Origin of the sequence: Cognatilysobacter bugurensis, from assembly GCF_014652095.1 — a bacterium.
Lineage (GTDB): Bacteria > Pseudomonadota > Gammaproteobacteria > Xanthomonadales > Xanthomonadaceae > Cognatilysobacter > Cognatilysobacter bugurensis.
The window spans coordinates 1-326746 of record NZ_BMYD01000004.1 but is presented as its reverse complement, the minus strand read 5'-3'; the positions used below and the strand labels follow the sequence as shown (position 1 = coordinate 326746).

The following is a 326746-nucleotide window of genomic DNA, read 5'->3' as shown; positions in this document are numbered from 1 at the left end:
CGCAGGCCCGACGACAGGCGCTGGATGGTGGTGGCGAGGCTGGAGCTGTTCGTCTGCAGGTTGCGCTGCGAGTTCAGCGACATCACGTTGGTATTGATAACGGACATCAATCATTTCCTTGCGGCGAAATGCGCTCGCCTGTGTGCATGCGGCGCTTGCCGGCGTTCGTGGACGCCGGGCTGCGGGTTTTGCGTCGGCGTCTTGTTTGCATGCCTTGTAACGGCCGCGACCGCGCAGCCTTGAGGGCGTTGTGGGTACGCTGCGCCTGCGCCGCCTGCAACGAAAAACCCGGGGATGCTTGGGCATCCCGGGACCTTGTCGGATGTGTCGCGTTGGAGCACACCAGAAGCCCCCCAAGGACGTGGCCGGCTCGTTGCTCGTGGATCCCCCGAGCAGGGGGTGAGCAGAGACTGCCTGAGGCATGGAAGCGCGAGGGTGCAGCATCGAGCGAAAAGCGCTTTGCCCTGCTGTCAACCTGTGAAAAGGCATCGGAAGCCGGGAAGCTTCTGGCACAACCGTCGCGCTGCCTGCGGGAGCCACCACCTTGGATGGGTGCGCAAGTCGCCGCGTCCGTCAACGCCAATAAAGCTAAGCCAGGCTACTGGCGGACCTTGCGTTCGGAGCTGATCGCGAGCCAGAGTGTTTTCTCTAGCCCCGTTTATCTTCAGGAGCACTGCGGCGACATTCCTCTGCTGCTGCTTCGTGCCGATCGCGCATACAACGACGTTCCCGACGACGTGTGCGCAGCACTTGCGGAAGCGCCCCACCAGACGCACCGGCGTATCGTTTCGGCATCTGCGCGCGGCAAGCAGCTCGCTGTGCCAGGAGCAGCGCATGACATCCAGCTCGAGCGTCTCCAGGCCGTGGTCTCAGCCGTGCAGGATGTGCTCAATACGGTGGCAGCCTCGCCGGAGACGAAGCCAAGGCGGCGATAGATTCACCCTGTAGATCGTGGCGTGGTCGGCCTCTGGCCGATAGGCGACGAGGACCGGCACGAATCAGGGCAGAGCACAAGTCTGCTTCCGACCCAAATCGGACATTCGTGGCTCAACACCGGCATCGACCTCGGCGATAACCGTTGCCCCGCTTCAAACGCGCACGCATCCGGCCGGCAGCCACTGGCGGTTCGAACTTCCAAGAAGGTGTGGTGCGGGCTTTCCTGACGCCCAAGCGCCATGGCAGAGCCGTTGCCGTACCATGGAGCTTCGCCTTAGGCAGCGTGACCGTGCCCCTCGACGTCGTCGCTAAAGAACGTGGATACAGCGCCCTGACGAGCGCACTCGACATGGGCTACTGCCTACTGCAGATCGAGTACGACGATGTTGGTAGACCCGTCGACTATCGGTTTATTGATACGAACCCGCTTTTCGAACTGCATACCGGTCTGCACGACGCCATCGGGCGTTCCGCCCTCGAGTTGGTTCCGGATCTCGAGGGTTTTTGGATTGAACGCTATGCGCAGGTAGCGGAATCCGGCAAGTCAAGTCGCTTCGTGCAGCGTTCGCGTGCGATGAACCGGGATTTTGAGGTGCATGCGTTCCCGGTCGGTCCCGAGCAGGATCGGATGGTTGGCCTGTTATTCAAGGACCTTAAGGAGTCAAGGACGCGCAGCGTCGCGAAGCGAATCGCATGTTTCTCCCGGAAGTAGCAGCCGTGTTCGAGAGCAACATCTCCCTGGACGAGATCATGACGTCCGTCGGGGCCAAGCTGGGCGATCACCTGGCGATGAACAGCTGCCTGTTCTGCGAGGTCGACGAGGATGCCGACACAATCACCACGTCATATGGCTGGACGCGCGCGGGCGAGCCGAACCTGGTGCGGACATTCAAGACTTCGGAGTAACTCAATGAGCGCTTCCTGGCCGACAACCGCGCGCATCTGAACGTGGTCGTCAACGACACGGCGACCGACCCGAGAACCGACGCGGCCGCTTACGCGGCGCTCAACATCGGGGCCTTCGTCACCGTGCCCTACTTCACCGAGGGCACGTGGACCCATTTCTTTGCAGTCACCAGCGCGCACTCGCGCACCTGGGAGAGCACCGAGGTCGAGCTCCTCGAGGCATTTGCCCGCTTGGTGTTCTCGAAGCTTGAGCGTGCTCAGGCGCACAGTGCGGTTCGCGAAAGCGCGGCCCGCTTCCGCGCGATGGCGGACGCGGTGCCGCACATCGTTTGGGTCACCGATGCTCAAGGCCAGATCGAATTCTTCAACCGGCAATGGACGCTCTACACAGGGATGTCCGATACGCCGGGGACGATCGGCGACTTCGCCGCAGCGGTGGTCCACCCGGATGACGGGGCCGCCTTGATGGACCGGCTCCAAGCGGCGATGGCATCCGGCGATACGTTCGAGGCTGAACACCGCATCCGGGGGCGCTCCGGCCAGTACCGGTGGTTCCTAGCCCGAGCCGAAGCCGAACTGGACCCGTCGAACGGGTTACCCCGCCGCTGGTATGGCGCAACTATGGACATCCATGATCGACGAATGGTCGAGCAGGCGCTGGCCGAGTCCGACCGGCGCAAGGACGAGTTCATTGCGATGCTCGCGCACGAGCTGCGCAATCCGCTGGCGCCGATCGCCACTGCGGCACAGATTCTCAAGCGCTCGCAGCACGATCCGTCGAGGGTTACCAGCTCCGCCGAGGTCATCGAGCGCCAGGTCAGTCACCTGACGAGCCTGGTCGATGACCTGATGGATGTATCGCGCGTCACGCGCGGCCAAGTCACGATCGAGCGCGGCGCGGTTAACCTGCACGAGGTCGCGTCAGCGGCGATCGAGCAGGTGCAGCCATTGCTGCGCGAACGATGCCACGAACTGCGAACCGCACTGGCGGCCGGTGATCTTGTCGTCGAAGGCGCCTTCAACCGCCTGGTCCAGGTCGTGGCGAACCTGTTGGCGAACGCGGCCAAGTACACGCCGCAAGGCGGGCGCATTACGGTGCAGGTTGGCACCGAAGGTGGGCAGGCCGTCATCCGGGTGACGGACAACGGCGTCGGCATCAGCCCGGAACTGCTCCCGGGCATCTTCGAGCTTTTCACCCAGGCCGAGCGGACCGCCGACCGCAGCCAAGGCGGACTGGGCATCGGCTTGGCACTGGTGCGCAGCCTCGTCAGCCTGCATGGCGGCACGGTCGAGGCCGAGAGCGGCGGCACCGGCTGCGGGAGCACATTCACCGTGCGGTTGCCGCTTGCAGCCACGGACGCGAACCGGCAATCGGCAGCCGTGGCCGAAGCGTGCGGCTCGCGGTCGCTCCGCATTCTGTTGGTGGACGACAACCGGGACGCCGCCGCTACGCTCGCCGACTTGCTATGCCTGCTCGGTCACGATGTCACAACCGCGTTCGACGCCACGTCTGCGCTGGAAACGGAGGCGTCCGGCAAGTGGGACGCTTACATCCTGGACATCGGCCTGCCGGACATGACGGGCTTCGAACTTGCCGAGCGGCTCAAGAACGTATCTGCGAATCGGGATGCAACTTTCATCGCGCTCACGGGCTACGGGCAGCCACACGACCGTGTGGCTTCCGAGGCCGCCGGGTTCGATCACCATATGGTCAAGCCGCCGGATGTTACGAAGCTGCTATCGGTTCTCGAAGGGCATACCGCTTAAGCAGCAGGCGCCATGTCGGCTTCTGGCCGGAAGTGGACTTTCGGGATGCAGCTGCCTGGCCGTGAGCACGTTGTCCAACGTTCGCCTCTCATCCCACGTGCACGCGGTTGCGGCCGGCTGACTTGGCCCTGTAAAGCGCACGGTCTGCGCGTGCCAGCGTGCTCGCGACATCTTCGTCTCGAATATAGGCGGTGACGCCGATCGAGACCGTGAGATCGACAATCGTGCCGTCGAAGCGGACCGGGGTTCTTTCCAACGTAGCGCGCATCCATTCGGCCGCAGCCTGAGCCGACTGGGCATCGACCTCACGCAAGAGGACGACAAACTCCTCGCCGCCCCAACGGGCGACCGAGTCGCAGCCCCGAACCATGCCGGCGCACACGCCGCTCACGGTGCGCAGCGCTTCGTCACCCGCTGCATGCCCAAACCGATCGTTGATGCGCTTGAAATGGTCCACGTCCAGGATGGCGATGCACCATGGAACATCCATTTCTTCTGCCCGCTGATGTTCTGCCTCGAGAAGCTCAACCATCGCGCGGCGGTTGAGGAGTCCGGTCAGCTCATCACGGGTGGCCAGCGCATGGATGCGCTGAAGGGCGTCGGCCAATGCAGACTTCTGGATGTGGACGCGTCGGCGGATGGTGGCGATTCGCTCGTTGGCTGCGACGAAGCCACAAACGAACACGACGAACGCGACGAAATACCCCACCTGCGCCCGTGGGTCGAAGATTGAAGGTTGGCCTACGGCGCCTGAATACATCGCAATGCCGAACACAGTGACGGTGTAGGCGGCCACCCAGCCCGCTCGACGGCGTGGAAGTCCGAAGGTGCCGAACATGAGCACCAGCGCCACGAGCAGCAGCGACGCCCCATGTCCCGTGCCGGCGATGCGGTAGGCGACGGCGCCCGAGGCGATCGCATACAGCAGTTGCGGCATGGCCAGGTACGGGTCGGCCAAATGCCGGGTCCAGCCGCTCCGGCTCGCGAGGAACATTGCGGCCAGGCCACCAATGGAAGCGATCGTCCACGGCCACAGGCCGACACCGTCGACGACGCCGAGCCAGCACCAGATGTGCAAGACGAGGACCGCGAGGGTCATCATGATCAACGCGAGTCCCGCGTTCACCAGCCGAAGCCGTCGCTCGGGCTCGCGCGTCAGGAGCCAGTCTAGAAAGTTGGACGATGCCATCGGCGCACTCGACTCTGGGTTTGACCTGCAAAGCGCTTGGTCTCGCGCTGAGGCCGCGCTGACCCCCGGGTTCTCGACGCTTCGATCAGGGCTGCCCGTGACGCGACAGCGCCGGGTCCGGCGACGCTCGTCAGGCTCTCGGAGACGTCATCGGCTTGAGCGATGCATTCTTGAGCCTGAGCCTGCTCCTGCCGGTAGCCAGACCGCCTTCACTCGCCAAGCAAAGGTCGGCGGACAAAAATACGGACGGAGGGAAGTCGGCGTGGCTGCCTGGCGGCGCTACGGCTGTTTCGATCCTCCAGCGAAGCTGACCGACCGCCCGGATGCTCCCGGTGTTCGCTAGCGGCTGGAAGCGCACTTACCGAACCTTAGACGTTGCGGGGCAAGGCAGATGTCAGCTTCCGACCCGAAGCGGACTTCGCCGCGAATCGTGGAAGCGGCAAGCGGGGACATTGCCGTTGACCCGGTTCGTGCATCCCCCTCCGCAGACCCAATCACAAGCTTTCCGGAGACCGCGCCCAGCAGGCGGGCCAGCGTCTGCGCAGCAGTAATCCAGAACGATGGTCTCGTTCGTCGCGCAAACTCGGGCGGCGCCCGTACGGGGCGAGCGATCGGGCCCGGAAGCAAACACCCGCGTCCGGTCCAGCATCCATCGACACCGGGCTGGCGTGGATCACCGCTTAACCTCCTTGGACCGACAGTGGTCGCAAGCAGTTGACCCGCCTCGGAGGAACCAAAATGAAAGTAATGCGCGTGCGTGCTCCCGGCGGACTGGAGCGGCTGCTCCGCGCCGAACAAGCCGACCCTGGCGCCCCGGGGCCTGGCGAGATCCGCGTGGCGTTGCATGGCAGCTCGCTCAACTACCACGACCTTGCCGTCGTCAACGGCTGGATGCCGACGGCGGACGGCCGCATCCCGCTCGCGGACGGCGCGGGCCTAGTCGAGAGCGTGGGCCCGGACGTGACCGAATTCGCCGCCGGCGATGCGGTGGTGTCTTGCTTCTTTCCCGACTGGCAGACCGGCGAGCCCGTGATTGGCGACTTCAGTCGCACCCCGGGCGACGGGATCGACGGCTTTGCGCGGGAGCACGTCGTCCTTCCCGCGACGGCCTTCACGCATGCGCCGCGCGGCTACGACGCCGTGGAGGCGGCAACGATCACGACCGCCGGACTGACCGCCTGGCGGGCGCTCGTGGTCGACGGACAACTCAAGGCCGGTGACACCGTGCTCTTGCTCGGCACCGGCGGCGTGTCGATCTGGGCGCTGCAGATCGCCAAGCTGATGGGCGCGACGATCGCCATCACTTCGTCCTCCGGCGAGAAGCTCGAGCGCGCAAAAGACCTCGGTGCAGACTTCCTGGTGAACTACCGCGAAGAGCGCGAGTGGGGTCGTGCCGTGCTCGACTGGACGGGCGGACGCGGCGTTGACCACGTAGTCGAAGTAGGCGGGCCTGGAACACTGGGGCAGTCGATCACGGCGGTGCGCCTGGGCGGACACATCTCAATGATCGGCGTGCTTACCGGCGGTGCCGGCGAGGTGCCGACCGCAGCGTTGATGGCGAAGCAAGCGCGCCTGAAGGGCATCATCGTGGGCAGCCGCAGTCACCAGCAGGATTTTATCCGGGCGCTGGACAGCGCCGGGATCAAGCCCGTGGTCGATCGCCGTTTTCCGCTCGAGCAATTGGCCGACGCGTTCGCGTATGAAATGAGCGCCGCGCATTTCGGCAAGATCGGCGTCGAATGGTAAATCGGCACGTGAGCCGCGCAGCGCCGATGCTGCCGTGATCGCATGTGGTGCCGCAGATCGATCCATGGGACCGGGCACGACGCCACCTTCCGTTAAGTCCGCTTCTGGCCTATTCCGTTGAAAAACTCTGGCGGACCTTAGAACACCCTCGACAGATGCGCTTTCTGAAGTGATTTCACCCATAAACCTCTCAGACCCGAGCTCTCGTGGCTCACTTTTCGGCGCGCATGCGCGCGCATCGAGTTTTTCAACGGAATAGGCCGGAAGCGGACGAGCCGAGACGCGCAGGTTGCAGGGCAGGGCAGATGTCCGCTCGCGACCCGAAGCGGACATCATGCAAAGAGCAAAAAGAAACTGCGCCGCGCCACGCCGCGGCCGAGATCAAATAGTCGCCAACATGCACCACTTCTAGTCCCACGCTCTTGCCGGGGCCCTAAGCTTCTCGGTCAAGCAGCGAGCCCCTCGCGCTCGCCGCCTACTGTAGACGCAGCGTCTGAGTGGTCGACGAGAGAGGCGAATACGTGGTGGCCGGTGGCTGGGCTGTGCCGCGTCGTCCACCGCCGCGCCCGCCGGGGGGTAGCTGATGCCGACGTCGACGCCGATTCCTGTGCGCTCGATGCCGCCTGCCGCCTGCCGCCTGCCGCCGGAAAGCCGGCCGCGCTCATGGGCGCGGCCGGCGTCGTCGGCCAGGACGCTAGAACACCGACAAGCCGGTCATGCGTGTGAACCGGTGCAGCGCGTAGCGTCCCAGCTGCGAGTTGCCCTTCTCGTCGAGTCCCGGCGACCACACGCAGATCCCCATCACGTTGGGCACCACGGCGGCGATACCGCCAGCCACGCCGCTCTTCGCTGGCAACCCGACGTAGAACGCGAAATCGCCGGCGGCGTCGTAGGTGCCCGCGGTCATCATCAGCGAATTGATACGGGTGGCGCTCTCCTCGCTGATCACGCGCGTGCCAGAGATGCCGCACCAGCCGCGTTGGGCCAGGTACTGCACGCTGCGCGCGACGTCGACGCAGTCCATCAGCAGCGAACACTGCGAATAGTAGAAATCGAGGACCGCGTCGACGTCGTTGTGCAGGTTGCCGTAGCTGCGGATGAAGTTCGCGACCGCCACGTTACGGAAGCCGCTCTCGCGCTCGGAGCGCGCGATTGCTTCGCTCGTGCGCACCTCCGGATTGCCGGAGCGCGCGCGCATGAACTCCAGCAACGTACGCTCGGCCTCGTCGACGTGCGACAGGATCACGTCTGCCGTGACTAACGCGCCGGCGTTCATGAACGGATTGCGCGGAATACCCTTTTCGAGCTCCAGTTGGATGAGCGAGTTGAAAGGGTCGCCGGACGGCTCGCGGTCCACGCGCTTCCACAGGTCATCGCCCACCGCCTCCATCGCCATGGTCAGCGTGAACACCTTGGAGATGCTCTGGATCGAGAAACGTTCACGGGCATCCCCAGCCTCGAACACGGCGCCTTCGCGCGTCACCAGCGCCATGCCGAAACGGTCCAGCGGCACCTCGGCGAGCGCGGGGATGTAGTCCGCGACCTTGCCTTCGCCGAAGCGCTCGCGCACTTCGTCATTGATGGTGGCGAGGACGCCGGACAGGTCGTGGCGGTCCAAATCGTGCGGATTCTGCGGTGGTCCGGGCATGCGTGTTCCTGGCGACCAATGGCACGGGAGAGGGTGCACGCGTCGGCGCGATGTTGGGGTGGAGCCGAATGAAAGGCGACGGGGATGCCTGTTTCCGCAGGCACGTACAGGGGTCGACGATGCCCCAGGATGCCGCCATCTTCGCGCCGCTCATCACGATCGCGGTCGTGGCTGCCGGATCTGCCGCGCATGCGTAGGCGCCCGTGCCGATCCCGCTCGAGGGCGCTCGCACGGTGTTACAGGCGTAAATAAATTCCAGGCGGTACCGCTGAGCGAGCGATAGCCGCTTCTGGCGGTTAGTCGACGTTCGCTTCCGGCCCGAAGCGGACGCGCGGAAATGGCGCTGCTTCCCCCATCTTGGAAGGTTGCCTCGATAACCGACTAAGGGCAGTCGCCCAATACAGACTGATACGCAGCCACGTCAGCGTGCGCTTTCCAGCTGCGCATCTGGCTTCGAAACCGTTGTGACAGCCTTTGCGCTCGGCACGGCGCCATGAACGAGACGTCCGCCTTGCCATACGGCCGTGATGCGCCGCGAATCGGCAAGCGTGCGGGTGGGGTCGCCCTCCACGAGCACCATGTCCGCAAAACGGCCCGGTGCGATTTCGCCAACCTCGTCTGTCCCGAGAATTCTCGCGGCCCCGCCCGTTGCCGCATGCAGGGCCGCGACCGGTGTCAGGCCGAGTCCGGTCAGCAATCGCAACTCATGGTGCAGGGCATCACCGGGCACGAGCATCGGAAGCGCGGGCGCATCGGTGCCGGCGCCGAGCCGGCCACCGCGGGCAACGAAACGGCGCAGGAATTCGCGATGCAGATGCAGCATCTGACGATAGCGGTCGCGCTCTTTATCGCTTCCCTTATGCATGCCGCGCCACCAGGCAGTGACCTGCGGGTCGAGCTTGGCGGCAAGCGGAAACTCGGAGGCGGTGGGGTACGCATCCATCGCCATCGTGTGGTAGCCGATCATCGTCGGCACGACAGCCACGTCGGCCGCGATCAGCGGCGCAACGATGCGCTCGAGCAACTCGCCGTCCACATTCTTCGATGCGGGATCACCGCCGAGGCGCCGGTACGCCAGTGCAACGCCACTGGCGTGTTCGATACTTGAAGTGCCTGCTGCAGCGGCCTGCAGCGCGTCCACCTGCGCCTTGTCCAGGCCGCGCGTGATAGGAACGCCAAGGTCCGCCATCACCGGCTTCCGATGGTGTTGAGCGCGCGCTGCGGCAGCGGAGTAAACATCGGGCGCGAGCTGTTCGTACAGCTTGATGTGGTCGGCGCCAGCGGCGACCAGCAGGTCCACGGCCTTCGTCGCCTCGGCAGGGGTCGAAGCCACCATCAGGTTCTGTTCGCGGATCGGGAAGCGGCCCGGCTCCCCGACCTGCTCGGCCATGCCGACGATGATCGACTTCGGGCCATCCAGCATCGGGCCGCTCGCGAATACGCGTGGTGCACCCGGGGTGGCGCGTACGGCGTCGAGCGTGGCGAAGCTGTTGTTCGCATCACGCACCGATGTGACGCCGCCCTCGCGGAAGAGCGGTGCATACGGAGCGCGCAGGTGCACATGCAGATCGATGAGGCCTGGCATTAACGTGCGGTCACCGATGTCGACGCGGCGCGCGTTGCGCGGCACACGGCAGCGTCCGGGTGCGTCCACGCAGGTGATGCGATCCCCACGCACCACCACTTCGGCCTGACGCGCCGGCGCGGAGGTTCCGTCGTAGATACGGCCCTTGAATACCCAGTCTGCGGCCGGCGTGGCCGAGACGGCACCCCGTGCCATGAACAACGCGATTGCACCGACGGCGAGCGCAAGGAGATTGGTCGAGCGAGCAGCCATGAAGCCTTCCGTGGGTGGCACAAGGGATAGACGTGTATGCAGCGCGTCCGGGCGAGCAGGCTAATCCATTGCATGCGCCTTGGGCATTGCCCATCGCTAGATCTTTCCAACAGATCAATCGTGCGCATTTATCCCAAGCACGACCGCCGGCAGTTCCTGCTCCGCAAGGCTGCTACAGAAATCCGCCTCTGGCCGGAAGCCGACGCGCCCGGGCGGAAGCAATGAAGGGCAGGGCACAGGTCCGCTTCCGACTCAAAGGGGACTGCGCGACAGTTAGGGACATGGCTGTTCGGCACGCAATCGGCCGCATTGCATCACTGCCGCAAAGCGGCCCAGCAAGCTGAGCTCCGCTTGCCGTCGCCAGGCAGATGCGCACAAAGGCAGTCGAGACGATGGATGCGCCCCTAACTGTTACAAAACGTTACATGAGAGCAATGCTCCCGATATGCAGCCCACCCAGGCTAACGTCCAGCAGCGCGATGGACGCGCTGTCGGACAAAGGAGCTCATATGTCGAACAACCTTCGCCTTTCCCGTATCCGCCGTGCGTACCGCGTGTCACTGCTGGTTGCAGGGCTTGCCGTCGCGGTGGCGAGCGGTGCAGTGCTCGCTTCTTCGAACCCTGGCGTAACGTCTTCGCACACAACGAAGCCACAGAGCCAGTACGCCGCGCTGACCGACGATCACCTCAAAGAGCTGATCCACCATGTGATGGCTCGCGTCGACGCGAGCCAGAAGGCGCAGATCATCGAAATCGTCCATCGCGCTAAGCCGGAGTTTGAACGCTTCGAGGCGCGCGCACGCGAGGCACGTGCGCCACGCAAGCAAGTCCTTCTTGCCGACGTGATCGATCGTCCTGCGCTCGAGCGCATACGTGCAGCCGAGATGGATGTGGCGCAAGAGCGCTCGCGACGTGTCGATCAGCTGCTCGTGGAGCTTGCGTCGGTGATGACGCCCCAACAGCGGGCGCGGTTCCTCGCCGAGCTGCAGGCGCCTGCGCAGTGATGCGGCTTGTGAGCCGTCGCCTATAGTGGGGCGGCTCATGGAAGGAAGCTTTGACCCAATGTCATACCAAGCACATCGCATTCTGCTGGTAGACGATGACCGCCGGCTCGCCGGCATGCTTGCAACGTACCTGCACCAGCATGGCGTGCAGGTCGACGCGGCGGAGACGTGCGAGGCGGCGTTGCAGCGCCTGAAATCGGGGGCGCCCTACGTTGTGATCGTGCTTGACCTGATGCTGCCTGATGGCGACGGGCTCGACCTCTGCCGACGCATCCGCACTCTGGGGCAGCCGTTGTCGGCGATTCCCATCGTAATGCTCACCGCGAAGGGCGACCCCTTGGACCGGGTGATTGGGCTTGAACTCGGCGCTGACGATTACATGCCCAAGCCGTTCGAGCCCCGTGAGCTGCTGGCCCGTCTGCGTGCGGTGCTGCGTCGTCCGCCGCTTGTCTCGGAACGGCCGGCCTTGATCCTTGGTGATGTCCGGCTGGACCGCGATGCGCGGCGCGTGGCCATCCGCGGCGCGGAGGTGGACCTGACTTCGCGCCAGTTCGAACTTCTGATGACACTCGCCGAGGCCGCCGGCCGTGTGCTGTCACGGGAACATCTGATGGACGTGATCTGCGGCGAGGCGCTTGACGCAAGCGATCGGTCGATCGACGTGCAGATCGGCCGCCTGCGCGCTGCGCTCGGCGATGATCCGCGGAAACCGCGCTACATCGCCACGGTGCGCGGGGTCGGTTATTGCTTCCGGCGACCTGGAGCGATCGAGTCTATTGATGGATAGACGAACGATGACGCCGGTCCGCACGCCACGCCGCCTGTATCTGCGGATCTACCTCGTCGTGCTTGCGATTCTAGGCACGCTGATCGCGGTCGGCATGATCTGGTGGCATCTGCACACGGACCCGCGCACGTTCGGACGCGCGCTCGCCGACTTCCGTAGTGGTCTCGACCATCAGTTGAGCGCCGACCTGAGCGAGCGCACGCGGCAGGCGAGGCTGGACGCATGGGCGTCGCGCACTGGTGCGAACCTCGCACTTTTCGGTCCGGATGGGCGTCTGCAAGCGATATCCGGCCCTGGCGTGACACAAGGTGTTGTGGAACATGCGCCACGCATCCCTGAGGAGGGCGCCTACTTGCTTGGCTTGGCCGGGGGTCGCGTGCTGGTGATGCGCCCACGCCCCGACGCCAGGCTGGTGCCTGGTCCCGGCGGAACCGCCGCATTCTTTGCCGTCGTCGCACTCTTGGCCGGCATTGGATGTTATCCGCTAGTGCGCGGGCTCACGCGCCGCCTTGAGCGGTTACAGCGCGATGTCGACGCCTGGGGCGGGACCGACCAGCTGCCCCGGGTCGCAGTGGACGGCAGGGACGAGATCGCGGCACTGGCGCGCAGCTTCAACGACGCAGCGCAGCGCATTGAGACACTCATGCGTGCGCAGAAGTCACTTTTGGCGAATGCTTCGCACGAGCTGCGCTCACCGCTCGCGCGGATCCGCATAGCCATTGAGCTGCTGCCGACAGACACTTCGCCGTCACTACGCGCAGAGATCGCACGTAACATCCGCGAGCTCGACGCGCTTGTCGATGAAGTACTGCTTTCGAGCCGACTGGATGCGGTCGGAGGTGCGGCATTGCATTGCGAGCGCGTTGATCTTGCGTCGCTGGTGCGCGCGATAGCGGACGGTGCGGCAGTGACGGTCAGAAGCCACGCCAACGATATCCACGGCGATCCACGTCTGCTCATGCGTTTGCTGCGCAACCTCGTGGAAAACGCACACCGTCACGGACGCGGCAGCGCGGTGGAAGTCATCTTGCAGGCCGAGGGCGCCGGACTGCGAATCGAGGTTTGCGACCGCGGACCCGGGCTTGCACCGGACCAGTGTGCGCGCGTCTTCGAGCCGTTCTACCGCGCGCCGGGCACCAGCGAGACCGACGGCGGAGTCGGCCTAGGCCTCAGCCTCGTGCAGCAGATTGCGAACCTACACGGTGGCCGAGTTGCATGCCATCCTCGCTTAGGTGGCGGCAGTTGCTTCGCGGTCTGGTTACCGGGCCTTCCGGCGGCCGATCGCTAGCATTCACTGCCACTGGTCTCATCATGGCGATTCGCCCCCTGAACGGGTTCGTGTTTTGCTTTGCGTCCGTTGAGCCGTGCAGACATGCTCTTGGTGACCCTGATTGTAGATGTCCACTCCTCGCCTAAAGCGGCCATGGTCCGATCGAGCGGTGCCAGGCGCGACAGGCGCCAGTGATCAGGTTGCTCGGTGTGCTCAGTGCGGCACTTCGTTGCCACGACGCTGCTCAGACCAACGTTCCAGCGACCGCGCCACGAAGCACTGGTATAGCCCAGTCCCGGTCACTGCGGCTGGCGCGGCGGAGCCTCATTGCTGGCTCGCGGCGGAGAGCCCGGTTGGATCATCTCCCGCAGCTTCGCCCGCGCCTGGTCGAATCGCGCCTGCATGCGCGGCATCTCGACCTCCCCGTAGCTGGCACGCGCACGGCGCTCGGCGAAATCGATGCCGCGGATCAGGTCTTTCGCTGCGGCGGCACGGGCGTGGGCTTCGGTGCTGCCCACGCGGCTGATCCAGATCGGGGAGGAGTGGGCGAAGGGCCTGGCGTGCATCGTCGGCCAGGCGTCCGCGACGGGCGCCGATGCGTATGCACGCGCCGCGATCCAGCCGCCCTGCGGGAGTGTGGTCTCGCCCGTGTAGGTGCGGCTCTTGCCGGCCTCCACGCCACTCAGGCGCTGGACGACTGCGCCATTGACCAGGATCTCAAGCACATCCACGGCGACGGTCGAGGTCAACTCGACGCGCCATGACTGGCGGCCGGCCGGCGTGACGCCGCCGGGTTGTGCACCGTTGCTCAGGTCGAAGAGCAAGGCCGGCCCGGTGGTGACGAAACTGCGGCCGGCCGCGGCCGCCTCGCGCACCGCATCGGCCGTCGGACTGGCAGCATCGAGCCGAACGTATGTCCGGCCCGTGCCGACGGCCGGCGTGCGGTGGAAGTCGACCCACATGTCCGTGCCGGACATCGCCGCCACGGGCTGGCCCACATTGAGCAGGCGATACCAGAGATGGGAATTGCCCAGGGGGCTGGTCCAGGCGCAGACCATTTCCAGGCCGATGCGGTCGGCCAGCACCGCATCCGACAGCAGCTCCGTCGGGATCGGCGCATCCTCGAGATGGGTGAACGGATCGACGTCCGTCGCGATCGGGTGGACATAGGTGACGAACGCATCGTTGGACCGTGCGAACGCGATCACGTCGCCGTTGCTGAGGTCCGGATTGCCCAGCGTCGGGTTATCCGGGCCGAAGAACCACGGCGCGAACGGCCGTTCGGTGCCCAGCAGGCTGACATGGCCGTGGAAGTGCGAACGGACCTCCTGGCCCTGATCCACCACGCGTCCGGCCTCGGTGGTTTCAACCCCGATCAGCGGCGCGTCGATACGGCGCTCCCAGCGATCCCAGGACATTGGCGACACCTGCTTCAGGTCTTCGCCTGCCAGCAGGCGCAGCGCGTCTTGATGAGTCGCGCGATGGTGCCCATCCCCGTTGAGGTGGATGTGGTGGTCAGCCGAGACGTAGCCCGCCGAGCTGGCATCCCACAACGGCGCCAGGGTCGCGGCTACGGTCGCGACCTTGCCTGCACGTACTTGGACCTTGTGAGTCACGACCGGCACCATCGGACCGCGCGCGACCGTGACCTGGTACTCGCCAACGGGCACGTTCAATGCCGCTTGGCCCGGTACGTAGAAGTAGTGCCGGCCGGACTGCGAATCGAAATAGGTAGCGTCGCGGTCAAACGCGACCGGATGCCCGGCGCCCGATTTCGCCGAGCCTGCGATCGCGACCCGCGCGGTGACCGGTTGGCCGGCTGCATCGGTCAACGATAGAGACAGGGTGCCGGTCGACGCCTGGTAGTCCCACCGCTTGATCTCCACTGGCGACGCCGCGCCGCCGTACGTGCGCATGCGCTTGATGCGGAACTGGCGCGCCTCGTCCAGATCCACGAAGTACACGTGCTCGCCATCGGCGCTGAAGGCCGGGGTGAGTGCAAACGATTTCCCGTCGGTCAACCGATGCTTGACCGTGGGGTGGTCGATATCGACCGTCCACAGGTGGTAGTCGTTGTCGATCGGCGCGCTGTAGACGATCAGCCGCTGCTTCGGGTGGGTATCGGCAGTGAGGTGATAGGTCTGGGTTTCAGCGTGGATGACCCGATCGGTCCCGGTGACGAACTCGCGCATGCGCAGCACGCGGCTTTCGCGGTTGCCGTGCAGGTAGATGAGCCCGCCGGGCATCCGACGGGCGTTGCGCTCGACCTGTGGCAAATCAGTCAGCTGCTCGTCCACGCCGGACGACAGGTGGCGCCGCCAGAGGCTCAGTACGCCGTCGCGGCCGGAGCTGTAATAGAGGTAGTCACCGTCGGCCGAGAACTCCGGGTCCAGCTCGATGGACGGCGTATTGATGACCTGCTCGCGCCCGGTCGCGGTGGACAGGATGACGACCGAGGTGTCCTTGCCGTCATCGCGCACCATCGCCAGGCGATCGCCATTCGGTGACCAGCGCGGGCGCGAGTCCACGCCGCTGCTATCGGTGAGGCGAGTGGCCACCCCGGATTCCAGGTTCAAACGCCAGATCCAGCCCTTCGCCGCGAAGGCCAGGGTCTTGCCGTCAGGTGCCGGAGCGGGATCAGTGGGCCCGTTGGCCAGGATCGGCAGCTCGTGCTGCTCGAAATAGACGTGGTGACCGAAATCCGACAGCTTCGCGTAGCGATTGGTCCACTGTGCGCAAGCAGGGGTGGGTGACAGCACGCCCGCCACGCCTATTGCGACGGCACAGCAGGTTAACAATCGCAAAGTCATGCAATTTCCCCAGGCTGACAGGACACGGATCAGGGCGCCGTGCCAGTAGCCAGCGTACACGCAGCCTGTTGAGCAGGCTGCTCACGTTGGCGCGCTCGCGCCATCCCGCCACGTGCGGACACATGTCACAGCCAATGCCCGCTGGTGCCCGATAGCGGGCGTGGTCGCTTGCACAGGAACGATCAGTGCCAGCCGGCATATGCGATCAATCCGATCGGTACGCGCAGCGGTGCTACGGACCAACGACCTGAGTTGAGCCGTGCCTGGGCAATGTCGAAATCGAACTCGACCCGAAAACCCCGAGCCATAGCGCCGCTACCGCTGGGTAGGCCGCAGCAGTTCGCTTGAAAGCGGCTTGCCTACGGTGAAGAGCTCTGTACTCACCCGCTCCCCGGTCCCATTCAATGGGACCTGCTCGAGGGTCAGGCCGCCCGGCGCCGGGTCCGCCGCCATCGTCTGCGACATCAGGACTGGCAGCTCGTCCATGCCCCAGGCCCGCCCAGCCGTCCACATGCAGACCTCGACCGTGGCCGACTTCATTACGCGGCAGGCCTGGCCAGCCGCTTTACGCACCCCGGCTTCGGTCCAGCCCGTCTGGGCCGCAATCCGCAGGCTCTCAGACGCCCGGTCGTCCTCGATCGCGATCACATCCAGATCCTCCGGGGCCGTGGGTCCTTCCTGCCACATGCCGTCACTGGTGCCGCCCGAGATGCGCCGATCCATGTAGGCCTCGTCGACGTTTTCGACGAATCGAAACAGGCACAGGTGCTCGAGGACACTGTCCTGGGGCACCCATTCCCAGCGCGTGGTTCGTGCCAGCCGATGGTCTGCGTCGAGCATCAGCTCAAGCTTCTGCGTTCCCAGCTTCGACATCTGCGCGGATGTAAGCGGGCGAACAGGCCAGCCTGCTTCGCGACAGCGCGCTTCCGTCTGCCGATAGCTCTCCTGCATCGGGTTCTGCCCGGCTACCCGCTGTTCGATGGTCCGCACCAGATGCAGGGGAGGCAGATCCAGTCGCGCGGCGGCGGGCTCACCGTGCTCCGCGATGGGCGGTTCTTCGGCGACTGCACATGCCGAGAGGGCAACGGCGACAAGCAGCGCGGCGATCGGGCAGCGGGTCAATGCGAGTCCGTCCGGGACGTTCATTGGCAATCCTTTGCAAGCGGCAGCGTGGGCGCCTCCATTGTGGTCTAGCTGCTTGCGCGGGTCCTACTGCGTCGGCGTACCACGTCGGCCTGACCAACGCGCTGGCGCTGACTTGGTGATGTCGGCTTCCCACCTAAAGGGGGCGTCAACTGACGGACCGGCACCTTCACGGACAGCGCCTCGGGGCCCGGCCTGCGATGCCCCGATCCTTTCGTGCACGGCCGAGATCGAGGACTCTGCGCATACCGGTCCGGCTTGCCCCAAGTACCCACCGACCTCCATCACTCCGCTGCCCGTGTCCGCTTCCGCCGCGAAGCGGGCACTGCGGCCCGTCGACGTCGTGTGGCTCGACTTCGCGTATGCGCCGCTATAGAGCATTTGGGTCTGGACTTGCCTCGTCACGACCCGTTGATGGGCGAATGCTCCCGCCCGGCTCCGCCCCACCGACAGCCCTCGCGGCTGACAGCCCGCGATGATCAAACGTCATCCCGCTTAGTGCCGGCGCAGCCTGGTGTCTGACGGCCGCATCCCGCCGCGCCAAGCGGATCGGGCAGTCCGCGGTGTCTGGACGGGACTCGCTTGCATCGAAGGCGCACCTGCCGATGACCCGGACCAGTCAGCAGGCGGCACGGGGGCACCAGAGCACTGCGCTTCGAACGGCCCGAAGATCGCCGGGTTGAGAAGACGCACGGCGTCGATGCAGTCCAGGAACGGATACTGCCGCCCGCTCACCGCATCCGTCACACGGGTCGGCGACAGGCGCATCGCGTCCATCCGTTCGGCAGGCCCCGCCACCGGCGCGGCCTGCTTCAGTGCGACCGCACAGGCGGCCATCATGGGGGCCGCGAACGACGTGCCAGGCCAAGTCAGCGTGCCGCCTCCGTTTGCGGCGGAGGTGACATACGCTCCCGCGGCGTAGAGATCAGTGGTGGTGCTGCGGTTGCTGAAGCACGCCGGTTGGCGCGGCGCGGTCGAGGTCTCGGAGCAGTTGAACACCGAGCGGGGACCGCCGGTGAAATCCCAGGTCGCCCCGGCGCTGAATACGTCGCGGATGCAGGCGGGCATCGCCATCGCCCCGGCATTCGATTGATTGCCAGCCGACGCGGTCACCACCGCGCCTCGGTTGATGAGCGCGCCGACGGCCTGTGCCATCGCCTGGGTCGTGGCGCTTGCGGCATCGCAGTCGCCCGGATACAGCGTGCTGATCGTGCCGAGACTCATGTTCACCGCGTCCACGTCCGGGTGATGCACGGCGAGCCAGTCGAGCGCGGCGATCACGTCGGAAATGCAGCAGAAGGCATTTTTCGAATCCATCACCTTCACGGCCACGAGCGACGCACGGGGCAGTGCGCCGCGTGGCGCTACGACGCCCTCGCCGACGATGATGCCGGCGACATGAGTGCCGTGGCTGTGGTCGTCCTGGGCCGAACCCGCGCCCGTCTGTGTCGCTGCCCCGTTTGGGCAGCAGCCGCCGCCGGAGAGCTTCGTGCAGAAACACTGTTCGCCGACGACGCGGGCCTGCAGATCGGGATGGTCGAGGTCGACCCCGGTGTCGACCACGGCAACCTTCATGCCGGCCCCGTCCAGACCCAGAGGCAACAAAGGAGAGACCGCGTTGAGGTCGGATGACTCGTCCGGCGCCACCGCGTGACCGCCGCCCGCCAGGTCGACGTCGATCGCGGCGACGTCAGGATTGCGCCGAAGCCGCGCAAGGGCGCGGCTGTCGATGTCGACTGCGAAGGCGCCCACCAACGCGAACTTGCGACGCATCCGATAGGTGCCCGGCTGGAGGCCTCGCTCCGTTCGTGTGACGGCAGTCTGGATCGCATTGGACCGGAGCAACGCGTTGCGGCTCGCGAGAAGAGGCTGGCCGGCGGCCGACAGACTGACCAGCACACGCGCCGTGCCACGTGTCTGCATCGTTCTTTCGACCTCGCTCGAGACCCGTGCCGCATGGGCATCGAGCGCCCCGAGCAGCAGGATCATCAACAACAGAATCATGCGCCCCATGCAGCTCCCCTCATCGCATTCCAAAGCGGATGCTAGTCGATAGACCTGCCGCGAGCGCGCCCGCTGGTCGGACGTTTCGTTGGTCGCGATGCAGCGCGCACGCCTTGTTCGACGCTCGGGCATCGTTGCTTCTGCGGGTCGACCGTCGCGGATGCGCTGACGCCTGCTTTGAAGTTCCAGTTCCGGCTGATCGGTCGCAAGCGTATTGACACGTTGGCGTCCGCGTCCGGCCAGTAGCGGACCTGATCAATGACCACGCAGAGCTCATCTGAAGTCGGTATTCATGGGCAACGTGATCAGTACGCGCGCACCGGCAACCGCGCGGCTGCGCGCGGAGAGCGATGCAGTCGAAGCTGTTCGGTCACAAGGACGCATGAAAAGGTCGACTTCTCTGAAGTCGATCCATCCAAAAAAGAAACACTCGACCGTAGGGATTTTCAACGCGCAGTCGCACGACGCGGCGGTAGATTCGACGCGGGCACCTTCCGCCTGTCCCATCGGAGCACCCCATGGCCGTGGATAAGAAACCCATGTTTGCGCTGTTATTCGCGGTTTCACTCGGCGCCGCCGCAGCGGGGGATGCTTCGGCGCAGTCGAGCAAGTTCTCGTACGTGTCCAAGCCGGGCGACCCAGTGGGTCAGGGCACGAGCCGCGTCATCAAGAACGACGCCTACGGCTCGCGCGTCACGCACCATGGTGGTGAGGGCGCGGCCGTGGTGGCGTACTCAGGGGACCTTGACTACACGCTGTGGGTGCGCGCGCGAGACGGCAGGAAACTTGTGCCCGGCCTGTACACCGGCGCCGTGGGCTATTGGGAAAACACGGGAAAACCCGGCATTTCGTTCTCCATGGAAGGCAACGAATGCGCGAGCAGCGTCGGTGCCTTCGAAGTGCTGGAGGCCAAGCTCGGACCGGTCAATTACGTCGAGCGGCTGCACCTGAGGTTCAAGCACGCGTGCAAGGGCGCATCGGCCGGAAGCTACGGCGAGGTGGTGATCAGCAACCCGCCGCCCCCGCCGGTGATCACCTCGAAGTTCGTGTGGGACAAGCGCGCCGTGCTCAGCATCGGTGGCTGGATCACGGTCACCGGCACCTATACGTGTTCGAAAGACAGCAGTATCGGCATCCACACCCGCGCAAAGCAGACAACTGCGTCAGGAAAGAAGATTTTTGGTCGAATGGAAGAGCGCGAGGACTACGAGCTGGACTGCGACGGCACGCCGAACCGAATCGAAAGGGTCATCTACCCGGAGAACTGCCGATCGTTCGTGACCGGACCGGCCCGCCTCATCTACGACGCCAATATGTACGACCCCGACTTTGGCGACCGCCATGTGGTCAGGAAGGCGGTCAACGTGACGGTCGTGCGCGGCTACTAGCGGCCTGCGCATCGACACGGACGCAGCGGTGGCACGCCCGGCGTGCAACCGTCGGCGCCGTATCGGTGCCGCCGCGACTGCCGTTAGGGCAGGAGGCGCCCATGAAGACGTTTTCGTGCTCGGTCACGGCGCTGGTGCGGGCCAGCGCGCGCGCCGCGCTCGTGGCCCATAGCCGAGCCTGTTGACCGTCCCCGCTGACGAACGCTGTGGGGTCTCCTATCTAGGAGACTCCCATGCCGTCTCGACAAGCGTCGCGGAGTGCGGAGCGGGTGGGTCAAAGGTGCCGCTCAGAATCAGAGGCACATGGTCCATCCGGGGCTGCCGACAACTAGACGAGAGCGCCCGTGATTGGGGTGTTCAACCTAGCGATTGATTCAAAGCTACGGGGCTGCCACCTCGTCAGCCTGCGGCGCAGGGACACGTCCCATGGCATAGCGATCGCCAAGCGCGCAATCGTGCGGCAGAGGAAAGACCGGCAGGCCCGTCCAATTCGAGCTGACTGAGCTGACGAGAGTTTCAATCGCCGAGTGGCGCCAGGCTCAGCTCAAATCTGGCTGCTACCTGTGTCCACGGCGGTCTCGCGGTGCGGGCCATCTGTCGACCCACTCGTACGCGCCTATCGCCTCAGGGTGGGTGACCAGTATCGGGCTGGACCGCCACGCGCATGAGACGCACAGCATGCGTCGGACCAAGGCCTTGCTGATCTACCGACGCACCACGAACGTGCGCGCCGTCCAGATCGTGCCGGGCATACCAAGCTCGAGAGCACCCTGCGGTATCTCGGATCGAGGTCGAGGGCGCGCCTGAGATCGCAGAGCAGACCACAGCCTAGCCGCCGTTGCGCGACCAAAGCAGATATCAGGTGTCTATTAGCGTGCCGGACCGAGGGCCGATTCCACGATGCCCCGTCGTGCAGTCGCGCTATCGCATGCCTTCTCACGCTGCGAAGCAGCCGGCAATGGCAATGCGCGTTATCCAAAGCGGCCGGTTCGACGGAACCGGCCAGCATCCAGAGCGTGATTCGGGCGATGGAGATGCCTGTGCTGCAGTGCGTCATTAAGTGTGTTCATGACGCAATCGACTGCCCAGAGGGCGCCAGTAGCGGCTGAGGCGCCCGGGCTGTATACAGCGTCAAGCCAGCACTGCTGCCGACCGGCCGCGCACCAACTCCATAAGGGACACCCGATTCGATGCCGACAACTCCCAACAGCGGCCTGCTCGGCCGCATGATGGCCCGCAAGAGCGTGGCGCAGGTCCAGCAGGAGACCGAGAGCAGCCAGCTCAAACGCACGCTCGGACCGTGGAACCTCGTGTTCCTCGGTATCGGCTGCATCATCGGCGCCGGCATTTTCGTGCGCACGGGCAACGCCGCCGCGCTGCACGCCGGGCCCGCGGTGCTGCTCTCATTCCTCGTTGCGGGCATCGTCTGCGCCCTGGCCGGCCTGTGCTATGCGGAACTGTCATCGACGCTGCCGGTGTCCGGGTCGGCGTACACCTACAGCTACACCACCGTCGGTGAGTTTGCCGCGTGGATCATGGGTGCGCTGCTGCTGCTCGAGTACGGCCTCGCCGCATCGGTGGTCGCTGTCGGCTGGTCGGGTTACGTCGTCAGCCTGCTCGGCGACTACGGCCTTGTGATACCGCCGGAGCTCACCGGCCCGGCCGGCCATGTGCTGATGCGCGACGGCGCCCCGGTGCTCGACGCGGCGGGCAATGCGGTCACCACGCTGTTCAACCTGCCCGCGCTGCTCATCTGCCTCGCACTCGCCGGCTTGCTGGTGGTCGGCGTATCGGAGAGCGCGAAGGTCAACAACATCATCGTCGCGATCAAGATGGCGGTGATCCTCGCCTTCATCGCGGTGGTCGGCTGGTACTGCATCGAGAATTTCGGTGAGCTGAAATCCAACTGGGACCCGTTCATTCCCGAACCGACCGGCGAGAAGGGTGAGTTCGGCTGGGGCGGCGTGTTCCGCGCAGCATCAATCGTGTTCTTCGCCTACATCGGCTTCGAAGCGGTCTCGACGGCCGGGCAGGAAGCGAAGAACCCGAAGAAGGACATGCCCATCGGCATCATCGGTTCGCTCGCGGTCTGCACGATCCTGTACATCCTGGTCTCGCTCGTGCTGACGCTGGTCGTTAACTACAAGACGCTCGACGTACCGGACCCGGTCGCGGTTGCGGTCGACGCGCTCGGCCCGCAGTGGAGCTGGTTTGCCAAGCTCATCAAGGTTGGCGCGATCATCGGCTTGACCTCGGTCGTGCTGGTGCTCATGTACGGGCAGACGCGCATCTTCTACACGATGGCGCGCGACGGCCTGCTGCCGCGCGTGTTCTCGACCATCCATCCGAAGTTCAAGACCCCGTGGGTGAATACGGTGCTGGTGGGCGTGCTCACCGCGTTCGCGGCCGCGTTCTTCGACATCAATACGCTCGGCGACATGACCTCGGTCGGCACGCTCGCCGCGTTCGGCATCGTCTGCCTTGCGGTGATCTGGCTGCGTCGCTCGCACCCCAACATCCCGCGCGGCTTCCGCGTGCCGCTCTACCCGGTGCTGCCGGCACTGGGCATCGTCGCGTGCTTCGCCCTGATCTTCACTGTTGAGACCCGCGTGCTGGTGTTCTTCGCGTGGTACGCGCTCGGCGCCGTCGTCCTCTACTTCGTGTACGGCATGCGCAATTCGCGCCTGAACAAGGGCCTGGGCCAGCTGGACGGACCGGCGCTGCCGGAGTTCAAGGAAGACGCGCCGAGCGTCTGACGGCTCACTGAGCTGCACTGAAAACGGCGCGGGAGACCGCGCCGTTTTCGTGTGCCGCACACCCGGTCTCGCCCGCACCGCGCCGACCGTGGCGGAGGCCCGGCGTCCCGACCGCCGCCTTACGCCACCGGCGCATCCGGCAGCGCCTGCGTGCTCTCGGCGCTCTCACCGCGCGAAACGAGCGTGGCGATCGCGAGGTCGCCGGTGACGTTGAGCGTGGTGCGGCACATGTCGAGGAAGTGGTTCACGCCGAGGATCAGCGCGATGCCCTCCGCAGGCACGCCGACCATCACGCAGATCATCGCCACTACCGGCAACGAGCCCGACGGAACACCAGCCGTGCCGATCCCGCCGAGGATGCAGACCAGCATGACCACTGCCTGCTGGCCGAGCGACAGGTCCACGCCGAAGAACTGGGCAAGGAAGATGACCGTCACGCCTTCGAATAGGGCGGTTCCGTTCTGGTTTGCGGTCGCGCCGACGGTTAGCACGAAGCGCGAGATCTTCGGCGGCAGGTGCAGGCGCTCATCGGCCACGCGCAGCGCGGTCGGCAGCGTGGCATTGCTCGAAGCCGTCGAGAACGCAAGCAGCATCGCCTCCTGCACGGCCTTGAAGAAGGCAAGCGGCGAATAGCCGGCGATCAGCCGCAGTGCAAGGCCGTAGCTGACGACGAGGTGGATTGCGAGCGCGAGCACGACGACCGCGACGTATCCGGCGAGCTTGCCGAGCAATTCCCAACCGAATGTCGCGGCAAGTTCGAGCATGAACACGAACACGGCGTACGGTGCGAGGCGGATGACCAGCCCGATCAGCGTCATCGAGACGTCGAACAGGCCCTGGATCGCCGCGCGCAGCGCCTCGGTTCCGCGCCCGGGCGTGAGCACCATGCCGAGGCCCAGCATCAGCGCGAAGAACATCACCGCGAGCACGGTGCCGTCGGCCGCAGCGCGCACCACGTTGCTCGGCACGATCGACATCAGCATGCCCAGGCCGGCCGGTGCGTCCGCACTGGAGGCGACGATGCCGCGCGCGCGCTCGGCGTTCTCACTGAGCAGCTGCTGCGCGAGCGCTGGATCGACGCCGGCACCCGGGCGCATGGTGTTCACAAGCAGCAGGCCGATCAGCACGGCGATCGCCGACATCAGCACGGTGTAGCCGAGCGTGCGCCAGCCGATGCGGCCGAACGACTGTACGTCGCCCATGTCGCTCACGCCGATCACGAGCGCCGAGAACAGCAGCGGTATCACGAGCATGAAGATGAGATTGAGGAACAGCTAGCCGATGCTGCTGCTGAGCAGCTCGACCCATGGCGTGCACGTCCATGATGCAGCGCCACCCGCGGCGCATCGAGGCGCATCGAGGCCGGCCGGCGCGAACTCGCCGTAACCAAGTGCATACAGCACGAGGCCGAGTGCGAGGCCGCTGAAGAAGCCGATCGCGATCTTCCAGTGCAGTGGCATGCGGCGCTGCGGCGCGGGCGTTGAAGGGGCGCTGCGCTCAGCGTCGGACATGGTGTGCTCTCCGGGATGCCCCAAGCGTAGCAAACGGATTGCGCGGCGTTTCCGCGCTGAATCGAAGCGCGTGGCTGCCCCGCGGCCGCAGCCGCAGCAGGAACGTCAGGCCGTGGCGGCCAACGAGATTGCGTTGAGGCTCAGGGCGCAGGTGTCTATAGCCGGCCTGCTTCGGCCGACTGCGGGCGCGGCCTGCTTTGCGTCCGGGCCGGTCGACTCACCCTTTGCCCTGAGTAGGGGAGCCGCGCGGGGGAGGCAGGAGGCGTGTGGGGCGCTGTATGGCTTCGCCTCGACCGTCTGCGTGCACCGTCGGCATGCCAAGCTTGGGCTCCGCCCGCGTCCCCGTGTGATGAGTTTGACCGGCTTCCTTCCCAGCTTTGCCCGTGCCCGGGAGCATCCCTCGGCCCTGTTGCTCGCTGCTCAACTTGTGAGCCTTTTGCTCTATCCGCTGGTCGACGGCACGAACACGGGACGAGTGCTGCTGGGGGCCGTCTCATTGACGGTCGTGCCGCTGGCGGTCTGGGTGGTTCGCCGCAGCGCGGCCACCAACTGGATCGCGTGGACGCTGGCGTTACCGGCCATTGGCCTGTCGGCTGCCGGAATCCTGCTACAGCGACCTGATCTGATCGCTTGGGCCTCCCTGTTGGAATCCGCCCTGTACTTCTACGCCGCCGCGAGCCTGATCGCGTACATGCTGCATGACCACAACGTCACGACGGATGAGTTGTTCGCAGCAGGGGCGACGTTCACCCTGCTGGCCTGGGGCTTTGCGTACGCCTACTACGTGTGCCAGTTCTGGTACCCGGGCAGCTTCACCGGCGTGACAGCGCCGGAACGGTCGCGAGTGTGGATCGAGCTGCTGTTCCTCAGCTTCTCCACGCTGTCCGGAGTCGGCAACGGTGACATCGTGCCGCTGCTGCCGCAGGCGCGCGTTCTCGTGATGCTGGAGCAAGTCGCAGGAGTGGGCTACATCGCAGTGGCGGTGTCGCGGCTGATCGGCATGTCGGTATCCCGCCAGCGCGACCGGGAATGATGGGCAGCGCTCTCTGCGCTAGCGAGCACGACTGGTAGGTCCGCATCCGACCCATCGCGGGCATGGGGATCTCGGAGAGCTTCACCGGGTCGGCCAGCGGGGGGGGGCTGGCTTTCGCCCACGTGCGTTGCCGGATGCCCGAGGGCTCACGTCCGCGATCCGTCATCGCCTGGGTTCGCAGTGTCAGCCTGCACCGTGCCGGAACAGCGCCCGCGCCACTGCAGCCAGAAGCCCGCAGCGTGCGCCGGGCTCAGTCGGCAATCGATCGGACGATCTCAACCTGCCACGGCGGTATAGCTCTCGTAGTGGGAGATCGAATTGATGATGCCGTGCAGGATGATGCAGGCCCACAGGTTTCGGCCGCCGAGCAGCCACATCAGTCCCATCAGCACACCGATCGAGCCGGTGACCAGTACACCGCCGAGGCCTTGGTGGAAATGGAGTGATCCGAACAGCGCGGCCTGCAGCACGACGGCGGCCAGCATTGCCGGCGTGCGGGGCGAGCCGATCAGCTTGGCGATGCGGTCGAGAATGAAGCCGCGCAGCAGCAGCTCCTCGCCGAATGCCGCCGTGCCCCATGTGACAGGCCCGGCCCAGAAGAGGTACTCCAGCAGGTCGCCGCGAAGTGCAGCATCGGTGTGTCGCGGTGGATCCAAGCCGAGCGCCGCGAGCAGTGGATTGGCAATCATCACGATCGCGACGAACCCCACGAAACCGGCGGTAACCACCAGCGGCACCGACCACCAGCGAGGAGGCCGACGCAGGCCCACGTCGGCCCAACGCTCGCCGCTGCGACGCAGCAGCCAGGTGCACAGCAGCACGAGCGCGGCCATACGGGCCAGCACGAACAGCTTAGCGGCCACGCTGCCACCGACCGCCTGATCGACGGTCATCATCGACAGCGCGGCTCCGAATGCCGCGACGACGAGAACCAGTTCGGCCAGTGCGCGCAGTCGCGAGTCGGCCGGTCGCGCGGTCAGGAGGGCTTGCATGCGGATCTATCCAGCTGACGCCCGGAAGGCGGGCGAATCGATTGTTCCAGCTGGGGCCGTCGATCCGAACGCTCGTTTGTCACGGTGTCGAACGGCAGGGGGCCGGCACGCCGACGGCCGCGTCCCGCGTCCCGCGTCGCGATCAGCCCGCGCGCCGGATGGAGGCCATTTCGCCCGACCGCGCGACAATCTCTGCACCAGCAATGTCGTCCGCTCGTGGTCAGCGCCAGAACGTCATGGCGCCGTACTTCCAGCGCCACGGAGCACCGGTTTCACCGAGTACAGACTCGACGAGACGGGGGAATGCGGCCTCTGCCCGCACATCGTTGGAGAGGATGACGACGCAGCGGCGACCGCGTTGCAGGCAGACCCAAACGTTGCCAGTGATCTCGTTGTGCCCACCCCGGATGAACCCGGGGCCTTGCGGCCCGTCGAATACTTCCACGCCCAAGCCAGAGGCCAAGTTTTCGCAACGCTTTGCAGCGGGCAGCTCGGATTGCAGCGTGGGGAACTGTCGATCGGTGGCGATCGGCAGCGGCGCGCGGAAGAGCGCGGCGTGCGCCTGGGGCGTCAGTCCCTCGCCGCGGATGTAGCCAGCCGCGAAGCGGGCCATGTCCTGGATCGTCGTGTCCATGGAGCCCGCTGCACGCACCTTGCTGCGCGGGTCATGCGGCTCGGGGGCGCCGTCGATGCTCCAGCCGTCGGCGAGGTTGTCGGCGAAATCCGGGCGCCACGTCATGCCGGTGTTCGTCATCCCGAAGCGGTCAAAGACGCGACGCTGCATTTCCTTACCCACGTCCAGGCCTAGACCGCGCTCGAGGACGAACTGCAGCAGGATGTAGCCTTCGCCCGAATACGCGTAGCGGCTGCCGGGCTCGAAGTGGATGCGCAGCTTCCCGTCAGGCTCGAGCCAGGCGAAGTTCGCAAAGCCGGCGCTGTGGTTCAGCAGCATCCGCGGCGTCAGCGAGCGCCAGCGCGGGTCGTCGGCGAGATTGCTCCACGGTCCGTATCGGGGGTCGTCCGGATAGTCTGGGAGGGGGCGGTCGAGATACTCGGAAATCGGCCGATCGAGCTCGATCAGCTCTTCGTCGACGAGCTGCATCACCATGTAGGCAAACGCCGCTTTGGTCAGCGACGCCCCGTACATGACGGTGTCGGTCAGCAGCGGATCCCCTGCAGCGTTGCGACGGCCTCGGCTGGCCACATGAGTGACGTGCCCATCCTCCACGACGGCCATGGCAATCGCGTTGGCACCGGTCGCGGCCATGGCGCGCTGGAGCTCGATATCGATCTGCGACTCGACCACAGCGGGGGAGCTTGTCTCGCCGCACAGGGCGGGCGCTGTGGACACGAGCAGGCATGCCGCGAGCAGCGTTGCGGTGATCCGTTCGACGTGCGATGAAGTCACGCAGCGCCGGCGGGCCGTGGATCGGATGATGGGTGAGGTCGAAGCAGGGCGGTGCATGGGGCAATCTCCTCGTGTCGTTCTCCTTGTTGACGCGCCACCACAGAGCTTCTTACGACCCGGTGCCTGCGTAAGAAAGCGCGCCCCGGTTCGTCAGAGGGATATGCGAGCGCTAAAAAGGGACCTCATCGCCATGTCCGATCGATTCAGCCCGTGACCCCGTTGCCCGACGCATCCGACGTGGCCGAACTCGCCCGCGTGCACGGTCCGCTGGTGTTTCGCACTGCGTATCGGCTGCTCGGCGATCAGGCGCAGGCCGAAGACGTTCAGCAGGAGGTATTCCTGCGCCTGCTCGAGTCCAGGCATGACGGCATCGCGTCCTGGCCCGCCTATTTGACGTCCGCAGCGACACGCCTTGCCATCGACGTATTGCGCCGGCGCCAGCGCTGGTGGCGGCTGCTGCCCACGTGGAGGGCGCAGACGCCGGTGTCGGCGCCGTCCGCGGAAGAGGCCAGCATCGAAGCGCAGCGCGCGGCCCAGCTGAGGGCCGCGTTGGGCGCGCTGAGCCGACGCGAGGCGCAGTGCTTCGCGCTCCGGTACCTGGAGGGTTTCGATTTGGCCGAGGTCGCTGCAGCGTTGCGGATGACGGAGAACAACGTAAGCGTGGTTCTGCATCGTGCGCGGCGACGGCTCGAGGCCCAGTTGAGTCAGTTTGCGGAGGAGGCCAGGCCATGAGATCCGGATTTCGCCATGAGTTGTCCCGTCGGCTCGTCGCGTGGGTCGACGCGTCCGACGCAGCGCCGCCGCTGGGCGCGACCGAAGCGGCCCAGCAGCGCTTGCTGGCCCGCGTGCACAGCGCACGGTCGCGGCCCGGCCCGGTGCGGGCCCACTGGCTGGCAGCCGCGAGCGCCGCGGTGCTTGCGATCGTCGTTCTCGCGCTTCCGCTCTGGACGGAGCAAGGCACGGCCTTTGCCGACGTCCAAGCCCATCTTCGCGATTTTCGGACATTGTCGATGCAGGTGGAGCAGCGGCACGGCGACCGCGTCATCCAGCGGTCGCGCACCGTCGTGGATGCGCGCGGCGTGCTGCGAACCGATGTGGGAGCCGAGCTCAGCGTGGTCGTTGATCCGGTCCGCGGCCGGGTGCTGACGCTGCAGCACGGGCCTAAGCACGCGATGACGATGCCACTGGAGCAGGCCGCTGGCGGACCCGACGCGGCGCTCAAGTGGCTCGCGCAGATTCGCAACTTCAAAGGCCAAGCACAGCGCCTGGACAGCACCCGAACCATCGACGGTCGCGTTGCCCATGGCTGGGCGCTCGATATATCCGGCAACCGGATGGTGCTGTGGGCCGATCGCGATGGGCTTCCGCTCGCGATGGAAAATGGCGGCCCCGGCGGGCTCGAGATTCGCTATCGGTTTCGGTTCAATGTCCCGCTTGCGCGCGGATATCTGTCCAGCGATGTCCCGGGGGGCTACCGGCTGGTCGACGAGGATCGCTTGTGAGGCGCCCAATGCGAGCGGCGCGACTGCTGCGGCCGTCGCCGCGCGCTGCAGAAACGTCTGCCGGTCCGGAGCGCGGGCCGTGGCGATCACCGCAGTCGGACAACGCTCGTGGCGCCAGCGACGCCGAGCTCGAACGCAGCCTCGCCCCGCGTCGGCTTGCGCATCAACTCCTTGAAGTCGCGAAGAACTGGCCGCTGGGCCCGATCGATCGGGCATAAGCAGGTCATTTCTTCCGCCAGCTCGCCGCTGGCCAGCCTGCCGGTGTTGATCAGCCGAGGCCCGCTTCTGGCTAGAAGCAGACGCCATCAACGGCGCGAAGCTGATCGGCCTTGATCAGTCCGTGCGACCTTCCTGGTCACGCGCGCGCTTGGGCTTGCAGCCGCCTGAACATGGGCGCGCGCGCTGATGGCTCGGTTCCAGCCTCACCTGGCAAGACTTGGCGAACGGAAGCCGGTCGGCGACACTCGGTCCTCGCCAAAGCGCAGGAGCGCGCCATGGAAGCAGGCGGTTCGATGGATCGATATCTCTCCGAAGCGGGCTGGCGCCGTGAGCACCAGCTGCGCAATGAGGTCTCCCGCGTGTGCATTGCACTGGGCCTTGCCCGCGGCGCGCTTGCAAGCGGTGATCAGTCGACACTTGAGGAAATGCTGGCCGAGGCCGAGGACGCAGCGGAAGGCTGCAGGGAGGCGTTGGGCTCGCAATCGGCGCCGTTGCGCCGGCCGGGTGTCGGCCACGCCTAGGCTGGCCGGTTAGTGGCAGGCGACGCGAGGCGCTGGCTCAGTCCACGTGCGCCATCGACACCAGGTCGAGCAGCTGCAGCAGCTTTTCCGGCTCCAACGGCTTGACCAGGTGATGGTCGAATCCGGCGCTCTGCGCGCGCTCACGATCGGACTGGTGTCCGTAGCCGGTCAGCGCGATCAGGACCGGGCGCTTGCCCGACGGGATCGACCGGATGCGTCGTGCGAGCTCATACCCGTCGATATGCGGCATGCCGATATCGAGGATGAATGCATCCGGCAGTTCGCGCTGTGCGCGCACGAGTGCACTGCGCGGATCGGTCTCGACATCCACGTGGTGGCCGCTCGCATGCAGCAGGATGCCAAGCGTCTGGGCGGAATCCTCGCTGTCGTCCACCACCATAAGGTGCAGCGGGTGCGCCGGGGCACCGAACCCACGGGAAGGCGCCGTCGCGAATTGCTCGCCGGCCGGCCGCGCGCGCGGCAGTCGCACCTCGAACCGACTTCCCTTGCCCGGGCCTTCGCTGTGCGCCGACACCGCGCCACCGTGCATCGCGACCAGCGAGCGCACGAGCGCCAGGCCGATGCCGAGCCCCCCTTCCGCGCGATCCGGTGTGCGTTCGGCCTGCACGAAGAGATCGAACACGCGCGCGCGCAGCGCTGCGTCCATGCCGACCCCGTTATCGCTGACCGCGATTACCACGTGGTGCTCGTCGCCGGACAACTCGACGCGCACCTCGCCGCCCTCCGGCGTGTACTTGGCGGCGTTGACGAGCAGGTTTGCGAGCACCTGGGTCAGCCGCTTGCGATCACCCGCAACCTGCAGCGCGTCGGACGCATCCGAAACGAACAGCCGGTGCCGCCTGGATTCGATGAGCGAACGGGCCTGTTCGACCGCGTCGTTCACGATCTGCGTGAGCGGAATGATCTCGCGCTTGAGCACGACCGCGCCGCGGGTGACGCGCGCGACGTCGAGCAGGTCCTCGATCAGCGCGGCCATGTGATCGGTCTGCCGCGCGATGATCTGCGTCGCCTGCTGCGCGCGCGGATCCTGTTGGCTCAGCATCCCCAGGATCTGCGTCGCATTGCGGATCGGTGCAAGCGGATTGCGCAACTCGTGCGCGAGCATGGCCAGGAACTCGTCCTTCTGTTTCGAGTTCGCGCGCAGCTCTTCTTCGGCATGGTGGCGCTCGGTGTTGTCGCGCAGGATCGCGACCGCACCGACGATGTGCTGCTCTTCGTCCTGCAGCGGACCGAAGTTGCCGTCGACGTGGCGAATCACGCCCGCATGCTCGAGCTCCAACCCGGTGGTGCGGAAGGAGCCCCCCAGGCACGCGTCCAGTGCGCTTTTCGCCGCCTCGGGCTGGCGGAACAGCGCCACGAATGGCCGGCGTTGCGCCTGCTCGAGCGTCAGCCCGAACAGCTGCTCCGCGCCGCGGTTCCATGAAATGACGTTGCCGCGTCGATCCACCGAGACGATCGCGTCGTGCGCGTGGCGCAGCACGCTGGCGAGGTAACGGTCCGACGCAACCAGTCGTCGGTATTCGGCCGAGTCAGGCACCCGCGGCTCGGGCAACTGCAGCTTCATGCGAGTGAGCGTGGACTGCAGCTTGCGCTGCTGCCGCGAACGCGCAAGTTCGTCGTCGATGCGCGCTTCTAGATCGGCCGCGTTGGCGTTGACCGCGGTCCAGCGGCCACCCGCCGGCGCGGCATAGGCCGCCTGTTTCCGGAACGCGACCTCCTGGGCCGCATCCAGCAGGAACACAAAGCGCAAGCCCGGCAGATGGCGGGCGAGCCAACGCGCCGGCGGAAGCGGTTGCACGACATCGGGCGCGATGCAGACCACGCAGCTGTCTGCGGCGCGCAGGTCCTCCGCCAATGCCTCGGCGGACTGGAACACGCGCACGTCAAAGCCGTGCGCCAGCAGCCGACGCTCGAGCGCGTCGGCGTCCGCCGCGTCATGTGATTCCCGGAGCAGGTGCAGAACGCCGCGCATGGAGCTCAGAACAGCGCAAGACCAAGCGCGTTACGCCCGGTCCAGGTGGTCAGCAGGTCGGTGGTGGGCGACATCACGTGCGCCGCGCGCGCGTCACGCAGGCAGCGCGCCAGCGTGCTGTTCTCGCGGTAGGCCATGCCGCCGCCGAGCGTCATCGCCTCGTTGGTGACCGCCACGGCCGTCTCGCCCGCGTCGGCCTTGCACGCAAGGATCGCGGTCAACGCCGTGGCTGCACCCATGTCACCGAGTTGCGCGGCATGGCGAAGCAGCAGGCGGCTTTTTTCCAGCTTCATCCACAGCTGGCCCACCCGATGCTGCAGCACGTCGACGTCCGCGAGCGTCTGGCCCGAATGCGCATGCCGACGCTCGCGCATGTGCTGCATCACCTGCTCCAGCGCCGTCGCGGCCACGCCGAGGTAGGTGCCGGCCATTGCGGTGAGGAAATACGGCGCGACCACCTCGAACACATACCAGACCTGGTCGCCTTCTTCGCCGAGCAGATGCGCGGCGGGCACGTGCGCGCCGTCCAACAGCATCGACCGCGATGAGTTGCCGCGCATGCCCAGGCCCTGCCATGGCTGGCCCCACTGGACCGCCGGTGTGTCGTTGTCAACGACCAAACAGCTGAACTCGCCGCCGATCGCATCCTCTGCGGCGCAGGTCGACACCACGTACGAATCCGCGTGCCCGCCGTTGGTGACAAACTGTTTTTGCCCTTGCAGCACGAACGCGTCGCCGTCGCGGTCCATCCGCGTCTGCGGTAGAAAGAAATGCGCGCCGGTCCCCGACTCGGAGAGCGCGAGCGTGGTGAGATGCTCGCCACGCGCGATGGGCCGCAGGTAGCGTTCCTGATGCAGCGGCGTGGCCTTGGCCGCGATCACCGCAGCGCCGACGCAATGCATGCCGTAGCACATCGCCGTGGATGCGCACGCACGGCCCAGGGTTTCCGTCACGACGGCCAGACCGAGCAGGCCGTGGCCGAGCCCGCCGAGGTGCGCCGGCACCGTCAACCCGCCCAAGCCTTCCGCCGCAAGTGCGCGCAGCCCGTGCTCGGGCCACAGCGCCTCACGGTCCACGCGCTCCGCGTCAGGACCAATGGTTGAGGTTGCGACCCGATCGGCCCGCTCGACAACGCGGGCCAGCGGCCCGGGCAAGTACTCATCCATCACCCGATTGTACGGCCGCCCGGTGAACCCGGGCTCAGACGCCGGCCGATCCATGCAACATGCTGGCCGTGCCGCAGTAGTTGCTGCATCGTGCGCTCCACGCCGGAGCGCGCAGTAGGGCACGAGATATCGTGTCCGCGCCTGCCACTCGAGGACCGGCCCCACTGGAAGCGGCCAGTGCACCGGCGCTGATCAGCCGCTGCCCGCTATCGATTCAACCCGGACATTACGTGCGGAGACGTCAGGCATCTTCCGGTTGACCGCTCGGCCGACCAACCTCAGCATCCGGCTGCGCGGCACTCGATGCCTCCATCGGCATCGGATTTGCACGCAGTACTTCGGAGGCTCGAGTGAAAAGACTTGCTGTACTTGCAGGATTCAGCGTGCTTGCCGCGCTCGGGGTCGCCGCGGCGGCTCCGCCGGAGCGCTCACCGGAAGAGCTCGCCAGCCTGGTGGCCGGGCTGGACCGGGCGGTCTTCGACTCGTTCAACGCCTGCAGCGACCCGGCGGAACTGAGCAGGCACGCCGCGTACTTCGCCGAGGACGTCGAGTTCTATCACGACAACGGCGGAGTCACGTGGAACCGGGACGACATGTTGGCGCGCACCCGTGACAACGCCTGCGGAAAATACCGGCGCGAGCTTGTCGAGGGGTCACTCGAGGTCTATCCCATCCGGGATTTCGGAGCGATCGCGCAAGGCACCCACCGCTTCTGCGAAGCCGACGGCGACACCTGCGACGGCCTCGCGGATTTTGTGATGGTGTGGCGGCAGCACGAGGGACGCTGGCAGCTCACCCGAGTGCTCAGCTATGGCCACCGGGCTGCCAAGGGTGAGCCCTGACAACGCCCTTGAGGCGACTGCGCATGGCGACGCGAGCCAGCCCTGCTGTCAGGCGCAACCGCGAGGATTCGCGATGACCGAAGAGACCGCAAAAGCTCGCTTCCAGGCGCGTCTGCAACGTCCCGCCGATGCGGGGCCGGATGCGGGATGGGCATTTCTCGTGCTGCCGAAGGAAGTGAGCCAGCAGCTGCCAAGGCGTGGAAGAACCACCGTCGACGGCACACTGAACGGAATGCTCTTCCGCGAGACGCTTGAGCCCGACGGTCAATTGAGCCACTGGCTGCGGGTCAGCGCCGAGCTTCGGCACGCTGCAGGCATCGAGTTCGGCGACACCGTCGCGGTGGAGGTTGCATCGGTGCAGCACGAGCCGGAACCCGCCGTGCCCGAAGACTTCGAGACCGCGCTGGAGGCGAATCCGCAAGCGCGTCGGGTCTGGGAGTGCACGACAACGCTCGCGCGGGTGGACTGGATCCACTGGATCACGTCGGCCAAGAAATCCGCTACCCGCTCGAAACGCATTGCAGACGCCTGTGACAAGCTCGCCTCGGGCAGCCGCCGCGTTTGCTGTTTCGATCCCTCGGGCTTCTACAGCAAGGCGCTTACCTCGCCGCGCGCTGCAGATTGACGTGGCCGGGCCGTCGGTTGGGGATCGGCACGACAGTTCGCCAGATCTGAACTTGCCTCGCCGCGCGGTTGAACTCAGGTGTGGAGCACCATGAAATCGCGCTTCGCTATCTGCTGCTTCGCGAACTCGGTGGTCTGCCGCGAGGCGACCCGCGCGTGTCTCGGTATGCCGCTGCCTCGATTGCCGACGGCGCAGCGGGAGCGTGTTCGCGGCCGAGGCCCGCTTCCGAGTGGATGACCATCGCTGGAGCGATCAAGGCGCTCGTGCGCCCGAGCGCGCAAGGCGGCCCAGCCCGGTTAGCTCTCTGCCCGAGCTGCGGCTCTGCGGTCCTCTACCATTGGGATCCCGAGCCGGCGCTGGTCGCGATCGGTGTCGGCGCTTTCCCTGATCTGGAGTATCCGCAGCCCTCAACGCACCTCGTCCAGGATCGACCGCGCCGGCGGGTCCGGATCGTGGGTGGCGTCGAGCAGCGTAATCAGGCGACTCGCAGTCCCCTAAAATGGTGTGTGTCGATTCGACCGAAACGACATCGCGGCACGGCTCAACTCAGGCATCAGGACTCATGGAAGAATCCTCCGTCGCGCAGTACATCTGCGAGAGCTTTGAAGGCATCGTTCCCGTTTGTGCCTGGGGCGAGACCTCGTTCTTCTACAACCCGGGCCTGGTCCTCCCGCGTGGCGTGTACTTCGCCACCTTGAAGGTGAAGGACGGCGACAACGACCAAGCATCCGACTTGGCTCGCCCCGGCGTCTTCCGCCTCAATATGGGCATCGGCAAGCCCACGTACCGCTCGCTGTTCGGCTTACCTCCGGCGCGGCCCGCCGCGGGCGGTGTCGTGAACACGGGTCACGATTTCAGCGTTCTCGACACCCTCACCCCGCACCCGGTTTACGGCTGGATGGCGTGGGTCAGTGTGCTCAACCCGAGCGCCCAGACCTTTGAAACGATTAAGCCACTGCTGAGGGAGGCACATGAGCTGGCGGCCGTTAAGTTCGACAAGCGAGTCGCAGCAGCATGAGTGCCGATGAATCGCCAAACCGACGTCGCTCTGCGGAGCGGCTTAACTGAGTTGTCGATGCACAATGGAGAACACCGTGCGAACCGAGAAGGGAAGTTGTCACTGTGGGGCTGTCGAGTTCGAAGTCGACCTCGAGAACGGCTACGAGAATGTCCGGCGCTGCAACTGCTCGATCTGCAGCCGCAAGGGGGCCATCATGGCTGCTGTTCCCCTCGATCGCCTGCGGGTCACCCGCGGCGCCGACAAGCTCTCCCTGTATCAGTGGAACACCAAGGCCGCAAGGCACTACTTCTGCAGCATCTGCGGCATCTACACGCACCACCAGCGTCGCAGTGTGCCGACGGAGTTCGGGTTCAACCTCGCGTGCATCGAGGGCATTGATCTGGCGGCCATCGGGCCGATCGGTGCAAGCAACGGCGCCGCCCAGACCCTTGTCTCGGCTGGGCCGTGATGACGCCTCCGCACAGGCCGGCCTTTGCGGCCAGGATTAACCCAGGTGTCCCGGCGCGTGTTCAGCCAACGCGTTCCATGGAGGGAAAAGCATGAGCCCAACCGCACTGGCACTGACCGGGTACGTGACTTGGATGCTGATCCTGATCGCGGGGATCGAAGTGCTACGCACGCGGGCAGTCCTGAAGTTCGGGCGACAGCCGAACACGTTCGCCCCTGACGGCAGCGACGTATCTCCGTTTGCCAACCGGCTGTGTCGGGCGCACGCGAATTGCTACGAGAGCTTCCCGATCATTGGCGGCCTGCTGCTCTTCGCACTGGCGACCGACCGGGTCTCGGTCACAGACTCGCTCGCCCTGTGGGTGCTCGCCGCTCGAATCGCCCAGTCCTTGGTTCATCTCGCGTCGGGGAGCGCCACGGCTGCGCAGATTCGATTCGCGTTTTTCCTGGTCCAGCTGGTCGTGGCGGTGATCTGGCTCGCCAGGCTGTTTGCGCTTCGCGTGGCGGGCTAGAAATTCGTCCAGCCGGCGCTGCTTCGCAGTTGTCCTAGCGCAAATCTGGGCTGCCGGATCGCGCCGAGTCGCACCTCAATTCGGGCGATAATTCACGTATATCGCCGCACCATGGAAGGAAGCAATGAATTACGTCGATCTTGTCGCCGTGCTGGCCGTTGTGCAGCTGGTGTTTTTTGCCATCCTGGTGGGTCGTGCGCGAGGCCTGTATGGAGTCGACGCACCGGCAGTCTCGGGTCATGAAATGTTCGAGCGCGCCTATCGCGTGCAGATGAACACCGTCGAGCTCATGGTGGCGTTTCTGCCCTCTTTATTCGTCGCGGCCAAGTATTGGCCGCAGCCGTATGTGGCGGGCATCGGCGCCGTATACCTGATTGGCCGGCTCATCTACTGGCGGAGCTATTCGGCGGCGCCTGCCAGTCGTGGCATCGGCTTTGCGCTGTCGATGCTGCCGATTTTCGCACTGGCGATTGGCGCGCTCGTCGGCATCGTCCGTGGTAGCGCAGCCTGACGATTCGTTCGGGCTGACGCTGCTTGTCGGTGGAGTCAACGCATGCCATGGCCCCGCGTTTGCGACGTCCGATTCCGGCCGGAAGCGGACATGGGCAGGTCAGGGAGACAATCAGCGGCGGTTGCGACTCGTGATCGAGCTGATCGCTCTCCACAAATTGGCCGGCCGCTTACAGTCGGCGTCTCACGTAGTTGAAGAGCGTCCGCACTAGCTCCGCCATGAGCACCGCCTCTGCCTCTCCCGGAGCTGCCTGATTCGCATCGACGATCGGGGCGTCGTGTCGCACCGTGTTGAGGGCTGTCACGGCTCCAGCTAATGACGCCAATGCATGGCCGACCTGCGGGCTTTGCCGGGTCTGTGCAGCAAAAATCGGGTGGTCGCTGGTCAGTAGCCAGTAGAGCTCGGTGACGGTTGCATCGCCGGCAACGGTCAGATTCGCACGAGCGCAGACGTCGAGCAGGTAGCCACGAAGTGCATCGTGAATTCGGTGGATGCAGCCCACCGGCTCACCTGCGTCCAGCCATTGGAGCGCGTCCACCAATGCCTGCTCTGTGGCCTTACTCGCCGGTCCCGACTCAACGAGAGGCGTCACAAGCGCTTGGCCCAGCCCCAGCTCCTGAGCGGCGCCAGGTGCATTCGAATCCAGCCAGACCTTTATCTCCGGGCGGTCGGCCAGGTCGCGAAGATCCGCGGGTCTTTCGGCGTCAAGATGCCTCACGAACTGCGCGACACAGTAGCCGTAGTCATCGTCGCCGAACCGCAGTGATTGCTGCAGCCGTAGGTCAGGGTCAGCCAGCTGTGGCATCTCAAGCTCCACGCCCAACCTCGCCCAGGCCGAAGCATCGAAGGTGTGCTCCATTGCCTCCGTCAGGGCGAGGAGGGTTCGGCTCGAGAGAGAATTGGTGAGCGAGCGGGGCGGGGCGTTCATCCCGCCAAGGTAAGGCCTCTCACGCCACACGGCCAAGCTTCACGTGCGATGGCTGCACTCGCTACTCTGGCGCTCTCGTTAAGCTTGAGCAGACTGCCGCGGGTAATCAGCCAGCGTCTGCTTCCGACCCGTAACGGACATCGCATTCGGCAGCGACCGGCTATGGTGTTTGGCTCGCTGGGCCGCGGCACGTGCCTCTTCCCATGCCTGGAAAAGCCGGTTTCGTCGCACCCTTCCGGGCCGCGTCGGATTGCGGAGCGAACTGCGCGTACGCGCCGCTATGCTGCGCGCCAGCGACTCGGGCGCCTGGCCCGATCGCGAACCTCCGGTTCGTGCCGCATATCGCGGCTGCCTCGAACGACCGAAACAAGTGCTGTGATCGCGCGATGCCCGGCGGTGTTTCGCTGCATGTGACTGGTGGTCCGACTTCGCCAACCTCAAGGTGTTCTATGAAATTCATCGCAGCGTGCTGCCTGGCGGTCCTGTCCATGGGGTGCTCGATCAGTGGCTCGACCCACGTACATCGCACTTTTGGTGAAGGCCAGGCCGACGTATACAGCAAGGCTCGGGTGCGGGACGGAACGGCCCGCTTCCGCTGCATCGACAGCGGAACGGGTCAATGCCACTACACCGTGTACTCGGCCGCGTGTGGCGCGTCGGACGGCACGGAGCCATCCGCCTGTCCGCGAGGGCCGCTGGCGCGCTTCACGCTTGCAGAGGGCGAGACGCGCGACTTGGCTGCCGCGGAAAGATTCAGGATTTGCGTGCGGACCGATGCAGTCCTGCCTGACCCCGACTGCCGCGTGCTGGAGCTCAGCGCGGCCCAGTAGCCGGCAGCGCCCCTCGCCGGAAGAGCGCGTTGCTGCGCGGGAGAAACGTCAATCGGGTTAGGTGCGGAGCCGAGAGCCAGCCGGATAAGCGCCGCCGCGTTACATCCGCTCCCAGTCGAACGCGAAAGTGCGCAGTACACATGTGGGAAGGGCGTCCTCTGCCTCGCCGTTTCGGCCTTGACGCGCGTCATGGCATGCCGACGACACGTGGCTCGCGGGAGGTCAACAGCCGCTTGCCTGCGATACTTGCGCACGCGGCAATGTGCCGGTGGGGGAGAGAGGGAATTCATGAAGTCGTCTATGTGTGCGTTCGCTGTTTTCATGCTGCTGTCCGTTTGCGCCGCGCCGGCCATCGCGCAAGGCCCGCCGCCGCACCTGCCGGCGGGCGTGCTGGCGGATGCACCTGAGCCCGCCCGTGTGAACTACCTCAAGCAGCATGTCGTGGTCGAGGGTCCGGTGACGGGTGGGCTGACCTTCTCGTTCGATGACGATTTCTATTCAGGCCGATTGTTCCTGCTAGGCGAAAGTCACGGCTCGGCGGCGCCGCAGGTGCTCGATATCGAACTGCTCACGCACCTCAACGCACGGCTCGGCCTGACTGATTACCTGGGCGAGGTCGACCCGGTGCAGGCGCATCGGCTAAATCGCTACCTGGACACCGGCGACGAAACGCTGCTTGACCGCGTATTCGACCGCTGGAACGCGGACAGCCAGTGGGCGAACACCGCCTACGAGGACAAGCTCCGCGCGATCCGACGACTCAATGCAGGCCTGCCGGCCGGCCAACGCATCCGGATCCATGGCATAGACGCGATCCAGGACTGGCCACTCGTGGCAGAGGAACTTCAGGCACGCGGCGCGCCGCTCGACGCGGCAGCGTTCGCCTCCGCGCGCGGTACGTCCCGCGCCCGGCTCGCGGCCGATGCGCTCGCCCGGGCTCCCGATGCGGCGGCAGACGCTTACCTGCTGCAGGCACTTGAGCGCCAGGCTGTGGAGAGCGACCGAGAGACGATCATCTTCAACAACTACGCAGCGCTGGTGCGATCGGATGTGCTCGGGGACCGTCCGGCCTACGGCCTCTGGGGTGCGACGCACGTGATGCAGGGCCCGCTGCGGGGACGGCTGCCATTTGGCGGCCGGGTGCGTGCGTCGGACCTGCCGTCTGCGGACGGCGTCCGCAGCCTCGTCGTCTACGGGCTCGACAGTGCGTTCCAGTTCCCAGTGCCTCTCCCGACCGGCGTCGCGCGCGTGCGCTTCACCGATGGCAACGTAGATGGCCCGGTGGTGAAGCTCGCCGGCTCCGCATCACTGCGCGAAGCTTCGGCGCCACATCGGCTGACCGTCTTCCGTATCGATGCAGACCGTTCGCCGTACCGCGAAGGCCAGCAGCTCATCGCGCTGCGCTCGTCGATGGACCCCGGGCTCCTGCCGTCGGCGGACGTGCCTACCAGCGGGTACGCGCAATACGTGGGCGTGTACCGTGGCTCCGACTGGGCGGCGCCGCGCGAAGGCGCCGGCCCGACGCTGTCACCATGACCGCGTTCGCATACCGGCGGAAGGCCGCGCGCATCATGCCGGCCTGCCGGAAAGGCCGCATGTTCGGGGCTGCTGTTGCTGCGGCCGCATTGCTGGCAGGCTGCGAGCGTACGGAACCACTGAAGCCCCTGCCCACCGTCGAGGCTGATGGCACGCTTTCGATCCCGCCCGACTATCGTCCCCGCGCGACGAGCGATGCCTCGCGCGTTGACTGCGAAGGGTACTTTGCGATGAACCCGCCCGAGGTTCGCGCCGAGGCACGTAGGCTCTGCGCGTCTAGCAGCACGCCGGCCGAACGCGAGCGCAATCCTTATTGCCGAATTGACCAAATCACCGTCGCGTGCTCGTCCCGCGCCATGCCCCCGGCTGGGTAGCCTCGACGGGAACCGGACGAACGTCGACAGCAGCCCCTCCGACGCATACTCCAAGCCTCAAGATCGGATCTGGTAAATCCCAACTGTGGGCGCGGTTGCCCGCTGAAGCGTCTCGCCGTAAAGAAACAATGTCTATCGACTGGAAAAACGAGACCTCGACCGTCATGCGCGCGATTAAATCTGCTTTGCTGCTGTGCCTGCTCGCCGCCCCTGCGTTTGCGCAGAGCGTCCAGTTCAAGGGCGGCGCCGCGTCGATCGGCGACTCGGTCAAGAAACTGCACAAGGTCGCGGGCAAGCCTGATCAGGTCAGGCCTTTCCCGGGCGCGCCAGCCACATCGCTTCACGAGTACTCGCTCGGCGAGCGTCAAGTCAACGTAAGCGTGCGTGGCGGGAAAATCACAGGCATTGCCGACAATCACATCGTGAGCAAGCCCGGGCCAGCAGTACTGACGGGCGTGGATGTCAACGGCACTCGGATCGTGACGGGCGACCCCTTGGCAAAGCTCGTGGCATCAGCAGGCAAGCCACACAAGATCCGGACATTCGCTGACGCTCCCCATATGTCCGTGTACGAGTACACGTTTCCAGGCCGAGAGGTGACGGTCACAGTGACGAACGGCAAGGTCAGCGGAACATCGGAACTGAAGATCCGGAAGAGGTGATCTCGAGGGACGCAGGCGGCGAGCCGCTTTTGGTTCGCCCAAACCCAAATACCGTTGCCCGACGTCGGCTTCCGGCCACAAGCGGGCCCACGAGCGTCAGGAATCCCAGCCGCACGATTAGTCCTTCTGCTTCCCCCTCGCGGTCCGCAAAGACGTCACTCTGGATCGGCCGCCGTCTCAGCAGGGCGATCGCATGCAGCGTCGACACCGACCCGGTGGTTCAACTCCGCGCAAAGGCGCCGGGCTTCAGCTTCGTCGCCGCCAGCGCGCATCAGCTGCGCGAGTCCCCTTGTGGATTCCGGGTGCAGGGGTGAATGCCCGAGAACCCGGCGGTACCACGATTCAGCCATCGACGGGTCGCCCCGGCTCGCATGGCGATCGGCGATGAGGACTCCCAGCGGCGCGTACCACGGGCGTATCTGCACCGGGTTGTTCGCATAGCTACGCTGCATCGCGGCATAGGCGCGCTCGAAATAAGGCAGTGCTTCGCGCTCGCGCCCCGTGATCTCAAGAACATCGCCGATGTTGATCAGCGTTCCCCACGCATTCGGATCGAGCTCGACGGCCCGTTCGTACGCGATCAGCGCGTCCTGGAAACGGCTCTGAGCGCTGGCGACGAAACCAACGGCCTTGTGCGCCGCAGACGAGTCCGGCGCCACGGCAACGGCCCGCTCTGCCATCAAGCGTGCACGCTCCAGTTGCCGCGAAGCGGGTTGGCGGTCGAGATGGCCGTGCGCGAGGGCATCGCCCAGTCGCGTGAAATGCATCGGTGGCTGGCCTGAGAGGTCCGGCCAGCGAATCGCCCGTTGCACCAGTGCATTCGCGAGCCCCGCAAGAGCGTGTGCGTCGTCAGGCTGCAGAGCGAGCACGCGTTCGTAGAGCTCGATCGCCGACTCGTTGTCCCCGCGCGTGAACTGGAAATAGAAATCGTCCGCCTGGACGGTCAAGGCGCTCGGCTGGCGCGCCTCCGGCTCCGGCATGGCGCGACGGCTGGCAAACCACCACGCACCGGCCGCTAGCAGCAGTGCCGCCGTAGCGCACAAGGCGATCCACGCCGCTCGCGGCGGAACGCTACGGCTGGACGACGCGGCGGCCGGCTCGACGTTGGCGGACATGTCCGGAGACGGCACGGGCGTCACGTCCGCAATCAACCGGTAGCCACGCTTGGACAGGGTCTCGATATAGCGCGGCGCCTTGGCTTCGTCGCCCAGCGCCTGCCGCAGTTTGAACACTGCTCGGGCCAGGCTGTCGTCTCCGACCACCTGCCCCGGCCAGAGCGCTTCCATGATTCGCTCGCGGCTCACTGCCTCCCCGGGCGACGCAGCCAGCAGGAACAGTAGATCCGCGACCTTCGGTTCGAGCCGCTGCCGCCCGTCCGGGCCCATGATTTCGCCTGTCGCGCGGGTGACGCGCCAGTTACCGAGCTGAATCTCATCAGGGTAAGTAATTGATTTCAAAGTGATCAGAAATCCGGATGTGTACGGCAGAAAAGCAGGAGGAAATCGTCATGGCTTGGCGAGGATTGCTGGATTGAGATGGCGCGACAACCACCCGACGCCTCCCGCGAGGCTCGTCAGCCTGAGAGAACTACATGCCTCTGCCTTCGAAATTCTTCTTTGCGCTTGCCCTGGTCACCGCGGCCTTGCTCCCTGCCGCGTGTGCAGCGCCCGCAACCAAGGGGGCTGCCACTGAGCGGGCGTCGGCAGCCCAGACCGACCTGGACCGCCTCTACCACGGGCTGCAAGCCTCGCATTACGACCTGTACGCCCGACGCCCGAAGGCAGAGTACGACGCCCTTTACCTCCGGATGCGCCGCCAGCTGGGAGCGTCCGCAATCGAACCGGGCGAACTGCGGCGAGTGTTCCAGCGTTTTGTGGCCTACGGGAATGTGGCCCATGCCGCCATAGAGCCGCCGATCGCGGAGTGGGAGGAATACCGGGCTGATGGCGGCAACGCGTTTCCGCTCGTGCTGCGCGTGGTCGGCGACCGCGTCTTCGTCCAGGACGATTACAGCGGCATCGAAACCATCGCACCGGGGGACGAGGTGCACTCGATCGACGGCCTGCCCGCGCTCGATTGGCTCGGCCGCGTGCGCACGCTCGTATCGGCGGATAACGATTACCTGGCCCATACGCAGCTGGAGACGAGGCTTCCGATGCTCGTCTGGTGGCACGGCGACCGCGCCGTGCAGTACCTCGTCGAGACGAACACGCCTGAGGGGCTGCACCGCAGGGTGACCGTGCCGGCGCGCAGTCGCGCAGAGTTCGCGACCGCTTCCGCTGCGGCACCCGCGCGCTTCGAACTGGACTGGAACGAGCGCGTGGCGCGCGTGACCGAGGAGGGCATCGGCTACCTGCGCCCGGGGCCGTTCTACGACAACCGGGCGGACTCGACGAACCCATGGGACCCGTCCGCGTTCCGCTCCTTCATCGACGGGGCGTTCGCAAGCTTCATCGACGCCGGGGCTAGTGCGGTACTGATCGACCTGCGCAACAACCCGGGTGGCGATAACTCGTTCTCCGACCCGATGATCGCGTGGTTCGCCGACAAGCCGTTCCGCTTCAGCCCCGAGTTCGATATCCGCGTCAGCGAAGCCGCGACGGCCGCCAACGTGAAGCGCGTCGAAGCCGCAGGCTCGGATCCTGAGGCCGTCTCAGTGAAGCTGGCTGCCGCGTATGCCGGCAAGCGTGCGGGCAGCCGGGTGAGCTTCCCGATTCCGCTCGTGCAGCCGCGCGGCGACGCCCGTTTTACCGGTTCGGTTTACCTGCTTATCAACCGGCATTCCTACTCCAATGCCGTGCTCGTGGCGGCCATTGCGCAGGACTACGGGTTCGCGACCGTGCTTGGCGAGGAGACGGCGGATCTCGCAAGCACCTACGGTGCAGCCGAGAAGTTCACGCTACCGCGGTCCGGTATCGAAGTGACGTTCCCGAAAGCCCGCATCCTTCGGCCCAACGGGGACCCCGTCGCCCGGGGCGTCGTACCAGATATCGCCATCGAGACACCTGTGGTGCCTGCGAAGACTGATGTTGTGCTCGACGCAGCACTGCGGGCGATTGTCAAACGCGGGCCGGGTTGACGTCATCGCCGATAGGCGACGATGTGCCGAGATCTCTTTGACTCGTCCATGACTACAACCTCCGGGAAGTAATCCTCGAAAGTCCGCTTCAGATCCGAAGCGGACCTCACGAGGCCCGCCGCCTTGTCAAGCAGCACCCGCGGGGCGTGGCCCTGCAGGAGCCACTTCCCGACAGCCCGATGTCAATGCTTGCGATGCGGCAAACTGCGCCGATGTCCACTCGTCGATTCCTGCTCGTCGCGGCCGCGTTCTGGCTGCTCTTCGGCTTAGTGGCGGGTATCCAGGTGTGGATCAGCATGCTCACGCACGGGCACGATCCCGTCTTGGTGCTCGGGTACCACGTGATGGTTTGGTGGGTCTGGCTCGCGCCGACGGCGCTGATTATCTCGCTCGCGCGTCGCATGCCGGTGGCGCCGCCGCGGCTGCTTCCGATCCTCGGCCATGGGCTGGCCGCCACTGCAATTGGACTGCTGCATTCGCTGTACTCGCTGGGCCTGATGCTGTGGCTTCGGCCCTATGACCGCATGACGGCGCCGCTGTCCGATATCCAGCTCAGCAACGTGCTGGCGCCGATCCTGCTGGAATGGGTGCTTTATCTTCTGGTGCTCGGCGCTGTGCTGGCCGTGGACTACGGCCGCCGCTCCCGCGAGCACGCGGTCGAAGCCGCGGAGCTGCGCCGCTCTCTCACCGATGCGCGGCTGCATGCGCTGGAACTGCAGATCCAGCCACATTTCCTCTTCAACACGCTCAATGCGATCTCGGGGCTGGTGCGGGTCAGTCGCAAGGACGAGGCGATCCGCATGATTGCCGGCCTCGCGGATCTGCTGCGCTACTCGTTGGATCATGCCGGCCGTCAGCGCGTGGCACTCGGCGAAGAGGTTGAAATGCTGACTCGCTACCTGGAAATCCAACAGACCCGGTTCCCGGACCGCATGTCGTTCTCGGTGACGGTCGATGCGGCGCTGCGGCAGGCGGCGGTGCCGATCCTGATCCTGCAACCGCTCGCGGAGAACGCCGTACGGCACGGTGTCGATCGCAGCGGCTCGATGAATCACGTCGAGGTTCGGGCGCGTCAGGTCGATGACCGCCTGGAGCTGGAGGTGCGCAACCGGGGCACCATCGCCTCTCCGGTGGTCGAGGGCATCGGCTTGCGGAATACACGAGAGCGCCTGCGCGCCCTGTACGGCAACGACGCGCGGTTCGAACTCACGCAGTCGGGCGAGCATGTGCTGGCGCTGTTGGACCTGCCCTTGGATCAGCGGGCGTGAGTCCGCTCGGCGCGACGCCGATACGCGTGCTGGTGGTCGACGATGAGCCATTGGCGCGCGAAAACATGCGCGTTCTTCTGGCCGCCGACCCTCAGGTCGAAACGGTCGGCGAATGTTCCGGCCCCGAGGCGGTGGCCATGATCGCCCGCTTCCGGCCCGACATCATGTTCCTCGATGTGCAGATGCCGGATCTTGACGGGTTCGCACTGCTGGACCTCGTCGGCCCAGATGCGGTCCCGGCTGTGGTGTTCGTGACGGCATACGATCGCTATGCGGTGCAGGCGTTCGAAGTGCGCGCGCTGGACTACATGCTCAAGCCCTTCACCGACCATCGGTTCGAAGCTGCGCTGGCGCGCGCGAAGGCGCAGGTTCTCACTCACCGCCAGTCCGCTCTGGCGGAAGCCCGCACCGGCGCGGCGCCGCCGGCGCGGGATCCTCTCCGCGCCCGCTTCCTGGTTCCGGGGCGGGACAAGAGTGTCGTGGTCGAAGCGGTCGAGATCGACTGGATCCGTGCCGCCGATTACTACGTGATCCTGCATTGCGGCGGTGTCAGCCATCTGCTGCGCGAGCGCATGGACGAGATGGAGCGGCAGTTGGATCCAGAGCAGTTCGTGCGCGTGCACCGGGGGGCGATCGTGAACCTGGCGCGGGTGCGGGAAATCCACCCGCTGTTCCGCGGCGGCTGCGAAATCAAGTTGGCCGACGGCACGATGCTGAAGCTGAGCCGCGATCGGCGCGCCGATTTCGAGGCACGCTTCGGGATACTCGGCGGACGTCGCTGATGCGCTCAGCGGCGGGCAAGGTTCGCCCCTCAGGCTGCCGATAGCCGCCCGCTCGCCGCCTCCCGCGACCGGTTCGCTGCCACCGGCCGCCGCTTCGCTGCCAATGAGTTGGCAGGTATCCCGTGACCGCCGAGGCTGAGCCGCGCTTGCCTTCGCCGATGTCGTTCCCAGGGCCGACTGCGCCCGGTGACGCCTACGCGCGGAGGCCGCGAAATCGCTGTGAGCCTGCTCGGCCTCCATCGTGGTGGCCCGGCCGCGCGTTACCGCGTGACGCATGTCGTTTGTCGATGTGCGGATGCCCCCACAAATCCGCCATGCCGGGGCCACTAAGCCATGGCCCACGCTCTCCGGAGGCTGCCTTGAAGCACTTGCTCGTCCGACAGTCACTGTTCCTCCCGCTCGCTGCGCTGCTGGTGCCTGCCTTGCTCGCGCTCGGCGTGCCGAATTACTCATCGATGACCCAGCATGTGAGCGAATTGCAGCTCCTGGACCATCCCATCGCGGGCCTGATGCGAGTTGCTCCAATCCTTTGTGGGATGTCGATACTCCTGTTCGGCATCGGCGCCTATCTCAGTGCACCGTCCCGGTTCGCGTTTACTGCCTTCGCTTCTGCAGCCGTGGCAGCGAATTTCATTTCCGCCGGTGTGTTCGTCAGTGGCGACCCGCTGCACGGTCTGCACGGCGTCGGATTCTTCATTCCGTTAGTGCCTGCCTGTTTCGCCGCCGAATCCGGTCTCGGCCGCAGCGTCCGGCAGATTTCCCTGGCTGTTGCGGTCGTGAGCATGGCCTATCTATGGTTGAACCTGTCCGATGTGGACCCCTTGCGCGGTCTCACCCAGCGGCTCGCCATCGTGCTCATCCTCGGGTGGTACTCCTTCGCCAGCTATCACCTGCTGCGGTCGATGGGCTCTCCCGACGGCACCGGGGCGAACGCGATTCGCGCTGAGCCCGTCGCGATCGGCAGCCAATAAGCCGCCTGTCCCGAGCCGTTGAAGCTCGCCGTCGCTCGCATCTCCATCTTTCACAACCCGCGCCACCCGCTGGTATTCCGGGGTGTCGCGTCTTCTGAGGCGCGCCACATGACTCGCTACCTGTTGCTCACGCTGCTCGCCATGACATCAACCGCTGGTGCAGTCGTCATCCGGGACGACGTCCCGGATTTACAGTATCGGATGGCCGAATCCGAGTTCCCGGCGCTGGCCGACCTGCCCGGTGAGGGCCACGGCGTCCTGATCGAGCCGCAGTGGGTTCTGACTGCTGCGCATGCAGTGACCTGGCAGAACGCGGTCGACGCGGTGGTGGTCGGCGGAACACCCCGCGCCGTGCGTCGCGTCGTTCTCTACCCGGGCTACAAGAAGCTGCCCCAGAGCCTGATCGACGCGATGATGAAGTCCGACGATCCCACGGCGGTCACGCGATTCCTGGCGTCGTCCGACGACATCGCACTCATCCAGCTGGCCCAGCCGGTTCACGATGTCGCACCCGTGCGGATTTACAGCGGCTCGGAACCGGGCCAGCTGATGCGCGTCATGGGACGCGGCGCGACAGGGAACGGCGCCGAAGGTCACTGCCCGCACGGCCCGAACCGGACCGACCTGCGCCATGGCTACAACCGCATCGACACCGCCGAAGGCCGATGGATCGGCTACAGGTTCGATCGGTCGCCGGACGCGCACCCGCTCGAGGCGGCGGCCGGCAATGGAGACAGCGGCGGGCCGATTCTGATCGCCGTCGGCAACGAGTGGCAGGTCGCAGGTATTACGTCGTGGAAGCTCGTCGAGGGCAGTGTGGCCAACTTCCGCCCGGGCCGTTATGGGCAGACCAACTACGGTGTGCGGCTGGCGCACTACCGAGAGTGGATCGCGGACACGATTGCGGCGGGCGGAGCCGCCGAAGCGGCGCGTTGATCAGCGAGGCACTGCAGCCGATCACGCGGCGCGGCCTGGGACCGCGTGTTCGCTCCTGCCTGGAGCGGACGCGCACTGTCCAATTGCTGGAGGCTCCCCCCTACAAAGTGATGTGCGATTCAGGCCGCTGCGGACGCCGGGACCGCCAGCAGCCCGTTCCCAGACTGCGCTTTCCATCGCCGCATCAGCAGGACCGCGGTGGCGTCCACGAGCACCGCGAAGATGCTCGCCTCCGGGCCGAAGTCTCGACCCGCAAACCATTGCGGTCTGCCGGTCAGCTCGGGCAGCAACCATCCCGCGTGCTCGGCGCCGCTCACGTCGAAGCCGAGTACAGAACCCTGGGCCCAGTGCCAGCCGAAGTGGATGCCGATCGGCAGGGCAAGTCGCCCGGTGCGCGGATACGCGAGGCCGAGCAGGACAGCACCCAGTGCGGTGTCGACGGTGGCGACCACGCAGGCCGTGCCGTCGAGGCCGGGGTTGCCCCCCCCGTGCGCGACAGCAAACAGCCCGGCGCTGACCGCGATCGCCGCGAGGGCCCCGACGCCGTCGATGAGGCGTTGGAAGACGAAGCCGCGAAACAGCAACTCCTCCCAAAGCACCACCCAGGCCCCCGATAGGAGCGACGTCAAGCTCCAGTCCGCATTGAGGCGGACGTGCGCGCCCCCGGTGGCCACGATGAGCCCAGCGACCAGGAGCATCAGGGCGGCTCCGAGCCCAACCCCTATGGCCGCTTCCCTCATCCACCCCGCGGTGGAATGGAGGCCGACGTCCACGATGGCTTCGCGTCTCGCCCGCAGGCAGCCCCCAGTCACCGCCGGGAGAAACAGAAAAGGAAGCGGCGACAACGCGAGGCCGTCGACGGCCTGTTGCTTGAGCGTTCTGGAGACGAGGCAGTAGGCAGGCTTGCGAGGAAGACTGCGAGGAACACCAGGATCCACCAGCCATTTCGAATCGACCCGTTCGGACTTCTGAAGACGTGCTTCATGGGGTCCGTTCCTTCGGCTGACGGACCGAAGAAGGCAGTGGCTGCGAGCGGCGTTCATAGTTCGTCCCGCCATGCGACATACGGCATACGACTCGCACGGCCCCGGCGTTGAACCCTGCGCCGGCTAAGACCGCTCGATTCACACACGTCCGCTCTCGACCTAAAGCGACATACTCCTCAGCAATCCCCAAGTTGGTGTAGCCATGGTCGCGACAACGCTGGTGCGTCGACTGGAAGTCGATCCTGCTTCCCATCCCAGGGGGCAGCCGCACATCAGCTCGGCCAGCGGCCTGGCCATCATTGGCGGCTGGTTCTACTTCGTCGCCGATGACGAGAACCACCTGATCGCAGTGCCTGCAGATGACGTCGAAGCCGGGGTCTTGCAGATGCTGCCGCTCGGGGACGAACGGCTGCCGGACGACGACGCGGAACGCAAGCGCCGGAAGAAGGATCTGGAACTGGTGTTCGACGTGCCCGCGGGTGCAAGCGCACCGCGGATGCTCGTCGCGTGGGGTTCGGGATCGCGCCCTTCGCGCGATGTCGGCTACGTGATGGCACTCGCGGCGGACGGGAGCCTCGAAGGCAGCCCGGGGCGTGTGTGTCTGGCGCCATTGCACGACCTGCTGCGCCGCCACACGGCCGAGTTGAACATCGAGGCCGGGCTGGTGGTCGGCAGTGAGCTGCATCTGTTCAGTCGAGCTAGCGCGAAAGCGCCGTCGAACGGATGGTTTCGCATCGGCCTGGACGCAGTCATCGAGTTCCTGCTGGGCGACGACGGCTCCTCGCAGGTACCCGCCGTCCGTTTCGCGGAGCTGGACCTGGGGCGGATGGGGGGCGTACCTCTCGGCATCAGCGATGCGACCGCGCGCGAGGACGGAGGATGGCTGCTGAGCGCCTCGGCGGAACACACGTCGGACGCGTATGACGACGGCAAGGTCGAGGGCAGCGTTTTGCTGGCGTGTGCGCAGGGCGGACACATCACATGGCGCGCGCAGTTGGATGGCCACCACAAGGTGGAAGGCATTGCGTTCGACGGGCAAGGCGCGCTGTGGATGACCACCGACGATGACGCACCCGACGTGCCGTCGCAGCTGCGCCGCCTGTCATGGCCGCCATCAGGATTCGCCGGGTAGAAGCCGCCGTGGCGGTCGCCCTGAAGGGCGCGCTCTAGCGTGCCTTGCCAGCACTGGCCTGTCCCGATGTGGGAGTTGAATCCATTTGAAGGGATGCATCCAAGCGACGTATTCCTTCAAAAAGAGGGCGCTTGATTAAACGTTACTCCCGGCCTGTTGTCGCTTTAGCCAGCGCCATCTTTTCTCGCCTGCCTGGCCTCGATGGCCGGCGCGGTCCCGGCGACATTGCCCGACACGGCGGCGGGCAGGCTCGCGGAGGAGCTGATCCACCACGTGAATGCCGATAAGCCCGAACAGATGCGCCGGCGGGCGCCGACCATTCTGTCTGCGGACGTCGCCCTGTCGGACTAGGCGGGCTTCGTCCAGAAGCTCGTGGTGGAGACGCGCGATAGCGGCGGCGTGGACGTGCTGGACGTGCGTCTCCGTCAGCCCGCGCATTCGTGGAGAGCGCGAGACGATCCGAGCGGAAACGGCGCGCTGGTTCCGAACGTTCCAGGTCGATGCTCGCACACCGCTGTCCAGGTCAACGGTGTCGACGCGATAAGCCCCTTGGCGACGTGTCCGCTTCTCGCCCGAAGCGGAGGTGGGCCAAGGCCCTGAAGTCCAGTCAGAGACCGTAGTCTCGACCGGGCCGTCAGCTACGTACTCGGGCCTCGGCCTTGCTTGAAGACAGATTTCCTGCCGACTGAGCTGCTCTTCTTCGCAGTCGGCTGGCCCAGCCCAGGTATGAGGAAGTCCGTAGCGCTCTGGCCCCGCTTCGTCCTGTCGGCAAGCCATCTCGGCATTCGACCGCGACCAGACCAGGTATTCCGCTTGTTGTCCGGATCGCGGTACTTCACCGCGACCTTCGGTCGTTTCCGTCGCCTTTGGGAAGGCTTGACGATCGGGGAACTAGGATGAAAACCAATGAGTTCTTCGATCGCGTAGCCCTGAGAGACAGCAAACGCGGCCAGCTCTCTACGAACGACTGCGGGAGGTCGGCGGTCGCGCAGCCGCTTTTTCCGTTGCTCGGCCGCGGCGAGTAGTGAATCCAGCTCGCGAAGGCTGAGCGTCTCAATATCGATCTTCATGGCGCTGAGCGTTGGGCCGCGCCCGGAGCCTGTCAAGGGCCCTGGAAGAGCCCATCAGACGATCGCTGCGAGGGAGGGCGACCTCCACCACTGAACCTCTCTGCCGGTTGGGCGCGCGAGCCGACACGACTGGCTCAGAGGCGGCTGCCCCCCGACCCCTCGCGGGCATTGCCAACTCAACGGAAAAGCACATTTTTCTCGGCGCCTTTGGCTGATCAGACTGGCTGCCTACAGTCCCTCCAGCTTGGTTAGCCTCCTGCTGGACAGCCGCACCGGCTGCTTCAAGTCTTCGCATGCACGCCTGACCTGATGCCCGCTAGACAGGAGATGTCTGCCGGCTTCGGCGGGTGATGGTCGATACCCGACGTCCTGGAAACTGCTGGGTCGCGCGCCTATCCATGCTCAGTCAACGCGATGAGAAACACACTCGCGGCGCGGAACCTTGCGGAGCTGCGCTGGCAGTTCGTAACCGCTCATGTCCGGAGGGCGGATGTCCCGAATGAAGACATCCGATGCATCACCTCCGACAAGTTTCGACAAGGCCGCCCGTGCATCTGCGGGCGCTTCGACAGCGTTTCCACTGAGCCGCAGCAGGTTGGCCAAGGTGGTCAGCGCAGCGACGTCGTCGTTAACGATCGGCAGCGGTAACCCGGCATCTGAATGGTCTGCTTGGCGAATTGGCCTGGCAACGGCCTCCACGTTGTCCGTGAGGGGGCGTAACCCGGAACCGGCGTCCCGGATTCAGCTCTGGGCTTTCGCTTAGGACCCGCCCCAACGCACGTGCACCGGATTGGGCACAAGCGACACGCCGATGCCAAGGCCACCTTGAGTCCGATCTCGAGTCCGCCCGGCCTGTGCGACCAGGTCGGACACGTGTGGGATCGTGTCGGGCGCCGACCTGGCGCCGCCATCACCGATGCTGAGCGCGGCTGGCCACCGGCGCTGCTCAGATCGGCCTCGATGCTTTCTTGCTGCGTGGACTTCGCCGCGCTGCTCAGCAGATTCGTGATGACCCGCACCCGCCAGGGACGTCGCCGCTCACTGGAACGGGCTCGTTTCCGTCCGGGTCCCGAGTTCATGGCGGCGGGGCTGGATCGATACACGTGACTGCCAAGAACTTCACCTGCAGAAAGCGCTGCGCGTGGCTCCAAAGTCCGACGGCAGGCGCAATGGTTCCGGACCTACGGCCCAAACCGCGTGCCTCGATGTTGCTCAGGCGGCGACGGTCGCGAATCCTCGCAGCATCCGACCACAACACCTCCCATGGCCCTGTTCACGCCTCCCCCCGCTGCTGGGCTGGCTTTCGCGCTTCCGCTGCCTGAAGGCCTGACGTGCAGCGCCGTGGTCGGTCTTGCAGAGGAACTCGACCGCCATTCGTCAGCCACCGCGGCGGCGCTGTGTGGGTTCGAGCGCAGTCTGTCCTTCATCGCCTACGAAATGCTGGACCGTTACGACGCCGACCTCGAGGAGCACCTGGCCGCGTGGTATATCCAGCCGCTGACAGGCAATGATTCGCACCTCTCCGAGGCACACTGCAGCCATGTACTTGCGCTGGTGTCAGCTCTGGACGAGCGTGTGCGCACCGCGCCGTCATGGGCTGATCCGGCCGATTGTCTTAGGGCGGCCGCAGGTCGATTGTCCGAACTCTGTGCGCGCCTCTACGCGGCGGCAGCAAAGGCTCATGCGGCGGCGCTTGCGCTGCTGGCCCGCGAATCGTCGAGGGTGCACTAGGTCGGAAGGGCGGTGAGCGGACCCGCGGTATACGCTGATCGTGATACGCCTCGGTTTCAGCCGCCACAGACGAGTCCTTGGTGCTAATCGGACCCAGTCTGCTTCTTGCCCGAAGCCGGCATCCGCAGCAGAGCGACGATCCCAATATGCCCGGCGCGGCTCAACCGGGCCGTAGCGGGAGCGGTAGATCCGGAAGGCCTTCATGCCTCGTCTGACGCTCCCGCTGGCACGCGATCGTCGAGAGGGCCGATCGGGAACACTGGCGAACAGGCCAATCACGGCCCGCGATGGGGCTGTCTGCCATCCACGCAGATCCTTCAAGTTGAGTGACCTGACCACCTGCAACTCGGGACCGAGGAAACGGCGGGCCCTGCTCGACCTGCTCATCTAGCAGACCTGAGTCATTGGTGGCGCCCTCTTGGCCTCGAACGGCCGAGTGAGAGCGTGGAACCGCGGCGCGGTGTCCATCACCGGCTTTGACGAGGTCGACATCATCGGCGAGTCGATCTAGATGCTCTTTATCGTTGAAGACCGGGAGCGTCGAACGGACGAACATGGGCTGCGAATGGCCGCAGAGACCTGGCATGCGAAGACGAGCGCTGGCACGTCCATAAGGACAGCGCACAGGTCTGGACCGGCGCGGTATCGAAGCCCTTGAGCCGCTGCGCGGCATCGAAAAGGAGCTCGATCCGGCGCGTTTCGTACGGATGCAGCGCAGCTACATTGCCAACCTGTGCTGCATCGTCCAGATCGAACCTTCTAACAACGGCGACGCCCGCGTGTTGATTCGCGGGTGCATCAAACATGAAACACGTCACTGCACGTGATCTGCACCTCTGAGCGCGCGCTCTAAGCTAGTTTTTCGGCGGTGCACCCGCGGCGCGCATCGCATGGCCGGCCTCCACTTGCGATGGAGGTCATGACGCTGGTCGTTGCCCGGGTACGCCCTCACTGCACGTCGCCGTGAGGTCCCCCACGACTGAGGACACCGACATGAGAACGACGTTGGCTGCAGTATTGCTGAGCTTCGCATCCTTGACCGCACATGCTGCCGAGCCTGTCTCCGTGTCGAGCACTTATGTCGAACTCGATCCGATGAGTTTCGATATCAGCGGGACCAACGCGTGGCAGGCGGTGACGTTCACGAACAATACGGCGTCGCGGATCCCCATCTACGGCCTCGCGTGGAACGGGCCGTTCGACTTCAACTACCGTTGTGGCGCGGACGGCAACAGCCTGGATCCGTACGGCAAATGCACGCTGTGGGTATACATGAAGGAGAACGCGGGCACGCCCGCTGGATATCACGCGGGCGAGGTCGCTTTCCGGGTTGCGACCGGCAACATCGAGGTCGACTTGGCCGGCTTCGTCTATTCGCTGTTTCCGAAAACAGGCACCAAGAATCTGGTGGACTCGTTGACCACATTGGGGCTGCCCGCCGCGTCTGTAGACCGTCTGCGACCGCCCGCGGTGACGGCGAAGAAGTACATCTGGGACGCCTATGCCAGCAACGACAAGAACGCATGCGCCTACGTTCGTACCTTCATCGATCGTGCTGAGCAGGAGGCCGCTGCTAACCGCATCACTGACTGGGAGGCGCTTGTGCTGATCAAGCAGGCTCAAGAAGTCCTGACCCAGGTGCGCTGCTGCAACCGATGAGATCGACGCCGATCGCGCGGATCACGGGCTTTTTGGGAAATACCGGTGCGCTTATGCGACCAAGCAGTGGGGCGACCACGCTCCACTGCTTGGGTTCGCTGCGTTTTCACACTCCGCTCGAGGCATCCCCAAGTGGGGTGCGCCGCTGCTGTTGGCGATAAGCCGCTTGTCGGTACTCACCCACGCCGATGCCGGTCGCCGTGGAGAACATTCGCTGGAAGTGGGACGGCGAGTACGCGGCCAACGCGGCCAGTTGCTTGATGTCGATTGGCTCGTCCAGGTGGGCGTCGATGTGGGCGAGCGCACGCTGCAGGCGCGCGTGCGGGGAGGTCGGCGGCGCATTCGGATCCATTCGCACAAGGTACGCACGCGCCGGCTCCGACGCCTGATCAAACGTGCTCACATCGATGCCTCGCTTCTGCTCGCTGCTGCAGCGGCGCGCGCGCGTGCGGCGGGTGGTCCACAAGCCGCAGTTCTCCGGCGCAGGGCAGCAGCGTCGGCCTCGCGCTTGTGCATCGCGCTCGCGGTGGTCCTCATCAGACCCGGCGCCGGTGCACGCGAACCTCAGTCGTGCCGCCGGGTCAGGGGAACACGTCGGTCGCTCAACCCAGCGGGCGGCGTGCCAGGTCGATCGCCATCGCGGCGGTGCAGAGCGCGCCGCCGACAATACCCATCGCCAGTGCAATGTCTGCCGACGCAGGATCGGTGGCGAGGGCATTGGTCGGTATCAGCCAGGGAAAGTACGGACCGAGCTCCGAGCCCGTCGCCGCAACCGCCACAAACGTGCCCCCGATGCCGAGCGCCAGCGGCGGGACGAAACTTCTCCACCGCAACGCGGCCCAGAGCTGGATCGACACCAGCAACCAGGCACTCGCATAGATGCGTGACAGCACGCCCAGCAGTTCGCTCCACGCGATCGGGCCCGTGAGGGCCCGCCCCGGCGTGACGGCGTCGCTGACATAGCCCAGCAGCGGTGCGAGCAGCGCGAGCAGCGCCGTCATTCCGGCGCACAGCAGCATCACGGCGCACGCCTTCGCGAAAAAGATGTGCCTGCGCGGAATCGGAAGCGCGAGCAGATGGCTCCACAGGCGCGGGCCGTGCTCCATCTGCGCGGCCAGGACAGTCAGCGCGGTGACTGTCATCGGCAGCATGAAGTACGCCCAGGTTGCTGCGTTGCCGAGCAGGTACATGCGCCACGGCGTGTCGCCGCCGCCGTGCCGATTGAAGATTAGCGCCATGAGGACCGCGACCGTCGCCGGCGCGATGATGCACAGCACAAGCGCCAGCGAGCCGCGCAGCTTGGCGAATTCGGCGCGCACGCAGCGCAGCAGGGGGCGGTCAGGCGGGGACGCGAGCATCGCCGTGGTCTCCGGTGGCATCGTGAAAGAGGGATTCGAGCCGCAACGTGCCCGAGCTCAGCCCGTGCACGGGGATGCCGTGTCGCACAAGCAACGCGTTGACGTCGGCCGCGCTCGTCGCGTGTTCGCAACCGGGCAGCACAAGCCGAGCTCCGTCGACGCGCGCCGTGATCCCGGCCTCGCGGAGAAGCGCAGCGGCTTGCTGCGGTTGCGTCGTCTCGATCTCGATCTCGATCGCCGTTCGGTGTTGTTGTCTCAGCTCTTCGACCGGCGCTTGAAGGATGAGTCGGCCTTCGTGCATGAGCCCGACGTGGGTAGCGATCTGGTCGATCTCGCCCAGCGCGTGGCTCGACACGAACACGGTCACGCCCTCGCGCGCGGGCATCTCGCGCAGCAGCCGCCGCATGTCACGCACGCCGCGCGGGTCGAGGCCATTGGTGGGCTCATCGAGGACGAGCAGCCGGGGGCGCGCGAGCAGGGCGCGGGCGACCCCAAGGCGCTGGCGCATCCCCAGCGAGTAATCGCCGACGCGTCGGTCGGCATCCCCGGTGAGATCAACGATGTCGAGCGCGCGATCAACCGCCGATCGCGGCAGGCCGAGCAGGTCGGCAGTGAGCCGAAGATTGCGCCGTCCGCTGAGGTGGCCGTACTGGCCCGGCGTTTCCACCATCGAGCCGATCAGGCAGGCGGCGCGCCGGCGCTCGACGAGCGCGTCGAGGCCATGGATCTCGATGTGGCCGGCGCTCGGGCGCAGCAGGCCCAGCAGCATGCGAATGGTCGTGGTCTTGCCCGCGCCGTTGCGACCGAGGAAACCGTAGACGGCGCCTGCCGGCACGTCGAGGTCGACGTCCTGCACCGCGTGCACGCGATCGAAACTGCGGGTGAGCTTGCGGGTGTGGACCGCCGGTTCCATGTTCGGCCTCGTTGCGCTGTAGTATTTAAGTTATTCCTAAATAAATTTAACCGCAACTTAAATTATGGACGCTGGATCCCGTTCTTCGCCTCAGCAGCACAGCCGCTGGTTGACCCGCGTGGCCGACTTCATGCTCGCCGGCACCGTGGCCGCGCTCGTGCTGCCTACGCTGTTCGTGCTGACTCAGGTTCCACCTGCGCAGGTCCTGCGGGGCGAGCTCATCGTGCATTGGCTCGCGCCGGTGCCTTACCTGGTCGCGGTATTCGCGATCCGGCAGGCATTTGCTGCCTACGCGCGCGGCGGTGTGCTCGGCGAGGTCATGGTCCGCGCCTGTCGAAACGCGGGCGGGGCGCTGGCGATCGGGGCCGGCATCAGCGCGTTCGGGGTGCCGCTGCTCGTGCGCTGGTTCGCGACCCCCGCCCACCCGATGTCGCGCACGGTGATGGTGTTCGACGTGGCCTACGTCGCCATCGGGGTCGTCGGGCTTGCGCTGGTGCTGCTGGGCGGCCTGATCCGGCGCGTGATCGACGTGCAGGAGCGTGTGCACGCGCTCGGACACGAGCTCGAGGAATTCGTCTGATGCCGGTGGTCGTCCGGCTCGACGAGGTGCTCGCCGCGAAGCGGGTAACGGCAAAGGAACTGGGTCGCCGAATCGGCCTCAGCGAGACCCAGCTGTCGCTGTTGCGCACCGGCAAAGTGCGCGGGATGCGCTTTTCGACGCTCGCCGCACTGTGCGCCGTCCTGGAATGCACGCCGGGCGATCTGTTGTCCTATGAGCTCGATCCGGCCGACGCCGACCGCGCCCACGGCGGCCCTGGGGACTAGACCCCCCGTAGCGCAGGGCTGCCGCGCCGTGCGATTGCGGGCCCCCCGGTTCCCGCGCATCGATCCCCACGCTTGCGCTGGCCGGCGTGCTGCCGTCGCGCACGCTCGCCGTCTCCCGCGTCTGCCTTCCTCTAGGCCCCACCGCCTAAAATGACCGCCGCGAACCCGCGCCACCGGATCCACCCATGCTGCGACTGACCGACCTCAAGCTGCCGCTCGACCACCCCGAGGCGGCGCTGCGCGAGGCGATCCTGGCGCGGCTGGGCATCGCCGCCGACGAGCTGGCCGGCTTCACCGTCGCCAAGCGCAGTTACGACGCGCGTCGGCGCGGCGCGATCGTGCTGATCTATTCCGTCGACGTCGACACCCCGCGCGAAGCGGACATCCTCGCGCGCCTGCAGCTCGATCCCGAGTCGACCGAGTTCGCGCGCGACGGCGACACCGGCCGCGGCACGCTGACAAAGGTCGGGCCCACGCCCGACACCTCGTACAAGTTCGTCGCCCGCGCACCGGCCCATCTGCCACTGCGCCCGCTGGTGATTGGCATGGGCCCGTGCGGGCTGTTCGCCGGTCTCGTGCTCGCGCAGATGGGCTTTCGTCCGATCATCCTCGAGCGCGGCAAAGCCGTGCGCGAACGCACAAAGGACACTTGGGGCCTGTGGCGCAAGAAAGTGCTCAATCCCGAGTCGAACGTGCAGTTCGGCGAGGGCGGTGCGGGCACGTTCTCCGACGGCAAGCTCTGGAGCCAGATCAGCGATCCGAAGCATTACGGGCGCAAGGTCATCGACGAGTTCGTCAAGGCCGGTGCGCCCGAGGAGATCAGCTATGTGAGCAAGCCGCACATCGGCACGTTCCGGCTGGTGTCGATGGTCGAAGAAATGCGCGCGACGATCGAGTCGCTCGGCGGCGAGATCCGCTTCAGCCATCGTGTCGATGATCTGCTCATCGACACCGACAGTGTCGGCGCGCGGCAGGTGCGCGGTGTCGTCCTCGACAGCGGTGAGCAGCTGCGCGCCGATCACGTCGTGCTCGCGCTCGGCCACAGCGCGCGCGACACGTTTGCGATGCTGCACGAGCGCGGCGTGTTCCTCGAAGCGAAACCTTTTTCGATCGGCTTCCGCATCGAGCACCCGCAATCGCTGATCGATGCCGCCCGCTTCGGCCCGCAGGCCGGGCACCCGCTGCTCGGCGCGGCCGATTACAAGCTCGTGCACCACTGCCGCAACGGCCGCTCGGTCTACAGCTTCTGCATGTGCCCCGGCGGCACCGTAGTCGCCGCGGCAAGCGAGCCCGGCCGCGTGGTCACCAACGGCATGAGCCAGTACTCGCGCAACGAGCGCAACGCAAATGCGGCGATCGTGTGCGGCATCACGCCGGAGGACTACGCGCCGTACGGTGAGGGCCCGCTCGCCGGCATCGCGCTTCAGCGGCATTGGGAGGCGCGCGCCTTCGAACTGGGCGGCGGCGAGTACGAAGCGCCGGGCCAGCTCGTCGGCGATTTCATCAAAGGCCGCGCATCGAACGAGTTCGGTGCGGTGCTGCCTTCGTACAAACCCGGCGTGCGCCTGGGCGATCTCGCGCCCTCGTTGCCGGACTATGCGATCGCAGCGATCCGCGAAGCGTTGCCCGCATTCGAAAAGCAGATCCGCGGGTTCTCGATGCACGATGCGGTGCTGACCGGCGTGGAAACGCGCACGTCGTCGCCGGTGCGCGTCACGCGCGGCGACGACGGCCACAGCCTCAACACGCGCGGCCTGTTCCCGGCGGGCGAGGGCGCGGGGTATGCCGGAGGCATCCTGTCGGCTGGGGTGGACGGCATTCGCACGGCGGAAGCTGTTGCCCTGGATATCGTGTCTCGCATGTGACGCATCCTGATTTGTCGAGCAACGCGTAGCACGCAGTTTCTGCACTCGAGCAAGCTGGAACCCGTGCAACCCGCACGCAACGTCCGCTCCGATTGCACGCGTTATTCGTGCTTTGTCGATTTCTTGCGCGCTGCATTGGTGACGCAGTGCAGGCAGGCATCAGCCGCGGCCCACGCATGACATGCAAGAGTCGAAGCGGCGCCAAAGTCCTCATCGACGCCGGACCGTCGACGGCCGCCTTGCCGGCAGCGCCGAGGAACTTCGCCGCGTCCGGTAGGTCAACTAAAGACCCTCCGCGTAAGAAAGGAATCACGTGCACACCAAGGACAAGGCAACACGCCGATCCGCGCAACTTCGCGAAGTCCTGTCGCTGCTCGGCCTGGTGGGCCTGATGTTCGTCGCGCGCTCCTCGTTCGCGAACCACTACGTGGTGCCGACGGGTTCGATGGAAGGCACGCTCGTGCCCGGCGACCGGGTGGTTGTCGACATGTCGGCGTACGGGCTCCGAGTGCCCTACACGGAGATTGTCCTGGTCGAGCGCGATACGCCGACGCCCGGGGACGTCGTGCTGCTGCCGTCGCCTGCCGATGGCACGCGCCTGATCAAGCGCGTCGTTGGCGCGGCCGGCGACCACGTCGCGATTCGCGACGGACACCTCATCCTCAATGGCAAGCCGGCTGCGCTGGACGCCGCGGGTCGTGTCGAGCGGATCGGCCGCCAGCAGGTGCCGGTCAAGTTGGTGTCGGGAGGCGGACCGGACGTTGAACTCGTCGTGCCACCTGGCCACGTCTATGTCGTGGGCGACCATCGCGGGAGCAGTTTCGACAGTCGGATGTTCGGCCTGGTGCCGCAGACATCGGTGTATGCCCGCGCGCAAGGGGTGTTCTGGCGGTCCGGAGAAGGCCCGGTCTGGAAGGACCTGCATTGAGCTGATGGCGACGCCGCTCGACGGTCCGTCTCGTGCGCCCCGTTGCAGACGAAGAAAGCCGGCGGACCCCGATGAGTCGAGCCTGCTTCTGGAGAACAGCGCAGGCCGCTGCCTGGGCGGTCCCGCGCAAATTGTCGGACGCATACGCCGGCCCGTTCCGGCGCGCGCCCGAGTGCGGGAACGCGCCCATTGGGGGGGGCGTTCTCGATCAAGGGATTGCTTGATGCTCCCGCGCCCGCCACTCGAGCCGACGTTGCCGCGTTGAAGCATCTGCTCAACGCTGGGCGAGCGTCGTCCGACTGCGCGACAGCGTCGCGACCGCGCGACGCGTTACGCGCCGATCGCGTTTGAAGAGGGTGCAGCGCTAGTCGAGTTTATCCAGCAGCGTATCGAACGAACGGATGTCCGCTGGCTTCGTCAGGTGGTGATCGAAGCCGGCCTGTTCCGACTTCGCGCGACCGGCCGGCATTCGCCGGCCGGTCGCTGCGACAAGCACCGGGTGCTTGAGTTCGGGTGCCCGCGCCCTTAATGGACTGTCGGGCGCGACGGGCCCGCTTCGCTTGCCTCCAGGAAGAACCGGACCATTTCTGCCGACGCGTCCGGCCCCTTCGGGTCGGTGTACGCGCCGTCGGGATGGCCGCCGCTCCAGGCATGCCCGGAGCCGTGCACGGTCCAGCGTTCGATGCGGGCGCGTCCGGCTGCGTCGGTGAAGATCTCTCGGTTGTAGCTGTGTCCATCGAGGACGCGCCCCTGTTCGGACACGCCGTCGAGCTTGCCACCGGCCGACTGCCGGACCAGCGCGTCGGCGTTCACCGGGTTCACCACGTGATCGTGGTCGCCCTGGAACACGATCATCGGCACCGGCAGTGCGGGCACCGGCTGTTCCGGGCCGGACTTGTGGAAGCCGCGGCCCGTCAGCGTGGCGAGTGCGGACGGCGCGCTGTGTGCGCTCAGGTACGGCGTGCCCGAATGGACTCCGATCGCTCGGAACAGGGTGGGGCAGGTGTGGCCCAGGATTGCCGCCATGCTCGCGCCAGCGGACAGGCCCGCCACGAAGATCCGGTCGGGGTCGACCCGATGCGTGGACATGATCTCCCGCGTGATGCCGGCCAGGATCGACGGCTCGCCTTCATTCGCGGTCTGATGATCCGGGCGGTACCAGTTCCAGCATTTCGCGCGGTTTTCGCCCACCGTCTGCCGCGGATAGGCGACCAGGAAGCCGAGACGGTCCGCAAGCACGTTCATGCGAGTGCCGAGCGCGAAGTTCTCCGGCGTGTGCGCGCAGCCGTGCAGCATGACGATCAATGGCATCGCGCGACCGGCCTCGGCGTACCCGACGGGGCGATAGAGCCGGTACTCGCGCTCACCGCGTGCGTTTCGATACGTGGCGTGCAGGAATTCGCCCAGTCCGCCCGCAGTGTCTTCGCGATCGCCGGCGGCGTACGACGCCTCGTCGAGCTCGACATCGGCAGCTGCGCCGCAGTGCAGGCTGAGCTGGCCCTCGTCGTCGTCGATCATGTGCGACGACGCACGCGCGGTGTCGTCGCCCAGCGGTGCGCCTTGACTTGCGTTGGGTGACGTCACGCGTGACGGGGCAGCGCTGTCGTCCAGCGCGATATTCGGCTTGGCAGGGGATGTCATGGGCGCTCCGGGTCATTTTCGTTGCAGTGCAGCATACGGATCGCCGATTAATTGCCGTGACAGTTCGCGTGAGATGCGGGTTAAGTCATCTCGAGCGCGCAATAGCGCGTGTGTTTGGGTTTGCGCCGCATGAGTCGCAGGGCCGCCTCCAGGGGCGTTACTTGGGCGAGCTTGCTGCGTGCGTGATACGCAAGTCGTGTGGATGCAAGTTCATGGCTGCTGCAGCAGCCTCGCCTTCTCGCGGACCGTCCTGCGGCTGCTGGGAGTCGCGCATCGGATTGTGCGGTGGCGGTGCGCCATCAAGGGCTGCCTGTTGGATCGATCCGCGGCGCGACGCAATCCCTCTTGCCGCGCCACGATTCGCCCCCGCGTAAACGCGTTGCAGCGGCATGCAAGCCGATAAGAAAGGAATGCTCAAGGCCCTGCAATTCGCTGATCGGCGCACGCGTGGTGACCGCACAAGACGGAACCAACGACGGCTGCACGCATTGCGTCACCGCGGCATCGACAGGCTGCTTGAGGCACGCAACGTACAATCGCCGGTTCCGCCCCTTGCGGGTGCGCCGCGTCGTGCACCGGCACCGTTCACGGAGAACCCCATGTCCCAGCGATACCCGCCCGTTACGATCATCGGCGCCCCCACCGACATTGGCGCCGGCCACCGCGGCGCGCGCCTTGGACCGGATGCGCTGCGCATTGCCGGCCTGCACGAGGCGCTCGTCGGCCGCAGTGTCGACGTGATCGATCGCGGCAACCTCGTTGGCCCGCAAAATCCGTGGCTCGACGCCGTTGACGGCTATCGGCATCTGGCCGAGGTGGCCGAGTGGAACCGCATCGTCATGGAGGCCGTGTACGCGGAGCTGAGCATCGGCCGCATGCCGGTGATGCTCGGCGGCGACCACTGCCTGGGCCTCGGCTCGATCACCGGCGTCGCGCGCCACTGCCGCGAGACGGGCAAGAAGCTGCGCGTGCTGTGGCTCGATGCGCATGCGGACTTCAATACCAGCCAGGTCACGCCGTCGGGCAACATCCACGGCATGCCCGTGGCGTGCCTGTGCGGGCTGGGCCCTCAGCCGCTCACGCACCTCGGCGGCGATGCGCCGGCGATCACGCCCGACGTCGTGAAGCAGATCGGCATTCGATCGGTGGATCCGGGTGAAAAGCAGCTCATCAAGGAGTACGGGCTCGACGTCTACGACATGCGCTACATCGACGAGGTCGGCATGCGGCGCGTCATGGAAGAGGCGCTCGAGGGGCTGGACGAGAACACGCACCTGCACGTGAGCTTCGACGTCGACTTCCTCGACCCGCTGATCGCGCCCGGCGTGGGCACGACGGTGCCCGGCGGGCCGAACTACCGTGAAGCGTCGCTGGTGATGGAGATGATCGCCGACACCGGGCGCATGGCCTCGCTCGACATCGTCGAACTCAACCCCGTGCTCGACACGAAGAACGCAACGGGCCTGCTCGCCGTCGACCTGGTTGAAAGCCTGTTCGGCAAGTCGACGCTGATGCGTGACTGAGCGAACGAGCGAATGAGCACTTCAGCGACTGCCGCGCTGGCGCCGGATCAGGGTGCGGCAGTGCGTGTGCGGCGTGGAAGCGGCCCCGGACGCGGCTGAACACGCGCAAATGCACTTGTGCGGGTCGTGGTCAGGTTGCACATCGGCTTCACGGTTGCTCGCGTCTCATGACAGTGCAGGCGCAGTGCAAGCGTGTCCTGGCGAATCTGTCCCGGGGCCCAGCCCCAACCCCGTGCGAATCGAAGGAGATTGCAATGAAGCGAGTGATCGGAATGATGTTCGTGGCCCTGTTGTCGATGGGCACCCTCACTGCGTGCAACACGATGGCCGGCCTCGGTGAGGACGTCCAGCAGGCAGGCGACGCGCTGCAGGACGAGGCGATCGCCTGCAAGGAAGGTGAGCGCCTTGTCGGCGAGGAGTGCATCGCCGACCAGATCGACTGAGCGCCTGCAGAACCCGATGCGGTCGCGATCGATGCGGCCGTGTACAAGGCAGCGCTCCAGCGAGAGCTGGAATGAAGAGGGGCCGGCACATCGCCGGCCCCTCTTGCGTTGCTGCGGTGGTTACCAGCGCCGCGGCGGATCGGGTACGAAGCCGCCGGGGAACGCCTGCGGCCCGTAGCGACGGCGGTCGTAGTGGCGGTCGTATCGATGCTCGTCGTAATGCTGCGGCACGATGCCGCGTGCAAGAAGCGCCCGCTCGTCTTCGTAGCGAAGCTGCGTGACCTGCACCGGATGCCGGCTCGCACGCACGAAGCCGGTGCGGCGCACCGGTGCGTACTCGCGGTAGCCGTGGCCGGTGCCAATCGACTGCGCCCGCGAGCCGGCCATTTCCGGCGCGTCGGCGGGCGCCGGCGCCTGTGCCGGCTGGCCCTCGGCCTGCGCTTCGGGCGCCTGCGCTTCAGACGCCTGCGACTGCGCGATCGGCCGCTCCCGGTAGCCGCCGACACGCGGTGGCGCGTAGTAGCGACGCGCTTCCTCGAACACCGCCACGCCGATCACGCCCACATCGTACGGACGCCCCGTGCGCGCGGCATAGCTGTCGCGCGGGTCGCTGAAATAGAACTGCGCGACGTCGCGCATCGACTTGCGCCAGCCGGCGACTTCGGTGCTCTGCCACGGTTCGAGCACGTAACCGCCCTGGTCGACCGCCGCGCTGTCGCCGGACATGGCGTTGACGCCGTCGACGCTGAGCACGACGAGCACGCGCTCGGGGCTGTGGTTGGTCAGGCGGACGGCATAACGGTGGCCCGGCGTACCCGGCACCCAGCGCTGGCCGCGGTGCAGGTACTGCGGCAGCACGTAGCCTCGGTCACGGTCGACGAGGTCGACCTCGACGGGGCCGCTGTCGTAGTGGCCGCGCGCGAATGCGGCGGCGGAGGTCAGCAGCAAAGCGGCGGCAGTAATTGCGGCGAACGCGGTGCGGCGCGGTGTCATCGGGAAAGCTCCGTGGTGGGCGTCTTCATCAACGCACGACAAGCCTGAACAGGGCTGCGATCCAGCCCGAATCCGCGCGCTACACTCGCGGCCCGTTTGTCCGCCGTACAGCCATGCCCCGCACCCGCGTCCTTACCGGCATCACCACCTCCGGCACCCCGCACCTGGGCAACTACGCCGGTGCGATCCGCCCCGCGATCACATCGAGCCGCGATGCGTCGACCGAGAGTTTCTATTTCCTCGCCGACCTGCATGCGCTGATCAAGGTCACCGACCCGGCGCGCGTGCAGCGCTCGACGCTCGAGATCGCCGCGACGTGGCTGGCCTGCGGGCTCGAGCCCGACAAGGTCTGGTTCTACCGGCAGAGCGACATCCCCGAGATTCCCGAGCTCACCTGGATGCTCACCTGCGTGGCCGGCAAGGGCATCCTCAACCGCGCGCATGCGTACAAGGCCGCGGTCGATCGCAACACTGCCGAGGGCGAGGATGCGGATGCCGGCGTCACCGCAGGCCTCTTCATGTACCCCGTGCTCATGGCCGCCGACATTCTTGCGTTCAACGCGCAGAAAGTGCCGGTCGGGCGCGATCAGGTGCAGCACATCGAGATGGCGCGCGATTTCGGTCAGCGCTTCAACCACCTCTACGGCGAGCACTTCACGCTGCCTGAGGCGGTGATCGAAGCACAGGTGGCCACGCTGCCGGGCCTCGACGGCCGCAAGATGAGCAAGAGCTACGACAACACGATCCCGCTGTTCGCGCCGACCGCGCAGCTGCGCAAGCTCATCATGTCGATCGTAACTGACTCGACCGAGCCGGGCGCGCGCAAGAACGCCGACGCATCGAACGTGTTCTCGCTGTACCAGGCGTTCGCGAGTGCCGACGAAACCGCTGCGATGCGCCGCGCGTTCGACGACGGCATCGCATGGGGCGATGCGAAGCAGGCGCTGTTCGAACGCGTCGAGACTGAAGTCGCGCCGATGCGCGAGCGGTACGACGCGCTCATTGCGAAGCCGGCGGAGATCGAAGCGATCCTGCGCGACGGCGCGCAGCGCGTGCGCAGCACCTACGTGACCCCGTTCGTGACCCAGTTGCGCGAAGCCGTGGGCCTGCGCGATCTGTCGAAGGTCGTCGTGTCGACCGGTGCGGACGAAAAACCGCGCACGACATTGCCGGTGTTCAAGCAATACCGCGAGGCCGACGGGCGCTTCTATTTCAAGCTCGTCGATGGCGAGCGCCTGTTGCTGCAGAGCGCGGGCTTCGATGCGCCGAAGGACGCGGGGCAGCGCGTGGCCGCGCTCAAACGCGAAGGCCGCCTGGGCGACGACGCGCAGGTCGGGCTTGGCGAAAGCGTGACGCGCGAGGAGGTCGACGCCGCGCTCGCCGCGCTGCGCGACGCCGAATCCGCATGAGTCCGCTCGTCGAGCTCAACCTCACGCTGATCCTGTTCCTGCCGTGGTTCCTGATCCTGACCGCGCTGTACTGGTGGGTGCCGCGTCAGCCGCGCCCGCGTGCACGCATCGTGTTCGACCTGCTCGCGATCGCGGTGGCCGCTGTCGCGTTCATCGCGAGCGTGCATTGGGCCAATGCCGAGGCCGACCCGACCTACGGGCGCATGTGGCGCCAGGTGCTCGCGACCGCCGTCGGCTACGGCGTGTTCCTCGGCACGTTGGTGGCGGCGTTTTTCATTCGGCGGCGCTGGTTGCTGCGCAGCGGTCCTGGACGATGAGGGGCTAAACGCAGCGGGGCGTGCAGTGCTAATGCACTGCAGCGCGCCTCTTGTCGCGCCGGGCCGCTGGCCCCAGTCGCTCGCGCGCTGAGCTCCGCGTCGAGCACCCGCACTGCGCAGCTAACGCACACCAGTCGCTGCAGCGCCGGCCGATTCGAGGTCTTAGCCGCTGCAATGATCGACCAGCCCGGCGGCGATCTGCCAACATTGCGCGCGTCGCGGGCGGCGTCCTCACGCATCGGCGCGATGCAAAAGCGCTGACCGGTCGGCGCTTCCATGACCCACTACCGCCGCGACCGCGTGACGCGCGTGGCGCGCAGCGCCTCGAGTCGCGTCGCGTCGATGTCGTCCGACTCGATGTCCACATGCACCCGCGACTCGTGTTCGACCTTGTGGCCATCGAGGTGCAGCCCGCCGGGCGTGTCGCCAAACTCCGCATAACGGCCAGTGGCGCCCGAGTCGGCGTCGACGATCGGCACGCCGAGCGTCTCGCTCTAGAATCGCGCCGCCGCGCCGAGGTCGTCGGCGCGGCAATCGATGATGGAATCGGCCAGGCGGCTGCGGCGCGTGATCATCGGGCGGCGAGCAGAGACTTGATTGTTGCTCGGGTCAATGCGATGCGATGCGTCCCGAGCACCAGCCACCAGCCCTGGGCACGGGCACGGGCACGGGCACGGGCGCCGGCACTCTCGACCAGTCGCTCAGCTGCGAAAGCCCACGTCGGCGCCGTCGTGTGGGCCGGATCCGCAAACAAAAACGCCGCGACGTGCGCGGCGTTTTTGTGACTTCGTGGCGCGCTGTCGCTTACTGCGGCAGGCCCATGTCGTCGAGCAGCGCCTTGAGGAAGCGCGCGGCCTCGCCGCCCGTGCAGGCGCGGTGGTCGAACGTGAGCGAGATCGGCATGCGGCGGTGCACTTCGATGCCGCCCATGACCGCGACCACGTCGTGCGAGAGCTTGCCCGCGCCGACGATCGCCACGCACGGCGGCACCACGACCGGGGTCGCGTAGCGGCCTGCGAACATGCCGAAGTTCGACAGCGAGATCGTGTAGCCCGACAGCTCGCTCGGCGGGATCGTGCGCGATTCGACCTGCGTGCGCAGGCGCTGGATGCCGGCGCGGATGCCGGCACCGTCGAGCATGTCGGCGTTGCGCAGCGCGGGCACGAACAGCCCATCGTCGGTGTCGACCGCGATGCCGATGTCCACGTGCGGATGCATCGTGCGCGAGAGGTTGTCGCCGTCGAACCACGCGTTGAGCGCTGGCACGGCCTTGCAGGCCGCGACGATCGCGCGCACGAGGCGGGCGGTGATGTCCTGCTTGCCGATCCAGGCGTGCAGGTCGGCGTCGTCGACGAGCGTGGTCGGCACGACCTTGCTGTGCGCATCGGCCATCACGCGCGCCATGTTGCGGCGCACGCCCTTGAGCTGCTCGGGCTGGCCGGTGGCGGCCGCGCCCGGCGGCTGCGTGCGCATCGGCTTGCCGCCCTGGGACATCGTCGTGCGCTGCGCTTGCTGGGCCTGCTGCGACTGCTGCGGTGCGGCCGCCTGCGGCATCGGCTGCGAAGCCGCGCCGCGCGACGCACCGCCGGCTTGCGCCTTCGCAGTGCCGTTCGCGGCCGCCTGCTTGACGTCGTTCATCGTGACCACGCCGTCGGCGCCGCTCGGCTGCACGCGGCTCAGGTCGACGCCCATCTTGCGCGCCAGGGCACGCACGGCCGGCATCGCCTTGACGCCGCCAATGCTCGTGGCCTGCTCGCTGCGGATCGCGTCGGAGGACTGCATCGCACCGACCACGGTGCCCGCATCACTGCGCTCGCCGCCGGCCTCGCCCTTCGGTGCGGGCGCGCCGTCATGCTCGAGCGCGCCGCCGTCCTGCGAGGCGACCACGCGGTCGTCGGGCATCGGGTCCTGCGAGCCGACGCCGCGGTCGTCATCGTCCGCATGGCCGCCGCCATGGTGGTGACCGGTGTCCTGGCCTTCGGCGCGCTGCGGCATCGACGGGTCGATCTCGAACTCGGCGAGCATCTTGCCGGTGATGATCACATCGCCCGCGGCGCCGGACAGGCGCAGCACCTTGCCCGAAACGGGGGAGGGCACGTCGACGACGGCCTTCGCGGTTTCCATCGACACGAGGTTGTCGTCGAGGCGGATCGTGTCGCCTTCCTTGACGTGCCACTCGACGATCGTGGCGTCGGGCAGGCCTTCGCCGAGGTCGGGCAGCAGGAACGTCTTCTTCTGGCTCATTCGTGGATCTCGTTCAGTTCTTCGATCGGGTCGAGTTCGATGCCATGCGCGACGCGCACGTCAGCTCGCGGCCATCGCGCGCTTGGCGGCGGCGACGACGCGGTCGACGCTCGGCAGGTACTTCATCTCGAGGCGGAACAGCGGGATGTGCGTGTCGTAGCCGGTCACGCGCTCGACCGGCGCAACGAGGTCGTACATCGACTCCTCGGCGAGGCGTGCGGCGATTTCCGCGCCGAAGCCCGCGGTCTTCGGGGCCTCGTGCACGATGACGCAGCGACCGGTGCGGCTGACCGATTCGGCGATCGTCGCGAAATCGAGCGGGCGCAGCGTTGCCACGTCGATGACCTCGGCGCTGATGCCTTCCTTCTCGAGCTTCTCGGCGGCTTCCAGCGTTTCCTTGACCTGCGCGCCCCACGTCACGAGCGTGACATCGGTGCCATCGCGCAGCGTGTAGCACACGTCCAGCGGCAGTGCCTCGCCGTCGTCGGCAACCACTTCCTTGTACTGGCGGTAGATGCGCTTGGGCTCGAAGAAGATCACCGGATCCGGCTCGCGGATCGCGGCGAGCAGCATGCCGTACGCGCGCTGCGGCGAGGAGGGCATGACCACGCGCAGGCCCGGGACGTTCGTGAAAATCGCCTCGTTCGCCTCGCTGTGGTGCTCGGGCGCGCGGATGCCACCGCCCCACGGCACGCGCAGCACCATCGGGCAGGTCAGACGGCCGCGCGTGCGGTAGCGCATGCGCGCCGCATGGCTGACGATGAAGTCGACCATCGGGTACATGAAGCCGTCGAACTGCGCTTCGGCGACGGGCTTCATGCCCTGCGAGGCGAGGCCGACGGTGAGGCCGGCGATCGTCGTCTCGTCGAGCGGCGTGTCGAGCACGCGCTCGGGGCCGAACTGCGCCGACAGGCCCGCGGTGGCGCGGAACACGCCGCCGTTGACGCCCACGTCCTCGCCGAGCACGAGCACGCTCGGGTCGTTGCGCATCTCGTACGCGAGCGCCTGGGTGATCGCTTCGATCAGGGTGATGGCGGCCGGAGCCTTGGCGTCTTGCATCGTGGTGGCCTTCGAATCAGCAGCGGCGTTCATCAGCGGCCCTCCCGTGCGAGCGCCTGTGCGCGCTGGTGCTGCAGGTCGGCCGGCATGTCGGCGTAGAGGTAGTCGAACATCGCCTCGACCGGCTGCACCGGCGTCTCGAGGTAGGCGTTGATCTCGACGTCGACCTTCGCCGCGCATTCGTCGGCCCAGGCCTTTTCCATGTCCTCGTTCCACACGCCCTGCGCGGTGAGGTAGGTGCGCAGGCGCGGGATCGGGTCGCGCGTCCAGGCGTCCTTGACCTCGGCCTCGTCGCGGTAGCGACGCGCGTCGTCGGCGGTGGTGTGATCGTGCAGGCGGTAGGTCATGAACTCGATGACGCTGCCGCCCTCGCCGTTGCGTGCACGCTCGCTCGCGCGGCGCATCGCTTCGAGCACGGCGATCAGGTCGTTGCCGTCCACCTGGAGGCAGTGCAGGCCACCGGCCAGTCCCTTCTGGGCGAGCGTCTCGGCGCCGGTCTGCGCCTTACGGGGAACGGAGATCGCCCAGCCGTTGTTGATCACGCACAGCACCAGCGGCAGCGTGTACGCGCCGGCGGAGTTGAGTGCGGCGTAGAAATCGGTCTTCGACGAGCCGCCGTCGCCGCAGCAGGCCACGGCCATGCCCGGCTGCTTGCGCAGCTTCATCGACAGCGCCGCGCCGGCCGCCATCAAGCACTGGGTCGAGATCGGCACGCACCAGGGGTAGTCCTGCTTCATGCCGGAGAAGTCATTGCCGCGTTCGTCGCCGCCCCAGTACATGAGCACTTCGCGCGGCTGCACGCCGCGCATGAACTGCGCGCCGTACTCGCGGTAGCTCGGGGCGAACACGTCGTCCGGGCCCATCGAGGCGCCGATGCCGACGTGCGTGGCTTCATGGCCCAAGCTTGCCGCGTACGTGCCGAGCTTGCCGGTGCGCTGCAGCGCAATGGCCTTGCCGTCGAACACGCGCACGAACAGCATCTGCTTGAACAGCGGCAGCAGCGCCGCCGGGTCACGGAACGCCTCGGGCAGCTCCGCGACGGCCGTGCCGTCGGGCGCGAGGTATTGCAGGTATTCGATCTCGAAACTCGCGGCGAGCGCCATCGCGATTGTTTCCTCGGATGTCGGAAAAGGGGCCGATCATAACCACGAGCGCGTTAAAGCCTGTTGCGCATTGCGGCACGTCGGGCATCAAAAAAGGCGCGGCCGGAGCCGCGCCTTTTTTTCGTTGCGTGCCTCGTTGCGTGTCCCGTTTCGTCGCATCGCACCTTGCATTTCGTGCGCATTGGCGCTGCAAGCGATTGATCGATCAAGCGGGTGACGGACGCGGCGGGCCGCGTCCGCCATGCGCGTTACTTCGGCGAACCGTTCACCCGCACCGCGTGCACCGCCGTGTCGTTCGACGCCTGGGAGTCCGTGCCCGACGAGGCAATGCGCGCCCGTACGACGATCTCGTCGCGACCGTTGCGCGGCGGCGCCACGATCGAGAAGTCGATCGACGACGCGGCGCCAACCTCCAGCTGCGTGCGCGTGCACGTCACGCGGAAGCCGGCGGCTTCGTCGACGATCGGGCACGACCAGCCCGCCGCATCGACGAAGTGCAGGTTGCGCGCGGGCACGTCGCCGGTGAGCGTGAGCACCGGCGCGATGCCCGCATCCGGCCCCGCATTGCCGACCGCGACGCGGTACACGCCGCGCGTGCCGGCGCGCAGGTGCTTGGCCGGGCCGGCGAGTGCGACCCGCAGGTCGGCGAGCGCGGTGATGCCCAGCGACGCGCGTGCGCCGTTGTTGTCCGGCTGGGGGTCAATCGACTCCGCCTCGGCCGCCGCGGTGAGCGACAGCGTGCGGCCCACGAGCGGGGCGGTCGCGGTGGCCTGCAGGCGGAAGCCCGCCTCGCCGTCAAACGCGAGCGCGTCGGCGACGCAGGTCACCGCGGTGCGGCCATTGCCGACCTGTGGCGCATCGCAGTTCCAGCCCGACGGCGTGGTGACCTGCAGGCCGTCGACCTCGGCGTCGAGCTCGAAGCCCACGCCCGGACGATCGGCCTGCTCCGGGCCTTCGTTGCGCAGCACGACGTCGAACGCGAACGTCTGGCCGATGCGCGCATCGCCGGCAGAGACCGCGGTGAGCACGAGGTCGGCGCGGCGGCGCGGGTAGAACGTCGCGACGACGGGGTCGTGGTCGGCCAGGCGCGAGGGTGAAGTCGCGTCGTTGCGGTTGATCTCCGGGAAGTCGGCGTTGATGCGCGCGTGATCGAGCGTGATCTCCCGCGTGGCGACGATGAGCGCCTCGTTGACGAGCACGTGATCGAGCGTCTGCGCGTTGCCGCCGAACACGAACGAATACCGCTCGTGCGCGGGCTCGAGGCCGCCGAGGTTCACGAGGTCCGGGTTCACGAGATCGACGCCGTCGCCGAGCACCGCGGTCTGCTCATCGAGGCTCGGTGCGCCAGTGATCACGCCCATCGCATCGACGAGGCCGTCGTTGAACTCGAAGGCGTTGAAATCGCCGAGCACAACCAGGCGCGCGTCGGGGTCGCGCGTTTGCCGGCCGTTGAGGTAGGCCGCAAGGAACTCGGCCTGGCGCTGGCGCTTGCTGCGCACGCGGTCGCCGCCGGGGCCGCTTTCGTCGGCGCCGTTAAGCGAGCGCTGGTGCACGAGCACCACGGTCACGGGGAACACGCGGCCGTCCGCGTACTGCACGTTGGCCTCGAGCACGAGCGGCGGACGGTCGTTGAGCTGCTGCGCCTCCCCTTCGGGTGTGGTCCACAGCGTGTCCTTGCCGATTTGCTCGACCGAGCGCACGGCGACGCGCGGCGCACCGGCCGCGACGTTGGCAGATTTGACGAGGAAGCCCAGGTCGATGCCGCCGAAGTCGTTGCCGTCGAGCAGGTGCGCGGTGTAGCGCGGGTCGGGCTCGCCGGCGGCGACCGCATCGGCGTTCACGCGGTCGGCGAGGCGCTGCAGCACCTCGAGGTTCTCGACTTCGATCAGGCCCAGGATGTCGGGCGTGCGCAGTGAGTCGCGGATGCCGAGCGAGGCTTTCTGGAGGCGGCGCTCGAATGCGGCGGCCGTGAGCACGGGCTCGCCCAGGTCAGGGTCGTTGTTCTCGTCGAAGAAGCGCTCGACGTTGTAGGCCGCCACGGTGAACCCGTCGGCGTGCGACGCCTCCACGCCGTGCGGCGCGGGTGCCGGGCCCGCCGCGGGTGCGGTGTCGGGCAGCAGCGTGTAGCGGCGGAAGCCGTAGTCGAGCACGCCCGTGAGCTCCGCGAGCTCGGTGCCCGCGGCGACGTCGAGCACCGGCGCACCGAGGGCGTCGCTGTCGACCGAGAGCAGCTCGGGGTTGAAGTCCCAGCGCGGGATCGGCGGGATCGAGCCGGCGGGCGGCGCGTCGGGCGCCTGGATGCCGGGCTCGCGGAACGGGCGCGGCACGCCGGCCACGACGCCGTGGAAGACACCGTTGCTGCGGCCGATCGCGTCGCGCTCGAACGTGTTGCCGCCCGTCGGCGCGGTGACGGTCATGCGGGCAACGCGCACGCGCATGGCCTCCGCGCGTTCGAGCTGGTCGACGGCGCCGGTGGGACTCGGGAACGTGGCGTCGAGCTCGATCGGCGCAGGCAGCGACGCCGTGCCGTGCGTGAAGACGCTCACCTCGCCCGCGAGCTGCGTGAGCGGCGCCTGGCCCGGGTCCTGGCGCGGCACGAACTCGGTGACCGTGCCGCGCACGGTCACGACGGCGCCGGCCTGCACGTCGGCCGGCGCGTTGCGCATGAACACGAACAGACCCTCGCTCGTGGCATCGCTTGCGTCGGCGTCGGCCGGCAGGCTCTGCACGAAGAAGCCGTTGAACTTGCGGCCTGTCACCACGCCGCGTGCGGCGACGACCTGGCCGGCCAGCGGCGAGGCCGCGCCGTCGCCCTGGATCGCGGAGATCGGGGTGATCGCGAAATCGTCATTGACGATCGTGCCGGTCGCGACCGCATCGCCCGCGGCAGCGCGCTGGATGTTCGAAATCACGAGTTCGAACGTCTCGTCCTGCTCCTCGCGCGCGTCGCCGAGAACCGCCACGACGATGCGCGCCTGCGTCTCGCCGGCCGGGATCGTCACCGAACCCGACGCAGCGAGGTAGTCGTCGCCACCGGTTGCGCTGCCGTCGCGCGTGGCCCAGTCGAAGCGCACGCCGGATGCACCGGCCGGCTGCGTGAGTTCGACCGTAAACACGAGCTCGCGGGTGCCGTCGGCGCCTTCCTCGATCGAGGCGTTGGCGACGTTGAGCGTGCGTGCGCCGCCCGGGCAGACCTTGGACGCGCTGGCGCTGTTGCGCGGCGTCGGGCCATCGGCCGCGAAGTCCGCCGCGTTGTCGCCGCTGTCCTCGCAGCCACCGTCCAGGCGCAGCGCGGCGCTGATGCTGCCGAGCGCAGCGGCAGAGCCCGTGCCTTCAAAGCAGTTCGCGCTGCCGTAGCCGACCAGGTCGGCCGATCCGGCGCGGATCGCACTGCAGTCGCCGCTCAACGCGGTCTGGCTCTTCACCAGCGCGACCTTGCCGGATGCGCCCGCCATCGCGATCGCGCCGTTGGCATCAGGTGTCGGCAGGCTCTGCGTGCCGCCGCTGCCCGCCGCCTGTTGCACGAGGTAGTAGCCGCCGGCGGCGATCGAACCGGACAGGTTCGTGCGCTGCCAGGACGAGCCGCCGGCCGAGGCGTACTGCACCGACCAGCCCTCGAGGCTCACCGCTTCGGTGCCGTTGTTGTGCAGCTCGATGAAGTCGTTGCGCAGCGTCGCGCCCGAATTGCCGCCGCCGCCGTAGACCTGGCTGATCACCACGTCCGCCTGCGCCGGCGCCGCCAGCGCGAGCCCCACCGCCAGCGCCAATACCGAAACGCGTCCCGTTTGCCCGTTCATTGCCTGCTCCCCTCGAGTGTGCCGGCCCGGCATCCGGGCGCGCGACGGGGGATATTTGAACCCATCCATTGCCGGAATGTGACGGCCGTCGCGTGCGGCGGATGCGCTACCCTTCCGTCCCGGTTACCGGCACCCCGAAATGAGCGTCGATTCGAACCAGCGCGAGCTCGAAGCGGAGATCCACACCGACTTCGCCGAAAAGCTCAGTTACGCCGATTACCTTCAGCTCGATCGCCTGCTCAGCTCGCAGCGCCCGCTCAAGCAGCCGGCCCAGCACGACGAGTTGCTGTTCATCGTCCAGCACCAGGTCGCCGAGTTGTGGATGAAGCTGCTCCTCCACGAACTTCGCGCCGCAATCGAGAAATTGCGCGCCGACGACCTTGCGGGCACGCAGAAGGTGTTCTCCCGCTGCAAGGCGGTGCTGCGCCAGCTCATCGAGCAGTGGACCGTGCTCGAGACGCTCACGCCGTCAGAGTACGTGCAGTTCCGCGACATCCTCGGCCCGTCGTCGGGGTTCCAGTCGCTGCAGTACCGCACGATCGAGTTCCTGCTCGGCAACAAGAACGCCGACATGCTCAAGGTGTTCGCGCACGATGCCGACGCGCACGCGCAGCTGCGTGAGGCGCTCGAGTCGCCGAGCCTGTACGACGAGGCGCTGCGCTACCTCGCCCGGCACGGCCACGCGGTGCCCGATGCGCACGTCGAGCGCGACTGGACGCAGCCGCACGTGTCGGACAAGGCGCTGCTGCCGGTGTTCGAGCGCATCTACGACGACACGAAGGCGCACTGGGCCGCGTACCACCTGTGCGAGGACCTGGTCGATATCGAGTCCGCGTTCCAGCTCTGGCGGTTCCGTCACCTGCGCACGGTGATGCGCGTCATCGGCTTCAAGCGCGGCACCGGCGGGTCGACCGGCGTCGGCTTCCTGCGCCAGGCGCTGGACCAGACATTCTTCCCGGAGCTGTTCGAGGTGCGCACGACGGTCGGCGCAGGCGGCGCCTACGGATTGCCCGTGGAAAGCGGCACATCCGGCGTGTGAAGGCGACTGTTAGGATGGCGTGATTGCATCCGGGAGCCGTCGCGTGAGCCAGCCGAATCCGTCCCCATCGCCGGCACCGCGCGGCGCGATCAACCGGTTCCTGGACGGCGTCGAGCGTGTCGGCAATCGACTGCCGGACCCGGCGGTGCTGTTCCTGATGTTGATGCTCGTGGTGTGGGCGGTGTCCGCGCTGCTGTCGACTATGACGTTCGGCGAGATCGACCCGCGCAGCGGAGAGCCGATCGCGATCAAGAACCTGCTCGCGGGCACCAGCTTCACCGGCTTCCTCGCGACGATGGTCAACACGTTCGTGACGTTCGCGCCGCTCGGCGTGGTGCTCGTCGCGATGCTCGGCCTCGGCGTCGCCGAGCACACCGGCTTCATCAATGCCGGCCTACGCGCGATCCTCGCGGTGACGTCGCGCATGCTGCTGACCCCGGTCCTGATCGGCGTGGGCATCCTCAGCCACGTCGCGGTCGACGCGGGCTACGTGCTCGTGATCCCGCTCGGCGCGGTGATCTTCTATGCCGCGGGCCGCCATCCGCTTGCAGGCATCGCGGCGGCGTTCGCGGGCGTGTCGGGCGGGTTCTCGGCCACGATGTTCCTGCCATCCAGCCTCGATCCGCTGCTCGCCGCGATCACCCAGGAAGCCGGGCGCATCATCGAGCCGACGCTCGTGATCAGCCCGCTGAACAATTACTTCTTCACCACCGCGTCGGCGGTGCTGGTGATTCTCGTCGGCTGGTTCCTGACGGACCGGGTCATCGAGCCCCGTCTGAAGGGCACGGCGGTCGACGCCGACACGTCCCAACTGCCGGCGATGGAGCCGCTCGCACCCGCCGAGCGACGTGCGCTGTGGGTCGCGGTGGCGGTCATGATCGCGGGCGCGGTGCTGCTGGTGCTCACCGCGCTGCCGGCCGATTCGGCCTGGCGCGCACCAGCCGATGCGCCGGCTGATGCGGCCGGCCAGCTGGTGGTCGCGCAGGCGCCCCTGATGCAGTCGATCGTGGCGCTGATCTTCCTGTTCTTCCTGCTCCCCGGCGTCGTGTACGGCTATCTCGCCGGCACGGTGAAGACCCACCGCGACGTCATCGCCGGCATGGCGAAGGCCATGAGCGGGATGGGCTACTACATCGTGATGGCGTTCTTCGCGGCGCAGTTCATCTATGCATTCGCGCAGAGCAACCTCGGCGCGCTGCTCGCGATCAAGGGCGCGAACTGGCTGCAGGCGATGGGCTTTCCGACCGCGCTCACGCTGGTCGGCATCGTGCTGCTGACCGGCCTGGTCAACCTCGTGGTCGGCTCGGCGTCGGCGAAGTGGGCCCTGATCGGGGCGATCATGGTGCCGATGCTGATGCAGCTGGGCATCTCGCCCGACCTGACGCAAGCGGCGTACCGGGTCGGCGATTCGAGCACGAACATCATCACCCCGCTGATGCCGTACTTCCCGCTGATCGTGGTGTTCTGCCAGAAGTACGTGAAATCCGCCGGCATCGGCACGCTGCTGGCGCTTATGCTGCCGTTCTCCATCGCGCTGCTGGTGCTGTGGACCGCGTTCCTGTTGCTGTTCTGGGCCCTGGGCATCCCGCTGGGGATCGGCGCGAGCTACACATACCCGACCGGTCTTTGACCGGCCCCGGATAGCGAAACGGCCTGCCATGCAGGCCGTTTTCGTTTGGGTTTGGACGGTGCAGACGCTGCGTTGCACCATCGCACGGCGGTTTGACTCGGCCGTATCGCAACGGTTACACCTTGCGGCCGGGCGCGGCGGCTCCGCTGCCGCATGTCCACTTGTTCTCTCCACGGCCGCTGGCATCACCAGGAATTACCACGCATGAAGTCGACTCAAGGTTTAAGCGGCGAAGAAGGCAGGACCATCCTCGGCCATCCACGCGGCCTGTTCGTGCTGTTCTTCGCCGAGATGTGGGAGCGCTTCTCCTACTACGGCATGCGTGCGCTGCTGATCTTCTATCTCGTGCAGCACTGGCTGTTCTCCGACAGCGAAGCGTCGGTGATCTACGGCGCGTACACCGCGCTGGTCTACATCACGCCGGTGATCGGCGGCTACCTCGCCGACCGTTATCTCGGGCAGCGCAAGGCGGTGCTGTTCGGCGCCGTGCTGCTGACGTTTGGTCACTTCCTCATGGCGTTCGAGGGCGACGGTGGGCAGGAAGGCGCGGCCATCAACATCTTCTGGCTTGCGCTGAGCTTCATCATCGTCGGCTCGGGCTTTTTGAAGGCCAACATCTCGGTGATCGTGGGCCAGCTGTACTCGCGCACCGACGTGCGGCGCGATCCGGCGTACACGATCTTCTACATGGGCATCAACCTCGGCGCGGCGCTCGGTGCGATCGTCGCCGGTTGGCTGGGCCAGACCTACGGCTGGGCCTACGGCTTCGGTGCGGCGGGCATCGGCATGCTGCTGGGCCTTCTGGTGTTCATGTGGGGCAAGCCGCTGCTGCTGGGCCGCGGCGAGTCCAAGAACCCCGAGCGCCTGAACTCGAAGGTCATGGGCATCCGCTTCGAGTGGCTGCTCTACATCCTCAGCATCCTCGGCGTCGGCCTGGTCTGGATCATGATCCAGTACCAGTCGCTGGTCGGCTTCCTGCTGATGGGCGCGGGCGCGATCCTCGTCGCGTACGTGCTGTTCACCGCGGTGTTCAAGCTGCCGAAGGAAGACCGCGACCGCATCATCGCCGCGCTCTACCTCATCGTCGGCTCGATCCTGTTCTGGGCGCTGTTCGAGCAGGCCGGTTCGTCGCTGAACCTCTACACCGACCGCGACGTCGAGCGCACGATCTTCGGCATCACGGTGCCGGCTTCGGTGTTCCAGTCGATCAATGCGATCTACATCGTGCTGCTCGCGCCGCTGTTCGCGTCGCTGTGGCTGTGGCTGGGACGTCGGGGCATGGAGCCGTCCGCTCCGGCGAAGTTCGCGCTTGGCGTGATCCAGGTCGGCCTTGGCTTCCTGGTGCTGGTGGCGGGTGACCGCGCGACCGGTGGGCTGACCCCGGTTGTGTTCATTTTCCTGATCTACCTGCTGCACACGACCGGCGAGCTGTGCCTGTCGCCGGTGGGTCTGTCGGCAATGAACCGTCTGGCGCCGGCGCACATGGCCAGCCTGATCATGGGCACCTGGTTCTTCGCCTCGGCGACGGGCAACTTCGCTGCCGGCCTGATCGCGTCGGCGACCGGCGCCGAGGGCGTCGAGAACGCGGGCTCCGAGCGCGTGATCGAGGTCTACTCGACGGTGGGCTGGACCGCAGTGGCAGTCGGCATCGGCATGCTCGTGGTGGCCCCGCTGATCAAGCGCTTGATGCACCTGAACACGCTGCGCGACGACACCGACCTCGCCGGCCGCGACCAGCTGGCCGAGAAGGGCGCGCCGGGCATGCATCTGGAAGTGGAAGAAAAGCCCAAGCGCCGCTGATCGCGCACGGCTGGAAAACGGACGGCGGCCACAAGGCCGCCGTCCTTTTTTGTGTCAACGCATCAGGTCACTGCGGAGCGTCCAACTCCGCCTCGGCCTGCAGCTCGAGCGCATCGAGGCGGTCGAGCAGGCGGAACAGCGCGTCGCGCTCGTCGGCAGCCATGCCCGCGAGCAGCCGCTGCTCGAATGCCAGCGCGTGCGGCGCGACCTCGGCGAGGATCGCGCGGCCCGCCTCCGACAGCCGCAGCACCGAGCGCCGGCGGTCGGCGTCGCTGACGTCGCGCTCGAGCCGGCCGCCCTCGAGCAGGCGTGCGACCGCGCGGCTGACCGCGACCTTGTCCATCGCCGTGCGCTGCGCGACCTCGCCGGCGGAGAGCTCCGGGTACCGGCCGAGCACTGCGATCACCCGCCACTCGGTAATGCCGAGGTCGAAGCGCTCCGAATACACGCGCGCGATCGCGCCGCTCACCCGGTTGCTGAGCACGGACAGGCGGTAGGGCAGGAAGTGCTCGAGATCGAGTTCGGCGGTCATGCGGCGCCGCGCCTTGCAAATGGTTTCATCTGAAACTATAAGGTTCGGGCAGGCCGTGCAAGCGCGGCGACCGTCCTCCCGATGCACGCCGAAGCGCGCGGCATCGCCCTTGATTCGAGCCAGGAGTTTTCCGATGAACGCCCAACCCAACCTCGGCATGCAGGTCACCACGTTCGAAAATCCGCTCGGCATCGACGGCTTCGAATTCGTCGAGTTCGCAGCGCCGGAAGGCCAGGGCGCGGTGCTCCACGAGTACTTCCGCAAGATGGGCTTCACCGCGGTGCTCAAGCACAAGTCGCGGCCGATCACCGTCTACCGCCAGGGCGGCGTGAATTTTCTCGTCAACGAGGACCCCGACAGCTTTGCCGCGGATTTCGCAAAGGCCCACGGGCCCAGCGCCTGCGGCTTCGCGATCCGCTTCCGCAAGCCCTCCGACGAGGTCTGCCAGGTCGTGCTCGGCAACGGCGGCGAAGCGATCGACAACAAGCCCGAGACCAAGGCGGTCGATGCGCCGGTCGTGAAGGGCATCGGTGACTGCATGCTGTATCTCGTCGATCGCTACGGCGACGCGGGCACGATGTACGACGCCGACTTCGAGCCGATCGAAGGCGCCGACCAGCACCCGAAGGGCTTCGGTCTGACGTTCATCGACCACCTCACGCACAACCTCTACTTCGGCAACATGCAGAAGTGGAGCGACTACTACGAGCGTCTGTTCAACTTCCGCGAGATCCGCTACTTCGACATCAAGGGCGCGAAGACGGGTCTGGTCTCGAAGGCGATGACCGCGCCGGACGGCATCGTGCGCATTCCGCTCAACGAGTCGTCCGACCCGAAGAGCCAGATCAACGAGTACCTCGACGCGTACAAGGGCGAGGGCATCCAGCACATCGCGTGCTTTACCGATGACATCTACGAGACGATCGAGGCGATGCGCGGGCAGGGCATGGAGTTCCTCGACACGCCGGACACGTATTTCGACGTGATCGACCAGCGCATCCCGAATCATCAGGAAGACGTCGAGCGCCTGCGCCGCAACAAGATCCTCATCGACGCGGACCCGGAAACGAAGAGCCGCAAGCTGCTGCAGATCTTCACCCAGAACGCGATCGGGCCGATCTTCTTCGAGATCATCCAGCGCAAGGGCAATGAAGGTTTTGGCGAAGGCAACTTCCAGGCGCTGTTCGAGTCGATCGAGCGCGACCAGATGAAGCGCGGCGTGCTGTAAGCGGCACGCGTCCAAACGACCGGAGATCCAGCGATGACGAGCCATGCCAGCGGTGCGGCCGACGCCGCCACCGAGCGCGCGATCGAGAACGCGGAGAACGTGATCCCGCTGGCCGAGGCGCGCAGCGGGCGCGTGCCGACGCGCGGCTACATGAGCGGCTTTGGCAACGAGTTCGCGACCGAGGCGATCCCGGGCACGCTGCCGGTGGGCCGCAACTCGCCGCAGCGCGTCGCGTACGGGCTTTATGCCGAGCAGATCTCCGGCACCGCGTTCACCGCACCGCGCGGTGAGAACCGCCGCAGCTGGCTGTACCGCATCCGGCCCGCGGCCATGCACGGGACGTTCGCGCTGTACGAAGGCCCGGCCACCGCCACGTTCCACAACGATTTCCATGCCGGCCCGGTCACGCCGGACCAGCTGCGCTGGAGCCCGTTGCCACTGCCCGGCGCCGAGGCGCCGCGAGATTTCGTCGATGGCTTGTTCACCGTCGCCGGCAACGGCGGACCGGCCGCGCAGACGGGCCTCGGCGTGCACCTGTACGCCGCGAACCGCGACATGGACGGGCGCTACTTCTACGACGCCGACGGCGAGCTGCTGATCGTGCCGCAGCAGGGCCGGCTGCACATCGAGACCGAGCTCGGCGTGCTCGACGTCGAGCCGCAGGAGATCGCGGTGATTCCGCGTGGCGTGCGGTTTGCGGTCACGCTGCCGGACGGCGCCGCGCGCGGGTACGTGTGCGAGAACTTCGGCGCGATGCTGCGCCTGCCGGACCTCGGTCCCATTGGCAGCAATGGCCTCGCGAACCCGCGCGACTTCCTCACGCCGCACGCGGCGTTCGAGGATCGCGAGGGCGAGCTCGAACTGATCGCGAAGTTCCAGGGCCACCTGTGGCGCGCGGACATCGCGCACTCCCCGCTTGACGTCGTCGGCTGGCACGGCAACTACGCGCCGTACAAGTACGACCTGCGGCACTTCAACGCGATCGGCTCGATCAGCTTCGATCATCCCGACCCGTCGATCTTCCTCGTGCTGCATTCCGCCAGCGACACGCCGGGCACGAGCAACATCGATTTCGTGATTTTCCCGCCGCGCACCCTCGCGATGCAGGACACGTTCCGGCCGCCGTGGTTCCATCGCAACATCGCCAGCGAGTTCATGGGGCTCGTGCACGGCGCGTACGACGCAAAAGCGGAGGGATTCGCGCCCGGCGGCTGCTCGCTGCACAACTCGATGACGGGTCACGGGCCGGATGCGGCCACGTTCGAGAAGGCATCGCACGCGGATCTATCCAAGCCCGACGTCATCCGCGACACGATGGCTTTCATGTTCGAGTCGCGCTCGGTGATCCGCCCCACACGCCAAGCGCTCGACGCCGAGCACCGCCAGCGCGATTACCAGGCATGCTGGTCCGGGCTGCGCAAGCACTTCTCGCCGCCGCCCTGACCGGCGGCGCATTCGCGTTGCTTTCACCGCGCGAAGCTAGGCTGCGGGCGTCCGCCCCGGACTCGTCTGTCCCTCTCCGGAGAACGCCGATGCCCGTTCGCCCGCTGTCGGTTCTGCTGTCGATTCCGCTGCTGTGCGCGCTCGTGGCGTGCGACCGCGAGCCCGCCAACGATGCGCCCGCCGAAGTGCCGGCTGCCACGGCGGCCGCACCCGCGCCGGCGTCGACCGCCGATACGGTGTCCGCGGCGGACGGCGCGAACGCATCGCTGCCGATCGCATCCGACGCGATCGCCTACTTCGGCTTCAAGACCGCGCCGTTCGGCTCCGACGAGAAGATGCTGCGCGCGGCATGGGACGGTGAGCTCACCACGAAGGGCCCGCCGCAGGTCGACGGTTGCTATTACCTGTACCCCACGAACGCATCGATGGCGCCGGGGCGTTACCGCATCGGCTTCATGATGGACGGCAGCGCGTTCCGCCGCATCGATGTCGACGATGCATCGCTCGTCGCCCCCGGCGGCGGTCGCATCGGCATGAGCACGCACGAGATCGCGAAGCTCTACGCACAGCGGCTCGAAGTGCAGCCGCACAAGTACGTCGACGGCGCCAACTACCTGCGCGTGCCTGATGCGGGCGGCAGCGGCCAGGTGCTGCTGTTCGAAACCGACGTCGAGGGGCGCGTGACGAAGTGGCGCATCGGCCAGCCGCCGCAGGTCGATTACGTCGAAGGCTGCGCCTGATATGCGCGGTCGCGGCACGGCGGAGCGCGGTTGATGCTTGAGGCCATGGGTCTGTTCGCGATCGGCCTGGTGCTGCTCGCACTTGGCGGCGATTCGATCGTCAAAGGCGCGTCCGGGCTCGCACAGCGCGCGGGCCTCACGCCGTTCACCGCGGGCCTCGTGCTGGTGGCATTTGCGACGTCGCTGCCGGAGCTGGCCGTGAACCTGCATGCGGCGGCCACCGGCCAGCCCTGGCTCGCGCTCGGCAACGCGGTCGGCAGCAACGTCGTCAATGTCGGGCTCACGCTCGGCCTGGCCGCGCTCGCCGCGCCGCTGGTGATTGACTGGCGTTCGCTCAACCCGCTGTGGATCGTGCTCGTGCTCGCGACCGTCGCGCTAGGCCTGCTCGGGCTCGACGGCGAGATCTCCCGGCTCGACGGCATCGGCCTGCTCATTGCGTTCGTCGCGGTGCTGGCGTTCGCGCTGAGTCGCGCGGATCGCGAATCGCCCGAGGTGCGTGCCGAACTCGAGGCCTACGCGGCCACCAGTGCGGACCTGCGCCTGAACCTGATTCGCGTCGCGATTGCCGTGGCGCTGCTGTACTTCGGTTCGAGGTTCGTCGTGCGCGCCGCGCCGACGATCGGCGAGGCGCTCGGCCTGACGTCGCTGCTCGTGGGCCTGCTGCCGGTCGCGATCGGCACGGCGCTGCCCGAGATCGCGGCGGCCGTCGCGGCCGCGCGGCGCGGGCAGGGCGACCTTGTCGCCGGCCACGTGATCGGCTCGAGCCTGTTCAACGTGCTCGTCGTCGTCGGGCTGGTCGCGATTGTCGATCCGCTGCCGATGCCGCGCTCGTTCGTGCTGATCGAGCTGCCCGCCGCGCTCGCGTTCGCGCTGATGCTCTACCCGATCCTCCGCGGCGATCTGCGCGTCAGCCGGCGCGAGGGCGGGGTGCTCGTCTTCGCGTTCGTGCTGTGGGTCGGGTACGAGCTCGCGCTCGTGTGGCGTTGACGCGCGCTCAGTCTGCGTCGGGCCCGCGGCCGGCCGCGGGTGAAGCCTGAGCGTCGCTCTCGGCGGCCTTCGACATCGTCGCCGACGCGGCCGGCGGCTGCGGCGGACGCTGCTCGGGCGATAGCCGCAGCGCAGCACGGGCCATCACGTGGGCGCTGATCGGCGCGGTCAGAAACAGGAACAGCGTGATCAGGATCTCGCGTAGGCCCAGGCCGTCGCCGCGCAGCCCGTGAAACGCGATCGACGCGATCAGGATGCAGCCGACGCCGAGCGTGCTCGCCTTCGTCGGGCCGTGCAGGCGCTTGAAGAACTCCGACAGCTTGAACAGCCCGAACGAACCGACGAGCACGAAGAACGTGCCGATCGCGATCAGCAGGCTGAGCAGGATTTCCGCGAGCGCGCTCATGTCCGGTCTCCGCTCATTCGACGATGTCCCGGCGCAGCACGTACTTGCTGAGCACCGCCGTACCGACGAAGCCGAGCATCGCGATCACGAGCGCAGCCTCGAAATAGATCGACGAGCGCAGGTGCATGCCGAACAGGATCAACGCCGCGATCGCGTTGATGTACAGCGTGTCGAGCGCGAGGATGCGGTCGGCGACCGTGGGGCCGCGCAGCAGCCGCCACAGGCTCAGCAGCATCGCGAAGCCAATGACGTGCAAGGCGATCAGCACCGCGCTCTCGATCACGGGAAGATCTCCTTGAGCGGCGCTTCGTAGCGGGCCTTGATCGTCGCGAGCAACTGCTCGGCGTCGTCGAGGTTGAAGCAATGGATCAGCAGGTGGCGCCGGTCTTCGCTGAGCTCGGCCGAGACCGTGCCCGGCGTCAGCGTGATGATGCTCGCGAGCGTGGTGATGCCATGGATGTTGGTGAGATCCAGCGGCAGCCAGACGAACGTCGGCGTCAGCGCGCTCTCGGGGCCGAGGATGCGGCGCGCAACTTCAATATTCGACAGCACGATGTCCCACAGCACGCGCGCGAGCAGCACGAACACCGCGCGCGTACGCCGCACGTGCGCGCGCTCGGGCTGCAGCGCGCCGGCCACGAGCGGCAATGCGATCGCCAGCGCGATGCCGAGCACGAGCTGCCCCGCGCTGAACTCGGCGACGAGCAGGAGCCACAGCACCAGCACGGCGATGCTCAGCGGCGGAGAAGGCAGGAAGCGGCTCATGGCGACGGCGCCCGAAGCTGCGGCGTCGCGCTGCGCGCTGCGTCGATATACGCCTCGGGCGCAAGCAACTGCTGCGCGGCGGCCTCGGTGTAGCCGACCACGGCCCCGCCGCCGAGCACGAGCGCGATGCCGCAGCCGAGCAGGGCAAGCGTGGCGATCACCTGGACGCGGCTCGGCGCCGCGGGCACCGGCGCGGCGGCTGGCCACGGTTCGGCCCGCCAGAACACCTGGCTGCCGGTGCGGGCGAGGGCGATGAGGCTCATCAGGCTGGTGCCGAGCACGATCGACCACACCCAGCCGCGCGCGCCGGGCGGCACGGCGTCGAGGATCATGAGCTTGCCGAAAAAGCCCGACAGCGGCGGAAGTCCGGCGATCGACACCGCGGCGACCGCAAACAGCGTGCCGAGCAGGGCAGGGCGATGCAGCGGGCCCGCGGCGTCGAGCAGGTCGCGCCGGGCGCCGCGCTGGCCGCGGATCAGGTCGACGACGAGGAACAACGCAGCCGCGACGAACGTGCTGTGCAGCAGGTAGTACAGCCCCGCGCCAACGGCATCGGGCGTGCCGAGCGAGAACGCGATGAACAGCGTAGCCGCCGATGCAACCACGAGGTAGGCCACCTGCATGCGCAGCGTCGTCGCGGCAAGCGCGCCGAGCGTCGCAAGCACGAGCGTGGCCAGGCCCAGCGGCAGCAGCCAGTCCCACGCCCAGCCGGCGAGCGGGCCCGCCGTGCTGCCGAACACGAGCGTGTACACGCGGAGCACCGCGTAGACGCCGACCTTGGTCATGATCGCGAACAAGGCTGCGACCGGCGCCGGCGCCCACGAGTACGCGCCCGGCAGCCACAGGTACAGCGGCAGCAGCGCCGCCTTGCCGCAGAACACGACGAGCAGCACGCCCGAGGCTGCGCGGATCAGCGCGAGATCGGCTGGATCGGCCGTGGACACGCGCAGCGCCATCTCGGCCATGTTGAGCGTGCCGAGCAGGCCATACAGCAGGCCGAGCGCCACGAGGAACAGCGTCGACGCGGCGATGTTGAACACCACGTAGTGGAAGCCCGCGCGCATGCGCTGGCCGCGGCCGCCGCTGAGCAGAAGCCCGTACGAGGCGATGAGCATCACCTCGAAGAACACGAACAGGTTGAACAGGTCGCCGGTGAGGAACGCGCCGTTGAGACCGGCGAGCTGGAACTGCAGCAGCGCATGGAAGTGCGTGGCGCGCGCGTCCCATCCACTCGCGGCGTGCAGAGCGCATGCGGTGGCGAGCACCGCGGTGGCGAGAACGAGCATCGCCCCGAGCCGGTCAGCGACGAGCGCGATGCCGAGCCGCGCCGGCCAGTCGCCCACGAGGTAGACGTCGATCACGCCCGAGCCGGCGCGGTCGACGAGCGCGACGGCCACGACGAGCAGCGATGCGAGCCCGAGCGCGCCGACCGCGCGCATCGTCGCAATGCTGCGGCGCTCGACGAGCAGCGCGAGTGCGCCGAACACCAGCGGAACGAGGATTGCGAGGACCGGCAGGTGCATGCTCACGGCATGCCCTCGCCTTCGTCCCCGGCGTCGACGTGGTCGCTGCCGTTGTCCGATCGCGACCGCATCGCGACGACGATCGTCACCGCGGTCATCGCGAACGCGATCACGATCGCCGTGAGCACCAGCGCCTGCGGCAGCGGATCGGTGTGCTGCGCCAGCGTCGGTGCGACGCCCTCGCGCAGCACCGGCGCACGCCCCACGGCCACGCGGCCGCACGCGAAGATCAGCAGGTTCGTCGCGTACGACAGCAGCGTGAGCCCGAGGATCGTGTCGAAGCTGCGCGAGCGCAGCAGCAGGTACACGCCGGCGGCCGTCAGCAGGCCGATCACGCTCGCAAGCGCCAGTTCCATCACTGCACCCCCGGTCGCGCGGCCGGGGCCGCGGGCGGCGCGTGCTTCACCGTACCCATCATCGACAGGATCAGCATCGAGCCTCCGAAGACGACGAGGTAGACGCCGAGGTCGAACGCCGCCGCGCTGGTCAGCGGCACTTCGCCGATCAGCGGCAGGTGCGGCTCGACGTGGCCGCTGGTGAGGAACGGGTAGCCGAGCAGCATCGGCGCCACGCCGGTCACCAGCGCGATCAGCAGCCCGATGCCGATGCAGCGCACGTAGTCGAAGCCGAGCCGCGACTCGACGTACTGCGAGCCGAGCAGCACGTACTGCAGCAGAAGCGGGATCGCGAGCACGAGGCCGGCAATGAAGCCGCCACCCGGCTCGTTGTGACCGCGCAGGAACAGGTACACCGACACCGCGAGCGCCAGCGGGAACAGCAGATGGCTCAGCGTGGCCGGCATCGGCAGCGCGGCAGGCGAGTCCGGTGGCAGCGCATCGGGCATGAGCCGCGCGCGGCGCAGCAGCGCGTGAACGAGCAGGCCTGCGATGCCGAACACCGTGATCTCGCCCAGGGTGTCGAAGCCGCGGAAGTCCACGAGGATCACGTTGACGACGTTGCGGCCGTAGCCTTCGGGCAGCGAACGCGCGAGCAATTCACTCGCCACCGTGTCGCCGCCGGGGCGCGTCATCAAGGCATACGCGAGGGCGGCGACGCCGGCGCCTGCCGCGATCGCGACGACGCCGTCGCGGATGCGGCGCGCGCGCGTCTGGCTGCGCTCGGACACCTGCGGCAGGTAGTTGAGCGCGAGCAGCATCAGCACGATCGTCACCGTCTCGACGAGCAGCTGTGTCAGAGCGAGGTCGGGCGCGGACAGGAACACGAACACGAGGCTTACGCCGAGGCCCACGGCCCCGACCACGATCAGCGCAAGCAGGCGTTCGCGGTGCAGCGCGACCGTCGCGATCGCGCCGCCCACGAGCAGCGCCCACACCGCCCAACCGACCGGCGGCAGCGGCTGCCCGGGCCGCATGAGCGCGTCGCCGATCGCGGGCAGCACCGGCACGATTGCCGTGCCGAGCAGCGCGATGACAACCCACCACAGCGAGCGCTGCAGCCCTCCGTCGGTGAGCCGGAACGTGATTTCGCGTGCGACACCGAGCAGGATCAGTCCCTGGCGGCGGAACACCTGGCGACCGAACGCGCGCCGCACGACCGCGTGCAGGTCGAACAGCCGGCGCAGCCCGAAATACAGAAGCGCGCCGCCGATCACGCCGGCCAGGCTCATGAGCAGCGGCAGGTTCACCCCGTGCCAGAGCGCCAGGCTGTAGTACGGCGTCGCATCGCCCAGCACCGAGCGCACGGCGGCCGCGAGCACCGGCGCGATCGTCCACGCGGGCACCACGCCGACCGCAAGGCAGACCACGACAAGCACCTCGACCGGGATCTTCATGAAGCGCGGCGGCTCGTGGATCTCGCGGTCCACCTTCGGCTCGGTGCGCACGAGGAAGGTGTCGTGCACGAAGCGCAAGCTGTAGGCGACACCGAACACGCCGGCGAGCAGCGCTGCCACCGTCACCGCGATGCGCACCAGCCCCGAGCCGCCGACCTCGAGCGCCTGCGCGAAGAACATCTCCTTCGACAGGAAGCCGTTGAGCAGCGGGATGCCGGCCATCGCAAGCGCGGCGATGATCGCGAGCGCGCTCGTCCACGGCAGGTACTTGCGCAGGTTGCCGAGCCGGCGCATGTCGCGCGTGCCGGTCTCGTGGTCGATGATGCCCGCGGCCATGAACAGCGAGGCCTTGAACGTGGCGTGGTTGAGGATGTGGAACAGCCCCGCGACCACGGCGAGCGGCGTCGACAGCCCGAACAGGAGCGTGATCAGGCCGAGGTGCGAGATCGTCGAATACGCAAGCAGGCCCTTGAGGTCGTGCTGGAAGATCGCGTACCACGCGCCGACGAGCATCGTGATCGCGCCGACCCCGCTCACCACGTAGAAGAACAGCTCCGTGCCCGACAGCGCCGGGTGCAGGCGCACGAGCAGGAACACACCGGCCTTCACCATCGTCGCCGAGTGCAGGTAGGCCGACACCGGCGTCGGCGCCGCCATCGCGTGCGGCAGCCAGAAATGGAACGGGAACTGGGCGCTCTTGGTGAACACCGCGAGCAGCACGAGGATCAGGATCGCCGGGTACGTGGGCGCCGCGCGGATCGCGTCGCCGGCCGCGAGCACCGCGTCGAGTTCGTAACTGCCCACGACCTGGCCGATCAGCAGCACGCCGCCGAGCAGCGCGAGCCCGCCGGCGCCGGTGATCGTCAGCGCCATGCGTGCGCCTTCGCGCGCCTCGCGATCGTGCGACCAGTAGCCGATCAGCAGGAACGAGCTGATCGAGGTCAGCTCCCAGAACACCGCAAGCAGCAACAGGTTGCTGGCCACCACGAGGCCGAGCATCGCGCCCATGAACAGCAGCAGGTAACCGAAGAACTTAGGCACGTCCTCGCGTTCGCCGAGGTAGTAGTGCGCGTACATCACGACGAGCCCGCCGATCGCGAGCACCATGAGCGCGAACATCCACGCCAGCCCGTCCAGCCTCAGCGAGAACCCGAGCCCGATCTGCGGAATCCAGGCGTGCGACGAGGCCACGCCGCCGGCGTTAAGCACCTGCGGTGTCAGCGCGACGAGCACGAGCAGGCCCGCCAGCGGTGCAAGCCCGGCCAGCCACGCCGTCGCCGAACGCGGCACGCGCCGCACCGTCAGCACGATGCAGGCGAGCACGAACGGCAGGGCGAGCAGCAGTTCCAGCATGTCGTTCCAGGCTGCGGACACGCCGCAGTGCGCAGCGTGCATCGACAGCGCACAGCGTGCGCGGAACGGCGGATTCTAACCGATGGGTTCGCTTGGCCCTGCCACGGCGTACGGTCCGTCAGCCGGTCACGACGCGCTCGCGCGCCCTATTCAGTAGGCCGAACGTCGCTGAAAACAACGGGGTGCGTGCATTGATTGATGGCCCCTCATGGACGTCGACCAGATGCCCGGCAGTGCATCGACTGACTCGGGGGAGCTAGGCGGCGTCGATCGATTCGGCCTTAGGAGTCGTCTTCGACAACCGCCGCAGCGCGATCATGAACACGCCGCCGAGCACCATCGCGCCACCGATGAGCAGCCGAGTGCCGGGGCGGTCACCCCAGAACGCAATGCCGAGGCCGACCGCGAGCAGCGGCGTGAGCAGAAGCCAGGGCGTGACCTGCGCCACCGGGTGGCGTTGCACGAGCACGTAATAGAGACCGTGCCCGAGCAGCGACGCTGCGAACGCCGCGTACGCCGCGCCGGCCCAGCCAATCCAGCTCACCTGCGGCAGCGCCGCAATCGCGCCGGGCTCGATGAGCATGCTCGTCGCAAGCAGCGGCCCGATGCTGATCACGCCCATCCAGCCCTGTTGGCTGAACACGTCGAGATCGCGCAGGCCTTTCATGAGCACGGTGCCGAGCGCGAGGAAAAAGGCCGACACGAGCATCAGCACGAGCGAGGCCGGCGCATCGAGCACGAGCGGATCGAAGCCGAGCACGAGCACGCCGACGAAGCTCACGGCAATCGCGAGGCCCGTTCGCCAGCCGAAGCGCTCGTCGAGCGCGAACCAGCCGAGCACCGCGGTCATCGGCACATAGCTCTGCATGACGATCGCCGGCGAGGAGAGGTCGCCCGCGAGCCGGAGCGCGGAGAAGCTCAAACCAAAGTGCAGCACGCCGACGCTGAGGCCCACCGCAATGAGTCGCGGCCACTGGCCCGGCGTGGGCCGCTTGAGCCACGGCAGCAGCAGGAGCGTGAGGATCACAAAGCGCAACGCCGTGAAGAGGAAGGGTGGGATCTCGCGCAATGCGAGCGCGGACATCAGGAAATTACCGGCCCATGCGATCACGATGACCGCGACGAGCGCGAGGTCGCGCAGCGGCACCTCAGTACGCCCAGCCGAGCCGGCGGTAGAGCTTGGCAAGCACCCAGGCCGGCCCGATCAGCAGGTAGGTCAAATCCGTCAGGAAGCTCGGGCGGCGCCCTTCGAGCTTGTGGCCGATGAACTGCCCGATCCAGGCAATCACGAACACCCCGACCGCGAGGCCGAGCAGCGGCCCGCGGCCGAGCGCATCGAACAGCCCGCGCGTGAGCAGGCCGGCGACCGCGAACGCGACGAGCATGCCGAGGCCAAGCGCGCGCGAGGAGCGGTAATAGAACAGCGTGGCCACGAGCATCGCCGCGCCGGCCCAGAACCCGTCGCGGAACCACGTGCCCGGCGCGGGGATGCACCACAGCAACGCAATCACGCTCCACACGATCAACGGCACGCACCACAGGTGGATGCGCTGGTTGGTCGCGTTGCGGTGATCGTCCGAGTAATGCGCGAACCAGCGGTCGAGCGGGCGTGCGGGGGACGCGTCCATGGGATCTTCCTGCCGAAGCTGCGACGCAGCGTGCGCCCCGGCCTCGTGCGGTTCAAGGACGCAAGCTGGCGCATTGCCTCGCACAGCGTGTGATCAGGTCCGATCCGAAGCAAGCGATCGAGCGGCCGCAGCGGGTTCGGATGGCGGCGTTGGCGCGCGGCACGTGGGCGGGCGATGCGAGCCGCCACGCAGACCTGCATGGCGGCCGAGTCCTGCCTTGCGAAGCCGTGGATCAGTCGATCGAAATGCCCGCGAGTTTCTGCAGCGCCTCGGCGTATTTCGCACGCGTGCGCTCGACGACCTCGGCCGGCAGCGACGGGCCCGGCGGCGTCTTGCCCCAGTCCAGCGTCTCGAGGTAATCACGCACGAACTGCTTGTCGTAGCTCGGCGGGCTCGTGCCAACCTCGTATTCGTCGGCCGGCCAGTAACGCGACGAGTCCGGCGTGAGCATCTCGTCCATCACGTACAGGCGGCCGTCGGCGTCAGTGCCGAATTCGAACTTCGTGTCGGCGAGCAGGATGCCGCGCTGCGCCGCGTAATCGGCGGCAAAACGGTACAGCTGCAGCGTCGCGTGGCGCACGGCTTCGGCGAGGTCGGCGCCGATCATGTGCACGACGGTGTCGAAATCGATGTTCTCGTCGTGATCGCCCACCGCGGCCTTCGTCGACGGCGTGAAGATCGGCTCGGCGAGCTTCTCGGCCTGGCGAAGGCCGTTTGGCAACGCGATGCCGCTGATGCGGCCGGTGCGCTGGTAATCCTTCCAGCCGCTGCCGATCACATAGCCGCGCGCGATGCACTCCACCGGCACCGGCTTGAGGCGCTTGGTCACGACTGCGCGCTTGGCGTACAGCGCCGCGTCGACGCCCTCGGGCAGGACCGACGCGACGTCGATGCCGGTCAGGTGGTTCGGCACGATGTGGTCGGTGCGGTTAAACCAGAAGTTGCTGATCTGGCACAGCATCTCGCCCTTGCCCGGGATCGGGTCGGGCAGCACGACGTCGAATGCGCTGAGGCGATCGGTCGCGACCATGAGCAGGTACTGGCCGGACGGCGTGCCCGGAGGCAGGCACTCGGCGGGCAGGTCGAACACGTCGCGCACCTTGCCGCGGTGGCGCAGCGGCAAGCCGGGCAGGTCGGAGACCGAAAGCGAACGTTGCGGCGAAATGGACAACGCAGGAGCCCCATGCATGACGGATCGGCCCTGCCATCGCCGCGCGCACGGGCGCGACAGGGGCGGTGAGTGTACGCCGGTCGCGGTCGCCGCGCTGCGGGCGTCACGTCGGAGCCCTAGACTGGCCGCTCGACGCGGGAGCGAGGCATGCGCTGGACGGGAAAACTGCTGGGCTTTCTCGCAGGCGCGGTGCTGCTGCGCGCGAACCCGCTGCTCGGCGCGGTGATCGGCCTGCTGATCGGCCATGCGCTCGACGCCGGCTGGTTTGCGACGCGGCGCGATGATCCGTACGCCGTGCTCGGGGTGCGGCAGGACGCCAGCGACGCGGAAGTCGAGCAGGCCTATCGGCGGCTCATGGCGCGGCACCATCCGGATCGGCAGATCGGGGTCGGTGAAGTGCAAAAACGGAAGTCTGAGCGCCGGGCGCGTGACATCAACCGCGCGTACGACCGCGTGCGCGCGTTGCGCGGGCGCCGCTGACGCGCTGCTCGGGCCAGCGAGGCCGCGAGTGATCAACGGCACGCCGGGCCGACGCGCCACCGCGGACGGAGCGATCCACGGTGCACGTCGACCCCGCGTGGAGCGAGACGTGCGGCGCAGGTGCGCCGCACGCGAAGCGGTGGATCAGAAGCGGTAGGCCGCCGTCACGCGGACGCTGTCGAGGTCGAAATCATCGTCGCTGCGACGGAAATCGGTGCCGTTGGCGTTCGCGAGGATGAACGGGTTCGTCGCCGGGGCCGGGCCGCCGGCGCGCACGCGGAACTCATCATCTTCGAGGCGCGTGGACACGTACTCGACGCCGACCGCCCACGCGTCGTTGATGCGGCGCTCGACACCGATGCCGAACTGCGCGCCCGATGCGTCGCTGTCACCGTTGTCGGTGAACGTGTTGACGCGGTTGCTGCTGAAGAACGCGTTCTCGACCTTGGCCCGGGCGTAGCCGCCGGTCACGTAGGCCAGGTTCTCGCTGCCTGCGCCGAACGCGATGCCGACGCGCGCACGCAGTGCGGCGAGCGAGTCGATCTTGCGCACCGCGGTGTAACTCGCCGGCGTGGTGCTGAACGCCGTCAGCGCATCGCGCGCATCGTTCATGCCCAGCTCGCCGACCACGCCGAACACCCAGGTGCCGACCTGCCAGTCATAACCCGCGCGTGCGCCCCAGTCGGCGCCGCCATTGTTGCCCTCACAGCCGTCGCCCGGCGTCGGGCCGCGCGCCACGCCGTCGCAGGCGCCCGGCGAGAACGCATCGGCGCCGGCCACGGTGCGCACCGTGTCGCCGAACGCTCCGTCGAGGTTGGTGTCGAACAGGAAGCGGTCGCCGTTGTCATCGGGGTCCATCACGACGCCGGCGTGGCCGCCGACGTAACCGCCGGTCCACTCGCCCGACTGGGCGAAAGCCGGGGCCGCGATGAGCGCGGCAGCGAGGACGAGAAGGCGAGGCAGAGGAGCGTTCATAGGCAAATTCCTGAAAATGGGGGAGATCTCGTAATGCGGCCCCGCTGCGCCTCGACCGTAGGCGAGGCGGCGTTCGGCGCCGCTGATGGAAGGTACGGGCCGCATGTGCACGCGGATGCAAAGGCGCGCCGAGCACCGGCGCCCTTGCCCCTCCGGCCGGGCAGGCGACAATGGCGCCCCTTTCGCCGAGCACCGCCATGCAGCCGACCGTCATCGCCCCTTCGATCCTCTCGGCAAACTTTGCCAAGCTCGGCGAGGAGGTGGACGCCGTGCTCGCCGCCGGCGCCGACTGGGTGCATTTCGACGTCATGGACAACCATTACGTACCGAATCTCACGATCGGCCCGATGGTCTGCGAGGCGTTGCGCAAGCACGGGGTGACGGCGCCGATCGACGTGCACCTCATGGTCGAGCCCGTGGATCGCATCGTCCCGGATTTTGCAAAAGCCGGCGCTTCCATGATCACGTTCCACCCCGAGGCGAGCCGGCACGTGCATCGCACCGTGCAGCTCATCAAATCGCACGGGTGCCAGGCCGGGCTCGTGCTCAACCCGGGCACGCCGATCGAGGTGCTCGACTGGGTGCTCGATGAGCTCGACATGGTGCTGCTGATGAGCGTGAACCCGGGCTTCGGCGGCCAGGCGTTCATCCCCTCGTCGCTCGACAAGCTGCGCGCGGTACGCACGATGATCGACCGCAGCGGCCGGCCAATCCGGCTCGAGATCGACGGCGGCGTCAAGGCCGACAACATCGCCGAGATCGCCGCGGCCGGTGCCGACACGTTCGTCGCCGGCTCGGCGATCTTCAACGCCCCGGGCGTGGCCGAGCATGGATATTCGGACGTGATTGCGCGGATGAAACAGGCGGTCGAATCCGTGCGCTGAGCGACGCCGGGCACGCATCCGGGAAAAAAGGCCGATGCCCGTGAAGGCATCGGCCCGGAAAATTGGAGGCGATCCTGCCTCCGTCCGTCGTCCCTGCGATGGCCTTCCATGCTCCGGGCGGACGGTGACCGTCCCGTGTCGCAGGCATGGCGCGTTCGTGACACGAGCGTCGATCCCCCGGCTTGTGGGTCCGGCTTCACGATCGGCGCCCCGGCGCGTTGTTAGCGTGCGCGCATGTCCCCCGCAACCGCGTCGTGCGCCCGCTGGCGCCTGATCCTCAACGGCAAATCAGTGGCCGACGAAGACGTGCGCGAAGCCGTTGCCCACGTGCGAGCGCGCGGCATCGACCTCGGCGTGCGCGTGACCTGGGAAGGCGGTGACGCGGCGCGGTACGTCGCCGAGGCAATCGCCGACCGCGTCGATACCGTGATTGCCGGCGGCGGCGATGGCACGCTCAGCGAGGTGGCTTCGGCGCTCGCGGCCACCGGCACGCCCGCTCACGATCTGCCGAGCCTCGGCCTGCTCCCGCTGGGCACCGCGAACGACTTTGCCGTGGCCACGCGCGTGCCCGTGCTGGCGACCGACGCGTTCGATCTGATCGACGCTCATCCGCCGCGGCCGATCGACCTGCTGCGAATCGAGGCCGACGGCCGCGAGTGCTGGTGCGCGAACCTCGCCAGCGGCGGCTTCGGCACCCGGATCACGCTCGAGACCGACGAGGGGCTCAAGAGAGTGCTCGGTGGCCTCGCCTACCTCATCACCGGCATCTCCCGGCTCGGCAGCATCGATCCGATCGCCGCGCGCGTGCGCGGCCCCGCGTTCGAGTGGTCTGGCGATTTCATCGCGCTCGGCATCGGCAACGGCCGCCAGGCAGGCGGCGGCCAGGCGCTGTGCCCGGACGCGCAGATCGACGACGGCGCGCTAGATCTCACGATCGTGCCGCCGCTGACGGGCGAGCTCGGCGCGACCGTCGGCGCGCTGATCACCGAAGGCAAGGAGGCCGCGCTCGACCGCGTCGCGGTGGAGGCGAGGCTGCCCTGGATCGAGATCGCGGCCGACCCGCCTTTCACGCTGAATCTCGACGGCGAGCCGGTCGAGGCGCGGCATTTCCGCATCGACTGCGTGCCCGGTCGCGTGCGCATGCACCTGCCGCCTGATTCCCCGCTGCTCAGCGCCGTCGCACCGGGCCTCATCGAGCACGTCGCCACCGTGCGCATTCCGGCCGATCGCGCATCGTCATAAGCGCTGTGGGCCGGCGCTGCGGCCGCGCTGGCATACTGGCGGGCCGTCTTCATCTCCGGCCCCGGTGCCTGGCCCCATGCCCCTCGACGCCGACCAGTTCCGCCGGCTCGCCGACGCCGGTCACACGCGTATCCCCGTGGTGCGTGAGGTGCTCAGCGACCTCGACACACCGCTGTCGGTGTACCTCAAGCTTGCCGACGGCCCGCACACCTACCTGTTCGAATCGGTCGAAGGCGGTGAGCGCTTCGGTCGGTACTCGATCATCGGCCTGCCGGCGCGTCGTGTGTACGCATTCGCCGGCCATACGCTGTACGTGACCGAATGCGGCGAGCTCGTCGAAGCGCGCGAGGTCGACGACCCGTTCGCCGAAGTCGAAGCGCTGCGCGCGATGCACTCGGTGCCGAAGGTCGAAGGCCTGCCGGGCTTCACCGGCGGGCTCGTGGGCTGGTTCGGCTTCGAGTGCATCCAGTACATCGAGCCACGCCTGGCCGGCGCGATGCCCGACGGCAGCGTGAAACCCGACGAACTCGGCACGCCCGACATCCTGCTGATGCTCAGCGAGGAAGTCGCGGTGTTCGACAACCTCAAGGGCCGGCTGTACCTGATCGTGCACGCCGACCCGAGCGAACCGCAGGCGCTTGCGCGTGCGAACCGCCGCCTCGACGAGCTCACGCACCGCCTGCGGCAGGGCGGGCCGGGCTACCCCGAGACGCTCGATCCGGCCGGCCTCCAAGAAGGCGATTTCGTGTCGGGCTTCACGCGCGAGGGCTTCATCGCCGCGGTCGAAAAATCCAAGGACTACATCCGCGCCGGCGACATCTTCCAGGTCGTGCTGAGCCAGCGCCTGAGCGTGCCGTTCAAGGCGCGCCCGGTGGACGTGTACCGTGCATTGCGTGCATTGAACCCGTCGCCGTACATGTACTTCCTCGACGTCGGCGACATGCAGGTCGTCGGCTCATCGCCCGAGATCCTCGTGCGCCAGCAGGGCGACACGATCACCGTGCGTCCGATCGCCGGCACGCGTCCGCGCGGCGCCACGCCTGAAGAGGACGCCGCGCTTGAAGCCGAGCTGCTCGCGGATCCGAAGGAGCGCGCCGAGCACCTCATGCTGATCGACCTCGGCCGTAACGACGTGGGCCGCGTCAGCAAGCCCGGCACGGTGCAGGTCGGCGAGCAGTTCGTGATCGAGCGCTACAGCCACGTCATGCACATCGTCAGCGAAGTCACCGGCACGCTGCGCGACGGCCTCAGCTACGCCGACGTGCTGCGCGCGACGTTCCCGGCCGGCACCGTCAGCGGCGCGCCGAAGATCCGCGCGCTTGAAGTTATCCGTGAGCTCGAACCGGTCAAGCGCAACGTCTACGCGGGCTCGATCGGCTACATCGGCTGGCACGGCGACGCCGACACTGCGATCGCGATCCGCACCGCGGTGATCCAGGACGGCCGCCTCTACGTGCAGGCCGGCGCCGGCATCGTCTACGACTCCGACCCGCAGTCGGAATGGGACGAGACGATGAACAAGGGCCGTGCGCTGTTCCGCGCGGTCGCGCAGGCGGCGAAGGGGCTCTGACCATGCTGTTGATGATCGACAACTACGACAGCTTCACCTGGAACCTCGTGCAGTACCTGCAGGCGCTCGGGGCTGAGGTGAAGGTCATCCGAAACGACGAGCTCTCGCTCGCGCAGATCGAGGCGCTCGCGCCCGAGCGCATCGTGATTTCGCCGGGCCCGTGCACGCCGAACGAGGCGGGCGTGTCGGTCGACGTGATCCGCGAACTCGGCCCGCGCATTCCGCTGTTCGGCGTGTGCCTCGGCCACCAGGGCATCGGCCAGGCCTACGGCGGGGACGTCGTGCGCGCGAAGACGATCATGCACGGCAAGACCTCGCCGATCCGCCACGAAGGCGCCGGCGTGTTTACGGGCCTGCCCGACGCGTTCCAGGCCACGCGTTACCACTCGCTCGTGGTCAAGCGCGAGACGCTGCCCGACTGCCTCGAGATCACTGCCTGGACCGACCACGAGGACGGCTCGTTCGAGGAAATCATGGGCCTCCGCCACAAGACGCACCCCGTCGAAGGCGTGCAGTTCCACCCCGAGTCGATCCTCACCGAGCACGGCCACGCGATGCTCAAGAACTTCCTGGAGCGTTGAGGTCGATGCGCGGTTGCACGAGCCGAGCGGGCGGGTGGGGCAGTCGGCGATGGCGTCGGTGACGACGTCGCGTTCCTGTCGCTGAGCCACCCCTTTTTCGAGACGCCCCGATGCCGATTACCCCGCAAGAAGCGCTGCAGCGCACGATCGAACACCGCGAGATCTTCCACGACGAGATGGTCGAGCTCATGCGCATGATCATGCGCGGCGAGGTCTCGCCGGCTATGACGGCGGCGATCCTCACCGGCCTGCGCGTGAAGAAGGAAACGATCGGCGAGATCGCTGGCGCCGCGAGCGTGCTGCGCGAGTTCGCGCAGCCGGTGCGCATCGACGATCGACGGCACCTGGTCGACATCGTCGGCACCGGCGGCGATGGCGCGCACACGTTCAACATTTCGACCGCGTCGATGTTCGTGGTTGCCGCGGCCGGCGCGAAGGTCGCCAAGCACGGCAACCGCAGCGTGTCGTCGAAGTCCGGCAGCGCGGACGTGCTCGAGGCGCTCGGTGCGAAGATCGAGCTCACACCGGACCAGGTGGCGCAATGCATCGAGCGCTGCGGCATCGGCTTCATGTTCGCGCCCGTGCACCACCCGGCGATGAAGGTCGTCGCGCCCGTGCGACGCGAAATGGGCGTGCGCACGTTGTTCAACATTCTCGGCCCGCTGACGAATCCCGCAGGCGCACCGAACATCCTCATGGGCGTGTTCCACCCCGACCTCGTCGGCATCCAGGTGCGCGTGCTGCAGCTCCTCGGTGCGCAGCGCGCGCTCGTGGTGTGGGGCCGCGACGGCATGGACGAGCTCTCGCTCGGTGCGGGCTCGCTCGTCGGCGAGTTGCGCGACGGTGTCGTGCGCGAGTACGAGGTGCATCCCGAAGACTTCGGCATCGCGATGGCCGCGAGCCGCAACCTGCGCGTCGAGGACGCGTCCGAATCGAAGGCGCTGCTGCTCGAGGCGCTTTCGGGCGCGGACGGGCTCGCGCGCGAGATCGTCGTGCTCAACGCAGGTGCGGCGCTGTACGCGGCCGACGTCGTCGCTTCGATTGCCGAAGGCACGGTGCGTGCCCGCGAGGCGATCGCCTCCGGCGCAGCGCGCGCGAAGCTCGATGAGTTCGTCGCCATGACGCGCGAGCTCGGGCGCGCATGAGCTCCCACGGGGCGAACCCGCTCACTGGCAGCGACGGTGCATTCGCCCGCACGCCGCGGCCGCCGTATTACGCGGTGATCTTCACCTCGCGGCGCACGCCCGGCGAACGCGGTTACAACACCGCGGCCGCGCGCATGGCCGAACTCGCAGCGCAGCAGCCCGGCTACCTCGGCGTGGAGTCGGCGCGCGACGCCGACGGCCTTGGCATCACGGTTTCGTACTGGGACAGCGAAGACGCGATCGCGGGCTGGCGTCGTGAGATCGAGCACACGGCGGCGCGTGAGCGCGGCCGCAACGAGTGGTACGAGCATTACGAGCTGCGCGTGGCGAAAGTCGAACGCGCCTACGGAAAGAAGCCCACTGCATGAGCGACATCCTCAACACCATCCTCGCGCGCAAGGCCGAGGAGATCGAGCAGCGCAGCCGCGTGCGCTCGGTCGCCGACCTGCGCGCGCGCGCCGCGAACCAGCCGCCTGCGCGCGGCTTCGTCAAGGCGATCCGCCGCAAGCTCGACGCGGGCGAGTCGGCGGTCATCGCCGAGGTCAAGAAGGCGAGCCCGTCGAAAGGGCTCATCCGCAAGGATTTTCGTCCGGCCGACATCGCGCGCAGCTACGAGGCGGGCCGCGCTGCCTGTCTGTCGGTGCTCACCGACGTCGATTTCTTCCAGGGCAGCAACCTTTATCTCGGCGAAGCGCGCAACGCCTGCACGCTACCGGCGCTGCGCAAGGATTTCACGATCGATCCGTACCAGGTATACGAAGCTCGCGTCATCGGCGCCGATGCGATCCTGTTGATCGTCGCCGCACTCGAGGACGGACCGATGATCGAGATGGCGAACCTCGCGCACGAGCTCGGCATGGACGTGCTCGTCGAGGTGCACGACATCGACGAGCTCGAGCGCGCGCTGCAGACCGACTGCGAGCTGATCGGCGTGAACAACCGCAACCTGCGCACGTTCGAGGTCTCGCTCGACACCACGATCGCGCTGCGCGACGCGGTGCCGCCGGACCGCACGCTCGTGACCGAAAGCGGCATCGCGAGCGCCGCCGATGTCGCGCGTATGCGCGGCGCCGGCATCGACACGTTCCTCGTGGGCGAGAGCTTCATGCGCGAGGCCGACCCGGGCGCCGCCCTTAAGCGGCTGTTCGCGCGATGAGCACGGCGGGCCCGCGCTACCCGGCGGTGCAGGCGGGTGCGCCGCTGATCGTGTTCGACTTCGATCACACGCTCTACGACGGCGATTCCGGCGGCGACCTCGTGTCCTGGCTCGTGCGCCGCACGTGGTGGCGCACGTTGCTCGCGCTGCTGATCGCGCCCGTCGCCGGGCCGATGATCGCGTTCCTCCCGACCCGTCGGCGCGGCGTGGGCGCATTCATCTGGGCCGGCACGGTGGGCCTGCACCGGCGCCGCGATCTCGACGAGCTCATCGACCGCTATGTCGTGTTGCACGATGCGCAGCTGCGCGAGCGGCTGCTGCCGGTCGCGCTGGCGGTGCTGCACCGCCATCGCGAAGGGGGAGACCGCGTCGTCGTCGCGACCGGCGCGCCGCCCGAGCTTGCGCGCGCGATCCTCGCGTTCGTGGCGCACGAGGACGTGCCGGTGGTCGGCACGGCGGTCGGGCCGCGGCTGTTCGGCGTCATGGCCACGCGGCACTGCCACCACGAAATGAAGATGACGATGCTGCGCGAAGCCGGGTTCACCGGCGAAATCGCGGCGGCGTACTCGGATTCCAGTGCCGACATGCCCTTGCTGCGCGCCGCGCGTCGCCCCGTCGTGGTCAACCCCAAGCACGCAAAGGTCGATGACTTCCGCCGCGAACTGCCGGCCGGCACGCCGATCCTCAACTGGGGCTGTGCGGATCGCGGCGGCGATCCGGTCTGAGGCCGCGGCGCAGCGCAGTGCGCCGATCGCCGCGCTGCGGGCGCCTGGGCCGGCGAGTCCGATACGAATGGCGTGCTGGCTGGGCGGGTGCCACACCGGGCCTAGCGGCCGATGCGGCGTGAGGCGGCCGCCCGTTGTCGCTGCGTCAGTCGCCGAGCAGCTTCACGAACCGCAGCGAGCCTTCGCTGTAGCCGCAGCCGCGGTAGAACGCGGCTGCGCCGTGGCGCTGCGAGCCGCTCGTGACCTCGATGCGCGAGATGCCGGCCTGCCGCGACAGCACCTCGACCTCGCGCAACAGGCGCTTGCCGATTCCTTCGCGTTGGCAGTCATCGCCGACGATCAGCGCCGTGATCCGCGCCAGCTCGGCGCCGTGCGCGACCGAATACGTGTTGTTGAGCGAGATCAGCCCGCAGGCGTGCCCGTCCCGCTCCGCCAGCAGCAGCATCTGCCGGGGGTCGCCGAGCACGGTGACGATGCGGTCGGCCGCCTCGTCGCGCGTGCACGGGTAGCCCAGCTGCTCGAGCAGCCGGGCGACGTCGGGTGCGTCGCCCATTTTGGCCGGGCGGACGGCAATTCCGTCGGCGGACTCGTTCGGCGCCATGGCTCAGCGCGTCCCGAACAGCACCACGGTCTTGCCGCGTGCGTGCAGCTTGCCGTCGGCCTGCAGCTTCTTGAGCACGCGGCCGGCCATTTCACGCGAGCAGCCGACCAGGCGCGAAAGCTCCTGGCGGGACACGCGCAGCTGGGTGCCCTGCGGGTGGCTCATCGCCTCCGGCTCCTTCGCCAGATCGTGCAGCGTGCGCACGATGCGGTCGGTCACGTCGAGGAACGCGAGCCGGCCGGCCTTGCGGCTGGTATCGAGCAGGCGTCGCGAAATCTGCGCCGAAATCGCGTAAAGCAGCTTCGGCGCATCGGCGGCGAGGCGCGTGAGCAGCAGGTCGTAGAAACGCTCGTGGCCGATCTCGGCCAGTTCGCACGCACTGCGCGTGCGCAGAATGACCTCGCGGTGCTCGCTGTCGATGAACAGACCGAGCTCGCCGACGAATTCGCCTGCACCGAAGTACCCGAGCACGAGCTCACGACCGTCTTCTTCCTCGGTGATGATGCTGACGGACCCGGAGATCACGTAATACAGCGTGCTCGCCGGGTCGCCCGGACGGAACACGTCCGTACGCGACGGGTAGCGCCGGCGATGGCAATGCGCGAGGAAGCGCTCGATCGTGGCCGCGTCGGGCATCAGCGGGCTGGCGGAGCGTCGCGCAGGGGTGAGATGGGCGACCGACTCAACTGGCATGGCAATGGCCCTTGGGGGAGTGTGATCGAGCTTAAGCGTCAAGCGTGAGGCAGAGCAAATATGGCAGCGAGTGCGTCGTCGTCGCGTCATGCGCTGAATGCACGGAATCGGTGCATTTGAGCCTGCGTTTCACCGGGGGCGCAATTGGCCTCATAATCCCGCGTCCCATCGCGTTTCCAGGATCGCCGCCCGTGGTCAAGCCACTGCCACGCCTGAGGTTGCAGGGTTTCAACAACCTCACCAAGGCCTTGTCGTTCAACATCTACGACGTGAGCTTCGCGGCCTCCGAAGAGGAGCGCCAGCGCTACATCGAATACATCGACGAGGAATACAACGCCGATCGACTGACCCAGATCCTCACGGATGTGGCGGACATCATCGGCGCGAACATCCTCAACATTGCGCGCCAGGACTACGACCCGCAAGGCGCGTCGGTGACGATCCTCATCTCCGAGGAGCCCGTGATCGACAAGCGCGACGCCGGCCGGGAGCTGATCTCCGACGCCGTCGTGGCGCACATGGACAAGTCCCACATCACGGTGCACACGTACCCGGAGACGCACCCGGACAGCGGCATCGCGACGTTCCGCGCGGATATCGACGTGGCGACCTGCGGCGTCATCTCGCCGCTGAAGGCGCTCAATTACCTGATCGAGAGCCTCGAGTCCGACATCGTGGTGATGGACTACCGCGTGCGCGGTTTCACCCGCGACGTGAAGGGCAAGAAGCACTACATCGACCACAAGATCAATTCGATCCAGGACTACCTGGCGAAAAACATCAAGACGCGCTACGAGGCGATCGATGTGAACGTCTATCAGGAAAATATCTTCCACACGAAGATGCACCTGAAGGAGTTCGACCTCGACAATTACCTCTTCGAGGAGAAGGCGCGCAACCTGTCGTTCAAGGACCGCATGAAGGTCGAGGCGCGGCTCCGGCGCGAGATCGAAGAGCTCTACCACGGCCGTAACCTGGTCGACTGAGGCCTTCGCCGCGCGCTACCGGCGGCGGGTCGCAGCAGCAAAAAAGCCCGCTCAACGCGGGCTTTTTTCATTCGCGCTGGGGTGACTGGCGTGGCAGCACCGGCATCAAATCCGGTACGCCACCATCTTCATGACGCGCGACATCAGCGCCATGAGGGCCGGCACCGGCGGGGGAAGCACGCGCGCACCCGCATGCTCGGCCGCGTCGGCGTGGCGCGCTTCATCGGCCTTCATGACCTCGAGGATTGCGCGGCTGCGCGCGTCGGCAGCCGGCAGCGACGTCAGGTGCTCGTCGATGTGCGCTTCGACCTGGCGCTCGGTCTCGACCACGAAGCCGAGGTTCCAGCCGTCGCCGCGCAGGCCGGCGAGTCCGCCGATCGCATAGCTGCTGGCATACCACAGCGGATTAAGCAGGCTCGGTCGGCTGTCGAGTTCGTCCAGCCGCTCCGCGCACCAGGCCAAGTGGTCCGTCTCTTCCTGCGCAGCGGCAAGCAGATGTGCACGCGTGTGCGCGTCCTGCGCGACCGCGGCTTGGCCGCAGTACAGCGCCTGCGCACAGACTTCGCCCACGTGGTTGATGCGCATGAGGCCGGCCGCGTGGCGGCGGTCCGGCTCGTCGAGCACGACGTCGCCGTGCGGCTGCGCGGGATTCGGCCGCGCTGCCGCGGGTCGGGCGAAGACGGTTTCCAGCGCGCGCTGCACATCGGCGAGCGCGCGGTCGGCAGGACTGAGGTCGCGGGGCTTCATGCCGGCAGTCTAGTCACGCCTAGTGAGGACGTCGTCGGTCAGTTGACGAGCGCGTCGGCGAGCAGCTCGAGCGGGTGCTGGACTGGAATGCCGGTCGCCCGCGCCAGGTGCAGTCGGCAGCCGATGTTCGCGCTGAGCAGTCGGGTTGCGCCGCTCGCCTGCAACGCGTCGATGAGCGGGGCGCGGAACGCCGCCGCTCGTGCGGGCTCCGTCAGCATATGCGTGCCCGCCGCGCCGCAGCAGCCGTGGCCCGCGTCGAGTTCGACAACTTCCAGCCCCGGCACGCGCGCGAGCAGGCGGCGGGTGGCGGCGAGCGCGCCGGGCGTCGCATGCAGCGTGCAAGGCCGGTGCAGCGCGATGCGCTCGACGAGCGGCTTGAATACAAGTTGGTCTGCGAGCCCATCGAGATGCACGAGTGCATCCACGGTGCGCGCGCCGCCGGTCGCGGACTCGACCGCGCTGTGGCACCCACTCGCCAGCGTGAGGACTCGCGCAGCCCCGGACAATGCCGCCGCGTTGCGCGCTGAGAGTCGTTCGGCCGTGGCGGTGTCGCCTGCGTGCGCGTGAAGGGCTCCGCAGCACGTCTGCGTGGCGGGGATCGAAAGCGGCGTGCCCGCTGCGCGGCACAAGCGGGTGAGAGACGTGCGGACCGCGGGCTCATAAGCGCGCGCCACACAGCCGACGAACAGCGCGACGTCTTCGTCTGCCACGCGCGGAAGTGATGCGTCCGGGCGCGGTGGGCACGGCAGGGGGCGCAGCGTCGCAGGGAGCACCGGGTGGACGCGGCGGTACAGGCCGAGCAGGCGCGACAGCAGGCGAGGATGCGCTGTGAGTGTCTCGATCGCACGTTGACGTATCGGTGGCGTGCGGCGAACCCGTTGCCGTGCACGCGCCTCGACGAGCAGCGCGCCGTACTGCACGCCCGCCGGGCACGCGGCCTCGCAGCGGCGGCAGCCGAGGCAGGCATCCAGGTGCGCGTCGCCGGTGGCGGTGGGCTCGAGCGCGCCATCGGCCCACGCGCGCACGATCGCAATGCGGCCTCGCGGAGACTCGGCCTCAATGCGCTCGTACCGGTGCGTCGGACACACCGGCAGGCACAGGCCGCACTGCACGCAGCGGTCGGTCAGCGCGACCAACGGGTCGACGGGAGCGGGTGCGGACATCGCGTCGATGCTAGCACCGCGTTCACGGCGCTTGCACGAGCTGCAGGACGTGGCTATGATTCCGCCTCTTTCGTTCCGCACATCGCGAGGCGACGTTTCGATGCAGCCCTTGGGCCGCGACGAAACCGGCCCGACCAGGTGCCCCTATCAGACACGTCATGAAGACTTTTTCCGCTAAGAACGAGACCGTCCAGCGTGACTGGTACGTGGTCGACGCCGAAGGCAAGACCCTCGGCCGCCTGTGCTCCGAACTCGCGCGTCGCCTGCGCGGCAAGCACAAGCCCGTGTTCACCCCGCACGTGGACACCGGCGATTACCTGATCGTCATCAACGCCGAGAAGATTGCCGTCACCGGCAATAAGCTCCAGGACAAGATGTACCACCGGTTCACCGGTTACATCGGCAACCTGAAGTCCGAGACGCTGGCCCAGGCGCTTGAGCGCCACCCGGAGCGCGTCATCGAGATCGGTGTGAAGGGCATGCTGCCGAAGAACCCGCTCGGCCGCGCAATGTACCGCAAGCTCAAGGTTTACAAGGGCTCGGAGCATCCGCACGCCGCCCAGCAGCCGCAGCCGCTCGAATTCTAAGGTTACCGATATGGCACTCCAGCAGAACTACGGCACTGGCCGCCGCAAGTCTTCGACCGCTCGCGTTTTCCTGCGCAAGGGTTCGGGCAACATCACCATCAACCAGCGTCCGATCGATGAGTTCTTCGGTCGCGAGACGGCGCGCATGATCGTGCGCCAGCCGCTCGAGCTCACGCAGTCGACCGACAAGTTCGACGTCGTCGTGACGGTCGCCGGCGGCGGCATCACCGGCCAGGCCGGCGCGATCCGCCTCGGCATTTCGCGTGCACTCGTTGAGTACGACGAGACGCTGAAGAACGAGCTGCGCAAGGCGGGCTTCATGACCCGCGACGCCCGCGAAGTCGAGCGTAAGAAGGTCGGTCTGCACAAGGCGCGTCGCGCCACGCAGTTCTCGAAGCGTTAACGGTTTTCGCGCCACCCTGTGGCGCGCTAAACTTAGTTCCATAGCCCCGTCGCCAAGCGGTAAGGCACCTGACTCTGACTCAGGCATTCGGTGGTTCGAATCCATCCGGGGCTGCCACACCGACGGAACCTTCGGGTTCTGGAAAAAACCCGCCGAAAAGCGGGTTTTTTTATGCGCCAAGTAAGCGTGCCGCGCTCCACATCGCCCATGCCGGCCATGTGGATTCGTGCGCAGCGCGCCCGAGGGCGGGCGACGACCGCGCCTTGCACCGAGACAGTTACAATCGAAACCAATTCGCCGCAGGGCGTTTCGATTGCGAGGTCCCATGAAGCTCGGTTCACTGAAAGAAGGCGGCCGCGACGGCACGCTCATCGTCGTTTCGCGCGACCTGACGCGCGCAGTGCGCGCCACCGGCATCGTCGATACATTGCAGCGCGCGCTCGAGGATTGGTCCGGCGCGGCCCCGCGTCTGAATGCCTTGTCCGATGCGCTCAACGAAGGTCGTGCCGAAGGGGCATTCGACCTCGACGTCGCGGCGCTCGCCGCCCCGCTGCCGCGGGCCTACGAGTTTGTCGACGGCAGTGCCTATCTCCCGCACGTCGAGCGCGTGCGCCGCGCGCGCGGCGCGGAAGTGCCCGAAAGCTTCTACAGCGACCCGCTGATGTACCAGGCGGTGAGCGCCGGCTTCTATGGCCCGCGCGACCCGGTCCGCGTGCCGAGCGAAGAGCACGGCATCGACCTGGAGGCTGAGGTGGTGATCGTGACGGACGACGTGCCGATGGCCGCATCGCCCGAACAGGCCGCTGCGCACATCCAGCTCATCGGCCTCATCAACGACGTGAGCCTGCGCAACCTGATTCCGAACGAGCTGGCGAAGGGGTTCGGCTTCCTGCAGTCCAAGCCGCGCTCCGCGCTGAGCCCGGTGTTCGTGACGCCCGACGAGCTCGGCGATGCGTGGCGCGACAACAAGCTGCACCTGCCGCTGCTGACGCACGTCAACGGCGAATGGTTCGGCGCGCCCGAGGCGGGCGTCGACATGCAGTTCGACTTTGCCCAACTCGTCGCTCACGCCGCGAAGACGCGGCCCCTGTCGGCGGGCACGATCGTCGGCTCGGGCACCGTGGCCAATGAGGACACCTCGCTGGGCGCGTCGTGCTTTGCGGAAAAGCGCACGGTGGAAACGCTCGAGCACGGCGCGCCCCGCACGCCGTTCATGTCGTACGGCGACACCGTGCGCATCGAGATGTTCGACGGCGACGGCCGCAGCATCTTCGGCGCGATCGAGCAGCGCATCGAGCCCGCAGCGGGCTGACGGCGAAACGCCCGGCGCGGTGTAGCGGCCCTGCCGCCACCGCGCTACCGTGGCCATCGCAATCGGGAAGCATCGGCGTGAACGAGCAACTTCGGCTGTATTCGTACTGGCGTTCGAGCGCGGCTTACCGCGTGCGCATCGGCCTCAATCTCAAGGGCCTGCGCTACGAGACGGTGCCGGTGCACCTGGTGCGCGACGGCGGTGAGCAGCACGCGCCCGAGTACCGCGAGAAGAATCCGCAGGAGCTCGTGCCGATCCTCCAGCACGGCAACCGCACGATGCGCCAGTCGATGGCGATCCTCGAATACCTCGACGAAACGTGGCCGGATACGCCGCTGCTCCCGGCCACCGCACGCGAGCGCGCCCGGGCCCGCTCGCTCGCGCAGGCAATCGCCTGCGACGTGCATCCGCTGAACAACCTGCGCGTGCTGCAGTTTCTCGAGCACAGCTGGGGCGTGCCGCAGGCCGAGCGCGACGAGTGGGTGCGGCATTGGATCGTCGAAGGCTTCCAGGCGGTCGAGGCGATGCTCGCGGGGCACGTGTCGACCGGCGAATTCTGCGAAGGCGATCTCCCGACGATCGCCGACTGCTGCCTGGTCCCTCAGATCTACAACGCGCGGCGCTTCAGTGTGGACATGACGCAGTTTCCGACGATCGCGCGCATCGAGGCCGCGTGCCTGGCGCTGCCGGCGTTCGACGCGGCCCGGCCCGAGCGTCAGCCCGACTGCCCGCAGGCCGCGGCGGGCTGATGCGAGCGCGGCCGTGAGGTGGCGCTGCAGCCGGAATCAGAACACGTCGGCGTAGGGGTCGTGCTCGCCGCTCGTGCCTTCGGACAGGCGGAACTTGAGGGCCAGGCCTTCGCGCGAATCGGCGGCGCGGAGCGCTTCTTCCTGCGAGATCCGGCCTTCCTTATGCAGCCGGTACAGGCACTGGTCGAACGTTTCCATGCCGTCCTCGAGCGAGGCCTCCATCGCCTGCTTGATCTCGTGGATCTGGCCGCGACGCATGAGGTCGCGCACGTGCGGCGTGTTGATCAGCACCTCGCTCGCTGGCAGGCGGCGGCCATCGGCACCAACGACCAAGCGCAGCGACACGACCGCGCGCAGGTTCAGCGCAAGGTTCATCAGCACGTTCTTGTGCGCCGATTCCTGGAAGAAATTGAGGATGCGCTCGAGCGTCTGGTCGGCGTTGTTGGAGTGCAGCGTCGCCAGGCACAGGTGGCCGGTTTCGGCGAATGCGATCGCCGCCTCCATCGTCGTCGCGTCGAGGATTTCGCCGATCAGGATGACGTCAGGCGCTTCACGCATCGCGTTCTTGAGCGCGTTCTGGAACGCGTGGGTGTCGAGGCCCACTTCGCGCTGATTGACGATCGACTGCTTGTGCTTGTGCAGGAACTCGATCGGGTCTTCGATCGTGAGAATGTGGCCCGCGGTGTGCGTGTTGCGGTGATCGATCATCGACGCGAGCGTCGTCGACTTGCCCGAACCGGTACTGCCGACAATGAGCACGAGCCCGCGCGGGGACATGATGATGTCCTTGAGGACCTGCGGCAGTTGCAGTTCCTCGATCGTCGGGATCACGTTCTTGATTGCACGGATCACCATGCCGACTTCGCCGCGCTGCTTGAACACGTTGACGCGGAAGCGCCCGGAGTCGGGCAGCGAATACGCCATGTTGAGCTCGAGCTCGCGCTCGAACTCGGGCACCTGGCCCTCGTCCATGAGCGAATACGCGATCTTCTTCACCATGCCCGGGGGCAGGCCGGTGTTGCCGAGCGGCTGCAGCTTGCCCTCGACCTTGATGTACACGGGCGCGCCGGTGGTGAGGAACATGTCCGACGCGTTCTTGTCCAGCATCAGCTTGAGGAAATAGCCGATGTCCATTCATTTCACCTCGTGGAACGCGGGCGTTGCGCGCAACGCGACGGCATGACGACAATGGCCGCGTATCCCCCTGACACGCCGGCCTTCCGATGAGCCAAAGCTTCGCACACTTCTCGCGGCGCGCTGCGACCGTTGTTCTCGTTTCGGGACTCGCGGCCTGCGCCTCGATGCCGCCGCCGACCGGTGAACTCGCCGCCGCGCAGCAGGCGGTTGTTCGCGCCGACGGCGCCGATGCGGACCAATACGCCGCGCAGGAAATCGCGCTCGCCCGCAGTGAACTCGCCCAGGCGCAGGCGGCCATGTCGGACGGGCGCGAGGCCGAAGCGCGTTCGCTCGCGCTTGCGGCGGCCGCGGATGCCGACTTGGCCTACGCACGCAGCCGGGAGGCGCTCGCGACCGCCGAGCTGCAGCAGCGGCGGGCCGAGGTCGAGCAGTTGCGTGGCCGCTTGCAAACCGGAGACCGCCCATGAAGCCGCTTGTTCTGGCCATTCTGCTTGCGCTGCCGCTGGCCGCATCCGCGCAGGACGCCGAGGTCGCCGGGCTTGCGCAGCGCATCGCCGCGCTGGAAGCCGACCCGCAGGCCGCATCGCTCGCCGCGTACGAACGCCTTCAGGCGCGACAGGCGATCGACGCGCTCGCCCAGGCCCGCAGCCGCGATCGCAGTCAGGCCCGCTACGTCGCCGACCGCCGCGTGCAGATCGCTGAGATCGCTGCTCGCACTGCGTCGATGCAGCGCGAGATCGACCGGCTCGATCGCGAGCGTGCGGATCTGCTCGTCGAGGCCAGCCGTCAGGACGCGGCGCGCGCACGCGCGGAGGCCGAGCGCCTCCGCGTGCAGGCCCAGATCCAGGCTGAAGAGGCCGAACGCCTGCGCCAGCAGGCGGCGGCCGAGGCGGTTGCAAAGCAGGAGGTGACCGCGCTGCTCGAAGGCGTCACCGACACCCAGACCGCCAAGCTGCAGGCCGCGCGCGATAAGCAGGCCGCCCTTGCGCGCGAAGAGGCTGAACTCGTCGCGGGGACGAAGTTGCCGCCGTCGCGCAGCGAGGGCGATCAAGAGGTGTTTACGCTCGCGGGCGACGCGTTTGCCTCCGGGCAGGCGACGCTTACGAAGCCTGCCGCGGCACACGTGCGTGCGGTGGCCGCGTACCTCGAGGCCATGCCCGCCTCGTCGGTGCGCATCGAGGGTCACACCGACAGCCAGGGCGCGGCCGATGCGAACCGCCGGCTGTCGCAACGCCGCGCGGACGCTGTTCGCGACGTGCTCGTCGCGGCCGGCGTGCCGGCCCGTCAGATCGAGGCGGTCGGGCAGGGGGCCGCAGCGCCGGTGGCCGACAACGCCACCGCGGCCGGGCGCGGTCGCAATCGCCGGGTGGAGATTTCTGTTTCATTCAAGTGACTGATTCAAAAGGGTTTTAGTTCGATCTGAGCCGTTGGTCAGGCGGCGCGCGGATTAACGTTCTCGTGCTTGCCGGGCTTGGAGCGGAAGAGTAGGGTCGAAGTCCCAGGCACTACGCCGCCTGGTCGAGAGCCCGTCCCGATGATGCGCACGCCCTGTTCCAACGGGCCCAGCCCGCAGGAAGACGCCGCCGATGACCGCGGCGCAGGAGCGCGGGCCGCGACGGGCTCCCGGACCCTGGAACCTCAATGCGCCCCGGCCTCCACGCCGGGGCGTTTTTGCTTCCAGGGCCTCCGTGGCCCGGCGACCGCCGGGCGATCCACATCCCGAAGGAGGCATGCATGTTCGAAGAACGGCCGCAGCAGGAACTCGACTCGGTTCTCAAGAGCAACCCGGATTTCCGGCGTCTGTATGACCAGCACCGCGACCTCGACCGGAAGGTCGTGAACGCGGAGCTCGGCGTCAGTCCGATCGACGACCTCACACTGACGCAGATGAAACGGGCGAAGCTCGCAATGAAGGACCGGTTGGCCCGCATGTACGACGCCGGGTTGCAATGACCGTTCCGCAGTAATCCGGTGGCGTGCGGCTGCCGTCCGCACGCCACCCCCCGGGTCTGCACGGAGGGTCGGGTAAGATCGCGCGGTCCGCTGCGCCGCGCGCAGCGCCAAACGTGCACCGCATGCCGATCCATTCCTCCGTGCTCGATCTCATCGGGCGCACTCCGATCGTGGAAGCGAGCCGGCTCGACGCCGGCCCCTGCCGCCTGTTCTTCAAACTCGAATCGCAGAACCCCGGCGGCTCCATCAAGGACCGCATCGGTCTGGCGATGATCGAGGCCGCCGAGCGCCGCGGCGACATTAAGCCCGGCGATACGCTCGTCGAAGGCACCGCCGGCAACACCGGCATCGGCCTCGCGCTCGTCGCGCAGCAGAAGGGCTACGAGCTCATCCTCGTCGTGCCCGACAAGATGAGCCGCGAAAAGATCTTCAACCTCAAGGCGATGGGCGCGAACGTCGTGCTCACACGCTCCGACGTTGCAAAGGGCCACCCGGACTATTACCAGGACATGGCCGAGCGCATCGCGCGCGAGACGCCGGGCGCGTACTTCATCAACCAATTCGGCAACGCGGACAACCCGGCCGCGCATGAGTTCGGCACCGGGCCGGAGATCCTCGAGCAGATGGCCGACGTCGGCGGCGTCGACGCGGTCGTGTTCGGTTGTGGCAGCTCCGGCACGATGACGGGCCTATCGCGCTGCTTCGCCGAGAAATCCCCGAACACCGAGCTCGTGCTCGCCGATCCCGTCGGTTCGATCCTCGAGGAATACATCAACCGCGGCACGCTGTCCGACAAGTCCGCGAGCTGGATGGTCGAGGGCATCGGCGAGGACTTCCTGCCGCCGATCTCGGACTTCACGCGCGTCAAAAAGGCGTATGCGATCGCGGACAAGGAGAGCTTCCTGACCGCGCGCGAGCTGCTCGAGAAAGAAGGCATCCTCGGCGGCTCGTCGACCGGCACGCTGCTCGCCGCCGCGCTGCGCTACTGCCGCGAGCAGACGACGCCGAAGAACGTGCTCGTGTTCGTCTGCGACACCGGCAACAAGTACCTGTCGAAGATGTACAACGACTACTGGATGCTCGACAACGGCTTCCTTGAGCGCCAGCCCTCGAACGACCTGCGCGACCTGATCCTGCGGCCGTACTCCAAGCGCGACACGGTCGTAGTGGGTCCGAACGACCTGCTGATGACCGCGTACCAGCGCATGAAGCTCTACGACGTCAGTCAACTGCCGGTCGTCGATGGCGACCAACTCGTCGGCATCGTCGATGAGTCCGACGTTCTGCTGCACGTCTACGGCGACGAAGCGCGTTTTCGCGATCCGGTCTCGACCGCGATGGTCAGCAAGCTCGACAAGGTCGACGTTGGCGCACCGATCGAAGCGCTGCTGCCGGTGTTCGACCGCGGCCACGTCGCCATCGTGACCGCGGGCGACAGCTTCCTCGGCCTGATCACGCGCATCGACCTGCTCAACTACCTGCGCCGGCGCGTGCAGTGACGCCAGTTGCCTAGCTGAACCGCCGCCACCTGCGGTTCAGCTGCGCCCACCCTGCACTGCGGCGGCCGCGTGCAGGGCCGGTGATAGAATCCGCGGCCGCGTTTGCGGCAAGGACGACACCATGACGACCCACGACGACGCAGGCGCCCCGCGCCGGCACGGCCTCGGCACGCTCGCGATCCACGCCGGGCAGTCGCCCGACCCGAGCACCGGCGCAGTGATGACGCCGATCTACGCGACGAGCACGTACGTGCAATCGAGCCCGGGTGAACACCAGGGCTTCGAATACTCGCGCAGCCACAACCCGACGCGCTTCGCGTACGAGCGCTGCGTCGCCGAGCTCGAGGGCGGCACGCGCGGCTTCGCGTTTGCCTCTGGCTTGGCCGCGACCTCGACGATCCTCGAACTGCTCGACGCCGGCAGCCACGTGATCGCGATGGACGACGTCTACGGCGGCACCTACCGCCTGTTCGAGCGCGTGCGCCGTCGCACCGCCGGGCTGGACTTCAGCTGGGTCGACCTCACGGATCCGGCCGCGTTCGAAGCTGCGATCCGACCGGAAACGCGCATGGTCTGGATCGAGACGCCGACCAACCCGCTGCTTAAGCTCGTCGACATCGCGCAGATCGCCGCGATCGCGCGCAAGCGCGGGCTCATCGTCGTCGTCGATAACACATTCTGTTCGCCGATCCTGCAGCGCCCGCTCGAACACGGCGCGCACCTCGTCATGCATTCGGCCACGAAGTACCTCAACGGCCACTCGGACATCGTCGGCGGCATGGCCGTTGTCGGTGATGACGCCGAGCTCGCCGGGAAAATGGCGTTCCTGCAGAACGCTGTCGGCGGCGTGCAGGGTCCCTTCGACAGCTTCCTCGCCTTGCGCGGCCTCAAGACGCTGCACCTGCGCATGAAAGCGCACTGCGAGAACGCGCACGCGCTGGCCGAGTGGCTCGAAGTGCACCCCGCAATCGAACGCGTGGTCTACCCGGGCCTGAAGTCCCACCCCCAGCACGAACTCGCGAAGCGCCAGATGGACGGCTTCGGCGGCATGGTCACCATCTTCGTCAAAGGCGGCCTCGACGCCGCCAAGCGCTTCTGCGAGCGCACCGAGCTGTTCGCACTCGCCGAGTCGCTCGGCGGCGTGGAAAGCCTCGTGAACCACCCTGCGATCATGACGCATGCGTCCGTGCCGCCGGAGCGGCGGGCGCAGTTGGGGTTGTTCGATAATCTGGTGCGGTTGAGCGTGGGGGTGGAAGGGTTGGACGATTTGCGCGAAGACCTTAATTCCGCCCTGCAGAGCAGTTGAGTCGCGCGCCCTCGGTTGCGAGACGCTCAATACGAACGAATGTAGGCGGCAATGACTCCTCCTTCTGCGCTCCAAGTTAGCTTGCGCGCCTTGTACCGCGCGCTTCCCGAAGCGGTGCGAGCACCCCTGCTGAGCTTGTTTTGGCGCACGCGACTCCGGCACGTGCGGTTTCCCGCACTGCCCGCTTGCCACCCAGCGCAAGAGTCGACACCGTCTGCCGGCTCCGACACTCGGTGGTTCTCAACCGAGATTGGCGTCCGGATACACGGGTATCTGTCCGGAGAATTTGGACTTGGCGAGAGCGCACGGCTTTACGCGACCGCGCTGAAGGCGGCGGGCGTGCCTGTTCAAGTCAACGACTTGGACTTGCGACTACCGCATACCAACCGACCTCACGGGATCCAGTCGGATAACTTCGACGGCGTCCAATACGTAATCGATCTCGTCGTCGTGAATCCGGACTACCTGAGGCAGGCGCTGCCCTTGCTGCCTCCGCGGTGTCAACCTGGGCATGTGAGAGTGGGGTGCTGGTTTTGGGAGCTCGAGTGCATACCACGCTCCTGGCACTGGGCGCTTGGCGAGTTCGACGCACTCCTGGCTGCTTCCGACTTCGTCGAGTCGGCACTTCGCTTGTGCGCTGATATTCCAGTGATGAAAGTCCCTCTGCCTGTCTGGCGCCGGGAGCCGAGCGCGGCGGGTAGGCGCGACTTCGGGCTACCGGACGACGCCTTTGTTTTCCTGACTACATTTGACTTTCATTCGTTCACCGCGCGAAAGAACCCGCTTGCTGCCATCGCTGCCTTCAAATTGGCTTTTCCTGCGCTGACCGAGCGTGTCGTACTCGTTGTGAAATCTAGCAACGGAGAGCGCTACCCCCATCTGCTCGCGAAGCTCGTGTCAGTTTCACGCGGCGACCCCAGGATAATAATCCGTGATGGCGTTCTCGAGAGACCGCATTTGCGAGCCTTGCAAATGGCGGCGGACGTATTTGTTTCGTTGCATCGTGCCGAGGGGTTCGGGCTTGGCCTTGCGGAATGCATGGCTTTAGGCAAACCGGTCATAGCGACGGGCTGGTCAGGGAACCTGGAATTCATGTCTGAAAACAACAGCTGTCTTGTAAACTGGCGCGAGATCGAGGTGAGGCCTGGGGAGTATGTCGACACGGCCGAGTCCCACAGGTGGGCGGAGCCCGACGTTGGCCATGCAGCAAGCTACATGCGAACCCTGGCTGCCGATCCCGCTCTTGGGACGGCAATCGGGCGGCGCGGGCAAATCGATATCGAGAGAAGTTTGGCGCCGAAGGTGATCGGGCAGGCGCTACTCCACGAGTTCCAAGCGTTGCAAAGTGCGCATTCCGGGGGGGGGCGGGTATGATCGCCGCCGTCGCGCGCGCTGCGTGGAAGTACCGCGGATATATTCGCTCAGCCGTCGCTGCGGAGTTCAAGGGGCGCTTCATTCGCAGCCGAATAGGTGCGACATGGATTGTCATTCAGCCAATCATGCAGGTTGTCTTGTTCGCTACGGTGCTGTCGAGCGTGATGGTTGCACGAATCGATGGGGTCGACAGTCGGTACGGATATATCGTTTATTTGCTTGCAGGTATCGCATGCTGGAACCTCTTTTCGGAAGTGGTGCAGCGGTGCCTGACCGTGTTCGTGGACCAAGCCCATCTTCTGCGAAAGATGCATTTTCCTCGAATTACATTGCCGCTGGTGGTGGTCGGCTCCGCCATGGTGTCTAACATCGCCCTAGTAATCGTTGTGGTGCTCGCTTTGCCCGTGCTCGGAATTTTTCCGACGATCCAGTGGCTCTGGCTGCCCGTTCTGATGGTGGCTACTGCGGCCATGGCGACGGGATTAGGTTTGCTACTCGGTACTCTTAATGTTTTCTCCCGCGATATAGGTCAGGTCTCCGGGGTGGTGCTGCAGTTCTGGTTTTGGATGACGCCAATTGTCTACCCATTAGATATCGTGCCGGATGGCGTGCGGATGACGTTGGCGTATAATCCACTGGTTCCGCTTGTGCAGGCTTATCAACGGGTATTGCTACACGGCGCTGCGCCTTCGAGCGAGGTTTGGATGCCGGTTGTGGTAGCCCTAATCCTGCTTCCGTTCGCAATGTTGGTATTTCGTCGCGCGTCGGCGGAACTGGTGGACGCGCTGTGACAGGAGATGTTCTAACGGTCGACGACGTAGGAAAAGCGTACTACGCGTTCGACAGCGAGCTGCAGCGTTTCGCCCGATGGCTGGGCGTTCCCGTAGCGCCTACCTCCGAACGATGGGCGCTGCGCCACGTCGGTCTGCGATTGCATGCTGGGGAGGCAGTGGGAATCGTCGGCCAAAACGGCGCGGGCAAGAGCACGCTTCTAAAGCTCATCACTGGAACGGCTCACCCCAACGAGGGGACCATCAATGTTTCAGGGCGCGTATCAGCGCTGCTTGAGTTGGGGCTCGGCTTCAACCCGGAGTTGACCGGCCGTGAGAACGTTCGCCATGTGGGGACGCTGATGGGACTGTCAGGGGCTGATGTTGCCCGCCTGCTTCCTGAGATCGAGGCGTTCGCTGAGGTCGGACGATACTTCGATGAGCCGGTTCGGACGTACTCGAGTGGGATGCAAATGCGTGTCGCATTCAGCGTCGCTACTGCGGTCAGGCCCGACGTACTTATCGTCGACGAGGCGCTGGCGGTCGGCGATGCCTACTTCATCCATAAGAGCTACCAACGGATCCGAGAGTTTCGTGATGCCGGTACGGCGCTTCTGATCGTGTCGCATGACCCGGTGGCCATCCAGTCATTGTGCGATCGAGCAATTCTGCTCGAGAACGGTCGAGTGATGATGGAGGGGCTTCCGAGCGAGGTATTGGATTTTTACAACGCGCGCATCGCGGAAAAGGAAAACGCCACGGTTCGGTCGGAGCGCCGAGAAGGCCATACGGTCACGGAATCAGGCACCGGCGAGGCAAGTTTCACCGCGATTGAACTCCTCGACGAGACGGGTCTGTCTGTCGAGCACGTGGTCGTCGGGCAGTTTGTCAGCTTGCGCGCGCGCGTCCGCATTCGGGCTGCGATTCCGCGGCTGGTGTTCGGCTACATGCTCAGGGATCGGCTCGGCCAGCCCATCTATGGCACGAACACCGATTACACCGGCCATGTAATCACGGGCCTTATATCCGGTGACGACGTGGTGTTTGAAGCGGCGTTCGAAGCAAACCTCGGGCCCGGCAGCTACTCAGTCTCTGTCGCGTTGTCGAGCACGGAAACCCATCTCGTCAATAATTACGAGTGGAAGGATTTGGCGCTCGTCTTCACCGTGGCCAACCCCGCTCGTCCGGTATTTGTCGGGTGCGCCTACATCCCAGCGCAGATTTCCGTGTCACGCGTCTCGGGCGCTTCGTCAACGCAGCCGCACGGCTTGTCGCAGCAGGACGACGCGGGATGAAACTTAACGCAGAGACACTCATGACACTGGTGCGTAAGCGACTCGCTCACGACGCCGGCCCAGGCGATCGTTTGCCGACGAGCGCGTCTCCAGTCGCCGGCGAGGCTCTGGCATGGGCAGGGGGGATGGCCCCGATTCCTGCCAAGCCCGCTTACGAACTCGGAGAACTGCTCGCCTACCGCGATCGTGCGTTTGTTGCGAACGCGTATCGCGCCATCCTGCGTCGCGAGCCGGACCCCGAAGGGCTGGTATGCCATCTCTCTCGGCTGCGCCAGGGCGCCGCTAGCAAGGTCGAGGTCCTGGCAGCCTTGCGCTGGTCACCGGAAGGTGTTTCTTGCGGGGTGCACATCAACGGCTTGCTTCTGCCCACGTTATTGCAGCGATGGAAGCGCAAGCGATTTGTGGGGCCGCTCCTCGCTTGGGGCCATGCCTTTGTCCGGCTTCCGACCATTATGAGCCGGCTTTATCTGCTGGAAGCAACTGCGGCACATGATGTGACGTTGCTGGCGGAGCACGTCGATCGCCAGCTCGATATCCACGCAAACCAGGCTCACAAGCTGCTTGACGTCGCGGTTGAAGCCAACAGGGTGTTGAGTGGCTCGCTGCAGGGGCTTGAGGTACGGCTCACCGAGTTAGGGGAGCAAGAACGGGGCCGCGTGGGAGCGGAGCACGCTCGTGAAACGCGCCTCTTGGCGCTTCACGCGGCGCTGGAGACACGCTTTGAGGAGGCGAAAGCCTGCCTGTCTGAGCGACTCGACGGCATGGAATTCAGGGTTGCAGCATGCGCGGAGTCCATCGAACGAGTGGCGGTTGAGCAGCGCTCGGCCCTCGCCGATTTTGAGCAGCGCACACTCGTTCGGGACGATACACCCGGTCAGCTCGATGCGCTGTACGTGGCCTTCGAGGAGCACTTCCGCGGCAGTCCGGCCCTGATCCGGGAGCGCGTGAAGCCCTACCTCGAGGACGTTCGCGAAGCTGGCGTGGGTACGCATGCAACGCCCGTCGTCGACCTCGGCAGCGGCAACGGCGAATGGCTCGGCGTCCTCCGCGAGAGTGAATTCGTTGCGCGCGGCATCGACAACAACGCCGTCTTCGCCGCCTTGTGCCGCGGGCGTGGCCTTGAAGTGGAGCATGCGGACGCCTTTGAAGCGCTCCACGCCCTTCCTGACGGCTCGGTGGGGGCCGTCACGGCCATGCACCTGGTTGAACACCTGCCCTTCGAAATCCTAGTTCGCCTGCTGGATGAAGCGATGCGCGTTCTCTGTCGCGGAGGGCTTCTCATCCTAGAAACGCCGAATCCGGAGAACTTGCTGGTGGCGGCGCACTACTTTTACACGGACCCCACCCACCGCAACCCAATTCCGCCGGAGACGCTGCAGTGGCTAGTGCAGGCCCGCGGCTTTCAACGTGTCCATATCCGACGACTGACCGAGGCCCGAGACATGCCAGTGCCGCCAGCGGTACCCGATGACGCTCCGGGCAGTGAAACGATCAACTCGGTTGTCGCACGACTGGCGGTCGCGCCGGACTACGCCATTATCGCAAGGAAACTTTGATGAATCGGCGGCTGCTCGTTACAGGTGCCGGCGGCTTCGTCGGTCGCCATGTACAAGAGGCTTGCCGGGTCGGCGGGGCCTTCGAGGGTTGGGAGTTCGTTCCCAGTCCCAAGGGAATGGACCTGCGCGATCGCAAGGCGGTTTCAAATTGGATCGCCGACGCGAGAGGCGATGCCGTGCTGCACCTTGCCGCCCAGAGCTTTGTCCCCCGCTCGTTCGTCGATCCCGCCGAGACGTTTGATATCAACCTGCATGGCACGCTGCATCTACTTCTAGCGCTGAAGGCGTCGGCGTTTGCGGGCCGCATGATGTTCGCCAGCACCGGCGACCTGTATGGCCGCGTCCCCGAGGACGCGCTGCCAGTCACCGTGCAGCGTTGGCCGGAGCCGCGCAACCCCTACGCTGTCAGCAAATTTGCGGCGGAGCAGTTGTGCCTGCAATGGATGCGAACGGAGGGGCTGGACGTCGTCATCGCCCGGCCGTTCAACCATATTGGCCCGGGGCAGGACGCACGTTTCGTGCTGCCGGCACTGGCGACTCAGGTCGTTGCAATCGCTGATGGTCGACAGCCCCCCGCGATCGACGTCGGCGACATCGATGTAACGCGCGATTTCACCGACGTACGGGACATCGTCGCCGCGTACCGCGCAATGCTCGACCACGGGCGGACGGGATCGACCTACCTTGTCGGCTCTGGACGTGAAACCCGTGTCCGCGACTTACTCGAGCGGATGTGCGCACTCGAGCGGATCTCACCGGAAATCCGGCAGGACCCGGCGCGCTTGCGGCCTGCTGAGCAACGACGCATGGCCGCTGACGCGGCGCGGCTCGCTGTGGACACGGGGTGGGAGCCCCGGATTCCGCTCGATACCACCCTTCACGACATTCTCAAGGACGCAAGACAGCAACGATGAGCACGACAAGCGCACTAATCACCGGTATCACGGGGCAAGATGGTGCCTACCTGGCGCAATTGCTGCTCGGCAAAGGTTATGAAGTACACGGCGTGCTCGCACGTCGTAGCACCGACACGCTCTGGCGTTTGCGTGAGTTGGGAATCCACGATCATGTCAACTTCATAGACGGCGACCTGACCGATCTCTCCTCGCTGATTCGCGCGATGGAAACCTCGCGGGCGGGCGAGGTCTACAATCTCGGCGCCCAGAGTTTCGTCGGGACGTCGTGGCAGCAGCCGATCCTGACGGCGCAGGTCGACGGCGTCGGTGCGCTGAACGTGCTCGAGGCAGTTCGCATCGTCAACGCGAAGGCGCGCTTTTATCAGGCTTCGACGAGCGAGATGTTCGGCCTTATTCAGGCCGAGAAGCAGGACGAGACAACGCCGTTCTATCCGCGCAGCCCATACGGCGTGGCGAAGCTGATGGCGCACTGGGCAACGGTGAATTACCGCGAGAGTTTCGGCATGCACGCGTCCAGCGGCATTCTGTTCAACCATGAGTCGCCGCTGCGCGGCATCGAGTTCGTGACGCGCAAGGTTACCGACGCGGTTGCCCGGATCAAGCTGGGCATGCAGGAGGAGCTCAGGCTTGGCAATATCGACGCGAAGCGGGACTGGGGCTTCGCCGGCGATTACGTCGAAGCAATGTGGCTTATGACGCAACAGGATTCGGCTGACGACTATGTCGTCGCTACGGGTGAGACCACTACAGTGCGGGACATGTGCCGCATCGCCTTCGGCCATGTCGGTCTCGATATGGAGCGCTACCTCGTCGTTGACCCGAGGTTCATGAGGCCGGCCGAGGTAGACGTGCTTCTCGGCAACCCGGCAAAGGCGAAGGCGAAGCTCGGCTGGGCACCGAAGACCTCGCTCGAGCAACTAATTCAAATGATGGTGGACGCGGACCTGCGTCGCCTTACGCGCTGAATCACCGATGCGGATCGCGATCGACCTGCAGGCTTGTCAGACCGAATCCCGCTTACGCGGGATCGGCCGATATGCGCGCGGCTTCGTGCGTGCGGTCGTGGCCCGTCCCGGTGATGCGGAGTTTTTACTGGGGCTGGATGCCACCTATCCGGATGCGGCGGTGGACCTGCGTGAGGAGTTCTCGAGCCTAGTTCCGCCCGCCGCGTTTCGCCCGTACTTCTACCCTGGTCCCGAGATGCCCGTCGGCGCTCCGGGGGACGGCTTGCGGCCTGCGGCCGAGACTCTGATCCGGCGCGCGTACGCGGAAATCGGCGCTGATGTCGTGCACGTCAGCAGCCTGTTTGAAGGTTTCATCGAGCATGCGGGTGGGTTGGGGCGGCTTGCACATTTGCCGGGCACGGTGTCGTCGCTGCTCATGCACGACCTCATTCCCCTCGTGATGCCGCAGTGGTACTTGCAGGACGAGGTGTTCCGTACTTGGTACCTGGCACGAATCTCACAGGCGACACGCTTCGATCTGCTGCTGTGCAATTCTAATGCGACCCGCCGCGACGTAATTGATCGTTTGCATATCCCGTCATCTCGCGTGGTCACTGTGCACGCGGGTGTCGACGAAGCGCTGCTGTCGCTTACCGGGGACTCGGCCCTGCCGGAGCCGCTGAGGCAGCGTTTTGGGATCGTCGGCCGCTACGTGCTGTACACGGGCAATGGCGATCCGCGCAAAAACCTGCGCGGCGCGGTCGAGGCATTCGCCGCGTTGCCGGAGGCGCTGCGTGAGCAGACCCAGCTCGTGCTCAACCAGGTCGGTGATCCGTCGGTCATACGCGACCTCGTGCGTGCCGCCGGACTAGCGCCCGACCGCGTGGTCGTGACCGGGCATGTGCAGGATCAGGAACTCGTGGCGCTGCTGCGCGGCTGCGAGGTGTTCTTTTTCCCGTCCCTCTATGAGGGCTTCGGCCTGCCGGTGCTGGAGGCGATGGCGTGTGGGGTGCCTGCCATATGTGGCGACAACTCAAGTCTTCCCGAGGTTGTAGGCCGCGTAGACGCGCTGTTCGATGCGAGTTCGGTCGAGTCGGCGGCCGCGAAGCTGGCCCAGACGCTGTCCGACACCGGGTTTCGTTCGAGTCTGGCCCGGCATGGAGTTGAGCGGGCACGTGAGTTCACTTGGGACCGGTCGGCGCGATTGGCAACGGAGGCATGGGCCAACGCCGCCGAACGGCGGCGCGAGAGGATTTCAGTCGCGATCGCTGAGGCGCCGCGGCTGAAAGTGGCACTCGTGACGCCGCTGCCACCCGAGCGGACGGGCATTGCCGACTACGTCATGGAACTGCTGCCCGCGTTGCGTGCGCGAATGGACATCGATCTTTACACCACCGCGCCGCTGGAGGCGCTGAAGGGTGAACCTGAACTGCATTTCGCGCGCCCGTGGACGGAGCTGGCGGCGCGGGCGAACCAGTATGACCAGGTGATTTACCAGGTCGGCAACTCCCCGTTCCACAGCCACATGCTGGAACTGCTAGAGCACGTACCGGGTGTCGTGGTGCTCCACGATTTCTTCCTGAGCTCGCTGCTCGCCTATCTGGATCGCATCGAAGGCTGGAAGGGGCTGTTCGCCGCCGAGCTTGAACGATCGCACGGGCGTACGGCATGCCAGAACCTCAACGAGGAGGCGGGCTGGCTCGAAGCCGTGCGCCGTTGGCCCGCCTCGCGTCGTATCTTTGATCACGCCGACGCGGTCATCGTGCATTCTGCCCATGCGGCCGGGCTCGTGCGTTCGTTCTATCCAGCTGTTGCCGCCGCGCCTGTGCTGCACGTGCCGATGCCGCAGGCGGCGCGGGTCGTGGACGACGCACGGCGACAGGCGGCGCGCCGGAGTCTTGCTATCGACGACGGGGTCTGCCTAGTCGTCTCGTTTGGTTTCCTCGCCGATACCAAGCTCAATCTCGAAGTGCTCGACGCCTTTGCGGAACCCACATTGCGCGAGCGCAACATCCGTCTCGTGTTTGTCGGAGAGCCAGATGGCGGCGCGTACGGCCAGGCCTGCCGTGATCGAATTGAGCAGCACCCACTGCGTGACCGGATCCGCATCACGGGGTTTGCAAGTTCGGAAGAGTACGAAACGTACTTGCGAGCGGCTGACATCGCGGTGCAGCTGCGCGGAAAGAGTCGCGGAGAGACGTCGAAGTCGGTGTTGGACTGCATGTCGCACGGCGTTGCGGTCATCGTGAACGACTACGCGTCATTCGCCGAGCTGCCCGACACCGCGGTCGTGAAACTGCCGGCCGTTCCGACGCCCATCGACATCGCTTCGCGAATTTTAAGTCTGGTCGACACGCCGGTCGAACGTGGCGCGCAAGGGAGCGCGGGATACGGCTACGTTGCGCGTTTTCATGCGCCCGAGGTGGCAGCCGCTTACTACGAATCGGCGACGCGCCGGTCGATCGAGCAGCGCCGAGAGGCAAACGGCGAGCGTGTTGCGGATGCTCTCGCAGCGGCGATCGCCGAAGCCTCCGACGCGGCGCAGGCGGCATCGGCGGTGGAGCATGCACTGCACGTCGCGGCGACATACCGCGCGCCGATGCTGTTCGTGGACATCAGCGACGTCGTGCAGCAGGACCACGGCACGGGCATCCACAGGGTCGTGCGTAACCTCACTCGGCAGTTGGTGCTACACGAAGGACCAGGTCTGAGGTGCCTGCCCGTCGCGCTCGACACCGAGGCACGGCTGGCGCCCGCGGAGGACTACGCCCAAAGTCGCCTACGGCTGCCGGCCTCGCACTGTTCGGCAGCGTTCCAGCCCGCAGCGGGAGACGTGCTATTTCTCCTCGATTCCAGCTGGAGCGCGCCCGAGCGGTTCCTACCCTCGATCGATGCCATGCGCAATGCGGGCGGCCGATGCGTTGCAATGGTGTATGACCTGATCCCGCTCCGATACCCGGGATATTGCGCGGAGTTCATGCCGGCGGTGTTCGAAGCATGGTTGCGCTTTGTCGCACTGCATTGTGATGGCCTGATCTGCATTTCGCGTGCTGTCGCCGACGACGTCGCGCATTGGATCCGCACCGAAGGCGTTGCTCACCGGCCGCGTCTGCGAATCGGCCACGTACCGCTCGGCTGCGACATCGTCGAGTTTGGTGGTGGGGCGGCGGCGATCGCCAGCGCAGTCGAGGACGCGATGGGCGCGCGCGGGCAGGCAGTGCTGATGGTCGGCACGCTCGAGCCGCGCAAGCGGCACGATTTGGTGCTCGATGCGTTCGATCGGCTTTGGCAGGAGGGGGATCCGCGTACGCTCGTGATCATCGGCAAGCGGGGCTGGAACGTGGATGCGCTCGTCCGTCGCATCCACGCGCACCCCCGCTTCGGCACGCAGCTTTTTTGGCTGCAGGGATTGAGCGATGCGGATATCACATATGCCTATCGCACGGCCGAGCGTGTCGTGCAGGCCTCGGACGCGGAAGGCTTCGGGCTTCCGCTGATCGAAGCCGCAGCGCTCGGCGCGCCGGTCCTAGCGAGCGATCTGCCCGTGTTCCGCGAGGTGGCTGCAGCGGAGACGGACTTCTTTACACCAGGGTCGGCCGACGATCTCTTACGTGCGCTTCGGCTTCCGCCCCAGTCTCCAGGGCAGCCGACGCTCACTTCCTGGGCCGAGAGCGCCGTGGCGACCCGTGAGCGGCTGTGGGCGGGTCCCTGGGATCACGAACTTCCATGATCAAAACTTCATCCCCATCAACGGGGCGCGGCGCGTCGTCTGAATGGCGACAGCGCGTTCTGCCGTGGGTCGCGCTGGTCGCCGCGTTCTTCGGCTTCTACGGTGTCTATTTCGCGCCTGCCTTCATGCAGGGGCTCCTGTTGGCCCCAGGCGACGGCGCGATCTATTACGCCCCCCTATTCGGGCTTCCGGTAACAGAACTCTGGACCGGCCTGATCCTGTCAGGGTATCCGGTCATCGCGGATATCCAAGCGCAAACGCTTTATCCGCTACGGTGGCTGAGCCCGACTTACAACGTGCTGGTCGTTGTTGCCTACGTCGTCGCCGCCACCGGCATGTTCGGTCTGGTACATCGCCTGACCCACTCTCGACTTGCGGGATTGGCCGGGGCCCTTACGCTGTCCGCTAGCGGATTCATGATCGGCCACCTCGGCCACCTGAGTATCGTGCACGCCGCCGCATGGGTGCCTTGGGTCTTGTGGGCGCTTGCCGCATTGCGCACGCGCTGCGATTGGGCTCCGGTGGCCGGCGGTGGCATCGCCGTCGCACTGACACTGCTTGGGGGGCACCCGCAGGTTTCGGTGCTAGGTCTGCTGCTGGCCGGGTTCTACGCGGTCCACGAACTGGGTGTAATCGCCCGTCGTGACGGGGCGCACCGCGCGGCGAAGGACCTGCTGAGGGTCACGTTGCTGTTCACACTCGGGATCATGCTGGCTCTACCGTCCCTGCTCGCGACGTTGGGCGCTGCAAGCGAGAGCGTGCGCGGGAGTTGGTCGGTCACGGACTTCAATTCCTTCTCCCACGACCCCGCATCGCTGCGGATGCTCGCCTTCCCTAACCTCTACGGCGGCCATCCCGTCGGCCCGTACGGCGCCTATGCGGGGCCGTGGAACCTCACGGAACTGGCAATCTACGCGGGCATCCTGCCGTGGTTCCTCACCATCGCCGCTTTGCTGGGCTGGAAACGCGACTGGGCCCCGCTCTTCTGGGTCGGTGTGCTAGTTGTCGCGCTGTTGCTCACACTCGGCTCGATCACCCCCCTCGGCGACGCGTTGTTCCGCCTGCCAATCGTGGGCAAGTTCAGGGCGCAGGCCCGGTATGGCCTACTCGCTATCATTGCGCTCGGCGTGCTGGCGGGGTTCGGCTTGTCGGCGATCCTGCGTGGCGGACTCGATAGGCGGCGCACGGTCCTGTTGGTGGCGCTGAGCTTCGGCACCGCTGTCATTGCGGCCACTACACTGAGCGTTGCTGACTTTGGGCAGGCGGCTCTAGGGTCCGCGGCCGTCTATGTTCCGCTTGTCATGATGGCGCTATCGCTGTTGGTTGTCGCGTATCTGGCGCTCCGGCCGGGGGTCAATCCTGCCTTGCTCGCACTGGTGGTTCTGGTAGTCGACCTGGGTTCGTTCGGCTGGTTCTACGAGTGGCGGTATGCATCACCGGCCGCACGCCCGGCTGATCTAGGCCGCGACGCGCAGACGCTCGTCGAGGCGCTTCGCGAGGGGCCGGGCCGGGTGCTGCCGCTTGACGCGGCCCGCATGCCACCTAATCCGCTGTTGCCGAACATGAACATGGATCACGGCATCGCCAGCGTCGTCGGATACGGACCACTGTTGTCAGCGCGATACGCGCGCTTCGCAGGCACCGACACGGTCGGCAACTTCGCGGAGCGCCGCGCCGGAATCCCTTTGATGGACGTGTTGGGTGTGCAGTGGATCGCACGTCTGGCCACGGGCTCGACCGAACCTCAGTTGCTGGGCAGTGGCTGCGGTGCACCGTCCGCGCAGCGGGCAGTCCATGCCACGGTGCCCGCAGACGTGGCGCCACGAGGGCTGCGCATCGTGAGCCATCTCAGCTGCTCTCCGCAGATCGCAAGCGGAACGACCTTGGCAGACGTGCAGGTCGGGCCCGTCGGAGCCCCGCCGTCCGCGGCCATGACGCTCGAGGCGGGCGAGGAGACGTCAGAATGGGCCTATGATCGCCCGGACGTGCGGGCCTCGATCGCCCATGCGCGCGCGCCAGTGGCGGAGTCGTTCGATGCCGGCGGTGGGTTCCGGGGGCTGTGGTTCGGCGCTCGCTGGCCGGCCGCTGTCCCGCTGCCGCTCACATCCGGCGACCGAATCGAAATTCGCCTGCGCGAGACGTCAGCCTTGATGCGTATCAAGGCCGTCGAAGTGCTCGACAGCCACGGACGTTGGGTCGCACTGCCCATGGCTCCGCTCGACGAGGCCGGACAGGCGCAATTGGGGGCACCAAGGTCGCTTCCGGGCGTGCCAGCGGTGAACGAGCGACGCTCCTTTCGTGGGCTCGCATGGGGCGTGTGCGACATCCGGACCGCGTCGGCGGACGAGATCGTTGCCCTCCTGCGCGGTGGCCAGGATGCTTCCGGTCGCGGCTTCGACCCGTTTTTCACAGCGTTGCTCGAGCCGGAGGCGCCGCTCGCGGCACCCACCTGCTCGACTCGGCCGCGCGTGCAAGTGCTCGAACGAGGCAATGGTCGCTGGGCGCTGCGCAGCGAAGCAGCGGGCGACTCGGTACTCGTCGTGAGCGAAAGCTATAATGCGGGATGGCGGGCGAAGATCGACGGGCATGCCGCTCCGATCGTCCCGGTCGATGGCCTGATCCTAGGTGTCAGCGTGCCTGCGGGGACACACGAGGTCACGCTTCAGTACCGGCCCCGGCGGTTCTTACTCTCTCTCGCCGCGGCGGCACTCGCACTGCTCGCTGTTGGCGCGATGCTGATTGCGTCCGGACGCCGCGCGAGCAGATCCCGGGCGGCAACTCTAAAAAGGAATGCTTCATGAAGCGTGCAGTGATTCTTGCAGGTGGTCGCGGGACGCGGCTGCGCCCCTATACCGTGGCCCTACCAAAGCCACTCATGCCGATCGGGGAGTATCCGATCCTCGAAGTCATCATCCGCCAGCTGCGCAAGGGGGGATTCGATCACGTCACGCTGGCCGTCAACCACCAGGCGGATCTGTTCCGTGCGTTTTTCGGAAACGGCGAGAAGTGGGGCGTCACGATCGATTACTCGCTCGAGCACATGCCGCTGAGCACGATGGGGCCGCTTAAGCTTATTCCGGATCTGCCCGAGCACTTCCTCGTCATGAACGGCGACATTCTCAGCGACGTGCCGTACGGGCACTTCCTCGACGCACACGCCGCGTCAGACCGCCTGTTTACGATTTCGGCAGCCCGACGCGAGCAACGCATCGACTACGGCGTGCTGCACGCTTCGGAAGGAATGGTGCTTACCGGCTTCGAGGAGAAGCCATCCTTTCCGTTCCTTGTGAGCATGGGCGTGTACGCTGCATCGCGACGCATCCTGGAGACCATTCCCGAAAACACGGCGTTCGGCTTCGACCACCTCGTGCTGGAATACCTGCGCCGAGGCCAGAATGTCGACATCGTTCCGCATGATGGCTACTGGCTCGACATCGGTCGTCCGGACGATTACCAACGTGCGGTAGACGAATGGCCGGCTCTTGCGCACTCGCTCGAGCTTACATGAGCACGGCAGGTGCGATGGCCCCCGGGCAGCGGGTCGTGGTCACGGGGGCGGGCGGCTTTCTTGGAACCCGCTTGGTTAGCGCGCTGCGCGCAGCGTGCATCGAGGTGTTGCCGCTGAGCCGGTCGGACGGGTTTGATCTGCTCGAGGACCCGCTGCCGCTCGACGGCGTGGACCACGTGTTCCACCTCGCCGCGGAAACGGGCGTACCGGATGCCTGGGAGCGGCCTGCGGATTTCCACCGGGTCAATGCCCACGGCACCGTGCGCGTCCTCGACCAATGCCGGCGAGCCGGCGCGACGGTGACGTACGTCGGCGCCTACATCTACGGCGTCCCGCAGTACTTGCCGATCGATGAGCGCCATCCCGTCGACGCGAACAATCCCTATGCATTCTCCAAATGGATGGGCGAGCAGGCCTGCGAGTGGTTCGCGCGCTGCTATGGACTTCCAGTCACGGCTATCCGCCTCTTCAACGTCTATGGTCCCGGTCAGAGCGACCGTTTCCTGATTCCGCGCATCGTGAACCAGTTGCTGGACCGGGCGGTCGAGTCGATCGAATTGATGGACCTCGCTCCGCGGCGTGATTACCTTTACGTGGATGATGCAATCGCGGCGCTGCTCGCATCCCGGACCACCGCAGGGTACGAACTGTTTAATGTTGGAAGCGGGCGTTCGTATTCGGTGCTCGACGTGATTGAGCGCGCCATGACCGCTGCCGGTGTGCGCAAGCCCGTGCGCGATCTCGGAAAAGCGCGCCCTAACGAGATTCCCGATGTGGTCGCGGACCATGCCCGGCTCACCGCTGCGTCGGGCTGGCGACCTTGTGTATCGCTGGAGCAAGGACTCGGATTGATGGTCCGGGGGGGCGCGTGACCGCATCGATCCAGATCCTGTGCCCGGTGTTTCGCGAGCAGGAAGTCATACTTGAGTTTCACGAGCGGCTGCGCGACGCCGTCGAGCCACTGCGTTTGAAGTACCGCATTGGTTTCATCTATGCGGTCGACCCCGGTGGCGACGCCACCGAACGCATCCTGTTCGATCTCGCCCAGCGTGATGACGAGGTCCGGGTACTGGTGATGAGTCGGCGCTTCGGACATCAGGCCGCGTTGATGGCGGGCATCGACGCGTCTGACGCCGATGCGCTCGTCATGCTGGACAGCGATGGCCAGCACCCGCCAGAGCTGATTCCCGAGCTGGTGCTGCGTTGGGAGCAGGGTGCACAGATTGTCCAGACGCTGCGGCGCGACGGGAGCGAGACCGGCCTGCTGAAGCGGAAAACATCCTCCCTTTTCTACAGCATGCTTTCGCGTATCGGTTCGATCGACCTGAAGGCTGGCGCAGCCGATTACCGACTGCTCGACCAAACCATTGTCCGCCTCATCCGCGAGCGCTTACCGGAGCGCAACATGTTCCTACGCGGTGTCGTGGCCTGGGTCGGGTACCGAATCGAATTCATCGAGTTCTGCCCCGAGCAGCGGCTGAGGGGGGTATCAAAGTACCGGCCTTCCATCCTGTTCAACTTCGCCGTGCAGGGCATCAGTGCGTTCTCCAAAACGCCGCTGCGACTGTGCACCATGACCGGCTTCGCAATCGCCTCGCTGAGCGTCGCCGTAGGCGCGCTGCTCGTCGTAGCCTACGTCATGGGGTATGGGCGGCATGTTCCCGGCTGGGCGTCGCTGATGACGTTCGTGTCCCTACTAGGGGGAGTGCAATTGTTTTTCATGGGCATCTTCGGCGAGTACCTCGGCCAGATTTTCGACGAGGTGAAGGGGCGCCCGCGCTACCTGGTCGCGTGTGACAGCCGCGAGCGGCCGCCGGCGGGGCGGGTTCCTATCCGTCAAACGGAGTCGTGATGATTCTTTCCCGCAGTTTCGATCCCGCCGAGTTGGATCGTGTGGTACTCGGTCGAGCCGAGTCTCAGTTTCACCCCGATATCGCGCAGCGCTGGTCGGATCTGCAGCACGCGGCCGGCGGGCGGAGAGTGCTCGTAGTCGGCGGTGCCGGCACGATTGGTTCGGCAACCACGGCGCTGCTGTCGCGCCTTGGGCCCGCGGCGCTGCACGTGGTTGATCAGAGCGAGAACTACCTGGCCGAGCTCGTACGCGAGCTTCGTGGTCGGCCGGAGGGGCTTGCGGTTACCGATTTCCGCACCCTTCCGCTCGACTATGGTGCGCCGGTGATGGGCCGCTTCCTTGAGGACGCGGAGCCGTATGACCTGGTCCTCAACTTCGCGGCCCTCAAGCACGTGCGCTCCGAGAAGGACACGTACTCGCTGCTGCAGATGCTTGATACGAACGTCGTGCGGCACGCACGCTTCAAGCACTGGCTGCAACGCCACGGCCATGCCGCGCGATATTTCGCCGTGTCCACGGACAAGGCCGCTAATCCGACGAGTCTCATGGGCGCGAGCAAGCGACTCATGGAAGATGTAGCGTTCGACATGCACGTGCCCGCTGACGGCTTGGTGTCATCGGCGCGGTTCGCGAACGTGGCGTTCTCTAATGGGAGTCTGCTACAGGGTTTCCTGTACCGGCTCAACAAGCAGCAGCCGCTGGCTGCGCCGCGGGACACGCGCCGTTATTTTGTTTCCCAAGAGGAATCGGGCGAGATATGCACGCTCTCCGCCCTGCTGGGTCAGGCCGGACACGTACTCTTCCCCCGGCTCGACCCCGAAACGCAGCTCCAACCACTACAGCAAGTCGCAGAACGCGTGCTCGAGTACTGCGGCCTGCGCCCAGAGGCGTTCGAGACCGAATCGGACGCGCGCCGCGCGTTGCCGAGGCTGGCTGCGGAGAAGCGCTGGCCGCTTTTGCTGACCCCACTCGACACCAGCGGAGAGAAGCCGTACGAGGAGTTTGTCGGGACAGACGAGGACGTGGTTGAAAGCGGGCTCGAGACCCTGGGCGCCGTCCGCCATGTGCCGAGCCGCGCCATTGGTGATGGTGTCATCGACCTGCTCGCCCGTGCGACTGCGGCGGAGTCGGGGACGCTCGACAAACGCAGCATCGTGGACGCGATCCAGTCCGTGATCCCGGGGTTTTCCCACCGCGAAACTGGAAAGAATCTTGATGAACGCCTTTGACCTCGGCGGGGTTGCCGCTTCGTGCGGCGCCGTAAGCACCAGCCTCGCGGACAAGCACGATTGCCTCGTATGCGGCGGCGGGTACGGCCCGTGCAAGCTGCCCGGCCTCAAGCAGTGCGCCGCGTGCGGTTTCATCACCGCGGATCTGCGGATCTCCGATGCGGACCTTTCCGCGCTATACGGAGAGGACTACTTTCACGGCGAGGAATACCGCAATTACGTCTCTGAGGAAGAGAGCCTCAAGGCCAACTTCCGCCGCAGGATCCAGACGCTCCAGCAATTGATTCCGGACTTGGCCCGTAAGCGTCTGTTCGAGGTCGGCTGTGCCTACGGCTTCTTCCTAGACGAGGTCAGGCGTGATGTCGCGCACGCCCAGGGGATGGATATTGCGGTCGACGGAACGCGGTTCGCGCGCGAGCAGAAGCGCGTGGACGCGCTCACGGGCAACTACCTCGACTATCAGCCGCAAGCGCGTGTCGATCTCGTAACTATGTGGGACACCATTGAGCATCTGCCCCGTCCAGACCTGTTTGTAGAGAAGGCTGCGTCGCATGTGCTCCCTGGCGGGCATATCGCGATCACGACTGGCGACATCGGCAGCTTGAACGCCAGGCTGCGCGGCCGGCACTGGCGCATGATTCATCCGCCGACCCACCTGCATTATTTCTCGGTCGACACTCTGCGCGAGTTGCTCGAGCGGCGCGGTTTCGAGGTGGTCCATGTGAGTCATCCGGGGAATGCACGTGATCTCCGCTCAATCTTGCACTTCATACTCGAGCTGCGGCTTGGATGGGGCGGGCTGTACCAGCGCATCGCGGGGTGGCCGGTCTTCAACCTGTCGCTGACACTGAACCTGTTCGACATCATGTTTATCGTTGCCAGGCGTAAAGGATGACGCTTTCGACGCCGGTACTCTTCGCGGCGTACACGGTGTTCAGCGTAGCCGGGATGCTCATCGTCAAGCGGGTCGCCCCGGCGCTCAAGTCTGCCTGGGCGAGCGGCGAGAGCGTGATCCAGCCCGCGCTGCTGGTCGGCACCGGCGCCGGCCTCTACGTACTGGGCTTCAGTCTCTGGATGATCATCCTTGCACGCACGCCGCTGACTGTTGCCTATCCGGTCGCGGTGGGCCTGACGATGGTTTTCTCGTTTGTGGGCGCGGTGGTCGTGCTAGGCGAATCACTGTCCTGGCAGGCCATACTCGGAAGTCTGCTCGTATTCGCGGGCATCGCGTTGCTCGCCCGCGCCTGAAGGCCGGCACGTGTTCAGGCGTCCAGCGCGGCCACGAACTCTGGGGTCACGGCGCCCGACGTCGCAATGCAAGTGGCCCGAGCCGCATGCCCAGGACACCAGCCAGCGGGGTCAGCGTGCGCGTGTCACTGTGTAGGACTCGACGCGGACTCGCGCCCCTTCGCTTGCGCGCACACGGACCTCGAGCGCAGGAGTTTCGCGTGCCAGTTCAAAGTCCAGAGACGCAAGCGGGCCGGACGCTTCAGCATCTTTGACCACGGCTTCCGCAAACGCCTTGCCCCGGCTGCTGACATCGACCGTAATGCCCGCTACGCCTGGAGCGTCTAGGTGGCCGTTGAGGGCAAGACGGTAGCGGCCGGGCGCCAACGTCGCATACGGCCCGAATAGGACGAAGCCCGGCTTGCCGGTGGACGTCAGCGCATCGCCCTCCACGGTAGCAGCCTCAGGTTGGAATGCGGCCTTGTCCGCGACCACATTCGACTGCAGATGATCCACGGCTGGGTTTGGCGACGGCGGGACGATCACGGGCGAGCGGGAGGGAATCGCGGCTTCCGCCGCGGCCGCGTCCGCCCGCGCGCTGTTTTCTGGCTTCGCGGCCTCATGGCTGCATGCCCCCAGGGTTGCCATGAGCGCGAGTGCGCAGGCCAGCTCCACCGATGTCGTCACAGTGCTAGCCTCACGGGCATTATTGAGAGTTCACAAGACGGGCGAGCTCGGGAAGAGCTGTAAACAGATCCCCCGCCAACCCGATATCCGCGATCTCAAATATCGCCGAATCCGGATCCTTGTTGATCGCCACGATCGTGCCCGCATCCTTGATGCCGGTCAGATGCTGGATCGCCCCCGAAATGCCGACCGCGATGTAAAGCTCCGGCGCAATGATCTTGCCGGTCTGTCCGACCTGCAACTCGTTCGGAACATAACCAGCATCCACCGCGGCCCGCGACGCGCCAACGGCCGCACCGATCTTGTCGGCGAAGTCGTAGATGATCTTGAAGTTCTCAGCCGAGCCGACGCCGCGGCCGCCCGAGACGACGCGCTTGGCGCTCTGGAGGTCCGGACGGTCGGAGCTGCCGGCCGTGAGGCCAACGTAGCGCGTGTGCGCTGGCAGGGCCGCGTCGACGCTGGCGGCCTCGACGGCTGCGCTGTTGCCACGCGCTGCCTCGGACCACGACGCCGTGCGCACGGTCGCCACGACCGGGCGGTCGGCGGGTGCTTCAACCGTCACGATCGCGTTGCCGGCATAGATCGGGCGCTTGAACGTGTAGGGGCCTTCGACGGCCATGAGGTCAGACACTTGGTTGACGCCGAGCAGTGCGGCAACACACGGCATCAGGTCCTTACCAAACGTCGTGCTCGGGCCGAACACATGCGAGTAGCCGGCTGCCAGCGCGGCAACCTGCGGCGCAAGCACTTGCGCGATGGCGCGTGCGTTTGCGTCGTTCGCGACCGTCAACACGCGCGAGACACCGGCGATCTGCGCAGCCTCGCTTGCAACCGCGGTGGCGTCACCCGCGCCGAGCACGGCGATATCGATCGCCTCGGCGCCCAGCGCCTGCGCGGCCGAAACGCACTTGGCCGTGGAGGCGTTGAGCTTGCCGTCGAGGTGTTCGGCGACGATCAGAACCTTGGACATCGTGGAATCTCCGCTGTGCGACCGCGGCGCCGGGGGGCGGCTCGTCGGTTGCAGGGCCCGGATCCGGGCGGGAAGGCATCAAAAAGCGTGGATCAGAGCAGTCCGCGCGACTTCAGTGCGGCGACAAGCTCGGCCGCGTCCTTGACCATGATCCCCTTGCTGCGCTTCGGGGGCGGGGCGTACTGCGTCGTCTTGAACCCGGCGCCCGTGTCAACGCCGAGGTCGGCGAATGCGAGCGTCTCCAGCGGCTTGCTCTTGGCCTTCATGATGTCGGGCAGCTTGATGAAGCGCGGCTCGTTGAGGCGCAGATCCGTCGTGACGACGGCCGGCAGGTCGACCTCCAGCGTCTCGAGGCCGGCATCGACCTCGCGCACCACGGTCGCCTTTCCGTCAGCGACGTCGAGCTTGCCGGCGAACGTCGCCTGCGGGCGGCCCCAGAGCGTGGCAAGCATCTGGCCGGTCTGGTTCGCGTCGTCGTCGATCGCCTGCTTGCCCAGGATCACGAGGTCGGGCTGCTCGCGTTCGACGAGCTTGAGCAGCGTCCGGGCCGCAGCGAGCGGCTGCACGTCAGTGCCGGGCTCCACGACGACGTGGATGGCGCGGTTCGCACCCATTGCGAGGCCATTGCGCAGGTGCGCCTGGGCATCGGCCGGCGCGATCGTGGCGACGACGACTTCGGTCGCGATGCCCTTGTCGCGCAGGCGCAGCGCCTCTTCCAGTGCGATTTCGTCGAACGGGTTCGCCGAGAGCTTGACGCCTTCAGTCACGACGCCGGTGCCGTCCGGCCTGACCTGGATGCGGACGTTGTAGTCCACGACTCGCTTGTAGCCGACGAGGATCTTCATCGGGTCGGGGTCCTTTGGGAGTGCGCGGCCGCGGCGGCCGGGACCGCGCATTCTAGCCGAGCGCGTGGATGCGCGCAGTCACACACGACGCATGAGCGCCGCCAGTGCCCGGTATCATTCGCGCCCATCTCCATAGCAGGATCCGCAGATGCTCGTCCCCGTCATCCTCAGCGGCGGCAGTGGCACCCGGTTGTGGCCGCTGTCGCGCAAGAACCAGCCCAAGCAGTTCCTGCCGCTGGTTGGCGAACGCTCTTTGTACGAGGAGACGTTGCGCCGGGTCTCGAGCCTTCCGGGTGCGGACGGTTCGATCACGGTCTGCAGCGAAGACCATCGTTTCACCGTTGGCGAGCAGTTGCAGGCTATCGGCGTCAAAAGTGGCGGTATCGTGCTCGAGCCCGTCGCGCGTAACACCGCGCCAGCGATTGCACTCGCCGCGATGCATGCCCTTGCCCGGGACTCGGAAGCGACGCTGCTCGTGCTCCCGGCCGATCACCTCATTGAGGACGAGGCCGCGTTCCGCACCGCGATCGACACCGCGCGCACGCTCGCCGACGACGGCTGGCTCGTCACGTTCGGCATCCGCCCCGACTACCCCGAGACCGGATACGGCTACATCCTGAGTGGCGACGCACTTGTCGATGGCGGGCACCGCGTCGCGCGCTTCGTGGAAAAGCCTGACCTCGCCACCGCCGAACGCTACGTTGCCGAGGGCTCGTACGCGTGGAACTCGGGCATGTTCCTCTTCAAGGCGCAGCGCTATCTCGACGAGCTCGCGCGTTTCGCGCCGGCGATGCTCGACGCGGTCCGCGCGGCATACTCGAGCGCGTCGAAGGATCTCGATTTCATCCGCATCGACCGCGATGCGTTCGCGGCCAGCCCGAACGACTCGATTGACTACGCGGTGATGGAAAAGACCGACCGTGCCGCCGTCGTGCCCGTGAGCTGTGGCTGGAGCGATATCGGCTCATGGTCGGCGCTATGGTCGGTCGCCCAGCGCGACTCGGATGGCAACCGCCACGAGGGCGACGTGATCTCGGTCGACACGCGCGGCAGCCTCGTGCGCGCATCGGATCGCCGGATGATTGCCACGCTCGGCGTCGAGGACCTCGTCATCATCGACACGCCCGACGCGACGCTGGTCGCGCGCAAGGACCGCGTGCAGGACGTCAAGACGCTCGTCGACCGGCTCGCCGCCGACGGCCGCACCGAGCACCTGTTGCACCGCAAGGTGTATCGGCCCTGGGGCAGCTACGATTCAATCGCGGTGGGTCCGCGCTTCCAGGTCAAGCGCATCGTGGTGAAGCCGGGCGCGGCGCTGAGCCTGCAGAAGCACGCGCAGCGCGCGGAGCACTGGATCGTGGTGTCGGGCACCGCGGAAGTAACCTGCGACGAGCGCGTATTCGAGCTGCACGAGAACGAGAGCACGTTCATTCCGCTCGGCAGCGTGCATCGGCTGCGCAACCGCGGAAGCGAGCCGGTGGAGCTCATCGAGGTGCAGTCGGGCGGCTATCTCGGTGAGGACGACATCGTCCGACTGGAAGACGTATACGGCCGTTCCTGACCGGCGTTGCGCGCGCTGCCCGAAAGGGCAGTGCGGCATTGCACGCGGTGCACGCTAGACTTCCGCGTCCCCGCACAGGAGTCGATCGATGACCGCCCCGATGCCCGCAGGCACCGCGAAGAGCAAGCTGTATCCGAGCGCAGAAGACGCATTGCGCGGCGTCGTCGCCGATGGCCAGACGCTTGCCGTCGGCGGTTTCGGTCTGTGCGGCATCCCGGAGGCCCTGATCGCCGCACTGCGCGACTCGGGCGTGAAAGACCTCACCGCGATCTCGAACAACGCAGGCGTCGACGGCTTCGGCCTCGGCCTGCTGCTGTCGACGCGGCAGATCCGCAAGATGATTTCGTCGTACGTCGGCGAGAACAAGGAGTTCGAGCGCCAGTACCTCGCTGGCGAGCTCGAGCTCGAGTTCAACCCGCAGGGCACGCTCGCCGAGCGCCTGCGCGCCGGCGGCGCTGGAATCCCGGCGTTCTTCACGCGCACTGGCTACGGCACGATCGTCGCCGAGGGCAAGGAGACGCGCGAGTTCGACGGCCAGATGTACGTGATGGAGACCGCGCTGCGCGCCGACGTGTCGCTGGTCAAGGCGTGGAAAGCCGACAAGGCAGGCAACCTCGTCTTCCGCAAGACCGCGCGCAATTTCAACCCTGCCTGCGCGATGGCCGGCAAGGTCTGCATCGCCGAAGTCGAGGAGATCGTCGATATCGGCGCGATCGACCCGGACCACGTGCACCTGCCCGGCATCTACGTTGATCGCATCGTCCACAACCCGGCGCCTGAAAAGCGCATCGAACAGCGCACCGTGCGCGCCGCCTGAGGAGAACGAACCATGCCCTGGACCCGCGACCAGATGGCGCAGCGCGCCGCGCAGGAACTCACCGACGGCGCTTATGTGAACCTCGGCATCGGCCTGCCGACGCTAGTGGCGAACTTCATTCCGGACGGAATGGACGTGTGGCTGCAGAGCGAGAACGGCCTGCTCGGCATCGGTCCATTCCCGACCGAGGACGAGGTCGACGCCGACCTCATCAATGCCGGGAAGCAGACTGTCACCGCGCGGCCCGGTGCCAGCTACTTCGGCAGCCACGACAGCTTCGCGATGATCCGCGGTGGCCACATCGACCTCGCGATCCTCGGCGCGATGCAGGTCACCGACAAGGGCGACCTCGCGAACTGGATGGTGCCCGGCAAGATGGTCAAGGGCATGGGCGGCGCAATGGACCTCGTCGCTGGCGTCAAGCGCGTGGTCGTGCTGATGGAGCACACCGCGAAGAACGGCGAGCACAAGGTGGTGCCGGAATGCACGTTGCCGCTGACGGGCGTGGGCGTGGTGAACCGGATCATCACGGAGCTCGCGGTGATGGACGTGACGCCGCAGGGGCTGCGGCTGGTGGAGTGCGCGCCTGGCATCGACATGGACGAGCTTCGGACGCGTACCGGCGTGAAGCTGACCGGCTGATTCTTCGACGAGCCTGAACGCGGGCTCGTCTCCGGCGTCGCTCTTTACCCGAAAATTGCGGAAGACGCCACACAACCAGGGCGAGGCTCATTGATTCGGGCCCGGAGTGGTCGCAGAGTGCGGTTACCTGTTGAGGTATCGCGCATATGCAAGCTCGCCCGCTGATTCGAACCCTGCCTCTCGCGCTCGCTCTGTTCGCTATCGGGTGCGCAGATGATTGGCGCCCGGTCGACATGAATGGCGCAGCTGCCGGCCCGGCGAGCCGCGCGACGCCGACGCGGATTTCCGGTGCGCCGGTGGGCGTGCCGATGTCCGGCGCATCCCGGTCACCTGCGGTGGGCTTCGCCCGCCTGCCGGACCGTGGAGACTTGGTCGGATACCCAACAAAGCGTGTGGAGCGTCGGGACGGGGCCTACACTTGGCACCGGGCGGACTTGAGCGAGGCACACGCGCTTGCGGCGATTGCCGACGGCTCGCTGCGGATTACCACGCCGTCCGGGCAGCCGCTCGACTTCGTCTATGAGCGACACGTCGAGCATCCGAGCGGCGACTGGACCTGGGTCGGGCGCCTCGCCGGCGGCAGCGCCGCAGACGAAGTCGTGCTCACCTTCGGCGACAAGGCCGCGTTCGGTTCGATCTCACAGCCCGGCGGGGAGGCACTGCGCTTGACGATACGCGACGGTGCCGCTTGGCTCGTCGAGACCGATCCGACGCGTGTCGCGGATATCCACAACCGTGCGACGCAGCCCGACGGTCTGGACTACCTGGTGCCACCTGCGAGCGCGGCGTCCCGCGAGGCCGCTGAGGTCAGTCCTACCATGGCGTCGGCGCCGACGGCCGCCGCTGCAACCGCCTCTTCGGGTCCTGTGATCGATCTCGTCCTGGGTTACACGCCCGGATTCGCGGCGATGTACGGCGGCCAGTCGCAGGCGGTGACACGCCTGAACAACATGGTCGCGATCACTAATGAGACGTATGCGAACAGCCAGATCACCGGACGCGTACGACTCGTGCACACGCTGCAGGTCAGCTATGCGGATAACACCGACAACGGCGACGCGCTGGAAAAGCTGACGGGCTACAAGTCGGGCACGGGCTGGATCACCGCAGACCCGGCATTCAGTGCACTCCGTGCCGCGCGTGATCAATACGGTGCGGATCTCGTGTCAGTGGTGCGGAAGTTCAACGATCCCGAGAACGACGGGTGCGGCATCGCGTGGATGATCGGCGGCGGTGGCTCGCGCGTGGATACTGGTGACGAGCCGTTCGGCTATTCGGTGGTCAGCGATGGCGAGGACCAGGGCACAGACGGCAAGACTTACTTCTGCCGGCATGAGACGCTCGCGCACGAGATCGGCCATAACCTGGGCTCGCAGCACGACAAGGCGACTGCGACCAAAGACGGCAAGGTCAGTCAAGGCGCACACTCGTACTCATTCGGCTACAAGACCGATTCCTCAAACGGAAATTTTTATACCGTAATGGCCTACGGAGACTCGGGGCAGACACGTTACCGGGTGTTCTCCAATCCGCGGGTCACGCTCTGCGGAAGCCGCGTCTGCGGCGCAGTAGACCAAGCAGACAATGCGCGCAGCCACGATCAGACCATGCCGGTGATTGCCCAATTCCGAGCGCAGGTGGTGAGCGACTCTGTTCCTCCAGTGGTAGCAAACCGCGTCGATGGGAATGCGAGCGATTTCGATGCTGACGGCCGGGCCGACCTGCTGTGGCGTCTGGGCAGTACGTCAGAGTGGGCCGCGTGGCTGATGAAAGGCGCTGTGAGATCGGAAGGCTTCGGGCTTAATGCCGGCTCGGGGTGGCAAGTTCTCGCATCCGGCGACTTCAACGCTGACGGTCGTCTCGACATCATCTGGCTTAGTGACACATACCAAATGCAAATGTGGGTGGGCGGCAGTGCCGGATTCTCGGGCGTCTCGATGCAGGCTTACCCCGAGGGTTGGAGCGTAGCTGCAGTCGGAGATGTTGACGGGAACGGAACGTCGGACATCGTGTGGCGTAATGCTGCAGGCCAATACCTCGCCGTTTGGCTGATGCAGCGAGAAAAAGTAATCGGTTCAAGTAGCTACCAAGCTTCGGCCGGCTGGAACGTTATTGGAAGCGGGGACCTCAACGGTGACGGTCGGCTGGAGCTGATTTGGACCGACGGAGTGAGCATGCAGGCGTGGTCCAGTCAGGGAAGCCACGGCTTCGCGGGCCTTGTGTTGCCTAACTATCCTTCAGGCTGGACCTTGATTGGTGTTGCCAACTCTGATCTGGACCGAAAAGGGGATCTTTATTGGCATCATATTTATTCTGGCCAGCTAGCCATTTGGCGGATGGATGGGGCGACTCGCATCCAAGGGTTGGGGTACACGGGCGGGCAAGCGTGGCGGCCCCTCCAGGTATCTGATTTCTCGGGCGACGGCGTAGCGGATGTCGTTTGGACAGACGGTGTGGCCATGCAATTGTGGACGGCCAATGGAGCAAGCTTTACGGGGCAAATGATGCCTTCCTACCCGACAGGCTGGTCAGTTATTCGGCGCTGAAGCTTGAAGGGTCGTGGTCCATAGTCGCCGTGTGCATAAATGCCGAGGGGGCGTTTTAATCGTGACGGGTCGTCCTTTGTTATAGATTTTGATAATTCGGCCCCGAACCGCCCTCTGGCGTCACCCAGTTAATAATCTCGTACGGATCCTTAATGTCGCAGGTCTTGCAGTGCACGCAGTTTGCGGCGTTGATCTGCAGGCGCTTGCCCGTGTCGGCGTCGTCGACAATTTCGTAGACGCCAGCGGGGCAGAAGCGGGTGCAGGGGTTGCCGTATTCGACGGTGCAGCGCTCGATGCAGATGGACGTATCGAGCACGTGCAGATGGACCGGCTGATCCTCGTCGTGCTCGGTTGCGGCGAAGTAGACGGCGGCAAGGCGGTCGCGGGGCGCGAGTTCGCGCTCTACGTACCCGCGGTCGGGCGTCTCATACTCGGCCAGCTTTTCCATCTGGCACCAGTCGGGCTTGTTGTGCCAGGTCCACGGCGACCGGCCGCGGGTGACCGTCTCCCAGCCCGCGTTGAGCATTCCGAACCAGAGCCCCTTCTTGAAGCCGGGCTTGATGTTGCGCACCGTGTGCAGCTCGGCCATCACTTCGGAGCCGCGCAGTTTCGCGTCGAAGCCCGCCGGTGAGAGTTGCGATGCCACCAGGTGTTCGGCGGCGAGCATGCCCGAGCGGATCGCCTGGTGCGTGCCCTTGATCTTCGGCACGTTGAGCAGGCCGGCGGTGTCGCCGATGAGGATCGCACCGGGCATTTCCAGGGTCGGCAGCGACTGCCAGCCGCCCGTCACAATCGCGCGTGCGCCGGCGGAGACGATGTTGCCGCCCTCGAGCAGCGGCTTGACCATCGGGTGGTTCTTCCACTGCTGGAAGGCCTCCCACGGCTTGTACTCCGGGTCCTTGTAGTCGAGCCCGCTCACGTAGCCGACCGCGACGCGCCCTTTGTCGAGGTGGTACATGAAGCTGCCGCCGTAGGTCGCGGTGTCGGCCGGCCAGCCGAGCGAGTGCACGATCTTGCCGGGCGTCACGCGGTCCTCCGGCAACTGCCAGAGCTCCTTGATGCCGATCGAGAACGTCTGCGGGTCGTGGCCCTTGTCGAGCTCGAACTGGCGGATCAGGCGCTTCGTGAGGTGCCCGCGCGCGCCCTCGGCGAGCACCGTGACCTTCGCGCGGATATCGATGCCGGCCGTGTAACCGGGCTTGTGCGAGCCGTCCTTCGCGATGCCCATGTCGCCGATGCGCACGCCGATGACGGCGCCGGCCTCGTCATGCAGCGTCTCGCTCGCGGAGAAGCCCGGGTAGATCTCGACGCCGAGCGCCTCGGCGTGCGGCGCAAGCCACGCGCACATCGCGCCCAAGCTCACGATCACGTTGCCGTGGTTGTTCATGCCGGGCGGGACGGGCAACTTGCGGCCGCCGTCGCGGGTGAGCAGCCAGAACTCGTCCTCGGTCGCCGGCACGCAGATCGGCGGCGGGTTGTCGCGCCACTTCGGCAGCAGCTCGTCGAGCGGGCCGGTCTCGATGACCGCGCCCGAGAGGATGTGGGCGCCGATCGTCGAGGCCTTCTCGATCACGCAGACCGAGATGTTCGGATCGATCTGCTTGAGCCGGATCGCGAACGCGAGGCCCGCCGGGCCCGCGCCGACGGTGACGACGTCGTACTCCATGACATCGCGTTCGACTTCGGCGGGGGACTCGCTCATTGCATGCTCCGATGTGATGCCTGGACCGTGGATTGTCGCGGTTTGGGTGCGGTCGCGCCAAATCGACGCGCGACGACGCGTGCTAGCGTCCCGCGCATGCCGTTGACCGCGCTGCCGCTGCCCGACGCCGAGCTCGCCTTTGACCCGCAGTGGCTGCTGCCGGCGCAGGCCGATGCGCTGCTCGCGTCACTGCGCGACACGATCGCATGGCAGGTGCATCGGGTCCGTCTATTCGGGCGCGAACACCGGGCCCCGCGGCTCAGTGCATGGATCGGCGACGCCGACGCGGCGTACGGCTACTCGGGCACGCGGCACGTCCCGGCGCCGTGGCCGGCGGCGCTCGGACCGGTGCGCGAGCGGCTGCGCGATGCGCTCGGCGTCGACTTCAACGGCGTGCTCGCGAACCTCTACCGCGACGGTAGCGACACGATGGGCTGGCACGCCGATGACGAGCGCGAACTCGGACCGGCGCCGGTCATCGCGTCGCTAAGCCTCGGTGCGACGCGGCGCTTCGTGCTCAAACACCGCACATGCGCGGACGTGCGCCTCGCAATCGAGCTGCCGCACGGCAGCCTGCTGGTGATGTCCGGCGCAACGCAGCAACACCACCGCCACGCGCTGCCCCGCACCGCGCGGCCCATCGGCGAGCGCCTCAACCTGACGTTCCGGCGAATCGCGCAGCCCGGTTAGCGTTTGGTCTCGTGCCGGTGCGCCTGGCCCGCGGTCAGCGCCCAGCCCGCGATGTCGTGCCCGGCGTCCGCAAGCGCGGCGCCGAATGCATCGACGACGACCGGGACTTCGGTGCTGGCCGCCGGTTGGGTCTGCACGAACGTGCGCGAGGCGACCACGCGGTCGTCGATCGCATGCAGCAGCTTTGCGTTGATCTCGACGACCGCAGCGGGCGTCGCTGCGCCGCGGTAGTCGGACTCGAAGCGACGCAGGTCCAGCACGAGCCGGTAATCGGCGTTGACGCCGCTGCCGACGCGCGCGACGGCGCCGACCTTGTTCGACGACTCGAGCGTGCGCAGCACCACGTCCTCGACCATCTCGGTCGGTCGACGGGCCCAGTTCGCGTCCTTGTAGACCTGCAGCTCGTTCGGCTGCGGGCGCACGGCGATGCGCTGGCTGTCGGTGACCGCGGTGGCACTCGTGGTCGACACCACCAGCTGCCACGGCGCCTGCGGCCACGCGGCATCGGCGCGCACCGCGGGCGTGGGTGCGTAGATGGCATTGCGATCGTTGCCGCCGCCAACCAGCGAGGCGCAGCCGGCGAGGGCGAGTGCGCCGGCAAGGGCGGCGGTGCGGGCGAGTGTGCGGAAGCTGGGCGGGGCGTTCATTGCGGTTCGAACTCCTTCGGGGCGTCGCGGCCGAGCAGGTAGTTCGCGCCGCCGGCGTCGAGACGATCGGTGACGCGGCGCAGGTCGCGGATCAGCACGCGCAGTTCGGTGAGCGTCGGGCCGACCTGCGCGAGGCCGTCGCGCGTGAAGCTGCGGATCGGCGCGCGGTTCTCGTCGACGATCGTCTGCGCGCCTTCGGCGGTCGCTTCGAGCTTGGTGAGCGTGCGGTCGAGTTTGGTGACAAGCGCGGGCAGCTCGTCGACGAACTCGCGGTCGAACTCGGTGATCACGCCGTTTGCGTTGGCGACGGTCGCCTCGAGCGTGCGGCTGGCTTCGCGCGTGTTTTCCATGATCGCGCGCAGGTCGTCGCGCTGCGCGGCGACGGTGGAACTCACCGATTCGATGTTTTCGAGCGTGTTCGACACGCGTGCGACGTTCTCTTCACTGAGCAGGCGATCGAGGCGCGCCACCAGGCGGTTCGCGGTGTCGGCGATGTTCTGCAGTGCGGACGGTTCGGTGCGGATCACCGGCACTTCGCGGCGGTCCGCCTCGACGAGCAGCGGCGCGCGCGGGCTGCCGCCGGTAAGCTGGATGAACGGCGAGCCCGTGATGCCGCTCATCGACATCTTCGCGCGCGTGTCGGTCTTGACGGGCGCATCGGCCTGCACACGCAGCGTCGCAAGCACGCGGCGCGGGTCTTGCGGCGACAGGCGCAGCTCGTCGACGGTGCCCACCGCAATGCCGTTGTATTGCACGAGGCTGCCCTCCGACAGACCCGTGACCGGCTCGTCGAAAACGACGGAGTAGGTCTGCCAGCTGCGTTCGGACGAGTACTTCGCCGCCCAAAGCGCGAACAGCAGCAGCGACGTCGTCGCCAGCAGCGTGAACGCTCCGATCAGGACGTGGTTCGCTTTGGTTTCCATGGTCGAGAGCCGGGAAGCGGAACGGAGGGTGCGTCAAACGAGCGGTGTGGGCGGGGTCCATGATGCATGCCGGCCCGTCCTCGCCATGCGAGCGCGTGGACGACGGATCGGGCCGGAGACAGCGGCATCGGGCTACTGCCCATCGTCCCAACTCGCTTTGGCGACCTGCGCGGCGCGGGCGCGCGGGCCGTGGAAGTACTCGCGCACCCACGGGTGATCGAGCGCTTCGATCTCCGCGATCGGGGCGTTCGCGACGACGCGCCGGTCGGCGAGCACGGCGACGCGGTCGCAGATCGCGTAGAGCGTGTCGAGGTCGTGCGTGATCAGGAACACCGTGAGCCCGAGCGCCTGCTGCAAGGTGCGGATCAGGCGGTCGAACGCGGCGGCGCCGATCGGGTCGAGGCCGGCGGTGGGCTCGTCGAGGAACAGCAGTGGCGGGTCGAGCGCGAGCGCACGAGCCAGGCCTGCGCGCTTGCGCATGCCGCCGGACAGCTGGGACGGCAGCTTATCGAGTGCGTCGGCCGGCAGGCCGGCAAGCTTGACCTTGAGCAGCGCGAGCTCGTAGCGAAGCGAGTCGGCCAGCTCACGGTGGTGCTCGCGCAGCGGCACCTGCACGTTCTCGCCGACGGTGAGCGACGAGAACAAGGCGCCGTCCTGGAACAGCACGCCGGTGCTGCGTTCGATGCAGCGCCGCGACTCGATGTCGTCGCTGCGCGCGTCGATGCCGAGCACTTCGATCTCGCCGGCCTGCGGCGTCCGCAGCCCGAGGATCGAGCGCATCAGCACCGACTTGCCGGTGCCCGAGCCGCCGACCACGCCGAGGATCTCGCCGCGATGCACGTCGAGATCGAGGTCCTCGTGTACGACCTGGTCGCCGAATCGGTTCACGAGGCCGCGCACCCGGATGATCGGCTCACGCGACCGGCCGCGCGTGCCGGTCGGCGCCGCCGCCGTGTCCGGATCAGGCCGACGCGGCGCGGCGGTGGGGTCGAGTCCCGATTCGTCGATCACGGCGCCGGCTCCTCAGAAACCCACTTGCATGAACCAGATCGCGAAGAACGCGTCGAGAATGATCACGAGAGAGATCGCCTGGACGACCGACGAGGTGGTGCGCTCGCCGACCGACTGTGCGGTGCCCTCCACCTGCAGGCCTTCGAGGCAGCCGATCAGCGAGATCACGAGCGCGAACACGGGTGCTTTCACGAGCCCGACGATGAAGTGCTTGACCTCCATCGTGTCCTGCATGCGCGCGAGGTACTGCGGCGGCGCGATGTCGAGCCCGTATGCGCCGACCGTGAGGCCGCCGAGCAGGCCGGCGATCATTGCGATGAACGTGAGCAGCGGCAGCATGACGAGCAGGGCGAGTACGCGTGGGATCACGAGCAGGTCGACCGGGTCCATGCCGAGCGTGCGGACCGCGTCGACTTCCTCGCGGCTGACCATCGCGCCGATCTGCGCGGTGAACGCGCTGGCCGTGCGGCCGGCGAGGATGATTGCGGTCAGCAGCACCGCGAACTCGCGGAGAAACGCGATGCTCACGAGTTCGACGACGTAGATCGTCGCGCCGAACTCTTCGAGGATGCTCGCGCCGAGGAACGCGACGACCGCGCCGACGAGGTAGCACAGCAGCGCGACCAGCGGCACCGCGTCGAGCCCGACCTGCTCCATGTGGAAAACCGTCGCCGTCAGCCGGAAGCGCGAGGGCTCGCGTAGCGTTCGACCGAGCTTGACCAGCACTTCGCCGAAGAAACCCACCAGCGCGATGATTTCGCGGTAGTTGTCGGTCACGGCGTCGCCGAGGCGGCCGAGGGCGGCGGCAATGCCGTACTCACGCTTGCCGCGCGGGCGATCGTCGGCCACGTCGTCGATCGCACTCACGAGCGCGCGGTGTTCCTCATCGAACTCGAATGCGTCGAGCGCAAGGCCGCGCTTGTGCGCAAAACGCATCAGCTGCAGCACGCCAAGAGAATCGAGCCGATCCACCTCACGCGCATCGATCCGTTCGACTGTCGCCGGCACCTCACCGAGCCGCGCGCCGATCGCCGTCGCGTGCTCGAGCGTCCACTGGCCCGATAGGCGCAGCCGCGCGGGCTCGTCGACATGCGTCTGCGGCGGTTGCGGGGCGGGAGCGGCCATCGGTCTCGCGGTGCGTCGGTGCCGGGAGCATACAAGGAAGCCTGCAGCGCCCCGTGACCGACACGAAATTGCAACGGAGCCTCGTCGCGCCCATGCGATGCTTGCCCAATGCCGACCCCCGTCTGTCCGAGCACGGCCACCTACGCCGACCGCATCCGCTTCGTCATCGAAATCGCGCGCCGCCTGCACGCCTACGGCACCACCGCGCAGCGCCTGGAAGCCGCGCTCACCGCGGTCGCGCACAAGCTCGGGCTCGAGTGCCAGCCGTGGTCGAACCCGACCGGCATGATCCTGACCTTCAGCGACCCGAGGCAGCGCGGCATCGGCGTTGCGGAAACGACGCGTGTGCTGCGCCTGCCGCCGGGCGAGAACGACCTCAAGCGGCTGGCCGAGATCGATCGCATCGCCGAGGACGTGCTCGCAAGCCGGATCGACATCGAGAGCGCGCTCGCGGCAATGGAAGCGCTGGACCGGCCGCCCGCGCACCGCGCGCGTGCATTGCAGGTGTTCGGCTTCGGTCTTGCGGCCGCGTCGGTCGCGGCGCTGCTGCGGCTGCCGTGGCTCGACATCGCGGTGGCCGCGTTCAACGGGTTTGCGATCGGGCTGCTCGTGCAGGCCTCGGACTTCAAGCCGCGCCTCAAGGAGGGGCTGGACGCGGTGGCGGCGACGTTCGCGGCGATCGTCGTGGTGCTCGTGGCGTCGTTCATTGCACCGCTGAACCAGAACACGGTGATCATCGCGTCGCTGATCGTGTTGTTGCCGGGCCTGGCGCTGACGAACGCAGTCAACGAGCTCACCAGCCAGCATCTGGTCTCGGGCACCGCGCGCTTCGCCGGCGCGGTGACGACGGTGATGCAGCTCGCGGTCGGCACATTGGTCGGGCTCTATCTGATGCAGCTCGCGGGGCTTGACCCGCAGGTGCGCGCATCGAAGCCGCAGCCGCTCTGGATGGAATGGGCGGCGCTCGCGGTCGCATCGTTCGCGTTCGCGGTGCTGTTCCGCGCCGACCGCCGCGATTACCTCAAGGTCATGGCGGCAGCGGCGGGTGGTTATCTGATTTCGCGCATGGGCGGGCTTGCGTTCGGCAGCCCCGCCGGCGTGTTTCTCGCGGCGCTGTCGATGACCGTGCTCGGCAATGCCTACGCACGCTGGTGGAACCGCCCGGGGGCAATCATCCGCGTGCCCGGCATCATCATGCTGGTGCCGGGCAGCGCGAGCCTGCGTGGCCTGCTGAGCCTGATCCAGCAGCAGGACATGATCGCGGGGCAGCAGGCGCTGCTTGCGGTGCTGAATATCCTGCTCGCGCTCGTGGCGGGGCTTCTGTTCGGAAACCTGCTGCTGGCGCCGCGACGCAATCTCTGAGGTCGGGGCGGCTGCCGGGCGCCGCGCGGGCGGCGGCGCGTAATGGCGCCCGAAACCCGGCCAGGCTTTAACGCGCGCCTGGGCAATTCACGGGAAACCACGCCCTGGCCCGTTTACGAGGGATGGGTGCCGCGGTGGTCCCGCAATGAAAAACGCCGGCGCGAGGCCGGCGTTTCTCGGATGGAGCGGGTCGATTACTGGATCTTGAACTCGTCCAGGCTGCGGCCCTGGCCCGTATAGGCCGCCAGCCACCGCGGCTGCTTGCCGCGGCCGCTCCAGGTTTCGTCCGGATTTTCAGGGTTGCGGTATTTCGGCGCGACCTTGCTGCCTTTCGCTGCCGACTTGCGCGCTGCGGCCTTCCCGGCTTTCGGCCCGCGCGGTGCGCCTTCCCCGCGGCTCGAGCTGCCGGTGCCGAACAACTCCTCCACCGAATACCCCTCTGCGCGCGCCAGCTGGGTGAGTTTGTTGCGCACGGTCGCAATCGGCTTGCGCTTGGCGAGCGTGGTGCGGCGCTTTTTCGCCTGGTTGATCAGCGCGTCGAGTTCTTTCGCGGACAGGGTGTTGATATCGATCGCCATGAGGCTCTCCGAAAACGGACAGGGAATACCGGGTTTATCGGCGCCCAACGGCGCGGCGCCGCCATACTAATGGCGGCGCCGGTTCGGTGTAAATGATCTCGATAATCTCCGGATAATCAATCCGGTGCCGACGGCGGGTTTCAGGCCGGCTGCGTGGCCTGCAGGCGGGCGATCACATCCGCGCGCGAGAGCTGCTCGGCTTCGGCCGCCGCGCGATGGCGGTATTCGAACGTGCCGGCCGCGAGGCCGCGCTCGGACACCACGATGCGGTGTGGGATGCCGATGAGCTCGATGTCCCCGAACATCACGCCCGGGCGCAGGCCGCGGTCGTCGAGCACGGTTTCGATGCCGGCCGCATTGAGCTCGCGGTACAGCGCCTCGGCCGCTTCGGCCACGCCGGCGTCGTTCTTCGGATTGATCACGCACACCGCGGCACGCCATGGCGCCATCGACTCGGGCCAGAGGATGCCGTTGGCGTCGTGGTTCTGCTCGATCGCCGCCGCGACGATGCGCGACACGCCGATGCCGTAGCAGCCCATCGCAGGCGTGGCGGCCTTGCCGGTCTCGTCGAGCACGGTGCAGCCCATCGCCTGCGCGTACTTGCGGCCGAGCTGGAACACGTGGCCGACCTCGATGCCGCGCGCGATGCCGAGCGTGCCGTGGCCGTCGGGCGAGGGATCACCCTCGACGACGTTGCGGAGGTCGGCGACGAGCACGGGCTCGGGCAGGTCACGGCCCCAGTTCACGCCGGCCAGATGCGCGCCGCGCTCGTTCGCGCCGACGACGAAGTCGACCATCGCGGCGACCGCACGATCCGCGACGACCTGCACCGACGGTTTCACGCCGACCGGGCCCAGAAAGCCCGGCTCGCTGCCGAGGTGCTCGAGGATCTCGGCTTCGGTCGCGAGGCGGTATTCGGCCAGGCCCGGCAGCTTAGCGAGCTTGATCTCGTTCGCGACGTGATCGCCACGTACGAGCGCGAGCACGAACTGCGGGTTGTTCTCGGCGTCCACGCCCATCAGCGCGATCGACTTGACCGTGCGCGCGAGCTCGATGCCCATCAATGCGGCGACGTCTTCGCAGGTTTTCTGCGTCGGCGTGTCGATGCGGCGCATCGTCTCGGTTGCAGCGGCGCGCTTACCCGGCGCGAGCGCTTCGGCGAGTTCGACGTTCGCGGCGTAATCGGTCGCGCTCGAGAACGCGATCGCGTCCTCGCCCGAGTCGGCGAGCACGTGGAATTCGTGCGAGGCGCTGCCGCCGATCGCGCCCGTGTCGGCGAACACCGCGCGGAACTTGAGGCCCAGGCGCGTGAAGATGCGGCCGTACGCGTCGTACATGTTGCGGTACTCGCGCGCGAGGTCCTCGTCGGTGAGGTGGAACGAGTACGCGTCCTTCATGAGGAACTCGCGCGCGCGCATCACGCCGAAGCGCGGGCGGATCTCGTCGCGAAACTTCGTCTGGATCTGGTAGTAGGTGACCGGCAGCTGCTTGTAGCTCGCCAGTTCCGCGCGCGCGAAGTCGGTGATGACCTCCTCGTGCGTGGGGCCGTACGCGTACTCGGCCTCCTTGCGGTCCTTGATCTTCAAAAGCTGGCCGCCGAACTTCTCCCAGCGCCCGGTCTCCTCCCACAGCTCGCGCGGCTGGATCGACGGCATCAGCAGTTCGATCGCGCCGGCGGCGTTCATTTCCTCGCGAACGACGCGCTCGACCTTGCGCAGCACGCGCAGGCCCAGCGGCGACCAGGTGTAGAGGCCGGCAGCGAGCTTGCGGATCATGCCGGCCTTGAGCATCAGCCGGTGGCTGGCGATCTCGGCGTCGGCGGGGGTTTCCTTGCTGGTGCGGAGGTGGAACTGCGACAGGCGCATCGGCGGAATTCGAGCGGGAAAGGCGGGCATTCTGCCATGCGCACGCGGGCTCGCCCGACGCCGGGAATCAGCGGGCCGCGCGTGCGGCGGCCGGCGCCGGCGCGGGCAGCGATGCGTAGTAGGCCGACAGCGCGTCGATGTCGCCCGGCGTCAGCGCGAGCGCGGCATGGCGCATCACGTGCGCGCGTGGCGTGCCGCCGCGGTGGCCGTCGCGGAACAGCTGCAGCTGCAGCGCGAGGTAGTCGCGGTACTGGTTCGCGAGGTCCGGGTGCAGCGGATGACGCACGACCGCGCCTGGGCCGTGGCACTGCCGGCACGCCGGGATGCGGCGCGGGGCGTCGCCGTCGGTGGCGAGCCGTTCGCCGCGCGCGATGAGGTCGGCGTCGTGGCCGGGATTCGCCGCGGGCGTGCCGACCGCGGGCGTCGCGCCCGTCGGCGCGAGCGACGCGTAATGCCGGGCGAGCGCACGCATCTGCGGGTCGCTGAGCCCGGCCGCGATCGGCTGCATGACGCCGCTGTGGCGCTCGCCGCTTCCGTACGCGCGCAGGCTTGCGAGCAGGTACGTCTCGCGCTGGCCGGCGAGCTTCGGGAAGGCGCCCAGGCCGCGCCCCGTGCCGTCCTCGCCGTGGCAGCGCGCGCAGTTCGCAAGCGCGGTCTGAGGAGGCGTCTGCAGTGTCGCGAGGTAGGCGCCGTCGCGGCCGATCCCGGCCTCGGGCATGAGCTCGCCGTAGGCGAGGCGGCGGTACTCGGCCGGATCGAGCGATGGCAGCGCGCGCAGGAACGCCACCATTGCCCAGACCTCGTCCTCGCGCTTCGGCGCGGGCCAAGCCGGCATCGAGGTGTATTTGAGCCCGTGCTTGACGATCCAGAACATCTCGCTCGGGGCGAGGTTGTGCATGTCCTCGGGCAATTTGGGCGGCGAGGGCAGCATGCCCTGCACGATCAGCGACGCGCGCTGGCCGGGGGCACTGTGGCACGGCGCGCAGCCGGTCGCGTAATGGCCTGCGCCGCGGAGCACGAGCGCCGGGTCGTCGAGCGGCGGCGCCTGCTCCCCGAGCGTGCGCATGCGCACCGTGTGTGTCATGACAATCTCGAGGAGGCGCTTGGTGACCGGCCAGTGCGGCTGGCTGGCGGCGATCGACGGCAGCCCGAGTGCGACGAAGAGCAGTCCGCCGATCGCGGCTACGGCGCCGAGACCGAGCACGCGACACAGCACGGCCTTCCAGCCGCCGTCGATGAGGCAGTGCCACGCGCGGCGCGGCCAGTAGGCGAGTCCGTCGAGCACGCCGCGAATCACCGTATTGCGGGTCATGCGCCCTCGCTCCGCCGTGCGCGCAGCAGACCCGCCAGCAGCACCAGCGCGCCGACGAGGTAGACCGTGCCGCCGACGCCGAGCATCAGCACACCGCCGAGCTGCTGGTCCTGCAGCACGTCGAGGCCGAACAGCGGCGCCGCGCCCGCATGGGCGTACAGCGCGCGCGATGCGCCGGCGAGCAGCACGCCGAGCAGCGTCATGTGCATCGACGTGAGCAACAACCCGCCGACGCCCGCCGCGGCGCGCTCGCGCGAGGCCGGGCCGCCGAATGCGGACACCCAGACGAGCAGGCCGGCGAGCAGGAAACTGCCTTGCTCGAGCACGCGCATCGACGGCGCGTGTCGCGCGGCGTGGTGGAGCGCAGGCGCGTGCCAAGCCCAGACGACGACGAGTTCGACGACCGACGCGGGCAGCGGGGCGAATGCTGCGGGCCAGCGCGCAGCCGGGTCGTGTCCCGAGCCCGCGAGCCCGAACGCGAGCAGCGGCGCGGCGATTGCGATCACCGCGACGTGCATCGTCATGTGCGCGGCAAACGCGTGTTGTGCGAGCGCCGGCAGCGGCCCGAGCCACGCCGCGGCGAGCACGAGCGCGCCGAGTCCCGCGGCAGTGCGATGCCGGATGCGCGATGCGACAGGCAGCGGCGCGGCAAGCGTCGTCATCGACAAGTCCCGATGAACACGATCGTCAGGCCCTGGTAGACGACCGCGATGAAACTCAGTCCGCACAGCAGCAGCGTGGAAAAGCCCAGAAACCGGTGGCGGTCGGCCGCCGACGGCGCATCGTGCGGCAGCGTCGCCGCACCCCAGCGGTGCTGCCGCCACCCGCGCCAGCCGAAGAACGCGATCAGCGCGAGCGATACGCCCGTATACGCGATGACCAGCGTGCGCGACGTGCCGAGCGGAGCGAGGCGTGAGGTCTTTGCGCACCAGATCGCAACGGTCACATAGGAGACCAACAGGTGCGCGGCCCACACAGTCGGCCCGGTCGTGAGCATCCACAACGTGCCGCGATTTTCCGGCAGCTCGGCCTCGGCGCGCGCGCGACCCGGCTCGTCGGGCGCTTCGTGATTCACGTGAGAGCGGTCGGGCGCAGACATGGTCAGGCGAGCAACGGGAAGCCGGCGATCGTCGCGACCGTGATGAGCGCAGTGATCGCCATGAAATGCCAGTACAGCGTGACGTTCTGAATGTCGATGTCGTGCTCGGCGGTCATGCGGCCGGCCGCGCGGCGCGCGAGGCAGTACAGCTGCATGATCACGCCCGCCGCGACGTGGAACGCGGTCCATCCTGCGAGCACCCACACGGTGGCCGGGTACACATGCGCAGTCGGGTCGAGTCCGGTCAGCCACGGCCCGGCCAGCAGCGCGGCGGCGCCCGCGAGCGCGAGCAGCGTCGCGATCGCCAGGCACGCGTAAAACGGCCCGCGCGCATCGCGCTGGTTGAGCGTGCGGGCAAGCCACGTCAGCGCCCACGCACCGAGCAGCAGCGCGAGCGCGAGCGTCGGCCAGAACACGCCGGGGCCGATCGCGGGGTCCGGCGGGAAGTCGTCGTGGATCGTCCAGAAGAAGAAGTAGCCGAACACGAGGCTCACGAACGCCGTCATGTCGCCGATCATCGTGATGAACATCGCCCACCAGCCGACCGACTTGGGCCCCGACGCGTACAGCGGCAACGTGAGCCCGAGGCCGACGTCCTTCGCGGGCTTTTCCGGCTGCACTGCGGTGCCGGTCCACAGCCAGATAAGGATCGTCGCGAGCGCGAGTCCTGCGCTGATGCCGGCGGCTACATACATCTTGAAGACCGGCAGGATGAACGCGCCGCCGGTGAACACCGCGGCCCAGAACGTCACGAACGTCGGCCCCGGCACGCGCAGGCACTGCTGCGGCTCGGCATCGAGCGTCGAGGTGATCAGCGTTTCGCGCTTTTCCTCTGCCGCGTCGGGCAGGTAGAAGCGCCCGTCGTCGACGTCCTGCATGAGGCCGGGCTGGTCCCACAGCGGGTAGCGGCCCTGGATCACCGGCACCGAGCGCACGCCCCAAGGCTTGCCCGGCATCTCGGTCAGCCATTCGAGCGTGCCCGCGTTCCACGGGTTGCGCGGCGACAGCTCGCGCCGGCGTGCGCTGCGCACCGCGTCGATCACGAGCACGAGCACGCCGGCCGCGAACACGAACGCGCCGACCGTCGAGATCATGTTGAGCACGTCGAAGCCCTGGCCCGCGTTGTACGTGTACACGCGGCGCGGCATGCCGACGAGGCCGGTGATGTGCATCGGGAAGAACGCGACCATGAAGCCCGAGAACATCAGCGCGAACACGATGCGCCCGAGCCGTTCGGACATCTGTTTGCCCGTCACCATCGGGAAGAAGTAGTACACGCCCGCGATGATCGGAAACAGCATGCCGCCGATCAGCACGAAGTGCAGGTGGGCGACGATGAAGTAGGTGTCGTGCGCCTGGAAGTCGAACGGCGCGACCGCGATCATCACGCCCGTGAGCCCGCCGATCACGAAGATCGCGAGCGCGCCGAGCACGAACAGCATCGGCGTCGAACGCACGACCTTGCCCGCGAGCACCGTCGCGAGAAGCGCGAAGATCTGCACGCCGGTCGGCAATGCCACGGCTTCGGACGCGGCCGAGAAGAACGCGAGCGAGATGTTCGGCATCCCGGTCGTGAACATGTGGTGCACCCACAGCCCGAAGCTGATGAACCCCGTGCCGACGGCGGCGAGCACGATCCAGCTGTAGCCGACGATCGGCCGGCGCGCGAACGTCGGCACGATCATCGCGACGAGCGCGATCGAGGGCAGGAAGATGATGTAGACCTCGGGGTGGCCGAAGATCCAGAACAGGTGCTGCCACAGCAGCGGATCGCCGCCGCGCTCGACGTCGAAGAACGGCCAGTTGAAGCCGCGCTGCAGTTCGAACATCAAATCGCCCGCGATCAGCGGCGGGAACGCAAACAGGATCATGACCGCGACGACGAGGATGTACCACGCGTACAGCGGCATGAGGTTGAGCCGCATGCCGGGCGGGCGCGTCTTGAGCACGCCGACGATGAGCTCGACGGCGGCCGCGATCGACGCGACCTCGATGAAACTCAGGCCGAGCAGCCAGATGTCCGCGCCGTAGCCGTCCTGGTATTCGATCGTCAGCGGCGGGTACATGAACCAGCCGCCCTTCGGTGCCGCGTTGAAGAAGATCGATCCGGCGACGAACACGCCGCCGATCAGGAAGCACCAGAAGCCGTACGCGGACAGCCTCGGAAACGGAAGGTCACGCGCGCCGAGCAGCTGCGGCAGGATGACGATCGAGAACGCCTCGAAGATCGGCACGGCGAACAGGAACATCATCATCGAGCCGTGCAGCGTGAACATCTGGTTGTACAGATCGGCGCTGACGACATCGTTCTCCGGCACCGCGAGCTGCGTGCGCATCACCAGTGCGAGCACACCGGCGAACAGGAAGAACACGAACGACATCGCGGTGTACCAGACGCCAACCTCGCTGTTATTGACGGCCGACCAGTAGCGCCAGCCCTGCGGCGTGTACCACGCGCGCTTGAGGCGTTCTTCCTGCGCGCGGCGCACGGCGTCGGACGCGAGCGGCGCGCGCAGCGGTGTGCCGGGCACCAGGTCGCGCTCGGTCTGTGGCTCGGGCGGCCGCGCGCTCACTGCAGCGACTCCAAGTACGCCGCAAGCGCGGCGACCTCATCGGCGGACAGCATCCCGTACGACGGCATCAGCACCTCGGGTTTGACCGCGTGTGTGCGTGAAATCCATCGCGCGAACGCGGGAGCGGTGTTCGGCAGCGTGCCGGCGGCCAGGCTGAGCCGGCTGCCGACGTGCGTGAGGTCGGGGCCGAGAGGGCCGTTCGCCGGTGTGCCGCGAACGACGTGGCAGCCGCCGCAGCCTTGGCGGAGGAAGGCCTGCTCGCCGCGCTGTGTGATCGGTGTCGTCGGCGGCGCGGCGGGCGCGGCCTGGTGGCGCAGCCATCGGTCGAACGCATCGCGCTCCAGGACCACTGCAACGAACTCCATGTGCGCATGCGAGGCGCCGCAGTACTCCGCGCACACGCCGCGAAACACGCCGGTGCGCGTGGGCTCGAGCACGAGCCGGTTCACGCGGCCCGGGATCATGTCCATCTTGCCGCCGAGCGACGGGATCCAGAACGAATGGATCACGTCAGGGCTCACGAGTTCGAACTCGGTGCGTTCGCCGACCGGCAGGCGGATCTCGTTTGCGAGTTCGATCCACTTGCCGCCCGCCGGGCGGTAGCGCACGCGCCACCACCACTGCTCGCCGGATACATGCACGCGCACCGAACCCGGCGACGCGTCCGCACGCAGCGGCGGCATCATCGCCAATCCGTACGCGAGCAGCGCACCGAGCACCAGTGTAGGAAACACCACGCCGCCGCCGAAGATGAGCCAGCGCGACGCGTTGCGGCCGTGGCGCTCGGCGTTCGCACGCGTGGCGTACAGCGCGAACCCGATCACGGCGATCCACACCAGCGTCGCGCCGGCGGTCATGATCCAGAACAGCCGCGCGACGCGCTCGGCCTCCACGCCGGCCGGGGCGAGCGTGGATTGCGGATTTGCACATGCCGCGAGGCCTACGAGCGCCAGCGTCATGGCGACGGAGCGCACTGCGGCGCGGTGGGCACCGCTCATCGAGCGGCTCCGCAGGCGCGCCGCTGCTGCAAATGCGTCAAGCCGCGCTCGCCTTGCACCGGCCAGCACGCTGCACTCCGCCCATGACGGGCCGCGCGCCAACGAAGGCGGTGCGGCGAGGTCGCGCGGTCAACGATGGTCGAAGGGAGTCGACGGGTCACGTAAGGCGCGGGCCGGTCGGAATCGGCGCAGCCTCGCGCGATCGCGCGCAAAGGAACGTGAACAGGGCGTGCTCACATCCGGGCGGGGCGGTGCATCGTCGCGTGCGGACATGAAATCGCCGCTGCACGAGTGGCAGCGGCGACGTGGCTTGCGATCAATGACCGATCGGCAGCGCCGCAGAAGCGGCAGCGCCGGATGTCAGCCGGCTTTCTTCGCCGACGCGCTGATGGGGGAGGCTTCGCAGTGCACCTCGATCGCCGCCTTCGCGAGCTGCAGCTGCGCGGCGCGCTGCTCCGGGCTCATCATGCTGTCGGGCTTGCCGTCCTTGTCCGCGTCGATGCCCACCGGCGCATTGCCTTCGAGCACCTTGAGGTTTCCGCGTGCATTCGTGCAGTTCGCATTGACGGCCGGCTTGGCGGCGATCGCCGGCGTTGCCGTCTTGGCGCCGACGGTGCGCGTCGTGTGCTGCCCGGCAGGCGGCAGGTCGGTGTAATGAGTGACGCCCTGGGCGTCCTTCCACTGGTACACCTTCGCGGCGGACACAGGGAGCGAAACGAGCAGGCCGAGCGCGACGCCGCACAGCGGCAGGAGCGGGAAACGGGGGGCGGCGCAGGACATGATGGGGCTCCGGGGGACGGCTTTGCCGGATTCGAGCACCGCCGTCGTCCACGAAGCAAGCAGTACACTTCAAAAAATGGACCCGACGCACATGCCCGCGCCTCCGCCGGCCCGCCCGCGCAACCGCGGGGTCTACCTGCTGCCGAACCTGTTCACGACCGGCGGGCTGTTCGCGGGCTACTACGCGATCATCGCCGCGACGCAGGGCCGGTATGAATTCGCCTGCATCGCCGTGTTCATCGCAGCGCTGCTCGACGGGGTCGACGGCCGCGTCGCACGGCTCACGAACACGCAGAGCGAGTTTGGCGTGCAGTACGACTCGCTCGCCGACCTCATCAGCTTCGGCCTGGCGCCGTCGCTGCTCATGTACCACTGGGCGCTCGACTCCCTGCGCCTCGACGGCGTGACGCCGGGCAAGATCGGCTGGATCGCCGCGTTCCTGTACGCGGCCTGCGCGGCGCTGCGGTTGGCGCGGTTCAACTCGCAGGTCGGGCAGGTCGACAAGCGCTGGTTCATCGGCCTCGCCAGCCCGGCGGCGGCGGGCCTGGTCGCGAGCTTCGTGTGGACCTGCGTGAGCCTGGGGCTCGACGGGCGCGCGCTGCGCTACGTCGCGCTCGCGGTGACGGTCGTCGCGGCGCTGCTGATGGTCAGCCGCCTGCGCTATTACAGTTTCAAGGCCAGCGGCCCGCGTAACGACCGCCTGCCGTTCCTGGCGATCATCGTCGTGCTCGCGGTGCTCATCGGCATTGCGATCTACCCGCCGGGCGTGCTGCTCGCGATCTGCGCGGCGTACGCACTGGCCGGGCCGATGCACAGCGTGGTCCGGCGCGTCCGGCGTGCGCCCGCGGAGAGCGCGCCATGAGCGCGCAGTGGAGCGCCGAGCAGCGCGAGTGGTTGCAGGTGATGGGCTACGACCTGCTCATGCCGGCCGGCGCAGCGGATGCAGATGCGGAGGCGGTCGCGGTCGCCGAGCCGCCGCCGGCGGTTGAAGCCCCGTCCGAAGTCGACACACGTTCGGCACGTCCGGCTGCGCCGCGCGGCGCAGCCGCCCCCGGTGTCGATCTGACCGACCCGTTGATGCGTGCACTGCTGCGCGCCTCGCGCTGCGACGACCTCGCTGAGTTGGGCCGCCTTGCGGGCGACCTGCGGGCGCTGCGTCGCGACCCGGCGGCCAAGCGTGCGCTGTGGCCGGCGCTGCGCGCGCTGCGGATGCGGAGCCGTCGGTGAGTCGCGCGCTACATCACGCGCGGAGGCGGGCATGAGGGCACTCGCGACTGACGCAGGCCCGCGCGCGTCGCTGCGCCCGATGCAGGAGGCCGACCTCGACGCGGTCTACGAGGTCGAGCTGCGCGCGTACCCGTTTCCATGGACGGCGGGCATCTTCCGCGATTGCCTGCGCGCGGATTACCCGTCCTGGGTGCTCGTCGAGGACGGCCGCATCATCGGCTATTTTTTGCTGAGCCTCGCCGCCGACGAGGCGCACGTGCTCAACGTCTGCGTCGCGCCCGAATGCCAGGGCCTCGGCCACGGCCGGCGTTTGCTGCGCGCGATCCTGCAGCTCGCCCGCGGGCGCGGCGCGCATCGCGTCTTTCTCGAGGTGCGGCCGACCAACAAGGGCGCGATCGCGCTCTACGACTCGGAAGGCTTCAACGAAATCGGCCGCCGGCCGCGCTATTACCCGGCCGCAAACGGCCGCGAGGACGCGCTCGTCATGGCAATCGAACTGCTGCCGCCGGAGTAGACCGGCGGCGGTTTCGCCGCGGGCTCAGCCGAGCTTCGCGCGCTGCGCAGCCAGGCCTTCGCGCTGCACCGTCCAGTCGACCAGGCGCTTGCGCTCCTGTTCAACGACGGCCGGCGGTGCATTCGCAACGAAGGTGTCGCTTGCCAGCTTGCCCTGGCATTTCGCGATCTCGCCGTCGACGCGCTTGAGCTCCTTGTCGAGGCGCGTGCGCTCGGCGCCGAGGTCGACGAGGCCCTCGAGCGGCACCAGCAGCTTCAGCGTGCCGACCACGCCGGCAGCGGAAGCGGGCGCGTCGTTCGCGTCGTCGAGCGTGGCGATCGACTCCAGCTTGCACAGGAAGCGCAACTGCGACGCAAAGCGCGTCGCGCGCTCACGGTCATCGGCCGTCCCGTCCGCGAGCAGCAGCGCGACCTGCTTGGCCGGCGCGACGTTGAGCTCGCTGCGGATTCGACGCACCGAGGAAATCACGGCCTTGAGCCATTCGACCGCGGCCTCGGCTTGCGCATCGCCCGACGCGAGATCGGCGGCGCGCGGATACGGCCGCAGCATGACAGTCGACTCCGTGACCCCGAGCTTCGGCACCACCGCCTGCCACAGCTCCTCGGTCACGAACGGAATCAGCGGGTGCAGCAGCGCGAGCAGGCGTTCGAGCACGTACAGCAGCGTGTGCCGCGTGCTGTCGGTGGCCGCCGCGTCGTCACCGTTGAGCGCGGGCTTGGCGAGTTCGACGAACCAGTCGCACACGTCGTTCCACGCGAACTCGTACAGCGCCTGCGCGAGTAGGTCGAAGCGGTAATCGGCGAAGTGCTGCTCGGCCTCGGCGGACACGCGCGCAAGCTGCGCGAGGATCCAGCGCTCGGCGTCGGTCTTCGGCTGCGGCACGCCCGAGGCGCTAAAGCCCTCGGTGTTCATGAGCACGAAGCGCGTTGCGTTCCACAGCTTGTTGCAGAAATTCTTGTAGCCCTCGGCGCGGCCGAGATCGAACTTGATGTCGCGGCCGTGCGTGGCGAGTGCGCAGATCGTGAAGCGCAGCGCGTCGGCGCCGAACGCGGGGATGCCGTTCGGAAACTCCTTGCGCGTGGCCTTCTCGATCTTCTCGGCCATCTTCGGCTGCATGAGCCCGCTCGTGCGTTTGGCGACGAGCGCGTCGAGCGTGATGCCGTCGATGAGGTCGAGCGGGTCAAGGATGTTGCCCTTGGACTTGCTCATTTTCTGGCCCTGCGCATCGCGCACGAGGCCGGTGATGTAAACGTCCTTGAACGGCACTTCGCCCGTGAAGTGATCCGTCATCATGATCATCCGGGCGACCCAGAAGAAGATGATGTCGAAGCCAGTGACGAGCACGCTCGAGGGCACGTAACGCTCGAAGCCGCGCTGCTGCATCAGCGCGTCATTCGGCCAGCCCATCGTGGAAAACGGCCACATCGCCGACGAGAACCAGGTCTCGAGGACATCGTTGTCCTGCGTGAGCGCGACGTCGCTGCCGAGGCCGTGCTTGGTGCGCACTTCGTTTTCGTCGTGGCCCACGTAGACGTTGCCCTGCGCGTCGTACCACGCCGGGATGCGGTGGCCCCACCAGAGCTGGCGGCTGATGCACCAGTCCTGGATGTTTTCCATCCAGTGGCGGTAAGTGTTGATCCAATTCGAAGGCACGAACTTGACCGCGCCCGTCTCGGCCAACTCGAGCCCGCGAGCGCCGAGCGTGTCCATCTTCACGAACCACTGGTCCGTGAGGTACGGCTCGATGACCTGGCCCGTGCGATCGCCGCGCGGCACCTGCAGCTTGTGCGGCTTGGTCTCGACGAGGAGGCCCTGCGCCGCCAGATCGGCGAGCACGGCCTTGCGCGCGTCGAACCGGTCGAGGCCGCGGTAGGCCTGCGGCACGCCGACGTCGTCCGCGGCCGCGCCGTCGATCACCTTCGCATCCAGCGTGAAGATGTTGAGCAGCGGCAGCCCATGGCGCTGGCCGACCGCATAGTCGTTGAAGTCGTGCGCCGGCGTGACCTTGACCACGCCGGTGCCGAACGCGCGGTCGACGTAGTCGTCGGTAATGACCGGGATGCGGCGGCCGGTCAACGGCAGCACGACCTCACGGCCCGCGAGCGCCGCGTAGCGCTCGTCGTCCGGATGCACCATCGCGGCGGTGTCGCCGAGCATGGTCTCCGGTCGCGTGGTGGCGACGACGAGATAGTCGCGCATCTCGCGCAGGAATTCGTTGCCGTCGGCGTCGTGCTCGACGTATTCGTAGGTCGCGCCGTCGGCGAGCGGGTAGCGGATCGACCACAGCGAGCCGTCCTCTTCCTCGTTGACGACTTCGAGATCGGAGATCGCGGTCTTCAGCACCGGATCCCAGTTCACGAGCCGCTGGCCGCGGTAGATCAGGCCCTGCTCGTGCAGCTTCACGAATGCTTCCCGAACCGCGTCGGCGGCCATCGGGTCCATCGTGAACACGCTGCGCGTCCAGTCGCCCGACGTGCCGAGGCGGCGCATCTGCCGCTCGATCGTGTCGCCCGATTTCTGCTTCCAATCCCAGACCTTCGCGATGAAGCCGTCGCGGCCGAGCGAGTCACGGGTCTCGCCCGCGCCTTCGTTCGCGAGGTTGCGCGAGACCACCATCTCGGTCGCGATGCCCGCGTGGTCGGTGCCCATCTGCCACAGCGTGTCGCAGCCGAGCATGCGGTGGTAGCGGATCAGCGCATCCTGCAGCGTGTGCTGGAATGCATGGCCCATGTGCAGTGTGCCGGTGACGTTCGGCGGCGGCAGCAGGATGCAGTAGGGCTCGCCCTCGCCACGCGGTTGGAACGCACCGCTCGACTCCCATTGCTCGTACAGGCGGGTCTCGAATTGGGTGGGGTCGTAGCCGGGGGCGAGGGTGGACATGGCGATCGAGGTTTCGAAAGGGAGGGCGGGATTGGGCGGCGGCTTGCGGCGGTCGTCCGGGTCGGCAAGCGCTTCGCGCGGGATGCCGACGGGCATGGCCTGTGCTGCTGTGGCGGCTCCGCGGTGCTGCGGGAGCCCGTGCTGCAGTTCACTGCACCTGCAGCGGTCTACATATCGTGTTTCTGGAGTTCGAGGCCGCGCGCCTGGTACTGCTTCCAGCGCTCGCGCAATGGGCCGCGCGCGGATTCGTCGGCCGGCACGACCTCGAGCACGCGATCGAACGTGCCGGCGACCGCGGCGTCGCGCAGGTTGATCACCAGTGGACGGAGCGCGGCGTCGGATGCGGGGCCGGCGATGAGCACGTCGGCCTCGTCCTCATCCTCGTCCAGCCCGGCGATCTGGTGCGGAATGAACGCGTCCTCGCCCATGTCCCAGAGCATGTCGTCGAGCGTCTCGGCCTGCGCGTCGTCGCGCGCGAGGATCAGCGTCGGCAGGCCGGCCGCATGTGCCTTGCGCACCAGCTCGCAGACGAGGCGCAGCGGCTGCTCGCGAAAGCGCGGTGTGGTGACGAGGTAGAAATCGGCGCGGGGCATCGGGCTCGTGATCGGCAGGGTCGGAAAGGATCGGGCCACCGCGTGCCAGTCCCGGCACGCGGCATCGATCAACGGCGTCGGTCAGGCGGTTTGGGCCCGGTCGATCAGCCACTGCGACAGCAGGCCGACCGGACGGCCGGTCGCCATGCCGCGCTTGCCCTCGTCGTTCGCGACACCGGCGATGTCCAGGTGCGCCCAGCGCTGGCCCTCGGTGAAGCGCGCGAGGAAGCAGCCGGCCGTGATTGCGCCGCCCCAGCGGCCGCCGATGTTGTAAACGTCGGCGAACGTGGACTCGAGCTGGGTCTGGTACTCGTCCCACAGCGGCAGGCGCCACGCGCGATCGAACACGTGCTCGCCGGCGCGCAGCAGCTCGTCGGCGAGGTCGTCGTGCTTGGTCATGAGGCCCGTCGCGAACCGGCCCAGCGCGACCATGCACGCGCCGGTAAGCGTCGCCACGTCGAGCAGCGCAGCCGGCTCGAAGCGCTGCGCGTAGGTCAGCGTGTCGCACAGGATCAGGCGGCCCTCGGCGTCGGTGTTGCCGACTTCGATCGTCTTGCCTGACATGCTCGTGAGCACGTCGGACGGGCGGTACGCGTCGGCATCGAGCATGTTCTCGACAGCGGGCACCAGGACGTTGAGGTTGATCGGCAGGCGCATGCCGACGGCGGCGACGAACGTGCCGAGCACGTTCGCGGCGCCGCACATGTCGTACTTCATTTCCTCGACGCCGCCCTGCACCTTGAGGTTCACGCCGCCGCTGTCGAACGTGATGCCCTTGCCGACGAGCACGTAGGGCTTCGCATCGCCCGCGCCGCGGTACTTCAGCACGATGAGCTTGGGCGGGTTCGCCGAGCCGCGCGCGACGGCGAGCAGCGAGCCCATGCCGAGCTGCTGCATCTGCTCGCGGTCGAGCACTTCGCACTCGGTGGTGTCGAAGCGCGACGCGAATTCCTGCGCCTGCTGTGCCAGGTAGCCGGGGTTGCAGATGTTCGGCGGCAGGTTGCCGAGCTCACGCGCGAACTTCACGCCCGCGGCGATCGCCGTGCCCTGCGCAAGCGCGGCGGCATCGGCACCGGTGATGCTGACGCGGCGCAGGCCGGGCTCGATCTTCGCGCGCGACTGCTCGCCGAGCGTGGCGGTGTAGCGGTAGGCCGCATGGTCGGCGACGACGACGGCCTGGCGGATCGCCCATGCCGCATCGCGGCCCGACACGCTCGCCTCGGGCAAGGTCAGCAGCGCATGCGCGACCGGGCCCGCCTTGAGCGCGCGCACCGCGTCGCCCACCGCCTTGAGGTACTGCGCGACGCCGAACTTCGCCGTCTCGCCCAGGCCCACGACGAGCACGCGCGGGCTGCGCACGTTCGGCAGGTCGTGCAGCAGCGCGGTCTTGCCGGCCTTGCCGCTGATGTCACCGCGCTCGAGCAGGGCGCGCAGGCGGCCGCCGGAGGTCGCGTCAATCGCAGCGCCCGCTGCGGTCAGCGTCTGGTCGGCAAATGCGCCCACCACGATGCAATCGGCGTCGGCGTCGACGGCGGCGGGGGCGTCGCGGTTCAGTTCGAATTCGAGGGACATCGGCAGGTTCCAATGGGAGAGGGGAGCGAAGGGGCGCAACCGGGATTTCCGTACAATCCGGCGCTTGCCCGCGTCGAACGATCGCGGCGCGCGTTCGTCCGGCCCGCGGGGCCGGCGACGCGGCCCATGGCGCGACCGTGATCGCCCGAGTCTAAAGCAGCCCCTGCCGATGCCCAAGCTTGACCGCTATTTGTTCGGCGAATTCGCCCAATCGACGTTCGCCGCGCTGGTGGTGCTGCTCGTGGTGTCGCTCGGCGGCGTGTTCACCACCGTGCTCACGAACGTCACGCGGGGCCGCGTGCCGGCCGAAATGATGGTCCCCCAGCTCGGCCTGGTGCTGCTGAACTACCTGCCGGTGATCCTGCCGCTCGCGCTGCTGCTCGGGATCATGCTCGCGATGGGCCGGCTCTACCGCGACTCGGAAATGCCGGTGATCGCGTCGATCGGCGTCGGCCCCGGGCGCCTGCTGCGGCCGCTGCTCGCCGTCGTGGTGCCGGTGGTGCTCGTCGTCGCGGCGGCCTCGCTGTGGCTCGGGCCGTGGGCCGAAGCGCTGTCCAAGCGCATGATCAGCGAGGCGAGTCGCAACATGCTCGCCGCCGGACTCGAGCCGGGCCGATTCACCTCGCTGTCGAATGGCGGTGTCGCGTTTGTGGGCGGCATGTCCGACGACGGCAGCCGGTTCAGCCGGGTGTTCGTGTACCGCCAGGGCGAGGACCGACTCGACGTGGTCACCGCGAACGAGGGCGAGTTGCAGGTCGACGACGCCGGCCGGCGCTACCTGCAGCTCAACAACGGATTCGAGGTCGAGGGGCCCCGCGGAGGCGGGCTCGACTTCCGGCTCATGCAGTACGCGCGCAACGAGATCGAATTGCCCGCGGGCGAGTCGCGCTTCGATCCCACCGATCCGGAGCTCATGACGACCCTCGCGCTCGCCGGCGATCCGCGCCCCGAGGCACAGGCGCAGCTCCATCGCCGCATCGCACCACCTCTCCTCGCGCTCGCGTTTGCGCTCATGGCCGTGCCGCTTGCGCGCAGCACGCCGCGGCAGGCGCGTTATGCGGGCGCGGTGATGGCGTTCCTCGGCTACGTGGTGGTGGTCAATCTGATGCAACTGGGCACCAGCTGGATCGAGCGGGGCAAGCTCGCGCCTGCGGTGGGACTGTGGTGGATGCTGGTGCCGCTGCTCGCGTTCGCCGCGTGGCTCTACGCGGGCGATGGGCGCATCCGGCGGCGAATCGGAGCGCGCGCATGAGGGCGATGCCGCGGATCCATGACCTGTATGTCGGTCGCGCCGTGCTTGGCACGGTCCTGATCGTCTGGGCCGTCCTGCTGGGCCTCGACGTGATGCTGAGCTTCGTCGACGAATTCCGGGATGTCGGCACCGGTCGCTACGGCCCGCTCGAAGCCGTGCTGTACACGGCGCTCACGATCCCGCGTCGCATGCATTACCTGTTTCCATACGCCGCCGTGATCGGTGCGCTGATGGGGCTGGGGCAGCTCGCGGCCACGTCGGAGCTCACCGCGTTGCGCGCGCTGGGAGTGTCGCGGCGTCGGCTCGGGCTGGCGGCTGCGGGCGCGATCGCGGTGCTCACCGCGCTCATGGTCATCAATGGCGAGACGTTGGGCCCTTGGGGCCAACGCAGCGCGGACGCGCTGAAAACCTCGGCGAAATCCGACAACCTGCTCGTTGCGCAGTACTCGGGCCTTTGGGCGCGCGAGGGCGACGTGATCCTCAATGCGCAGGGCGGCCAGGAGCGTATCGCCAAAGGCGATCGCTGGCTCGAACTCAACGACGTGCGGCTGTTCGAATTCGCGCCGGACGGCCGGCTGGAATCGATGGCGCTTGCGAAGACCGCCGAGCACCGCCCCGGTCGCTGGTTGCTCAAGGACGTGACGCGGACGCGCTTCACCGCGAACTCCGTCTCGCGCACGCAGGTGCCGCAGGAGCGCTGGGCCTCGCAGCTTGACGCCACGGCCCTCACGGCCGGCACCGACCGCCCGCGTTACCTCAGTGCCAGCGAGTTGCACCGCGCGATCGAGTACCGCAAGCGCAATTCGCTCGAGGCGAGCGAGTTCGAGGAGCACTACTGGGGCCGGTGGTTCTACGCGCTCAACGTGCTCGCGCTGTGCCTGGCCGCCGTGCCATTCGCATTCGGTTCGCTGCGCAGCGGCGGCCTCGGCAAGCGCCTGTTCATCGGCATCGTGTTCGCGCTCGGCTTCTGGCTGCTGCAGAGCCAGTTCGTGAAGCTCGCGGGTGTGTTCGGCTTCGACTACCGCCTCGCGTACCTGGCACCGACGGTCATCATGCTGCTCGTGTCCGCCGCCCTGTTCCGAAAAAGGAGTGGGTGAGCCGGCGTTGCTCGCGATCGTCCGGTGGACGATCGCACGCCGGCGAACGCCCGGCGCGCTGCGCCGGGCCGGACGTGCTCAGCAGCGACGCGCGAAGCAAGCACGATGCCCCGCCCGCGGCACTGCTGCGCGCGCTGCCGAACGCCCGCCGCACCGCGGCGGGCCGGCGCGCTCAGCCATGGGCGCGACGGCGATTTGAGGCCGCACAATCGGTGCCTGCGAAACCTGCCGCCCTGCAGCGACCCGGACGCGCTCAGTCCGCGAGCGCCACGCGAATCTGAGGCCGCATCACGGCCGCCTTCGAAAACCGCCGCGCTGCAGCGGGTCAGACCTGCCGAGCACGCCGGCGTCGCACGAATACAAGGCTGCGCTAACGGCGGCAATGGAGCGCGGCTGCGTAACACGCACCCGGTGCGCCCTGCCGACGGCATCCGAGGACGACAGTCGTCGCGCATCGTCCCACCGCAGCCATCCACGTATCGATCCTCGTGTCATGCAGGCTAAGGCGGGTTACACCGGCGCAAGCTCAATCCCGCTTCGCCTCCCGCACGAGCCGCGTCCCGCTCGCCCGGTCGTGCCAGGTCAGTCGATCCCGGTCGATCCACGCCCACCAGAAGCCGAGTCCGCCTGCGAGCAGCGACAGCGTGCCGACCGCATACCGCACCCACAGCAACGGCCGTGGCGCGGCGTGGCCGTCAGTGCCGATCACGCGCAGCCGCCACGGGCGCATGCCCAGCGTCTGCCCGCCACGGCGCCAGCTCGCCACCGCGTACATGCCGGTCAGCCCCCAGCACGTGATCCACAGCAGCCACTGCATCGGGCTCCATGGCACGAGAGGCCGGTTGCCTTCCGCGACCAAGAACAGCGCCGCAACCGCCATCCACATCGCGGCTGCCGGCCACAGGTCGTAGAACAGCGCGAGCAAGCGCCAGCCGAGGTGGGGACGGGAAGGTTCGGTGACCGGGTGCGCTGCCATCGCAAAAGCATAGTCGTTAGGCTCGCGACATGAGCCCGACCGCCCCACGCCGCACGCCTGCCGATCGCCGCCAGCAGGCGATGGCGTTGCCGGCGCTGCCCGATGCCGATGCGCCCGTCATCGAGCGCTTCCTCGAATCGGCCTGGGCCGAGCACGGTCTCGCCCGCGCAAGTCTCGACAGCTACCGCCGCGACCTAGAGGGCTTCGCGCGGTGGCGAACCGGGCAGGGCGGTGGACTGGTCGGCGCCGACCGAGCGGCGCTGTTCGAGTACCTCGCGTGGCGCACGCGCGAAGGCTATTCGCCGCGCAGCAACGCCCGCCTGCTGTCGACCCTGCGCGCGTTCTTCGGCGCCTGCGTGCAGCGCGGCGAACGCAGCGATGATCCGACCGCGCTGCTCGATCCACCTTCCCTGCCGCGGTCCTTGCCCAAGGCGCTGTCCGAGAGCGAGATCGACGCACTGCTGGCCGCGCCGGATGTCGCTACACCGCTCGGCCTGCGAGATAAGGCGATGCTCGAGCTCATGTACGCCGCGGGCCTGCGCGTGAGCGAACTCGTCGAGTTGCCGGCGACCGCGGTGAACCTGCGTCAGGGAGTGCTGCGCGTGACCGGCAAAGGCCGCAAGGAGCGCCTCGTGCCGCTCGGGGAAGAAGCGCAGCACTGGCTCGAGCGTTACCTGCAGGCCTCCCGCGCGGCGCTCGCGCAGGGCCGCAGCCTCGCGCCGCTGTTCCTGACCGCGCGCGGCGAAGCGCCGACGCGCCAGCAGTTCTGGATGCTGGTCAAACGCTATGCCGCCGCCGCGGGCATCGATCCCGCGCGCGTCAGCCCCCACGGCCTGCGCCACAGCTTTGCCACGCACCTGCTCAATCGCGGAGCGGACCTGCGTGCGCTGCAAATGCTGCTCGGCCACAGCTCGCTGTCGACGACGCAGATCTACACCCTGGTCGCCCGCGAGCAGCTCAAACGCCTCCACGCCAAGCACCACCCGAGGGGGTGAGCGATGGCCGCTTGCGCGGCATCGCCGCGCGGCCATCGCGAACGCCCGCCGCGCTGAGGCGGGCAGGACGTGCACAGCCGTGACGCGCGAGGTAGGCACGAAGCCCCGCCCCGGCGGCACTGCCGCGCGCGCTGCCGAACGCCCGCCGCGCTGCGGCGCACCGGGCGTGCGCAGTCGTGACGTGCGAGGCAGGCACGAAGTCCCATCGACGGATCGCCGCGCGGCCATGGCGAACGCCCGCCGCGGTGCGGCGGGCCGGGCGTGCTCAGCAATGACGCGCGAAGCAGGCACGAAGCTCTGCCGGAGGCAGTGTGGCGCGCGCGACCAAACGCGCGTCGCGCCGCGGCGGACCTGGCGCGCCGAAACGCCACGTCCACTCGGGTTCGCAATGCGCGGCGCCAGCGACCGAGCCGACGGCGCACGACGAGCAAAAAACACGCGGGCCGATGCCATATACGGCGAAGGGGGGCCTTCACAGTCGACGTAAACACGTCGCAGTCCCAGTGCAGCCGTTCGCTCGTCGGCGACGCAGCCCGAAAGCCGCACCGAGGCCCTGCAGACGCGCTCGCCCCGACGCAACCGCGGCAACCCGCCGCTTGAATCGCCGCTGCACCACTCCCGCCGCATTGACCGTCGGTTTTTCGGCGCGTGCCACAATCGGCCGATCGCGATGCCGCGCCCCACAGGACTTTCGATGAAGCGCACCTTGCTCGCCGTGTTCGGCGCGATCAGCCTCTCCGCCTGCGCCCAGGCGCCCGACCCCGCGAAGACCGCGGCAGGCGCTCCCACGCCGCCAGCGGCTTCGACGCCGACGGGCGCCGCGGCCGCTGCGCCGAACGCCGCAGCCGGCACGCCGGACGCGCGCGCGATCGAGGCGATCCGTCGACTCAACCCGCAGGTGCCGATCGACCGCGTCGACGCCGCGCCGATGCCCGGCTTCCGCCAGGCGATCGTCGGCGGCCAGGTCGTTTACGTCACCGATGACGGGCGCTACGTGTTCGTGCCCGGCTCCGGCGGCGCGCTGTTCGATGCCACCGCCAAGCGCAACCTCAGCGAGGACGCGCTGGCGTCGATGCGCCGCGAGCTGCTTGCGAAGATCCCGGCCGGCGAGCGCATCGTGTTCGGCCCGGCGAACCCCGAGCACACCGTGACCGTGTTCACCGACGTCGCCTGCGGCTACTGCCAGCGCCTGCACAGCGAGATCGCCGAATACAACAAGCAGGGCATCGCGGTCGAATACCTTGCGTTCCCGCGCATGGGCCTCGGCAGCGAGGACTACCGCACGATGGTGTCGATCTGGTGCGCGTCCGACCGCAAGCAGGCGCTCACGCGCGCAAAGAGCGGCGAGCCCGTCGAGCCCAAGAGCTGCAAGAGCACCGTCGACATGCAGTACGACATCGGCCAGCGCGTCGGCCTGACCGGCACCCCGATGATCCTCGCCGAGGACGGCACCCAGCTCGGCGGTTACGTGCCGCCGGCACAACTGCGTGAAGCGCTCGACCGGCTCGCCGTGGAGCGCGCGGCGACGCCTGCGGGCTGATCGACGCGGGTCGGGCCGGGCGCTCCGTTACAATGCCCGGCCCGTCGACCCGGTTGCTTCGGACATGATCGTCCTCGAGGGCGCGCCCGCCCTGTCCGCGTTCCGCCGCGAACGCCTGCAAGCCCGCCTCCAAGCCCTCCATTCCGACGTGCGCGTGCTCGGCGCATGGCATGTGTACTGGGTCGACGCCGAGCCCGGCGCCGAGCCCGACCGCGACGCGCTCGGGCGCATCCTGCAGGGCGGCTTCGACGCCCAGGGCCGCGCCGACGGCGCCGTCTCGCGCTATGTCACGCCGCGCCTCGGCACGCTCTCGCCGTGGGCGAGCAAGGCGACCGAACTGCTGCGCGGCGCAGGCCTGCCAGTGCGCCGCGTGGAGCGCGGCACGCGCTACGACCTCGCCGGCTGGCCCGGCGATGCGGCCACGCAAGGCCAACTCGCAAAGATCCTGCACGACCCGATGACGCAGTCGCTGCTCGAGGCACGCGAGGACGCGATCGCACTGTTCACTGCGCCCACGCGCGGCGAGCTCGAGCGCATCCCGCTCGACGACCTCGACATCGCGAACACGCGCCTCGGCCTCGCGCTCGCCGACGACGAGATCGCCTACCTGCGCGAGCGCTACGCCGCGCTCGGCCGCGTGCCATCGGACGTGGAGCTCATGATGTTCGCGCAGGCGAACTCCGAGCACTGCCGGCACAAGATCTTCAACGCATCGTGGACAATCGACGGGCGCGAGCAGTCGCACTCGCTGTTCAAGATGATCAAGCACACGCACGCGCAGACGCCGCAGCACACGCTGAGCGCGTACAGCGACAACGCGGCCGTCGTCGAAGGCTACGCGAGCCGGCGTTTCCGCCCGGATCCGGCCACGCGCACCTACCGCAGCGAGGCCGAGATCGACTCGGCGTTCTGCATCAAGGTCGAGACGCACAACCACCCGACCGCGATCGCCCCGTTCCCGGGCGCGTCCACCGGCGCCGGCGGCGAGATCCGCGACGAAGGCGCGACCGGCCGCGGCGGCAAGCCGAAGGCGGGCCTCGCCGGCTTTTCGGTGTCGCACCTGCGCATCCCGACGCTGCCGCAGCCGTGGGAGGCGCCGCGCGCGCTGAACCCGCGCATGGCGCCCGCGCTCGAGATCATGCTCGACGGCCCGATCGGCGCGGCCGCGTTCAACAACGAGTTCGGCCGGCCGAACCTCACCGGCTACTTCCGCACGTTCGAACTCGACGAGAGCAGCGACGGCACGTCACTGACGCGCGCCTACGACAAGCCGATCATGCTCGCCGGCGGCCTCGGCGCGATCGATCGCGTGCAGGTGCGCAAGCTCGGCCTGCAGCCCGGCGACGCGGTCGTCGTGCTCGGCGGCCCGGCGATGCTGATCGGCCTCGGCGGCGGCGCGGCGAGTTCGGTGGCTTCGGGCGAGAGCCACGAGGCGCTCGACTTCGCGAGCGTGCAGCGCGACAACCCCGAGATGGAGCGTCGCTGCCAGGAAGTCATCGACGCCTGCGTCGCGCTTGGCGAGCGCAACCCGATCGCGACCGCGCACGACGTCGGTGCGGGTGGCCTGTCGAACGCCGTGCCCGAGCTGCTGCATGACTCCGGCCTCGGCGGCGTGATCGACCTCGATCAGGTGCCGAGCGATGATCCGTCGCTGTCGCCGATGCAGCTGTGGTGCAACGAATCGCAGGAGCGCTACGTGCTCGGCGTGTCGCCCGCGCGGCTCGAGGAATTCCGCGCGATCTGCGTGCGCGAGCGCTGCCCGTTCGCCGTGGTCGGCTATGCAACCGCGCAGGAGCGACTCGTCGTCGGCTACGGCGCGACGGTCGAATCGGTGTACGGCGATGCCGCAGTCGATGCGCGCGTCGAGCACCCCATCGATCTGCCGATGGACTTGCTGTTCGGCAAGCCTCCGAAGATGCATCGCGACGCGAAAACGCCGCCGGCCGGCCCGTGGCCGATGCTGCAGTGGCACGGCCTGGACCTGTACGACGCCGCGCTGCGCGTGCTCTCGCACCCGACGGTCGCGTCGAAGAACTTCCTCATCACGATCGGCGACCGCAGCGTCGGCGGCCTGACCGCGCGCGACCAGATGGTCGGCCCGTGGCAGGTGCCGGTGGCCGACTGCGCGATCACGCTCGCCGGTTTCGACAGCCATGCCGGTGAGGCGATGGCGGTCGGTGAGCGCGCGCCGCTCGCGCTGCTCGACGCCGCGGCAGCCGCGCGCATGGCGGTGGGCGAGGCGATCACGAACCTGTGCGCCGCGCCGGTCGAATCGCTCGATCGCATCAAGCTCTCGGCCAACTGGATGGCCGCCGCGGCCCATCCGGGCGAGGACGCGAAGCTGTTCGACGCGGTGCGGGCGATCGGCCTGGAGCTGTGCCCCGAGGTGGACCTCAGCATCCCGGTCGGCAAGGACTCGTTGTCGATGCAGGCGCAGTGGACCGCGGACGGGCAGGCGCACAAGTCGGTGTCGCCGGTCTCGCTGGTCATCACCGCGTTCGCGCCGGTGCGCGACGTGCGCACGCAGCAGACGCCGATGATGACGCGCGAAGTCGAGTCCGAGCTGTGGCTCATCGGCCTGGGCGCAGGCAAGCAGCGCCTCGGCGGATCGGTGCTCGCGCAGTGCCACCCGGCATCGCGCGTGTCGGCGAACAACGCCACGCTGCCGGCGTTCGCGGCGGTCAGCGACCGCAACGACACCGGCGCGCCCGACCTCGACGATCCGCAGCGCCTGCGCGATTTCTTCGAGTTGATCCGTGCGGCGCGCGAGGCCAGCCTGCTGCACGCCTACCACGACCGGTCCGACGGCGGCGCGTTCGCGGCGCTGTGCGAGATGGCGTTCTGCTCACGCGTGGGCCTCGACATCAACCTCGACGGCTGGGGCGAAGATCCCTTCCGCACGCTGTTCAACGAGGAGCTCGGCGCGATCGTGCAGGTCGCGATCGAGGACCGCGCCGAATTCGCCGACCTCGTCGCGCGTCACGGCCTCATCGATTGCGCGCAGCGCATCGCAAAGCCGACGACGGCGCCGAGCGTGCGCGTGCGCGCCGGCGAGGAAGTGCTGGCCGAGTGGCGCTGGGACGTGCTGTTCGATGCGTGGTGGGCGACGAGCCACGCCATGCAGAAGCTGCGCGATAACCCCGACTGCGCCGACGCCGAACGCGCGATCGCGCGCGACTTCACCGCGCCGGGCCTCAAGCCGAAGCTCACGTTCGACCCGGCAGAGGACGTGGCCGCTCCGTACCTCAACACCGGCGCACGGCCGCGCGTGGCGATCCTGCGCGAGCAGGGCGTCAACAGTCAGATCGAGATGGGCTTCGGCTTCGACCGCGCCGGCTTTGAAGCGGTCGACGTGCACATGAGCGATCTCATCGCCGGCCGCTTCGACCTCGCCGATTTCCGCGGCTTCGCGGCCTGCGGCGGCTTCAGCTACGGCGACGTGCTCGGTGCCGGCCGCGGCTGGGCCACGTCGATCCTCGAGCGCCCGGCGCTGCGCGCGATGTTCGAGTCGTTCTTCGCGCGCCAAGACACATTCGCGCTCGGCGTCTGCAACGGCTGCCAGATGCTGAGCCAGCTCAGGTCCATCGTTCCCGGCGCCGCGCACTGGCCGCAGTTCCTGCGCAACCGCAGCGAACAGTTCGAGGCGCGCCTGAGCCTGCTCGAGGTCGGCGAATCGCCTTCGCTGTTCCTGGCCGGCATGCAGGGCTCGCGCATCCCGGTCGTCGTCTCGCACGGCGAGGGTCGAGCGGCGTTCGACAGCGATGCCGATGCCGCGCAGGCGTCTGTCGCGCTGCGTTACATCGACGGTCACGGCGCGCCGGCCACGCAGTACCCGACGAACCCGAACGGCACGCACAACTCGGTCGCCGGCCTGAGCAGCGACGACGGTCGCGTGACGATCCTCATGCCGCACCCCGAGCGCACCTTGCGCACCGCGAACTTCAGCTGGGCGCCCACCGGCTGGCCCGACGACTCGCCGTGGCTGCGGATCTTCCGCAACGCGCGTGCGTGGGTGGACTGAACGCACGCCCGGCTGCGCTGCGAGGCGCCGCCGGCTGCACCACACGACGCGACCGCCGGTGCTGCTAGAGTCGATGCCCTCCTGGAGGTCGCCGTGAACGCAGTTGCCAACGATTCCGCCGTGCTCCCGCCCGAGGCCGCGGCCGACGAGCGCATCGTCGACGCGCTGCTCGCAAAAGGGCGCCTCAAGGACACCGATCTGGTCCGGGCGCGGCGCCTGCAGGCCGAGACCGGCGGTGACCTGCTCGCGCTGCTCGGTCGCTTGGGCCTGGTGTCCGAGCGCGACCACGCCGAGACCGTCGCCGAGGTGCTGGGGCTGCCGCTGACGAGCGTCAAGGACGCACCGGAGCTGCCGCCCGACGGCGTGGCGCTCACGCAGAAGTTCATGAAGCAGTTTCACGTCTGCCCGCTCATGGAGTCGGCGCAGACCGTCGACGTGCTCGCGGCCGACCCGCACGACGCCTACACGCTCGACGCGGTGCGTCTGGCGACCGGGCGCGATGTGCGCGTGCACGTGGGGCTGCGGTCGGAAATCGACGACCTCATCGAGCGCTGGTACGGCCAGGGCCGCAGCGCGATGGGCGCGATCGTCGAGACCGCCGAGGGTGAGGGCGGCGGTGATCTCGACGATGTCGAGCACTTGCGCGACCTCGCATCCGAAGCGCCGGTGATCCGGCTCGTAAACCTCGTCATCCAGCGCGCCGTCGAGTTCCGCGCGTCGGACATCCACATCGAGCCGTTCGAAAACCGGCTCAAGGTGCGCTACCGCATCGACGGCGTGCTGCAGGAAGGCGAAAGCCCGCCGGCCAATCTCACGGCCGCCGTGATCAGCCGCATCAAGATCATGGCCAAGCTCAACATCGCCGAGCGCCGCCTGCCGCAGGACGGCCGCATCATGCTGCGCGTGCAGGGCAAGGAGCTCGACCTGCGCGTGAGCACGATGCCGACCTCGCACGGCGAGTCGGTGGTGATGCGACTGCTCGACCGCGAAACCGTGGTGTTCGATTTCGAGCGCCTGGGCTTCACCGACAATTTCCTGCCGCAGTTCCAGAAGGTGCTCGAGCAGCCGCACGGCATCCTGCTCGTCACCGGCCCGACCGGCTCGGGCAAGACGACCACGCTGTACACCGCGCTGAGCAAGCTCAACACCTCCGACGTGAAGATCATCACCGTCGAGGATCCGGTCGAATACCAGATCGAGGGCATCAACCAGATCCAGGCCAAACCGCAGATCGGCCTGGATTTTGCGCATGCGCTGCGCTCGATCGTGCGCCAGGACCCGGACATCATCATGATCGGCGAAATGCGCGATCTGGAAACCGCGCGCATCGCGATCCAGTCCGCGCTGACTGGCCACCTCGTGCTCTCCACGCTGCACACGAACAACGCCGCCGGCGGCATCACGCGCCTGCTCGACATGGGCGTCGAGGACTACCTGCTCACGTCGACGGTCAACGGCATCCTTGCCCAGCGCCTCGTGCGTCGTCTCGAGCCACTGCATGCCCAGCGCTACCCGGCATCGCCTGAGGAAATCGAGAAGTTCGACCTGCGCCGATACCAGCCCGAGGGCGAGATCTTCCTGTTCCACCCGCGGCCATCGGAGCTGTCGCCGACCGGTTACCTGGGGCGCACGACGATCATGGAGTTCCTCGTCATGAACGACGAGATCCGCCGCGGCGTCATGCGCCACGCGGGCATGGGCGAGCTCGAACAGCTCGCGCGTTCGGCCGGCATGCGCACCATGTACGAGGACGGCATCATCAAGGCGCTCGCCGGCATGACGACGATCGAGGAAGTGCTGCGCGTGACGGAGGACGCGTGAGCCGCGGCGCGTCCGATCCGACGGTGCGCGGGTAACTCGCCATGCCGCTCTATCACTACAAGGCTCTCAATGCGCGCGGCGAGCTGCTCGACGGGCAGATGGAGGCGGCCGCGCCGACCGAGGTGGTGCAGCGGCTGCAGGAGCAGGGCCACCTGCCGGTGGAAGCGAAGCTCGCGAGCGAGGCGAGCGCGGCGTCCGTCTGGAAGGGCCTGTTCAAGCCGAAGTCATTCGCCGGCGCGCGGCTCGTGCAGTTCACGCAGCAGCTCGCGATCCTGCTCGGTGCCGGCCAGCCGCTCGACCGCGCGCTGACAATCCTGCTCGAGCTGCCCGAGGACGAGGCCGCCAAGCGCACGGTTGCCGACGTGCGCGATGCGGTGCGCGGCGGCGCGTCGCTGTCGGCCGCGCTCGAGCGCCAGCACGGCACGTTCTCGCGGCTGTACATCAACATGGTGCGCGCGGGCGAGGCGGGTGGCAGCCTGCAGGAAACGCTCTCGCGCTTGGCCGAGTACTTGGAACGGTCACGCGCGCTGCAGGGCCGCGTCGTCAACGCGCTGATCTACCCCGCGATCCTGCTGGTGATGGTCGGCCTGAGCCTGCTGTTCCTGCTCGGTTACGTGGTGCCGCAGTTCGCGCAGATGTACGAAAGCCTGGATGCCGAATTGCCGCTGTTCACGCAGATCGTGCTGGGCGTGGGTCTGTTCGTGCGCGACTGGTGGATCGTGCTGGTGGCCGTGCCGGCCCTCGCGCTGTGGTGGTTTGACCGTAAGCGGCGCGACCCCGCATTCCGCGCCGCGTTCGACGCCTGGTTGCTGCGTCGACGCTTCACCGGCGGCCTTGTTGCGCGCATCGAGACCGCGCGCCTCGCACGCACGCTCGGCACGCTCGTGCGCAACGGCGTGCCGCTGCTCACCGCGCTCGGCATCGGCCGCAACGTGCTCGGCAACCGGGTGCTCGCGGACGACGTCGACGCCGCGGCGGAAGAAGTCAAAAACGGTGTGTCGCTGTCCAACGCGCTTGCGCGCGGCAAGCGCTTTCCGCGACTTGCGCTGCAGATGATCCAGGTCGGCGAAGAGTCCGGCGCGCTCGACACGATGCTCGTGAAAACCGCTGAAACCTTCGAGCACGAGACCGCGATCGCGCTCGACCGCATGCTCGCCGCGCTCGTGCCGATCGTGACGATCGTGCTCGCGGCCGCGGTCGGCGTGGTGGTGCTCGCAGTGCTCACTCCGCTGTACGACCTCACCAACGCGATCGGGTGAGCCGGAGCGTTCGCAGCGGTTCAGGAGCTTCGCATCAGCGAGTGCCCGATGCGCCGACGTTAGTCCGGCTGAGGCAGGTCGGCACCGTTGCGGTCGGTCCGCGCGTGGGGCGCTGCGTCGACTGGAGAAAGTCGCTGCACCGCCGCGCGTCCGGTGCGCGATCGTCCGCAGGTCGCGCAGGTCGCGCAGGTCGCAGTGTGAATGTCCGAATCGGAGGCGCAATGCATGCATGGCGTTGTCGCTACGTGGATCCGCGCCACACAAAGCGACTGCCGTCTTCGTCGAATCGTCGTTGTCGGCGCTCCTGAAACAGTGAGCGCCGCGCGTCATGATTCGAGCGTCGACACGCCCGCAACCCCGCTAACGTTTCGATAACGACCTGCGCCACGCGCCTGCCCCGTTCTGTCGGGACATGCGTCGGTCATGGCGGGGAACCCACACTCGCGTGCATGATCCAATGCAGTCCGTCCCGCGCTCGCCCGGTGCGAGCGCGATTCCCGGCCACCCCCAATCCGGATTACTCCATGCGCAATCTCCGATCCCGCACCCGTTCCCCGTCGCCGGCGCTGCAGCGCGGCATGAGCCTGATCGAAATCATCATCGTCATCGTGCTGATCGGCGCGGTGCTCACGTTCGTCGGCAGCCGCGTGCTCGGCGGAGCCGACCGCGCAAAGGCGAACCTCGCCAAGTCGCAGATCCAGACGCTTGCCGGCAAGGTGGAGTCGTACCGGCTCGACACCGGCCGCCTGCCGCCGTCGCTCGAAGCGCTCGCCAGCCAGCCCGCCGATGCGAGCGGCTGGCTGGGCCCGTACGCGAAGTCGGCCGAACTGAAGGACCCGTGGGGCCATGACGTGCAGTACCGCGCGCCCGGTGCCGACGGTCGCGATTTCGACCTCGTGATCCTCGGCAAGGACGGCCAGGCGGGCGGCGACAGCTACGACGCCGACATCGCCTACGAATGACCGCACGCGCATGAGCGCTCCGCCTGCGATCGCTGCAGCGCATGACGCGTGTGCGGGCGCGCGCCGGCGCGACGGGCGCCGGGCGCCGCTCGCGTCGCAGATCGCCAGCGTGCGCTCGCCGTCATTCGCGCGCCGCCGCGTGCCGGGTTCTCGCGGGCGCAGCGCCGCCCGCGGCGTTTCGCTGCTCGAGGTGCTGCTCGTCGTGGCGCTCATTGCAGCGACCAGCGTGCTCGCCGCGGCGGCGCTCGGCGGTGGCTTTGCCGGCCTGCAGCTGCGCTCATCGGCCAAGGACATCGCGGCGCAGCTGCGCTTCACGCGCACCCATGCGATCGCGACCGGTGAGCCGCAGCGCTTCGTGATCGATCCCGGCGCCCATCGCTGGACTGCGCCTTCAGGCCGCAACGGCGAGATTCCCGAGGCGCTCGGCATCCGGTTCTTCGGCGCGCGCCAGGTGCAGCCGTCGCGCGGCGAGGGCGCGATCGTGTTTTTCCCCGACGGCGCTTCCACTGGAGGCCGCGTGCAGTTGCATCGCGACGGCGCCGGCTGGAACGTCGACGTCGCCTGGCTGACCGGGCGCGTGAAGCTGCAGCGCGCGCAGGACCGGCCGTGAGCGGCCGTTCTTCGATGGAGGTCGTTCGGCGTCTGCCTCACAGACCGACCACGGCGGTAGGCGCACGTGCGCAGCGCGGCTACACGCTGATCGAAGTCATTGCCGCGTTTGCGCTGCTCGCACTCGCGCTCACCTTGTTGCTGGGGGCGCTGTCGGGCTCGCTTCGGCAGGTGCGCGGCGCGGCCGACCGCGGGCGTGCCGCATTGCATGCGCGCACATTGATCGACCAGGTCGGCGTCGGCGAGCCGCTGCGCACCGGCACGCGTAGCGGCGAAATCGAAGACGGCCGTTATCGGTGGACGCTCGACGTCGAGCGCTGGCGTGATCCGGCCGCGACCGGTGGCCCGGTGGACCCGGCGGCGCCGCAGCTGCTCGACGTCCGCCTCGCGTTGCAGTGGGGCGACGGCGGCCCGCGCGAACGGCTGCAGCTGCGCACGCTGCGGATGCAGGCAGCTGGCATCGAGGCGACGCTGCCGTGAAGTGCGCGCGGCCGGATATTCGCACCGCATCGGGGTGCGCACGTAGCGGGCGTTCTGCGAGCCGTGCACGCGGTTTTACGCTCGTCGAAGTGCTGCTCGCGACCGTGCTGCTCGCGGCGGGCCTCGCGCTCGCATTCGCGACGCTGGTCGCCGCGACGCGTAGCGTGACGCGCGGCGAGGCGATGGCCGCGCACAGCGAGCGGCTGCGGGCGGTCGAAGGGTTCCTGCGCACGCGCCTGACCGGGGCGCGTGCAATCGCGTTCGACACCGAGGAGTCGAGCGCACTGCCGCAGCGCTTCGTCGGCACAGCAGACCGCATGCGTTTCGTCGCCGACCTGCCGAACTACCTCGGACGCGGCGGGCCATACCTGCATGAGTTCGCGATCGAGGAGGCCGGCGAAGGCCGCCGGGTGACCGTGGACCTGCGCATGGTCCAGGCGGGCGAGGTGGTCGATGAGCAGGTGCCGCCGCCTGAAGTGCTCGTCGACGATCTCGAATCCGCACGCTTTCGCTATCGCGCGATAAACGCCGACGGGCGGCTGGGGCCTTGGCAGGACGAGTGGCGCACGCCAGAGCAATTGCCGTTGCTCGTCGAGATCACGATGCGCGACCTCGACGGCCGCGACTGGCCGCCGATCGTGGTGTCCCTGCCGCTCGCGGCCGGCGCCGACAGTTTTGGGGTGGCGCCGTGACGCGGATGCGCGGCGCCGCGCTGCTGCTCGTGCTCTGGCTGGTCGCGCTGCTGACCGCGCTCGTGGGTGGCTTCGCGCTTGTGGCGCGCGTCGAACACCTGCAGGGGCGTGTGCTCGTGGGCGGCATCGAGGCCGGCACCGCGGCGCGCGCGGGGCTCGAGTACGCGCTGATGCGGCTCGCGATCACCGAGCCGCGCCGCCAGTGGCGGCCCGACGGCCGCGCGTACGACTGGGCATTCGACGGTGCCGACGTCGAGGTCGCGATCATCGACGAGAACGGCAAGGTCGATATCAACCAGGCCGACATGACGCTGCTGACGGGCCTGATCCGCGCAGTCGGCGTCGAAGCCGCGCAGGCCGGGCGCATCGCCGCTGCGATCGTCGACTGGCGCGACCCCGACCCGCTCACGCAACCCGCAGGCGGCGGCGAGGACCCCGACTACGCAGCGGCCGGTCTGCCATACGGCGCGAAGGACGCGGAGTTCGAGAGCATCGCCGAGCTTGAACAAGTACTCGGCATGACGCCAGAGGTCTACGCGAGCCTCGCGCCGCATGTGACCGTGTACAGCGGCCGTTCGCGGCCGGAGCCCGCGTTTGCTTCGGCCGAGGTCCTCACGGCGCTCGGGCTGGACGGGGAGCGGGTGGACGCGCAGCGTCGACAGTGGGATCCAAGCAGCGGTCAGCCGCCCGGGCCGGGCGGTGAGGCTTGGCTGAATGGAAGCCCGAGCGGAACGTATAGTATTCGGAGTCGCGCACGTCTCCCGGACGGTCGCCGCGCCGAACTGCGCGCCACCGTGCGGATCGGGGGTAGCACCATCCCGGGTGCTGCCTACACGCCGCTGCGGTGGGAAGAAGGGGTCTCAGGAGGATGGTCGCAAGACGATGAACCGCTTCGCTGACAGCCGGCTAAAAGACCGGTTCGGACGTCTCGGCGCCCGCCTCAGCGGCACTGCGCTGGGCGCCGGCGCGGGCGGCTTCTTCGGCTGGTGGTCGCGCGCGCTGCTGTCGTGGCTGCCGCCGCGCATGCGCGTGGTGCTCGGCATGGACCGCGGCCGCCTGCTGCTGCTGCGCGAGGGCGACGGGGTCCAGCTGCGCCTGCAGCGCCTCGGCGACTTACGCGACCTCGGCCACCTGCCGGGCTTCGGCGACGCGGCCGGCACGATGCCGCCGAACATCGACCCGCTTTCAAACCTGCTCGCGCCCGGCGCCTCCAAACTGCCGCGCTGGTTGCTGCTGCCGGCCGCCAACGGGCTGCGGCGGCGCCTGTTCCTACCCGCTGCCGCGGCGGACCGGCTGCGCGACGTGGTCGGCTTTGAAATCGAGCGCCAGACGCCGTTCACCGCCGACACCGTCGCGTTCGACGCGCGCATCGTGGGCCGGCGCGACAGCGACGGCCAGATCGAGGCCGAACTCGTCGTCGTGCCGCGCAGCGCGCTCGACCCTCAGCTCGCGGCGCTCGGCCCGCTCGCCGGCATGCTCGCGGGCGCGGACGTCGCCGGCGCCGACGGCGTGCCGCTCGGGGTCAACCTCCTGCCGCCGGCGCTGCGCCGTGCGACCGTCGACCCGTGGCGCAGCGCCAACCTCGTGCTCGGTGCCGTCGCGCTGCTCGCGACCGCGGCGCTGCTGTGGCAGTTGCTCGACAATCGCCGCGACGCCGCGGACCGCCTGCAGGCCCGCATCGAACAGGGCGCCGCACCCGCGCGACGCGCGGCCGCCGCCCGCGCCGAGCTCGTGGGGCTGCTCGAAGGCCAGGCCTTCCTAGAGCGCCTGCGCGCCACGCGCCCGACCGACGTCGAGATCCTCGACGAGCTCAGCCGACGCCTGCCCGATGGCACCTACCTCGAGAAGGTCGCGATCGAAAACGACCGCCTCACGCTGATCGGTCTCAGCAACGAGGCTGCCGGGCTCATAAGCCGGCTGCAGGGCTCACCGCTGTGGCGCGCGCCCGCGCTCGCCGGTGCCTTGATGCCCGATCCCGGCAGCGGCCGCGACCGGTTCACATTGACCGCCGAACTCACGCCCGAGCCCACGAATGCTCGCCCGGAGGCCGCCGATGGCGCCCGCTGACCGCGACCGCTGGCTCGCGCTCGGCCTGCTGCTCGCGGCGCTCATGCTTGCGTATGCGGTGCTGATCCACCCGTGGTGGACCGCGCCGATGCTCGATGTGCAGTCGCGCATTGAATCACTGCAGCAGCGCGAACTGCGCCAGCGCATGCAACTGCGGCAAGCGCCGCTTGTTGCTCAACGCCTCGCCCAGGTGAAGCAGCAGCTTTCCACGCGTCCCGGTTTCCTGCCGGAGGCGAGCGCCGAGCTTGCGACGGTCGGACTTGTACAGCGCCTTGAAACCGCAGTCGCGCAGGCGAGCCCCGGCAACCGCAGCTGCGCGATCACGAACCGCTCGCCGATCAACGAACCCTCGCGCGAGCGGTATGCGCGGGTCGTCGTGCAGGTGCGCCTGCGCTGCGGCACGCCGGAGCTCGCGACCGTCCTGCACTCGCTCGAAAGTGGCACGCCGCGACTGTTCGTCGACAACCTCAACGTGCTCGCGCAGCGCCATTTCTTCGGCGCGGGCGGTGAAGCGAGCGGCGAGGGCGGGCTGGACGTGAGCTTCGACCTGTTCGGCTACCTCCGGCCCGGTGTGGCGGTCACACGGGCGGACACCGCGGAGGGCGACGATGCGCTTTGACGACGCCCCGCCGCGCACCTGGCTCCTCGGCACGCTTGCCGGCTGGGCCGTTCTTGCGTGGGCGCTCGCGCTCGCCGGCATGGGCGGCCGCATCGAATTGCTTGAGGATGACGCCGGTCTGCTGCGCCCGCTGCCGCCGCTGCGTCCGGCCGCCGCCGAGCGGCTTGGCCCGCCCGGCCAGTACACCGAAATCGCGTCGCGCCCGCTGTTCTCCACCGACCGCCGGCCCAAGGCGTTCTCGCTTCAGGGCGGCAACGGCGAGGCCCAGGCGGGCGCGTTCGACTATCGTCTGACCAGCGTGCTCATCACGCCCACGGTGCAGCTCGCGATCCTGCAGCCGCCCGACGGCAGTCGCTCGGTGCGCGTGCGTGCTGGCGAAGCGCCCGAAAGCCACCCCGCGTGGCGGCTGACTTCGTTGAGTCCCCGCAGCGCCGTGTTCGAGGGCCCGGAAGGTCCGCGCACGCTTGAGCTGCGCGTGTTCGACGGTCAGGGCGGGCAACCGCCGACCGCGGCGGCCGGGCCTGTTCCGCGTGCGGACGCGCCGGGCATGGGCAATCCGTCCGACGGCAGCGTGCCGCCGCCGCGGCCGATCGTCGAAGCGCCGCGCGCGCCCGGCACCTCGCCCGCCGTGCCCATCCCGCCGCCCGCACCCACGCCGCGCGGCGACGCACCGACCCCCGACGCCGCGCCGCAGACCGACCAGGCGCAAATGGAAGCGATCCGCCAGCGCATCCAGGCGCGTCGCGAGCAACTTCGCCAGCAGCAATCCCGGACGCAACCGCCGGCCCAATGAGTGCCCGAATGAAGCCATTGCCCACGCCCCGCACCGTCCTGCGCCATGCCGTTCTGGCCGCCACAATCGGCAGCCTGCTCGCCTCGTGCACGACCGCGCCGGTGCCCGAAATGCGCCGCGATGGCGACCTCATCGGCAGCCGTGTCACCGGCATCAACACCGGCGCGAACGCGCAGGTCGCAGCCGATGGCGCACCGGCCGCCTCGATCAACCCGGCGCTCGCGCCGGCGGTCGCCGCCGCACCGCTGCCGGAGGAAGACGAAGGCCCGAAGGCCCAGATCCGCCGCGGCACCGGACAGGTCATCAACCGCGCGGCCGCGACGGCCCCGCGTCCGATGGGCGGCGGCAGCTCCGGCGCCGCCACATTCAACTTCGAGGGCGAATCGCTGCACGCGGTCGTCAAGGCGATCCTGGGCGACATGCTCGGCCAGAACTACGTGATCGCGCCGAGCGTGCAGGGCACCGTGACGCTCGCAACGCCAAAGCCGGTGAGCTCGGGTGACGCCCTGCGCCTGCTCGAGATGGTGCTCGCCTGGAACAACGCGCGGCTGATCTACGGTGAAGGCCGCTACAGCATCGTGCCCGCCGACCAGGCGCTCGCCGGCAACGCCGCGCCGCGCACCGGTCCGGCGCTCGGTGCGCGCGGCTTCGAGGTGCGCACGGTGCCGCTGAAGTACGTCTCGGCGACCGAGATGAAGAAGATCCTCGAGCCGTACGCGCGGCCGAACGCGATCGTCAACGTCGACAACGGCCGCAACATCATCAGCGTCGCCGGCAGCCAGAGCGAGCTCGAGAACTACCTGCGCACGATCGAGATCTTCGACGTCGACTGGCTGTCGGGCATGTCGGTCGGCGTGTTCCCGCTGACCTCAGGCCGCGCGACGCGCGTGGTCGCGGACCTGGAGCGCGTGTTCGGCGAGCAGAGCAAGTCGCCGGTCGCCGGCATGTTCCGTTTCATGCCGCTCGAGGGCGCGAACGCGATCATGGTGATCACGTCGCAGGCCGATTACCTCGACGACATCCAGCAGTGGCTCGAACGCATCGATTCGGCGGGCGGTCAGAAGCAGCTCTACTCGTACGAGCTCAAGTACATCAAGGCGCGCGACCTCGCAGATCAGCTGTCGGAAGTGTTTGGTGGCGGGCAGTACAACGCCGGCGGTGACGCGGGCGGCCCCCCGTCGCTGATGCCGGGGCTCGATGCCGTCGAGCTGCAGGACCGCGAGGGCGGCGCGACCGCAACCCTTGGTGACCGGGGTGGCGCGAACGAGGGTTTCAGCGACAGCGCAGCGCCGATGGGCACCGGCGGCAACACCGGTGCACTGCAACTCGGCAATGCCGACAACCGCAACGGCAGCGTGACGCTCGAAGTCGACGGCGACCGCGTTGGCGTGTCGGCGGTGGCCGAGACGAACACGCTGCTCGTCCGCGCCAGCCCATCGGCATGGAAATCGATCCGAGACGTGATCCAGCGGCTCGACACGATGCCGCTGCAGGTGCACATCGAGGCGCAGGTCGTCGAGGTGCAGCTCAGCGGTGCTCTGCAGTACGGCGTGAACTGGTTCTTTGAGAACGCAGTCAGCGACCCAATTGCCGAGGGCGGCGCAGGCCTGCCAAGCGCGGAGGGCCGGGACTTTTGGGGCGACCTGCGCGGCAGCCTGCGCGCCGTGGCCAGTGCCGATGGAACGATTGGCCCTGCTCAGCTCGCCTGGACGTTCCTCGGCCGCGATGCCGCGGCCGTGATCACCGCGCTCGACCAAGTCACCGATCTACAGGTGCTGCAGACGCCGTCAGTGTTCGTGCGCAACAACGCCGAAGCCACACTCAATGTCGGCAGCCGCATCCCGATCGAGTCGGTCACCGTTGATCCGGGAACCGGCACCGGAGGGGTGGCCTACAGCCAGGTGCAATATCTCGACACCGGCATCATTCTCAAAGTGCGCCCACGCATTACGCGTGAGGGAATGGTGTTCCTCGACATCGTGCAGGAGGTCAGTTCCCCGGGCGCTCGGCAGCCGGGCGAGCGCAACGTTCGCATCGACACGCGGAAGGTGAAAACCGAAACCGCGGTGCCCGACGGCAACACGGTGATGCTGGCCGGCCTCATCAGCGACGGTGTCACACGTGGCAGCTCGGGGCTGCCAGGGCTGTCGCGCATTCCCGTGATTGGCGGCCTGTTCGGCCGGCAGACCTCGCGCACCGAGCGCAATGAAGTCATCGTGTTGCTGACGCCGAAGGTCGTGCGCAATCCGCTTGAAGCGCGTGAGCTCACCGACGAGTACGGCCGCCGGTTCCGCGCGCTCGAACCGCTGTACCGCGGAACCGCGCCGTAACGCGATGTCGCGATCGTCCGGCGCCCGCCTGCCGCTCGTGCTCGTGCCGGTCCGCGCCGACGATGCGGCGCTCGACCGCTGCCTCGCGGCGCTCGAGCGCTCGACGCCCCCCGGCACGCGCGTCTGGCTTGCGGACGACGCCCAGGTCGGGCCGCGCGCACACGCGCTGATCGAACACTGGTGCGCGCACACGCGTTTGCAGGCCGATTACACCCGGCGCAGCGTCGGGGTCGGCGAGACGGCGCATGTCGCAGAAGCGCTGGCCGCCTGCGGCAATGCCGATGTGGCCGTGCTCGCGTCCGACGCCGTGCCCACGCCGGGTTGGCTCGAGCGCATGGCCGCCGCGCTGGCGGATGATCGGGCGATCGCGACGATCACCCCGTGGTGCAACGCCGGCGAGACGGCGTCGTGGCCGCGCGTCGCCCGCGCCGCCCGCGCCGCGCCGATCCCGCACGACCTCGATCGGATCGCCGCCGCGGCCGCATCGTTGCCGACGAGCGCGCCCGAACTGCCGGCCGCGGTCGGTCACGCAGTGCTGCTGCGCGGCGTGGCCCGGCAGCGCGCCGGTGGCGTCGACGCGACCGGCTTTCGCAGCTGGCAGGCGGCGCTGACGGACCTTTCGCTGCGGCTCTCAGGCCTGGGCTGGCGGAACGCGCTGTGCGAATCCGCGTTCGTCGCGCGCCTGCACGAGGGCACGATGGTCGACGGCGACGTCGAGGCGCTCGCCGTGCGCTGGCCCGACTGGCATGCCCGGCTCGCCAACTTCCTCATGCGCGACCCGCTGCACGCGCGGCGCGAGCGCCTGTCGCAGCGCAGCGCCGAGCTGGCGCATGCGGACCGGCAGCACGACCTGTTCGACGACGACGGCGATGCCGGGCCCGCGGCGACCGTCACGTTCGGCGTGCAACCGGCCTTCCACAGAGCGGCATCGGCTGCGCCGGATGCGCTGCCCGCATGAATTCGTCGCACGACGCCACCCCGCGTTCAATCGACGCGGTGGTGGTCACCTACCGCAGTGCGTCGACGATCGACGCCTGCCTGCAGCGCCTGCGCGAAGCCGACGACGTGCGCGTGATCCGCGTGGTCGACAACGCCTCCGATGACGACACGCTCGCGATCGTGCAAAGGCATGCGCTCGCCGACACGCGGGTGCGCTTCGTCGCAAACCCGGACAACCCCGGCTTTGGCGTTGCGTGTAACCAGGGCGCGGCCGATGGCGATTCGCCGTGGATCGCGTTCGTCAATCCCGACTGCCTCGTCGAGCGCGACACGCTCGCGCGGCTGCGCGCGCATGCCCAGACGGCGCCGCCGATGCTCGTGGGCGCGGACCTCGTCGGCGAGGACGGCATTCGAGACGCGGCCGCACGCCGGCGCGACCCGGATTTCGCGGCATTGCTGCGCGGTGCCCTGCGAACGAAAGGTGCGCCCACGCAGTTGGCGATCGAGATCGACGACGGCCGGCCGCTGCAACGGGTCGACGCGGTGTCGGGCGCGCTGATGCTGCTGCCGCGGACGCTCCACACGCGGCTCGGTGGCTTCGACGAGCGCTACCGACTGCACGCCGAGGATCTCGACCTCTGCCGCCGTGCGCGCCTCGCGGGCGCCACGGTGGCCGTAGCAAACGACGTGCGCGTCATACACGTGCGCGGCGTGTCGAGCCGCTCGCGGCCGTGGTTCGTGGAATGGCACAAGCACCGCGGGCTGTGGCGCTATTTCGCGACGTTCGAGGCGCCGCAGCGCGGGGCGCCGGTCCGGGCTGCGGTGTTCGCGCTCGTGTGGGTGCGGTTTCCGATCGCAGCGCTGCGCGCGTGGTCGCGGTCGCGCGACTGAGCGGGACGATTGGCCGCGCTTAACGGTCGAGCCGAAGCTTGAACTGCAACCCGATCGTGTGCGGCGTGACGTCTTCGAGGTAGGGCAGGTAGATCAGGTTCACGCCGAAACGGCCGCGCTCGATCTTTGCGACGAGCCCGGCCGCGGGCGCGACGCCGCCGTCGTTATATCCGGGGTAGCCCGTGACCGCGCCGACCATGCCGCCGACGCGCACGTAGGGGCCGAACTGCAGCGGGGTGTAGTGGTAGAGCGCGTACCACGAGTCCTCGTCGACCGAGTTGCGGTAATAACCCGCCGACGCGCCATGCCGCGGGCGCCACTGCAGTTCGACGCCGGCGCCCCAGTTCTCCTGGTTGAAACGCTCGCCGGGTGCGAGGAAGTCGTCCTCGTCGCCCAGGTGGTAGGAGACGAGGTTGACGTTCGCCCACCACTCGGGACCGTCGCCGGCAGGCGTCTGCGCGACGGCGGCGGGCGCAATCAGCAGCGCGGCGACGACGCAGGCGGGCACGAAGCGACGGTGCATGGCGGCTCTCCACTCGACGGACCGTCGCAGCCTAACGGCTTGCGGGTGCACGCCGCCTGACGGTCGCCCATACCCGGGGATCGGGCGCAGCGGCTTGCAACGGCTCAGCGGTGCCGGTTGATCTCGTCGCGCAGCGTACGTGCTGCGGCGGCCGCGGCCTGCGCGTAATCGTCGCCGTTTGAGGCGTAGAGCACCGCGCGCGAGGAGCTGATCATCAGCCCCGTGCCGTCGGCGGTCTTCGCGTTGCGGACCACCGCGGCCGCATCGCCGCCCTGCGCGCCGACACCGGGCACGAGCAGCGGCACGTCGCCGACGATCGCGCGCACTTCGGCGAGCTGTTCGGGCCAGGTCGCACCGACGACGAGCGCGACGTTGCCGTGCGCATTCCACTTCACCGCGGCTTTCTCGGCCACGTGCTGGTACAGCGGTCGTCCCGCGACGAGCAGGTCCTGCAACTCGCCCGCACCCGGGTTCGAGGTCCGGCACAGGATCACGACGCCGCGGTCGGCCCGGTCGAGGAACGGCTGCAGCGCGTCGCGGCCGAGGTAAGGATTCGCCGTGACCGCATCGGCGCGGTAGCGGTCGAACGCCTCGGTGGCGTAATGCTGCGCGGTCGAGCCGATGTCGCCGCGTTTGCTGTCGAGGATCACCGGCACGTCCGGATGCACGGCGTGCAGATGTGCGATGAGCCGCGCGAGCGCATCTTCCGCGCCGAGCGCCGCGAAGTGCGCGATCTGCGGTTTGAATGCACAGGCGTAGTCGGCCGTCGCATCGGCGATGTCGCGGCAGAACGCGAACACCGCGTCGGGATCGCTCAAAAAACGAGCAGGAAACTTCCCGGGCTCGGGATCGAGGCCGACGCACACCAGCGTGTCGGCGTCGCGCCAGCGTGCACGCAGCGCCTGCATGAAATTCGTCGTCATGGCATCTCCGGATGCGCGAACGCCCGCCGGTGAGGGCGGGCGTCCGGATAAAACGCTTACTTGAGCGCCTTGAACCGCAGGCGGTGCGGTTGCGCGCCTTCCGCGCCGAGTCGACGCTTCTTGTCTTCCTCGTACTCGCGGTAGTTGCCCTGGAAGAACTCGACGTGCGAGTTGCCTTCGAACGCGAGGATGTGCGTCGCGATGCGGTCGAGGAACCAGCGGTCATGCGAGATCACGAACGTGTTGCCCGGGAACTCGAGCAACGCGTCTTCGAGCGCGCGCAACGTCTCGATGTCGAGGTCGTTCGACGGTTCGTCGAGCAGCAGCACGTTGCCGCCCTGCAGCAGCGTCTTCGCCATGTGCAGGCGGCCGCGTTCACCGCCCGACAGCGAGCCGACCATCTTCTGCTGGTCCTGGCCCTTGAAGTTGAAGCGGCCGATGTAGGCACGCGACTGAATCTCGATGCCATTGATGTTGAGGATATCGAGGCCGCCGGACACTTCCTGGAACACATTGTGATTGCCGGTCAGCGCATCGCGGCTCTGGTCGACGTAGGCAAGCTTCACCGTCGGGCCCATGTCGATCGAACCCGAATCGGGCTTTTCCTGGCCGACGATCATGCGGAACAGCGTCGACTTGCCTGCGCCGTTCGGCCCGATGATGCCGACGATGGCGCCCGGCGGAACCGCAAACGACAGGTCATCGATCAGCAGGCGGTCGCCGTACGTCTTGCTGACGTTCTTGAACTCGATGACCTTCTGGCCCAGGCGCTCGCCCGGCGGGATGAAGATCTCGTTCGTCTCCTGGCGGCGCTGGTAATCGACCGACTGCAGCTCCTCGATGCGCGCAAGGCGCGCCTTGCCCTTCGAGCGGCCGCCCTTCGCATTGCTGCGGGCCCACTCGAGTTCCTTCTGGATCGCCTTCTGGCGCGACTTTTCCTGGTTCTCTTCCTGCTTCAGGCGCTCGTCCTTCTGCGTCAGCCACTCGGTGTAATTGCCCTTCCACGGAATGCCACGGCCGCGGTCGAGCTCGAGGATCCACTCGGCCGCGTTGTCGAGGAAGTAGCGATCGTGGGTAACGGCCACCACGGTGCCGGTGTAGCGCGCGAGGAACTGCTCCAGCCACTCGACCGACTCGGCGTCGAGATGGTTCGTCGGTTCGTCGAGCAGCAGCATGTCGGGCTTCTGCAGCAGCAGGCGGCACAGCGCGACGCGGCGCTTCTCACCGCCCGAGAGCTTGCCGACGACGGCCTCCCACGGCGGCAGGCGCAGCGCGTCGGCCGCGACTTCGAGCTGGTTTTCAAGCGTGTGCGCGTCGCCGGCGGCGAGGATTGCCTCCAGCCGCTCCTGTTCCTTGGCGAGTGCATCGAAGTCCGCGTTTTCTTCGGCGTACGCCGCGTAAACCTCCTCGAGGCGCGCCTGTGCCTGCAGCACTTCGCCCACGCCTTCCTCGACGGCCTGGCGAACGGTGTGCTCGGCATTGAGCTCCGGTTCCTGCGCGAGGTAGCCGACCTTGATGCCCGGCTGCGGCCGCGCTTCGCCGGAGAAATCCTGGTCGACGCCGGCCATGATCTTCAGCACGGTGGACTTGCCCGAGCCGTTGAGACCGAGCAGGCCGATCTTCGCGCCCGGGAAGAACGACAGCGAAATGTCCTTGATGATCTGGCGCTTGGGTGGAACGGTCTTGCTGACACCGTTCATGGTGTAGATGTATTGCGACATGGGCACTCCGGTCGATCACGGTGACGCGCTTGGATCGAACGCGCGGCACAGCGGGGCAGGCGGCGGCGACCTGCACGGGGCAGGGCCGGAAAGGTCGGGATAGCCGGCAATTATACGGGCCGGGCGGGGCGCGCCGCAGCCGCCCGCGCGCTACAGCGCCCCTGTGCTCGAGCCACGGGCGCTGGCGCCCGCGTCCGGGCGCGCCGGTACCGGCGTGGCGTCGCGTCGGTCCGGCGGAGCCATTGCCGGTAAACTTCCGGTCCCCTACAGATGTCCGGAGTGGCGATGTTCGCGCGCGATGCCCGTATCGAAGGTTATGACCCCGAACTCGCCCAGGCGATCGCGAACGAGGCCCGCCGGCAGGAAGACCACGTCGAGCTGATCGCGTCGGAAAACTACGCGAGCCCACGCGTGCTCGAAGCCCAGGGCAGCCAGCTCACGAACAAGTACGCCGAAGGCTATCCGGGTAAGCGCTACTACGGCGGTTGCGAATACGTCGACGTTGCCGAGCAGCTGGCCATCGACCGCTGCAAGCAACTGTTCGATGCCGACTACGCGAACGTGCAGCCGCATTCGGGCTCGCAGGCCAACCAAGCCGTGTATTTCGCCCTGCTGCAGCCGGGCGACACGATTCTCGGCATGAGCCTCGCGCACGGCGGCCACCTCACCCACGGGGCGAAGGTTAACGCCTCGGGCAAGCTGTTCAACGCCGTGCAGTACGGCGTCGACGAGCAGGGCCTCATCGACTACGCCGAAGTCGAGCGCCTCGCGCACGAGCACAAGCCGAAGATGCTGATCGCGGGTTTCTCCGCGTATTCGCGCATCGTCGACTGGGTGCGCATGCGCGAGATCGCCGATGCGGTCGGCGCGATCTTCTTCGTCGACATGGCGCATATCGCCGGCCTCGTCGCGGCCGGTGTCTATCCGAGCCCGCTTCCGCACGCGCACGTGGTGACCTCGACGACGCACAAGACCCTTCGCGGCCCGCGCGGGGGCATCATCGTTGCGAAGAATCCGTCCGAGGATCTGGTCAAGAAGCTGCAGAGCATCGTGTTCCCCGGCATCCAGGGCGGCCCGCTCATGCACGTGATCGCCGCGAAGGCGGTCGCGTTCAAGGAAGCGCTCGAAGCGGACTTCCAGGCCTACCAGCAGCAGGTCGTGCGCAACGCGCAGGCGATGGCGAAAACGCTGATCGAGCGCGGCTACAACATCGTCTCCGGCGGCACTGAAAACCACCTCATGCTCGTCGACATGATCGGCCGCGAGGTCAGCGGCAAAGACGCGGAGGCCGCGCTGGGTCGCGCGCACATCACCGTCAACAAGAACGCAGTGCCGGGTGATCCGCGCTCGCCGTTCGTGACCTCGGGCCTGCGCCTGGGCACGCCCGCGGTGACCACGCGCGGCTACGGCGAAGCCGAGTGCGTCGACCTCGCGAACTGGATCGCCGACGTGCTCGACGCACCGAAGGACGAGGCCGTGATCGAGCGCGTTGCGGAGGCCGTCCAGGCCCAGTGCAAGCGCTTCCCGGTCTACGGCTGAGGCCCGCGGCACCGCATGCACTGCCCGTTCTGCCAGCACAGCGACACGCGCGTGATCGATTCGCGCGTGTCCGAAGACGGCGCGACGATCCGCCGGCGACGCGTGTGCGAAGCCTGTGGCGAGCGGTTTTCGACGCTGGAGACGATCGAACTCAAGCTGCCGGTCATCATCAAAGGCGACGGCCGGCGCGAGGCATTCGATGCCCGCAAGCTGCGCAATGGCTTTGATCGCGCGCTGCAGAAGCGGCCGGTCGCCGAGGAGCAGATCGAGGCGGCGGTGCGCGCGGTCGTGCACCAGCTGCGCATGACCGCCGAGCGCGAGCTTGCGTCGCGACGCGTCGGTGAGTTCGTAATGGCCGAGCTGCGCAAGCTCGACCACGTCGGCTACGTGCGCTTCGCGTCCGTGTACCGCTCCTTCCAGGACGTGGCGGATTTCCGCGAGGAGCTCGACCGACTCGAGCGTGAAGCGGCGCCGGCCGAGAGCCAGCTGCCGCTGCTCGACGGCGAGCCGGCGGCACTCGCGCGCGCGCGCAAGAAGGTGCCGTGACGGACAGCGCGCAAGCGGCGACGTGGCCCGACGCCGGCTTCAGCGCGACGGACCACGCGCACATGGCGCACGCACTGCGGCTTGCAGCGCGCGGCCGCTACACGACCCGCCCGAACCCGATGGTGGGCTGCGTGCTCGCACACGGCGAGCGCGTGGTCGGTGACGGCTACCACGTGCGTGCGGGCGAGCCGCATGCCGAGGTGCACGCTCTGCGCGCGGCCGGCGATGCAGCCCGCGGCGCGACCGCGTACGTGACGCTGGAACCGTGCGCGCACACTGGGCGCACTGGTCCGTGTGCGAACGCGCTCATCGACGCCGGCGTCTCGCGCGTCGTGGCCGCGATGCGCGATCCGTTTCCGCAGGTGGACGGCGCGGGCTTCGATCGCCTGCGCGCGGCTGGCATCGCGGTCGAAAGCGGTTTGCTCGAAGCGCAGGCGCGCGCGCTCAACGCGGGCTATCTGTCGCGCCTCGTGCGCGGCCGGCCGTGGGTGCGCGTCAAGCTCGCGATGAGCCTTGACGGCCGCACCGCGCTCGCGAGCGGCGAATCGAAATGGATCACGGGCGCGGCGGCGCGCGCGGACGTGCAGCGCTGGCGTGCATGCGCGGGCGCGATCGTGACCGGCTCGGGCACGGTGCTTGCCGATGACCCCGCGATGACGGTCCGCCTCGACGGCGTCGACGTCGCGCCGCCGCTGCGCGTCGTGCTCGACGCCGGGCTGGCGACGGTGCATCGCGGCCGCGTGCGGGAAGGCGGGTCGCCCACGCTGTATGTGCATGCGCCGGATGTGAAGCCGCCGCGCGGACTCGACGCGCAGCTCGCGGCAGCGCCCGTGCACGGCGGCCGCTTCGACCTGCAAGCAGTGCTCGCCATGCTCGCCGCGCGCGACATCAACGAGGTCCTCGTCGAGGCCGGCGCGACGCTTGCCGGCGGTTTCCTGGCCGCGGGTCTCGTCGACGAGCTTGTGCTGTACATCGCCCCGGTGCTGCTCGGCGCGCGGGCACGCCCGCTGTTCGATGGGCTCGACATCGACACGATGGCCGAGCGCCTGCAGCTTGAACTGGTCGAAACGCGCACGTTCGGGGCCGATCTGCGCCTGACGCTGCGGCCGCGCGCGACGTAAGTCACCCGCGGGCGGCCCGGTCAGCGCAGTGCATCGCGATGAGGCTCCAGCGGTGCAACGGTGCGAACCGGCCGGCAGCGTCTGTCGGCGGGGCTCCGGGGCTACAATGCCCACGGCCGGTTCGCCGGCTTCCACGACGTCTTCAGGGCGGGGTGAGATTCCCCACCGGCGGTAGGTGCGCGATGCGCACGAGCCCGCGAGCGCCCGTCGCCTTGCGTGTCGGGGTCAGCAGATCCGGTCGAATGCCGGAGCCGACGGTTGGACGGCCTGCGCCGTCCTCACAGTCCGGATGAAAGAAGACGGCTTCGAGCGACGGCGGCCCCGGGCCGGCGTCGTGCGTCGCCTCATGCCTTGAGGCGTTTTTCGCCCGTGTCCACTTGCGAGAAACGTTTCATGTCCCAGTCGATTACCGCCCTGTGCGCGGCCGCTGCCGCCGGGGGGCGCTGATGTTCACCGGCCTCATCGAAGGCGTCGGCGCGCTCGTCGCGGCCGAGCCGCACGGGGGCGACGTGCGCCTGCGCATCCAGGCGGGCACGCTGCCGTTCGTCGACGTGCGCCTCGGCGAGAGCATCGCCGTCAACGGCGTGTGCCTGACCGTCATCGCGTTCGACGACGCCGGCTTCGACGCAGACGTGTCGACCGAGACGCTCGCGCTCACCACGCTCGGCCGGCTCGGTCCCGGCGCACCGGTCAACCTCGAGCGCGCGATGCGCCCGCACGACCGCCTCGGTGGCCACCTCGTGAGCGGCCACGTCGACGGCGTCGGCGCGGTCGAGTCGATCGAGCCCGACGCGCGTGCGCAGCGCTGGCGCTTCTCGGCGCCGACGTCGTTGCTGCGCTACATCGCCAAGAAGGGCTCGATCTGCGTCGACGGCGTGAGTCTCACGGTCAACCACGTCGACGACGCGGGCTTTGAGGTCGCGCTCGTGCCGCACACGGTCGCGCACACCGCGTTCTCAGCGGCGCGCGTTGGCGATGTGGTGAACCTCGAGATCGACCTCGTCGCGCGCTACGTCGAGCGGCTGCTGCAGGGCGGGCGCGCGTAACCGCGCCGCGCGTCGACCCCGGGCGCTGCGCTTGCCCGGTTACGTCAATTCCAGGAAACCGTCATGAGCTTCAGCCCGATTCCCGAACTGCTCGAAGAGATCCGCGCCGGCCGCATGGTCGTCATCGTCGACGACGAGGACCGCGAGAACGAGGGCGACCTCATCATGGCCGCCGAGCTCGTGCGGCCGCAGGACATCAATTTCATGGTCACGCACGCGCGCGGCCTGGTGTGCCTGTCATTGACGAGGGAACGCTGCCGCCAGCTCGGCCTGCCGCCGATGGTGCAGTCGAACACGTCGCCCCACCACACGAACTTCACCGTCTCGATCGAGGCGGCCGAGGGCGTCACGACGGGCATCAGCGCCTACGACCGCGCCCATACGGTGCGCACCGCAGTACGCCCGGACGCGAGCGCCGACGACCTCAACCAGCCGGGCCACATCTTCCCGCTGACCGCGCAACCCGGCGGTGTGCTCACGCGCGCCGGCCACACCGAGGCGGCGAGCGATCTTGCGTTGCTCGCCGGGCTTGAGCCCGCCGGCGTGCTCGTCGAGATCCTCAACCCCGACGGCTCGATGGCGCGCCGGCCCGAGCTCGAGGCGTTCGCGCGCGAGCACGGGCTCAAGATGGGCTCGATCGAAGCGCTGATCCGGCATCGGCTCGAAACCGAGCACACGGTCGAGCGCGTGGATGCGCGCACGATCGACACCGAGCACGGCGAATTCCAGCTTGTGAGCTACCGGGACCGCCTCTCGCGTGCGCTGCATTTCGCCCTACTGCGCGGCGAGCCCGACGCCGATGCGCCGACACTGGTGCGCGTGCACGTGCAGAACCCGCTCTCCGATGCGCTGCACTGGCGCCGGCCGGACTTCGGCCCTGCAGTCGGCGACGTGCTTGCGGCGATCGCGCGTGAAGGCCGCGGCGCGCTCGTGCTGCTCGCCGACAGCGCCGATGCCGACGCACTGCTGGCCCGCATCCGCGCCACGCCGGCCGAGCCCGAAGCACCGTCGCGCGGCCACGCGGTGGCCGAATGGCGGCGCAACGGCGCCGGTGGCCAGATCCTCGCCGACCTCGGCCTCGGCAAGCTGCGCGTGCTCGGCACACCGCGCAAGCAGATCGGCCTGGGCGGTTTCGGGCTTGAGGTCGTCGAGTACGTCGAACTGGCCTGAACGGCCGCGCCGCATCGACCCCGTACACTACGCGCCCTCCGCCCCACCCGAAGACTGCCCGATGGCCCATTTCGAAGGCGACCTGCGCTGCCCGCCCGGCGCGCGGTTCGCGATCATCGCCAGCCGCTGGAACCCGCGCATCACCGACACGCTCGTCGCCGGCGCGCGGCAGGCGCTCGCGGCGCACGGCGTGCCCGAGTCGGCCGTCGATGTCGTGCGCGTGCCGGGCGCATGGGAAATCCCGCTCGCCGCCGCCGGCATTGCGCAGGCCGGCGCGCACGCGGCCGTGGTCGCACTCGGCTGCGTGGTGCGCGGTGACACCCGTCATTACGAGCACGTCGCCGATCGCTGTGCGGAAGGGCTGATGCGCGTGTCGCTCGATTACCGGCTGCCGGTTGCGAACGGCGTGCTCGCGGTCGAGCGCCACGAAGACGCCGAGGCGCGCGCTGGCGGCAGCCACGGCAACAAGGGCGAGGAGGCCGCGCTTGCGGCGCTCGAGATGACCCATCTGCTGCCGCAGTTCGCGGCGGTCGCGCGCATCGAGGAAGTCGCATGAACCACCGCCGCCGCCCTGATGGCATCGATCCGGTTGCGCGTTCGCGTGCGCGCCGCCGCGCCGTGCAGGCGCTGTACGCATGGCAGCTGTCCGGTGCGACCGCGCGCGATGTCATCGCGCAGTTCGCGCACGAGCAGGCGAAGGAAGTGGCCGACCTCGAGTACTTCGAAGACCTCGTGCGCGGCGTCGATGCGCACCAGGAAGCGCTCGACGATGCGCTGCAGCCATTCCTCGACCGCGACATCGAACAGGTCGACCCGGTCGAGCGAGCGGCGCTGCGCATCGCGACCTACGAGCTGCGCATGCGCCCGGACGTGCCGTATCGCGTGGTCATCAACGAGGCGATCGAAGGCGTGAAGCGCTTCGGCGCCGAGCACGGCCACACCTACATCAACGGCGTGCTTGATCGGGCAGCCGCGGAGTGGCGCGCGGTCGAGATGCAGGCCTCGCGCAAGCGCTGAGCCGCGTGCTCGACGCCCGGCTGCCACCGCCGCTGTTGCTGGTGCTGCTGGGCGCGGCGATGTGGGCGGTCTCGGTGCACGTGCCCGGGTTCATGCTGCGCCACCCGACCATCGATGCGGTCGCCGCAGCGCTCGCGGTCGTGGGTCTTCTCGCGAACGGGTTGCCGAAGCTCGCGTTCTCGCGCGTGCGCACCACCGTCAATCCGCTGCGTCCGTCGAATGCGACGTCACTCGTCACGCACGGCCTGCATCGCGTGAGTCGCAACCCGATGTACGTCGGGCATGTGCTGTTGCTCGCCGCATGGGCGCTGTATCTCGGGCATGCGATTGCGGCGCTGTGCGTGCCCCTGCAGATGGCATGGCTGGCGCGCTTCCAGATCCTGCCCGAAGAGCGCGCGCTCGACGCGAAGTTCGGCGTCGCATGGCAGGCCTACCGCACGCGCGTGCCGCGCTGGCTGTAGCGTGCAGCGCACTCAAGGGCACGAGCGAAAACATGGCCGAGTTTGATCTGATCGAGCGAATCCGTGCGCGCGTCGCGACGCGCGCCGATGTGGTGCTCGGCATCGGCGACGACGCGGCGTTGCTGCAGGTGCCCGCGGGCATGCAGCTCGTGGTCGCAATGGACACGCTCAATGCGGGCGTGCATTTCCCTGAGGGCACGGCGCCGGCCGACATCGGCTGGAAGGCGCTGGCGGTGAACCTGTCCGATCTCGCCGCGATGGGCGCGGCGCCCGCGTGGTGCACGTTGTCGTTGTCGTTGCCCCAGCCCGACGCACGCTGGGTCGATGCGTTCCTCGATGGTTTCCTCGCGCTCGCCGATGCGCATCGCGTCGCGCTCATCGGCGGCGACACCACGCGCGGGCCGCTGTCGATCTGCGTGACCGCGCACGGCGTCGTCGAGCCGGGCCGGGCCGTGCGTCGCGACGGTGCCCGCATCGGAGACGACGTGTGGGTCAGCGGCACGCTCGGCGACGCGGCGGCGGGGCTCGCGCGTTGGCGCGGTGACGCGCCGGACGTGGAGGCCGCGGACGCGGCATCGCGCGCCGCCCACGACACCGCGCTGCGGATGCGGCTCGACCGACCGACGCCGCGCGTTGCGCTCGGCGGCGCGCTGGCTGGCCTCGCGCATGCCTGCATCGACGTGTCCGACGGTCTGCTCGCGGATCTGGCCCACATCGCACGCGCGAGCGGCGCGGCAATTGAGATCGACGTCGACGCGCTGCCGGCCTCGGACCCGCTGCACGCCACGTTCGCGCGTGAGCGTTGCCGCGTGCTGCAGGCGACCGGCGGCGACGATTACGAGCTGTGCTTCACGGCGCCTCCAAGGCACGCGGCTGAAATCGAGCGCGCCGCGGCGGACTGCGCCGTGCGCCTCACGCGCATCGGCCGCGTGCACGCGGGCAGCGGGGTCCGGGTGCGCTGCAACGATGGCGCGCCGTGGGCGGCGCCTCGAGCGGGCTACGTGCACTTCGCCTGAGGCTCAGCCCGGCGTGTACGGTTCCGTACCCGGCAGCGCCCACTGCAGTCCACGGCTGATCGAGTCGGGAAACACGGTCAAGTGGTCTTCGTGCTCGACGACTTCGCTGTCGATGCGCAGGCCCGGGTAGCGGCGTGCGCGCAGGCGGCGTTCGAACTCGTGCACGTCGCCCACCATGCCGGCTGTTCGGTAATGACGGGCCGTGTCGCCCGGCGTTTCGTACATGCCGATGTAGAGGCGCACGTTTGCCGGCAGGTCGGCGTGTGCGTCTGCATACGCCTGCTCGGTGGCGCGGATCCGGTGGCCGTGGAACCACAGCGACGGGCTGCTGAGGATGTAGTGCTCGAACATCGATGGGCGCGTGAGCAGCACGTGGCCCCCGAACAGGCCGCCGAGCGAATGGCCCGCGAACACCTTGCGCGTCATGTCGGCACGGTAGTGGCGCGCGACCATCGGAAACACGCGCTGTTCGATGAAGTCGCGGTAGGCGTCGGCCTCCCCGTAAAGCTCGGCGGTGTACCGCTTGCCGCGGTGTTGGCTCGGATCGAGCAGCGGATTGGAGGGTGTGTAGTCGCGGCTGCGGCTGGCCTTGGAGGTCTGGCCGGCTTCAGGCGGCAGTCCGACGAGGATGAAGTCCTCGATATTGCGGCCGCTCTGTCCGAGCAGGTTGCGGATGCTGCGCACGAGCGGGAACGCATACGCGCCGTCCGTTACGAACACGACGGGGTAACGCCGGTCGGTCTGCGCATAACCGGCCGGCAGCGCGACCCAGATGGGGTAGCGGCGGCCCGCCTCGGAGACGAGTTCATGTGCGGCCGTGTCGGGGAGCGACCGGCGCGGGTGCGGCGTCGTCCACCTGCACCGCCGGCGGGGGTGGGGCCACGACCTGCGCCTGCGCGGACGCCGTGTTGCGGTCGCAGCCGGACAGCGCACACAGCGCCGCCATCGTTGCGCCAAGCACTCTTGTTCGCATTCCGTCCATGCACGCCCGCCGTCCTGTCGAGCCGGCGAGCCTAATCCGGATTCGCGCTGGAGCGGGGTGCGGCCTCAGCCCGCGAGCGCGGCCTGCACCCGATCTCGCAGCGCGGGCAGCACCTCGTCCTCGAACCACGGATTCGCCTTGAACCACGCGACGTTGCGCGGGCTCGGGTGCGGCAGCGGGAACACCGTCGGCGCGTACTCGCGCCACGCGCGCACGGTGTCGGTGAGCGTGGCCTTGCGGCGTTCGGCCAAGCCATGCGCCTGCGCGTACTGGCCGATCAGCAGCGTGAGTTCGACGCCCGGCAGCAGCGGCAGCAAGCGCGGGTGCCAGGTGCGACGACACTCCGGGCGCGGCGGTGCATCGCCGGATCCGGCGCGACCCGGATAGCAAAAGCCCATCGGCACGATCGCGACGCGCGCGGGGTCGTAGAAGGTGGCTTCATCGATCTGCAGCCAGCGACGCAGCCGCTCGCCGCTCGCGTCGGTCCATGGGATGCCACTCGCATGCACCTTCGTGCCCGGCGCCTGCCCCACGATCAGCAGGCGCGCGCCGGGCGATGCCTGCAGCACCGGCCGCGGGCCGAGCGGCAGGTGCGCCTCGCACAGGCGGCAGTCGCGGATGTCGCCGAGCAGGGCGTCGAGGTGGTCGGTCATGGCGGGAAGGATGCGGGCATGCGCGCCCGTTGCACCGTCGGTCGCCCGCGCGTCGGGCACGAGGTTCATCCGTGTGAGGCGGGCAGGGCGCCTGAGCCCAATCGAAATGACCACGGCGATTGCCTCACGCGGGCGGCAGCAGCTTGCCTGGGTTGAGGATCGCATCGGGGTCGAACGTGGCTTTGAGGGCGCGCATAAGCGCAAGCGTCGGCGCGTCGATCGCATGCGGAATGAAGTCGCGCTTCGCGAGCCCGATGCCGTGCTCGCCCGACAGCGTGCCGCCGAGCGAGATCGCAAGCGCGAACACCTTCGGCAGCGCGGCGTGTGCGCGTTCGTGCTGCGAGGCGTCGGCAGGGTCGTAGAGGATGTTGACGTGCAGGTTGCCGTTGCCGGCGTGGCCGAACGTCACGATCGGAAGGTCCGCCTCGCGCGCAATCGTCTGCACGCCGTCGACGAGCGCGGGGATGCGCGAGACCGGCACCACGACGTCCTCGTTGATCTTGCCCGGCGCGAGCGTGCGCAATGCGGGCGAGAGCGCCTTGCGCGCGGCCCAGAGCTTTGCGCGCGCGGCCTCGTCGGGCGCGTCGTCAAGCGACACGAGCCCGTCGCCCGTCGCCGCACGACGCAGGGCGTCGACATCGTGCGCGAGCGCATGCGCGTCGCCGTCGGCTTCGATCATGAGCAGCGCGCCGGCGTCGACCGGCAGGTCCGCGCCGCCCACGTCGCGCGCGAGCCGCACGGCGTGGTGGTCCATGAATTCGAGCATCGATGGCGTGACCGGCTGCGCCATCAGCCGCGCCACGGCGGCCGCCGCGCTGGCGACGTCGCGATAGATCGCACGGACGGCGCGTCGCGCGGGCGGGGCGGGCGTGAGCCGCAGCGTCGCCTCGACGATGAGCGCGAGCGTGCCTTCGCTGCCGACGAGCAGACGCTGCAGGTCGAAGCCGGTCGCGCCCTTCGTCGTCGCGGTGCCGCAGGTGATGAGCTCGCCCGCACCGGTCACCGCGGTCAGCGCGAGCACGTTGTCGCGGCTCGCACCGTACTTGACCGCGCGCGGCCCGCCGGCGTTGCACGCGAGGTTGCCGCCGACGGTGCTGAACGCGGCGCTGGTGGGGTCGGGCGGCCAGAACAGCCCGTGCGGCGCGAGCGCGGACTGCAGGTCGCCATTGAGCACGCCGGGCTCGACGATCGCGCAGCGGTCGCCCGGGCGGATGTCGACGATGCGCTCCATGCGCTCGAACGAGACGACCACGCCGCCTGCGACCGGCACGGCCGCGCCGGTCGTGTTCGTGCCGCGGCCGCGCGCGACGACCGGCACGCGGTGCCGGCGGCACGCACGCACGAGCCCGACCACCTGCTCGCGGGTGCGCGGCAGCGCGACCGCGTCGGGCATCGCATGCCGGCGCGAGTTGTCGTAGCCGTAGGTGAGTCGCTCGTTCGCATCGGTGCGCCAGCCGTCGCCGAGCAGCGCCGCAAGTTCGGTGTCGAGGTCGGCCGGGAGCAGGGCGGTCATTGCCGGATTATCGCGGAGATGAGGCGCGGGGCCGGGGCGCCGTCGAACCAGACGCCTGACCAACGTTGCGTCGTTTACGACGCGGGATCCGTCCTCAGCGAACCGCGCAGCTTGCGGTCCATCACCCCGCTGCGCTTCGAAATCGCAAACCCCGTCGCTGCTCAGTCGTCTGCGCGAAACGCGTCGCGCAGCCAGGTCAGCCGCGGCGCGGCGGGGTCCCCGTCGGCCTCGACCACGTCGAAGCGGCACGGATGCTGCGCATACGCGGGATGCGCGAGCAGAAACAGCTGGGCTGCCGCGACGAGCTTGCGGCGTTTGCGCGCATCGACCGACGCCGCACCGCCGCCGAACCCCGCGTGGCTGCGGTACCGCACTTCGACGAACACGAGCGATGCGCCGCCGCGGGCGGCGGGATCGAGCATCACGAGGTCGAGCTCGCCGAGCCGGAACGAGGCGTTCGCGACAACCGGGCGCAGCCCGGCGCGCTCGAGGTGCACGCGCGCAGCGGCCTCGACCGCGGTGCCGCGCGCGCGCCGGTCAACCGCGGCTGGCATCCGAGAGCGGCACTGGACGACCGCCGTTGAATGTCGACCACGCGGGGGTGCGCTGCACATTGCCGAAGCCGTCGAGACGCAGCACGCCGGTCGCGCCTTCCAAGCTTCCGTCCGCGCGTCGCGCGAGGTGCTCGAGATACGCAGCCAGGCGCCACGCGTCGTGACCGAACGCGAACAGGCGCGCGGCCGCACCGCGAGCGCTCGGCAGGCGCGAGGCCACGCTGTCGGCCGACGGCAGGCCCGCGAGGCCGCGGTTCGTCCACGTCTCGGCCGGGAACGCAATGCCGTCGAGCACGCGGTCCTGGTCGGCCTTGCCGGTGCCCGACAGCAGCTGCGACGTCGCCACGCGCGGGCGGTCGCCCAGGCCCGCAAGCGCGAGCTTCGGCACGAGCGTGCGCGCGGTGCTGCCCTTGACCGCAAGGAACACGGCGTCGACCGGCGTCGCCGGCTGTGCGAACGCAGCGAAGTCCTCGGTCGTGTTCGGCACGACCGCGGTGACCTGACCGCCGCGCTCGGCGAGCCGCGACCGCATCGACGCGACCGCGCGGCGCTGCGTCTCGTCGTTGTTCGCCACGACGAGCACGTTGCGCGCGCCGCGCGCGAGCAGGTACTCGGCCGCCGCAACGCCTTCATCCTCGGGCGACAGCGAGAAGCTCACGTGGCCGGCCGGCGGGTCGACCGCGCCGCGGTTGAGCGCAAGCACGGGCACGGGCAGGGTGCCGCGCCGGAACACCGCATCGACCTCGTCGCGATTGAGCGGACCGACCACGAAGTCGCTGCCGGCCGCGACCGCGCGGTCGTACGCGGCGACTGCGCCGGCGGTGGTGTCGTAGAACGTGATCTCGGGCCGACGGCGCGTTTCGCCGTGGAACGCCGCCAGCAGGCCATCGCGCACGGGCGCGGCCGCAACGGCCAGTTCACCGGTCAGCGGCAGTAACACGGCAAGGCGCTGCGGCGGGCGGTAGCCGTCGCGATCGGCGGGCGGGCGGTCGTCAGCCCCGAAGCTCGCTGCGGCGCGGTCGAACGGGCGTGGCAGCGGCAGGCCGCGACGCAGCAGCGCCCGACCAGCGTAGTTGTACAGCGGCTCGCCTTCCGGCAACGAGGCCGCAACCCGCGCCAGCGACTCGTTGTCCAGATTGGCGAGCAGGCGCTCGATGCGCGATTCGTTCTCGCCGCGTGCCGCGCCGCTGAGCTGCGCGGTGTCGCGTGCCAGCGCGCGCGCCTCGTCGATGGCCTGCGGCTCGACCTTGGCCGTCTCGACCGCGGCGGGCGTGGAACTCGGCGCGGTCGTGGTGCAAGCGCCGAGCGTCACCGCCAGCAACGCAGCGCCGGCCAGCAGCGGCAGGCGCGAGAGGGGCATCGCGGATCGGTTCGGCATCGGGCTCATCGCGGTCGTGCGCCGCGGGCGCGGCGTTTTCGGGGGATTGGGTAGGATTCTACCCGGCCCCCCTGTAAGAGCACGATGCTGAGCACGATGCAAACCACCGGCACGCTGCACGTCGTCGCGACCCCGATCGGCCATCTGGGCGACCTCTCACCGCGTGCGCGCGAGACGCTCGCCGGGGTCGACGCGATCTGCGCCGAGGACACGCGGCACACGCGGCAGCTGCTCGCGCATTTCGGCATCGAGCGCCCTCTGGTGGCGCTGCACCAGCACAACGAGTCCGCGCAGTCGGCGCAGCTCGTCGCGCGATTGCAGGCGGGCGAGTCGCTCGCGCTCGTGTCCGACGCCGGCACGCCGTTGATCAGCGATCCGGGTTTTCGCCTCGTGCGTGCCGCGCGCGAGGCCGATATACGTGTCTCGCCCGTGCCCGGTGCATGCGCGGCAATCGCGGCCATGAGCGTCGCCGGGATCGCATCGGACCGCTTCACGTTCGAAGGCTTTCTGCCCGCGAAGACCGGCGCCCGCCGCGAGCGGCTGGCGCGGCTCGCGTCGGAGTCGCGCACGCTCGTGTTCTACGAGGCGGCGCATCGCATCCAAGAGACGCTCGACGACTGCGCGGCCGCGTTCGGGGGCGAGCGCCACGCTGCCCTTGGGCGCGAGCTCACTAAGTTGTTCGAAACCGTGCTCGACGGCCCGCTCGACCGGCTGCGCGACCGCGTGGCGGCCGATCCCAACCAGCGACGCGGCGAGTTCGTGCTCATCGTCGAAGGCGCCGGCGACGACGCGGACGCGCGCATCATCGAAGGCCGCCGGCTGTACGCGAAGCTCGCCGAGCACCTGCCGCCGTCGACCGCGGCGAAGCTCGCGGCCGAGCTCAGCGGCGCGCCGCGCAAAGCGCTCTACGGTGGCGAGCCGAGAGACAGCGGCGAGTAGCGACCCGCCGCAGCGTCGTTGGCCCGCCGCGCCCTCATCGACCGCGCCGCATTTCCGGCACGTCGTGCCCAATTCGCACGCGCCCGGCCCGATCCGGGCGGGCCGCTCCCGTACAATCGCCGCGCGGAGTCGGCCAGGCAGTCGCGTCATTCCTATGGAATGCCGAGGAAAGTCCGGGCTCCACAGGGCACGGTGCCAGGTAACGCCTGGGCGGCGAGAGCCGACGGAAAGTGCAACAGAGAGAGACCGCCGAACGGCCTGGTGTTCGCAAGAGTGCTGGGTGCGTGGCAAGGGTGAAACGGTGCGGTAAGAGCGCACCGCGAGTCCGGCAACGGACCGGCACGGCAAACCCCACCGGGAGCAAGACCAAATAGGGAGACGATGCCGCGGCCCGCGGTGTCTCCGGGTAGGTCGCTTGAGCGGCGCAGTGATGCGTCGCCTAGAGGAATGACTGTCCACGACAGAACCCGGCTTATCGGCCGGCTCCGCCTTCTTTCCGACCCCGGCACTGGGTGGCCTTACCCGCCACCCGGTGCCGGGCGCTCGACGGCGACCCCGGTCCGACGGGTCGCACCGCGCCGGCCCGGAGGGCCTCCGCAGGCGCGCCACGTGCCCGAAAACGCCCATGGTGCAGCGCACCATCAAGCACTTACGGTCGAGCTTCACGGATCCCGAAATCGCCTCCTGAAAGGTCCAGTCTCAAAAACTGAGACGAAACAAGAGGTAGTGGATAAGTCTTGAATAAGACTGTGAAGTATCTCGTAAACCCTTGACTTTATTGGCGAAATCTCTTCCCTAAAGTTGTTGACAACGCTGTAGAGGCTGCCTAAGGTGGGCACCTGAGGGGAAACCGGGTTTTTCGTGGTTTTCGGTGGCTGGAGCATGACCTGCGGTCGTGCTTCGGCGAGGTGAACCGTCCGCAGAGACGGACTGCCACAGGTGCTGCATGTTCCAGGGCGAAACCGCCATCACGATCGACGACAAGGGACGGCTCGCGGTGCCCACCGCGTACCGTGACCTCGTCGCGCGTGAGTGCGGGAACCGACTGGTCATCACCTACAATCCGTTCGAGTCCGGCAGCCTCTACCTCTACCCGCTGCAGGTCTGGGAGCGCGTGCGCGACCAGGTCAACGCACTGCCGCGGGTCAAAGCCGTCAACCGCAGCATGCAGCTCAAGCTCGTCGGCGCTGCGACGCCGGTCGAGCTCGACGGCAACGGGCGCGTGTCGATCCCGGCAAGCCACCGCGCCGCCGTCGGCATCGAGAAGAAGGCCGTGCTGCTGGGCATGGGCGACAAGTTCGAACTCTGGAGCGAGCAGGCGCATCACGCGCAGATCCGTCAGACCATCTCTGACGACGATCTGAGCGCGGAGCTGCTCGACCTGCAGCTGTGACGGGCGGTGGCCTCGGGCCCGGTGCCGGGTCCGGCCACCTCCCGGTGATGTACGCGCAGGTGCTCGATGCGCTGCGTGTGCAGGGGGATGGAACGTATCTCGACGGCACGTTCGGGCGCGGCGGTCACGCGCGCGGCGTGCTGCAACTTCTCGGCCCCGGAGGCCGGCTGCTCGTCATGGACAAGGACCCCGACGCGATTGCCGTCGCCGAACGCGAGTTCGGTGCCGATCCGCGCGTGTCCATTTTCCGCGGCAGTTTTGCCGAGCTCGCGCAGTGGGATGCCACCGAAGCGGGCCTCGACGGCGTGCTGTTCGACCTCGGCGTGTCCTCGCCGCAGCTCGATGTCGCCGAGCGCGGCTTCAGCTTCGGCAAGGACGGTCCGCTCGACATGCGCATGGATCCGGACTCGGGCGAGAGCGCTGCGCAGTGGCTCGCGCGCGCGGACGATCGCGAGATCGCCGACGTGCTCTGGCGCTACGCGGACGAGCGCATGAGCCGCAAGATCGCGCGCACGATCGTGGCCCGTCGCGACGCGCAGCCCCTCGAGCGCACCGCGCAGCTCGCCGACCTCATCGCATCGGTGATGCCGCGCGGCAAAGACAAGATCCATCCGGCGACGCGCAGCTTCCAGGCGATCCGCATCTTCATCAACCGCGAACTCGCCGATCTCGAAGTCGGCCTCGACGCCGCCTACGAGCGCCTGCGTCCTGGCGGCCGGCTCGCGGTGATCAGCTTCCATTCGCTCGAAGACCGCATCGTCAAGCAGTTCATTGCGCGCCACTCGAAGGCGCCCGCGGGCGATCGCCGGATGCCGGTCGAGCAGTCGTTCACGCCGACGCTGCGCGCGATCGGCGGTGCCGAGAAGGCCGACGACGCCGAGCTTGCCGCCAATCCGCGCGCACGCAGCGCGGTGCTGCGCGTCGCCGAGAAGCTTCCGATGCAGGAGGCGGCATGACGCTTCGCATCCTCGTCGTCGTGCTCGTCGTCGCGAACGTCGCCTCGGCGCTCGCCCTCGTGCATGCACGTCATCGGCATCGCCAGCTGTTCGTGCAGCTCAGCCGCCTCGAGAAGGCGCGCGACGAGCTCAACATCGACTTCGGTCGCTTGCAACTCGAGCAGGCGACCTGGGCCGAGAGCAACCGCATCGACCAGATCGCGCGCGATCGGCTCGGCATGAAATTTCCTGAAGGTGTCGAAACCGTGGTGATCCGTCCATGAGCGAGCGCGGCAACCACGACCGCGGCCGCCGCGCGCGTCCGTCGATCAAGGCGATGATCGGCGGCGACGGCGCCCGCCCACGCGGTCGTGCCCAGTTCGACCTGCGCAAGCGCCTGCTGCTCGTGACCGGCACGCTCGGCCTGTGTTCGCTCGCGCTCGTCGGCCGCGCGCTCGATCTGCAGGTGATCAACAACGAGTTCTATCGGCAGCAGGGCGATGCGCGTGCGCTGCGCGAGATCCCGATCGCGACCTCGCGCGGCATGATCACCGACCGCAACGGCGAGCCGCTCGCGGTGTCGACGCCGGTCGAGTCGATCTGGGGCAACCCGCAGGAGCTGCTCAAGCATCCGCAGCGGCTGCCCGATCTCGCCAAGGCGCTCGGCATGCCTGTCGATGAGCTCACGCGCAAGCTGAGCCAGCGCGCCGGCAAGGAGTTCCTGTACCTCAAGCGCCGCATCAACCCGGACGAGGCGCAAGAGATCCTTGCCCACAAGGTCCCGGGCGTGTTCAGCCAGCGCGAGTACCGCCGCTTCTACCCGCAGGGCGAAGCGCTCGCGCACGTGCTCGGCTTCACGAACATCGACGACCGCGGGCAGGAAGGCCTCGAGCTCGCGTTCGATGACTGGCTGCGCGGCAAGCCCGGCGCGAAGCGCGTGATCCGCGACGGCGCCGGCCGCATCGTCGAGAGCGTCGATTTGGTGCGCGCGGCCGAGCCGGGTGGCGACCTCACACTCACGATTGACCGCCGCATCCAGTTCCTCGCCCACCGCGAGCTGCGCAACGCGCTGCAGCGCACGGGCGCGAGCGCGGGCTCGGCCGTCGTAGTCGACATCGCGACCGGCGAGGTCCTCGCGATGGCGAACCTGCCGACGTACAACCCGAACGCGGTCGCGTCGACGCCGGTCGACCACCGCCGCAACCGCGCGGTAACCGACGTCATCGAGCCGGGCTCGACGATGAAGCCGCTGACCGTCGCAGCCGGGCTCGAGGCGGGCGTGATCACGCCGACGACGTTGTTCAACACCAATCCGGGCTGGATCGCGAACGGTCGCTACCGCACGACCGACCACAAGAACTACGGGATCCTCGACACGACGGGCGTGATCCAGAAGAGTTCGAACGTCGCATCGGCGGTGATCGTGCACAAGCTCGACAACCGCTTCTTCCACGACTTCCTCGCGCGCTTTGGCTACGGCCGCAAGCCGGGCAGCGGATTTCCCGGCGAGTCGTCGGGCGTGCTCGCGCCGCCGGCGAAGTGGTCGGGCACCACGAAGCAGACGATGTCGTACGGCTACGGCCTGTCGGCGACGCCGCTGCAGATCGCGATGGCGTACGCGGCGCTCGCGAACGGCGGCCAGCTGCTGCCGCCGACGTTCGTCAAAGGTGAGCGGAAGGAAGGGCAGCAGGTGCTGGATCCCGCGATCGCCGCGCAGGTGATGGCGATGATGCAGACCGTCACCGAAACGGGCGGCACGGCCACGCAGGCGGCGATCCTGGGCTACCACGTTGCCGGCAAGACCGGCACCGCGCGCAAGTTCAATGCGAGCGGCGGCTACTCGCGCCGGTACATCTCGTTCTTTGCGGGCGTCGTGCCGGTCGCGAACCCGCGCTTTTCGATGGTCGTCGTCGTTAACGACCCCGACCCGGCAAAGGGCTACTTCGGCGGTCTCGTGTCTGCGCCCGTGTTCAAAAGCGTGATGGAAGGGTCGCTGCGTCTGATGGACGTCGCGCCCGACGACATCGACACCTGGCTTGCCGCGCAGGCCGAGGCCGAAGCAAAGCGCCTGAAGGCGAGTGGCGCGAAAGTGCCCGCTCCGCGATCGACCGCCGCGCTCGCGCCGGCCACCACCGCGGTGACCGCGCTCGTGACGGCGCTGCCCATCCCGGTGGCCGAGGTCACGCCGTGAGTCCTGCGATGCGCCTGAGCGAGCTGCTGCCCGACCTCGAAGGCATTGCCAGCGAGCTGTCGATCGGCGGCCTGGCGCAGGACAGCCGCGAACTGCGCGCGGGCGACGCGTTCGTCGCGATCGAAGGCTTCGGCCGTCACGGGCTCGCGTTTGCCGAACAGGCACGCGAGGCCGGCGCCGCCGCCGTGTTGTTCGAGCCGCCGGCGCCGACCGACCTGCCCGCGCCCGACGATGCAGTGCCCGTGCCGAACCTACGTGCGCGCCTTGGCGAAATCGCCGACCTGTTCCACGGCCGCGTGACCGAGCGCATGACAGTCGTCGGCGTGACCGGCACGAATGGTAAGACCTCCACCGTGCAACTGCTCGCACAGGCGTGGAGCCTGCAGGACGAATGCGCGGGGACGATCGGCACGCTCGGCGCGGGCCTGTACGGCAACGTGCAGCCGACCGGATTCACGACGCCCCTCGTGCTCAAGCTGCACGCTCTGCTCGCACAGCTGCACGACGACGGCGCACAGGCCGTTGCGATGGAAGTCAGCTCGCACGCGCTCGACCAGGGGCGCGTCGACGGCGTGCACTTCGACGTCGCCGTGTTCACCAACCTCACGCGCGATCACCTCGACTACCACGGCGACATGGACGCGTACGGCGCCGCGAAGGCGCGCCTGTTCGCGTGGCCGGGCCTGCGCGCGGCAGCGATCAACCTCGACGACACGTTTGGCCGCGAACTGCATGCATCCCTGCCGGCGACCGTGCGCGGCATCGGGCTCAGCTCGCGCGGCGCGGTAGGTGCGGCGCTGAAGGCCGAATCGGTGGTGCTCGATGCGTCGGGCATCGCGTTCGATCTCGTGATGGGGGATGAGCGCGCGCACGTGCAATCGAGCCTGCTCGGCCGCTTCAACGTCGACAACCTGCTTGCGGTCGCGGGCACCCTCGTCGCGCTCGACCAGCCGCTGACCCGCGTGGCTGACACGCTTTCGCAGCTGCAGCCGATCCACGGCCGCATGAACCGCCTCGGCCGCGTCGGCGCGCAGCCGCTCGTCGTCGTCGACTACGCGCACACGCCCGATGCGCTCGAACAGGCGCTCACGTCGCTGCATGCGCATACGCGAGGCGCGTTGTGGTGCGTGTTCGGCTGCGGCGGCGAGCGTGACCGCGGCAAGCGGCCGCAAATGGCCGCGATCGCCGAGCGCCTCGCGGCGCGCGTGATCGTCACTGACGACAACCCGCGCCGCGAACCGGGCGATGCGATCGTCGCCGACATCCTCGAAGGCGTGACCGACCGGGCGCGTGTTGCGGTCGAGCGTGACCGCGCCGCGGCAATCGCCACTGCGATCGCGCAGGCCGGTCCCGACGACGTCGTGCTGATCGCCGGCAAGGGCCACGAGCCGTACCAGGAGATCGACGGCGTGCAGCACCCGTTCGATGACACGCGCATCGCCTGCGCCGCGCTGGAGACCAAAGCATGAGGCCGATGCGGCTGTCCGAAATCGCGCACGTCACCGGCGGCCGACTCGTCGGTGACGACGTGCTCGTGCAGTCGGTCGTGACCGACACGCGCACGCTGCAGCCGGGCGCGGCCGCCGAATCCTTGTTCGTCGCACTCAAGGGCGAGCGATTCGACGGTCACGACCACGTGCCGGGCGCCGCCAGCGCCGGCGTCGGCGCGGCGCTAGTGGCTCGCGAGATCGACGCAGCGTGCGCGCAGGTCGTCGTGGCCGACACGGAGCGCGCGCTCGCCGCGTTCGCGGCCCACGTGCAGCGCGATCGCACCGCCCGCGTGGTCGCGATCACCGGCAGCAACGGCAAGACGAGCGTCAAGACGCTGGTCCTGTCGATCCTGGAACAGGCTGGACGCGCGTATGCGAACCCGGGCAATCGCAACAACGAGATCGGCCTGCCGCTTGCGGTGCTGGCGGCCCCGGAAGACGCCGAGTACGCCGTGTACGAAATGGGCGCCGGTAAGCCGGGCGACATCGCGTACCTCACCGCGATCGCGCGGCCCGATTCCGCGATCGTCAACAACGTGGCGGCCGCGCACCTCGAGCGCATGGGCAGCCTGCTCGGCATCGCGGAGACGAAGGGCGCGATCTATGACGCGCTGCCCGAGCACGATGGCGTGGCGGTCATCAATGCTGACGACGCGTTTGCGCCGTACTTCGCCGCCCGTGCGCGCGGCCGCCAGCAGCTGCGCTTCGGGCTCGACACGACCGCCGACATCACGGCGCGCGACCTCGAAGGCGACGTCGACGGCACGCGCTTCACACTCGTCACGCCGCAGGGTGAGGCGCGCGTGTCGCTCGCACTGCCGGGCCGCCACAACGTGCTCAACGCGCTCGCGGCCGCCGGGCTCGCGCTCGGCGTCGGCGTGGCGATCGACGCGATCGCGCGTGGGCTCGACGCCGCGCAGCCGGTCGCAGGCCGGCTCATCACGCATCGCCTGCCGAGCGGCGCGGTGCTCATCGACGACAGCTACAACGCGAACCCCGGCTCGCTCGCTGCCGCGATCGACACGCTCGCGGCGTCGGGCGGCGAGCGCTGGCTCGTGCTCGGCGACATGCGCGAACTCGGCGCCGATGCGTCGGCGCTGCATGCCGAGGCGGGCGCACGCGCGAAAGCCGCCGGCATCTCGCGCTTGTTCGCATTGGGCCCGCTCGCCTCGGCGGCGGCTGATGCGTTCGGTGCGGGCGGCGAAACGCATAACAGCCACGACGCGCTCGCGCGATCGCTGGCGGACGGGCTGCGCGACGGCGTGCGCGTGCTCGTGAAGGGATCGCGCGGCAGCGCGATGGATCGAATCGTGACCGCGCTGCTGGCCTCGCAGGCCGGCGCCGCGGAGGGCACCACCCATGCTGCTTGAGCTTTTCCGCTGGCTCGAACAACTGCAGAGCTCGTTCGGGCTGTTCGGCTACCTCACGTTCCGCGGCATCCTGAGCGCGCTGACCGCGCTTGCGCTTTCGCTGTGGTGGGGGCCGGCGGTGATCCGCCGCCTCGGCCAGCTCAAGGGCGGCCAGCCGATCCGCACCGACGGTCCGCAGTCGCATTTCTCCAAGGCCGGCACGCCGACGATGGGCGGTGCGCTGATCCTGCTCACCATCCTCGCGTCCGTGCTGCTGTGGGGCGACCTGCGCAACAAATACGTCTGGCTCGTGCTCGCGGTGATGCTCGCCTGCGGCGCGATCGGCTGGTGGGACGACTGGATCAAGATCGTCAAGCGCGATCCGAACGGAATGCGCTCGCGTACGAAGTACCTGCTGCAGTCGATCATCGGTATCGGTGCCGGGCTGTTTCTGTACTTCACGGCTGATGCGCCGGCGGCGGTCACGCTCTACATCCCGTTCTTCAAGAACGTCGCACTGCCGCTGGTGGGCACGGCGGGCGTGATCTTCTTCCTGGCGATCGCGTACCTGTGGATCGTCGGCTTCTCGAACGCGGTCAACCTCACCGACGGCCTCGACGGCCTGGCCATCATGCCGACCGTGCTCGTCGCCTGTGCGCTCGGCGTGTTCGCGTACGCGTCGGGCAATGCGGTGTTCTCGACCTACCTGCAGATTCCACAGGTGCCGGGCGCGGGTGAACTCGTGATCATCTGCGCCGCGATCGCCGGCGCAGGCCTCGGCTTTCTGTGGTTCAACACGTACCCGGCGATGGTGTTCATGGGTGACATCGGCGCGCTCGCGCTCGGCGCAGTGCTCGGCACGATCGCCGTGATCGTGCGCCAGGAGTTGGTGCTCGTGATCATGGGCGGCATCTTCGTCGTCGAAACCCTCTCGGTGATGATCCAGGTCGCGAGCTTCAAGCTCACCGGCAAGCGCGTGTTCCGCATGGCGCCGATCCACCACCACTTCGAGCTCAAGGGCTGGCCGGAGCCGCGCGTGATCGTGCGCTTCTGGATCATCTCGGTCGTGCTCGTGCTCGTCGGCCTTGCCACGTTGAAGATCCGCTGATGAGTGATCTCGCTGCCCGCCAGGCCACCCGCCTCGACGCGATCCGCGGCCGTTTCGACGGCTGGTTGGTCGCGTGCGCCGGTGCGCTCGCGTGCGTGGGCGTGATCATGGTCGGCTCGGCCGGCATCTCGGTCGGCGAAAACCAGGGCGTTGGCGAGTTCTACTACCTCAGCCGCCACCTCGTGTTTCTCATCATCGGCATTGGCCTCGGCACGTGGATGATGGCCACGCCGCTCAAGACGATCGAGCAGCAAAGCCAGTGGCTGCTGCTCGCATGCTTCGTGCTGCTGCTGGTGGTGTTCATCCCCGGGCTGGGCAAGAGCGTCAACGGCGCGCGCCGCTGGATCAACCTCGGCGTGTCGAGCTTCCAGGCGGTCGAGGCGGTGAAGCTGCTCTACATCGTCTGGCTCGCGAGCTACCTCAAGCGCTACAGCGAGGAAGTCACCGCAACCTGGGGCGCGATGCTCAAGCCGCTCGGTGTCGCGGTCGCGCTGTTCGCGACGCTGATGCTGCAGCCGGATTTCGGGTCCTCTTCGCTGCTGCTCGCGATCACTGCGGGCATGCTCGTGCTCGGCGGCGTCAACATGCCGCGCATGTTCGGCCCCGTGCTCGTGGGTCTGCCGGTCCTCGCCGCGCTCGTGATTGCCGAGCCGTACCGCATGCGCCGCGTCACCTCGTTCCTCGATCCGTTCAAAGATCCGTTCGGCGAGGGCTACCAGCTGTCGAACGCGCTGATGGCGGTCGGCCGCGGCGAGTGGCTCGGCGTCGGCCTCGGCGGTTCGGTGCAAAAGCTCTCGTACCTGCCCGAAGCGCACACCGACTTCATCATGGCGGTGATCGCCGAGGAGTTCGGCTTCATCGGCGTATGCATCGTGGTCGCGCTGTTCACGGGTCTCGTCGGCCGCGCGTTCTGGATCGGCCTCAAGTGCGTCGAGATGCGCCGGCACTTCGCCGGCTACTGCGCATTCGGCATCGCGCTGTGGATTGGCCTGCAGAGTTTCGTGTCGATCGGCGTGAACCTCGGCCTGCTGCCGACGAAGGGCCTCACGCTGCCGCTGATTTCGTCGGGCGGCTCGAGCGTGCTGATGACGTGCATGGCGATCGGACTGTTGCTGCGGGTGTCGTACGAACTCGATCGCGCGCAGCGGCAGGTTGCCCGCGTCCGCGATGCGAATGCTGCGCCGGCCGGCGCCGCGTCGACGCCCGCGGCATCGAACGCGCGTCCGACCGCGCCCGCTGCCGCGCCTGCCTCTGCTCGCGGGACCAACCGCCTGCGCGAGCGTGTCGAACCCACGCTCGGAGGGCTCGCATGACCTCGGTCGACACCGGCGTGCGCATGGGCGGTGCGTCGACTGCGTCCGCGCGCCCCGTGTTGATCCTCGCGGGCGGCACGGGCGGTCATATCTTTCCGGGGCTCGCCGTGGCGCAGGCGCTGCGCGAACGCGGCGTGCCGGTGCGCTGGCTCGGAGCTGACGGTGGCATGGAAACGCGCCTCGTGCCGCAGCACGGCATCGCGATCGACACGATTCCGGTGCGCGGCGTGCGCGGTAAGGGGCTGACGACGCTGTTACGCGCGCCGCTGCACGTGCTGCAGGCCGCCTCGGCCGCCCGCCGTGTGCTCGACGCGACGCGCCCGGCGGCCGTCATCAGCTTCGGCGGGTACGCCGCTGGCCCCGGCGGCATCGCCGCGCGCATGGCCGGGGTGCCGTTGATCGTGCACGAGCAGAACCGCGCGCCGGGCCTGACCAATCGCGTGCTCGCGCGTGCCGCGCAGCACGTGCTGACCGGGTTCCCCGACACGTTCGGTCCCACCGCGTTGCGTACGCCCGAGCAGGTGGTCGGCAACCCCGTACGCGAGTCGATCGCGGCGCTGCCGCCGCCCGCACAGCGCTTCGGCGGTCGTGAAGGGCCGCTGCGCCTGCTCGTGCTCGGCGGCAGCCAAGGGGCTCGTGCGCTCAACGCCGCGGTGCCGGCCGCCGTTGCGGCGCTGCGCGGTGAAACGGCGTTCGACGTGCGACACCAGTGCGGCGAAAAGATGCTCGACGATGCGCGACGCGCGTATGCCGAGGCCGGCGTCGACGCCTCGGTCGAACCGTTCATCGCCGACATGGCCGAGGCGTACGCATGGGCCGACCTCGTCGTCTGCCGCGCGGGCGCGCTTACGCTTGCCGAGGTGTGCGCGGCTGGGGTCGGCAGCGTGCTCGTGCCGTTCCCGCAGGCCGTCGACGACCACCAGACCAAGAACGCGCGTTATCTCGTCGAGCGCGGCGCTGCCGTGTTGCTGCCGCAGTCCGAAGATCTGGCCGAGCGCCTCGTCGACGCGTTGCGCTCGCACGCCGACCGCGCCCGGCTGTTGGAGCTCGCGCAGGCCGCACGCGCGATCGCCAAGCCCGACGCCGCGCGCGACGTCGCCGACATCGTCCTTCATTGCATGGGCGCGTCCGCCCGACCGGAGCCCGTTGCATGAACACCGTCCTGCGCGAACGCCTGCGCGAAGCAAGCCGGCTCGCCACGCCGGCCCAGGTCAGTGGCACGCGCGTGCATTTCGTCGGCATCGGCGGCACCGGCATGAGCGGCATCGCCGAAGTGATGTGCACGCTCGGCTACCGTGTGTCCGGGTCCGACATGGCCGACAACGCGGTCACGCGCCGCCTGGCCTCGCTCGGCATCGACGTGCGCCGCGGCCATGACGCCGGCCACGTGCAGGGCGCCGACTGCGTCGTCGTGTCCAGCGCGATCCGCCGCGACAACCCCGAACTCGTCGAAGCCCGCGCGCAGCGCATCCCGGTGGTGCCGCGCGCGGAGATGCTCGCCGAACTGATGCGCTTCAAGCGCGGCATTGCGATTGCGGGCACGCACGGCAAGACCACGACCACCTCGCTCATGGCGAGCGTGCTCGCCGAAGGCGGGCTCGACCCGACGTTCGTGATCGGCGGCCAGCTGCTCGCGGCCGGCGCGAATGCGCGCCTTGGCACGGGCCAGTGGCTCGTCGCCGAAGCCGATGAAAGCGACGGCAGCTTCCTGCGCCTGAACCCGCAGGTCGCGATCGTCACCAACATCGACGCCGACCACCTCGAGAACTACGGCGGTGATTTCGCGAAGGTGCAGGCCGCGTTCGACGAGTTCCTGCACCGCCTGCCGTTCTACGGCCTCGCAGTGCTGTGCATCGACGATGCCGAAGTCGCCGCACTCGCCGCCAACACGACGCGCCACGTGATGACGTACGGGTTTGCCGCCGAGGCCGACGTGCGCGCCGAGGACGTCACGCAGGAAGGCGCGCGCATGCATTTCACGCTGTGCCTGCCGGACGGTGCACGCTGCGCCGTCACGCTGGCACTGCCGGGCCGCCACAACGTGCAGAACGCGCTCGCCGCGGCCGCGGTGGGCTGGCAGCTCGGCGTCGAGCCTGCCGTGATCGCGCGCGCGCTGGAGAAGTTCGCCGGCATCGGTCGCCGCTTCAACGTGCTCGCGCAGGCCCCGTTGAAAGACGGCGGCACCGCGACGCTCGTCGACGACTACGGCCATCACCCGAAAGAACTCGAAGCCGTGTTCGCGGCCGCGCGCGGCGGCTGGCCCGACAAGCGCCTCGTCGTCGCGTTCCAGCCCCACCGCTACAGCCGCACGCGCGACCTGTTCGACGACTTCGCCGCTGTGCTTTCGTCCGTTGACGCGCTCGTGCTCACCGAGGTCTACCCGGCCGGTGAGGCGCCGATCGCCGGTGCGGATGCAAAATCGCTCGCCCGCGCGATCCGCGCACGCGGCCGCATCGACCCCGTCGTCGTCGGCAGCGCGGCGGACCTGCACGGCGTGCTGCCTGACGTGCTGCACGACGGCGACCTGCTGCTCGTCATGGGCGCGGGCGACATCGGCCATGCCGCGCAGCACCTGGCACACCACGGATTCACTGGAGACACCCCGTGACGACAACGTTCCCGCCGCCGCGCGTGAGCGACGCCGCCGTGTTCGGCCGCGTCGCCGTGCTCATGGGCGGCACCAGCTCCGAGCGGGAGGTTTCGCTCGATTCCGGCCGCAATGTCCTCGAGGCGCTGCGCGCACGCCGCGTCGATGCATTCGCCGTCGACGGCATCCCCGCATTGCTCGATGCGATTCGCGCCGGCAAGGTCGATCGCGTCTTCAACATCCTCCACGGCAACAAGGGCGGCGGCGAAGACGGCGTGCTGCAGGGCTTGTGCGAGGCGCTGCGCGTGCCGTACACCGGCTCGGACGTGCTCGGCTCGGCGCTGAGCATGGACAAGATCCGCACCAAGCAGGTCTGGCTGAGCCTCGGCCTGCCGACGCCGCGCTATGTGCGCCTGGCGAAGGGCGACGCGGCACCCGCAACCATCCGCGCGGCTGCGCACGAACTCGGCCTCCCGGTCATCGTCAAGCCGTCGTGTGAAGGCTCGAGCGTGGGCGTGTCGCGGGTGCACGACGACGCCGGCCTCGATGCCGCGGTCGAACTCGCCGCGCGCTACCCGGGCGAGCTGCTGATGGAGCAGCTTGTCGTCGGCGACGAACTCACTGTCGCGGTGCTCGCCGACGGCGAAGGCCACCGCGCGCTGCCGTCGATCCGCATCGTGCCCAAGGGCGAGTGGTACGACTACAACGCGAAGTACATCGCCGAGGACACGCAGTATCTGTGCCCCGGTCTGGACGGCGACCCCGAGGACGAAATCCGCCGCATCGCGCTTGCCGCATTTCTTGCAGCCGGCTGCCACGGTTGGGGCCGCGTCGACGTGATGCGCGATCGCGCGAGCGGCCGCTTCTACCTGCTCGAGGTCAACACCGCGCCCGGCATGACGAGCCATTCGCTCGTGCCGAAGGCGGCACGCCAGGTCGGCATCGAGTTCGAGGAGCTGTGCTGGCGCGTGCTCGAGTCGAGCCTTGGAGACGCGCACGCGTGACTGCCGTGCTGCGCCTGCTCGGTTGGCTGCTCGCGGTCGCGCTCGTCGCGCTGCCGGTGGTCGCCGTGCTCAACGGCTGGATCGGCGCAAAGCGCTGGCCGTTGACGACGCTGCGTGCGACAGGCGAGTTCGAGCGCGTCGACACCGCGTTGCTGCGCAAGACGTTGCTGCCGTATGCGAAGCGCGGCTTCTTCGCAGTCGATCTCGAAAGCGCGCAGGCCTCGGTCGCGAGCCTCCCGTGGGTCGAGACCGCGGAGGTGCGCAAGCGTTGGCCGGATGTGCTCGAAGTGCACGTCACCGAGCATCGTCCGTATGCACGTTGGGGGCGTGATCGTTTGCTGTCCGAGCAGGGCCGTCTGTTCGCCGCGCGCGGCGTCGAGATCCCGGCGTCGCTGCCGCAGTTCGCCGGTCCGGTCACGCGCACCGCGGACGTCGTCGAGCTGTACCGCGATGCGAGTGCGCTGTTTGCGCCGACCGGTGTGCCGGTGCGCACCGTGCTGCTCGATGCGCGCGGAAGCTGGACGCTCGTGCTCGAAAACGGCATTGAAGTGGTGGTCGGCCGCAACGAAGCGCGCGCGCGTCTCGCACGCTTCGTGCGCCTGATGCCGCGCCTGCTGGAGCAGCCCGCGCAGCAGCTCGTGCGAGCCGACCTGCGCTACACGAACGGTTTCTCGCTCACGTGGACCCCGGTGAAGCCCGCGCCCGCGAATGGCGCGGTCGCGCCCGCTGTCGCTGCACCGTCGACCCAGACCGTGGCCGCCACGCGCGCCGACGGCGGCATTGAAATCGCGCAGCGCATCAGTACCGCGATGCGCGGTACCGCCTCATCCCCCATTTCTCCATCCCGGCGACTCTCCCTCACATGAACCGCAAAGGCGACAAGTCGCTCATCGTCGGCCTCGACATCGGCACCTCGAAGGTGGTCGCGCTCGTCGGCGAGTACTCGCCCGACCAGCGGCCGGGCACGCCGATCGAGGTCATCGGCATCGGCTCGCACGAGTCGCGCGGACTGCGCCGCGGTGTCGTCGTCGATATCGACTCGACCGTGCAGTCGATCCAGCGTGCGATCGAGGAGGCCGAGCTCATGGCGGGCTGCGAGATCCGCTCGGTCTACGCATCGATCTCGGGCAACCACATCCAGTGCCGCAACTCGCAGGGCATCGCGCCGATCCGCGAGGGCGAGGTTACCCACGGCGATCTCGACCGCGTGCTCGAAGCGGCGAAGGCCGTCGCAATCCCGGCCGACCAGAAGATCCTGCACGCGATCCCGCGCGATTACGTGCTCGACGATTCGCAGGAAGGCATCCGCAACCCTGTGGGCATGACCGGCGTGCGCCTCGAAGTGCATGCGCACCTCGTGATCTGCGCGCAGTCCGCTGCGGCGAACGTCAGTAAGTGCGTGCAGAAGTGTGGCCTCCAGGTCGACAACCTCATCCTTGGTGTATTGGCTTCGAGCCAGGCCGTGCTCACCGCCGACGAGCGCGAGCTCGGCGTGGTGCTGGTCGACATCGGCGCGGGCACGACCGACATCGCGGTGTTCGTGCAAGGCGCGATCTCACACACCGCGAGCCTGCCGATCGCCGGCGACAAGGTCACCGAGGACATCGCGCACATGCTGCGCACGCCGACACCGGAAGCCGAACAAATCAAGGTGCGCTATGCATGCGCGCTCGCGCAGATGGCAACGGCGGAAGAGAGCATCCAGGTGCCGAGCGTCGGCGATCGCGCGCCGCGGCGCATGCCGCGCGCCTCGCTCGCGCAGGCGGTGCAGGCGCGGTACGAGGAAATCTTCGAGATGGTGCAGGCCGAACTGCGCCGCTCAGGCTTCGAGCAGCACGTGCGCGCCGGCATGGTGCTCACGGGCGGCGCCTCCAAGATGGAAGGCGTCGTCGAGTTGGCTGAAGAAATGCTGCAGATGCCGGTGCGTGTGGGGATCCCGCAGCACGTGACCGGCCTCGGCGAAGTGGTGGGCAACCCGGTCCATGCGACCGGCGTCGGCCTGCTGCTGATGGGCACGCAGATCGAGAACCCGCGAAGGCCGACGTTGTCGGCCGGTCGTGCGGGCTCGCTGCTGAGCCGATTGAAGAACTGGTACCGGGGGGAGTTCTGATGGCGGGATCACGTATTCAAAGTTTGTAATAGCGACAGGCGGCAACACGCGCGGCAGCGCGGCAACACCCAAACAAGCCTCAACATCAAACCAAGACAGGCCGGAGCAGTCGGCGGGGCGCGAATCACGCATCCCGACCACGAATCACGGCCGCACAAAGGACACGGACATGGCGCATTTCGAACTGGTTGAAAAGATGGCTCCCAACGCGGTGATCAAGGTCGTCGGCGTCGGCGGTGGCGGCGGCAACGCGGTCGCCCACATGGTCAGCGGCAGCGTCGACGGGGTGGAGTTCATCACCGCGAACACCGACGCGCAGGCGATCAAGAACTGCGGCGCGAAGCTGCAGCTGCAGCTCGGCAGCAACGTCACGAAGGGCCTCGGCGCAGGTGCGAACCCCGAAGTCGGCCGCCAGGCCGCGCTCGAAGACCGCGAGCGCATCATGGACGCGCTGCAGGGCGCGGACATGGTGTTCATCACCGCGGGCATGGGCGGCGGCACCGGCACCGGCGCGGCGCCGGTCGTCGCGCAGCTCGCGAAGGAGATGGGCATTCTCACGGTCGCGGTCGTCACCAAGCCGTTCCCGTTCGAGGGCCGTCGCCGCATGCAGGTCGCGCTCAAGGGCATCGAGGAGCTGTCGCACCATTGCGACTCGCTGATCACGATCCCGAACGAGAAGCTCATCACCGTGCTCGGCCGCAACGCGACGATGATCCAGGCGTTCCGCGCCGCGAACGACGTGCTGCTCGGCGCCGTGCAGGGCATTGCCGACCTGATCGTGCGTCCGGGCCTGATCAACGTCGACTTCGCCGACGTGCGCACCGTCATGTCGGAAATGGGCCTGGCGATGATGGGCACCGGCGCCGCCCGCGGCGACGACCGCGCGCAGGCCGCGGCCGAAGCCGCGATCCAGAATCCGCTGCTCGACGACGTCAACCTGTCGGGCGCGAATGGCATCCTCGTCAACATCACCGCCGGTCCGGACTTCACGATGGCCGAGTTCGACGAAGTTGGCCGCACGATCGAACAGTTCGCCTCCGAGGACGCGACCGTCGTCATCGGCACCGTGCTCGACCCGGACATGCAGGACGAAGTGCGCGTCACCGTCGTCGCCACGGGCCTCAACCGCGCTGCCGCGCGCCAGGGCCGCAACGAGCGCGACACGCAGCGTGCGCCGATCCAGCTCGTGCGCGACGGCACCACCGGCATGCCGGTGAACCAGACCGCGGATGCATTTGCGCCGCCGCCGAGCTTCAGTCACAGCCTGCGCACCGGCTCGGCGCGTCCGTCGAGCGAGCCGTCGTCCGCGCCGGCCGTCGCCGACTTCGGCAACAGCGACAGCTACCTCGATATCCCGGCGTTCCTGCGTCGCCAGGCGGACTGATCCACCGGTCGCGACGGACGCGCGCGCGGCGCCTGCCGTGTCGAAGCGTCCGTCGCGACCATGCGGTTAAAGCCTCACACCATGTCCCGCATCCGTGCGCTTTGGATGCCTTGGGCCGGCGGTCGTCCTAGGACACCGCCGGCCGTTTTTGCATACGGTTGCATCGCAGCGTCCCGGACTTTTTCGTTAAGGTTCAGCCACCTGCGTGCTACGCTTGCCCCCGCTTTTGGCGGACGCCGCACACCGCTTCGCCATCCCTGATCCGGGCCGAACGCCATGCTGCGTCAACGCACCCTCAAGAACGTGATCCGTGCGACCGGCGTCGGTCTGCACAGCGGCGAGAAGGTCTTTCTCACGCTGCGTCCCGCGCCTGTCGATACCGGCATCCGCTTCCGCCGCGTCGACCTCGATCCCGTCCAGGAGATCCCGGCCAACGCCGAGCTCGTGACCGAAACCACGCTGTGCACCGGCCTCACCTGCGGCGCCGCGAAGGTCCAGACCGTCGAACACATCCTCTCCGCGTTGGCGGGGCTGGGCGTCGACAACTGCTATATCGAACTGTCGGCGCCCGAAGTGCCGATCATGGACGGCTCGGCCGGCCCGTTCGTGTTCCTGCTGCAGTCCGCCGGGATCGCCGAGCAGGACGCCCCGAAGCGCTTCATCCGGATCCTGCGCACGGTCGAAGTGCGAGAAGGCGACAAGGTCGCCCGCTTCGAGCCGCATCACGGCTATCGCCTCGGTTTCACCGTCGTGTTCGACCATCCCGCGATTCCCGCGTCGCGCTCGCGCGCGCAGATCGATTTTTCGACGGAGTCGTACGTGCACGAAGTCAGCCGCGCACGCACGTTCGGCTTCATGCGCGATCTCGAATACATGCGCGAGCGAAACCTCGGCCTCGGCGGGTCGATGGACAACGCGATCGTGCTCGACGATTACCGCGTGCTCAACGACGACGGCCTGCGCTACGCCGACGAATTCGTGCGCCACAAGATCCTCGACGCGGTGGGCGACCTGTACCTTGCCGGCCGACCGATCATCGGCGCATACGAAGGCCACAAGTCCGGCCACGCGCTCAACAACAAGCTCGTGCGCGCGCTGCTCGCAGAGCGCTCGGCGTGGGACGAGGTCACCTTCGGCAGCGCGGAGCCCGCTCCGGTCCGGTACGGGCTGCCCGCCACGGCCTGATCGCACCGCCGACCACGTCGATGCCCAGCGGCTGCGCGAGAGCGCAGCCGTTGTCGTTTTTGGATGACGGCTTAACGAAACCTTTCGCTTTCGTTAGCAAACGCGCTGAATTCTTTAACAACCTGACTCGGCCCCGCCGCTAGGATGCGGGGCCTCGACGCTGACGGGATCCAAACAAGGACCCGGCAGTTCGTCACCGGCGACGGCCCGGCTTCGGCGCGGTCGGCGGTACGTCGAGGGATGCGAGGGCCGAGCGCAGCGCTTCACGCGCGTGCTCGGACATCGGCAGAGGCGGTCGTTGCGCAGGCGGTGCAGGCGGTGGTGCCGGCGCTGTCTTGACGACGAGATGCTGCGCGTCGAGCCCGAAGGAACGGGCGAGTTCGAGCAGTTCCAGTGAGGCAAGGCGCAACTTCGCGCCCCACACCGGAGCGTCGACCACAAACACGAGCTTTCCACCTTCGACGTTAGCCAGCCGCGTATGCGCGGCCAGTGAAGGTGGCAGGTGCGGACGAAACCGACGGTCCAACCCGTCGAGCCAGAGGGCTCGCCGGATCGGGCCGCCTGCGGGTCCACCGACCAGCGCATCGAGCGCCGGCGTTGGGGCTGAAGGGCGGCGCGGGGGGGATCGCGAATCGGACATCAAATATGACCCATCGATACAGCCTGACCCAGCTCAAGGCCATGCTCACCGCCCAGTGTACGGCGGCCCTGCAACGCGGCGGTGAGCTCGGGACCCGTCGTCCCGGCATCGCGGCGACGCTGCTGCTCGGGACCGGTCTTCTGCTCGGGGCGGGCGCAGGCGTGGGGGGCACGCTGCAGCTGCGCACGCAGCTCGTCGACCAGCAGCGCCAGGTCGAAGTCGACCGCCGCGCGATGCAGCGCGAACTCAATGCGCTGGCCGCCCGGCTCGGCGAACTGCAGGCCGAGGCAAACCGGCTCAACGCGCTCGGCGAGCGGTTGACGCGCGTCGGACAACTTCAGGACGGTGAGTTCGACTTCACCCGCCCGGTCGGCGTGGGTGGTGAGGGCGCCGTGCGCGACATGCCGCGCGCCGAGCTCGAGGCGGGCATGCAGGCGCTCTCGCGGCAGTTCGCGGCGTCGGGCGAGCAGCTCACGGTGCTCGAGACGCTGCTGTTCAACCGCCAGATCGATCTCAACGCCGTTCCGTCGCGCGAGCCGGTGTCCGACAGCTACATCACGTCGAGCTACGGAAACCGCGCCGACCCGATCCTCGGCGGCTCGCAGTTCCACAAGGGCATCGACTTCGAGGCCGACGTCGGCGATCCCGTGCTCGCAGTGGCGGACGGCGTGGTGAGCTTCTCGGGCGACCGCGCCGGCTATGGTCAGACGGTCGAGATCGACCATGGCAACGGCTACGTGACGCGCTATGCGCACAACTCGCGGCTCACCCGCCCGGTCGGGCAGCTGGTGCGCGCGGGGCAGGAGATCGCAAAGGCGGGCTCGACGGGGCGCTCGACGGGCGCGCACGTGCACTTCGAAGTCTGGGAGAACGGCCGCGCCGTAAACCCGCACCAATTCCTGCGGCGCAACGCCCAGCGCGGCTGAGGGCTGGGACGGGGCCGGCCGCTCGATCACACTGCTTGATTCGCGGCCCGTCCACCCCAAGCTACAATCGGCAAGCCACACAGGGCGCCCCGCGCCCTTTTTTGTTGTCGCGCCGCGCTGGAGCTTGGCTCCGCGGGCGCCCCGCCCCTTTTCTCGGCCTTATCGATGCTCAACAGCCTGCTGACCCGCGTTTTCGGAAGCCGCAACGACCGCCTGCTGCGCCAACTCCAGCGTTCGGTGGAACGCATCAACGCGCTCGAGCCGCAGATGGAGAAGCTCAGCGACGCGGAACTGCAGGCGAAGACGCCGGAGTTCAAGCAGCGCATCGAGAACGGGGAGTCGCTCGACAAGCTGCTGCCCGAGGCGTTCGCGGTCTGCCGCGAGGCGAGCCGCCGCGTGCTCGGAATGCGTCACTACGACGTGCAGCTGATCGGCGGCATGGTGCTGCACCTGGGCAAGATCGCCGAGATGCGCACGGGTGAAGGCAAGACGCTCGTCGGCACGTTGCCGGTCTACCTCAACGCGCTCGAAGGCAAGGGCGTGCACGTGGTCACCGTCAACGACTACCTCGCACGCCGCGACTCGGCGTGGATGGGGCGCCTGTACAACTGGCTTGGGCTGTCGGTCGGGGTCGTCTACCCGGGCATGCCGCACGGCGACAAGCACACGGCGTACTCGGCCGACATCACGTACGGCACGAATAACGAATTCGGCTTCGACTACCTGCGCGACAACATGGCGCTGTCGAAAGACGACCGCTTCCAGCGCGGCCTGCATTACGCGATCGTCGACGAGGTCGACTCGATCCTCATCGACGAAGCGCGCACGCCGCTGATCATCTCCGGCCCTGCCGACGAGTCGCCGGAGCTGTACATCAAGGTCAATCGGATCGTGCCGAACCTCGTGCGCCAGGCTAGCGAGGACGGCGAGGGCGATTACTGGGTCGACGAGAAGGGCAAGCAGGTGCACCTGTCCGAGTCGGGCCAGGAGCACGCGGAGGCGCTGCTGCGCCAGGCCGGCATCATCAGCGACGACGATAGCCTGTACTCGGGCAACAACATCACCGTCGTGCACCATCTCAACGCGGCGCTGCGTGCGCATGCGATCTACCAGCGCGACGTCGATTACATCGTGCGCGATGGCGAGGTCATCATCGTCGACGAGTTCACCGGCCGCACGCTCGCCGGCCGTCGTTGGTCGGATGGCCTGCACCAGGCGGTGGAAGCGAAGGAAGGCGTGCCGGTCCAGCGCGAGAACCAGACGCTCGCGTCGATCACGTTCCAGAACCTGTTCCGCATGTACGGCAAGCTCGCCGGCATGACCGGTACGGCCGACACGGAAGCGTACGAGTTCCAGAACATCTACGCGCTTGAAGTGGTCGTGATCCCGACCCACAAGCCGGTGCAGCGAAAGGACTACCCGGACGCGGTGTTCCTCAATCGAGCCGGCAAGTACCGCGCGGTGCTCGGCGAGATCAAGGAAGCGAACGCAAAGCGCCAGCCGGTGCTGGTGGGCACCACGTCGATCGAAGTGTCGGAAATGCTCAGCCAGCAGCTGCGCGACGCCGGCATCCACCACGAGGTGCTCAACGCGAAGCAGCACGAACGCGAGGCGCAGATCGTCGCGCAGGCCGGCCGCCCGGGCGCGATCACGATCGCGACGAACATGGCCGGCCGCGGCACCGACATCGTGCTCGGCGGCTCGCTCGAGTCCGAACTCGCGCAGCTTGAGGCCGACACTGGCGCGCCGGTCGACGAGGCCACGAAGACCCGCCTCAAATCCGAATGGCAGCAGCGCCATAACGCGGTCAAGGACGCGGGCGGCCTGCACATCATCGGCACCGAGCGCCACGAAAGCCGCCGCATCGACAACCAACTGCGCGGCCGCGCCGGTCGCCAGGGCGACCCGGGTTCCTCGCGGTTCTACCTGTCGCTCGAAGACAACCTGATGCGCATCTTCGCGGCCGACTGGGTGCAGAAAGCGATGGCGCGCATGGGCCTGAAGGAAGACGACGTCATCGAATCTGGCCTCGTCACCAAGCAGATCGCGAACGCGCAGCGCAAGGTCGAAGCGCATAACTTCGACATCCGCAAGAACCTGCTCGACTACGACGACGTCAACAACGATCAGCGCAAGGTGATCTACGGCCAGCGCAACGAACTGCTCGAGGCCGAGAGCGTGCAGGAGAACGTCGAAGGCATCCGCGACGACGTGATCGCCGACACCGTCGCGCGCCACGTGCCGCCGGGCTCGGTCGACGACCAGTGGGACCTGCCGGGCCTGGAAGCGACGCTCGTCGAGGAGTTCGGCGTTGCGCTCGACCTGCAGGGTCTCGCGAAACAGCGCAGCGAACTCGCAGCGGAGGACATCACCGAGCACGCGGTGCAGGCGATCAGCGCGCATTTCGTGGAGCGCGAAGCGCAACTCGGCCCCGAGACGATGCGCATGCTCGAAAAGCACATCATGCTCAACGTGCTCGACCAGAACTGGAAGGAGCACCTCGCGCGCATGGATTACCTGCGCCAGGGCATCCACCTGCGCGGCTATGCGCAGAAGCAGCCGAAGCAGGAATACAAGAAGGAAGCGTTCGAGCTGTTCTCGGACATGCTCGACAAGGTCAAGCGCGAAGTCGTCACGATGCTCGCGCGCGTGCGCATCCGCAACGAAGACGAGATCGCGCAGATGGAAGCGGCCGAGCGCGCCCAGGCGGAATCGCAGGCGCGCCAGATGCAATACCGCCATCCGGACATGGGCGGGCTCGGCGCTGACGAAGAGGCCGCGCAGGCCGTGGCGGTCGCCGCGACCGGTAACGATGCGTTCTCGAACGTGGGCCGCAACGAGCCGTGCCCCTGCGGCAGCGGCAAGAAGTACAAGCACTGCCACGGTCAGCTGGCGTAACGCGTCGGGCGGCGGCCGGAGAGTAGTCCGTTGAGCGCGGCTTCGCGCATGCGTCCGTCGGCTGATCGAGCGCCGCCGCGGTGTCGATCGCGATCGGCCGCACCGGTGTTGTTCGCCTCGTGCAGCGCGGTCCCTGCACGTTGAGCGGCGGCGCCCCACGCCCGCCGATCCACGTTGTCGCCGGCGTTCTCCGCGACGCCTCGGGGCGCGTGCTGCTGACCCAGCGCACCGCAGGACGCGACCTCGCGGGGCTGTGGGAGTTTCCGGGCGGCAAATGTGAGCCAGGCGAAGCGCCCGACGCGGCGCTCGCGCGCGAGTTGCGTGAAGAGCTCGGCATCGAAGCAAAAGTCGGCGAGTCCCTGATCCAGGTGCCGCAGCAGTACGCCGACAAACGCCTGCTGCTCGACGTGCGCTGGATCGAGCGCTTTGAAGGCACGCCTCGAGGATGTGAAGGACAGGCCCTCGAATGGGCGCTGCCGGAGGCGCTGGCTCGGTTTGCGGTGCCACCGGCCGATCGACCGGTCGTCGCCGCACTGGTGGAACCGCCGCTCTGCCTGGTGACGCCCGATCCCGGCGCCGATGGCACGCAGTGGTTGGAACGATTTGAGCGGGCGATGGAGCGGGGCGTGCGCCGAGTCGTGTTGCGCACGACGACTCCTGATTCGGCTTGGGCGGCGCTGGCAACGGAAGCTGCAGCCCGATGCCGGGCGTTCGGCGCCGACGTGCGCATCAGCGGTGACGTTGAGCTCGCGAGGGCGATCGGCATCGGCCTGCATCTGCGTGCTGCGCAGGTGCGCGCATCTGCGCAGCGCCCGGTGTCGCACGACGTCGCGCTTTCCGCGTCGTGCCACGATGCCGACGAGCTTCGGGGTGCGGAGCGGCTCGGCTGCGATTTCGCATTACTGGGGTCGGTGAAACCAACGGCGAGCCATCCCGGCCACCCCGGCCTCGGCTGGGCGCGCTTCGCGCAGCTGCGCGAAACCGCTTCGCTGCCGATCTATGCGATTGGCGGCGTAGCTCCTGATGACCTCGTCGCGGCGCGTGCGCATGGGGCGCAGGGCATCGCGGCGATCCGCGCGTTGTGGCCTTCGGGCAGTGCACATTCGGATCTCGGGTAGACGATCAGTGGATGCGCGCTCCCCATGTGCGCGCCGTGTGGGCTCGCGATTTTGTCCGCAGCCAAGCAGCAGCGGTGCTCGACGGCGCCACGGAGTCAACGGGCTCTGACGACGTCGTGCTGGGGCCGAATCGCGAATCAGGCTGCTGTAGCGGGTGAGGATTCCAATCCCGCAGCGCGGGCGGCCGCCAGCACGCGATAATGCGCGTCCAGTGCGTCGACGTGGGCGTCGAGCGCGGCCAGCGTGCCGGTGTTTACGATGACGTCATCGGCGATCGACAGCCGTGCCGCACGCGTCGCCTGGGATGCAATCATGCGGTCGGCGAGCGTCGAATCGATGCCGTCCCGCTGGGTGAGCCGAGCGCGCTGCGCATCAACCGGCGCGTCAACGACCAGCACGCGGTCCAGCCACGGGTACGCGTCGCGGCCGCCACCTTCGGCGAGCAGCGGAATCGCCGCGACCACGTACGGCCCGGACGCGGCGAGACATTCGGCATGGAGCAACGCGCGCACCTGCGGATGCACGATGGCTTCGAGCCGGTGCCGCGCCGCAGCGTCGTCGAACACACGCCGTCGCATCGCGGCCCGGTCAAGCGCCCCGTCCTGATCCAGCACGTCCGATCCAAACGTCTCGACGATCGCAGCCAGGCCGACGCTGCCCGGCGCCACCGCGGTGCGCGCCGCGATGTCCGCGTCGGCGACGCGGATGCCGAGGGCTTCGAAACGACGCGTCAACGCTGTCTTGCCGGACGCGACCCCACCCGTGACGCTGACGCAGTAAGGCGAGGTCACGGCCTCAGCCAAGACCGGAATAGCGCAGGTAGGCGCCGACGAGGTCCTCGCCCCAGAAGAACGAGATCCATCCGGCAATCGCCAGGTAGGGGCCGAACGGAATCGGTGTTGCCCGGTCACGCCCCTGTGTCGCGAGCCAGATCGAGCCGATGATTGCGCCGACCAGCGAGGAGAGCAGGATCGTCGGCAGGATGCCGGTCAGACCCGCCCAAGCGCCGATGGCCGCAAGCAGCTTGAAGTCACCGTGGCCCATGCCTTCCTTACCGGTGATCTGCTTGAACAGCCACCACACGGTCCACAGGCTCAGGTAGCCGACGATCGCGCCGAGGAGGGCTGGCTTAGCGGGCATGTAAAGGTTGTCAGCCGCCGCGATGAGGCCAAGCCACATCAATGGCAACGTAAGCTGATCGGGCAGCAGCTGGGTGCGCACGTCGATGCCGGATAGCGCGATCAGGAACCCGGTGAACACCATCGCGCCGAAGCCCTGCCAGCCGAAGCCGAAGCGCCACACGCACGCGACGAACAGCAGCATCGTCAGCAGTTCGACGAGCGGATACTGCGCGGAGATCTTCGTCCCGCAAGCGCGGCATTTTCCGCGCAGTGCGAGCCAGGAGAACACCGGGATGTTCTCGTACCAGGCGAGCTGGTGCTTGCACTGAGGGCAGTGGGAGCGCTCGACGACAATGCCCGGGGGCGGCGGGTCGTACCCCTCCGGCTCCCCGAGCATCTCGCGGCTGTCGCGCCGCCACTCCCACTCCAGCCGCTTCGGCAGCCGGGAAATCACCACGTTGAGAAAGCTGCCGACGAGCAGCCCGAAACCGGCCGCGAGCGGGTACCCGAGGCCGGGATTGTGATCGAGGAATGCCATCGGCGGATTATGCCGTCAGACCACCGCGCCGAGTTTGAAGATCGGAAGGTACATGCCGATCACGAGGCCGCCGATCAACACGCCGAGCACCACCATGATCATCGGCTCGAGCAAACTCGACAGCGCATCGACCGCGTTGTTGACCTCCTGCTCGTAGAACTCCGCGACCTTGAACAGCATGGTATCGAGCGCGCCCGCCTCTTCGCCGATCGCGGTCATCTGCACCACCATGTGCGGAAACAGGTTGACCTGTTTCATCGCCATGTTGACTTGATAGCCGACTGCTACGTCGTCGCGGATGCGGTTTACGGCCTTCTCGTAGACCGTGCTGCCGGTTGCGCCGGCGACGGTATCCAAGGCCTCGACCAAAGGGACGCCAGCCTTGAACGTCACGCCGAGGGTCCGCGCGAAGCGCGCGATCGCCGAGTTATGGAGGATCTGCCCGATGACCGGCACCTTCAGCACGGTACGGTCCAGGAAGTGAGAGAACGCAAGCGATCGCTTCTTCGCCATGACGAACGCGACGCCGGCGCCAAACAGGCCCAGCAACATCACGAACCACCAGCTAATCATGAACTCGCTGAGCGCAATGATCATCAGCGTAAAGGCCGGCAGGTCCGCGCCAAAGCCAGTGAACACCGACTTGAACTGTGGCACCACGAAGATCAAAAGAATCGCGGAAACGATGAGCGCAACCGCAAGCACCGCGATTGGGTAGAACATCGCCTTCTTAATCTTGCCCTTGAGCGCTTCCAGGTTTTCCTTGTACGTGGCGACTGTGTCGAGAACAGTTTCCAGTACACCGGCCGACTCACCCGCACGCACCAGATTGCGGTAGAGCTCATCGAACTGCACCGGGTGTTTGCTCATTGCCTCATAGAGTGATGAGCCACCCTCGAGGTCACTGCGAACCGAATTCACGAGTTCCTTGAACTTCGCGTTTTTGTGACCGCTGCCGATGATCTCCAGCGAGCCGACGATTGGCACGCCCGACTTCATCATTGTCGCAAGCTGTCGGCTGAACACCGCGATTTCAAGCGGCGTGATGCGCTTGCCGGCGCCGCCGAACAAAGGCTTGGGCTTGATCTTGACGACTTTGGGCGTGATGCCCTGCCGGCGCAACTCGGCGCGCACCAAATTGGCGTTCTTCGCCGGCTGCTCGCCCTTCATGACGGTGCCGCGCTTGTCGGTGCCTTCCCATACGAAGACGGGCATGGCCTCTTCGCGGCGAGGGGCTCGGGGCTTGGCAACTGCTCGGATGGCGGCCATGAGTTAATCCTTGGTGACGCGGTTGATTTCTGCGAGGCTGGTTACGCCGTTTTTTGCCTTGAGCAGCGCCGATTGGCGCAGATCACGAATGCCGGACTGGCGGGCTGCCTGGGCAATCTGCATTGCGTTGCCCCCGTTGAGGACGATTGCCTGGATCTCGTCGGTCATCGGCATGACCTGGTAGATCCCGGTCCGGCCCTTGTAGCCTTCAGTGCATTCGGAACACCCGACGGCTTCGTAAAGCGTCACGCCCGCCGCGACCTCGGCTTCGGTGAAGCCTTCAGCTATCAGCGCCGCAGGCGGAAGCTTGACCGGGCGTTTGCAGTCATGCAGGCGTCGCGCGAGCCGTTGGGCGATCACGAGTGTCACCGACGAGGTGATGTTGTACGGCGCGATGCCCATATTCATCAGACGCGAGATCGTCTGCGGCGCGTCGTTCGTGTGGAGCGTCGACAACACGAGGTGACCTGTCTGCGCGGCTTTGATGGCAATTTCCGCAGTTTCCAGATCGCGGATTTCGCCCACCATCACCACGTCCGGGTCCTGCCGCAGAAAGCTGCGAAGCGCGGCGGCGAACGTCATGCCGCGCTTGTTGTTGACCTGCACCTGGTTAATGCCGGGCACCCGGATTTCGACAGGATCTTCCGCGGTTGAAATATTGCGCTCTTCCTCATTGAGGATGTTGAGGCCGGTATACAGCGAAACGGTCTTGCCCGAGCCCGTCGGGCCCGTAACCAGAATCATCCCGTACGGATTCGCGAGCGCCTTCTCGTACAGTGCCCGTTGGTCGTCCTCGTAACCGAGCTTGTCGATGCCGAGTTTCGCCGCTGATCCGTCGAGCACGCGCAGCACGATCTTCTCGCCGAACATCGTGGGCAGCGTGCTGACGCGAAAGTCGATCTGCTTCGTCTTGCTGATATTGAGCTTGATGCGCCCGTCCTGGGGGACGCGCTTCTCAGCAATATCGAGTTGCGCCATGACCTTTAGGCGGGCGGAGATCCGAGTGTTGAGTTTCTGCGGTGCCTTCGCGATCTGCTTCAGGATGCCGTCAATGCGCAGGCGCACCCGGAAATCCGTTTCATAAGGTTCAAAGTGGATGTCCGACGCACCGCGGCGTAGCGCATCGATCAAGACCTTATTGACGAACTTGACGACCGGTGTGTCGTCTGTCTTCGAGTCAATTCCGCCGTCGCTCGTGGCGCCGTCTTCGTCACCACCGCCGATGTCCAGATTTTCGAGACCATCGCCATCGGCGCTGGCGTCGCTGAACGTGTCAGTGTTCTCTTGCCACTTGTCGAGATAGCGGCGCAGGCTTTCCCGGTCGATCAGGATCGGCTCGACTGCGAGATTGGTGTGGAATTTGATCTCGTCGAGCGCCTGGGTGTTCGCCGGATCGTCGACGCCCACGAACAGCCGGTTGCCGCGCCGATACAGTGGCAGCACTTCGTGTTTGCGCAGCAGTTCTTCGCTGACGAGCTTGATCGCAGCCTGCGAAACGTCCATTGCAGCCGGGTCGAAAAGCGGTACGCCGAATTCGACCGAGTTCGCGGCGGCGAGCTGCCCGGCGGTCACAAGCTTCTTTTCGGCCAGATACAGTGCCAAAGGCTTGCGCTCGACGCTTGCCGCACTCATCGCGGCCCGTGCGGCCGTGTCGTCCAGGGCTCCATCGAGCACAAGACGGCGGGCAATGCCGGTGATTCCGACGAGGTTGGCGGTGGCGACAGCGGACATGGGCGTTCTCAGTGTTCCCCAGCGGGAATTTAGCGCAATCGCAACAATAAGTTGCGGGTAGCCCGCGATTGTGCGGTTTGTGTCACGGCTTGACGCTCTACGTCATTAGATTCGGGACGCTTGGCTCAACCGCCAGCGCCCTGTGAGCCGCCATCCGTTGTCGAAGTCGGGCGTAGACCGCCATAAAGGCTTTCGTACTCGGAAACGCAGGCGGACCATGACCACTGTAACGACAGCCCGTACGCCAAGGCGCGCGCCGCCCGAAGGCGCTCGGGGGACGCCGACAACTCGGCTATCGCCTGTCGCAGGCGGACCTCCGCACCCGGCCCCGAGAGGTCGACTTTGAACACGCATCGGGCATCAGACTTCGGAAAAGCATCGGCCACGTCGGTGCTTACGAGAACCGGTGTTCCGCACGCCAGTGCTTCTTGGACGACCAGCGGAAAACCTTCGCCGGTGCTTGGCAGCACTAACAGGTCGGCCTGCTGGTAAAGCGGGACGATCGCGGCAGCGCGCAGGTTCTCAGCCACTGTCGCGTTGCGCGGCAACCCGCCCCACGTGCGCGGGCTAAGCGGGCCGTGCCCCACGAATGTCCATCGCGTCCCGGGCAAGTCCACGCAGGACTCGAGCAGGCGGATGCCCTTTTTCGCAACGAAGCGCCCGACAAAAAGGAGGGAGACTGTGCCCGCGGCTGAGTCGTCAGCTGGACGTGGCATATATAACTCGTGGTCGACGCCGTTCGGCACTAGCCGGGGTGCACGCCGAAATTTCACGAAGTCTTGGAAGTAGTTCATTACCGGGCGCCCGACAAAAACGACTCGGTCGGCCTGCTGGAGGGCCCAACGTCCCACGGATCGATTGAGAGCTGACAGCAGCGTGCGGGCACGCTGTGAGGCAAAAGGGATCAGGCCGATGTGCTGGGTCACAAGTACGGGTCGGCGCACCAGCTTGGCGACCGCGATCGCGGCCAGAGATGGCAAATACAGCGCGTCGTGTACGTGGACTACGTCCGATTGACGCACTTCCCGAGCCAGCCGCCACAAGCTGGCAGGTGACCACACCGGCAGCGGCAGGCCGAGGCGGCTTTCCGTCAGATCGAACGAACGAGCGGGAATAATGGTTACCCCGTCGGCAGATGCCGGCCACTCGCAGCGCGGTCCCCCGGCCATCCAGCGCACGGCCGCGCCTCGCGCGGCCAAACCTGCGGCGAGCCGACCTGCGACGACTTCAATTCCGCCCCCGTGGGCTGGATAGAAGGCAGTGACTTGCAATATGCGCAGAGGTCGAGATTCGGGGGGCAGGGTACGGCCAAACGTAAAGCCAGAGTGCGCAGTAAAGTTTGCAACCGCCAGCAAAGCCGTGACCGCCAGACTCGCGAGTAGGTAGTTCAGCTCCAGGTGGCTGACGGCTACATACATGAGCGCCAAGTTGACCAGCAGACTTGTGGCCATGACGCCGTAATACCGCGCCACCTCGCGGGTTGAAACTGTCCGGCCCATTCGAAAACTGTAGGCCTTGTTCAGCCGGTAGCCAACGAAGTTCAGAATGAAGAAAGACAGCGTGCAGGCGAGCAGATAGGGCACTCGCAGGCCCGACACCAGGACGAAAAGGAGCGCCAGGTTCAGCGCCGTCATGCCACCGCCAACCACAATGAAGCGAGCGAACCGAGCGACTCCCCGGCCGGCGGTAGAGCGACTCAACGTCGCCGCGCTTCGATCAGCATGCATGCGAAGGGTCCCGCTCCGTCGACCGCACTCATGGGGAGGCTCGAAAACGCAGTGCGGGATATCGATGCTGCCAAGGCCCCGGCCGGGCCCGGCCGCTCGCCCCGCAACCGCAGCATGCGCTGCAATTCGATTGGACGTTTGCGTCGGCCCGACAGCAAATGCAGCGCGCCGCCAGTAAATGCGGACATCAACTCCCAGCGCCGAAGTTGGCGTTGGGATAGATACTCGACGACGCCGACCAGCTCGAGGCCGACCGCACTGAGATGGCTACGCCAAGTGTCCGGACTCCAGTAGCGCACATGCGCGCACCGAGCGTCGATCTGCGCGCAGTATTTCTTTTTGTCCCCGCCCATCCATGGTCCGCGCAGGAGCGCGTGAAAATGGGGCCCAGGCACCGTGGCGATGAACTGGCCGTCAGGGCGAAGGAGACGCGCGGCTTCCATCAACACCTCGTCGACGGAGGGAATGTGTTCCAGGACGGAATTCGAGAACACAAAGTCGAACGAGGCGTCGGGCTCAGGCACGGCAGTGGCCGAGCACGTGTGCACCGCCTCGTAACGCCCGCCGTGTTCCGCCAGAGCGGTTTCCTCGGGATCGAGGTCTACACCGACCCAGCGTCGCCCGCCGTCCGATGCACGATCGACGATCGCAGTCAGCTTGCCGTCTCCGCATCCCAAATCCAGCCCCCGGCCACTTGGCAAACCGTGACGGATCACCGCGTCAAGCTCCACGGCCCTCCAGTAATTGGTGGCGGGCTGAAATGGCGCGGTCGTGACCAGTGCGTCGAAGAGGTGGCGCGGATGGGTCATGTTCGTAGCCTCAGGCGATGCCAGCTTCGTTCAGAACAGCAAACTGCATGCGGAGCACCTCGAGCGCATCATCCGCGGAGATTTCGGCCGCTGCTTCCCCGGTCTTGATCGCGCGACCAAATCGATCGAACACGGTTTCGTTCCCGTAGAGCAGGCGCCCTGTGAGATGGCGTGGGCCATTGCTCAGGTGCTGTATCCAGTGCATCGCGGTGGCCCGCCATGAGGTGCGCAGCACGGTGCGTGTGACATGAGCGCCATCGTTCGGCAGGTGAAGATAGATATTTCGGAACACATCGACGATGCCGGCGCCTGCGTCGCCGAGCACGGCAACGTGCCATTCGCTAAGCGGTGCCTCGAACCGGCACGCGACAGTGACCGGAATCTCGCCGGCCTGAGTCGTCGCGCGAAAAGAGGCGTCAATGCTGGCTGGGGTGCGCAGTCCTAGGGTGCTGGGGCAAACATCCACGTGCGCTAGGCTCAGTGGCCCAGGCGACAGCCGGCGGATGAGGTAGAGCAGATGAGGGCTCTCGTCAAAGAACAGTCCGCCCGGCAGCTGTTCGTACCACGATGGCAGCCGACGCCGGGGGTTACCCCATTGGGTTGCCACGATCGAACGCACCGTGCCGATGCGGCCGAGGGCTATGTCATGCTCGAGCCGCTGCACGGCGGACGCGAATTGAAAGTTGTGGACGATCGCGAGCGATCGTTTCATTCGCGCCGACAGCGCCACCAGCTCCTCACCTTCGGCGACGCTGGTGGCGAATGGCTTCTCAGTGATGACGTGCCGGCCGCGCGCTAGCGCATCGCGGATCAGTGCGTGATGGGACATCGGGGCCGTGACCACGTCGATTGCTTGGACTTGGTCGACCCACTCGATGCCGTCGATATCCGAGGCGGTCGACCACGGAACCCCTAGGCGCGTTCCCCATTCACGGGCGAGTGCCTCGTTTAGATCTGCCACGCCGGCGATGCGGAAATGCGGGCTGCGCTTGAGCGCAGGGATATGCCGGTGCGTGCTGACCCACCCGAGCCCCACGAGCCCAATATCGATCTTGTTGCTCATTGCAATTCCTGATCAAGCACCGTCATCCCTCGCTTTGTACGGCGCCCGCCCAAGCGCAGCGGCAGGCGCAGGGCTTCAAGGAAGAAGCCCGCAAGGAACAGCTCCCCGGCCAGCGCCAGCGACGTGACCGAGGGGATCACCGAGCGCATGGTGATTTCAGGGGACAGTGCGCCAAAACCGGTCTCCGACCATGCACCAATGGCTTGGAACGCCAAGCCAATGCCGAGCACGAACAAGGCCACAGCCAAGGCGAGTGCGCGCTCGAGCGTGAGGTGTGCCAGCCACCGCTCCCGCCGCGGATCCTCGGGCAGCCATCCACTGCGAATTCCCATGAGTTTGGTGAACACAGCGAAGAACACCATTTGAAATCCGAGCAGCACTGCACCGCCAGCGTAGGCGAGGGTATGGATATCGAAACCCACCGTGCCGATCTGCACCGGACGCAAGGCAATCACGCACATCGCCAGCGAGCCTGCGCCCAGCAGCGCCAGCCCGGGCAGCAAAAACAGCCAGCGTGGGCTGAAAAGCAACAGGAACTTCAAGTGGCGCCAACCGTCGCGCCACGTGCGCAGATGCGGCGGCCTTGAGCGGCCATCAGGCGAAAGCGTTACGGGAACCTGCGCAATGCGCAGGTCATGCAACGCGCTCTTCACCACCATCTCACTCGCGAACTCCATGCCATCTGTGGACAGCTCGAGGCTGCGCATTGCCTCGCGGCAGAAGCCCCTGAGCCCGCAATGGAAGTCACGGATTGGCACGCGGAAGAACAGGCGCCCCACGAAGCTCAACACCGGATTGCCCAGATAACGATGCAGCCACGGCATGGCGCCCTGCCGGATGCCGCCCGCGAAGCGGTCACCCATGACGAGTTCATTGCCTTCACGAAGTCGCCCGAGCACGCCGTCTAGCGCACCGAAGTCATAGCTGTCGTCCGCATCGCCCATGATGACGTAACGCCCACGCGCGGCTGCGATGCCTCCTTTCAGCGCGGCGCCATAGCCCCGGCCGGGCACGGCAATCACGCGTGCGCCCGCCTGCTCGGCCAGCGTCTGCGAGCCGTCCGTTGAGCCGTTATCGGCCACCAGGACTTCGCCCTCGACCGCCCGCCGGCGCAGAAACGCGTGCGCCTTGCCGACGCATGTCGCGACGGTCTCCGCCTCGTTGAGGCAGGGCATCAGAATCGTCAGTTCCACATGCATTCCAGCGACTAGTCCGGCGTGGTCAGGAGCCACCGCGTGCAGTGGAGGTTGCCCCCACCCCCGGCGACCTCCTCCATTGTGCCTATATAGCGTACGTTCAGTGCTCGCTCGCGTGTAATCCGAACACCCTTTTCTTCGGATACGGTCACTATCACATCTGAGTTTGGGTATAGGCGCTCCCACGCCCCCCCCATTTGTTCGGTTACAAACGGCCGGGGTCCGTAGACTTGCGGACACTCCGTTTCGAGCCGCGCGAAAATTGCGTCCGCCATGCGGTCAAGACGAGTCTCGGTCTTGGGCGGAACGGGTTGCGACCGCAGAGCACAGCTGAACCACGCACGGTCCGGGCCGGTTCCCTGGCGCGTGTGAAGGAGCCAGTATGTTGATGCCTTCTGGGCAGTGCCTGCCTCGTAGCGGACGCGCAGGCAGTCGTTCCAGTCGACCGCAAAGCCGAAGCGACTGAATAGATGGCTGATTACGGCACGCAGACGCGGTGCGTCGTCATCGCGAGTTGAGAAGGCGGGCAGGAGGACCCGAGTCCTGCCTTCCCACTTCGCAAAGCGCAGGCGAAGCTCGTTGCCAATCGGGCCTTCCATCGGCAGCGACAGCTGGCCGATCGGGTTGATCAGCGCCCCCGCTGGGTGGAAATACGCGGCGATCGACGCATTGGTTTGAACGCCGCTCACCGTGAGGTGGAGGAACGGCTCGTTCCGCAGTCGGGGTGGAACACGAACGTCGACGTAGGGGCCGCCAGTCCACGGGGTCGGCGTCGAGCGAAAGTCCTCCCCGGACAGGAAGTAGGCCGGTTGCAGGATCAGCACAACCAGGACGGTCATCCGCGCCAGCCGTCCCGGAAGGAAAAGGTATGCGAGACGAGCCACCCAGACGCCCGTCAGCATCAGCAGGGCAATCGCATAGCGGCCGTTACCGGAGGTCGCCATCCACGCCACGTAAGCTGTGATCGAGAACACTGCCAAGTCGGTGTCTGTCGACGTCCACGAAGACCCGGTTGGGTCTGCGCCACCCGTTCGGAAGCGCCTGACGATCGCCAAAACAAGCCCGACGGTCGCGACGGTCAGCGCGAGCGCAGGGCGCAGATCCGGTGCGAACGCTTCCTGATAGACGTATCGCTTCATCTGCACCATCTCGAACGGCCGCGTAAGCCATTCGGACAACGTTGCTGGGATAAAGCGCTGCGCCAACAGCGGTTGCGCCGGAGCATAGGGCGACTGGAACACGTTGTTGAAGAGCGGAAACACCGGGTTACCGAACTCCTGCCAGAGGAAGCCGCTGTACCACCCCATCCCGGCAACAATGCCAACGGCCCCCCCGAGCCCGCAATGCGCAAGACCCGTCCAATGCCGACGGCCTTGGGCCACCTGCACCAGGGTCGCTGCCGCCGCCGCGATGACGAAAGCGGCATTGCTCTGCTTGATCGAGAACGCAAGACCGAGCAGAACGCCAGCTATCAGCGCGTTGCGCCTGGAGCCGGAGAATGTAGTGATCAGCAAGAGCGCTGCGATCGTCAGCGCGGCGGACAAGGGGTCGGTGGACGTCGTGCCGGCTGCGATCAGGAAGACGGGGGTGATCCATGCCAGGGCGGTGGCCGCTGCTACCCAAGCACGCTCCTGTGGCTGGCTGCGCCACAGGCGAGCCGCGATGACGGCCGTGAACACAGCGGCTAACGCATGCAGCAGCGCAAGACCCAGCCCGATCATCCAGTCCGGCCAGCCTGTTTTGATCATGAGGTAGGGCGGGATGTAGCCGAGCGGATTTTGGTAGCTCTGGGTGCCGGCGCCGAAGAAGTCGGATTCAATACGGCCCGTGAGCCACGCGAACGGCAGATACAGGTGATGGTTGAGGAAATCCCAGCCTGCGTCCTTGCCTGCAAGCCAGGTCCAGACAACGGTCGCGAACGCGGCAGCCAACGAAGGCAGCGTCCAACTCCGACTGAAGCGGCGCTCTACATGTTCGCGGGTGGTCTCGTTCGTAGGTGATTCTCGATGCATTCCGATTGCGTCTGTGTTGGGCCGGATATTGTCCGCGAGCGTGGCGGGCGGGCAAAAAAAACCCCGGCCGAGGCCGGGGTTTTTGGGTGCAGCAAGAAGCAATTACTGGCGGCAGGAGCCCGGCAGGTACTTCGCCGGCATGCCATTGGTCGCGCCCGGACCGCAGCGGAACTCGGTGACCTGCTGGCCAACGTTCGTCGAGCTCGCAGCGTTCGCGCCCACATAAGGCACCAGTCGGATCGTGCGGCCCGCGGCTTCAGTCGGCAGAGTGCTCGTCGTGCCTGCAGTTGTCACGGTGATTACGCCGGCTGCATCCGTGGCCACCGAGGCCACGTACTTGGTGCCAGCCGTGCTTTCACAGCCCCACTGGTTGGCCGAAGGAAGCGCGGTCGAAGTCTGGTAAACCTCCGCGACGGTCGTACGGCACTGGCTGGCCGCGAGGATCGCTTCGGAGACCTTGGCCTTGACCGTGTAATCCTGATACGCCGGAAGCGCGATCGCGGCCAGGATGCCGATGATCGCAACGACGATCATCAGTTCGATGAGGGTAAAGCCCTGCTGCTTCTTCATGGTGTATCCCCTAGAGGTGGTTTTTTCACGTGCCTGCGGAGCCGGTCCCCGGTCCTTCGGCTGCCGTGCAACGCTGCACGTGCACTGAAAGCATACGCAGAAGACGTGCCAATGCACGGCTTCAGGCAGCGGATCATGCAAAGTGAAACTGCAATCACGGTTGCGACCGGTGCCGGCCGCTGCGCGTGACGCCTTATGTCAGCCGATCGCAGTGAGAGTGACGCAATGCGTCAGGTTTGCGAGGGCGCTTGGTGATAACTACGACGCGCCGCTAGACAGTCAAACAGAAGTTACTGCGACCGTGTTCTCATTTCTTCGATAGTGCACGGCTGAAGCGCTTCCGCCGGCATCTCGCTCGAGTGCAGCGCCAACCGACTGCGCGCGTTCTCAATCGCACGCGTGCGTTAGAGCACGCGCGCCGTCTCCCCGCCAACGATGACCACATCGGCCGATCGACGCGCAAACAGGCCGACGGCGACGACGCCAGGAATCTGGTTGAGTGTGGTTTCGAGCGCGACGGGATCAGTGATCGACAGCCCATGCACGTCTAGGATTGCGTTGCCATTGTCGGTCACCACCCCGCGGCCTTCCGCGTCCTGACGCCACACCGGCTGCGCCTGCGTGAGCGCGAGGATTTCGCGCGCGACCAGGCTGCGTGCCATCGGGATCACCTCGACCGGCAGCGGAAAGCGGCCGAGCACGTCGACCTGTTTCGCGGGGTCGACGATGCAGACGAACTTCGCGCTCGCCTCGGCAATGATCTTCTCGCGCGTGAGCGCGGCGCCGCCGCCTTTGATCAGTCGCTTGTGCGGATCGCATTCGTCGGCGCCGTCGACATACAGCGAGAGCGGGCCGGTGCTGTTGAGATCGAGCACGTCGATGCCGAGCGCTTTCAGGCGCTGCGTGCTCTGCTCGGAACTCGACACGGCGCCTTGGATGCGATCGCGCATGCGGCCCAGGGCGTCGATGAAGTACGCGACGGTCGAGCCCGTGCCGACGCCGACGATCATGCCGTCTTCGACGTATTCGATGGCTTTTTCAGCGGCCTGGCGCTTGGCTTCGGTCACGGCGGCGTTCCTGTCATTCGAGGGAGAGAAGGTGGCGCCACTGCGCCGCGGACACGGGCAATACCGACAAGCGCGTGCCCCGCCGGATGAGCGGGAACTCTTCGCCGAGATCATCGGCGTGTGCCTTGATCTCGTCGAGCGTGATCGTGCGCTTGAAGCGGCGCTCGAATGCGACGTCGACGAGGTGCCAGCGCGGTTGCTCATGCGTGGCTTTCGGGTCGAAGTAGCCGGAGTCCCGATCGAACTGTGTGGGATCCGGGTACGCCGTGCTTGCGACGGTGGCGGTGCCCACGATGCCGGGCGGCGCGGTGTTGGAGTGGTAGAACAGCACGCCGTCGCCGACCTGCATGCCGTCCCGCATGAAATTGCGCGCCTGGTAGTTGCGCACGCCGGTCCACGGCTCCGTGCCCACGCGTTCGAGATCGTCGATCGAGAATGCGTCGGGTTCGGACTTCATGAGCCAGTATCGGCGGCGTGCAGTCATGCGGGGCGGCAGCTGAAGGTCGTGGTCGGCGTACACACCGCATCGAGCGGGACGTCCCACGCAGCAGCGTCGAGTTCGGGGACGCGTTGCTCGTCGAACGCCGCACCCACCAGGTACGGCGGCGCAGGGGCGTCGTGGCGAAACGCAAGCGTGCGATCGTACCAGCCGCCGCCCATGCCGAGCCGGTGGCCGCTTGCGTCGAAGCCCACGAGCGGCATGACGATGAGCGCAAGGTCGGCGGCGTCGAGCAACGACGATGGCGCAACGTCAGGCTCCGGAATCCCGTAGCGATTCGTCACCAACGCATCGCCGAAGCGCCACGGCGCAAATTTCAGCGTGCCCGGCTGCAGCACAGGCAAACAGTAAACGCAGTCCCGGGGCAGGCGTGTTTGCCAGACGTGCAGTGCGATTTCGCCGTCGAGCGCCCAATAACCGGCCACGTAACCCGTGGTTGGGGCGAACGCCAAGTCAAACAGCCGCGCGGCAAGCGCGTCGGCGGCAGCAATGCGTTGCGGGGCAGGGATGGCGCGGCGGCGGGCGCGCAACTCGGTGCGCAGGGCGGCGCGATCGGTCGTCATGCAGGGGCGGTGGGTTCGCGATGGGACGGGCCACGCGCAACGCGTCGCCGCGGCGACCAGGCGCCGCAGCGCGATCGGAAAAAGAAGTCCTCCACCGTGGCGATGCGTGCGAAACGACCTTGAACCCGGGGTTCAAGTGGGAGCGCTGGGACGCCTTCGGGCGTTCCGCTCGAAGGCGGACTTGCACTCCAGGCGTCCGTCGCACACCCGCGGTCGTAATTAAGGGACAAGGCGAATGTTTTGCACGCCGTCGCTCACAGCAGAGGACGTGGGGCGAGTATACGCCCGGCACGCCGGGGCACGAAGCCGCCCGTCGTCACAAGTCGGTCGAGATTCATCAGCGTGTGCGACGCGTCAGCGTCAACGCGTCGCGCTGTCGAGCAGGCCGTCTAACCGCTGGTTGAGATCCGCGAGGGACCGCGACAGCGCGCGGTCGCGAGACGCAGCCTCATGGCGCAGCTGCTGCAATTCATGCGCGAAGTTCAGCGCTGCGAGCACCGCGACGCGGTCGAGCGCCGCCATGCGGTTGGTGCCCCGGATTTCCCGCATCTTTGTGTCGAGCAAGCGTGCGGCGGCGACGAGACTGTCGCGCTCGTCGGGCGTGCACCCGACGGTGTATTCGCGGTCGAGCAGGCGGATGCTGACGGGCTCGGGCGTCGGACGGGTCACGTGTGCTGCTCCAGCGACTTCAGTCGCGCGATCATCGCCTCTACCCGAACGCGCGCCTGCTCGTTTTTCGCGAGCAGCGCAGCGCGCTCGGTCGCGAGTTGCTCCTGCTGCTGGCGCAGGCTCCGATTTTCGTCGTTGAGCCGCCGCACGCGCTCGGCGAGCGTGTCAACGCGGTCCACCAGGTGTTGCAGCTGCGCGGCGAGGTCGGCGTCCATGCGCCGCACGATAGCAGGGCGCGGGGGGCGGTCAAGGCGGGACTGGGGTATTGCCGAGGTGCGGCACCCAGCCCTGGATGAACGCAATACAGGCGTCGGCCTCGAGCGGGCGCGAGAACCAGAAACCCTGCACTTCATCGCATTCGTGGTCGCTCAGGAACTGCATCTGCGCTGGCGTCTCGACGCCCTCGGCAATCACGGTCAGGCCCAGCGAGTGCGCCATCGTGATGACCGTGCTCGTGATCGCTTCATCTTCGGCATCGTGGGTGATGTCGCCGATGAACTCCTTGTCGATCTTGAGCGCGGTAATCGGCAGTCGCTTGAGGTAAGCGAGTGACGAGTAGCCCGTGCCGAAGTCGTCGATCGCCAGGCCGACGCCGAGGCCGCGGAACGCCTGCAGCGTGTCCGACGTGGCCTGCGCGTTCGCCATGAGGACGGTCTCGGTGAGCTCGAGGTCCAGGCAGTGCGGGGGCACACCGGTCTCTTCGAGCACGCGTGCGACGACGTGCGGCAGGTCGCCGCGCAGCAGCTGCAGTGCCGACACGTTGACCGCCATCGCCAGCTCTTCGACGCCGCGCGTGCGCCAGCCTTGCAGCGTGCGACAGGCCTCGCGCAGCACCCACTCGCCGATCTCGAGGATGAGTCCGCTTTCCTCGGCGATGGGAATGAACTGCGCAGGCGGGATGTCGCCGAGCTCGGGGCTGTTCCAGCGCAGCAGTGCCTCGACTCCGGTGACGCGTCGATCGAGCAGCGAGAGCCTGGGCTGGAACACGAGGCGCAGCTCGCCGCGGTCGAGCACTTTGCGCAGCGCGCCGGAGATCGTCGCGCGGCGGCGGATCTCGGCGTCCATGCCGTCGTGGTAGCGCATGAACGTGCGGCGGCCGTTCGCTTTCGCCTTGTACATCGCCGTGTCGGCGTGCTTGAGCAGATCCGTCGGCACCAGCGCATGGTCGGGATACATCGCGATGCCGATCGACGGCGAGATCGCGAGGTCGTGCCGGTCGTCGACGTCGAGCGGCGCGCCGAACGCGCGGATGATGTCGCGCGCGATCTGTTCGGCGTCCTCGGCGGTCGCAATGCGCTCGAGCACCACGGTGAACTCGTCGCCGCCAAGCCGCGCCACCGTGTGCTGAGGCCCGACGGTCTGCTGCAGGCGCGAGGCCGCGGCGCGCAGGATGCGGTCGCCGGTGGCGTGGCCGAGCGAATCGTTGATGTCCTTGAAGCGATCGAGGTCGAGGAAGAGCACCGCGATCTTCGAATCGTGGCGGCGCGCCCGCACGATCGCGCGCGACAGGCGCTCCGAGAGCAGCGTGCGGTTCGGCAGGCTCGTGAGCGTGTCGTAGTTCGCGAGGTAACGCAGCTCCTGCTCGGTGCGCTTCTGGTCGGTGATGTCGCTGAGCACGGCGACATAGAGGTCACGGGTTTCGCCGCTGTCTTCGACTGCGCTGGCCTGCAGCCAGCACAGGAACTCGCTGCCGTCGTTGCGTTGCTGCCACAACTCGCCCGACCACCGGCCCGTGTGCTCGAGCTCGACGCGCATCTGCCGGTACAAGTCGGCATCGTGCTGCGGGCTGTCGAGCACGCGCGTCGGTCGGCCGATCACCTCGGTCTCGGTATAGCCGGTCATGCGCGCGAACGCGGGATTGACTGCCACGAACGTGAAATCGCGGTCGAACACGGCGACCGCCTCGGCCATGCTGCGAAGTACTTCGCTCGCCACGCGGCGCTCGCGCTCAGCGTTGCGGCTGGCGGTGATGTCGCGTGCAGTCCCGGACACGCGCAGAGCTTGGCCGTTGGCGTCGCGCTCGACGACCCGACCGCGCGCGCGCACCCAGGCCCAGCGTCCGGGCGCGATCCGGATCCGATGCTCGGACAGGAACAGCGCCGCCTGGCCGCGCAGGTGACGGCGCAGCTGGTCGAGAACGCGCGGCAGGTCTTCCGGGTGGATCTCGTGGTTCGCCTCCACCTGCGTCTGCACGCCGAAGCCGGGCGTGGCGCCCAACTCCTCGTCGACCTGCATGCGATGCAGCATGCGGCTGGCGAGGTCGAAGTCCCAGAACTGCTCGCCGGAGGCCCACAGTGCAAGCTTGAGGCGCTCCTCACGCTCGCGGATCTGTTCGAAATAGCCGCGCTCCTGCTGCCGGCGCAGCCGCCACCACCATGCGAGTGCGGCCAGTACTGCGAGCACGAACGCAGCCGCGGCCGCGAGCGCGAGTGGGTGGCGCCACAGCGGTGCGGCGACATGCACCGGCACGTTCAGTTCCTGGGCGCTCCAACCGCGGCCCGGGCTGCCGGCCTGGGCGCGGAACACGTAGTCGCCTGGCGGCAGACGCGTGTAGGTGATGTCCTGCTGGGTGCCGTTGTCGATCCAGCCGCGGTCGAAGCCTTCGAGTCGATAGCGGTAATGCGGTCGTGCACCCGGGGCGTAATCGAGCGCGCCGATGCGAAGCCGCAGGAGGTCGGCCGAGGCCGGCACGTCGATACGTTCAGGACGCCAGAACACGCCGCTGTCGTCGGGGGCATCGGCATCGATGCGCGCAGACAGCAGCCGCACGGGCGGCGCGTAGGCGGTGTCGTGCAGGCGCGCGGGATCGAACAGGTTCAGGCCGTTGACGCCGCCGAACGCGAGGCGCCCGTCGGCGAGTGCGGCGACCGCGCCGCCGTTGAATTCCAGGTCCTGCAGCCCGTCGGCGACCCCGTAGGCGCGGCTGTGCCCGGTGCGCGGGTTGAAGCGCACGATGCCGTTGTCGGTGCCGAGCCAGAACTGGCCCGCGGGGCGCTCGGCGATCGTGTACACGGCCGGCACATCGCCGTTGTCCAGGCGTTCGGCCAGCGGGTGCTCGAACGCGACCGCCGTGCCGCCGTCCGGGTGCGGTCGCTCGATCACGCGGCTCAGCCCTGCGTGCGTGCCGACCCAGATCGCCCCCGACGCGTCCTGGTGCAAGGCGCGCACGATGTTGCCGGGCAGGCTGCTGGCGTCGCCTGGCGAATGACGGAACGAGGCAAGCGTGCCGCGTGTGGGGTCGAGCCGCGCGAGACCGTCGCCGGTGCCTATCCACAGCCGCCCCTGTCGATCTTGCAGGAGGGCGAACACGGTCGGGTGCGGCAGGGAGCCGGATTCGCCGGCGCGATGCGGGTAGCGCACGAGCGCGCCGTTGCCCGGCCGGTAGTGCATCAGGCCGTGTCCGCTCGTGCCCAGCCACAAGGAGCCATCGCGATCGACGAGCAGGCTGCGCAGTGCAACGTTGGGCTGCCCGGGCAAGGCGACGGGTTGCACGCGCATCGCTGCGGTGTCGAGCCGCAGCAGTCCGTCGCTGGTCCCCAACCAGAACGCGCGCTCGCCGGCGTCGCCGATCGCCTGCACCCGGGCGCGGGGGCTGTTCGCGCCCGGCGCTGCGGGCGGCAGCAGTGCGCTGCGATCGGTAAAGCGGTCGGAGGCGGGCTCGTACTGCAGCAGGCGCGCGGTGTCGGTCCCGATCCACAGGCTGCCGTCGTCGTCCTGCGCAATCGCCCGCACGCTGTCGCCGCCGTGGTCGGCCGCGCGGGGCTGCGGTTCGACCACGTGGTTGAACCGCGTGCCGCGTGTGTCGGTGAGCGCCACGCCGCGGAATGTCCCGCCGGCCCAGAGCATACCGCCTGCGTCGACGAGCAGCGTCTGCACCGTGTCCTCCGGCAGCGGCGTCGCCGCGTCGGGGTCGTGCCGCAGCGCCTTCGTCGCGCCCGTTTGCGGGTCGAACCGCCGCAGGCCGCGCCCGAACACGGCGAGCCACAGCGCGCCGTCGGGCGCTTGCACGATCGAGCGGACATCGCCGCCGTCATCGGCAGACGCGCGCGTCGGCCATGCGCGCGCAGGCGCCATGGCCCCCGGTGGAAGCCGCTCGACCCCGTCCAGTCGCCCGATCCACAGCGTGCCCGCCGGGTCGAGGTGCAGGCTGCGAACCGGCTCGGCGGCACCGATGCGACGGGCCTGGCCGTCGGCCGTCACGCGATACAGCCCTTGCGAGGTCCCGAACCACACACCGTCGCGTGCACGCACGAGTCGCTGCGCGGGCATCACGCCCTCGGGGCGTTCGTCCAGCGTGAGCACCGTGCGCGAGCGACCCGTGCGCGGGTCGAGCCGCTGCAGCCCCGCAGGCGTACCGACCCATACGGCGTCGCCCTGCGCCAGGACCGCACGCACCTGGCGATCGCCCGGGGCCGCGTCGCGCCCGGGCGCGTAGCGGCGAATCGCACCGCTGGCCGGGTCGAGGCGTGCGACGTACTGCGCGTTCGTGCCGATCCACAGCGCGCCGTCGGGGCCGATCGACAGCGCTTTGATGTAGCTGTCGGGCAGCGTGGCCGGGTCGCGAGGGTCGTGGCGGAAGCTCGCGTAGCGGCTGCCGTCGAAGCGGTGCAGGCCGCCCTGCGTGCCGACCCAGACGAAGCCCTGCGGATCCTGCACCATCGCGGTGACGGAGTTCTGGCGCAGGCCGTGCTCGCGGCCGAGGCGGCTGAAATAGAAATCGCGCGGCGACGCGTGCGCGGCCGGCACCGCGATCGGCGACGAAGCGACCGGCGACGAAAGCAACGCGGCAAACAGGCTCAGCGCGCAGGCGAGGGCAGGAAACGGACGCATTGCCACCGGGGCGCTTCAGATGGAACGAGTGTGTCGCGGCAACGGCGATGGGGCAACCACCGGGCGTCGACCGGCTCCGCGTACACTTCGCACATCCCCCAAGCCGTTCCTGCCGTGCACCACGACGCATCTTCTTCCGCGGGCCCGCTGCCTCCGCTGTCTGCAGTCGAGGCCGAAATCGCCCGGCTCTCGCTCGCGACGCCCGCTTCCGAGCTGCACGGCGCGCTGTGCGGCTGGCTCGCCGGCGGCGGCGCCGACGTACGCGAGTGGCCGGCGCGTGTGCTCGTCGACGATGCCGTGCCGGCGCCGGCGGCCGAGAGCGCGCTCGATGAGCTGCGGCGCGTGAGCGTCGCCCAGCTCGGCGATCGCAGCTTCGAGTTCGACCTGCTGCTGCCGACCGAGCCCGCATCGCTCGCCGAGCGCAGTGGCGCGCTGTTCGACTGGTGCCGCGGCTTCGTCGGCGCGTTCGGCCTGGCCGCCGGCGCCGTGCGGACGCTGTCGGAAGAAAGCCGCGAGGCACTGGCCGACCTCGCCAAGCTTGCGGCCGCGCAGCCCCAGGACGAGGGCGACGAAGAGGACGAGCAGGCGCTCGTGGAGATCGAAGAGTTCGTGCGCGTCGCCGCGCTGCTGCTGCACGGCGACTGCGTGCTGGCCGCACGGCACCGCCAGAGCTTCAACTGATGGCCTCCGCCAGTGGCGTGCCGGCCGCGAACCACGCGCGCCGGCGCAAGCAGCTCATGCGACTCGTCGGCGACGACGCGATCGTGATCATCCCGACGGCGCCCGAGCGCGTGCGCAGCCGCGACACGCATTACCCGTACCGCCCGGACTCTGACCTCTGGTACCTCACGGGCTTTCCGGAGCCCGAGGCCGTGCTCGTGCTCGTGCCCGGCCGCGCGCACGGTGAGGCGTTGCTGTTCTGCCGCGAGCGCGATCCCGAGCGCGAAGGTTGGGACGGCCCGCGCTTTGGTCCGGAAGGTGCGGTCGAAGCATTCGGGCTGGATGACGCGTATCCGATTGAGGACCTCGACGACATCCTGCCCGGCCTGCTCGAAGGCCGCTCGCGCGTGTACTACCACTTCGGGCGCGACCAGGAATTCGACCTCAAGCTGATCGGCTGGCTCAACCGCGTGCGCGCGCTCGTGCGCCACGGCGCGCAGCCGCCGCACGAGTTCCTCGAGCTCGGCCACGTGCTCGACGAACTGCGCCTGTTCAAGGACGCGGCCGAGATCAAGCTCATGCAGCGCGCCGCGGACATCTCCGTGCTCGCGCACGAGGCGGCGATGCGTGCGGCCCGCCCGGGTGTGCGTGAGTTCGAGCTGCAGGCGACGGTCGAGTACGTGTTCCGCATGCACGACGCCGTCCCCGCCTACGGCAGCATCGTCGGCGCCGGCGCAAACGGCTGCGTGCTGCACTACCACGCGAACAACGCAGTCGTACGCGATCGCGAACTCGTGCTGATCGACGCCGGCGCTGAATACCGCGGTTACGCGGCGGACATCACCCGCACGTTCCCCGTCAACGGCCGCTACTCGAAGGAGCAGCGGTTGCTGCACGAACTGGTGCTTGCCGCGCAGGCCGCCGCGCTCGCGCAGGCGCGGCCGGGCGTCGCGTACGAGGCCGGGCACAACGCGGCGGTGCACACCCTCACCGAAGGGCTGTTGCAGCTGGGTCTGCTCAAGGGCCGGCTCGAGAAGAACGTCGCCGACGGGCATTACAAGCGCTTCTATCGACACAAAACCGGACATTGGATCGGGCTCGACGTGCACGATGTCGGCGAATACCGCTTGGACGGCCAGTCCCGGCTGCTCGAGCCGGGCATGGTGTTCACGATCGAGCCCGGGCTCTACATTTCGGCCGACGACGCCAGCGTTGCGGCGAAGTGGCGTGGCATCGGGATCCGCATCGAGGACGATGTGCTGGTCACGAAGGACGGCCACCGCGTGCTGACCGCGGCGCTGGCACGCAGCGCGGACGAGATCGAGACGCTGATGGCGGCGCGCTGAGGCCGCTGCCCGGATCAAGGAAGACATTGATGCGAAACACGGTATGGAGCGCCAGCGTGGGCGCGGCCCTGCTGATGGCCGTGCTTGCAGTGCCGGCCGCTGCGAGTGACGCGGAACCTTCGGCTCCAGTGGCCGAAGCAGGGCCGGACTCGCGCGCGTCGCCAAGCGCGGAGGCCACGCAGGCCCTGTTCCGTGCCGATGCGCCGCCACCGCAGCGTGCGGATGCGCGCCGACAGACGATCGAAGCGGCGATGAAGGGCGACGGCGCGGCCGCGTTCCGGCTCGGCGCGTTGTTCCGGCTCGGCATGGAGCATCCGGCGCAAGCGGTCGAGCGTGATCTCGACACCGCGCGGTACTGGCTCGAGAAGTGCGTCGACGCGCCGCGCTGCCCGGCGCTGGCGCTGGCGTCGCTGGCCGAACTTGAAATCGAAGCCGGGCGTTACCGCGAGGCGATGCAATGGGCGCAGGCGTGGGCGGCCGTCGAGCGCGAGCTGCACGCGCTTGGCCGCCGTCCCGGCGAGTCCTCGTTTCGCCCCGCGTCGTACACCGCGTACCTGCTCAAGCGCTGTTTCGAATACCTGCCCAAGCAGGGCCGCGAGGACGCGGTGGCGGAGGCGTTCACCGAGTTCCAGCAGCGCCGCGGTGCGCAGTTGCAACGCATGGCCGCGGCCGCGGCCGCCGTCGCAGCCGTTCCGCTGCGGGAGCAGCAGCGAGCCGAATTTGCAGCGTCGCGTTACAACCATCCGGTGCAGGCTTCGCGACGGCCGACTGCGCCGGCGGTTGCGCTGTACCTGCTTCGCGCCGACCCGGCGGGCGGTCGGCCCGAGGCGGTGACCTTGATCGAAGCCCTGCCGTCGCCTCGCGAGGCGCTGGCCTTTGCAGGCGTTGCGCGCCGATGGGAGTCGCGACCTTACGCCCCTGACACCGCCGACGAGCGCCGGTACGCGATGTTGCCGATCGAGCTGAGCGATCCACGCTACGCGGTCGACCTCACACCGTAGCTCGGGGGTCCAGCGCGACCCGCTCGCGCTCGTAGGCGTCGATCTCAGCGATGACATGCTCGACCGCCGACCGTGTCGCGCTGGCGAAGCGTCCGCGTTCGGACTGAAAGCGCCGCTGTGCGGACACGGGCCGTACGACGCACGGGGGCGTGCTTATGCCGGCCGCATTCCGTCCGCAAGGCGCGCCCCGAGCCATACCAACCCAAGACCGCCCACGAGCGTGAGCGCCAGATAGCCGATCAGCGCATCGTGTCGACCGCCGCGAGCGAGCAGCAGGCACTCGAGCATCAGCGACGAATACGTCGTGAGCGCGCCGAGCACGCCCACGACGAGCAGGGCTCGCCACGGCGCGGCGGCGGGTCCGCGCGCATCGAGCCAGGTCGCAAGGAAGCCGATCGCGAGTGAGCCGATGAGGTTGGCGGCCAGCGTGCCCCAGGGCAGGCCGTCGCTGGCGCGCCGCAGCAGCCAGCCGCCGAGCCACCAGCGGCCCGCCGCGCCGAGCGCGCCGCCCAGCATCACCAGCGCGAGCGTCGACAGGCCCGTGGGCATCGCGTGTCAGCCCGCGCCGGATTCCGCGTAGGCGTCGCGTGTGAGGTTGATCGGATCGGCCTCGGTGCAGACCACGTCGTCCTCGATGCGGATCCCGCCGAACGGGCGGAACTGCTCGATGCGCGCCCAGTCGACCGCATCCGCATGGGCGCCGCCGCGCAGGCCATCGAGCAGCAGGTCGACGAAGTACAGCCCCGGCTCGATCGTGACCACCATGCCCGCTTCGAGCGTGCGCGTGAGGCGCAGGTACGGATGGCCTTCGGGCTTGGGGATCGTGCCACCGCGGTCGGACTCGGCGAAGCCGCCGACGTCGTGCACCTGCAGGCCGATGCCGTGGCCGATGCCGTGCGGGAAGAACACGCCGCTAACGCCGGTCTCGACCGCGCTTTCCGGGCTGAGCTTGAGGATGCCGAACACGCGCAGGATGCCGGCGATGGCCAGGTGCGCGTCGAGGTGGATGCGGCGGTAGTCGGTGCCCGCCCGCACCTGCGCGCACATCCGCAGCTGCGCTGCATCGACGGCATCGATCAGCTGCTGGAACTCGCCCGACGTGTCGCGGGCGTAGGTGCGCGTGATGTCACAGGCGTAACCGGCGTACGACGCGCCGGCATCGATGAGGAAGCTGCGCGAGTCCGTCGGTGCGTCGCGGTCGAGTTCCGTGTAATGCAGTACCGCGCCGTGCTCGTTGAGCGCGACGATGTTGCGGTACGGCAGCTCGACGGCGTCCTGGCGCGCCGCGGCGCAGTACGCGAGGTGGATGTCGAACTCGCCCGCGCCGCTGCGAAACGTCGCCTCCGCCGCTCGATGCGCGCGCACGCCGATGCGCGATGCCATGCGCATCATCTCGATTTCATACGACGTCTTGTATGCACGGTGATAGTCGAGGTACTGCAGCACCGCAGGCGGGTTGTTCGGCGCGATGTCACCGAGCGCGCTCTGCGCTTCGCCGAGGATCGCGCAACGCGCCGGATCCTTCGGCAGATGGGCGCGTGCCTCGTCGGGCGTGCGGATCACGACGATGTCGAAGTGCGGAACCCAATAGCCTGCAGGAGCTTCCGGCACCACGTGCCAGTAATCGAACGGCTGCAGGTAGACGAGCTTCGGTCGTTGCCCAGGCGTGATCACCACCCAGCTGCCGGGGGTCTGCGTCAGTGGTACCCAGGCCTTGAACTGCGGATTGACCGCGTACGGATAGTCGCGATCGTCGAACAGCTGGTAGTGCAGCGTGCCGCTCGGCACGACGAGATGATCAAAACCGCCGCGATCGAGTGCGCGTTCGGTGCGTTGCTGCAGTACGCTGACGTGGGACGCATAAAGCGACGCGATGTCGGGAGCGGGCATGGATCAGTCTCTTGGAAGCTTCGTCGGATTCTGACGGATTCGCACCTTCGCCGCAGGCCGCCAGCGGCGCATTGCGCGGCGCCGTGTGGCTGTGGAGCGGCCTTGCGCTTGCCGCGGGGCTGCTGCTGACGGCGTGGCTCGCACATGTGCAGCGGCAGCGCATCGATGAACGGCGCAATGCAGAGCTTGCGATCGTCGCTTACGACGTGCGTGCTTCATTGCTCGACCGACTCGAACAGGCCGCTTTGCTCGTCCGCACGCTGCAGACCGTGTTCGCCACGTCGCGCGAGGTCGAGGACGCCGAGTTCGCAATGGTCTACGACACGCTCCGGCCGCGGGAGCGGTTCCCGAGCCTGCAGGCGCTTGCGTATTCCAAGCGGATCGACGTTGGGAACCGGATGACGTTCCCGGTGCAGTACGTCGCGCCGATGCCGGACAACGAGCGACTGCGCGGCTTCGACGTGGCCACGCAACCGGCCAACCTGCGCGCGCTCATCACGTCAGCCGAAACCAACGAGCCTGCGCTGTCCGAGCCGTTCCCGCTGGCGCAGGGCGGCAACGGCGTTGCACCGATCATCGGCGTCACGATGCGCCTGCCCGTATACCGCGCGCAACGCTCGGCCGCTTCGCGGGCGGCACGCCGACCGGCGCTCGATGGCTCGGTCGTCGCCTCGTTCCGCCTCGATGCACTGATCAAGAACGCAGTGCCGCCGGGTGCGCTCGATGTGTTCGAGATGCGTGTGCTTGACGTGACGGGCGCGGGGGCTCGGCTGCTGTACCGCTCGCAAGACCAAGTGGCGGATACAGATGCCCCCGTGCGTGCGCACGTGATCGAATTTGGCGGGCGCCGCTGGCGCATCGAGCTGCGATCGCTACAGCCAACGGAACCGCTGGGATGGGCGCATTCGATGTGGCTTCCCGGCGTCGTGGCGAGTGTCCTGTTCGCGTTGCTCGTTGGCTCTCTCGTCGGCACGCGTCAGCGTGCGTTGACGCTCGGTGCGCGCATGAGCGAGCGCTACCGCGAAAGTGAAGCCCGCTTCCGTGCGCTCAACGACCTGCTGCCGGCGCTGGTGCTGCTGGCCGATGCGCACACCGGCCGCATCCGTTACGCGAATCACGCGGCGCAGCTGCGGCTCGGCGCACAGGTGTCCGCGCTTGCGCTGGCCGACCTGTTCGAGGGCAAGCTGCACGACTGGATCGCGCTCGGGGACGACGCAGGCGATGACGCTGCCGCGCCGGTCGCCAGTATCGAAGCGCCGATGCGCACGGCCAATCGCGATCACTTCTGGGCCTCCGTGTCGGTGACGGCGATCGAACTCGACGGCGCGCGACACCTGCTGCTCGTTGCGTCCGACATTTCCGAGCAACGCCAGCTCACCGAATTGCTCGGCTACCAAGCAAGCCACGACGCGCTGACCGAGCTGCTCAACCGACGCGAGTTCGAGCGTCGTGTCGACCATGCCCTAGCGGCGGTGGCGGACGGGGCGCCGCCGTTCGCACTGTTGTTCGTCGATCTCGACCAATTCAAGCTCATCAACGACACGTCGGGCCACGCAGCCGGTGACCAGCTTCTCGTGCAGCTGGCAGGAGTGATGCGCGAGCAGCTGCGTGCGGGCGATGTGCTCGCGCGGCTCGGCGGCGACGAGTTCGGCGTGCTTGCGACCAGTGTCGACGACCTCGACGGCGCATTGTACGTGGCCGAGCGCGTGCGGACGGCAATCGACGGGCACGTGTTTCTGTGGGAGCAGCGCAGCTACACGATCAGCGCGAGCATCGGCGGGGTGCTCGCCGAGCATGCGGGCGTCGATTCGAAGGTGCTGTTCGCGCAGGCCGATACGGCGTGCTACCTCGCGAAGGAAGGCGGGCGCAATCGCGTGCACGTTTATCGCGAGCGTGACGATCAGACCGCCCGGCGGCGCACCGAAATGGAATGGGCGCACCGGCTGCGATGGGCGGCCGAGGAGAACCGCTTCATCCTCCAGTACCAGGAAGTCTGGCCGCTCGGCGCGCACGGCGATGGCGGGGCGCACCTGGAGCTGCTGCTGCGTTTCCGCGAAGCCGACGGGCAGGTGATTTCGCCCGGCGCGTTCATGCCGGCCGCGGAGCGCTACGGGCTGATGCCGATGATCGACCGCTGGGTCATCGAGACTGCGCTCGCGAATTTCGACCGCCTCCACCCGAGCGGTGCGGCATTGCAACTCGCGACGATCAATCTCTCGGGCGCGAGCATCGAGGATGAGTCGTTATCGACGCTGATTCTCGACCGCATCGCGCGCTACGGCATCGATCCCCGGCGCGTGTGCTTCGAGATCACCGAGACCGTCGCAGTGCGCAGCTATGCGCAGGTCACGCGTTTCATCGAGCCGCTGCGCGCGATCGGCTGCCGAATCGCGCTCGATGACTTCGGCGCCGGCATGTCGTCGTTCGGCTACCTCAAGAGCCTGCCGCTCGACATGATCAAGATCGACGGCAGCTTCATCCACGATTTCAACGACGATGCGATGAGCCGGGCGATCGTCCGTGCGGTCACCGACATCGGCCACGACCGGGGCTTCAAGATCGTGGCGGAGTGGGTGCCCGGGCATGCCGTCGCCGATGCGCTCGCCGCGGTCGGGGTCGATTACGGACAGGGCTTCGGGCTGCACCGGCCGCAGACGGTCGTGTTCCAGCGCGGCACCGAGCACCGTCAGTCGTAGCGCGCCCCCGGGGCGTCGAGCCATGCACGCAGCGGCTGCAGTTGGTCGTCGGACAATGCGATCACACGCAGCCCGACCCAGGCCTGCCCCGAGCCCGTGTTGCGCTCCTGCCACAAGGCGTGCATGCCGGCCTCGATCGGCAGTTGCCCGCCGCCCGACAGCGCGAGCGTGTAACGGAGCTGGTAGAGCGCGTCTTCGGCGAGGGGCGCGGCGGCGATGAGCAGCATGCCGGTCTCCGACAGGTTGCCGAGCCGGCCGATCACCGCGTCCGTCATCGCATCGGTGACCAGCACGGTGCCGTCGACGCGCCTGCGCCGCGCGCGACGGAGGTTGTGCACGTTGGATTTGGAATCAGGCATGCGGCGCTCCCCGATCCGGGTCGAAGCCGCTCAGGGTGGCTAGCACGGCGTTCCAGGCGCGCTCCACGCCGCTGCGCGCGTCCTGCGCGACGAGGCGCACGCGGCCTGCGTCGAGTTCGCAGGCGAGCGCGTCGAGCGCGATCTCGGCCGTGCGCTGGCCACGGCGGTTCACGAACAGCGCCGTGTTCGTCGCCGCGCCGGTCCACACCAGGCGGCGCCGCACCGACGGCAGGCCGTCGCGCTCGGGCGCAAATTCGAACCAGGCATCCGCATCGCCCACGGGCAGCTCCGCCAGGCGCGCACCTTGCTCAGGCGTGAGCGGCGTGCGCTGCAGCGGCTCGGGCGGGGTCTCGGCGCCCAGGCGCGTGCGCGCCTTCAAGCGCATCATGAGTTCGGTGCGCGTGGCCGCGCTGTCGTCGTCGCCGATCTCGCTGGCGCCGAGGTGCGCGGCAATCATCCGCGCCTCCTGCTCGTGCGTGCCGATCGCGCTCAGCGCGTCGTGGATGCGCTCGGCGAGACCCGGCGGCGCGGGCGCTCCGGTCGCAACGTCCAGGATCTGGCGCGTGGTTTCGAGCTTCCGACGCCAGTCGTCACCGTCTTCCCCGTTGCGCAGGGCGGTCAGCGTGAGCACGTCCGCCCACGCCTGATCCACGAGGGTGCGGATCACGCGCGGCAGCGCGCGGCCTTGCGAGAGCTCGGCGATTACCCGGGCCACGCGCAGGCGAGCCTCGGCCAGGCGCTCGCGGCCGCGCGCGGCTTCAACGAGGCGCCGCTCGGCGACTTCGGCGCGTCGCGCCAGGGTGCGGCGTGCGTGCTGGACGCCGTCGTTCGCGCTCTGGAACGCGTGCGGCGCACCGCCAGCGGCAACGACGTCATCGACCGCGCGCGTGAGCGCGGACTGCAGTGTGGGATCGAGCGGCTCGTCCGCACCCGCCGATCCGCTTGCTTCGATGACGGCGTCGAGCAACTGGCGCACCGGATGGTCCGCATGGTCGAAGACGTGCGGGTCCTGCACCGCCGCCTGGACGACGGCGGGATGCAGCGCGTCGAGCCACGAAGCGCCTATGCTGCCAGGCGGCACCTCGCGGACGATGCGGCCGTACCAGAGTTCGACGAGTTCGAGCGCATCGGCGGACGTGTCGTCCGGTCCGGGCGCGGCGTGTCCCTCGGCATCGCCGAACCCGGGCAACGCGGCCGAGCGCCAGGCGTCGGCGCCCTCGGGCCCACGCCCCAGGGGCGGTGCGCGGAACCGGTTGACCGCCGCGCGTCGATGCGCGAGCAGCGAGCGCAGCAGGTCGAACGGCACCGCGACGCTCTCGGTGGTCGCGGGTGCGGTCGACAGCGCGTTGTCGCCTGCAGCCGCCGTGCGGGGACGCACGCGGATCGGCACGAAGTTCATGCTCGGCAGCACCCCGCGCCGCACGAGCAAAGCGTTCATCGTCGCGGCGAGGTCTTCGTAGCGCGCAAGCACGCGTTGCTCGAACAGCGTCATGAGCCGGCGGCGCACGTCGCCATCGAGCCCCGCGGCGTCGCTGGCGGCCCCGATCAGCGTCGTCAGCCGGTACGGGCCGACGGGCAGGTGCTCGCTGTCGAGCGCCGGCCGGCCGGCAAGCACGCCGAAGCGGTAACCGAGCAGCTGCAACGCAAGGCCCGCGCGCGCCTCGTAGCGCAGCGTGATCGTCTGCAACAGCGTGCTGTCCTGGGCTTCGTCGTCCTCGAGCAGGCGCCACTCGGTGCCCGGCACCTCGTCGGGGCGCGCAGGGCGTGGCGGCGGGGCCGGCATGGGGTCGCGCAGCGTCGCGAGTTCGGCTTCGAGCAGGTCGATGAAGCGCGGTGCGATGCCGTGGCGCTCACGCTGCAGCGCGCGAAAGCGGCCGAGGCGCTCGATGCGGCGGGTGAAGTCGTCAACCTCTTGGGCGCCGCGGTTCAACTCGAGCTCGAGATCATCGAGCACACGTTCGAGCGGACCCACAGCATGGTCGATGACGAGCGTCAGCACCTCCTGCAGCGTCTCGCGCACCCGCCGCGGCAGCGCGGCCGAAGCGAGGGAAGGCGTCTGGCGGGAGTGGGTGAACGGCTGCAACGGGACGGACACGCGAGATCCCCGGTGAGTCATCAAACCACGCATCGGTGCGCTCGCGCAGCCGGTGCGACCTGCGCCGATACGTTGGCGGCGCACGTGTAGGCAGCTGCAAGAACTGTTCCCGACGTTCGCGTCAGGGTTCCGGCACCTCGGGCTCCGGCTCGTCGAGGAAGCGCTCGATCACGTCGTTCGTGAAGCGGCGGCCGAGCTCGGTCGGCCGGACCGCGTCGCCGTCGCACTCGAGCCAGCCTCGCCGCACCGCGTCTGCCAGCGCCGAGGCGATCGACTCGGCCGGCAGCCCCGTGCTGCGCGTGAACTGCGTGAGCGTAAATCCGTCGACCAGCCGCAGCGCGTTGAGCATGAATTCGAACGGCCGGCGCGCGGGCTCGATGCGGTCGTCGCCGCCGATCGCCTCGGCCGTGCCGGCCGTCTGCAGGTATTTGCCTGGGTGCTTGTGTTTCCAGCGCCGCAGGATCGCCTGCTCGTGGCCGAGCGTGAGCTTGCCGTGCGCGCCGGCACCGATGCCGAGGTAGTCGCCGTAGCGCCAGTAGTTGAGGTTGTGCGCGCAGCGCCGGCCTGGCTGCGCATAGGCGCTGACTTCGTATTGCGCGTAGCCGGCCTGCGCCAGCATCGTCTGGCAACGCTCCTGCATATCCCAGCCGGCGTCGTCGTCGGGCAGGTGCTCAGGCGGCCGCGCGGCAAACACCGTATTGGGCTCGAGCGTCAGCTGGTAATGGCTGACGTGCGCGGGCTGCAGCGCAAACGCGCGCTCGAGGTCGTGCTCGGCCATCGCCAGCGTCTGCCCCGGCAACGCGTACATGAGATCGAGATTGAGGTTGTCGAAGCCCGCGTCCTGCGCGAGCTTGACCGCGGCCTCGGCCTCACGGCTGTCGTGGATGCGGCCGAGCCGCTGCAGGCAGCCATCGTCGAAGCTCTGGATGCCGAAGCTCAGTCGGTTCACGCCCGCCGCCCGGTAACCTTCGAAGCGGCCGTGCTCGGCGGTGCCCGGATTCGCCTCGAGCGTGATTTCGCAGCCCGGCGCAAACCGCAGCCGGCTTGCGGCGCCCTGCAGGAAGCGCTCGATCTGCTCAGGCGGCATCAGGCTCGGCGTGCCGCCGCCGAAGAACACCGTGTGCACAGTGCGGCCCCAGACCAGCGGCAGGTCGTGATCGAGGTCCGCCAGCAGGGCGTCGACGTACTGCGCGAACGGCAGTTCGCCGCGTCGCTCGTGCGAGTTGAAATCGCAATACGGGCATTTGCGCACGCACCACGGCACGTGCACGTACAGCGACAGCGGCGGTGGGGTCAGGGCAGGAGCGGTCACGGCGGGCGATCCGCGTCGGAAAAATGCAGGCGCAGCCTAGCGATGTGCGGCTGTACCGCACACTGCCGGCATCACAGGGCGTCGAGTTGCGTGCGCAGCGCCGCGAGCGCGCGACCGCGGTGGCTGGCGCGGTTCTTGATCGACGCATCCAGCTGGGCCGCGCTGCAGCCGTGCCCGGGGTCGAAGAACACCGGGTCGTAGCCGAAGCCGCCGTCGCCGGTCGGCGCGGCGAGTACGCGGCCTGGCCAGCGGCCTTCGGCGATCAGAGGCTGCGGGTCGTCGGCGTGGCGCAGCAGCACGATCACCGCATAGAAATGCGCGCCGCGCTGCGCCTCGGGCACGTCGCGCATCGCCTCGAGCAACTTCGCGATGTTCGCCTGCGCATCGCCGTGCACGCCCGCGTAGCGCGCCGAGTACAGCCCCGGCGCGCCGCCGAGCGCGTCGACGCACAGGCCCGAATCGTCCGCGAGCGCAGGCAGGCCGGTCAGACGCGCGGCATGGCGTGCCTTGAGCAGGGCGTTTTCGACGAACGTCGACGCCGTCTCTTCGACATCGTCGACGCCGAGCTGTGCCTGCGGGACGCACTCGAAGCCGCTGCCGGCGAGCAGGTCCGCGAACTCGCCGAGCTTGCCGCGGTTGCCGCTCGCGATCACGAGTCGCTTCACCGCGCGAGCGCCTCGCGCTGCAGTGCGACGAGCTGCGTGATGCCGGCCTCGGCGAGTGCGGTCATCGCCGCAAGCTCTTCACGACGGAACGCATGGCCCTCGGCCGTGCCCTGCAACTCGATGAAGCCACCGCCGTCGTTCATGACCACGTTCATGTCGGTGTCGCAGGCCGAATCCTCGGCGTAGTCGAGGTCAAGCACCGGAATGCCTTGCCAGATGCCGACCGACACGGCCGCGACGGCGCCGAAGACCGGGTCGCGCCGATTGCTGCCGGACTTGATCTCGCCCTTGGCCTGCAGCCCGCGCACTGCATCGACGAGCGCCACATAGGCGCCCGTGATCGCGGCCGTGCGCGTGCCGCCGTCGGCCTGCAGCACGTCGCAGTCGAGCGTGACCGTGCGCTCCCCGAGCAGGCGGCGGTCCACGCACGCGCGCAGCGAGCGGCCGATCAGGCGCTGGATCTCCAGGGTGCGGCCGCTTTGCTTGCCGCGGGATGCCTCGCGGTCGTTGCGCGTGTTCGTTGCGCGCGGAAGCATCCCGTACTCCGCGGTCACCCAGCCCTCGCCCTTGCCGCGCAGGAACGGCGGCACCTTGTTCTCGACGGTTGCCGTGCACAGCACGCGGGTGTCGCCGAAGCTCACGAGCACCGAGCCTTCGGCGTGTTTCGTGAAGCCGCGCTCGATGCGCACTTCGCGCAGCTGATCGGGGCGGCGACCGCTCGGTCGGACAACGGGCTGCGAGCCAGCATTCATGCCGGTGGTTACCGAGAAGGGGGCGCGCGAGCTTACCATTCGGCCCCCTGACGACCGCGGCCCGTGCCACGGCAAACCCGAGGAGATGCGCGTGATCCGCAGCATGACCGCTTTCGCCAGCGCCGAGCGCGCAACGCCGTGGGGCACGCTCGCCTGCGAGCTGCGCTCGGTGAACCACCGCTTCCTCGAACTCACCATCCGCACGCCCGACGAGCTGCGCGCCTTCGAGCCCGCGCTGCGTGAAGCCGTCGCCGCACGCGTGGCGCGCGGCAAGCTCGATCTCGTGTTGCGCCTGCGCGCCCCCGAGGGCAGCGGCGCTCTGCAGCTCAACGAGGCGCGCGTGCAGGAGCTGTCCGCGCTCGCAATCGCGCTGTCGGCGCGCTTCCCCGGCCTGTCGACGCCGTTCACCGACCTCGTTCAGTTCCCCGGCGTATTGCAGGCGCCCGAGGCCGACGCCGTCGAGCTGCAGGCACAGGCGCTCGCGTTGCTCGACACCGTGCTTGCGGAGTTCGTCGCCGCGCGCGAGCGCGAAGGCGGGAAGCTCAAGGCGGTGATCGCCGAGCGCATCGATGGCATCGAGCGCATCGCGCGCGACATTCGTGAGCTCATGCCGCAGATCCGCACCGGCCAGCGCGCGAAGCTGCAGTCCCGTCTCGACGATCTGCTCAAGGGCACCAGCGTTGCGGTCGACGCCGGCCGTATCGAGCAGGAGTTCGTGCTGTGGCTGCAGAAGCTCGATGTCGACGAGGAGCTCGACCGCCTCGACTCGCACGTCGCCGAGGCGCGCCGCGTGCTCGGCCTGCGCGAGGCCGTGGGCCGCCGCCTGGATTTCCTGCTGCAGGAGTTCAACCGCGAGGCGAACACGCTGGGCTCGAAAGCCGTCGACGCGCGCAGCACGGCCGCCGCCGTCGAACTCAAGGTGCTGATCGACCAGGTCCGCGAGCAGATCCAGAACATCGAGTAGCCGGCACTGTGTCCGGATTCGGGGTTCGTAAAGCGCTACGATCCCGCCTGCCCGAACCCGCTTCGGCCGTCGATCCAGCGAAATTTCACTCCCGAGTCACGAATCCCGGCCCATGCGCGGAACCCTCTTCATCGTCGCGGCCCCGTCGGGCGCCGGGAAATCGAGCATCGTCAACGCGGTGCTCGCACGCGACCCGAATGTCGCCCTGTCCATCTCGTTCACCTCGCGCGCGCCCCGGCCCGGCGAGCGCCATGCCGAGCACTACCACTTCGTGAGTGCCGAGCAGTTCGAAGGCATGGTCGCGAACGGCGATTTCTTCGAGCATGCGCGCGTGCACGGCGACTGGAAAGGCACGGCGCGGCAGTCCGTCGAGCCGCAACTCGCGGCGGGACGCGACGTGCTGCTCGAGATCGACTGGCAGGGTGCCCGCCAGGTCCGCCAGAAGGTGCCCGGCGCAGTCAGCGTGTTCATCCTGCCGCCGTCGCGGCAGGCGCTGGAGCAGCGCATGCGCGCCCGCGGTCAGGACAGCGAGGCCGTGATCGCGCAGCGTCTCGCGGCCGCCCGCGAGGAGATGAGCCACTACGGCGAATTCGACTACGTGATCGTCAACGAGCACTTCGACGTGGCCGTGAGCGAGATGTGCGCGATCTTCACGACTAGCCGCCTGCGCCGGGAGCCGCAGGTTGCGCGCCACTCGCGACTGATCACTGCGCTGCTCGCCGACGAGCCGCGCTGAGCAACTGGGCTGACACCGGGCGTCGCTAAACGACTGATTCATAAGCGCGCGCTTGCCGCGGCCGCAGTGGGCGGCTAGACTCGCCGGTTCCTTGTACCGCAGCGACGGCGCCGAGCCGCCGGGAGCCCCATGGCCCGCATTACCGTTGAAGATTGCCTCGAAGTGGTCGACAACCGCTTCGCACTCGTGATGATGGCCGCCAAGCGCGCGCGCCAGCTCGCGAACGGCGTCGAGCCGCAGCTCGATAACTCCGAGAACAACGACAAGCCGACCGTGATGGCGCTGCGCGAAATCGCGGCGCGACGGATCGACAACGACTACATCGATGCCGTCGAGAAGTCCGAGCGCGAGCGCAAGGAGCGCGAGGCGATGGAGTGGGCGGCGGCCGAAGTGGTTGCCGACGACGACATGTCGAAGGGCGACGACTGAGTTTCCCGCGCCGGCCCCGTGCCGGCCTGCGACACCGACGGCCCCGCATTGCGGGGCCGTTTTGTTTACGTTCGGCGCGCGCGTTGCGCCGCGCGAGGCGGGCCGCGTAGATTGGCCCCATGATCCCGATTCCCGCCGTCGACCGCGCGTCCGCGCCTGTTGCGCCGCCGCTCGGCGATGCGCCCCTGCCGGATTACGTCTCAGATCTCGAGCAGGCCGCGCACTACCTCGACGACGCTCAGCGCGCGCTCCTGCGCCGTGCGTGGGCGGTCGGCGCGGCGGCGCACGTCGGTCAGACGCGCAAGTCTGGCGAGCCGTACATCACGCACCCGGTCGCCGTCGCGCGCGTGCTCGCCGAGCAAGGGCTCGACGTCGAAACGCTGATCGCGGCGATCCTGCACGACACGCTCGAGGACACGCCGCTCACGCACGAGCAGCTCGTGAGCGAGTTCGGCGCCACCGTGGCCGAGCTCGTCGACGGCGTGACCAAGCTCGACAAGCTGCAGTTCCGCGACCGGCAGGAAGCCGCTGCCGAGAGCTTTCGCAAGATGCTGCTCGCGATGTCGCGCGACCTGCGCGTCATCCTCATCAAGCTCGCTGACCGGCTGCACAACATGCGCACGCTCGGCGCGCAGAGCACCGAGGCGCGCCGCCGCATCGCGCGCGAGACGCTGGAGATCTACGCGCCGATCGCGCAGCGCCTGGGCATGAACCTCATCAAGGCCGAGCTGCAGGACCTCGGCTTCCGCGCGCTGCACCCGTGGCGCCATGCGGTGATCGACAAGCGCATCCGCACGCAGCCGGTCGTCCGCCGTGAGTCGCTGGTGCAGATCGAGGCGAACCTCGCGCAGCGGCTCGCAAAGGAAAAGCTCAATCACCGGCTCGTGAGCCGGGTGAAGTCGCCCTGGAGCATCTACTCGAAGATGCGCGCCGAGCATAAGAGCTTCACCCAGGTCATGGACGTGTTCGGGTATCGCGTCGTCGTGCGCGCGGTGCCTGAGTGCTACCACGCGCTTGGCGTGGTCCACGCCGCGTACAAGCCGCTCGATTCGCGCTTCCGCGACTTCATCGCGATCCCGAAGGCGAACGGCTACCAGTCGCTGCACACCGTGCTGTTCGGCCCCTACGGCTCGCCGGTGGAGGTGCAGATCCGCACCGAGGAAATGGACCTCATCGCCGAGCGCGGCATCGCGGCGCACTGGTCGTACAAGAACGGCGGCGAAGGCCCGAACAGCGCGCAGAGCCGCGCGCACAACTGGATCAACGGGCTCGTCGAATCGCAGAAATCGACGGGCTCGTCGCTCGAATTCCTCGAGAACGTGAAGGTCGACCTGTTCCCCGACGAGGTCTACGTGTTCACGCCGAAGGGCGACATCCTCTCGCTCCCGCGCAGCTCGACTGCGCTCGATTTTGCGTACGCGGTGCACACGGACATCGGCAACCATGCCGTCACGGCACGCGTCGACGGTCGTCTCGTGCCGCTGCGCACCAAGCTCGCAAGCGGCCAGCGCGTGGACGTGATCACCGCGAAGGCCTCGCTGCCGAAGCCGCAGTGGCTCGAGTTCGTCGTCACCGGCAAGGCGCGCACCGCGATCCGTCAGCAGCTCAAGCAGCTCGAACACGAGGACGCGGTGCAACTCGGGCACCGCATGCTCGATCGCGCCCTCGAAACGGTGGACACGTCGCTCGAGCGGCTGCCTGCCGCCCGTCTCGATTCCTTCCTCGCCGAACACCGCTACCCGCGACTCGAAGCGCTGCTCGCCGACATCGCGCTCGGCAACCGCATGCCGCAGCACGTCGCCGCCGCGCTCCTGCGCGAGTCCACTGGCCGCCGTCGGCCGGTCGAGCGCAGCGACCGGCCCGAGGACAAGATCCTCATCACCGGCGCCGAGCGCGGCGTGGTGAGCTTTGCGAACTGCTGCCTGCCAATCCCGGGCGACGAGATCATGGGCTACCACACCGCCGGGCGCGGGGTCGTCGTGCACCGGCTGGAATGCCCGAACGTGGCCGACTACCGCAAGTCGCCCGATCGCTGGGTGGCGATCGGCTGGGACCGCGAGGTCCGGGGCGATTTCGGCGCCGCGCTGCGGGTCGAGCTCGACAACCGGCCGGGCGCGCTCGCGCAGGTCGCGGCCGCAATCGCCGAGGCCGAGTCGAACATCGACCGCGTGGAATACCTCGAACGGGATGCGCACCTCGCGGTGCTTCGCTTCGCGATCGAAGTCAGCGACCGACGGCATCTGGCCGACGTGCTGCGCCGCGTGCGGCGGCTTGGAGTGGTGCTCGGCGTGCAGCGCATCTGACACGCCGGTCGGCATCGTGCGCAGGTACGATGCCGCTTCCTTTGGCTCGTCCGATTCCCATGGCCCAGATCATTCACACCGACCGCGCTCCGGCCGCCATCGGCCCGTATTCGCAGGCGGTCCGCGCTGGCAACACCGTGTACTTCTCCGGGCAGATCGCGCTGAGCCCCGACACCGGCGAACTCACCGGCGAGGATGCGGCCGCGCAGGCGCGGCAGGCGTTCGATAACCTGCGCGCGGTCGCCGAAGCGGCCGGTGGCTCGCTGTCGAAGATCGTCCGCCTGGGCCTGTACCTCACCGACCTCGGCGAGTTCGCGGCCGTCAACGCGGTCATGGCCGAGTATTTCCAGGCGCCGTACCCCGCGCGCTCGACGATCGAAGTGGCCGGCCTGCCGCGCGGCGCGGCGTTCGAAGTCGACGCGGTCATGGTGCTCGACTGAGACCGCGATGCCGCGCGTCCGCCATGCGCCCGCACTGATCGCGCTGGGCGACACGCCGCTGACGGCGCTGACGGGCTGCGGCCCGAAGGTGGCCGAAAAGCTCGCGGCGCGCGGCCTTCTCACGCTGCAGGACCTGTGGCTGCAACTGCCGCGGCAGTATGAGGACCGCACGAAGATCGTGCCGATCCGCGCGCTGCAGGCTGGCGTCGCCGCGCAGGTCGAGGGCCGCGTCGAAGCGGTCGAACGCGGCTTTCGCTACCGGCCGACGCTGCGCGTCGCGATCGGCGATGACTCGCGTGCAACGCTGGTGCTGCGCTTCTTCCATTTCCGCGCGGCGCAGGTCGCGCAGTTCCGGCCCGGCGTGCGGCTGCGGTGCTACGGCACGCCGCGACCGGGGCAAAACGGCCTCGAGATCGTGCATCCGAGCTATCGGGTGATCGAGGACGACGAGGTCGGGGTGCTCGGCAGCTCGCTCGACCCGGTGTACCCCGCAATCGAGGGCGTCGGCCCGGCCATGTTGCGCCGGCTGATCGGCCTTGCGCTCGATCGCCTGCCCAGCGACGAGGAGCTGGAGCTGCTGCCGGACGCGCTGCTCGCGCGCCTCGGGTTGCCATCGTTGCGCGATGCGCTGCTCACCGTGCATCGGCCGCCCGCGGATGCCGACGTGCCGGGCCTGCTCGCGGGCACGCATCCCGCCCAGCGCCGGCTCGTGATCGAGGAGTTGCTCGCGCATCACCTGAGCCTGCGTCGGCAGCGCCTCGCGCAACAGGCGCACGCTGCGCACGCACTCGTCGACACCGCTTTGGCCGAGCGGTTGCAATGCGCACTGCCGTTTGCACTTACCGGCGCTCAGCAGCGCGTGTTCGATGAACTCCTCGACGACCTGCGTCGGCCCAGGCCGATGTTGCGACTCGTGCAGGGCGACGTCGGCTCGGGCAAGACCGTTGTCGCCGCGCTGGCCGCGACGCTCGCCGTCGCGCACGGTCGGCAGGCCGCGCTGATGGCGCCGACTGAACTGCTCGCGGAACAGCATCTCAACAACCTGCGCGCCTGGCTCGAACCGCTCGGCGTGCGCGTCGCGTGGCTCGCCGGCAAGGTCACCGGCCGCGCTCGTGCACAGGTGCTCGACGCGGTCGCGCGCGGCGAGGCGCAGGTCGTGGTCGGGACGCACGCGTTGATGCAGGAAGGCGTGGTGTTCCACGACCTCGCGCTCGCGCTTGTCGACGAGCAGCACCGCTTCGGCGTGCACCAGCGCCTGGCCTTGCGCGACAAGGGCGCCGGCGGGGGCGTCGGTCCGGATGCGGTCGTCCCGCATCAGCTCGTGATGACCGCCACGCCGATCCCGCGCACGCTTGCGATGGCTGCGTACGCCGATCTCGACGTGTCGGTCATCGACGAACTGCCGCCCGGCCGCACGCCGGTGCAGACCGTCGCGCTGGGCGCCGAACGCCGGCCCGAACTCGTCGAACGCATCCGCCGTGCCTGCGCGGAAGGTCGGCAGGCGTACTGGGTGTGCACGCTGATCGAGGAGGCGGAGGACGACGGCAAGTCGACCGGTGGTTTGCGCATCGAGGCGCAAGCGGCGCAGACCACCTACGAGCAGCTGTCGTCGCAGTTGCCGGGGCTGCGCGTCGGCCTCGTGCACGGCCGGCTCAAGCCCGCTGAGAAGCAGGCGGTCATGCGCGAGTTCAAGGACGGCAACATCGACCTGCTCGTCGCGACGACCGTCATCGAAGTCGGCGTCGACGTGCCGAACGCCTCGTTGATGATCATCGAGAACGCCGAGCGACTCGGCTTGGCGCAGCTGCACCAGCTACGCGGGCGGGTAGGGCGGGGCAGCGCGGTGTCGAGTTGCGTGCTGCTCTACCAGCCGCCGCTGTCGCAGATGGCGCGCGAGCGGCTGGAGACGATGCGCGAGACGAACGACGGTTTCGTGATCGCCGAGAAGGATCTCGAGCTGCGCGGGCCGGGCGAACTGCTCGGCACGCGGCAGACCGGCATCGCCGGTTTCCGTCTCGCCGATCTCGGCCGCGACGCCGAACTGCTGCCGCAGGTGCACGAGATCGCCGAGCGGCTGCTCGAGCGGGCCCCGCAGGTGGCTGAGCGCCTCGTCGAGCGCTGGATCGGCGGCGCAATGCGCTACGCGCAGGCCTGAGCCATGCCGCTCGACGGCCGCGTCGGCCGCTGAGTCCGCCTCCACACCCATGCGCTAGGCTTGCGCGTTTCGCCAACGACGTGACCCATGGACGATCGCATTCCGCTCCTGATCGACACCGACCCGGGCGTCGACGACGCCCTCGCGCTGCTGATGGCATTCAACGATCCGCGCCATCGCGTGGTCGGGCTCACCATCGCCGCCGGCAACGTCGGACTGCGCCACACGGTCGCGAACGCGCTCAAGTTGTGCGAGATCGTCGACGCTGACGTGCCCGTGTTCGCAGGTTGCGAATCGCCGCTGCTGCATCCCGCGCGTGATGCGGCCTACGTGCACGGGCAGGACGGCTTCGGCGACACCGGGTACGCGCCATCAACGCGCGAGGCCGACGCCGAGCACGCGGCGCTCGCACTCCTGCGCCTGTCGCACGAGCACGCCGGGCGATTGCTGCTCGTCGCACTCGGCCCGCTCACGAACGTGGCGCTTGCGCTCAAGCTCGACCCGACGCTGCCGCAGCGCGTCGCGCGATTCGTCGTCATGGGCGGCGCGGTCTCCGCGCACGGCAACATCACGCCGGCGGCCGAGTTCAACATCGCATTCGATCCGGAAGCCGCGCAGATCGTGTTCTCTGCGTTTCCCTCGTTCGAGCTCGTCGATTGGGAAGCGGTGCTCAGACACGGCCTCGCGCATGCGGATGTCGATGCCTGGCTGCGCGCCGACAGCCCCCGTGCGCGGTTCTACGACTCCATCTCGAAGCAGACGCGCGCGTGGTCGGCCGACCGCCGCGGCGAGCGTTGGCACTCGGCAGATGCGCTCGCGATGGCGCACGCGCTCGCGCCGGCCGGTGCGCTCAAGCTTGTCGAGCGGCCCGTCGCGGTCGAACTCGACGGCCGCCACACGCGCGGCGCGACCATCGTCGACTGGAATCGCCAGACCGGTGAGCCCGACAACGCGACGATCGTGATGCACTACGAGCAGCGCCGGTTCGAGCGGCTCATTGAGGCCGCACTCGCCGCGCATTGACGCGCTTGCGCAACCCGCGGGGAGGTCGCTATACTGCCGCGCTTTCCCTGATCCGATTGGTGAGTGCCATGAAGGCCGGCATCCATCCCGAGTACCGCGACGTCGTTTTCCAGGACGTCACCACCGATTTCCAGTTCCGTACCCGCTCGACCCTTGGCAGCAAGGAATCGATCAAGTGGGAGGACGGGCAGGAATACCCGCTGATCAAGGTGGATATTTCTTCGGCCTCGCACCCGTTCTACACGGGCAAGCAGAAGCTGATGGATACCAGCGGCCGGGTCGATAAGTTCCGCAAGCGCTACGCACAGAAGTAAGCAGCACCGCTGTCGCGTATCGCGAACGGCCGCCTCCGGGCGGCCGTTTTGCGTTTCCGGGCGGGAGCGCGTCGCGATGCGCCACGGCCGAAGGTCCAGTGCGCATCAGGCAGCCATACGGCACCGTTGTGCGATAATGATGCGTCGCGGCAACGGGCAACCGGGCCGCCGTTTCTGTCCCCCTTCCGTGCCGCGGCCGTCGTGCGGCATGCCGACTGAGGAGTGCTTCGTGTCCGCTTCCGATCTTTCCGCGCTGCAGCAGGCGACCCTGACTGCCGGCGATCGTGACGTCACCCTGCCCGTACTGCATCCGACCGTGGGGGCGCCGTGCATCGACATCGGCAAGCTGCCGAAGGAAACCGGCTGCTTCACCTACGATCCGGGCTTCACCGCGACCGCAAGCTGCAAGTCGGCGATCACCTACATCGACGGCGACGAGGGCGTGCTGCTGTATCGCGGCTACCCGATTGAGCAGCTCGCCGAGAAGTCGAGCTTCCTCGAAGTCGCGTACCTGCTGATGAACGGCGAGTTGCCGGACAAACAGCAGTTCGACTCGTTCGAGCACGAAGTCACGCATCACACGATGATGCACGAGGCGTTCAAGAGCTTTATTGGCGGTTTCCGCCATGACGCGCACCCGATGGCGATGCTCGTGGGCATGCTCGGCTCAATGGCGAGCTTCTACCACAACGATCTCGACCTCGAGGATCCGGAGCAGCGCCGCCTGGCCGCGATCCGCCTGATCGCGAAGGTGCCGACGATCGCCGCCGCCTGCCATCGCCACTCCATCGGCTGGCCGATCCGGTACCCGCGCAACAACCTCGAGTACACCACGCGCTTCCTGCACATGATGAAGGAAGTGCCGAGCGAGCCGCTGGAGCTCAACCCGGTCGCCGCGAAGGCGATGGATCTGCTCTTCATCCTGCACGCCGACCACGAGCAGAACGCGTCGACTTCAACCGTGCGCCTCGTCGGTTCGACCGGCGCGAATCCGTACGTCTGCGTCGCCTCGGGCGTCGCGGCCCTCTGGGGCCCGGCCCACGGCGGTGCGAACGAAGCAGTGCTCAAAATGCTCGAGGAAATCGGGCGTCCGGAAAACGTCAAGTCCGCGGTCGACAAGGCGAAGGACAAGAACTCGGGCTTCCGCCTGATGGGCTTCGGCCACCGCGTGTACAAGAACTACGACCCGCGCGCCGCGCTGGTGCGCAAGATGACCCACGAGGTGCTGGGTCAATTGGGCGTCAACGACCCGCTGCTCGACGTCGCGATGAAGCTCGAAGAGGCTGCGCTGCAGGACGAGTACTTCGTGCAGCGCAAGCTGTACCCGAACGTCGACTTCTACTCGGGCATCATCTACAAGGCGCTGGGGATCCCGGTCGAGATGTTCACGGTGATGTTCGCGATCGCGCGCACTGCCGGCTGGGTCTCGCATTGGCTCGAGCAGCAGAACGATCCGGAAAACAAGATCGGCCGGCCGCGGCAGATCTACACCGGCCAGACGAGCCGCGAGTACGTCGGTATCGATCAGCGCTGATCTTGCGCGAAGCGTCGGTCGATCCAGTTTCGAAGCCGCGGCCTGGCCGCGGCTTCCTTGTTTTCAAATGGGCCGTTTACGCGCTGCTCGCGCTCAACGTCGCCTTGTACGCGACGCACGGCACGCTCACCGAAACGTTCGACACGGCCGCGTGGCTCGTGCTGCTGTTGCTTTTCGAGTGGGAAACGGGCGGCTGGTCGGGTGGGTCGCGCCGGAGGCGGGTCGCACACGGGGCGCGTGCACTGGCCTCGCTCGTCATTGCGTGGGCGTGCAGCGACTACGCCCTCCAGCGCGAATGGCTGGACTTTGCGAATGCAGCCACCTGGCTCGCCGTAGTCGCGGCGCTTGAGCTCGAGGTGCGCGTCCCGGCGGGTCGCCGAAGGTTTCATCACGCCCGGCGCAGCGTCACCTGGGCGCTCTATGCCGCCCTCGTGGGCTTCATCGCCGCATGGCTCGTGCTTGGAAGCGACGACGTCGGCGGCGCATGGCTGGACGCCTGGGACGCCACGCTGTGGCTTGCGGCGTTCGTGGTGATCGAGTTGAACCTGTTCGACCGTGCGCCGCGGAGCGCATCCGCGCATCAATGACGCGGTGCTCGCTTGCGGCGCGGCGTCCAACGCCCAGCGCGCGCCAAACACGGTCGCCTGCACGCGCCTAAGCCCGGGTCAGCGAAAGGACATTGCCGTCGGACGCACCCGCGCACTTCGTGGCTAATTCCCGCTACGCAGCGCCGCAGCCGCGAGGCGCCTCGAATCAGCCGAGGCCTTGTTCGAACCCGTCGATCTCGTCCTGCGCAAGCAGGCGTCGCAACTGCGAAGGCGATGCGCGCTGCATCGGCCGATCGTCGATGCTGCCGAGCGGTGCCTGGCGCAGGACGGTGAGCGGCAGCACCGTCAGATCAAACGTAAAGCCCTCGGCGCTGAACACCCACACCGGAAATGTCTCTTCGCGCTCTCGGTCCAGACGCAGTCGCCGGCTGCGCGACGTCGCGGGAATCCGATGCAGATCCAGAAAATGGGCGACTGCCTCGGCGTCGTCGCTGTGCAGGTGCAGCGTCACCGGGGAATGTGCGTCCGCCGTGCCGTCGAGCACGGGGCCGACCAGGCGCGGCACGAAGTCGGCGAAAAACTCCATTGCGCGGTCCGCGGCCTCGCGGCGCTCGCGCACCAGCGCGGCGCTATCGCGCTGGAACAGCCGCTGGTACTCGCGCAATGCGTCTTCGATCTCGCGATTGCGGGGCAGGGACGCGTCGTCGTGGATGCCGAGCCGCTCGGCTGCCTTGAGCTTGGCCTGGTGGTAATCACGCAGGCCGCCTTCGGCCATCAGCCGGGCGGCTTCGTGTGCGAGGCGGTGCCGGCGTTCGCGGGTGCGCGTCTGCGCGTACTGGGCGTGTCGCGCGTGGCGCTGCATGGGACCTCCGCGTCGGCTCGACGTCGGCGGATGCCCGCCGCGGCCGGCCGCGAGGACCGGCGGAGGCACGCTAACACGCAGCTGTTGAATGCGCGTTAGGACTGCGGCTGCGTCCGTGGCGGCCGCAGTCCTGCTGTTCAGAAGATGTCGAAAGATTCTTCCGACGGCACGTCCCGCGCGTCGCCGTAATCGATCACACTTTCCATCCGCTCGAGGTCTTCGGCCTTGACCCATTCGGTCACGCCGCCGTTGGCTTCGGGAATGAGCGTGCCGTTCGGCGAGACCGCGACCTTGACCATGCCCGCGGGCGGCTCGTGCGGCATCAACGGCTGGCCTTCAAGTGCCACGCGCATGTACTCGATCCAGATCGGCAGCGCGGCCTTGCCGCCGTACTCGCGATAACCGAGCGACTTGAAGTCGTCGCGGCCGACCCAGACCGTGGTCACGAGCGGCCCGCCGAAGCCGGAGAACCACGCGTCGCGGTGTTCGTTCGTCGAACCCGTCTTGCCGCCCACGTCCTCGCGGTCGAGCACCTTCGCAGCCGTGCCGGTGCCGCGCTGCACGACGTCGCGCAGCATCGAGGTCATCTGGTACGCGATGCGCTCGTCGATCGCCCGCGGCGCAAGCTTCACGTTCGCGGGCAGCTCGGTTTTCTTCGCGACCTCGGGAGCCGGCTTGGCGTCCGTCTCCGGTGATTGCACCGGAGCAGCGCCCGGCGCCGGTCCGAAGTCGAAGCCCGCGACTTCCGTCGACGGCGGTGCAACCGGCACCCCCGTCGCGTTTGCAGTCGCGAAGCCCCCGCAGCGGTGGCAGCCCTGCGCGGGCTCTTCCTTGAACACGCGCGCGCCGTCGCGATCGCGGACCTCATCGATGAAGTACGGCGTCACGCGGAAGCCGCCGTTCGCGAAGACCGCGTAGCCGCGTGCGACCGACAGCGGCGTCAGCGACGCGGTGCCAAGCGACATCGACAAGTTCGGCGGCAGGTGCTCAGGCTCGAAGCCGAAGTGGCTGATGAACTTGCGCGCGTAATCCACGCCGATCGCGTCGAGCAGGCGCACAGACACGAGGTTGCGCGACTGCACCATCGCTTCGCGGATGCGCATCGGGCCAGCGAAGTTGCCGGTGTCATTCTGCGGGCGCCACAGGTGGCCGCGGCGGTCCTTGAAGACCACTGGGGCGTCGAGCACGATCGAGGCGGGATTGAAGCCGCGCTCGAACGACGCCGCATACAGGAATGGCTTGAAACTCGATCCCGGCTGGCGGCGCGCCTGCGTGGCGCGATTGAACTTGTTGCCCGCGAAGCTGTAGCCGCCGGTGAGCGCGCGCAGCGCGCCGGTCATCGCATCCAGCGAGACGAGCGTGGCCTGCGCCTGCGGCAACTGGTCAAGGCGGTAGCTGGCATCCGTCTCGCCGTCCTTCGGCTCGACACGCGACACGCGCACGAGGTCGCCGCGCTCGAGCGAAGCGGGCTTCTTGCTGCCCCAGCCCTGGTTCGCGCCCAGTTCGATTTCCCGCCCATCGCGCAACACCAGGCGCGCACGGCTGCCCTCGGTGCCGAGTACGATCGCCGGCAGCAGGCCGCCCTGCGACGTGATCGAGCGCATGCGGCGCGCCACCGTCGCCGCGTCCTCGTCGGAGGCCAGGTCGAAACTCTGCTCCACGCCGTGCCAGCCGCGGCGGCTGTCATACGTGTGCAGGCCGTCACGCACGGCCTTGTCGGCCGCGGCCTGAAGTACCGGGTCGATCGTCGTCGTGACGTGGAAGCCGCGCGTGAGCGCTTCCGGCCCGTAACGCGCAATCATTTCCTGACGCACCATCTCGGCCACGTACGGCGCGTGGACCTGCACCGGCCGCTCGTGCGGGCTCGCGTGCATGTCGACCGACTTGGCGCTCGCGGCCTCGGACGCGCTGACGAAGCCGAGTTCGGCCATGCGATCGAGGATGTAGTCGCGGCGCTGCTTCGCACGTTCCGGATTGCTGAGCGGATTGCCGCTCGACGGGAACTTCGGGATGCCCGCGAGCGACGCCATCTCGTCGAGATCGAGCTGGTCGAGCGTCTTGCCGTAATAGAACTCCGCAGCCGCCGCCACGCCGTACGCGCGATTGCCGAAGAAACTCTTGTTCAAGTACAGCTCGAAGATCTCGTCCTTGCTGAGTTCGCGCTCCATGCGGATTGCGAGCAGCATCTCCGCGAGCTTGCGTGTGTAGCTGTACTCGGAACTCAGGAAGAACTGGCGCGCGACCTGCTGGGTGATCGTCGAGCCACCCGGCACGCGCTTGTCGTCCGTCGTCGCGAGCAACCACACCGCGCGGCCGATGCCTTTGTAGTCGATGCCGTTGTGCTCGTAGAAGCGTGCGTCCTCGATCGCAATGAACGCCTGCTTGAGGCGCTCAGGCACCTTCGCGATTTCGATCGGGTAGCGCCGCGTCTCGCCGAACAGCGCCACGAGCTGCCCGTCGCGCGAATAGACGTACATCGGCTCCTGCATCTCGACGTTGCGAAGCGTCTCGACGTCGGGGAGCTTGGGGGCGATGAGGAAATAGAGCGAGCCGAGCGCGAGCAGGCCGAGCAGGGTCAGGCCGGCGGCGGCGAACAGCGCGCCGCGCAGGAGGCGGCGGAAACGGGGCATCGAAGCGGATTCCGATTGCGGTCTTCGGGGGGCTGGAGTATAGAGCCGCACGCCGTGCCCCGGCCGCGCTCGCGCGGCGTCCAGTCAGTGACGATGCAAGGGTGTGAGCTCCGTCGCGTCACGGCACGAAAGTGACGCTCAGCGGCAGTGCCGTCGGCGTTTCTGGCAACCCGGTCACGGACTGAACCTTGCCAGTACGTGAAAACTCCGTTATCAAAGCACTGCCACACAAAGTGCGCGTAAGCACTTGTGGCTGGGGAGAAAAGCGTGGGGATCATCACAAAGAGCCAGCCGCCGCTCGTCGGCGTCGATATCAGCTCGACTGCCGTCAAGCTGCTCCAGCTGTCGCGGGTTGGGAACCGCTACCGCGTAGACCACTACGCGGTCGAGTCGTTGCCGCCGAACGCAGTGGTCGAAAAGCAGATCGCCGAGGTCGAGGTCGTTGGCGAGGCGATCAAGCGCGCGCTGGCGCGTTCCGGCTCGCGTGCCAAATACGGCGCGGCCGCCGTCGCAGGCGCATCCGTGATCACCAAAGTGATCCCGATGCCCGCCGAACTCGGTGAGGACGAACTCGAGGCGCAGGTCGAACTCGAGGCCGTCAACTACATTCCATACCCGATTGAGGAAGTGAACCTCGATTTCGAAGTCATCGGTCCGATGCCGAATGCGCCGGACTCGGTGCAGGTGCTGCTGGCCGCGTCGCGGTCCGAGAACGTCGAGATGCGCGCATCCGCGCTCGAGATCGGCGGGCTTGCACCGCGGGTCGTCGATGTCGAGGCGTTCGCCATCGAAAACGCGTTCGGCTTGCTCTCTGATCAGCTCAACACGCCCCGAGAAGGGCTGGTGGCGCTTGTCGACTCCGGCGCGACGATGACGACGCTCAACGTGCTGCGCAACGGACGCAGCCTGTACACGCGCGAGCAGGTCTTCGGCGGCAAGCAGCTGACCGACGAGATCATGCGCCGGTACGGGCTCAGCTACGAAGAGGCCGGCCTCGCCAAGCGCCAGGGCGGACTGCCCGACAGCTACCCGCTCGAGGTGCTCGAGCCGTTCAAGGAAGCGCTGGTCCAGCAGGTCAGCCGCCTGTTGCAGTTCTTCTACGCCGGCAGCGAGTTCAACCGCGTCGACCAGATCGTGCTCGCCGGCGGCAGTGCTGCAATCCCGGGCCTGGCGCAGCTCGTCGAGGAGCAACTGGGCATCCCGACGATGATCGCCAACCCCTTGGCGCAAATGACGCTCGGCCCCCGCGTGCAGCCGCACGCGCTCGCGCAGGATGCGCCGGCGCTGATGATCGCCTGTGGCCTGGCCCTGAGGAGCTTCGACTGATGGCACGCATCAACCTGCTCCCCTGGCGCGCCGAACGGCGCAAGCAGCGCCAGAAGGAGTTCGGCCTCATGCTCGGTCTCGCCGCTGCCGCGGCGATCGGCGTGAGTCTGCTGATCTCGACCTATTACGACGCCCAGATCGAAGGGCAGAACGAGCGCAATGCCTACGTGCAGGAGCGCATCGCTGAAGTCGAACGCCAGATCACCGAGATCAAGGCGCTCGACGAAAAGAAGGCGAAGCTGCTTGCGCGCAAGGACGTCATCGAGCAGCTGCAGGCGAGCCGGTCGCAGATGGTGCACCTGTTCGACTCGCTGGTGCGCACGATCCCGGACGGCGTGGTGCTGACGGCCGTCAAGCAGGACGACCAGGTCCTGACGCTGCAGGGGCGCTCGCAGTCTAATGCGCGCGTCAGTACTTACCTGCGCAGCCTCGAGAACTCCGGTTGGATGACCCAGCCTGAGCTGTCGATCATTGAAGCGAAGGGCACCGACAAGGGCCTGCCGTACGAGTTCAGTCTGCAGGTCCGCCTTGCGAACCCGAACGGTACGGCCGAGGGCATCGGAGCGGACGCGGTTGCGACGCCGCCCGCGGACCCCGCAGCGCCGGCCGCAGCACAGCCGGCGCCGGCCACGGGGCCTGCCCCTGCGGCGGCACCCCAAGCCGCGCCCGCCGCACCGCCGGCGGGCGAGTCTCCGTCGCTTGAAGGAGCCGCGTCGTGAGCGCGAAGAAGATCAATTTCAAAGAACTCGATATCAACCAGATCGGGTCGTGGCCGCGGAAGGCGCAGATGGTGTTCGCGGCGATCGTCGCGCTCGTGATCATCGGGCTGTGGTGGTACCTCTTCATCGGTGACAAGCAGGACGAACTGGAAGGCCTCGAGCGCCAGGAAGTGGATCTGCGGGCCGAGTTCGAGACCAAGCAGGGCCGTGCTTCGAACCTCGATGCTCTCAAGCAGCAGTTGGCGCAGATGGAGCAGCAGCTGCAGCAGATGCTTCGCCAGTTGCCGAGCAAGAACGAAATGCCCGACCTCATCGTCGATATTTCGCAGACCGCGCTCGCGACCGGCATCACGAACGAGCTGTTCCAGCCCGGTCCGGAAGAGCCCAAGGAGTTTTACGCCGAGAAGCCGATCGCGCTGCGCATGGTGGGCTCTTACCACCAGTTCGGCGGCTTCGTCTCCGGCGTCGCGTCACTCCCGCGGGTGGTCATCATGACGATGCACGACATCCAGTTGAAGCCACGTGCCGAGAACCGCGAAGGCGGCATCACGGCAAATGCGCCGCTCGAACTGTCGGGCACCGTCAAGACCTATCGCTACCTCGACGAAGAAGAGGTGGCAGCGCAACAGCAGCCGGCGGCCGACGGCGCCGCTAAACCCGCGGGGGGCAATTGATATGCATGCAGCGTGGAATCGCAGTGGGCGCCGCGCGCTCACCGGTCTCGCGATCGCACTTGCCGTGGCGGGCTGCGGACGTGACGTGACCGATACTCCGGGCGAGGCGCCCAATCTGGAATCGTGGGTCGCCGAGGTGCGTGCGCGGCCGGCGCCGCCGCTCGACCCGCTGCCGGTGATGCAGCAGTTCGAGACGTTTGAATATTCCGCGCAGTCCCTGCGCGATCCCTTCAGCAGCGCATTCACCGATGAGGGCACGAACGGCCCACGTCCAGATGCGTCGCGCCGCAAGCAGGTGCTCGAGCAGTTTCCGCTCGACAGCCTGGACATGGTCGGTACGCTCGGCCGCGGCAGCGGGCTTATCGCACTCGTGATGGCGCCCGACAAGGTGACTTACCGTGTGCGGCCAGGGGCATACATGGGGCAGTCCGACGGTCGCGTCACCGCGGTGTACGAAGACCGCATGGAACTGGTGGAACTGGTGCCGGACGGCGCGGGCGGCTGGCTGGAACGACCGGCCACGATCGCACTCGAAGATCAATGATTGGGGATCGTAAGATGACCGTATTTCACGCAACGCGTTCGCGGCCGGCCTTGCGGCTCCGCACCGGGGGCCTCGGCCTCGCCATCGGCCTCGTGGCCGCGACCAGCGCGGCGAGCGCCGGGGCACCGGGTGCCAACGGGGTTCTGGTGCCTGTGTTCGTCGCTCAGGTCGCTCCTGCGGCGAGCCTCGACCCGGCCAAGCAACTGCCGGGTACGGTCACCGTGTCCGACATCGACTTCAAGCGGGGCGACGGCGGCGCCGGCCGCCTTGTGCTGCGGTTCAACGGTGAGGGCGCGACGCCCGACCTGCGCAACCAAGGCGGGAACATCGTTATCAGCGTGCCGAACGCCGAACTGCCGCAGAACCTGCGTCGGCCCATCGACGTCGCTGACTTCGCCACGCCGGTGCGCCGCATCGACGCGAACACTTCCGGAGCAGGCGCACAGCTGATGCTCGCGGTGAACGGTGAATTCGAGACGATGGCGTACCAGAGCGGGCGCGAGTACATCGTCGAGATCTTGCCAAAGGCGCGCGCCACGGCACGCGGTGGTGCGAACGCAGCGAACGCTGCGAACACGACCGCTGGCCAGGCGGGTACGGCCGCGGCGCCGGGCCGGCCTTACGGCGGCAAGCCGGTGACGTTCAACTTCCAGGACGTGCCGGTGCGCACGGTGCTGCAGCTGATCGCCGAGGAATCGAACCTTAATATCGTTGCCAGCGACACGGTGCAGGGCAACGTCACGCTGCGCCTGCTCAATGTGCCTTGGGACCAGGCACTGGACATCGTCCTGCAGGCCAAGGGCCTCGACAAGCGTCGCAGCGGCAACGTGGTGTGGATCGCGCCACAGCCGGAAGTCGCAAAGTATGAGCAGGACCGTGAGGACGCCCGTATCGCGCTGGAAAATCGCGTCGATCTCGTCACCGAGTACGTGCAGATCAATTACCACAATGCGGCGCAGATCTTTAAAGCGCTGACTGAGGCGAAGGGCATCGGCGGAGCAGGAGGGGCGGGCGGGCCGGGCGGCGGTTCGAACCTCGACAACGGCTTCCTGTCGCCGCGCGGCCGCATGGTGGCGGATGAGCGCACGAACACGCTGATGATCAGCGACATTCCGAAGAAGATCGAGCAGATGCGGGAGCTGATCCGCGTGATCGATCGGCCGGTCGACCAGGTCGTCATCGAGGCTCGCGTGGTGGTTGCGAACGAGACGTTCGCTCGCGAGCTGGGCGCAAAGTTTGGCGTCAGCGGTGTATCGGACAACGTCGCCTATAGCGGAAACCTTTCGGCCAATACAAGCAACTGGAATTCAGTGGTCGACGCTGACCGTGCTCTGGACGAATGGGAGCGCGGCGGCCGCGTTGGCGCGCGCCCGGCAGGCCCGACCATCGTCCAGGGGCTGATGAGCAATCTCGCTGTGGCCAATCCGGCAGGGTCGCTCGCACTGTCCATCATGAATGCGGGCTATGCGCTGGATGTCGAGCTGTCAGCGATGCAACAGGAAGGCCGTGGCGAAGTGATCTCGAATCCACGAGTGGTCACGAGTAACCAGCGCGAGGCGGTGATCAGTCAGGGCCAGGAAGTCGGCTACGTCACGATCCAGCCGGCCACCGCTGGCGGCGTGGCGACACCGAGCGTCCAGTTCAAGGAAGTGCTGCTGCAACTGCGGGTGACTCCGACGATCACCAACGATGGCCGCGTGTTCCTCAACATGAACATCAAGAAGGATGAGGTCGAAGGCTTCGTCGACACCTCGATCGGCGACGTGCCGATCATCGGCAAGCGGGAAGTCAACACGGCGGTCCTGATCGAGGATGGGCAGACCGTGGTCGTGGGCGGTGTCTACGAGTTCGACAGCCTCGAGAGCGTTTCGAAGGTGCCGTTCCTCGGAGATATCCCGTTCCTTGGCGCGCTCTTCAAGAACAAGTCGAAGAACAAGCAGAAGGCCGAGTTGCTGATCATGGTCACGCCGAAGGTGCTGCAGGTCGCGCAGCGCAACTGAGCGCAACAGGCGGCAACCAGGTGATGCGAATACGGGGCCTTCGGGCCCCGTATTCGTTTGTGCGGACGCTTGCGGATGCACGATGGCGGCTCGTCGGCGGTGTCGGGTGAAACTTCCTCACGCCGGCGCGGTCACAATCGGTCCGGGCTGAATACGGAACCGCCATGGACCGAACCGACTCCGCCGCGTCATCCGCGTCTCACACCGGCGACACCTTGCAGAAGCGCTTCACCGCGCTGCAGGCGCGGCTGGCCGGGCGCATCGTGGGCCAGGCTGCGCTGGTCGAGCGGCTGCTGATCGCGCTGCTGGCGGACGGGCACTTGCTCGTCGAAGGCGCGCCCGGCCTCGCAAAAACAAGCGCGATCCGCGCGCTCGCCGACGGCGTCGAGGCCGACTTCGCACGCATCCAGTTCACGCCCGATCTGCTGCCGGCCGATCTCACGGGCACCGAGGTGTGGCGCCCGCAGGACGGACGCTTCGAGTTCCAGCCCGGCCCGGTCTTCCACCCGGTCCTGTTGGCCGACGAGATCAACCGGGCGCCGGCGAAGGTCCAATCGGCGCTGCTCGAGGCGATGGGCGAGCGCCAGGTGACGGTCGGTCGGGCGACGTACGCGCTGCCGCAGTTGTTCCTCGTGATGGCGACGCAGAACCCGATCGAGCAGGAGGGCACGTTTCCGCTGCCCGAGGCGCAGCTCGACCGTTTTCTCATGCACGTGCAGATCGGCTACCCCGAGGCGTCGGCAGAGCACGAGATCCTGCGGCTCGCGCGCGACCGCGCTCGCCACGGGGAGAACGCCGACGTGGTGAGCGCGCCAAAATTGCCGCTCGAGGACGTGTTCGCCGCGCGTGCCCAGGTGCTGGACCTGCATTTCGCGCCCGCGGTCGAGCGCTACATCGTCGAGCTCGTGCTGGCTTCGCGCGACGCATCCCCGTACGACGCCGCGCTCGCGGCGCGCATTGCCTGGGGCGCGAGCCCACGAGGTTCGATCGCGCTGGAACGCTGCGCGCGGGCGCGCGCCTGGCTTGCCGGCCGCGACTTCGTGACACCCGACGACGTCCGCGCAGTCGCGCCCGACGTCCTGCGCCATCGCGTGCTGCCGAGCTTCGAGGCCACGGCCGAAGGCTGGGACGGCGGTCGCCTGGTCGACGCACTCCTGCAGCGGGTTCCGCTGCCGTGAGCGTGACTGCGCTCGAGGGTGCCGGGCAGGCGCACCGACGGATGGGGTGCGCCGGCCACGGCGAGCAGCGCCGACCGGCCGATGCACGCCGCACCCGACAGACGCAGATCGCGCAGGCATTCGCCGCGCCGGCCGCGACCGCTCGCCGCGCTTCGCGCATGGGTCGTCGCCGTGCCCACGCAGGACGCTGGGGCGCGCACGGTTCCGCCCTCAACGGCTCTGCCTTGATCCGCCATGGCCGTCCCGCACGCTGACGGCGTTACGCCGACGATCGACGAGCTGGTCGCGCTGCGCGCGCAGGTCGGTCGACGCGGTGCCGCGAACGCCGGCCGCTACGGCGCCGCAGGCCCCGCGCGCTCGGTGCTGCGCGGACGTGGGATGGAGTACGCGGAGTCACGTGAGTACTCCAGCGGCGATGACGCGCGCCATATGGACTGGCGCCTGACCGCCCGCACCGGTCGTGCGCACACCAAGCTGTTCCAGACCGAGCGCGAGCGGCTCACGCTGGTCGTGGGGGACACGAGTCCGGCGCTCTACTTCGGCACGCGCGTGCGCTTCAAGTCCGTGCAGGCGGCACGTGCCGGTGCGCTCGCCGCGTGGGCCGCGGTGCGCGACGGCGACCGAATCGCCGCGCTGCGCGGCAGCACGCGAGAACCCGCGGTGTCGCCTGCGCCGGGATCGCGCGGTGCATTGCACACGATCGATGCGCTGGTGCGTTGGTACACGCAGCCGCCCGACGACGACGCCGGCCTCGCCGTGGCCCTCGAGCACGCGCAGCGCCTGCTGCGGCCGGGCTCGCGGCTCGTGTTGCTCGCCGACGCCGCGAGCCTGCGCGACGTGGCCGCACACCGCTGGCCGGCGCTCGCGCAGCACCACGAGTGCATCGTGCTGCTGTTGACCGACCCCTTCGACACCGCGCCGCCTGCGCACCGCCTTGCATTCGCGCACGGCGGCGCCCGCACCACGCTCGACCTGGGCGCTGACGCCACGCGCGCGGCTTGGCGACGTGAGTTCGCGACTCCGCTCGACGAGGCCTTGGCGACGCTCAACGTGCGCGGGGTTCGAGCCCAGGCGTTGTCGACCGACATGCCGAGCGACGCCTGGCTGCCGTTGCTGGGCGCACGGCGCGTGGGGGCCGCCTGATGGCCGATCCGACGCTCGCGCTGCGCGACATCCACATGCCGGCTGCGCCGCCGTGGTGGCCGCCGGCGCCGGGCTGGTGGTTGCTCGCGGCGTGCATTGCCGCCGCGGTGGCGGTCGTTCTCGCGCTGCGCTGGCGCCGCCGACGCCGCCTTGCCGCGAGCGCCGCCCGTTTCGACGCCGCGCTCGCGCACGCCACCACGCCGACCCAGACCGTCGCCGCGATGTCGGATCTGTTGCGTCGCGCTGCGCGTCTGAAGGACCCGACCGCGGACCGGCTGCAGGGCGAGGACTGGCTGGCGCGGCTCGACGACGGTGATGCAGCACGCCCCTTCAGCGCCGGGCCCGGTCAATTACTGCTCGACGGCGCATTTCGGCCGGATGTCGATGCGCATGCGGTCGATGCGCTGCGTCCCCTCGCGCGTGCGCGCTTCGTGGCCTGGACGGCGCCGCGATGACGACGCTGCAGGCGCTCGGGCTCTCGTTCGCGTGGCCGTGGTGGCTGCTCGCGTTGCCACTGCCGTGGCTCGCGCTGCGGTTTCCGGCTCGCGCGAAGGCCTCCGGCGCTGCCCTGCGCGTGCCGTTCGGCTCGCGCATCGAGGCGATCGCCTCGGCGACCGGGCTGCGCGCGCAGCGCCGAGGTCTCCGCGCGTGGGCCTGGATCGCCTGGGCGTTGCTGTGCCTGGCCGCGGCGCGGCCGCAGCAACTCGGTGAGCCGATTTCGCCGCCGGCGCGCGGGCGGCAGCTCATGCTGGCTCTCGATCTGTCGGCCAGCATGTCCGAGCCCGACATGACGCTCGGCGGCCAGCCCGTCGATCGGTTGACCGCTGCAAAGGCGGTCATCGCGGACTTCCTCGACCGCCGCGAGGGCGACCGCGTCGGCCTGCTGGTGTTCGGTCGCCGCGCATACGCGCTTACGCCGCTCACCCTCGATCGCGACAGCGTGCGCGAGCAGCTCGGCGACAGCGTGGCCGGGCTCGCGGGGCAGGAGACGGCGATCGGCGATGCGCTCGGCCTCGCGGTCAAACGCCTGCAGGCGCAGCCGCCGGGGCAACGTGTCGTGATCCTGCTGACCGACGGCGTCAACACTGCGGGCCTGCTGGACCCGCTGCGCGCCGCACAGATCGCGGCCGATGCCGGCGTGCGCGTGCACACGATCGCGTTCGGCGGCGACGGCGGGCTGTCGCTGTTTGGCTTCCAGCTGCCGATGCCGGGCGCGGGCGACGAGATCGACGAGACATCGCTGCAGAAGATCGCCGAGCAAACCGGCGGGCGCTTCTTCCGCGCACGCGACACGTCGCAGCTCGTCGGTATCTATGAAGAGATCGACCGCCTCGAACCGGTCGCCTCCGCGGGGCCGGCCGTGCGACCGGTGATCGAGCGCTACCCGTGGCCGCTAGGCGCGGCGTTCGCATTCGGGCTGCTGGGCCTGGCCCTGACCGTGATGCGGAGGCGCGCATGAGCCTGGAGCTGGGCGCATTGCACCTGCTGCGGCCGCAGTGGCTCTGGGCGCTGCTCGCGCTGCCGCTGCTGGCGTGGTGGTGGACGCGCGCGTCGCGTGCCCGCGAGCCATGGCGCGATGCGATCGACGCCCACCTGCAGCCGCACCTGCTCGAAGCGCCCGCGCGGTCGCGGCGGTGGGCCGGGCCGGCGTTGGTGGCGGCCAGCTTCGTCCTGTCCGTGATTGCGCTCGCGGGGCCGAGCCTGCGCGAGGTTGAACGCCCGCTCGCGCAGGGCGGCACGCCGCTCGTGATCGCAGTCGATCTGTCATCCGCCGCGCTGGCGCCGGACCTCCCGCCGTCGCGACTGGCGCAGGCCCGCGGCGAAATCACGCGCCTGCTCGAAGCGCGCGACGGAGCGCCGGTGGCGCTCATCGCCTACGCGGACGACGCGTTCACCGTTGCGCCGCTGACCGAAGATGCGGCGAATGTCGCGCTGTTTCTCGACGCGCTCGCACCGGAGGTCATGCCCGTCGACGGCCGCAACACGGCGCGTGCGATCGAGCACGCGGTCGAGCTGCTGCGCCGCGCGGACCAGACGAGCGGCGACATCGTGCTGCTGACCGGCGAAGCCGATCCGGCCGCGCGAGACGCCGCCGCGGCGGCCGCGCAGGCCGGGCATCGCGTGTCCGTGCTGGGCCTCGGCAGCCCGACCGGCGCCCTCGTGCGCACGCGCGACGGGGCGGTGCGAGCCGTCCGTCTCGAGGCTGACGCGTTGCGCGGACTGGCGCGCGCGGGCGACGGCGAGTTCGCGGCGCTCCAGCCCGGAGACGCCGACCTGCGCTCGCTTGGCCTGCTCGATCCGGGGCGCGCGGCGGATGCGCGCGGCGAAGGCGGCACGCGTGTGAGGGAGGACCAGGGCTACTGGCTGCTCCCGCCGCTGATGCTGCTCGGCTTGCTCGCGCTGCGCCATCGCGCGGGACTCGCGGTGTTGGTGTTGTTCGCGGTGTTGCCGTGGTCGCCCGCGCACGCCGTCCAGTGGTGGGAGCGCCCCGACCAGGCCGCGCACGAGCGGATTGAAGCCGGCAACGAGGCCTACCGGCGCGGTGAATTCGACGCCGCCGCCGCGTTGTACCGCAGCGTCGACAGCGCCGACGCCCACTACAACCGCGGCAATGCGCTCGCGCGACAAGGTCAGTACCGCGAAGCGATCACTGCGTACGACGCAGCACTCGCGCGCGAGCCCGGCATGCCCGATGCGATCGCGAACCGCCGCGCCGTGGCCGCCGCGCTGAAGCGCAAGCCACCGCCGGGCCCGAAGTCGGACAAGCCCAAGCAGGGCAGCGGCGAAGGCGAGAAGAAGCCCGGTTCGAAAGGGCCGGCGGGTCAGGCCGACAGCCCGCCGCCGGAGCCGTCCGGCGACGCGGACCCGCAGAATTCGAAGAACAAACCGCAACCGTCCCCGAAGCCCGACGATGCGTCCGCGCGCGATCGCCAACGCGAGGCCGATGCGGCGCAGCGCGAACGCATGCGCCGCGCGATGCAGCAGCAAGGCGGCGAAAAGCCGAGGCCTGATCAAGCGCCGCCGCCCGCCGAGACCCCGGCCCAGCGCGAGCGTCGCATCGCAAACGAGGCATGGCTGCGCCGCGTGCCCGATGAGCCCGGCGGCCTGCTCCGCGCGAAGTTCCGGCTGGAGCACGAGCGCCGCCAGCAGCAGGAGCCGACGCCGTGACGCTCTCGCTCGCGTGGCGGGTCGTCGCCGTGCTCGCACTGTGCTGCGTTTCGATGGTCGCGTTCGCGGCGCCGGAGGCCTGGCTCGATCGCAACCGCATCGCGCTCGGCGACACCGTCACGCTCCACGTCGCGACCACCGGCACCGCCGCGCCCGACTTTTCGCCGCTCGAGGCCGCTGGGCTCAGTCCGCGCCCGCAGGCCGCCCAGCGCCGCTTCGAACTGGTGAACGGGCAGGCGTCGATGCGCACGCTGTTCACCGTGGTGCTGCGCCCCCCGCGCGCCGGCCGCACTGCGGTGCCGGCGATCTCCGTCGGCACCGAGCGCACCGCGCCGCTCGCGCTCGAGGTCACCGCCGCGCCCGCCGCGCCGCCGGCGCGGGCGGGCGACGACGTGTTCATCGAAACGCAGCCCGACGACGTCGACCCGTACGTGCAGCAGGCCGTCGGCTGGGTCGTGCGGCTCTACTCGGCCGTGCCGCTGGTGTCCGGCCACCTGGACCAGCCCTCCCCGGAAGGCGCGTCGATGCAGCGGGTCGGCGACGACGTGCAGTACACCCGCGAGCTCGACGGGCGCCGCTACACCGTCGTCGAGCGTCGCTTCCTGCTCGTGCCCGAGCGCAGCGGCGAGCTCGTCGTGCCGGGCGCGAAGTTCGAAGGCCGGGGCGTTGGCGGGTTCTTCGACTCCGTGTTCGGCGATCGCGGCGGCGCGCTCGCGGCGACCGGGGCCGTTCGCGTGCTCGGCGTGCGACCGGTGCCCACGAACGCCCCGACCCCGTGGCTGCCGCTGCGTGACCTCCAGCTGCGCTACCGCGAGCTGCCCGACACGCTGCAGGCCGGCCGTGCCGCTGCGGTGAGCGTCGAACTCGTTGCCGACGGCGCGTTCGCCGCGCAGCTGCCCGAACTCACGCTGCCGCCGATCGACGGTGTGGAGGTGTTCGCCGAGCCGCCGCAGTCCGACGAGCGCTTCGTCGACGGCCGGCCCCAGGTCACGCTCACGCGGCGTTTTTCGCTCGTCCCCGCGCAGGCGGGGCCGGTGGCACTGCCGGCGCTGGAATGGCCGTGGTGGGACGTGGACACGGGCGGCACGCGCACCGCAACGCTGCCGGCGCAGCAGTGGCAGGCGCGCCCCGGCGTGGCCGCGTCGCCCGTGCTGCCGGGCGTGACGGATGCGCCTGCGCAAGACGCGCCGGCCGATGCGGCCCCGGACGCGTCGGCGACGGGGCGCTGGCTCGCGATCGCCGCACTCGCCGTTGCCGCGTGGGTGCTCACGATGGCCTGGGCAGCCCGGCGGCGCGCTGCGCGCGGGGTCGGCACGGCGGAAGACGGGGAGGACGGCGCCGCCACGCCAGGCAGCGTGACGCCCACCCAAGACGCTCGACCGGACGCAGCCGCAGCGCCTGCGAAGCCAGCGGATCTCCGCCGCACGCTCGAACGCGGCACGCCGGACGAGATCCTCGCCGCGCTGCGCGCGCTTTCACCTCGCCCTGCCCCCGACACGGACGCGCTCATCGGGCAGCTGGACGATGCGGCTCAACGCGATGCGCTGCAGGCGCTGCAACGCGCCCGCTGGGGCGGTGGCGACCCCGCCGCCGCGCTGGACGCGCTTCGTCGTGCCTTCGCGCCCGGGCCGCGCTGGCGCGAGACGCGCAGCGCGCGCAAGGCGGACCCGCTGCCGCCGCTGTACCCGGAGCGCTGAGCGCAGCGGGGCGCCGGCCTGCGGTTATCCTCGGCACCTTACTGGCGCGACCGTCACCGCGCACCCTTTCAGGAAGTCGTCCCGATGAGCGAGCACGCCGCCCGCACGCCCAAGCTGGCCCTGCACACCCGAATGCTGATCGGTTTCATCGTCGGCGCCGGCGCGGGCCTGCTCGCGAATGTCTACTTCGCCGATGCCGGTTGGCTCGCGACGCTGGTCACCTACGTCGCCGACCCGATCGGCCAGCTGTTCCTGCGGCTGTTGTTCATGCTCGTCATCCCGCTGGTGTTCGCGGCGCTGATCCTCGGCGTGGTCGAGATCGGCGACCCGCAATCGCTCGGGCGCATCGGCGGCAAGACGCTGGTCTGGATCCTCGCGGTCACCGCGGTGGCCGTGACGATCGGCCTCGTGCTCGTCAATGTGCTCCAGCCGGGCCTGGGCCTGCCGCCGGAACTCGCCGATTCGCTGCTCGCCGAATCCGGCGAGCGCACCGCCGACATCGCCGGCAAGGGCGGGGCGATCTCCGGCGTCGACCTGTTGCTCAACATCGTGCCGAAGAACCCGATCGCCGCCGCGGCCGCGGGCGACCTCATCGCGGTGATGTTCTTCGCACTCGCGTTCGGCGTTGCCGCCACCGTGCTGCGCACCGAAAGCACGCGGCTGTTCGTCGGCGCGGTGCAGGGCATCTACGACATCTGCCTCAAGCTCATCGGCTGGATCATCGAGCTCGCCCCGTACGCGGTCGCCGCGCTGCTGTTTTCGATCACGTCCAAGCTCGGCTTCGACGTCATGGTGCAGCTGGCACGCTTCGTCGGCACCGTGCTGCTCGCGCTCGGCATCCACTTCTTCATCGTGTTCCCGATCCTGCTCGTGGTCTTCGGGCGCATGTCGCCGCTCGCGTTTTTCCGCGGCGCGCAGCCGGCGCTGCTGACCGCGTTCTCGACGTCGTCGTCGAGCGCGACGCTGCCGACCACGCTTGCGGTGACCGAAGAGCGCCTGGGTGTGCCGCGCCGCGTTGCGCGCTTCGTGTGCACACTCGGCGCGACGGCGAACATGAACGGCACGGCCTTGTTCGAGGGCATCACGGTGCTGTTCCTCGCTCAGTTCTTCGGCATCGAACTCAACCTCGTGCAGCAGATCACGGTGCTGGTGCTGTGCATCTTCGGCTCGATCGGCGCGGCCGGTGTGCCCGGCGGTTCGCTGCCGGTGATCGCGATGATCCTCATGATGTTCAACATCCCGCCCGAAGGCATCGGCCTGATCCTCGGCGTCGATCGCCTGCTCGACATGTGCCGCACCGTCGTCAACGTCGGTGGCGACATGGCGGGTTCGGTCGTGATCGGTCGCTCGGAGTTCGGGCGCGGCACGGAAACGGTCGCGCACGTGGACGAAACGCCGGCGTCCTGAGCCCGCGCCGGAGCAGTGACGCGCGGTCGCGGTCGGCGGCCGGGATGAATCTCGTCGGGTCTGGGGCCTGAAAAGTCGGCGCGACGCGACAGCGCGCCGCCGGGGTGGGACAATGCGCCGCCCGCGCGGTTGAGTCCTGCGCCGCCGGCGCGCCTTCCGCCGCTCCCGACGATCCCCATGACGACCGCCGATTCCACGCAGCCTGGCCGCCGCGATCTCGCCAACGCCATCCGTTTTCTCGCCATCGACGCGGTTCAAGCCGCGAATTCCGGTCATCCGGGCATGCCGATGGGCATGGCCGACATTGCCGAGGTGCTCTGGAACGAGCACCTGCGCCACAGCCCGAACAACCCGGGCTGGTTCAACCGCGACCGTTTCATCCTCTCGAACGGCCACGGCTCGATGCTGCAGTACGCGCTGCTGCACCTGGCCGGCTACGACCTGCCGATCGAGGAAATCCGCAATTTCCGCCAGCTCGACAGCAAGACGCCGGGCCACCCGGAGAACTTCATGACGCCGGGCGTGGAAACCACGACCGGTCCGCTAGGCCAAGGGTTCGCGAATGCGGTCGGCCTCGCGCTCGCCGAGAAGCTGCTCGCGCAGCGCTTCAACCGCGACGGATTCGAACTCATCGACCACCGCACGTTCGTGTTCATGGGCGACGGCTGCCTCATGGAAGGCATCTCGCACGAGGCCGCCTCGCTCGCCGGCACCTGGGGCCTGGGCAAGCTCGTCGCGTTCTGGGACGACAACAAGATCAGCATCGACGGCAACACCGACGGCTGGTTCACCGACGACACGCCTGCACGCTTCGAGGCCTACGGCTGGCACGTGGTGCGCGGCGTAGACGGCCATGACGCGGATTCGATCAAGGCCGGCATCGAGCAGGCGCTCGCCGCGACCGACAAGCCCACGCTGATCTGCTGCCGCACGACGATTGGTTTTGGCTCGCCGAACAAGGCGGGCAAGGAATCGAGCCACGGCGCGCCGCTCGGCAAGGACGAGATCGCCGCGACGCGCGAGGCGCTGAACTGGCCGCACGGTCCGTTCGAGATCCCGCAGCCGATCTACGACGCCTGGCGCGCGAACGAGCGCGGCGCGGAACTCGAAGCACAGTGGAACGCGCGCTTCGACGACTACGCGAAGCAGCATCCTGAAGCGGCGGCCGAATTCTCGCGCCGCATCCGCGGCGAGCTGCCGGCGGACTTCATCGCGCAGGCCGATACGTACATCGCGAAGCTGCAGGCCGACGGCCCGACCGTCGCGTCGCGCAAGGCCTCGCAGATGGCGATCGAGACGTTCGCCCCGCTGCTGCCCGAGCTCATCGGCGGCAGCGCCGACCTTGCGCACTCGAACCTGACCCTGTGGAAGGGCAGCAAGTCCGTTGCCACCGACGATCCGAACGCGAACTACGTCTACTTCGGCGTGCGCGAGTTCGCGATGACCGCGATCAACAACGGCCTGGAACTGCACGGCGGCTTCATTCCGTACGACGCCACGTTCCTCGTGTTCAGCGACTACGCGCGCAACGGCGTGCGCATGAGCGCGCTCATGGGTGCGCATGCGATCCACGTCTACACGCACGATTCGATCGGCCTCGGCGAAGACGGCCCGACCCACCAGCCGATCGAGCACCTCGCCTCGTTGCGCTACATCCCCGAGAACGACGTGTGGCGCCCGTGCGACGCGGTCGAATCGGCCGTGGCGTGGAAGCAGGCGATCGTGCGCAATGACGGGCCCAGCTGCCTCGTGTTCTCGCGCCAGAACCTGCCGCACCAGGCGCGCAGCGAAGCGCAGGTCGCCGACATCGCGCGCGGCGGTTACGTGCTCAAGGACGCGGCCGGCACGCCCGAGATCATCCTCATTGCGACCGGTTCGGAAGTCGGCCTGGCGATGCAGGCTGCCGAGCAGCTCGGCGACCGCGTGCGCGTGGTGTCGATGCCCAGCACGGACGTGTTCAACCGCCAGAGCGCCGAGTACCGCGAGTCGGTGCTGCCGCGCAACGTGCGGCGTCGCGTGGCGATCGAGGCCGGCGTCACCGGCTTCTGGCACAGCTACGTGGGGCTCGACGGCGCAGTGATCGGGATCGATACGTTCGGTGCGAGCGCCCCGGCGGAGAAGCTGTTCCCGCACTTCGGCTTCACGGTCGAGCGCGTGGTTGAGGTCGCCCGCTCGCTGGGCTGAGCGGTTTCAACGCACGGAAGAAAGGCGGCTTCGGTCGCCTTTCTTTTTTCAGGGTCGCGTCGGCTGCCGGTTCGAGGCGCAGCGATCGACCGCGTGATCAGGCGAACAGCAGCTTGCCCGCGGCGATCAGCAGTACGACGCCCAGCGCGCGGCGCAGCGTGGGCACGGGCAACCACTTCAGTCCGAGCTGCGTGCCGAGCAACGCGCCGACTGCGACGGCGCCGAGCCACAGCGGCAACGCCGTCGGCAGCGTCCCGCTCGATTGCAGCAGGCCGGCCAGTGCGGTCAGCGAGTTGATCCACACGAACGCGACCGAGGTGCCGCTCGCCTCGCGCGTCGGCATCCAGTGCGCGAACAAGAGCAGCGGCGTGAGGAAGATTGCGCCGCCGGTGCCGGTCAACCCGCTGAGCACGCCGATCATGCCGCCGACGAGCAGGCCGATCGACCACGGCACGCGCCGGCCCGTCGCTTCCGCATCCTCGCGCTCGGCGCGGCCGGCCTGCCGGAACACGCCGATCGCGGCAACCAGCAACACGAGGCCGAGCAGCAGGGAGTAGCTGTCGGACGGCAGCTTCACGCGGGCGGCGAAGTACGCCGCCGGCGCCGAAGCGAGCACGAACGGCGCGATGTTGCGCCAGCGAACGTGGCCGGCGCGCGCAAACCGCACCAGGCCGATCGCGCCGACGAGCAGATTCAGTGCGAGCGCGGTCGGGCGCACCTGCTCGGGCGCAAAGCCGATCAACGCCATCGCGGCGATATAGCCGCTCGCGCCGGCGTGGCCGACCGACGAGTACAGCGCGGCGACGATCACGAACGCCGCCGCAAGCAGCCAGGCCGCGTCGATCATCCCGCCGCCCCGGGCCTGCTCATGCGTCCGGCGGGGTGGCGCGCGCCGCGATCAGCGGGCGAGCGACTCGTTGAGCAGCGTCGCGAGCCGGTGCGCACCCTGGCGCACGCGCTGCTCCGCGAGCGGACGCTTTGCGTCGAGGTAGCGGTGATCGAGCTTGTGCGACTTCGGGTAGATCTTCTGCGCCTCGACATACCCGCACGATTCGGTCGCCCACGCTGCCGGCGCGCCGATCGGCGTCTTCTTCGGCGGCCATGGCGTCGCGAGCCGGTCGGCGTACGCGTCGAAGTCCAGGCCGCGCGAGGCGAGCAGGTAGTAGTCCCAGATCGAATGCAGGTTCGTGCCCATCACGCCGTCGGCGTAATGCTTGCGCGCGTATTCCTCCGGCTGGAGCGGCGTGCGCAGGCTGATCTGGTAGTCGTTGCCGCCCTTGTCGTCGCGGTGGTTCGCGTGCATCGGCTGGTGCACGTCGCCGACGAAATGCACGAGGAACTTCAGTGCGTCGCGGCGCGCTTCGAGCGGCTGCGCGGCGTCGGCCAGGATGTCGCGCTGCGCCTCGATCGCGCCGATCACGCAGTCGCCGTCCTTGCACTCGCGCGCGCGCTCGAACCGGCAGGTGCCTTCCGAGAGCTTCACGTAATGCCAGGGCGCCGTGCGCTTGAACGCTTCGGGGCTGCTCGAACGCAGCTCGTCGGCCCAGGTCGACACCCCCGCGAGCGTGGGTTCCTTCTCGCCCGCGAGCAGGCGCGCGACCTCGGCCTTCGCCTCCGGCGAGAGCTGGCGCTCGGCGAGTTCGCCGACGAGGCGGTGGCCGAGCGCGCTCCAGGCCAGGGCAGGCGTGGACGCGGCGACCAGGACGAGGGCGGCGAACGGGGCGAGATATCGATTCATCCATGCATCATATCGGTCGAACATGACCGCCGGCCGTGCCGGAAGTGGGGGGCTGCCGGCAGCCGCTGAAAGCGCATGGCCGCGCACGCTCGGCTCCGCCGCCCCCCCCCCCCCCCCCCCCTGCGTCGGGCGGCGCCGTGCCCCTGGAGCGGCATAACGCCGTGCCGACGCGCCGGGTCGGCTAAAATGGCCGACTTTCCGTGTCCAGGAGTTGTCATGGCGATCAAGGTGGGTATCAACGGCTTCGGCCGCATCGGCCGCAACGTGCTGCGTTCAGCCGTGCAGAACTTCGGCGGCGAGATCGAGATCGTCGCAATCAACGACCTGCTCGAACCCGACTACCTCGCCTACATGCTGCGCTACGACTCGGTGCATGGCCGCTTCGACGGCGACGTGTCGGTCGAGGACGGCCAGCTGGTCGTCAATGGCAAGCGCATCCGCCTCACGCAGGAGCGTGACCCGGCCAATCTGAAGTGGGGCGAGGTCGGCGCCGACGTCGTCATCGAGTCGACGGGCCTGTTCCTCGACAAGACCACCGCGCAGAAGCACCTCGATGCCGGCGCGAAGAAGGTGATCCTCTCGGCCCCGTCGAAGGACGACACGCCGATGTTCGTGTACGGCGTGAACCACGAGAAGTACAACGGCGAGGCGATTGTCTCGAACGCGTCGTGCACCACGAACTGCCTTGCGCCGATCGCGAAGGTGCTCAACGACAAGTGGGGCATCAAGCGCGGCCTGATGACGACCGTGCACGCGGCGACCGCGACGCAGAAGACCGTCGATGGCCCGTCGAACAAGGACTGGCGCGGCGGCCGCGGCATCCTCGAGAACATCATCCCGTCGAGCACGGGCGCGGCGAAGGCCGTGGGCGTCGTGATCCCCGAGCTCAACAAGAAGCTCACCGGCATGAGCTTCCGCGTGCCGACGTCGGACGTCTCCGTGGTCGACCTGACCGTCGAGCTCGAGAAGCCGGCGACGTACGAGGAGATCTGCGCGGAGATGAAGGCGCAGAGCGAAGGCGCGCTCAAGGGCGTGCTGGGTTACACGACCGACAAGGTCGTGGCGACCGACTTCCGCGGCGACACGCGTACCTCGATCTTCGACGCCGAGGCCGGCATCGCGCTCGACCCGACGTTCGTGAAGCTCGTGAGCTGGTACGACAACGAGTGGGGCTACTCGAACAAGTGCCTCGAGATGGCGAAGGTCGTCGCAGCGAAGTAAGGCTGTCGGGTCTCGCATGAAAGAAAGCCCCGCATCTGCGGGGCTTTTTCGTTGGCGCCACGCGATACGCGCCTGCCGCTAGGCGGCTCGCGGTTCGCGACGGTCCCCGTCGTGTTCACGACGGTCGCCGCTGCGCCGCTCGCTGCGTTGCTCGCGTCGGTCATCACCCTCGGCACGCGTACGCACCTGCCGGCGCTCCTGGATGATGCGCCCGCCCGGGAACGCGACCGCTGCACGGAGTCCGGCCACGGTGGACGCATTGCGCACGCCGCGCCGCGCGACGTTGAGCACGTGCTGCACCATCTCGCGCCGCGGCACCTCGCCTTCCTCGCGCACGAGCGAGAGCCGATGCAGCGAATACAGGCCGAGCAGCGCCGAGCCGAGGAAGAAGAACTGCCACCAGCCGATCGACAGGCCGATCAGCTCGAGCGTGCCGTCGGGCGCGCGCCATTCGAGATTCAGGCTCAACTGGCGGCGCTCGAAGAACGCGGCGACCGACCCGCCGAGCAGCGGCGCGATGCCGGCGGCCAGCGACGTGATCAGCGCATTGGTCGCGAGATACGCGCTGGCGGCGCCGCGCGGTGCAAGCTTGAGTCCGATCGCGCTCGATGCGAGCGCCACGCCGGCCGAGGTCATGCCCATGAGCACGTGCAGCACGGTGAGGTAGGCGGTCGTCCAGGCGCGGTCGCCGATCTCGCCGGCCAGCGCCATCGCGGCGATGCAGGCGATGAATGCAGGCGAGGCGAACGTCAGCACGGTCTTGTTCGTGAAGCGGTCCGAAAGCTGGCCCCAGACCCGCAGCACGACGATGTTCGCGAGCTGGCTGACGATGCTCATCATGAGCACGAAGCCGGCCGAGTAGCCGAGCTGCTTGATCATGAACACCGTGAAGAACGGTGCGGCGAGATTCACCGCGAAGTTCCACGACGCGAAGAACCGCATGAGACTAACGAAGTCCTTGTCCTTGAACGGCTGCGCGAACAGGTTGCGCAGCCGGCGGCCGGGCACTGGCGCCGGCATCGACGGCTCGGGCACCTTGGCAAGCTGCCAGGTGCTGAACAGGCTGGAGACGAAGCCGATCAAGTACAGGATCGCGAACGCCATCGGACTGCCGCCGCCGCCGACCGGGTCGGCAAAGTGCAGCGCCCCTGCGGCAAGGCCGGTGCCGACGATGCCCAGCATCGTGGCCCAGATCGTGCGCCGCGCGAAGAACGCGCCCATGCGTTCCTCGGGGATCAGGTCGCGGATCCACGAGTTCCAGCCGCAGGCGCCGACGGCATTGAACGCGCAGTGCACGGTCTCGGCAACCACGAGCAACGTCAGCGCAAGCGTCTTGCTCTCGATGAACCCGAGCACGGCCATCAGTGGCAGGGCAAGCCGCGCGGCGAACAGCGCGATGATCGACACCAGTCGGCGCGAGCGGATCCGTTCGATCAGCAGCACCGCAGGGGCCTGCAGCAGCTGCGTGAGGAACGGAATCGCCGCAAGGATGCCGATCACCGTCGACGACGCACCGAGCATGAGCGCATAGGCGACGAGCACGACGCCGCTGTTGAGCGTGCCCACGATGGTCGCGAATGCGGCGTCGAACATGAGCCGGCGGGAGCCGTGCTCGAGATCCTCGGAGGTGATGACGTCCTGGGTTACAGCAAGTCGCATGGAGTGCGGGGTCGAGCGGGAAGGCCGCACTAGACCAAGCGTGCCGTGACGGGGCGGTCCATGCCCCGGCATCCGGAGACTATGCTCGCGCTGGTCCTTCGCGTGCCTCCTGCGACGTCTCGACGTCGAGCGGCGGCACCGCGGTGGGCCGTCCGTCGCCGTCGAGCGCGACCATCGTGAAGCACCCGCGCGTGGCGAGCGTGCAGTCGCCTCGCAGCGGGTCCTCGGCGTGCATCTCGACGTCGACCTGCATCGAACTGCGCCCCGTTGCGACGACGCGCGCCGTGAGCCGCACCAGCGCACCGGCCGGCACCGCGGTGTGGAAATCGACGCGATCCGAGCGCGCGGTGACGACCACGCGACGCGCATGCCGCGTGGCCGCGATGAACGCGGCCTTGTCCATCCACGCCAGAGCCTGCCCGCCGAACAACGTGCCGAGGTGGTTGGTGTGGTCAGGGAACACCATCTCGGTCATCGTCGCTTCGGGCGGCCGGTTCGACGAGAGCTCAGAATGCGGCATCGAACGCGACCTCGCCCTGCACGCCGACCTGGTACGCGGACACGCGCCGCTCGAAGAAGTTCGTCACCTCCTGCACGTCCTGCAGGTCCATGAACGCGAACGGGTTGCTAGCGCCAAAGTGCTTTGGCATGCCGAGCTGCGCGAGGCGCTGGTCGGCCGTGTACTGCAGGTAGGCGCGCATGTCCGTCGGCGACAGCCCGGCGACACCGCCGGAGAGCACGTCCTGCGCGAACGCCATCTCGCACTCGACCGCTTCTTCGAGCATGCGCACTACGTCGCGCGCCAGCGTGGCATCGAACAGAGCGGGCTCCTCGGCGCGCACCGTGCGGATCACCTCGAACGCGAACGCCATGTGCCCGCTCTCGTCGCGGAACACCCAGCTCGTGCCGGCGGCGAGCCCGTGCAGCAGCCCGCGCGAGCGGAGGTAGTACACGTAGGCGAACGCGGCGAAGAAGAACAGCCCTTCGATGCAGCACGCGAAGCAGATCAGGTTGAGCAGGAACTGCCGGCGATGCGATGCATCGTCGAGCCGGTCGAGCCCGTCGATCGAGTCCATCCAGCGGAAGCAGAAGTCCGCCTTCGCGCGGATCGACGGGATGTTTTCGATGGCATCGAACGCCTTCGCCCGCGCGGCCGGGTCGGGCAGGTAGGTGTCGAGCAGGGTGAGGTAGAACTGCACGTGCAGCGCTTCCTCGTAGAGCTGGCGCGAGAGGTACATGCGCGCTTCGGGCGCGTTGATGTGCTGGTAGAGGTTGAGCACGAGGTTGTTCGCGACGATCGAGTCGCCGGTCGCGAAGAACGCAACGAGCCGCTCGACGAGGTGGCGCTCGGCCGGGCCGAGCTTGTGCGCGAGGTCGGCGACGTCGATCGAGAAATCGACTTCCTCCACGGTCCAGGTGTTGCGGATCGCCTCCCGGTACATCTCGTAGAAGCGCGGATAGCGCATCGGGCGCAGCGTGAGGTTGAAGCCCGGGTCGAGCAGGTGCGGTGTGCTCACTGGCAGGCCTCGCAGGATTCGGGGTTCTCGAGTGAGCAGGCGATTGCCGCGGCGGGCGAGGGCGCGGCACCGATCGTCGCCTTCGCGATGCGCGTGGCCGGGCGAGAGCGCAGGTAATACGTCGTTTTCAGCCCTCTTTTCCACGCGTACATGTACATCGAGCTCATCGCGCCGATCGTTGGCGTCTCGATGAAAAGGTTCAGCGACTGGCTCTGGTCGATGAACGCGCCGCGGTCGGCGGCCATGTCGATGAGCGAACGCATCGGCAATTCCCAGGCGGTGCGGTAGACCTGCCGCAGCGTGTCGGGGATCTCGTCGATGCCTTGCACCGAGCCTTCGGCAAGCTTGATGCGGTCGCGCATCGACGCCGTCCACAGGCCGAGCGTCTTGAGCTCGTCGACGAGGTGTCGATTCACGACGAGGAAGTCGCCTGAGAGCGTCTCGCGCTTGAACAGGTTGCTCACCTGCGGCTCGATGCATTCGTAGCAGCCGGCGATCGAGGCGATCGTCGCGGTCGGCGCGATCGCGACGAGCAGCGAATTGCGCAGGCCGTGCGCGCGGATGCGGCCGCGCAGCGCGCCCCAGCGCGCAGTGTCGGCCGGCACGATGCCCCAGGCGTCGAACTGCAGCTCGCCGTGCGCGGCGCGCGTGTCGTCGAAGCCCGGGTGCGGACCGTGCTCGAGCGCGAGTTCGTTCGAGGCCGACAGCGCGTGGTAATAGATCGCCTCGGCGATCTCGCGCGACAGCGCGCGCGCCGCGTCCGAGTCGAACGGTAGGCGCATGCGGAAGAACACGTCCTGCAGGCCCATCACGCCGAGCCCGACCGGGCGCCAGCGCAGGTTCGCGCGGCGCGCGGTTTCGATCGGATAGAAGTTGAGGTCGATCACGCGGTCGAGCTGACGCACCGCGAGGCGCACGGTCTCGGCGAGCTTGTCGAAATCGAAGGTGATGCGGCCGTCGGCGTCGTCGACGTGATGGGCGAGATTGACCGAGCCGAGGTTGCACACTGCGGTCTCGTCCTGCGAGGTCACCTCGAGGATCTCGGTGCACAGGTTCGACAGGTGCACGACGTGGCCTTCGCGCAGCGTCTGGTTGCAGGCGCGGTTCGCCTTGTCCTTGAAGTTCATCCAGCCGTTGCCCGTCTGCGCAAGCGTGCGCATCATCCGCGCGTACAGATCGCGTGCCTTGACGGTCTTCGTCGCGAGCCCGGCCGCTTCGGCCGCGCGGTAGGCCGCGTCGAACGCCTCGCCCCACAGGTCGGTCAGCTGCGGCACGCGCGCCGGGTCGAACAGCGACCACGGGCCGTCGGCCTCGACGCGGCGCATGAATTCGTCGGGGATCCAGTTCGCGAGGTTCAGGTGATACGTGCGGCGCGCCTCGTCGCCGGTGTTGTCGCGCAGCTCGAGGAAGGCCTCGACGTCGGCGTGCCAGGGCTCGAGGTACACGCAGGCCGCGCCCTTGCGCTTGCCGCCCTGGTTGACCGCCGCAACGGACGCATCGAGCGTCTTGAGCCACGGCACGATGCCGTTGCTCAGCCCGTTCGTGGAGCGGATCAATGCGCCCTGCGAGCGCACGCGCGTCCAGCTCACGCCGATGCCGCCGCTGAACTTGCTGAGCTTGGCGATGTCGGTGTAGCGCTTGTAGATGCCCTCGAGCGAGTCGTCGGGCGAATCGAGCAGGAAGCAGCTCGAGAGCTGCTCGTGCGAGGTGCCGGCGTTGAACAAGGTCGGCGAGCTCGGCAGGTAGTCGAGCTGCGCCATGCGCCGGTACAGCGCGAGCGCGTCGGTCACGTCCGTGCTCAGCGCGCAGGCGATGCGCATGAAGAACTGCTGCGGCGTTTCGATCACGGTGCGCGCGGTCGGGTGGCGCAGCAGGTAGCGGTCGTAGAGCGTGCGCAGGCCGAAGTAATCGAAGCGGCGGTCGAGCGACAGGTCGATTGCATCGTTGAGCTTGCGCGCATGTGCCTGCACGAAGCCGAGCAAGCGCGCGTTGATGAGCCCGAGCTCGTGCCCGCGCTGGACTGATTGCGAGAACGCGTGGATCTCCTGGCCTTCGACCTCCTTGCCGATCACGTTCGCGAGCAAGTGCGCGGCGAGGCGGCCGTACTCGGGCTCCTCCGCGGTCAGCAGCGCGGCGGTGCGGATCGACAGCTCGTCGAGCTCGCGCGTGCTCGCGCCGTCGTAGAGGCCGGAGATCGTGCGCGTGGCCACGCGCATCGGGTCGACCGCGTGCAGACCGTCGCAGCAGCGCGTCACCGCGCGAACGATCTTGTTGAGATCGACGGTCTCGCGCCGGCCGCTGCGCTTGGTGACGGTCATCGACACGCTGGCCGCGGGCGGCGTCAGCACGAAGCCGGGCGGATCGGCCGGCGTGGGCAGTGGAGAGGAGGCGGCGGTCGCGGCTTCGGCGACGGCGGTGGACGGTGCGGTCATGGCGAACTCCAGTGCAGGACGCACGGGTCGCCGGCCCTCCCTCGAGAGCCGGCGCACGGAGGCGCGCATGCGCAGGCGCAACGCGCCCGTCGCACGGCCACGCCCCCGCGGGCGCTGTGTCTGGAGGAAACGCGGGTGCCGCGACCGCGCGCAGCGCGGCCTGCACGACGCCGGAGCGCCGCGTGCGACACCGGCCGTCCTCCCCCGAGGACACGCAGGCCGGTCACCGCGCGGTGTGCTTCGCGCGGCTGTCGGCAGGTCTTCGGGCTCGGGACGTGGGCGAGGGGTTCGCCTGACCTACCGGCGGTCGCTTCCCAGACATCGCTGCCCAGTGCCATGACCGCTTTCGTTTCCCATACCGCTGCGGGGCAGCGCCGGCTTTGGATCGTCGATCCGCACCGGACTTCCCTTTTAAGCCGGCCTCGCGGCCGGCACCGACGGGCACAACATACGGTGGGTTGCGGGGCCCGTCAACGCCATATGTGGGGATTGCCCGTTCGTTGTGCGGACGCCGAGGCCTGGCTTGCGCGGCACCCGCCGGACCGCAATGCGGGTCGCCCTGGGCGGGCGAGGACCGGCGCTTGCGACGCCGGCACGGGTTACGCTGCGCGCCTGCGGGGAGCAGGAACGGGGAAGACAATGGAAGGTCTCATCTTGCTGGCCGCGTTGCTGATGCTCGCGGTGCCGGTGGCGGTCGTCGTGGCGCTGTCGATGATCTCGACGTTGCGTGCGCGCGTGTCGACGCTCGAATCGCAGGTGGAGCGGCTGCAATCACAGTCGGCGACGGCGGGCGTCGAGCGCGGAACGGCCGGAGCGCGCGCCGCGGCGCCGACGCCGGTTCCGCAGGCGACGGTGCAAGTGCCGCCTGCCGGCGCCGCCGCGCCCGACCCCGACCACATCGCCGACACCGTGTTCGCGGCGCGCAGTCTCGCGCCGGAGCAATCCGCACCGGAGGCGACGGCGCGGCCGGAAGGTGCGCCCCCGCTGTCGCCGCCCCCGATGCCGCGCGGGCCGGCTCCCGCCGCGCCGCCCGCGCCGGGGTCGACCCAACCCCCATCGCCACGCCGCCCGAACCCGCTGGAACTCGCCGCACGCGCGGTGCGGCGCTGGCTCACCGAAGGCAACGTGCCGGTCAAGGTGGGCGTCCTCGTGCTGTTCGCAGGCGTGGCCGCGCTGCTCAAGCACGCGTCCGACCAAGGCTGGCTCGACACGCCGATCCAGTTGCGCCTCGCGGGCATCGCGTTTGCGGCGAGCGCGGCGCTCGCGTTCGGCTGGCGGGAGCGGCACAAGCGCCGGGGCTTCGGGCTCGCAGTGCAGGGCGGTGCGATCGGCGTGCTGCTCATGGTCGTCTTCGCGGCGTTCAAGCTCTACGCACTGATACCGGCGGGCGTCGCCTTCGGGCTCAGCGTGGTGCTCGTCGCGGGGCTGGGCGTGCTGGCCGTCAGGCAGGACGCGATCGCGCTCGCGGTCTTCGGTGTGCTCGCGGGCTTTCTCGCGCCGATCTGGCTGTCGACCGGGCAGGGCAACCATGTCGCGCTGTTCGGCTATTACCTCGTGCTCAATGCGGGGATCCTCGCGATCGCGTGGCGTCGTGCGTGGCGCGTGCTCAACGTGCTCGGATTCGCCTTCACGTTCGGCATCGGCACGGTCTGGGGCGTTCTGCAGTACCGACCCGAGCAATTCGTGACGACCCAGCCGTTCCTCGCCGTGTTCTTCGTGTTCTACCTGCTCGTTCCGATCCTGTACGCGCGACGCCGCGCGCCGGGCCGCCGCGATCTGGTCGACGGCGGCCTCGTGTTCGGCACGCCGCTGGTCGCGTTCTCGTTGGAGGCCGGCCTGCTCGACGGCGCGCGCATGCCGCTCGCCGCGTGCGCGCTCGGCCTCGGTGCGCTCTATGCCGGGCTCGCCGCACTGCTGCAACGCCGTGGTCACCTGTCCGCCCTGGCTGCGCCGTACGCCGTGCTCGCGGTGGGTTTTGCGACGCTCGCCGTGCCGCTCGCGCTGTCGGCGCATGCGACCGCCAGCATCTTCGCGCTCGAAGGCGCGGCGCTCGTCTGGCTGGGCCTGCGCCAGCAGCGCCGGTTGCCCCAGGTGTCGGGCCTGTTGCTGCAGGCGGCCGCGGCTGTCGCGTTTGCGGTCGCGGATGCGCGCGGCGCCGTGCCCGTCGCGAACCCCGCGTTCATCGGCGCGCTGCTGATCGCGATCGCCGGCTTCGCGTCGGCATGGAGCTACCGCCGCGCCGATGTCGGCCCGCGTGCACTGCCGTACTACCTCTGGGGTCTCGCGTGGTGGATCGGCGGCGCGGTCGGCGAAATCTCGCGTTTCGTCGTGTCCGAGGCGCGTCCCGATGCACTGCTCGCCCTGGCGGCCGTCACGGCCGCGCTCGCGGGCGAGTGGCACCGGCGCGCGCCGGCGCGCGCGCTGGCGTGGACCGTCGCCGGCGGCCTCGTGGCGGCGGTGCTGCTCGCGGTCGCGCAGACGGGCGCGCACGTGCATCCGCTCCGCGGTTATGGGCCGCTCGCGTGGGCGCTGTTCGCCGCGCTCTCGCTGCGGGCCCTGCAGTCGCTCGGCATCGCGGTCGACCGCGGCGCGTCCGGCTCGCTGCCCGCGGTCGCGGCCGCGCACTCGGCCTGGACGGTCGCCTGGGCGCTCGCGGCGACCCTGTCGCTCGCGCATGTCGCGTCCACGCCCCGGATCGGCGACGGGTGGGCGTGGGCCCTGGTCGGCCTGCCGTGGCTTGTTGCGGCGACGCTGGTGCTGTGGCGGCCCGCGATCGTCGCATTCCCGCTCGCGCGTCATTTCGACGCGTGGCGCGCCCCGCTGCTCAGGGGGCTGCTCGCGGTGCTCGCGATCGGCTGGCTCCATGCGCTGCGGCTCTCCGGCGACAGTGCGCCGTTGCCGTGGATCGCCGTGCTCAACCCGCTCGACCTCGCGCAACTGGCGGCGCTCGCGATCGTCGTGGCCGCCCTGCGCGGCGACGCACTGCCGGGCCCGTGGCGCGAGCGTCGTGCGGAGCTGCTGGGCCTTGCCGGGTTCGCGCTGCTCAGCGTCATCGTGCTGCGCGCGACGCACCACTGGGGTGGCGTGCCGTGGGGGAGCGCCATGTTCGGCTCCGGCCTCGTGCAGACGAGCCTCACCGTGGTGTGGAGCCTGCTCGGCGTGCTCGCATGGGTCGGAGGTGCGCGCCGCGGGGAGCGGAGACTGTGGCTTGCGGGCGCCGTGCTCATGGCGGTGGTGCTCGCGAAGCTCGTGCTCGTCGACCGGACCCACCTCGGCAACCTGCTCGGCATCGGCTCGTTCATTGCGTACGGACTGCTGTGCACGGCCGTCGGTTATTTCGCGCCGGCGCCGCCGCGCCGCGAGTCCGCGTCGCTGCAAGGCGCCCCCGCGTGAGGCGGCTCGCGTTTGGGTTGGTGCTCGCGCCGCTGGTCGCGTTGGCCGGAGCCGCGGACTATCGCCTGCAGTGGCCGGTGCAGCTGGCGCGCCCGGACGCGGCCGCGCATCGCATCGTGCTTGAAGCGGACGTGTACCGGACCGTGCAGCGCGCTGATCTGGGTGACCTCGACGTGCTCGACCGCGACGGCGCGGCGGTGCCGGCCGCCGTGCTCGCGCCCGCGCGTCCCGCCCGGCGCGCGCCACGTCTCGTTCCGCTGCCGTGGTTCCGTTTGCCGTCGCCCGACGGTGCCGGCGCGCGCGACTGGGCCGTGATCGGCCGGGCAGGGCCGGACGGCGCGCTGCAGGAGATCGAAGCCCGCAGCGTCGCCGCCGGTTCCGGCGAAGCGCCGCGCACCGCGCTGCTCGTCGACGCGCGCACCGCGCGCGGTCCCGTCACTGCGCTCGACCTGCAGTGGCAGTCGAGTGGCGCGCTCGACGTCGGCTACCGCGTCGAGGGCAGCGACGATCTCGACACATGGCACCCGGTGCCGGCGCAGGGTCGCCTCGTCGACCTGCAGCGCGACGCCGAGCGCCTGCTGCAGCGGCGCATCGCGCTGCAGTCGCCCTCGTCGTGGCGCTACCTGCGGCTCACACCGGAGCATGCGGACCGCATCGTCCCGATCACGGCAGTGCATGCGGTGATCCCGGTTGCGCGCGCGGCACCCGATGCGCAGTGGCGGGCGCTTGCGCCTGGCGCCGTCCGTCGCGTGGAAGGTGCGGGCTCACAGTTCGAGTTCGAACTCGACGGCCGCTACCCGATCCGCTGGGCCGCCGTAGCGATGGACGCCAACACTGCCGTGCGCTGGCATCTGGAGAGCCGAGAGTCCGGCGATGCACCGTGGCGGACGCGCGCAGCGCCTTGGCTGGCCTTCCAACTCGACGACGCAGGCGAACGCAGCCATTCCCCGCCGCGTGTGCTCGACGCAACCGTGCGCGACCGCCACTGGCGGCTCACGGCCGATCGCCAGGTGGCGCAGGCGCCGGCACTGCGCCTCGGCTACGCGCCAGAGACCCTGGTGTTTCTCGCGCAGGGCAGCGGGCCGTACGCGCTCGTCGCGGGCAGCGCGCGCACGCGCCGCGCCGACGCGCCAGTGGCGCCCGTTCTTGCGGCACTGCGCGAGCGGCACGGTGCCGAGTGGTCGCCGCCTGCCGCGACGCTCGGCGCGCCGTCCGTCCGCGCAGGCCAGAACGCCCTCGAGCCCGAGCGCGACTGGACAACGTGGTTGCTGTGGGCCGCGTTGATCGCCGGGGCGCTGCTCGTGATCGCCCTGGCCGTCTCCGTACTGCGCACGCCGCCGCCCAAGCCCTGACCGGCGCGGCCTGCACGCGGGCCGCCTTGCGTTCCTGTGGCGAGGTTTTCTTCACGTCCGGCCACCGTGACAATGGCCGGCTTCGCGCGCTGCCCGCGCGTTTTTCTCTTCCAGGAGACTCCATGACCATCGTCCGCATGACCGACCTCGACCTCGCCGGAAAGCGCGTGCTGATCCGCGAGGATCTCAACGTGCCCATCGATCGCAGCGAGGCCGGCGATGCCCGCATCACGTCCGAACAGCGCATCCAGGCCGCGCTGCCGACGTTGCGGCTCGCGCTCGAAAAGGGCGCGGCGGTCATGGTGATGTCGCACCTGGGCCGCCCGAAGGAGGGCGTGTTCAGCGCCGAGGATTCCCTCGAGCCGGTGGCCAAGCGCCTGTCCGAACTGCTCGGCGTCGACGTGCCGCTCGTGCGCGACTGGGTCGGCGGCGTCGAAGTAAAGCCGGGCGAGATCGCGCTGCTCGAGAACTGCCGCATGAACGTCGGCGAGGGCAAGGACGACGACACGCTCGCGAAGGCCTATGCGGACCTGTGCGACGTGTTCGTCATGGACGCGTTCGGCACCGCGCACCGCGCGCAGGCCTCGACGCACGGCGTCGCGAAGCACGCGAAGATCGCCTGCGGCGGCCCGCTGCTGATGGCCGAGCTCGACGCGCTCGCGAGGGCCCTCGAAACCCCGGCGCGCCCGCTGCTCGCGATCGTCGCCGGCAGCAAGGTGTCGACGAAGCTCGAGCTGCTGTCCTCGCTCGTCAGCAAGGTCGACCAGCTCATCGTCGGCGGCGGCATCGCAAACACGTTCATCGCCGCGATGGGGCACGACGTCGGCAAGTCCCTCGTCGAGCGCGATCTGCTCGACACCGCGAAGCAGATCATGGCCGACGCGAAGGCGCGCGGCGCCGATATCCCGGTGCCGGTCGACGTCGTCGTCGCGCCCGAGTTCAAGGCCGATGCGCCGGCGACGGTGAAGCCGGTCGATCAGGTCGGCGCCGACGACATGATCCTCGACATCGGCCCGCAGACCGCCGCGCAGTACGCGCAGCTGATCCGCGACGCGGGCACGGTGGTGTGGAACGGGCCGGTCGGCGTGTTCGAGTTCGATGCGTTCGGCAAGGGCACCGAGGCGCTCGCGCGCGCGATCGCCGAGAGCCGCGCGTTCTCGATCGCCGGCGGCGGCGACACGCTCGCGGCCGTCGACAAGTACGGCATCGAGCAGCAGGTGTCCTACATCTCGACCGGCGGCGGCGCGTTCCTCGAGTTCCTCGAAGGCAAGACGCTGCCCGCCGTCGCGATGCTCGCGCAGCGCGGCCAGTGAGCCACGCCGGCGCCGCCCCGCAGGGCAGCGGTGCAGACGTCGACCGCACTGCCGCGCCGATCCGCGCGGCGGTGCTGCTGTTCGACCTCGACGGCACGCTGATCGACTCCGCGCTTGGCATCACACGCTGCGCGGTGCATGCGTTCGAGCAGCTCGGCGAGCCGATTCCCGACGAGGCCACGTTGCGCAGTTGGATCGGCCCGCCGCTGCGCGACAGTTTTGCGCCGCGGCTCCACGATGCGGCGCGCGTCGAACGCGCGGTCGAGCTCTACCGCGAGCGCTACGACGTCGTCGGCTGGACCGAGCACACGATCTACGCAGGCATCGGCGATGCGGTGCAGGCGCTGCATGCGGCCGGGCATCGGCTCATGGTCGTCACCGCGAAAAACGAGCCGCATGCGCGGCGCATCGTCGAGCATCTGCCGTTCGGTGCGTGCTTCGAGGACGTGATCGGCGCGACGATCGACGGCCGCCTCAGCCACAAGCCCGAGCTCATCGCGGAAGCGCTGCAGCGGCGCGGCATCGACGCATCGTCGTGCGTGATGATCGGCGACCGCCGCATGGACATGCAGGGCGCCGTGCACCATTCGATGCCCGGCGTTGGCGTGTTGTGGGGCTTCGGTGATGCGGACGAGCTGCAGGCGGCGGGCGCGTCGCGTCTGGTCACGGCGCCCGCCAATCTCGTGTCGGCGTTCGAGCGCTGACGCTGAGCTTCACGGCGCGCGTATCTCGCGTGCCGTGAAGGCCGCGAAGCCGCGTTAGCGCCACTCAGGCATCACGCACGAACTCGCGCGCGAGCAGCCCGTACATCACGGTGTCGCACAGCTCGCCCGCGGTGTGCCAGCGTTCACGCAGCAAGCCCTCACGACGAAAGCCGACCCGTTCGACGAGGCGGCAGGACGCCTCGTTGCGCGGGTCGATGTCGGCCTCGACGCGCCGAAGTGCCAGCGTGTCGAATGCATGCACCAGCATCAGTGACACCGCCTCGCGCGCCAGGCCACGCCCCCATCGGTCACGGCTCAGCACATAGCCCACCGTGGCCCGGCCCTGTTCGCGGTCGATGTCGCACAATGTGGCCGCGCCGATGAGCGCGTCGTCCGCGATGTCGGCCATCGCCCAGCACAGCATCCGGCCCGGGTCGCGGCTGCTGCACGCGGTTTCGAAATACGCCTGTGCCTGCTCGCGCGCGGTCCACGCCGGAAAGCTCCAGTACCGCATTGCCTGCGGATCGGAGTGCAGCGCGTAGAACGCATCGAAGTCATCTGTCTCGATGCCGCGCAGGCGGAGGCGCGTACCGTTGAGTACGGGCAGTTCGTTTGCTGCGGTGTCGCTTGCGGTCGCGTGCATGTGTAGGAAAACGTATGCAATCGGAGCGCGCATTGTGCTGTGCTAGCGTGCCGCACGAACATGGGAGTGACCGATGAAGGCCCAGCAACGCCGCACCAAGATCCTTGCCACGCTCGGCCCGGCCACCGATGCGCCGGGCGTGCTCGACCAGCTGCTCGCCGCAGGCATCGACTGCGTGCGGCTCAACTTCTCGCACGGCGATCCGTCCGCCCAGGTCGAGCGCGCGAACGCATTGCGGGCCGCAGCCCAACGCGTGGGGCGTGAAGTCGGCATCCTCGCCGACCTGCCGGGCCCGAAGATCCGCATCGAGCGCTTCGTCGACGGCCGCGTGCAGCTCAAGGCCGGCGACCGCTTCGATCTCGTTGCCAATGCCGACGCGCCCGAAGGCACCGAGCGCGAGGTCGGCGTGAGCTACCTCGGCCTGCCCAACGACGTGACGTCCGGCGACACGCTGCTGCTCGATGACGGCATGATGCAGCTGCGCGTCGAGCGCGTGGAAGGCGAGCGCATCGTGACCACCGTGCTCAACGACGGCGCGCTGTCTAACCGCAAGGGCGTGAACAAGCTCGGCGGGGGCCTGTCGCTCGGCGCGTTGACCGAGCGCGACCGCGAACTCATCGGCGTCGCCGCGCAGATCGGCGTGGACTTCATCGCCGTGTCGTTCTGCCGCAACGCCGCGGACATGGAAGAGGCGCGCCAGGTCGCACGTGAGGCGGGCAGCGATGCGTTCCTCGTGTCGAAGATCGAACGCGCCGAAGCGATCGAGAACCTCACCGAGATCATCGAGGCAAGTGACGTGGTGATGGTCGCGCGCGGCGATCTCGGCGTCGAAATCGGCGATGCGGAGCTGCCGGGCCTGCAGAAGAAGATCATCCGCGAGGCGACCGCCTGCGGCCGCGTCGTGATCACCGCAACGCAGATGCTGCAGTCGATGGTCGACAGCCCGATGCCGACGCGCGCCGAAGTGCTCGATGTCGCGAACTCGGTCATCGACGGCACCGATGCGGTGATGCTGTCGCAGGAAACCGCGGCTGGAAAATACCCGGTTAAGGCCGTCGAGGCGATGGTGCGCGTGTGCCTCGGCGCCGAGCGCACGTTCGCGCACGACACCGATTTCGAAGCCGCGCCGCGCAACCTCGACCGTCCCGATCGTGCGATCGCGATGGCCGCGATGTTCCTGTCCGAACACATCGGCGTGCGCGCGATCGTCGCGATCACCGAGTCCGGCGGTACGCCGCGGTACCTCTCGCGGTTCCGCTCGCAGTCGCCGGTGTTTGCATTGTCGAGCGATTCGGGCGTGCGCCGGCGCATGTCGCTGATGCGCGATGTCACCTCGATCCCGTTCGAATCGCTCGGCCTTGGTGCACGCGAAGCGGCGCGGCGCGCCGCGCGGCAGCTGTACGACGCGGATCTGCTCGAGGTCGGTGATCGCCTGATCTTCACCAGCGGCGAGACCATGGGCCAGCACGGCGCGACGAACACGCTGCGCCTGTTGCAGATGGGCGAGGGCGGCGTCGCACAGGGGCTCGGCGAGCTGTAAATCGCCTGTAAAGCACGGGACATCGAGACAAATTCCTGCCGCCGCGTGCCTGCACGCGGCGCGCATGCGCGTGGTTCACGCGGCCCCCACCTGGCGCGACCGTTATAATCGCGGGCTTCCCACTCGCTCCGCAGGACGTCTCATGAGCATCGAACAGCTGGCCGAAACCGCCCAGGCCATGGTGGCCCCGGGTAAGGGCATCATCGCGATCGACGAGTCCACCTCCACCATCCAGAAGCGCTTCGACAGCGTCGGGATCGAGTGCACCGAGGAGAACCGTCGCGCTTACCGCGAGATGCTGCTCGGCACGCCGAATCTCGGTGACCACATCTCCGGCGCGATCCTGTTCGACGAGACGATCCGTCAGTCGACCAAGAACGGCGTGCCGTTCACCAAGCTCATGATGGACAACGGGATCATCCCGGGCATCAAGGTCGACAAGGGCACGCACGCGCTCGCCGGCTTCCCGGGCGAAGTCGTCACCGAAGGCCTCGACGGCCTGCGCGCACGCCTCGAGGAGTACTACCGCCTCGGCGCCCGCTTTGCGAAGTGGCGCGCGGTCATCAACATCGGCGACGACATCCCGACCGGCACCGGCATCGACGCGAATGCGCACGCGCTCGCGCGCTATGCGGCGCTGTGCCAGGAGCAGGGCCTGGTGCCGATGGTGGAGCCGGAAGTGATCATGGACGGCAGCCACGACATCGACACCTGCTACGAGGTCACCGAAGTCACGCTGCGTTCGCTGTTCGCGTCGCTGTACGAGCACAACGTCATGCTCGAGGGCACGATCCTCAAGGCGTCGATGGTGATCCCGGGCACGACCAGCGGCGAGAAGGCCTCGATCGAGGAAGTCGCCGCGGCGACGCTGCAGTGCCTGAAGTCGACCGTGCCGGCGACGCTGCCGGGCATCGTGTTCCTCTCGGGCGGTCAGTCGGACGAGGACGCGACGGCGCACCTCGACGCGATGAACCGCATGGGTCCGAAGCCGTGGCCGCTGTCGTTCTCCTATGGCCGCGCGATGCAGTCGGCCGCGCTCAAGCTGTGGGCGCAGGACCTGACGGGCAACATCGACGCCGCACGCAAGACGGTGTTCGAGCGCGCCCGCGACAACGGCCTCGCCGCGCTGGGCCAGTGGAACAAGTCCGCCGCCTGATTACCGGCGACGGTGCAACAAAAACGCCGGCCCTGGGCCGGCGTTTTTATTGATGCGGAGCGGGGTGCAGAATTCGGGAGACGTCGGGCGATCCGCGTCGCGGCCCGCGACCGCCAGTTCCGACACCGGCTGACAGGGCAACCGGTTGCCGGGCGCCGGCTTGGGTCATGCCGGCTTGCGTCGTGCCGGCTTACCTCGTGCCGCTTACAGTGTGTCCACCCAGGCCGCGTCGATTCACATCGTGCGCCGTGCGGGCGGCTGCTCGGCCGGGCCGAAGCGCGTCGAGCCCGCGCCGCCTTCAAGCTCGGCGCGGTACAGCTCGGCCATCGTGCGATCGGCCGCGCAGAAGATCACGCGCGCCGGACGCGGGTGGGCGTCCTTCCACGAGAGCACTTCGGCCACCGCAATCTTGACCGCCTCGTGCGCCGGGTAGCCGTACGCGCCACAGCTGATGGCCGGGAACGCGATCGAGTTGATCTTGTGGTTGAGCGCGATCTCGAGCGCGTTGCGGTAGCACTGCGCAAGCAGTTCCGGCTCGCCGGCTTCGCCGCCTTGGTACACCGGGCCGACGGTGTGGATGACGTAGCGTGCGAGCAGGCGGTGCGCGCCGGTGACGCGCGCTTCGCCGGTCGGGCAGCGGATACCGGGCTCGACCTCGTCGATGCGTCGGCACTCGGCGAGCAGGCCGGGGCCGGCCGCGCGGTGGATCGCGCCGTCGACGCCAGCGCCGCCCATCAGTGTCTCGTTCGCCGCGTTGACGATCGCGTCCGCGGCCACGACGGTGATGTCGCCTTGGATTACCTCGATGCCCATGTCTGTGCTCCTTCGAGCCCGGCGACCGCCCCGTCGTCCGAACCTGCGCTGTCGTTGGAATGGAAAATCGGCGAACGGAATGCGGGCTCCAGCGGCTGTAATCGTTCGGGCCCCGCGCCGGACCCCTGCATTCGAGTGGCCGCGCGGGCCGTCCCGGTGCGGTCCCGCCGCAGCCAGCGGCGGTGTGCGCCGAGCGCAGACTCCGCAGTACGCGGCGCATTGCGCTGCGGGCAGCCGACCGACGTGCGGTCGTATCCAGCGGTAAGGCAGTCAAACGTCATGCGCGGGTCTCCAACCGGCTAACGGCAGAGGTTGACGACAACGGCCGCAACACCTCCGCGAAGCGTGTCACGCCCCAATCGTGCGCCCTGTCACGCTTCCTGTCGAGCCACCTTGCTTAATGCCGTCTGGCGGTTTGCCAGGTTGGGCTGAGTCCATAAGGCCTTGAAATGCCACGAAACCGCGACGCCGCGGGCGCTAGACTCGCGCCCGGCCCCCGCTTTCGATGACCCGTTCATGACTCGTTCGCGACTTTTCGCGACGCAGCGCGTGCCCCGGCTCGCGCTCGTCCCACTTTTTGCCGTCTTGTTCGCCACTGCCTGTGGCGGTGACTCGGACGCGCAGGGGCCCGGCGGTCCGGGCGGCGGCCCCCCGGGCGGTGGCGGAGATCGGCCGGTGCCGGTGACCACCCAGGTCGTGCAGCCGCGTGCATTCGCCGACACCGTCACGGCGCTCGGCACCGTGCAGGCGCGCGAATCGGTCACGATCACGGCGAAAGTCAGCGAAACCGTCGAGCGCGTGCACTTCGACAGCGGCGACGCGGTCAAGGCCGGCGCGCCGTTGGTGACGTTGAGCGGGCAGGCGCAGCAGGCGTCGCTGCGCGAGGCGCAGGCCGCGGCGAACGAGGCCCGACAGCTCTTCGACCGGCAGAACGAACTCGCCGGCCAGCAGCTGATCGCGCGTTCGCAGCTCGATACCCAGCGGGCGGCCCGCGATGCGGCGAACGCGCGCGTCTCCCAGATCCGCGCCCAGCTCAGCGACCGCGTGATCCGCGCGCCGTTCTCGGGCGTTCTCGGCCTGCGCCAGGTCAGCCCGGGCACGCTCGTGACGCCGGGCACCGCGATTGCGACGCTCGATGACGTCGCCCGCGTGTACGTCGACTTCCCGGTGCCCGAGACGCAACTCGCGCAGCTCGCGCCTGGGCAGGCGCTCGTTGCGACGAGCGCGGCCTACCCGCAGCGCCGCTTCGAGGGCACGGTGTCGACGGTCGATGCGCGCGTCGACGCGGCCACGCGCGCGATCCTCGTGCGCGGCGACTTCCCGAACCCCGATCGCGTGCTACGCCCCGGCATGCTGATGGAGGTGACGCTGTCGCAGGCCGAGCGGCCGGCGCTGCTCGTACCCGAGATCTCGATCGTGCAGGTCGGCGGCGACAGCTTCGTGTTCCGCGTTAAACCCGATAGCACCGTGGAGCGCGCCGAAGTCACGGTCGGCGCGCGGCGCGAAGGCCTGGCCGAGATCGTCAAGGGCGTATCGGCCGGCGATCGGCTCGTCGTCGACGGCACCGGCAAGGTGCGCCCCGGCGCGAAGGTGACCGAGGCCGGCGCGACGCAGAGCGGCGAGAAGGCCGCGGCGCCGGCGCCGTGAGCCGCGCCGTCCGTCTGCCGCGCACGAGGGCGATCCGATGAGCCTGTCCGACATTTCGATCCGCCGCCCGGTCTTCGCGACCGTGATGAGCCTGCTGCTCATCGTGCTCGGCGTGATCGCGTTCACCCGCCTCACGCTGCGCGAGTTGCCCGCGATCGACCCGCCGGTGGTATCGGTCGACGTGAACTACCCCGGCGCGTCGGCATCGGTCGTCGAAACGCGCATCACACAGGTGCTGGAAGACGCGCTAGCGGGCATCGAGGGCATCGAGACGGTGCAGTCGTCCAGCGTCAACGGGCGCGCGTCGGTGACGCTCGAATTCCGGCTCGAACGCGACATCGAAGCAGCCGCGAACGACGTGCGCGACGCGATCAGCAACGTCGCCGACCGCTTGCCGGACGAGGCCGACCCGCCCGAGGTCGAGAAGGCGAACAGCGATTCGGAGACGGTGATCTGGCTCAACATGGCCAGCACCACGATGGACACGCTGCAGCTGTCGGATTACGCCGACCGCTACATCGTCGACCGGCTTTCGAGCATGGACGGCGTGGCGCAGGTGCGCATCGGGGGACAGCAGCGCTACGCGATGCGCGTGTGGCTCGACAGCGCTGCGATGGCCGCGCGCGGCGTGACCACGAACGACATCGAGACTGCGCTGCGCGCCGAGAACGTGGAATTGCCCGCGGGTCGGCTCGAGTCGGAGGACCGCGACTTCACGCTCCGCGTCGAGCGGCAGTATGTGAAGCCTGACGACTTCGCATCCGTGCCGGTGGTGAAGGGCGACGACGGCTACGTGGTGCGGCTCGGCGACGTCGGCCGCGTCGAGCTCGCGTCGGCCGAGCGCCGCGCGTATTACCGCAGCAACGGGCAGCCGAACATTGGCCTCGGCATCATCAAGACCTCGACCGCGAATGCGCTCGACGTCGCCCGCGCCGCGCGCGCGCAGGCCGAGGAGATCCAGAAGACGCTGCCCGAGGGCACGCGCATCTTCGTCGCGTTCGACGACACCGTCTTCATCGACGCGGCGATCAAACGCGTGTACTGGACCCTGCTCGAAGCGGTGGTGCTCGTCGTCGCGGTGATCTGGCTGTTCCTCGGCAGCCTGCGCGCCGCGCTGATCCCGGCGGTCACGGTGCCGGTGTGTTTGATCGCGACGTTCGTGCCGCTGTACCTGTTCGGCTACTCGATCAACCTGCTCACCTTGCTCGCGCTCGTGCTGTCGATCGGCCTCGTCGTCGACGACGCGATCGTCGTGCTCGAGAACATCCAGCGCCGCGCGGACCTCGGTGAACCGCGCCTCGTCGCGTCGCGTCGCGGCACCAAACAGGTCGCGTTCGCCGTCATCGCGACGACGACGGTGCTCATCGCGGTGTTCCTGCCGGTCGGGTTCATGGAAGGCAACGCGGGGCGCTTGTTCCGCGAGCTGTCGGTCGCGCTCGCGGGCGCGGTCGCGATTTCGGCGTTCGTCGCGCTGACGCTCACGCCGATGATGTCGTCCAAGCTCGTGCGCCCGCACAGCGAGGAAAAGGCAACGCGCCTTACGCGCTGGATCAACGGCCGACTCGATGCGCTGTCGCGCGGGTATCGCCGGTCGCTCGATCGCACGGTCGATTTGAAGTGGCTGTTCGGCGCGCTCATGATCGGTGCGCTCGCGCTGAGCTGGGGGCTGTTCAAGCTGATCCCGTCCGAACTGTCGCCAGCCGAAGACCGCGGCGCGTTCTTCGTGTCGATCGTCGGGCCCGAAGGCGCGGGCTTCGATTACACCGTCGGCCAGGTCAAGCAGGTCGAGGACGTGTTCGCGGGACTGGCCGGCGAAGGCAAGGTGATCGAGCGCTACAACACGCGCGTGCCGGGCGGCTGGGGCGCGAGCGAGGAGATGCACACGGGCAACGTGATCGTCTTCCTGCAGGACTGGGACCAGCGCACGCAGACCGCGGACGACGTCGTGAACTCGCTGCGCGGTGAGCTGGGCAAGCTGCCCGGCGTGCGTGCGAACCCGCGCATCCGTTCGGGTCTGGTCGGCGGCGGCGGGCAGCCGCTGCAGATCGTGCTCGGCGGGCCGGAATACGCCGAGATCGCGAAGTGGCGCGATGTGCTCATCGAGCGCATGGAGCAGAACCCGAACCTGTTCTCCGTCGATTCGGACTACAAGGAAACGCGGCCGCAGATGCGGGTGCAGATCGATCGCCAGCGCGCGGCGGACCTCGGCGTGAGCGTGAGCTCGATCGGCCAGGCGCTCGAGACGCTCATGGGCGGGCGGCGCGTGACCACGTTCGTGCGCGAGGGCGAGGAGTACGACGTGATCGTGCAGGCCGGTCGCGAGCGTCGCGGGTCGCCGTCGGACTTGTCCTCGATCCAGGTGCGGGGCCGCGGCGGCGAACTGGTGCCGCTGTCGAACCTCGTGACCCTCACCGAGCTCGCCGAAGCCGGCAGCCTCAACCGCTTCAACCGCATGCGCGCGATCACGGTCAGCGCGGGCATCGCGCCGGGCTACGAGCTCGGCGAGGCGATCGCATGGCTGCAGGGCGTGGTCGACGAAGAGCTGCCGGACCGGGCGCAGGTCGACTGGAAGGGCGAATCGCGCGAGTACCAGAAGGCCGGCAGCGCGGTGCTGCTCACGTTCGCGATGGCGCTGCTGATCATCTACCTCGTGCTCGCCGCGCAGTTCGAAAGCTTCATCCACCCGTTCGTGATCATGCTCACCGTGCCGCTCGCGGTCGTCGGCGCGCTGCTCGGGCTGTGGATCACCGGAGGCACGCTCAACCTGTTCAGCCAGATCGGCATCGTGATGCTCGTCGGCCTCGCGGCGAAGAACGGCATCCTCATCGTCGAGTTCGCGAACCAGCTGCGCGACGAGGGTCGCGAGCTCCGCACGGCGATCATCGAGTCGGCCGGCGTGCGCCTGCGGCCGATCCTCATGACCTCGATCGCGACCGTCGTCGGCGCATTGCCGCTCGTGCTCGCGGGCGGCCCGGGCTCGGCAAGCCGCGCGACGATCGGCGTCGTGGTGATCTTCGGCGTGTCGTTCTCGACGCTGCTGTCGTTGTTCGTCGTGCCCGTGTTCTACACGGTGCTTGCGAAGTACACGCGCTCGCCGGACGCCGTCGCGCACGAGCTCGAGAAACTCGAGGCGTCGACGCCGGAAGTGGGCGGCCACGCCTGATGTCGTAATCGGCCGGCGCGTCCCAGTCGACGCGCCCGCGACGCGGCAGCCCGCAGTCTGGGCGCATGGCCGAGACCGACGTGATCGTCATCGGCGCCGGTGTCGCCGGTCTCGCGTGCGCGCTGGCGCTCGCCGACCGCGGGCTGCGCGTCACCGTACTGGAAGCCGACGCCGTGCCCGGCGGGCGCGCGTGCAGCGTCACCGATGCGACGACGGGCGACCGCGTCGACATCGGCCCGCACATCCTGCTCAGCGAGTACCGGCATTTCCGTGCACTGCTGGAGCGGCTCGGGACAGCGCAGCACGTCGCATGGCAGGGCCGGCGCTTCCTGCTGCTTGCCGACGACCCGCCGCTCGAGATCCGCATCGCGCCGCTGCCCGCGCCGCTGCATCTCGTCCCGAGCCTGCTGCGCGCGAAGCAGGCCGGCACGCGGGACCTGCTGTCGAACCTGCGGCCGTTGTGGCACACGCTGCGGCTGACCGCCGACGACGTGCAGCGTCTCGACGCGATCGACGCGCAATCGTGGCTGCGCGAGCAGGGCGTTACGGCGCACTTCATCGACTGGTTCTGGCGCACCGCGTCGATGACGCTCATGAACGTGCCGCTCGAGCACTGCTCGACGGGCGCGCTGCTGCGGCTGTATCGCTACCTCATGGGCGTGCACGGCTACGAGGTCGGGCTGCCGACGATCGGGCTCGGCGACCTGTTCGCGCCGGCCGCAATTCCCGAACTCCAGCGGCTCGGCAGCGAGGTGCGGCTCAGCACGCGAGTGGAGGAGGTGCTGCTCGACGCCGACGCGGCGCGCGGCGTGCGCCTGGCCGGTGGCGCGACGTTGCACGCGCGGCACGTGATCGCGGCCGTGCCGCCGCAGGCGCTGTTGCCGGTGCTGCCCGAGTGCTGGCGCACGCACGAGCGCTTCTCCGCGCTCGCGTCGGTGGAGCCGAGCCCGTACATCAGCTCGTACCTGTGGTTCGACCGCCCGGTCACGGACGAGCGCTTCTGGTCGCAGCCGTGGTCGACGGACACGCTGCACTACGACTTCTACGACCTGTCGAACATCCGCGAACGCCTGCAGACGCCGGGCTCGCTGATCGCGTGCAACCTGATCTGGAGCAAGCGCGTTGCGGACTGGAGCGACGAGCGGATCATCGCAGCGGCCCGGCGCGAGCTCGAGCGTTTCGCGCCGCGCGCGGCGGACGCGACGCTCGTCCACGCCCGTGTGCACCGCATTGCGATGGCAATCCCCGCGCCGCTGCCCGGCAGCGAGCGCCTGCGCGGATCGCCGGCCACGCCGGTGAGCGGGCTTCATCTGTCGGGCGACTGGCTGGACACCGGGTTGCCGTCGTCGATGGAAAGCGCAGCGCGTGCGGCCGCGCTGACGGCCGAGCGCGTGCTCGCGATCGAGAGCCGGCCGGCGTCGCTGGTGCAGCCGCTGCCGGAGCTGCGCGGGTTCGCGCGCTGGCTCGGCCATCGCCGGCTCGAGTGATGCACAGCGCGCGCGCGGCGCGGCTGTCATCATCATCGCCCCCGCATGCCAGGCTGTTGCGATGAATTCGCCATGGAAACCGCGCCCAGACCGACCGTCGCCGCCGTCGGGCACCGACGAGCCACAGCGGCGTGAGCGGCCTGCGCGCGCGCCTCACGCGGATGCGCCGTCCCAGGACGCTCGCGCACCACGTGGGTCCGCGGACCGCCGTGAGCCGCGTTACGAGCGTGCCGGACACGTGTCCGGGGGAGCGCGCGCGCCGCAACGCGAGCGCGGGCCGCGCAGCGGTGATGCCGGCCGCGTGCCGGCGCGCACCGAACAGACGCACGACGCTGAGACCGCGCCTCCCTCGCGCCGCAACGAGGAGCTGCGCATCTACGGCCTCAACGCGGTGCGTGCGGTGTTCGCACGGCGACCCGAGGCGATCCGCAAGGTCTATCTGGCCGAGGCGCGCATTCCCGCGCTGCAGCCGCTGCTGAAGTGGTGCGTCGCGCAGCGCGTCGGCTACCGCGTCGTCGACGAGCCGGACCTGCAGAAGCTCGCGTCGAGTGCGCACCACGAGGGCGTCGTGGTCGACGTGCTGCGCGCCGAGCCCGCGCCGCTGTCGACGTGGCTGCGGGCGCTGCCCGCCGGCCCGCAGTGCGCACTGTGGCTCGACGGTGTCGGCAATCCGCATAACTTCGGCGCGATCCTGCGCTCGGCCGCGCACTTCGGCGTTGCCGCGGTGCTGCTGCCGAAGGATTCGCCGCTCGCGTTGTCGGGCGCCGCCGCGCGCGTCGCTGAGGGCGGCGCCGAGGCCGTGCCGCTGGTGCGCCTGGGCCGCAGTGACAACGCGATGGCGCAGCTGCGCGGCGAAGGCTTTGCGCTCGCGGCGACGGTCGTCGAAGGCGGCGCGAACGTGTTCACCGCAGCACTGCCGCCGCGGGTGGTCTACGTGCTCGGGGCCGAAGGCGAGGGCATGGACCGCGACTTCGCGACGCAGTGCGATCTGCGCGTGTCGATCCCGGGCACCGGCGTGGTCGAGAGCCTCAACGTCGCAGCGGCGACGGCCGTGTTGCTCGCCGGCTGGGCGAAGGGCCGCGCCGCGTAACCGTTCGACCGTCGCGAAAACCGCGACACGACAGCACCGGGCAGTCGATTTCGACATCCACGGGCGTTTGACCCATCCGGGGGCGGTGCTCCCCCGCCGCGCGGCAGCGTTGGATCAGCCGTCGTGGAACGGCACCTCGGCGCGCACGTGCGTGCCGCGACCGGGCGCGCTGTCGATGCACAGCCGTCCCCCGAGCTGCTGCGCGCGTTCGTGCATGGTGACCAGGCCCAGCCCCGAGCCGGCGCCGAGCGCGAAGCCGCGGCCGTCGTCGTCCACGTCGAGCACCAGCTCGTGATCGCGCACGGCGAGCGTGAGCTCGACGCGTCGTGCCTGCGCATGGCGCAGCGCGTTCGTCAGCGCCTCCTGTGCGATGCGAAAGCACGCGAGCTCGGCCGCGGGCGAGGGGCGCTCGCTGAGCGGTTGGATCGACAGCTCCAGGCGCGGCGCGCCGTTGCGGAACATCGCGCCGGCCTGCCAGCGCAGCGCGGCCTCCAGGCCGAGTGCGTCGAGTTGGGGCGGCCGCAGCAGCAGCGAGAGGTCGCGGACTTTCGCGAGCGTCTGGTCGGTCGCGCCCACAATCTCGGCCACGATGTCCGCGCGCCGGCCGGCGTCGACTTCGTCGCGCAACGCGAGGGCGGCGAGCTTGATCGCGGTGACCTGCTGGCCGATGTCGTCGTGCAGCTCCCGCGACAGCGTGCGTCGTTCGTCCTCCTGCACGCTCAGCATGCGCCGCGCCATCGCCTGCAGGCGCTCCTGCTGCTCTTCCAGCTTCTCGCGGATGCGCTCGCTCTCGGTGACGTCGCAGACGAGCAGCAGCGTGAGGTCACGTGCGCCGATGCGCAGGCGGCGCGCGCGGACTTCAGCGAGAAACGCACGGCCGTCGGCGCGTCGCAGTTCGATGCGGCTGCTCGGGTCGCCGTCGGATGCAGGTGCCGGCGGCGGAGCGCTTGCGCCATCGAAGAGTGCATCGACCCGCAGGCCATCGATGCGGTCTGCGTCAAGGCCGAACTGCGCGGCGCCGTGTGCGTTGATCGCGCGGACGCGGTCGTCGTCGGTGAGCACCACGCCCATCGGCAGCGCGTCTGCAAACGCGATCAGCTGGCGTTCGCAGTCGTCGTGATCGGGCCGGTCGGGTTCGGGCATGCACACAGTGTGGCGTGCGCAGCGTGAGGGCGCGATGGCCGGTTCGGCGGACGCGCCGCGCCGCCGCCGGTTGATGTGCCCGAGCCCCGGAACGCCGCATAAAAAAACCGCGCCCCTTGCAGGGCGCGGCGGGTGGACACGGCGGTCGGGCTGGGGGTCAGAACAGCTCGACGCTGCCGGCGTCCATGGACTGCTGCATCACCGGCTTGTGCGGCGGGCGGACCCAGTCGCTGCGGAGCTGGTCGATGCGCTGGCCGAGGCGGTTGAGGGCCTGCAGGCGCTCGTTCTCGACCATGTCGGTGCGCTGCAGCAGTTCCTGCAGGGCGCTGGCTTCGCGGTTGATCGATTGCAGGCGATCGAGGTGGACCGTCGCGGCGCCGAGCGCCTGGGTCGCGATGTCCTCGAACTGCAGCGAACGCACGGCTTCGGCGACCGAGGTGTCGATCATGCGGCTGCAATCGGAGATCTCGCGCATGCCGTTGCCGAGGCCGCGGTTGATGCCTTCGACGCGTTCGAGCATCGCAGCGGCTTCGACGCGGGCGCCGCGTGAGCGGTCGAGGTCGCGGGAGGCCATCTGCACGACGGTTTCGCGGACGCGGGAGATCGAATCCTTCGAGCTGTGTGCGAGCTTGCGGATCTGCTCGTTGAACGCGGTGCTGCGCTCGGAGAGGTTGCGCACCTCGTCGGCGACGACGGCGAAGCCGCGACCTGCCTCACCGGCGCGCGCCGCTTCGATCGCAGCGTTGAGCGCAAGCAGGTTGGTCTGGTCGGCGATCGACTTGACGTCTTCGAGCAGCGCGAAGATGCCGTCGAGGTGCACCGCCATCGCGTCGATGTGGGTCACGGTCACGTTGCTCTGGCCGGCCACGTCCTCGAGCGCCTCGACGAGCTGCTCCATCTTCTGGCTGGCCTGCAGCGCGAACTGCGAGACGTCCATGCCGCCGCCGTTGCCGCCGTCGGTGCGGTCGACGATGCGCGCGACGATCTGGCTCTGCTGGCGCGACTGGCGGTTCACCGCCTCGAAGCTGCCGCCGAGCTTGGACACCGACTCGCGGATCAGGTCACGGGTGCGGTCGATTTCGCCGCGCGAACCCTGAACCTCGGCGCCGACGTAGTTGCGCAGCTCTTCGAGCAGGCGGTTCTGCTCGGCGAGCACCGCCGTGTTGCGGCCGGCACCCGGGCGCGAGACCTGCCACGCGAACACGAGCCACGCGGCCGTCATCGCGACGAGCGCGCCCCAGCGCACGGCGGCGGGCCAGTCCATCGCCATCGCGAGGATCAGCAGGAGGGTCATGGCGAGCGGGGGGGCCATGCGGATCAGGGTGCGAGGGTCCATCGTCGATCTCGTCGAGGTGTTCATGTGAGAGGTATCGGCGAACACGTCAGGGGCTTGAGGGGCAAGGCGCAACCGCGATCACACTGTGAGCCGCGGATTGCGGTGCGGATGCACGGGGTATAAGCGGTCAGGCTGCAACGGGCTCGAGCGTGCTCGATAGCAACGCGGTGCCGACGCGGCCCAGCGGCAGCACCTCGCCGGCGCCGCCGAGCGCGACCGCCGCGCCCGGCATGCCCCACACCACGCTGCTCGCCTGGTCCTGCGCAAACGTCGGCGCGCCGATCTTGCGCAGTGCACACAGCCCCCGCGCGCCGTCGTCGCCCATGCCGGTCAGCAGGGCCGCGCTGACCATGCCCTTCGCGGACTCGACCAGCGAATCGAACATCACGTCGACGCTCGGGCGGTGCAGGCGCACCGGCAGGTCATCGCCGATGCGGCAGCGCCAGCCGCGACCGTGGCGCTCGATGCGCAGGTGGCGCCCGCCGGGTGCGACGTAGGCATGGCCGATCTGCAGCGCATCGCCGTCCTGCGCTTCGTGCACCGTCAGCCGCGTGCTGCGGTCGAGGCGCTGCGCGAACGCACCGCTGAAGGTGGCGGGGATGTGCTGCACGATCACTGTCGGCGGCGCATCGGCGGGGAACGTCTCGAGCACCATGCGGATCGCCTCGGTGCCGCCCGTGGACGCCCCGATCGCGATCACTCGGCGTTCGTTGCGGTAGGTGGCCGCGGCCGGCGCCGGCGCGGCCGGTGCCGGCGCGTCGGAGAGCGCCGCGACCTGCGCGGTGGCAGCGGCCTTGACCTTCTCGACGAGCATGACGCCGTATTCGCCGAGGCCGTTCGTCGGGTGCGCGCAGGGCTTGGGCACGAAGTCGACCGCGCCCGCGGCGAGCGCGTCGAGCGTGGCCTGTGCACCAGCCTGCGTCAGCGTCGACACCATGACCACCGGCATCGGCCGCAGGCGCATGAGGTTGCGCAGGAACGTGATCCCGTCCATGCGCGGCATCTCGATGTCGAGTGTGAGCACGTCCGGCGAGAGCTGCTTGATCTTGTCGCGCGCGATAAAGGGATCCGCCGCGGTGCCGACGACCTCGATCGCGGGGTCGGCCTCGAGCAGCTCGGTGATGAGGCGGCGCAGCAGGGGGGAATCGTCCACCACGAGCACGCGGATCTTGCGGCTCGCGGGCGCAGTCACAGTGTTCATCAGAAAAGCTCCACGCCGCCGCTGGTGGGCACACCGGTCAGGCGGCTTCGGTAATCGCGCTCGACATCGGCCACTTCGCGCTCGCGGGTGGCGGGCAGGCGGCGCACGAGCGTGCGTCCGCTCTGCGCAAAGAAGCAGACCTTGCGCGGGAAGATGTCGCCCAGGTCCTGAGCCACGAGGGGAATCTGTTCGGCGTCGAGGTAATCGAGCACGAACTCGGCATTGCGCGTGCCGATCGGGTCCTGGAACCCGCGCAGCACGTTGCCGCCGCCGAAGACTTTGGCCTGCAGGCGCGAGCGTCGTGCGCCGCGCTTGAGCAGGCCATTGATGAGCAGCTCCATCGCGTTGGCGCCATAGCGCGCGCTGACATCGCCCGCGCTGCCGCTGTCGGGCAGCATGAAATGGTTCATGCCCCCGACCGCGAGCCCCGCGTCGTACAGGCAGGCCGCGACGCACGAGCCGAGCAGGGTGACGATCGCCACTGGGCGGTCGGTGACCACGTAATCGGCCGGGAGCAGCTTGATCGCGCGCGTGTGCAGCGCGGCGTCGTAGTACTCGCCGGGCAGGTGCGCCACGACCGCCGCGTTCAACGCGGATCCCCGGCGCGCAGCGCGCGGTAGGCGGTGCGGCCGCACGGACGGACGACGTCGGCGGCATGGCCGAAGCTTTCCGAGTGGCCTGCGTAGAACACGCCGTCGGTCGCGAGCAGCGGCGCGATGCGGCGCAGCACCTCGTGCTGCGTCGGCTTGTCGAAATAGATCATCACGTTGCGACAGAACACCGCGAGCAGCCCGCCGCGCACACCGTAGTCGTCACCGAGCAGGTTCAGTGCGCGGAACTCGATGAGCGCCTGCAGCTCGGGCTTGACGCGCACGAGCCCGGCGTTCGGGCCGGTCCCGCGCTGGAAGAACGCGCGTTGGCGCTGCGGCGACAGCGACGAGATGCGCTCGAACGGGTACACGCCGCGCGCGGCGGTCTCCAGAACGCCGGTGTCGATGTCGGTCGCGAGGATGCGCACCGGCGGCGTCAGCGTGCCGAACGTCTCGCAGGCGGTGATCGCGATCGAGTACGGCTCTTCGCCCGTAGAGGCCGCGCAGCACCAGATCGAATGGGGTCCCGGGCCGGCGCCCCGCAGCAGCGTCGAGAACGCATCGAAATGATGCTCCTCGCGGAAAAACGAAGTGAGGTTGGTCGTCAACGCGTTGACGAACGGCTGGTCCTCGTCGTCGGGGTTCTGCTCGACGAGATCGAGGTACTCCGAGAAGCGCTGCAGGCCGAGCGCACGGATTCGCCGCGCGAGACGGCTGTAGACCATGTCGCGCTTGCTCGGACCGAGGTGAATGCCCGCGCGCTCGCGGATCATGCGGCACACGCGTGCGAAGTCGCGGTCGTCAAAGACGAACGCACGGTCATCGCGCACGGCGGCGTGGGTGTCGAGCGCCTCAGTCATTGTGGTTGCCTCGGTACATCTCGACCCAGGCATTGAAATCGGCCAGCGGCAGCGCGCGCGAGTACAGGAAGCCCTGGGCCTCGTCGCACCCGAGCTCGCGAAGCATCTCCGCCTGCGCCGCGGTCTCCACGCCCTCGGCGATCACGCGCAGGTTGAAGTTGCGCGCGATCAGCAGGATCGACCGCACGATGGCCGCATCGCCGCGATTTGCAAGCACGTCGCGCACGAACGAGCGGTCGATCTTGACGCGGTCCACGGGCAGGCGCTGCAACATCGACAGTGAGGCGTAGCCGGTGCCGAAGTCGTCGTACGCGACGCGGATGCCGCGTGCACGCAGGCTCGCGAGCGCGCTTGCGGCGATGCCATCGTCGCGCAGCGCGATCGTTTCGGTGAGTTCGAGCTCAAGGCGCGCGGGCGGGAGGCCCGTGCTGGCGAGCGCGTAGTCGACTTCGCCGAGCAGGCGCTCGTCGTCGAGCTGCACGGGGAACAGGTTGATGCCGACCGCGAGCTTGCGTCCGTCGATCACCGGCCAGGTCATCGCATCGCGGCAGGCGCGCTCGAGGATCCAGCGGCCGACCGTGGCGTTGACCGAGCTGTTCGCGAGCGCGTCGATGAACTTGTCCGGCGAGAGCAGGCCGCGCTCGGGGTGGCGCCAGCGCAGCAGCGCTTCAGCGCCGGTCGGGCGGCCACTGAACAGGTCGATCTGGGGCTGGTAATGCAGTTCGAACTCTTCCTCGTCGCAGGCGCGGCGCAGCTCCAGGTCGAGGCGGCGGCGGTCGTGTGCCTCGACGCGCATGTCCGGCTCGAACCGGCTCAGGCGGCGTCCCCCGCTGCGTTTGGCGTGCTGCATCGCGAGGTCGGCGCGTGCAACCAGCTCGCCGCTTTCCATGTTCGGCTCGTCGCACATCGCCACGCCAATGCTGGCTTCGATGTGCACGAGGTTGTGGTCGACCTCGCACGGACGGGCAAGGTCGGCGAGCACCGCACGCAAGTGGCGCTGGATCGCGTCCTGTTCGGTGCCCGGGTAGACCAGTGCGAACTCGTCGCCGCCGAAGCGGGCCAGGCGCGCGCTCGGCGGCAGGCTGAACTGCAGGCGGCAGGCGACGAGCTGCAACACCGCGTCGCCGATCGTGTGGCCGAGCGTGTCGTTGACGGTGCGGAAGTGGTCGAGGCCGAGCAGCGCAACGCCGAGCGGGCGCACCCGGTCGCGCAGGAAGGTGTCGAGCACGGCGAGCAGCGAGCCGCGGCGCGGCAGACCGGTCAGTTCGTCGTTCGGCGAGACGTTGAGGCGGTGGCGCAGCAGGCGGCGCTCGGTGACGTCGCGCAGGATCAGCGCCATGCCCGGCTCGCCGCCGGTCACCCACGCGCAGCGCACGGCTTCGAGTGTGCGCAGGTCGCCGTGGCGCGTGCGGATGCGCAGATCGTGCGAGGTCTGCGGCAACGCAAGGCCAGGGGAGCCGTCGCGCAGCCACTGCCCGGCGTTCTCCGGGTGGGCCTGCAGTTCGTCGGGAAACAGCTCCGCGACGCGAGTGCCTGCGCATAGTGGATGGCCGAAGATCACGTCGGCGGCGGGGTTGGCGAACGTCACGGCGCCGCATCCATCGACGACGATGACGCCGCTGAAATCCGCGTGCGCGATCTGCTCGGCGATGCGCGTGGTGCGCTCGAGGCGGCGGCGCTCGAGCAGGCCGGCGCAGATCCGCGCCAGACGCTGCATCAGCGCCTGGGCCGGTGCGCGCACGCCGCCCGGGCGCGGGCGCGGGTCGCCGACGAGCAGCACGCCCGCCGGGCGGCCCTCGGCGCCGGCGATCGACAGTGCATACGCGAAGCGCAGCGCCGGTGCAGCGCGGACGAGCGGATCGGGCGCGCAGTGCGGGTCGGCCGCGGCGTCGCAGACGAGGCGCTCGGGGTGTGTGCTGTCGAGGCCGATGAACAGCGGCTGCGAAGACGAGACCGGCATGGAGCCGAGGCCGCGCTCGGCGAGCACGAGCAGGCTCTCGCCTTCATGCGCGATGAGCGCCGCGACCGGAGCGTCGAGCACCTGCATCGCCATCGCGACCACGTCGCCGAAGCCGTCGCCACGGACTGCATCGAGCAGCGCGGCGGGGTCAGGCGTAGTGAACGACTCGGCAAGGTCGCTCGCGGCGGTCGGTAAGGTCAGCTGCAACGGCATGGCGTCGTTCGCTCTTCAAAAAGGCTGCGCAGGCGCGGTGGGCGCGCTGCGCAGCGGGTCACACGGATGAAGCCAGGCGCGGGGCGCTCCGATGCCGGGGCATCAGAACTCCTGCCAGTCGTGGTCGTTGCTGTTGCCGTTGCTTGCGAACACCGGGGCGGCCGGCGCAGCCGCGCGCTTGCGCGGTGCCGGTGCCGGTGCCGGTGCGGCCGGGGCCGGCTTGCGGGCCGGAGCCGCCTTGCCTGCCGTCTTGGCCACGGTCGGGGCCGCGGCCTGCGCCTGCTGCGCGAGGCGGAACACCGCCACCGTCTGCACCAACTGCTCGGCCTGCTGCTCGAGCGCTCGCGCTGAAGCCGAAGCCTCTTCGACGAGC

General features: G+C 68.1%; 283 protein-coding genes, 1 tRNA gene, 2 other RNA genes, 4 pseudogenes and 2 riboswitches. Of the genes and pseudogenes, 177 read left to right on the top strand and 113 right to left on the bottom strand.

Annotated features, from left to right (window positions below):
- On the bottom strand, positions 1–110 hold a 110-nt coding region (locus IE075_RS12915), incomplete at its 3' end, for a flagellin N-terminal helical domain-containing protein (protein ID WP_484484283.1).
- Between the two features lie 438 nt (positions 111–548).
- Between IE075_RS12915 and IE075_RS12910 the strand changes: the two genes are divergently transcribed.
- The 4 genes from IE075_RS12910 to IE075_RS12895 all read left to right on the top strand — a co-directional run bounded on the left by IE075_RS12910 (position 549) and on the right by IE075_RS12895 (position 3609).
- The gene (locus IE075_RS12910) at positions 549–935 is read left to right on the top strand and encodes a hypothetical protein (RefSeq protein ID WP_189457218.1); all 387 of its coding nucleotides are present in this window, start codon (positions 549–551) and stop codon (positions 933–935) included.
- Positions 936–1219: 284 nt separating this feature from the next.
- Positions 1220–1648 carry a hypothetical protein gene (locus IE075_RS12905; protein WP_189457217.1) on the top strand — a complete coding sequence of 143 codons (429 nt, stop codon included), beginning with the start codon at positions 1220–1222 and terminating at the stop codon, positions 1646–1648.
- Between the two features lie 5 nt (positions 1649–1653).
- Positions 1654–1842: a hypothetical protein gene (locus tag IE075_RS12900; RefSeq protein ID WP_189457215.1), complete on the top strand. Its 189-nt coding sequence runs from the start codon at positions 1654–1656 to the stop codon at positions 1840–1842.
- A 42-nt stretch (positions 1843–1884) separates the two neighbouring features.
- Complete coding sequence (locus IE075_RS12895) at positions 1885–3609, top strand: hybrid sensor histidine kinase/response regulator (protein ID WP_189457213.1); 1725 nt, start codon at positions 1885–1887, stop codon at positions 3607–3609.
- Between the two features lie 88 nt (positions 3610–3697).
- Here the strand turns inward: IE075_RS12895 and IE075_RS12890 are convergent, their stop codons facing one another.
- Positions 3698–4798 carry a GGDEF domain-containing protein gene (locus IE075_RS12890; protein ID WP_189457212.1) on the bottom strand — a complete coding sequence of 367 codons (1101 nt, stop codon included), beginning with the start codon at positions 4796–4798 and terminating at the stop codon, positions 3698–3700.
- Positions 4799–5536: 738 nt separating this feature from the next.
- On the opposite strand from IE075_RS12890, the gene IE075_RS12885 reads away from it, so the two are divergent.
- Positions 5537–6544, top strand: a complete 1008-nt coding sequence (locus IE075_RS12885; protein ID WP_189457209.1) for a zinc-dependent alcohol dehydrogenase family protein — start codon at positions 5537–5539, stop codon at positions 6542–6544.
- Between the two features lie 694 nt (positions 6545–7238).
- Here the strand turns inward: IE075_RS12885 and IE075_RS12880 are convergent.
- On the bottom strand, positions 7239–8192 hold the full coding sequence (locus IE075_RS12880; protein ID WP_189457207.1) for a glutaminase: 954 nt from the start codon (positions 8190–8192) through the stop codon (positions 7239–7241).
- A gap of 421 nt (positions 8193–8613) precedes the next feature.
- Complete coding sequence (locus IE075_RS12875; protein ID WP_189457205.1) at positions 8614–10029, bottom strand: amidohydrolase family protein; 1416 nt, start codon at positions 10027–10029, stop codon at positions 8614–8616.
- A 509-nt stretch (positions 10030–10538) separates the two neighbouring features.
- Here IE075_RS12875 and IE075_RS12870 point away from each other — a divergent pair.
- Genes IE075_RS12870 through IE075_RS12860 form a run of 3 tightly spaced genes read left to right on the top strand, consistent with a single transcriptional unit; the run spans position 10539 to position 13108 of the window.
- Positions 10539–11033 carry a Spy/CpxP family protein refolding chaperone gene (locus IE075_RS12870; RefSeq protein WP_189457203.1) on the top strand — a complete coding sequence of 165 codons (495 nt, stop codon included), beginning with the start codon at positions 10539–10541 and terminating at the stop codon, positions 11031–11033.
- A gap of 37 nt (positions 11034–11070) precedes the next feature.
- A complete protein-coding gene (locus IE075_RS12865) occupies positions 11071–11820 on the top strand; it encodes a response regulator (protein ID WP_229792518.1) in 750 nt (249 codons plus the stop codon).
- 7 nt (positions 11821–11827) lie between these two features.
- Positions 11828–13108 (top strand): sensor histidine kinase, encoded by a 1281-nt coding sequence (locus tag IE075_RS12860; protein ID WP_189457200.1) that lies wholly within the window; start codon positions 11828–11830, stop codon positions 13106–13108.
- A gap of 281 nt (positions 13109–13389) precedes the next feature.
- Here IE075_RS12860 and IE075_RS12855 read toward each other — a convergent pair whose 3' ends face one another.
- The 3 genes from IE075_RS12855 to IE075_RS12845 form a co-directional block, all read right to left on the bottom strand.
- The gene (locus IE075_RS12855) at positions 13390–15858 is read right to left on the bottom strand and encodes a CehA/McbA family metallohydrolase (protein ID WP_229792517.1); all 2469 of its coding nucleotides are present in this window, start codon (positions 15856–15858) and stop codon (positions 13390–13392) included.
- A gap of 357 nt (positions 15859–16215) precedes the next feature.
- Complete coding sequence (locus IE075_RS12850) at positions 16216–17046, bottom strand: hypothetical protein (RefSeq protein ID WP_189457196.1); 831 nt, start codon at positions 17044–17046, stop codon at positions 16216–16218.
- Between the two features lie 492 nt (positions 17047–17538).
- Positions 17539–19032, bottom strand: coding sequence for a S8 family peptidase (locus IE075_RS12845; RefSeq protein ID WP_229792516.1), 1494 nt, complete (start codon positions 19030–19032; stop codon positions 17539–17541).
- 533 nt (positions 19033–19565) lie between these two features.
- Between IE075_RS12845 and IE075_RS12840 the strand changes: the two genes are divergently transcribed.
- The gene (locus IE075_RS12840) at positions 19566–20435 is read left to right on the top strand and encodes a hypothetical protein (protein ID WP_189457191.1); all 870 of its coding nucleotides are present in this window, start codon (positions 19566–19568) and stop codon (positions 20433–20435) included.
- Between the two features lie 1190 nt (positions 20436–21625).
- Complete coding sequence (locus IE075_RS12835) at positions 21626–23191, top strand: amino acid permease (RefSeq protein ID WP_229792515.1); 1566 nt, start codon at positions 21626–21628, stop codon at positions 23189–23191.
- Positions 23192–23310: 119 nt separating this feature from the next.
- Here the strand turns inward: IE075_RS12835 and IE075_RS12830 are convergent.
- Positions 23311–24633: pseudogene (locus tag IE075_RS12830) on the bottom strand (dicarboxylate/amino acid:cation symporter).
- Positions 24634–25051: 418 nt separating this feature from the next.
- Between IE075_RS12830 and IE075_RS12825 the strand changes: the two are divergent.
- Positions 25052–25735, top strand: a complete 684-nt coding sequence (locus IE075_RS12825; RefSeq protein ID WP_189457189.1) for an ion channel — start codon at positions 25052–25054, stop codon at positions 25733–25735.
- Positions 25736–26010: 275 nt separating this feature from the next.
- Here the strand turns inward: IE075_RS12825 and IE075_RS12820 are convergent, their stop codons facing one another.
- Together IE075_RS12820 and IE075_RS12815 are read right to left on the bottom strand one after the other, a co-directional pair.
- On the bottom strand, positions 26011–26631 hold the full coding sequence (locus IE075_RS12820; RefSeq protein WP_229792514.1) for a CPBP family intramembrane glutamic endopeptidase: 621 nt from the start codon (positions 26629–26631) through the stop codon (positions 26011–26013).
- Positions 26632–26947: 316 nt separating this feature from the next.
- Complete coding sequence (locus IE075_RS12815) at positions 26948–28135, bottom strand: serine hydrolase domain-containing protein (protein ID WP_308427829.1); 1188 nt, start codon at positions 28133–28135, stop codon at positions 26948–26950.
- A gap of 210 nt (positions 28136–28345) precedes the next feature.
- Between IE075_RS12815 and IE075_RS12810 the strand changes: the two genes are divergently transcribed.
- From IE075_RS12810 to IE075_RS12800, 3 genes are all read left to right on the top strand, one after another.
- The gene (locus IE075_RS12810; RefSeq protein ID WP_189457183.1) at positions 28346–28867 is read left to right on the top strand and encodes an RNA polymerase sigma factor; all 522 of its coding nucleotides are present in this window, start codon (positions 28346–28348) and stop codon (positions 28865–28867) included.
- Entirely contained in the window at positions 28864–29637 is a 774-nt protein-coding gene (locus IE075_RS12805; RefSeq protein ID WP_229792513.1) for a hypothetical protein, read from the top strand. The genes IE075_RS12810 and IE075_RS12805 overlap by 4 nt, the downstream gene beginning before the upstream one ends.
- A gap of 494 nt (positions 29638–30131) precedes the next feature.
- The gene (locus IE075_RS12800) at positions 30132–30377 is read left to right on the top strand and encodes a hypothetical protein (RefSeq protein WP_189457179.1); all 246 of its coding nucleotides are present in this window, start codon (positions 30132–30134) and stop codon (positions 30375–30377) included.
- A gap of 37 nt (positions 30378–30414) precedes the next feature.
- Here IE075_RS12800 and IE075_RS12795 read toward each other — a convergent pair whose 3' ends face one another.
- The gene (locus IE075_RS12795) at positions 30415–32370 is read right to left on the bottom strand and encodes a hybrid sensor histidine kinase/response regulator (protein WP_189457177.1); all 1956 of its coding nucleotides are present in this window, start codon (positions 32368–32370) and stop codon (positions 30415–30417) included.
- A gap of 5 nt (positions 32371–32375) precedes the next feature.
- Positions 32376–33536 carry an acyl-CoA dehydrogenase family protein gene (locus tag IE075_RS12790; RefSeq protein ID WP_189457175.1) on the bottom strand — a complete coding sequence of 387 codons (1161 nt, stop codon included), beginning with the start codon at positions 33534–33536 and terminating at the stop codon, positions 32376–32378.
- Between the two features lie 383 nt (positions 33537–33919).
- Between IE075_RS12790 and IE075_RS12785 the strand changes: the two genes are divergently transcribed.
- From IE075_RS12785 to IE075_RS12760, 7 genes and pseudogenes are all read left to right on the top strand, one after another.
- Positions 33920–34378 (top strand): nuclear transport factor 2 family protein, encoded by a 459-nt coding sequence (locus IE075_RS12785; RefSeq protein WP_229792512.1) that lies wholly within the window; start codon positions 33920–33922, stop codon positions 34376–34378.
- Between the two features lie 73 nt (positions 34379–34451).
- Positions 34452–35003 (top strand): YdeI/OmpD-associated family protein, encoded by a 552-nt coding sequence (locus IE075_RS12780; protein WP_189457171.1) that lies wholly within the window; start codon positions 34452–34454, stop codon positions 35001–35003.
- Between the two features lie 142 nt (positions 35004–35145).
- Positions 35146–35391 (top strand): annotated as a pseudogene (locus IE075_RS16065) (GFA family protein); the annotation flags it as partial.
- Between the two features lie 174 nt (positions 35392–35565).
- On the top strand, positions 35566–36021 hold the full coding sequence (locus tag IE075_RS12775; protein ID WP_189457169.1) for a DUF6194 family protein: 456 nt from the start codon (positions 35566–35568) through the stop codon (positions 36019–36021).
- Between the two features lie 76 nt (positions 36022–36097).
- The gene (locus IE075_RS12770) at positions 36098–36472 is read left to right on the top strand and encodes a GFA family protein (RefSeq protein WP_229792511.1); all 375 of its coding nucleotides are present in this window, start codon (positions 36098–36100) and stop codon (positions 36470–36472) included.
- Positions 36473–36563: 91 nt separating this feature from the next.
- Positions 36564–36983, top strand: a complete 420-nt coding sequence (locus tag IE075_RS12765) for an MAPEG family protein (RefSeq protein ID WP_189457165.1) — start codon at positions 36564–36566, stop codon at positions 36981–36983.
- A gap of 124 nt (positions 36984–37107) precedes the next feature.
- The gene (locus tag IE075_RS12760) at positions 37108–37494 is read left to right on the top strand and encodes an MAPEG family protein (protein ID WP_189457163.1); all 387 of its coding nucleotides are present in this window, start codon (positions 37108–37110) and stop codon (positions 37492–37494) included.
- Positions 37495–37663: 169 nt separating this feature from the next.
- On the opposite strand, the gene IE075_RS12755 is transcribed toward IE075_RS12760, so the two are convergent.
- Positions 37664–38422, bottom strand: a complete 759-nt coding sequence (locus IE075_RS12755) for a hypothetical protein (protein ID WP_268244942.1) — start codon at positions 38420–38422, stop codon at positions 37664–37666.
- 1151 nt (positions 38423–39573) lie between these two features.
- Between IE075_RS12755 and IE075_RS12750 the strand changes: the two genes are divergently transcribed.
- The 3 genes from IE075_RS12750 (at position 39574) to IE075_RS12740 (ending at position 41824) form a co-directional block, all read left to right on the top strand.
- Positions 39574–40788 carry a TraB/GumN family protein gene (locus IE075_RS12750; RefSeq protein WP_189457158.1) on the top strand — a complete coding sequence of 405 codons (1215 nt, stop codon included), beginning with the start codon at positions 39574–39576 and terminating at the stop codon, positions 40786–40788.
- Complete coding sequence (locus tag IE075_RS12745) at positions 40785–41162, top strand: hypothetical protein (RefSeq protein ID WP_189457156.1); 378 nt, start codon at positions 40785–40787, stop codon at positions 41160–41162. Before IE075_RS12750 ends, IE075_RS12745 begins: the two co-directional genes overlap by 4 nt.
- 128 nt (positions 41163–41290) lie before the next feature.
- The gene (locus IE075_RS12740; protein WP_189457154.1) at positions 41291–41824 is read left to right on the top strand and encodes a hypothetical protein; all 534 of its coding nucleotides are present in this window, start codon (positions 41291–41293) and stop codon (positions 41822–41824) included.
- A 155-nt stretch (positions 41825–41979) separates the two neighbouring features.
- Here IE075_RS12740 and IE075_RS12735 read toward each other — a convergent pair whose 3' ends face one another.
- On the bottom strand, positions 41980–43281 hold the full coding sequence (locus tag IE075_RS12735) for a winged helix-turn-helix domain-containing protein (protein WP_189457152.1): 1302 nt from the start codon (positions 43279–43281) through the stop codon (positions 41980–41982).
- A gap of 134 nt (positions 43282–43415) precedes the next feature.
- Between IE075_RS12735 and IE075_RS12730 the strand changes: the two genes are divergently transcribed.
- The 5 genes from IE075_RS12730 to IE075_RS12710 all read left to right on the top strand — a co-directional run bounded on the left by IE075_RS12730 (position 43416) and on the right by IE075_RS12710 (position 48860).
- Complete coding sequence (locus IE075_RS12730) at positions 43416–44903, top strand: S41 family peptidase (protein WP_189457150.1); 1488 nt, start codon at positions 43416–43418, stop codon at positions 44901–44903.
- A 212-nt stretch (positions 44904–45115) separates the two neighbouring features.
- Complete coding sequence (locus IE075_RS12725; RefSeq protein WP_189457148.1) at positions 45116–46171, top strand: sensor histidine kinase; 1056 nt, start codon at positions 45116–45118, stop codon at positions 46169–46171.
- Positions 46168–46953, top strand: coding sequence for a LytR/AlgR family response regulator transcription factor (locus IE075_RS12720; RefSeq protein ID WP_229792509.1), 786 nt, complete (start codon positions 46168–46170; stop codon positions 46951–46953). Before IE075_RS12725 ends, IE075_RS12720 begins: the two co-directional genes overlap by 4 nt.
- Positions 46954–47312: 359 nt before the next feature.
- Positions 47313–47924, top strand: a complete 612-nt coding sequence (locus IE075_RS12715; RefSeq protein WP_189457146.1) for a DUF998 domain-containing protein — start codon at positions 47313–47315, stop codon at positions 47922–47924.
- A gap of 108 nt (positions 47925–48032) precedes the next feature.
- Entirely contained in the window at positions 48033–48860 is an 828-nt protein-coding gene (locus IE075_RS12710; RefSeq protein ID WP_189457144.1) for a S1 family peptidase, read from the top strand.
- A 119-nt stretch (positions 48861–48979) separates the two neighbouring features.
- On the opposite strand, the gene IE075_RS12705 is transcribed toward IE075_RS12710, so the two are convergent.
- Positions 48980–49558, bottom strand: a complete 579-nt coding sequence (locus IE075_RS12705; protein WP_189457142.1) for a CPBP family intramembrane glutamic endopeptidase — start codon at positions 49556–49558, stop codon at positions 48980–48982.
- A 490-nt stretch (positions 49559–50048) separates the two neighbouring features.
- Between IE075_RS12705 and IE075_RS12700 the strand changes: the two genes are divergently transcribed.
- On the top strand, positions 50049–50978 hold the full coding sequence (locus IE075_RS12700) for a DUF6929 family protein (protein WP_189457140.1): 930 nt from the start codon (positions 50049–50051) through the stop codon (positions 50976–50978).
- A 201-nt stretch (positions 50979–51179) separates the two neighbouring features.
- The gene (locus IE075_RS15720; RefSeq protein ID WP_229792508.1) at positions 51180–51329 is read left to right on the top strand and encodes a hypothetical protein; all 150 of its coding nucleotides are present in this window, start codon (positions 51180–51182) and stop codon (positions 51327–51329) included.
- A 287-nt stretch (positions 51330–51616) separates the two neighbouring features.
- On the opposite strand, the gene IE075_RS12695 is transcribed toward IE075_RS15720, so the two are convergent.
- Both IE075_RS12695 and IE075_RS12690 read right to left on the bottom strand, forming a co-directional pair.
- Positions 51617–52048: an H-NS histone family protein gene (locus IE075_RS12695; RefSeq protein ID WP_189457136.1), complete on the bottom strand. Its 432-nt coding sequence runs from the start codon at positions 52046–52048 to the stop codon at positions 51617–51619.
- Between the two features lie 402 nt (positions 52049–52450).
- A complete protein-coding gene (locus IE075_RS12690) occupies positions 52451–52747 on the bottom strand; it encodes a response regulator (RefSeq protein WP_189457134.1) in 297 nt (98 codons plus the stop codon).
- A gap of 564 nt (positions 52748–53311) precedes the next feature.
- Here IE075_RS12690 and IE075_RS12685 point away from each other — a divergent pair.
- The 3 genes from IE075_RS12685 (at position 53312) to IE075_RS12675 (ending at position 55438) form a co-directional block, all read left to right on the top strand.
- On the top strand, positions 53312–53779 hold the full coding sequence (locus IE075_RS12685) for a hypothetical protein (RefSeq protein WP_189457132.1): 468 nt from the start codon (positions 53312–53314) through the stop codon (positions 53777–53779).
- 629 nt (positions 53780–54408) lie between these two features.
- Complete coding sequence (locus tag IE075_RS15715) at positions 54409–54606, top strand: LytTR family transcriptional regulator DNA-binding domain-containing protein (protein WP_189457279.1); 198 nt, start codon at positions 54409–54411, stop codon at positions 54604–54606.
- A gap of 166 nt (positions 54607–54772) precedes the next feature.
- Complete coding sequence (locus tag IE075_RS12675) at positions 54773–55438, top strand: hypothetical protein (RefSeq protein WP_189457130.1); 666 nt, start codon at positions 54773–54775, stop codon at positions 55436–55438.
- 106 nt (positions 55439–55544) lie between these two features.
- Here IE075_RS12675 and IE075_RS12670 read toward each other — a convergent pair whose 3' ends face one another.
- From IE075_RS12670 to IE075_RS12660, 3 genes are all read right to left on the bottom strand, one after another.
- A complete protein-coding gene (locus tag IE075_RS12670) occupies positions 55545–55904 on the bottom strand; it encodes an AraC family transcriptional regulator (protein ID WP_189457128.1) in 360 nt (119 codons plus the stop codon).
- A gap of 136 nt (positions 55905–56040) precedes the next feature.
- Positions 56041–56796 carry an ABC transporter permease gene (locus IE075_RS12665; RefSeq protein WP_189457126.1) on the bottom strand — a complete coding sequence of 252 codons (756 nt, stop codon included), beginning with the start codon at positions 56794–56796 and terminating at the stop codon, positions 56041–56043.
- Positions 56777–57709, bottom strand: a complete 933-nt coding sequence (locus tag IE075_RS12660; RefSeq protein WP_189457123.1) for an ABC transporter ATP-binding protein — start codon at positions 57707–57709, stop codon at positions 56777–56779. Before IE075_RS12660 ends, IE075_RS12665 begins: the two co-directional genes overlap by 20 nt.
- Before the next feature lie 64 nt (positions 57710–57773).
- Between IE075_RS12660 and IE075_RS12655 the strand changes: the two genes are divergently transcribed.
- The 4 genes from IE075_RS12655 to lepB all read left to right on the top strand — a co-directional run bounded on the left by IE075_RS12655 (position 57774) and on the right by lepB (position 61327).
- Positions 57774–58289: a hypothetical protein gene (locus tag IE075_RS12655; RefSeq protein WP_189457121.1), complete on the top strand. Its 516-nt coding sequence runs from the start codon at positions 57774–57776 to the stop codon at positions 58287–58289.
- Positions 58289–58534 carry a helix-turn-helix domain-containing protein gene (locus IE075_RS12650; RefSeq protein ID WP_189457119.1) on the top strand — a complete coding sequence of 82 codons (246 nt, stop codon included), beginning with the start codon at positions 58289–58291 and terminating at the stop codon, positions 58532–58534. The genes IE075_RS12655 and IE075_RS12650 overlap by 1 nt, the downstream gene beginning before the upstream one ends.
- Before the next feature lie 185 nt (positions 58535–58719).
- Positions 58720–60399: an NAD(P)/FAD-dependent oxidoreductase gene (locus IE075_RS12645; RefSeq protein WP_189457117.1), complete on the top strand. Its 1680-nt coding sequence runs from the start codon at positions 58720–58722 to the stop codon at positions 60397–60399.
- Between the two features lie 313 nt (positions 60400–60712).
- Positions 60713–61327 (top strand): signal peptidase I, encoded by a 615-nt coding sequence (lepB, locus tag IE075_RS12640; RefSeq protein WP_229792507.1) that lies wholly within the window; start codon positions 60713–60715, stop codon positions 61325–61327.
- A gap of 525 nt (positions 61328–61852) precedes the next feature.
- On the opposite strand, the gene IE075_RS12635 is transcribed toward lepB, so the two are convergent.
- On the bottom strand, positions 61853–62968 hold the full coding sequence (locus IE075_RS12635) for an extracellular catalytic domain type 1 short-chain-length polyhydroxyalkanoate depolymerase (protein ID WP_189457115.1): 1116 nt from the start codon (positions 62966–62968) through the stop codon (positions 61853–61855).
- 599 nt (positions 62969–63567) lie between these two features.
- Between IE075_RS12635 and rocF the strand changes: the two genes are divergently transcribed.
- Positions 63568–64491, top strand: a complete 924-nt coding sequence (rocF, locus tag IE075_RS12630; RefSeq protein ID WP_189457113.1) for an arginase — start codon at positions 63568–63570, stop codon at positions 64489–64491.
- Positions 64492–64745: 254 nt separating this feature from the next.
- Positions 64746–64934 carry an entericidin A/B family lipoprotein gene (locus IE075_RS12625; protein ID WP_189457111.1) on the top strand — a complete coding sequence of 63 codons (189 nt, stop codon included), beginning with the start codon at positions 64746–64748 and terminating at the stop codon, positions 64932–64934.
- Positions 64935–65054: 120 nt separating this feature from the next.
- Here the strand turns inward: IE075_RS12625 and IE075_RS12620 are convergent, their stop codons facing one another.
- Complete coding sequence (locus tag IE075_RS12620; protein WP_189457109.1) at positions 65055–65927, bottom strand: hypothetical protein; 873 nt, start codon at positions 65925–65927, stop codon at positions 65055–65057.
- A 113-nt stretch (positions 65928–66040) separates the two neighbouring features.
- On the opposite strand from IE075_RS12620, the gene IE075_RS12615 reads away from it, so the two are divergent.
- Positions 66041–67336 carry a tryptophan--tRNA ligase gene (locus IE075_RS12615; RefSeq protein ID WP_189457107.1) on the top strand — a complete coding sequence of 432 codons (1296 nt, stop codon included), beginning with the start codon at positions 66041–66043 and terminating at the stop codon, positions 67334–67336.
- Positions 67333–67653, top strand: a complete 321-nt coding sequence (locus tag IE075_RS12610; RefSeq protein ID WP_189457105.1) for a hypothetical protein — start codon at positions 67333–67335, stop codon at positions 67651–67653. Before IE075_RS12615 ends, IE075_RS12610 begins: the two co-directional genes overlap by 4 nt.
- A 284-nt stretch (positions 67654–67937) precedes the next feature.
- Here the strand turns inward: IE075_RS12610 and IE075_RS12605 are convergent, their stop codons facing one another.
- The 5 genes from IE075_RS12605 to IE075_RS12585 all read right to left on the bottom strand — a co-directional run bounded on the left by IE075_RS12605 (position 67938) and on the right by IE075_RS12585 (position 75856).
- Positions 67938–68132, bottom strand: coding sequence for a hypothetical protein (locus IE075_RS12605; protein WP_189457103.1), 195 nt, complete (start codon positions 68130–68132; stop codon positions 67938–67940).
- Positions 68133–68457: 325 nt separating this feature from the next.
- On the bottom strand, positions 68458–69897 hold the full coding sequence (locus tag IE075_RS12600; RefSeq protein ID WP_189457101.1) for a dihydrolipoamide acetyltransferase family protein: 1440 nt from the start codon (positions 69895–69897) through the stop codon (positions 68458–68460).
- A gap of 60 nt (positions 69898–69957) precedes the next feature.
- Entirely contained in the window at positions 69958–70989 is a 1032-nt protein-coding gene (locus IE075_RS12595; protein ID WP_189457099.1) for an alpha-ketoacid dehydrogenase subunit beta, read from the bottom strand.
- Positions 70989–72059 carry a pyruvate dehydrogenase (acetyl-transferring) E1 component subunit alpha gene (pdhA, locus tag IE075_RS12590; protein WP_189457097.1) on the bottom strand — a complete coding sequence of 357 codons (1071 nt, stop codon included), beginning with the start codon at positions 72057–72059 and terminating at the stop codon, positions 70989–70991. Before pdhA ends, IE075_RS12595 begins: the two co-directional genes overlap by 1 nt.
- 248 nt (positions 72060–72307) lie before the next feature.
- A complete protein-coding gene (locus tag IE075_RS12585) occupies positions 72308–75856 on the bottom strand; it encodes a lamin tail domain-containing protein (protein WP_189457095.1) in 3549 nt (1182 codons plus the stop codon).
- 139 nt (positions 75857–75995) lie between these two features.
- On the opposite strand from IE075_RS12585, the gene IE075_RS12580 reads away from it, so the two are divergent.
- The 3 genes from IE075_RS12580 to IE075_RS12570 all read left to right on the top strand — a co-directional run bounded on the left by IE075_RS12580 (position 75996) and on the right by IE075_RS12570 (position 80325).
- A complete protein-coding gene (locus tag IE075_RS12580) occupies positions 75996–76895 on the top strand; it encodes a tryptophan 2,3-dioxygenase (protein ID WP_189457093.1) in 900 nt (299 codons plus the stop codon).
- A gap of 43 nt (positions 76896–76938) precedes the next feature.
- The gene (locus IE075_RS12575) at positions 76939–78525 is read left to right on the top strand and encodes an AbgT family transporter (RefSeq protein WP_189457091.1); all 1587 of its coding nucleotides are present in this window, start codon (positions 76939–76941) and stop codon (positions 78523–78525) included.
- 204 nt (positions 78526–78729) lie between these two features.
- A complete protein-coding gene (locus IE075_RS12570; protein ID WP_189457073.1) occupies positions 78730–80325 on the top strand; it encodes a peptide MFS transporter in 1596 nt (531 codons plus the stop codon).
- A 67-nt stretch (positions 80326–80392) separates the two neighbouring features.
- Here the strand turns inward: IE075_RS12570 and IE075_RS12565 are convergent, their stop codons facing one another.
- Complete coding sequence (locus tag IE075_RS12565; RefSeq protein WP_189457071.1) at positions 80393–80857, bottom strand: MarR family winged helix-turn-helix transcriptional regulator; 465 nt, start codon at positions 80855–80857, stop codon at positions 80393–80395.
- Positions 80858–80990: 133 nt separating this feature from the next.
- On the opposite strand from IE075_RS12565, the gene hppD reads away from it, so the two are divergent.
- From hppD to IE075_RS12545, 4 genes are all read left to right on the top strand, one after another.
- Positions 80991–82085 (top strand): 4-hydroxyphenylpyruvate dioxygenase, encoded by a 1095-nt coding sequence (hppD, locus tag IE075_RS12560; protein WP_189457069.1) that lies wholly within the window; start codon positions 80991–80993, stop codon positions 82083–82085.
- A gap of 150 nt (positions 82086–82235) precedes the next feature.
- On the top strand, positions 82236–83528 hold the full coding sequence (hmgA, locus tag IE075_RS12555; protein ID WP_189457275.1) for a homogentisate 1,2-dioxygenase: 1293 nt from the start codon (positions 82236–82238) through the stop codon (positions 83526–83528).
- 89 nt (positions 83529–83617) lie between these two features.
- Positions 83618–84268: a lectin gene (locus IE075_RS12550; RefSeq protein ID WP_189457066.1), complete on the top strand. Its 651-nt coding sequence runs from the start codon at positions 83618–83620 to the stop codon at positions 84266–84268.
- Between the two features lie 33 nt (positions 84269–84301).
- Entirely contained in the window at positions 84302–85255 is a 954-nt protein-coding gene (locus tag IE075_RS12545) for a calcium/sodium antiporter (RefSeq protein ID WP_189457064.1), read from the top strand.
- A 7-nt stretch (positions 85256–85262) separates the two neighbouring features.
- On the opposite strand, the gene IE075_RS12540 is transcribed toward IE075_RS12545, so the two are convergent.
- The 9 genes from IE075_RS12540 to IE075_RS12500 form a co-directional block, all read right to left on the bottom strand.
- Positions 85263–85661 carry a Na+/H+ antiporter subunit G gene (locus IE075_RS12540; protein ID WP_189457062.1) on the bottom strand — a complete coding sequence of 133 codons (399 nt, stop codon included), beginning with the start codon at positions 85659–85661 and terminating at the stop codon, positions 85263–85265.
- 13 nt (positions 85662–85674) lie between these two features.
- Positions 85675–85896: a K+/H+ antiporter subunit F gene (locus tag IE075_RS12535; protein WP_229792523.1), complete on the bottom strand. Its 222-nt coding sequence runs from the start codon at positions 85894–85896 to the stop codon at positions 85675–85677.
- A 44-nt stretch (positions 85897–85940) separates the two neighbouring features.
- Positions 85941–86426, bottom strand: coding sequence for a Na+/H+ antiporter subunit E (locus IE075_RS12530; RefSeq protein WP_189457058.1), 486 nt, complete (start codon positions 86424–86426; stop codon positions 85941–85943).
- On the bottom strand, positions 86423–87949 hold the full coding sequence (locus IE075_RS12525; protein WP_189457056.1) for a monovalent cation/H+ antiporter subunit D: 1527 nt from the start codon (positions 87947–87949) through the stop codon (positions 86423–86425). Before IE075_RS12525 ends, IE075_RS12530 begins: the two co-directional genes overlap by 4 nt.
- 2 nt (positions 87950–87951) lie before the next feature.
- Positions 87952–88305 carry a Na+/H+ antiporter subunit C gene (locus tag IE075_RS12520; protein WP_189457054.1) on the bottom strand — a complete coding sequence of 118 codons (354 nt, stop codon included), beginning with the start codon at positions 88303–88305 and terminating at the stop codon, positions 87952–87954.
- Positions 88305–91094, bottom strand: a complete 2790-nt coding sequence (locus IE075_RS12515; RefSeq protein WP_189457273.1) for a monovalent cation/H+ antiporter subunit A — start codon at positions 91092–91094, stop codon at positions 88305–88307. Before IE075_RS12515 ends, IE075_RS12520 begins: the two co-directional genes overlap by 1 nt.
- Positions 91095–91350: 256 nt before the next feature.
- Complete coding sequence (locus IE075_RS12510; RefSeq protein WP_189457052.1) at positions 91351–92241, bottom strand: DMT family transporter; 891 nt, start codon at positions 92239–92241, stop codon at positions 91351–91353.
- A gap of 1 nt (position 92242) precedes the next feature.
- A complete protein-coding gene (locus IE075_RS12505; protein ID WP_189457050.1) occupies positions 92243–92722 on the bottom strand; it encodes an Mpo1 family 2-hydroxy fatty acid dioxygenase in 480 nt (159 codons plus the stop codon).
- 232 nt (positions 92723–92954) lie between these two features.
- Positions 92955–93911: a phosphoribosylaminoimidazolesuccinocarboxamide synthase gene (locus IE075_RS12500; protein WP_189457048.1), complete on the bottom strand. Its 957-nt coding sequence runs from the start codon at positions 93909–93911 to the stop codon at positions 92955–92957.
- 129 nt (positions 93912–94040) lie between these two features.
- On the opposite strand from IE075_RS12500, the gene IE075_RS12495 reads away from it, so the two are divergent.
- On the top strand, positions 94041–94373 hold the full coding sequence (locus IE075_RS12495) for a J domain-containing protein (protein WP_189457046.1): 333 nt from the start codon (positions 94041–94043) through the stop codon (positions 94371–94373).
- A 144-nt stretch (positions 94374–94517) separates the two neighbouring features.
- Here the strand turns inward: IE075_RS12495 and IE075_RS12490 are convergent, their stop codons facing one another.
- Positions 94518–95348 carry an outer membrane protein gene (locus IE075_RS12490; protein ID WP_189457044.1) on the bottom strand — a complete coding sequence of 277 codons (831 nt, stop codon included), beginning with the start codon at positions 95346–95348 and terminating at the stop codon, positions 94518–94520.
- Positions 95349–95545: 197 nt separating this feature from the next.
- On the opposite strand from IE075_RS12490, the gene rpe reads away from it, so the two are divergent.
- The 8 genes from rpe (at position 95546) to IE075_RS12450 (ending at position 102651) form a co-directional block, all read left to right on the top strand.
- Positions 95546–96232, top strand: a complete 687-nt coding sequence (rpe, locus tag IE075_RS12485; protein WP_189457043.1) for a ribulose-phosphate 3-epimerase — start codon at positions 95546–95548, stop codon at positions 96230–96232.
- Between the two features lie 234 nt (positions 96233–96466).
- Positions 96467–97474 carry a lipid kinase YegS gene (yegS, locus tag IE075_RS12480; RefSeq protein WP_189457041.1) on the top strand — a complete coding sequence of 336 codons (1008 nt, stop codon included), beginning with the start codon at positions 96467–96469 and terminating at the stop codon, positions 97472–97474.
- 76 nt (positions 97475–97550) lie between these two features.
- The gene (gene trpE / locus IE075_RS12475; protein WP_189457039.1) at positions 97551–99044 is read left to right on the top strand and encodes an anthranilate synthase component I; all 1494 of its coding nucleotides are present in this window, start codon (positions 97551–97553) and stop codon (positions 99042–99044) included.
- Between the two features lie 2 nt (positions 99045–99046).
- The gene (locus IE075_RS12470; protein WP_189457037.1) at positions 99047–99625 is read left to right on the top strand and encodes an anthranilate synthase component II; all 579 of its coding nucleotides are present in this window, start codon (positions 99047–99049) and stop codon (positions 99623–99625) included.
- A 110-nt stretch (positions 99626–99735) separates the two neighbouring features.
- A complete protein-coding gene (gene trpD, locus IE075_RS12465) occupies positions 99736–100770 on the top strand; it encodes an anthranilate phosphoribosyltransferase (RefSeq protein ID WP_189457035.1) in 1035 nt (344 codons plus the stop codon).
- Positions 100767–101138: an antibiotic biosynthesis monooxygenase family protein gene (locus IE075_RS12460; RefSeq protein ID WP_189457033.1), complete on the top strand. Its 372-nt coding sequence runs from the start codon at positions 100767–100769 to the stop codon at positions 101136–101138. The genes trpD and IE075_RS12460 overlap by 4 nt, the downstream gene beginning before the upstream one ends.
- Positions 101135–101926, top strand: coding sequence for an indole-3-glycerol phosphate synthase TrpC (trpC, locus tag IE075_RS12455; RefSeq protein WP_189457031.1), 792 nt, complete (start codon positions 101135–101137; stop codon positions 101924–101926). Before IE075_RS12460 ends, trpC begins: the two co-directional genes overlap by 4 nt.
- Positions 101923–102651 (top strand): haloacid dehalogenase-like hydrolase, encoded by a 729-nt coding sequence (locus IE075_RS12450; RefSeq protein WP_189457029.1) that lies wholly within the window; start codon positions 101923–101925, stop codon positions 102649–102651. Before trpC ends, IE075_RS12450 begins: the two co-directional genes overlap by 4 nt.
- A gap of 145 nt (positions 102652–102796) precedes the next feature.
- On the opposite strand, the gene IE075_RS12445 is transcribed toward IE075_RS12450, so the two are convergent.
- On the bottom strand, positions 102797–103204 hold the full coding sequence (locus tag IE075_RS12445) for a GNAT family N-acetyltransferase (RefSeq protein WP_189457026.1): 408 nt from the start codon (positions 103202–103204) through the stop codon (positions 102797–102799).
- Positions 103205–103255: 51 nt separating this feature from the next.
- Complete coding sequence (gene crp, locus IE075_RS12440) at positions 103256–103945, bottom strand: cAMP-activated global transcriptional regulator CRP (protein WP_189457023.1); 690 nt, start codon at positions 103943–103945, stop codon at positions 103256–103258.
- A 191-nt stretch (positions 103946–104136) separates the two neighbouring features.
- Between crp and speD the strand changes: the two genes are divergently transcribed.
- On the top strand, positions 104137–104931 hold the full coding sequence (speD, locus tag IE075_RS12435; RefSeq protein ID WP_189457014.1) for an adenosylmethionine decarboxylase: 795 nt from the start codon (positions 104137–104139) through the stop codon (positions 104929–104931).
- Positions 104932–105036: 105 nt separating this feature from the next.
- On the opposite strand, the gene coq7 is transcribed toward speD, so the two are convergent.
- Together coq7 and IE075_RS12425 are read right to left on the bottom strand one after the other, a co-directional pair.
- The gene (coq7, locus tag IE075_RS12430) at positions 105037–105678 is read right to left on the bottom strand and encodes a 2-polyprenyl-3-methyl-6-methoxy-1,4-benzoquinone monooxygenase (protein WP_189457012.1); all 642 of its coding nucleotides are present in this window, start codon (positions 105676–105678) and stop codon (positions 105037–105039) included.
- Positions 105679–105716: 38 nt separating this feature from the next.
- The gene (locus IE075_RS12425) at positions 105717–106841 is read right to left on the bottom strand and encodes a (Fe-S)-binding protein (RefSeq protein ID WP_189457010.1); all 1125 of its coding nucleotides are present in this window, start codon (positions 106839–106841) and stop codon (positions 105717–105719) included.
- A gap of 158 nt (positions 106842–106999) precedes the next feature.
- Between IE075_RS12425 and rplM the strand changes: the two genes are divergently transcribed.
- The 5 genes from rplM (at position 107000) to maiA (ending at position 109892) form a co-directional block, all read left to right on the top strand.
- Complete coding sequence (gene rplM, locus IE075_RS12420; RefSeq protein ID WP_189457009.1) at positions 107000–107428, top strand: 50S ribosomal protein L13; 429 nt, start codon at positions 107000–107002, stop codon at positions 107426–107428.
- 10 nt (positions 107429–107438) lie between these two features.
- Positions 107439–107831 carry a 30S ribosomal protein S9 gene (gene rpsI / locus IE075_RS12415; RefSeq protein WP_189457008.1) on the top strand — a complete coding sequence of 131 codons (393 nt, stop codon included), beginning with the start codon at positions 107439–107441 and terminating at the stop codon, positions 107829–107831.
- Positions 107832–107873: 42 nt separating this feature from the next.
- Positions 107874–107948 (top strand) — tRNA-Gln (locus IE075_RS12410).
- A gap of 208 nt (positions 107949–108156) precedes the next feature.
- Complete coding sequence (locus IE075_RS12405) at positions 108157–109143, top strand: fumarylacetoacetate hydrolase family protein (RefSeq protein ID WP_189457004.1); 987 nt, start codon at positions 108157–108159, stop codon at positions 109141–109143.
- A 77-nt stretch (positions 109144–109220) separates the two neighbouring features.
- Complete coding sequence (gene maiA / locus IE075_RS12400) at positions 109221–109892, top strand: maleylacetoacetate isomerase (RefSeq protein WP_189456997.1); 672 nt, start codon at positions 109221–109223, stop codon at positions 109890–109892.
- A 36-nt stretch (positions 109893–109928) separates the two neighbouring features.
- On the opposite strand, the gene IE075_RS12395 is transcribed toward maiA, so the two are convergent.
- Positions 109929–111026 carry a PilT/PilU family type 4a pilus ATPase gene (locus tag IE075_RS12395; protein ID WP_189456995.1) on the bottom strand — a complete coding sequence of 366 codons (1098 nt, stop codon included), beginning with the start codon at positions 111024–111026 and terminating at the stop codon, positions 109929–109931.
- A 167-nt stretch (positions 111027–111193) separates the two neighbouring features.
- Between IE075_RS12395 and IE075_RS12390 the strand changes: the two genes are divergently transcribed.
- The 19 genes from IE075_RS12390 to IE075_RS12300 all read left to right on the top strand — a co-directional run bounded on the left by IE075_RS12390 (position 111194) and on the right by IE075_RS12300 (position 134210).
- Positions 111194–111496: a DUF4398 domain-containing protein gene (locus tag IE075_RS12390; RefSeq protein WP_229792505.1), complete on the top strand. Its 303-nt coding sequence runs from the start codon at positions 111194–111196 to the stop codon at positions 111494–111496.
- The gene (locus IE075_RS12385; protein WP_189456991.1) at positions 111493–112422 is read left to right on the top strand and encodes an OmpA family protein; all 930 of its coding nucleotides are present in this window, start codon (positions 111493–111495) and stop codon (positions 112420–112422) included. Before IE075_RS12390 ends, IE075_RS12385 begins: the two co-directional genes overlap by 4 nt.
- A 341-nt stretch (positions 112423–112763) precedes the next feature.
- Positions 112764–112982 (top strand): HP1242/YdcH family protein, encoded by a 219-nt coding sequence (locus IE075_RS12380; RefSeq protein WP_189456988.1) that lies wholly within the window; start codon positions 112764–112766, stop codon positions 112980–112982.
- A 122-nt stretch (positions 112983–113104) separates the two neighbouring features.
- Positions 113105–114481: a pyridoxal-phosphate dependent enzyme gene (locus tag IE075_RS12375; RefSeq protein WP_189456986.1), complete on the top strand. Its 1377-nt coding sequence runs from the start codon at positions 113105–113107 to the stop codon at positions 114479–114481.
- Between the two features lie 121 nt (positions 114482–114602).
- Positions 114603–115787, top strand: a complete 1185-nt coding sequence (locus IE075_RS12370; RefSeq protein WP_189456985.1) for a cystathionine gamma-synthase — start codon at positions 114603–114605, stop codon at positions 115785–115787.
- Positions 115788–116438: 651 nt separating this feature from the next.
- On the top strand, positions 116439–117161 hold the full coding sequence (locus tag IE075_RS12365) for a glycosyltransferase (RefSeq protein WP_189456982.1): 723 nt from the start codon (positions 116439–116441) through the stop codon (positions 117159–117161).
- On the top strand, positions 117158–117952 hold the full coding sequence (locus IE075_RS12360; RefSeq protein ID WP_229792504.1) for an ABC transporter permease: 795 nt from the start codon (positions 117158–117160) through the stop codon (positions 117950–117952). Before IE075_RS12365 ends, IE075_RS12360 begins: the two co-directional genes overlap by 4 nt.
- Complete coding sequence (locus IE075_RS12355; RefSeq protein WP_189456980.1) at positions 117949–119226, top strand: ABC transporter ATP-binding protein; 1278 nt, start codon at positions 117949–117951, stop codon at positions 119224–119226. Before IE075_RS12360 ends, IE075_RS12355 begins: the two co-directional genes overlap by 4 nt.
- Before the next feature lie 125 nt (positions 119227–119351).
- The gene (locus tag IE075_RS12350; RefSeq protein ID WP_189456978.1) at positions 119352–120782 is read left to right on the top strand and encodes a methyltransferase domain-containing protein; all 1431 of its coding nucleotides are present in this window, start codon (positions 119352–119354) and stop codon (positions 120780–120782) included.
- The gene (locus IE075_RS12345; protein ID WP_189456976.1) at positions 120782–121696 is read left to right on the top strand and encodes a GDP-mannose 4,6-dehydratase; all 915 of its coding nucleotides are present in this window, start codon (positions 120782–120784) and stop codon (positions 121694–121696) included. Before IE075_RS12350 ends, IE075_RS12345 begins: the two co-directional genes overlap by 1 nt.
- A complete protein-coding gene (gene gmd / locus IE075_RS12340; protein ID WP_189456974.1) occupies positions 121693–122664 on the top strand; it encodes a GDP-mannose 4,6-dehydratase in 972 nt (323 codons plus the stop codon). The genes IE075_RS12345 and gmd overlap by 4 nt, the downstream gene beginning before the upstream one ends.
- A gap of 7 nt (positions 122665–122671) precedes the next feature.
- Positions 122672–126373 carry a glycosyltransferase gene (locus IE075_RS12335; RefSeq protein ID WP_189456972.1) on the top strand — a complete coding sequence of 1234 codons (3702 nt, stop codon included), beginning with the start codon at positions 122672–122674 and terminating at the stop codon, positions 126371–126373.
- Positions 126370–129174: a YfhO family protein gene (locus IE075_RS12330; protein ID WP_189456970.1), complete on the top strand. Its 2805-nt coding sequence runs from the start codon at positions 126370–126372 to the stop codon at positions 129172–129174. Before IE075_RS12335 ends, IE075_RS12330 begins: the two co-directional genes overlap by 4 nt.
- On the top strand, positions 129171–129881 hold the full coding sequence (locus IE075_RS12325) for a sugar phosphate nucleotidyltransferase (protein WP_189456968.1): 711 nt from the start codon (positions 129171–129173) through the stop codon (positions 129879–129881). Before IE075_RS12330 ends, IE075_RS12325 begins: the two co-directional genes overlap by 4 nt.
- On the top strand, positions 129878–130753 hold the full coding sequence (locus IE075_RS12320) for an NAD-dependent epimerase/dehydratase family protein (RefSeq protein WP_189456966.1): 876 nt from the start codon (positions 129878–129880) through the stop codon (positions 130751–130753). Before IE075_RS12325 ends, IE075_RS12320 begins: the two co-directional genes overlap by 4 nt.
- Positions 130750–131733, top strand: a complete 984-nt coding sequence (locus IE075_RS12315; protein WP_189456964.1) for a glycosyltransferase family 2 protein — start codon at positions 130750–130752, stop codon at positions 131731–131733. Before IE075_RS12320 ends, IE075_RS12315 begins: the two co-directional genes overlap by 4 nt.
- The gene (locus IE075_RS12310; RefSeq protein WP_189456962.1) at positions 131733–132962 is read left to right on the top strand and encodes a polysaccharide biosynthesis protein; all 1230 of its coding nucleotides are present in this window, start codon (positions 131733–131735) and stop codon (positions 132960–132962) included. The genes IE075_RS12315 and IE075_RS12310 overlap by 1 nt, the downstream gene beginning before the upstream one ends.
- Positions 132949–133857: a class I SAM-dependent methyltransferase gene (locus tag IE075_RS12305; protein ID WP_189456960.1), complete on the top strand. Its 909-nt coding sequence runs from the start codon at positions 132949–132951 to the stop codon at positions 133855–133857. Before IE075_RS12310 ends, IE075_RS12305 begins: the two co-directional genes overlap by 14 nt.
- On the top strand, positions 133854–134210 hold the full coding sequence (locus tag IE075_RS12300; RefSeq protein WP_189456958.1) for an EamA family transporter: 357 nt from the start codon (positions 133854–133856) through the stop codon (positions 134208–134210). The genes IE075_RS12305 and IE075_RS12300 overlap by 4 nt, the downstream gene beginning before the upstream one ends.
- Before the next feature lie 111 nt (positions 134211–134321).
- Here the strand turns inward: IE075_RS12300 and IE075_RS12295 are convergent, their stop codons facing one another.
- From IE075_RS12295 to IE075_RS12285, 3 genes are all read right to left on the bottom strand, one after another.
- Positions 134322–134876: a hypothetical protein gene (locus IE075_RS12295; protein WP_189456956.1), complete on the bottom strand. Its 555-nt coding sequence runs from the start codon at positions 134874–134876 to the stop codon at positions 134322–134324.
- A 19-nt stretch (positions 134877–134895) separates the two neighbouring features.
- The gene (locus IE075_RS12290; protein ID WP_189456954.1) at positions 134896–135846 is read right to left on the bottom strand and encodes an electron transfer flavoprotein subunit alpha/FixB family protein; all 951 of its coding nucleotides are present in this window, start codon (positions 135844–135846) and stop codon (positions 134896–134898) included.
- Positions 135847–135938: 92 nt separating this feature from the next.
- Entirely contained in the window at positions 135939–136691 is a 753-nt protein-coding gene (locus IE075_RS12285) for an electron transfer flavoprotein subunit beta/FixA family protein (RefSeq protein WP_189456952.1), read from the bottom strand.
- A gap of 148 nt (positions 136692–136839) precedes the next feature.
- Here IE075_RS12285 and IE075_RS12280 point away from each other — a divergent pair, with 148 nt between their 5' ends.
- The 4 genes from IE075_RS12280 (at position 136840) to IE075_RS12265 (ending at position 142257) form a co-directional block, all read left to right on the top strand.
- A complete protein-coding gene (locus tag IE075_RS12280) occupies positions 136840–138252 on the top strand; it encodes a mannose-1-phosphate guanylyltransferase/mannose-6-phosphate isomerase (protein ID WP_189456949.1) in 1413 nt (470 codons plus the stop codon).
- An 88-nt stretch (positions 138253–138340) separates the two neighbouring features.
- On the top strand, positions 138341–139069 hold the full coding sequence (locus tag IE075_RS12275; RefSeq protein WP_425489375.1) for a CoA transferase subunit A: 729 nt from the start codon (positions 138341–138343) through the stop codon (positions 139067–139069).
- 12 nt (positions 139070–139081) lie between these two features.
- Positions 139082–139711: a CoA transferase subunit B gene (locus IE075_RS12270; RefSeq protein WP_189456947.1), complete on the top strand. Its 630-nt coding sequence runs from the start codon at positions 139082–139084 to the stop codon at positions 139709–139711.
- Between the two features lie 233 nt (positions 139712–139944).
- Complete coding sequence (locus IE075_RS12265) at positions 139945–142257, top strand: reprolysin-like metallopeptidase (protein ID WP_229792503.1); 2313 nt, start codon at positions 139945–139947, stop codon at positions 142255–142257.
- A gap of 79 nt (positions 142258–142336) precedes the next feature.
- On the opposite strand, the gene IE075_RS12260 is transcribed toward IE075_RS12265, so the two are convergent.
- Positions 142337–143959, bottom strand: coding sequence for an electron transfer flavoprotein-ubiquinone oxidoreductase (locus IE075_RS12260; protein ID WP_189456942.1), 1623 nt, complete (start codon positions 143957–143959; stop codon positions 142337–142339).
- 96 nt (positions 143960–144055) lie between these two features.
- On the opposite strand from IE075_RS12260, the gene IE075_RS12255 reads away from it, so the two are divergent.
- Entirely contained in the window at positions 144056–144649 is a 594-nt protein-coding gene (locus IE075_RS12255; protein ID WP_189456940.1) for an alpha-ketoglutarate-dependent dioxygenase AlkB family protein, read from the top strand.
- Here the strand turns inward: IE075_RS12255 and IE075_RS12250 are convergent.
- The 4 genes from IE075_RS12250 to IE075_RS12235 form a co-directional block, all read right to left on the bottom strand.
- Positions 144646–145296 carry an ABC-type transport auxiliary lipoprotein family protein gene (locus tag IE075_RS12250; RefSeq protein WP_189456938.1) on the bottom strand — a complete coding sequence of 217 codons (651 nt, stop codon included), beginning with the start codon at positions 145294–145296 and terminating at the stop codon, positions 144646–144648. The genes IE075_RS12255 and IE075_RS12250 overlap by 4 nt on opposite strands.
- Positions 145293–146219 carry an MlaD family protein gene (locus IE075_RS12245; protein WP_189456936.1) on the bottom strand — a complete coding sequence of 309 codons (927 nt, stop codon included), beginning with the start codon at positions 146217–146219 and terminating at the stop codon, positions 145293–145295. The genes IE075_RS12250 and IE075_RS12245 overlap by 4 nt, the downstream gene beginning before the upstream one ends.
- 132 nt (positions 146220–146351) lie before the next feature.
- On the bottom strand, positions 146352–147128 hold the full coding sequence (locus IE075_RS12240; RefSeq protein ID WP_189457267.1) for an ABC transporter ATP-binding protein: 777 nt from the start codon (positions 147126–147128) through the stop codon (positions 146352–146354).
- A gap of 114 nt (positions 147129–147242) precedes the next feature.
- Positions 147243–148355, bottom strand: a complete 1113-nt coding sequence (locus IE075_RS12235; RefSeq protein WP_189456934.1) for an ABC transporter permease — start codon at positions 148353–148355, stop codon at positions 147243–147245.
- A 108-nt stretch (positions 148356–148463) separates the two neighbouring features.
- Between IE075_RS12235 and IE075_RS12230 the strand changes: the two genes are divergently transcribed.
- Positions 148464–149717, top strand: a complete 1254-nt coding sequence (locus IE075_RS12230) for a threonine/serine exporter family protein (protein ID WP_189456932.1) — start codon at positions 148464–148466, stop codon at positions 149715–149717.
- Between the two features lie 194 nt (positions 149718–149911).
- Here IE075_RS12230 and IE075_RS12225 read toward each other — a convergent pair whose 3' ends face one another.
- The 8 genes from IE075_RS12225 to IE075_RS12190 form a co-directional block, all read right to left on the bottom strand.
- Complete coding sequence (locus IE075_RS12225) at positions 149912–150295, bottom strand: H-NS histone family protein (protein WP_189456930.1); 384 nt, start codon at positions 150293–150295, stop codon at positions 149912–149914.
- A 140-nt stretch (positions 150296–150435) separates the two neighbouring features.
- Positions 150436–152160 (bottom strand): proline--tRNA ligase, encoded by a 1725-nt coding sequence (locus tag IE075_RS12220; protein ID WP_189457264.1) that lies wholly within the window; start codon positions 152158–152160, stop codon positions 150436–150438.
- Positions 152161–152227: 67 nt separating this feature from the next.
- A complete protein-coding gene (locus IE075_RS12215) occupies positions 152228–153472 on the bottom strand; it encodes a c-type cytochrome (protein ID WP_189456928.1) in 1245 nt (414 codons plus the stop codon).
- Positions 153469–154134 (bottom strand): cytochrome c oxidase assembly protein, encoded by a 666-nt coding sequence (locus IE075_RS12210; RefSeq protein ID WP_189456926.1) that lies wholly within the window; start codon positions 154132–154134, stop codon positions 153469–153471. Before IE075_RS12210 ends, IE075_RS12215 begins: the two co-directional genes overlap by 4 nt.
- Positions 154131–154547 (bottom strand): hypothetical protein, encoded by a 417-nt coding sequence (locus IE075_RS12205; RefSeq protein WP_189457262.1) that lies wholly within the window; start codon positions 154545–154547, stop codon positions 154131–154133. The genes IE075_RS12210 and IE075_RS12205 overlap by 4 nt, the downstream gene beginning before the upstream one ends.
- A gap of 26 nt (positions 154548–154573) precedes the next feature.
- A complete protein-coding gene (gene ctaD / locus IE075_RS12200; RefSeq protein WP_229792502.1) occupies positions 154574–157144 on the bottom strand; it encodes a cytochrome c oxidase subunit I in 2571 nt (856 codons plus the stop codon).
- Positions 157141–158142 carry a cytochrome c oxidase subunit II gene (coxB, locus tag IE075_RS12195; protein WP_189456923.1) on the bottom strand — a complete coding sequence of 334 codons (1002 nt, stop codon included), beginning with the start codon at positions 158140–158142 and terminating at the stop codon, positions 157141–157143. Before coxB ends, ctaD begins: the two co-directional genes overlap by 4 nt.
- A 360-nt stretch (positions 158143–158502) precedes the next feature.
- Complete coding sequence (locus IE075_RS12190) at positions 158503–158922, bottom strand: DUF4124 domain-containing protein (RefSeq protein WP_189456921.1); 420 nt, start codon at positions 158920–158922, stop codon at positions 158503–158505.
- A gap of 91 nt (positions 158923–159013) precedes the next feature.
- On the opposite strand from IE075_RS12190, the gene pssA reads away from it, so the two are divergent.
- The 3 genes from pssA to rimI are packed head-to-tail and all read left to right on the top strand — an operon-like array spanning position 159014 to position 160663.
- Positions 159014–159784: a CDP-diacylglycerol--serine O-phosphatidyltransferase gene (gene pssA, locus IE075_RS12185; protein ID WP_229792501.1), complete on the top strand. Its 771-nt coding sequence runs from the start codon at positions 159014–159016 to the stop codon at positions 159782–159784.
- A complete protein-coding gene (locus tag IE075_RS12180) occupies positions 159781–160149 on the top strand; it encodes a hypothetical protein (RefSeq protein ID WP_189456917.1) in 369 nt (122 codons plus the stop codon). Before pssA ends, IE075_RS12180 begins: the two co-directional genes overlap by 4 nt.
- Positions 160150–160180: 31 nt before the next feature.
- Entirely contained in the window at positions 160181–160663 is a 483-nt protein-coding gene (gene rimI, locus IE075_RS12175; RefSeq protein WP_189456915.1) for a ribosomal protein S18-alanine N-acetyltransferase, read from the top strand.
- Positions 160664–160687: 24 nt separating this feature from the next.
- On the opposite strand, the gene IE075_RS12170 is transcribed toward rimI, so the two are convergent.
- From IE075_RS12170 to IE075_RS12160, 3 genes are all read right to left on the bottom strand, one after another.
- Positions 160688–163543, bottom strand: coding sequence for a valine--tRNA ligase (locus tag IE075_RS12170; protein WP_189457257.1), 2856 nt, complete (start codon positions 163541–163543; stop codon positions 160688–160690).
- Positions 163544–163710: 167 nt separating this feature from the next.
- On the bottom strand, positions 163711–164136 hold the full coding sequence (locus tag IE075_RS12165) for a DNA polymerase III subunit chi (RefSeq protein WP_189456913.1): 426 nt from the start codon (positions 164134–164136) through the stop codon (positions 163711–163713).
- A gap of 81 nt (positions 164137–164217) precedes the next feature.
- Positions 164218–165708 carry a leucyl aminopeptidase gene (locus IE075_RS12160; RefSeq protein ID WP_189456911.1) on the bottom strand — a complete coding sequence of 497 codons (1491 nt, stop codon included), beginning with the start codon at positions 165706–165708 and terminating at the stop codon, positions 164218–164220.
- Between the two features lie 169 nt (positions 165709–165877).
- Here IE075_RS12160 and lptF point away from each other — a divergent pair, with 169 nt between their 5' ends.
- Both lptF and lptG read left to right on the top strand, forming a co-directional pair.
- A complete protein-coding gene (gene lptF, locus IE075_RS12155) occupies positions 165878–166960 on the top strand; it encodes an LPS export ABC transporter permease LptF (RefSeq protein WP_189456908.1) in 1083 nt (360 codons plus the stop codon).
- Positions 166957–168057 carry an LPS export ABC transporter permease LptG gene (lptG, locus tag IE075_RS12150; protein ID WP_189456907.1) on the top strand — a complete coding sequence of 367 codons (1101 nt, stop codon included), beginning with the start codon at positions 166957–166959 and terminating at the stop codon, positions 168055–168057. The genes lptF and lptG overlap by 4 nt, the downstream gene beginning before the upstream one ends.
- A gap of 526 nt (positions 168058–168583) precedes the next feature.
- On the opposite strand, the gene IE075_RS12145 is transcribed toward lptG, so the two are convergent.
- Positions 168584–169033, bottom strand: coding sequence for an RDD family protein (locus tag IE075_RS12145; RefSeq protein ID WP_189456905.1), 450 nt, complete (start codon positions 169031–169033; stop codon positions 168584–168586).
- Between the two features lie 29 nt (positions 169034–169062).
- Between IE075_RS12145 and xerD the strand changes: the two genes are divergently transcribed.
- The 16 genes from xerD to IE075_RS12065 all read left to right on the top strand — a co-directional run bounded on the left by xerD (position 169063) and on the right by IE075_RS12065 (position 189051).
- Positions 169063–170028 (top strand): site-specific tyrosine recombinase XerD, encoded by a 966-nt coding sequence (gene xerD, locus IE075_RS12140; protein ID WP_189456903.1) that lies wholly within the window; start codon positions 169063–169065, stop codon positions 170026–170028.
- Positions 170029–170722: 694 nt separating this feature from the next.
- Positions 170723–171568: a DsbC family protein gene (locus IE075_RS12135; RefSeq protein WP_189456901.1), complete on the top strand. Its 846-nt coding sequence runs from the start codon at positions 170723–170725 to the stop codon at positions 171566–171568.
- A gap of 64 nt (positions 171569–171632) precedes the next feature.
- On the top strand, positions 171633–175589 hold the full coding sequence (gene purL / locus IE075_RS12130; protein WP_189456898.1) for a phosphoribosylformylglycinamidine synthase: 3957 nt from the start codon (positions 171633–171635) through the stop codon (positions 175587–175589).
- A 93-nt stretch (positions 175590–175682) separates the two neighbouring features.
- The gene (gene gspE / locus IE075_RS12125) at positions 175683–177410 is read left to right on the top strand and encodes a type II secretion system ATPase GspE (RefSeq protein ID WP_425489374.1); all 1728 of its coding nucleotides are present in this window, start codon (positions 175683–175685) and stop codon (positions 177408–177410) included.
- Between the two features lie 41 nt (positions 177411–177451).
- Entirely contained in the window at positions 177452–178669 is a 1218-nt protein-coding gene (xpsF, locus tag IE075_RS12120; protein WP_189456896.1) for a type II secretion system protein XpsF, read from the top strand.
- Positions 178670–179193: 524 nt separating this feature from the next.
- Positions 179194–179631, top strand: coding sequence for a type II secretion system major pseudopilin GspG (gene gspG / locus IE075_RS12115; protein WP_189456894.1), 438 nt, complete (start codon positions 179194–179196; stop codon positions 179629–179631).
- A gap of 100 nt (positions 179632–179731) precedes the next feature.
- Positions 179732–180241: a type II secretion system protein XpsH gene (gene xpsH, locus IE075_RS12110; protein ID WP_425489377.1), complete on the top strand. Its 510-nt coding sequence runs from the start codon at positions 179732–179734 to the stop codon at positions 180239–180241.
- 14 nt (positions 180242–180255) lie between these two features.
- A complete protein-coding gene (gene xpsI, locus IE075_RS12105) occupies positions 180256–180720 on the top strand; it encodes a type II secretion system protein XpsI (RefSeq protein WP_189457253.1) in 465 nt (154 codons plus the stop codon).
- A complete protein-coding gene (locus IE075_RS12100; RefSeq protein ID WP_308427827.1) occupies positions 180717–181412 on the top strand; it encodes a prepilin-type N-terminal cleavage/methylation domain-containing protein in 696 nt (231 codons plus the stop codon). The genes xpsI and IE075_RS12100 overlap by 4 nt, the downstream gene beginning before the upstream one ends.
- A complete protein-coding gene (locus IE075_RS12095) occupies positions 181409–182311 on the top strand; it encodes a type II secretion system minor pseudopilin (protein ID WP_189456891.1) in 903 nt (300 codons plus the stop codon). The genes IE075_RS12100 and IE075_RS12095 overlap by 4 nt, the downstream gene beginning before the upstream one ends.
- Entirely contained in the window at positions 182295–183479 is a 1185-nt protein-coding gene (locus IE075_RS12090) for a PilN domain-containing protein (RefSeq protein WP_189456889.1), read from the top strand. Before IE075_RS12095 ends, IE075_RS12090 begins: the two co-directional genes overlap by 17 nt.
- Complete coding sequence (gene gspM, locus IE075_RS12085) at positions 183466–184098, top strand: type II secretion system protein GspM (protein WP_189456888.1); 633 nt, start codon at positions 183466–183468, stop codon at positions 184096–184098. Before IE075_RS12090 ends, gspM begins: the two co-directional genes overlap by 14 nt.
- Positions 184088–184891, top strand: a complete 804-nt coding sequence (locus tag IE075_RS12080; protein WP_189456887.1) for a general secretion pathway protein GspN — start codon at positions 184088–184090, stop codon at positions 184889–184891. The genes gspM and IE075_RS12080 overlap by 11 nt, the downstream gene beginning before the upstream one ends.
- Positions 184888–187221, top strand: a complete 2334-nt coding sequence (gspD, locus tag IE075_RS12075) for a type II secretion system secretin GspD (protein WP_189456886.1) — start codon at positions 184888–184890, stop codon at positions 187219–187221. Before IE075_RS12080 ends, gspD begins: the two co-directional genes overlap by 4 nt.
- 4 nt (positions 187222–187225) lie before the next feature.
- On the top strand, positions 187226–188179 hold the full coding sequence (locus IE075_RS12070) for a glycosyltransferase family 2 protein (protein WP_189456885.1): 954 nt from the start codon (positions 187226–187228) through the stop codon (positions 188177–188179).
- Complete coding sequence (locus tag IE075_RS12065) at positions 188176–189051, top strand: glycosyltransferase family 2 protein (protein WP_189456884.1); 876 nt, start codon at positions 188176–188178, stop codon at positions 189049–189051. Before IE075_RS12070 ends, IE075_RS12065 begins: the two co-directional genes overlap by 4 nt.
- Before the next feature lie 19 nt (positions 189052–189070).
- On the opposite strand, the gene IE075_RS12060 is transcribed toward IE075_RS12065, so the two are convergent.
- The 3 genes from IE075_RS12060 to ettA form a co-directional block, all read right to left on the bottom strand.
- A complete protein-coding gene (locus tag IE075_RS12060) occupies positions 189071–189574 on the bottom strand; it encodes a hypothetical protein (RefSeq protein ID WP_189456882.1) in 504 nt (167 codons plus the stop codon).
- 104 nt (positions 189575–189678) lie between these two features.
- Positions 189679–190497: an orotidine-5'-phosphate decarboxylase gene (gene pyrF / locus IE075_RS12055; RefSeq protein ID WP_189456880.1), complete on the bottom strand. Its 819-nt coding sequence runs from the start codon at positions 190495–190497 to the stop codon at positions 189679–189681.
- A gap of 56 nt (positions 190498–190553) precedes the next feature.
- Positions 190554–192218, bottom strand: a complete 1665-nt coding sequence (gene ettA / locus IE075_RS12050; RefSeq protein WP_189456878.1) for an energy-dependent translational throttle protein EttA — start codon at positions 192216–192218, stop codon at positions 190554–190556.
- A 285-nt stretch (positions 192219–192503) separates the two neighbouring features.
- On the opposite strand from ettA, the gene glyA reads away from it, so the two are divergent.
- From glyA to thiL, 9 genes are all read left to right on the top strand, one after another.
- On the top strand, positions 192504–193757 hold the full coding sequence (gene glyA, locus IE075_RS12045; RefSeq protein WP_189456876.1) for a serine hydroxymethyltransferase: 1254 nt from the start codon (positions 192504–192506) through the stop codon (positions 193755–193757).
- 15 nt (positions 193758–193772) lie between these two features.
- A complete protein-coding gene (gene nrdR, locus IE075_RS12040) occupies positions 193773–194303 on the top strand; it encodes a transcriptional regulator NrdR (protein WP_189456874.1) in 531 nt (176 codons plus the stop codon).
- Positions 194300–195424 (top strand): bifunctional diaminohydroxyphosphoribosylaminopyrimidine deaminase/5-amino-6-(5-phosphoribosylamino)uracil reductase RibD, encoded by a 1125-nt coding sequence (gene ribD / locus IE075_RS12035; protein WP_343224904.1) that lies wholly within the window; start codon positions 194300–194302, stop codon positions 195422–195424. Before nrdR ends, ribD begins: the two co-directional genes overlap by 4 nt.
- A gap of 134 nt (positions 195425–195558) precedes the next feature.
- Positions 195559–195729, top strand: a riboswitch (FMN riboswitch).
- 141 nt (positions 195730–195870) lie between these two features.
- Positions 195871–196470: a riboflavin synthase gene (locus IE075_RS12030; protein ID WP_189456872.1), complete on the top strand. Its 600-nt coding sequence runs from the start codon at positions 195871–195873 to the stop codon at positions 196468–196470.
- A 63-nt stretch (positions 196471–196533) separates the two neighbouring features.
- On the top strand, positions 196534–197640 hold the full coding sequence (gene ribB, locus IE075_RS12025) for a 3,4-dihydroxy-2-butanone-4-phosphate synthase (RefSeq protein WP_189456870.1): 1107 nt from the start codon (positions 196534–196536) through the stop codon (positions 197638–197640).
- 61 nt (positions 197641–197701) lie between these two features.
- Positions 197702–198196 (top strand): 6,7-dimethyl-8-ribityllumazine synthase, encoded by a 495-nt coding sequence (gene ribH / locus IE075_RS12020; RefSeq protein ID WP_189456868.1) that lies wholly within the window; start codon positions 197702–197704, stop codon positions 198194–198196.
- Positions 198193–198657 carry a transcription antitermination factor NusB gene (gene nusB / locus IE075_RS12015; protein ID WP_189456866.1) on the top strand — a complete coding sequence of 155 codons (465 nt, stop codon included), beginning with the start codon at positions 198193–198195 and terminating at the stop codon, positions 198655–198657. The genes ribH and nusB overlap by 4 nt, the downstream gene beginning before the upstream one ends.
- Complete coding sequence (locus IE075_RS12010; RefSeq protein WP_229792499.1) at positions 198618–199118, top strand: methyltransferase family protein; 501 nt, start codon at positions 198618–198620, stop codon at positions 199116–199118. Before nusB ends, IE075_RS12010 begins: the two co-directional genes overlap by 40 nt.
- 32 nt (positions 199119–199150) lie before the next feature.
- Entirely contained in the window at positions 199151–200134 is a 984-nt protein-coding gene (gene thiL / locus IE075_RS12005; protein WP_189456864.1) for a thiamine-phosphate kinase, read from the top strand.
- Between the two features lie 3 nt (positions 200135–200137).
- Here thiL and IE075_RS12000 read toward each other — a convergent pair whose 3' ends face one another.
- The 5 genes and pseudogenes from IE075_RS12000 to IE075_RS11980 form a co-directional block, all read right to left on the bottom strand.
- Complete coding sequence (locus IE075_RS12000) at positions 200138–201067, bottom strand: alpha/beta hydrolase (RefSeq protein WP_189456862.1); 930 nt, start codon at positions 201065–201067, stop codon at positions 200138–200140.
- A 114-nt stretch (positions 201068–201181) separates the two neighbouring features.
- Positions 201182–201838, bottom strand: coding sequence for a uracil-DNA glycosylase family protein (locus tag IE075_RS11995; protein WP_229792498.1), 657 nt, complete (start codon positions 201836–201838; stop codon positions 201182–201184).
- A 55-nt stretch (positions 201839–201893) separates the two neighbouring features.
- Entirely contained in the window at positions 201894–203282 is a 1389-nt protein-coding gene (locus IE075_RS11990; protein WP_189456860.1) for an FAD-binding oxidoreductase, read from the bottom strand.
- 161 nt (positions 203283–203443) lie between these two features.
- Complete coding sequence (locus IE075_RS11985) at positions 203444–203836, bottom strand: YraN family protein (RefSeq protein WP_189456859.1); 393 nt, start codon at positions 203834–203836, stop codon at positions 203444–203446.
- Positions 203820–205103: pseudogene (locus tag IE075_RS11980) on the bottom strand (penicillin-binding protein activator); the annotation flags it as partial. The gene IE075_RS11985 and the pseudogene IE075_RS11980, both read right to left, overlap by 17 nt.
- A gap of 207 nt (positions 205104–205310) precedes the next feature.
- Here IE075_RS11980 and rsmI point away from each other — a divergent pair.
- The 17 genes from rsmI (at position 205311) to lpxC (ending at position 224202) form a co-directional block, all read left to right on the top strand.
- Positions 205311–206153: a 16S rRNA (cytidine(1402)-2'-O)-methyltransferase gene (gene rsmI / locus IE075_RS11975; RefSeq protein ID WP_189456857.1), complete on the top strand. Its 843-nt coding sequence runs from the start codon at positions 205311–205313 to the stop codon at positions 206151–206153.
- 125 nt (positions 206154–206278) lie between these two features.
- Positions 206279–206644, top strand: an RNA gene (gene rnpB / locus IE075_RS11970) — RNase P RNA component class A.
- 455 nt (positions 206645–207099) lie between these two features.
- Positions 207100–207546 (top strand): division/cell wall cluster transcriptional repressor MraZ, encoded by a 447-nt coding sequence (gene mraZ / locus IE075_RS11965; RefSeq protein WP_189456856.1) that lies wholly within the window; start codon positions 207100–207102, stop codon positions 207544–207546.
- Entirely contained in the window at positions 207543–208502 is a 960-nt protein-coding gene (gene rsmH, locus IE075_RS11960) for a 16S rRNA (cytosine(1402)-N(4))-methyltransferase RsmH (RefSeq protein WP_268244938.1), read from the top strand. The genes mraZ and rsmH overlap by 4 nt, the downstream gene beginning before the upstream one ends.
- Complete coding sequence (gene ftsL, locus IE075_RS11955; protein ID WP_189456854.1) at positions 208499–208765, top strand: cell division protein FtsL; 267 nt, start codon at positions 208499–208501, stop codon at positions 208763–208765. Before rsmH ends, ftsL begins: the two co-directional genes overlap by 4 nt.
- Before the next feature lie 53 nt (positions 208766–208818).
- A complete protein-coding gene (locus tag IE075_RS11950; RefSeq protein WP_189457242.1) occupies positions 208819–210672 on the top strand; it encodes a peptidoglycan D,D-transpeptidase FtsI family protein in 1854 nt (617 codons plus the stop codon).
- An 8-nt stretch (positions 210673–210680) separates the two neighbouring features.
- Positions 210681–212141 (top strand): UDP-N-acetylmuramoyl-L-alanyl-D-glutamate--2,6-diaminopimelate ligase, encoded by a 1461-nt coding sequence (locus tag IE075_RS11945; protein WP_229792497.1) that lies wholly within the window; start codon positions 210681–210683, stop codon positions 212139–212141.
- A complete protein-coding gene (locus IE075_RS11940; RefSeq protein WP_189456852.1) occupies positions 212138–213532 on the top strand; it encodes a UDP-N-acetylmuramoyl-tripeptide--D-alanyl-D-alanine ligase in 1395 nt (464 codons plus the stop codon). The genes IE075_RS11945 and IE075_RS11940 overlap by 4 nt, the downstream gene beginning before the upstream one ends.
- A complete protein-coding gene (gene mraY, locus IE075_RS11935) occupies positions 213522–214619 on the top strand; it encodes a phospho-N-acetylmuramoyl-pentapeptide-transferase (RefSeq protein ID WP_189456851.1) in 1098 nt (365 codons plus the stop codon). The genes IE075_RS11940 and mraY overlap by 11 nt, the downstream gene beginning before the upstream one ends.
- A complete protein-coding gene (ftsW, locus tag IE075_RS11930) occupies positions 214619–215932 on the top strand; it encodes a putative lipid II flippase FtsW (protein ID WP_189456850.1) in 1314 nt (437 codons plus the stop codon). The genes mraY and ftsW overlap by 1 nt, the downstream gene beginning before the upstream one ends.
- A complete protein-coding gene (gene murG / locus IE075_RS11925) occupies positions 215929–217086 on the top strand; it encodes an undecaprenyldiphospho-muramoylpentapeptide beta-N-acetylglucosaminyltransferase (protein ID WP_189456849.1) in 1158 nt (385 codons plus the stop codon). The genes ftsW and murG overlap by 4 nt, the downstream gene beginning before the upstream one ends.
- Positions 217083–218540 carry a UDP-N-acetylmuramate--L-alanine ligase gene (gene murC / locus IE075_RS11920; RefSeq protein WP_189456848.1) on the top strand — a complete coding sequence of 486 codons (1458 nt, stop codon included), beginning with the start codon at positions 217083–217085 and terminating at the stop codon, positions 218538–218540. Before murG ends, murC begins: the two co-directional genes overlap by 4 nt.
- On the top strand, positions 218537–219523 hold the full coding sequence (locus IE075_RS11915) for a D-alanine--D-alanine ligase (protein WP_229792496.1): 987 nt from the start codon (positions 218537–218539) through the stop codon (positions 219521–219523). Before murC ends, IE075_RS11915 begins: the two co-directional genes overlap by 4 nt.
- On the top strand, positions 219520–220389 hold the full coding sequence (locus IE075_RS11910) for a cell division protein FtsQ/DivIB (protein WP_189456847.1): 870 nt from the start codon (positions 219520–219522) through the stop codon (positions 220387–220389). The genes IE075_RS11915 and IE075_RS11910 overlap by 4 nt, the downstream gene beginning before the upstream one ends.
- On the top strand, positions 220386–221633 hold the full coding sequence (gene ftsA / locus IE075_RS11905; RefSeq protein WP_189456846.1) for a cell division protein FtsA: 1248 nt from the start codon (positions 220386–220388) through the stop codon (positions 221631–221633). Before IE075_RS11910 ends, ftsA begins: the two co-directional genes overlap by 4 nt.
- Positions 221634–221802: 169 nt before the next feature.
- Positions 221803–223017, top strand: a complete 1215-nt coding sequence (gene ftsZ, locus IE075_RS11900; protein ID WP_189456845.1) for a cell division protein FtsZ — start codon at positions 221803–221805, stop codon at positions 223015–223017.
- A 276-nt stretch (positions 223018–223293) separates the two neighbouring features.
- Positions 223294–224202 carry a UDP-3-O-acyl-N-acetylglucosamine deacetylase gene (lpxC, locus tag IE075_RS11895; protein WP_189456844.1) on the top strand — a complete coding sequence of 303 codons (909 nt, stop codon included), beginning with the start codon at positions 223294–223296 and terminating at the stop codon, positions 224200–224202.
- Between the two features lie 193 nt (positions 224203–224395).
- Here the strand turns inward: lpxC and IE075_RS11890 are convergent, their stop codons facing one another.
- Positions 224396–224842 (bottom strand): DciA family protein, encoded by a 447-nt coding sequence (locus IE075_RS11890; protein ID WP_189456843.1) that lies wholly within the window; start codon positions 224840–224842, stop codon positions 224396–224398.
- A 41-nt stretch (positions 224843–224883) separates the two neighbouring features.
- On the opposite strand from IE075_RS11890, the gene IE075_RS11885 reads away from it, so the two are divergent.
- The 3 genes from IE075_RS11885 (at position 224884) to IE075_RS11875 (ending at position 229784) form a co-directional block, all read left to right on the top strand.
- Complete coding sequence (locus IE075_RS11885; RefSeq protein WP_189457238.1) at positions 224884–225768, top strand: M23 family metallopeptidase; 885 nt, start codon at positions 224884–224886, stop codon at positions 225766–225768.
- 165 nt (positions 225769–225933) lie between these two features.
- A complete protein-coding gene (gene secA, locus IE075_RS11880; RefSeq protein ID WP_189456842.1) occupies positions 225934–228666 on the top strand; it encodes a preprotein translocase subunit SecA in 2733 nt (910 codons plus the stop codon).
- Positions 228667–228806: 140 nt separating this feature from the next.
- Positions 228807–229784: a Nudix family hydrolase gene (locus tag IE075_RS11875; protein WP_425489376.1), complete on the top strand. Its 978-nt coding sequence runs from the start codon at positions 228807–228809 to the stop codon at positions 229782–229784.
- 137 nt (positions 229785–229921) lie between these two features.
- On the opposite strand, the gene coaE is transcribed toward IE075_RS11875, so the two are convergent.
- The 17 genes from coaE to IE075_RS11790 all read right to left on the bottom strand — a co-directional run bounded on the left by coaE (position 229922) and on the right by IE075_RS11790 (position 249448).
- Entirely contained in the window at positions 229922–230575 is a 654-nt protein-coding gene (gene coaE / locus IE075_RS11870; RefSeq protein WP_189456841.1) for a dephospho-CoA kinase, read from the bottom strand.
- Positions 230576–230579: 4 nt separating this feature from the next.
- Positions 230580–231443 (bottom strand): prepilin peptidase, encoded by an 864-nt coding sequence (locus IE075_RS11865; protein WP_189456840.1) that lies wholly within the window; start codon positions 231441–231443, stop codon positions 230580–230582.
- Positions 231444–231458: 15 nt separating this feature from the next.
- A complete protein-coding gene (locus tag IE075_RS11860) occupies positions 231459–232712 on the bottom strand; it encodes a type II secretion system F family protein (protein ID WP_343224903.1) in 1254 nt (417 codons plus the stop codon).
- Positions 232713–232715: 3 nt separating this feature from the next.
- Positions 232716–234443, bottom strand: coding sequence for a type IV-A pilus assembly ATPase PilB (gene pilB, locus IE075_RS11855; RefSeq protein ID WP_189456839.1), 1728 nt, complete (start codon positions 234441–234443; stop codon positions 232716–232718).
- A gap of 125 nt (positions 234444–234568) precedes the next feature.
- Positions 234569–236170, bottom strand: coding sequence for a glycosyltransferase (locus tag IE075_RS11850; RefSeq protein ID WP_268244937.1), 1602 nt, complete (start codon positions 236168–236170; stop codon positions 234569–234571).
- On the bottom strand, positions 236140–236979 hold the full coding sequence (locus tag IE075_RS11845) for a class I SAM-dependent methyltransferase (protein ID WP_189456834.1): 840 nt from the start codon (positions 236977–236979) through the stop codon (positions 236140–236142). Before IE075_RS11845 ends, IE075_RS11850 begins: the two co-directional genes overlap by 31 nt.
- 10 nt (positions 236980–236989) lie before the next feature.
- On the bottom strand, positions 236990–238042 hold the full coding sequence (locus tag IE075_RS11840; RefSeq protein ID WP_189456832.1) for a Gfo/Idh/MocA family protein: 1053 nt from the start codon (positions 238040–238042) through the stop codon (positions 236990–236992).
- Positions 238039–239235: a glycosyltransferase family 2 protein gene (locus IE075_RS11835; protein WP_229792493.1), complete on the bottom strand. Its 1197-nt coding sequence runs from the start codon at positions 239233–239235 to the stop codon at positions 238039–238041. The genes IE075_RS11840 and IE075_RS11835 overlap by 4 nt, the downstream gene beginning before the upstream one ends.
- Before the next feature lie 14 nt (positions 239236–239249).
- The gene (locus IE075_RS11830; RefSeq protein WP_189456828.1) at positions 239250–241169 is read right to left on the bottom strand and encodes a glycosyltransferase 87 family protein; all 1920 of its coding nucleotides are present in this window, start codon (positions 241167–241169) and stop codon (positions 239250–239252) included.
- A gap of 183 nt (positions 241170–241352) precedes the next feature.
- Positions 241353–241820 (bottom strand): pilin, encoded by a 468-nt coding sequence (locus IE075_RS11825; protein ID WP_189456826.1) that lies wholly within the window; start codon positions 241818–241820, stop codon positions 241353–241355.
- A gap of 404 nt (positions 241821–242224) precedes the next feature.
- Positions 242225–242887: a ribose-5-phosphate isomerase RpiA gene (rpiA, locus tag IE075_RS11820; RefSeq protein ID WP_189456823.1), complete on the bottom strand. Its 663-nt coding sequence runs from the start codon at positions 242885–242887 to the stop codon at positions 242225–242227.
- A 13-nt stretch (positions 242888–242900) separates the two neighbouring features.
- Positions 242901–243371, bottom strand: a complete 471-nt coding sequence (locus IE075_RS11815) for an EVE domain-containing protein (protein WP_189456821.1) — start codon at positions 243369–243371, stop codon at positions 242901–242903.
- Positions 243368–243949 (bottom strand): 5-formyltetrahydrofolate cyclo-ligase, encoded by a 582-nt coding sequence (locus IE075_RS11810; RefSeq protein WP_189456815.1) that lies wholly within the window; start codon positions 243947–243949, stop codon positions 243368–243370. The genes IE075_RS11815 and IE075_RS11810 overlap by 4 nt, the downstream gene beginning before the upstream one ends.
- Before the next feature lie 84 nt (positions 243950–244033).
- A non-coding RNA gene (ssrS, locus tag IE075_RS11805) (6S RNA) lies at positions 244034–244218 on the bottom strand.
- Positions 244219–244309: 91 nt separating this feature from the next.
- On the bottom strand, positions 244310–244618 hold the full coding sequence (locus IE075_RS11800; RefSeq protein WP_189456813.1) for a cell division protein ZapA: 309 nt from the start codon (positions 244616–244618) through the stop codon (positions 244310–244312).
- On the bottom strand, positions 244615–244833 hold the full coding sequence (locus tag IE075_RS11795) for a TIGR02449 family protein (RefSeq protein ID WP_189456811.1): 219 nt from the start codon (positions 244831–244833) through the stop codon (positions 244615–244617). The genes IE075_RS11800 and IE075_RS11795 overlap by 4 nt, the downstream gene beginning before the upstream one ends.
- 31 nt (positions 244834–244864) lie before the next feature.
- A complete protein-coding gene (locus tag IE075_RS11790) occupies positions 244865–249448 on the bottom strand; it encodes an EAL domain-containing protein (protein ID WP_189456809.1) in 4584 nt (1527 codons plus the stop codon).
- A 114-nt stretch (positions 249449–249562) separates the two neighbouring features.
- Here IE075_RS11790 and IE075_RS11785 point away from each other — a divergent pair, with 114 nt between their 5' ends.
- From IE075_RS11785 to IE075_RS11775, 3 genes are read left to right on the top strand one after another with little or no spacing between them, the layout of a single operon-like run.
- A complete protein-coding gene (locus IE075_RS11785; protein ID WP_425489373.1) occupies positions 249563–250129 on the top strand; it encodes a UPF0149 family protein in 567 nt (188 codons plus the stop codon).
- Positions 250129–251454 carry an aminopeptidase P N-terminal domain-containing protein gene (locus IE075_RS11780; protein WP_189456807.1) on the top strand — a complete coding sequence of 442 codons (1326 nt, stop codon included), beginning with the start codon at positions 250129–250131 and terminating at the stop codon, positions 251452–251454. The genes IE075_RS11785 and IE075_RS11780 overlap by 1 nt, the downstream gene beginning before the upstream one ends.
- Before the next feature lie 29 nt (positions 251455–251483).
- Positions 251484–252455 (top strand): hypothetical protein, encoded by a 972-nt coding sequence (locus IE075_RS11775; protein WP_189456805.1) that lies wholly within the window; start codon positions 251484–251486, stop codon positions 252453–252455.
- Between the two features lie 153 nt (positions 252456–252608).
- Here the strand turns inward: IE075_RS11775 and crcB are convergent, their stop codons facing one another.
- Positions 252609–253004 (bottom strand): fluoride efflux transporter CrcB, encoded by a 396-nt coding sequence (gene crcB / locus IE075_RS11770; RefSeq protein WP_189456803.1) that lies wholly within the window; start codon positions 253002–253004, stop codon positions 252609–252611.
- 6 nt (positions 253005–253010) lie between these two features.
- Positions 253011–254345, bottom strand: coding sequence for a Xaa-Pro dipeptidase (gene pepQ / locus IE075_RS11765; protein WP_189456801.1), 1335 nt, complete (start codon positions 254343–254345; stop codon positions 253011–253013).
- A gap of 11 nt (positions 254346–254356) precedes the next feature.
- Between pepQ and IE075_RS11760 the strand changes: the two genes are divergently transcribed.
- Positions 254357–257041 carry a bifunctional diguanylate cyclase/phosphodiesterase gene (locus IE075_RS11760; RefSeq protein ID WP_229792492.1) on the top strand — a complete coding sequence of 895 codons (2685 nt, stop codon included), beginning with the start codon at positions 254357–254359 and terminating at the stop codon, positions 257039–257041.
- On the opposite strand, the gene IE075_RS11755 is transcribed toward IE075_RS11760, so the two are convergent.
- From IE075_RS11755 to rph, 5 genes are all read right to left on the bottom strand, one after another.
- Positions 257032–257400, bottom strand: a complete 369-nt coding sequence (locus tag IE075_RS11755) for a PilZ domain-containing protein (protein WP_189456799.1) — start codon at positions 257398–257400, stop codon at positions 257032–257034. The two genes, IE075_RS11760 and IE075_RS11755, sit on opposite strands and share 10 nt — an antisense overlap.
- Positions 257393–259495 (bottom strand): DUF1631 family protein, encoded by a 2103-nt coding sequence (locus IE075_RS11750; RefSeq protein WP_189456797.1) that lies wholly within the window; start codon positions 259493–259495, stop codon positions 257393–257395. Before IE075_RS11750 ends, IE075_RS11755 begins: the two co-directional genes overlap by 8 nt.
- A 121-nt stretch (positions 259496–259616) precedes the next feature.
- Positions 259617–260807 (bottom strand): radical SAM family heme chaperone HemW, encoded by a 1191-nt coding sequence (hemW, locus tag IE075_RS11745; protein WP_189456795.1) that lies wholly within the window; start codon positions 260805–260807, stop codon positions 259617–259619.
- Positions 260808–260878: 71 nt separating this feature from the next.
- Positions 260879–261472 (bottom strand): RdgB/HAM1 family non-canonical purine NTP pyrophosphatase, encoded by a 594-nt coding sequence (gene rdgB / locus IE075_RS11740; RefSeq protein WP_189456793.1) that lies wholly within the window; start codon positions 261470–261472, stop codon positions 260879–260881.
- A complete protein-coding gene (rph, locus tag IE075_RS11735) occupies positions 261469–262224 on the bottom strand; it encodes a ribonuclease PH (protein ID WP_189456791.1) in 756 nt (251 codons plus the stop codon). The genes rdgB and rph overlap by 4 nt, the downstream gene beginning before the upstream one ends.
- Positions 262225–262315: 91 nt before the next feature.
- Here rph and IE075_RS11730 point away from each other — a divergent pair, with 91 nt between their 5' ends.
- The 10 genes from IE075_RS11730 to IE075_RS11685 all read left to right on the top strand — a co-directional run bounded on the left by IE075_RS11730 (position 262316) and on the right by IE075_RS11685 (position 272709).
- A complete protein-coding gene (locus IE075_RS11730; protein WP_189456789.1) occupies positions 262316–263188 on the top strand; it encodes a YicC/YloC family endoribonuclease in 873 nt (290 codons plus the stop codon).
- Between the two features lie 112 nt (positions 263189–263300).
- Positions 263301–263924, top strand: coding sequence for a guanylate kinase (gene gmk, locus IE075_RS11725; RefSeq protein ID WP_189456788.1), 624 nt, complete (start codon positions 263301–263303; stop codon positions 263922–263924).
- A 129-nt stretch (positions 263925–264053) separates the two neighbouring features.
- Positions 264054–264353 carry a DNA-directed RNA polymerase subunit omega gene (gene rpoZ, locus IE075_RS11720; RefSeq protein ID WP_189456786.1) on the top strand — a complete coding sequence of 100 codons (300 nt, stop codon included), beginning with the start codon at positions 264054–264056 and terminating at the stop codon, positions 264351–264353.
- Positions 264354–264472: 119 nt separating this feature from the next.
- Positions 264473–266656, top strand: a complete 2184-nt coding sequence (locus IE075_RS11715; RefSeq protein WP_189456783.1) for a RelA/SpoT family protein — start codon at positions 264473–264475, stop codon at positions 266654–266656.
- 59 nt (positions 266657–266715) lie between these two features.
- On the top strand, positions 266716–267096 hold the full coding sequence (locus IE075_RS11710) for a RidA family protein (protein WP_189456781.1): 381 nt from the start codon (positions 266716–266718) through the stop codon (positions 267094–267096).
- Between the two features lie 7 nt (positions 267097–267103).
- A complete protein-coding gene (recG, locus tag IE075_RS11705; RefSeq protein ID WP_189456779.1) occupies positions 267104–269251 on the top strand; it encodes an ATP-dependent DNA helicase RecG in 2148 nt (715 codons plus the stop codon).
- 87 nt (positions 269252–269338) lie between these two features.
- A complete protein-coding gene (locus IE075_RS11700) occupies positions 269339–270274 on the top strand; it encodes a nucleoside hydrolase (protein WP_189456777.1) in 936 nt (311 codons plus the stop codon).
- Between the two features lie 68 nt (positions 270275–270342).
- On the top strand, positions 270343–270588 hold the full coding sequence (locus tag IE075_RS11695) for a type B 50S ribosomal protein L31 (protein WP_189456775.1): 246 nt from the start codon (positions 270343–270345) through the stop codon (positions 270586–270588).
- A gap of 229 nt (positions 270589–270817) precedes the next feature.
- Complete coding sequence (locus tag IE075_RS11690) at positions 270818–272122, top strand: citrate synthase (RefSeq protein WP_229792491.1); 1305 nt, start codon at positions 270818–270820, stop codon at positions 272120–272122.
- A gap of 2 nt (positions 272123–272124) precedes the next feature.
- Complete coding sequence (locus tag IE075_RS11685; RefSeq protein WP_189456770.1) at positions 272125–272709, top strand: hypothetical protein; 585 nt, start codon at positions 272125–272127, stop codon at positions 272707–272709.
- 166 nt (positions 272710–272875) lie between these two features.
- Here IE075_RS11685 and IE075_RS11680 read toward each other — a convergent pair whose 3' ends face one another.
- Complete coding sequence (locus tag IE075_RS11680; RefSeq protein WP_189456769.1) at positions 272876–273532, bottom strand: hypothetical protein; 657 nt, start codon at positions 273530–273532, stop codon at positions 272876–272878.
- A gap of 137 nt (positions 273533–273669) precedes the next feature.
- Positions 273670–276162: a penicillin-binding protein 1A gene (locus IE075_RS11675; RefSeq protein ID WP_189456768.1), complete on the bottom strand. Its 2493-nt coding sequence runs from the start codon at positions 276160–276162 to the stop codon at positions 273670–273672.
- A 267-nt stretch (positions 276163–276429) separates the two neighbouring features.
- Here IE075_RS11675 and IE075_RS11670 point away from each other — a divergent pair, with 267 nt between their 5' ends.
- The 13 genes from IE075_RS11670 to tkt all read left to right on the top strand — a co-directional run bounded on the left by IE075_RS11670 (position 276430) and on the right by tkt (position 292202).
- Positions 276430–277488, top strand: coding sequence for a pilus assembly protein PilM (locus tag IE075_RS11670; RefSeq protein ID WP_189456767.1), 1059 nt, complete (start codon positions 276430–276432; stop codon positions 277486–277488).
- A complete protein-coding gene (locus tag IE075_RS11665) occupies positions 277488–278207 on the top strand; it encodes a PilN domain-containing protein (RefSeq protein WP_189456765.1) in 720 nt (239 codons plus the stop codon). The genes IE075_RS11670 and IE075_RS11665 overlap by 1 nt, the downstream gene beginning before the upstream one ends.
- A complete protein-coding gene (locus IE075_RS11660) occupies positions 278204–278881 on the top strand; it encodes a type IV pilus inner membrane component PilO (RefSeq protein WP_229792490.1) in 678 nt (225 codons plus the stop codon). The genes IE075_RS11665 and IE075_RS11660 overlap by 4 nt, the downstream gene beginning before the upstream one ends.
- A gap of 1 nt (position 278882) precedes the next feature.
- Entirely contained in the window at positions 278883–279425 is a 543-nt protein-coding gene (locus tag IE075_RS11655; RefSeq protein ID WP_189456763.1) for a pilus assembly protein PilP, read from the top strand.
- A gap of 14 nt (positions 279426–279439) precedes the next feature.
- The gene (locus IE075_RS11650) at positions 279440–281425 is read left to right on the top strand and encodes a type IV pilus secretin PilQ (RefSeq protein WP_189456761.1); all 1986 of its coding nucleotides are present in this window, start codon (positions 279440–279442) and stop codon (positions 281423–281425) included.
- A 164-nt stretch (positions 281426–281589) separates the two neighbouring features.
- Positions 281590–282603 carry an AAA family ATPase gene (locus tag IE075_RS11645; protein ID WP_189456759.1) on the top strand — a complete coding sequence of 338 codons (1014 nt, stop codon included), beginning with the start codon at positions 281590–281592 and terminating at the stop codon, positions 282601–282603.
- Between the two features lie 234 nt (positions 282604–282837).
- Positions 282838–283746, top strand: a complete 909-nt coding sequence (locus tag IE075_RS11640) for a DUF58 domain-containing protein (protein WP_189456758.1) — start codon at positions 282838–282840, stop codon at positions 283744–283746.
- Positions 283746–284201: a DUF4381 family protein gene (locus tag IE075_RS11635; RefSeq protein WP_189456756.1), complete on the top strand. Its 456-nt coding sequence runs from the start codon at positions 283746–283748 to the stop codon at positions 284199–284201. Before IE075_RS11640 ends, IE075_RS11635 begins: the two co-directional genes overlap by 1 nt.
- Positions 284198–285205 carry a vWA domain-containing protein gene (locus tag IE075_RS11630; RefSeq protein ID WP_189456754.1) on the top strand — a complete coding sequence of 336 codons (1008 nt, stop codon included), beginning with the start codon at positions 284198–284200 and terminating at the stop codon, positions 285203–285205. The genes IE075_RS11635 and IE075_RS11630 overlap by 4 nt, the downstream gene beginning before the upstream one ends.
- Positions 285202–286914 carry a VWA domain-containing protein gene (locus IE075_RS11625; protein ID WP_189456752.1) on the top strand — a complete coding sequence of 571 codons (1713 nt, stop codon included), beginning with the start codon at positions 285202–285204 and terminating at the stop codon, positions 286912–286914. The genes IE075_RS11630 and IE075_RS11625 overlap by 4 nt, the downstream gene beginning before the upstream one ends.
- Positions 286911–288611 carry a BatD family protein gene (locus IE075_RS11620; protein WP_229792489.1) on the top strand — a complete coding sequence of 567 codons (1701 nt, stop codon included), beginning with the start codon at positions 286911–286913 and terminating at the stop codon, positions 288609–288611. Before IE075_RS11625 ends, IE075_RS11620 begins: the two co-directional genes overlap by 4 nt.
- An 84-nt stretch (positions 288612–288695) precedes the next feature.
- Positions 288696–290018 (top strand): dicarboxylate/amino acid:cation symporter, encoded by a 1323-nt coding sequence (locus IE075_RS11615; protein ID WP_189456750.1) that lies wholly within the window; start codon positions 288696–288698, stop codon positions 290016–290018.
- A 177-nt stretch (positions 290019–290195) separates the two neighbouring features.
- The gene (gene tkt / locus IE075_RS11610; RefSeq protein ID WP_189456748.1) at positions 290196–292202 is read left to right on the top strand and encodes a transketolase; all 2007 of its coding nucleotides are present in this window, start codon (positions 290196–290198) and stop codon (positions 292200–292202) included.
- A gap of 97 nt (positions 292203–292299) precedes the next feature.
- Here the strand turns inward: tkt and IE075_RS11605 are convergent, their stop codons facing one another.
- Positions 292300–293049, bottom strand: a complete 750-nt coding sequence (locus tag IE075_RS11605; RefSeq protein WP_189456746.1) for a sulfite exporter TauE/SafE family protein — start codon at positions 293047–293049, stop codon at positions 292300–292302.
- A gap of 51 nt (positions 293050–293100) precedes the next feature.
- Positions 293101–293940 (bottom strand): S1/P1 nuclease, encoded by an 840-nt coding sequence (locus tag IE075_RS11600; RefSeq protein WP_229792488.1) that lies wholly within the window; start codon positions 293938–293940, stop codon positions 293101–293103.
- Positions 293941–294156: 216 nt separating this feature from the next.
- Here IE075_RS11600 and gap point away from each other — a divergent pair, with 216 nt between their 5' ends.
- Complete coding sequence (gene gap, locus IE075_RS11595) at positions 294157–295161, top strand: type I glyceraldehyde-3-phosphate dehydrogenase (protein ID WP_189456744.1); 1005 nt, start codon at positions 294157–294159, stop codon at positions 295159–295161.
- A gap of 78 nt (positions 295162–295239) precedes the next feature.
- On the opposite strand, the gene IE075_RS11590 is transcribed toward gap, so the two are convergent.
- From IE075_RS11590 to IE075_RS11575, 4 genes are all read right to left on the bottom strand, one after another.
- Positions 295240–296820 carry an MFS transporter gene (locus IE075_RS11590; protein WP_189456742.1) on the bottom strand — a complete coding sequence of 527 codons (1581 nt, stop codon included), beginning with the start codon at positions 296818–296820 and terminating at the stop codon, positions 295240–295242.
- A gap of 79 nt (positions 296821–296899) precedes the next feature.
- On the bottom strand, positions 296900–297340 hold the full coding sequence (locus IE075_RS11585; protein WP_189456741.1) for an acyl-CoA thioesterase: 441 nt from the start codon (positions 297338–297340) through the stop codon (positions 296900–296902).
- Positions 297327–298286: a ribonucleotide-diphosphate reductase subunit beta gene (locus IE075_RS11580; protein ID WP_189457222.1), complete on the bottom strand. Its 960-nt coding sequence runs from the start codon at positions 298284–298286 to the stop codon at positions 297327–297329. The genes IE075_RS11585 and IE075_RS11580 overlap by 14 nt, the downstream gene beginning before the upstream one ends.
- A gap of 47 nt (positions 298287–298333) precedes the next feature.
- Entirely contained in the window at positions 298334–300655 is a 2322-nt protein-coding gene (locus IE075_RS11575) for a ribonucleoside-diphosphate reductase subunit alpha (protein WP_229792520.1), read from the bottom strand.
- Positions 300656–301005: 350 nt separating this feature from the next.
- Positions 301006–301223, bottom strand: a riboswitch (cobalamin riboswitch).
- 185 nt (positions 301224–301408) lie between these two features.
- Here IE075_RS11575 and IE075_RS11570 point away from each other — a divergent pair.
- The 4 genes from IE075_RS11570 (at position 301409) to IE075_RS11555 (ending at position 307531) form a co-directional block, all read left to right on the top strand.
- Positions 301409–304162, top strand: a complete 2754-nt coding sequence (locus IE075_RS11570) for a DUF2339 domain-containing protein (protein ID WP_189456737.1) — start codon at positions 301409–301411, stop codon at positions 304160–304162.
- Positions 304159–305514: a DUF3999 family protein gene (locus tag IE075_RS11565; protein WP_189456735.1), complete on the top strand. Its 1356-nt coding sequence runs from the start codon at positions 304159–304161 to the stop codon at positions 305512–305514. Before IE075_RS11570 ends, IE075_RS11565 begins: the two co-directional genes overlap by 4 nt.
- Before the next feature lie 122 nt (positions 305515–305636).
- Positions 305637–306827 carry a phosphoglycerate kinase gene (locus IE075_RS11560; RefSeq protein ID WP_189456733.1) on the top strand — a complete coding sequence of 397 codons (1191 nt, stop codon included), beginning with the start codon at positions 305637–305639 and terminating at the stop codon, positions 306825–306827.
- A 59-nt stretch (positions 306828–306886) separates the two neighbouring features.
- Positions 306887–307531: an HAD hydrolase-like protein gene (locus tag IE075_RS11555; protein ID WP_189457220.1), complete on the top strand. Its 645-nt coding sequence runs from the start codon at positions 306887–306889 to the stop codon at positions 307529–307531.
- Between the two features lie 64 nt (positions 307532–307595).
- Here the strand turns inward: IE075_RS11555 and IE075_RS11550 are convergent, their stop codons facing one another.
- Entirely contained in the window at positions 307596–308174 is a 579-nt protein-coding gene (locus tag IE075_RS11550; RefSeq protein WP_189456731.1) for a GNAT family N-acetyltransferase, read from the bottom strand.
- 73 nt (positions 308175–308247) lie between these two features.
- On the opposite strand from IE075_RS11550, the gene pyk reads away from it, so the two are divergent.
- Both pyk and IE075_RS11540 read left to right on the top strand, forming a co-directional pair.
- Complete coding sequence (gene pyk / locus IE075_RS11545; RefSeq protein WP_189456729.1) at positions 308248–309714, top strand: pyruvate kinase; 1467 nt, start codon at positions 308248–308250, stop codon at positions 309712–309714.
- 142 nt (positions 309715–309856) lie between these two features.
- On the top strand, positions 309857–310870 hold the full coding sequence (locus IE075_RS11540) for a class I fructose-bisphosphate aldolase (protein WP_189456728.1): 1014 nt from the start codon (positions 309857–309859) through the stop codon (positions 310868–310870).
- A 234-nt stretch (positions 310871–311104) separates the two neighbouring features.
- On the opposite strand, the gene IE075_RS11535 is transcribed toward IE075_RS11540, so the two are convergent.
- Positions 311105–311683, bottom strand: a complete 579-nt coding sequence (locus IE075_RS11535) for an O-acetyl-ADP-ribose deacetylase (protein WP_189456726.1) — start codon at positions 311681–311683, stop codon at positions 311105–311107.
- 675 nt (positions 311684–312358) lie between these two features.
- On the opposite strand from IE075_RS11535, the gene IE075_RS11530 reads away from it, so the two are divergent.
- The 4 genes from IE075_RS11530 (at position 312359) to IE075_RS11515 (ending at position 319070) form a co-directional block, all read left to right on the top strand.
- On the top strand, positions 312359–313330 hold the full coding sequence (locus IE075_RS11530; RefSeq protein ID WP_229792487.1) for an efflux RND transporter periplasmic adaptor subunit: 972 nt from the start codon (positions 312359–312361) through the stop codon (positions 313328–313330).
- A gap of 37 nt (positions 313331–313367) precedes the next feature.
- Positions 313368–316493, top strand: a complete 3126-nt coding sequence (locus tag IE075_RS11525; protein WP_189456722.1) for an efflux RND transporter permease subunit — start codon at positions 313368–313370, stop codon at positions 316491–316493.
- 65 nt (positions 316494–316558) lie between these two features.
- Positions 316559–317980: a hydroxysqualene dehydroxylase gene (locus IE075_RS11520; protein ID WP_189456720.1), complete on the top strand. Its 1422-nt coding sequence runs from the start codon at positions 316559–316561 to the stop codon at positions 317978–317980.
- A gap of 61 nt (positions 317981–318041) precedes the next feature.
- Positions 318042–319070, top strand: coding sequence for a TrmH family RNA methyltransferase (locus IE075_RS11515; protein ID WP_189456718.1), 1029 nt, complete (start codon positions 318042–318044; stop codon positions 319068–319070).
- A 114-nt stretch (positions 319071–319184) separates the two neighbouring features.
- Here the strand turns inward: IE075_RS11515 and IE075_RS11510 are convergent, their stop codons facing one another.
- The 7 genes and pseudogenes from IE075_RS11510 to IE075_RS11480 form a co-directional block, all read right to left on the bottom strand.
- Positions 319185–320213, bottom strand: coding sequence for a PAS domain-containing sensor histidine kinase (locus IE075_RS11510; protein WP_189456717.1), 1029 nt, complete (start codon positions 320211–320213; stop codon positions 319185–319187).
- Positions 320214–320370: 157 nt separating this feature from the next.
- Positions 320371–321549 carry a methyl-accepting chemotaxis protein gene (locus IE075_RS11505; RefSeq protein WP_189456714.1) on the bottom strand — a complete coding sequence of 393 codons (1179 nt, stop codon included), beginning with the start codon at positions 321547–321549 and terminating at the stop codon, positions 320371–320373.
- 127 nt (positions 321550–321676) lie between these two features.
- Entirely contained in the window at positions 321677–322750 is a 1074-nt protein-coding gene (locus IE075_RS11500; RefSeq protein ID WP_189456713.1) for a protein-glutamate methylesterase/protein-glutamine glutaminase, read from the bottom strand.
- Positions 322750–323340: a chemoreceptor glutamine deamidase CheD gene (cheD, locus tag IE075_RS11495; protein ID WP_189456711.1), complete on the bottom strand. Its 591-nt coding sequence runs from the start codon at positions 323338–323340 to the stop codon at positions 322750–322752. Before cheD ends, IE075_RS11500 begins: the two co-directional genes overlap by 1 nt.
- The gene (locus IE075_RS11490) at positions 323337–324200 is read right to left on the bottom strand and encodes a CheR family methyltransferase (RefSeq protein ID WP_189456708.1); all 864 of its coding nucleotides are present in this window, start codon (positions 324198–324200) and stop codon (positions 323337–323339) included. Before IE075_RS11490 ends, cheD begins: the two co-directional genes overlap by 4 nt.
- The gene (locus tag IE075_RS11485; RefSeq protein WP_189456706.1) at positions 324193–326373 is read right to left on the bottom strand and encodes a putative bifunctional diguanylate cyclase/phosphodiesterase; all 2181 of its coding nucleotides are present in this window, start codon (positions 326371–326373) and stop codon (positions 324193–324195) included. Before IE075_RS11485 ends, IE075_RS11490 begins: the two co-directional genes overlap by 8 nt.
- 102 nt (positions 326374–326475) lie before the next feature.
- A pseudogene (locus IE075_RS11480) lies at positions 326476–326746 on the bottom strand (methyl-accepting chemotaxis protein); the annotation flags it as partial.

Bases quoted from the DNA above. Each gene is read 5' to 3' on its own strand.
- IE075_RS12910 (WP_189457218.1), top strand. From the start codon at position 549: ATGGGTGCGCAAGTCGCCGCGTCCGTCAACGCCAATAAAGCTAAGCCA.
- IE075_RS12890 (WP_189457212.1), bottom strand. From the start codon at position 4,798: ATGGCATCGTCCAACTTTCTAGACTGGCTCCTGACGCGCGAGCCCGAG.
- IE075_RS12885 (WP_189457209.1), top strand. From the start codon at position 5,537: ATGAAAGTAATGCGCGTGCGTGCTCCCGGCGGACTGGAGCGGCTGCTC.
- IE075_RS12880 (WP_189457207.1), bottom strand. From the start codon at position 8,192: ATGCCCGGACCACCGCAGAATCCGCACGATTTGGACCGCCACGACCTG.
- IE075_RS12875 (WP_189457205.1), bottom strand. From the start codon at position 10,029: ATGGCTGCTCGCTCGACCAATCTCCTTGCGCTCGCCGTCGGTGCAATC.
- IE075_RS12870 (WP_189457203.1), top strand. From the start codon at position 10,539: ATGTCGAACAACCTTCGCCTTTCCCGTATCCGCCGTGCGTACCGCGTG.
- IE075_RS12865 (WP_229792518.1), top strand. From the start codon at position 11,071: ATGGAAGGAAGCTTTGACCCAATGTCATACCAAGCACATCGCATTCTG.
- IE075_RS12860 (WP_189457200.1), top strand. From the start codon at position 11,828: ATGACGCCGGTCCGCACGCCACGCCGCCTGTATCTGCGGATCTACCTC.
- IE075_RS12850 (WP_189457196.1), bottom strand. From the start codon at position 17,046: ATGAACGTCCCGGACGGACTCGCATTGACCCGCTGCCCGATCGCCGCG.
- IE075_RS12845 (WP_229792516.1), bottom strand. From the start codon at position 19,032: ATGATCCTGCTGCTCGGGGCGCTCGATGCCCATGCGGCACGGGTCTCG.
- IE075_RS12840 (WP_189457191.1), top strand. From the start codon at position 19,566: ATGGCCGTGGATAAGAAACCCATGTTTGCGCTGTTATTCGCGGTTTCA.
- IE075_RS12835 (WP_229792515.1), top strand. From the start codon at position 21,626: ATGCCGACAACTCCCAACAGCGGCCTGCTCGGCCGCATGATGGCCCGC.
- IE075_RS12825 (WP_189457189.1), top strand. From the start codon at position 25,052: ATGAGTTTGACCGGCTTCCTTCCCAGCTTTGCCCGTGCCCGGGAGCAT.
- IE075_RS12820 (WP_229792514.1), bottom strand. From the start codon at position 26,631: ATGATGACCGTCGATCAGGCGGTCGGTGGCAGCGTGGCCGCTAAGCTG.
- IE075_RS12805 (WP_229792513.1), top strand. From the start codon at position 28,864: ATGAGATCCGGATTTCGCCATGAGTTGTCCCGTCGGCTCGTCGCGTGG.
- IE075_RS12800 (WP_189457179.1), top strand. From the start codon at position 30,132: ATGGAAGCAGGCGGTTCGATGGATCGATATCTCTCCGAAGCGGGCTGG.
- IE075_RS12795 (WP_189457177.1), bottom strand. From the start codon at position 32,370: ATGCGCGGCGTTCTGCACCTGCTCCGGGAATCACATGACGCGGCGGAC.
- IE075_RS12790 (WP_189457175.1), bottom strand. From the start codon at position 33,536: ATGGATGAGTACTTGCCCGGGCCGCTGGCCCGCGTTGTCGAGCGGGCC.
- IE075_RS12780 (WP_189457171.1), top strand. From the start codon at position 34,452: ATGACCGAAGAGACCGCAAAAGCTCGCTTCCAGGCGCGTCTGCAACGT.
- IE075_RS12775 (WP_189457169.1), top strand. From the start codon at position 35,566: ATGGAAGAATCCTCCGTCGCGCAGTACATCTGCGAGAGCTTTGAAGGC.
- IE075_RS12765 (WP_189457165.1), top strand. From the start codon at position 36,564: ATGAGCCCAACCGCACTGGCACTGACCGGGTACGTGACTTGGATGCTG.
- IE075_RS12760 (WP_189457163.1), top strand. From the start codon at position 37,108: ATGAATTACGTCGATCTTGTCGCCGTGCTGGCCGTTGTGCAGCTGGTG.
- IE075_RS12755 (WP_268244942.1), bottom strand. From the start codon at position 38,422: ATGAACGCCCCGCCCCGCTCGCTCACCAATTCTCTCTCGAGCCGAACC.
- IE075_RS12750 (WP_189457158.1), top strand. From the start codon at position 39,574: ATGCTGCTGTCCGTTTGCGCCGCGCCGGCCATCGCGCAAGGCCCGCCG.
- IE075_RS12745 (WP_189457156.1), top strand. From the start codon at position 40,785: ATGACCGCGTTCGCATACCGGCGGAAGGCCGCGCGCATCATGCCGGCC.
- IE075_RS12740 (WP_189457154.1), top strand. From the start codon at position 41,291: ATGTCTATCGACTGGAAAAACGAGACCTCGACCGTCATGCGCGCGATT.
- IE075_RS12730 (WP_189457150.1), top strand. From the start codon at position 43,416: ATGCCTCTGCCTTCGAAATTCTTCTTTGCGCTTGCCCTGGTCACCGCG.
- IE075_RS12725 (WP_189457148.1), top strand. From the start codon at position 45,116: ATGTCCACTCGTCGATTCCTGCTCGTCGCGGCCGCGTTCTGGCTGCTC.
- IE075_RS12710 (WP_189457144.1), top strand. From the start codon at position 48,033: ATGACTCGCTACCTGTTGCTCACGCTGCTCGCCATGACATCAACCGCT.
- IE075_RS12705 (WP_189457142.1), bottom strand. From the start codon at position 49,558: ATGCTCCTGGTCGCTGGGCTCATCGTGGCCACCGGGGGCGCGCACGTC.
- IE075_RS12700 (WP_189457140.1), top strand. From the start codon at position 50,049: ATGGTCGCGACAACGCTGGTGCGTCGACTGGAAGTCGATCCTGCTTCC.
- IE075_RS15720 (WP_229792508.1), top strand. From the start codon at position 51,180: ATGGCCGGCGCGGTCCCGGCGACATTGCCCGACACGGCGGCGGGCAGG.
- IE075_RS12695 (WP_189457136.1), bottom strand. From the start codon at position 52,048: ATGAAGATCGATATTGAGACGCTCAGCCTTCGCGAGCTGGATTCACTA.
- IE075_RS12685 (WP_189457132.1), top strand. From the start codon at position 53,312: ATGGCCCTGTTCACGCCTCCCCCCGCTGCTGGGCTGGCTTTCGCGCTT.
- IE075_RS12675 (WP_189457130.1), top strand. From the start codon at position 54,773: ATGAGAACGACGTTGGCTGCAGTATTGCTGAGCTTCGCATCCTTGACC.
- IE075_RS12665 (WP_189457126.1), bottom strand. From the start codon at position 56,796: ATGCTCGCGTCCCCGCCTGACCGCCCCCTGCTGCGCTGCGTGCGCGCC.
- IE075_RS12660 (WP_189457123.1), bottom strand. From the start codon at position 57,709: ATGGAACCGGCGGTCCACACCCGCAAGCTCACCCGCAGTTTCGATCGC.
- IE075_RS12655 (WP_189457121.1), top strand. From the start codon at position 57,774: ATGGACGCTGGATCCCGTTCTTCGCCTCAGCAGCACAGCCGCTGGTTG.
- IE075_RS12650 (WP_189457119.1), top strand. From the start codon at position 58,289: ATGCCGGTGGTCGTCCGGCTCGACGAGGTGCTCGCCGCGAAGCGGGTA.
- IE075_RS12645 (WP_189457117.1), top strand. From the start codon at position 58,720: ATGCTGCGACTGACCGACCTCAAGCTGCCGCTCGACCACCCCGAGGCG.
- IE075_RS12635 (WP_189457115.1), bottom strand. From the start codon at position 62,968: ATGACATCCCCTGCCAAGCCGAATATCGCGCTGGACGACAGCGCTGCC.
- rocF (WP_189457113.1), top strand. From the start codon at position 63,568: ATGTCCCAGCGATACCCGCCCGTTACGATCATCGGCGCCCCCACCGAC.
- IE075_RS12625 (WP_189457111.1), top strand. From the start codon at position 64,746: ATGAAGCGAGTGATCGGAATGATGTTCGTGGCCCTGTTGTCGATGGGC.
- IE075_RS12620 (WP_189457109.1), bottom strand. From the start codon at position 65,927: ATGACACCGCGCCGCACCGCGTTCGCCGCAATTACTGCCGCCGCTTTG.
- IE075_RS12615 (WP_189457107.1), top strand. From the start codon at position 66,041: ATGCCCCGCACCCGCGTCCTTACCGGCATCACCACCTCCGGCACCCCG.
- IE075_RS12610 (WP_189457105.1), top strand. From the start codon at position 67,333: ATGAGTCCGCTCGTCGAGCTCAACCTCACGCTGATCCTGTTCCTGCCG.
- IE075_RS12600 (WP_189457101.1), bottom strand. From the start codon at position 69,897: ATGAGCCAGAAGAAGACGTTCCTGCTGCCCGACCTCGGCGAAGGCCTG.
- IE075_RS12595 (WP_189457099.1), bottom strand. From the start codon at position 70,989: ATGAACGCCGCTGCTGATTCGAAGGCCACCACGATGCAAGACGCCAAG.
- pdhA (WP_189457097.1), bottom strand. From the start codon at position 72,059: ATGGCGCTCGCCGCGAGTTTCGAGATCGAATACCTGCAATACCTCGCG.
- IE075_RS12585 (WP_189457095.1), bottom strand. From the start codon at position 75,856: ATGAACGGGCAAACGGGACGCGTTTCGGTATTGGCGCTGGCGGTGGGG.
- IE075_RS12580 (WP_189457093.1), top strand. From the start codon at position 75,996: ATGAGCGTCGATTCGAACCAGCGCGAGCTCGAAGCGGAGATCCACACC.
- IE075_RS12570 (WP_189457073.1), top strand. From the start codon at position 78,730: ATGAAGTCGACTCAAGGTTTAAGCGGCGAAGAAGGCAGGACCATCCTC.
- IE075_RS12565 (WP_189457071.1), bottom strand. From the start codon at position 80,857: ATGACCGCCGAACTCGATCTCGAGCACTTCCTGCCCTACCGCCTGTCC.
- hppD (WP_189457069.1), top strand. From the start codon at position 80,991: ATGAACGCCCAACCCAACCTCGGCATGCAGGTCACCACGTTCGAAAAT.
- hmgA (WP_189457275.1), top strand. From the start codon at position 82,236: ATGAGCGGCTTTGGCAACGAGTTCGCGACCGAGGCGATCCCGGGCACG.
- IE075_RS12550 (WP_189457066.1), top strand. From the start codon at position 83,618: ATGCCCGTTCGCCCGCTGTCGGTTCTGCTGTCGATTCCGCTGCTGTGC.
- IE075_RS12545 (WP_189457064.1), top strand. From the start codon at position 84,302: ATGCTTGAGGCCATGGGTCTGTTCGCGATCGGCCTGGTGCTGCTCGCA.
- IE075_RS12540 (WP_189457062.1), bottom strand. From the start codon at position 85,661: ATGAGCGCGCTCGCGGAAATCCTGCTCAGCCTGCTGATCGCGATCGGC.
- IE075_RS12535 (WP_229792523.1), bottom strand. From the start codon at position 85,896: ATGCTGCTGAGCCTGTGGCGGCTGCTGCGCGGCCCCACGGTCGCCGAC.
- IE075_RS12530 (WP_189457058.1), bottom strand. From the start codon at position 86,426: ATGAGCCGCTTCCTGCCTTCTCCGCCGCTGAGCATCGCCGTGCTGGTG.
- IE075_RS12525 (WP_189457056.1), bottom strand. From the start codon at position 87,949: ATGCACCTGCCGGTCCTCGCAATCCTCGTTCCGCTGGTGTTCGGCGCA.
- IE075_RS12520 (WP_189457054.1), bottom strand. From the start codon at position 88,305: ATGGAACTGGCGCTTGCGAGCGTGATCGGCCTGCTGACGGCCGCCGGC.
- IE075_RS12515 (WP_189457273.1), bottom strand. From the start codon at position 91,094: ATGCTGGAACTGCTGCTCGCCCTGCCGTTCGTGCTCGCCTGCATCGTG.
- IE075_RS12505 (WP_189457050.1), bottom strand. From the start codon at position 92,722: ATGGACGCGTCCCCCGCACGCCCGCTCGACCGCTGGTTCGCGCATTAC.
- IE075_RS12500 (WP_189457048.1), bottom strand. From the start codon at position 93,911: ATGCATGGGGCTCCTGCGTTGTCCATTTCGCCGCAACGTTCGCTTTCG.
- IE075_RS12495 (WP_189457046.1), top strand. From the start codon at position 94,041: ATGCGCTGGACGGGAAAACTGCTGGGCTTTCTCGCAGGCGCGGTGCTG.
- IE075_RS12490 (WP_189457044.1), bottom strand. From the start codon at position 95,348: ATGAACGCTCCTCTGCCTCGCCTTCTCGTCCTCGCTGCCGCGCTCATC.
- rpe (WP_189457043.1), top strand. From the start codon at position 95,546: ATGCAGCCGACCGTCATCGCCCCTTCGATCCTCTCGGCAAACTTTGCC.
- yegS (WP_189457041.1), top strand. From the start codon at position 96,467: ATGTCCCCCGCAACCGCGTCGTGCGCCCGCTGGCGCCTGATCCTCAAC.
- trpE (WP_189457039.1), top strand. From the start codon at position 97,551: ATGCCCCTCGACGCCGACCAGTTCCGCCGGCTCGCCGACGCCGGTCAC.
- IE075_RS12470 (WP_189457037.1), top strand. From the start codon at position 99,047: ATGCTGTTGATGATCGACAACTACGACAGCTTCACCTGGAACCTCGTG.
- trpD (WP_189457035.1), top strand. From the start codon at position 99,736: ATGCCGATTACCCCGCAAGAAGCGCTGCAGCGCACGATCGAACACCGC.
- IE075_RS12460 (WP_189457033.1), top strand. From the start codon at position 100,767: ATGAGCTCCCACGGGGCGAACCCGCTCACTGGCAGCGACGGTGCATTC.
- trpC (WP_189457031.1), top strand. From the start codon at position 101,135: ATGAGCGACATCCTCAACACCATCCTCGCGCGCAAGGCCGAGGAGATC.
- IE075_RS12450 (WP_189457029.1), top strand. From the start codon at position 101,923: ATGAGCACGGCGGGCCCGCGCTACCCGGCGGTGCAGGCGGGTGCGCCG.
- IE075_RS12445 (WP_189457026.1), bottom strand. From the start codon at position 103,204: ATGGGCGACGCACCCGACGTCGCCCGGCTGCTCGAGCAGCTGGGCTAC.
- crp (WP_189457023.1), bottom strand. From the start codon at position 103,945: ATGCCAGTTGAGTCGGTCGCCCATCTCACCCCTGCGCGACGCTCCGCC.
- coq7 (WP_189457012.1), bottom strand. From the start codon at position 105,678: ATGAAGCCCCGCGACCTCAGTCCTGCCGACCGCGCGCTCGCCGATGTG.
- IE075_RS12425 (WP_189457010.1), bottom strand. From the start codon at position 106,841: ATGTCCGCACCCGCTCCCGTCGACCCGTTGGTCGCGCTGACCGACCGC.
- rplM (WP_189457009.1), top strand. From the start codon at position 107,000: ATGAAGACTTTTTCCGCTAAGAACGAGACCGTCCAGCGTGACTGGTAC.
- rpsI (WP_189457008.1), top strand. From the start codon at position 107,439: ATGGCACTCCAGCAGAACTACGGCACTGGCCGCCGCAAGTCTTCGACC.
- IE075_RS12405 (WP_189457004.1), top strand. From the start codon at position 108,157: ATGAAGCTCGGTTCACTGAAAGAAGGCGGCCGCGACGGCACGCTCATC.
- IE075_RS12395 (WP_189456995.1), bottom strand. From the start codon at position 111,026: ATGGACATCGGCTATTTCCTCAAGCTGATGCTGGACAAGAACGCGTCG.
- IE075_RS12390 (WP_229792505.1), top strand. From the start codon at position 111,194: ATGCCGCCGCCGACCGGTGAACTCGCCGCCGCGCAGCAGGCGGTTGTT.
- IE075_RS12385 (WP_189456991.1), top strand. From the start codon at position 111,493: ATGAAGCCGCTTGTTCTGGCCATTCTGCTTGCGCTGCCGCTGGCCGCA.
- IE075_RS12380 (WP_189456988.1), top strand. From the start codon at position 112,764: ATGTTCGAAGAACGGCCGCAGCAGGAACTCGACTCGGTTCTCAAGAGC.
- IE075_RS12375 (WP_189456986.1), top strand. From the start codon at position 113,105: ATGCCGATCCATTCCTCCGTGCTCGATCTCATCGGGCGCACTCCGATC.
- IE075_RS12370 (WP_189456985.1), top strand. From the start codon at position 114,603: ATGACGACCCACGACGACGCAGGCGCCCCGCGCCGGCACGGCCTCGGC.
- IE075_RS12365 (WP_189456982.1), top strand. From the start codon at position 116,439: ATGAAAGTCCCTCTGCCTGTCTGGCGCCGGGAGCCGAGCGCGGCGGGT.
- IE075_RS12360 (WP_229792504.1), top strand. From the start codon at position 117,158: ATGATCGCCGCCGTCGCGCGCGCTGCGTGGAAGTACCGCGGATATATT.
- IE075_RS12350 (WP_189456978.1), top strand. From the start codon at position 119,352: ATGGCCCCGATTCCTGCCAAGCCCGCTTACGAACTCGGAGAACTGCTC.
- IE075_RS12345 (WP_189456976.1), top strand. From the start codon at position 120,782: ATGAATCGGCGGCTGCTCGTTACAGGTGCCGGCGGCTTCGTCGGTCGC.
- gmd (WP_189456974.1), top strand. From the start codon at position 121,693: ATGAGCACGACAAGCGCACTAATCACCGGTATCACGGGGCAAGATGGT.
- IE075_RS12335 (WP_189456972.1), top strand. From the start codon at position 122,672: ATGCGGATCGCGATCGACCTGCAGGCTTGTCAGACCGAATCCCGCTTA.
- IE075_RS12330 (WP_189456970.1), top strand. From the start codon at position 126,370: ATGATCAAAACTTCATCCCCATCAACGGGGCGCGGCGCGTCGTCTGAA.
- IE075_RS12325 (WP_189456968.1), top strand. From the start codon at position 129,171: ATGAAGCGTGCAGTGATTCTTGCAGGTGGTCGCGGGACGCGGCTGCGC.
- IE075_RS12320 (WP_189456966.1), top strand. From the start codon at position 129,878: ATGAGCACGGCAGGTGCGATGGCCCCCGGGCAGCGGGTCGTGGTCACG.
- IE075_RS12310 (WP_189456962.1), top strand. From the start codon at position 131,733: ATGATTCTTTCCCGCAGTTTCGATCCCGCCGAGTTGGATCGTGTGGTA.
- IE075_RS12305 (WP_189456960.1), top strand. From the start codon at position 132,949: ATGAACGCCTTTGACCTCGGCGGGGTTGCCGCTTCGTGCGGCGCCGTA.
- IE075_RS12300 (WP_189456958.1), top strand. From the start codon at position 133,854: ATGACGCTTTCGACGCCGGTACTCTTCGCGGCGTACACGGTGTTCAGC.
- IE075_RS12290 (WP_189456954.1), bottom strand. From the start codon at position 135,846: ATGTCCAAGGTTCTGATCGTCGCCGAACACCTCGACGGCAAGCTCAAC.
- IE075_RS12285 (WP_189456952.1), bottom strand. From the start codon at position 136,691: ATGAAGATCCTCGTCGGCTACAAGCGAGTCGTGGACTACAACGTCCGC.
- IE075_RS12280 (WP_189456949.1), top strand. From the start codon at position 136,840: ATGCTCGTCCCCGTCATCCTCAGCGGCGGCAGTGGCACCCGGTTGTGG.
- IE075_RS12275 (WP_425489375.1), top strand. From the start codon at position 138,341: ATGACCGCCCCGATGCCCGCAGGCACCGCGAAGAGCAAGCTGTATCCG.
- IE075_RS12270 (WP_189456947.1), top strand. From the start codon at position 139,082: ATGCCCTGGACCCGCGACCAGATGGCGCAGCGCGCCGCGCAGGAACTC.
- IE075_RS12265 (WP_229792503.1), top strand. From the start codon at position 139,945: ATGAATGGCGCAGCTGCCGGCCCGGCGAGCCGCGCGACGCCGACGCGG.
- IE075_RS12260 (WP_189456942.1), bottom strand. From the start codon at position 143,959: ATGAGCGAGTCCCCCGCCGAAGTCGAACGCGATGTCATGGAGTACGAC.
- IE075_RS12255 (WP_189456940.1), top strand. From the start codon at position 144,056: ATGCCGTTGACCGCGCTGCCGCTGCCCGACGCCGAGCTCGCCTTTGAC.
- IE075_RS12250 (WP_189456938.1), bottom strand. From the start codon at position 145,296: ATGAACGCCCCGCCCAGCTTCCGCACACTCGCCCGCACCGCCGCCCTT.
- IE075_RS12245 (WP_189456936.1), bottom strand. From the start codon at position 146,219: ATGGAAACCAAAGCGAACCACGTCCTGATCGGAGCGTTCACGCTGCTG.
- IE075_RS12235 (WP_189456934.1), bottom strand. From the start codon at position 148,355: ATGGCCGCTCCCGCCCCGCAACCGCCGCAGACGCATGTCGACGAGCCC.
- IE075_RS12230 (WP_189456932.1), top strand. From the start codon at position 148,464: ATGCCGACCCCCGTCTGTCCGAGCACGGCCACCTACGCCGACCGCATC.
- IE075_RS12225 (WP_189456930.1), bottom strand. From the start codon at position 150,295: ATGGCGATCGATATCAACACCCTGTCCGCGAAAGAACTCGACGCGCTG.
- IE075_RS12220 (WP_189457264.1), bottom strand. From the start codon at position 152,160: ATGCGCCTGTCGCAGTTCCACCTCCGCACCAGCAAGGAAACCCCCGCC.
- IE075_RS12215 (WP_189456928.1), bottom strand. From the start codon at position 153,472: ATGACCCGCAATACGGTGATTCGCGGCGTGCTCGACGGACTCGCCTAC.
- IE075_RS12210 (WP_189456926.1), bottom strand. From the start codon at position 154,134: ATGACGACGCTTGCCGCGCCGCTGCCTGTCGCATCGCGCATCCGGCAT.
- coxB (WP_189456923.1), bottom strand. From the start codon at position 158,142: ATGAGCGGTGCCCACCGCGCCGCAGTGCGCTCCGTCGCCATGACGCTG.
- IE075_RS12190 (WP_189456921.1), bottom strand. From the start codon at position 158,922: ATGTCCTGCGCCGCCCCCCGTTTCCCGCTCCTGCCGCTGTGCGGCGTC.
- pssA (WP_229792501.1), top strand. From the start codon at position 159,014: ATGCCCGCGCCTCCGCCGGCCCGCCCGCGCAACCGCGGGGTCTACCTG.
- IE075_RS12180 (WP_189456917.1), top strand. From the start codon at position 159,781: ATGAGCGCGCAGTGGAGCGCCGAGCAGCGCGAGTGGTTGCAGGTGATG.
- rimI (WP_189456915.1), top strand. From the start codon at position 160,181: ATGAGGGCACTCGCGACTGACGCAGGCCCGCGCGCGTCGCTGCGCCCG.
- IE075_RS12170 (WP_189457257.1), bottom strand. From the start codon at position 163,543: ATGTCCACCCTCGCCCCCGGCTACGACCCCACCCAATTCGAGACCCGC.
- IE075_RS12165 (WP_189456913.1), bottom strand. From the start codon at position 164,136: ATGCCCCGCGCCGATTTCTACCTCGTCACCACACCGCGCTTTCGCGAG.
- IE075_RS12160 (WP_189456911.1), bottom strand. From the start codon at position 165,708: ATGTCCCTCGAATTCGAACTGAACCGCGACGCCCCCGCCGCCGTCGAC.
- lptF (WP_189456908.1), top strand. From the start codon at position 165,878: ATGCCCAAGCTTGACCGCTATTTGTTCGGCGAATTCGCCCAATCGACG.
- lptG (WP_189456907.1), top strand. From the start codon at position 166,957: ATGAGGGCGATGCCGCGGATCCATGACCTGTATGTCGGTCGCGCCGTG.
- IE075_RS12145 (WP_189456905.1), bottom strand. From the start codon at position 169,033: ATGGCAGCGCACCCGGTCACCGAACCTTCCCGTCCCCACCTCGGCTGG.
- xerD (WP_189456903.1), top strand. From the start codon at position 169,063: ATGAGCCCGACCGCCCCACGCCGCACGCCTGCCGATCGCCGCCAGCAG.
- IE075_RS12135 (WP_189456901.1), top strand. From the start codon at position 170,723: ATGAAGCGCACCTTGCTCGCCGTGTTCGGCGCGATCAGCCTCTCCGCC.
- purL (WP_189456898.1), top strand. From the start codon at position 171,633: ATGATCGTCCTCGAGGGCGCGCCCGCCCTGTCCGCGTTCCGCCGCGAA.
- xpsF (WP_189456896.1), top strand. From the start codon at position 177,452: ATGCCGCTCTATCACTACAAGGCTCTCAATGCGCGCGGCGAGCTGCTC.
- gspG (WP_189456894.1), top strand. From the start codon at position 179,194: ATGCGCAATCTCCGATCCCGCACCCGTTCCCCGTCGCCGGCGCTGCAG.
- xpsI (WP_189457253.1), top strand. From the start codon at position 180,256: ATGGAGGTCGTTCGGCGTCTGCCTCACAGACCGACCACGGCGGTAGGC.
- IE075_RS12090 (WP_189456889.1), top strand. From the start codon at position 182,295: ATGAACCGCTTCGCTGACAGCCGGCTAAAAGACCGGTTCGGACGTCTC.
- gspM (WP_189456888.1), top strand. From the start codon at position 183,466: ATGGCGCCCGCTGACCGCGACCGCTGGCTCGCGCTCGGCCTGCTGCTC.
- IE075_RS12080 (WP_189456887.1), top strand. From the start codon at position 184,088: ATGCGCTTTGACGACGCCCCGCCGCGCACCTGGCTCCTCGGCACGCTT.
- gspD (WP_189456886.1), top strand. From the start codon at position 184,888: ATGAGTGCCCGAATGAAGCCATTGCCCACGCCCCGCACCGTCCTGCGC.
- IE075_RS12070 (WP_189456885.1), top strand. From the start codon at position 187,226: ATGTCGCGATCGTCCGGCGCCCGCCTGCCGCTCGTGCTCGTGCCGGTC.
- IE075_RS12065 (WP_189456884.1), top strand. From the start codon at position 188,176: ATGAATTCGTCGCACGACGCCACCCCGCGTTCAATCGACGCGGTGGTG.
- IE075_RS12060 (WP_189456882.1), bottom strand. From the start codon at position 189,574: ATGCACCGTCGCTTCGTGCCCGCCTGCGTCGTCGCCGCGCTGCTGATT.
- pyrF (WP_189456880.1), bottom strand. From the start codon at position 190,497: ATGACGACGAATTTCATGCAGGCGCTGCGTGCACGCTGGCGCGACGCC.
- ettA (WP_189456878.1), bottom strand. From the start codon at position 192,218: ATGTCGCAATACATCTACACCATGAACGGTGTCAGCAAGACCGTTCCA.
- glyA (WP_189456876.1), top strand. From the start codon at position 192,504: ATGTTCGCGCGCGATGCCCGTATCGAAGGTTATGACCCCGAACTCGCC.
- nrdR (WP_189456874.1), top strand. From the start codon at position 193,773: ATGCACTGCCCGTTCTGCCAGCACAGCGACACGCGCGTGATCGATTCG.
- IE075_RS12030 (WP_189456872.1), top strand. From the start codon at position 195,871: ATGTTCACCGGCCTCATCGAAGGCGTCGGCGCGCTCGTCGCGGCCGAG.
- ribB (WP_189456870.1), top strand. From the start codon at position 196,534: ATGAGCTTCAGCCCGATTCCCGAACTGCTCGAAGAGATCCGCGCCGGC.
- ribH (WP_189456868.1), top strand. From the start codon at position 197,702: ATGGCCCATTTCGAAGGCGACCTGCGCTGCCCGCCCGGCGCGCGGTTC.
- nusB (WP_189456866.1), top strand. From the start codon at position 198,193: ATGAACCACCGCCGCCGCCCTGATGGCATCGATCCGGTTGCGCGTTCG.
- thiL (WP_189456864.1), top strand. From the start codon at position 199,151: ATGGCCGAGTTTGATCTGATCGAGCGAATCCGTGCGCGCGTCGCGACG.
- IE075_RS11995 (WP_229792498.1), bottom strand. From the start codon at position 201,838: ATGAACCTCGTGCCCGACGCGCGGGCGACCGACGGTGCAACGGGCGCG.
- IE075_RS11990 (WP_189456860.1), bottom strand. From the start codon at position 203,282: ATGACCGCCCTGCTCCCGGCCGACCTCGACACCGAACTTGCGGCGCTG.
- IE075_RS11985 (WP_189456859.1), bottom strand. From the start codon at position 203,836: ATGCCAGCCGCGGTTGACCGGCGCGCGCGCGGCACCGCGGTCGAGGCC.
- rsmI (WP_189456857.1), top strand. From the start codon at position 205,311: ATGCAAACCACCGGCACGCTGCACGTCGTCGCGACCCCGATCGGCCAT.
- mraZ (WP_189456856.1), top strand. From the start codon at position 207,100: ATGTTCCAGGGCGAAACCGCCATCACGATCGACGACAAGGGACGGCTC.
- ftsL (WP_189456854.1), top strand. From the start codon at position 208,499: ATGACGCTTCGCATCCTCGTCGTCGTGCTCGTCGTCGCGAACGTCGCC.
- IE075_RS11950 (WP_189457242.1), top strand. From the start codon at position 208,819: ATGATCGGCGGCGACGGCGCCCGCCCACGCGGTCGTGCCCAGTTCGAC.
- IE075_RS11945 (WP_229792497.1), top strand. From the start codon at position 210,681: ATGCGCCTGAGCGAGCTGCTGCCCGACCTCGAAGGCATTGCCAGCGAG.
- IE075_RS11940 (WP_189456852.1), top strand. From the start codon at position 212,138: ATGAGGCCGATGCGGCTGTCCGAAATCGCGCACGTCACCGGCGGCCGA.
- mraY (WP_189456851.1), top strand. From the start codon at position 213,522: ATGCTGCTTGAGCTTTTCCGCTGGCTCGAACAACTGCAGAGCTCGTTC.
- ftsW (WP_189456850.1), top strand. From the start codon at position 214,619: ATGAGTGATCTCGCTGCCCGCCAGGCCACCCGCCTCGACGCGATCCGC.
- murG (WP_189456849.1), top strand. From the start codon at position 215,929: ATGACCTCGGTCGACACCGGCGTGCGCATGGGCGGTGCGTCGACTGCG.
- murC (WP_189456848.1), top strand. From the start codon at position 217,083: ATGAACACCGTCCTGCGCGAACGCCTGCGCGAAGCAAGCCGGCTCGCC.
- ftsA (WP_189456846.1), top strand. From the start codon at position 220,386: ATGAACCGCAAAGGCGACAAGTCGCTCATCGTCGGCCTCGACATCGGC.
- ftsZ (WP_189456845.1), top strand. From the start codon at position 221,803: ATGGCGCATTTCGAACTGGTTGAAAAGATGGCTCCCAACGCGGTGATC.
- lpxC (WP_189456844.1), top strand. From the start codon at position 223,294: ATGCTGCGTCAACGCACCCTCAAGAACGTGATCCGTGCGACCGGCGTC.
- IE075_RS11890 (WP_189456843.1), bottom strand. From the start codon at position 224,842: ATGTCCGATTCGCGATCCCCCCCGCGCCGCCCTTCAGCCCCAACGCCG.
- IE075_RS11885 (WP_189457238.1), top strand. From the start codon at position 224,884: ATGCTCACCGCCCAGTGTACGGCGGCCCTGCAACGCGGCGGTGAGCTC.
- secA (WP_189456842.1), top strand. From the start codon at position 225,934: ATGCTCAACAGCCTGCTGACCCGCGTTTTCGGAAGCCGCAACGACCGC.
- IE075_RS11865 (WP_189456840.1), bottom strand. From the start codon at position 231,443: ATGGCATTCCTCGATCACAATCCCGGCCTCGGGTACCCGCTCGCGGCC.
- IE075_RS11860 (WP_343224903.1), bottom strand. From the start codon at position 232,712: ATGGCCGCCATCCGAGCAGTTGCCAAGCCCCGAGCCCCTCGCCGCGAA.
- pilB (WP_189456839.1), bottom strand. From the start codon at position 234,443: ATGTCCGCTGTCGCCACCGCCAACCTCGTCGGAATCACCGGCATTGCC.
- IE075_RS11850 (WP_268244937.1), bottom strand. From the start codon at position 236,170: ATGCATGCTGATCGAAGCGCGGCGACGTTGAGTCGCTCTACCGCCGGC.
- IE075_RS11845 (WP_189456834.1), bottom strand. From the start codon at position 236,979: ATGACCCATCCGCGCCACCTCTTCGACGCACTGGTCACGACCGCGCCA.
- IE075_RS11840 (WP_189456832.1), bottom strand. From the start codon at position 238,042: ATGAGCAACAAGATCGATATTGGGCTCGTGGGGCTCGGGTGGGTCAGC.
- IE075_RS11825 (WP_189456826.1), bottom strand. From the start codon at position 241,820: ATGAAGAAGCAGCAGGGCTTTACCCTCATCGAACTGATGATCGTCGTT.
- IE075_RS11815 (WP_189456821.1), bottom strand. From the start codon at position 243,371: ATGACTGCACGCCGCCGATACTGGCTCATGAAGTCCGAACCCGACGCA.
- IE075_RS11810 (WP_189456815.1), bottom strand. From the start codon at position 243,949: ATGACGACCGATCGCGCCGCCCTGCGCACCGAGTTGCGCGCCCGCCGC.
- IE075_RS11795 (WP_189456811.1), bottom strand. From the start codon at position 244,833: ATGGACGCCGACCTCGCCGCGCAGCTGCAACACCTGGTGGACCGCGTT.
- IE075_RS11790 (WP_189456809.1), bottom strand. From the start codon at position 249,448: ATGCGTCCGTTTCCTGCCCTCGCCTGCGCGCTGAGCCTGTTTGCCGCG.
- IE075_RS11780 (WP_189456807.1), top strand. From the start codon at position 250,129: ATGGCCTCCGCCAGTGGCGTGCCGGCCGCGAACCACGCGCGCCGGCGC.
- IE075_RS11775 (WP_189456805.1), top strand. From the start codon at position 251,484: ATGCGAAACACGGTATGGAGCGCCAGCGTGGGCGCGGCCCTGCTGATG.
- crcB (WP_189456803.1), bottom strand. From the start codon at position 253,004: ATGCCCACGGGCCTGTCGACGCTCGCGCTGGTGATGCTGGGCGGCGCG.
- pepQ (WP_189456801.1), bottom strand. From the start codon at position 254,345: ATGCCCGCTCCCGACATCGCGTCGCTTTATGCGTCCCACGTCAGCGTA.
- IE075_RS11755 (WP_189456799.1), bottom strand. From the start codon at position 257,400: ATGCCTGATTCCAAATCCAACGTGCACAACCTCCGTCGCGCGCGGCGC.
- rph (WP_189456791.1), bottom strand. From the start codon at position 262,224: ATGAATGCTGGCTCGCAGCCCGTTGTCCGACCGAGCGGTCGCCGCCCC.
- gmk (WP_189456788.1), top strand. From the start codon at position 263,301: ATGCGCGGAACCCTCTTCATCGTCGCGGCCCCGTCGGGCGCCGGGAAA.
- rpoZ (WP_189456786.1), top strand. From the start codon at position 264,054: ATGGCCCGCATTACCGTTGAAGATTGCCTCGAAGTGGTCGACAACCGC.
- IE075_RS11715 (WP_189456783.1), top strand. From the start codon at position 264,473: ATGATCCCGATTCCCGCCGTCGACCGCGCGTCCGCGCCTGTTGCGCCG.
- IE075_RS11710 (WP_189456781.1), top strand. From the start codon at position 266,716: ATGGCCCAGATCATTCACACCGACCGCGCTCCGGCCGCCATCGGCCCG.
- recG (WP_189456779.1), top strand. From the start codon at position 267,104: ATGCCGCGCGTCCGCCATGCGCCCGCACTGATCGCGCTGGGCGACACG.
- IE075_RS11700 (WP_189456777.1), top strand. From the start codon at position 269,339: ATGGACGATCGCATTCCGCTCCTGATCGACACCGACCCGGGCGTCGAC.
- IE075_RS11695 (WP_189456775.1), top strand. From the start codon at position 270,343: ATGAAGGCCGGCATCCATCCCGAGTACCGCGACGTCGTTTTCCAGGAC.
- IE075_RS11680 (WP_189456769.1), bottom strand. From the start codon at position 273,532: ATGCAGCGCCACGCGCGACACGCCCAGTACGCGCAGACGCGCACCCGC.
- IE075_RS11675 (WP_189456768.1), bottom strand. From the start codon at position 276,162: ATGCCCCGTTTCCGCCGCCTCCTGCGCGGCGCGCTGTTCGCCGCCGCC.
- IE075_RS11665 (WP_189456765.1), top strand. From the start codon at position 277,488: ATGGCACGCATCAACCTGCTCCCCTGGCGCGCCGAACGGCGCAAGCAG.
- IE075_RS11655 (WP_189456763.1), top strand. From the start codon at position 278,883: ATGCATGCAGCGTGGAATCGCAGTGGGCGCCGCGCGCTCACCGGTCTC.
- IE075_RS11650 (WP_189456761.1), top strand. From the start codon at position 279,440: ATGACCGTATTTCACGCAACGCGTTCGCGGCCGGCCTTGCGGCTCCGC.
- IE075_RS11645 (WP_189456759.1), top strand. From the start codon at position 281,590: ATGGACCGAACCGACTCCGCCGCGTCATCCGCGTCTCACACCGGCGAC.
- IE075_RS11640 (WP_189456758.1), top strand. From the start codon at position 282,838: ATGGCCGTCCCGCACGCTGACGGCGTTACGCCGACGATCGACGAGCTG.
- IE075_RS11635 (WP_189456756.1), top strand. From the start codon at position 283,746: ATGGCCGATCCGACGCTCGCGCTGCGCGACATCCACATGCCGGCTGCG.
- IE075_RS11630 (WP_189456754.1), top strand. From the start codon at position 284,198: ATGACGACGCTGCAGGCGCTCGGGCTCTCGTTCGCGTGGCCGTGGTGG.
- IE075_RS11625 (WP_189456752.1), top strand. From the start codon at position 285,202: ATGAGCCTGGAGCTGGGCGCATTGCACCTGCTGCGGCCGCAGTGGCTC.
- IE075_RS11615 (WP_189456750.1), top strand. From the start codon at position 288,696: ATGAGCGAGCACGCCGCCCGCACGCCCAAGCTGGCCCTGCACACCCGA.
- tkt (WP_189456748.1), top strand. From the start codon at position 290,196: ATGACGACCGCCGATTCCACGCAGCCTGGCCGCCGCGATCTCGCCAAC.
- IE075_RS11605 (WP_189456746.1), bottom strand. From the start codon at position 293,049: ATGATCGACGCGGCCTGGCTGCTTGCGGCGGCGTTCGTGATCGTCGCC.
- IE075_RS11600 (WP_229792488.1), bottom strand. From the start codon at position 293,940: ATGAATCGATATCTCGCCCCGTTCGCCGCCCTCGTCCTGGTCGCCGCG.
- gap (WP_189456744.1), top strand. From the start codon at position 294,157: ATGGCGATCAAGGTGGGTATCAACGGCTTCGGCCGCATCGGCCGCAAC.
- IE075_RS11590 (WP_189456742.1), bottom strand. From the start codon at position 296,820: ATGCGACTTGCTGTAACCCAGGACGTCATCACCTCCGAGGATCTCGAG.
- IE075_RS11585 (WP_189456741.1), bottom strand. From the start codon at position 297,340: ATGCCGCATTCTGAGCTCTCGTCGAACCGGCCGCCCGAAGCGACGATG.
- IE075_RS11580 (WP_189457222.1), bottom strand. From the start codon at position 298,286: ATGCGCTATCCGCGCTTCTACGAGATGTACCGGGAGGCGATCCGCAAC.
- IE075_RS11575 (WP_229792520.1), bottom strand. From the start codon at position 300,655: ATGACCGTCACCAAGCGCAGCGGCCGGCGCGAGACCGTCGATCTCAAC.
- IE075_RS11570 (WP_189456737.1), top strand. From the start codon at position 301,409: ATGGAAGGTCTCATCTTGCTGGCCGCGTTGCTGATGCTCGCGGTGCCG.
- IE075_RS11560 (WP_189456733.1), top strand. From the start codon at position 305,637: ATGACCATCGTCCGCATGACCGACCTCGACCTCGCCGGAAAGCGCGTG.
- IE075_RS11550 (WP_189456731.1), bottom strand. From the start codon at position 308,174: ATGCACGCGACCGCAAGCGACACCGCAGCAAACGAACTGCCCGTACTC.
- pyk (WP_189456729.1), top strand. From the start codon at position 308,248: ATGAAGGCCCAGCAACGCCGCACCAAGATCCTTGCCACGCTCGGCCCG.
- IE075_RS11540 (WP_189456728.1), top strand. From the start codon at position 309,857: ATGAGCATCGAACAGCTGGCCGAAACCGCCCAGGCCATGGTGGCCCCG.
- IE075_RS11535 (WP_189456726.1), bottom strand. From the start codon at position 311,683: ATGGGCATCGAGGTAATCCAAGGCGACATCACCGTCGTGGCCGCGGAC.
- IE075_RS11525 (WP_189456722.1), top strand. From the start codon at position 313,368: ATGAGCCTGTCCGACATTTCGATCCGCCGCCCGGTCTTCGCGACCGTG.
- IE075_RS11520 (WP_189456720.1), top strand. From the start codon at position 316,559: ATGGCCGAGACCGACGTGATCGTCATCGGCGCCGGTGTCGCCGGTCTC.
- IE075_RS11515 (WP_189456718.1), top strand. From the start codon at position 318,042: ATGAATTCGCCATGGAAACCGCGCCCAGACCGACCGTCGCCGCCGTCG.
- IE075_RS11510 (WP_189456717.1), bottom strand. From the start codon at position 320,213: ATGCCCGAACCCGACCGGCCCGATCACGACGACTGCGAACGCCAGCTG.
- IE075_RS11505 (WP_189456714.1), bottom strand. From the start codon at position 321,549: ATGGACCCTCGCACCCTGATCCGCATGGCCCCCCCGCTCGCCATGACC.
- IE075_RS11500 (WP_189456713.1), bottom strand. From the start codon at position 322,750: ATGAACACTGTGACTGCGCCCGCGAGCCGCAAGATCCGCGTGCTCGTG.
- IE075_RS11490 (WP_189456708.1), bottom strand. From the start codon at position 324,200: ATGACTGAGGCGCTCGACACCCACGCCGCCGTGCGCGATGACCGTGCG.
- IE075_RS11485 (WP_189456706.1), bottom strand. From the start codon at position 326,373: ATGCCGTTGCAGCTGACCTTACCGACCGCCGCGAGCGACCTTGCCGAG.